The organism is Qipengyuania gaetbuli, from assembly GCF_020524765.1.
In the GTDB taxonomy this organism is placed as follows: domain Bacteria; phylum Pseudomonadota; class Alphaproteobacteria; order Sphingomonadales; family Sphingomonadaceae; genus Qipengyuania; species Qipengyuania gaetbuli_A.
In genome coordinates this window covers 554,413-966,973 of the sequence record NZ_JAIVLR010000002.1, presented here as the reverse complement: position 1 = coordinate 966,973, position 412,561 = coordinate 554,413, and the positions used below count along the sequence as shown (strand labels likewise).

Below are 412,561 nucleotides of genomic sequence, written 5' to 3'. Positions count from 1 at the left end.
CCGTGACATAGGTCGGCGAGAAGTCGTCGGTATCATCGCCCGGCGTTGCCGCATCGTCGACCACCACCACGTTGTCGAGCGAGACATTGCCCTCGTTCGTCACCGTGTAGGTGTAGGTGATCGTGTCCCCGGCATCGGTGCATTCCGGATCGCTCGATTCCGCGTCCTTGACGATCTTGATCGCCGGATCGTCGCACAGTTCGACGCTCGCATCGTCAGAGGATTCCTCTGCTGCATCGCCGCTCGCAACCGAATCGCCATTGGCGGTCGCCGTGTTCACGATCGGGCCGCCGCCGTCGACGTCGGCCTGGGTCACCACGTACTGCGCGGTGTAGGTCCAGGTCTCGTTGACATCGAGCTCGCCGTCGGCATCGGTATCGCCGCTGACATAGGTCGGCGAGAAGTCGTCGGTATCATCGCCCGGCGTTGCCGCATCGTCGACCACCACCACGTTGTCGAGCGAGACATTGCCCTCGTTCGTCACCGTGTAGGTGTAGGTGATCGTGTCCCCGGCATCGGTGCATTCCGGATCGCTCGATTCCGCGTCCTTGACGATCTTGATCGCCGGTGCGTCCACAATGGGCACAGCTTCCATGTCCGTGTCCGGACCGGTTTCCGCAGTGTCGCCGGTTGCGACGTTGTCGATGTCTCCATCGCCAAACCCGTTGGAATCGATATCTTCCTGCGTAACCGTGTAGCTGGCCGTATACTGCCACGTTTCATTGACATCGAGCAGGTTGTCCTGGTCGAGGTCGCCGACATTGTAGCCGAAGCCGTCATCGACAGGTGTCGCATCGACCGATGCGTAACCTTCGACCTGATCTTCCATGGTCACGCCGGAAAGCGCGTAGTTGCCTTCGTTCGAAATGGTCAGGAGGTAATTGATCACGTCACCGGGGCTATCGACCTGGCCCGTTCCTCCGAAGTCGTCGCCATCTTCGATGGAGGTGACCGATTTCACCACGTCGATCGCCGCTATGCGGACGAGCGGGGCATCTTCGCTGTCGCTGTCGGAAACCTGGCCGCGGGCCGAGTCACCCGTGACGCCGGCAGTGTTGTCGATGTCACCGTCGGCGCCATCGGCACTGTCGTTGCCGTTGCTGTCCAGTTCGTCCTGCGTAACGGTGTGACTTGCGGTGTATGACCAGACTTCCCCGACTTCGAGGATGTTATCATTGTCGCCAATAATGTCGTCGCCCCGCACGAGCGAACCGACGTCGATATTGGGATCGGTCAGGACCACATTGGTGAGGTCCAACTCGCCGTCATTGGTGACGGTGAACTGATAGATGATCTTGTCGCCAGCGCTGTTGGCTCCACCTAGGCCGTTCAAACCGACGCCGCCCTCGATTTCCGGAATTTCCTTGTCCAGATCGATGCTGGGGGTCAGCGGCTTGTTCCCGATCGGGTCGACCTGGAGGATGTCCCCGGCATCGGCGTTGGAAGAGATCAGCACGGTTTCGAAATCGCCCGTGGTCCTGACATAGCCGTCGGGCACCACTTCCCGGATCTGGATTGTGTAGCTTGAATCGAAGAGCGGGATACTCCCGAACGAGTATGATCCGTCCGCGTTGGTGAAGGTAAAGCGTTCGCCCGGGTCTAGGACGCCGTTGCCATCGGTGGCCTCGACAATCCCGTCGAGGTCATTGTCGATGAATATCTTCACGCCGCCCTGACCGCCTTCGCCAACGTCGCGAACGCCGTCGCCATCGGTATCCTCGAACTTCGTGCCCTGCAGGATGACCGCGTTCTGCAGGTTCCATTCCTCGAACCCACCCTGGACGGTCCACGTCGCGCCCGCTTCGCCCATCTTCACATACAGATAGACGTAAGTCGTGGCCGGATCGGCATTGCCGAAGGCTTCTACCGGGACCAGCACGGAATAGTCGTCGTTGCCGGAGCCGGACGAATTGGCCTCGCTCAACAGGATCGACACGTCCTGGCCGGCATCCATGTCGTAGACCTTGTTTTGCGCCTGAAGGACCGCAAGGTCTTCGATCGTTCCATCTTGCGATGTGTAAAGCTGGAAGGAATCGAGCGAAATCTGAGTGTCGGGGCTCGAATTGCTTTCGTTCAGGTCGACGCGAAATTCGAAGTACGCTTCCTCGATGCCATCACCATCTGCGTCGTAGTACGTGATGGGAATAGAGCCGAGGAGGATCGTCTCAGTCTTGGCCTGGTCGATCTCGTCGTTGCTGGGATGTGGCGGGTTTTTGGCATCGGAGTTGAACCCTTCCTCCACGCTTCCGGGATCATTGTCGTCCTGGATAGCAAGGAAGGTGTTATAATTGCCGGTACCGGCGCCAACATTGGCAGCATCGAGAAAGACAGCGCCGTTGATAACCGCGGAGGAGTTTGCGGTCGTCAGGTCGACATCGAGTTTCCCATCGCCGGTTTTGTCAGTGATAGGCGGAAGGCCAACCGTGTCGTCGTCCAGTTCCTTGTCCCAGATGCCGTCGCCGTTCTCGTCTACTCGAATAGGCATTTCGCTTCTCCCGGTGCCTGAATGTTCAAGAAGCTGACCCAGGCGGTTTATACCGCTCTGATTTGATGCAATTTTCTCGCATCGCAGCTTGTTGAAGGCAGAAGAAACAGCCCTCGACGCGCCCGAACTTTCCGTTCGGTTCGCTGCATCGCAAGGCGGCCCAGAATTTACTGTTATGCCCGGTTGCAGGAGATGAAACGACTCGATCCAACGGGGTTAACGAAAAGTTAACCACGGATGATACCAAGTCAACCGCTTTGTATTGGCGGGTGTTTTTTGACGCTTCTATACATTCGCACGCGATCGCATACGGAAACGGGTTCAGCAGGGGAGGGTGGCGGACAGGGTGGGATTCGAACCCACGGTGGGCGTGAACCCACGGCGGTTTTCAAGACCGCTGCATTCAACCACTCTGCCACCTGTCCGCAGCGAAAGAGGCGCTAGCGGCAAGGAATGCACTTGTCATCCCGGAACTCGTGACAGTTCTCAGGGATAATGCTTCACATGACATCTGCCGTTCACTTGGTTACTGCGAAGCTATGCTCATGACGTTACGCCCGATTTTGTCCTTCGCGACCGCGCTTTTGCTTTGCATCCCGGTAGTACCGGCAAGCGCACAGTCGATGTCGTTCGATGCCTACCTGCAATTGCTGATCGCCCGGGCGAGGGCGGAAGGTGTAAGCGAAGCGACGCTTCAGCGCATGACGGAAGGGCTGGAACCCAGCCAGCGGGTGATACAACTGGACCGGTCGCAGCCGGGCTCCTCAAGCGGATCAGGCTACCCGCCACTGGCACCGTATATCGCCACCCATGTCGATGACGCACGCATCTCTGGCGGGCGGAGAGCCTTTTCGGCTGCAAGGGGAGAGCTTTCAGTGATCGAGCGGGAATACGGCGTTCCCGGAGAAATCCTGACCGCCATCTGGGGGCATGAAACTGCCTATGGCGCGGTCAAAGGCGGTTTCGACCTGGCGCAGGCGCTCGCTACTCTTGCTTGGGAAGGTCGCCGGCGCGAACTGTTCGCCGACGAATTCGTCGCGCTCATGAAGGTGGCCGACAAAGGTTACCCTCGCAGCCAACTCAAGGGCAGCTGGGCCGGGGCATTCGGCAATCCACAATTCCTGCCAAGCGTCTACCTGCGTCTCGCGACCGACGGGAATGGCGATGGGCGAGCCGACATCATGAACAACCGTGCCGACACGCTGGCTTCAGTTGCCAATTATTTCCGTGATGCCGGATGGCGCAGTGATCAACCGTGGGGTGTCAGAGCCTATGTTCCCAGCGGTTTCGATGCCGAGCGTTATCGCACCAAGATCAACGCGCCGGTCTGTGCGCGCGTTCATGAACGCCATAGCCAGTACAAGACGGTCGAGGAATGGCGAGAGCTGGGCGTGCAGCCCCAGCGGCCGCTCGCTGCCGGCACGCAGGCCACCTTCTTCCAGCCCGATGGGCCGGGAACGCCCGCGTGGCTGCTGACCTCGAATTACCGCGTGATCCTGGAGTATAATTGCTCGAATTATTACGCGATGAGCGTCGGCTTGTTGGCAGACGAAATCACCCGCTAAGGAACAGTGCCGATAGCAAAATCGGGTGCTCTCGCCCGCCTTGCCTTGGCGCTGCCTCAGCCGTGGACAGCCCGTTGATCCTCTCGCAATGGCTGCCACGCGTGGTTATAGGGAATACCGACCTCGACACCCCTGTAGTTTCGCCGGAATGCCGGCGCGGAGCCGGCTTGCGTAAAATTTCCCGATTTGCCCTGATCCCCTCTTTTGCCCTGCTGCTTGTAGGGCAAGCGAGCGCGCAGGATCGCCAGCCTGCCGGGCCGCCAAACGCGAATGATGCCCCGATCGCATTCCTGCTCGACCTGACGAGTGGGCAGGTCCTTTTCGCACGTGAAGAGGACAGGCGCTTCATGCCTGCGTCGATCACCAAGGTGATGACGACCTTCCTGGCGTTCGAGTGGATGGAAGAAGGCAAGATCCTCCCGCAGCAGGTGGTTACGGTCAGGCCCGAGTTGTGGCGGGAATGGCGAGGTGTCGGCTCGACCATGTTCCTCGGCAGCGGCGCGCGCGTGACTATGGATGATCTCGTTCACGGAGTGACGACGGTCTCCGCGAATGACGGGGCCGCCGTGTTGGCGGAAGGAGCCGCCGGATCGGTCGATGCATGGGTTGCCGCGATGAACGCGAAGGCCTCCGAAATCGGAATGCGGGACAGCCATTTCGGTACGCCTAACGGCTGGATGGACGACGGCAGGACGTTTGTTACTGCGCGCGACCTGTCCACTCTGGCAGCGGCCCTGATCCGCAAGCATCCCACGAAATACCGCCATTTCGTCGGGCAGACCGAGTTCACCTACAACGAGATCACCCAGCCAAATCACGATCCCATCAGCGGCAAGGTCCCGGGTGCGGATGGAATCAAGACCGGTTTCACCAACCAGGCAGGATACGGCTTTTTGGGATCGGCGCAGCGCAACGGCCGCAGGCTGGTCATGGTCGTTGCAGGAGCGCCACGCGCGCGGGTGCGGGACCGGGCTTCGCGGGACCTGCTCGAATGGGGTTTCCGCAGCTTCGACCAGCAGCAATTCTTCGCGCCGGGCACTGTCCTCGGAGAAGCCGAGGTTCAGGGCGGGGACAGTGGCTCGGTTGGCCTCGTCGCGCGGCGGGGCGTGTTCCTGAGCATGCCAAGGAACCACCAAGGCAAGGTGTCGATGATGATCCGGTATGACGGGCCGCTGCGCGCACCTGTCGCGACTGGCGAGAAGATTGCCGAATTGCTCGTGCAGGTCGAAGGCCTGCCTGAATACACCGTACCGCTGGTGGCAGAAGAGGCGGTCGAGGAAGCCGGCTTCTTCGATCGGGTCATCAACGGCGTACGCGGGTGGCTCCGGTGACAAGCGGCAAGTTCATTGTCTTCGAAGGCGGCGAGGGGATGGGCAAGTCCACCCAGGCGCGCCTGCTCGTCGAGAAACTCGAAAGCGAAGGTGTCACGGTCAGATTGACGCGCGAGCCCGGTGGTACTCCGGGCGCCGAAGCGATCCGCGCGCTCCTCCTAGATCCACCCGGGGAAGGGTGGGGCCCGGAAGCCGAGGCATTGCTGTTCGCAGCGGCGCGGGCCGATCACGTGGCCCGGCTCATTCGCCCTGCACTCGAACGAGGGGAGTGGGTCATATGCGACCGCTTTCTCGATTCCAGCAGGGCCTATCAAGGAAGGGCGGGAGGCGTCGGCGACGAAGCAGTGCTTGGCCTGCACGCAATCGGTAGCGGAAGTCTTCTGCCCGACCTGACGCTCGTCCTTGCGGCAGACAACTCGCTGGTCGCAAAGCGCCTTCGCGAACGCGATGGCGACCGTGCCGATGCGATCGGCGGGCGAAGCGATTCCTATCACAGCGAAGTGAATGCGGCATTCGGCAGATTCGCGCAGGAGGAGCCCGAGCGCTTCCGAATGATCGAAGGAGGCGACTCGATCGACGAAGTTCGCGAGCGGGTCTGGCAGGCCGTGGCGCCGCTGCTCGAGGCACGGCAGATATGATGTTGATCGGCCATGACCGTGCCTGGAACGAATGGCGCAGCGCCATGGGTGGCGAGAGAATGCATCATGCTTGGCTACTCGCCGGCAGGAAGGGCCTGGGGAAGGCAAGCTTTGCGCAGGCGGCCGCGCGAGAACTGGTCGGAGCCAGCCCGGACACAGGTGACCACCCCGACATCCTAACGCTCACATACGGTCCGAAGAACAAGGAAGAGGCCAAGAAGCGCGACGACGGGAAGCCTTTCGAACTGGCCCGCGGGATCAAGGTGGAGCAGGTACGCGACGTACAGCGACGCCTGACCACAAGGCCGACGATGGGAAGCCGACGCGCTGTGATCATCGACCCGTCGGACGACATGGAGGTGGGCGCCTCGAACGCCCTGCTCAAGAGCCTCGAGGAACCCCCTGCGGGTACGTTCTTCCTGCTAGTCGCCCACAATCCGGCGCGCCTTCTCCCGACAATCCGGTCACGTTGTAGGACTCTGCGTTTTCCTGCGCTGACAAAGCAGGAGATGGACGCGCTCCTTCGCGAGCTTTCACCCGAAACGGATATCGCGACCCGAGACGCGGCGATTGCGGCAGCTGCCGGTTCTCCGGGCAACGCACTGTTCTTTGTCGCACTTGGCCTCGGCCAGGCAGGCCAGCTCATGCAGCGCATCGTCGAGACGGGCGACCGTGACTTTTCGCTACGCGGCCAACTAGCAGGCGAAATAGGCATGAAGCAGGATATTCCGAGGCTGCAAGCGATACTCGACCTCGCGCGCGCGATCCTTGCCGAACGCATCGACAATGCCGGCCCCGATCCTCGCATCCTGGTGGACAAGCACGCCGAACTGGTCCGGCTGTCGGCAGAGCAGCCCACGTACAATTTCGATCCCGGATTGCTTGCGATGGAAATCGGAACCTTGCTCGTCTCTGCAGGTGAGGCTAGCGAGCGCGCAAATGGCTGACCCTTTCTACATTACCACCGCAATCCACTATCCCAACGGCAAGCCGCATATCGGCCATGCTTACGAGACGATTGCTGCCGATGTCATCGCGCGTTTCCAGCGCCTGATGGGACGCGATGTGCGCTTCCAGACCGGGACGGACGAGCATGGCCTGAAGATGGCACAGAAGGCCCGCGACCTCGGCAAGACGCCGCGCGAGCTTGCCGACGAGATGTCGAGCGCATTCCGCGATCTCTTCGACCGGCTCGACATCACCTACGATCGCTTCATCCGCACCACGGACGAGGATCATCACAAGGCAAGCCGCGCGATATGGGAAGCGATGGAAGCGAAGGGTGACCTGTACCTCGACCGCTACGAGGGATGGTACTCGGTTCGTGACGAGGCCTATTACGACGAAAAGGAACTCGTCGAAGGGGAGGGAGGTGAAAAGCTCTCGCCCCAGGGCACTCCGGTCGAGTGGACGGAGGAAGAAACTTGGTTTTTCCGGCTGTCCAACTATGCGGAACCGCTGCTCGAACTCCTCAACAAACCGGGGTTTCTCGAGCCGGCAAGTCGCCGCAACGAAATGATTGCCTTCGTCGAAGGTGGCCTCAAGGACCTCTCGGTTTCCCGCACCAGCTTCGATTGGGGCGTGAAAGTGCCGGGGCATGACAACCATGTCATGTATGTCTGGGTCGATGCACTGACGAACTACATCACCGGCCTCGGGTATCCGGATGGCGGCGAGCTCTGGCGGAAGTACTGGCCTGCCAGCTTGCACCTGATCGGCAAGGACATCGTTCGTTTCCACACCATCTATTGGCCCGCTTTCCTCATGAGCGCCGGAATTCCGGTCCCGCAGAAGGTTTTCGGGCACGGATTCCTGCTCAATCGCGGCGTCAAGGAATCAAAGTCCGCAGGGAATGTCACCGATCCCAACGATCTGGTCGACCTGTTCGGCGTGGACTCACTCCGGTATTTCCTGATGGCCGAAGTCGTCTTCGGGAAGGATGGCAGCTATTCGGCGGAAGCCCTTGTAAACAAGGTGAATGCCGAGCTCGCGAACAGCTTCGGCAACCTCGCACAGCGCACACTTTCGATGATCACGAAGAACATGGACGGCAAGCTCGAGGCTTTCGAAACCAATGACGATGATAGGGCGCTTCTTTCGACTGTCCGCAATGCTTGCGCCGAGGTCCTGCCGCAGGAATTCGAAGCACTGAATTTCAGCGTGGGCATCGAAGCGTGGCTCAAGGCAGTCTTCGCTTGTAATGCCTATGTCGACGAACAGGCGCCGTGGGGTCTGAAGAAGACCGATCCCGAACGCATGAAGGCGGTCCTACAGACGCTGTACCTCGCCATTCGCGACCTGGCGATCGCGATCCAGCCTGTCGTTCCGACCAAGGCCGCCGCGGTACTCGACCAGCTCGGCGTCGCGGGCGAACGGCGTGCCTATGCCGACGTCGGTGATTACGGTTGGTTCGATGAGCTGGCTGCGGCCGGACACATCGTCGACAAGCCGACACCCGTGTTCCCGCGCCTCGAACTGCCCGAACCCGAGGCCGCTTGATGCTTGTCGATAGCCACTGCCATCTCGAGTACAAGGGCTTGGTGGAAGAGCGCGACGAAGTACTCACGCGAGCCCGCGAAGCAGGCGTGGGCGCATTCCTCAATATCTCCACCAAGCAGGCGGAATGGCCGCAAGTCGTGGGCACGGCCAACGCACACCCCGATGTCTGGGCCAGCGTCGGGATCCACCCTCACAATGCGGATGATCACCCCGGGCTGGCGCGGGACGAACTGCTGGAGGCCACCTATGATCCCAGGGTGATCGCCATCGGCGAGACCGGGCTCGACTATTACTACGACCACTCCGATCGCGATGCGCAGCGCGAGCTTTTCCGCCTCCACATCGACGTGGCGCGTGAAGTACAGCTTCCGGTGATCATCCACACGCGCGATGCGGAAGAAGACACCCTCGCCATCCTGTCGGAAGAGATGGGGAAGGGGGCTTTCCCCGCCCTGATCCATTGCTTTACCGCCTCGCCCGAATTCGGGCAACGGGTGCTGGAGCTCGGCCTGTCGATCTCCATATCGGGCATCGTGACCTTCAAGAACGCCAAGGAACTGCAGGAATTCGCACGGCAAATCCCTCAGGACAGGCTGCTCGTTGAAACCGACTGCCCGTTCCTTGCGCCTGTTCCTCATCGCGGCAAGACTTGCGAACCGGGTTACGTCGACGACACTGCGCGCTTTCTGGCCGATCTTCGCGGCGAAAGTTTCGATGAACTGTCCCGCGTGACGACCGCCAATTTCTACCGCCTCTTTTCCAAGGCAGCCGCGTGAAGTTCATCATGCTCGGATCGGGAACGTCAACCGGCGTTCCACGCATCGGAAATGACTGGGGCGAATGCGACCCATCGGAGCCGCGCAACCGCCGTAGCCGCGTATCGATCATAGTCGAGAACGACGCCGGACAGCGTATCCTTGTCGACACCTCGACCGATCTAAGGGCCCAGTTGCTGGCCAATGGAATAGAGAAAGTCGATGCGGTCTTCTGGACGCACGACCATGCCGACCATTGCCACGGCATCGATGATTTGCGCGTCATGCGCTATGATCGAAGCAACCCATTGCCCGGTTTCGCCAACACCAGGACATGCAAGAACCTGCTGCGACGCTTCGACTATATTTTCGAAGGTCAGCATGGTTACCCAACCTTGATGAGCCTTAAAGAAGTTTCGCAAGTTCAACTTGTTGCTGGATTTTCCTTCGATTACGTCGAAATGCCGCACGGGCCGGTGACATGCACCGGATTCCGGTTCGAAGCTGACGGGAAATCCATCGTTTACGCGACGGATTTCAGCGAAATCACCAAGGACATGGTCGATTGCTTCAAGGGCACTGACATCCTTGTGGTCGATTGTCTGCGCCGCCGGCCGCATCCGACCCATGCACATCTGGACATGGCAATCGACCTGACTCGGCGGTGCAAGGCGAAAACGGCCGTGCTGACGCATCTCGACAAGACCATGGATTACGGCTCGCTGGTAGCCGAGGTCCCGAGCGGCATCGTAGTTGGGTATGACGGATTGGAGTTGCGCGCATGAGCGTTGGCGCATGGATGTGGGCGGCGGTAATGGCTGCGTTGATCGTCGTATACCTCAGGGGCATGCGGTCAGACGGACTTACCGGCAGCAGGATGCTGAAGGTCGCTTTGATGTGGGTGGCGATAATCTTGGGAGCCTATGTGGTAGTGAGTTGGGTCACTGGAATGTCATGATCGCCTGATTTTGCACTTAACATAATATATATTATCCATCTTGATGTTGAAACGAGCCGTATCGCAGGCTTCCCCCCTGCCGAAGCCTCACGTAAGCCAGCACCATGGCAAACGAGATTGATCGACTCCTGCAGATAATGGCGCGGCTGCGCGACAAGGAACGAGGTTGCGAATGGGACACCGCGCAAACGTTCTCTACCATTGCACCCTACACCATAGAGGAAGCCTACGAGGTAGCTGACGCTATCGAGCGCGAGGACATGGATGAACTCCGTGGCGAACTCGGTGATCTCCTCTTCCAGGTCGTCTTCCACGCACAGATGGCGAAGGAAGCCGGTCATTTCGGCTTCGAAGAGGTTGCCAAGACAATTTCAGACAAGATGGAAGCACGCCACCCACACATTTTCGGCTCGGAAGATGGCGTGATGGAAGAATCTCGCTGGGAAGACCTCAAGGCCGCCGAACGCGAGGCCGAAGGGTCAACCAGCGCGATGGATGGCGTTGCGTCGGCACTACCAGCCTTGCTGCGAGCGCAGAAACTCCAGAAACGTGCCGCGCGCCACGGCTTCGATTGGCCTGATACCGAAGGCCCGCGAGCAAAGGTCGTCGAAGAGATCGAGGAACTCGACACTGCCACTCCTGACCAGCGCGCTGAAGAAGCAGGCGATTTCCTTTTCGCCGCAGCCAACCTCGTGCGCGCCTACGGGATAGACGCAGAAGAAGCGCTGCGGGCAGCAAACCGCAAATTCGAAAGACGTTTCCGCGAGATGGAGAAACTAGCTGGAGGCGACTTCGAGCAACGTAACCTCGAACAGCAGGAAGAGCTCTGGCAGGAGGTCAAGCGGCGCGAGAAAGCGCGGTTATAACGACTGGAACTGCCCAAATTCCTTGGGATTGAGCCTGACGGTGAACCGTCGCAAGGATTGCCCTTCGCTTTCACCTGCGTCGGCTTCCTCAAGTACGTCCCCATGCGCATGAAGCCAGGCGATCCGCTTGCCGTCGCTGGATGGCAGGACGAATTCGCGGACCGTCGCCCGCGAAGTCAGCATTTGACCGACCCGATCGAGAAAACCATCGACGCCTTCGCCGGTCAATGCGGACAGCGCGATTATTCCTTCGTCATCCTCCGCAACCTTGGCCAGTTCCTCCGCCTGGTCGGCATCCAGCAGATCCCACTTGTTCCAGACCTCCAGGATGGGGACCTTCGGGTCCGCCCCTTCCCCGTCGATCACCCCAAGCTCGCCCAGGACTTCGAGTACCTGGAGCTTCTGCGCTTCTGACGATGCATTGGAAATATCACGGACATGGCAGATCAGGTCTGCGGCGGTTACTTCCTCAAGCGTCGCGCGGAAGGCGGCGACAAGCTGTGTCGGCAAGTCGGAAATGAAACCGACCGTGTCGGACAGGATGGCCTTTTCGACACCGGGCAAGGAGATGGCTCGCATCGTCGGGTCGAGGGTTGCGAAGAGCAGGTCCTCGGCCATGACATCTGCACCGGTCAAGCGATTGAATAGAGTGGATTTTCCTGCGTTCGTATAGCCGACAAGGGCAACGACCGGCCACGGTGCCCGCTCGCGCCGTTCGCGATGGAGTCCACGGGTCTTGCGGACCTGTTCCAGTTCCTTGCGCAGGCGCGCCATACGCTGGCGGATCATCCGCCGGTCAGCCTCGATCTGGGTTTCACCCGGGCCGCCGAGAAAACCGAAACCACCGCGCTGCCGCTCGAGATGGGTCCAGCTGCGCACCAGCCTGCTTTGCTGGTAATCCAGATGGGCCAGTTCGACCTGCAAGCGCCCTTCGGCGGTCGCTGCACGCTCGCCGAAGATTTCAAGGATCAAGCCGGTGCGGTCGATGACCTTTCGCGCCAGCTTGTCTTCGAGATTGCGCTGCTGGATCGGGCTGAGGGCACCGTCCACAACGACAAGCTCAGCGTCGTTTTGTTCGCAGGTGATACGGATGTTTTCGACCTGCCCGGCACCGAACAGCAGGTTCGGCTTCACATCGCGAACCGGCAGGACGAAGCTGTCGGCAATGACGATACCGATCGCCAGCGCAAGCCCCTCCGCCTCCTGAAGCCGGCTTTCGGCGTCAAGATCGTAGCGCATGCCCCGGATATCCGGGCAGACGACGAGAGCTCGCGCACCGCGCGAGACCTCGCCCATCAAATTGTCATCGAAACTCAGTGTTCGTCCTCGTCCCAGTCTTCGCTTAGGTCGACCGGCGTCGCCGGCTGGATCGTCGACACCGCGTGCTTGTAGGCAAGCTGCACATAGCCATCGCGTTCGAGCAGCATGCAGAATAAGTCGTAAGCCGCGATCTTGCCCTGAAGCATGACGCCGTTGACGAGGAACATCGTAACCTGCGCTTCGGCTTCGCGGACGCGGCTCAGGAAGACATCCTGGAGCAAGCGCTGCTTTGCGCCTGACCCCTGGCTTGCGAACTGTTCCGCGTCGATCGGCTGTCCCGGCATGATCGTGCTGACGGCATGTTTGTAGACAAGTTGCGACTGTCCATCACGGCGCAACAGGATCGAGAAATTGTCGAACCATGTCACGATGCCCTGCAGTTTCACCCCTTTTACAAGGAATACGGTTACGGGCGTCTTGTTCTTCCGCAAGAGGTTGAGAAACGCGTCCTGCAAACTTGGCGCCTTGCCCTTGTGCTGCGTTTCTTCCTGCTTGGGTCGCGGGCGCGCGGAAAGCGTGCGTTCGCTGGCCATTGTCCTGCTCCTTTTCTTGGCGAAGGCTTTCACCATCGCAATCTGGGCGCAACCACCGCGCCCGAATTCCGACGTCACCGCCGGAACTTGCGCAATATGTGGCATTTCATCGCGCAATCGCAATGAAATTTATTGCAGCCTTCCGAAAAGGTATGTGTCGCGGCCTATTTGCGGTCGCCGCTCTTGCGCTCGGCCATGCCCAAAAGCTTGAGCTTGCGGTGCAGCGCCGAGCGTTCCATGCCGATAAAGCTGGCCGTCTTCGAGATATTGCCCGAGAACCGGCGGATCTGGATCGCGAGATATTCCCGCTCGAAACTTTCCCGCGCTTCACGCAAGGGGGCGCCCATCAATTGTGCCATACCACCGCTTCCACCGAGCTTGCCGCCGGTCACTTCCTCCGAAAGCATGTCGGCTTCGACCGTGTCCAGCTGTTCGCGCGGGGTGAGGATGATCGTCCGCTCCACCACATTGCGAAGCTGGCGCACATTGCCTGGCCAGTCATACGCCTGGAGGGCAGCCATGGCTTCTTCGCTGATTTCCGGCGGGCGAATGCCTTGCTCGATGGCGTAGCGGGCGAAAAAATGCTCCGCCAGTGAGGGGATGTCGTCGCGACGCTCGGCGAGTGAGGGCACCTCCACCGGAACAACGTTCAGTCGATAGAAGAGGTCTTCGCGAAACCGCTTTTCCTCCATCTCTGCCTTGAGGTCGCGTGCGGTGGAGGACACCACACGGACATCCACCCCGATCTGCCGTGTCCCGCCCACGCGGACGAAGCTCTGTTCGGTGAGGACCCGCAGGATACGAGCCTGCGTCGAGAGTGGCATGTCGGCGACCTCGTCGAGATAGAGCGTCCCGCCGTCAGCCGTTTCGAGCAGACCGGGGCGCACCAGCTTGCCTTCGGCTTCTTCGCCGAACAGCTCTTCCTCGAAGCGCTCCGGCGTGATCCGCGCGGAATTCACGATCACGAACGGCTTGTCTGCACGTGTCGACCAGCTGTGCAGCAGGCGCGCGGCGACTTCCTTGCCCGAACCGGCCGGTCCGCTGATTAGCACGCGGCTCCCGGTGCTGGCCACGCGCTTGAGGGTGGCACGAACAGCATTGATCGCGGCCGAGTTGCCGGTGAATTCGCCGCCCTCGCCCATGCCTTCGCGCAGACGCGAGTTTTCCCGGCGAAGGCGCTCTGTTTCGGTAGCCCGTTCCACAAGGTGAAGCAGGCGCTCCGCCTCGAACGGTTTCTCGATGAAGTCCATCGCGCCGCGGCTGACTGCCGAAACGGCCGTGTCGATATTGCCGTGACCCGAAAAGATGATGACCGGCAGTTCGGGCTCGCGCGCCTTGATGGCGTCGAGCACTTCGAGCCCGTCCATCTGGCTGCCGTGGAGCCAGACGTCGAGCAGGACGAGACTTGGCCGCTTGGCATCGACCGCCTCGAGCGCGGACGAACTGTCGGCCGCAGTGCGGCATTCGTAGCCCTCGTCGCTCAAGACGCCTGCGACCAGGTCGCGAATATCGCGCTCGTCGTCGACTATCAGGATGTCGAGTGCCATTGAGTTACCCTTCTGCTTTCTCGGTACTGGTCCGGTCGTCGCCCTTGGCGGCGGTCCGGTGGGGATCACGCGCGAACCTCAGCGTGACCCGGGTCCCTCCCCCGTCGATGGAGGAGAAATTCATTTCGCCGCCGTGTTCCTCGACGATCTTGTTCACGATCGCGAGACCGAGGCCCGTGCCCTTCTCGCGCGTCGTGACATAGGGTTCGAGGATCCGCTCGCGGTCCTGCGGCAGACCGATACCGTTATCGGTCACCGCGATCGTCATGGAGTCGGCGTTTTCGGCCACTTCGACCTCGATGCGCCCACGATAGTCGGCTTCGGCATTGGCGGCGCGAGCTTCGATGGCTTCCGCTGCGTTTTTCAGGATATTGGTGACGGCTTGGCCCAGCTGGTGACGGTCTGCCTCCAAGCGCAAGGGCCCTTCGATTTCGGTCGAAAGCACGTAGTTGACCTGCGGATTAGCGACCTCCTGCAGGAACATCGACTGACGAATGATATCGAGCGCATCTTCTTGCCGGAACACCGGCTTTGGCAGCCGCGCGAAGCTCGAGAACTCGTCAACCATGGTGCGCAGCTCGCCGACCTGCCGCACGATGGTGTTGGTCAGCTCGTCGAACAGTTCGCCATCCTGCTCGATCTGCTTGCGATATCGCCGCTTCAGGCGCTCGGTGGCGAGCTGGATCGGCGTCAGCGGGTTCTTGATTTCATGCGCGATGCGACGTGCGACATCCGACCATGCCGCCTGGCGTTGGTCCAGCAGTTGGCGGGTAATATCCTCGAAGGTGATCACGTGACCGTCGCCCTCCGGGACCAGCCTCACTGCGAGGGTCATCAGTTCGCCATGGCGCGAATGGCTAATCACGCCGCGATCCAGTCCCGCCTCGACCAGCACCGCGATTTGCGGGATCATGGCGTCCAACGTTTCGGGGTGTTCGCTCCCCTCCCCGCCTTCGAGCAGCATGTTCTGCGCCGGCGCATTCATCAGCAGCACGCGGCGTTTGCCGTCGATGGTGATGACACCGGCGCTTACGGACTCCAGCACTGCCTCGATGAAGCTGCGCCGCTCTTCGAGTTCCTCGTTAGCGCCGACCAGAGCGTCGGTCTGCTTTTCGAGCTGGGCAGTCATGCGGTTGAACGCGCGGTTGAGCAGGCCGATTTCGTCTGCGCCGGTCCGCCCTTCGACACGCAGCGAGAAGTTACCAGCGCCTACCTTTCGAGCCGCCGCCACTAGATCGGTTAGTGGCTCGACCTGCCGGTCGGCAAAGCGCAGAGCGAACCAGACGGCGAGCCCCACCAGCGCAAGGCTGACGAAATAGAGCGCCAGATTGAACCGCAACTGCAACGCCCGGGCACGCTTGGTCAGTTCCTCGTAGGCGGTGGAGATAGATCGCGCGCTTTCCCAGCTACGGAAACTCGCCGCCTCGGCATTTCGCGCCGTGTAGAGATAGATGCCGGCCGTCCGGTCAATCGGGGCGATCGCCTCGATACGTTCGGGACTACCCCGGATGATCACCGGCTCTCCACCGCGCAGGGCACGCTGGCTTTCCTCCGTGAAACCAACCGGATCGCTGCCCTGGTTGATGCCATAGACCACCGCCACGCGGGCGGTTCCGTCGGGCATCACCTGCATGATTGCGCTCTCGATGACGTCGCGCGGGTCGGCCTGGTACTTGTACACCAGCTGGAAGTCGGGATCGGTGATTTGGACCTGCTGGAGGATGGCGCGCATGTCCATCGCCATCGAGATGGTTTCCTGGCCGAGGTCGAGCTGGTTGTCCTCGTAATACCGCTCGGCAAGGACGTTGGCGTTCTCCATCAGCCCGCGCGAATTGTCCGAGAACCAGAAATCGACGCCCGACTGGAACAGGACGGCGGCGAATGCCGAGACCAGCAGCGTCGGCACAGCCGCAATCATCGAGAAAAAAAACACCAGGCGCACGTGCAATCGCGCGGTGCTCCCCGCCGCCCTGCGTAGCGCCAGCCTTCGTCCGGCGAGGACAAGCAACGCCATGGCCGGTATCAGCGTGCCGATCAGGAGCACCGCAACCTGCCTGCTCGGCAGCAATTCACCGGTCGGCGGCGCCGTGGTGAATGCGGCCCATGTCGTCACCACCATGATAACGAATGCGGCAAGCGCGATGATTTCGACCAGCGTGAAGAGGTTGGCGCGGCGGGAGGCCACAATGAAGCGGCGCCACCAGCGCGGCGGAGGTTTCTTCGAGGTGCCGGCAAGCGTCGCCATCGTGGCTAAGTTACGACACCTCTGTTGCACTTTTGCAAGGGCAAAAACGACGAAATGCCCATCAACGCCGTCGTAAAAACCGCTCAGGTTCGATTTGCAGGTCGCTCAGCCGCTTTCGCAGGGTGTTGCGGTTGATCCCCAGCAATTGTGCTGCTCTCAGCTGATTGCCCTCGGTCTCGCGCAAGGCATGCTCGAACAGGGGCCGTTCGAAAGCTGCGAGGGCACCGTGATAAAGTGCCCCCGCTGGCTGCGGATTGTCCGACAACCATTCTTCCAGGGCCACTTCGATCCCGTCTTTCAACGAGGGTATTTTCGCGTCTACTGCGCTTGGCAGGGCATCCACGATGGTCTGTCGGTCGATCAGGTCATCGCGCGCAAGAAGGGCGAGCCGGAAAACGACATTGCGGAGTTCGCGCACATTGCCTTTCCACGGGTGGCTCTCGAGAAGTGCCACAGCTTCGTCGGCTATTCGATGTGCAGGCAAGCCTTCGGCGACCGCTTGCGACAGGAAATGCCGCACCAGCGCGCCAATATCCTCCTTGCGTTCGCGCAGTGGCGGGAGGTGAATAGGTACGACGTTCAAGCGATAGTAGAGGTCCTCGCGGAACCGGCCTTGCGCGATCATCGGCACCAGGTCGCGGTTCGTCGCCGCGATAATGCGCACGTCGACGCCGATTTCCTGTCGCCCCCCCACACGCCGGATCCGGCCGGATTGAAGAGCTCTCAGCAGACGAGTTTGCGCTTCTGCAGGCATGTCCCCGATCTCGTCCAGGAACAGCGTGCCGCCGTTCGCCTGCTCGAACTTGCCGATCTGCTGCGAAACCGCCCCCGTGAAGGCACCGCGCTCATGACCGAAGAGTTCGCTTTCGAGCAGGTCATGGGGGATTGCCGCCATGTTGACCGCAACGAACGGTCCGGTCCGGCGCGCGCCGAGCTGATGGATAGCTTCGGCGACCAGTTCCTTGCCTGTACCGCTTTCGCCGGTCACGAGGACCGAAAGGTCGTTGCGCAGGACCCGGGTGATCATCCGGTAGACGTCCTGCATGGCGCGGCTGCGGCCGATCAGGGGCAGCGCGTCCTCGCCTTCCCCGCGATCGTCTGCTTCCGCTTTGGGGGAACGGCTGACGGCCTGTCGTACCGCCTGCGCCAATTCGTCGAGATCGAACGGCTTCGGGAAATACTCGAAAGCCTGACTATCGCTCGCGCGTACCGCGGTGTCGAGCGTGTTCTGCGCCGACAAAACGATGACCGGCATGTCGGGCGCCGCATCCCGCACGGCATCGATCGTCGCAAGTCCGTCGCCGTCCTCCAGCATGACGTCGGTCAGCATGATATCGAACACATGCCCCGCCAGCAGTGCATCACGCCGTTCGATGCTGCTGCACGTCGTGACGTCATGCCCTTCGTCACGCAAGGCCTCGGTGATCACGGTGGCGATCGCGCGATCGTCTTCAACCAGAAGGACGCGGGTGGTCATCGGTCAGCTTTCCTTCGCCGCGACGGGCAGGTTGATCCTGAAAATGGTAAGTCCGGCGCGCTCGTCACGCTCGTGCGAGATGCGCCCGCCCATGTCGCGCAAGAGCTTGCGGACCAGTGCAAGGCCCAGGCCCTGTCCATGCGGCTTGCCAGACACGAAAGGCTCGAAAACGTGATCGCGCAGCTCGGCAGGAATGCCGGGGCCGGGATCGATCACGGATATTTCGATGGGCAGCCTGACCGACTTACCGAAACGGATGGCGGAAAAGACGAGGCCGCTGACGAACCGGGTGCGCACCACGATGCGCGGTGCTTCTATCCCTGCGCAGGCGTCGCAAGCATTTGCCATGAGGTTGATCAGAACCTGCTCGAGCGCCCCCTGATCCGCCTCCACTGCGGGAAGCGAGGGATCGAACTCTTCGACCAGCTCGCAGGAATCGCTGCGTCCCGCGCGTACGGTGGCCATGGCCGAACGAATGGCCTCGTGCAGATTGCAAGGCCCGGTTTGTGCGGGGCGGCTGCTTCCCAATTGCTGCATCCGGTCGATCAGTTGGGCGATCCGGTCGACCTCGGTTTCGATCATCGTTGCGAGTGGCCGATCTTTCTCCGCTGTCCGGCGTGACAGGAGCTGGCTTGCGCCGCGGATGGCAGAGAGCGGGTTCTTGATCTCGTGCGCAAGGACCGCAGGCGCGCGCAATTCCGTCCGTTCCCGGTCTTCTTCCTCGTTACCACCCTGCCCGGCGTCGGAAATCGTAACGACTTTCCACCCAGCATTTCCATGCATCGGAGAACAGCTGAGATTGACGATGTGATCGTTTCCGGCGGCAGTCAGTGTAAGGCCCCGCGCGATCAGCTGGCTTTCGGTGGTCAGGACCGCCTCCGCCACGCGTTCCGGCCTGATGGCCATGATTTCGAATAGCTGTTCGTCGAGGATACGCCTCGCACTGCGACCGAGCAGCTCCTCCGCCGCCGGATTGGCTTCGCGGACCCGCCCGTCGGGATCGACGAGCAACACCGCAAAGACCATTCCGGCGATCTGGTCGGACGCCGACGGCGCCTCGATCATGCAGCGCGCCGCTTCAGAAATGGTTCGAAGAACCGCTCAAGTTCATCAAGAACAACAGGTGCTTGGTCGATGAAATTCACCCGGTTCCTGAACTCGGCCGAGCCGTGCATCCCCTTGGTGTACCAGCCAAGGTGCTTGCGAGCGATCTTGACCCCGACATCCTCGCCGTAGAGTTCGAGCATGTCCTGGTAGTGCTCGACGATCACGTCGTATTGCTCGTCGAAACTGGGGCTGGCGAGGAACTCGCCCGTTTTCCACCAGTGCATGACGTGCGCGAGCAACCAGGGCTTTCCGTAAGCGCCGCGTCCGATCATGACACCGTCCGCCCCGGACTGCTCGAGCGCCTTGGCGGCATCATTGATCGTGCAGATATCGCCGTTGACGATCACGGGAATGGAAACCGCATCCTTGACCTTGCTAACGAAGGCCCAGTCGGCGCTGCCCTTGTACATCTGGTTGCGGGTGCGACCATGGACGGTAACCATCTTCACGCCTAGGTCTTCGGCAATACGGGCAAGTTCGGGGGCGTTGAGGTCGGAATGATCCCAGCCCATCCGCATCTTGACCGTGACCGGTACGTTCACCGCCTTCACGGTCGCTTCCATGAGCTTGGTAGCCAGCGGGACTTCGCGCATCAGCGCCGAACCGGCGAGCTGGCCCACCACCTTGCGGACCGGGCAACCGAAGTTGATGTCGATGATTTCCGCGCCGTTGCATTCCTGAAGCTTGGCGGCTTCAGCCATGCTCGACGGATCGCAGCCCACGAGCTGCATCGAGACGGGCTCTTCGATCGGATCCCAGGCAGCCTTCTGCACGGACTGGCGCGTTTCACGAATGGCCGCCTCGCTGGCGATCATTTCGGTCACGTTGAGGCCCGATCCGTAACGCCGGACCATCTTGCGGAACGGCAGGTCGGTCACGCCTGTCATGGGCGCAAGAACGACCGGCGTGTCGATCACGACATTGCCGACGGAGATCGGCTTCGGGGGTACCGGAGGAAGGGGGTGAGCGCTCATTTTTGCGTGTGCCTAATAATTGGGCAGCCACATAGTGCGTTGCAGCGAAAACGGCAAGCCGCTAGCGCGCGAGGGCCATGTCCCGTGTCGCCCCCCTCCCCCCGTTCGCCGCCATCGTGGTAGCTGCAGGCCAGGGCCTGCGCGCCGGGCAGCCGCTCCCCAAGCAATTCGCGATGTGGCGCGGCAAGCCGGTCGTGAGGCACTCGGTCGAAACGCTGTTGAGCGCGGGGGCATCATCGGTGGTCGTCGCGATCCCGGAAGGCGGAGAGGACATAGCGAAAGCTGCTCTGTGGGGCTTGGATGTCCAGTTCGTCACGGGCGGCGAGACAAGGCAGGCTTCTGTCTTGAACGCGCTAGAAGCACTGAGTGGTGCCGAACGCGTCCTAATCCACGATGCCGCGCGTCCGGTTTTGCCACTTGAGGTTGTGGCGCGTCTCTTGTCTTCGCTCGGTGCACATCCCGGGGCCATTCCAGTGGTCCCAGTGGTCGACAGCCTCGCCATCGACGCAGGCGGCGTAATGGCCGGTACGGCGGATCGTAAGACACTGCGCCGAGTCCAGACACCGCAGGCATTCCGGTATGCAGATATACTTGCCGCGCATCACGCCTGGACCGGCCCGAAGGATGCTGGCGACGATGCGCAGGTCTTGCGAGCAGCGGGTGGAGCTATCGCTCTTGTGGAGGGAAGCGAAGCCCTCAAGAAGCTTACATTCGCGGAGGATTTCGTGACTGAATTGCCCCTCGTACGCATGGGAAGCGGATTCGACGTACATCGCCTGGTCGCAGGCGAGGAACTGTGGCTCGGCGGCATCCGCATCGAACACGAAAAGGGCCTTTCGGGACACAGCGATGCCGACGTCGCGCTCCATGCGATTACCGATGCGATCCTGGGCGCAGTTGCGATGGGCGACATTGGCGACCATTTCCCCCCTTCCGACCCCAAGTGGCGCGGCGCGAGCAGCGACCGCTTCCTCCAGCACGCCGCGGGACTTGCTGCCAAAGCAGGCTACGGGATCGGCAACATCGATCTGACGATCATCTGCGAAGCGCCCAAGATCGGTCCCCACCGTGAGGCCATGCGATGCCGGATAGCGGAACTTCTCGGCGTTGACATCGCTGCCATATCCGTGAAGGCGACGACGACCGAACGGCTGGGCTTCACCGGCAGGGGCGAAGGTATCGCCGCCCAGGCCGTCGCTACCGTCATTCGCGACTGATACTGCGAGGAGAGCATGGCGCTCGAAACCTTACTACCCACGGATATCGATGATCTCGCCAAGCGGGTCATAGAGGAAAACACAGCTGCCGGGCGCAAGGTGGTGGTGGCCGAGAGCTGCACCGGCGGCCTTGTCGCGGCGGCCCTGACCGAGATCGCCGGCTCATCCGCCGTGCTCGATCGCGGCTTCGTCACCTATTCGAACGAATCGAAGATGGAACTGCTCGGCGTACCGCTAGACATCATCGAGACGTTCGGTGCCGTTTCGATCGCGTGTGTCTGGGCAATGGCCAAGGGCGCCCTCGCCCGCAGCGATGCAGATGTTGCAGTGGCTATCAGCGGGGTTGCAGGTCCAGGTGGCGGCACGCAGCTGAAACCGGTGGGAACCGTCGTCTTCGCCAAGGTCGTTCGCGGCCAGGAAGGCGAGCCCGAAGGCGAGCTGAAAAGCTTCGAGCCTACTTCGCGCGCAGACGTGCGGCGCGAAGCGACGCTCTGCGCGCTGGAATTGCTGCTGCCCTAGAGGTTGGCTGCGGCGTTCTCGCGGCCGTAGAGTTCGTCCGCCCGCTTTTCGAAAGCTTCGACCATCTTGCGAAATGCACGGTCGAAATATTGACCTGCCAAGGCCTCGAACATGGCGTTGCGGAAAGTGAAATCGACACAGAAGTCGATCTCGCATCCGCCATCGGGAAGGCAGGTAAAGGTCCACTTGTTGTCGAGGTCCTTCAGGGGTCCATCAACATAGAACACCTCGATGAATTCTGGGCGACGCTTGACCACGCGCGAGGTGAACTTCTCGCGGATCGCCTTGAAGCCGACGAGCATGTCGGCGACCATTTCGGTCTCGCTGTCGCTGCGAATGCGGGTTGCAACCACCCAGGGCAGGAACTTGGAATAGCTGCCCACATCGGCGACCAGATCGAACATCTGTTCGCAGCTGTAGGGAAGGCGTCGGGTCTCCCGGATGCCCGGCATCAGCCGTTCGCCCTCGCCCGCTCCTTTGCGAGACGCTCTTCACGGGCAGACTTCATCTGCGCGAAGTCGTCCCCTGCATGGTAACTCGAACGCGTCAGCGGGCTGGAAGCGACCTGCAGGAAGCCTTTCGCACGGGCGATCGAGCCATAGGCCGCGAACGCCTTCGGCGTGACGAAATCTTCGACCTTGGCATGGCGCGGGGTCGGCTGGAGATACTGGCCCATGGTGATGAAATCGACATCCGCGCTGCGCATGTCGTCCATGACCTGGTGCACTTCGAGACGCTGTTCACCGAGGCCGAGCATGATGCCGGACTTGGTGAAGATCATCGGGTCGTGGCTCTTCACCTCTTCCAGCAAGCGGAGCGACGCGTAGTAGCGCGCACCCGGCCGGATCGTCGGGTAAAGCCGCGGCACGGTCTCGAGGTTGTGGTTGTAGACGTCCGGTCCGGCCTCGCAGATGGCCTCGACCGCCGCGCGCATCTTGCCGCGGAAATCGGGCGTCAGGATTTCGATGGTCGTGTTAGGCGTTTCGCGGCGCAGTGCCTTGATCACCTTGACGAATTGCCCCGCACCGCCGTCGGGAAGATCGTCCCGGTCGACGCTCGTGATGACGATGTGTTCGAGGCCCATCTGGCCCGCCGCGATGGCGACGTTTTCCGGCTCCATCGAATCGACCATGCGCGGCATGCCGGTCTTGACGTTGCAAAAAGCGCAGGCGCGCGTGCAGACGTCTCCCAGGATCATGACCGTGGCGTGCTTCTTGTCCCAGCATTCGCCGATATTCGGACAGGCTGCTTCCTCGCACACCGTGTTCAGCTTGAGGTCGCGCATGAGCTTGCGCGTTTCCTGATAGCCCTTGCTGACCGGGGCCTTGACGCGAATCCAGTCGGGCTTGCGCTGCTTGCGAGGAGCTTCGCCCTCGGGCGCGGGAGCGGAGGAGAGATCGTTCATTGCGCGGCCCACTTAGGGAAAGGGGCTGACAACCGCAATGGCCATGCTTGCCGTTGCGGAAAGGCTGGACTAAGCGCGCCGCATGGAAGCGATGGGTATTCAGGCACTGACCTCTCCGGTCATTCTGTTTTTCGTCCTCGGCTTGCTGGCTGCGTTTGCACGCTCCAACCTCGAAATCCCCGAAGCAATCGCCAAAGGCATGTCGCTCTACCTGATGGCGGCGATCGGCCTGAAGGGCGGGATCGAAGTCGCCGAATCCGGCCTCGACGGTACTGTGCTCGCCGCACTTGCTGCCGGGATTGCCGCAGGTTTCGTGATGCCGGTCTACGCCTTTTGGCTGCTGAAGGGCTTCGGGCGCCTCGACCGGCTGAACGCAGGTGCCGTTGCGGCCCATTACGGATCGATCAGCGTCGTCACCTTCGTGACCGCGGTCGAGATCTATACGATGCAAGGCATCCCGCCCGAAGGGTACATGGTGGCCGTGATGGCTTCCATGGAAAGCCCGGCCATTCTTGCCGGCCTTCTCCTTGCCCGCGGGATCGGATCGGACAGCGGTCAGACCAAGAAGGAACTCGCGCACGAGGTCCTGCTCAATCCGTCGGTTGTCCTGCTGCTCGGTGCATTCTTCATCGGCATGGTTGCAGGTCCTCAGGGGTTCGACCCGGTGCGTCCGTTCTTCGACGGCCTCTTCAAGGGCATCCTTTGCCTCTTCCTGCTCGACATGGGCCTGATTGCTGCACGGCGCATAATGGATTCGCGTGCGCTCACCTGGCGGTTGGTCGTCATCGCTATCTTCCTTCCGCTGCTGAACGGCGCTCTGGGGACCGCGCTGGGTGTCGGAATAGGCCTCGATGCCGGCTCGGCAGCTGCGCTCGGCGTGCTGTGCGCCAGCGCAAGCTATATCGCGGTGCCGGCGGCCATGCGTCTCGCCCTGCCTGAAGCGGATCCCGGCATCTACCTGACCATGTCGCTCAGCATTACCTTCCCCTTCAACGTCCTCGTAAACATCGGCCTGATCGGCGCCTTGGCAGGCATGCTGACCGGTACCGGAGCAGCCATCCCATGATCGAAACAGTCATCCGCAAGCGAATAGAAATCCTAGCGGACCAGGCGCAGGTAAAGCGCGTGACCTCAATCATCGACGAGGTCGGGATCACCGGATGGACAGTCCTGCCCGTCACCTCCGGCAAGGGACGTGAGGGACGCTGGCGCGAGGAACGCGTCATGGGGACCGACAAGAACCTCGTCGTGACCATTGCCTCGCAGGAAAATGCCAATGCACTGGCCGAAGCGCTTGCTCCCATCCTCACCTCGCACGGCTTCCTGCTGACGATGTGGGATGTGGAAGTGATCCGCGGGGAGCGGTTCTGATGCCCGAGTTCACGGAACTCCTGCGCGGCTACCACCGCTTCCGCGCCGACGGCTATCCAGAGCAGCGCGAACGCTACGACCGACTGGTCGCCGAAGGGCAGAGCCCCAAGCTGATGATCATCGGCTGCTCCGACAGCCGCGTCGATCCTGCCCAGATTTTCGATGTCGATCCGGGCGAGATTTTCGTCGTGCGCAATGTCGCTGCACTGGTCCCGCCGTTCGAGATCTCGCCGGGCCAGCACGGCGTATCGGCTGCGTTGGAATTCGCCATCCAGTTCCTCCACGTGCGCCAGATCGTCGTGATGGGTCACGGAATGTGCGGCGGTTGCAAGGCGGCACTGACGCGCGACCTGCACGGCACCGCTCCCGGGGATGGCGGCTTCATCGCCAACTGGGTCCGGATGCTGGACGAGGCGCGAGACGAAGTTGCGGCGAAATACGGGACGGAAGGTCGCGAAGCCGAACGGGCAATGGAAATGGCGGCAGTCGGCGTGAGTCTCGCCAATCTGCGCACCTTCCCTTGCGTCCGCGAGAAGGAAGCCGACGGCACGCTGAAATTACGCGGCGCGTTCTTCTCCATTGCCGAAGGCGTGCTTTATGTCCGCGACGAGGAGAGCGGCCAGTTCCAACCGGCCAAGTGACTTGCGCACCTTCGGCAAGGCGACCATGTGACGCTGTATGCCTGAAAAAGAACTCAAGAACATTGCGCTGCTAATCGACGCGGACAACACATCCCCCAGGGGGATCGATCCCGTTCTCACTGTCATGGCCGAGCTTGGCCAGGTGAACATCAAGCGGGCTTACGGCAATTTCGCCAAGAACAACCTCGCCAATTGGGACACGATTACCCACAAATACGGCATTCGCCCGCAGCAGCAGTTCGACCTGACCGCCGGCAAGAATGCCACCGACATGGCCATGACGATCGATGCGATCGACCTGCTGTACCAAGGCAAGGTGGACGGCTTCGGGATCATGAGCTCCGACAGCGATTTCACGCCGCTGGTCACGCGCCTTAGGCAGGATGGCCTGATCGTCTACGGCTTCGGAAGCACGAACAAGACGCCCGGCGCATTCAAGAGCGCCTGCACGCGCTTCATCGATATCGACGCCCTCATCAAGGGAGCATCGGACGAGCCTGACACGTCCAAGACAAAGGCGAGCAAGGCCAAGTCGAATGTGGATGAAGAACTCGTCGAATTGCTCGGGACCGCCTGGAAGGCGGCCCGGCGCGACGACGAAGGTTTCGCGCAGATGGGAGAGGTCGGCCAGATTGCCGGCAACCGCTCGAGCTTCGATGTGCGCAATTACGGCTTCAAGCGCCTCTCGGACCTGTTCGAGGCGATGGAGCAGTTCAAGGTCGAACGGCGCGACAACACCGTCTGGGTAAAGCGCCTGCGCTAGATAAGAGAAACGGCGCGGATCCGATGGACCCGCGCCGCCTTTGTAATTGGCGCTGAAGCGTCAGGCTTAGATGCCGGCTTCTTCCGCAGCATAGGTTGCCCAAAGCCGGGCGATCGCAGCGCGCTTGCCTTCCACGGCATTGAACGTTGCGACGGCTTCGGCAGCCTTGCCCTGTTCGAGCTGCGCAATGCCGAGACGCGTGCGAGCAAGGCCGGCATCGACGCCCGGCATGCCCAGAGCCTTGGTGTAGAGCAATTCAGCCGCAGGATAATCGCCGTAGCTGAGGGCGAGGTCGCCGCCGGTTACGATCGACTTCACATCGGTCGAAGCCTTCGCCTTGGTCAGCAGGCCCGCAAGATCGGCACGGTCGGTCTTGGCGCGTTCAGCCGCCATGCCGCGGACTTCGGCAACGTAGGTGTCGGTCTTCTTGAGCGTACCCTGGGCATAGCCTTCGTCGATGACGGCAACGACTTCACCCGGCAGGCGGCGGTAGTCCGCGCTGTCGATGTAGTCGGCATACATGCGTTCGTCGCGCATAGCCTTCGCCGAACGGGCCAGACGGACGAGATCGAGGATCTCGGGGTTCTGCCAACCGCCACCATACGCGGTGATGGCGATCACTTCCCCCCAGTTCTGGGTCGAGGGGAAATGCTTGACGAAGAGCAGACCGAACTGGCCCAGTTCTTCGGCCATCTGGTTATTATAGGCCATCTGCAGGCCGCGACGGACCCACTGTTCGTTGACCGGATTGCCCGCCGCTTCCTCGGCAGCAATCGCTTCGGCCAAGTACTTCAGGCCGGCAGCGTGATTGTCTTCGGCGAAATAGGATTCGGCGATGAGACCCTGAGGCTCGCTTTCGGTATAGCCGAGTTCGACAGCTTTCATGAGGTAGGTGCGGGTCTTCGCGTAATCTTTCTCGTTGTAGGCCAACTGGCCGGCCAGAAGATTGTACTGGCCCTGGCTTTCAGCCGGAACCTGCCCGCTAGCAAGCATGAGCTCCACGCCTTCAAGCTGCTGAGCGCGGTTCTGGTTCTTCGTGCCGACGTTGTAGATAAGGTTGCCGGCAACCATCCGCTCGTCATTCGACTGGATGAGGGCCTTCATCGCCGGAAGCTGCGCGTTGATGGTTGCATAGTCCGGCGCAGGCGCGTTCACGGCATCGGCCAGCGGCTGGTAGGCAGCGATGAACTCCTTGGAGTAGCTCTTCGGAGCAGGCTTTTCCTCTTTCTTCTTCTTTTGCGCGAAAGCGGGCTGCTCGAGCGCGAAAACGCCTGCAGTGCCGGTCGCGGCAAGAACGAGGGCCAGAGCCAGCGCCGACGACGGACGCGAGGCCTTGGAAATACGGGTGAAAATCATCATGTAACTCCCAAGAGTGGATAGGGGGAATGAGCGCGGTGAGCGCCGGAATTCTCTCAACGGTGCGGCACTTGGCCTTTTAACGCTCTCATTGCAAATCTTGTAGGGTTTTGGCGCTGAATGGTCATTGAATGATGCTCGTTCCCGCCGTTCAGGTCCGATATGGGCAATCGGGCTATCCATATGTGGAAAAAGCTCCCCAACACCCCTGTCAGACACGCCCAAAAGTGGCGCGAGAACGGCATTTCGCCTAGGGTTCTGGCTGCAATCCATATCCCGATCACAGATCACGGAATACATAAGTCTTGTCCGACGAAACCGACCTGATTGACCCCCCGGCCCCCGGCGCCGAATACGCTCGCATCGACATCGTCGACGAGATGAAGACCAGCTACCTCGATTACGCGATGAGCGTGATAGTCAGTCGCGCGCTTCCCGACGTGCGCGACGGCCTGAAGCCGGTTCATCGCCGTATCCTCTTCGCCAGCCAGGAAGGCGGCTTCGTTGCCGGCCGGCCGTATCGCAAGAGCGCCAAGATCGTCGGCGACGTGATGGGTAACTACCACCCGCATGGCGACGCGGCGATTTACGATGCACTCGCACGCATGACCCAGGACTGGTCGCTGCGCGTGCCTCTGGTCGACGGCCAGGGGAACTTCGGTTCGATGGACCCCGATCCGCCGGCATCGATGCGTTACACCGAGGCGCGCCTTGCCCGTGTCGCGAATTCGCTGCTCGACGACCTCGACAAGGACACGGTCGATTTCGTCGACAACTACGACGGCTCGCGCCAGGAACCGACGGTCCTTCCGGCACGCTTCCCCAACCTCCTGGTCAATGGCGCAGGTGGCATCGCGGTCGGCATGGCCACGAATATCCCGCCGCACAATCTGGGCGAGGTGATCGACGGCTGCCTCGCCTTTATCGAAAATCCGGCCATCACCAGCGAGGAACTGTTCGAGATCATTCCGGGACCGGATTTTCCGACTGCCCCGCTCATCCTTGGCAAGTCTGGTGCCCGTGCGGCCTACACCACCGGTCGCGGCTCGATCCTCATGCGTGCGCGTCACGATGTGGAAACCGGCAAGAACGACCGACGGTCGATCGTTCTCACCTCCATTCCCTACCAGGTCGGCAAGAGCGCGCTGGTCGAAAAGATTGCCGAAGCCGCCAAGGACAAGCGGATCGAGGGGATCTCCGATATTCGCGACGAATCGAGCCGCGAAGGCGTGCGCGTCGTCGTCGACCTGAAGCGCGATGCCTCGCCCGAAGTCGTGCTCAACCAGATCTGGCGATACACGCCCGCGCAGGCGAGTTTCCCGGCCAACATGCTGGCCATCCGCGGCGGCCGTCCCGAAGTGCTTACGCTGCGCGAATTCGTGCAGGCCTTCATCAGCTTCCGTGAAGAGGTCATCACCCGCCGCACCAAGTTCGAGCTGAACAAGGCACGCGAACGCGCGCATATCTTGCTCGGCCTCGTGGTGGCCGTATCGAACCTCGACGAGGTCGTCGCGATGATCCGCGGGTCGTCCAATCCGGCCGATGCGCGCGCCAAGCTGCTGGCGAAGGAATGGCCGATCGGCGACATCGCGCAGTACATCCAGCTCGTCGAAGCGATCGAGCCGAGCGCCGAACAGGAAGGCGGCTCCTATCGTCTCTCGGAACGCCAGGTTAAGGCCATCCTCGACCTGCGCCTCCACCGCCTGACCGCGCTGGGCCGCGACGAGATCGGCGACGAGCTCAAGGAACTGAGCCTGGCAATTGAAGAGTATCTCTCGATCCTCGCCGACCGCGTGAAGCTTTACGGCGTGATGCGCGAGGAGCTGACGGAAATTCGCGCTACCTACGCCACCCCTCGGATCACCGAAATCGCGCCCGCTTGGGACGGTCTCGAGGACGAAGACCTTATCGAGCGCGAAGACATGGTCGTGACTGTCACCCACGGCGGTTACATCAAGCGCACCCCGCTCCAGGCCTTCAGGGCGCAGGCGCGCGGCGGCAAGGGCCGCTCGGGCATGGCGACCAAGGACGAGGATGCCGTCGTCGAAATGTTCGTCACTTCGACGCACAATCCGGTGCTCTTCTTCACGAATACCGGCAGAGTGTACAGGATGAAGGTGTGGAAGCTGCCCGAAGGCGGTCCGACCACCAAGGGTCGGCCGATGGTCAACCTGCTTCCCTTGGGCGACGAGGAACGCGTGACCAACGTGCTGCCGCTGCCCGAAGACGAGAGCGAGTGGGCCAATCTCAACATCGTCTTTGCCACCGAACAGGGAATGGTGCGCCGTAATTCGATGGACGCGTTCACCAACGTACCCACCAACGGCAAATACGCGATGGGATTTGTCGAAGGGAGCGGTGACCGCCTGATCGGCGTCGAACTGCTGACCGAAGAGCAGGAAATCTTCCTCGCTTCCGATTCCGGCAAGGCGATCCGCTTCTCGGCTACCGACGCCCGCGAAACGAAGAGCCGTACCGGCATTGGCGTACGCGGCATGAAGCTCAAGGAAGGCCAGAAGGTCGTCTCGATGGCCGTGCTGGACGCAGGGGAACGCGATACCGAGGTCCGTGACGCCTACCTGCGCGCGGCCGGGTGGAAGAACAACGAGAACGAAGCGACGCTCGATGCCGGAAAGGTTGCCGAGCTGGCAGAGGCGGAGGAATTCATCCTTACGGTAACCGCCAATGGCTATGGCAAGATCTCTTCCGCCTACGAATACCGCACCATCGGTCGCGGCGGGATGGGCCTGACCAATATCGGCGAGCCGGCCAGCAATCCCGACCGGAACGGGCCAGTGGTTGCCAGCTTCCCGGTCAAGCACGGATCGCAGCTCATGCTGGTGACCGACCAGGCCAAGCTGATCCGCCTGCCGATCCAATTCCGCCACATGGTCGAAGGCGGCTTCGACAACCATGAAGGATTCTCAATCTCGGGCCGCGGGTCTTCGGGCGTGCGCATCTTCAACGTCGCGAAGGGCGAACAGATCGTCGGCGCAGCTCTGATCGACGAGACGGAAGAGCCGGAAAACGAGGCGGAAGAAGCCATTGCGGAAGAAATGGCCGACCGCAATGCGCAGACGACCGAACCGCACACGACGGCTCATTCGGACAAGAACATCGAAGGCGAGCCGGGGGGCTAAAGCGCCAGGAAATCGCGATCAGGCGTGGTGCTTGCGAATGCTCTGCACCACGCCGATCGCGATGAGGAACTGGCCGCCATAATATAGCGGCCAGATCAGCCAGCTTCCGACCTCGGCGGGGATATGCCCCACCTCACGTGCAAAGATCAGCAAATCGCTGATGACGAACAGCACCGCGCCCGTCCCCACGCGGTAGCGGGGAAAACGGCTCGTCCATGCCGCAGCTGCCATGGCTCCGACCACGAACGAATAGCCGGTCGCGGCCTGCCAGTTCGGCAGGGGATAGGTCATCAATCCAGCAATTGCCGGTGTCGCTGCAAGAAGGGCAATGCCGGTAAACGTCTGGCTAGCGGTCTTAGCCGGGCGGCGGTTGCGCAAGTAAAGAGCGATAGCAATCAGGTGCCCGACCGCGAAGAGCGCGCCCCCGACAAGAAAACTGAACTCGAGCACCACGTCACCAAGCGCGCCGAAGGTCATGACAAGCGCGATCAGCGCACCATCGAACCCCTTGCCGCGGTGAGCTGCGTAGAGGGCAAGAAACCCGACGCCAGCTCCCTTCCAGGCCATCAGCCAGATCCCGCCGATGGGGTCGTCCATGACGAAAAAGTAGCTGACTGCTGCGGCCAGGCTGGCCAGCAGGTAGGGCCGGTGCTCGGACAATGCGCGTTTTGGCATGAAATTCCCCTCGTTCGCGCTCGGTAATCCTTGATAGAGGGGGCATGCAAGCCCTAGGTGCGCCACCGCAATGACTCACGACGTACATATCATCGGCGGCGGCCTCGCGGGAAGCGAAGCGGCATGGCAACTGGCGAAGCGCGGCTTCAAGGTTCGCCTGTCCGAAATGCGCGGCGGCGGCGAGATGACGCCCGCCCACCAGACCGACGGCCTCGCCGAATTGGTCTGCTCCAATAGCTTCCGTTCGGATGATAGCGACCGCAATGCGGTTGGCCTCCTGCATCACGAAATGCGCGGGCTCGACAGCATTGTCATGCGCGCGGGCGAAGTGGCCCGCGTCCCTGCCGGAAGCGCCATGGCGGTCGACCGCGACGTTTTTTCCGCCGAAGTGCAGCGCACGCTCGAAGAGCACCCCAACGTGACCGTCGCGCGCGAACGCGTCGACACCCTCCCCTCAGCCGGTCTCACCATTGTCGCGACGGGCCCCCTGACCGCGCAATCGCTTGCCGAAAGCATCGTCGGGGCGACCGGACAAGACCGCCTCGCCTTCTTCGATGCCATCGCCCCGATCGTGCATCGCGACAGCATCAACATGGACGTGTGCTGGATCCAGTCCCGCTGGAACAAGCGGACCGAGGCCTCGAACGAAGACGGAGACTACATTAACTGCCCCATGACCAAGGAGCAGTATCTCGCCTTCCACCAGGGCCTGCTCGATGGTGAGAAAACCGAATTCCGCGAATGGGAAGCGGATACCCCATATTTCGACGGGTGCATGCCGATCGAGGTCATGGCCGCGCGCGGGGTCGACACGCTCCGGTTTGGCCCGATGAAGCCGGTCGGCCTCGACAACCCGCACGATACCACGCCCGAATTCCCACAGGGTCGCTGGCCCTATGCCGTGGTCCAGCTGCGACAGGACAACAAGCTCGGCACCCTGTGGAACATTGTCGGCTTCCAGACGAAGCTGAAATATGGCGCACAGATCGAGCTGTTCCGAACCATTCCGGGCCTCGAGAATGCTGAGTTCGCACGGCTCGGCGGTCTTCACCGGAACACCTTCATCAACTCGCCACTCGTCCTAGATCGCCAGTTGCGGCTGCGCGGCGGGGAGCACATCCGGTTCGCTGGCCAGATCACAGGATGCGAGGGCTACGTGGAGAGTTCCGCAGTCGGGCTGATGGCAGGGATGATGGCCGCGGCCGAATTGGCCGGTCGCGACTGGACACCGCCGCCCCGCACAACCGCTCTTGGTGCGCTGCTCAGCCACATCACCGGCGATGCGGAAGCAGAGACGTTCCAACCCATGAACGTCAATTTCGGCCTCTTCCCCCCGCTTCACGACGTGAAGAAGAAAGCGCGCAAGGAAGCTTACACGTCGCGTGCCAAACAAGAATTCGGGGAGTGGATTGCGGGCGCCGAAGCGGTCACCGCCTGATCAGCAAGCGCACTTACGCTTCTTGGCAGGTTTCGGCCGCGTCGTAGCGAATTCTCTCGGCGTAAGTTCGTTGTCGCCATCGGCGTCGGCGCCTTCGAACTTGTCGACCGTTGCGACTGCCCATTCCTCGAAGGTGAGCAGATTGTTGCCATCCTTGTCGAGCTTGCGAAACCCGTCGCTGCGGGTGGAGAGCATCTCGGTCCGGCTGATGCGCCAGTCGCGGTCACGGTCGTAGCGGAAGAAGCGCTGCTCTTCCTTGGTCAGCTCGGTTGCTTCGGGCGGCGCAGGGCCGACCATGTCCTGCGGGTCGCCAGAAGGTAGCGCGTCAGGTGATGCAGTCGAGGGCAATTCGGCAAGCAAGGCCGGAGGTGCTGCGGCTTCGACTTCAGCGCGGCCTTGGTACCAAAACAGTCCGATACCCATAGCGACAAGGACAATGATCCCGCCGGTAACAATGCCCCTCATGCAACCCCCTGTTCTGCGACAACCCTTTGTTTAGCGGCCGAAAATACCAACACGCAAGGCTAGAAGTGCTGACCCCCTGCCCTCCATGGGAGGGACGCCGCCTGCAGCGAGGGCCCGGCTTCCCAAGGCCGACAGGATTGCCAATGGGCGCAGGCGACGGTGAAGCCTCGGGGAGCGCAGGTCTGTGCCATTAGCCAGACCGGCAACGACTTCGCGTTCTCCCGCATCGGATAGGTGTGACAGGAGGTCGGCGAGAAACCATGCCTGGGCTGCGAGCGGTATCCCCGCGGAGCTCTCCTTGGCTAAAGGACCGGCCGCAAGCGCTGACCATGATGCCGCCCTGCCTTGGACGAATTGCAGCGCGGCATTGCGGTCGAGCGTCTCGGCCAGCAAAATCCCTTCCCACGCGTCTACCAGCTTTTCGAGGCCGCCGGAATGGGCGCCCCATGCCGCGTTCAGTGCAGCGACAAGCGGCTCGCCGGAAGGACGGTCTTCGGGCTGCTTGCCAAGGACATCACGCCACCATGCAAGGCGCAATTGGCCGATCATCGGTTCGCTGCTGCCCGCGACAACCTCTGCCAAGCGCCGGTCGAGCTCGAACATGGCATGGTATGCCAACCGGTCATCCGGGTGCGCATAGGCCAATGCGATCCGGTATTCCGGGTGCAGGTCGTTATCGTTCAGGAGTTCCTTGGCATCCATGCGCGCGGCCATGACGAAGCCGCGCGTTCGGCGCAAGTCTGGCGGAACGGCCTAGAGCTGCGGGTAGGAACGCTTGGTCAGGCGAACGGGCATGGTGCCCATGTCGACGAACACGAGGTTCACATTGATACCACCGGTGGCCACCAGGTCGACGAAGTCGCGCCCGGCCGCGTCGGTCCCGTGGGTTACCGCGAGCGTTGCATTACCGAATTGCTGTGCGCTGAGCAGATTGTTCGTGAACTCGGTCTGCAACTGCGCGTCGCTCGGAATCGGCCAAACGGTCGCACTTCGCGCCGCCTCGTCGAGTGCCGACGAAAGCGAATTCTGAAAGAACAAGTAAATGCCCATGTTCAGTGCGCCGAGCAGCATCGTCACCGTCAGCGGCAATGCTAGCGCGAACTCGACGGCAGCGCTGCCCTTTGCGTTACGGAACAAGCTTTTCAGGCGCGTGATCATCATTTCGTCCTCAGCGTGACCGAGCCGACATGGGTCTGGGTGCTTGCGAAATCGGCGATCCCGTCGATGTTGAGCATGGGCGTGTACGTATCGCGGACGGTAATCGTCATAAAATCGGTCTGGACCGCCCCCGGAGTAACGCAAAGCGGCGCACCAATTGCCTGCCTGGCGCCATCACACTCGATCCATTTATCGACGGTGATGTTCCCCATCGGCATGCCGGTTGCGTCCGCGATGGCCTGACGCACCTGGACGGCCGTCGGCACGTTCTCCATCGTGCCCATGACATACTCGGCACCGAGCTGCGCGGTTTGCTGCATCTCGATCTTGTGGCGATAGCCCATGGCGAAATCGATGCCTCCGAGTGCCATCATGAGAACGATGGGCATGACGAGAGCGATCTCGATCGTCGCATTCCCCGCAGTACTGCGGATTGTCCTAGCGATAAGACTGATCATTGGCGCAACCTGATGACTGTGTCGCCGAAGAACGAGGCCACACCACGTCCTGCACGGCAGCGGTTCACGACCGTCGTGTTGCCGGTAAAGGTGATATAGCGCGATACGATCTGCAGGCAGTCGGTATTCATGCCCGAGTTACCGCTAAAGCCGACCGTGTTTGAGGGGGCATAGATCGAGCCGTCGAAAATCGAACCGTTGTCGCCGGTGATGAACATGGTCGTTCCGGCCGGCGTGCGGCTGTCCTGGTGAATGATGATGCCTGCATAGGGACCGGTATCCGGCGCACTAAGCTTGATCTCGGCCGTACCATTGCCGGTAAACGTGCCGACCTTGTTCGGGTTGAAAGGGCTGTCCGTGTTCGTGAAGACCAGTGTTACCCCGTCCCCGACAAGCAGAGCCTGGCCGTTCACTGTCAGGCCCTTTTCACCGATATAATAGGTGCCCGGCGACAGAACCAAGGTCTCCCGCGCATTGACGGTGATGCCGCGATAGCACCCGGGAAAGAGGGTAGTGGTGCTGCTGATCCGTTGTTCACCGTTGCATGTCGTGAGGTTCGGATTGGTAACGGTACCTGCGAGCGGGTCGGCGACCGGCGGTGTTCCGTTATGGACTGCCGTGTCGGCCGTGATCGCGCCCCCTGCATTGACCGAGCCTACCGCTGAAAGCGCACCGGCGCGGATCTTGTCTGACGTCGTGGCGTCGAAATTGGAGTTGGAGGCAAGCCCGCAGTTCATGTCGACGCTTGCCGAACCCGAAATGGTAAGACCGATGCCGGAGGTATCGAGCGCGATCATGCAGTTCGGGACTTCCTTACCGGCCTGCGCGACTGCTTCCACGCTGATGGTGGGCGGGGTCGAAAGGAACAGGCTGGAGAAGGGAAGCGGCTGGCTGACGCTCAGCACCACGCGGACCATGCTGTTATCACCGGCGAAGGGGCCGGCGGTGGGCGGCGTCTCGATCGCCTCGACGGTGTAGGTATGCTGCGTGTTGTTGGTCAGTACCTTCGTGACGACGGCGTTCACATTCTCGCCATTCTTCATGGCAAGCGCGCCGGCAATGGCGCCGGCATCGGCCGCACTGTGCAAATCTCGGCGCCAGCTGATCCACTGGGCTGCGTCGACGGCGAGGCCCATCGTACCCACGATCGGCACGAGCGAAGCCGCGACGAGAATGAGCATGTTTCCGCGCTTGTCGTCGCGGACCTGCTTCAGAAATTGCAGCGCATTGCGAAGCATTGCGAACCTCGTGTCCATTTATTCGAGGTTCCATTCATAGCCCCCCGCTATTGGGGCGAGGTAAAGCAACAGCCCTAAAAGGAAGTTAAAATCCGCCCCTGGTATGGACCGCAGCCCCCTTACTCCCATGAGTCGGCTTTTCGCCTCCAAGGTTAACGCCCCCTTTCCTCCAGTTTAGGGAGCGACCTTAAGCTGTGCGGCAAGGCAATTATCGTGCGATTCGATGCACGGAATGAAAAAGCCGCCGCAGCACCCGCTACGGCGGCTTTTCAATTCGAAAAAACGTCGGCGTACTAGTCCCGGTAGCAAACCTTCTTCACCGCCGAGACGATGCCCGCCGTGTCGATCAGGGCCAGCTTTTCGAGATTCGCGGCATAGGGTAGCGGAACGTCCTCGTTGCATACCCGCGTTACCGGGGCATCGAGGTGGTCGAAGCCTTCTTCCATGCAGATGGCGACGACTTCCGATGCGATCGAGCAGGTCGGCCACCCCTCTTCCGCGATGACCAGACGGTTGGTCTTGGCAAGGCTTTCAAGGATGGCTTCCTTGTCGAGCGGGCGCAGCGTGCGTAGGTCGATCACTTCGGCATCGATGCCTTCGCCGGCCAGCTGCTCGGCGGCCTCGAGAGCAAGGCCTACCGCGATCGAGTATGCGACGATCGTGACATCCGAGCCTTCTCGCATGATCCGCGCCTTGCCGATCGGCAGCACATGGTCGTCCAGTTCGGGCAGTTCGAAACTGCGGCCGTAGACGAGCTCGTTTTCGAGGAAAACCACCGGGTCTTCGCAGCGGATGGCAGCCTTCATCAGGCCCTTGGCGTCGGCGGCATCATAGGGCGCGATGACAATCAGGCCCGGCACGCTGGCGTACCAGGGGCCGTAGTTCTGGCTGTGCTGTGCACCGACGCGGCTGGCCGCGCCGTTGGGACCACGGAAGACCACGGGACAACGCATCTGGCCGCCCGACATGTAATTGGTCTTGGCTGCCGAATTGATGATGTGATCGATCGCCTGCATGGCGAAGTTGAAGGTCATGAACTCGACGATCGGGCGAAGGCCACCCATCGCCGCGCCGGTGCCGATACCGGCGAAACCGTATTCGGTGATCGGCGTATCGATCACGCGCTTGGGGCCGAATTCGTCGAGCAGACCCTGTGTCACCTTGTAAGCGCCCTGGTACTGGGCGACTTCCTCGCCCATCACGAACACGCGCTCGTCGCGGCGCATTTCCTCGGCCATGGCATCCCGCAGGGCTTCGCGGACCGTGACTGTAGCCATGTTGGTGCCGTGCGGGATTTCCGGATCCTTCACGCCCGACTTCTTGTTCGGCCTACTGATTTCCGCTTCGGACGGCTCGCGGCCCACATCCTTGCCCTCACCCGGAACGTCGGCGACGGGGGCAGCATCCGCAACGGCGGAGGCATCCTCGCCCTCGCCCGCCAGCATGGCGATGACGGTCCCGACCTTCACGCCTTCGGTCCCTTCGGCAACGAGGATTTTGCCAAGCGTCCCCTCGTCCACAGCTTCGAATTCCATCGTCGCCTTGTCGGTTTCGATTTCGGCGATGATGTCACCGATGGCGATCTCGTCGCCTTCCTGCTTGAGCCACTTGGCAAGCGTGCCTTCTTCCATGGTGGGCGAAAGCGCCGGCATCTTCAGTTCGATGGCCATGGATCAATACTCCTCGACCAGAACGTCGGTGTAGAGCTCGGATGCCTCCGGCTCGGGCGAATTCTCGGCGAAATCTGCTGCTTCGCTCACGATCTTGCGGATGTCCTTGTCGATGGCCTTGAGGTCGTCTTCGCTGGTGCCTTGTTCGATGAGGATCTTCTTGAGGCCCTCGATCGGGTCCTTGTGATCCTTCATATCCTGCACTTCCTCGCGCGTGCGGTACTTGGCCGGGTCGGACATGGAGTGACCGCGATAACGGTAGGTTTCGCATTCCATCAGGACCGGGCCCCTGCTCTCGCGCACATGCTTGAAGGCGATCTCGGCTGCCTGCCTGACCTCCAGCACATCCATGCCGTTGACCTTCATACCCGGGATGCGGAACGCGGTGCCGCGGCGGTAGAACTCGGTCTCGGCGGAACTGCGGCTGACGGCAGTCCCCATCGCATACTGGTTGTTCTCGATCACGAAGACGATCGGGAGCTTCCAGAGCGAGGCCATGTTGAAGGTTTCGTAGACCTGGCCCTGGTTGGCCGCACCGTCACCGAAATAGGCAAGGCAAAGGCCGCCATCCTCGTTGTACTGGTGGGCGAGTGCCAGTCCGCCGCCGAGGGCGACCTGCGCGCCGACGATGCCGTGGCCGCCGTAGAACTTATGCTCGGTCGAGAACATGTGCATCGACCCGCCCTTGCCCTTCGAAATGCCCGCTTCGCGGCCGGTAAGCTCGGCCATGATGACCTTGGGATCGATGCCGTAGGCCAGCATATGGCCATGGTCGCGATAACCGGTGATAACGCTGTCGAGTTTTTCGGTCAGGGCCGACTGCAGGCCCACCGCAACCGCTTCCTGTCCAATATAGAGGTGGCAGAAGCCGCCGATGAGGCCGAGGCCATAGAGCTGGCCGGCGCGTTCTTCGAACCGGCGGATCAGCAGCATCTGCTCGTAAAAATGCAGCATCTGGTCGCTGCTCGCGTCGAAACGCTTCTTCTTGTCGAGTTCTTCCTGCAGCGAATGCAGGACAAAATCGAGGTTTTCAGCCGGGCTACCTGCGGCTTTGCTCTTCGGGGCCTTTGCCAAACTACAGCATCCTTCTCTTCCGGGGAGGAATATGCCTGAGCCTATAGGCATAGCCACGCGCGCCGCGCAACGCCCTGCTCGGCACGCATACGAAAACCTTACGGAATAGCGGGGTTTTGCGCCCGATCAGTCGTCGAGCTTGATCACGACCTCGTCCGGATGGACGACGTTGAGCTGGCTGCGAAGCAGTTCGCCCACCATGTCGGGATCGGCATGTTCGGGGTGCAGCAGCGCCACCTTGTTTTCCAGCGCGGCACGTTCTTTCTGGAGAGCGGCCAGCTGGGCTTCGCGCTGGTCGAGCAGGCGGAGATTCTCGCTCCATGCCAAAAGCCCGCTCGGGCCGGCGATGCCGATCGCGCCCATCACAAGCAACGCGCCGAGCGCCGCGCTTTGCGACGCCTTCTGCTTCTGCCTGATAGTGAGTCTCGGCTTGCCCCTCATATTGCTACAGAATCACAGTTAACCTTTGCGCGCAAGGGGTTTCGCGCGGCAAATCAGTAAGAACGCGGCAGACCGAGAACATGTTCGGCCACGTAGCTGAGGATCAGGTTCGTGCTGATCGGCGCAACAGTGTAGAGCCGCGCTTCGCGGAACTTGCGCTCGACATCGTATTCCTCCGCAAAGCCGAAGCCGCCAAGGGTCTGCACGCACATGTCGGCTGCGGCCCAACTTGCTTCGCTGGCGAGCATCTTTGCCATGTTCGCTTCGGCACCGGCATTGCCGCCCTGGTCGTAAACCTGTGCCGCGTGATGGACCATCAGCTCCGCCGCCCGCATCTGGGCGTAGCAGCGGGCAATCGGGAACTGGACCCCCTGGTTCTGGCCGATCGGACGGCTGAAGACCTGCCGCTCCTTCGCGTAATCGCTGGCCTTCTCGATGAACCACTTGGCATCGCCGATGCATTCGGCGGCGATCAGGATGCGCTCTGCGTTCATGCCCGAAAGGATGTAGCGAAAGCCCTGCCCTTCCTCGCCGATGAGCGCAGAGGCGGGAATGCGCATGTCGTCGAAGAACACTTCCGTGGTGGAGTGGTTCATCATCGTGCGGATCGGCTTGATGGTCATGCCGTTGCCCACCACCTTGCGCATGTCGACAAGGAACAGTGAGAGCCCCTCGGTCTTCTTGGCCACTTCCTCGCGCGGTGTCGTCCGCGCCAGCAGGACCATGAGATCGGAATGCTCCGCCCGGCTGGTCCAGATCTTCTGGCCGTTGACGACATAGTCATCCCCGTCTCTCCGCGCGAAGGTGCGCAGCGAAAGTGTATCCGTCCCGCTGGTCGGTTCTGACACGCCGAACGCCTGTAGGCGCAGCTCACCAGTAGCGATGGCAGGCAGGCAAGTCGTTTTCTGATCTTCGCTGCCGTATCGAAGCAGAGTGTTCATCACGTACATCTGGGCGTGGGCAGCGGCTCCGTTGCAGCCCGCAGCCTGGATTTCCTCCATGATGATGGCCGCCGCATCGAGACGCAGGCCGCTGCCGCCATATTCCTCGGGGATCAGAGCCGCGAGGAAACCCGCCTGCGTGATGGCGTCCACGAACTCCCCGGGATAGGCACGTTCTCGATCCTTATCGCGCCAGTACTCGCCCGGAAAGTCGGAGCAGACTGCGCGAACGGCGCGGCGGATGTCGTCGAGGTCTTCACTAGCCATGCCCCCTCCATGGACTCACCGCAGCAGCAAGGCAATCCGTCGGAACGAGCTCTGACAGGCACGCCAATTTCTTGACAGCCATGTCGCAATTGCGTATTTGGTTTCCATTGAAACTATCTAGCGGACAGAGGACTCACATGCCCGATCTTTTCGAAAACCCCATCGGCCTCGACGGCTTCGAATTCGTCGAATTCTGCGCGCCCGAAAAAGGCGTGATCGAGCCGGTTTTCGAAGCCATGGGCTTCACCCTCGTCGCCAAGCACCGCTCCAAGGACGTCGATCTCTGGCGCCAGGGCCAGATCAATTTGATCCTCAACTACGAACCGAAAAGCGCCGCATGGTTCTTCGCGCGCGAACACGGCCCCTCTGCTTGCGGCATGGGCTTCCGCGTTCGCGACGCCCGCAAGGCCTACGCAGAACTGCTTGAACGCGGCGCCGAGCCAGTCGCTGTGCAGACCGGCCCGATGGAACTCCACATCCCGGCCATCCGCGGCATCGGCGGCGCGATCGTTTACCTGATCGACCGTTACGAAGACGGTGAAGGCAACGGCCTGTCGATTTACGACATCGATTTCGAATACCTTCCGGGCGTCGAGAAGCATCCCGTCGGGGCCGGCTTCAACGTCATCGATCATCTCACGCACAACGTCTACAACGGCCGTATGAAGTACTGGGCGGACTATTACGAGACGCTCTTCAACTTCCGCGAAATCCGCTTCTTCGACATCAAGGGCGAGTACACCGGCCTGACCTCGAAGGCGCTGACCGCGCCCGACGGCAAGATCCGCATCCCCCTCAACGAGGAAGGCGAAGGCGGCAAGGGCCAGATCGAGGAGTTCCTGCGGGAGTTCAACGGCGAAGGCATCCAGCACATCGCGCTGATCTGCGACGACCTGCTGGCGTGCTGGGACAACCTGAAGAAGCTGGGCGTCCCTTTCATGACCGCCCCGCCCGAAACCTATTACGAGATGCTGTCCGAGCGCCTGCCGGGCCACGGCGAAGACGAGAACGAGCTCAAGGCGCGCGGCATCCTGCTCGACGGCACGACCGAAGGTGGTCAGCCCCGCCTGCTCCTGCAGATCTTCGCAGAAGCGCAGGTCGGCCCCGTGTTCTTCGAATTCATCCAGCGCAAGGGTGACGAAGGCTTCGGCGAAGGCAATTTCAAGGCCCTGTTCGAAAGCATGGAGCGCGACCAGATCCGTCGCGGCGTTCTCGAAGTGGAACCTGCAGAATGAGCGCGATCAAGCCCTCCGGCATCCATCACGCAGCCTACCGCTGCAAGGACGCGAAAGAGACCGTCGAATGGTACGCCAAGGTGCTGGGCATGGAATATACCACTGCCTTTGCCGAGGACCACGTTCCCTCGACCGGTGCCTACGACCCTTACATGCACGTCTTCCTCGATGCAGGTAACGGCAACGTGCTCGCCTTCTTCGAACTGCCCAACCAGCCCGACATGGGCCGCGACGAAAATACGCCGCAATGGGTCCAGCACCTCGCCTTCCGCGTCGGCTCTGAAGAAGAACTCCTCGCTGCAAAGGACCATGTCGAAAGCCTCGGTATCGACGTCCTCGGTCCGACCCACCACGGTATCTTCAAGTCGATCTATTTCTTCGACCCGAACGGTCACCGCGTGGAGCTTGCTGCCGATATCGGCACGGACGAGCAATATGCGGAACTCAAGCGCGTTGCCCCGCTGATGCTCGAGGAATGGAGCCAGACCAAGAAAGCCCCGCGCCATGCAGACTGGCTGCACGAGATTGCCCGCAAGGAACACGGGCTGAACTAAGCCTAAGCGGCGAAAACCATGTAATTTCGCCATTTCGGAACCCTGAGCGGGGCATACCGTTGCCCCGCAAAGGGAGTCCTCCGGGTGAATTACATTTCCACACTGCGCGATGAGCTGCAGGACATGGGTACCGGCTTCGTCGAGGCCCTGCCCAGTCTGGCCATCGCGCTGTTCGTCTTCCTGCTCACCTGGATCGTCGCCCGTTTCGCCGCCAAGATTGCGGATACGCTGGTCGGCAGAACCGAAATCAGGGCCAGCCTGAAGAACCTGATCGATACGCTTGTGAAGCTGGCGATCTGGGTAACGGGCCTGTTCATTGCAGCCGTCATCGTCATTCCCAGCCTGACCCCGGCAAGCCTGCTCGCCGGATTGGGTATCGGTGCCGTCGCCATCGGATTTGCCTTCCAGGACATCTTCGAGAATTTCCTTGCGGGCGTGCTCATCATGGTCCGCGAGAAAATGCGGATCGGCGACGTGATCGAGTGCGAAGGCATTACCGGCAAGGTAGAACACATCACCTTGCGCGAGACCCATGTTCGCAAGCTTTCGGGCGAACTGACCGTCGTGCCCAATTCGATCCTGTTCAAGAACCCTGTCGAAATCCTGACCGATGTCGACCAGCGTCGGCACCAGGTCGTGATCGGTGTTTCCTACGACACCAACCTCGACCACGCGGCCGACGTTATCAGGCGTGCCGTCGAAGGGGTGGACGACGTGCTTGCCAGCAAGGGCGTCGATATCTTTGCGCAGGAATTCAATTCCAGTTCGGTGGACTTTCTTGTGCGCTGGTGGGCCGGATCTACGCCGCGCTCGGGATGGGAGAGCAAAGACAAGGTGATCCGCGCGATCAAATCCGCTCTGGACGAAGCGCATATCGAGATCCCGTTTCCCTACATTACGCACACCTTCAAGGAGACGGTGCCCGTCAGCCAGTTGGGTGACACGGCGAAGCGGACCCCTTAAGTTCCCGTTGCGACCGCGCTGGTGCAAATGCAGCCTCAGGATTGCGGCTCGCCATGGGAGAAGCCAATGCAGATACTTCGAACCCCCGCCGAACGCTTCGCAGGCATCCCCGATTATCCATTCGCCGAGAACTGGATCGAGATCGACCTCGGCAACGGGATGTCGGCCCGCCAGCATTACCTCGATGAAGGCCCGAAGGACGCACCGCCGGTTCTGCTCTTCCACGGGGAGCCGAGCTGGTCGTATCTCTATCGCAAGATGATCCCTCTTCTGGTCTACGCAGGCTTTAGGGTCCTTGCGCCCGACCTCATCGGTTTCGGCAAGAGCGACAAGCCCGAAGATCCTGCCTTCTACACCTATGCCCGGCACACTGCTTGGCTGAAGCAATGGCGCGACGCCGTAGTGCCCCAACCTGCCGGGCTATTCTGCCAGGACTGGGGGAGCCTCCTCGGATTGCGCATAGTGGGACAGGAGCCTGAACGCTTTACCTTTGTGGTCGCCAGCAATGCGACCCTGCCCACGGGCGGCAAGGTTTCGGACGGTTTCCTCGCCTGGCGCGCCTTCGCCAAGAGCTCGCCAGATTTCGTGATCGGCGACATACTGCAGCGGGCGACGCAGACCGAGCTCAGCGATGCCGAGGTGGCAGCATACAACGCGCCGTTCCCGGACGAGCCGAGCAAGGCAGGGGCCCGCGCGTTTCCGCAACTGGTGCCGGTTGAAGACGGCATGGATGGCATCGACGACAATCTGGCGGCATGGAAGGGACTGGAAGCCTTCGACCGGCCTTTCCTAACGCTCTTCGGAGAGGATGACCCAGTGTTGGGCATGGCCGCGCCGCTGCTTTCCGAGCGCATTGCCGGCGCCAAGGGACAGCCGCACGCAATGCTGAGCAAGTGTGGCCATTTCAGCCAGGAAGACCGCCCACACGAATTGGCCGATGGCATCATCGCCATGGCGCGCAAAGCCGGAGTTCTCGATTAGAAGGGAATGGTGCGCCCGACAGGATTCGAACCTGTGGCCCCCAGATTAGGAATCTGATGCTCTATCCGACTGAGCTACGGGCGCGCCGGCGCTTCGTATAGCGGCTCAACTTGCCGTGGCAATCAATTGAGTTCGTCGGGCGGCGCGATGGGGAAAAGGATGGGCGCAACCGCAATTCCCTCGGCTGCGAGTTCCTTGGCCTCTTCCTTGGTGGCCTTGCCGTGGATCGGCGTTTCGTCGGCCTCGCCGTAATGCTGCGAGCGGGCTTCCTCGGCGAACTTGTCCCCTACCCACCTGCTTTTTTCGAGCGCCTTTGCCTGTGCCTTGGCTAGCGCCTCGAACGCCTTGCGCACTTCCGGCGGCATCGGAGCGTTGGAAAGCTGGGCCTCCTTTGCTCCGGTATTCTGCTTCGGCGCGGAGTTCGACTTAGCGGGGACAGACGGTGCCATAGGGGCCTTGCCGACATTGGTGGAGCCGCATTCAGGGCAATCGACCAGCCCGACCTCGCTCTGTCGCTCGTAATCGGCGGACGATCCGAACCAGCCTTCGAAGCGGTGGCCGTTGTCGCAGTGGAGGTCGTAGACGATCATGGCGCCTAAATGGCGATTTCGCGGCGGTTGGCAAGGCTGGGAACTTGCGCCCGCACATCGGCGATGCGCGACAAGTCGATTTCCGCAAATCCGACCCCGCTCCCCTCGTCCCCCATGTCGAGCAGGACCTCTCCCCATGGATCGACGACAAGGCTGTGGCCATAGGTCGTGCGACCGTCTTCATGCTGGCCGACCTGGGCGGCAGCGATAACGTAGGCGGAGGCCTCGATCGCCCTAGCCCTTTGCATGATGTGCCAGTGCGCCCTTCCCGTCGGCACTGTGAACGCGGCAGGGATGGCAATGGCGTCGCAGCCAAGCTTGCCCAAAGCTTCGAACAGGCCGGGAAAGCGCAAATCATAGCACACCGCGAGGCCGAGCCTGCCAATCGGCGTATCGACGGCAACGACCTTGTCGCCCGCCTGGTATGCGTTTGACTCGCGCCAGCTCTCACCGGTCGCGAGATCGACATCGAACATGTGCATCTTGTCGTAGCGGGCCACGATCTCGCCACCTGCGTCGATCACGAAACTCCGGTTGGCCCATTTCCCGCCATCAGCGAGGACGGCGAGCGACCCGATGCAAGTCCAGATATTGGCGCGGGCACTCGCTTCTCTCACGGCGGCGAGGACGGGGTTTGCCGCTTCGCTCACCACGTGGCCGACAGCACGCTGGCGATCCCGGTCGAGCAGGCCCGACATCTCGGGCGTGAACAACATCTGCGCACCGCCCACGGCGGCCCTTTCGATAGCCTCGACCAGGCGCGCTGCGTTGGCTCGAGGATCGATCCCGGTCGTCGCCTGATAAAGCGCGATGCGCGTCATTCAACCGGCCAGGATATCATCGAGCTTGCCGGCGCGTTCCAGCGCCGCGAGATCGTCCGAACCGCCGACATAGACTTCGCCGATGAAGATTTGCGGCACGGTTCGCGCCTGCGGAGCGCGCTCCATCATTTCGTCGCGCTTGGGGCCGCCCATCGTGATGTCGTGTTCCTCATACACCGCGCCCTTGTCGTCGAGCAGCTTCTTCGCGCGGTAGCAGTAGCCGCAGCCGAACTTGGTGTAGATGTCGATATGGGGCTGGCTCATGGTCGATCCCGTGCTGTTCTTTCCAAAGCTGTCTAGCCGTGCAGCGGGATGCTTGAAAGCCCCCGACGGACGACTATCTTGAATGTGCCGGCTGGTGTTCAGCCGGTTCGGGAGTGCCGGTTTAGGGCTCCCCAATGTCAAATTGCTCAGAAGAGGATTTGTTTCGATGAACCGTTTCGACACTACCCCCTATCGCCGTTCGACCGTCGGCTTCGACCGCCTGTTCGACCTGATGGAACGTCAGGCGCGCAATGCCGGTGGCGATAATTACCCCCCGTTCAATATCGAGCGCCGCGGTGACGATGAATATCGCATCACGCTGGCCGTCGCGGGCTTCCGCCCCGAAGACCTCGATATCACGGCCCAGCAGAACCTGCTGGTCATCCAGGGCCGCAAGCGCGACGATCAGCCCGAAGGCGAAATGCTGCATGTCGGCATCGCCAACCGCGGGTTCGAGCGCCGTTTCGACCTTGCGGATTATGTCCGCGTGGAAAACGCAGACCTCAGGGACGGCATGCTAGTCATCGACCTGCTGCGCGAAGTTCCCGAGGCGATGAAGCCGAAGAAGATCTCGATCGGCGGACAAAAGCCCCTGGAAATCGTCAAGGGCGACGACAGCGAAGCTGCCTGACCAGCGCCTCCAACTAAAGAGGGCGGCGCCCTAAGGCACCGCCCTCGCGACGACTAGCGCCGCCAAGCCCCAAATTCGGCCGTCCGGGTCGCAGAAGACGACCGGGTTCGAGGCAAGCCCACCACCGGCTGGCGCAGTGTAGTTTCGTAAATTCAGTGGCCTATCACCACTGATCTCCGGGCCGGTCTGCATTAAATGCAACAAAAGATAAAGAGCGCGGAATCCCTAGGGACTCCGCGCTCTGTCGTGTTGGTACAAAACCGGCAAATCAGCCTTAGCGAAAACAATCGTTTACGCCTGTGGCCAATGCAAAAATAAATTACACGAGACGTGCCTGTTCAAGCGCCGCGCCGATGAAACCCGCGAAAAGCGGGTGCGGATCGAAGGGCTTGGACTTCAATTCCGGGTGGAACTGGACGCCGACGAACCAAGGGTGGTCCGGACGCTCCACGATTTCGGGAAGCAGGCCGTCAGGCGACATGCCGGAGAAGATAAGGCCCTGCTTTTCCAGCGGCTCGATATAGGCTCCGTTTACCTCGTAGCGGTGGCGATGGCGTTCCGAAATCTCGGTCGTGCCACCATAGATCGAGGAGACATGGCTGTTGGCTGCCAGCTTGGCGTCATAGGCACCGAGGCGCATCGTACCGCCAAGGTCGCCGCCGGCCTCGCGGGTCTGCAAGCCTTCCTGCGTCATCCATTCGGTGATGATGCCCACCACCGGTTCTTCCGTCGCGCCGAATTCGGTCGAGCTCGCCTTGCTGTAGCCTGCCGCCCGAGCGCCTTCGATGCAGGCCATCTGCATGCCGAGACAGATGCCGAAGAACGGCACCTTGCGTTCGCGCGCGAAGCGTACGGCAGCAATCTTGCCCTCGCTCCCGCGTTCACCGAAACCGCCGGGCACGAGAATGCCGTGCATCGGCTCGAGCTGGGCCGCGATGTCGCTGTCGCCCTGTTCGAATACTTCGGCGTCGATCCACTTGATGTTGACCTTGACCCGGTGGGCCATGCCGCCGTGGACCAGCGCCTCGTTGAGCGACTTGTAGGCGTCCTGCAGGCCGACGTACTTGCCGACCACGCCGATTGTGACCTCGCCTTCGGGGTTCGAATGGCGGTCGACCACGTCGTACCAGCGCGACAGGTCCGGTTCGGGCGCATCGGTGATGCCGAACCCGCGCAGGACCTCGGTGTCGAGGCCTTCTGCATGGTACTGCAGCGGGACCGAGTAGATCGAGGGCGCATCGAGCGCGGGGATCACCGCTTCCTTGCGCACGTTGCAGAAGTTGGCGATCTTCTGTCGCTCGCTGTCCGGGATAGGATGCTCTGCGCGGCAGAGCAGCACGTCCGGCTTGATCCCGAGACTGGCCAGTTCGCGGACCGAATGCTGGGTCGGCTTGGTCTTCAGTTCGCCTGCTGCAGCGATGTAGGGCACCAGCGTCACGTGGACGCTCAGTGTCTGCATCGGCTCCAGTTCGTTACGCATCTGTCGGATGGCCTCCATGAACGGAAGCCCCTCGATATCGCCGACGGTTCCGCCGATTTCGCACAAGATGAAATCGTGATCGCCCTGGTCGGCGAGCGCAAATTCCTTGATTGCATCGGTCACGTGCGGGACGACCTGCACGGTCGCACCGAGGTAGTCGCCGCGGCGCTCCTTGGCGATGATCTGTTGGTAGACCCGGCCCGAAGTCACGTTGTCACCCTGGTGCGCCGAGACGCCGGTGAAGCGCTCGTAGTGCCCAAGGTCGAGGTCCGTTTCAGCGCCGTCGTCGGTCACATAGACCTCGCCGTGCTGATACGGGCTCATCGTGCCGGGATCGACATTCAGATAGGGATCGAACTTGCGGATGCGGACCTTGTAGCCGCGCGCCTGGAGGAGCGCTGCGAGGCTCGCAGCCATGAGACCTTTACCGAGCGAGGAGACCACGCCGCCGGTGATGAAAATATACCGCGCCATGGGAGTCGGGCCTTAAGCGTGGGGGGTGAGTCGGCGCAAGGATAAAGACGCGCCAAAGCGCGCGTCGTCCACAGACGCCTGAGGAAGGGCGAAGATTTGAGGCTTATTCGGCGAGTGGATCTTCAGCCGGTGCAGGCTCTGCCGGAGCCGGGGCTGCTGCAGGTGCCGCACCCGGACCGCCCAGCGGGTCGACCGGCTCGGCCGGAGTGACCGAACGATCGAGCGTCGATTCGACGCCGCCCGTTCCCACACCCTCGACAGCCATCGCAGCAAGCGCGATCGAAAGGACCACGAATGCCACGGCCAGCCACTTGGTCGAACGGGTCAGGAAGTCGGCTGCGCCGCGGGCGCTGAGCATGCCGGAGGGGCTGCCGCCGATGCCAAGACCGCCGCCTTCGCTGCGCTGCATGAGAATGACGCCGACGAGGGCAGCGGCGACGATCGCCTGGACGACAGTGAGGAAGAGGAACATCGGTTGCTAGCTCTATCGAATAAACTGGTGGGCCGCATCTAGGCGTCAGACGCCGCTACGGCAAGGTGTGCGAGAATCAGGCTTCTTCGGCTTCCGAAGCGGCCACGACGATACCAAGGAAGCTTTCGGCCGACAGGCTCGCGCCGCCGACCAGCGCACCGCCGACTTCGGGAGTCGAAAGGATTTCCCGGGCATTGTCCGCGTTCACGGAGCCGCCGTAGAGAATACGGACCTGCGAGGAATGTTCCTCACCATAGGTTTCGTCGAGCAGCTTGCGGATTGCCGCATGCATCGCCTCGATGTCTTCGACCGTTGCGGTGCGACCGGTTCCGATGGCCCAGATCGGCTCGTAGGCGACCGTCAGGCGTTCGGCAGCGTCTTCGATCTTGGGGAGGCTGGCACGGAGCTGGCCAAGTACGAACTCCTCGGCCTTGCCCGCATCCCGCAGTTCGAGGCTTTCGCCGCAGCACAGGATGATGCGCAGGCCAGCCTCGAGCGCGCTTTCGATCTTGGCGTTGATAAGGTCGTTCGATTCGCCGTGGGCGCCGCGACGTTCGCTATGGCCGAGAATGACGAATTTCGCCCCGGCGTCCGCCAGCATCGATGCCGAGATATCGCCGGTGTGCGCACCTTCTGCGCCGGGATGGCAGTCCTGCGCACCGATGCCGATCTGTTCGGCTTCGCGGTGGACGGCGTGAATGAGCGTGTACGGCGGGGCTACGGCCACTTCCGCCTTCATGTAGCGCTGTGCAGCGCGATCGATCGCGCGCGCTTCGCTGAGCATTGCGCGCGTACCGTTCATCTTCCAGTTACCAACGATATAAGGCCGTTCGGCCATGGTTATTTCCTGTCACGTAATGTCGTATCCGGCGGGCGCTATATAGGGTGGTAGCGGACAATCGCCAGAGTGGGCTTGTTTATGCGTCAAAAGCGGACGGGACCTGTTGCGACGAGGTCGCAGGGCGGATAAAGCGCGCTGCTCGAACCGGTGTCGCACCGCTTCCCGTCCGGAAGCGGGCGCCCCCAAAGCACTGAAGAGGCCCGACCGCAAGTCATGCTCACCTTTTTCCGGAATTTCTTCAAGACGAAGGTCGGCCTTGCCATCGCCCTCGCATTTCTCGGCCTGATTGGCTTCGCTTTCGCCAGCATGGATGTGTCCAGCACCGGCGCATTCGGCGGTGTTGCGGGCGGCGACCGTGTTGCAGTGGTCGGTAGCGAAAAGATCTCGACCGCCGAACTAAGCGACGGCGCGGCCGAGGCATTGCGGCAGGCGCGCCAGGACAACCCCGACGCGACCATTCAGACGCTGCTGGCGGACAACGGGATCGACGAAATCCTCGACGGCCTGATCGACCGCTTCGTCCTGGTTGCCTGGGGCGAGGAAAACGGACTTCGGGCAGGTCGCAACCTGGTCAACAGCGAAATCCGCCAGATTCCCGGCGCCCGTGGCCCCAGCGGCGATTTCGAGGAAGCAGCCTACCAGGCCTTTCTCCAGACGCAGAGCCTGACCGACGCGCAATTGCGCAGCCAGATCCGCACTTCACTGTTCTTCCGCCAGTCGATCATCCCTTCTGCCTACGGCGCAAAGGTCCCCGATTCCATCGCTCGGACCTATGCCCGCACCTTCAAGGAACGTCGCCGCGGTTCGGTCGCCGTGATTTCGGCCGCTGCCTTCGCTCCGACCGGTGCGCCCACCGACGCCCAGCTCCAGAAGTTCTACGCCGACAACCAGTCGCGTTTCGTCCGTCCCGAGCGGCGCACCCTGCGCTATGCGACCTTCGGCAGCGAGGCCTTGGGCGAAAGCATCGAGCCCGATGACGCCCAGATCGCTGCCTACTTCAAAGAAAACGCGGAAAACTACGCTGCCCGCGAAACCCGCGATTTCACGCAGGTCATCGTCGCCACGCGTCAAGGCGCCGAAGCCATCGCCAACCGTGTCCGCGGCGGCCAGAGCTTTGCCGCAGCTGCTGCAGAAGCCGGCTTCCGTACTGCCGAACTGTCCGACCAGGAACGCGACAATGTTCGCGAACAGGCGAGCGCCGCAGTCGCGGATGCCTATTTCTCGGCATCCGAAGGCGGCCTGACTGCCCCTGCGCGCAGCCCGCTCGGCTGGCACATCGCCCGTGTCGACGACGTGACGCAGGTTCCCGCCAAGACCGTGGCGAGCGTTCGCGGCGAAATCGCCGACGTGCTTCGCGAACGCAACCGCCAGCGCGGTATCGCCGAACTGGCAACCACGATCGAGGACCGCCTCGCCGATGGTGCATCCTTGACGGCAGTAGCGGAAGAGCTCGACCTTAATGTCGTGGCAACGCAGCCTCTCACCGCTTCCGGCTTCGTTTACGGAACCGCCCAGCGTGCGCCCGAACTGGTGGCATCGACGCTCGATTTCGCATTCCAGATCGAAGAAGGCGAACCCGAGATCGCTGCCCTGCCCGACGGCCAGAACTTCCTGCTCTACGAAGTCTCGTCGATCACACCCTCCTCGGTCGCCCCGCTCGCCGAAATCCGCGAGAACGTGATCGCCGAATGGCGCCGCTCGCGCGGTAACGAGGGTGCGAGGGCTGCGGCAGATCGCGTCCTCAAGCGTGTCCAGGGAGGCCAGAGCCTCGCTGCAGCGATGGCAGCAGAGAAGGTTGCCCTCCCCGCTCCCGAAGCCGTGAACCTCAGTCGCGAGGAACTCGCACGCCTCGGCAATACCAGCGTGCCTGCGCCGATCGCGCTGATGTTCGCGATGGCCGAAGGCTCGACGAAGAAGCTCAAGGGCAATGGCGACCAGGGCTGGTTCGTCGTGTCGCTCGAAGACATCTCGCTCGGCCAGCTCGAAGAGAACGACCCGCTGGTCCAGCAGGCACTGCTCCAGATCGCGCAGGGCTGGACCGCGGAATATTCGCAGCAGATGCTGGCCGCCATGCGCGCCGAAGTCGGCGTCGAGCGCAATCCCGATGCAATTGCCGCGGTTCGCCGCCAGTTGCTCGGCGAGACGAACTGAGGTTCGCCTTGGGACCATCGCTCGAAGGGTCCGACCGGGCACGTAGGGCTCTTGCAGCAGGGCAACCTGCCCTCGTCTGGCGCAAGATCGTCTCCGACACGGTAACCCCGGTCGGGGCCGGCCTGCGCCTGATCGAGGAAGGGCGCGGCGATTTCCTGCTGGAATCGGTTGAGGGAGGCGAGGTCCGGGGGCGTTACAGCCTCATCGGCCTCGACCCCGATCTCGTGTTCCGTGCAGACGGCAATACGGCGGCTATCAACCGCAGCTGGCAGTATTCCCGCGATGCGTTCGAAGGCTGCGAGGACGATACGCTCGCCGCCTTGCGCAACCTTCTGGCGGAATGCCGGATCGACGTGCCCGAAGAATTGCCGCCCGCACTGGCCTGCCTCGTGGGCTATTTCGGCTACGAGACCATCGGGCTGGTCGAGAAGCTTCCGGCTGCAGGCGAAAGCGCGATCGTTGTGCCGGACATGCTGTTCGTTCGTCCGACCCTGTTGCTCGTATTCGACAATCTGACGGAGCAGCTCTTCTGTATCGCGCCAATCTGGCCCTCCGACACCGGTGCCGATGACGCGCTGGCGGCAGCGGCGGATCGTATCGATAGTGCGCTTGCCCGCCTTTCGTCGGCGGTACCAGTCCAGATGGAAGCGCCCGGCGCGCTTTCATCCTGCGACCCGCAGCCCACCATGCCGCCCGAACAATTCGCAGGCATGGTTGATGCGGCGAAGGAGTACATTGCCGCGGGAGATATCTTCCAGGTCGTGCTCTCGCAGCGCTTCACGACTCCGTTCGAGCTGCCTCCGATCGCTCTCTACCGCGCCTTGCGGCGGGTGAACCCCTCGCCTTTCCTCTATTTCCTCGACCTTCCGGGTTTCGCAATTGTCGGATCGAGCCCCGAAATCCTCGTCCGCGTGCGTGACGAGCAGGTCACGATCCGCCCCATCGCAGGGACTCGTCCGCGCGGCGCGACACCTGCAGCAGATCGCGAGGCAGAGGCATCGCTGCTGGCCGACCCGAAAGAGCGGGCGGAACACCTCATGCTGCTCGACCTCGGGCGCAATGATGTGGGCCGTGTCGCGCAAAGCGGCAGTGTCGAGGTAACGGACAGCTTTACCGTCGAACACTACAGCCACGTCATGCATATCGTCAGCAACGTGGTCGGCAAGCTCGATTCGGAACGCGATGCGCTCGACGCGCTGTTCGCGGGATTTCCCGCCGGCACCGTCAGCGGCGCCCCCAAGATCAGGGCCTGCCAGATCATCGCAGAGCTCGAACCGGCCAAGCGCGGGCCCTATGCCGGCGGTGTCGGCTATTTTGCGCCCGATGGATCGCTCGATAGTTGTATCGTCTTGCGCACTGCCGTCCTAAAGGATGGCCTCATGCATGTGCAGGCAGGTGCGGGAATCGTCGCAGACAGCGATTCCGCCTACGAGCAACGCGAATGCGAGGCCAAGGCTGGCGCTCTGTTCGCGGCTGCCAAGGAAGCCGTCCGCATTGCCCAGGAACCCGGTTACGGACAATGAAGTACTTTTCGGTCGCAATTACCCTTCTTCTTCTGAGCGCATGCGAACCGCCGCAGGCGGGCGAGCCGGTCACGCGCACGCGCATCGACGGCCAGGCCGGGGCCACGCCGACGGCTGCAGCCAGCGATGCCCCTTCGGTGGCAAGCCAGGTGGAAAGCGCCTGCCGCTCGATCATCTTCGAGAATACCTCGCTGACCCACTGTCTTGCCGTGCCTTCCCGTCACCGGGTCGCCATGGTCCTCGGGCCGGACGGGCAAGGTCCGTTCCGCAGTCTCACCGCCTTCTCCGCGACCCGCGATCCTGCGACCGTGGCCTTCGCCATGAATGCCGGGATGTATGACGACGAAGGGCAGCCGATCGGCTATTTTGTCAGCGGTTCGGAGCGGCTGAAGACGCTGAACACCGCCGATGGTGAAGGCAACTTCCACATGAAGCCCAACGGCGTTTTCTTCGGCACGGGTGACAAGTGGGAAATCCGCACGACTGACGACTTCCTTGCCAACGTTGCCGATCGCCCTGAATTCGGCACCCAGTCGGGCCCGATGCTGGTCGTCGGCGGGAAGCTTCACCCCGAGATCACGCAGGACGGGCCTTCGCGCGCGATCCGGAACGGCGTCGGCGTGGATGATCGCGGCAGGGCGCATTTCGTCATCTCGAACGCGCCGATTTCGTTCGGCAAGCTAGCCCGCTTCTTCCGCGACGAATTGAGTGTGAAGAACGCGCTCTATCTCGACGGGAGCGTGTCGGGCCTGTGGAATCCCGCGACAGATCGCCTCGATACGGGCGCACCCATTGGTCCTATCGTGCTGGTGGAACGGAAGGTTGCAGACCATGAGTAACGAACGCCGCACCCTCTACCCCGAGATCGAACCCTACGAGACCGGGATGCTCGATGTCGGCGAAGGCCATTCGCTCTATTACGAACGGGTCGGAACGCGGGGTGCGAAGCCCGCCGTTTTCCTGCATGGCGGTCCGGGCGGCGGGATGAGCCCCGACCACCGTCGCCAATGGGATCCCGAGCTTTACGACGTGCTCCTCTTCGATCAGCGCGGCTGCGGCAAGTCGCTGCCCTTCGCCGAAATCGAGCACAACGACACCTGGCGCATCGTGGCCGATATCGAGCGACTGCGGGAAATGTGCGGCCACGACACATGGCAGGTCTTCGGTGGGAGCTGGGGCGCAACGCTCGCGCTCGCCTATGCCCAGACCCATCCCGAACGCACCAGCGAGATCGTCCTGCGCGGCGTCTTCCTCGCCCGCCAGAAGGAAAAGCACTGGCTCTACAGCTACGGCGCCAGCGAAATCATGGCCGAGCAGTGGGATGACTTCACCGGCCTCATCCCGGAGGCCGAGCGCGGCGACCTGGTGCAGGCCTATTACGACCGGCTGACCAGCGACGACGAGGCGACCCGCCTCGACGCAGCGCGGGAATGGTCGCTGTGGGAAGGCAATGTCGCAACCCTGTTGCCGGACGAAAAACTGCTCGACAGCTTTGCCGACCCGGCCAAGGCCGTGCCGTTCGCGCGCATCTGCGCCCGCTTCTTCCTCGAGGACTTCTTCCTCGAAGAGGCGCAGCTCATCAGGAACCTCGACCGGATCAAGTATATCCCCGGTATCATCGTGCAGGGCCGCCATGACATCTGCACCCCGCCGACCAGCGCGTGGGAGCTGAAGAAAGCCTGGCCCGAAGCCGAACTGTGGATCGTCCACGATGCCGGTCACAGCGCCGGCGAACCCGGCATCGTCGACGGTCTCGTTCGTGCGACAGACAAGCTCGCGGGCAAGCAGGCGTGACACAGCAAGTTGTTTTGCTTGCTTGAATTGAAGTCCCTGCCCCGCCATTGACGCCTGACATGACCGACAACCGGACCATCCTCGTCGTCGACAATTACGACAGCTTCACCTTCAACCTCGTCCATTACCTGATGGAGCTTGGGGCAAAGGTCGAAGTGGTGCGCAATGACGCTATCACCGCTGCCGAAGCCATCGAGCGCGATGCTGCCGGATACCTTATTTCGCCCGGCCCCTGCACGCCGTCGGAAGCTGGCATCAGCCTCGATCTGGTGCAGGCCTGTGCGGCAAGCGGCAAACCGCTGCTCGGCGTATGCCTCGGGCACCAGTCAATCGGCCAGCATTTCGGCGGCAAGGTCGTGCGCGGCGGGCTCATGCACGGCAAGACCAGCGCGGTGACGCACGACGGAAGCGGGCTGTTCAAGGGCCTGCCTTCGCCGTTTACTGCGACACGTTACCACTCTCTCGTCGTCGAGGAGATCCCGAACGTCCTCGTCGTGAACGCCGAAAGCGAGACGCCGGGTCTCGACGGCAGCAGCGTGATGGGTTTCCGACACCACGAACTGCCGATCCACGGGGTCCAGTTCCACCCGGAAAGCATCGCGACCGAACACGGGCACGCGTTGCTCGCCAATTTCCTAGAAATCTGCGGGATCGCCGCAAAGGTGCCGGCATGAAGCAATTGCCGACCGCAGACGTCCATCTGGACGCCGCCCAGGCGGAAGAAATCTTCGGCTGGATCCTCGACGGAGAGACGGGCGAGGATGAAATCGCCCGCTTCCTCGTCGACATGTCAGCGCGCAGCGAAACGTCCGAAGAAATCGCTGGAGCCGCTCGAGCGCTTCGTGCCCGGCTGATCCCGATCGACGCGCCCGAAGGAACGGTCGATTGCTGCGGTACCGGCGGAGACGGGCATCACACTCTGAACGTTTCGACCGCGGTGAGCCTGGTCGTTGCGGCAAGCGGGGTGCCTGTCGCCAAGCACGGCAACCGCGCCGCAAGCTCGAAATCCGGTGCAGCCGATACGCTCGAAGCGCTCGGGCTGGACATGGAGGCTGCGGGAAGAACCGCCGAGAAGACCCTGAATGAACTCGGAATTTGCTTCCTGTTCGCGAAGAACCATCACCCCGCAATGGGCCGAATCCAGCCCATCCGCCAGCGCCTCGGTGTACGGACCATCTTCAACCTCATGGGGCCGCTGTCGAATCCGGCGGGCGTCACCCGCCAACTGATCGGCATTGCACGGCCAGCCTATGTGCCCATCTATGCCAAGGCGAAGGCAATGCTCGGCACCGAACGCACTTTCATCGCCTCGGGCGACGAGGGTCTCGACGAACTGTCCCTTGCCGGCGGTAACGAGCTGGCGGACGTTCGCGGCAACGATTTCGAGATGCGACGCGTAACCGCGGTCCAGGCGAACCTGCCTTATGCGCCGGTGGAGGCGATCCGCGGCGGTGATCCGGCACACAACGCGAAGGCTCTGGAGGCCCTGCTGCTCGGCGCACCGGGGCCCTACCGCGATGCGGTCCTTTTCAATGCGGCCGCGACCTTCCTCGTGGCCGGGAAAAGCGACGACTGGACCGAAGCAGCCGAACTCGGGGCTGAAGCGATCGACAGCGGAAAAGCGCGCCAGCTGCTCCATGACTGGATCGGGATGGCGAAGTGAGCGGCACGAACAAACTCGACGAAATCTGCGCGACCAAGCGCGAGGAAGTAGCCCAGCGCAAGCGGTTGCATTCGCTCGATGTGCTGGATGCGATGGCAGCGGAGCAGAGCGCACCGCGAGGTTTCCATGCCGCTTTGCGCAAGGCGGAGGAAACGGGCTTCGGGCTGATTGCCGAAATCAAGAAGGCCTCTCCGTCCAAGGGACTGATCAGGGCCGATTTCGACCCTGCGGCCCATGCCCGCTCCTACCAGGCTGGCGGAGCGAGCTGCCTTTCGGTCCTGACCGACGCTCCATATTTCCAGGGCCACGAGGATTTCCTCGTCGCTGCACGTGCCGCTTGCGAGCTTCCCGTTCTGCGCAAGGATTTCATGGTCGATCCGTGGCAGGTGGCCGAAGCCCGCGCGATCGGCGCAGACGCCATTCTCATCATCGTCGCCGCTCTCGATGACAGCACGATGCACGAAATCGAAGACGCGGCGCTGGAGCGCGGCATGGACGTGCTGGTGGAGGTACACGACGAGGAGGAACTGGAGCGCTCCAAGGCGCTCAAATCACAGCTCGTCGGGATAAACAACCGGAACCTCAAGACCTTCGAGACCGATCTCGTCACGACCGAGCGACTTGCGCCGCTGGCAAAGGATGGTTCGCTGATCGTCGGGGAAAGCGGCATCTTCTCGCATGACGACTGCCTCCGCCTGTCCCGTTCGGGAGTGCGCAGCTTCCTCGTGGGCGAAAGCCTGATGCGGCAAGCGGATGTCGAGACGGCAACGAAGGCTCTGCTGCGCGGAACCGGCGCAGAGCCAGCGTGACGCCGTTGACGCATCTCGACGACAAGGGCGCTGCCCGCATGGTCGACATCTCCGCGAAGCCGACGACACGGCGCACGGCCACTGCAGAGGGCCGGATTACCATGAAACCGGAGGCGCTCGCCGCCATTGCGGACGGAAGCCTCGGCAAGGGAGATGCGCTCGCGACTGCAAGGATCGCCGGGATCATGGCGGCCAAGCGCACTGGCGAGCTCATCCCGCTCTGCCATCCGCTCGGACTCGAGACCGTCACGGTCGATTTCCACCTCGCCGATGACCATGTCGCGGTAACCGCCAAGGCGGGTCTCACCGGTAAGACCGGTGTGGAGATGGAAGCACTCACCGCCGCCAGCGTTGCCCTACTGACGCTCTACGACATGGCAAAAGCAGTCGACCGATCGATGGTCATCTCCGGTGTGCGCCTGGTCGAAAAGACCGGAGGCAAGTCCGGCGACTGGAAAGCCGAGGACTGAAACGGGAACGCCTGTTCCTCCATTTCGGCGCGAAAAACCGCAGACTTGCTTGACTCGCGAAAATTGGTTGCCTAATTGTTCCACATTCGTTCGCATGATGTGAACAGGAACGAGGGAGTGACCGATGCTGACCGCAAAGCAGCATGAATTGATCCGCTTCATCCAGCAGCGTCTCGGGGAAACCGGCATTTCGCCTTCTTTCGAAGAGATGAAGGAAGCGCTCGATTTGAAGAGCAAGTCTGGCGTCCACCGCCTGATTTCCGCGCTTGAAGAACGCGGCTTCATCCGCCGCCTGCCGAACCGCGCGAGGGCGCTCGAAGTGATCAAGCTTCCGGAAGATGCGGTCACTGCGCCTGCCGCCTCTAAGGCACCAGCCACGGCTGCGAACGCTGCAGTGGTTTCCGTGCACAAGGCAACACCCGTCGCTCCAGATCCGGCGAACGACGTCCTTCAGATCCCGCTCCATGGCCGTATTGCCGCAGGCGCACCGATCGAAGCCATCGAAGGCCAGTCGAGCATGCCGGTGCCGGCCGCCCTCCTCGGCCCAGGCGATCACTATGCGCTCGAAGTGTCTGGGGACTCGATGATCGAGGCTGGCATTTTCGACGGAGACTTCGCCCTTGTCCGCCGCACGGAAACGGCGCGGGATGGGGAAATCGTCGTTGCTCTCGTCGATAACGAGGAGGCAACGCTCAAGTACCTGCGGCGCGAAGGTGCCATGGTCCGGCTCGATCCGGCAAACGGCGCTTACGAACCTCAGGTCTACGAAGCCAACCGCGTGCAGGTTCAGGGAAAACTCGCAGGACTGCTGCGTCGTTACCACTGACAAGCAAGGTTCAAGGCAATGAGGGCGCCGGCGAAAGCTGGCGCCCTTCTTGTTTGGGGCTCTCGATCCCTGAACGCTGCCAGCCATGGCTTCCCTGGCCATCAGCCACGCCGGCTACACGCTCATCGTCGAGGTAGATCGCCGTGCCACCGTTGTCGCTCAGGTAACGACCGTCGACTTTGAGCCATCGGGGCTGGCAGCTGCGGGGTAACCACCGGTCTGCTATCACGATATCGCTCAGTTCGCATGCTGCGGCCAGTTGGCGCTCATCGATGCGCTGTCGGTTGAGCGCCACCAGGAGGACCCACTCACGCTCGCTACGGTTGACGACGAGGCTGCAGAAATCAGCGCTGCACCTCGCGTCCGGGTAGATTTGCACCGGAACCGGAGGGTTATCGCTGCCGGACAGCTCGATCAGGTTGGTTTGGGAATAGGAATGTGGAGAGCCGCGTAGCACGTGGAGCTGCCCGTTTCCGTCCACGATGCCGAAATCCGCGCCATCCCGCGTCACGAGGATGTCGGCTGCAGGCGTTACCGCTAGCGCAAACGCGCTCACGGCGGCCGGCAACAGACCCCACAGCCGCACCTTCCCCCGCCACAGGGCCAGCCACAAGGCACCGCCGACGAAGAGGGCGATCGTCCCCAAACCCATCTGCGGAACCAGCTTTACCGCTCCGGGCTGGGCAGAGGTGAAATGAGCGATCCACAACAAGAGATCGAGCGAGTTTCCTGCCAGCCACCATACCGGACCGCCCAGTCCCGCCAGATCGAGAAGCAGCGCCAGGGCAATGAGCGGCATCGACACGAAAGTGACCAGCGGGATGCCGACGACATTCGCAAAGGCACCGTAGAGCCCTGCCCGGTGAAAATGAAACAGCACGATGGGCGTAAGGGCTATTTCGATGACGACACCGGTGATGAACAGCATCGCCACCCGCCGTGCGTATTTCGACGCAAGCGCCTCTTCCCTCGGGCGGAGAAACTGCTGCACGGGGCCGGAGTTGTGCAGGGCAATGATCGCAAGCACCGCAGCAAAGCTCATCTGGAAGCTCGGGCCGATTACCGCTTCGGGCCAGAACAGCAGGACGCAGAACGCCGCAACCGCGACCATTCGCATTGACAGGGGCTCCCTCCCCAATGCCAGTGCCCCGAGAACCAGCACTGCGCCGATACAGCTCCTGACCGTGGGCACTTCAGCTCCCGTAAGCAGCGTATAGGCTATGCCTGCCCCCGCCCCGACCGTGGCGGCGCAAAGCGGCAAGCGCACACGCAAGGCGAGCCACGGCCACAAGGCGAGCAGCTTCAGCGCAAGGAAATAGGCCGCCGCAATCACGGCGCTCACGTGCAGCCCGCTGATGGACAGGAGGTGGGTCAGACCCGCATCGCGCATCGCTTCCTCGTCGGCCAAAGGGATTCCGCCCCTGTCACCGCTCGCGAAGGCCGCTGCGATGGAGCCTGCCGAACCGTCAACGCGGCTGCGGACATGCGCAGACAAACGCCTTTGCGCGCTTGCAAGCGTTCCTCCCTCTTTACTCGGGGCCTCCGTTAGGACCTCGATGTCTCCAGCAAGCGATCCGGTCGCAGCGTAACCCTTGAACCAAGCTGCCCGGGCAAAGTCATAGGCGCCGGGCAGGATGGGTGGCGATGGCGGCATAAGGCGCGCGGCGAGCCGCATCGTAGCGCCCTCTTTCAAGGCCTCATCATCCGACTTGATGGGCACGTTGATCCGAACCTTGATGGCGCGACCGGTCCCTTGTTCCCGTGTGGCGATGACAAGCCTCACCCGGTCTTCTGCAGGCTGCTCCTCACGCTCGAGGATCGTTCCGTCCAGCTTGGCAAAAACAGGTGCTGCAATCGGCTCGGTGCCGACCACTTCCGACCGGGCCCAGATAACACTTATTCCCAAGACGAATGAGACGGAGACGGCAACAAGAGCGGTCGAGATTGCCGGACGGCCGGTCATTCTCAGGCACGCCCATCCCAACCCTGCCAAAGCGCCAGCAAAGCCAAGGGCGACAAGCCAAGACGACATCGCGGGAAGTGCAAACCACCCACCGATTCCGCTGGCGAATGCCACCGTCAGCCATGGCATCCGGTCCTGTTTCGGACTGGCCAGAAACCGCTCCGCCTCGTCGGCCGTTCTGGACAAGAGAGAGCGTATGCGCCAAGGGCGCTGCACTGCAACATCGGCGCCACCCCCGGGTTCGCCAAACGGCACCAAAGGCGTCCCCTGCATCGCCATGCAAGTGTTTGAAAGGAAAGAAGAGCTAATGGCAAGCGAAACCGAAACGACCGCCGGCACTCAGCAGGTGGTGACCCGTTTCGCCCCCTCGCCCACCGGCTTTCTTCATATCGGCGGCGCCCGTACCGCGCTTTTCAACTGGCTCTACGCACGCCACCACGGCGGCAAGGTCCTGCTCCGCATCGAAGACACCGACCGCAAGCGGAGCACGCAGGAAGCCATCGACAAAATACTGGAAGGTCTCGACTGGCTCGGTCTCGATTTCGACGAGCCGCCGCTGTTCCAGTCCGACCGTGCAACGCGACATGCGGAAGTCGCCATGCAGCTTCTCGAAGCGGGCCACGCCTACAAGTGTTACGCCACGCCCGAAGAACTGGAGCAGATGCGCGCCCAGCAGCGCGCCAACAAGCAACCCATGCGTTACGACCGTCGCTGGCGTGACCGTGACGCGTCCGAAGCGCCCGCGGGCGCGCCTTTCGTGATCCGCCTTAAGGTCCCCACCAACGGCGAAACCACGATCTACGACGCCGTGCAGGGCAAGGTAACGGTCCAGAACGCCGAGATCGACGACTATATCCTCCTGCGCGCAGACGGCACTCCGACCTATATGCTCGCGGTCGTCGTCGACGATCACGACATGGGCGTGACGCATATCATCCGCGGCGATGACCACCTGAACAACGCTTTCCGCCAGCTGCCGATCATCCGCGCGATGAACGCCATCGAAGGCGGTTGGCCGGATCCCGTCTATGCACACGTTCCGCTGATCCACGGCTCGGACGGGGCGAAAATGTCCAAGCGCCACGGTGCCATCGGCGTCGAGGCCTATCGCGACGACGAAGGTGTCCTGCCGGAAGCGCTGTTCAATTACCTGCTGCGCCTTGGCTGGGGCCACGGCGACCGCGAGGAGATCACCCGCGACGAGGCAGTCGAGCTGTTCGACCTCGACGGCGTCGGCAAGAGCGCGTCCCGCTTCGACATCAAGAAACTGCTCAATCTCAATGCGCATTACATCCGCGAAGCCGATGATGCGCGGCTGGCGGCGCTGGTCGCCGAAGCCATAGGAAATAAGGCTGATGTCGCCCTGCTGACACAGGCAATGCCAGTCCTGAAACCTCGTGCAAAGACCACGCACGAACTCGTTGAAGGTGCAGCATTTCTCTTCGCCAAGAGGCCGCTTGAAATGACCGAAAAGGCTGCTGCCCTGCTCGACGATGAATCGCGCGAGCGGCTTGCCGGCCTCTCTGAGCGCCTAAAGGCGGAAAATAACTGGACAATCGAGGCTCTCGAAGCCACTACGAAATCGTATGCCGAGGAGCTCGAACTGGGTCTCGGCAAGCTCGCGCAGCCCATGCGTGCGGCACTGACGGGGACAACCACGTCACCCGGAATTTTCGATGTTCTGGTCCTGTTGGGCAAGGAGGAGTCTCTCGCGCGGATCGACGCGCAGGCCTCCCCGGCAGGTGCCAGGTAAAAGACTGACTGAGGAGACACGCGTGGCCGACAAACAGGCAACACTCGATCTGGGCGGACAGAGCCAGACCTTCCCCGTGCTTGAGGGCAGCGTCGGGCCGGACGTCATCGACATCCGCAAGCTTTACGGAACGACCGGCAAGTTCACTTACGATCCCGGTTACAAGTCGACGGCCAGCTGCGAAAGCGCCCTCACCTACATCGACGGCGAGGAAGGCGTTCTCCTTCACCGCGGCTATCCGATCGGCCAGCTGGCCGAACATTCCAGCTTCATGGAAGTGGCCTACCTGCTCCTGAACGGCGAACTGCCGAACCAGGAAGAACTCGCCGACTTCGACTACACGATCACGCGCCACACCATGGTCCACGACCAGTTGCGTCAATTCTACCAGGGTTTCCGCCGCGATGCGCACCCCATGGCGATCATGTGCGGCGTCGTCGGTGCCCTGTCGGCGTTCTATCACGACAGCACCGACATTTCCGATCCCGAGCACCGCAAGATCAGCTCGCACCGCCTGATCGCCAAGATGCCGACCATCGCGGCGATGGCGTACAAGTACTCGATCGGCCAGCCGTTCCTGCAGCCGAAGAACTCGCTGAGCTACACCGGCAACTTCCTGCGTATGACCTTCGGTGTTCCGGCCGAGGAATACGAGATCCATCCGGCCGTCGAACGCGCCATGGACCGGATCTTCATCCTGCACGCCGACCACGAACAGAACGCCTCGACCTCGACCGTGCGCCTCGCAGGTTCGTCGGGTGCCAATCCGTTCGCCTGCATCGCGGCCGGTATCGCCTGCCTCTGGGGCCCCGCGCATGGCGGCGCCAACGAAGCAGCGCTCAACATGCTGCAGGAAATCGGCACGCCCGATCGCATCAAGCACTATATCGAGCGTGCGAAGGACAAGAACGATCCGTTCCGCCTGATGGGCTTCGGCCACCGCGTCTACAAGAACTACGACCCGCGCGCGACGGTCATGCAGAAGACCGTGCGCGAGGTGTTCGAGGCGCTCAACGTCAAGGACCCGGTGTTCGAGACCGCCCTCCAGTTGGAAGAAATCGCTCTCAACGACGATTACTTCCGCGAGAAGAAGCTCTTCCCCAATGTGGACTTCTACTCGGGCATCATCCTCTCGGCGATCGGCTTCCCGACCACCATGTTCACCGCGCTCTTCGCGCTTGCCCGCACCGTGGGCTGGGTGGCGCAGTGGAACGAGATGATCTCCGATCCCGGCCAGGTCATCGGCCGCCCGCGCCAGCTCTACACTGGTCCAACGGAGCGGGATTACATCCCGATGGACAAGCGCTGAGCGCTACCATCACGAAATACGATCAGGGGCGCTTCGGCGCCCCTTTTCAATTCACTTGAAGTCGGGGCCGTCCGCCGGGCGACCTTGGCGCGGCGCATTACGCATCTCTTCCGCAGCCGGAACGGAGAGCGTGAAACGCGCACCAAGACCCGGTGCACTCTCTACCGTGAGATCGCCGTCCATTGCTCGTGCAATCCGCCGCGAAATATAGAGGCCGAGCCCGGAACCGCCATCACCGCTGCGCCCGAGCCGCTCGAACTTCTCGAAAATGCGAACCTGCTGGTCCTCGTCGAGTCCATGTCCCTGGTCGGCCACGGTAATCATCGCGCGCGAGCCGATACGGTCGAGCCTGATCCAGACCTGGCTGTCCTCGGGAGAATAGCGAATGGCGTTCCCCACGAGGTTGAGCATGATCTGCAGGACCCTACGAAACTCCGCGATCGCCAACTGGCTTTCACCCTCGGCGGGCGGAACAAGCGTAATCCCGCGTTCCCGAGCCCTGACACCAAGAATGCCACAAGCACGGCGGGCAACGTCGGCAAGTTCGATCCGGTCCGGCTCGGTGACGAAATCTTCCGATTCGACGACCTCAAGGTCGGACAAATCGTCGACCAGCGCGAGAAGATGCTGCCCTGCGCTGGCAATGTCGGCGGCGTACTGGCTGTATTCGTCCGCGATCGGTCCGGCGAGCTTGGTACGGATCGTCTCTGCATTTGCAATAATGCGATTGATCGGCTGGCGCAGGACCGGCGTAAGGTCGCGGCCGAGCGATGGCGTGTCGGGCGCCGCTTCGGCAGGGAGGTCCGCCAGCGGCGTTTCCGCACTCAGGTGGAGCACGAACCCTGCGGTTCCGGGCGTCGGCTGGCCGAGCGGCTCCAGGTGTGCCGTCCACAACCGCTTAGATCCCGCCACGCGGCAATGCGCTCCGTCAAGCAGACGCCAGTGCATCGGCTGTTCGTGCGAACTGCCCTCGATTTCAACGAGGTCGGTCCAGGGCTTGCCGAACGCAGCGGCAACCTTTGCCTGCAAGCCTGCGAGATCGGGTGCCTCGGTCTCAAGCGAAAGCAGGCGTTGGGCCGGATCGAGACGTGCGGTGCATTCCGCCAGGTGCCGGTTTATCTCGACCTTGCGGCGATCGGAATCGATGGGATTTTCTGGAGGTAGCGGCTCGGCCTGCCAACTCTCGACGATAATTTCGCAGCCGTCCTTGCCTCCGCCGACCGGGCGGATTTCCACCCAAGCCGTAATGTGGAACTCTTCGTCGACCGCTTCGAACTGGCGGGCAAGGCGAAGGCCAAAGCTGCGCGCTTTCCCGACCAGCATCAGCAGTTCGGGTATGGCGAGCGTGGTCCCCTTCCCGCCGCCGCAAGCCTTCTGCAGCGCATATAGTGGACCATCGGCCTCGATCAGTCGGTCCTCGGCGTCTGTGCGCCCTTGAGCGATATGCTTGGTCGAGACGGTCATGCACCGATCTCCGCTTGCACATCGGCGAGCATTCGGCGCGCTTCTGCTTCGCTGACAAGGTCGAGATCGGCAATCGGTGCCGCCTGTGGATGCAGCTTCAACAGCACCTCGTCGACCTTGCTCGCCGGCAGACCCGCTGCCCGAAGGCCCAGGGCGAGCCTCGGAACCTGGCGGTAATTGCTCGAAAGAATTGCCTCTGCCCTCGTTTGACCCGACCGGGCGGCAAGCGCCGTGAAGAACAGTCCGGCCCCTGCCCGGTCAGGCGCCAGCGCATCGAGCGCCTGGCCACCGATGCTGGCGATGAGACGGGCGAACAGGGCCAGGCGACTGGCGCTTTCATCGAAATTCGAGCGCATCTTTCCTTCGGCGCGGGTCAAAGCGTCAGAAACGCGCTCGCCGTTATAGGTCCGCCATGACACGAGTACCTCGTGAAAAAGGTCACCCGGCAATTCCGCAAGCGGGAGTTCCATACGTCTCTGCGCCTGCGCAAAACGCGCCTGCGCAGCAAGTGCGGACATGGCCGTGCTCACCACCGAGGGATCGTGGTGCGCAATGAAGTCCTGGAGAACTGGCGAGAGTACCGGGTCCAACCCACCTTTGGCTTCGAGACGTTCCGTCAACTGCCATTCGACCGCCAACGAATGGCAATGGGTCAAGATCGCTCCGCACTGCTGGAAATGCGCGGCAAGCGCTTCGCCGTGACGCTCCGCGAATGCCTCGCGGCCCGCCTGACCGGTCGCTTCAGCCTGCACGCGCAGGACCTGCCATGCGAGGTCGTTCAACATTCCGCGGAGGCGCGCGACGATCTCGTCGCTGAACAGCGAATGGTCCGGCGAAGACAGGAGATGGCCCAGTATCGGCTCGATGCGGTCGAGCGCCTGCTGCCCGCTCGCAAGAGCGGCACGCAATTCCCCTTGCGTGCCAGAATTCTTTCCGGGCCTGTCCTGCGCCATTGTCATACTCCCGCGCGTAGCAGCCGTGTGGTTAATTCGAAGTTAGGGCTGGCGAAAGGGAGCAAGAAAACGGGAAACCAGTACCAGCAAGGCAATGAATGCGCCGACCTCTGCCGCTACCCCGAAGAATGCAGCCCCGCACAGGATCGTGCCGAGCAGGATCCGATCGGCGTAGGTCCGCCGCCAATTCTCGTTCCCGTGCCATTCGCCAAGTCGCAGCAACCCGACAAGCATCGCGGGTACGAACAGGCGCACCCAATCCGATTCCTGTGACGATGCCACATACATCAGAAAAATTATAATTGGATCAGATAGATGCTGGAGGAGCCTCACAAATGATCCCCGTTTCGCGCCGGCATCGCCTCTGCTCGCGATCCGCTCTATGACGAGAGCGACCCTCGCGAAAAAGGCGGAAATGGCCAGGAACCCGAAGCCGAGGACCGGCAGTTCCAGCCAGCCCGCAATTCCCGCAGATGCCGCAAACACGCCGGAAACTATCGCCGGAGCAGCTTCGCTTTTCCGCCCGACGATGTCGCGGGCAAGGCGCGTTCCCGCTCGTTCGGCCACGGCAATACCAGGAGCGGTAAACGGTATTTTCTCCCGCTGGGCCTCGATCCACCGTGTTTCGCGGGCCTTCAATTCTTCCGGCGTGGCGTCGATCGTCCAGTCACCATCGTCGAGCAACCGCCGTTCGGCAGGAACGAGCTGCGTACCGGTCTGCAAAGCCAGTCGCATGAGCGAGGAAGGCACGTCGATATCGGGCGGCAGTTCGGTCAGCCGCTCGACCAGACTACCGCGTGTCAAAACGACGCCGGTCCAGGCAAACTCCGGATCGATCCGTTCAAAGCCGAGCGGTACCGCCACATCAGCCGGAAATGCGACCACTGCGGGCTTTGCCAGCAAGCGTTCTACCGCTGCGGGCTCTGGCAAGACGCCCGAAGCGATGACGAGCAATTCGTCACTCGCAGTGACCAGTCCTGACAGCTTGGCAGGCTCGCGCACGGCAATGAAGCGCGCGCCCGCCTTTTCGGCTCTATGCTGCAGTTCGATGACCTCACGCCCAATGCCGTCGGCGAGGCAGGCGACTGCCTCGCAACCCAGCGACAATGCCAGGTCCAGCTGCCTTTCGACCACCCGCGCGCCTGCAAAAGGCAGGAAGGCCGGCCTCGTTCTCCCGGGAGCGGGATCCCGATCGAGAATGGACAGCAGGGCAATACGCACGGGGGCAGACAACTCCGAGAAGCCAGGGACGCCACCTTAGGCAGCATGGTGCCCGCTGCAAAGGAGCAGCTTCGGCTCCGGTCCCCTATTCCCCGAATTCTTGGGAAAACGTCTCGATATCGCGCACCACGGTGGGCTCGCCCGGAGCAGCCTGCAGCGCGTTTTCGGCCAGTTCGATCAGCTCGCCTGAATTGAAGCTGGCAGCCAGACCACGGAGCCGCTCGGCTGCCTGGTACCAGTTTGCATCACAGCGCGCCCTCTTGAGCAGGTCGAGCCGTTGCTCGAGACTGTCCTTGAAAGCCGCGCGCAATTCCGCCGCGAGCTGGGGATCCTCGCCCGCAGCACTCGCTAAGGCACTGTCGAAACTGGCAGAATGATAGGCCATGGCTCGGCTTAATAGCGGCCCGAGGGTTAAATAGGCTTTAAGGATGGCCCAAACGTGGTAGCTTCCCCTCATGAGGAAGCGATCGCACATCACCGTCGTCGAAGGCGAAACCGAAAACGTCCAGCATGCGGAGCCGGAAACGCTCGAATTGCAGGACGAAGTGGTCGAATTCGAGGAATGGTACGATGACGAACCCGTAGCGATGTCTCGCCGTGGCTGGATTGTGCCGGCCATCGCGGCGGTTGCCACAACCGCTTGGACGGCGTTCTTCGGCTACGCCCATCGCGCAGAAATTCTTGCCGGCGGCACGATCCAGCAGTGGAGCGGCTGGATTTCCGCCTGGACTGTGCCGGTACTCCTGATCGTTTCGCTATGGGTCCTGTCGCGCCGCAACTCGACGGTGGAGGCGCGCAAGTTCGGCGAAGTCTCCCGCTCGCTGGCAGAAGAATCCGCTCGCCTCGAGGCGAGGCTCGCTGTCGTGAACCGCGAGCTCAGCCTTGCTCGCGAATTCCTTGGCAGCCAGTCGCGCGAACTCGAATTCCTCGGCCGCTCGGCGAGCGAGCGCCTGTCCGAGCATGCGGACAAGCTGCAGGGCCTCGTGCTCGATAACGGGCACCAGGTCGACCAGATCGCCACCGTCAGCGCCACCGCGCTCGAGAACATGACGCGCCTGCGCGACAATCTGCCCGTCATCGCCAATTCCGCGAAAGACGTCTCCAACCAGATCGGCGGCGCTGGCCGAAGTGCGCAGGAACAACTCGACAAGCTGGTTTCCGGCTTCGAGCGTCTCAACGAATTCGGCGCTGCGAGCGAACGCCAAGTGAAATCGCTCCAGACCCGCGTCGACGAGGCTCTTGAAGCCTTTACCGCCCAGGCGTCCGACCTCGAACGCATCGGGGAGGAACGCTTCGCAGCCCTGCGCGAAACCAGCGAAGAAGCACGCACAGAACTCGACGCGCGCGAAATCGAGGCGCTGGCTGCAATCCGCGCACGCTCTGAAGCGCTGCGCAGCGAACTTGCAGAGGCACAGCAAACGGCTAGTGCCGAAGAAGAGCTCGCTCTCGCCGCGATGCGCGACCGGTTCACAGGGCTGCGTGTCGAGGCAGCCCAGCTTGCGGGCTCAATCCGCAAGGGTGAGGAGCACGCTCTCGAGGCATGGACCGGACAGGTTGAAGGCCTGAGGCAACGCCTCACCGATGCGATCTCGGAAATCGAGCGCATGGATGCGGCCGTCATCCAGGCCGCAACAGAACGCGTACAGGTCCTCTACGAGCGGGCCGAGACCATCAATGCCAAGATCGACGCGCATGGCACTTCGCTCGACAATGCCACCAGCGAACGACTTGCTGCGCTGCGCGGTGCACAGGATGACATTGCGCGCGATCTCGAACTGAAGCTGGCGGCAATCGACGAAGCCGTCGAAGCGCGTCGCGCAGCCCACCGTTCGCAGCTGGAAAGGCTGACCGAAGAAAGTGAGGCGCTGGCCGAGAAGGTCGCCGCGCTCGGCTCCACCTTCGACACCGTGCGCGAGCAGGGTCGCGAGGCCGGCGAGGATCTCGACCAGGCCGTGACAAAGCTTTCGGACAAGCTTTCCGGCAGCCGCGAAGCGCTGGACGGAACCGATACTGCGGTTGCCCGACTGACCGATGCCAGCGTCCGCCTGCTCGAACTGATCCAGGCCAGCGCGCGCCACAGCCGCGAAGACCTGCCCGTGGCGATGAAGGCGTCCGAAGACCGGCTCGAACATATCGAGCAGCGCACTGCAGACATCCGCTCGCTGCTCGATCAGGCCCGGGCTTCCGGGGACCAGCTCACGCAAGGCATGGAAGAGATCGAACGCCGGACGCGCGAAGCCATCGACAGCTTCGAGAATTTCCAGTCGGGCTTCGGCGAAACTGCCGCAGCGCAAGTCGACAGTGTCGAGCGCTTGCGTGCCGGCATCGCGGCATTGCGGGACGAAAGCGCGCAGCTCGCCGAGCGCGTGCAGAGCGAACTCAGCGCATCGATCACAGAACTCGAGGACAGGGCCCGCACTGCTCTCGAAGCCGTAGAAACCGAAGACGCCGAGCGGATTGCCCGCTTGGCCAAGTCCGTTGGCGAACGTAGCAGCGAAGCGATCGACAAGGCGCTGGCGGAGCATACTGACGAGGCTCTCGCCCGTCTCGACGAGGCCCGCCAACGTTCCACCGAAGCGGCGCGTTCATCCGCCAAGGAACTGCGGGACCAACTCGCGCGCCTCAACGAGCTTACCGTCAATCTCGAAGCACGCATCGCTCATGCGCGAGACAAGATCACCGACAGCGTGGACGGCGACTTCGCCCGCCGCGTGGCTCTCATTACCGAAAGCCTGAACTCCAATTCCATCGATATCGCCAAGGCTCTTTCGACGGACGTCACCGACACCGCCTGGGCCAGCTACCTGCGCGGCGATCGCGGCATCTTCACGCGCCGCGCGGTCAAGCTGATCGACAATGGCCAAGCCCGCGAGATTGCTGAGCTCTACGACGAGGATACGGATTTCCGCGAACACGTGAACCGGTACATCCACGACTTCGAGGCGATGCTGAGAAACCTGCTGTCCACCCGAGACGGCAATGCGCTGAGCGTCACCCTGCTGTCGAGCGACATGGGCAAGCTCTACGTGGTGATGGCCCAGGCATTGGAGCGCCTCCGCCAGTAGGCTCTACTGGACGGTTGGCCCCCAGAAGATCAGGTCTTCTGCCTCGATCCAGCCATAGGCGTAGTTCAGCACGTAAAGCGTGGTCAGCAGAGCCGACAGAATCGTTGCGCGCATGGCGATCCGTCCGGGACGGAAATTGACCGGGGCGCTTTCCGCCTGCCCGGGTATCGTCTCCGCACCGGTTTCATCGGCGGTGCGAACCCCGAAGGGAAGCAGGACGAAGGCGCTTACCACCCAGAACAGGACATAGATCGCGACGATCGAAGTCCACTGCATCGGCAATTCCATTGTCGTCACTCACCCTCTTCCGGAAGGAGCACGCGCACCTGCGGCCGCTTGCCGGACCAGCGCTGTGCCGCGCGCCGTGCAGCAAGGCGCGCAGCCTCGTGCACAGCCTCGCGGTCTGAACGGTCCCTTCCCTTCAGCTTGGCAAGGGCACCGCGCACGTCCTCCTTCGCCTCGTCAACGAAATCGCCGTAATCCTCGTCCAGCGGAAGCCCGACGCTGTCGATCTGGACCGACAGGTTGCGGTCCAGCGCCACGATCATCACGCCTTCGTGCATGATGCGCCGGCGCATGACCATCGCTTCGCCATCTGCAGGTGCGATGATGTCGCCATCGAGCACGAGCCGCCCCGACCTGACCTGCGCGATCACGCCCGGCGCACCAGGTGCCAGGCGCACAATGTCGCCGTTCTGCTGGAAGACCGCTGCAGGTATGCCGTTTGCACGCCCGAGCCTTGCCTGTTCCTGCATGTGCCGCATCTCGCCATGAACGGGCACCAGCACTTCTGGTCGAAGCCAACCGTAGAGCGCCTCGAGCTCGGGGCGCCCCGGATGGCCGGACACGTGGATCATGCTCTGGCGGTCGGTAACCATCGTCACGCCCTTCAACGCAAGCCGGTTCTGGACAGCGCCGATGGACAACTCGTTGCCCGGGATCTGGCGACTGGAGAACAGCACTACGTCGCCAGACACAAGCTGAAGGGGGTGATTGTCTTCAGAAATCCGGGACAATGCCGCCCGCGGCTCGCCCTGCCCGCCCGTTGCGAGGATCAGCAGTTCCCCACGCGGCAAGCTCATCGCAGTGTCGAAATCGACAGGCTCGGGGAAATCGGTGAGATATCCGTTTTCCTGTGCCACCTCGATAATCCGGTCGAGCGAACGACCTGCGACGCATAGCTGCCGTCCGGTTTCGCGAGCCACCTCGCCCAGCGTTTGGAGACGGGCGACATTGCTGGCGAAGGTCGTGACCAGCACGCGCTTCCCGGGGTGACGCTGAACCTCTTCGAGAAGGCCCTTGTAGACCGCACCTTCCGAACCGCTCGGTGCGGGATTGAAAACGTTGGTGCTGTCGCAGACGAGCGCGAGGATACCGTCGTCGCCCATCTGGGTCAGTTCCTCGTCTGTCGCGGGCTCGCCGATGATGGGATCTTCGTCGAGCTTCCAGTCACCTGTATGGAAAATGCGGCCATGCGGGGTATCGATCAGCAGGGCATTGCCTTCAGCGATCGAGTGCGCGAGCGGGATATAGGTCACCTCGAACGGGCCGACTCCGAAACTCCCGTGGTCGTCGGGAATGGTGTGCAGTTCCACTTCGCCCAGCACGCCTGCCTCTTCCAGCTTGCGCCGGACCAGTTCCATCGTGAACGGAGTGGCATAGATCGGCACCCCGAGATCAGCGGCGAAGTACGGGACCGCGCCGATGTGATCCTCATGCGCATGGGTCAGCACGATGGCATCGAGCTGGTCGACACGTTCCTCGATGAATTCGAGGTCTGCGAATACCAGGTCTACGCCGGGATACTCGCCTCCAGAGAACGTCATGCCGAGATCGACCATCAACCAGCGGCCCTGACAGCCGTACAGGTTGACGTTCATGCCAATTTCGCCCGACCCGCCTAGGGCCAGGAACAGCAGTTCGTCTTCGGGGGTGAAATCTTTCTTCAAGCGGAAGCCCTTTCGGCCAGGATGGCCAGACCGGTCAGTGTGAGATCGCTGTCGACCGCATCGAACAGGTCGGTAATTTCGTCGAACAGGAGTGCGAGACCGCCCGTGGCGACAACTTTGGCCGGACGGCCGATCTCGCTTTTCATGCGTGAGACCAGCCCTTCGATCAGCGCCACGTACCCCCAGAATACGCCGATCAGCATCTGGTCTTCGGTGTTGCGGCCAATCACGCTGTCATTGTCCGGCTTGCGGATGGCGATACGCGGAAGCTTGGCCGTGTTGCCGACCAGCGCGTCGAGCGACAGGTTGATACCGGGCGCAATGATCCCGCCCTTGTAGGCACCAGTGAAATCGACCGCGTCGATCGTGGTCGCAGTTCCGAAATCGATGACGATGAGATCGCCTTCGTATTTCTCGTGTGCGGCAATGGTGTTCAGCGCGCGGTCCGCACCCAGACTGCGCGGCTCGTCCACATCGATCGTGATGCCCCACTGCGCCTCGTCCTGACCTGCAATGAGCGGTTCGAGCCCGAAGTATTTCTGCGCCAGGACCGTGAGGTTGTGGATCGAACGCGGTACAACCGAGCCGATAATGATGCGCGTGATATCCTCGCGCTTGTAGCCTTCGAGCTCGAGCAGGCGCAGGAGCCACACGGCATATTCGTCGCCGGTGCGCCGGGGATCGGTCGCAATGCGCCAACGCGCCTTGATCGCGCGGCCATCGAACAGGGCGAACACCACATTGGAATTTCCGACATCGGCTGCCAGCAGCATGGTCTAACCCTCCTCTCTCGCGAGCATTACGTCACCTGCATGAATGGTGCGAATTCGCCCTTCGGGCAAGCGCAGCATCAACGCGCCGTCTTCGGTCAATCCTGCGAAAGCTCCTTCGATCGCCTCCTCGCCGGGAGGATGGACCTTAAGGGGCGTCCCGACCGGATGGGCCGCTGCCATCCAGCGGCGCGTGAGTGGCCCAAGGCCGAAAGTGCGCCAGCGGTCGAGCTCCACCGCGAACCGGTCCGCGAGCATCTTCGCGAAATGGTCCCGGTTAGGAGCGGGTGCGACCATCGAGATCGATGTCGTCCGGCGATCGGGCAGGTCGGGCGCAGCGGCAAGATTGACCCCTACTCCGACGACCACCGCATCGCCCTCGCGTTCGAGCAGTATGCCCGACAGCTTGGCCCCGCCCAGCATCAGGTCGTTCGGCCATTTCAGCGCAAGGTCTGCAGGGGTCGGCAAATATGGCAGGACGGCCTCGTAAACCGCCAGCGCGACGCAAAACGCCAGGCTTGCCGCAGGAGGATCCTGCGCAAGGCATCGGACCACGGTCGAGCCCATGAAGTTGCCGCTGCCGTCGAACCAGCTTCGCCCCTGCCTGCCACGACCGGAAATTTGCCGGTCAGCTACGAGCCAATTTCCTTCCCCCACGCGATCGCCATCGCGGAGGCGCGAAATCAGATCGGCATTGGTAGAGCCGGTTTCGGCCAGAAGCTCGATCAAGCGAACTGGAACAGTGCCTGCGCTGCTGCGGCAGCGATGTCACCCAGCCAGGGCGTCAGGAAATAACCCAGCGGCGAAATCACCAGCACACTCAGGCCAAGCACCACCCAGTGGGAGGTGGGGGCCTTGGCGGGAGCAGCACCCTTCGGTTCGTCGAAGAACATAACCTTGATGAACTTGATGTAATAGAAGGCGCCGATAACGCTGGCCGCGATACCGATTGCCGCAAGCTGGATCATGTCGGCCTGTACCGCAGCCTGGAAGACCACGAACTTGCCCCAGAAGCCGAACAGCGGGGGAATACCCGCAAGGCTGAACATCAGTGCCAGCAGGCACCACGCGAGCGCCGGGCTGGTGGTCGATAGGCCCGAGATGTCGTCGAAGGTCGACAGGGCATTGCCTTGTTCGTCGCGCAGCATGAGCAGCGCCACGAAGCTGCCGATCGTCATGAAGACGTAGATGGCGAGGTAGACCATGACGCCCGCCACGCCTTCCGGCGTCGCTGCGGCAAGGCCGATCAGGATGAAGCCGACGTTGTTGATCGACGAATAGGCCAGCAATCGCTTCAGGTTCTGCTGGCCGATGGCGCCGAGGGCGCCGACCACGATCGATGCGAGAGCCGCGAAAATGACGATCTGCTGCCACGCTGCAACCTCGCCGCCGAACGGCACGATCGCCATGCGCACGAGCATCGAGACGGCAGCAACCTTGGGGGCGCTTGCAAAGAAGGCGGTAACCGGGGTCGGCGCGCCTTCGTACACGTCGGGCGTCCACATGTGGAACGGGACAGCGGCGATCTTGAAGGCGAAACCGGCAAGCACGAACACCACGCCGAACAACGCGCCGGTCGAGAAATTGCCATCGAACGCGATGCGGATCGCTTCGTAGCCGGTTGCTCCGGTAAATCCGTAGACGAGGCTGATGCCGTAGAGGATGATGCCCGAGGCAAGTCCGCCGAGGATGAAGTACTTGAGACCCGCTTCGCTCGACCGGTCGTCGCGGCGCGCAAAGCTTGCGAGCACGTATGACGAAAGGCTGGACATCTCGAGACCGACATACAGTGTCAGGAGGTCGGTTGCCGACACCATCATGCTCATGCCGACTGCGTTGAACAGCAGCAGGACCGGATACTCGCCGCGGTAGTCGCCGCGTTCGCCGAAATAATGCGGTGCGACCATCAGGCACGCGATGGTGGCGATGAAGATCAGCACCTTGGCAAAGAGCGAAAAAGCATCGACGCGGAACAGGCCATCGAAGGCCGTTGCGCCCACACCGCCGTCGAACAGCGACACTGAGAATACCAGCGCGCCGACCAGAGCCGCCACGGCTGCGATTGTGATGCCGCGGGCAGCGTCACGGCTGGTCCATGCAGTGACCAGGAGCAGGATCAGGCCCGCAACGGAAAGGCCGATTTCGGCGCCGGTGAGATAGAGGGAAGTAGCGTAGGACATCAGTGCTCTCCCTCGAATCCGTGCTCGCCGGCAATGAAGTTCGCGTTATGCTCCTTCGGAGTGCCAACTTTCAGTGCGCTGTCATATTGCGGAGTGACACTGGCGAGCCGCGCCTCAAGGGCTGCGATGTCCTGCCGCATGGGGGCAAGGAAGCTTTCCGGGTAGACACCCATCCACAGCACGGCTGCGGCGATCGGGGCAAGCATGGCCCATTCGCGTGCGTTGAGGTCGGGCATGCGGGCGGCGTCGGCATTGACCTGTTCGCCGAATGCAACGCGGCGGTAGAGATAGAGCATGTAGGCAGCGCCCAGGATGATACCGGTAGTGCAAACCAGCGTCACGAAGGTCGAGACCTTGTAGATGCCGGCAAGCGCGAGGAACTCGCCGACGAAGTTGCTGGTACCCGGCAGGCCGATGGAGGCCATGGTGAACAGGAGAAAGAACAGCGCATACTTCGGCATGTTGATCGACAGGCCGCCGTACCGCGCGATTTCCCGGGTGTGCAGGCGGTCGTAGATCACGCCGACGCACAGGAACAATGCCCCCGAGACGAGGCCGTGGCCGAGCATGACCATCATGGCGCCTTCGATACCTTGCACGTTGAAGGCGAACAGGCCGACTGTCACGATCGCCATGTGGGCGACCGAGGAATAGGCGATGAGCTTCTTCATGTCGGACTGCACCAGCGCGACGAGCGATGTGTAGATCACCGCGACCATCGACAGGGCGAAGACCAGCCAGGCTAGATCCGCGCTCGCGTCGGGGAACATGGGCAGGCTGAAGCGGATGAAGCCGTAACCGCCCAGCTTCAGCAGGACGCCGGCAAGGATCACCGAACCCGCGGTAGGTGCCTGAACGTGCGCGTCGGGTAGCCAGGTATGCACGGGCCACATCGGCATCTTCACGGCGAAGCTGGCGAAGAATGCAAGCCACAGCCAGAACTGCGCGCCGACCGGGAAGTCGTACTGCATCAGCGTCGGGATGTCGGTCGTGCCAGCCTCGTTCACCATCCAGAACATCGCGATCAGCATCAGGACCGAGCCAAGCAGCGTGTAGAGGAAGAACTTATACGAGGCGTAGATGCGGTTATCGCCGCCCCAGACGCCGATGATCAGGTACATCGGAATGAGGCCGGCTTCGAAGAAAATGTAGAACAGGAACAGGTCCTGCGCGGCGAAGACGCCGATCATCAGCACTTCCATCAGCAGGAAGGCGGCCATGTATTCGCCGACGCGCTTGGTGATCGAATCCCAGCTGGCGAGGATACAGATCGGCATCAGGAACACGCTGAGCATGATCAGCATCAGGGCAATACCGTCGATGCCCAGCGCATAGCTGAACACCGCAAACAGCTCTGCGCGTTCGGTGAACTGCCACTGTGCCCCGCCGATATCGTAGTTGATCCAGAGCAGGATGCCGAGCGCCAGATTGAACAGCGTCGCGAACAGCGCGACCATCCGGGCGCTGCCGGCATTCAGGAACAGGCAGGCGATCGCACCGACCAGCGGCACGGCGAGCATGAGCGAGAGGATGGGGAACTCCATCAGAACAGCACCCAGGTGACGGCGGCGACAAGCCCGAGGAGCATCACCAGCGCATAGCTATAGAGATATCCGGTCTGGAACTTCTTCGCTCCGACAGCGCCCTTCTCGACTACCCAGGCCACGCCATTGGGGCCGAAACGGTCGATCGTGCCGATGTCGCCGAGTTTCCAGAACTGGCGGCCCAGCCAGAAGGCGGGGACGACGAAAAGATAGTGGTAGAGCTCGTCGAAGTACCACTTGTTGTAGAGGAACCGGTAGATCGGGCCGAGCTGCTCGGCAGCCTTGCCGGGGATCGAGGTGTCCTTGATGTAGGCGAACCATGCCACGGTAAGGCCGATCAGCATGACTATCAACGCTGCGTACTTCACCGCGTAGGGCACTGCATGCATCGCGTGGATCAGGGCTTCGTTGTAGAAGATCGAGCCGCCCCAGAATTCCGCGCTGTCGAGGAAAGCAGGCGCAAAGACCTGGCCGGCCGCAATCGCGCCGATCGACAGGATGCCGAGCGGCACCAGCATCGACAGCGGGCTTTCATGCGGGTGATAGCCACCGGTGGTGTCCTCGCCCGCCTGTTCCGGTGTCTTGTGGACGGTGTGCTGGATATGCTCGCTCTCGATCCAGCGCGGCTTGCCCCAGAAGGTGAGGAACATCAGGCGCCAGCTGTAGAAGCTGGTGAGCAGCGCGGCGAACACACCCATCCAGAACGCGAAGTTACCGAGTTCGGTGCCGCGCGCGAAGGCGACTTCGATGATCGCGTCCTTCGACCAGAAGCCGGCGAAACCGACGCCAAGGTGGTAGATACCGAGGCCCGTAATGGCCAGCGTGCCCATCATCATCGCCCAGAAGGTCAGCGGGATGTGCTTACGCAAGCCGCCGTAATAGCGCATGTCCTGTTCGTGGTGCATCGCGTGGATGACCGAACCTGCACCAAGGAACAGCAGCGCCTTGAAAAAGGCGTGCGTGAACAGGTGGAACATGGCCGCGCCATAGGCACCGACGCCGGCAGCAAAGAACATGTAGCCGAGCTGCGAACAGGTCGAATAGGCGATGACGCGCTTGATGTCCCACTGGGTCGTGCCGACGGTCGCGGCAAAGATACAGGTGGCAGCGCCGACGAAGGTGACCATGGCAAGCGCGATGGGCGCAGTCTCGAACATGGGCGAGAGGCGGCAGACCATGAACACGCCCGCAGTCACCATGGTCGCGGCATGGATAAGCGCCGACACCGGGGTCGGGCCTTCCATCGCGTCCGGAAGCCAGGTGTGCAGGCCGAGCTGCGCCGACTTGCCCATCGCGCCGATGAACAGGAGGATACATAGCACGTCCATCGTGTGAACGCGCATGCCGAGGAAACCGATGGTCGCCCCGCTCATGCCGGGAGCGGCCTCGAGGATCTCGGGGATCGAGACGGTGCCGAACACCCAAAATGTGCCGAAGATGCCGAGCATGAAACCAAGGTCGCCGACACGGTTGACCACGAATGCCTTGATCGCGGCAGCATTGGCGCTGGGCTTCTTGAACCAGAAGCCGATCAGCAGGTAGCTGGCAAGGCCCACCCCTTCCCAACCGAAGAACATCTGAACGAGGTTGTCGGCGGTCACCAGCATCAGCATGGCGAAGGTGAAGAGCGACAGGTAGGCGAAGAACCGCGGCTGGTCCGGGTCTTCCTCCATATAGCCCCAGCTATAGAGGTGAACGAGCGCAGAGACGGTCGTGATGACCACCAGCATGACTGCAGTCAGCGTATCGACCCGCAGCGCCCAGTCGAAGCTGAGCGCGCCGGACTGGACCCAGGTCAGGACCGGGACCACGGTTGCCTCGGCGTTGCCGGTCCAGAAGCTGATGAAGATCGGCCAGCTGAGCAGGCAGGAAATGAACAGGCCGCCGGTCGTGACGCTCTTGGCGAAAACGCTCGGCGCGCTCTTGTTGACAAGGCCCGCGACGATCGAGGCGAGCAGCGGCAGGAAGACGATGGCGAGAATGGAGGTCTGCACTGGTGCTTATCCCTTCATCCGGTTCGCATCGTCGACCGCAATGGTGCCGCGTGCACGGAAGTAGATCATGAGAATGGCGAGGCCGATGGCCGCTTCGGCAGCGGCAACGGTCAGGACGAACATCGCGAAGACCTGTCCGACCAGATCGCCGAGGAAGGCGCTGAAGGCGACGAGGTTGATGTTCACCGCAAGGAGGATAAGTTCGATCGCCATCAGGATGACGATGATGTTCTTCCGGTTGAGGAAGATGCCGAGCACGCCGAGCACGAACAGGATCGCGCTGACGATGACATAGTGTTCGATGGCGATCACAGTTCGATCCCCTTGCCCACTTCGGGTTGTTTCATGACGGTCGCTTCGTCGGGACGGCGGCGGACCTGCTTGCCGATATCCTGCTGGCCGCGCTTCGACTTGGACGGGCGGTGCGTCAGCACGATCGCGCCGATCATGGCGACCAGCAGCACGATGCCTGCCGCCTCGAAAAGGAAGATGTAGCGTGTGTAAAGCAGCGCCCCGATGGCCGCAGTGTTGCTTTCTGCCATCGCCGGTGCATCTGCGGCGGCAGGCGTGCCAAGCTCGATCGCACCGACATTGTAAGCACCGATGCCGAGCACGAGTTCTGCGAGCAGCACCAGCGCCACCACGATGCCGAGCGGGAAGTTCTTGATGAACCCTGCGCGCATCGCCGCGACGTCGATGTCGAGCATCATGACGACGAACAGGAACAGCACGGCGACTGCACCGACGTAGACGATGACCAGCAGCATCGCGATGAATTCCGCACCGACGAGAACCATCAGGCCGGCGGCATTGAAGAATGCCAGGATGAGCCACAGGACCGAATGCACCGGATTGCGCGCCGTGATGACCATCACGGCGGAAGCAATCACAATGATCGCGAACATGTAAAAGGCGAAAGTCTGGATCATGATGCCCCGGATTCGGTTGCGGCGCGGTTAGCGATAGGGTGCGTCGGCTTCAAGGTTCGCGGCAATTGCCCGCTCCCACTTGTCACCATTGGCGAGCAGCTTGGCCTTGTCATAAAGCAGCTCCTCGCGGGTTTCGGTTGCGTATTCGAAGTTCGGACCTTCGACGATGGCATCGACCGGACAAGCTTCCTGGCAGAAACCGCAGTAGATGCACTTCGTCATGTCGATGTCGTAGCGCGTCGTACGACGGCTGCCGTCTTCGCGCGGTTCGGCCTCGATCGTGATGGCCTGCGCCGGGCAGACCGCCTCGCACAGCTTGCAGGCGATGCAGCGCTCCTCCCCGTTGGGATAGCGACGCAGGGCATGCTCGCCGCGAAAACGCGGGCTCAGCGGGTTCTTCTCGAACGGGTAGTTGATCGTCACCTTCGGCTTGAAGAAGTACTTCAGCGTGAGGGCGTGCGCCTTCACGAACTCCCACAGGGTGAACGACTTGATGAGGTGGGCGACGCTCATGCGGCGGCTCCGAAGTGGCCGGTTGCCATGAGGTAACCGGAGATTACGACGACGAACAGCAGGCTGATCGGCAGGAAGACCTTCCAGCCCAGGCGCATCAGCTGGTCGTAGCGGTAACGCGGTACGGTCGCCATGACCCAGCTGAACATGAAGAAGAAGAAGAACGTCTTCAGCAGGATCCACACGATGCCGGGCACCATGTAGAGCGGCTCCCAGTCGATCGGCGGCAGCCAGCCACCGAAGAACAGGATGGCGTTGAGCATGCACATCAGCAGGATGTTCGCATATTCACCCAGCCAGAAGAGCGCGAAGCTCATCGAGCTGTATTCGGTCTGGTATCCGGCCACCAGCTCGCTCTCCGCCTCGGTAAGGTCGAAGGGAACGCGTTGCGTCTCGGCAAGGCTTGAGATGAAGAACAGCACCCACATCGGGAAGAGCAGCGGATGCACGACATAGGCGTTGATAAACCCTAGGCCGAAGCCTTCCTGCGCGCGCACGATATCGTTGAGGTTGAAAGTGCCGGCAAACAGCACGACGCAGACCAGGATGAAGCCGATCGAGACTTCATAGCTGATCATCTGTGCCGAAGCGCGCATGGCCGAGAAGAACGGGTACTTCGAGTTCGAGGCCCATCCTGCCATGATGATGCCGTAGACCGACAGAGAGCTGATCGCGAGGATGTAGAGCAGGCCGACATTGATGTCCGCCAGCACGGCTTCCGCGCTGAACGGGATAACCGCCCAGGCCGCCAGCGCCACGGTGAAGGTGACGATCGGGGCGAGGATGAAGATGCCCTTGTTCGCCGCGCTCGGGATGACGGTTTCCTGGAGGAATACCTTCAGGCCGTCCGCAAAGCTCTGCAGCAGGCCGAAGGGGCCGACGACGTTAGGGCCGCGGCGAAGGTTGATCGCCGCCCAGACCTTGCGGTCGACGTAAATGATCATCGCGACGGCCAGCATCAGCGGCAATGCAATGAGCAGGATACCGGCAAGGGTGGCAACGCCCCATGCCCATTCGTAGCTCATGCCGAGGGATTGGAAGAATTCGGTCATTCCGCGGCCTCCGCCAGTTCGCCGCCGTGGAGCAGTTCTGCCGAGCAGCGCTGCATGACCTCGCTGGCGCGGGCGATCGGGTTGGTGAGATAGAAGTCCTTGATCGGGTACGCCGACAGGACGCCTTCCGCCTTTGCCTTGGCATCGGCTTTGGGAAGTGCGCCGTAATCAGCGAGGCCCTCTTCACCGAGCGCCGGAACAGCCGCAATCATGGCCGACTGGAGCTGGTCGAAGCTGTCGAAACCGACGTCGACCTTCAGGGCATCGGCAAGAGCGCGAAGGATCGTCCAGTCCTCACGCGCGTCGCCGGGGGCGAAGACGGCCTTTTCGGCAAACTGCACGCGACCTTCGGTGTTGACGTAGGTCCCGTCCTTCTCGGCATAGCTGGCACCCGGCAGGATGATGTCCGCTGCATGCGCACCGCGATCGCCGTGATGGCCGATGTAGACCTTGAGGCTGTCGGCGAAGGGTTCGAAATCCATCTCGTCCGCGCCGAGCGCGAGCAGCACCTTGGGAGCTGCCTTGGCAAGATCGGCCATGCCGCCCTTCTGCGCAAAACCGAGCATCAGGCCGCCCATACGGGCTGCGCTGAAGTGTAGGACGTTGAAGGCCGCACCCCATTCGCTTGCGAGCGCAAGGGCCTTGCCATGCGCACCCTTGAGCGCGGCGCCGCCTACGATAACCGCGGGACGCTCTGCCTTGGAGAAGACTTCAGACACTTCCTTGGGCAGGCTGTTCAGCACGCCGAGGTCATTGCCGAGGAATTCGGCCGGATAGGTGGTTTCCCAGTGCGGGCCGACCACGAAGACCTTGGCGCCGCGCTTCACCGCCTTGCGGATGCGCACGTTCACAAGCGGCGCTTCCCAGCGGATGTGGCTGCCGACGATCAGGACGGCATCGGCATTCTCGATACCTGCGAAGGTCGAGTTGAAGTTGACGGCCGAGAGGCTGGAAACGTCATAGTCCATGCCGGTCTGGCGACCTTCGACCAGCGATGAACCGCAGGCCTTGAGCAGCGCCTTGGCCGCGAACATGGTTTCGCAATCGACCATGTCGCCTGCAACCGCGGCGATGCTCGAGGTATCGGACTTGAGCTGCTTGGCGATGGCCTTGAAGGCCTCGTCCCAGCTTGCCGGCTGGAGCTTGCCGCGCTTGCGCATGAAGACCTTGTCGAGGCGGCGCTTGCCTAGGCCGTCGACCTGGTAACGCGCCTTGTCGGAAATCCACTCCTCGTTGACGTCATCATTGATGCGCGGGAGCGCGCGCATGACTTCGCGGCCGCGGCTGTCGAGACGGATATTCGCGCCGACAGCGTCCGACACGTCGATGCTTAGGGTCTTCTTCAGCTCCCACGGACGGGCTTCGAAAGCGTAGGGGCGCGAGGTGAGCGCACCGACCGGACACAGGTCGATCACGTTGGCCGACAGTTCGTGTTCGGCTGCCTGCTCGAGATAAGTCGTGATCTGCATGTCCTCGCCGCGATAGAGCGCGCCGATTTCGTCCACGCCGGCGATCTCTTCCGAGAAGCGCACGCAGCGGGTGCAGTGGATGCAGCGGGTCATGACCGTCTTGATCAGCGGGCCCATGTACTTTTCGGTCACGGCGCGCTTGTTCTCGTGATAGCGCGAGCCGCCGCGGCCGTAGGCCACCGACTGGTCCTGCAGGTCGCATTCGCCGCCCTGGTCGCAGATCGGACAGTCGAGCGGGTGGTTAATGAGCAGGAATTCCATCACGCCTTCGCGCGCGGTCTTCACCATCGGCGTGTCGGTGCGGATTTCCTGGCCTTCGGTCGCCGGAAGCGCACAGCTTGCCTGCGGCTTGGGCGGTCCGGGTTTCACTTCGACCAGGCACATGCGACAGTTGCCGGCAATCGACAGCCGCTCGTGATAGCAGAAACGCGGGATTTCCTTACCCGCAAGTTCGCAGGCCTGCAGGACGGTCGCGCCGTCCGGAACCTCGATTTCCTGTCCGTCTACGGTAACCTTGGGCATTATTCGGCTGCCTCGGCAAACTTGGCGTTGTGTTCGTTGATCCGGCGCTCGAGCTCGGGGCGGAAGTGGCGGATGAGGCCCTGGATCGGCCATGCGGCCGCGTCACCCAGGGCGCAGATGGTGTGGCCTTCTACCTGCTTCGTAACCTGCTGAAGCATATCGATTTCCTCGATCGCAGCATCGCCGGTGCGCAGGCGTTCCATCATGCGCCACATCCAGCCCGTGCCTTCGCGGCAGGGCGTGCACTGGCCGCAGCTCTCGTGCTTGTAGAAATAGCTGAGGCGGCTGATCGCACGGACAATGTCGGTCGACTTGTCCATCACGATGACGCCGGCGGTGCCGAGGCCGGAACCGAGGTCGCGCAGGCCGTCGAAATCCATCGGTGCGTCCCAGATCTGCTCGGCCGGGACCAGCGGAACCGACGAACCGCCGGGGATCACGGCAAGGAGGTTGTCCTTCCCGCCGATAATGCCGCCGCAGTGCTTTTCGATCAGCTCGCTGAACGGGATCGAGAGCGCTTCCTCGACCACGCAGGGCTTGTTCACGTGCCCGCTGATCTGGAAGAGCTTTGTGCCCTTGTTGTTCTCGCGCCCGAAGCTGGAGAACCACGATGCGCCGCGGCGCAGGATGGTCGGGACGACGGCGATCGATTCCACGTTGTTGACGGTGGTCGGGCAACCATAAAGGCCGGCACCTGCCGGGAATGGCGGCTTGAGGCGCGGCTGGCCCTTCTTGCCTTCGAGGCTCTCGATCATCGCGGTTTCTTCACCGCAGATGTAGGCACCTGCGCCGCGATGCAGGAAGACGTCGAAATCGTAGCCCGACTTCGAAGCATTCTTGCCGATGAGCCCGGCATCATAGGCCTCGTCGATGGCGGTCTGAAGCGTTTCCGCCTCGCGGATGTATTCGCCGCGGATGTAGATATAGGCGGCCCTCGCCCGCATGGCGTAACCGGCGACCAGCGCACCTTCGATCAGCTTGTGCGGATCGTGGCGGATGATCTCGCGGTCCTTGCAGGAACCGGGTTCGGATTCGTCGGCATTGATGACGAGGAAGCTCGGACGACCGTCCTTCGATTCCTTCGGCATGAACGACCACTTCAGGCCGGTCGGGAAGCCTGCGCCGCCGCGCCCGCGCAGGCCCGATGCCTTAATTTCCTCGATGATATTCTCGTGGCCACGACCAATGAGCGACTTGGTGTCGTCCCAGTCGCCGCGCTGCTGCGCCGCCTTGAGGCCCCAGTCCTGGAAGCCATAGAGGTTGGTAAAGATGCGGTCCTTGTCGGCAAGCATCAGGCGAACCCTCCGAAAACGAAGATTGCAGCGGCGATCAGGATCGCCGCGAGGACCATCGTCTTGACGATGCCCTTGAAGACTTTCCACGCGATCACGATCAGGACCAGCGCGACGAGGATGTAGACGAGATTGCTATCCATCGGATTGCCCCCCGTCCTTGCCCTTGTTCAGGAACACCAGTCCCAGCACGAAGAATGCAGCGCCGATGCCCATGAATGCGGGGCCGAGCGTCAAGGCAAAAGAGACACTCAGGCTGACGCCCATGGCCATGAAAGCCATTCCCAAACCGCGGTAATTGGTCGTCTTTTCCATCACCAATCACCCCGGTAGTCGTGGTTTTCCGAAACCATGTCCTTCAGCGTGCTGAGCGCGCCGGCCGGTTCCGAGGTGTGCCGACCAGGCTCCTGCGTGCCGGCCTTGGGTTGTTCGCCCTTGGCCAGCGCATCAAGCACGGCGTCGAGACGTTCGGGCGTGAGATCCTCGTAATTGTCGTCGTTGATCTGGACCATCGGCGCGGTGGCGCAATTGCCCATGCATTCGACTTCGGTGAGGGTCCACAGGCCGTCTTCCGACACTTCGCCCTTCTTCATGCCGCGCTTCTTGCAGGCCTCAAACAAACCGTCCGAGCCGCGCAGCATGCACGGCGTCGTGCCGCAGACCTGCACGTGGTACCGGCCGACTGGCTTCAGATTGTACATGAAGTAGAAGGTTGCGACCTCGAGCACGCGGATGACCGGCATGTCGAGATAGTCGGCAACATATTCGATCACCGGCAGCGGCAACCAGCCCTGCGTGTTCGTTTCTTCGCCAACCTGGCGCTGGGCAAGGTCGAGCAGCGGCATCACCGCAGAGCGCTGGCGCCCTTCGGGATAGCGCGCAATCGCGCGGTCCGCCTTCTCGCGGTAGGCTTCGGTAAATTCAAAGCCGCCCCAGCGATCGCGCAGCTCGGGGGTATCGGGTGCGGGAGTACGGTCAGCCATTAGCGGTCGCACTCCCCGAACACGACGTCGATTGCGCCGAGGATGGCGGTGGCATCGGGCAGCATGTGGCCTTTGCTCATGAAATCCATTGCTTGAAGGTGGCTGAAGGCCGTCGGGCGGATCTTGCAGCGGTAGGGTTTGTTCGAGCCGTCACTGACGAGGTAGACACCGAATTCGCCCTTAGGGCTTTCGGTGGCGACATAGACTTCGCCCGCGGGCACGTGGAAGCCCTCGGTGTAGAGCTTGAAGTGGTGGATCAGCGCTTCCATCGACTGCTTCATCTCGGCGCGCTTGGGCGGTGAGACCTTGCGATCGCTGCTTGCGATCGGGCCGGTCGGCATATCGCGCAGACACTGCTTGATGATCTTCGCGCTCTCGTAAACTTCCTTCACGCGCACCACGAAGCGATCGTAGCAGTCCGAATTGGTGCCGACGGGAATGTCAAATTCCATCCGGTCATAGACGTCGTAAGGCTGCGACTTGCGCAAATCCCACGGGATACCGGCGGCACGGATCATCGGGCCGGAGAAGCCCCAGGCCAGCGCGTCTTCCTTGCTCACCACGGCGATATCGACGTTGCGCTGCTTGAAGATGCGGTTGTCGAGCACGAGGCTCATCGCATCGCCGAACAGTTCGGGCAGGCGCGTATCGAGCCATTCGCCGATGTCGACCAACAGCTTTTCCGGCACGTCCTGGTGGACGCCGCCCGGGCGCAGGTAAGCGTGGTGCATGCGTGCACCGCTCATCCGCTCGAAGAAGTTCATGCAGTCTTCGCGCAATTCGAATACCCACAGGTTCGGCGTCATCGCGCCGACGTCCATCACGTGTGCGCCGATGTTGAGCATGTGGTTGCAGATGCGGGTCAGCTCGGCGAACAACACGCGAATATACTGCGCGCGCTCCGGCACCTCGACGTTTAGCAGCTTCTCGATCGCGAGGACGTAGCTGTATTCCTGCGCCAGCGGCGAGCAGTAATCGAGGCGGTCGAAATACGGCAGCGCCTGCAGGTACGTCTTGTGCTCGATCAGCTTTTCGGTGCCGCGGTGCAGCAGGCCCACATGCGGGTCGATCCGTTCGATGATCTCGCCATCGAGTTCCATGACCATGCGCAGCACGCCGTGGGCCGCAGGGTGCTGGGGCCCGAAATTGATCGTGTAATTGGTAATGACCTCGTCGCCGGTTGTCGGCGATTCCTCGATCTGGAAGGCACTGCTCATGCGCAAATCCACTTTCCGGAATAGGTAGCCGACTTTCCGTCCGCCCCTGTCACGCTTACGTTGGCCGGGCGCGAGGCTGCATCGCCGGCAGCAGGAGCGACCTGCACCGTTACGCCTTCACCCGTGAATGTCGTCCCTGCCCGAATGGCCGAGAGGCCGCCGGGAGGAGCATCGAGAACCGTGAGGCCACCACCGACGCGGATGACCGCCTTGCCCGGCAGGGCGCGATCGTTCGACCCGCTGGCGATAATCATCTCGCGATTGCCTTCCATGAAGGTGCAACCGCCGTCGCGCTGGCCAAGATCGACCCCGCCGATGTCGCGCAGTTGCTGCAGCGCGGTCACGTCGGCACCGGCAGGCGGGACAGCCTGCGCGGTGTTGGGAATTTCTGCCGCGGCCTGCGGGTTGTCGCGCGCAGCAGTGCTGTCGCTGCCGATCCGGCTGGCGAAGTCTTCCGCGCTTTCCTCGCTCGACTGCTGGCCCGAGCAGGCAGCGACCAGGAGCATCGCGGCAGTAAGGGCGACGCGCATCATCACTCGGCGTCCTTCTTCTTTGCTGCGGGCTTGCGCTTGGCAGGCGCTTTCTTCTTCGCAGGCGCGGCCTTCTTGGCCGGGGCTTTCTTCTTCGGTTCGGTCGCCTTGGCGGTGCCGGAAGCCTTGCCGGCACGCTTTGCGCGGGCGGGACGGTCCTCGGTCGGCTCGGGGGACGGAGCATCTTTGCCGCCGTCTTCCTCGGCAGGAGAACCGGCGCTTACCTTGTCGGCAGCCTTCGCATCGGTCTTTGCGCCTGCGCCGGTCTGCTTGGGGTTTTCCGTCGTCTTCGGCTCGTTGACCGGAGGCGTGGCAGCCTTTTCATCGCCAGGCAGCACGTAATCCGCGCCTTCCCACGGGCTCATGAAATCGAATTGGCGCAGGTCCTGGGCGAGCTTGACCGGCTCATACACGACGCGCTTTTCGTCTTCGGAGTAACGCAGTTCCACATAACCGGTAAGCGGGAAATCCTTGCGGAAAGGATGCCCTTCAAAACCATAGTCGGTCAGGATGCGGCGCAGGTCGGTGTTGCCGTCGAACAGCACGCCGAACATGTCGAATACTTCGCGCTCGAGCCAGCCGGCGTTGGGCCAGACGGTCGTAACGGTCGGGACCGGCGTGTCTTCGGACGCACAGCACTTGACCATGATACGGCTGTTGCGGGTCACCGACAGCAACATGTAGACCACCTCGAACCGCTCTGCGCGGTCGGGATAGTCCACCCCGGCGATTTCCATCAGCTGCTGGTATTCATGCTCATCGCGGAGCGTGCGCAGCACGCGCTCGACGCTGTCACGGCGCACGTGGAACAGCAGTTCGCCGTGCTCCTCGTGTGCTTCCACGAGGGCATCGCCGATCGCTGCCGAAATCTCTTCCTTGAGCCCGTCGATCTGCGTGAAGCGGGGCGCGGAATGAAGCGTTGCCATGTCTTCGCCCTTACCTCTGGATCGTGCCGACGCGGCGGATCTTCCGCTGCAGCTGCATCACGCCATAAAGCAGCGCCTCTGCAGTGGGCGGACAGCCGGGGACATAGATGTCGACCGGAACGATCCGATCGCAGCCGCGCACGACGCTGTAACTGTAATGGTAGTAGCCGCCGCCGTTGGCGCAGCTGCCCATCGAGATGACGTACTTGGGCTCCGACATCTGGTCGTAAACCTTGCGCAGCGCCGGAGCCATCTTGTTGCACAGCGTGCCGGCGACGATCATCACGTCGCTCTGGCGCGGGGAAGCGCGCGGCGCGACGCCGAACCGCTCCATGTCGTAGCGCGGCATGTTCACGTGGATCATTTCCACAGCGCAGCACGCAAGACCGAAAGTCATCCACCACAGCGAGCCGGTGCGGGCCCACTGGAACAGGTCTTCGGTCGAGGTGACGAGGAAACCCTTGTCGTTCACCTCGGTCTGGAGAGCGTTGAAATAATCCTGGTCGGGCTGGCGAATGTCGCCGGGCTGTGCCGTCGGCTGGACAAGCGCGTCGCGCCCGAGCGGGCTGGAGGTCATCTGCTGGCTCATATCAGTCCCAATCCAGTGCGCCGACTTTCCACGCGTAGGCGAAGCCGACGATCAGTTCGACGAGGAACACCATCATGGTGATCCAGCTCGGCCAGCCGGTTTCTCCAAGGCTTACTGCCCAGGGGAAGAGGAACGCGGCTTCGAGGTCGAAGATCAGGAACAGGATCGCGACCAGATAGAAGCGCACGTCGAACTGGCTGCGCGGATCTTCGAAGGCGGGGAAGCCGCATTCGTACTCGCTGAGCTTCTCGGCATTGGGCGCGTGCGCACCGGTCAGCCGTGCCACGCCCATCGGCAGGAACACGAAGGCTGCCGAGAGCACGACGGCAATGAAGAGGAAGATCAGGATGGGGAGATATTGTTCGAGGTCGACCACGGATGAATCCCAGGGCTTAACGCGTTGCGTGCGCCTCTAGGCCCCTAGCCGTATCGGTGCAAGGGCGCGAATCGTGCAATTCGCGCATCCCTTCCCCAGCCTATTTCATCATCTTGTCGATCGCCTTGCGCGTCGTGTCGCCATAGGGCGGCTTGAAACCCGCCAGCTTGGCGACGTCGATCTTGGGCTGCGTGTAGACACTCCGCGCGTGGCTGAATTCGCGGAAGCCCTCGATACCGTGGTAACTGCCCATGCCCGAGGGGCCGACACCGCCGAACGGCAGGTCTTCCATCGAAACGTGGAAAATCACGTCGTTGACCGTCACGCCGCCGCTGATCGTCTTGGTGAGAACCTTGGACTGTTCCCCCGAATCCTGGCCAAAGTAATACAGGCCGAGCGGGCGATCATGCTCGTTCACATAATCGATCGCCTCGTCGATGTGCCTGTAGGTCTTGACCGGCAGGACGGGACCGAAAATCTCTTCCTGCATCGCCTTCATGTCCTCGGTCACATTCTTGAGGATCGTGAGTGGCATCTTGCGGCTGTTGGTGTTGGAGAAATCCTCGTTGCCGGGATTGACCTCGATCACCTCGGCGCCCTTCTCACGCGCATCGGCGACAAGGCCCTGGAGGCGGTCGAAATGCCGGTCGGTGACGACGCTGGCGTAATCGTCGTTGTCGAGCAGCGTCGGATACATGTTGGCCGTGCCCTGCCAGACCCCGTGAATCGCCTCGTCCTGCTTGCTTTCGGGAACATAGAGATAATCGGGCGCCAGGCAGATCTGGCCAGCGTTCATCATCTTGCCCATGGCAATACGCTCACCAGCCTTTGCGAAGTCCGCGCTTTCGCCCATGAAGACGGGGCTCTTGCCGCCCAGCTCGAGCGTGACGGGCACGAGGTTCTTCGACGCGGCTTCCATGACCTTGCGGCCGGTGGCAGTCGAACCGGTGAACACGAGGTGGTCGAACGGCAGGTCGGAGAACGCCCCGGCCACTTCGGGACCACCGGTGAACACGGCGCATTCGTCTTCGGCGAAATATTTCTCGACCAGTTCTTTCATCAGGTCGCTGGTCTTCTCGGTGAACTCGCTCGGCTTGATCATTGCACGGTTGCCGGCTGCAAAGACCTGCATCAACGGGCCGAAGGTCAGGTTGACGGGGAAGTTCCAAGGGCTGAGAATGCCGATTACGCCTTTCGGTTCGTAACGCACTTCCGCCTTCGCACCGAGCAAGCCGAGCGGGAACTGGACGTGGCGCTTGTCGGCCTTGGCCCAGCCGTCCATCCGCTTGAGGCAGTACTTGCCGAAATTGATGGTCCCGACGATGTCGGTCATCATCGACTGCATCGGCGAACGGTTGCCGAAGTCGGCGCTCATTGCCTTGCACAGTTCGTCCGCATGGTCCTTGAGCAGTTTGTTCGCGCGTTCGATCCGGTCCTTGCGCAGGGCCATCGGCTCGGGCCGCATCTGGTGATGGGCGGCACGCTGCTTGCGCAGGACTTTTTCCATTCGCACCAGCCGTTCGTCCGCCATCGTATTCTCCCTTGGTCTGTGTTGCGCCGCAGCGACGCCTTGCCTATCTCTGCGGCACGATATTCCAGAACCAGAGGACCAGCACAAGCATGACCCAGTTCAGCGCAAACGACCCCGTCGTCATTCTATCCTATGCCCGCACCCCGATGGGCGGGATGCAGGGAGCCCTCGCGGACGTTTCCGCAACCGACCTGGGTGCCACGGCCGTCAAGGCGGCTGTCGAACGTTCGGGCGTTTCGCCCGAGGCCTTCGACCGCACCTACATGGGCTGCGTCCTTCCGGCCGGCCTCGGCCAGGCCCCCGCCCGCCAGGCGACGATCAAGGCCGGCCTGCCCAAGTCGGTGCAGGCGACGACCGTCAACAAGGTCTGCGGAAGCGGCATGCAGACAGTCATTATGGGTGCAGAAGCGCTTGCCAGCGGCACGGTCGACTATGTCGTCGCGGGCGGCATGGAGAGCATGACCAATGCCCCCTATCTCCTGAAGAAGCACCGCTCGGGCGCGCGCATCGGCCACGACACAGCCTATGATCACATGTTCCTCGACGGGTTGGAAGACGCGTACGAGGAAGGCCGCGCCATGGGCACTTTCGCGCAGGACACGGCGAACCAGTACCAGCTGACGCGCGAAGAGATGGATGCCTATTCCATCGAATCGCTGCGCCGCGCCAATGCCGCCATCGAGAGCGGTGCATTTGCCGACGAAGTCGTCCCCGTGACCGTCGCGACCCGCGCCGGTGAAGTCACCGTCGAGCATGACGAACAACCCGGCAAGGGCAAGCCCGACAAGATCCCGCAGCTTCGCCCGGCCTTCGCGAAGGACGGAACGATCACTGCGGCCACCTCTTCGTCGATTTCGGACGGTGCGGCGGCAGTCGTCCTCACGCGCGAAAGCGTGGCGAGCGCCAATGGCCAGCAGCCTATCGCGAAGATCATCGCCATGGCCGCTCATGCACAGGAGCCTTCGGAATTCACCGTCGCTCCGGTCGGCGCGATCACCAAGGTGCTCGACAGGGCCGGCTGGTCGGCGGACGACGTCGACCTGTGGGAAGTGAACGAAGCCTTCGCCTGCGTCGCGATGTTCGCCATGCGCGATATCGGCATCCCGCACGAGAAGATCAACGTCAACGGCGGCGGCACGGCTCTGGGCCACCCCATCGGCGCCAGCGGCACGCGCATCATCGTCACGCTGCTGAACGCCCTCAAGAAGCAGGGCAAGAAGCGCGGTGTCGCTTCGCTCTGCATTGGCGGCGGTGAAGCTACGGCTGTCGCAGTCGAACTGGTCTGACCCTATGACGGGTGGTGATTTGCGGGGATGGTGGCTTGCGGCCGCCACCTTGGTATTCGCCACCCTCGCCCTTGCAGCTTGTGACGCGGTCGGCGGGAACGAAGCATCGGAGCCCGTGGCTCCCGATCCGGCCAGCATTGCGGGCAGCTATGAAGCGACGCTCGAAGACGGGCGGACCATCATCCATACGCTGAAAAATGACGGCACCTACAGGGATGTCGATGGCGACGGGAACCCGGTCGAGACAGGAACCTGGCGCCTGGCGGAAGGTAAAATCTGTTACGATGCCGAAGGCAGCGATCCTGAAGCCTGCTTTGCTGGCGGGCCTTCCGGAAAAGTCAGGCGCGTGGAGCGTCCAGGCTCGGAAGCGGCCCAGTAACGCTCAGGGCTCTCCTGCACCCCACAGACGCTGCTGCGGGACGTAACCGCGGCGATTGTCCACGGCGAATTCGCACCAGTTGTCGTCGCAATCCCCCAGCGTGCCAACCACGCCGGGCTCGATCCGCCATTTCACCGTCGATGACCGGTCGGGCTTTGCGTAGATCGCGCTTTCGCCCTTCCCCACGACGATCGCCCCGCGTTCGTCGGTCAGCAGGCGGGCAACCACCCAACCCTGCGTACCATCGGGATCCTCGATCAGCCGCCACCCTTCCATCACGCGGATGACCTTCACGGGAAGGCCCTTGCGGCGATAGACCCAGGCGATCTTGTAATCCTCGCTCGGCCCGACGCGCATGTTCAATTCCTTGGCCCGGATGCTCGCCCAGTAAGGAACTTCGCGATCCTGTGCAGATGCGGGGGAAGAGACCAACAGTACGGCGAAGAGAAAGGCGGAAAGGCGTGCGATCATGGTGCCATGTCTACTTTGCGGCCCAACCTGCTTCAAGCACCGCTTGACCGTTTCCCGCACCAAAGCGTAGCGGTGCCGGAACATGACCGATCACGATCACGCATCCGACCGTCCCCAGAAGCGCCTCGACCGCAAGCCGCGGGTGACCGTCACCCGCCATCTGGCCGCAGCCGTTGAAACGCGAATGAGCGACCTCTTCGAGGCGAACCTCAACCTCACGGACGAACCGATGAGCCGTGACGCCATCGTCGCGGCCATGCAGGATTGCGACGTCCTCGTTCCCACAGTGACCGACCGGATCGATGCTTCGGTGATCGAGGCAGCTGGCTCTGACCTGCGCCTCATCGCCAATTTCGGTGCCGGGACAGAGCATATCGACCTGAAAGCGGCGGCTGCCCGCAAGATCATCGTCACCAATACGCCGGGCGTCTTCACCGACGATACGGCAGACCTGACGATGGCCGGCATCATCGGCGTGCCACGCCGGGTGCGCGAAGGTGTGGAACTCATCCGCAGTGGCAAGTGGACGGGCTGGGCCCCGACGGCGATGCTCGGACGCAAGCTGGGCGGAAAGTACCTCGGCATCCTCGGGATGGGCCGTATCGGCCAGGCGGTCGCCCACCGTGCCCGCGCTTTCGGTCTCGAAATCCTCTATCACAACCGCAAGCGCCTGCCCGAAGCGGTCGAGCGGATGTTCGGCGCGACTTGGGTGGAAAGCATCGACGAGCTCGTCGCACAGGCCGATATCCTCACCCTTCACTGCCCTGCGACACCGGAAACTCGCGGCATCATTGACGCGCGCAGGATCGGCCTGATGAAAGAAGGGGCGAGCCTCATCAACACCGCCCGCGGCGACCTCGTGGATTACGAAGCTTTGATCGCGGCACTCGAAGCGGGCCACCTCGCCGGCGCCGGGCTCGACGTCTATCCGGACGAGCCCAACGTCGATCCACGGCTCATTCGCCATCCCAATGTCATGACACTGCCACACATCGGTAGCGCGACGCGCGAAGGCCGCGAGGATTCGGGGATGAAGGTAATTGCGAACATCCGAATGTGGGCGGACGGGCACCGTCCCCCGGACCAGGTTCTCACCGGTCTTCGATAAACGACCGATTACAGCGCATTGCATTGCTGCGGCGGGCTTGTAATGCTCGCCCCATGGATGAATTCGCCGCCAAGATCGAAGCGTTGGAGCACTTGTGGATGCGCAGCTGGGTGCAGCGCGACCGCAACCAGATGAAGGCCTTGGCCGGGCGCGACTTCATATTCCTGCTCGGTTCGAAGAGCCCTGCGATCCTCGACCGCGCCAGTTGGCTGGAAGCTGCGACCACGCGCTTTCGCTGCACCGGCTATCGCTTCGACGACGTCTACGTCCGCCGTCACGGACCGATTGCGGTTTTTGCCGCGCGCATGACGATGGACGCCATGATGGGCGATCACGAATGGTCGGGCGAAACTTGGCTCACGGACGTGTGGCGCATCTCCAAGGTGCGCCGCAAATGGCGCATCCTGGAACGCACAATCTCGCGTCCGGACACCGACAAGGCGATGCCGGACGCGATCAGATCGATGCAGCTCTGGCGCTAGGCCTGCTCAGTCGCCGGTCAGGATACGCTCGACCAGTTCCTTCACGGTCGGCGTGAAATTGTTCGAATAGAACGGGTCCTGCTTGAAGCGGTAGGCAGCGTGGCCTGCAAAGGCGAGGTTCTCGTCCGGATCGCCGCCATGGGCGATGTCCTGCAGCGTCTTCTGGATGCAGAAGCTGCGCGGGTCGGCAAGACGACCGGTCGTGTGGTCGTCGTGATCCTTCCAGCTCGAGAACTGGCAATGCGAAAGGCAGCCCATGCAGCCCTGCTGGTCGGCCCTGATCTGCTCGGCACTCTGGGGCGTCACGAAAACGACCGTATTGTCGGGAGTTTTCAGCGCCTCGGTAAAGCCTTCGTGCATCCACGCCTGCGCCTTGCGCTGGTCGCCCGGGTGCACGAAGAAGTACTTGGCCTTGCCGTGGTCGGCCAAGGGAACGGTGCCTTCTTCCTCGTCGCGCTTGAAGATCGGGATCTGGCGCTCCGAGCGATGCATCAGATCATAGAGGAACGGCGTCTTTACCGCGGAGGAATAAAAGCCGGTCGGGCTGAACTTGTGCAGCAGCACGTCGCCCGGCTCGACCGTCCGGAGCATGTCCTTCCAGACCTGCGGGATCGGGCTTTCATGCGTCAGCAGCGGGCGGGTGCCGAACTGGAAGGCGATCTTGCCGAGTTCGGGATTGTCGATCCAGTCGTTCCATTCGCGCAGGAACCAGACGCCGCCCGCCATGACGATCGCGGTGTCTTCCGATACGCCTTCCGCACGCATGGTTTCGCGCAGCGCCTTGACGCGCGGATAGGGATCTTCCGGCTTGGTCGGGTCTTCTGCGTTCGAGAGGCCATTGTGACCGCCGGCTAGCCAGGGGTCTTCATAGACCACAGCGGCCATCAGTTCGGGCACCTTGGAGTAGCTGCGCTTCCACAGGGCGCGAAATGCGCGGGCCGAGCTGACAATGGGGAGGTAGTGAACGTTGAAGCGGGCCGCGATCTCGGCCAGCTTGTAGGGCATACCTGCGCCGCAGGTGACGCCCGTGATCAGGCCCTTGCAGTTCTCCAGTACGCCTTCGAGAATCTGCTGCGCGCCGCCCATTTCCCAAAGCACATTGATGTTGATCGCACCCTTGCCGCCCGAGATTTCGTGGGCGCGCCGGACCTGTTCGGTGGCGCCGTCGATCCCGTAGCGCACAAGTTGTTCGAAACGCTCCTTGCGGGTTGCCTGCGGGTAAACCTGCGGAATGGGGTTTCCATCCTCGTCATAGCTGTCCGCATTGACGGCGCTGACCGTCCCGATGCCCCCTGCAGCAGCCCATGCCCCGGAACTGGCGTGGTTGGTCGCGGAAACGCCCTTGCCGCCTTCGACCAGCGGCCAGACTTCGCGTCCACCATAAAGAATGGGGCTCAAACCCTTGAAACTCATGTAATCCTCTCTCTACGCCAAAGCGTACTCTAACCGTCTAGTCCCCGTTGACGTCGTCCACTCTACAGGGCTTGATTTCGCTCGGCTCAGGCCTGTTAGCCGCTGCCTTGAACTGTGCATAGTACCCCGACAGCTCGGGGGCATCCTTGAAAGCCACCAGTTCGTATCCGACGCGGCGGAATTCGCACGACAGCAGCAGCGGATCGATACCGTGCTGGTCGGTCGGGCGATCGACATCCACGACAATGACTTGGCCACCTTCGCGAAGCGCGGGCCACATATTCCACAGGAACTCGTAGGGCTGCTGGATCTCGTGATACATGTGGACCATGAAGATCCGGTCGAAGCTGTCTGCAGGCAGCTTGGGATCGGCCGGTTCGCCCAGCCTGATCGAGACATTGTCGAGCCGCTGGCGCTCGACGCGCCGGGCCAGCAACTGCAGGGCTTCGGGATCAATGTCCTGAGCCAGAACACGACCGCCGTCGCCGACCCGCGGCGCCAGTCGCACGGTGTAATACCCGCTCCCAGCGCCGATATCCGCCACGGTCATGCCAGCTTCGAGTTCGGCGAGGTCCATGACCTTCTGCGCTTCGCCGCGGCTGTCGCGCGCGTCCTCGGTCGAGAACTGGTAGGAGATAACTTCCGATACCGGGCGGTCGGGTGCCGGGAAAACGGTACCTTCCCCGCTCCCGCCCCCAAGCGCATCGCATCCTGCAAGCGCGGCAAGACAGGGGACAAGGGCGAGGCCCAGCCTCACTCGGTGTCCTCCACCTCGACCGTCTCGCCGGTCACGCGCTGGGCAAGCGCCGCCGATATGAACGGATCGAGCGCTCCGTCGAGCACGTCGTCGGGCGTCGGCGAGGTAACACCCGTACGCAGGTCCTTGACCATCTGGTAGGGCTGCAGGACATAGCTGCGGATCTGGTGCCCCCAGCCGATCTCGCTCTTTTCCTGGTATTCACCCGACGCGGCCGCTTCACGCTCGGCCATTTCGCGCTCGAACAGGCGGGCCTTGAGCATGTTCATGGCCGTGGCCTTGTTCTTGTGCTGGCTGCGATCGTTCTGGCTCGCCACCACGATGCCGGTCGGCTGGTGGGTAATGCGGACCGCGGAATCGGTCGTGTTGACGTGCTGGCCACCTGCGCCCGACGCTCGGTAGGTATCGATCTTGAGGTCGGCCGGGTTGATTTCGATATCGATATCGTCGTCGATGACCGGGTAGACCCAAACAGAGCTGAAGCTGGTGTGGCGACGGGCCGAACTGTCGTACGGGCTGATCCGCACGAGACGGTGCACGCCGCTTTCGGTCTTGGCGTAGCCATAGGCGTTCTCGCCCTTGAGCAGCAGTGTCGCCGACTTGATGCCTGCCTGATCGCCCGACTGGTATTCGACAGTCTCGACCTTGAAACCACGACGTTCGGCCCAGCGGGCATACATGCGGAAGAGCATTTCCGCCCAGTCCTGGCTTTCGGTGCCGCCGGCCCCTGCGTGGATTTCGACATAGGTGTCGTTCCCGTCAGCCTCGCCCGAAAGCAGCGCCTGCACCTTGTCGCGGTCTGCACGGTCGGCAAGCATTGCCAGGGTTTCCAGGCCTTCGCGGGTGACTTCGTCGTCGCCTTCCGCTTCGCCCATTTCGACGAACTCGATGGCGTCTGCCATCTCGCTTTCGATCTCGCGCACCGTATTGATCGCGGTTTCTAGGCGCTTCTGCTCCTGCGTGATCGCCTGCGCCTGCTTGGGGTCGTCCCACAGCTTGGGATCCTGCACGCGTGCGTCCAGCTCGTCGAGCCGGCGCAACGCACGGTCCCAGTCGAGCGACTGGCGGACCAGCGCCAGAGCGGCTTCGATACGGTCGATTTGGGCCTGCCCTTCGGCACGCATGGTCACAATTCCTCGTTGTCTCTTGCCCGGTCCACCTAACGAGCGGACCGGGATTGTAAAGTTGCAGCGGCGCAGAAGCGGGGCTCGCTAGTAGATGCCCTCGTTTTCCTCGACGAAGTCGCCGGGCCCTTCCTCGCGCACGGTCGAGGTCTGGCTGGTATTCGCGCGGACCCCTTCGCGGGCCCGGCGGATCAGCTCCAGGATCTCGGCGCGCTGGGCGGCCAATTCGTCGGACCTCGTCGAACGCGGCGGTTCGGTGTCTGGCTTGAAGGCTTCCCAGATCACGGCCGCAGTCGGCTCGTTGGAAGGTGTTCCTTCGAACACGCGCTTGCCGGTGCGGCGGTCGATCTTGACCATGCGGATGCCGGGAGGCGCGATGAAGTCCTGTGCGGTCCAGCGTTCTTTCGTCTCCTGGACGAAACGCTGCATGATCGGCGCAGCCGTATTGCCGCCCTGCACCCACCCGCCAAGATTGCGGGGCTGGTCGAAACCGACATACATCCCCGCCACGATGTCGGGCGTCCCGCCGACGAACCACGCATTGGTGGGGCCGTTGGTCGTACCGGTCTTGCCGAACATCGGCAATTCGAGGCTGCGCAGGCGCACTGCCGTACCACGCGTCACGACGCCCTGGAGCATATGCACCATCTGGAAGGCCGTGCGCGGGTCGAGCACCTGCTTACCGGAAGGCTCGAACCGCGGCATGGGCTGGCCATCCCATTCGTCCATGTTGCAGCCCGTGCATTCACGCTTGTCGGACCGGTAGATGACCTTGCCGCGGCGATCCTGGACGAAATCGATGACCGTCCCGGGATTCATCCGGCCCCAGTTGGCGAGCGCCGCATAGGCGTTGACCATGTTGACGACAGTGGTGTCGCCCGCGCCCAGCGCGAAGGAATAGTACGGTTCGTAATCGCCGATACCGAGCCGCTTGATCGTCTGCACGACATTCTGCATGCCCGTGTCGTCGGCGATGTGGACCGTCATGAGGTTGCGGCTCTGTTCCAGGCCCCAGCGGAGCGTATGCTCGCCGCCACCTCCTCCGCCAAAGTTGCGGAAGCATTTTTCGCCAAGGTTTGCGCCCTGCCAGACGCAGAAGGTCTGGTCGGGCACCATGGTCGCCGGAGTCATGCCGTTGTCGAGCGCGGCCGCATAGACGAATGGCTTAATGGTCGAGCCCGGCTGGCGCAGCGCCTGCGTCGCACGGTTGAAGCTACCCAAACGGCTGTCGAAACCGCCCTGCATCGCGAGGATACGGCCGGTCTGCGGGTCCTCCGCGAGGAACGCGCCCGATACCTCGGGTATCGCCCGCAGACGGTAGCCGGAGCCCGAGGGCTCGGCCGCCACTACATCGCCTACACGGAGCGTGTTCGGCGCACCGGCCAGGGGGTAATCCTTCCCATCGGTCAGGCCGAGCTTGGGCGAACTGCCGCCTTCCGTCACCACGCCGATCCGCCAGTTGCGGTAATTGGTGGACAGGTTGGACGAGGCCAGCTGGCCGTGAAGGTCGCCATTGTCGGGATTAAGCGTCGCAACCGGACCGGTGTAGCCGCGGTTGCCATGATAGCTCAGCAGCTGGGCGCGCAGCGCATCGCGCGCAGCATCCTGCAACTCGACGTCGAGCGAGGTGCGAACCCACAGGCCGCCGGCATAGACGCTGTTGCCGCCATCTTCCGCCGTTTCGCCGAACTGGTCGATCAACTGGCGCCGTACTTCTTCGAGGAAGTAGCCTGCATCGGCCGAACGTTCGCTGCGCTGCTGGACGAGGCCGAGCGGCTGCGCCTTGGCCTGTGCGGCTTCGGCGGCAGACACGAAATCGTTCGCGACCATTTGGTCGAGTACGAAATTGCGGCGGGCGACCGCCATGTCGCGGAATCGCTCGCGGCCATAGCGCTCGGGCGCCTTGGGCAGGATTGCAAGGAAGGCAGTCTCGTGCAGTTCGAGCTGATCCACATCCTTGTCGAAATATGCACGCGCTGCGGCCTGCACACCGAAGCTGCGGCGACCGAGCGGGATTTCGTTGAGGTAGAGCTCGAGAATTTCCTGCTTGGTCAGAACCTGTTCGATGCGCTGGGCGAGGATCATCTCCTTCAGCTTGCGCGTGACCGAGTATTCATCCCCGAGCAGCAGGTTCTTGGCGACCTGCTGGGTGATGGTCGAACCACCCACCGCACGCTCGCCCGAACCGTATTTCGTGGCGTAGTCGAACACCGCATTCAGGGTGCCGGTAAAGTCGACGCCGCTATGGCTGAAGAAGGTCTTGTCCTCGGCCGAAAGGAACGCCTCGATCATCTGCTGCGGGAAGTCGATATATTGCAGCTGGACGCGCCGCTCGCGGGCGTAGGAATGGACGATCTCCCCGTCGACGCCGCGAACCACCGTCGGCAGCGGCGTTTCGTAATCCAGCAGGCTTTCCGCATCGGGCAGGTTGCGCGCCAGCGAAGCCCATAGGAGGACCAGCAGCATGACCGCGATACCGATGAGATAGGTCAGGACGCGCAGGCGCTGGTTGTGATGCCAGTTCTCGCGCATCCAGTCTGCAAAGCGCACCGGATCGCCGGTCAGGCGACCGCGGGCGTACTCGAGGAAAGTCTTGTCGAACATAGTCTGGCGGGGCCTTTAGCACGCGATTTCCGGCGCGCGCCACAACAACTAGCCGGATGGCCTCAGCTTTCCTCCCGGCGGGCGAAATAGAGTGCGATCGCGCGGCTCATGACCTGCGCGAAACGTTGCCGGCCCTCGGCCGAAGCAAGACGGCGCGCATCTTCCTCGTTCGTGATGTAGCCGCTTTCGAACAGGACGGACGGTATGTCCGGCGCCCGCAGGACTTTGAGGTCAGCAGCGTGACGAGGTTGCGGGTGGAAAGTGATCACACCCTCGCCCGCCCGCTGGATGAGGCGCGCAAACTCGTCGGACTGCGCCTGCGTCCGGCGCTGCGACAGCTCCACAAGGATGTCGCTGACCGTGTCGCTGGTCACGCCCAGATCGACACCGTTAAGGCGGTCGGACGCGTTCTCCCGGGCGGCGAACCGCGCAGCTGCAGCGCTCGATGCGCGGTCGGACAGGGTGTAGATACTGGCGCCTTCTACCTCGCCAGCATCGCCCGCGCTGTCGGCATGGATGGAAAGGAACAGGTCGGCGCCGAGGCGACGGGCCATTTCGAAGCGTTCCGAATGCAGCAGGTAGCGATCGTCGTCCCGCGTCAGGGCGACCCGTGCGATCTTGCGCGATTCGATCTCGTCGCGCAGTGCGCGCGCCAGGCCGAGGACCAGCGTCTTCTCCCGGTATCCCGATGCGGACGCGCCCGGATCGAAGCCCCCGTGCCCCGGGTCGATGACGATGAGCGGGAGCGAATCGGCTCCCCGAACCTGCGGCAATTCGGCACGGACTGTCTGCTGCGGGAGGCTGGCACGCAGCACGATACCCGGCTCCGGTCCTGCGAGGCCCGACTGCCATGCAAGCCCGATCGCCCCGGCCAGAGAAGCAAGGGTCAGCAGTATCGGCGCGAGTATCTGCATGAGCGGAGACATGGGACCAAAAGCTTAAGGCTTCGCGGACCTTATGCGCAATATGGTTGCCGTTCGAAACCCACGGTGCTAGCGCCGAAACGAACGGTCCGATGCCTCCGTTCGGCGCGATTGATACGCGACGAAGAGGGTCGCCGGGCTCGTTTCCGTCTCACCACACCGGTGAGGCCCCAATTTTGTACAGGTTGATGCAGAGCAAGCACTCACCCCTTTTCGCTTCCAGCACGCTGTTGAACGGCATGGCTATGGCGATTTCGGGCCCGGCAGCGCGCACCATGCGTCGTGCCGCATCTGCAGACACGAATCACCGGCTTGGCGATCGCAGCGCCTCGATCCGGTCGTCGAATGCCTTCGGCCCGACAACGGGTCGTGGTTCCTACACACAATCGCGCGGCAGGAAGGACGGGTTCGCCCCGCCCCGCTGCGCATGGAGAATAATCAATGGCAACGCGCATGCTAATCGACGCGCGCCACCAGGAAGAAACCCGGGTGGCGGTCCTCAAGGGAAACCGGATTGAGGAATTCGATTTCGAATCTGCCGACAAGAAGCAGATCAAGGGTAATATCTATCTCGCAAAGGTAACCAGGGTCGAACCGTCGCTGCAGGCGGCCTTCGTCGACTTTGGCGGAAACCGTCACGGCTTCCTCGCCTTCAGCGAAATCCACCCCGACTATTACCAGATTCCCAAGGAAGACCGCGCCGCCCTGCTCGCTGCAGAGGCTGAGGCTGCGGAAGAAGAGCAGCGCCTGCGCGCCGAAGAGGAAGAACGCGGCGAACTGCCCGGCGAGGAATACGACGCCGACGAGGAAAGCGCCGAAGCACTGGCCGAAGACCTCGCGGAAGACGGCCTCGAGGAAGTCGACACCTCCGACAAGGACGAGGTGGCCACCATCGAGGAGGGCCATCTCGACGGCGACGAGGACGACGAAGACGACGATTCGGACGGCGATGACGACGCCGAAGCGGAAGACCGTTCGAAGGATCGCGGCCGCCGCGGGCGCGGACGCCGCCAGGGCAAGGGCCGCAGCCGTGCCAAGGAAGTCGACGAAGCCCGTGCCAAGCGCATGGCCCTGCGTCGCAAGTACAAGATCCAGGACGTCATCCAGCGCCGCCAGGTCCTGCTCGTCCAGGTCGTCAAGGAAGAGCGCGGCAACAAGGGTGCCGCACTCACCACCTATCTCAGCCTCGCCGGCCGCTACACGGTCCTCATGCCGAACAGCAGCCACGGCGGCGGCATTTCGCGCAAGATCAATTCCGCCAGCGACCGCAAGCGCCTGAAGCAGATCGTCGGCGATCTCAGCCTGCCCAAGACCATGGGCCTGATCGTGCGCACCGCCGGCCTTTCGCGCACCAAGACCGAGATCAAGCGCGACTTCGATTACCTTGCCCGCCTGTGGGACGAAATCCGCGAGAACACGCTGGCATCGGCCGCACCGGCGCTGATCCATTCGGACAGCGACCTGATCAAGCGCGCCATCCGCGACATCTACAACAAGGAAATCGAGGAAGTCGTCGTCGAAGGCGAGGAAGGCTACAAGTCGGCCAAGGCCTTCATGAAGATGCTCATGCCCAGCCACGCACGCCGGGTGAAGCAGTATGTCGACCCCGTGCCGCTGTTCCAGCGCTATGGCGCGGAAGACCAGCTCAAGGCGATGTACGATCCGGTGGTGCAGCTCAAATCGGGCGGTTACCTGGTCATCAACCCGACCGAAGCGCTCGTCTCGATCGACATCAACTCGGGTCGTTCCACCAAGGAACACAATATCGAGCAGACGGCGCTGTCGACCAACCTCGAAGCGGCCAAGGAAATCGCCCGCCAGCTGCGCCTGCGCGACATGGCCGGCCTGGTGGTGATCGACTTCATCGACCAGGAGCATCATTCGAACACCCGCAAGGTCGAGCGTGCGATGAAGGACGCGCTCAAGCACGACCGGGCGCGCATCCAGGTCGGCCGCATTTCGAGCTTCGGCCTCATGGAAATGAGCCGCCAGCGCCTGCGCACCGGCGTGCTCGAAGCGACCACCCGCGAATGTCCGCATTGTGACGGTACCGGTCTCGTCCGTACGGCGAGCTCGGCCGGTCTTTCGGCTCTCCGCCTGATCGAAGAAGAAGCAGCTAAGGGCAAGGGAACGAAGATCCGCCTCGCTGCCAGCACCGAAGCGGCGGTCTACCTCCTCAACGAGAAGCGCAACGACCTCATCGAAATCGAACAGCGCTACGGCGTGACGGTCGAAGTCGTGCCCGAAGGCGAGGACGAAGGCGCCAAGATGAGCGTGTCGAGCCACGGCCCCAAGCCGAAGGACGCGCCGCGCTTCGACACCATCGTCGATGACGGTGACGAGGACGAAGATATCGTCGACGAGACCGACGAAGACGAAGACAGCGAGGAAATCGACGAGGACGATCGTCCGCGCAAGAAGCGCCGCCGCCGCCGCGGTGGTCGCGGTCGCAACAAGAACCGCGACCGTGACGACGATGCCGAAGACGAAGGATCCGAGGACGCCGACGAAGAAGGCGACAAGCCCGAAGCCGGCGAGGAAGACGGCGAGGACAAGCCGCGCAAGCGTCGTCGTCGCGGTGGTCGCCGCCGTGGTGGTCGCGGGCGCGGCGGCAAGTCGGACGAGGTGACCTCCGAAGACGCTGCCAATCTGGAAGAGGTGTCCGAACAGGTCGTTGACGACATGGCAGTCGTCGCGGGTCCGGAAGACGCCCCTCAGACCGCCGAAGAGGCAGCCGAGGAAAAGCCCAAGAAGAAGCGCGCGCCGCGCCGCAAGAAGGCTGCCGAGGCCGAAGCTCCCGAACAGACCGAAGCGCCTGCAGAGGAAAAGCCCGCCGAAGAAAAGCCGAAGCGCTCGCGCAAGAAGAAGGCCGACGTAGAAGCTGAACCGGCTGCAGAAAATGCAGCGGAAGAAGAGGAAAAGCCGAAGCCGAAGCCCAAGCGCACGCGCCGCAAAGCTGCCGACGCGGAGCCTGCGGTCAGCTCGGAAGAACCTGCCGAGATGCCCAAGCGCACGCGCAAGAAGAAGGCAGAAGAAACCGTCGAGGATCAGCCCAAGGAAAAGAAGGCTTCAAAGTCCGCCTCCAAGGCTTCGACCGAAGCCGGTGACGACAGCGATGGCGACGCCGATGGCAAGCCGAAGCGCGGCTGGTGGCAGAGAACCTTCGGCGAATAACCGCTTAACGACCGCCCGCCCTGCCAGTGCAGCGCGGGCGGTTTGCTTTCAGACTCCGGCGCGCCGCGCGACGCCCCATTCCATCCAGCCCATGATGCGCGGGGCCTTGGGAAGGTAGTCCTGCCCCATCGGGGCAACATCGAACCCGGCGGCTCTAAGGCTGGAGCCGATCGGGCGCGTCAGGTGGCAGCCGCCTGCCAGCGGCTTCCATACGGGCTCTACGCGTTCCTGCCACCGGGCAACACCGGGGTCGGGGGCACGTCCATGCTCGAGGAACAGCAGCTTGCCGCGCGGTTTGAGGATGCGCCGCAACTCGCCCAGAACCTTGGCCGGGTCCTCCACCGAACACAGGGTAAAGGTCACCACGGCCGTATCGAACGAACCGTCGGCAAACGGGATATCCTCTCCCACGCCCTGGCGGATGTCGTGCTCCCAGCCCTTCTCCCGCGCTCTCTGGCGGGCGGCATCGAGCAATGTCTCGTTCGGGTCGATCCCGCTGAAGGATGTTACCCTTTCGTTATCGTATAGCGATTGGTTCAGCCCACCGCCGCACCCGAGTTCGAAGACCTTGCCTTCGGCCAGCGGCACGATTTCGCGCCGGCGCCTCTCTATGGGTTTCTGCCCGCAAGCGAGCGTGATCATCCGCGGCATTATGTGCCGGTCGTAGAAACTTCGCACTCCCATGCGTTTCTCCACCTGCGGGGAAGCGCAATATGCCCGAATTTTCGAAAGTGGGAACCGGTTTCGGTATCAGCCCTGTTTGCGGGCGAGATAGCCCCTGATGTCAGCAAGGTCCTGCGGCTTGTCGACATCGACCGCTGCCAGCCCGTTTTCCGCCCTGACCAAGCGCGCTTCGACACCCAGTCGGCGCCCCAGAGTCACGATGCCCTGCGCAAGGGTCAGCCTGCCAAGCGCATAGGACATCAGCGATGCAAGCCCGAGCCGCCTTACGATCCTCCAGGGGCGCTTCCTGTCAGCCTCGACCGCTTTCCAGCTTTCGATTGCTGCGCGCGATCGGGGAGTCGCGAGATAGAAGAGGTTGCACCCTGACCAGGCTCCGTCGGCGAAATTGAGATAGGTCCGCCGCGTGCCCGGCAAATGCGCCTCGATATCGTCGCGATGCGCCAGCATGACGCCGATATCCGCGTCGGCAGGCGTGTCCGATACCAGTTGCGTGATCCAACCGCTTTCGAGAAGGGCATGGTCTGCCGTTGTGACGACGAGCGGCGTCCCCAGTTCCTCGAAAGCGATGGCAGCACTCTCGCTCGGCCCCTGTCCGGTAGGCAAAACCTCCGCGCCAAGTTCCTTCGCGAGCTTCATTACTTCGGGATGGTCGCAGGAAACGCCGATGCGTGCCGCCCCGGAACCCTTCAGGCTGGAAACGACCCGCTCCAGCAGGCTCCGCCCTTCTATTTCGATCAGCGCCTTGTGCGCGGCGCCCTCGGCGCCTGCCAGCGGGTCGCCCCCCGGCCTCGTGCCGGCAAGAACCAGTGCGGAGAAGGTCACGCTGCTGCCGCCTTCCGGCGAAGCTGGCGCAGGATCATCCAGACCGTGACGCTCATCGCGAAGTAGAACACGCTCATCGCCAGCGCGACCGCCCAACCCACGCCGACCGGGCCGAAGGATACGAAGCCGAGGATCGCAATCACCAGGACCGCGATGGCGAGCAGCCTGACACGCAGTGCATGTCCGGCATAGCCCGTCGAATATAGCGTAGGCTCATAGGATACGCTGGCCAGTTCGAAGGCCGCGCCCACCGCCAGCGGAACGAGTACCACCGCGCCGCGTGCGTAGTCATCGCCCCCAATGAGAACGAGCAGCGGCTCGCCCAGGAACAGGGCTGCGAGCAGGACGACCACGCCTGCCAGCGCGGCAATACGGGTCACCCGGCGAACCAGCGTTTCGAACCGGTGAGCCTCGTCGGCCATCTGCGCGATGGCGAACTCGGGAAGCACGGCGCGCGCGATCAGGACAGCGAACTGCTTCACGCCCTGCGCCAACTGGTCGGCAAGGCGATAAAGTCCCGCAGCACTGGTCCCGAGGAACAGGCCGACCGCCAGCAGCGGCCCCTGCCTCACCGCAGCGTCGAGCGAGGTCGCCAGATAGGTGACACCGAAGAAACCGCGCACGCCCTCGTTCTCGGCGAACATCGCCTGCCAGTGCCCGAAGTGCTTGCGGTGGAAAGCTTCCGGCGCGAGGCGCGAGGCGGCAATCCAGTAACAGGCGGCCGAAAGCAGGTCGAAGAACGCCCAGGCGAAGAGGAACTTGCCGACGCTGGCCCCCGACCACAGGATGATCCCGCTGGCGATGAGCCGGCCCGTCGGGATGATCGCTTCGATATACATGCCCACATCGAACCGGCCCAGGACGCGCACGATACCGCTTGGCGTGGTCAGCCGCGACCACATCAGGGCGCAGGCGAACAGGAACCCCATGGTCGTGAATTCGGGATTCAGTTCGAGAATTTCCGCAAAGCCGAAGTACAGCAGGGCGGCAATCATACAGCCCGTGACCGCGCCAAGGATATCGGCCGAAGTGCAAAACCAGATCAGGCGACCGAAGCGCGGATGGTCGTTCTCGAGCACGGGCTGCGCACCGAAGCGGACCAGCGTCTGCCAGGTCTGGAAACCGGCCACCGCCACCAGCGCCTGCGCGGTTCCGAAGATGAGGGAAAAGTGCCCGAAGTCCTTCAGGCCCAGCGAGCGGGCGAGGATCGCGAGGTAGAAAAAGCTGCAAACGGCCCCGAAGCCCTTGCCTCCGAGGATCCATGCCAGGTTGCGCAGAATGTTGGACAACCCGTCACGACGCTGCGCGGGTTCTTGGGGCGGCTGCATGGCGCGGACCTTTGGACGAATTGTGCCTCTGGCGCAATTGCAGCATTTGCCGGACGCCCATCGGCGCATTATGGGCGCGCCATGCGGGCGCTGTTCCTCTTCAACCACGATGCCGGTCACCAGGTCGCTCACCTCGCGGGAATTGCCGCCGCCATGGCCCGGTCGCATCGCGACATCGAAACGGTGGTCGCGTTTGCGACTCCGGCCATTCGCACACGGCTCCGCGAGCTGATCGATGAGACCGATGCAGCGCTGATCCGCTGGGAAGAGCTAAGCCTGTCGCCAATGCAGGCGCTGGTTACGCGTCCGCTCGATAAGCTGCTCCCGGCAAGCCGCCTGTTGCGGCTCCGCGCCCATGTCGACCTGTTTGCCAGCGCCGACATGATTATCTCTACCGAGCGCACCTGCCTGCGCCTGCGCAAGCATATCGCTGCGGACAGGATGCCGCTGTTCGCCAAGGTGCCGCATGGTGCAGGCGACCGCAGCGTCGCCTATCACCCCGACTACATGCTGTTTGATCGCAGTTTCGTGGCGGGGCCGAAGGTAGTGGACCAGCTCGTCGCGCACGGCGTGGACCGTGAAAAGCTGGTAGTGGTCGGCTATCCCAAGTTCGAGGGCATCGATCTCGACGCAAAGCCGGACTTCTTCGGCAATGGCCGGCCGACCTTCGTCTACAATCCCCATTTCGACCCGAACCTGTCGAGCTGGTACGACCACGGCCCCGACCTGCTGCGGTGGTTCGCCAGCGTGGAAGGTCAAGCCTTCAACCTCGTGTTCGCGCCGCACGTCATGCTCTTCAAGAAGGAGCTGCACGTCTCGCCCGAATACAAGATGGCCCGCAAACGGCCGGAAGTCCCCGCCGAGGCGCTGGCGGCTGCCAACATCATCGTCGATCTCGACAGCTCGCGCCTGTTCGACATGAGCTACACGCTGGGGGCGGACGCCTATATCGGCGACGTGTCGAGCCAGATCTACGAATTCCTCGCTCGCCCCCGCCCCGCCTTCTTCATCGACGCGAGGCGCGAGAAGATTGCCGAGGACGACGAATGGCACCTGTTCTGGGAAGCCGGCCCGGTCGCACAATCTGCGGCGGAACTTGCCGCGATGCTGCCGGATTTCTCGTCCATCGGCGAACGCTTCATGCAGCGCCAGAAGGAGATTTTCTCCTACACGATCGACCTGGGGGATCGGCCAGCCAGCGAACGGGCGGCGGATGCGATTTCGCAGGCTATCCGGCAGAAAGCGGGTCGATAACCCGCCAGCCTCGCGCCTCGGCGCGGGCAGTTTCCCGTTTCGAAGTCGTCACGAAGACCGGCTCGTCCGCCCAGTCGAGCAGCGGCGCATCTGCGAAACTGTCGCTAACGAAACGCACTGTGGCATGCTCGCGGTCGATCCCTTCATCGGCGAACCACGCCAGCACGCGCGCTTTCTTGGCTTCACCATAGCAATTGCCGCCGGGGATATCCGAACCGTCCCATTCCGTGGCGATAAGGTGCGCAAAGCCCAGCCTTTCGGCAAAACCCGAAGCGTAGAAACCGAAAGCAGCGGTGGCGATCATCAGGCGGGCATCTGCCTTGCGATCTTCTTCCAGCAGGCGGAGCGTGTGGGGCATGAGGCCGGGATTCTCGATCCGTGCCTGTGCATATCGATCCCCTATCGCCGACAGGGTTTCGCGCGCGGGACTTCCCGTCATCAACTTCATTCCGAAACGCTTCAGCGCAGTGCGGGAATAGAGGCCGGCCCGGTAGCCGATCATGGCGAGCACCCAGACAGGCATCAACGCCAGGCGCCACGGGGCCAGCCTCCTCGCTCCGAATGCGAGAAAAGGAGTAAATGTCGGCTGCCTGGTAAGGGTCCGGTCGAGGTCGTAGATCGCTATGCGCACGTTGCCGCGCTGCCACGCCCAAGGAAGCGGTGCAAGCATCTCGCTCAAGGGCCCATCCAGCCCTTGCACCAAGCGCCCGAAACGCTAGATGGGTTGCGTAAAGCAACAGGATCGCTTCGCAATGGCTACTTTCACCCTCCCGAAGAACTCGAAGATCAATGGCAAGGGCCGTGCCCACAAGGCTGACGGCGCGGGCCGGGTGAAGAAGTTCAAGATCTACCGCTACGATCCCGACAGCGGCGAAAATCCGCGCTACGACACGTTCGAGATCGATCTGGACGATTGCGGCCCGATGGTTCTCGACGCGCTGTTCAAGATCAAGAACGAGATCGACCCGACATTGACCTTCCGCCGGTCCTGCCGCGAAGGCATCTGCGGTTCTTGCTCGATGAATTTGAACGGCAAGAACGGCCTGGCCTGCACCACCGCGATCGATGATCTCAAGGGCGAAATCCGGATCACCCCCCTGCCCCACATGGAAGTGGTCAAGGATCTGGTGCCCGATTTCACGCACTTCTACGCGCAATATGCCTCCATCCGACCCTGGCTCCAGACGGTCAGCCCGACGCCCAGCGGCAAAGAACGGCTCCAGTCGCCCGAACAGCGCGAAAAGCTGGACGGCCTTTACGAGTGCATCCTGTGCGCCTGCTGCTCGACCTCGTGCCCGAGCTATTGGTGGAACAGCGACAAGTTCCTGGGTCCGGCAATCCTGCTCCAGGCCTATCGCTGGCTGGCCGACAGCCGCGACGAAATGACGGGCGAACGCCTCGACCAGCTCGAGGACCCGTTCCGCCTGTATCGCTGCCACACCATCATGAACTGCGCGAACGTCTGCCCCAAGGGCCTGAGCCCGGCGAAGGCGATCGCCGAAACCAAGAAGATGATGGCAGAGCGCGCCATCTAAGGTGGCGCTTCCCGATTCCGTTTTCGAGCATGGCCCCGACCCGGAAAATCCGGGCTGGCGGCACTGGAACCTGAAAGACGACACGCTGTTCAACGGCGCCGTGATGGGCAAGCTCATCACGCGGGTCGATGACGATGGCCGCGCACGCCTCCGGATGTTCCCGGAACGCCGGCACGAGAATTTGCAGGGCATCGTCCACGGTGCGGTGACGCTGTCGCTGATCGATATATCGCTGTTCACCACCATGCACACGATCGGCACCGGCAATGCAGGGCCTTCGGTTACGCTGGAGCTGTCCACGCAGTTCGTGGGCGCAGGAGATCCGACCCGCCCGCTCGATGCCGTGTGCGAAATCGTGCGGGAAACCGGCAGCCTCGTGTTCGTGCGCGGGACCGTGGTGCAGGAAGACCACGTGGTCTGCTCCTTCTCCGGCATCGTAAAGAAGATGCACGCCCGCCCGAAACCGCAATGACCGGCATGCTGGCCCGCTATGAGCGGCTGGTGGCCGCGGGCGAATTGCAGTCAGATCCAGACCAGCGCCGCGCGGCACAGCGCCTCGACCGTCTGCAGAAGGACCTCGAGGCGGAGAATCCCGGCGGTCTCTTGTCGCGGCTGTTCCAGGCCAAGAAGGCGCGGCCGCAGGGTGTCTACATGTGGGGCGGCGTGGGTCGCGGGAAGTCCATGCTCATGGACCTGTTCGTGGAGACGCTCGGCATCGAACAGAAACGGCGGGTCCACTTCCACGAGTTCATGCTCGAGGTTGACCAGCTGATCCGGGAAGAGCGCCGGAAGGAAAGCGGCAATCCGATCGGCCCGGTCGCAAAGCGGATCGCAGAACAGGTGCGCTGCCTTGCCTTCGACGAGATGGTCGTCACGAACACGGCCGATGCAGCTATCATGGCCCGCTTGTTCACCGCGCTTATCTGCGACGAGAATGTGACCATCGTCACGACAAGCAATCGTCCGCCTGCGGACCTCTACAAGGATGGCCTGAACCGGTCGCTGTTCCTGCCCTTCATCGACTTGGTCGAAGCGGAACTGGACGTGCTGCCGCTGAACGGTCCGACCGACTACCGCCTTGATCGCCTCGGCGACCTCGAAACATGGCACACGCCGTTGGGAGAGGAAGCGACCGCGCAGGTTCGCGAGGCCTTCTTCCGCCTGACCGACTACGCGCCTGAAGATGCGGCCCACGTGCCCAGCGGAGAACTCCAGCTTTCGGGGGGACGCACGCTCCACGTGCCCAAGAGCTTCAAGGGTGTGGCCGTCTTCAGCTTCAAGCGCCTGTGCGCGGAGAACCGCGGCGCGGCAGACTACCTCGCCATCGCGCACGCCTATCACACGGTTATCGTGGTCGGCATCCCGCGCCTTTCGCCCGAGAACCGCAACGAGGCGATCCGATTCACGAAGCTGATCGATGCGCTCTACGAAAACAGCGTGAAGCTCTTCGCGACGGCCGCAGCGGAGCCGGAAGACCTTTACGTCAGCGGTGACGGGGCGTTCGAATTCGAACGGACGGTCAGCCGCCTGAAGGAAATGCAGAGCAGCGATTACATGGCCCGCGGCCACGGCCTCGAAGCCTGAAGGCTACCGCTAGGCGCTTGCGCCGAGTTTCGCGAGCGACCTTTCCAGCATCAGCAATTGCCACAGGGTGCGGCCATGGTCCGCCCGTCCGCCGATATGTTCATCTGCCAGTCGCGACAGGGCCTTGCGCGAAAACCATCCGCTGTCGACCAGCAGGCTGCTGTTCGAAACCCGCCGCGCCTCATCGGCAAGCGCTCCCTTGAACCACTGGGACAGCGGCGTCACGAAGCCCTGCTTCGGGCGGTAGAGGATGTCGCCGGGCAGGTACCGTTCCATAGTGTGCTTCATCAGCCACTTGCCGGTGGTGCCGCGAATGCGCTCGCGATCGGGCAGGCGGGCGGCGAATTCGACCAGGCGGTGATCCAGCAGGGGCTCGCGCGCCTCTAGCCCGACGGCCATGCTGGTCCGGTCGGTTTTGGTCAGGATATCGCCGGACAGCCAGAATTTGAGATCGGCATATTGCGCCCTGTCCAGCCCGCTACGTGCCGGTGCCGAGCGCATCAAGGCTTCGAAGGGCTGTTCAGCGCGGTAGTCTCCTCGCAGGGTCAGGAGCGTATCGCCGTACAGGAATTCGCGCTGTTCGGGTGCGAGGATCGACAGGGCCCTCGCGTATCCCGCTTCACCACTTTGAGAGAGCGCAAGCAGGGTGGTTTTCGCCCGCAGCGGGCGCGGGGCCCAGTCTGCGTTGGGCCAGAGGCGCCCCAGCGTCCCGAATACCGGTCCGCGCAGGGCGGAAGGCATGACCGCGCGCGCCTGTTCCTCGCGCATCTGGAACATCTGGCGGCGATAGCCAGCCAGCGCCTCGTCCGCGCCGTCGCCAGACAGGGCAACGGTCACGTGTTCCCGCGCCAGTTCGCATACGCGCAAGGTCGGCAAGGCGCTCGCATCGGCGAAGGGCTCGTCGAAGATCGCGGCGATCCGGTCGATCTCGCCGAACTGATCGGCCGAAACGATGCGCTCGTGATGGTCGGTGGCGAAGAGCTTTGCGACTGCGCGCGCATAAGAGGTTTCGTCGACGCTCTCCACGTCGAAGCCGATAGAACAACTGGTCACGGGCCGGTTGCTCGCCTCGCTCATCAGCGCGACGACCGAAGAGCTGTCGACCCCGCCGGACAGAAATGCACCCAGGGGCACGTCCGCCACCATCCGGCTGGTCACGCCGTCGCGCATCAGGTGCAACAGCTGCGCGGAATGGTCCGCGGCGCTGCCACGCTCCCGATGCTCGAAGCTGATGTCCCACCATTGGCGCGGCGGCGAAACGGGCTTGCCGTGTTCCAGCAGCATGAAATGGCCGGCTGGAAGCTTCGACACGTTCTTCAATGCGGCGCGATGATCGGGGACGTAACCCCAAGTCATGTAGTCCTCGATCGCCAGCGGATCGATTTCGCGCCGCATCATCGGATGGGCCAGCAGTCCCTTGAGTTCGCTCGCAAAGGCCAGGGCCCCGCCCGGCAAATGAGCGAGATAGAGGGGCTTTACGCCTAGCCGGTCGCGCGCAAGGAACAGCTGCCTTTTCTGTAGGTCGTACAGCGCAAAGGCGAACATCCCGTCGAGCCTCGAAAGGCAATCGGGTCCCCATTTCTGCCATGCGGCAAGGATGGTTTCGGTGTCGCCATCGGTCCGGAACTGCGCCCCACCCTGCTCCAGTTCGCGTCGCAGGGCGCGGTAATTGTAAATCTCGCCGTTGAAGACGATAATCGCGCGCCCGTCGGCAGAAGCCATCGGCTGCGGCGAACCGGCAAGGTCGATGATCGAGAGACGCCGGTGTCCGAGCCCGACGCCGGGCGCAGTCCAGACGCCTGATCCGTCCGGCCCGCGATGGGCCAGCGCATCGGTCATCGCCTCGACCCGCTTGGGATCGACCGGCTTGATCGTCTCGTAATGGAAAAGCCCCGCAATCCCGCACATGGCGGCGTCCCCTAGACCAGTCGGGCCGCTGCCGCAAAAGCTCCTGCGACGAAGAGGCTTGCAGCAAGGACCGGCAACGGCTGCGCGGGCCAATCGAGCCGGGCCAGCGCAGGCAGGCTGGCGACCTGCGAAGCGGTAAAGCCCGCATCCTCGGGATCGCGCTCGAACCAGCGCCACGCGATGCCCAGCACCAGCGCGATGACGAAGCCGAAGAAGAACCAACCATAGACGATATGGTCGAAGCTTCCGGCCGCTTCCGCCCCGACATATTGCGCGATGAAGATGGTAGCCCATGCGCGGATGCCGTTCGCCACGATCGGCACGACAAGGCAGGCGGCAAGGAACCAGAACCGGCGTTTCCAGCTGGTGAAGCAGGTATGCGCGACCATGACGCCTAGTGCCATCATGGCGATCAGGAATTTCACGCCCGAACACGCTTCGGCCACGATGAAAAGGCCGGCCGGGGTCTCGATATAGATACCGTCGGACAGGGTTTCGATACCGCTCAGCTTGGTTAACCACGTCGCGAGATAAGCGGTAATCGTCTGCAATTGCGGAATGATCTCGTCGCCGAAGGGCACCAGCGCGAAAGCGTAGAGGAGCGGAAAGGCGAGGATCAGCCCGGCTCTCGGCCCGATGATGGCCAGCGTGGCCCCCTGGAACGCGGCGATCACTCCCGCCTGGGCAAAGAGGTTGATGTCGAGCCAGCGACCGCCGAGCCACAGGCCCAGCCCCGCGATCATCCACAAGGCTCCAAGCCACCATCCGGCAGGTCGCACCTGCGCCAGATCGTCGCGCTTCAGCCAAGCGAGCCAGCCGATAATCGGGATGATCAGCAGGATATGGCTGTAGGTGTCGATATTCCACCACTGGTGTGCCATGCGCTGCCAGTCGCCGAAGGTGAGGCCGAATAGCGCGATCCAGAGCACAGCCAGCCTGAGGCCCGCCGCCTTCCAGCCATCGCTCGCTGTCCAGGCCTCCGCGTGGGTCGTGGCGCTATCAGGCTGCATGGCTTGAAGCCGCCTTTGCCGAAACGATCCGGGCAAGTTCGGAATACACTGCCTCCCAGCTCATTCTTTCCCGCACGAATTCGCGGGCCGATTTCCCGATAGCATCGCCGCGCGGGCCATCGGCAAGCAGCCAGAGCATCCGATCGGTCATCGCCCCCTGCTCGGCCTGTTCGATCAGGAAATGCTCGCCATCATTTCCATCGATGCCGGTGGCTGCTTCACGCGTCAGCATGACGGGGCGAGCCATCGCCATGGCTTCGAGCACCTTGTTCTGCACTCCTCGAGCGATGGTCATCGGTGCAAGCACGCAATCGGCAGCAGCAAGAAAAGGCCGCACATCGGGCACCTCGCCCCAGATGCGCACACCCGGCTGCACGGCTTGTCGCCTCAGCAAGTCCGTGGGAGAGCGCCCCACAACATGGAACTCCGCTGTCGGCAAATGCTCGCGAATGGCCGGCATGAACGCATCGATGACCCAGAGCGCGGCGCGCTCGTTCGGCTCGTAGTCCATCTGTCCCGTGAAGACGAAATGCGGACCGGGCGCCCTGGCGATCTTCTCGTTCGGAGCCACCACGGCGGGATCGAAAAAGGCTGTGTCGACGCCATTGCCGAGCACGCGAATGTCCCGGCCCTTTTGTCCCTCCAGCCGATGGCGGAACAGGTCGGCCTCGTTCTCGCTGATCAGCAAGGTCACATCCGCACGCGACGCGATACCGGCTTCGACCTCGCGCAACAGGCGCCCCTCGCGCCGGTTGATCCAGACGCGCGAGCCATTTTGCGCATAGGCTTCGAACTTGGCGGAATCGACATCGCACAAGTCGACGATGACGCGGCCTGTGAAGCTGTCCGGCACATACTGCGCCATCTGGCCGGAAAAGACGAAGATGGTGTCGATGGGCCGCGCCGAGAGCGTTTCCTCCACCCAGCGCTTCAGGCCCACATCGTCGAATGCGGCGAGGCTGACCGGGCGCCGCGAGAGGACGGCCTCCACCCCGGCAAGCGCCAGCGGCTTGCTTCGCGAGGGAGCGTTCCAGGACGTGGCAATCTCCGCCAAGGCACCGGTCTGCGCACGATCATCCGCATTCTCGGTGAAGGTGCCGACATGGACCGGTCCGAGCCGGGCGAGGCCTTTGAGCAAGTGGTGCGAGCGGATCTTGTCCCCGCGATTGGGCGGGAACGGGATGCGATGCGCAAGGAAAAGGGTTTCGCCCATCGTCTCAGCCAAGCCCACGCGCGATCCACGGACCGATGGCATTCGCCAGCGGAAGCGGGAGCTTTTTCCAGAGTTCGATCTTGGCCGAGTGGCCATCGTCGGTCGGATCGATATTGCGCGCCGCGGCGCCTGGAGCAGTCCATGCGCGATAAACCAGGGGTTGCGGCTCGAAGCCCCAGTTCTTCTTGAAATGGTATGGACCACTTCCGGTCTTCGAGCGACCGAAGTCGAACCTTGTCATGCCCTTGCGCCGCGCATGACACATCAGTTCGTAATACATGCGCTCGTTCGCGCGAAGGCCGCGAGCCTCCAGGCCGCCGCCTCCCCAAAACGGCATCACTGCACCGCCATGATAGAACGACAGTACACTGGAAACCGGCTTGCCGCGATCGTGGACGGTCAGAATGTCGGCATCTTCCGCGAATGCGTCCAGCATCGCGGAGAAGAGGGTTTTCGGAAAAACCGGAGTGCCGAGGTTGCGCACGCTCTCCGAAAAGCAGGCAAAGTGGTGGGCCAAATCTTCAGGCCCTCGCCCGACGGTCACTGAGAGATCGTTGGCGAGGCCCTTGCGCACTTCGGCGCGGGCCTTTCGCGGGATCGCGAGCAATTGTGCCTCGTCATCACCGGCAAGCTCCCCTGCGAAATTGGCGTGCCTGCCCTCTGTCCTGGACCATCCTGGAGCAGCGACTGGGCCACGCAATTCAACCGTGGTCGCACCCCGGCGCACCGCAAGTTCTTCGGCGGCGCGGCACAAGGCGGCTACCTGTCCCTCGTCGTTGGCAAGAATTCCCCCACCGACAGCGAAACCGCTGGAAACCAGCGCCCGTCCGAACAGCGGGGAGTGGATATCGATGAGCGGCAGCCAGCCCTGTACTGCGCCGCCTTGCTCGCTCAACAGCCCGAGCGCTTGCTGGCCGGTGCCGCGCTCCACGGCCTTGAGCCAGGCCGGGCGGTGGAAAATGGAACCGCGCTGGTCAGCTACGAACTCCTCTATCCGCGTCGCCTCGTCAGCGTCGGAAAGGTCGGCCATTCGGACCGTGCGCGTCATGGCGAGCGGCGCATTCACGCCGCCCAGTCCATTGCGCGCGCCTTCTCCCGCTCGGCCAGTTCGTCCATGCGGCCCCACGCGAACTCGCCAAGCAGGTCGGTGAGCTTTCCGGCCATGCGCGACAAGTTGGTGTAATGGCGTAGCCGCGATCGCAGGGGCGCCCCGTCAACGCGCGGCTGGTCCGGATCGACTTCCCACGGGTGGAAATAGAAAATGGCCGGTCGCCCCTCTTCGTGGTTCACCTGCCGGATTGCCCAGCGGCTGAAGCCATAGGGCAAGACGCGGAAGAACCCGCCCCCGCCTGCCGCCAATCGCCGGTTGCGGAACAGGGCGGTTGTTACCGGAATTTCTACCAAATCGCTGCCCGGAACGGGATTGAAGGCGAAGCGCGGCGCCTCGCGCCAGCCGTAGTGATCGTGAACCACCGGCGCGACGCTGGAGGAATAGGCGTAGCCGTGTTCCGCCAGAACCTCATGCGCCCAGCTATTGCGAGCATCGATCGAAAAGCTCGGAGCGCGGTAACCGGTGATCGCACACCCGCCTGTGTCTTCGAGAATCGCACGGGCCTTGGCGAGATCGGCTACGAATTCCTCTCGTGTGAAAGTGAATACGCGGGTGTGGTCATAGCCGTGGCTGGCCAGTTCGTGGCCGCGCTCGACGATGGCGCGCATCGCCGCCGGGCTGCGCTCCGCCACCCAGCCAAGCGTGAAGAAAGTCGCCTTGACTCCCGCTTCGTCGAACAGGTCGAGAATACGCGCAACATTGTCGCCGACGCGCAGCTGGAGCGAATCCCAGTCCTCGCGCTTCAGCGTGTTCTCGAACGCGCCGACCTGGAACCAGTCCTCCACATCGACCGAGAGGCCGTTGATTACCCTGCTGTCTGTCATCCGGCCCGCCCCCAAGCGCGTCAGGCCGCTTCGCGGGTTCCGGCCGACTCGAAATAGTCGATCATCATCGAAAGCACGTGGCGCAGCGAGCGCTCCTGTTCATCGAGGCGCGCCTCGATCGCAGCGAGCCGCTTGTCGAGATCGGCCGGCGTCTCGCCGCCTTCCCCGCGCGAGGCGGCGAGCTTTTCGATTTCCCGGCGCAGGGCAGCCATGTGCTTGTCACGCTGGGCGAAGGCGCCTTCGATCGCTTCGATCTGGACGTCGAGCAGGCCCTTCTGCCGCGCGTCGACATCGGCAGCGCTGGGAGCCGGTGCCACCCGGGTCCGCGCCTGCGCAATGGCATCGCTCGCCGGGAGGTTGCGATCCGGCCTCACCCGCGGTGCTTCGGCAGCGGTTTCAGCGGCCGCATCGCCCGTCATTTCCTCGATCACGGCATCGAGCATATCGATTTCGAGCACCGATTGTTCTTCCAGCGCACCCATCAGCAGCAGGCGGTTCATCACCTGGTTGACCTTTCGCGGAATGCCGCCCGTTGCCTTGTGAAGGCGCGGCCAGATCGCGGACGCGAACTCGGGATTGCCCGTCCAGCCGACGTGTTCGAGCCGGTGCGCCACGTAAGGTTCCATTTCGCCCGGCTGCATCGGTTCGAGGTGGTGAGCCGCGATGACGCGCTGGCGCAGCTGTTCCAGTTCGTCCGACTGTGCCAGCAGGTGCTTGAATTCGGGCTGGCCGAGCAACAGCGTCTGGAGCAGCGGGTGCGAGCCGAGCTGGAAGTTCGACAGCATGCGCAGTTCTTCCAGAGCGCCGATCGACAGGTTCTGCGCCTCGTCCACGATGAGCAGGACACGGCGGCCCTGGCGTGCTTCCTCGTGCAGGAACAGCTCGATCGCCGCGAGAGCGCTTGCCTTGTCCCCGCCCTCGACATCGAGACCGAAGCTGCGCGCAGCGACGTGGATCATTTCCTCGCCGTCGAGTGCGCTGGTGACGACTTCGCCCACGGTCATGCGGCGATCGTCCAGCCTTTGCTTGAGATGCGCGACCAGCGTCGATTTACCCGCCCCGACCTCGCCGGTGATGACGACGAAACCTTCGCCCTGGTTCAGGCCGTAGCCGAGATAGCTCAGCGCCTTCTTGTGCGTAATGCTTTCGAAATAGAATGCTGGGTCCGGCGTCAGCTGGAAGGGGCGCTCGGAAAAGCCGTAGAATTCCTCGTACATGTAACGTCCCTTATCAGAAATCGTAGCGCAGGCCGAGCAGTACGCTTGCCGCGCGCAGGTCCGCGTCGCTGACCTCGGTATCGACAGCATAAACCGAAAGTGCGGCGCGTGCCGACAGGTTCTGCCAGATGCTCTGGTAATAGGAGGCGGCGCTACCGTAAGCGAAGGTATCGCCGATCTCGCCGATGCCGCTGTCGAACCAGTTTGCAAAGGTGTTCACGCTGAAATTGCCGCGCCATGCCGGCCCGCTGACGCCGGCGGTCACATAATAGCTTTCATCGACGATATCGTTGGCCGCTTCGAGTATGGTGCCGGGAGCAGCGATGAATTTGCGGTTGTCATAGCCTGCGGCGATGCCTGCGGTCATCCGGCCGACTTCGCGCGTGTAGCTGGCGGTCACGCCGCGACCGCGGAAGACCGAGGAGCGGACCGAACCGAGCAGGCCGGACAAGCAATTGGTGCCCAGCGTCGGGCTGGTGCAGCCGGTGATATCGCCGCTGATCGGATCGCGGATCACCTCGAAATCGGGAGGGAGAGCGGCCAGCGCATTGTTGAGCCTGCCGCCGAAGCCCTGGATCGAATCGTAGACTGCGATGCCGAAGTTCGAGCGGCTGGACGGCTGCCAGGTAAAGCTGCCGTAATAGGTGTCGCTGTCGTAGCGGCGTCCGAAGGTTGCCTGCAACTGCGTGCGGCTGCTCGGGCGCCAGATGACCCCCACGTCCCAGATCAAGCCTTCCGCTTCGTATGCGATCTGGCGTGGGCTGTTGCTGTCGACAAGGTAACGCCCGTTGGGGCCGACGATCGGATTGCCGTCCGCATCGCGCAGGGCGTCACGGGAGGAGACTTCGACATCCTCCACACCGGCACCGGCGACGATGGCCAGCGTGGGCGTAACCGGAATAGTCACGTCGCCGCGCACGTAGGCATCGCGCACGCGCTGGTCGAGCGTGTCGATATCTTCCTGGTAGAAGCCCGCACCGACGCCCACGCCCACCGGGAATGGCATGTCGGGCGAAGTCGCTGCGCGGACCATGGCGGAATGCGCGACGCTCTCGTCGAACAGGTCCACGGCGTCACCGCCGAGCGTGACGAAATCGGGGCCTTCCACCCGCGTATAGCCGATGCGATAATTCGCATCGATCTTGACGTCGTCGACGCGGGTCGAGAGCGTCGGGCCGGCATAGGCGGAATAGGTCTTCGTGACGGTATCGTCGTCGCCGATAACGGGCACGAGCAGCGAACCGCCGGAACCGTCCGTCCTTGTACGGCTCGCCAGCGCGCCCGCCTCGATCTGCAAGGTACGCGGAACGATAGCCGTATAGCCGCGCACGATGCCGGTCAGCGTGTCGGTGTCCCGCGCATTCCCGTCCCAGGCGAAATTGCGTTCGTAGCGCAGGGCAACGGCAGCGCCGCTGTTACGGCCGCGGATCTGTGCGTCCACTCCGGCGGCGACCTGCGTATAGGTGACTGTCTCGTCCACCGGATCGAACTGCCAGGTCACGATCTGGGAGACTTCGATGTACGGATCGATGCGGGTGCGATCCCCCTCGCGGGACGACTCGCGGTCATCCCCCCGGCGGTCCTGCGCGGCCACGGGGCCGGCGACTGCCAGCGCGCCGAGCGCGATCGCTGTCAGGATGCCCCGCATTGTGGGCCTACTCCCCGTAGCCGTAATAGCTGCCGAACTTGCGGCCGCTGGGGCTGAAAGTCGCATCGTTGAGCAGCAGGCGGATATCGGGACAGGCCGACAGCAGGTCGATCGCGTCTTCCAGCGCCACCTGCCCGGTGCGGTCCGCACGCGCCACCAGCAGCGCCTGGCCGACATGCTTGGCAAGCTCGCTCGCGGGGGTCGCCGCCAGTGCGGGCGGACTGTCGAACACGATCATGCGGTTCGGCGCGCCGCGGGTCAGGCGATTGAGCACTTCCCACGTCCGTTCGCTGGCGAGGTATTCGCTGTCGCTGCCGGTCCTTGCGCCGGCACCCAGCACCCACAGGCCGGGAACATCGGTGCCGAGGACATAATCCTCCACGTGAGCGGACGGATCGGCGAGGACGTCCATGAAACCGGTCTCGCTCGACAGGCCGAGCTTCGACAGGATCGATGGCTTGCCGAAATCGGCGTCGATCAGCAGCACTTCACCGTCGCGTTCCGACGCCATCGCCAGCGCGAGGTTCAAGGCGCAGAAGGTCTTGCCTTCGTTCGGATGCGGAGAACACACGAGTACGCGGCGCGAGGCCGCCGTTCCTTCCGCCTTGGCTGTCGCCAGAACCTGCCGTTTGACGATGCGGAATTCCTCCAGCAGGCGCGATGCCCCGCCATCGGGATCGATCAGGCCCTGTTCGCGCAGAAGTTCGCGCACGATCTCGTGCTTCGTCCCGGTGAATTCGACCGCAGCGGTCTCCGCTCGTCGCGCGGTCGGCTGGGGCACTGGTGCAGCAACGGGCTCTGCGGCAGGCTCCGCCACGCGCGCAGCGGGCGGATCGGCCAGGGCAGGCTTTTCCTCGAACTTGCGCTTGGTGGCGAATTTCTTCGCCTTGTCGCCTTCGAGCATGACCGGAACCGCCGCCGGAGCCAGCTTGTCGAGGCCGAAGGCGCCGCTGGCGCGTTCGAGCAGCGAGGCGCGTTCGGCCGGGGCCGTGTCGTCCTTCGCCTTGTCGGCGGGCGTGATCTTGGTGGGCTTGTTCACGCTCATCTCCTCAAGCCACCGATCCGACCTGGACGATCTCGACCACGAGCAGCAGGAAGCAGATCCCTGCCAGCGCTCCCGATCCGGCAAGGAACTGCTTGAGGCGCAGCTTTTCGTGCAGAGTCGCCTCCACGGTCATCGAGCGCGATACGGTGCCGATGACGGGCAGTTCGAGCGCCTTTTCAAGTCGTTCCGCCGTGGTGAAGCTGGACCGCAGCAATCCAAGCAGGAAAGCCACGCCCGCACCCACGACGAGGCCCGACAACAGCACACCGACCAGCAGCAACGGACGGTTGGGAGCGGCAGGCTTCTGCGGCAGGATCGGCGGATCGATCACGTCGAACTGGAACGAGCTGCGGTTGGTCTCGTAATCGCCGCGCACCCGCATGCGTTCACGGCTCTGCAGGAGCTCGTCGTATTTTTCCTTCTGGACTTCGTAGTCACGGCTGATCCGGCTGGCTTCGGCTGCAACAGCCGGTTCGTCCGCCTGCGTGGCGATCAGCGCCGAAATATCCGACTGCAGCGCCACCTTGCGCGCCTGGAGCGCCTGGACATTGGCTTGCCGCTCCGCCCGGATCGAAACCAGCGAACTGTAGGCGGGATTGGGCGAACCGCCTGAACCGGCCGGCTCGCGTTCCGCCTGCGAGCGCAGCGCCTCGACCTGGCGCATCTGCGCCTGCACGTCGGGGTGGCTGTTGGTGAGACCGCGCGCACGCATGCCGGAAAGCTGGGCTTCGGCTTGCATCAGCGCGCCGCGTGCACCGCCCTCGCCCGGCATAACGATGGTGCGCGGCGTACCGGCAATCTGGCCGTTTATGGCTGCGAGCGCGCTTTGCGCAGCGGCGATGTCGGCATCGACGTTGCGCATCTCGCTGCGCATGGTCTGGAGCCGCATGGCGCTGGCACCCGCACCGGCTACGGCCTCGGGGTTCGCAGCCTCGAAGGCGAGGCGGCGTTGTTCGATCGCCTCGAGCTCCTTCTTGCGCTCTTCCAGCTGCTGTTCGAGGAAGATCATGGTCTGCGCCACGTCGCCGCGGTTGTCGGCGATGTTCTGTTCGCGGAACAGGTCGATCATCTGCTGGACGACTTCCTGCGCCAGCTTCGCATTCTCCGCATCGGACAGGCTGCCCTTGCCGATGGTCGCGGAGATTTCGAACAGATTGTCCTGCTGCAGGCTTACCCGGATATTCTCCGACAAATCCTCGACCGCGTTCTGCATTTCGAGGTCGGTCTGCACCTTGTCGCCCAGCTGGGTCGAACGGATGATCTTTTCGAGATTCGTCGCGCTGGTCAGCGTCTGGCGAACACGGGTGATCGCCTGTTCGCCGTCGCCTGCGATCTTGAGCTCGTCACCCAGCACATCGTCCAGTTCGACGAAGATGCGCGCCCGGCTTTCGTAGCTGTTGGGGATCATCGCGACCGCCAGCCAGCCCAGAAGGCACACGCCCCAGGCCACCGCCAGCGCGATCCACCGGCGGTTCCAGACCGTGTGCAGCGCGCTGCGAAACTGGTCGATGATGTCCTGCATGCCCCCTTGCCCGGCCCTAGAAGGCGCTTTCCGGGATGATGATCACATCGCCCGGCTGCAGCAGCACGTTGGCATCGCTGTCGCCGCGGCGAAGCAGGTCGGTCAGACGCAGCGCATACTCTTTCTGCGAGCCCGACTGCTTGTCGAACCGGATCAGCTTGGCGCGGTTACCGGCGGCAAATTCGCTGAGGCCGCCGACCGAGATCATCGCGTCGAGCACAGTCATGTTCGCGCGGTAGGGCAGCGACGCAGGCTTTTCCGTGGCGCCGACGATGCGGATCTGCTGGCTGAAGGTGCCCGCGAATTCGTTCACGATGACCGAAACCAGCGGTTCCTCAATGTACTGGCTGAGCTGCTGGGCGATGTCCTTTTCCAGCATCGACGGCGTCCTGCCGACTGCCGGAAGGTCCTTGACCAGCGGGATGGTGATGCGCCCGTCAGGGCGGACTTGGATCTTTTCCGCGCCCAGTTCCGGATTGCGCCATACGTGGATGGTCAGCTCGTCGAGCGGGCCGATCACATATTCCTCGCCCGGCTGTTCCTGCAGGGCAACGAAGGTCGCCGGCGGAAGCTCGTCGGCGCCTGTCGTGGCACAGCCGCCCAGTGCCAGGCTCGCGCAAGCAAGAGCTGCGATGGCGGCAGATCGGATCGAACGCATTCGGTATTTCCCTGTTATCGAGCGCGGCTGCCGATTGGCGGTCCCGCGCAGTCATCCCAATTTCACACAGGTCATTGCCCGAAAAAGGTGAACATACTGTTAGCCATGGAGCCGCGAACCAGCGGAATCGCTGGGATTTACCACGAAATTCGCAACTGTCTCAAATCAGGACTTCGGCAGCGGGTCCCTGGGCGAGAAATGCGGCGGGCGAGGCGCTGGCACCATAGGCTCCTGCACAGAATACCGCCACCAGGTCGCCGACCTCTGCTCGCGGCAGGTGTGCCTTGTCGGCAAGTCGGTCCAATGGGGTGCAAAGGCAGCCCACGACATTGGCGATCTCTTCGGGCTCGGCCCCGAAACGCGAGGCGATAGCCACGGGGTAATTCCGGCGCACGACGGTCCCGAAATTGCCCGATGCAGCCAGCTGGTGGTGAAGCCCGCCATCGGTCACGAGGTAGACCTCGCCATGGCTTTCCTTGCGATCGAGAATCCGTGTCAGGTAAACGCCCGCTTCCCCAACGAGATAGCGGCCCAGCTCGACGAAGAGTTCCGCATCGACGAGCGTTTCAGGCAGCGTTTCCAGACGCTTGGACAGTTCTTCTCCCACTTTCTCGATATCCAGCGGCATGTCTCCGCTGAAATAGGGGATACCGAAACCGCCGCCCATGTTGAGTTTCGGCAAGGTCACGCCCGCCTCCACCGCAATCCTGTGGGCGAGGTCGAGGATATTGCCCTGCGTTTCGGCAACCGCATTCGCATCGAGTGCCTGGCTGCCCGTGAAGATATGCAGGCCGCGCCATTCGCATCCCGCAGCGATAATCTCGCGAGCAAGCGCGGGCACGCGCTCCGCATCGACGCCGAACGGCTTGGCCCCGCCGCCCATCTTCATGCCCGAACCCTTGAGTTCGAAATCCGGGTTCACCCTGATAGCGAGGCGAGGCGTGTTTCCGAGGCGCTCGGCAATCGCCAGCGCCCTTCTCGCCTCGTTCTCGCTTTCGAGGTTGAGCGTGACACCCGCCGAAATGGCAGCCTCCAGTTCCGTGTCGCGCTTGCCGGGTCCGGCAAAGCTGATGCGCGCGCCGTCCACCCCGATCGCCTGCAACATGGCGAGTTCGCCGCCGGAAGCGATATCCAGCCCGTCGACAAATTCCGAAATGAACTGAAGAAGCGGAGAGAAACTGTTGGCTTTTATAGCATAATTGACGTGAATCTGATCAGGCAGAGCCTTGCGCAGCATAGCCAGCCGAGCTGCAATGAGGTCCTTGGAATAGACGAACAACGGGCTCGCCCCCGCCGCCTCGACGAGGTCGGAAGCCTTGCGGCCTGCAATTGCGAGTTCGCCGTCGATGGCCTCGAAGCCGTTAGGAATGGGGCCAAGCGGCTTCATGCGCCGATCTCCTGCTCGAGCCTTGTGCGGTCGATCTTGCCATTCGGGTTGAGCGGCATCGTTTCGCGCCAGTGATAGACATGCGGCTGCATGAAGTTGGGCAGTTCACGCGCTAGCGCACGCTTTAACTCCGCTTCCATGTCACCGGATGCATCAGGCGCAGCCCGAACCACCAGGTGGATCGCATGGCCGAGCTGGGCGTCGGGCACCCCGATCGCAACCGCTTCGGCGACCAGCCCCGAAGCCAGCGCCGCGCTTTCGACCTCCTGTGGGCTGATCCGGTTGCCCGCGCTCTTGATCATGGCGTCACGGCGACCGACGAAGTGGAGCAACCCCTCCGCATCCCGCCTGACACGGTCGCCCGACCAGACGGCGGTGCCGCCATAGGTGGAGGCGCCTGGCGCAGGCCGGAACCTTTCGGCAGTGCGTTCCGCATCCTGCCAGTACCCTTGAGCGACGAGCGGGCCGCAATGCACCAGTTCGCCCTCTTCCTCCTGGTCGGCCACAGAGCCCTCATCGTCGATGACGAGGATCTCGGCGAAGGGGATCGCCTTGCCCATCGAGGTCGGATGGCTGTCGACAAGGTCCGGGTCGAGATAGGTCGAACGGAATGCCTCGGTCAGTCCGTACATCGGGAACAGTCGCGCATCGGGAAACAGGGCCCGCAGGTCGCGTACCAGTTCGACCGTGAGGGCTCCCCCGCTGTTGGTCAGGCGGCGCATGGACGCCAGCGCCTCGGCAGGCCACTCCATCTCGGTCAGCTGGACCCAGAGCGGAGGAACGGCTGCCAGCGTGGTGACGCCGTGCCGGGCGCAGGCCTTCGCGACGTCACGCGGGAAAAGGTAGTCGAGCGGGACGACGCACCCGCCGGCGTACCAGGTCGAAAGCAGCTGGCTCTGCCCGTAGTCGAAACTGAGTGGCAGGACTGCAAGCGTGACGTCATCGCTGCTCATGCCCAGGTAATCGGCCACCGAGACGGCACCCAGCCAGAGGTTCGCATGGCTGAGCATGACGCCCTTGGGCTTGCCCGTCGAACCGCTGGTATACAGGATTGCCGCCAGCGCATCGGGATCGCTGTCCGACGGCCCCAGCCGACTGGCGGTGGCTTCGGCGCTTGAGAAGACTTCGGCTTCGTCGACCGCCCGGCATCCTGCGGGAAGATCGCCGTCTTCCAGCGTCTGGAGCCGCGCCTTGGTGCCCATGAGGAGGCACGAACCGCTATCTGCCAGAATATGCGCCACCTGCGCGCGCTTCAGCAGCGGGTTTATCGGCACGTGGACAAGCCCCGCCCGCGCGGCCGCCAGCGGCAATAGGCAGGTCAGTTCCCCCTTTGCCGCCCAGCTTGCGACGCGTGAACCCGCTTCGCACTGGCCGGCCAGCCACCCCGCCAGCAGCGACACTCGCTCGCGCAAATCGGCGAAACTCAGCACGCGGTCCTTGAGCACCAGCGCGCGCGCCTGTGCATCGCCGCGTTCCGCCAGTTGATCGAGTGGATAGGGCGTGGGATCAGGCATGGAAGTTCCGGGCAAGGGATTACCGGTGGTCATCACGGTCAGCTATCACGACACGGCCAGCAAACTGCAAGGGGTTCGGCACGATCGCTCCGGGCCTTTCGACGGTCATGAGTGGTTCGAGCTGCTCGAACAGCATGGCTGGCAGCCTGTGATCGCACTTGCCGAGGACGCCCTCGCCCTGCCCCTCATGCATGGCCCGAAGGGGCTGGAGAGCCTGACGAACTGGTTTTCCTTCACCTGGGCTCCGGTCGGTGAAGCGGGAGAGGAAGCGACCGGCCTGCTTCGCGCGCTGGCCGCAGACCTCAAACGCAGGACCGCCCGTGTCGACTTGAGTCCCCTGTCGGGGGAAGACCGCTGGCTTGGCCTGCTGGAGGAGGCATTCCGCACTTCAGGTTGGCTCGTCTTCGGCGAGAAGTGCGACGACAACCACATCTTGCAGGTGAACGGCCGAAGCTTCGACCAGTACTGGGCGTCTCGCCCGGGCCAGATGCGGTCCACCCTCCAGCGCAGGTCGAAGAAAGTTAGAACGGAAATTTCAACGCAATTCGATGCGTTTGAATGGCAAACTTACCAATCAATCTACAGAAAGAGCTGGAAACCCACTGAGGAACGCGCGGACCTGCTCGAGGCCTTCGCGCGCAGCGAAAGCGATAAGGGGCACTATCGCCTCGGCATCGCTTATGCGGATGACGAACCGGTGGCGACGCAGTTCTGGACCGTCGAGAATGGCACGGCTTACATCCATAAGCTGGCGCATCTCAAAGAGGCGGAAAACCTGTCGGCCGGGACGGTGCTGACCGCCGCGATGTTCGAATACGCGATCGATACCGAGAAGGTCGCGCTGATCGATTTCGGTACCGGTTCCGACCCATACAAGCGCGACTGGATGGAGGAGTGCCGCCCGCGATATCGGCTCACCTGCCTCGACCCGCGACAAGTTGCGGCATGGCCTGCCATAGCCAAGCGCCTTCTCGGCCGCCTTGCACGCGGTTGACCACGCGGCTAAGGCGGCACCCGCTTTCAGCAGGGACACCGTAATACGCATGGCAGAAACCGCCACCGCCGAACCGACCGGACCGAGCCGCAGCGCGATCGATGCGACGCTGCGCGCGATCCTGAGCGATGTCCTCGCGCTCGACGCCGAGCGGGTAGAGGGTTTCGACGGCGACACGGGCCTGTTCGGACATCTGCCTGAACTCGATTCCATGGCCGTGGCAACGCTGTTGACCGAAATGGAAGACCGCCTCCACATCATCATCGAAGACGACGATGTCGACGGCGAGATGCTCGAAACCTACGGCGGCCTCCTCGCTTTCGCCGAAGCGAAAACCATCGAAGGCTGAGCGCCCGCCCCATGTACGAAACCTGGCCTGCCCCGCTGATCGAAGGTGGGACCAGCGAGGAAATGGCCCTGGTTTTCAAGGCAACGGGCGGCAATCGCCTGCTCGTGCTGCCTCCGCTTTTCGAAGAGGCCAACAGGCTGCGCCGGCAATTGCGCGAGGTCATGCGCCTCCTGTCGCTGCGCGGTATCGCCAGCGCCCTGCCCGACCTGCCGGGCTGCAATGAAAGCATCGCGCCTTTGGGCAAGCAGACACTCTCGGGGTGGCGGACGGCTGCAGTAGCGGCAGCCGGGCATTTCGGAGCAACCCATGTTCTGGCGGTGCGAACGGGCGCCGCAATCGCTCCGGCCGAACTGCCGGGATGGCTCTACGCTCCGCAGGCACCGGCAAGGGCCCTCACCTCGCTGGCCCGCGCGCAAAGCCTGTCCGAAGCGGAGACAGGTGGCGGACGGCAGCCGGCAGAAATCATCGCAGAGGCACGCGAGTATGGCGGCCACGTCGCAGGTTGGACCCTGTCGGGCGAAATAATCCGCGAGCTTGAACAAAGCACCGATGTGCAAACCGGCTATCTAGTGGTGGTGGATCACGAGGAGATCGGCGGGTCACCGCTGTGGCTGAGGGCCGAGATCGGCGAGGACGCGGATCAGGCCCAAGCGCTGGCGGACCTGCTGGCGCGGGAGCTCGCCCGGTGAAGCGGCTTCATCTCGCCTTCCACTGCAACGGTTTGAACCTTGCCGGTACGCTGGACAATGCGCCGGGCACGACGGGGCTGCTGATCGTGACGGGCGGGCAGGAGCCGCGCGCGGGCGCGTTCGGCTGGCAGGCCCGACTGGCATCGGAGATCGCTGCGGCCGGATTTCCGGTCTTTCGCTTCGACCGCCGCGGGATCGGCGACAGCGACGGCGAGGATCGCGGGTTCGACAAGTCTCGTGCCGACATAGCGGCTGCGCTCCGCTCGTTCCGCGCGCTGGTACCGCAGATGACCCGCGTGGTCGGCTTCGGCAATTGCGATGGCGCTTCTGCCCTGATGCTGACCGAGGGCCTCGGCTTCGATGCGCTGGTCCTGAGCAACCCCTGGGCCATCGACGAAGAGGACGGACCCCTTCCCTCGCCCGCGCGAACCCGTGCCCGTTATCGCGCGAAACTCGCCGACCCCGGCGCGATCTGGCGCCTGCTCACCGGCAAGACCGACCTCGGAAAGCTCAAGGCGGGCCTCAAACAGGCAGCGAAGGGCGAGAGCGGGCCTTCGCAGCTGGCGCAGGAATTGCGCGAGGCGCTCGGGCAGTTCGACGGCCCGGTGCGTTTCCTCCTGGCCCAGAACGACCGGACCGCACAGGCCTTTGCGGACAATTGGCCGAGCGACGAGCGTATCCGGCAGTGCCCGGGCGCCGGACATGCCTATGCCGAACCCGACGCACGCACATGGCTGCGAAGTCAGGTGCTAGGGGCCTTGCGCGCTTAGCGGGTGAAGAGGCTGGTCAGCTCGACGTGGGTAGACCAGCGAAACTGGCCCACGGGCCGCAGCTTCTCCAGCTTGAAGCCCGCCTCCACCAGCGTCTTCGCATCGCGCGCCCAGCTCGACGGATTGCAGCTGACATAGGCGACGCGGCTCACTTCGCTTGCCGCGATCTGTGCGACTTGCTCGCGCGCGCCGGCACGCGGCGGATCCAGCAGGATCGACGAAAAGCGCGAGATTTCCGCAGCCTGCAGCGGGTTGCGGAACAGGTCGCGGTGCATCGCATGGACGGGTATGCCGCGCGCATTGGCCACCGTCTTGCAGGCCAGATGCGCATCGCGTGCCGCCTCCACCGCCAGCACCTTGGCCGGACCTGCGAACGCAAAGGCAAAGGTGCCCAGACCGGCGAACAGGTCGGCGATCGTAGCACTCTCCGCCAGCCATTCCTTCGCGTCGGCAAGCAGGACCGCCTCGCCGTCGCGCGTCGGCTGGAGGAAAGCGCCGTGTGGCAAGGGAACCGCCACGCCGGCTAGTGTAATCGTCGCAGGCTCCGGCTCCCAGACGGTCTCGGCACCGTATCCTTGGTCGAGCGACAGGCGCGCAAGCCCATGGTCGCGCGCGAAATCCAGCATCGCCTCGGTCGCGGCGAGGCCTTCGGTCTCGATACCCGTGATGGCGCAGTCCACGCCCTGGTCCGCCAGCGTCAGCGAAATGTCCACCGGCCCGCGCCCTGCATGGGCGGCGACCAGCTTGCGCAGCGGCGCAACCAGCGCAAACAGTGCCGGATCGAGGATCAGGCATTCCTGCATGTCGACGATGCGGTTGCTGCGTCCCTCGCGAAACCCGATGGCAGCGCCCTTGGCAGTGCGCAGGGCGTGGAGGGTCGCGCGGCGACGGGTCGCGGGCGGAGACAGGTGCGTGGGCAAGACTTCGGCGGCTGCGACCTCCTGCCCCTCGGCGGCATTCACCACCCTTTCGGTTACGAAACGGCTTAGCGCCTCCTCGTCGGCGTGCTGCAACTGGCAGCTCCCGCAAGTGCCGAAATGACGGCACGGAGCAGCGACATGGTGCGGCCCTGCTTCGATGGTTCCGTCGGGCAGGATGACGTCACCGGTGACGGCGCCCGCAACGTGCCTGCCGGACGCGGTGACGCCATCGCCCTTGGCGGCAATGCGCAGGATGGTTTCGGGTGCAGTCAAAGGAAGTACTCCAGGGCGCGGTTGACCGATCCTGCCAGCTCTCCGGCGGTGAAAGCCGCACCTGACAGGCGTGCAGCCTCGTGGTGGAGCCAGACCGCCTCTTCGCAGGCGCGCACCGGTTCGCCTTGCCCCGCAAGGCGTGCGGCGATGACGCCTGCAAGGACGTCACCCGACCCTGCTACCGAGAGCCAGCTGGGCCCCGCGTCGAAAAAGACCGTACCGCCCTCGCCCACGCAGATCGTGTCGGGGCCCTTGGCGAGGACCGTCATACCTGTGACGTCGTGCAGTTTTCTCGCCCGGTCCAGCTTGCTGTCCGCCTCGACGTCGAAGCTTTTGCAGAGTGCCGCCAGTTCGCCTTCGTGCGGCGTCACGACGATCCGCGCGGTGCCGACGCCTTCGATGACGTCATGGTCAAGCAGGTGCAATGCGTCGGCATCGACCACGCAGGGCCTTCCGCTTTCGAGCGCAGCGCACAGCCTGCCACGCGCCTCTTCGCTACGGCCGAGGCCCGGCCCGACAAGGACCGAGGAAATCCGTTCGTCCGAGAGGTTGTCCAAGAGCCCGCCCTGTTCGATCACCAGTTCTGCCGGCGCATCGGGATGCGAAAGGTCGCTCATGAGCTTCACATAGCCTGCACCGGCTCGCATCGCCGCCTCGCAGGAGAGCAGCGGTGCACCCGGCATATCGCCTGCGACCACTGCCACCAGTCCGCGGCGGTATTTGTGGCTGTCCTTCGGAGGCGCCGAGAGCCGGGGGTGCGCCGACAGGCGTGCAACTCGCCCCGCGTCAGGCAGGTCGAGCGAGACCAGCCGCTTGCAGCCCATCGCTGCCATCGCCGGCATCAGGAAATGCGCCTGTTTCCACGCGCCGAGGGCCAGCGTCAGATCATAATCAGGAAGTGGACCCAGGGCTTTGCCCGTATCGCTTTCGACGGTACTGGGAACGTCTATAGCTATTTTATAACAATCACTTGAGGCGAATGCTTCAAGTAATTTGGCAAATTTTCCTTCGACCGTCCGGGCGAGGCCGTAGCCGAACAGGCAGTCCACGATGACCGCGCCTTCGGGGGAACCGTCGCTGGCTACCTCGCCGCGGAATTCCGAGCGCGCCTTTCGCGCAGTCTCAGTCCCAGGTTCGAGCGGCGCGATGACCGAAACCGCGTAACGGCGACGGCGCAGGCTCTCCGCAATGACGTAGCCGTCACCGCCATTGTTGCCCGGGCCGCACAATACGCAGACATTGCGTCCTGCCGCGACGCGGTGGACGTAATGCGCCGCCCCCTCGCCCGCCCGCAGCATCAGTTCCCATTCGCTGGTCCCGGCATCCATCGCGGCGCGCTCTGCGGCGCGCATCTGCTCGACCGTGAGGACGGGATCAGTCACCGGCCACCGGCATATCGAAGCGGTAGCGGTCGTTGCCGATGGAGACGATCACCTTGTCGCCTTCGACCGTTTCGACCAAGTTGTCGGCGCCATCGCGCGCGAGCAGGCCGCTATTGGTTTCGCCATATTCGAACACGCGGAAGCCGCCGTCGGGATGCTGGATCACCCGCGCGAGGGATTCCGCATCTGCAGACGGAAGAAGCGAGCACACCGACGCGAAGGTTTCTGCTCCGTCGAGCGCGCATTCGACCGGTTCGCCGCCCTGATCGGCCACTTGCGGGGACGCCTCCGGCTCTCCGGAACAGGCGCTCGCCAGCAGGAACGGGGTCAGGCAAAGCAATCGGTGCATCGGGGCGCGCTGCCACTTCGGCGGCGCTCATGCAAGCGGGTTGCCCTCAGTCCTTCCGGATCTGGGAGACGTCGCGGATCGCCCCGCGCGCTGCCGAGGTGGTCATCGCCGCATAGGCTTCGAGCGCGGGCGACACCCGCCGGTCGCGCGGCTTCTCGGGCTTCCAGCCCTTCGCGTCCTGCGCAGCGCGGCGCTCGGCGAGCGTTTCATCCGATACAGCGAGGTTGATGGTCCGGTTGGGAATCGAGATCTCGATCAGGTCGCCATCCTCCACCAGTCCGATCTCGCCGCCTTCCGCGGCTTCGGGAGAGACATGGCCAATGGACAGGCCGGAAGTGCCGCCCGAAAACCGTCCGTCGGTCAGCAGGGCGCAGGCTGCGCCCAGACCCTTCGATTTGAGATAGCTTGTCGGGTAGAGCATTTCCTGCATGCCCGGCCCGCCGCGCGGCCCCTCATAGCGGATGACCACCACGTCGCCTTCGACCACCTGACCCGTCAGGATGGCGGTAACGGCATCGTCCTGGCTCTCGAAGACCTTGGCCGGCCCTGCGAAATCGAGGATGCTTTCGTCCACGCCCGCCGTCTTCACGATGCAACCGTCGCGCGCGATATTGCCGTACAGGACCGCCAGCCCGCCATCCTTGCTGAAAGCATGTTCGGCGCTGCGGATCACGCCGTTTTCGCGGTCGAGGTCGAGCTCTTCCCAGCGGCGCGACTGGCTGAAGGCGGTCTGTGTCGGCACGCCGCCGGGCGCTGCAGAGAAAAACTCGCGTACCGTGTTGTTCTGCGTGCGGCCGATGTCCCAATCGTCCAGCGCATCGCCCATGGTCGGGCTGTGCACGGTCGGCAGCGCGGTGTGGAGCAGCCCCGCCTTCTCCAGTTCGCCGAGGATCGCCATGATCCCGCCTGCGCGGTGGACATCCTCCATGTGGACGTCGCTCTTCGCGGGTGCGACCTTGGACAGGCACGGCACCTGGCGGCTCAGCCGGTCGATGTCCTTCATGGTGAAGTCAACACCGGCTTCGTGTGCGGCAGCAAGCAGGTGGAGCACGGTGTTGGTCGATCCGCCCATGGCGATGTCGAGGCTCATCGCGTTCTCGAATGCTTCAAAACTGGCGATGGAGCGCGGCAGGACGCTCTCATCCTCTTCTTCGTAGTATCGGCGCGCGAGGGTCACGGCGAGGCGGCCGGCCCGCTCGAACAGGCCCTTGCGGTCGGCATGGGTCGCGAGCGTCGAGCCGTTGCCGGGCAGCGAGAGGCCCAGCGCCTCGGTCAGGCAGTTCATGGAATTGGCAGTGAACATCCCGCTGCACGAACCGCAGGTCGGGCAGGCGTTTTGCTCGATCGCGGTCACTTCCTCGTCCGAATAGGCTTCGTCGGCGGCAGCGACCATCGCATCGACGAGGTCGAGCGCAATCTCCTTGCCCTTCACCACGACCTTGCCCGCTTCCATCGGCCCGCCGGAAACGAAGACTGCCGGTACGTTGAGCCGCAAGGCCGCCATCAGCATCCCGGGCGTGATCTTGTCGCAGTTGGAGATGCAGACCATCGCATCGGCGCAGTGGGCGTTGACCATGTATTCGACGCTGTCCGCGATCAGGTCGCGGCTGGGCAGCGAATAGAGCATCCCGTCATGACCCATGGCGATGCCGTCATCGACCGCAATGGTGTTGAATTCCTTGGCGACGCCGCCCGCCGCCTCGATCTGGCGTGCGACCAGCTGGCCGAGATCCTTCAGATGGACGTGGCCCGGCACGAACTGGGTGAAGCTATTGACCACCGCGATGATCGGCTTGCCGAAATCCTCGTCCTTCATGCCCGTGGCGCGCCACAGGCCGCGGGCGCCGGCCATGTTGCGGCCATGGGTGGTGGTGCGGGAACGGTAGGCGGGCATGGCTGGCTCTCTGGTTGCTTGCGGCGCGGAGCCTAGCAGAGTGAATTGCCTTCGCTAACGCTAGTTTGGTCCGGCCTAGCCCAAGTTCGCCTTTAGACTTCGAGCGCGACGCGGCCCATCACGTCTGCCAGCAGCATGGCCCAGCGCGCCTGCCCCGCCTCGGTCGCGATCTGGTCCTGCCGGATCTCGACCGTGCAATAGGGGATGCCCTGCGCTTCGGCGTGGCGGTCCATCGTGGCGTTCAACTGCTTCCCTGAATAGGGCTGGTTGTCGCCCACGGTCAGGCCCTGTTCGCCGAACAGCCGGATCGCGTGCAGCGCGGCGCGATCGTCGTTGTTGTAGAGCAGCGCGACTTCCCACGGACGCTCCTCGTCGCTGGTCGCAAGGCTCGGCGTGAAGCTGTGGAGAGCCACGATCATGCGAGGCTTGGCTTCCCTGATCATCGCTTCCAGCGCGCGGTGATAGGGGCGATGGTAGAGGTCGAGACGCTTCTCGATGTCGGCACCGATATTGCCGGGCACCAGGTGCCCGTCGCTCGACGTGGGGACGGCGGCCGGATCGTCCTCGGTCCGGTGAAAATCGCACACGAGGCGGCTGACCGTGGCGATATGGGCCGGGATGCCATGGCGACGCGCCAGCCGGTCGGCGATGCCTTCGACGCCGATGTCGAGCGCGATGTGATCGTCCAGCAGCTTGCGGTCGATACCGAGGTCCACTTCGGCAGGCACATGGTTGGAGGCGTGGTCGGCCACGCAGATCAGGCCGCCCGGGCGCATCATGTCCGTCCCCACTTGGCGGTACGGCAGGCCGTCGATCATCTGAGTTTCCCCCGCATCTGCCACCAGCCCGGATGGTCGGCGGCGATGGATGCCGCGGCCCGGTCCCGCGCTGCTTCGTTGTCGAACAGCGCGAAACAGGTCGCGCCAGAACCCGACATACGGGCGAGAAAGGGCGAAGTTCCGCGCAGCGCGGTAAGGACTCCGGCGACAGGCGGGCAAAGCGCGATGGCCGGGCCTTCGAGGTCGTTTCGCCCCTCTGTCGCCACGGTCCGCGCATCGCCTTCCGGCATCGGGCCGAGGTCGACGCCGTTCCACGCCTTGAAGACCGGTCCGGTGGACAGCGGCACGCGCGGGTTCACGAGCAGGACGGGCGTGCCCGCAAGGCTGTCGTCGGAAGGTTCGAGTTCAGTCCCCGTGCCGCGCCCGATGCAGGTCCGGCTTTCGACGCAGGCCGGGACATCCGCCCCCAGCGCAGCAGCGCGCGCCTGCCAGTCGTCCGGCAAGCCATACCGCTCGCGCACGATGCGGAACACCGCGCCCGCATCCGCCGATCCGCCGCCGAGCCCAGCGGCAACGGGCAGGTTCTTTTCGAGGGTCACGGCCAGCCCTCCGCCACGCGGCAGCTTGCCCAGCGCCTTGGCGACGAGATTGTCGAAGGGATCGTCGAGCCCGCCCGAAAACTCCCCGACAACGCGAACGCTGTCCTGCGCGCTATCGGCAACGGACAGCACATCGCCTTGGTCGACGAAGGCGAACAGCGTTTCCAGTTCGTGATAGCCATCCTCGCGCCGCCTGCGGACATGCAGCGCGAGGTTGATCTTGGCGTAGGCGATTTCCCTCATAGTGTCAGGCGCGATCATCACGATGGAAACCGATACGGCGGCTCTTGGCGTAGAAGTAGAAACCGATCGTAGGCACTCCGACGAAAGCGATGCCTCTCATGCCGTCTACACCAAGCAGGCTTCCGTCACTCAGGAGGTTCGCAAAAGCAGCGATGGAGGCAGCAACGAGGATGCCCGCCAGCGCTCGTTCGAAAACACTAGGTTCTCGCCTGTATTTGCCTTCACTCACCAAAGCAGTCTCCTGCCGAGAAGGCCATCACATGTTCGGATAGTTCGGACCACCGCCGCCTTCCGGCGTGACCCAGTTGATGTTCTGGTTCGGGTCCTTGATGTCGCAGGTCTTGCAGTGGACGCAGTTCTGCGAATTGATCTGGTACTTCGGCTCGCCCGTCGCATCGTCGACCAGCCATTCGTAGACCCCGGCGGGACAATAGCGGGTCGAAGGACCGGCATAGACGCCCAACTCGCTGTCCTTCTGCAGTTCCATGTCCTTGACCTGCAGGTGGACCGGCTGGTCTTCGGCGTGGTTGGTGTAGCTGAAGCTGACGCTGGTCAGGCGGTCGAAGCTAAGCACGCCGTCGGGCTTGGGATAGTCGATCGGCTTGTAGAGGTCGGCGCGGTTCAGCGCCTCGCAGTCGCGATGGTGCTTCATGCTGATCGGCAAGCCGATCTTGAGATAGCGCATCCACATGTCGACGCCGCCAAGGACGGTGCCGATGTCGCTGCCGAAACGCTCGATCGCGGGAAGCGCGTTCTGGACGAGCTTCAGTTCCTTGGCGATCCAGCTGTCGCGGACGGCTGCGTCGTATTCCATCAGCTCGGTATGCTCATGGCCTGCCGCAACGGCTGCAGCCACGCTCTCGGCAGCCAGCATCCCGCTCTTCATGGCGGTGTGGCTGCCCTTGATGCGGGGCACGTTGACGAAGCCGGCGGCACAGCCGATCAGCGCGCCCCCCGGGAAGGCCAGCTTGGGTACGCTCTGCCAGCCGCCGTCGTTGATCGCGCGTGCGCCATAGGCGACGCGCTTGCCGCCCTTGAGCACCTCGGCGATCAGCGGATGGTGCTTCCAGCGCTGGAATTCCTGGAACGGGCTGACATAGGGGTTCGAATAATCGAGCCAGGTGACGAGGCCCAGGGCGACCTGGTTGTTCGCCTGGTGGTAGAGGAAGCCGCCGCCGTTGCTGCCGCTTTCGCTGAGCGGCCAGCCCTGCGTGTGGACGATCTTGCCCGGCTCGTGCAGTTCGGGATCGATGTCCCACAATTCCTTGATGCCGATGCCATAGACCTGCGGCTGGCAGTTTGCCTCGAGGTCGTACTTCGCCTTCATCTGCTTGGTGAGGTTGCCGCGGGCACCTTCTGCAAACAGCGTGTACTTCGCGTGGATTTCCATGCCCGGCTGGTAATCGGCCTTCTGGCTGCCGTCGGCAGCGATGCCCATGTCCTGCGTGACGACGCCGGCCACAGCGCCATTGTCGTCGTAGAGGACTTCAGCGGCAGGGAAGCCGGGGAAGACCATCACGCCCATGCCTTCGGCCTGTTCGGCCAGCCAGCGGCAGAGATTGCCGAGCGAGCCGGTGTAGCAGCCCACGTTCGACATGAAGGGCGGGAACATGATGTGCGGCATGGCCGAGGCGCCGGTTTCGCTGATCGTGTAGAACAGGTCCTCGCCCACCGGCGTTTGCGCCATGGGGCAATCCATGTCGCGCCATTCGGGCAGCAGTTCGTCGAGCGCCTTGGGATCGACCACCGCGCCGGAAAGGATGTGAGCGCCGATTTCGCTGCCCTTTTCGAGCACCACGACCTCGAGGTCCTCGTTGATCTGCTTCAACCGGATCGCCGCGGCGAGGCCGGCAACACCGCCACCGATGATGACGACGTCGCAGGGCATGGATTCACGTTCGCTCATGTCTCTCTCTTTTCGTCGCTATTCGCTTGCGCGATGCCTTGATTGCTGCCGCGTTTGAGGTCAAGACCTCCAGCGGACGGATGATGCACGAAAACCCCACGAATAACGGCGAAATCGACGCAGCCCAAGCTCTCGAAGCCGCCTTCGACTGGTGGCGCGAAGCGGGCGTCGATCACGACTACTCGGCCGATCCGCACAGCTGGCTCGCCAGTCCCGAAGCGGAAGAAGCCGTAGCGGCGCCCAAGCCCGTGGCGCGGGTGGAAGAACCCAAGCCCACCCCGCTCGAACGCGCCTTCCAGCAAGCCCCTGAAACGGGCCGTATCGGCGGCGATGCGGCAGCCTGGCCGGACGATCTCGGAAAATTTCGCGAATGGTGGATGAGCGAGGCTTCGCTTTCGCTCGCCGGCACCGAAGCGCGGCTTCCCCCCCGCGGAGTCGCGGGCACCAAGCTGATGGTCCTCGTTGCCGAACCCTATGCCGATGACGGCGATGCCCTTCTCTCGGGCGGTGCAGGACGCTTTGCCGCGGCCATTCTCAAGGCGATGAGCGTCGAACAGCACGAAGCCTATCTCGCCAGCGCCCTGCCCGCGCCTGCCGCGCTGGCCGACTGGGAAGAACTGGCCGCCAATGGCCTCGGCGCGGTGACTGCCCACCACATCGCCCTTGCCGCGCCGGAACGCGTGCTCGTGTTCGGCAGGGGGATGGCACCTCTGTTCGGCATCGCGCCTGCCGCCGCGCGCGAACCCGCAACGATTACCGCCGGCGAGCGTCAGGTACCCCTGCTGCTCGCTCCCGATCTTGCCGAACTGTCCCGCACTCCGGAACGCCGCATGAATTTCTGGAACCGCTGGCTCGAATGGACCGCATGACCAAACGACTCCTGCTGGCCGCCGCTCTCGGTGGCTCGATCCTGTCATCCCCCGCCGCAGCGCAAGGCTCCGACAGCCTTGCCTATTTCACCCGTTCGCATGCGGCCGTCCTGCCGCAGCTACTGTCCGGTGACGACCAGCTTTACTACCGCTCGCTGTTCGAGGCGATCGAGGCGAAGAACTGGGACCGCGTCGAGGTCATGCTGGGCGAGCGGGCGGACGGTCCGCTCCACGGCTCTGTCCTTGCCGCCTATTTCCTCCACCCCGAAAGCCCGCGCATCGAACTGCCCCGCATCGAGGCGTGGCTGGCCCGTTATGCGAGCCTACCCGAGGCCGAGGCCATTATCCGGCTCGGTCGGACGCGCGGGCTGGAAAACGCCCCCTCCCTGCCGCGCGAGAGGCAGCTGGTCGGCCAGCGCGGCGTGACCAAGCGCATGCGTCCCCGCACAGTTTCCGACGGTTCGATGCCGGACGGCGTCCAGAGCGCGATCCTCGACCGGATTTCCAACGACGATCCCGATGGCGCGCGGCTGCTGCTTGACGGCGTCGACGCCTCGCTGTCATCCGAAGCCCGCGCCGAATGGCGCCAGCGCGTTGCCTGGTCCTATTACATCGAGAACCGCGATGCCGAAGCGCTCGCCATGGCGCAGCTGGTCGGTCAGGGCCGCGGTGCATGGGTGGCAGAGGGCGACTGGGTGGCGGGACTCGCTTCCTGGCGTCTCGGCGACTGCGAGAACGCCGCCGACTATTTTCGTCGTAGCGCCGCGGCTTCGGCCAATGGATCGCTGACCGCCGCGGCGCATTACTGGGCTGCCCGCGCGCTGATCCGTTGCCGCCAGCCGGAAAAGGCCGACGAGCAATTGCGCGGCGCAGCGCGTTTTTCCGAGACGCTTTACGGCATGCTCGCGCACGAGCAGCTGGCGCAGACGCTGCCCGGCGATCATGCCAGCCCCGACCTGACGCAGGACGACTGGCGCCGCCTCCAGAACGAGGCCGCAGTGCGCGAGGCCGTGATGCTGGCCGAGGTCGGCAGGCGCGATCTCGCCGACGAGGCACTGCGCTGGCAGGCACGCCGGATCGAGCCTTCGGACTTTCCGGCGCTCACCCGCCTTGCCCGGGCGCTGGGCCTTGCCGGCACGCAGACCTTCATGGCCTACAATGCGCCGCGCGGCACGAGCTCTCCCGCCAATTTGCGCTGGCCCGTCGCCTATCACCAGCCCACCGGAGGCTGGCGCGTCGATCCCGCCCTCGCCTTCGCCCACGCGCTGCAGGAATCGAACTTCCGCGAAGGCGTGGTCAGCCCCGCCAATGCCATTGGCCTGATGCAGATCCGCCCCATCGCCGCGCGCGAATATGCAGCCTCCATAAACATGAGCGCGGGTGCGGACCTCAAGAACCCGGCAGTCAATCTCGCCTTCGGGCAAAGGGCACTGCAGGCGCTGGCGGACGCAGGATATACGCGTGGGCACCTGCCCAAGGTGATGGCCGCCTACAACGCCGGCCCCACCCCGGTCGCGCGCTGGAATAGCGAGATCAACGACCAGGGCGACCCGCTGCTCTGGATGGAATCGATCCCCTATTGGGAAACGCGCGAGTACGTCGCCGTCGTGATGCGCAATTACTGGATGTACCTGCGCCAGGCAGAGGCCGTTGCGCAAAGCCGGACGGAGCTGGCGCAGAACCAGTGGCCGCAATTCCCGAGGACGCGCTGATGGCTATCGACGAGACCCGCGCCTTCAAGCCCGTCAATATCTCGCTGCTGACGATTTCGGACAGCCGCAAGGCCGAGGACGATACCTCGGGCGACATCCTCGCCCAGCGGATCGAGGCAGCCGGCCACACGCTCGCCGCGCGCGAGATCAGCCGCGACGACAAGAACGAGATAGCCGCCCATCTCCACCGCTGGATCGACGACGAGATGGTCGATGCGGTGATTACCACCGGCGGGACGGGCCTCACGGGCCGGGATGTCACGCCCGAGGCGCTCGACCGCGTGAAGGACAAGGATATTCCCGGCTTCGGCGAGTACTTCCGCTACATCAGCATCGAGAGCATCGGCACCAGCACGATCCAGAGCCGCGCCTGCGCGGTGCTGGCGCGCGGGACCTATATCTTCGCGCTGCCCGGATCGAACGGCGCGGTGAAAGATGGATGGGACAAGATCCTCGCCCACCAGCTCGACAGCCGCCACCGGCCCTGCAATTTCGTCGAACTCATGCCCCGCCTGCGGGAACGCTGAAGCCGCTTCCACGCCCTTTATGTTCCGTGTATGTTCTCATGCATGGAAGCCAGCAACGAGTCGCCCCTGCGCGGGCGCGGCGCCCAATCCGCCGCGGTCCCGACGCGCTTCGGCCTTGCCACGCGCGAGGCCGATGGCGACTGGCGTGACCACATGGAGGCACTCGACGGTCCACCAGTGAAGCTGCGTACCCACGTGACGGAGGAGCACCCGCGCACCATCCTCAGTTTCAACCAGTCGCCTGACATCTTCTTCGACCGTTCGATCAATGCCTATCGCGGGTGCGAGCATGGCTGCGTCTACTGTTTCGCGCGGCCGACGCATGCGTATCACGACCTGTCGCCGGGGCTCGATTTCGAAACGCGGCTGTTCGCCAAGCCCAATGCGGCCGAAATGCTGCGCGCTACGCTGGCTAAGCCCAAGTACCGCCCCCGCCCCATCGCCATGGGGACCAACACCGATCCCTACCAGCCGATCGAGCGCGACTACCGGATAACGCGGCAAGTGCTGGAAGTGTGCCTCGACGCGCGCCACCCGGTGACGATCACGACCAAGTCGGACCGGGTACTCGACGATCTCGACCTGCTGGCGGAGATGGCTGAGCGGCGCCTGGTCGCGGTCGCCATTTCGGTCACGAGCCTCGATGCGAAGCTGTCGGGAAAGCTCGAACCACGCGCAGCTTCACCGGCCAAGCGACTCTCCGCGTTGCAGAAACTGGCCGAAGCGGGCGTGCCGACACATTGTTCGGTCGCGCCGGTCATCCCCTCCATCACCGACGAGTTCATGGAAGAAATCGTCCAGCGCGCCGCCGCCATCGGGGTCGACAGCGTGGGCTGGATCCCCCTGCGCCTGCCGCACGAGGTGGCCCCGCTGTTCCGCGAATGGCTCTCGGTCCATTACCCCGAGCGCGGCGACAAGGTGATGGGCATCGTCCAGTCGATCCGGAACGGAAAGGACAACGACCCCAACTTCTTCTCCCGCCTCAAACCGACCGGCGTCTGGGCCGATCTCTTCCGCGCCCGCTTCCGTCTCGCCTGCAAGCGCGCAGGCCTCGGCAAGGCGAAATTCGAACTGGACTGCACGCAGTTCAGGCCGCCTGCGGTGGGCGGGCAGCTGCGGTTGCTGTGAACATCCGCAATCGAATGGTCAGGCGCTGCTCGAAGCCTTGCCCAGTTCCGACGCCAGATGGGCCCTCGCACGCCAGAAGAAGAAGGCCGGCACCAGGCCCAGCCATGCCGCTCCGTAGAGCACCCAGCGCACGCTATCCTCGCCTGCAACCGGCGCGAAGGCGTCCGACAGCATGCCGAAGAACAGCGGCCCCAGTCCCAGTCCGATCAGGTTCTGCGCGAACAGCATCACCGCGGTCGCCATCGCTCTTGCCTGCGGACGTACCAGCCCCTGCACGCAGGCATAGGTCGGGCCATAGTAGAAGCTGTTGAGGACGGTCGCGACGACGATCAGCACGAGGCCGAAACGCCAGTCGGCAGCCGCATAGCCGAAGAACAATATCGGAGCGCCTATCACGAGGCCCAGCGCGGGCGCGGTGAGGATATGGCGCGGATCGCGCGAGCCGTATCGGTCGGCGATCCAGCCGCCGCCCCAGGTGCCGAGCATGGCCGCCAATCCGGCCGAGATTCCGAGCCACAGCCCGGTCTCGCCCGGAGAAAGGCCGTGCGAGCGGATGAAATAGATCGTGGCCCAGACGGTCTTGCCATAAGACAGGAAAGCCACCAGCCCGGCGGCGACCAGCAGTTGCACCATCGCCTTGGAGCGCAGGATTTCCCGTAGCGCATCGCGGGCAGGCAGAGCAGCGGGCGGCTCGCCCGGAACCGCTGCGGCCGCACCAGGTGCGTTGGGCATGGGCGCGTCCACGCTCGCCGATGCCGGGCTGTGTCGGCGCGGCTCGCGGATCAACATGGGCATTGCGACAGCCATGATTATGCCCGGCACGCCTGCAACCAGGAAAGCGGTGCGCCAACCGTAAGCATCGGCGAGGAGGCCTCCCATCGCCATGCCGAGCAGGCTGCCGATCGGGATTCCCAGGCCGTAAAAGGCCATCGCCGAAGAGCGCTTCTCGGCCGGCACCGTGTCGGTAATGAGCGAATGGGCGGCGGGCGTGCACCCCGCCTCGCCCACCCCGACCCCGATCCTTGCGAGCAGCAGCTGGCCGAAATTCTGGGCCAGTCCGCAAAGGGCCGTCATGCCCGACCAGAAGGCGAGCGAAACCGAGATCAGCGTCGTGCGGCTGGATTTCGGGTTATCGGCGTAGCGCGCGATCGGGATGCCGAGAACCGTGTAGAACAGGGCAAAGGCGAGTCCGGTCATCAGGCCGATCTGCGTGTCCGACAGGCCAAGATCCTGCTTGATCGGCTCGGCCAGGATATTGACGATCTGCCGGTCGAGAAAGTTCAGGATGTAGACGACGAGCAGTGTCCAGAGGACGAGCCGTGTGGACTGCGCAGCGACGGGAGAGCTGGTCTTGTTCATGCGATTAAAGGCTCAATGCCTCCCTTGCGTCTTGCAATCGGTCGCGCTGGTCGACCTTTTGCAATGCCTTTGCGAATTGCTGATCCTCACGTGCCCTAGCCGAACCCTTCCCCCGCAGCCCCCGGCTTGAAACGCACTAGCCTGCTGTCCGCCAGCGCCGCCGTGCGGTTCACGACTGCCTTCTGGTAGTCCGCATCCTTGATCATTTCGAAGAAGGCACCGGCGTGCGGGTATTGCGCGACGAAGCCGTCGTGCCACTGCATCGCTTCCGGCCCGGTCACCACCGTCTGGAACGCGCCGCGCCACACGATGCTGCCGCCCACGCGGCGGAAGATCGGGCCGCTTGTCTTGCCGTATTCCTCGTAAGCGCGCCGCCCGCTCCAGCCCTTGCCCGCGTGCTCGTGCCCATCGGGATATTCGGCGAGATCGCGATAGCGCAACAGGTTGAGCATGTGGATCGGCTCGTCTCGCGGCAGGTCCTTGAAAGCGGCGAAATTGGCCGGGCTCGGGTCGATATAGGTGTCGCTCATCTCTCTCTCCTAAACCTGCAATTCGCGGGATGTCCCGGGCGCGATGCCGTCGAGACTCCACTCGCCGATGCGCCAGCGGACCAGCCGCAAGGTGGGCAGACCGACGGCCGCGGTCATCCGGCGCACCTGTCGGTTGCGGCCTTCGGTAATTTCGAGTGCAATCCAGCTGTCGGGAACGCTCTTGCGATAGCGCACCGGCGGATCGCGGTCCCACAGCGGCGGCGGGTCGATGCGCTTGGCGCGTGCGGGCCGGGTCGTGCCGTCGTTCAGTTCGACGCCCCTTGCAAGGCGTTCCAGCGCCTCGTCACCGACCTCGCCTTCCACTTGCACCAGGTATGTCTTGGGCAGCTTGTAGCGCGGTTCGGCGATGCGCGATTGCAGCCGCCCGTCGTCGGTCAGCAGCAGCAGCCCTTCGCTATCCTTGTCGAGGCGGCCCGCCGGATAGACGCCCGGCACATCGACCAGATGCGCCAGCGTGTCGTCCACGCCTTCCTTGCCCCCGGTGAACTGCGACAGCACACCGTAGGGCTTGTTGAGGAGTATCAGGCGCGCCACGCGCGTATGCTCAGCCGTCGGCCAGCTTGTAGTCTGCGAACCGGTCGCGCAGGTCCTTCTTGCTGATCTTGCCGGTGGCCGTGTGCGGGATGTCGTCGACGAATTCGACCGCGTCGGGCAGCCACCACTTGGCGACCTTGTCGGCGAGGTAATCGATCACGTCGCGGTCGGAGCAATCGGCTCCTTCCTTCTTCACCACGAACAGCACCGGACGTTCGTCCCACTTGGGGTGGAACATGCCGATGCAGGCGGCCTCCGCGACTGCCGGATGGCCGACCGCGGCGTTTTCCAGCTCGACCGAGCTGATCCATTCGCCGCCGGACTTGATCACGTCCTTGGTGCGGTCGGTCAGCTGCAGGGTGCCGTCGGGATGCAGGACGCCGACGTCGCCGGTGTCGAACCAGCCATCCTCGGTGACCGCGTCCTCTTCCGCCTTGAAATAGCGCTTCACCACCCAGGGGCCGCGGATCTGCAGCGCGCCAGAAGTCTCGCCGTCGCGCGGCAGGACCTTGGTGTTGTCGTCGAGATCGACCGTGCGCAGTTCGACGCCGAAGATCGGGCGGCCCTGCTTCATGGTCTTCACGACACGTTCTTCGAGGCTGAGGTTCTCCCAGTCGTGCGTCGGGCCGCCGACCGTGCCGATGGGCGAGGTTTCGGTCATGCCCCAGGCGTGCTGGACGCGGGTGCCGTTCTTCATCAGGCGCTCGATCATGAACTTGGGCGCGGCAGAGCCGCCGATCGTCGCGGCCTTCAGCGGTGGCAGGTCGATGCCATTGGCGTCGCAATACTGGAAATGCGCAAGCCACACGGTCGGCACGCCCGCGCTGTCGGTCACGCCTTCCTTGAGCATCATCTCGTGCAGCACGGCAGGATCGTTCACCGCCGAGAACACGAACTTGATGCCCGCCATCGCGCCTGCATAGGGCAGGCCCCAACTGGCCGCATGGAACATCGGCACCACGGGGAGCATCACGGACGAGGCGCTGAAATTGAACGCCGCGGGCTGCAGGCCGGCCATGGCATGCAGCACCGTGCTGCGGTGCTCGTACTGGACGCCCTTGGGATTGCCGGTCGTGCCGCTGGTGTAGCAGATCATGCACGGATCGCGCTCGCTCCCGGCGACCCACTGGAAGTCGCCCGACTGCGCGGCGATCCAGTCCTCGAACGAGGTCGTATGCTCGCCGCTGTCGAAGCAGATATAGTGTTCGACCGTGGTCCAGCGGTCGCGCATCCGGTCGACGATCGGCTGGAAGGCCGCGTCATAGACCATGACGCGGTCTTCGGCGTGATTGACGATATATTCGAGCTGGTCGTCGAACAGGCGCGGGTTCACCGTGTGGAGCACGCCGCCCATGCCCGCCACGCCGTACCAGCTGACGAGGTGGCGCGAGTGGTTCATGGCGAGGCTGGCGACCTTGTCGCCCTTGCGCAGACCCAGCGCCTGCAGCGCCTGTGCCATCTTCAGCGCGTCGGTGCGGATACCCTGCCAGTTGGTGCGCGTCTCGCTGCCATCGGCCCAGCGGGTGACGATTTCGCGGTCAGGTGCCTCGCGCGCCGCGTGATCGATCACGTGGGTGACGCGCATGGTCCAGTCCTGCATCGCTCCGAGCATTCAGCCTCTCCTCTCTCGTGCCGCCCCCGCGGGCGGCTCTCAACTCAGTTGACGAGTCGCAGGTGTGCCCCGCCTCGCCGCTTGTCGAGTTGCACCTTGGCAAGGCTCGGCACGCTTGCCAAGCGTTCGGCGAGTTCGCCGTCGAGAGAGAAATTGCGCCCCAGCCGCATGACCGGATCGGCCGCTTCGCCGGTCCGTAGCGTCACCAGCACTTCGTCCTGCCCGCCTATGGCCGCGAGCAATTCCGCCTTGAGCTCTTCCAGCGCCGAACCGTCGAGCACGTCGAGCGTCATGATCATCGGCATGGAACCCCGCACTTCGGCCAGCGGCGTGCCTCCGCGCACGGTGATGCGCGGCGGTTCGTCAGGGCTCGGGGAATCGAGTTCGACCTGCAGCAGCACGCAGGTCTGGTCTTCCGCCCATTTCATGAACTTCTCGACCATGCCTTCCTCGAAACAGGCCGCGCTGAACTGGCCGGAAGCATCGGAGAAATCGGCGCGGATGAAGGGCTTGCCGCGGCGCGTGGTACCCTTGTTCACCTTCTCCACCATGGCCGCCATCACCGCGTTGGAGCGCCCGCCGGCAGGCGCGCCGCCTGCCATGAGCGAAGCGTAGGAACGCGCGCCATTAGCCGATGCGACCTGTTTCCAGGCCGCGACCGGGTGGGCGGAGAAGTAGAAGCCGAAATTCTCGCGCTCGCGCGCCATGCGTTCGGCGCGCGGCCAGTCCTCGACCTCTTTCAGGCGCAGAGTTTCGCCGGGCTGGTCCTCGCCGCCGAACAGGGCCGCCTGCCCGCTGCTGCGCTCGCGCTCGGCAGCGTCGGCCACGGCGAGCAGCATGTCGGCATTCTCGAACACTTTCGCCCGGTTGGGTTCCAGCCCATCGAGCGCGCCTGCGCAGGCAAGCGCTTCCAGCTGGCGGGAATTGAGCGAGCCCTTGGGAATGCGCTCGAACAGGTCCTGCAGGCTTTCGAACGGGCCGGCCGCCTCGCGTTCGGCAACGATCGCCTCCATCGCCTTTTCGCCGACGTTGCGGATGCCTGCCAGCGCATAGCGCACGGCGTAACCGTCATCGGTCTGCTCGACGGTGAATTCGGCTTCCGAACGGTTGAGGCACGGCGGTTCGACCGCGATGCCCTGCCGCCGCGCATCGTCGACGAAAATGGTCAGCTTTTCCGACTGGTGCATGTCGAAGCACATCGACGCGGCGAAGAATTCTTCCGGGTAATGCGCCTTCAGCCACGCCGTCTGGTAGGCAAGCAGCGCATAGGCGGCGGCGTGCGACTTGTTGAAGCCGTAGCCGGCGAACTTGTCGATCAAGTCGAACAGCTCGTTGGCCTTGGCCTTCTCGATGCCCGACACGTCCTTGCAGCCGGCCACGAAGCGTTCGCGCTGGGCGTCCATTTCCGCCTGGACCTTCTTGCCCATCGCACGGCGCAGCAAGTCTGCATCGCCGAGCGAGTATCCGGCGAGGATCTGCGCGGCCTGCATGACCTGTTCCTGGTAGACGAAGATGCCGTAAGTTTCGGCAAGGATACCCTCGAGCTTGGGGTGCGGATACTCGATCGGGACCTCGCCCGCCTTGCGCTTGCCGAACAGTGGGATGTTGTCCATCGGGCCCGGGCGATAGAGCGAGACGAGCGCGATGATGTCGCCGAAATTGGTCGGTTTCACCGCGGTCAGCGTGCGGCGCATGCCTTCCGATTCCAGCTGGAACACGCCGACCGTGTTACCCGCCTTCATGAGGTCGTAGACCGCCGGGTCGTCGAGCGGCAGCTGCGACAGGTCGATGTCGATCTCGCGCTTCTTCAGCAGATCGGTCGCCTTTTTGAGCACCGACAGGGTCTTGAGGCCGAGGAAGTCGAATTTGACGAGGCCGGAGCTTTCGACATTCTTCATGTCGTACTGCGTCACCGGCATGTCGGAGCGCGGGTCGCGGTAGAGCGGCACCAGCTTCGCCAGTGGCCGGTCGCCGATCACCACACCGGCCGCGTGGGTCGAGCTGTTGCGCGGGAAGCCTTCCAGCTGCATCGCCAGGTCGACGAGGCGCTTCACCTCGTTGTCGTTGTCGTATTCGGCCTTGAAGTCCGCCGCCCCGTTGAGCGCGCGCGGCAGGGTCCACGGGTCGGTCGGATGGTTCGGCACCATTTTGCAAATACGGTCGACGTGGCCGTAGCTCATCTGGAGGATACGGCCCGTATCGCGGAGCACGGCGCGCGCTTTCAGCTTACCGAAGGTGATGATCTGCGCGACGTGATCGTGGCCGTACTTGGCCTGCACGTAGCGGATCACCTCGCCGCGGCGCGTTTCGCAGAAGTCGATATCGAAGTCGGGCATCGACACGCGTTCGGGGTTGAGGAAGCGTTCGAACAGCAGACCCAGCTTGATCGGGTCGAGATCGGTAATCGTCAGCGCCCATGCAACGAGACTGCCTGCACCCGAACCACGCCCCGGCCCCACGGGAATGTCCTGATCCTTCGCCCATTTGATGAAGTCGGCAACGATCAGGAAGTAGCCGGGAAAACCCATCTGGTTGATGATGCCGACTTCGTAATCGAGCCGGTCGACATAGACCTTGAGTTCCTCGTCCGACATCTCGCCATAGGGTTCGAGACGCTTCGCTAGACCCTTGCGTGCATCCTCTTCCAGCATCCGCGCCTCGCCTTCGAGGTCGCCTGCAAGGCTGGGCAGGATGGGATTGCGGTAAGGCGGCGCGAAAGCGCACCGCTGGGCGATGACGAGGGTGTTGGAAACCGCTTCGGGAAGGTCGGCAAAGCCTTCTTCCATCATGTGCGCGGTCTTCACATAGGCTTCGGGATTGGACTTGGCCCGTTCCTCCGCATCGACATGCGTCGAATTGGCGATGCACAGCATGGCGTCATGCGCCTTGTACATGTGCGGTTCGGCGAAGTTCGCAGGGTTCGTCGCGACAAGCGGGAGATCGCGTTCGTAGGCGAGATCGATCAGCGCGTTTTCGGCTGCCTCCTCCGCCTCGTTCCCGCGCCGGGCCAGTTCGATGTAGAGCCTGCCGGGGAACAGCGCCTGCAGCCGGTCCAGCATGGCGACGGCGTGGCTGACCTGCCCTTCGGCGAGCAGGCGGGTGACGCCGCCCTCACTAGCGCCGGTCAGGGCTATCAACCCGTCCGTATGGCCTTCGAGGTCGGACAGGCGGACGTGCGGTTCGAATTCCAGCGGGCGGTCGAGATGCGCGCGGCTGACGAGATGGCAGAGATTGTCGTAGCCCACCTCGTCCTGCGCATAGAGCGGCAGGTAATCGACGATGCGCCCTTCCTCGTCGCGCGCCACGCCCAGCAGTGTGCCGATGATCGGCTGCACGCCTTCGGCCTTGCAGGCATTGGCGAACATGACCGCGCCGTACAGGCCGTTGCGGTCCGCAATCGCGATGGCGGGAAAGCCGCGTTCCTTCGCCAGCTTGGCCATCGCCTTGGGATCGATCGCCCCTTCGAGCATCGAATAGGCGGACAGCACGCGCAGGGGAACGAAGGGCTTGTAGGGCATCGGGCCAGAGTAGGAACTCGGCGCCCAAACTGGAAGCGGCAAGCCGCGCTTATTCTCCACAGACAGTGGAGAAAATCAGTCGTCCGAAATCGCCGCGATCTTGCGCCGTGCATCGCGGATGGTCGACCACGCCCCATAGGCGATGAGCACGCCGAGGAAGATCCACACCCAGACCGGGATATTGCGCCCTGCGATGGCCAGATAGAGGTAGGCCGAAACGAAGCAGAAGCCCGCGCACAGCGTCGGCACGACGGTCGACCGCTTGGCCCGCGCCCGCTTCACCAGCCACGTCATCGAGGCGAGGAAGAACGGGATCGCCCCCACGTATATCGCGCCGAAGATGTACGGGTTCACGCCGTATTCGGCGCCGAGCGAGAGGAACCACTGGTTGAGATCGGCTAGCATGGTGGTGACTTCGTCCCGGCGCGGCTGAGGTTACAGGAGCTTTTCGATATCCTTGGCGATGGCCTTGGGCGCATCGTTGGGGCCGTAACGCTTCACCACATTGCCTTCGCGGTCGATGAGGAACTTGGTGAAGTTCCACTTGATCGACTTCGACCCCATCAGGCCCGGCTTCTCGCTCTTCATCCAGTCGAACAGCGGGCTCGCATTGTCGCCGTTCACATCGACCTTCGCCATCAGCGGGAAGGTCAGGCCGAAATTGACCTTGCAGAACTGCTCGATCTCGTCGGCATCGCCCGGTTCCTGGTTGCCGAACTGGTTGCAGGGGAAGGCCATGACCTCGAAGCCCTTGTCGCCGTAGTCCTGGTACAGCTTCTCCAGCCCGTCGTACTGGGGCGTGAAGCCGCACTTGCTGGCAGTATTGACGACCAGCAGCACCTTGCCGAGCTTTTCCGACAGATCGACCTCGCGGCCCTTGTTGTCGGCTACGGTGAAATCGGCGATCGTGGTCATTCGGCGGTGTCCTTGCGGCGGTAGATGAAGTCGAAACTGTCGCTCCAGCTTCGACCGTGATCGCTGCTGGCCTGCCCGTATTGCCGGACCGAGCCGTCGCCTTGCACCGAGTAGGTCATGCGCACAAGCTGCGAATTGCCTGCGGCGTCCTGCCCCCAATAGCCGGTCAGGACCATGCTGCCTTCCGCGGGACCGCCGTCGAAGAACACGCGGCCCGGCGCGCCGCCGACCCATAGCTGGTGCCAGTTGCCGGTTGCAGGGTCATAGGCGGACAGGCTGGTTCCGTGCCGCCCGCGATAGGGCATCCAGGTTTCGCGGATCGCGCAGCCAGCGCTCACCTTCTCGATGCGGCTGTCGGCCACCGCGTCCCCGCCGGCGGCAGGCGTTACCACCCACTCGCCGACCCAGAAATCGAAAGCCTCGTATTTCGCGCCCTCGCACGATGGCGGGGGTGACGGCGACACGGCAGCACTCGCAGCTTGGGCAAGCAGCAAGGCAATCGATGTAGAGAACATGGCTCATCCCTCCTGCAAGAAGGCTTGCACAGGTGCCATGCTCGCCCAAGCCGCGTTCGATGGAGTGGCGACGGTGCGCTACGAGCGCGGGAAATCGTCGCGGCGCGAGAGGCTGGCGATTTCCTCCGCGTGGAATTCGCGGTCGCCGGCCTTCTCGATGTAGTAATTGGCCCGTTCGCCTTCCGGCATCAGCATGACGTGACCGATCAGTTCGGCGAAAGTGCCGCTGCGCAGGCTCTTCGCATCGTCGAGCACGCCGTCGCCATCACCGGTACGGTGCAAAGTCGCGCGGTCATCCCACTGGATTCCCTCGCGATTTGTGTTTTCGGCCTTATAAGTGCTGGGATGGTCGGTCATGGCAAATCTCCTTGCCTGACCAACGCTCGAAACGCTTTGCGGGTCCGCTATTCCAGCACGCCGTCGTGGAGGCGGACAACGCGGTCCGTCCGACTTGCGAGGCGCTCGTTATGCGTGGCGACCAGCGCCGCACTGCCCTCTCCCCTCACCAGCGCGAGGAACTGCTCTAGGACCTTGTCCGAGGTCGCCTCGTCGAGGTTGCCCGTGGGTTCATCGGCGAGCACGAGCGCAGGCCGGTTGGCGAGCCCGCGGGCGACCGCCACGCGTTGCTGCTCGCCGCCCGAAAGCTGGCTCGGCCGATGCGTCAGGCGGTGCCCGAGGCCGAGCGAGCGCAGGAGTTCCTCCGCCCTCGCCTCCGCCTCTTCGCGCGGCTTGCCCGCGACCAGCTGCGGCAGGACGACGTTCTCGCGCGCGTCGAAATCGGGCAGCAAATGGTGGAACTGGTAGACGAAGCCGAGGTGGTTGCGGCGCAGCGTCGTGCGCGCATTGGCATCGGATTTCTCCGCCGAATGGCCGGCAATCACGATTTCGCCGCCGAACCCGCCTTCGAGCAGGCCCACGGCCTGCAGCATGGTCGACTTGCCCGAACCCGAAGGGCCGAGCAGCGCCACGATCTCGCCGGGCATGATGCGCAGGTTGACGCCGCGCAGCACATCGATGCGCTCGCCGCCCTGCTCGAAACTGCGGGTCAGGCCCCTGAGTTCGACGACCGGACTATTCATAGCGAAGCACCTGTACCGGGTCCGTGCTGGCAGCCTTGAGCGCCGGATAGAGCGTGGCGAGGAAGCTCATCACCAGCGCAAGGCCGACGATCATGGCGATTTCGACCGGATCGGGCTTCGACGGGATGGTGCTGAGGAAGCGGACCTGCGGATCCCACAGGTCGGCGCCGGTCAGCCAGCTGATGGCCGACACGATCTGTTCGCGGAAGCCCAGCACCAGCGCCCCGAGGATGAGGCCGGCGATCGTGCCCAGCGCGCCCACGGTAAAGCCGGTGGTCACGAAAATCTTGGTCAGGCTGCGCCGTGTCGCGCCCATCGTGCGCATGATGGCGATGTCGCGCGTCTTGGCGCGGACCAGCATCACGAGGCTCGACAGGATATTGAAAGCAGCCACCAGGACCATGAAACTCAAGGCGAAAGCCATGGCGGCGCGCTCCACCTGAAGCGCCTCGAACAGGGTCGCGTTGATGGTTTTCCAGGTCTGGATGACCGCGCGCCCGGCAAGCTGCGCCTGCACGGGTTCGAGGATATCCTCGACCTCGTCCGGATCGGTCACTTTCACCTCGATCATGCCGACCTTGTCGCCGATCAGGAGCAGGGTCTGCGCATCCTGCATCGGCATGACGACGAAGGCGCCGTCATAGTCGTAGATGCCGATTTCGAAGATCGCCCCGATCTCGTAGCCGATCTGGCGCGGCACGGTGCCGAACGGCGTCGAACGGCCCTGCGGATTGATGACCGTGATGGTGTCGCCCACCCGCGCGCCGATGTTCTCCGCAAGCCGCGCACCGATCGCGACCTTGCCCGAACCGGGCTGGAGCGAATCCATGTTGCCGCCGAGCGTCTTCTCGCCCAGTTCGCGAATGTCCTGCGCCGTATTGCCGCGCAGCAGGATCGCTTCCGCCCGGCCGTTGAAGGTCACCAGCAGCGGCTGTTCGATCAGCGGGCTGGCCTCCACCACGCCGGGCGTCTGGCGGGTTTCCTGGAGGATTTCCTCCCAGTCTTCCATCGGTCCGCCATAGGCCTGGATGATGGCGTGGCCGTTGAGGCCGACGATCTTGTCGAGCAGTTCGGCGCGGAACCCGTTCATCACGCTCATCACGATCACCAGCATGGCGACCGACAGCATGACGACGGTGATGGATATGCCCGCGACCAGCGCGATGAACGCCTCGCTCCTGCCGGGAAGCAGGTAGCGCTTGGCGATGGTCCGTTCGAAGGGAGAGAGGATCAAGGCGGCTCTTGTCTGTCGTTGTCCGTTGCCTGCCGCGTTTAGGCAGGGATTGCTGGCCGTGCAATGAATTGCCGCATCCGGTCCACTGTTACCGCCGTCATCGCCCTTGTAATCGGGCCGTAACATCGCCATTGGACCGCCATCGGTTGGCAGCGCGGACAGCACCCTGTGAATACGCCCCTTGGGAACCTCACCCACCCTTTCCTCGACGAGAATGGCGACAAGCTGCGTGAGGAATGCGGCGTGTTCGGCGTCATCAACGCTGCCGATGCATCGGCGGCCACCGCGCTTGGCCTCCACGCGCTCCAGCATCGCGGGCAGGAAGCTGCCGGGATCGTCGCCTGGGACGGCGCCGAATTCCGCGCCCGCCGCGGCCTCGGCCACGTGGCCGAGAACTTCTCTTCCGCCGACGCCATTGCCGAACTGCCCGGCCACATGGCTGCCGGCCACGTCCGCTATTCGACCACCGGCGGCGCAGGCCTGCGCAATGTGCAGCCGCTCTATGCCGACCTTGCCAGCGGCGGTTTCGCCGTCGCGCACAACGGCAATATCTCGAACGCGGGCACGCTGCGCGAGGAACTGGTCCAGCGCGGCGCGATCTTCCAGTCGACCTCGGACACCGAAGTCATCATCCACCTCGTCGCCACCAGCCGTTACCCGACCATCGTCGACCGTCTGGTCGATGCGCTGCGCCTGCTCGAAGGTGCCTATGCGCTGATCGTGATGACGCCCGAAGGCATGATCGCCTGCCGCGACCCGCTCGGCATCCGTCCGCTCGTCATGGGCCGGATCGGCGATGCGACCGCCTTTGCCAGCGAAAGCGTCGCCTTCGACGTGGTCGGCGCCGAAATGATCCGCGAGGTCGAACCAGGCGAACTGATCAAGGTCGATTACGACGGCAATATCGATTCGATCCATCCGTTCGGAACGCACCGTGCGCGCCCGTGCATCTTCGAACACGTCTATTTCAGCCGTCCCGACAGCTTCTTTGCCGGGCGAAGCGTCTACGAAGCGCGCAAGGCCATCGGCGCCGAGCTGGCCAAGGAAAAGCCGGTCGAGGCCGATCTGGTCGTGCCCGTGCCCGACAGCGGGGTTCCTGCGGCCATCGGCTATGCGCAGGCTTCGGGCATTCCGTTCGAACTGGGCATCATCCGCTCGCACTATGTCGGGCGCACCTTCATCCAGCCGTCCGACGGCGCACGCCATGCAGGCGTGAAGCGCAAGCACAATGCCAACCGCATGCTGGTGGAAGGTAAGCGCATCGTCCTGATCGACGATTCGATCGTGCGCGGCACCACCTCGATGCAGATCGTCGAGATGATGCGCGATGCAGGCGCCAAGGAAGTGCATTTCCGCGTCGCCAGCCCGCCGACCGCATACAGCTGCTTCTACGGCGTAGACACGCCCGAACGCTCCAAGCTGCTGGCCGCGCGCATGGATCTCGAACCGATGCGCGAATTCATCAAGGCGGACAGCCTCGCCTTCGTCTCCATCGACGGGCTTTACCGCGCGGTCGGCGAAAAGCCGCGCAATAAGGAATGCCCGCAATTCTGCGACGCCTGCTTCACCGGCGATTATCCCACCTCGCTGACCGACCTCGCCAAGCGCGAGGACAAGCAGAAGCAGCTCGCCTTTCCGGTAAACAAGGTCGCCTGACATGACGAAACCGCTCGAGGGTAAACTCGCCCTGGTTACGGGTGCGAGCAAGGGCATCGGCGCGGCCAGCGCCGTCGCGCTCGCCGAAGCAGGCGCGCACGTGGTCCTCACCGGCCGTGACGTGCGCGCGCTGGAAGCGGTGGAAGACCGCATCCACGAAACCGGCGGCCAGTCCACCATCGCCCCTGTCGACCTTGCCGAAAGCGACGGCATCGCCCGCCTCGCCTCGGCCATTGCCGGACGCTGGGACAAGCTGGATATCCTCGTGATTTCAGCAGCCTATCTGCCGACCCTTACACCGGTTACGCAGATCGACGGAAAGCAGTTAAGCCAGGCAATGACGATCAACGTGTTGGCGACGCAGGCACTGCTGGCGAATTTCGACCCGCTGTTGAAGCGCGCCGACGCCGGCCGGGTGATCGGCCTGACCAGCAGTGTCGGCGAAACCCCCCGCGCCTATTGGTCCGCCTATGGCTCGACCAAGGCCGCGTTCGACAATCTGCTCGATTCCTACGCGCAGGAGGTCGAAAAGATTTCGGGCGTTCGCGTGTCGATCATCGATCCCGGCGCGACCCGCACCGCAATGCGCGCCAAGGCCTATCCCGGCGAAGACCCGCAGACGGTCAAACCGCCCGAAGCCGTGGGCGAACGCCTGGTCGAGCTGCTCGTTAACGATTTCGCGACCCGTCACCGAGAGCGGATCGAAAGCTAGGTTAACCACATCCGGCGAAACTTCCGTAATCCTGCTGAGAGAGATTCCGACACATAACCCGCGCGCGTTTTTACCCGGGCGTGCCCTTCGGATTTCAGTCTCAAGCAAGGTGCCGGATATGAGCTACCAGACCCAGGATCGCTACACTGTCGCAGCACAGGAAGACCGGTGCGCGCCGCGTACCAAGCTGACCATTCCCGGCCAGCTGCGCGCCAGCGGCGGACGCGCCTTCCAGACGGTGGTCCACGATCTGTCGATCTCCGGTTTCTCGGCAGCGGCGATCAACCGCATGCACGAAGGCCAGATGTGCTGGCTGACCCTCCCCGGCCTCGAATCGCTGCAGGCGCAGGTCGTTTGGTGGGAAAACTGCATGGTCGGCTGCGCGTTCAGCGAGCTGCTGAGCCCGATCGTCCACGACAACATCCTCGCCCGATACAGCGGCGAAGGCGCCTACCGCCCTTACTGACAGCCTACGGGAAGGCGACAAGACCGACGCATTGGCGGCGACCTCTGGGCGCTGGCCTGAACCTTCGTCCGGTATCGTCGTCGGTGGCGGTGTGCCTTCGCGGCCTCCGCCACCACTCGTAAGGCGGCCTAGTCCGCCCCTTCCGACAGCTTTGCGACGAGTGCCTGCGCCTTGGCGCGGTTTTCGCTGCTGGTCGCGGTCGGCCAGTTGCTGACCACGGCGACGACGAGCTTCTTTTCGGGGACGATGGTGATCGCCTGCCCGAAGATGCCCTGCGCCCCGTAATTGCCGCCCGGATAGGCCCACCACTGGTAGCCATAGCCGAAGCCCGGCGCGCGCGGCGCGAAGGAAACCTGCGGTGCGCCTGCCTCGGCGAACCAGCCCTCCGGCACCACGCCGTCACCGCCTTCGAGCACGAACTGGCCGAAGCGCGCATAGTCGGACAGGCGCAGCGACAGGCAGCAGCCGCCGATATTCCCGCCGGTGAGGTCCTGCATCCAGAACAGACCGCCAGCAAAGCCTGCCGGATCGACGATCTTCTCCGCCGAATAGGCCGCCAGCGACTTGCCCGTCGCTTCCTCCACGATCAGGCCAAGGAGGTTGGTCTCCAGCGTCTTGTAGACCCATTTCTGGCCCGCCGGTGCCTCGCGCTTCAATGTGCGGGCATAGGTGACGGCCTGCGATTCGCCTTCGACCGGCGCGATGGCGAGCATCTTGGCCACGTCGCTGTCGGGATCGGTATAATCCTCGTTCCACGCCACGCCCGAAGTCATCATGGCGATCTGGCCGACCGTGACGCCGTCATAGGCCGTGCCTGCCAGTGCGGGAATGATCGCGGTCACGGGCGTATCGACGCTCTCGATGTGCCCGTCCTGGATCGCTGCGCCCAGAAGGGTCGAGGTAAAGCTCTTGGCGACCGAGAAGCTGGTCCAGCGGTCACTGGAGTTAAGGCCCAGCGCGTAGTCCTCGAACCGGACCTTGCCATCCTGCAGCACCATCACGCCTGCAGCCGAGGTCTCGGCCATGAAGGCGCGCACGGCAGCCTGCTGATCCGCGCTCAGCGCCTTGCCGTCGGGGAGGTGACGGGTCTGCGATGCCGGAGCGACTTCCAGCCCGGGAAACATCGTCTCCATGCTGCGGAAGGCGGCAGAGCGGCGCGCATCGTTCCAGAACAGGATCGAATCGGACGGGTCGAGGCTCGCCATCTGGGCCGGGGTCGACTGCGTCACTGCAGGCGCCGAATGCACGTGTACCGTCTGCGTGGCATCGTAGCCCGCAGCGCACCCGCACAGCGCGATGGCCGTCATCGATGCAAGAACCGAACGAATCCTCATTTGCCCTCTCCCTCTTTCACCAGCGTGACCTGGTGGACATCGATCCCGCCGCCGCGGAATCCCCCTTCGCAATACATCAGGTAATAGCGCCATAGATTGCAGAACCGCACGTCGAAGCCCGGCGGCAGCTCGCCCGCCTGCTCGGCATGGTCGAACCGCTCACGCCAGATGCGCAGTGTTTCGGCATAGTCGAGCGCGAAATCGGCCTGGTCATGCCATGCAAGCCCCCGCTCTTCCGCAAGGCGGCGGAATTCGCTGGTGCGGATCAGCAGACCGCCCGGGAAGACATAGGCCTGGATGAAATCCGCGCTTTTCGCGTAATCGTCGAACAGCTCGTCGCGCATGGAGATATACTGGATCGCCGCGCGCCCGCCCGGTTTCAGGTTCCGTGCAATGCAGTCCATGAAGGTCGGCCAGTATTCGCGTCCCAGCGCCTCGACCATCTCGACGCTGACAATGGCGTCGTAGCGGCCTGCCGTATCGCGGTAGTCCTGCTTGCGGAAATCGACGGCAGCGCTGTGGCGCGCCCTTGCCCAGGACAGCTGTTCGTCGGACAGGCTTATCGCCGTGACGTCACTGCCCCGCGACGCGAAAAAGTCTGCCAGCGCGCCCCAGCCGCAGCCGATTTCGAGCAGCGAGGCGGGGTCGCCGAGGCGTGACGCCAGCGCGTCCCACTTGCGCCGCTGCGCCGCCTCGATGCCGTCATCGCGCACATCGAGCGCGGAGGAATAGCTCATCGTCGGGTCGAGCCATGCGGCGTAGAAATCATTGCCGAGGTCGTAATGTGCCGAGATGTTCTTCTGCGCGCCCTCGTGCGTGTTGCGGTTGAACAGGTGCGCCAGCTTGAGCCCGTGGCGGAACGGCCCCTTGGCCCGCGCCGTATCGCCCAGCCGCGCCGCGTGCTGCATGAACAGCGCGAAGAGCGGGACCGGATCGGGGCTCCACCATTCGCCCGTCTCCCACGCCTGGTACCAGCCGACCGAGCCATTGCTGGCAAGCCGCACCAGCGCATTCCAGCTGCGCAGCTCGACCTCGCATTCGAAACCTCCTGCGCGGCCGCCGAGCGTGCGCATGCTGCCATCGGGCAGCGTCGCATGGATCGTGCCCGAAACCAGCGCCGCGTCGATGCGGTCGAGGATCTTGCCGAAGCCGGGGGCGACCAGCCGCGCCAGCAGGCCGGGCTTGCGGGCAAAGGGCCGTGCGCCTTCGATGAGGTCCCGTCCGCGCTGGCTGGTAGGCATGTCCATGCCCCGCGCTATGGCGCGCAGCCGCGCCTGCGACAAGTCCGCTACGACTTGGCCGACTTGTACGCCTCCAGCGCCCGCTCGCGCGCTTCCTTGTGGCCGATCATCTTCTTCGGATACTTGCCGCGCTTGTGGTCGGGCGGATCGTGGATCTCGGCATCGGACAGCCGCGCCAGCTCCGGCACGTATTCGCGGATGTAACCCGCCGCATCGAATTTCTCGCTCTGGGTGAGCGGCGCCATGATGCGCACGAACATGTTGCTGTCGACGCCCGTACCGCTGATCCACTGCCAGTTGACGCCGTTATTGCCGTAATCGGCATCGACGAGGCAGTCCCAGAACCATTGTTCGCCGAAACGCCAGTCGATCAGCAGGTGCTTCACGAGGAAACTTGCCGCGATCATCCGCACGCGGTTGTGCATCCAGCCGGTCTGCCACAGCTGGCGCATCCCGGCATCGACCACCGGGTAGCCCGTCATGCCCTTCTGCCAGCATTCAAGGTCCTGCTGGATCAGGTGACCGGCGTTCGGGTTTCGCCACAAGGTGCGCTCGTCGTAGTCGCGGTAGCTTTCCTTGGGATAGTCCGGAAACTGGTCGATCACGTTCTGCGCATAATCGCGCCAGATGATCTCCTTGCCGAAAGTCTTCCACCCGTCGGAGCGCTTGTCCTTGAGCTTGTGCCAGACCTGCGCGGGGCTCAGCTCGCCCCAGTGGAGATGCGGCGACAGGCGCGAGGTGATGTCTTCCGAAGGCAGGTTACGCCCCTCGTCATAGTCGCCCACGCGGTCAGCCCACCAGTCGAGCCGGTCGTACGCCGCGGCCTCTCCGACTTCCCAGAACGCGCGGAATCCACCCGCCCAGTCGGGCTTGGTCGGCAGCAGGTCCCAGTCTTCCAGAGCGTCGCTATCGGGCCAGGCATCGGGCGAATGGATGGTCTCCGGCTCGCCCAGCACATCGCGCGGGGGCATGTGCTCGAGCAGCGCCTTCGAGAACGGCGTGTAGATCTTGTAAGGATCGCCCGAGCCGGTCGTCACGCTGCCCGGCGGCATCAGGTAATTCCCGTCATAAAGGCACAGATTGCGCCCCTCGCCCAGCGCATCGCGCAGTTCGTCCTCCGCCTCCTTCCACCAGGGCTCGTAATGGCGGATCGCGTGGATGCACGACGCACCCGTCTCGTCGGCAAGCGCCGCCAGCACCTGCGGCGCATCGCCCTTGCGCAGCACGACCTGCGACTTGCGAGCGCCCAGCGAACGACCGAGCGATTCCAGCGAATGGTGCAGCCACCAGCGCGACGCACCGCCATAGGCGTGGTCGCCCGCGCGCTCGTCGTCGAGCACATAGACCGAGATAACCGGCCCGGCCTTGGCCGCGGCATGGAGCGCAGGCTGGTCGGCCATGCGCAAGTCGCGCCGCAACCAGACGATCTGTGGTGAACTCATGGAAACCCCTTTTGCGAGGGGAACGAGGTCACTACGCCCTCGGTTCCGTGCGAATTCCCGGGCAGGCATCGGAGGGCAGTTGCACTTCGAAGCGCCCGCTGGCGCGAGGGTCGGAGAAGCGGGCATCTTGCAGCCACAGCGTGCCGTCTTCGCGCGGCACGATATAGGGCGTGCGCGACCAGAACAGGAAGGCGCGGACCTGCGAATTGAACGTGTAAGGCGTCATCAGGTCGCACCGGTCGAGAGGCACGCCGGGCAAGCTCGTATCCTCGTCCAGCGTGTAGAGCCCGTTGCCGCCGGAGATCATCTCGCGTTGCCAGAACCAGAATGGCACCGGGCTGGCGATGACGACATCGGTTCCGGTCGGGCTTTCGCGCAGCTCGGCCTCCGCCTGCCGCGTGATCGCATGGTTCACGCCGATATAGGCGAGCATGGCGGCAAGCGCGGCCCTGGCCGGGCCTTGCCACGCGCGGCCGCGCTTCTCGCGCCGGAGGGAAAACCATGTCGCAAAGCCCAGCAGCGCCCACAGCCACAAGTCGATGATGAACAGCGTATCGCCATAGAACCAGCGCGAGGAAAACGGCTCCAGCAGGCGGATGCCGTAGACGTTCATCCAGTCGAGCGCCGGATGGGTCAGGCACCCGATCAGGCTGACGAGGTAGAGCCATTTGAAATCGACCGGCAGTCGCCCTTGGGGCCGCGTGCCGCGCTTCGCCTGCCAGCGGTCGTATCCGTAAAGCAGGCCGGCCAGCAATAACGGTAGCAGCAGCAGCGCGGGCGGTCCGTGGGTGATGCCGCGACGGAAGCCGAGGTGCTCGACCCCTTCCAGCCAGAACAGGCAGGCCGCATCTACATCGGGCAGGTTCGCCCCGATGATCAGCGCAGGCATCGCCAGCCCGGTTTTCTTCTTCAGCCCTGCCTGGCCGATCAGCGCACCGACCAGCGAATGGGTAAGATTGTCCAGGCGACCTCTCCTTCGTGGAAATATCCGCAGCTTCGCTCGTTGCGGTCGGGTCGTCCTAGAGGAATTCCCGTGCAGCTTTCCAGCCTGAAGACATACATTCACCGCGAACAGAAGCTCCTCATCGGCCTTGCGCTGGGCGCGGCGCTGACAGCGGGCTTCATCAGCCTTGCCGACGAGATGGCCGAAGGCGAGACGAAGGCCTTCGACACGGGGTTCCTGCGGGCGCTGCGCACGCCCGGCGACCTGTCGACACCGATCGGTCCGGACTGGCTGCTGCCTGCCATGCGCGACCTGACGGCCTTGGGGGGCGTGACCGTGCTGACGCTGGTGTCCGCGCTTGCGGTCGCTTTCCTCCTGACGCGCGGTCGCGTGAGGCAGGCGTTCTACACCGCGCTTGCCACTGGCGGCGGCGCGCTGTTCGGGGCGCTGCTGAAGGCGCTATTTGCCCGCGCGCGCCCCGAAGCGGTGCCGCATCTGGTGGAAGTCACCTCACTCAGTTTTCCGAGCGGCCATTCGATGAACAGCGCGATCATCTATCTCACGCTCGCCGTGATGATTTCGCGTAGTTTCGAGGAACGGCGGACGCGGCTCTTCATCATCGGCGTGGCGGCGCTGCTGGTGCTGACCATCGGCTTCACCCGCCTCTATCTCGGCGTGCATTATCCCACCGACGTACTCGGCGGGTGGACCGTGGGCGCGGCATGGGCGCTCGCCATGGGCTTGGTGGCGACCAGGCTTCAGGACAGGCGGAAGATGGAACAGCCGGGCAAGGACCCGGCCTGATCAGACCGGATCCTGCGCCGTGCCGCTGACGGTCCAGGTCTGGCCCTTGCCCAGCAGTTTGGCGAGATTGGCTTCCTTGCCCGCGCTCGCCTGCTCACGCTCTGCGATCACGGCGCTTTCGAAAGTCGGGCGCGGATCGTCGTAGAGCACGCCGAGAGCCATCGGGAACGGGCCGAACGGCATTTCGACCAGCATGTGCGCGATCGAGCGGTTGGTGACGTCGTGGACGATCACGCCTGCCGCCTCCCAGTCGCCATCGACCACGTCGACCACGTCCAGCGTCAGCTTCTCGCGGTCGAGCGTGATGCCCTTGGTGTCGCCGGCAAACAGCATGGGCTTGCCGTTTTCGAGCCAGAGCTGGCGGTCTTCCGCACCCTTGGGCGCGGCGAAATCGTCGAACACGTCCTTGTTGTAGACGATGCAGTTCTGGAAAATCTCGATGAAGGCCGCGCCCTGGTGGGCATGGGCCGCCATCAGCACGTCGGGCAGGTTCTTCGACACGTCGAAGCCGCGGCCGACGAAGCGCGCGCCTGCACCCAGCGCGAAAGCAGCCGGGCGGGCGGGATGGTCGACGCTGCCCAGCGGGGTCGAAGGCGACTTGGTGCCTTCGCGGCTGGTGGGCGAGTACTGGCCTTTGGTGAGGCCGTAGATCTCGTTGTTGAACAGCATGATCTGCATGTTCACGTTACGGCGCAGCACGTGCATCAGGTGGTTGCCGCCGATGGACAGGCCGTCGCCGTCACCGGTCACCAGCCAGATGTCGAGATCGGGATTGGCGAGCTTCGCCCCCGTCGCGAACGCCGGTGCGCGGCCGTGGATCGTGTGGAAGCCGTAGGTTTCCATGTAATAGGGAAACCGGCTCGAACAGCCGATGCCGCTGATGAAGCAGGTGTTGGCCGGGTTCGCGCCAAGCTGCGGCAACGTGCGCTGCACTGCCTTCAGGATGGCATAGTCGCCGCAACCGGGGCACCAGCGGACCTCCTGGTCGGTTTCCCAGTCCTTGAGCGTGGTCTCGAATTTGGCAGGGGCGTTCATTCTGCACCTCCTTCGGTGCTGGGAAGCTGCTGGTCGTTGGCGGGAACCTGCCCGCCTTCGTTGCCTGGGACGCCGTCGAAGAACTTGGCGATCTCGGCTTCGAGTTCGGCGATCTGGAACGGCTGGCCGCTGGTCTTGGTCAGCGGCTGGGCGTCGATCAGGTATTGGTCGCGCAGCACGGTCTTGAACTGGCCGGTGTTCATTTCCGGCACCAGCACGTGGTCGAAACCGCGCAGCAAATCACCGAGGTTCTTCGGCAGCGGCCAGATGTGGCGCACGTGGATGTGGCTGACGTCGAGGCCCTTTCGGATCGAATTGTCGACCGCGCGGTGGATCGGGCCGAAGGTCGAACCCCAGCCGACCACGGCGAGCTTGCCCTTCGTATTGCCGAGGCAGACGTCCTGGTCGGGCACGGCGACGCCGTCGACCTTGCCCTTGCGCAGGTCGGTCATGCGCTGGTGGTTGTCGGGCGAATAGTCGATATTCCCGGTCAGCTCGTGCTTCTCGATCCCGCCGATGCGGTGCATCAGTCCGGGCGTGCCGGGCTTGATCCAAGGGCGTGCGCCCTTCTCGTCGCGCTTGTAGGGAAGCAGGCGGTCGCCGTCGTTCTTCTCTTCGAGGAACTTGGCCGGGAACGGCGCGTAGTCGGCCGGATCCGGCACCTTCCACGGCTCGGCGGCATTGGCGATGTAGCCGTCGGTCAGCAGCATGACGGGCGTCATGTACTCGACCGCGATGCGGCAAGCCTCGATCGCGACTTCGAACGCATCGGACGGGCTGCGCGCGGCAATAACCGGCATCGGCGCGTCGCCGTTGCGGCCATAGACGGCCTGGTAGAGATCGCTCTGCTCGGTCTTGGTCGGCAGGCCGGTCGACGGACCGCCGCGCTGCGAATTGACGATCACCAGCGGCAGTTCGGTCATGATGGCAAGGCCCATCGCCTCGCCCTTCAGCGCGATGCCGGGACCCGACGACGAAGTGACGCCCAGCTGGCCGGCATAGCTCGCCCCGATGGCGGCACAGATCGCGGCGATCTCGTCTTCCGCCTGGAAGGTCGTGACGCCGAATTCCTTGAGCCGGGCAAGGTGGTGCAAAATCGCGGATGCAGGCGTGATCGGGTAGCCGCCGAAGAACATCGGCAGTTCAGCCAATTGTGCGCCCGCAACGAGACCCAGGCTGACCGCTTCGGCGCCGGTGACGGTGCGATAGAGGCCCGGCGCGCTGGGTACCGGATCGACATGGACCTGCTTCAGCGGACCTGCCAGCTCGGCGGTTTCGCCATAGGCATGGCCGGCATCGAGCGCAGCGATGTTTGCATCGGCGATGTCGGGCTTCGACTTGAACTTGGCGCGCAGCCAGTCATGGATCGGCGCGCGGTCGCGGTCGAACATCCACAGCGCAAGGCCGAGCGTCCACATGTTCTTGGACCGCAGCGCATCCTTGTTGCCGAGGCCGTAGGGCTTCACCGCCTCGATGGTCTTTTCGCTGATGTCGAAGGCCAGCACGTCGTACTTGGCAAGGCTGCCATCCTCGAGCGGGTTCGCATCGTAATGCGCCTTGTCGAGGTTGCGCTTGGTGAAGGCGCCGGTGTCCGCGATGATCAGCCCGCCCGGCTTCAGCGCGGCGAGGTTCACCTTGAGCGCGGCCGGGTTCATCGCGACCAGCACGTCGGGAGCGTCACCCGCCGTATTGATCTCGCGGCTGCCGAAATTGATCTGGAAGGCCGAAACCCCGAACAGTGTGCCCTGCGGCGCGCGGATTTCGGCCGGGAAATCCGGGAACGTGGCGAGGTCGTTGCCGGCCAGCGCGGTCGACAGCGTGAACTGCCCCCCTGTGAGCTGCATGCCGTCGCCGGAGTCGCCGGCGAACCGGACCACGATGGCTTCGGGGCTTGCGGGGATGCCGTCCTGCGGCGAGCCGACGCTATCGGGAGCGGCTGTTGCCATCCAATCTTATCCTTGTCGCGCGCCGCACCCGGCGGCGCTTTTCCGTTCGGAGCGGCACCTAGGAGCCGCCCCTTCCTCTCGCAATGAAGTTTCTCTGCTAGCGCCAAAAAGCCCGGTGGAAAAGCGCTGCCGACGCGCTAAGTCTCAATTCGAAACGAATGGGAGAGAATAGCGATGGCCGATACCGAACACTTCGTGCGCGACGATGTGCGTGGATTTCTCGACATGCTCGAGCAGATCGGTGGCAAGGGGGTCGAGGAAGTCGGCGCGGTGGAAGGGCGCAACCAGATGCGCGCCATGGGCCAGATCGCCGAAGCTCCCGCCCGCCCGATGGCCGTTCGCAAGGACCTGACCTGCCCGGGACCGGTCGGCGACATCCCGCTGCGCTTCTACGATCCGCGCGACAGCCGCGAGGCCGGCCCCTGCGTGATCTTCATCCATGGTGGCGGCTTCGTGATCGGCGATCTCGAGGTTTACGATTCGCTCTGCACCGAAATCGCCCACCAGCTGGACCTGCCGGTCGTGTCGGTCGATTACCGGCTTGCGCCCGAACACCCCTTCCCCGCCGCACCCGACGATTGCGAGGCGGCCGCGCGCTGGGTCGCGGCCTCGCCTGCCGAACTGGGGCGCGAGATTACCGGCCTCGTCATCACCGGCGATAGCGCTGGCGGCAATTTGACGATCGTCACCACCAACCAGCTGGTCAACGAACCGGCCAAGGTGCCCGTGATCGTCCAGGCGCCGATCTATCCGGTGGCGAGCGACACGACGCACCACAGCTCTCTGCGAGACTTTGCCGAGGGGTTCCTGCTGACCCGCGCGGCCATGGCGTGGTTCACCGACCAGTATGGCGGCGATGCCGGCGACCCGCGGCATACCCCGATGGTCGGCGATTGCAGCAATACGCCTCCGACTGTGGTCTGCACCGCCGGTCTCGACCCGCTGCGCGATTCGGGCCGCGAATACGCCGCCCACCTGATCAAGCAGGGTACCGAGGTCGTCTATCTCGAGTTCCCCGGTATCATTCACGGCTTTACCACGCTGAGAAAGGCTATACCGAGCGGGCAGAAGGATCTCGATGCCTTCCTCGATGCAATCAAGCTGATGGTGGAGCGATACAGGTGAGCGAACTCGGCTACCGGCCCTGTGTGGGCGTGATGCTGGTTAATGGACACGGACGCGTTTTCGTGGGCCGGCGGATCGACAACAAGGAAGGTGACTGGTGGCAGATGCCGCAGGGCGGCGTCGACGAGGGCGAGGACCTTCACGAAGCGGCGCTGCGCGAACTGGCCGAGGAAACCGGCGCGCGCGCTGAACACGTGGCGATCATCGACCGGATGAAGGAGCCCGTGCGCTACGACCTGCCGGAAGAACTCATCGGCAAGCTGTGGGGCGGCAAGTATCGCGGACAGGAACAGGTCTGGTTCCTCGCCCGGTTTTCCGGGGAGGATGCCGACATCGACCTGGAGGCGCATGATCCGCCCGAATTCTGCGACTGGAAATGGGCCGAGCCCGACCAGCTGCCGGAGCTGATCGTCCCGTTCAAGAAGCGGGTTTATCGCGCGGTGGTCGAAGCCTTCCGCGAACTGGTCTGAACGTCTAGTTCGACTGGACCGGCTGCGCGTCGGGCAGCTTGGCTTCGGCGGTCAAGACCGGCGTGCGCGGACCGGCGGCGATTGCCGCAGTCAGGCGCTGCGTTTCAGCGCAGCTGTCGCCGCACAGCGAGCGGACTTCGGCAAGCTTGGCGCGTGCCTTTTCGACCGCGCCCTTTTCGGCAAGCGCAGCCCCTTCTCCCGCAAGCGCGGCAAGGTTCTTGGGATCGCGGTCCAGCGCTTCGCGGTAATAGCGGATCGCCTTGCCCTGAAGGTTTTCGGCACGAGCCGCTTCTGCAAGGCGGATGAAGATCGGCGTGTGACCCGGGTCCACCGCCAGCGCCGCTTCGAACGCGTCGATCGCGCCCTGCGTGTCGCCTGCTTCGAGAGCAGCCTGCCCCTGAGCGATCAGCACGCCGGCCCGCGGTTCGGGATTGCGTTCGTTACCCCAGCTGACGCTGGCCGTGAGTGCGAAGGCAAGCGACAGGGCACTAGCGGCGGGGGCAAAACGCATGATTGTCTCCGTAAGGGACCGGTTCACTGATGGGCGCAGATCGGCCATTTCCAAAGGCTAACACGACTTTTCTGCACGGGCGATGAAAAATCCATCGGTCCCGTCATGGAACGGCGTGAGCCGGATTCCGTGCCCGCGCTGACGACCTGCCGGTAGCTCCGGAATGACCGCACGGAAGTCCCCGGTGCGCGCGAGGAAGGCGTCGAACTGCCCTGCCCCTTCCTCGTCGAGCAGCGAACAGGTGACATAGACCAGCCTGCCTCCCGGTTTGAGCAAACCGGCAGCGATATCGAGCAAGCGCGACTGGATAGCGGTGAGCCGCTCCAGTTCCTTGTCGTCGAGCCGCCAGCGCGCTTCGGGATTGCGCCGCCATGTGCCCGTGCCGGAGCACGGCGCATCGATGAGCACCTCATCGGCCTGGCCGGCGAGGTCCGCCAGCGCTTCCATTTCGCGTCCCGGGTTGAGGAGCCGTGTCTCGATATTCTTCGCGCCTGCGCGCTCGGCCCGCGGAGCGAGCACCGACATGCGGTTGCGGTCCGTATCGCTCGCCACCAGCCGCCCGAGATTGTTCATCGCAGCGGCAAGCGCCAGCGTCTTGCCCCCGCCGCCTGCGCACAGGTCGATGACCGTCTCGCCCGGCTCGGCGCCGACCGCGAGACAGGCCATCTGCGATCCCGTGTCCTGGATCTCGACCTTGCCTTCGCGCCATTCGGCCCATTGCTCGACCTGCGTGCCAGGTTCGAAACGCAGGCCCTGCGGCGCGGCAGTCGGCTCGGCCGGTGCGGGGAGCGAAAGTGTCGCGCGCTCCGCCTTCAGCGTGTTCACCCTGATGTCGAGCGGCGCACGGCCAAGCAGCGCTGTGGCCTCTTCTCCGTCGACGCCCGATCGGTCGAGGCGGTCAGTCAGCCAGCGCGGCGCCACGCCGCCTTCTGCGACAGGCTCGCCCTCGCCCAGCATCGCTGGACCGTATTGCGAACCGTCGAACAGGGCCGACAGGCTCGGGTCCTGCTGCGCAAGCCGCAGCATGGCCGCCCTGCCCGTGTCCGGAACCGGACCGCAGGCACGGATCGCCGCAAACACCAGTTCGCGGATGGCGCGGCGGTCCTTCGACCCGGCAAAGCGGTTGTTGCGAAACCATTCCGCCAGGATGCGGTCGGCCGGCGCACCCTTGGCGCGCGCCGAGGCGATGATCGCATCGAGCAGCTCGATGGCGGTCTGGACCCGCGCTGCGGGAGTCATGGCCTAGCGCGTCGGATAGTTCGGTGCCTCGCGGGTGATAGCAACGTCGTGGACGTGGCTCTCGGCAAGGCCCGCATTGGTGATGCGCACGAACTGGGCGCGCTTGCGCAGGTCCTCGATCGTGGCGCTGCCGGTATAGCCCATGGCCGCCTTGATACCGCCCACGAGCTGGTGGATCACGGCCGCTGCCGGACCCTTGTAAGGCACCTGGCCCTCGATCCCTTCGGGCACCAGCTTCTGCTGCGAAACGTCGGCCTGGAAGTACCGGTCCGCGCTGCCGCGCGCCATTGCGCCCACGCTGCCCATGCCGCGATAGCTCTTGTAGCTGCGGCCTTGGTAGATGAAGGTTTCGCCCGGCGCTTCTTCCGTGCCTGCAAGCATGGAGCCGACCATGATTGTCGACGCGCCAGCCGCCAGAGCCTTGGCCGCATCGCCGCTGGTGCGAAGGCCGCCGTCGCCGATTACGGGCACGCCCGCCTTCTCGGCCGCTTCGGCGCAGTCCATGATCGCGGTAAGCTGCGGCACGCCGACACCGGCAACGACGCGGGTGGTGCAGATCGAGCCGGGGCCGATGCCGACCTTGACCGCGTCCGCACCAGCATCGACGAGCGCGCGGGTGGCTTCTGCGGTGGCTACGTTCCCCGCGATCACCTGCACGGTGTTAGACAGCTTCTTGACCCGTTCGACCGCCTTGGAAACTTCCTTGTTGTGGCCGTGCGCGGTGTCGATCACGACGACGTCGACTTCGGCGTCGATCAGCGCCTCGGTGCGCTCGAAACCCTTGTCGCCGACGGTAGTGGCGGCTGCCACGCGCAGGCGGCCGTTTTCGTCCTTGGTCGCCTCGGGATAGGCAACCGCCTTCTCGATGTCCTTGACCGTGATGAGGCCGACGCAGCGTCCGTCATTGTCGACGACGAGCAGCTTCTCGATGCGGCGCTGGTGCAGCAGGCGGCGCGCCTCGTCCTGGCCGGTGCCCAGCGGCACGGTGGCGAGGTTCTCGGTAGTCATCAGTTCCTTGACCGGCTGGCGCGGGTTTTCGGCAAACCGCACGTCGCGGTTGGTCAGGATGCCGACCAGCTTGCCCGAAAGATCGGTCACCGGAATGCCGCTGATGCGGTTGGTGGCCATGATTTCCTGCGCCTCGCCCAGCGTGGCGTCGGGCCGGATGGTGATGGGATTCACCACCATGCCGCTTTCGTAGCGCTTCACGGCGCGCACGGCGGCGGCCTGTTCCTTGATCTTGAAGTTGCGGTGCAGCACGCCGATGCCGCCTAGCTGCGCCATGGCGATGGCCATGTCGGCCTCGGTCACCGTGTCCATGGCGGACGAGATGACGGGAATGTTCAGTTCGATCCCGCGCGTCAGCCGCGTGGCGGTGTTCGCCATCGAGGGAAGGATGTCGCTCTCGGCCGGACGCAGGAGAACGTCGTCGAAAGTAAGGCCGAGGGGAATGTCGAGATGTGCCACGTTGAGAATCGCCTGCCGGGATGAATGTGGCGGCCCATGTAACGACGGTTTGTGACGGGCGCTAGTGGGGGGACGTTACTCCGCCGTCCAGCCGCCATCGACGCTCCAGTTCGCGCCGGTGACGTTCTGCGCCTCCGTGCGGCACAGGAAGACGGCCAGCGCGCCGATTTCCTCGGGCTGGACGAACTTCTTGGTCGCCTGCTTGACCAGCAGCACGTCGTTGATGACCTGGTCGCGCGTGAGGCCGCGGGCCTTCATCGTGTCGGGGATCTGGTTTTCGACCAGCGGGGTCCAGACATAGCCGGGGCTGATGCAGTTCGCGGTGATGCCGTCTGCCGCCAGTTCCAGCGCGATCGTCTTGGTGAAGCCGTCGAGCCCGTGCTTGGCCGCATTGTAGGCGCTCTTGAAAGGGCTCGCGACCTTGGAATGGGCGCTGGCGGTATTGATGATGCGTCCCCAACCCTTGGCCTTCATGTGCGGCACGGCAAGTCGCGTGGTGTGGAAGGCGGCCGTGAGGTTCAGCGCGACGATCGTGTCCCACTTCGCCACCGGGAAGTCCTCCACCGGGGCGACATGCTGGAGCCCGGCATTGTTGACGAGGATGTCGATGCCGCCGCTAACGGCCATCATCGCCTCGATCTGGGCGACATCGGTGAGGTCCGCGCCGGAGTGGGTCGCACCCAGTTCCGCGCACAGTTTCGCGATTTCGTCTGCGTCGCCGAACCCGTTGAGGACGACCTCTGCTCCTTCCGCCGCAAGCGCCCGCGCGATGGCGAGGCCGATGCCGCTGGTCGATCCGGTTACAAGTGCGCGCTTTCCTTCGAGAAACATTTCTGGCCTCAAGTGTTGTGTTAGGCATAGGTGCCATCGCGCAGGAGCGCGGCACGGTCAATCTCGGGGAGGCATGAATGCGGCTCAATCCATTCGATACCAGCAGGATCGACGTCGGAACCACGGGTGGCGGAGGCGTCGGCAAGGCGGGCGGTATCGGGTGCGGGACGATCATCATTGCCGCGCTGGGCTATTTCGTGTTCGGCCTCGACCCGATGCAGACCGCCGCGACGGTAGAAGGCATGCAGCAGGGCCAGGTCGCGCAGGCACCGACGAACGAGGACGAGGACGCGATCTGCTCCTCCAACCAGTACGCGACCGAGACGTGCAATGCGCTGCTGTCGCTCAACGAAACCTGGCAGCAGACCTTCCAGCAACAGGGCTACGGCGACCAGTTCCAGCAGCCGGGGCTACGCTTTGCCACCAGCGAGAGCTTCAGCACGGGGTGTGGCAGGGGTTCGGTCGGCATGGGTCCGTTCTATTGCCCGGCCGACCAGCGCATCTACATCGACGTGAATTTCTACGACCAGCTGGCGCAGATGTCGGGCAATCGCGGCGATTTCGCGCGCTATTACGTGATCGCCCATGAATACGGGCACCATATTCAGACCATTACGGGCATCTCGCAGCAGATCCGGTCGTACCAGCAGGCCAATCCGCGCCAGGCGAACCAGCTGTCCGTCCTCATGGAATTGCAGGCCGACTGCTATGCCGGCGTATGGGCGGGCAAGAACCGCAATCTCATCGATCCGGGCGACATCGAGGAAGGGATGCAGGCCGCCGCCGCCATCGGCGACGACACGCTGACCAAGGGCCGCGTGAGTTCGGAGAACTTCACCCACGGCACCAGCGCCCAGCGTAGCCAGGCGCTCCGCCTCGGCCTGCAGGGCGACGACAGGCAATGCGACGCCATCACCAATATCGGCTAGGCATGAAAAAGGGCGCGGCTCGATAAGACCCGCGCCCTTCTTCCTTGCGAAAGGTCAGGGGGCGAAAGTGCCCTCGCCCTCCTCGCGGCGCACCGCCGTCGACCAGTCGAGATTGCGGGTCGCATACATGACCGATGCGAGCGCGAAGAACATCGCCAGCGCGCCGACGATCAGCGACGCTTCCTCGAGGCTGAGGAGGACGTAGAGGCCGCCATAGAGCAGCGTCAGCAGCCCGCCGATGAAGCCTGCCCGCTTCCATCCGCCGAGCACTGCCGCGCTATAGGCGGTGAGCAGCCCGATGATCGCCGCGCTGGCGATGACATAGGCCAGTGCAAAGCCGGTAATCTCGGCAAAGGCCAGCAGCAGGACGAAGAACAGCACTAGCCCAGCGCCTGTCAGCAGATATTCCGCTGCAGCCACCCGCGCGCCGCCGACCACGTCGAAAAGCAGGAAGGCGAGGAAGGTGAAGCCAATGAACAGGAAGCCGTATTTCACGCTGCGGTCGACCTGCGCGTAGATATCGGCCGGTTCGACGAGGTTGATCGTGGCAAGGCCGATCTCCGCTTCTGCCATTTCGGCTCCGCGATATTCGGCCTGCGGGACAGGCGGCTGGGCCGACGGATTGTCGGTCATGCTCATCATGCCCTGCCCCAGCGCAAGGTTGCCGATCGTCCAGAGGGCGCTGAACCCATCGGGTCCGATCTCGCTTTCGTCGGGCAGGAAACCACCGCCGAAGCCAGGGTGCTGCCAGGGGGAGCGCACCGTCCAGCGCGTCTCCCCGCCCTGGGGCGTCAGCGCGAGGGCGCGGCTACCGCGAAGGACATAGGCATAGTCGACGGTCAGCGCCGAAGTACCGCTCCATTGGACCGGCCCGTGGAAACCGCCACCGCCCTGTGCGCCGCCCTTGCCCGGCGTCAGGTCGACGTGCTTGCCGCCTGCACGGACATCTGCCGCAGAGCGCAGGCCGCGCGGATCGAAGGTCGAGAAGCGGACTTCCGCCTCTTCGATCAGGAGCTGCTCGCGCTTCACGCCGTAGCGTGCGAGGTCATCGGGCAGTTCGAAGCGCGCCTTGCCTTCCATCTTCGCGAGGTAGGTGACCGTCTCGTAGATGGCCTTGCGCTTCAACTCGGGTTCGAGCGTCGTGGTGAGGTCATGGGTCTGCGGGAAGAGGAATATCTCCGAACGCACCGTGCGCGGGCGGGTTACGGTCTGGCCGTCCACTACGGTCTGGACCTCCTGTTCGCTGCGAAACGGGATCGCCAGCACGGGACCGGAAATAGTCTGCGCCCCGCCGGCGCCGGCAGTGATCGCGTCCTGCGCGACCCGCGCCTGTTCCTGCCGGTCGGACACGAGGCCATAGACCATGATCATGGGTATCAGGAGCGCGAGGCCGACCAGCCCCGCGATGAATAGTTTTGCCGTGGGCGATCTGTCTCGCATCGTTTCGTCTCCTTACGTCTGCGACGAAACGTGCTTTGTGAGCGATGAACTGAATGCCTTGTGAACCCGGCGCTGGATACGAAAAAGCCCGACGCTTTCACGCCGGGCCTTCTCGGTTGTCGGTGATGGCGAACGCTATTTGTGCTTCAGCTCGGCAATTTCCTTGTCGATAGCGCGCAAGGCTTCGGCACGCTCGCTGTCGCTGAGATTGCGGTCGGCGGCGATCGCCTTGCGGGCCGACTTCACCGCGGTCAGCGCGATCTTGTCGGCATTGGCCTCGCAGACGAACATGGTGGTGCGCCCCTTGCTGTCCACTTCGGTAGCGACGATGTTCGTCTTGTCCTTGCACTTCATCACAACACGCGGTGCGCTTGCACGGGCGATGTCGGACATGGCGATGGCTTCGCCGGCCGCTGCCATTGCCTCTGCCCGGGCCTCGTATGCTTCGGCATGGGCCTCAGCCACGGCGAGCGTGATTTCGCGGCGCATGTTCGCATGGCTCATCGCGGTATCGGCGCGCATTTCGGCAAGGTCCGCTTCCATTTCCGCAAGGTCCGCTTCCAGCTCGGCGCGCTCTTCCTCGCTCATGTCGCGGCGAAAACGACGGACGACGCGGCGCTCCCCGTCCTTGTCGACGATGACGCGGCGCTCCACGCGGACTTCACCGTCCTGCTGGATATCGATGTCGACATCGACATCCCCGTCCACTTCGGGAGCGGGCGGCGCGTCGGGGGGCGGCGGCGCCAGCGGGGCAGCCGGGACCGGCATGACCCAGGTCAGCGGCGCTTCGGGTGCAGCCGGCGGCGTCGGCGCGGCAGCGGCTTCTGCAAAGCAGACCGAAGCGGTCAGCGGCACCGCGAGAAACGCGCTGGCAAGGGTGGCGCGTCCCGCAAGGCGGCGGCGCGGCGAAATGTCGGACATGTTCAAACTCCTCAAGCGATGGATGATCGACTTGTCCCCCAGAACCGGACAGGCCATCGGCGCGGCGAGCGCCGGACGCGGCGTTCCCTGCGGATGGCGAGCGAAATCGGCGATGATGCCGGCGTAAGTGGCGCGCTCCTCGCGCGGGCGGGCGGCCACGACGCGGGCATCGCAGGCGGCTTCCTGGTCGCGGCGCAGCGCGTTCCAGCCCAGCCAGCCGAGCGGGTTGAACCAGTGGATTGCGAACAGCGGCTGGACCGCCATGTTGACGATCAGGTCGCCGCCGCGATGGTGTGCGAGTTCGTGGGCAATAGCGAGGTCGCGCGACATGCGGTCGCGGCTCGCCATGAAGCCTTCCGGCAGCGCGATGACGCGGTCGATCACGCCGAACGCCATCGGGCCGGAAATCGCGGGCGTTTCGATTAGGCGAACGCTGCCTTCTTCGCCCACGGGCCGCGCATCCTCCAGCAGGTCGCGGCGCAGCTCGAAATAGAGCCAGAAGCGGCGCACCAGCATGATTACGGCACCCAGCAACCAGATCGCGACGAGCGGCATGACGAGATCGGTGGGATCGGGAAATGTCGACGGCGCAGGCTGCGTTGCGGCCATGTCGGCGAAATAGGTGGAGGCGGAGCCCGCGCGTTCGGGCAGGACCATCGGGGCGGTTTCGAAGCTGACGGGCACGCTCTCGCGCGTCGGCCCCATCCAGGCTGGCAGGGTGAACGGCGGCAGGACCAGCCGTGCGAGCGGGACGAACCAGAGCGCATAGGCAGCGCCCGAGCCGAAATAGCGTGCCACGGGGCGACGCAGCAGCATGACCAGTGCGATCAGCGCGCCGGTCCAGACCAGCGTGTCGAAGAGGAACCAGTCCCAGTATTCGCGCAGGAGCTCGGTCATTTGCGCATCTCCTTGAGGAGCGCCTCGATCTCTTCCAGATCGGCGTCGGTGAGCGCTTCGTTTTCTGCAAGGTGGGCGAAGAGCGGCGCGGCGCGGCCGCCGAACAGGCGATTGACGAGACGGCGCGATTCGCCGCCGACATAGTCGGAGCGTTCGATCAGCGGATGATAGAGGAAGCGGCGGCCTTCGGGTTCCGTGCCCACGGCCCCTTTCGATACCAGGCGGCCGAGCAGGGTCTTCACCGTCGGGATCGACCAGTCATTCGCCGCGCAGACGCGGTCGCAAACATCGGCGGCCGAAAGCGGGTTTTCGGTCCACAGGGCCTCCATGACCGCGTGCTCAGCTTCGCTGATCCGCTCGCCCGGTGCCTGTTTACGCTTGGCCATCGCTTGTATCTCCCCTTCGGTTTCGCCGAATTCGTTTACGTGTGTAGTTGTCAAGACTACGCTTGTAAACAGAAAATGCGAACCCTACCCGATTGCAAGGCAGACGATGGGCGTCCGGCGAGCAATGCCAATTCCCCGTGAGGCCCCGTTTCCTCGACCAACGACACGGCGGACGACGAAGGTTGAAACCGCGCGATCTTGGGATAGTCTGCCCGTCATGAAGAGACTTCTGGCCGCCGCTCTCGCCCTTCTTGCATCGCCCCTTGCAGCGCAGGAGGAAGCAGCGCCCTCGCCTGCGGAGCCGGCACGCACCATGGTGGTCCTCGAAACCACTGCAGGCGACATCACCGTGGCACTCGAAACCGAGCGCGCGCCCATCACTGCCGGCAATTTTCTGCGATATGTCGACGAGGACCGGTTCGACGGCACGGTGTTCTACCGCGCGATGAAACTCGACTGGGGGGACCAGCCCAACGGGCTGATCCAGGGCGGCACGCAATGGGATCCGGACCGCGTACTGCCCGGCATCCCGCACGAACCGACGACCGTGACCGGCCTCAGCCACACCAAGGGCGCGCTGTCGATGGCGATGGGCGAACCCGGCACGGCCAATGGCGATTTCTCGATCTTCCTGCAGGATTCGACCGGCATGGATGCCGATCCCAAGTCCGAAGACCCTGTCTGGCAGAACGGCTATGCCGTGTTCGGCTACGTCACGAATGGCATGGAGGTGGTGCAGGCCATCCATGCCATGCCGACCGATCCCGACAAGGGCGAAGGCTGGATGAAGGGCCAGATGCTGGCCCAGCCGGTGAAAATCATCGAGGCGCGCCGGCTGGAACCCGCCGCCAGCGACTAGCAGACCTCTGCCGTGTTCTCCGGGATCGGCCCCGGCGGAACGCGGGCCGCGCTCATCGCGAAGGGATCGGACTTGAGACGGTGCCTTGGGCCATAGGCGCGCGCGAGGGCGGCATAGAGCCGCGGGTCGTAGGCCTCGAGATCGGGGTGGTTCAGGATGCGGCGCCCGTCGACAACGACCAGCCGGTTCGAATTGAACCAGACCTGCGTCCCTTCCGCCCAGTATTCCTGGATGGTGGTGGTGGCGTATTCGTTGAGCCAGAGGCCCTTCGCCAGCGCATTGGCATACGCCGCTTCGATCTCGCGATAGAGCGCCGGATCGACCGCCTCGATCGCGAACAGGACGTTGTGCGCCATCTCGTGGACGAAGATCGTCTCACCGTAATAGCGCGAGGTCGGCAGGCCCAGCACGTCCTCCTCCGAACCGACGGTGCGATCGCCGCCGATTCCGCGCGCGCGCTCGTCCCAGTATTGCCGGTCGCTCTTCGCACCGATGCGCGTGTCGTAATGCTTGAGTTCGCAGCGGGTCAGCCGCGGATCGTCGCGCGCAGGCTTGGTCCAGTGCGCCTTGTCGGGCAGGTCAAGCAACGCTTCGTCCTGCGCGATGATCGCCACTCGGTAGTCATTTGCCGCGAGCCATTCGGCCAGCTCGGGACGGTACGAAAGCATGTCACGCGCCATGTCCCGCGCGGCGAGCAATGCCTTATCGGACACGCGCGCGGAAGACAGGATTGGAAGTCCGCTTGCCGATACGTGCTTGGCATAGAAGGGCTCGGCAGCAATTCGCGATGGAGGTGTCCCGACAGCAGCGCATGATGCCAGGGCGAGGCCTCCAGCAAGTCCCACAAGCAACCGGATTCCAGCGTTCATCACCTTATGCGCCCGGCGCGGTACTGCTGGAGGTCCACAGACATCTGCGACCGGCGAAATCCCTTGCCGCCAAGCAGCCGGCGAAAATCCTCGCCATGATCGAAGTGCTGCAACTGGCGATGGTAGTAGTTCACGTACTCGAGCATCGCGAGGACGCTGCACACCGTTGCCGCAATGCGGTCAGCCAGCGATACCGACAGCGATGGCAATACCCAGGAAGCAATCGCTGCCGTGAGGCTTGCAAATGCCAGCAGGAACAGCAAGCGATCCAGCCGGTCCGCAGCCCCGAGCACCGTGCTCAGCTTGGATCGATCGCCTTCCACCCCTGCCAGTTTCGCGCGCCAATACGCGCTCCCAAGCAACAGTAATCCGCACATCGGCAGGAAACTGAAAAGCGTGAGCCAACCGATGCCATTTCCCTCTCCCGATGCGAGATAGAATACGGCAGCAGGGATCAGCAGCGCATTGCCCAGTTCGAGCTTCCAGTAGCTCGATAGTCGCTTGCGCAGGGCTGCCCGTTTATTCGTCGAACCCATGCGCAAGCCTTTTCCCGGTCCGGGCCTCAGTAAACGCGCTTCTTCGGCTTGATGTACTCGACATCGTCGGTGAGCGTGTATTCGTGCACCGGACGGTAGCCGATCTTCACGTCGCCGCCGTTTCCGCCCCAACCGTCGAACCACGCGATCGTGTGCTTCATCCAGTTGGCATCGTCGCGCTCGGGGAAGTCTTCGTGCGCGTGGGCGCCGCGACTTTCCTTGCGGTTCTCGGCCGAAGCGATGGTGACATTGGCCTGCGCCATGAGATTGTCGAGTTCCAGCGTCTCGATGAGGTCGCTGTTCCAGATCAGCGAACGGTCGTGGACCTTCACGTCCGCCATGCGCTTGTTGACGTCCTTGAGCAGTTCGACGCCTTCGGCCAGCAGCTTGCTGTCGCGGAACACCGCGGCGTGCTTCTGCATGCCCTTCTGCATTTCGGCGCGCAAAGCCGCCGTCGGCGTGCCGCCATCGGCATAGCGGAAGTGGTCGAGACGGGTCAGCGACAGGTCGGCGCTGTCGGCCGGAAGCTCGTCGTGGCTCTGGCCGGGCTTGACGATTTCCTTGAGGCGATGGCCCGTCGCGCGGCCGAAGACCACAAGGTCGATCAGCGAGTTCGAGCCGAGGCGGTTCGCGCCATGGACCGACACGCAGGCTGCTTCGCCAACGGCGAACAGGCCGGGGACGATCTTTTCCGGATCGTTCGGATCGCCCGCCATCACTTCGCCGTGATAGTTACAGGGGATGCCGCCCATGTTGTAATGGACCGTCGGCGTAACCGGCAGCGGCTGCTTGGTCAGGTCGACACCGGCAAAGATCTTGCCGCTTTCGGTGATGCCCGGCAGGCGCTCGCCCAGCACCTTGGGATCGATGTGGTCGAGGTGCAGGTAGATGTGGTCGCCATCCGGCCCCACGCCGCGCCCTTCGCGCATTTCCAGCGCCATCGAACGCGACACGACGTCGCGCGATGCAAGGTCCTTGGCGCTAGGGGCATAGCGTTCCATGAACCGCTCGCCCTCGGAGTTGGTGAGGTAGCCGCCCTCGCCGCGCGCACCTTCAGTGATGAGCACGCCCGCGCCGTAAATGCCGGTCGGGTGGAACTGGACGAATTCCATGTCCTGCAGCGGCAGGCCCGCGCGCAGCACCATGCCGCCACCGTCACCGGTGCAGGTATGGGCCGAGGTGGCGGTGTAATAGCAGCGGCCATAGCCGCCGGTCGCCAGCACGACGGCATGGCTGCGGAAGCGGTGGATCGTACCGTCGTCGAGACACATGGCGATGACGCCGCGGCAAACCTTGCCGTGCGGGCCGTCTTCCATGATCAGGTCGAGCGCGAAATATTCGATAAAGAAGTCCGCGTCGTACTTCAGGCTCTGCTGGTAGAGCGCGTGCAGCATGGCGTGGCCGGTACGGTCGGCAGCTGCGCAGGTGCGCTGCACCGGCGGGCCTTCGCCCATGTTCTGCATGTGGCCGCCGAAGGGGCGCTGGTAGATCGTGCCGTCGGCATTGCGGCTGAAGGGCACGCCGGCATGCTCCAGCTCGTAGACCGCCTGCGGGGCTTCGCGGACCATGTATTCGATCGCATCCTGGTCGCCGAGCCAGTCGGAACCCTTGACCGTATCGTACATGTGCCACGACCAATGGTCGGGCGTGTTGTTGCCGAGGCTGGCGGCGATACCGCCCTGCGCGGCGACGGTGTGCGAACGGGTCGGGAAGACCTTGGTGATGCAGGCCGTGCGCAGGCCGGCTTCGGCGCTGCCCATGGTGGCGCGCAGGCCCGAGCCGCCGGCGCCGACGACGACGGTGTCATAGGTGTGGTCGACGATGGGGTAGCTGCGACCGCCGATTTCAAAAGTCTGGGTGCGGGCCATCAGGCGGCTCCTCCAAGGGCAAGGCGGGCGATCGATACGATGCCGAAGGCCGCGCCGCCGATGGTTGCAAGGTTGAGAAGGGTGAGAACGCCGAACTTGGTACCGGCGTCATGGACGTAATCCTCGATCAGCACCTGCAGGCCGAGGCGCGCATGCCAGAACACGCTGACGATCAGCAGCGCCAGCGCCGTCGCAGGCAGCGTCTGCGACGCCCAGCCCGTCATGGTGGCGTAATCGTAGGCGGGCAGCATCGCGAGGCTGCCGACGAGGAAGAGCATCAGCACGAGATTGCCGATCGCAGTGAAGCGCTGCACCAGCCAGTGATGCGCGCCTTCATGCGCCGAGCCGAGCCCGCGGACGCGTCCGATGGAGGTTCCGTTACCCATGGATAAAGCTCACTTGAGAAGGATCACGGCCCAGAACAGGGCGGTGAGGAGAATGGCGATGATCGGCGCTGCCACCGACCAGAACTTGTTGGTGTCGAGTTCGTAACCCGCACCGATATCGAGCACGAAATGCCTCAGCCCGCTCATCATGTGGGTGAAGAAGGCCCAGGACAGGCCGACCAGCACCACCATGCCCAGCGGCGAACCCATGACTTCGGCGAAGGTCGCATAGCTTTCCTCGCCCCCGGCCATCGCGCCCAGCCACCACAGGAGAACGCCAAGACCGACCAGCGCCATGCCGTCGCCGGTGATGCGGTGCAGGATGGATACCGCCATGTGCGGGCCCCATTTCCAGATCTGCAGGTGCGGTGAGAGCGGGCGGTTTGCCATGCCTGATAAATTCCGTAGCGGTGGATTTGTGCCGTCTCCTTAGCGAACTGCCGGGGCAGTGCAAGGCATCCGGCCTCGACAAAAGGCGCAAATTTTCGAATAGCGTGATGCATGACATGCATCCTCCTTACCGGCGCGTCCCGCGGGATCGGCGCCGCCTCGCGCGAAGCACTCGAAGCGCGCGGGGCCAAGGTGATCGGCCAAGCCACTTCGACAGGCGGCTTCGGAACCCTTGCCGCGGACTTCCGCGACCCCGGCGCACCCCAGGAACTGTGGCAGGCCGCGCTCGACCAGGCAGGCGGGGAAATCGACGTGCTGGTCAACAATGCCGGCCTGTTCGCCCCCAACCCCATCGAAGCCTCGGACATCGAATGGCTCGACGGGTGGGAGGACACCATGCGGATCAACCTGACCGCTTCCGCACAGCTCAGCCGGTTCGCGGTAAAGCACTGGCTCGAACGCGGGTGTTCGGGGCGTATCGTCCATGTCGCCAGCCGCGCTGGCCATCGCGGCGATTCGCCTGCCCACTGGCACTATGCGGCAAGCAAGGGCGGGATGCTGGCGATGCACAAGACCATTGCGCGCCAATATGCGGCAAACGGCATCCTCAGCTTTGCCATCACGCCCGGCTTCACCGACACGGCGATGGCGGGCGACTATCTTGCCAGCAGGGGCGGCGCGGGCCTGCTCGCCGACATCCCGCTGGGCCGTGTGGCCGAGCCTGAAGAAATCGCCCGGATCGTCGAATTCTGCGCGCTCGACGCGCCGCCCAGCATGACGGGCGCGACGCTCGACGCAAACGGAGCGAGCTATGTCCGCTAGGTTTCTGATCGCACCGGCGCTGCTGGCCATCGCCGCCTGCGCGGCTGCTCCGACCATCGCGGACGCGCCTTCCCCGCGCGCCGTCCCCGCCGACCAGCAAGCCTTTCTCGACGCCTGCGAAGACTGGGACGATTGGGACAAGCCCGCCCCACCCTTCCGCATATACGGCGACACCTATTACGTCGGCACGTGCGGGATTTCCGCGATCCTCGTCACGCATGAGGACGGTCACTCGCTGATCGACACCGGGACCGAGGAAGGTGCGAAAGTCGTCCTCGCGAACATCGCGAAGCTGGGGTTCGATCCGAAGGACGTGGACACGATCACGCTGAGCCACGAGCATTTCGACCATGTCGGCGGGATTGCCAGCGTCCAGTACGCCACCGGGGCCACGGTCTATTCCTCTCCGGCCGCCACGAAGACGCTGCACTCGGGCCTTCCCTCAGCAGAAGATCCGCAGGCAGCATCGGACCATCCCGCGTTCCGACCTCTCAGCACGCTCGTCTTCCTCCTCGAAGGCGGCAAGAGCGATCCGGTCGGGCCGAAAAAGCTGAAGCCGATCGTCACTCCAGGCCATACGCCCGGCGCACTCAGTTGGCAGTGGCGCGAATGCGAAGGCAGCGACTGCCGCTGGCTGGTTTATGCCGACAGCCTCTCGCCGATCAGTGCGGACGATTACCGCTTTTCCGACCATCCCGAGTACCTCGCCGATTTCCGCGCCGGGCTCGACCGATTGGCGAAGGCGCAATGCGATATGCTGATGACGCCTCACCCCAGCGCAAGCGACATGCTGGCGCGGATGAAGGGCGAAAGCGGCCTCCTGCTCGCCGACGGCTGCGCCTGGTATCCTGAGCGGATCGGCGAACGCCTCGACAAGCGGCTGGCGGAAGAAGCGGCAAAATGACCGCCTGGAGAATGTACACAGAGGCGCCCAAGCGCGTGGTGCAGGCTGCCCTCCTCGCGCATGACGAGGCCTGGGATTTCCCTCCCGAACTCGTCGTATCGGGCCGCGAGATCGCCGAAGACAAGCCCGACGACTGGATCCTTGAAGTCTGGCTCGAACGAAAGCCGACCGCCGCCGACCGGAAGGCGGTTGCCGCGCTGTTCGAGGGCGGTGCCCCCGAACTCGGTGCGGAAAAGCTGCCCGAACAGGACTGGGTTACGCTCAGCCAGCAGGGCGTGGAGCCGATCCGTGCCGGACGCTTCCACGTGCGCACGCCCGATTTCCCGGCCGACCCCGCAATGGTCGATTTCGCCATTCCCGCCAGCCAGGCGTTCGGCACCGGCCAGCACGAGACCACTGCCGCCTGCCTCGCCATGCTCGACCTGATGAAGCGCGAGGGGCTGACGGTGCGCAACCATGCCGACATCGGCACGGGCACCGGCCTGCTCGCTTTTGCAGCCATGCACCTGTGGCCGCACGCCAAGGCGACCGCTTCCGACATCGATGCCGTCTGCGCGGGCGTGGTCGAGGACAATGCGCGCATGAACGGCGTGACGATGGGCGACGGCCCGGGCGCCCTCACCATGATCATCGCGCCGGGCATGGACGATGCCTTGCTGCACGCCCGCGCGCCCTATGACCTGCTGATCGCCAATATCCTTGCCGGGCCGCTGGTCGAACTCGCACCGGATTTCGCGCCCGCCGTTGCGCCGGGCGGCAGCCTGCTGCTTGCAGGGCTGCTGCAGACACAGGAACGCGAGGTGCGCCGCGCCTACCGTGCGCAGGGCTTCCGCCTCGCGCGGCGCGTGACCAATGGCGACTGGTCGATCCTGTGGCTGCGCCGGAGCCGCATCCGGTGACTAGGCGCCGGGTCCTGAAGCTCGGCGGAGCCGTGCTGGCCTTGCCGGTAGCGATCATCCTCCTGTTCATGCTCGCCGCGTGGATCGGCAGCTCCATCCCGCGCAACCCCGACTGGACAGAAGCCGACGAAGGCGTCGTCGTGATGATCGAGACGAACGGCATCCACACCGGCATCGTCATGCCCGTGGTGAGCGAGGTGAAGGACTGGCGCGAGACCTTCCCGTCCGCCGGACAGCCGCGCGACGACGGACGCATGCCCACGCATATCGCCATCGGCTGGGGCGAGAGGGAAGTCTTCCTCAACACGCCCACCTGGGGCGACCTCAAGGCCAGCACTGCGCTGCGCATCGCCTTTTCCGGCGGCGACGGGCTGATGCGCGTCGGCCATTACGCCTGGCCGCAGCCGTCCGAATACCACCGTCCGCTGGTGCTTCGCCCGGAGGAATACCGGCGGCTTGTCGCCGAGGTCGAGAAGGCCCTGCCCGACCTGCCGCATAACGAAGAACGCTTCAGCTACGACAGCTTCGAGAAAGGCGCGCGCAATTACGACGCGCGCGGTCGCTATACGCTGGCCAACACCTGCAACCAGTGGGTCGGCGATACGCTGGCCAAGGCCGGGGTGAAGATCGGCCACTGGACCCCGCTTGCTGGCGGCGTCATGAAATGGGTGCCCGTCCCCGCCGGACGCTAGTTGCGTGACAAGTGGTGGTCCGCCACGGCGCGGGTCACGGCCTGCATCATCTCGAACCGGCTCGAGAACGAACTGCGCGTGCGCCCGATCATCACGGCGATCGCATATTGCGAGCCGTCCGGCGCCCTGAGCACGCCCACATCGTTATAGCCCGACTGCTCGCCGTCGAAGACCTGCCCGGTGCCCGTCTTGTGCGCCATGACCCATCCTGCAGGCGTGCCGCCTTTCAGCCGGTTGGGGCCGCTCTTCGTTCTTTCCAGCGTGCCGAGAATGAAGCTGGTCGAAGCGGGCGAGAGAATGTCGCCCTTGGCTAGACGCGCAAGCGCCTGCGCGATGCCGATGGCGCTGGCACCGTCGACCGGGTCGGCGAGATATCTCTCGAACGCCTGCCTGCGCCGTTCGGGCGACAGACTGTCGCGCGCATCGTAAAAGCCGCGTCCCATCGAGAACGAGGGGTTCCACTCGAGTCCCGCGATCGCGCTTTGCTTGGTCCGCTCGTCCGGCCCGAACTGGACACCGGTAATCCCCTCGCGCCGCAGGAAACCGTCGACCGCGGTCGGGCCGCCGACACGGCGCAGCAGGCGGTCGTTCGCGGTGTTGTCGCTTTCAGTCAGCGCCCGTTCGAACAGGTCGAAATAGTCGGTGTCGTAGCGCCCGCGCGTACGCACGATTTCGCGGATCGGCTGGTGGAATAGGGTAAGGTCACGGCGCTCGATACTGACCGGCTCGGCAAGGTCGAGCGCCCCCTGGTCGACGAGGTCGAGCGCGGTCATGGCGACCCACAGCTTGCTGACGCTCTGCTGCGGAAACGGCTTGCGACCTTCGAAGTGCATCCGTGCGCCGCTGCTTACCTCGACCACGGCAATCCCGACCTCGCCCGGGAAAGCCTTGCCGATGGCGGCCAGCCGGTCCTGCAGCGCCTTTTGCTGGTCATCCAGCGGCGGCGGGGCCTTGAAGCGGTTCGCCTGCGGCAGCCTGATACGGTCGCCGAATTGCGAGGCGCTTTCGCCCGGCTGGTACACGCAGGTTCCCAGCAAGGCGAAGGTGCTGACCAGCAGCAGCGTAATTGTCACAAGGGTACGGGTCACAGGACTTTCAGGCGGGAATCGGGTGGAATTTCAGGCGAATTGGCGGCCTACTCGCCCGTTTTCGACAGCGCGACAAGATAGTCATGGACGGCTGCCAACTCCTCGTCGGTGAATTGAGAGAAACGGCCACGCGCGACCGTGCTCATCAAGCCGATCTCGCGGTCTCCCGCCGCCTTTCCCGTCCGCATCAGCCTCTCGAAATCGGCGCGGTCATAGGACGCCGCGATCCGCAAATCCGGTCGCGGTACATCGCCGGGAAACGGCGAGGTCCCTCCGCGAAGGTCGATGCCGTGGCACTCTGCACACGTGGCTCGGACTATGTAGCGACCCAGCGCGTGCTCTTCGCCAAGGTCGGGCGAATGCTCGATCCCCATCTCGGCAACTTCCGCGGCCGAAGACTTGAGCGTGCCTTCCTCCAGCATCGCAAGAAGTTCCGGCCCGAAGGTCGGTTCGGGATGCACATCGCCCGCAGGCGGCTTGCTGCGCAGGAAAGCAAGGATCGCGGCGAGGTCGTCCGCGTGCATCTTGGTGAAGACATGCGAAGGCATGCCATGAAGTTCGCGGTCCGCGCGCCGTCCGGTGAGGACCATCGCCAGCAATTCCTCGTCGGAATGTTTCTCGACGCTGCGCGTGAGGTTCGCGGTCCACAGCGTGCCGAGCTCGTCGCTCCAGTCGCGACCCTGCAGGTTCGGGTCATGGCACCCGGTACAGCCGACGATGTCGGCGACGCGCTGCCCGTGCTGGACCATGTCGGCGGACAAGCGCTGGAAATGCGGCTCCTCGGCGCGTTTGACGACACCCGGCCCGTCGCAGCCTGCAGCAAGAACCGCCAGCAGGAGCAGGGCCGCGCGCATCGCTACCCGGCCGCCTTCACGATTTCGGCCCAGCCGGCCTCGTCGATGACCTCGATGCCCAGTTCCGCTGCCTTCTTGAGCTTGCTGCCCGCGCCCGGACCGGCGACCAGCAGGTCAGTCTTGGCGCTGACCGAACCGCTTGCCTTGGCGCCCAGCCGTTCGGCCTGCGCCTTGGCTTCGTCACGGCTCATGGTTTCGAGCTTGCCGGTAAAGACCACCGTCTTGCCTGCCACGGCGCTGTCCTTCGTCTCGACTACATAGGACGGCGGTGAAACCTGCGAGAGCAGGTCGTCCCACACCTCGCGATTGTGCTCCTCATGGAAGAAATCTCCAAGCGCTTCGACGACGGCCGAACCGATGCCGTCGATCGACACCAGCGCGGCGGATGCGTCCTCGTCTCCCCCCCTCGCCTTTTCCGCCGCTTCGCGCAGCGCGGGCAATTCGTGGAAATTCTTCATCAGGTCGCGGGCCGTCACTGCGCCCACGTGGCGGATGCCGAGGCCGAACAGCAGGCGCGCGGCATCGGGCTGCCGCCGCGCCTCGATGCTGGCGAGGAGGTTGTCGACCGACTTTTCCTGCCAGCCTTCAAGCGCGAGGATATCCTCCCGCCGTTCGCGCAGGCGGAAGATGTCCGCCGGGCTTTCCAGCCAGCCGAGCGCGAAGAACTGGTCGATGGTCTTTTCGCCCAGCCCGTCGATATCGAGCGCGGCGCGGCTGACGAAGTGCTTCAGCCGCTCGGTACGCTGGGCCGGGCAGATAAGCCCACCGGTGCAGCGAACGTCGACCTCGCCTTCTTCCGCCACCGCTTCGCTTTCGCATTCAGGGCAATGGTCGGGGAAGATAAACGGTTCGCGTTCCACCTCGCGGGTGAGGTTTTCGACCACCTGCGGAATGACATCGCCGGCGCGCTGGATGACGATCCGGTCGCCCGGACGCACCCCGAGGCGCGCGATTTCGTCGCGGTTGTGCAGTGTGACATTGGTTACGGTGACACCGCCGACGAGCACGGGCGCTAGGCGGCCCACGGGGGTAAGCTTGCCGGTGCGTCCGACCTGGATGTCGATCGCTTCGAGCGTAGTCTCCGCACGCTCTGCCGGGAACTTGTGCGCCAGCGCCCAGCGCGGCGCCTTGGCGACGAAGCCGAGCCGTTGCTGGTAATCCAGCCGGTCGACCTTGTAGACGACCCCGTCGATCTCATACGGAAGGTCCGGCCGCGTCTTGCCGATGGCGGCATAATGCGAAAGCAAGGCTTCCACGCTATCGACCCGCGCAAACAGCGGCGAGATCGGGAAGCCCCATTCGCGCAGCATCTCCACCACATCTGACTGCGTGTCGCCAGGCACCTGCGATGCTGCACCCCAGCCATGCGCCCAGAAGCGCAAGGGGCGCTGCGCGGTGACCTTCGCATCCTTCTGTCGCAGCGATCCCGCCGCAGCATTTCGCGGGTTCGCGAAGAGCTTTCCTCCTGCCTCCTGCTGCGCCGCATTGAGTGCAGCAAAGGCCTGTTTTTCCATGTAGACTTCGCCGCGCACCTCGAAAACCTCGGGCGCTTTGCTGCGCAGCATTTTCGGGATGTCGGGGATATGCTGCACGTTCGCCGTAACGTCCTCGCCCACCTGCCCGTCACCGCGCGTGGCCGCACGGACGAGCTGCCCGTTCTCGTAGCGCAGCGAGCAGGACAGGCCGTCGATCTTGTCTTCCGCCGTGAAGGCGACGGGATCGCTTTCGCTTAGCGAGAGGAAGCGCCTGACGCGCGCGGCCCACTCCTCCACCTCGTCTGCGGAAAACGCATTGTCGAGGCTCATCATGCGCACTTCGTGCTGCACCTTCGACAAGGGAGACGAGGCGATGGCATGACCCACCTTGCGCGACGGGGAATCCTCGCGAACGAGATGCGGGAAAGCAGCCTCGATCGCGGCGTTGCGCCGCACCAGCGCGTCGTATTCCGGATCGCTGATCTCGGGCGTGTCCTTGGCATGATAGAGCCGGTCGTGATGGGCGATCTGTTTCGCCAGCCGCATCAGTTCGTTGGCCGCCTCGGCTTCGGTCATGTCCACAGGCGCGATTTGGTCGATTCCCATGCCCTGCGCTATGCATCACCCACGGCACGGGGAAAAGTGCCGCGAGGTCGCATCACCAGTTTGGGGGAGTTGGGATGATCGACCGCTATCTGAAAACCGCCTTCGTTGCCTCACTCGGGCTCATGGCGCTGCTCTATGTGATCCATAACATCATGAACATCGACCAGGCCTATGGCGCGGTCGGGTACGTGCTCGGGATGGAAGGCAACGAGCTCTTCGACAACAATTTGCTGCCGGCCATTACCGGTTCGGCAGTCTTCGTTTTCGCGTGGACCATCTTCGCCTTCGAGATTGCGACAGGGCTCATCTGCCTGTGGGGCGCATGGCAGCTGTGGTCTGCAAGAGGGGCCGATGCTGCCGGCTTCGAGGCGGCCAAGAGCATGGCGAAACTCGGCGCCGGCCTGTCGGTCGTCACATGGTTCGGTCTGTTCGGCACATTCGGCGGCGCAGGCTACCAGATGTGGCAGAACGAAATCGGGGCCGGGTCGCTGGGCGATGCCTTCAAGTTCAGTGTCTGGGGACTACTCGTCCTGATCTACCTCGGCCAGCGCGAGAGCGAAGTCGCCGCCTAGGAAATCACGCCGTTGCCGGTGCGCTTGGCGATCCATCGGCCTTCGACGCGGCGCAGGCGGTATTCCCACGCCTGCGCCCCTAGGTTCGCCGTGATCCAGCCGCCCCAGGCGGTGCATTCATCCGGCAAGGTGCAGGCAAGGCGGCGGACCGAGTAGATCACCGCCCGTTCGCCGGTGATGGCATCGACGACCACCACATCGTCCTTCCACACGCACCGCTCGAAGGGCGCGAGTTCGGGGTAGCGTTCCATCAGGGCCAGCTCGACCTCTCCTGGCAGGGCTTGGTAGGTCCTGTTGCCCGATGCGATCGTCGCGCAGGTGGTGGGAAAGCGGTCGGGACTGGCGAATTGTTCGTCCAGAAGCTCGGTCAGCAGTGCGATTGCAGGCGTGTCCGGCAGGGGCGCGGCGTAAGCCTTCGGGGGCACGCTTTTCTGTGTGCCGGAGGTGAGGATGATATTCAGCTCCTCCGGCTCGATCCGCCACTGCCCGTCTACGAACGTCATGCGGTAGTAGCTCCACCCGTGCTGGCCATTGGCGTAATAGCCCGCGTATCCAACGCATTCGGTCGGACGGTCGCACACGAAATCATGCACGTCGAAGATCGCCGCCGCCTGCCGCGTGTCGGTGGCCACGATATCGAGCCCTTCCCGCTCGCAGCGCGATAGCGGAGAGAGGCCAGGGAAACGCTCGATCAGCTTCAACTCGACATCGGGATCAAGCGGACGCGGGCGCGAGGCGGCAATGTGCGGGACCATCTTCTCGGCCGCCGCGCAGACCACCGGATAGGGCCGATCCTTCTGCGCAAAATACTTGCCGAGCCGGTATTCCAGCAGCGCAAGGCGCGGGGTCTGGATGTTTTCGTAATAGCCTGTCTCGATGGCCCCTTGCGCCGGCGCATAGCGCGGGAGATAGGCCGAGCAGGCCGACAAGGCGGCGAGCATCACCAGTGCGACCAGGCTGCGGAGATGATTCATGCTGCGGGAAACGCGCAAGTCCCGGCCAAGTGCCTGCAATCAGGCTTTTTCCAGCAAGCGGTCCGCCTGCGCCCGCGCCTCGGGCGTGACTTCAGCGCCTGACAGCATCCGGGCGATTTCCTCCTGCCGCCCCGCATCGTCGAGCAGCGATACGCTGGTCTTGGTGACGGTGCCTTCGGAGGACTTGGCGATCATGTAATGCGTCACCCCGCGTGCCGCGACCTGGGGTGAGTGGGTCACGGCCAGCAATTGCCCGCCATCGGCAAGGCGCGCCAGCCGTTCGCCGATCGCGCTTGCCACCGCGCCGCCGACGCCGCGGTCGATTTCGTCGAAGATTACCGTCGCCGCCCCGCCCTGCTCCGCCAGAGCGACTTTCAGCGCGAGGATGAAGCGCGAGAGCTCCCCGCCGCTGGCGATCTTGTTGAGCGGTGCGAAATCGGCACCCGGATTGGTTGCGATCAGGAATTCGACGCTGTCCATGCCGTGCGCGCCCCAGCGTTCCTCGGGCAATTCGGCAACAGCGGTATGGAAGCGCGCCGCGTCGAGCTTGAGCGGGGCGAGTTCGCGCGCCACCGCCTCGTCCAGCCGCATCGCGGCCGCCACGCGGTTCGCGTGCAGTGCCTCTGCCTCGGCGCGGTAGCGATTGCCCGCATCCTTCGCCGCCGCCTCGAGAGCGTCCAGTTCGGCCTCGCCGCCTTCGATGGAATCGAGCTGGCTGCGCATCTCGCGCATCTTCTCGGGCAGTTCGTCCACCTCGCAGCGATGCTTGCGAGCGAGCGCGCGCAGTTCGAACAGGCGCGTTTCCGCGGCCTCCAGCGCCTGCGGATCGTGTTCCAGCGCATCGGCGGCGGCTTGCAGCTTGTCCTCCGCCTCTCCGGCCTCGATCACCGCGCGGTCGAGCGCCGCCAGCGCATCGGCGAGCAAAGGATGTTCCGGCGCGATCCGATCGAGCCGGCGTGCTGCCACGCGCAGGGCGGCGAGCGGCGAATCCGAGCCTTCCCAGATGTGGCGCAGTTCCTCCAGATCGCCCGACAGCTTCTCGCCCTTCTGCATCGAGGCGCGGGTTTCGGCGAGGCGCGCCTCTTCCCCGGCCTGCGGTTCGAGCGAGGTAAGTTCGGCCAGATGCGCGAGCAGGAGGTCCTGGTCCAGCTTGGCCTGTTCGAGCGCGGCCCGCGCGCGTGCCAGCTGGTCTTCGGCCCCGCGCCACTTGGCCCAGGCCTGTTCCACCCGCGCAGTTTCCGCCCCTGCAAACCGGTCGAGCAGCGCGCGGTGGCCGCGCGGATTTACCAGCCCGCGATCATCGTGCTGGCCATGCAGTTCGACGAGAAAACCGGCAAGTTCGCGCAGCAGACCCACGCTGACCGACTGGTCGTTGACGAAGGCCTTGCTCTTCCCGTCCGCCTTCAGCTGGCGACGCAGGATGAGAGGTTCGCCCTCCTCGATCTCGATATCGGCATCGTCCAGCAATTCGGCGATGCCCTGCGGCAGGACCGCGAAATCGAAGCTGGCGGTGACGCTTGCCTTTTCCTCGCCCGCGCGCACCAGCCCGCTGTCGGCACGGTTGCCGAGCACGAGGCCGAGCGAATCCAGCAGGATCGACTTGCCCGCCCCCGTCTCGCCCGTCAGCACGCCGAGACCACGCCCGAACTTGAGGTCGAGCGCGTCGATCAGGACGATATTGCGGATGGCCAGCCGGGTGAGCATCGGAAGCTGTTCCTAGCCCACCCGGCGGCCTGCGTCATCCACCCTTTGTTCCGTTAGCAACAGCTTCCGCAGGGGTGCTGCTTTCGGGGCCTGCGGGCCAGTTCGGTTCCTCCGCGCCGCGGGTCTTCCACAGCGAATAGAGGACGCCCGCCGCGATCAGGCCGAAGGTCACGCCAAGGCTGATCCAGGCCGGCAGCTTGCCGCCGTCGAGCAAGAAGTCGGTCACGAAGATCTTGCTGCCGATGAACACCAGCACCGCTGCCAGGGCATACTTGAGGTAGTGGAAGCGGTGAACCATCGCGGCGAGCGCGAAATAGAGCGCGCGCAGGCCGAGGATGGCGAAAATGTTCGAGGTGTAAACGATGAAGGTGTCGGTCGTGATCGCGAAGATCGCCGGCACGCTGTCGAGCGCGAAGACGAGGTCGGCAAGGTTGATCACCACCAGCGCCAGGAACAGCGGCGTGGCCGCCGTCACCAGCTTGCCGGTCTTGCTGTCGGGGACCTTCACGAAGAAGTGCTGGTCGTGCAGTTCCTTGGTCACCCGCATATGCTTGCTGATCCAGCGGATCACCGGGTTCTTGCCGACGTCCATCGGCTCGTCACCGGCGAAGAACATCTTGATGCCGGTCACGATCAGGAAGGCGGCGAACAGGTAGAGCACCCAGTAGGCTTCCGCCAGCAGGGCCGCCCCGCCCGCGATCATCAGGCCGCGCAGGACGATGACCGCCATGATGCCCCACAGCAGCGCGCGATACTGATATTTCGCAGGGATCGCGAAGTAGGTGAAGATGAGGCTGATCACGAAGACGTTGTCGATCGACAGCGCCTTTTCGATGAAGAAGCCGGTGTAATATTCCATACCCGCCGATGCACCGCGTTCGACCCAGACCCAGGCGCCGAACAGCAGCGCCACGCCGATGTAGAAGACGGACAGTTTCAGGCTTTCGCCGATGCCGAGTTCCTTGTCCTCCTTGTGCAGGATGCCGAGGTCGAAGGCGGTCAGCGCAATGACGATCGTGATGAAGGCGGCCCAGAACCATACCGGGGTTCCGAGCCAGTCTGTAAACAGGAATTCCATCATTCAGTGCTTTCCGAATGCGCGTCCTTCGGGAGCGCGCGGCTGAGAAGAAGGTAACCGGCGATCGCGGCAATGGTCGATCCCGACAGGACACCGATCTTGACGGCGTCGATCAGGAGCGGATCCGCAAAGGCGAGATTGCCGATGAACAGGCTCATGGTGAAACCGATGGCGGCCAACAGGCTCATGCCGTGGACCTGCCGCCAGCTGACGTCTTCCGGCAGGCTGGCAATGCGCAGCTTTACGGCAGCATAGGCAAAGCCGAAAATGCCGATCTGCTTGCCCAGCAACAGGCCGAGCGCGATGCCGAGCGGCAGCGGCTCGAGCAGCGCCGACGGCGACAGGCCGAACAGCGTCACCCCGGCATTGGCAAAGCCGAAGATCGGGATCACGAGGAAGGCGACCCAGGGATGGAGCGCATGCTCCATCGTTTCCAGCGGGCCGTGATCGCTCTTGGGATCAAGCGGCACCGTCATCGCGGCGGCCACGCCTGCCAGCGTCGCATGGACGCCCGACTTCAGGACGAAGGCCCACATCAGGATCGCCAGCAGGATATAGGGGATGGTGGACTGGACCCGCGCCCTTCCCACGGCCAGCATGACCACGAAGACGATGGCTGCCGCGCCGAGCATGCCGGTATCGAGTTCACCCGAATAGAACAGCGCGATGATGGCGATGGCGCCGATGTCGTCGATGACGGCAATTGCCAGCAGCAGAGCCTTGAGTGCGACCGGCACGCGCGGTCCGAGCAGCGAAAGGATACCCAGCGCAAAAGCGATGTCAGTGGCAGCGGGGATCGCCCAGCCGTTGATCGTCTCGGGCGATCCGGCATTCAGCGACAGGAAGATAAGGGCTGGAATGGCCATGCCGCCGATCGCGGCGACCAGCGGCAGGGAGGCCTTGTCCCAGCTTGAAAGCTGGCCTTCGAATATCTCGCGCTTAACCTCCAGGCCGACGAGGAAGAAGAACACGGCCATCAGGCCGTCGTTGATCCAGAGCAGCAGGGGCTTGTCGATGACGAAGCTGCCTATGCCGACCACCACGCCGGTATCGAGCAGGTCCTGGTAGGCCCCCAGCAGGGGCGAATTGGCGACCGCAAGCGCCAGCAGCGCTGCGAAAATCAATACGATGCCGCCCGCCGATTCCTTTTGCAGGAAGTCGCGCAGCAAGGGTGCAATGGCCTGGACCATGGTCGTCTCCGACGATCTGAGGGTGAAAAGGAAAATGGGCAGCCGCCGCGCGCCGCTTATGGGGGGAGAAGCGCGCGACGGCCCCCGTTCGCTGCCGTCAGGCAGGCTTGGCGCGCTTGGCCAAACGGTGGAGCGCATCCTTGGCGCGCAGCTTCATTTTCTTGAGGCGGGAGACCTCCAGCCAGTCGGGCACGCGCTTGCGCATTTCGCTGCGCAGGCGCTCGTCAATCCGCTGGTGGATCTGGGTCAGTCTGAAAGTACGGGCCGTCATCATAGTCTCCGAAATCGAGGCTTATGTCGATCGGACAGCCGATGGGCCGGTAGGCTGGGAGGGGAGGGGAAAGGGCCTGCCAGCACGCATCGGTTGTCCGATGCGGTCCGACATCACGTTCGCACAAGAGGCGCACGCCAGAGGGGCCCGGTCCGCATTGACTAAATGCGACCAAAGCGATCCGGTTTCAAGGTCCGGAAAAAATTTTCGCGATATTCGGCCTTAGCTGGCGGTGACGCCGGCTGCGTGGTCCTGCACCAGCTCGTACGCCTTGTCGTACCATTCGCTGCCCGGGTAGTTGGCACCGAGGACGGCGGCATATTTCACCGCTTCCTGCGGAATGCCGAGTGCGAGGCTGGTTTCCGTGAGGCGGTAGAGCGCTTCGGGCGCATGGCTGGTGGTCTGGTAGTTCTCGACCACGTTCTGGAAGCGGATCTGGGCGGCAATCCACTTGCCCGACCGTTCGTAGAAGCGGCCGATCTCCATTTCCTTGCCTGCCAGGTGATCGCGCACGAGGTCGATCTTGAGGCGGGCGTCGGCAGCATATTCGGTCTGCGGGAAACGGCGGTCGAGTTCGCGCAGCGCGGTGAGCGCCTGCTCGGTAACCTTCTGGTCGCGCTGCACGTCGCTGATCTGCTCGTAATAGCTGAGCGCGATCAGGTAGTAGGCATAAGGCGCGTCCTTGTTGCCGGGGTGGATCGACAGGAAGCGCTGCGCCGAGGCGACCGACTTGTTGTAATCGCGCGCGACGTAATAGCTGAATGCGCTCATCAACTGTGCGCGGCGGGCCCAGGGCGAATAGGGGTGCTGGCGCTCCACCTCGTCGAACAGCGCGGCGGCAAGCTGCGGCTGGTTGCGATCGAGCCGGCCCTTGGCTTCGGCATAGAGCGTTTCGACATCGCGGGCGACGTATGCAGTATCCTTCGGCCCATCCCCGCCGCGGCTGGCGCAGCCGGCAGTTACGAGCGTGGCACCGATAAGGGCACCGAGGGCGAGCTTGCGAGCGATACGCGAATGGGTCGTCATGGTGGCGAGCCTATAACCAGACCCCCGCTGAACGCCAAGTGAAGTTGTCACGGCTTCCACCATCATCGCGCCCTTCCCCTCCCGATGCTGGATTTTTCGGGTGAAAGGCGTATTTTCCCTGCGCCGCGGCGAGAGAGAGAGTCGCGGCAATCCAAAAAACGACAGGTCGCTTCAGTACTTTCTTCGAGAGAGGTGAAGCCATGTACAAGACCATCACACGCGCAGCCGCTGTTTCCATTGGGCTTTTTGCCCTTGGGACGGGGACGGCTGCATCTGCAGGGGAAGTGAAAGGCAACGGGCAGCCGCTGGACATCAATGGCCGGTCCGAATGCGTCTATTCGGGTCTCAACGACCTCGACGGCGATCCGCGCGATCCCGGTTACCGGACGCAGAATTACGGCCAGCTGGTCGGGCCTGCGGGCTGGATCGATCCTTCGCAGATCGATCCGCGCACGCAGTTCCCGATTCCCGGGTTCGCCTGCAACCCCAATCGCGGAAACGACCTGAAAGACGACTAGGCCGACGATACGCTGCAACCTGCGGGCGGCGGGCAAGGTCCCCGCCGCCCGTTGGCGCGCGCATCGTTAATCCGCGTCAATCGCAATCGGGAAGGCGCGATTAACCGCTCCCGGCTCATATTTGCCGGGAGTGGGCCGGCCTTTCAGGGAGTCGCTTGCGATGCAGTTCTTCAAACGCCTGGGTCAGGATCGCAGCGGTGCGACGGCCATCGAATACGGCCTGATCGCCGCGCTTATCGCGGTCGCTTCCATCACGGCGCTCCAGTCGCTGGGCGGCGAGGTCTCGACGACCTTCAACACCGCCGACAGCGCCATGGCGAGCGCGAACGCGGCTGTCTGAGGCCTAGCCTTCGCTGAGCGCTGCGGGCGCGTCCCACAGCAGGTGGCGCGTATCGAGCGCGACGAGGTTGTTGTCGCGGATGATCTCGCCCTTGGTGCGATAGCCGAGCAGTTGTTCGGCATCGGTATCGGGGTTGTTGATCATCACGCGTAGTTCTTCCGAGGTGAAATCGGACAGGCCGCGCGCGCGCTCTATGCCCTTGCTGTCGTAGACATGCAGCACGTCGCCGCGAGTAAAATCGCCGTCGGCGGATACCACGTCCGCCCGGCGGATCGGGCGGCCGCCCTGCGCCACTTCATCGGCTACCTTCTCCGACACTACGAGGCTGCCTGCCATCTGCAAGCGGTTGGCGATCCAGCTGTCCCAGCCGGAAAGGGGTTCGGGATTGGGCATGACCCTCGTGGCCCTGCCCTCGCCTGACAGCACACGTGACAGCGGCCGGTCGACCTCGCCCTGCGCGATCCACGTAGTGACGCCCGCTTCCTGCGCCATGTTCGCCGCCTGCAGCTTCGTTGCCATCCCGCCCGTGCCGAGCGTGCTCTTGCCCTTGGTCGCATCCATGTATTGCGACACGTCCTCGACCTCTTCCACGAAGCGCGCGTCCGGATCGTCCGGATTGCGGTCATACAGCCCGTCGACGCCGGTGAGGATGATGAAGTCGCTCGCCCCGACCATCTGGGCGACCTTGGCCGCGAGCCGGTCGTTGTCGCCGACGCGGATTTCCTCGGTCGTGATCGTGTCGTTCTCGTTCACGATCGGCATGACGCCCGCTTCGAGCAGGCGATGAACGGTATTGCGCGTATTGAGGAAGCGACGGTGATCCTCGAAATCGCCGAGCGTCAGCAGCACCTGCGCGATGTCAAAACCGAATTCGTGCCCGACCTGCTTGTAGGCGTTGAGCAGCAGCGGCATTCCGCAGGCAGCTGCCGCCTGCTTGTCGGACACGCCCGCGCTTTGCGGCGTTTCACCGATAATGCGCAGCCCCAACGCGACCGATCCGGAGGAACACACAAGCACATTCCAGCCCTCGGCCCTGAGCGCAGCGATATCTTCCATCAAGCGCTGAAGGAAACCGTAACGGGGGGTAAGCAAATCCTGATTTGCCAGCAGCGCGGATCCGATTTTAACGACGAGTGTCTTGCGTGAAGCCATAATAGAAAAATGATTCAACCTTGAAATAATCGGAAAGTGATATAGATACTCATGGTGCAGCGCACAATGGCAAATCCGATGAATTTCGAATGCACTGAATAGATGTGTCTACAACGCGAAATCAATCCGTTACTACGCCAAGTGCTCAAAGTAATTTGAAGTATCATCCATTTGGAAAAATCGCGTACCGACGCGAGAACAGGAAACAACCATTATCAATACGGTACTCATGGTCGGATGCGGAAAGATGGGATCCGCTCTATTGGGTCAATGGGCCAAGGGTCCGGAGTCGATCACCGTGGTCGATCCCGGCCAGAAAAGCGTGCCCGGCGGCGCGCGGCTCGCGTCCGATCGTACCGAAATCGAAGGCGAAAGCTTCGATTGCATGGTGATCGCGGTGAAGCCGCAGATGATCGACGACATCATGCCCGCCTATGCCGCAAACCTCGCGCCGGGCGGCTATGTCCTGTCCATTGCGGCGGGTTATTCCGCCGGCCGCCTCTCGCAGGCGATGAACGGCGCGCCGGTCGTGCGCGTCATGCCGAACCTCCCCGCAGCCATCGGGCAAGGCGTCAGCGGCATTTACCCCGCCGAGGGTGCTACCGCGGCGCATACCGCCCATGTGCAGGACTTCATGGCCCGCGCGGGGACGACCGTAACCGTCGCCAGCGAGGACGAACTCGACCGCGTAACGGCAGTTGCAGGTTCGGGCCCCGGCTACGTCTTCGAAATCGCCCGCGCATATGCGCTGGCCGCGATGGAACAGGGCTTCACCGAACAGCAGGCGCGCGAAATGGTGCTGGGCACAATCGGCGGCGCAATCGCCATGGCGAGCGAGCCGGGCGCGCTGTCGCTGGAGGAGTTGCGCAACTCCGTCACCAGCAAGGGCGGCACTACCGCCGCCGGCCTCGCCGCACTCAACGGCGACGATGGCCTAACCGATCGTCTGCGTGCTACATTGCAGGCGGCTTATGACAGGGCGGTAGAGCTGCGCTGACCAGCGGCAGCACCCGCCCCGCACACGAACAGACAAGAGAATCCACATGACCGACCAGGCACTCGACCCCCAGATCCATATTCACGAGCTAGGCCAGCGCGCCCGCAAGGCTGCGCGCCGCCTTGTTTCCGCCAGCACCGACGCCAAGAACGCAGCGTTGCGCGAAGCAGCCAGGGCCCTCCGCAGCGCGAGTGCCGAATTGATCGAGGCGAACGATCGCGATGTCGCAAGCGTCGCGGGCAAGAAGCCCGACAGCTTCATCGACCGCTTGCGCCTTGACGATGAGCGGATCGAAGGCATGGCAAATGCGCTGGAGGAAATTGCCGAACTGCCCGATCCCGTGGGCCGCTCGCTCGCGACGTTCGAGAGGCCCAACGGCCTCAAGATCGAACGCGTCGCCGTACCTATCGGGGTCATCGGCATGATCTACGAAAGCCGCCCGAATGTCGGCGCGGACGCTTCGGCTCTGTGCCTCAAGAGCGGCAACGCCGTCATCCTGCGCGGGGGTAGCGAAAGCCGCCATTCCACGCGCGTCATCGTCGACTGCATGCAGGCCGGCCTCGAGGCTGCCGGACTTCCGCGCGATGCGGTACAGACCGTACAGACGACCGACCGTGCAGCGGTGGCAGCACTGCTCAAGGCCGACAAGTTCGTCGACCTCGTCATCCCGCGCGGCGGGCGCGGCCTCGTCGAACTAGTGCGCGACCAGGCAAGCGTGCCCACGCTTCTCCACCTCGACGGCAATTGCCACAGCTACATCCATGAAGCCGCCGACGTCGCGAAGGCAGTGGACGTCATCCGCAACGCAAAGCTGCGTCGCACAGGCGTTTGCGGGGCGACCGAAAGCATCGTGATCGACCGCAGCCTTGCGGGCCAAGCAGTCCCCGCCCTCGCCGACGCGATGGCAGCCGATTGCGAACTGCGCGGCGACGCGGAAGCGGTCGCTATCGACGGGCGCATCGCCCCTGCCAGCGAAGAAGACTGGGACACCGAATACCTCGGCCCCATCGCCTCGGTGAAAATCGTGGACGGGCTGGACGAAGCGATCGCGTGGGTCGAAGACCACTCGAGCCATCATACCGACGCGATCCTGACCGATGACGACGAGGCCGCTCGCCGCTTCCTGCTCGGCGTGGACAGCGCTGTCGTCATGCACAATGCCTCCACCCAGTTCTCCGACGGCGGCGAGTTCGGCATGGGCGCGGAAATCGGCATCGCCACCGGCAAGATGCATGCGCGCGGGCCGGTCGGCCTCGAACAGCTGTGCAGCTTCAAATACCTCGTACACGGCAGCGGACAGACGCGGCCCTGACTGAGGTTTCGGAATATTCTGCAAGAGACCCGAGCCGTGCCCCAAGTCTTTCTTGCGCCTCGCGGAAACCAGTTTCCGGTTTGGTAGTTGATGGTCTTAAGCTATTGCAATGCGGTAATAATGCAGCGTTGTACCGGCGCGACAAAATGGGGGGTGTCCGGACGGAATTAGTCGTGCCGGACAAGACGGAGGGATCGGGTCCGATCCATATGCAGTGACAACGGGACGCCAATATCTGAACCGGGAAACCCGCGGCGAACATACCGCCGTGGAAGCGGCTTTCGACGTCTTCGACATGGCCACCGGAGAAGGCATGGACGCGATCCTGACCGCGCATATCGGTGCGATGGATCGTTTGATTCCAGCTCTTTCGGATCATCCCGCATACAGGGACGAGATCCTGCGCTTGCGCTCGCTGGCTAGCCGATCGCGCGATGCGCTCGACCTGCCGGAAAGGGCGAAAACCCCGCGGCAGGCAGAGGCACTCCACCCCCTTGCGATCGCCTATGTCGTGCTGGGTTCGCGGCTGGGTGCACGGGTCATTTCGCGCCGCCTCGACAAGCAGGCCGTCCGCTGGAACGATGACGTGCGCGGTTACTTCACCGACGAAGGCTCGGGACCGGTCTGGTCGCTGCTGTGCGAAGAACTGGAAACCGGGCATTGGGATGCTGAATTGACCGACATCGCGGACGATGCGCAGCGGGTCTTCGCGCTTTACGGCGAAGAGGCGCGCGCATTGTCGCCTGCCCCCTCCATGGCGAACGCGTGATGGAGGTCGATCTCACAAATTGCGAGCGCGAGCCGATCCACCAGCTCGGCCATGTCCAGAGCTTCGGCTGCCTGATTGCCCTGTCGCCCGACTGGCTGGTCCTGCATGCTTCGGCCAATGCCAAAGAGCATCTCGGCATCGCCGCGCAGGACATGATCGGCAATCCGCTGCGCAGCTATTTTTCCGACGCGGCGCTCCACGAAATCAGGACCGAAATCCAGACGCTCTCCTCGCCCGATGCGGTCGGCAGGTGTTACGATCTGCAGGTGCGCGACGGGGACGAGCGGCATTTCCATGTCGCCGTGCACCGCTCTGGGCAGTCGATCATCGTCGAACTCGAACCCGTGCTGGAACCCGGTAGGCGCAAGGACGCACTGCCGCAGGTTCGCGGCATGGTGGAACGGCTGAAAACCAGCCGCGACGTCACCGAACTCTGCAAGAATGCCGCCCGCTTCATGAAGGCGCTCTGCGGCTTCGACCGGGTGATGGTCTACCGCTTCGCCCCCGACGATTCCGGCGAGGTGATCGCCGAGGCGCTCGCCCAAGGCATGGAGCCGTTTCTCGGTCTGCGATATCCCGCCTCCGACATACCGAAACAGGCCCGCGCCCTGTACAAGCGGTCGCCCATTCGCATCATCAGCGATGTAGGTGACAGGGTCTCCCCGATCCTGCCAGAAACGGGCACCTCCGGTGAGCCGGTGGACCTGTCGCTGAGCACGCTGCGGGCCGTATCGCCGATCCACCTCGAATACCTGCGCAACATGGGCGTTGCAGCCTCCATGTCGGTCAGCATCATGGACGGCGACCGCCTGTGGGGCCTGTTCGCCTGCCATCACAACACCCCGCGCAAGCTCGATTATGCGGCGCGTTCGGCCTGCGACCTGTTCGGCCAGATGTTCGGTTTCCTGCTGACGCAGGTGACCTCCCGCAGCGCGCTTGAGGAAGCCGAACGAGCGCGGGATTCGCACAATGCGCTGATGCGCAAGCTGGCCGAGGGCGGGTCCATCGTCGATGATTTCGACGTCATCGTGGACGAACTGCGCCGGCTGATCGAATTCGATGGCGCGATCGGCTGGGTCGACGGGGAATTCTGCCAGTTCGGCGTCACCCCGACGCGCGAAGAAACCATGGCGCTGGTGCGCTTCCTCAACACGACGCAGACCAGCAGTGTTTACGCGACCGACTGCCTGCAGCGCGCCTATCCGCCCGCCGCCGATTTCGTCGAGCGGGCAGCCGGGCTGATGGCACTGCCCGTCTCGCGCAGTCCGCGCGACTACGTCATCCTGTTCCGCCGGGAAGTCGCCCGCACGGTCACTTGGGCGGGCAATCCCGAAAAGCCGGTCGAAGTCGGCCCCAACGGCGTGCGCCTGACCCCCCGCAAGAGTTTCGAGGCGTGGACCGACACGGTCTCGGGCCACAGCGCCGAATGGACCGCAGCCGAACGGCAGGTGGCGGAGGCGATCCGCATCACCCTGCTCGAAGTCGTGCTGCGCCTGTCGGATGCCGCCAATGCCGACCGCAAGCGGGCGCAGGAGAAGCAGGAACTGCTCGTCGCGGAGCTGAACCACCGCGTGCGCAACATCCTCAACCTCATCCGCGGGCTGGTCGACCAAGGCAAGTCGGACTCCTCGACCGTATCGGAATTCACCCAGGTCGTCGGCGACCGCATCCATGCCCTCGCCCGCGCGCACGACCTCATCACCAGCGCGACATGGGAAGCGGCCTCGCTGTGCGGCATGATCGAGACAGAGGTTGCCGCCTATCTCGGCGACAAGCAGCACCGCGTCCACCTGCCGGATACCGATGCGATCATACATCCCGACGCGCTTTCGACGCTGGCGCTGGTGTTCCACGAGCTCACCACCAACTCCGCCAAATACGGGGCGCTCAGCGATTCCAGCGGCTCGATCGAGATCGGGCTGGAGAAGCAGCCGGACGGCGGCGCGATCATCACCTGGAAGGAACGCGGCGGGCCGGTGGTGAGGCCGCCCATGCGCCGCGGCTTCGGCTCGACCGTGATCGAACGCTCGATCCCCTTCGAACTGGGCGGCAAGGCCGACATCTCCTTCCCGCTGAAGGGTGTGGAGGCGGAATTCTACATTCCCGACCGCCATGTGAAGGGCTTCGAAAGCCGTGTGGCCCAGCCCGCCCCTGCCCCCTCGAGCACGGCCGCAAAGCCCTCCGCCAGTTTCGGCGGGACGGCGCTGCTGGTGGAAGACAACCTCATCATCGCCATGGATAGCGAACATTTCCTGTTGGAGCTGGGCGCGCAGAAGGTGCTCACCGCCTCCACCGTCCGGCAGGCGCTGGAATTCGTGACGGAAGCATCGCCCGATTACGCGGTGCTCGACGTCAATTTGGGCACGGAAACCAGCATCGAGGTCGCGCAGGAACTCGCCGCGCGCGGCATCCCCTTCGCATTTGCCACCGGCTATGGCGAGGCATCGGGCCTGCTCGAACAATTCGCCGACGCCCCCGTCCTGACCAAGCCGTATGACAAGCGCGCTCTCGAAGGCGTGCTCGCCCGCATTCTCGGCTAGTTTCCTACACTGCGCTTTTCTGCTCCATCCTCGCGGATGAGCACACCCAAACTCCTCCCCGCCTTCGCCCCCGTCCCTCGCCTCAAAGACCGCAGCAACGGGTGGAAACCCGAAGTCCAGCGCGCCTTTATCGAGGCGCTGGCCGATACCGGCTCCGTCACCGCGGCCTGCCGCGCGGTGGGGCGCAGCACGCATGGCGCCTACCACTTGCGCCGCCAGCCGGGGGCAGAGGAATTCGCCGCCGCCTGGGAAGCCGCGCTCGATTTCGGCATGCGCCGGATCGAGGATGTCGCCATGGACCGCGCCTTAAACGGGGTGGAGGTGCCCGTGTACTCCTACGGCAAGCTCGTCGGCACGCGCATTTCGCATAACGACCGCCTGCTCATGTTCATGCTGAGGAACCGCTCGCCCGATCGCTTTGCCGATGGCCGCAGCGCGCTGCGCCAGGGCGGCGGGAACGCAGTCGACAAGATGGAGCTGACCCGCCTGCGCAAGCAATGGCGCAAGGAATGGGAGGCCGAACGCGCCGCCGAGCAGCTGAAGCAGGAGGCGGTGACGATAGAATCGATCAACGCCAAGATCGACGCGATCCGCGCGCGGGAGGAAGCCATCGAAAGCCCCCGCGTGCGCGCCGCGCGCGAGGCGCTGGAAGCCGCAATCGCCGCCGATCGCGCCGAAGGCTACAACCCCCGCCGCGATCCCGAGCACGAAATGTACAACCCCAACCACGCCCGCCGGACGCGTGAGGACGGCGAGGTCCAGCTACCCGAGTGGTGGGACGACGAGGTCGCGGAAATGGAAGCCGAGGAAGAGGAAAACCGCCTGCGCTTGCGGACGCTCAAGGATGAGGGGTGGGATTAGAAACGCAACCTACAAACATGCGAAGGTAGTTGTCTTACTTCTACCATCGTGCGAGATGCATTCGCCTATGGATACCGTATGGGGAAGCACCACAAAGCCTGTCTCAGCGAGGCAACTTGCTGATACCTTGGCGACACTTGGCGATGAGGACGGAACCCTCTACATCGGGTACCCGATCATCGGGACCCCGGAAGGGGCGTTCCCTTTCGACGCGTTGCTTCTCAGCCCGACGCGTGGGGCGATCGCCTTCGATCTTGTCGAAGGAAAAGAGCTCGGAGCATATCAAGAACGACAAGACGATTTGTTCGCCAAGCTCAAGTCAAAGCTTCTGCAATATCCGAATTTGATGAAACGCCGCGAGCTTGCAGCGAAAATCGAGGTCATTACATTCGCTCCAAGCGCTGCGGTTGAGCCGTTAGATGATGAATACCTCGTAGTAGGCAGCGCAGATCTTCCGAAAGAGATCCTAAAGCTCGAATGGGACGACCAAGAACGATTTCCCGCCTTGGCCGCGGCGATACAGTCGCTGACCACAGTAAGAAAAACTAAGCGCAAGCGTAGTATCGAGAATGATAATTCACGGGGCGCAAAACTACATCGCTTAAATGAGTCTATTGCGAACCTAGACGAGAATCAGAACGCCGCGGTTGTCGAAACGGTTGAAGGTGTGCAGCGTATTCGCGGCCTAGCGGGATCTGGCAAGACAATCGTACTCGCACTCAAAGTTGCTTATCTTCACGCCCAAAATCCCGACTGGCACATCGCGATAACTTTTAATACTCGGTCTCTAAAAGGACAATTTGAACGCCTCATTACGTCATTTGTTTTCGAACAGACAAGCGAAGAACCGGACTGGAGCAAAATTCGAATTCTGCATTCGTGGGGTTCTCCTAGATCGGAAGGGATATATTTTAATTTCGTAAAATCAAATGAGTTAGCTTATCGCGATTTCCGCTCCGCACAGGGGGCATTTGGCGAAGGGAAAGAATTTGCTGGCGCCTGCGAAGAAGCAGTGTTGTCAGCAAGAAAAATCGAACCGGTCTATGATGCGATTCTTGTCGATGAGGCTCAAGATCTTCCATCCTCCTTCATACGGCTTTGTTACTCTATTCTTCGTGCCCCGCATCGTTTAGTTTACGCTTATGACGAACTTCAATCACTAACCAACGCTTCTCTTCCGGGACCCGAAGAATTGTTCGGAAGTGATGCGAATGGGAACCCAATCGTAGAGTTCACACCCACTGCTTCGGGGCAGCCCCGCCAAGATATCATTCTTGAGAAGTGTTATCGCAATTCGAGGCCTGTGCTAGCGACTGCGCACGCACTAGGATTCGGTATCTATCGCGAACCCGGTGGCCTGATCCAGATTTTTGAACAGAATCAGTTGTGGCAAGATGTCGGTTATAGAGTCCGCGAAGGTTCGTTGGCAGACGGAGAATATGTCTCACTTCATCGAACTGACGAAACGAGCCCTCTTTTTCTCGAAAATCATTCGCCTGTTTCCGACCTGATCCAATTTAAAGCCTTTGATTCTAGGAAAGACCAAGATGACTGGCTTGTCGAAAATATCCTAAGAAACCTTCGGGAAGACGAACTCTTGCCTGAGGATATTGTAGTCATAAACCCAGACCCGTTTAGGACTCGAAAGGTTGTTGGTGAGGCTCGGGCACGCCTTATGAGTGAAGGTGTTAATTCCTCACTGGCAGGCGTTTCCACCTCTCCTGATGTCTTTTTCGAACGGGATGTCGTAACCTTCACCGGAATCTTTCGGGCCAAAGGCAACGAGGCCGGAATGGTCTACATTGTAAACGCAGACGACTGCTTCGATGCGACACTTCCTGGCACCCGTGCGATCATCCGCAACAGATTGTTCACTGCTATTACGCGATCAAAAGCGTGGGTACGCGTTCTTGGCGTTGGAAGTGAAATGCGTGGGCTTTGCGAGGAGTTCGAGCGAGTGAAGGAACATCAATTCCGCCTCGACTTTGTGTATCCCGATGAGGAAACCAAAAAGGCGCTGAAAATAGTCAACCGTGATCTAACGCGATCAGAAAGACAGCGTGTGGACGCAAAGGTAAGTGACCTGCAAGGAGTAATAGAGGCGCTTGAGGGAGGAGATGTGAAAGTTGAAGACCTCCCTGAAGATCTGCGCGAACGCTTGAAGGCAATGTTTGCAAAGTGAAAATCGGGCAAATCGTCAACCAAATTAACGACATAATTTCTACCCTCGTGAAAGAGGGCCTATCCGATCATCAAACGTTTCCTTCGCAAAAAACGTCCGGTGAGCAAACTCTCATAACTATTGGGGACTCACCAGATCTGTCAGTGAGTCTGCGTGATTTACCCTACCACGAAGTTTATCACGCTCTGCGGTCATCGGTCTCGTATCACATTCGAATGCTCGACGGGGGGTTGATCCAGTTTCTCTACACTTTCGAAAAAGGCTCGCTTGCCAAACATAGACTGGCCCTCTTTCCATCGCCAATTCTCGAAATCTTCGACTCGGATCCAGAACTATACATGAAGGATGAGCTCTTCGCTGATATAGTCGGGAAACACTCGGTCAAATTTCCGGTGCGGTTCGATTTTTCGGCGGACCCGAAGGACCACAAAGATCCGGATCACCCTAGATCTCACCTGACACTTGGACAGTACAAGGGCTGCAGAATTCCAGTTCAGGCCCCCCTGACCCCTTATCGGTTCATTCAATTCGTATTGCGGAATTTTTATAACTCGGTTTATTTCTCATGCGATTTTGACAAACGAGCTATTGATTATAAATTTTCCGATTCAATCACTGAAGGCGAGAGAAATTTGTCTTTCATTTCCTTCACATAGAATCATTTTTGCATCAAATTTTTTTATTCCAATCAGCCGCTTCACTCCTCCCCCATCCGCAGCGCGGCAATAAACGCCTCCTGCGGGATGCTCACGTTCCCGTACTCGCGCATCCGGGCCTTGCCCTTCTTCTGCTTCTCCAGCAGCTTCTTCTTGCGCGTGATGTCGCCGCCGTAGCACTTGGCGGTGACGTCCTTGCGAAGGGCGGCGATGGTTTCGCGGGCGATGATCTTGCCGCCGATCGCGGCCTGGATCGGGATCTTGAACAAATGGCGCGGGATGAGATCCTTCAGCCGTTCGCACATGCCGCGGCCGCGTTCTTCCGCCACAGCGCGGTGGACGATCAGCGATAGCGCGTCGACCGGCTCGTTGTTGACGAGGATGTTCATCTTCACGAGGTCGCCTTCGCGCAGGCCGATCTGTTCGTAATCGAAGCTGGCATAGCCGCGGCTGATCGACTTCAGGCGGTCGTAGAAATCGAACACTACCTCGTTCAGCGGCAGCTCGTAGGTCACCTGCGCGCGGCCGCCGACATAGGTGAGGTCGGTCTGGATGCCGCGGCGGTCCTGGCACAGCTTCAGGATCGCGCCGAGATAATCGTCGGGCGTGTAGATCGTCGCCTTGATCCACGGTTCCTCCACCATGTCGATCCGGTTCACGTCCGGCCAGTCGGCGGGGTTGTGGATGTCGATGACCTTGGCATCCTCGGTCTTGGTATGGGCGAGGTGCACGCGGTACACCACGGACGGGGCCGTGGTGATAAGGTCGAGGTCGTATTCGCGGCTCAGGCGTTCCTGGATGATCTCCAAGTGCAGCAGGCCGAGGAAGCCGGCGCGAAATCCGAAGCCGAGCGCGGCGCTGCTTTCCATCTCGTAGCTGAAGCTGGCGTCGTTGAGGCGCAGCTTGCCGATGCTTTCGCGCAGCTTCTCGAACTCGGCCGCGTCGACCGGGAAGAGGCCGCAGAAGACCACCGGCTGCACTTCCTTGTAGCCGGGCAGCGCCTTGTCCGCCCCGCCCTTCACCGTGGTGATGGTGTCGCCGACGCGGGCCTGTTCGACTTCCTTGATCTGGGCGGTGATGAAGCCGATCTCGCCCGGCCCGAGTTCGGGCAGGTCGGTGCGCTTGGGGGTGAAGCAGCCGACGCGGTCGATGAGGTGCTGCGTGCCGCCCTGCATGAACTTGATGCTGAGGCCCTTCTTGATCACCCCGTCCATCACGCGCACGAGGATGACCACGCCGAGGTAGGGGTCGTACCATGAATCGACCAGCATGGCCTTCAGCGGTGCATCGCGGTCGCCCTGCGGCGGCGGGATGCGGGCGACGAGGGCTTCCAGCGTATCCTCGATGCCGATGCCGGACTTGGCGCTGGTGAGGACGGCGTCCGATGCGTCGAGGCCGATGATGTCCTCGATCTCGGCGCGGACCTTGTCGGGTTCGGCGGCGGGCAGGTCGATCTTGTTGATGACGGGGACGATCTCGTGGTCGTGCTCGATCGACTGGTAGACGTTGGCGAGGGTCTGGGCTTCCACGCCCTGCGCGGCGTCGACCACCAGCAGCGCGCCTTCGCAGGCTGCCAGGGAGCGCGAGACCTCGTAGGCGAAGTCGACGTGGCCGGGCGTGTCCATGAGGTTGAGCTCATAGGTCTCGCCATCCTTGGCGGTGTAGTTGAGGCGCACGGTCTGCGCCTTGATGGTGATGCCGCGCTCCTTCTCGATGTCCATGTTATCAAGGACTTGCTCGGACATCTCGCGGTCGGTCAGCCCGCCCGTGAACTGGATCAGCCGGTCGGCGAGCGTCGACTTGCCGTGATCGATATGAGCGATGATCGAGAAATTGCGGATCTTGGAAAGGTCAGTCATTGCCCCGCGCCTTTAGCGGCGCAAAACTGCGCTGTCAGCCGGAATTAGAGCGCTGCAACGCGCTCAGTTCTGGTTCTGGCTGGGCGCGTTGGGCGAGAGTTTGAACTTGGCGAAACCGGCATTGGCCGGCGCTTGTTCTGCCATGGCGTGCTTGCCGGCCGGGAGGGCCTGCAAGGGCGCACCGGCAACAGCGAGTTCGTAGGGGCTGACACGGTGCCGGGTGCAAAGACCGCCCGCCCCGTCGTCGACCAGTTCCTGCTCGAATTCGAGACCCTGCGTATCCCCCATCGTCCGGCGCACGGTACACACAGCCAGCTGGCCACCACCGAAATCGAGCACGAACATCGTACCCACCGGCACGTCTTCGAGCCCTTCGATCATGGCCCCCGTGCGCGACAGGTTGCGCAGCGTCACGTCGTAGTAATGGTCTTCGTGGATCAGGCCGATGCGGCGGAAAACGGTGCGGCGATTGGCGCGCTGGCTTCCCTGGTCGGTAGGCTTGAGCACCCACTCGCCGCTCGTGATTTCCTGCATCACGGCGTCGTGACCGATGGCGTCGGAGAAGACGTAGCCCTGCACCTGATTTACGCCGAGGTGGTGCAGCTCTTCCATCAACGGCAACGCATGCACGCCCGACGCGGCCGTTTCCATGCCCATTGCATTGGCGAGAGCCACCACCGCGCGCACTAGGTCCATGTCGCCGAGATCGTTTCCGAGCACCGGTTCGAAGAACTTCGCGCCGATCTTGAGCGTATTGAACGGGGCGCGGCGCAGATAGGCAAGCGAGGACATGCCCGTGCCGAACTGGTCCAGCGTCAGCCGCACGCCCAGCTTGAACAGCTGACCGAGGGCAGCGTCGACCTTGGAGGCATCGCCGAGCAGGACCGACTCGTTGAGTTCGAGTTCGAGACGCGACGGATCGAGGCCCGTTTCGTCCAGTATCTTGCCGACCAGCTCGACAAATCCGTTGGCTTCGAACTGGACCGGCGAGATGTTGAGCGAGAGGCGCAGGCTACCCGGCCACTTCACCGCGTCCTCGCAGGCCCTGCGCAAAGCCCATTCGCCGATCGGAACGATCAGGCGGCTGCCTTCGGCAATGGGAAGGAAAGTTTCGGGCGAGACGCGGCCGCGGTCCTCGTCTTCCCAGGAATATTTCGCTTCGAGGCCGATGACCTTGTTCGAGCCCAGTTCGACCACCGGCTGGTATTCGATGGTGAAGTTGCCATTCTCGATCGCGCTGGCGAGGTCTTCTTCCATCCGCTTGCGCAGATTTGCTTCGTGCTCGAGGTCCGCCGCATAGAAGCGGAACTGGCCGCGTCCGCCGTTCTTCGAGGCATAAAGCGCTAGGTCTGCCGCACGGGTCAGTTCCTCGCGCTTGACGCCGTCATAGGGTGCGATCGCCACCCCGACAGAGCAACCGATGGTGCAACGACCTTCTTCGACCGAATAAGGCTGCGAGAGCATCTGGATGATCTTCTTGGCGATTTCGCCCAGCTCGCCGCGGTCATCCATGTCGGGGATGAGGACTTGGAATTCGTCGCCACCGAGACGTCCGATCTCGCCGCGGCTGCCGACAGCGCTGCGAAGGCGGTCCGCCACCTGCTGGAGCAACTGGTCGCCGGCGGCATGGCCGAGAGTATCGTTGACCTGCTTGAACCGGTCGAGGTCGAGCATCATGAGCGCAGCGGTTCGCTTGGCGGCGCAGAAGGCATGCAGCGTGGAATCGATGCGCTGCTCCATCCGGTGCCGGTTTGCGAGGCCGGTCAGCGAATCGAACTTGGCGAGGCGGTTGGCCTCCTCTTCGGCGCGGAATTCTTCAGTGACGTCGACGACACTGCCGCGGAAACCGGAAAATTCCGTCTGCTCGTCGTAAAATGGGCGGCCAGAAAGGCTGAGCACCGCATCATTGCCCGGCGCCTGGGCCTGCGTCGACAAATTTGCGAAGGATTTGCGGGTATTGAGCTTCAGGCCGAGCGAACGGCCATCCGTCTCTCCTTCGATCGGGATGAGGACTTGCTGGAGCGGGGTTCCGATCAGGTCATCCTGCGTCGATCCGAGGCGTGCGGCAATGGCAGGAGAAATGTAGGCGACGTTGCCCTGGCGGTCGGTGGCCCAGAAACCCAGCACGCCGCTCGCTTCGATTTCGTCGACGATCCGCGCCTTGTCGGAGACCGCAAATGTGCACTGGCCAACCACATCGCCCGCGTCCTTGCGCGAGGAAAACAGGTTGGAAAAGGGCATGGCCCCCATGGCGGGTCGACCTCGAAAACGTTGAACTCTCTTTACGAGGTCTAGGCTGGAATGGTTATTTTTAGCCTAACACCAAGCGTAAATGTCCCCGATCAACCGGCTTTTTTCTTGCGTGACCGGTTGCTGGTGTCGACTTCCAGGAACTGCCTGCGCGTCCCGTTGGCGATGTTTTCGGCCATAAGGATAGCGTAAGGGTCTTCCGGAAGGCTCGCGAGTGGCTGGTTCGCCGCGGCTGCTATTTCGTAGGGCGAAACGCGGTGCCGCGTACAAAGGCCGTCCGAACCGTCGCTGATGAGCGGCGTCTCGAATTCGAGGCCTTGCGTGAAACCATCCGAACGGCGGACAGTGCCAACAGCCAGCTGGCCGCCGCCAAGATCCAGAACCACGTGGGTACCAATAGGGACGTTGAGCAGCCCTTCCACGCGGGCACCGGTCTTCGAAAGATCGCGCATCATCACATGATAGCGGTGATCCTCGTGAATCAGGCCGACACGGCGATAGACGCTCTTGCGCTCTGCACGGAAGCGCTCGGGACCGCGCGGTTCGTACTGCAGCTGCTGGCTTCCAAGGCGATCGAGCAGTTCTTCGTTGTTGATCGCAGGCGAAAAAATGAAGCCCTGGATGTGGCTGGCGCCGCGTGCTTCCACGAGTTCCAGCTCGTCCTTCGTTTCGACGCCCTCGGCAACGGTCTCCATGCCGAGAGATTCGGCAAGGTTCACGATGGCCGACATGATGGCCGGATTGTTGTTGCCCTTCTCGGTTGCACCGCGAACGAAAGCCTGGTCGATCTTGATCTTGTCGAACGGGGCCTTCTGCAAGTAGCTGAGCGAGGAATAGCCAGTGCCGAAATCGTCCAGCGCGAGGCGTACACCGATGCGCTTCAATTCCTCGAACATGGTCTGCGTGCGATCTGCATCGCCAACGAACACGCTCTCGGTGATCTCGAGTTCGAGGCGGCTTGCCGGCATGCCTGTCTCGCGCAGTACTTCCTTCAGCTTCTTGGGGAAGTCGTCATTGGCAAACTGGATCGCCGACACGTTGACTGCAACGCGCAATTCGCACGGCCACTTGGCTGCATCGCGGCAAACTTCTCGCAGTGCCCAATCACCCAGTTCCGTGATCATGCCGATTTCCTCGGCTACGGGAATGAATTGGGAGGGCGGGATAAAGCCCCGTTCCGGGTGTTCCCAGCGCATCAGCGCCTCGAGGCAATGGAGCGTGTGGTCCTTCGCCTTGACGATCGGCTGGTAAAACATGCGCAGGTCGCCGTCCTCGATCGCCTGGCGCAAGTCCATCTCGATCCGGTTGCGGGTCTGCGCGCCGTCCCGCATGTCAATATTGTAGAAGCGGTAACAACCCTTGCCCTTGGCTTTCGCACCATAGAGAGCGAGGTCGGCAGCCTTGACCAGTTCTTCGGGCTCGACGCCATCGAACGGAGACACAGCCACACCGACCGACGTGCCGATCGAGACGCGGGTGTTGTTGATCTGGTAGGGCTGCGAGATCATCTTGATCAGGCGATCGGCCAGTTCGCCAAGTTCTGCGCGATCATCCATATCCTGCAACATGACCTGGAATTCGTCACCACCTAGGCGCGCGATCTCGCCCTTGTTGCCGATGATCCGTTCGATCCGGTTGGCCACCTGCTTGAGCAATTCGTCTCCAGCCGGATGGCCGTGCGTATCGTTGACCTGCTTGAAGCGGTCGAGGTCGAGCATCAGCAGCGCGCAACTGCGCTGCGAGGCTTGGAACGCCTTGAGCGTCGATTCCAACCGCTTGTTCATGCGGTGGCGGTTGGCAAGGCCGGTAAGGGAATCGAACTGAGCCATACGTTCCGCATCGAGGCGCGATGAACGAGAGGACGTTATGTCCTTGGCGCTGCCTCGATAGCCGAGGAAGTTCCGACCGGCATCGTACTGCGGTACGCCTGACAGTTCCCAGTATTGGCCGCTTTCCTTGCCCCCTCCGGCAATCTGCACCGGGTGGTGGGAAATGGAACCGCGCGCGGACACTACGAACTTGAACGGTCGCCCTTCGCGCGTGCACTCATCGTCCTGCAGGAAAAATTCGGCCAACGGTGCGCCCACGACGTCATCCTCGGAGAAACCGAGTTCCTTGAGCGCGGCAGGCGAAAGGTAGATGAGGCGACCTTCGCTGTCGCTGGCCCAGAACCAGCCCAGCCCGGCGTTTTCGAAACTGTCGAGCAGTTCAAGGCGCGAAAGCATACGGGGCGCGTCGGTATCATTCGCAGCGGCAACCTTGCCGCCTTTGCCCGATGCCCCGGCCTTGGCTTTCGACCGCTTCGAGAAAAATCCGCTCATCCCAATATCCGATAGCAACCTTGTTTCCCGGTCGAAGCCGGGCGTTGCGCGTTTCCTAATCGAAAATACTTACCCAATGCATAACCATCGCACCCACATGTGAGCGCGGGATGGCCCGCGCTTGCACAGCGCGGTTTCCAAAGGCATTGTCGCTTTTCATTCAGCGGGGGAGAGGACCGCAGATGCGTCACATCGCCATTATCGGCTCGGGTCCGTCAGGCTATTACGCTGCAGAAGCGGCAGGCAAGAAGTGGGGCGACGATGCCCGCATCGATGTCTTCGACAAGCTCCCCGTGCCCTACGGCCTGATCCGCACCGGAGTCGCTCCCGACCACCAGTCGATCAAGGCCGTGGCGAGGCGATACGAAAAGACGGCGCTCACCGAAAATGTCCGGTTCGTCGGCAATGTCACCGTCGGAAGCGATGTGACCGTCCCGGAACTGCAGGACCTCTATGATGCGGTCGTCTTTGCCACCGGCGCACCGCACGACCGACAGTTGGGGGTCGAGGGGGAAGATCTCGGCAATATTTTCGGCAGCGCGGCCTTCGTCGGATGGTACAACGGCCATCCCGATTTCGCCGCGCTCGATCCGGATTTCTCCGGCAAGCACGCGGTCGCCATCGGCATGGGCAATGTCGCGCTCGACGTGGCCCGCATCCTGTCCAAGACAGAGGGCGAGATGGCCGGATCGGACATTGTCGAACACGCGCTGTCCGCCCTGCGCGGCTCGAAGCTCGAAACGGTGACAATCCTCGGTCGGCGGGGCCCGCACCAGATCATGATGACACCCAAGGAACTGGGCGAACTCATGCATCTCGAACGGGCCAGCCCGATGGTCGACCCTGAAGACCTGCCGCCTGTGGACGACGATCTCATCCTCGAGCCGGGCCTGCGCAAATCGGTTACGCTGCTGCGCGATTTCGCGGCAATCCCGGCCAGCATTCATGGCGAGACCCCAATCGGGATCGAGTTCGATTTCTTCGCCAACCCCGTCAGCTTCGAGGGGAAGGACGGCAAGGTCAGCGCGGTCGAGGTCGAGAAGACCGTGATCGAGAAAGGCCGCGCCCTGGGCACCGGGGAGACGTACCGCGTACCCGCGGACTTGGTCATCACCTGCATCGGCTATCGCAGTTCTTCGATCGAAGGTGTCCCGTTCGATGAACGGCAGGGCAAGTTCGCCAATGACGACGGCCGGATCCTTCCCGGCCTTTACTGTGTCGGCTGGGCCAAGCGCGGACCTACCGGCACCATCGGTACCAACCGGCCCGACGGCTATGGCGTCATCGACCTGGTGGCAGAGGACATCGGACAGGGCAATCGCAAGCGCGGGCGCGAGGGGTTCGACGAATTGGCAGCGGCTCGAGGGCTCGACATCGTGACTTTCCGCGATTGGCAAAAGATCGAGGAAGCCGAAGCCGCCGCAGCGCGCGAAGGCGCCCCGCGCGAGAAATTCGTCGATATCGCCGACATGATTGCAGCGCGCGGATAATCGGAACGCTGGCGCAGCGACACGTGTTGGCTTAGTGATATAGACATAAGAACGAACGAAAGGGACCCGGAATACCCATGGCACAGCTCGAAGACGAAGCCGCCCAGTCCACCAGCGCTCTTGGCCCGCTTATCGGCCTCACACGCGAGGATATCTTCGGAGCGGTTGCCGTCATGCTGCGCGAAACGGCGTCGGATCCCCAGCGGCTGATGAAACACGGCCAGGACATGGGTCAGGACATGGTCAAGATCATGACCGGCCAGAGCGATCTTGCCCCCGATCCGAAAGACAAGCGTTTCCAGGACCCGGCTTGGCAATACAACCCCTTCATGCGCGCCGGCATGCAGTACTACCTTGCCGTCCAGAAGGGCGCTTCGAAATGGCTCGAGGATTTGGAGCTCGACGAGCTCGAAAAGGACCGCGCCCGCTTCATCTCGAATATCATCATCGACGGGCTTGCCCCGACCAATACGCTGGTCGGCAACCCGACGGCCCAGAAGATGGCGATCACCAGCGGCGGCCTCAGCCTGATCAAGGGCCTCAAGAACGCCTATGACGACATGGTCCACAACAAGGGCATGGTCAGCCAGGTCGACAAGAAACCGTTCAAGCTGGGCGAAAATATCGCGACATCGAAGGGTTCTGTCGTCCTGCGCACCGAGATGATGGAACTGGTGCAATATGCCCCGACCACGGACGAGGTGTACGAGATCCCGCAGCTCACCATCCCGCCGCAGATCAACAAGATGTACATCAACGATCTGTCGCCCGAAAAATCGGTGGTGAAGTACCAGCTCGACAACGGCATCCAGACCTTCGTGATCAGCTGGAAGAACCCCAGCAAGGAACAGGGCCACTGGGACATGACCGACTACGTCCGCTCCTGCCGCGAGGCGATGGAAGCGGTCAGCAAGATCACCGGCTCGAAGAAGGTCAACGTGTCCGCAGGCTGCTCGGGCGGCCAGACCGCCTCGATGCTCGCCAGCAAGATGGCCTCGGACAAGGACGATCTGCTCGGCGCGCTCACCCTCATGGTCTGCGTGCTGCACCCCAAGCAGAACGATATCGAGGCAGGTTCTCTCGTCAGCGAAAACGGCCTCGCGCTGGCAAAGCGCCGCGCCGCCAAGAAGGGCGTCATCAAGGGTGACGACCTCTCACGCGGCTTCGCGTGGCTGCGCCCGAACGACCTGATCTGGAACTACGTGATCAACAACTACCTGCTCGGCCAGGACCCGCCCGCTTTCGACGTGCTGTTCTGGAATGCCGATGCGACCAACCTTTCGGCAGCCCTCATGGGTGATTTCCTGCACGCCTTCGAATCACTCGCCTTCACCAAGAAGGGCGAGGTGGAAATGGTCGGCCACAAGGTCGATTTGTCGAAGGTGACGAGCGACCTGTTTATCCTTGGCGGCGTGACCGATCACATCACCCCGTGGAAGGCCACTTACCGTTCGACGCAGCTCTTCGGCTCGAAAGACATTACCTATGTCCTGTCGCACTCGGGCCATATGCAGGCGATCCTCAACCCGCCCGGAAACCCCAAGGCGCGCTATTATGTGCAGAAGGACCCGAAAAAGAAGCTGCCCGACACTGCGGACGAGTGGCTGAAGGGAACCGAAGAAGTTTCAGGGTCTTGGTGGCCATACTGGATGGAATGGGTGCAGGCCCGCGCCGGCAAGCAGAAGAAAGCACCTGCGAAACTGGGGAACAAGGAATACGAACCGCTGGACCCCGCCCCCGGTCTCTACGTTATGGAGGCGTGCTGACATTTCCGTCGGCAGGTTGCAGGACACACACGTGAGCGCATCGAACAAGGGAAGCCTGACCGCGACGGTCGAGATGATCGAAGCAGGCGGCAGGTCGTTGCGCGTTGCGCACTGGCGGCTGGGCGAGAAATCGGACCATCCGCCGATCCTGTTCTTCAACGGCATCGGCGCCAATATCGAGGCGGTCGCGCCGCTCGCCGAAATGCTGACCGAGCGCGGCTTCGTCATGTTCGACATGCCCGGCACCGGCGAAAGTCCGGACCCGGTGATGCCCTACAACCCCTTCACCATGTGCTGGACCGCATCGCAGGTCCTCGACCACCTCGGCGTGGAGTTGTGCGACGTCATGGGCGTGTCCTGGGGCGGCGCGATGGCACAGCACTTCGCGCTCCAGCATCCCAAGCGCACACGCAGGCTGGTGCTGGCCGCGACGACGCCGGGCATGCTGATGGTACCCGGCAATCCGGCGGCGCTGTCCAAGATGGCGGACCCGCGCCGCTACATCGATCCCGAGTTCATGAACGAACACTTCGCCACGCTTTACGGCGGCGTGGACCGTGACGGTGCGGCACACCAGAAGGACAGCCACATCGGCCGCCTCAAGCCGCCGTCGCCGCGTGGCTATCTCTACCAGCTGCTTGCCATGCTGGGCTGGACCAGCCTGCCCGCCTTGCCCTTCCTTTCGAAGGAAGTGCTGATCATGATGGGTGACGACGACCAGATCGTCCCGCTGATCAATGGCAGGATCCTGGCCTCGGCTATTCGCAATTCGCAGCTCAAGGTGCTGAAGGGTGGCGGACACCTGTTCCTGCTGACCCATGCCGATGAAAGCGTGGAGGCGCTGCGCGACTTCCTCGACGCACCGGACACCAGCGAAGAACTGGGCCGCGCCGCCTGAACGGGGCAACGGGGTCGGGAGGGGAATGACGATAGCCACCGATCCCGCACTTGCCGCCAATCCCCTGGCCAGCCAGCCGGTCCGCCACTCGACCGGTGAAGGCGGTGCGCTCGGCCGGACCGGCCTTGCGTGGGCCAGCTTCGAATGGGCTCGTAATCCCTATTACATCCTGATCGTCATCTACATTTTCGCGCCCTATTTCGCGCGCGACATCATCGGGGCGGACCTGCTGGCAAGCGGTGCGCTGGATGACCTTCCCCCTGACGAGGCCCGCGCCGCTGCCAATGCGCAGGGTCAGGCGACGATCGCATCGGTCACGAAATGGGCGGGCCTGATTGCCGCGTTGACCGCTCCGTTTCTAGGTGCAGCGCTGGATCGCGGTGGGCGGTTGAAGCCGATCCTCGCCATATTCCTCGGGCTCATAACGCTGTGCTCGGCAATGCTGTGGTTCGCCATGCCGGGCGGCGAAGGCTTGCCGGTCGGCATTATCATGGCGCTGCTGGTGATCGCCTATGTCAGCTACACCTATTCCGAGGTCACCCATAACGCGATGCTGAGCGTGTCGGGCGAACCGCGCAGGCTGGCGATGATTTCCGGGCTCGGCCTGGGCCTCGGCAATGGCGCTGCGACGCTGATCTTTGCCGCCATCGCCCTGCTGTTCGTCCTGCCCGCCATGGTCGGCTGGCCCTTTGCCGAGCCGCAATTCGGTCTCGATCTCGCCAAATTCGAACACGCCCGGCTCGCCGGCCCCATCTGCGCCGTGTGGCTGGCGCTGTTTTCGATCCACTTCTTCCTCCATGCAAAGGATCCCGGCGTTCCCGGCGCTAGCTGGCGCGTGGCCTTCCGCGACGGGACGCGCAGCGTCTGGCGCACGGTGCGCGAGGCGGCCACCTACCGCGAGCTGCTGAAATTCCTCGTCGCGCGGATGTTCTATGCCGACGCCATGGCTGCCCTGTTGGCACTTGGTGCAGTCTATGTAGCGCTGTTCCTCGAATGGAATTTCCTCGAGATGCTCTGCTACGCGATCTTCGCCAGTGCCTGGGCCTTCGCGGGGGGCATTTTCGGCGGCTGGCTGGAGGAGAAAGTCGGCGTCAAACGCGCGCTCGCGCTCGAAATCTTCGCGATGATCGTGGTCGGCCTGTTCCAGCTCAGCATCACGCAGGACAGCTTGCTGTTCGGCACGGTCGCGAACTTCACGGTCTGGGACGGTGTCGTCTTCCCGACGCTTTCCGACCTCGTCTACCTCTGCTCGATCAGCGTCATTGCCGTAACCGCCACTGCCAGCATCTCGTCCAGCCGGACCATGCTCGTCACCCTTGCCCCGCCCGGGCGCAGCGGCGAGTTCTTCGGGCTCTATGCCATCGCCGGCACCATCACCGTCTGGATGGGTCCGCTGCTGGTAGAACAGTTCACCCTTTGGTCGGGCGACCAGCGCATCGGCATGGCCGCAATCTCGCTGCTGTTCGTCATCGGGCTCGGGATTTTGCTCGCCGTGCGGATGCCCGAGCGAACCCCCTAAAGCGCGCTAGACATATCGGTTGCAATGTGGAACCTTCTCTTCCGAGAGAGAGGATCACCACATGCCCACATTCGATACGATCATCCGTGGCGGCACAATCGTCGACGGAACCGGCGCAGCGCGTTTCACCGGCGACATTGCCATCAAGGACGGCCTGATTGCGCAGGTCGGCAAAGTCTCTGGCGACGCGGCGGAAGAGATCGATGCGGCAGGCCTGCTGGTGACGCCGGGCTTCGTGGACATCCACACGCATTACGACGGGCAAGCGACCTGGGATCAGGAAATGGCCCCGTCCAGCTGGCACGGTGTCACCACGGTCGTCATGGGCAATTGCGGCGTCGGCTTTGCCCCGGCCAAGCCCGACAAGCACGAATGGCTGATCGGCCTGATGGAAGGGGTCGAGGACATTCCCGGCACCGCGCTGGCCGAAGGCATGAGCTGGGACTGGGAGACCTTCCCCGAATATCTCGATGCGCTCGAAAAGCTGCCGCGCACGGTCGACGTGGGCACCCATGTCCCGCACGGTTCGGTCCGCGCCTACGTGCTCGGCGACAGGGAGCGTCCGGGCGCCATCCCGACCGAGGATGACATCGCGAAGATGTCCGCCATCGTCGAAGAAGGCGTGCGGGCCGGTGCGCTCGGTTTCTCGACCTCGCGCACCGTACTTCACCGCGATGTCGACGGCGAGGTCGTCCCCGGTACCACGGCCACCGCGGAAGAACTGGTCGAGATCGGCCGCGCCATGGGCCGCGCAGGTCACGGCGTGTTCGAAATGGCCAGCGACATGATGCGCGAATGGGACGAGTTCGGCTGGATGGGCAAGCTGAGCCGCGAAACCGGCCTTCCCGTTACTTTCGCCGCGCTGCAGTCCATCGCCAAGGAAATGCCGCTCGACGAGCAGATCGCCTCGATGCGCGCGGAGAACGACAATGGCGCGAACATCGTCGCCCAGATCGCGCTGCGCGGAAACGGCATCGTCATGGCGTGGCAGGGCACCGTGCACCCCTTCCGCCTCAAGCCAAGCTGGCAGGAAATCGCCGAGCTTCCGTGGGAAGAGCAGAAGGCGAAGCTGCTCGACCCGGAATTCAAGGCCAGGCTCCTTTCCGAGCAGCACGACTTTTCCGAGGTCAACCAGGACATCATCGGCCTGATCATGGTCGTTTGCGGCGGCTGGAACATGCAGTTCGAGATGGACCCGGACTTCAATTACGAGCCGACCGCCGAGGAAAGCATCATGGCCCGCGCCGCCAAGGCAGGCGTTTCGGGCGACGAGTACGCTTATGACCTGCTCTGCCGCGACGATTGCAAGGGCTTCATCTACTTGCCCATCCTCAATTACGCGGATGGCAATCTCGACTTCCTCCACGATCTCCAGCACGCCGACGATACAGTGAATTCGCTGTCGGACGGCGGCGCCCATTGCGGGACGATCTGCGATGCCGCCTCGCCCACCTTCATGCTGCAACACTGGGTGCGCGATCGCTCGCGCGGTACGATCGGACTGGAAAACGCGATCAAGCGCCAGTGTGCCGATACCGCAAGGCTCTATGGGCTCGAGGATCGTGGCGTCCTTGCCCCCGGCTATCTTGCCGACATCAACATCATCGACATGGACCGGCTGAAGCTGGGCAAGCCGTGGCTTGCCTTCGACCTGCCTGCAGGCGGCAAGCGCCTGCTGCAGAAAGCCGATGGCTACGTCGCCACGATCAAGAACGGCGTCGTGACCTTCCGCGAAGGCAAATGGACCGGCGAAGCGCCGGGCGGGCTGATCCGCGGTCCGCAACGCGCCGAACTGGCGGAGGCGGCAGAATGAAGGCGATCCGCACCGGCGCATCGCCCTCCACCCTCGAAGCCCTGGAATTCGTCGATGTCGACGCCCCCGCCGCGCCGGGGCCCGGCGAGATCACGGTCGACCTGAAGGCGAGTTCGCTCAACTATCACGACTATGCCGTCGTGAAGGGCATGATCCCGACGCAGCAGAGCCGCATTCCCATGTCGGATGGCGCCGGCACGGTGAGCGCGGTCGGCGAAGGCGTCACCGAATTCGCGGTCGGCGATCACGTGGTCAGCACCTTCTTCCCCGACTGGATCGACGGCGAACCGCCGCAGACCGCCTTCACGCGCGTGCCGGGCGACGGGATCGACGGCTATGCGTGCGAGAAAGTCACCGCGCCCACCCACTGGTTCACGCGCGCACCCGCCGGATACAGCCATGCGGAGGCGGCGACGCTGACCTGCGCGGCGCTGACCGCATGGCGCGCGCTGTTCGTGGACTATTCGCTCAAGCCCGGCGACACCGTGCTGGTGCAGGGGACCGGCGGTGTTTCGATTTTCGCCCTGCAGTTTGCAAAAGCGGCGGGTGCAACGGTCATCGCCACCAGCTCATCGGGCGAGAAGCTTGAGCGGGTGAAGGCTATGGGTGCCGACCACCTCATCAATTACCGCGAAACCGAAGCCTGGGGCGCGCAGGCGCTGGCCATTACGCGTGGCCGCGGCGTCGACTGCGTGGTGGAGATCGGCGGCGCGGGCACGCTCGACCAGTCGATGCTGGCGACCCGCGTCGGTGGCCACGTGGCGCTGATCGGCGTGCTGGCAGGTTTTGCCGGGCCGGTGCAGACCGCTCTGCTCTTTTCCAAGAACCTCAAGGTCCAGGGCCTGACGGTGGGCAGCCGCAAGATGCAGCAGGACATGATCGCCGCCATCGAGGCGAACGGCATCAAACCGGTCATCAGCGATACCTTTCCGCTGGAACGACTCGCCGATGCGTTCCGCCACCAGGAGAGCGGCGGTCACTTCGGCAAGATCGCGATCGAAATCTAGGGTTCGATCACGATCCCCTTTGCGGGATCGACCTTTCCGCCCAGCATCTCGACGAAGATGTCGCGCGCCGCGCCGAGGCCTTGGTGACGCTCGATCTCGATCGAGCCGCCGGCGTCCTCGAGGAAGCCGTGCCAGCTTTCCGCGACCATAGCGCCAGCCTTTTCAGGGCCGTGTTCTTTGAACAGGGCGACGGCATGGTCGGGCGCAAAGAACAGCGTGGGCGTCGGACCGGGAAGGCTCGCGCCGCCGCCAAGGCCGCCGCCGCGCTCCTCGATATGGGTCGCGCCGACGAGGCAGGAGTATTTCAGCGCTTCGCCGAAATGGTGATGCAGCTGGCCGAGCAGTCCGGCATTGCCTGCGAAGTCGACGGTAACGCTGGGCTCCGGCAAGATGCTGGAAACTTCGTCATAGGACAGCACCTCGTCATAGAGGCCGCTCGCTTTCACGAAATCGACGTTACCGGCAGAGGTCAGGCCGATGCGACGAACCGACGGCGAGCGGCGCCTGGCAACGCTGGCCAGCCCCATGGCGGTCTTGGACGATGCGCTGGTCAGCACGACCTGCCCTGCCCCGAACCAGTCCTGCGAGCGCATGAAATACTCGATCAGGAAGCCGGTCTTGAACAGCGGTCCGAAGATCATCCGCTCGCCTTCGCGCGCCGGATCGTGTTCGGGATCGGCAGCGAGGCGCGAATACTGGTTGTAGATCGGGCTCATCGGCTGGCGGTGCGGCGCCATGTCGACGAAGCCCGACGCGCTTACCTTGCCCGGGATCACGTCGAGGTGGCTCGCCATGGGGAGGTAGCCGTAAACCCGCTCACCCACCGCGAAATCTGGGCTGTTGCTTTCTACGACGCGCGCATGCCCCCACATCGGCACGATGCCCTTGCCATCGGGTGCGGGGAAGAAATTCCAGTAGCCGAAGCCGTCCCCGACCACGGCATAGGTCACATTGTTCGCCGTGACCGAGAAGCTTTCGACTGCCAGCCGCACGCCGCCATCGGCCAGCGCGCCCGGGTCCATATCGACCAGCTCGGCACTGGCCAGTTTAGACTTGTCGACGTGAACCTGCTGCATGGCGTCTCTCCTTCTTGCGGGGAGAGACGCTAGCGGCAGGAAATGGCCTTTGCGAGGATTAAACCCGCATCGGCATCAGGACGTAAAGCGCCGGGCTGTTGTCGTCCTTGCGGATCAGCGTCGGTGCGCCTGCATCGGCCAGGTGGATTTCCACCGTGTCGCTGTCGATCTGGCCGAGGATGTCCTTGAGATAGCTGGCATTGAAGCCGATTTCGAACCCGTCCGCGCCATATTCGGCGGGCAGTTCCTCGGTCGCGGTGCCGTTGTCGGGCGAGGTCACGGTCAGCACGACCTTGTCCTTCTCGAGGCCCATCTTCACTGCGCGGGTTTTTTCGGTGGCGATCGTCGCCACGCGGTCGACGCCTTCGTGGAACGTGCGCGGATCGAGCTTCAGCAGCTTGTCGTTGCCGGTCGGAATGACGCGCGAATAATCCGGGAAAGTGCCGTCGATCAGCTTGCTGGTCAGGACCACGCCGCCTTCACCGCCAAGGGTGAAGCGGATCTTGCTGGCCGACAGGTCGATCTGGACGTTGCCGTCCATCTTTTCTTCCAGCAGCTTGCGCAGTTCGGCCACGGCTTTGCGTGGCACGATGACGTCGGGCATGCCTTCCGCGCCTGCCGGACGCGGCAGGGTGAAGCGTGCAAGGCGGTGACCGTCGGTCGCCGCAGCTTTCAAAACCGGCTGGTCTTCGTCCGACACGTGCAGGAAGATGCCGTTGAGATAGTAGCGGGTTTCCTCGGTCGAGATGGCGAACCGCGTGCGGTCGATCATCTCGGCAAGGGTCTTGGCCGGCAGTTCGAAGCTGGTCGGCAAGTCGCCTTCCACGATCACCGGGAAATCGTCACGCGGCAGCGTCGGCAGCGAGAAGCGGCTGCGCCCGGCCTTGATTGCCATGCGGTTTTCCGCGGTTTCGAGGCTGACCTGGCTACCTTCGGGCAGCTTGCGCGCGATGTCGAACAGCAGGTGGGCCGAAACGGTGATCGCGCCGGACGATTCCACGCTGGCGGCGTCCATGTGCTCCACCACCTGCAAATCGAGGTCGGTCGCCATGACCTTCAGCCCGTCGCCTTCGGCTTCGATGAGCACGTTCGACAGGATCGGGATGGTGTTGCGGCGTTCGACGACCGACTGCACGTGGGAGAGACAGCGCAGCAGCGTTGCGCGTTCGATAGTGGCCTTCATGGGTCCTTCTTTCGTCCCTGTTGGGCGCGCGAAGGGCCGGAATCGCCCCTGAGCGCCGGAATACGGATATCCACCCTAGCGGGGCGGTATGCGGGGGCAAGGCTTGAGCGCCCTGCCAGCCCGCTACATGACCGATTCCTTGGGGATAAAAGGGGTTTATCCCATCATCGCCATGCCGCCGTTCACATGGATGGTCTGGCCGGTGACATAGGCAGCCTCGTCGCTGGCGAGATAGGCCACTGCAGCGCCGATCTCGTCACCCTCGCCCATGCGGCCCATCGGGATACGCGAATTGATCGCGCCCTTCTGGTCGTCGGTCAGCGCGTCGGTCATCGCCGTGCGGATGAAGCCCGGTGCGACGCAGTTCACCGTGATGTTGCGGCTGGCGAGTTCCTGCGCGAGGCTCTTCGACATGGCGGTGAGGCCGCCCTTCGCCGCGGTATAGTTCATCTGGCCCGGATTGCCGGTGTGGCCGACAACGCTGGTGATCGAGATGATGCGGCCGCCCTTGGCCTTCATCATGGGACGCGCGCTGGCGCGCATCAGGCGGAAGCTCGCCTCGAGATTGATGCGGATCACCTCGTCCCATTCCTCGTCCTTCATGCGCATGGCGAGGTTGTCGCGCGTGATGCCGGCATTGTTGACGAGGATGTCCATCCGGCCGAGCGTGTCGACGGTCGCCGGGATCAGTTCTTCCACCTGCTTCGTGTCGGACAGGTTGCAGGTGATCTCGACATGGTCGTGCCCGAATTCGTCGTTCAGCTCCTCGCGGAAGGCGCGCAGCTTGGCCGCGTTTGAGCCGGACAGCGCAAGGCGGGCGCCCTGACGCGCAAGAGCGCGGGCGATGGAGGAACCGATGCCGCCGCTGGCGCCGGTGACGAGGGCGGTCTTTCCTTCGAGGCTGAACATCATGCGTTCTCCTTGGCGAAATTCTCGAGGTCTTCCATGTTGACGAGGCTGACGGTCGCCGCCTCCTTGTCGATGCGCCCGACCATCGGGCCGAGTACCTTACCGCCCAGTTCGACGAAGCGTTCGATACCCGCCTCGCGCATGGCGATGACGCTTTCGCGCCAGCGCACGCGGCCGGTCACCTGTTCGACCAGCAGGCGCTGTTCCTCGGCAGGATCGGTGACGCGCGATGCGGTGACGTTGGCGAAGATCGGCACGGTGAAAGCCGAAGGCGCGGTTTCCGCCAGCGCGGCTTCCATCCGGCGGGCGGCCGGTTCCATCAGCGAACAGTGGAATGGCGCCGACACGGGCAGCTTGATGCCGCGCTTGATGCCGTGATCCTTGGCCAGTTCGATGGCCCGGTCGATCGCTTCGGCATGGCCGGAAATGACGACCTGCGTGGGATCGTTGTCGTTGGCGACTTCGCACACCTGCCCTTCGGCAGCGGCAGCGGCGAGCGCGGTTGCCTTCTCGATATCGGCGCCGAGCAGCGCGGCCATCGCGCCCACGCCGATCGGCACAGCGTCCTGCATGGCGATACCGCGCAGGCGCAGAAGCTTGGCGGTCTCGGCAAGGCCGAAAGCGCCCGCCGCGCACAGCGCGCTGTATTCACCCAGCGAATGACCCGCGACGCAGGCGGCCTTGTCGGCCAGCACGACGCCGAATTCCTTTTCCAGCACGCGCAGGGTGGCAATCGAGTTGGCCATGATCGCAGGCTGGGCGTTGGAGGTAAGCGTCAATTCGCCTTCGGGGCCGTCCTTCATCACGGCGGAAAGCTTCTGGTTCAGCGCGTCGTCGACTTCCTCGAACACCTCGCGGGCATGCGCGCTGGCTTCGGCGAGCTCCACGCCCATGCCGACCTTCTGGCTTCCCTGTCCGGGAAAGATGAATGCAGTCATGTTACTCTCCTGTTCGGGAGCGGCGCTTAGGCCCGTGTGCCGCTCGCCTCAAGGCCGAAGGGCACGATCCTGTTGGTAGCGGTGTGCCCGATCTCTGCGCGGCCGAGATAAGGAATGCCGCTACGGCTGCACCAGTCCTGCGCGATTTCCACTACCGATGCGCCGAAGGGCCGGTCGTTTTCGGGGATGGCCGTGACCTCGCCCAAGCGGATGCCTGCCACGCCTTCCAGCTGCGCAGTAACGTGGAAGAACAGCCGGTCGATGGCATATTCATGCTCGGCAACCTCTTCGATCAGCACTTCGTGCCCCGAAAGGTCCGGCATGAAGGGCGTGCCGAGGATCATGGCGAGCGTGTAGAGGTTGAAAGCGACGGCAGGCGTTTCGCCAAGGCCCGGCTCAAGTCCGCCATTGTCGCCGCCGAACCAGGCGAGTACGCGCCGGATCGCATCCTCCCCGCCTTCACGAGCCAGGTCGCAGGGCATGGGCGCATGGACCGCGTGGCCAATGGAATTGCGGTAGAGCGCGCCGAGCAAGGTTCCGCAGTCCGAATAGCCGACATAGGTCTTGGCCTTCGCCGCCTCGTTCGCATGGTCGAGGAAACCTTGCGTGATGCGGTTCGACCCGTAGCCGCCCTTGGCGAACCACACCGTGCCGATTGCCGGATCGTTCGCGCATTCGAGCAAGGCAGCAAGGCGGAGTTCGTCGGGCCCGGCAAAATGCCCTTCCTCGACAAAGCATTGTTCGTGGAAATGCAGATCGAGGTCCGGAAACTCGGCCACCGCCAGCGCGGTCACGCGCTCCGCATATTCGCGTTTCAAAGGCGTTGCGGGGGCGCAAATGGCGACTTTTCGGACGGGACGGTGCACGCCTGCGTCATGCCTGCTTGTCTTGGCGGCTGCAACTGCATAGCGAGACCGCGATGACTGACTTCCCCAGCCCCGAAGACCTGTTTGCCCGCCCGTTCTTCTTCGTCGGCATCGGCGGATCGGGAATGCTGCCGCTTGCGCAGATCCTGAAAGGACGCGGATGCAGCGTGGCCGGTTCCGACCGCAGCCACGACCAGGGGCGCACGCCGGCCAAGTTCGCCGCGCTGGAACGGCAGGGCTTCGAACTCCACCCGCAGGACGGCAGCGGGATCATATCGGGCGACCAGATCGTCGTCGCTTCGGCCGCGATCGAGGACACGGTTCCGGAAATCCAACGCGCCACGGAGCTCGGTTGCCTGCGGCTTACCCGCGCGGAGCTCAATTCGATCCTCTTCAACACCAGCGGGGCCGGGCTCGCCGTCGCAGGGACGAGCGGCAAGTCGACCGTTACCGGCATGCTCGGCTGGATCCTGGAAGCGACCGGGCGCGCTCCGACCATCATGAACGGCGCGGTGATGAAGAACTTCGTCTCGCCCGACCGGCCTTTCGCAAGCGCTGTGGTGGGATCGCAGAGCCTCTATGTCAGCGAGGTGGACGAAAGCGACGGGTCCATCGCGCTGTATCGCCCAGCTGTGGGCGTGCTGCTCAACGTCAGCCTCGACCACAAGAGCATGGAGGAATTGCGCCAGCTGTTCGGCGACTACCTCTCGCGCAGTCGTATCTCGGTCATCAATGCCGACGATCCAGAGGCGCTCGCCCTGCTGCCGCATGCGAAGGAAGTCATCACCTTCGGGATCGAGCAGGAAAAGGCGCAGATCGGCATCGTCCCCGACAGCATCGCCGAAGGGCCGGTGCGCCAGGCGGCGCTGGTCGTCGACCGGCACGATGGCAGCCAGTATCCGCTTCGCCTCGAAATGCCCGGCCGGCACAACCTCGCCAATGCGCTCGCCGCGATTGCCGCAGCGGCCGCGGCCGGTGTTTCGGTGCAGGAGTCGGTGCAGGCGCTGGCCGGTTTCAAGGGCCTTGCGCGCAGGTTCGACATTGTCGGCACCACGCACGCTGCCATCACCGTGATCGACGATTTCGGGCACAATCCGGAAAAATGCGCCGCCACCCTACGAACGCTGAAAGCGCATCCGGGCCGCGTGATCGCCTTCTTCCAGCCACACGGCTACGGCCCCTTGCGCCAGATGGGTGCCGAACTGGCCCAGACCTTCGCCGCCGAGCTTGGCGAGGACGACCTCGTGATCCTGTCCGACCCCGTCTACTTCGGCGGGACCGTCGATCGCAGCGAAGGGAGCGAGCGCATCATCGCGCTGATCGGCGAGGCCGGCGGCCATGCCGAGCACGTCCCAGCCCGCAAGGACGTCGAGGACCGGCTGGTCAGCATGGCGCGCCCGGGCGACCGCATCGTGGTCATGGGCGCGCGCGACGATACGCTCAGTGAATTCGCGCAGCGCGTGTTCGAACGCCTGTCCTGACGCTCAGTGCGCTTCGGCGCCTTCGCCCACGCCGTGGCCGAAGCCGAAGACCTTGTGCAGCAAGAATACGATGACGAACCCGATGGCCAGGCCGACCAGGGCCGAGATGGCGGCATAGGTCGCCCAGCCGAGAATACCCGACAGCCCGCCGGTCACCGCTTCCACCGCGTGCTGGATGCCATGTGCCCAGTCGGACGGGCCATGGATGCCGAGTTCGTGGAGGCCGTGAAGGATGATGCCTCCGCCCACCCACAGCATGGCGATGGTGCCGATGAACGACAGCGCCGTCAGTAACCATGGCATGGCGCGCAGCAGGAATTTGCCGAAGCCCTGCGCTGCGCTCGATTCCCGCTCTGCCAGGTGCAGGCCGACATCGTCCATCTTTACGATCAGGGCCACCGCGCCATAGACGACGACCGTGATGCCGATGCCCACGACGGCCAGCACGCCTGCCCGGATCCAGAGCGATTCTGCGGCCACTTCGTTGAGCGTGATCGCCATGATCTCTGCCGACAGGATCAAATCGGTGCGGATTGCGCCATTGACGCGCTGGCTTTCGAACTTGGCCGGATCCTCGATCACGTCGTCCAGCGTCTTGCCGTGCTTTTCGCCGCCGAGCTTCTCCAGAACCTTTTCCGCCCCTTCGAAGGACAGGTAGGCACCGCCCAGCATCAGGATGAAGATGATCGCCGAAGGCAGGAACTGGCTCAGCAGCAATGCGCCGGGCAGCAGGATCAGCAGCTTGTTCTTGAAACTGCCCTTGGTGATCTTCCAGATGATCGGCAGCTCGCGCTTGGGATCGAGCCCGGTCACGTAGGACGGGGTTACGGCAGCATCGTCGATGACCACGCCCGCCGCCTTGCTGCTGGCCTTGCCGGCCGCCACGCTGACATCGTCGATGGATGCCGCCGCGGTGCGGGCGATAACCGAAATGTCGTCAAGAAGCGCTACAAGTCCGCCGGGCACGCATTATCTCCTCAGTTTCACGGGCAACGGCCCCCTGCCCCGCACGTTCCGCCCCGGCAAGGGGAGAGTTTGGCTTGCATTCGCGCAGAATCCCGCTATGTGCGCGCATCCCTCGCTTCCGGGCGACGGATATGAAGAAAGCCGGAGGGGCCCCGCAATCCCGCGGATCAGCCAGCGATCGGCCAGCAAGTGAAAGGACAAGAGCATGGCTCTCTACGAGCATGTCTTCTTGGCGCGACAGGACCTGAGCCAGGCTCAGGTAGACCAGCTCGCCGCCACGGCGACCGAAATCGTCGAAGCGAACAATGGCAAGGTCACCAAGACCGAGACTTGGGGTCTCAAGAACCTCGCCTACAAGATCGACCGTAACCGCAAGGCGCATTTCGTTCTGCTCAACATCGAGGGCCCCGGCTCCGTCGTTGCCGAACTCGAACGCCAGACCCGCATCAACGAAGACGTGATCCGTTACATGACGATCGCCGTCGACGAGCATGAAACCGGCCCGTCGGTCATGATGCGCAAGAACGAGCGCGACTCGAAGAAGCGCCGTGAACGTGAGGAGCGTGACTGATGGCCCGCCCGTTTTTCCGCCGCCGCAAGTCGTGCCCCTTCGCCGCCAAGAACGCGCCGAAGATCGACTACAAGGACGTCCGTCTGCTCCAGGGCTTCATGTCCGAGCGTGGCAAGATCGTCCCGTCCCGCATCACCGCCGTCAGCGCGAAGAAGCAGCGTGAGCTGGCCAAGGCCATCAAGCGCGCCCGCCAGATCGGCCTGCTGCCGTACATCGTGAAGTAAGGAGAAGACATCATGGATATCATTCTCCTTCAGCGCATCGAAAAGCTCGGCACGATCGGTGACGTCGTCACCGTGAAGGACGGCTACGCACGCAACTACCTGCTTCCGCAGAAGAAGGCCCTTCGCGCCAACGAGGCGAACAAGAAGGTCTTCGAAGCCAACCGCGATCGCCTGGAAAAGGAAAACGCCGAACGCCGCACCGAAGCCGAAAAGGCCGGTGAAAAGGTCGACGGTGTCGAAATCACCCTGATCCGCGCTTCGTCGAACGCCGGCCAGCTTTACGGCTCGGTCAACGTTCGCGACATCGTGAACGGCCTTGCCGAAAAGGGTCACGAGATCGACAAGAAGCAGGTCATCATGGGCAACCCGATCAAGACGATCGGCATGCATGACGTGCGCATCGACCTCCACCCCGAAGTCTCGGTCACCATCAAGGCCAACGTCGCCCGTTCGGACGACGAAGCCGAGCTGCAGAGCCAGGGCGTCGACGTCCTTGCGCAGATGTTCGAAGACGAACAGCGCGAGATCGAAGAGCAGGCCGAAGCAACCCGCATCGAACCCAACCTCGAGCCCGGCGAAATTCCCGCCGACATGCTCGAAGGTGGCGACGAAGAGAACGCCGAGGGCTGATCTCTTCGACAACCGGACAATCAGGGCGCGGCGACTTCGGTCTCCGCGCCCTTTTTGTAACAGGCGCCTTCCTGTGGCAGGAGGTGTCACGAAAACAACAAAGAGCCAGGAGAAAAACCAGCCATGGAATCGATCGACCAGATCATCGACAAGCTTGAATCCGTCTACGATGCGGCCATCCACCGCCTGCGCGACGACGTGATCGCTTTCGGCAAGACCCGCGAACTGCCCGCCGCCGAACGGCGCAAGGACGGCAGCTACGCGTATCCCGAACTTCGCCTGCTGTTCCGCGGCGGCGTGATGCCCGACGGTGCCAACCGCGCCTTCGGCCGGCTCAACATGCCGGGCCTCTACGCGACCACGGTGACCCGCCCCGCCCTGTTCCGCAATTACCTGCGCGAACAGCTCGAACTGATCGGTTCGAACTACGAGGTCGAGGTCGAAGTGGGTTCCTCGCGGCAGGAAATCCCCTTCCCCTACGTCCTCGATGGCGAAGCCGGTGCGGTACTTGCGGGCATCGACCCCAACGAGATCGCCCGTCACTTCCCTTCGACCGACCTTGCCGACATCGGCGACGAGCTGGCCGACGGCATCGAACTCGACAATCCGGACGACCCGATCCCGCTGTCGCTGTTCGACGGATTGCGCACCGATTTCAGCCTTGCGCGACTGGCCCACTACACGGGCACCGACCCGCAGCACTTCCAGCGCTTCATCCTGTTCACCAACTACCACCGCTATGTCGACGAGTTCGTCGACTGGGCAGGCTCGCAGCTGGGCAGGAACGGTTACACCGCGCTGGCCGGTGCCGGCGGCCTGCTGCTGACCCAGGCGACCGACAATGCCCGCGCGCAGCTGTCCGACACGGCATGGCGCCGCCACCAGATGCCTGCCTACCACCTGGTGGGCGAAAACGGCGGCGGGATCACGCTGGTCAATATCGGCGTCGGTCCGTCCAACGCGAAGACGATCTGCGACCACCTTGCGGTGCTGCGCCCGGAGGCATGGCTGATGATCGGCCACTGCGGCGGCCTTCGCCCGAGCCAGAAGATCGGCGACTACGTCCTCGCCCACGCATACCTGCGCGACGACCACGTGCTCGACCCGGTGCTGCCGCCGGAAATCCCGCTTCCGGCCATCGCCGAAGTCCAGCAGGCTCTGGCAGGCGCAGCGGAAGAGGTGTCGGGCGAACACGGCAGCGACCTGAAGAAGCGCATGCGCACCGGCACCGTCGTCACCACCGACGACCGTAACTGGGAACTGCGCTACACCAGCTCGGCCCGCCGCCTCTCGCTCTCCCGCGCGGTCGGCATCGACATGGAAAGCGCCACCATCGCTGCCCAGGGCTATCGCTTCCGCGTTCCCTACGGCACGCTGCTGTGCGTCTCGGACAAGCCGCTCCACGGCGAAATCAAGCTGCCCGGCCAGGCGAACAAGTTCTACGAGGAAGCCATCGCGGCCCACCTCCAGATCGGTGTCACCGCCTGCCGCCTGCTGCGCGAGGAGGGCCCGCGCCTCCATAGCCGCAAGCTGCGCGCTTTCAACGAGCCGCCCTTCCGGTAGAAATTGGGATTGTCGCGGGCGAGGCGGTTTCCTATCCCCTTGGGATCATGGAAATCTTGCTCGCCGCCGCCGCTGTGTTCGCCACGCCGAAATTGCTGGAGCTCGTGCCCAGCTATCCGGACACGGCGGCGCGGGCTCGAAGCTCGGCCACAGCCTATATCGAGATGGTCGTCGACCCTGCTGGGCGCTCGATAGACTGCCGTACGCTCGCGACCTTCGGCGACGATGATCTCGCCAAAATGATCTGCAAGTTGCAGTCGGGTGCGACCTTCCAGCCTGCGAAAAACAACACCGGCGAACCAAGTTACGGAATCGCACGGGTACTGGTGCGCTATTTCTACATCGATTCCAAGGAGGGGCCGACTATCCAGAAACTGGAGGCGCCCGGGGTGAGTTTCGAGCTGGTAGGTGCCATGCTCCAGTCACCTGTCCGGCTTTCGAGAATTCCGGAGTACGAGCCCTATACAGGTGAAACCGTGCGGGTCTCGAACCCCGATCTCACACTCGATGTCGAAGCGCTTCCAGGCGCCAGTGGAAGCACACTGGACAGGCGCGTCCTCGTGACCATCGATACCGAAGGGCAGATCGACAATTGCGCCGCCGATCCGACCGACACCGAGGTTGCTAGCGCGGCTGCCTATTCCGCCGCAGCGTGCCAGATGGTCCGCGGCGTTCCTTTGGCGCCGTTGGTGGTCGATGGTCAGGCCGTGAGTTACGTCAGGCCGCTTGAAGTGCGCTTTACCGTCGCCGCCAAAAATTGAGCCCGGTCGAAGAGCGCTAGCTACTCAAGATGCGTTTCCGGCTGACTTGCGCTTCCCACCACCGGGGAATTGCGTGATAACGCCCCCTGCAAAGAGGGGATGTCATGACCGAAGCTGTAAACCGCTCCCGTTCGATCGCGGGCCGCACCACCGTGATTAGCGGCGCTGCCAGCGGCATGGGGCGCGCAACCGCGCTGCTGTTCGCTAAAGAAGGCGCGCGCGTTGCCGTGACGGACCGCGACCTCGCGGCCTGCGAGGCGGTGGCGCGTGAGTGCGGCGACGAAGCGAGGCCCTACGCGCTGGACGTCGCCGACAAGGACGCCGTCGCCTCGGTCGTCAGCCAGATCGCAGCGGATTTCGGCGGGATCGATATCCTGGTGAACAATGCCGGCGTCTCCAGCTTCTGTGCGCTGGATGCGGGCGAGGAATACGAGGAAGTCTGGCACCGCGCGCTGGCCGTCATGCTGACCGCGCACCAGCGGACCGTGCGCGCCGCCCTACCCCATTTGCGCGCCAGCGATGCGCCGCGGATCGTGAATATCGCCTCCACCGAAGGTCTCGGCGCAACCCCCGGCGATACCCCCTATGTGGCGGCGAAAACCGGCGTGACCGGACTGACGCGCGGGTTGGCGGTCGATCTCGGCCCCGAAGGCATCACGGTCAATTGCGTGTGCCCTGGCCCCATCCGCACCGCGATGACGCAGGCCGTGCCGGAAGAACACAAGGAAACCTTTGCCCGCCGCCGAACCGCGCTGAGGCGCTATGGCGAGCCTGAAGAGGTCGCGCATGTGATCCTGTCGCTGGTGCTGCCCGCAGCCAGCTACATTACCGGAGCGGTGATACCCGTGGACGGGGGGCTCACGGCAAGAAACGCCTGAAGGAAGGGTTCAGCCCGTTCCCTTGGTCTTGGTCTTGCCGTCCTTGGCGCTCTTCTCGATGAACTCGATGATCATGCCGGCAATGTCCTTGCCGGTCGCCTTCTCGATGCCTTCGAGGCCGGGCGAGGAGTTCACTTCCATGATCACGGGACCGTGGTTCGACCGCAGCATGTCGACGCCGCAGACGTTGAGGCCCATGCGCTTGGCTGCATTAACCGCCGTGGCGCGTTCGGCCGGCGTGATCTTGATGAGTTCGGCGCTGCCGCCGCGGTGGAGGTTGCTGCGGAAGTCGTCCGCCGCACCGGTGCGCTTCATCGTCGCCACGACCTTGCCGCCCACGACCAGCGCGCGGATGTCGGTGCCGCCCGCTTCCTTGATGAATTCCTGCACGAGGATATTGACGTTGGCCCCGCGGAAAGCCTCGATCACCGACTTGGCCGATGACATGGTTTCGGCCAGCACGACGCCGATGCCCTGCGTGCCTTCGAGCAGCTTGATGACCACCGGCGGGCCCTTGACCGCCTTGATGATTTCTTCCGCCTGCTTGGGGTCGTTGGCATAGGCCGTGAGCGGCAGGCCGAGGCCGTGCTTGGCAAGGATCTGCATCGAGCGCAGCTTGTCGCGGCTGCGGCCGATGGCGACGCTTTCGTTCAGCGGCCAGCAGCCCTGCATTTCGAACTGGCGCAGGATCGCCAGGCCATAATTCGTGATCGAGGCCCCGATGCGCGGGATCACCGCGTCGTAGCGGGCGACCTTTTCGCCATTGTAGAACACCTGCGGCCGGTGGCTCGCGATGTGCACCGTGCAACGCGTGGTGTTGAGGATTTCGAGCGTATGGCCACGCGCCTCCGCCGCCTCGACAAGGCGCTGGTGCGAATAGAGATTGGGATTACGCGCCAGCATGGCGATCTTCATGGCTTGTGGCCTTTCTTGGTCTTCATTTCGGGCGTCTGGAGCCAGGAATATCCCGAGTCCACGACAAATCGGCGACGCAGCGAAGATCGGCCGACCAGCATGGGAAATCTCATGTCCGCACGATTGGCGAGGCTGATCTCGGCACGGAATTCGAGGTCGCCAATACGCAACGGCGTCTTGATTACATAGCGATATTGCGTCTCGCCATTGGAACTGGTGATACCGCGGATATCGACGTGGACCGCCTCGCACACCTGACGGACGTGCTGCGCGCCGAAATCGACCGCGAAACGGACGAATTTCTCGCCGTCACGCTCGAATTCCTCGATTACTTCGCCGTGGAGCGAGGACGTGCGCGCACCGGTGTCGATCTTGGCAGGTACGCCGTGCAGACCGAGCTCCGGCAAATGGACCAGCTCGCGCCAGCCGACGACAGAAAGGTCCTTCGACTTGCTCACTGGATAACCGCCATTCCGTCACCTCCGCCTTCACCCGGGAGCCTGCGCAGCACCTTGCCGGTTGCGAAATCCACTTCCGCGATGGTGTTCGCCGTCGTCTCCGCCACGTAGATGCGCTTGCCGTCGGGCGACCAGAGGATGGTCACCTGCGTCTTCGCTTCGGCTTCCTCGCGGCTGGACACGGCGATGCTGCGCACGGCCTTCCCGGTGGAAAGGTCGATGACAGTGAGGCCGCCATCCGCAAGGTCGCTGGTCACAGCGAAATCGCCCTGCGGGCGGATCGCGATGCGCAAGGGAAAGTCGCCCGTGTCGACTTCCTGCCGGATTTCCATGGTCTGCGGATCGAGCGCGAAGGCCTTGTCCGAACCGCGAGCCGAAACCCACAGTGTCTTGCCGTCGGGGCTGAGAGCGATGCCTTCCGGCTCTTCGCCCACTTCAACCGACAGCGGCGGTCCTTCACCGCGCAGCGCGACGCGGGTGACGGTGCGTGACCCGAGATCGGTGGTCCAGACGACATCGGCCGCAGGCGAGACCGCCAGCATGTGGCTGCCCCGCTTGCCAGTGGCAAACGAAAGGCTCACGTCGCTTTTCCCCTTCTGGGGATTGAACAGCACGTGGACCGCCTGTTGGCCCTCGGCGGTCACATAGATGTGCCCGTTGGAGTGCCAGACGATCCCGTGCGGCCGTGCATTGGGACCGAGATTGTGGCTGGCGACCAGCCCGAGGTCCGACGTACGGAAGATATCGACCGTCGTCCCGCCATAGCAGGCCAGCGCGACGTAGCGGTCGTCCGGCGAGGTCGCGAGTTCGTGCGGATTAGCACAGCTTTCGACCGAGACCACCTGCTCGCCCGTGGCCAGGTCGACCTTGGCGAGCCGGTTCTCGAACTTGCCGGCCACGAACAGCGCACCCGACACACCCGCCGGAGCCGGCGCGGACGGCGCCTCCCCGGCTACCGGCGCGCAGGCCGCAACCGAAAGACCGAGGAGAGCGAGTGTCCGCATCCTTACCACCCCTGCGGCTTGCCCTTGTTCTGCTCTTCCAGCCACGCCATCAGCGGGGCGAAGTATTCGACCATGGCCTTGCCGCTCATCTGGCGTTCGCCGGTGAAGGCCTCCAGCGCGTCGGGCCACGGCTTGCTGGCGCCCATTTCGAGCATGGCATTGAGGTTCTTGCCGACTTCCTCGTTGCCGTAGAACGAACAGCGGTGCAGCGGTCCTTCCCAGCCCGCCTGGTCGCAGGCTGCCTTGTAGAACTGGAACTGCAGGATCCGCGCGAGGAAATAGCGGGTGTACGGCACGTTGCCGGGGATGTGGTACTTGGCACCGGCATCGAACTTGCTCTCGTCACGCGCGACGGGCGGCGTAATGCCCTGGTACTGGAGGCGCAGGTCCGTCCAGCCGGCATTGAGCTTGTCAGCCGGGATCGAGCCGTCGAACAGGCCCCAGCGATAGCGGTCGACCATCAGGCCGAACGGCAGGAAGGCCACCTTGTCCATCGCCTGGCGCAGCAGCAGGCCGATGTCCTTGTCCGCGCTCGGCACGTCCTTGGGATCGAGCATGTCGATCTGGACGAGATATTCGGGCGTGATCGACAGCGCGACCATGTCACCGATGGCTTCGTGGAAGCCGTCGTTCGCGCCGTTGAGGTGCAGGTAGTCCTGCTGGTTGTAGGCACGCTGGTAGTAGTTGTGGCCCAGCTCGTGGTGGATGGTGATGAAGTCGTCGGCGTTCTTCTTGATGCACATCTTGATGCGCAAGTCGTCGACATTGTCGATGTCCCAGGCGCTGGCATGGCAGACGACTTCACGGTCCTGCGGCTTCACGAACTGGCTGCGTTCCCAGAAGGTTGCGGGCAGTTCCTTGAAGCCGAGCGAGGAGAAGAAATCCTCGCCAACACGGACCATGCCGACTTCGTCGACGCCCTTCTTCTCGATCAGGTCGGTGAGGTCGTAGCCGATGTCACCCGCCCCTGCCGGTGCGACGAGCGGGTAGATATTGCCCCATTCCTGCGCCCACATATTGCCAAGCAGGTCGGCACGGATCGGGCCGGTGGCGGGCTGCACCGCATCGCCGTGCTTTTCGTTCAGCTTCGACCGGACATAGGTGTGGAGCGCCATGTAAAGCGGCTTCACTTCCTGCCACATCCGCTCCGTCTCGGCGGCGAACTGGTCGGGATCCATGTCGTAGTTCGAACGCCACATGGCGCCGAGGTCCTTGAAGCCCAGCTCCTTCGAACCTTCGTTCGCGATCGAGATCATGCGCAGGTAATCGCCGCGCATCGGCGCACCGACATTGTCATGCCAGCTGGTCCACATCTCGGCCAGTTCGGCCGGCGTACGCTCGGGATTGCCCATCTCGGCCTCGATGTCCGAACCGCTGATTTCCTTGCCGTTCAGCGTGCCCTTGCCCTTGCCGTACTGGCTGTTGAGGCTGGTCGCGATCTCGTTGAGTTCAGTGGCCGCGCCGTCACGCACCGGGGCAGGCATCACGATGCCGTTGCGCAGGATGTCGAGCTTGCGGGCGACTTCGGGGTCGAGACTGGCCACGCGGGCATATTCGGCCGCCTTGTTGGCATAGGCGACCGACTTTTCCGTCGCGACTGCGCCGTACTTGGCAGCCAGCGCATCGCTGTCATGCATGATGTAGGTCGAGTTGATCCACGACACGCGGCCGAATTCGACCGAGAAGTCGAACAGGTCCTTTTCCACCATGGCGACCCATGCGGCGGCACCGGCCGGCGTCATCGGAAAGGGATCTTCCGAAGCGACGGGCGCGAGCGGCGCGCTGGCGACGGGTTCGGCCTGCGCACTGGTGCAGGCAGCCAGCGACATGGCGATGGCGGATACGGCGACGGGGGCGAATTTCATGGATGTCCTCTCGTGGGGGAAATGCGACTGGTTTCTTCTGCTACCGGATTGCACCTGCAACCCGCCTTAATCAAGCGCTTCGACGTCGCTCTACCCCGAACCAGGCCAGGGCCACGACAAGCGAGGGGAAGCCGATGAAGAAAGCGGCCATCTTGGGCTGCTGCGCCGTGGCGGCGATCGCGGCCAGCGTGTCGTTGCCGCCCGTCACGAAGCCCTGGATGGCCTGGCAGAAAGTCTCGGTGAAATCGAGGATGCCGAAAGCGGCGTAGGCAAGGATCGCAAGCCCGGCGAGCGCCTTCAGCAGGTCCGAGCGCGCAGCCTGCCGGATGAGCTTGCCGCCCATGACGCCGCCCGTGCTGTAAAGGACGATGAACAGCAGGTCGAACAGGATGGCGATCCTGAAGAAATCCATCGCCCCGGACGCCCGCCAGCTTGCGTGAATGTCCTCGACGCGCTGGGCGGTGGCCGCGACCTGGTGATCGATCATCCCTTGCGGTGCGATGTCGGTGACCAGGCGATCGTTCTGGCTCACCAGCGCGACGATGATGACGATCCCCGTCAGCCAGAGCAGCCAGAAATTCCGCCAGTTCGAATGCCTGCTATCCATCCTTTACCCCCAGCCAATTTGCCATCGCCAACCCGAGATCGGGCTTGGTCACGCTGCCCATGTGCGTGCCCGGCACTTCGATGTAATCCGCATTGGGCAGCAATTCCGCGAGCGCAGGTGCCGAGCCGTTGTCGCGGTCCTCGTCGCCGCAGACCACCAGCGTCGGCATGGTGACGTTGGGTAGCAGGCCAAGGTCGAGATCGGGCATGGTGTCGAGCAGCAGCCGCGCCGCCACCCGGTCCACGCCCTGCGATTTGAGGAACTGCATCGAGAAATAGGCCGGATCGCCGCGCGGGATGTTCTCGAACTCGTCGATGACGCGCTTGAAATAGGCGCTGCGCTTGGCCCATTCGCCAAGGCCCGCCGTTCCCATCCCGCCCACGATCAACCGCGCAGGATGCAGCACGCCGTGCGCGACCGCGTGAAGCGAGGTGCGCGCACCCAGCGAAAACCCGCCGAGATCGTAGTCCTCGAGCCCCAGGTGATCCACCACCGCGGCCACATCGCGCACCAGCACGTTGAGCGGGTATTTCTCCGGCTCGCGCGGGGCCTCGCTCTCTCCGTGGACGCGAAAGTCCAGCATCAGGACCTCGTAGCCCTTGTCCGCGATGGCCTCGTGGTGCCCCCATTTGATCCAGTTCATCTCAGCGCTGGAAAAGAGGCCATGCAGCAGGACCAGCGGACGCCCGTTACCGTGCCGGTGGAGAGCAAGCTGCGTGCCGTCGAAACTGGCGAAGCGTTCGGTCTTCATTCGGGTACCTCGCCGGTCGCATCGATCCAGCGCTGGTTCAGCGCAGTGTGTTCACTCAGGGGAATCCGCTTGAGACCCGAGGTATCGATCCAGCTTTCGTGGATCTTCTCCGAGGCGAAATGCCAATGCGGCTCGATCCCGTATGGTTCGTCGAGGCTGCCCACGGTGACGTCCATGTTTTCGCCGTCGTTGAAGGCGAAGCCGAGCGGTGTCCCGCAGCGGCTGCAGAATGGGCGCTGCGCTATCGGCGAACTGGAATACCAGTCGGGCCCGCTTTCCCACTGAATGTCCGATTTCGGCAGGCCGATGAAGGCGATCGAAACGCCGCCGGTAGCGCGTTGGCACATTCGGCAATGGCATAGATAAGCCTGGCTGACATCGATCTGCGCCGTGTAGCGGACGGCGCCGCACTGGCAGCCGCCGCTCATCGCCCGTTTTACGGTCATCGCTTGGCCAGCCCCTTTTGCTCCATGCGCCATTTGACCATGTCGATGCGGTCTTGCCCGAAGAAGGGTTCGCCTTCGAACACCAGCGTCGGCACGCCCCAATGGCCTGCGGCCTCTAGGCTGGACTGGTTGGCCGCGATTTCGGTGTCGAGCGCTTCTGCCTCGGCTTCGATCTCGGCTGCAATTTCGGACGCATCGAGACCAGTCGATTCCAGTGCGCGCTCGAGATGCCCACCTTCGTCCCAGCCTTCTTGGCCGCCCCAGATCATCCGGCCGGCTTCGGCAGCGAAGACGAGGCCCTTGCCGCGCCTCGCCGCAGCCTGCCCCATGCGCGTCACGCGCCGGATACGAGGTTGGTCCTCCGCAATCTCGCGGGTCATGATGTTCTGGACGATGGGATCGGGCCGCGGTGCGCCGAAGGGAATGCCATGGAACTGAGCCACCCGCATCATGTCGCGCATGGTGTAGCCCAGCCAGTTGGGATGATTGCGCTCGAAGAAATCGGGCTGGCGGATCGCCAGCGGATAGACCGGCTTCAGGGCGATCTCGAGATCGTACTCCTCGGCCATGGTGCGATAGCGGTCCACAGACAAGTAGCTGTAGGGCGAGCGGAAGCTGAAATAGAGCTCTGCGTGCAGTGTCATGTGCGCCTTATACAGGCGCAGCGCCTCAGCGGAAGAAGCAGCTCAATCCGGCTTGCAGGCCCGTGATTGTGCCACCTTCCGAAAAGCCGCGGATCGTGCCGAAATCACCGGTGGTATATTCGAACTCGCCCGGCAGCGTGCTTTCGATCTCGCGCACCTGCCGTTCCGACTTGAGCGCATCGATCGTCACGCCCGGACGGATGCCGTCCGAAGTCGCCACGCCTTCACCGGTCTGGAGGAACCAGCCGGCAAACTTGTCGTCCTGGAAAGCGAGTTGCAGCGGGCCGTAGGAGACGAAGTCCATCGGCCCTGCCCCGCATTCCTCTTGCCGCGAGGTTTCGCCGGCCGCGCCCCAGGCGCTTTGGGCCAGCTTCTCGACATCGGCGCGGGGCGAACCGAACCGCAGCACCATGGCGCTGTCCGCGCTGGCGCCTGCCACGCCGTTCGCATTGACCACCAGCTTCGTGCCTTCGAACCGGTCGGCAGCAGGGGCCTGCTGCGCGCCTGAAGAGGTATCACCGCTTGGCGCCGTCTCAGCCCCGCCGCAGGCAGCGAGAGCAAGTGCAAGAGCGGCGAGCGGGAGGGTGTGCCTGATCATCCCTTCTTAAGGCATTCGCGGCCGAGGAGTTCCGCGATCTGCACCGCGTTCAGCGCTGCGCCCTTGCGCAAATTGTCCGACACGCACCACAGGGTGAGGCCGTTCTCGACCGTCGCATCCTCGCGAACGCGGCTGATGTAGGTCGCGCTGTCGCCGGCTGCCTCGATCGGGGTCGTGTAGCCGCCGTCCTCGCGCTTATCGACCAGCATGATGCCGGGCGCCTCGCGCAGGATGTCCTGCGCCTGTTCGGCGGAAATCTCGTTCTCGAATTCGATGTTCACCGCTTCGGAATGGCCCACGAAGACCGGCACGCGCACGCAGGTGGCGGTCAGCTTGATCTTCGGGTCGAGGATCTTCTTGGTCTCGACCACCATCTTCCATTCTTCCTTGGTCGAACCATCGTCGAGGAAGACGTCGATGTGCGGGATCACGTTGAAGGCGATCTGCTTGGTGAACTTCACCGGTTCGGTCGGATCGCCGACGAAGATGTTGCGGCTCTGCTCGAACAGCTCGTCCATGCCTGCCTTGCCCGCGCCGGAAACCGACTGGTAGGTCGAAACGACCACGCGCTTGATCGTCGCTGCATCGTGCAGCGGCTTCAGCGCGACGACCAGCTGCGCGGTCGAGCAGTTGGGGTTCGCGATGATGTTCTTCTTGGCATAGTCGTGGATCGCGTCCGGGTTCACCTCGGGCACGATCAGCGGAACGTCCGGGTCCATGCGGTAGAGCGAGCTGTTGTCGATCACCACGCAGCCTGCTGCCGCCGCTTTGGGCGCATATTCCTTGGCCGGACCGCTGCCGGCGGCGAACAGGGCGATGTCCCAGCCGGCCCAGTCGAAATGCTCGATATTCTTGCACTTGAGCATCTTGCCCGTGTCGCCGAACTCGACCTCGGTGCCGACGGAACGGCTGGAGGCGACGGCCGCCACTTCGTCGCAGGGGAACTCGCGCTCGGCGAGGACCTGCATCATTTCGCGACCGACATTCCCGGTCGCGCCGACCACGGCAACACGATAACCCAATGCACTTCTCCAAAATCTATGCGCCGCCGAGATAGCGATTGGTTTCGCGCCCGCAAGCGCACATTCGATTGCGGGCACTAAAGCGTCACTCCGGAGGCGTAACCCCGTGCGCTTCAAGGAAGCGGAACACGGTGTTGTAACGGTGCGGGCTGATTTGCTCGCCCGACACGCGGTGGGTGTAGCCGGGGTAGAGCATCATTTCGAACGGCACGTTGGCTTCCTGCATCTTCGAGATGATCTCGGTCGCGTTTTCGAACACGACGTTGTCGTCGGCCATGCCGTGGATGATCAGCAGCGGATCGGTTATCTTCGCCGCATCGGGAATGGCCGATGCCTTCTCATAAGCCTGCGCGTCGGCCTGCGGCGTGCCCATGTAGCGTTCGGTGTAATGGGTGTCGTAAAGCTCCCACTTGGTCACCGGCGCGCCGGAAATGCCCGCGGCATAGAGGCCCGGATCGGCCTGGAGTTGCTTCAAGGTCATGTAACCGCCATAGGACCAGCCATCGATGGCAATCTTGCCCGCGTCGACGAAATCGAACTGGGTGAGGAATTCGGCGCCCGCCTTCTGGTCGCGCACCTCGACCCCGCCCATCGCGCGGTAGATCGGCTGTTCGAACTTCACCCCGCGGTTTGCACTTCCCCGGTTGTCGAGCGCGAACCAGATGTAGCCCTTGTCGACGATCGCCTGCCGCAAGGCGCCGTTCCAGCCCTTGTTGACGGTTTGCGGACCGGGTCCGCCGTAGTGGTAGAAATAGACCGGGTATTTCTTGCCCGGCTCCAGCGGGGGCGTGACCATTTCCCAGTAGAGCAGCGTCCCGTCCTCTGCCGGGAGCACGCCGTATTGCGTGGGCTGGTGGCTGGCGAGATAGGGCGCGTAAGGGTGGTCTGCGGTAAGCTCGTTGCGCTCGATCCAGGCAAGCTGGTTGCCCTGCCCGTCGGCGATGTAGCTCTGCGGCGGGATGTCGTCGTTCGAACGGGTCACCAGCAGGGTCTGCGCCTTGCCGTCCATCGTGCCGGCATTGGTGTAGAACAGGTCGGTCAGCCGCTCGACCTCGCCCGGATTGGCAAGGTTGAAGGCGTAGATCTGCTGGGCCAGCACATCGTCTCTGGTCGCCTGGAAATAGACCCGACCCTGTTCCTGGTCGACGCCGAGCAGCTTGGTGACGACCCATTCGCCCTTGGTCAGCTGGGTCCAGTTGCCATCGGCATAGCGGTAAAGGTGCCCGAAGCCGTCGCGTTCCGACCACCAGATGAGGCTGCCGTCGTCGAGCCATTTGTAGTCGTCGGACAGGTTGATCCAGTAATCCTCCATCGCCGCGGTTTCGGTGAAGAGCACCTCGGTCTTGCCGGTGGCGGGATCGACCTTGAGCACATCGAGCACGGTCTGCTCGCGGTTCTGGCGCTGGACGTAGAGCGCCGAACCGTCCGGCGCCCAGTCGACGCGGGCAAGGTAGATGTCGGCATTCTCGCCGAGATCCACCTTCACGCGGTTCTGGCCGTCGGGGTCCATCACGAACAGCTCGACCACCGCGTTGGGACTGCCCGCGACAGGATAGCGCTGGTCGAAGACCTTGGTGCCGGTCGCGCCGATCGCGGCGCGCGTGACGATGCCGACCATGCTCTCGTCGAAGCGTTCGACGGCGATGCGCCGGTCGTCGGGGCTCCACCAATAACCGGTGAGGCGCGCCATTTCCTCCTGCGCGACGAATTCCGCCTCGCCCCAGCGGATTGCATCGCCTTCCTTCGGGGTTACCGGGCTTGCCTCTGCCCCGACGTCACCGACCCACAGCTGCCGGTCGCGCACGAAGCTGACATAGGCACCTGTGCTGCTGAGCGAGGGATTGAGTTCGCTTTCCTCCGTATCGGTGAGCCGGATGACCTCGCCGCCGATGCGCGCGAGGTAGAGATCGCCGTCGAGCGGCACGAGGACGGCGTCGCCTTCCTTGGTCCACTGGTAGCTAATGATGCCCTTGAGGCTGCCGACGCGGGCGCGTTCGCGCTGCATCTTCTCGTCTTCGGACAGTTCGCGGCCCGTGCCCAGCTTCTCGCTGTCGACCAGCATGGACCAGTCGCCCTTTTCGCGGTCGTAGGCCCACAAATCGTAGCGCTCGCGGTCGTCCTCGCGGTTCTTCAGCAGGGTGAGATAGCGGCCGTCGGGCGACAGCTTGGCCTGGCGCGGTGCGGGTCCGTCGAGCGAGGGCGAGGCGAAGACGCGTTCGAAGGTGAGATCCATGGGCGCGGTTTCCCCGGTGTTGCTGTTGTTCTGGGCCAGTGCGGGCGCTGCAAGGCAGGTGCCGAGCGCCAGGACAGCGGCGAAGGTCAGTTTGCGCAAGTGTCTCTCCCATTCTGCGACGGCCCGCTCTCGCAAGCCGCGCGGCGAAAGGCAAGGATTCGCGCCGACAGGCAATTTCATGCCTAATTTGGCCTTAAGCGCGCTTCCTTAAATCCCCTTAACGCCTTGCCGCCACAAGGGTCCCTGTCATCGGGAGCCTCTTTCCGGCTCACTGGCTCCCGGAGGCATCAGACCGGGCCGCAAGGCTCATCATGATCCCCACGTGACAAGGGCGGTGCTTTCAGGAGCACCGCCCTTATTTTTTCGCCTTTGGAACGAGTATCTTCCTGACGTTCCGCAAGGGCAGCCCAAACGAAAAGGGCGGCCCCGCAGGACCGCCCTTCGAATTCGCATTGCTTGCGAGGTTTACGCCTTGGGGGCGTTGACCTTGCGTTCCGCGATACGAGCGCGCTTGCCGGTACGGCCGCGCAGGTAATACAGCTTTGCACGACGCACGACGCCGCGGCGGACCACGGTGATGCTGTCGACGATCGGGCTGTAGAGCGGGAACACGCGTTCCACGCCTTCGCCGAACGAAAGCTTGCGGACGGTGAAGTTGCTGCCCATGCCGCGGTTCGAGCGGGCAATGACAACGCCTTCGAAGTTCTGGACACGCTCGCGCTGGCCTTCGACGACCTTCACGCCAACGCGGACGGTGTCACCGGCACGGAATTCGGGGATGTCCTTCCCGAGGTTCTCGATAGCTTCCGCTTCGAGCTGCTGAATCAGGTTCATGACCTAAGTCCTAGTCTTTTCGCCGCGCGCCAGAGGCAGGCTGGTCCCGATCGCCACTGTAGCGATCCCAAAGGTCCGGCCTGCGTAACCGTGTGTCTTCTTCGCTCCTTGCCTTGCGCCAAGCAGCGATTTTCGCATGATCCCCCGATCGCAGCACTTCAGGGATCGTGCGCCCTTCCCATTCCTGAGGTCGGGTATATTGCGGGTATTCCAGGAGACCGTCCTCGAACGACTCCTCGTGCCCGCTTGTGGGCGCGCCCATTACTCCGGGAAGCAGGCGAATGCAAGCGTCGAGAATCGCCAGTGCGGCGGGCTCTCCGCCCGACAGGACGATATCGGCAAGGCTGACCTGCTCGATCTGCGGATAGGCCTCGAAAATGCGCTCGTCGAAGCCTTCGAACCGGCCGCACAGGATGGCGACGCCCGGCCCTTCGGCGATCTCGCGGATACGCTCCTGCGTGATCGGCTTGCCGCGCGGCGTCATGGCGAGGATCGGGCGTTCGTCCGCGACGCTGGCGATCGCCGCGCCGATCACATCGGGCTTGAGCACCATGCCCGCCCCGCCGCCAGCAGGCGTATCGTCGACCGTGCGATGCTTGTCCGTGGCAAAATCGCGGATCTGGACCGTCTGACACGACCAGTCGCCCCGCTCGAGCGCGCGGCCGGCAAGGCTGATGCCCAGCGGGCCGGGAAACATCTCGGGATAGAGAGTGAGGATTGTTGCGGCGAAGGTCATCGGGGCAAAACGATCAACGACGGGCCATGACCCGGTGCGCCACGAAATAGCTCACCGGCCAGCCCACGATCACCGAAAACATGGCTACCATGCCCACGATGGCGATGCCGAGGACCTCGGGCCCGCGAAAATCGGGTTCCAGCGCTGTCGAAAAGGCTGCGAGGAAGAGGATCACGCTGAGAACGGGCAGGAGTGATGAGCCCAAGAGGGAGGACCATCGGGCACTGGACTGGGGACGGATACTCCTGACCCCCGCCGACACCAGCAGGGCCACGCCGCAGTACACGCCCAGCACGACTGCCAGTCCGACAAGGGCCAAGCCGGCCAGAATGACAATTCCCCAACTCAGTTCGCCCACGTGACCCCTCCTTTGGGTTTCCTGTCGACAGTCAGTTCGAAAACGTCCGGCCGCGAATAGTGGCCATCGGTATCGAGGCTGGCTAGCCCGTGGCCGATCTCGTCCAGATCGAGCTCTGCGAACAGCGTTTCCTCGACTTCGCCTGCCTGCGCGATGATCCGCGCATCGGGCGCGGCGATCAGCGAGCCGCCGCGGTTGAGCGTGTCCGCTTTGATTGCCCCAATCAGTTCGCGTGCCTCGTCGTTACCACCGGCCCGCTCCAGCCCGTTGAAGAGATCGTCCTTCGCCTGTACCAGCCCTGCCGCCAGCACGAAGCAGCGGCCCTCCATCGCGTAATGGCGGCTGGCAATGGCGTATTGCTCGCGCACGGTCGGCCAGGCGGCCACGTGCACGCTTTCACCGAGATTGTGCATCGCTGCGCGGGCGAGCGGCATCCAGTGCTCCCAGCAGATGAGCGAGCCGACGCTGCCCCACTCCGCCTGATGGACGCCCAGCGTCGAGCCGTCGCCGCGCATCCATACCAGCCGTTCGCCATGGGTGGGAACGAGCTTGCGGTGGTCGAGCACCGGCAGGCCGGGCCGGAAGGTCATCTGGTTGTTGTAAAGGCTCTGCCGCATCCGCTCATGCGCGCCGATGCTGATCACTGCGCCGCTTTCGTCGGCAAGTTCCTGCAGGGGCAGCAGCCGCTCGTCATTCGCGACCACCGCCTGCTCCAGCAGGATGCGGTGCAGCGCGCGCGTGCCGGGATGGTCCCACAGCGCGGCGCCCGGCGCCTCGTCGAGCCACAGCGGATAACCGCCGAGGAAAGTCTCGCCGAACGCGACCAGCTTCGCCCCTCCCTCGATCGCTTCGCGCGCAAGGCGTAGGGCCTTGTCGATCCCGTCGCCGATGGCGAGCGGCACAGGCGCTGCCTGCACGATTGCGACTTGGAGTGTGGTCATGGCGGTCCGGTTAGCGCGGGCGGCACCGTTTTGCCATCCCGCGCGTTCACGCAGGCATGAGCGAGCATATCGACGACTGCATCATCGTGGGCGCAGGGCCTGCAGGGCTGACCGCCGCGATCTATCTCGCGCGTTACCACCTCGGCATCCGCCTGTTCGATTGCGGCACCAGCCGTGCCAGCTGGATCCCGCGCAGTCACAACCACGCAGGCTTTCCCGACGGCATCAACGGCGAGGAACTGCTGGAACGGATGCGCGAACAGGCGGCGAAATACGGCGCCCTGCGCGAGCCCAAGCGCGTGACCGACCTCTCCAAACCTGACGATTGCTTCACCGTGACCTGCGGCGAGGAGATCTATCGCGCCCGCACCGTCCTGCTGGCGACAGGCGTGGTCAACAACCGTCCCGAAGGTATGGACGACCAGCTGCATGACGAGGCCCTGTCGCGCGGCCTGCTGCGCTATTGCCCGGTTTGCGACGGCTACGAGGTGACCGACAAGAGGGTCGCCGTGATCGGCACGTCGGACCACGGCACGGCCGAGGCGCAATTCGTGCGCACCTTCACCGCCGACCTCACGCTGGTTTCGCCCGGCGGCGACCACGATTTGTCCGACCAGTGCTCGAACGCCCTCGACAAGGCGGGGATCGCCCGCGTCGCTGGACCTTGCGGCAATTTCGCGATCGAGAACGGGCAACTGGCTTTCGATACTGCCGAAGGGCGGATGGCCTTCGACAGCGTCTATCCCGCGCTGGGGTCGGTCATCAGGTCGGGCCTTGCAAAGTCATGCGGGGCAAGTGTCAGCGAGGACGGCAGCATCGGTGTGACGGACCATCTCGAAACCAGCGTGCCGGGCCTTTACGCGGCAGGCGACGTGGTGGTGGGCCTCGACCAGATCGGCCATGCGATGGGACAGGCAGGCGTCGCCTCCACGGCCATCCGCAATGCTTTGGCTCAGAAACGTGCGCTCAGGCGCTAATCGACGAAATCCGCGTTGACGGTCAGCTTCTCGGCATCCCAAGCCGGCACGGCCTGCTGCGTCAGCGGGACCATGAATTTCTTGCCGTCGTGCTTCTCGATCTCGACGATCTCGGTCGCGCCGAAGTTCTCGACCGCACAGACGCGGCCGATGTCCTCGCCCGTGTCGGTGACGACGGGAAGGCCCAAGAGGTCGGAATAATAGAATTCGCCTTCGTCCAGTGCCGGCAAAGCGGATCGCGGGACGGTCAGGACGGTGCCGCGCAGTTTCTCGGCGGCCGTGCGGTCCGGGACTTCGGCGAAGCGCGCGATGGCGCCGCCCTTGTTGTCGCTGCGGACCTTGGAGAGCGTCAGGGCTCCCCCGTTGAAGCTCTTGTGCGGCTTGAGGGCTTCGAACCCTTCGCCAAACAGCTTCAGACGGACTTCGCCCGCCACGCCATGCGCACCGGTGACGGCTGCCAGCGTGACGGGCTTGTCCTGCATCGAAAGGGCTTACTCGGCCTTTTCTTCGGCCGCTTCATCAGCCGGAGCTTCTTCAGCAGCAGCTTCTTCAGCAGCGGCTTCTTCGGCGGGTGCTTCTTCTTCGGCCGGAGCGGCTGCAGCTGCAGCGGCTTCTTCCTCGGCAGCCTTGGCGGCTTCTTCGGCTTCAGCGATCTTGGCGGCCTTTTCTTCGGCGCGTTCCTTGGCGGCTTCGCCCGGCTCACCCTTCTTGGGGTTGTTCTTCGGCGCACGCTCGAGGATGCCGGCGGCATCGAGGAAGCGGTGGACGCGGTCGGTCGGCTGCGCGCCAACCGAGAGCCAGTGACGTGCACGGTCTTCGTCGAGCTTCACGCGCTCGCCCGAATCCTTCGGCAGCATCGGGTTGTAGGTGCCGATCTGCTCCAGGTACTTGCCGTCACGCGGGCTGCGCGTGTCCGACACGACGATACGGTAGTAAGGACGCTTCTTCGCGCCACCGCGCGACAGACGAATTGCAACTGCCATTTTACTTCACCTTTCGAATGTAAATATCGGTAATCAGATTATTTCTTGTTCAATAAATCACGCAGGTCGGCGGGCAGCGTGTCCGGGTCCACCGAAGGACCCTTGCCGCCGCCGGAACCAAGGCCCGGCAGGCCGCCCATCGGGCCCGGACCACCCGGACCGCCGAGACCCGGCATCGCGGCACCGAGGCCACCCTTGCCGAACAGCGCGCCGAGACCCTTGAGGCCGCCCATCTTCTTGATCTGCTTCATCGCGCGGCCCATCTCCTGGTGCATCTTGAGCACCTTGTTGACGGTCTGCACGTCGGTGCCCGAGCCTGCCGCCACGCGCTTCTTGCGCTTGGCGTTCATCAGTTCGGGACGCTTGCGTTCCTTCGGCGTCATCGAGCCGATGATCGCGTCCATGCGCAGCAGCACGCGATCGTCCATGCCCGACTGCTGCATCGCCGCCTTGGCCTTCTTCATGCCCGGCATCATGCCTGCAAGCGCGCCGAGGCCGCCCATGCTCTGCATCTGCTTGAGCTGCATGCGCAAATCGTCGAGGTCGAACTGCCCCTTCGCCATCTTCCTGGCGAGGGCTTCGGCCTCTTCCTCCTTGATCGTCGCCGCGGCCTTTTCGACCAGGCTGACCACGTCGCCCATGCCGAGGATGCGGCCGGCAACGCGCTTGGGATCGAAGGCCTCGATCGCGTCGAGTTTTTCACCGGTACCGGCAAATTTGATCGGCTTGCCCGTGACATAGCGCATCGAGAGCGCCGCACCGCCGCGCGCATCGCCGTCCATGCGGGTCAGCACCACGCCGGTCAGCGGCACTTCGCCGGTAAAGCTCTGCGCGACGTTGACCGCGTCCTGGCCGGTCAGGCTGTCGACCACCAGCAGCACTTCGGTGGGCGCGGAGACGGAGGCGATCGCCTTCATCTCGGCCATCAGCGCCTCGTCGACGTGGAGACGACCTGCGGTATCGAGCAGCAGCACGTCGGCGGCCTGCAGCTTGGCGCTTTCCATGGCGCGGCGGGCGATGTCAACCGGCTGCTGGCCGGCAATGATCGGCAGCGTGGCGACACTGACCTGCTCGCCCAGCACCTTGAGCTGTTCCTGCGCGGCCGGACGGTTCACGTCGAGCGAGGCCATCATGGCCTTCTTGCCGTGCTTTTCCTTGAGCAGCTTGCCGAGCTTGGCGGTCGTGGTCGTCTTACCCGAACCCTGCAGGCCGACCATCATGATGACGACCGGCGGCTTGGCCGAGAAGTTCAGTTCGCGCGATTCGGCATCGTCGCCGTCGCCGCCGAGCATTTCGACCAGCTCGTCATTGACGATCTTGACGACCTGCTGGCCGGGCGTGACCGACTTCAGGACTTCCGAGCCGATGGCCTTTTCGGTGACCGCGTCGATGAAGCGGCGCACCACCGGCAGGGCGACGTCGGCTTCGAGCAGCGCGATGCGCACTTCGCGCATGGCTTCGCGAACGTCGTTCTCCGACAGCGAGCCGCGGCCCTTGAGCTTGTCGAAGACATTGCCGAGCCGGTCGGACAGATTGTCGAACATGTCTGTTCTTCTCCTTCCGAACCCGTCGAGGCCCGAATAAACGCGAAAAACGCCGGCGGACGAGAACTCGTCGGCCAGCGTGGGGTCAGACCCCTATGGAACCCAAACGTATGCCCGGGTGTGGTGGAAGCAAGCCGCAGCCGTCGCCACGGCCTGCTACCATCGCACTCGGGTAAAAATGGTGGAGCCTAGCGGGATCGAACCGCTGACCTCCTGCATGCCATGCAGGCGCTCTCCCAGCTGAGCTAAGGCCCCGAACCATTTCAGACGACACGACTTTGAAAAGAACGTGCCACCCTTGCGGGAGGCGCCCAATATAAGCAGGCCTCCCGCATTGCAACAGCTAAATTAGCTTTCGTCGACGTCGTCGTCGTCGCCCTTGGACTTGGTCTCGACGCCGAGGTCGTCGTCACCGCCGAGGTCGACTTCATTGTCGGGCGAATCATCGTCTTCGTCGATGTCGATGTCCAGATCGTCATCGTCGTCGCCGCCCAGATCGGCGTCGGCTTCGGCGTCCTTCTTCTTCGCTTCTTCTTCGGCGAGAATCGGCTGCTTCGACTTGAGCACGGGTTCGGGGAACCACTCTTCGGCGCATTCGATGCAGTGGACGGGCTCGTCCTTCGTCAGATCGTAGAAGCGGGTGCCGCACTTCGGGCAGGTCCGCTTGGTGCCCCATTCCGGTTTGACCATGTGTAATCCTTGGCTTTGCCGCCCCCGCGCCTGTGGCGAGGGCCGTGTGAATTCGTAATTGTATTGATGGGTTCCCGCTGCGCAGGAATCAACAGCGCGCGCGCCTTGCCAGAAGCCATTGCCACTGTCAAAGACCCGCGCGCAAGTGCCCTTCCCTTACCGGAAAAACCGTTGACCGCACACCGTTTCCTGCCCCGAACCCCGTTGACCGGACGCATCCGCGTGCCCGGCGACAAGTCGATCAGCCACCGCTCGCTCATGTTCGGCGCGCTGGCGGTGGGCCGCAGCCGTATTTCCGGCCTGCTGGAGGGCGAGGACGTGCTTTCCACCGCCGCCGCCTTGCGCGCCATGGGCGCCCGCATAGAGAAGGACGGCGACACCTGGGTGGTCGACGGCGTGGGCGTGGGCACGCTGCTCCAGCCGCAAGGCGCGCTCGACATGGGCAATTCGGGCACCTCCACCCGCCTGCTCATGGGCCTCGTCGCCAGCCACGGCATCACCGCAACCTTTACCGGCGATGCCAGCCTGTCGAAGCGCCCGATGGGCCGCGTGATCGATCCGCTTTGCATCATGGGCGCGAGCTTCACCTCCTCCCCCGGCGGCACGCTGCCGCTGGTCATGGAAGGGCTGCAACCGGCCGTCCCGATGACCTATCGCCTGCCCGTCGCCAGCGCGCAGGTGAAGAGCGCGGTCCTGCTCGCCGGCCTCAATACGCCCGGCACCACCACGGTGATCGAGCCGGTGCCGACCCGCGACCATACCGAACGGATGCTGCGCGGTTTCGGCGTCGACGTGCGCGTCGAAGAGATCGAAGGCGAAAAGCACATCTCGCTGACCGGCCCCGTCGACATGACGCCCTGCGACATCACCGTCCCGGGCGATCCTTCCTCTGCCGCCTTCTTCGCGGTGGCCGCCAGCGTGGTTCCGGGCAGCGATCTGGTGATCGAGAACGTCGGCCTCAACCCGACCCGCGACGGCATCTTCCGCGTGCTGAAGCAGATGGGCGCGAATATCGACTACCTCGACGAACGCGAGGTCGGCGGCGAACCGGTCGCGGACCTGCGCGTGCGCCATGCACAGCTCACGGGCATCGAGGTCGATCCCGACATCGCGCCGAGCATGATCGACGAGTTCCCCGTCCTCTTCGTTGCCGCTGCCTTGGCGCAAGGCACTACCATCACCAGCGGCCTCGACGAATTGCGGGTCAAGGAAAGCGACCGCCTGACCGCCATGGCAACCGCGCTGTCGCTCGCCGGCGCCAGCGTCGAGGAGCGCGAGGACGGCCTGCTCATCCGCGGCACCGGCGGCAAGCCGCTGGCAGGCGGCGGCCCCGTCACCACCCATCTCGACCACCGCATCGCCATGAGCATGGCGGTTGCCGGCCTGGCTAGCGCGGCGGGTGTCGAGATCGACAGCACCGAGCCCATCGCCACCAGCTTCCCCAACTTCATGGCGCTGCTGGAAGAAGCCTCCGCGTGAGCGAGGCTTTCGACATCTACACCGCCGTCGGCTTCGTCGGCATGGCCTGCATCATCGCCGCCTATGCCTATCTGAGGTGGAAGGACGAGCCGAACCCCTTCATCCTCCACGGCACCAACCTCCTCGGCGCTGCGCTGCTCACCGTATCACTGCTGGTGCACACCAACTGGCCGAGCCTCGTGCTGGAAGGTTTCTGGGCGGCGATTGCGCTGTGGGGCTTGTGGAAGGCGCTCAAGTCGCGCAGCAGGCCCGAATGATTATCGCCGTCGACGGACCAACCGCCTCGGGCAAGGGCACGATTGCCAAGGCCCTCGCCGCGCATTTCGGCCTGCCGCATCTCGACACCGGTCTGCTCTATCGCGCAGTCGGGCGGCAGGTGTTCCTCGACGGCGGAGACCCGGACGATAGCGGCGACGCGCTTGCTGCGACCGCCTTTCCCGACAGCCTGCTGGACGACCCGCATTTGCGCGACGAGGAAACCGGCGGGCTCGCCAGCCGAGTCTCGGTCCACCCCGCGGTGCGCCAGGCGCTGTTCGAACGCCAGCGCAGTTTCGCCACGCAGAAGGGCGGCGCGGTGCTCGACGGGCGCGATATCGGGACGGTGATTGCCCCCGAGGCCGAGGCGAAGCTGTTCGTGACCGCCAGCGTAGAGGCGCGCGCCCAGCGCCGCTTCCTCGAAATGCGCGATCGCGGCGTGCCCGTCACGCTGGCCGAGATCGAGGACGACCTGCGCCGCCGCGACGAGCGCGACCGCAACCGCGCCGTTGCGCCGCTGGTCCCGGCAGCAGATGCGCTGGTCATCGACACCAGCGCGCTCGACCGGGAGGAAGCCTTTGCCGCGGCGCTCGAAGCGGTGAATGCCCTGACCGGCCAGCAGCCCTGCCCGTAAGGCACCGGCCAGCAGGCTTGCCAAGCCCGCGCAACAGGCGCAGATAGTCCGCCTTCGCAAAAAGTGGTCGCCAAAAGGTCGCGCATGGGTCGCTGCAGGACAGCGAAACACGGCCCGCGACGTGTGCGAACCGCGCTTTTTCTGTCCCTCAACGGGAGAGAAGCTATGAAGAAGATGCTTATCCTTGCAGCCCTGGTCGGCCTGACCGCATCCCCCGCACAGGCGGAACACTGGGATGTCATCGGGACCAAGCTGAAAGACACCTGCCCGATCGGCAAGTACATGGCGATCGTGAAGGACTTCAACCAGTGGGGCCGGTCCTACGGCTATACCGCCACCATCCTCACCCCGATCCAGGACCAGGACCAGACGATGTTCTGGTGGATCGGCAAGACCGAGAACGCCGCCAAGTTCGGCGCGGCATGGGATGCGTGGCGCGATGGGCTGTCGGATCCCAATTCGACGCCCGCCAAGCTGCAGGCGCGGTTCGCCGATTGCGCCACCAACCATTCGCGCAGCGGATACGACGCGTGGTGACGATCTGAGGGACTGGCGGGCGCGCGGCGGAGATTTGCCGGAGCGCCCGCTTTCCTACAGGGGCGAAGGCGTGGCAGGGCATCCTCCATGTCCCGAAAGATCGCCACGAACCCGCCGAAACACGCGCCTTTCCCGCTGCTTCGCCGGGCCTGGGCTTTTTCCGCCTGGACCGTGTTCCATGTGTTCCATCCTGTAGGGCGAAGGGGTGCATTTCCCTTGCTTTCCGCAGGGGTTTGCACTAGGCGCGCGCCCGTCCCGAACATCTCCGAGATCGAAAGGACCTTCGCGGCGGCATCCGGCCTCGCGGAGATCACGGCCCTCTTGCCCCGTACGGCCCGTGCAATCGTGCACAGGCAGACGGTGAAAGACCCCGGTAAAACCGGTGGCCGGTAGCAAAACGAACGTAGGACTACTTACATATGGCAACCTCAGCCAACCCCACCCGCGACGATTTCGCGGCAATGCTCGACGAGCAGCTCGGCGGCGCCGATGACGGCGGCTTCGAAGGCCGTGTCGTCAAGGGCACCGTTACCGCAATCGAAAACGGCTATGCCCACATCGACGTCGGCCTGAAGAGCGAAGGCCGCGTCGACCTCAAGGAATTCATGCGCGGCGAAGACGAGCACGGCCTCGAAGTCGGCTCGGAAGTCGAAGTGTTCGTCGACCGCATCGAAAACGCCGACGGCGAAGCCATGCTGTCGCGCGACCGCGCACGCCGCGAAGCTGCATGGGACAAGCTTGAAAGCGAATTCGGCGAAGGCAAGCGCGTCGACGGCCGCATCTTCGGCCGCGTCAAGGGCGGCTTCACCGTCGACCTCGATGGCGCCGTGGCCTTCCTGCCCGGTTCGCAGGTCGACATCCGCCCCGTGCGCGACGTCACCCCGCTGATGGACATGCCGCAGCCCTTCCAGATCCTGAAGATGGACCGTCGCCGCGGTAACATCGTCGTCTCGCGCCGCGCGGTCCTCGAAGAGACACGTGCAGAACAGCGCAGCGAACTGATCGACAAGCTGACCGAAGGCCAGGTGATCGACGGCGTCGTGAAGAACATCACCGACTACGGTGCCTTCGTCGACCTCGGCGGCATCGACGGCCTGCTCCATGTCACCGACATGAGCTACAAGCGCGTCAACCACCCCAGCGAAATGATCGAAATCGGCCAGACCGTGACCGTCCAGATCATCCGCATCAACGAAGACACCCAGCGCATCAGCCTCGGCATGAAGCAGCTGGAATCGGATCCGTGGGACGGCGTCGCCGCCAAGTACCCGGTCGGCATGAAGATGACGGGCACCGTCACCAACATCACCGAATACGGTGCATTCGTCGAAATCGAGCCGGGCATCGAAGGCCTGGTCCACGTTTCGGAAATGAGCTGGACCAAGAAGAACGTCCACCCGGGCAAGATCGTCTCGACCTCGCAGGAAGTCGAAGTCATGGTCCTGGAAGTCGACAGCGAAAAGCGTCGCATCAGCCTCGGCCTCAAGCAGGCCCAGCGCAATCCGTGGGAAGAGTTCGCCGAAGCCCATCCGGTCGGCACGAAGGTCGAAGGCGAAGTCAAGAACGCCACCGAATTCGGTCTCTTCATCGGTCTTCCGGGCGACGTCGACGGCATGGTCCACATGTCGGACATCGCATGGGGCATTTCGGGTGAAGACGCCCTCGCCCTGCACCGCAAGGGTGAGCAGGTCGAAGCCGTCGTTCTAGACGTCGACGTCGAGAAGGAACGCATCAGCCTCGGCATGAAGCAGCTCGAAAAGGGTGCTCCGACCGAAGCCGGCGCCGGCAGCTCGCTGCGCAAGAACCAGGTCGTCACCGTGACCGTGCTCGAAGTCCGCGATGGCGGTCTCGAAGTGCAGGTCGGCGAAGACGGCGCGACCGGCTTCATCAAGCGTTCGGACCTCGGCCGCGACCGCGACGAACAGCGTCCGGATCGCTTCCAGCCCGGCGCCAAGGTCGACGCGATGGTCACCGGCTTCGATCGTTCGAAGAAGCCGACCTTCTCGATCAAGGCTCGCCAGATCGCCGAAGAAAAGGAAGCAGTCGCACAGTTCGGTTCGTCGGACTCGGGTGCTTCGCTCGGCGACATCCTCGGCGAAGCGCTGAAGAAGAAGGAAGATTAAGCTCTTCCTCCCTTCATCAGGGTAATCAGGAAGGCCCGCTTGCTCACCCGAGCAGGCGGGCCTTTCCTATAGGGGGCAACGGGCGTAGGCTGCCGGCCATGCTACAGGTTCACCAGTTTCCCTGCCTTGCCGACAATTACGGCTTCCTCCTCCACGATCCCGAAAGCGGCGAAACCGCCGCGATCGATACGCCCGACGGCGCGGAATACCTGAGGCAGGCCGATGCGAAGGGCTGGCGCATCACGCAGGTGTGGAACACGCACTGGCATCCGGACCATGCCGGCGGGAACAAGGCCATCGTCGAGGCCACCGGCGCCAAGGTCGTCGCCCCGCAGGAAGTCGAGCGCCTGACGCCGATCGACCGCGTCGTGGGCAATGGCGACAAGGTCGAACTGGGCCGCTGGCACGCGCGCGTGATCGACGTATCGGGCCACACCAACGGCCATATCGCCTACCACATTCCCGAAGCCGACCTCGCCTTCGTCGGCGACAGCGTCTTCGCACTCGGCTGCGGGCGGATGTTCGAAGGCAAGCCCGACCAGTTCTGGCACAGCCTGGAGCGGATTAGGCAGATGCCCGAAAACACGCTGCTCTACTGCGCGCACGAATATACGGCATCGAATGCGAAGTTCGCGTTGCACGCGGATCCCGACAATACCGAGCTGCAGCTCTACGCCGCCCGGGTGGAAGAGAAGCGGGCCAAGGGTGAACCGACCGTTCCCACCGTCCTGTCGCGCGAACTGATCACCAATCCCTTCCTGCGCGCGGACAGCGCGGAACTGCGCGATCGCTGGGGCGGCAGCACGCCCGCGGAGACATTCGCGGCGCTCCGGGCAGCCAAGGACAACTTCTGACGCCATGAAGGCACTCGTCGTCCGGTCGCTGTCGTCCGACCTTTCGGGGACGCAGATCGAGGATATCGCCGACCCCGTGCGGGAAGAGGGGCAAGTCCTCGTCAGGGTGCGTGCGGCTTCGCTCAACTATCCCGACCTGCTGATGACCCGCGGAACCTACCAGTTCAAGCCGGACGTGCCCTTCGTCAGCGGCCTCGAAATGGCAGGCGAAGTGGTCGAGGCCGATGAAGGCAGCGGCTTCACGCCCGGTGACCGCGTCATGGGCGGCGCGAAAACCGGTGCCTTTGCGGATCTCGTGGCCCTTCCCGTCTCGTCGCTCAGGCCCGTCCCGGCCGGCCTAGGCTTTCCCGAGGCGGCGGCCATGGGCGCAGCCTATCACACGGCCTATGTCGCCCTGGTCGAGCTAGGCCGATTGCAGGAAGGCCAGACAGTGCTGGTTCACGGCGCGAGCGGCGGGATCGGGCTTGCGGCTTGCGATCTGGCCAAAGCACTCGGAGCCCGGGTCATTGCCGCCTCGCACCGCGAGGATAAGCAGGCCGCACTCGAGCGGATCGCCGCCCCGGACGCGGTAATCCTCAACACGGGCCGCTTCCGTGAAGAGGTAGCGGAACTTACCGGTGGCAGGCTCTGCGACGTGGTCTTCGACCCTATCGGCGGGGACGTTTTCGACGAGAGCACCCGCTGCGTCGCCTTTGGCGGGAAGCTACTGGTCGTCGGCTTCGTGGCCGGTCGCATTCCCGAAATCGCGGTCAATATCCCGCTGATCAAGGGGTTCTCGGTGGTCGGCGTACGGGCCGGAGAATATGCGCGTCACTTCCCCGACCGCGCCACGCGGATCGCCGCCGAACTGGAGCGCTTGGCAAGCGAAGGCCGGATCAGCCCCCATATCGACCGTACCCTGCCCCTCGCCCGATGGCGCGAAGCCTTCGAAGCGATGGAGGCAGGAGAGATCGTCGGGAAGATCGTGCTGGAACCCTAGCCCAGCAGGACGAAGCCCACGAATGCGGCACTCCCCACGATGCTCCAGGTGATCGTAAGCTTGCGCAGCGCCTTGACCTGCAGGCCCATGATCACGCCGCTGAGCACCAGCAGGAAGAGGACGATTGCCAGGACCGTCGCGTAAATCTTGAAAGCCGTGCTACCCTTCGCCTTGTGCAACTGTACCAGCCAGCGGTGAAGCGAAGCTTCCTTCACCTCGACTTCGGCGACCAGCGGATCATCGTTCGCGACCACTTTCGCCTCGCTGCGCGCGCCCGACCAGGACAGCGAAATCTCGCCATCCTCGTTGCTGACCTTGGTCTTCCCACTCGGCGCTGAAAGGCCCTGCTGCGCAAGGCCTGCAAGCGCGATCTGCTTCAGCTGTGCCTCGTCTTCCGCTAGCGGCTGCTCGAGCGGCACAAGGACCGTCTCTTCCCGCCATTCACCGGTGTTGCCCCACGTGTAAAGCGCCCCCGTAACGAGGAACATCAGTATGGCAGGGAACATGATGGCAGCCGCGATGAGATGCAGCTTGGTGAGGAAGACACGATTCACGAAACGATCCTTTTTTGCTAACGCTTCGCAATAGCGTGGCAATCCCGGATTGAAAGAAAAAAAGCGCGCGAAACCCGATGGCCTCGCGCGCTTTTTCGTGCTTTGAAAGGTCGGACCGTCAGATGCCGGCGATGACCTTGTCTGCCAGCGCCTTGTCGGCATCGGCGTCGTGCTTGTCGGCGATCAGCGCGCGGCTCGCAGCAGTTGCGGCGAGCGCGGCACGGTTGCGGACGTCCTCGACCGCTTCACGCTCTGCGGCAGCGATCTTGTCTTCCGCCATGCGCTTGCGACGCTCGACCATGGCCTGGCTGTCGGCTTCCGCCTTTTCGAGGATCGCGTCGGCTTCATGCTGCGCATTGGCGAGCATGGCTTCGGCATCCTTTTCGGCACCGGCGATCTTGTCGGCATATTCCTGGCGAAGCGCTTCGGCTTCGGCGCGGAGCTGCTTGGCTTCTTCCAGCTGGTCCTTGATCGCGGCGATCTTGCTGTCGAGGCCGCCGGCGATGGTCTTGTGGACCTTGGCACCGAAGAAGGCGATGAGCAGGAGGATGAGCATCGCGATCGAGACGATCTGGAACGGTGCCAGACCGAACAGTTCGGGCTCTGCATGCGTACCTGCACCGCCGTGACCGACCTCGGTGTTCACTTCGGCAGCTTCCGTCGCGAAGACTTCAGGAGTGGTATTAGCCATTGGCCATTGCCTCCTTCACTGCCTTGGCGGCGGCAGGCTTGGTCACCTTCACACCGGCGAGACGCTGGGCGATGTCCTGGGCCGCTTCGACTGCAACGCTTTCGACTTCGGCGAGCGCCGCAGTACGGGCTTCACCGATGCGGGCTTCCGCGTCGGCAAGCTTCTTGTCGATGCGGGTCTGCGCAGCCTTGAGCTTCTTTTCGGACTTGGCAGCAGCCTCGTCCTTGGCCTTGGCCACGATCGCCTGTGCAGCGGCGCGGTTTTCATTCTCACGCACCCGCCAGGCATCTTCCTGTTCGTCGGCCGCGTCACGCGCAGCCTTGGCTGCGGCGAGGTCAGCGGCGATCTGACCGTCGCGCTGGGCAACGGTTTCCATCACCTTGGGCACCATGCCCTTGCCGATGACGAAGAAAGTGATGCCGAAGAAGACCAGCAGCCAGAAGACCTGACTGGACCACGTATCGGCAAGCTGTGCTATCTGGGGCATTGCAGCTCTCGAAAAGCGGGTGCGAAAAATTCATGGCACCGGCCGGGCGTATCCCGACCGGTGCGATCTCGAAAGTCGTCGATTAGGCGACGAAGATCAGGATCATGGCAACGACGAACGCCAGCAGGCCGAGAAGTTCGGCAGCGGCGAAGCCGATGAACAGGCGGCCCTGCTGGCCGTCGGCAGCACCCGGGTTACGCAGAGCGCTTTCGAGGAACGAACCGAAGACGTTACCCACACCGATGGCGGCCATGCCGGCACCGATTGCAGCGAGACCGGCGCCAACCAGCTTTGCAGCTTCCATTTCCATGACAAACTCCTTTGGGAAAAACTTTGAATTGAAGACTTAGTGAAGGTTCTCGGCGTCGTTGATGTACAGCGACGTCAGAAGAGCGAAAACATAGGCCTGGATGCCTGCGACCAGCAGTTCGAGCGCGCAGATACCGACCATGAGAAGGAAGCTCGGCAGACCCACGATGCCGCCCCACAGGACGCCGGCATTGGTACCGTCGATCACGAAGCTGGACAGCACTTCGAGCAGCACGTGTCCGGCCATCATGGCGACGAAGAGTCGCAGGCCGAGGCTGAACGGGCGCACCATGAACGAGATGAACTCGATCGGCGCGATCACCGGTATCATCGGCAGCGGCGTGCCATGCGGCACGAAGAGCGAGAAGAAGTGCAGCCCGTGCTTCCAGAAACCAACGATCAAGACGATCGCGAAACTGATGATCGCGAGGACGCCGGTCACGGTGAAGTGGCTGGTGAAGGTGAACGGGTGGACGCCGACGATGCCCAGCGGCAGGAGGCCGAGCAGGTTGGCGAACAGGATGAACATGAACAGGCTGAAGACATAGGGCACATACTTGCGCCCGGCCTTGCCGATGTTCGCTTCGAGCATGTTGTCGATGAAACCGGTGAAGGTTTCCACCATCATCTGCCAGCGGCCGGGCACAAGCTGGCGCTGCATGCCGCCGAGCACGAACACGAAGAGCACGACCGTGGTGATAAGCATCCACAGCGCGCTGTTGGTGAAGGCGATATTATAGCCCGCGAGTTCCCAACCTTCCGAGCCGCCCAGCGGCTGGATGGTGAACTGGTACATCGGATCGACTTTGGCCTGTTCGGCTGCCACGTCTGTTACGTCCCTAAATCCTGTAACGAGCGCCCCGGAATCCCCATTGCGGGATCATTCTTCGGGGCGCTGGTTTGCCGCGCGGATGATGTTCCTGAAGGCAACGACTATCCCGAGGAACAGTCCCACCAACAGACCCCACGGGTTCGTGCCGGTAAAGTAGCCAATGGCATAACCGATCACCGAACCGCCAAGGAGCCCTCCGAGCAGATCCGCCAGAACCCGGTTGCCGCTGCGATAGTTCGCATCGGAACCGGAAACCTGCGGGCGGTTACGCTCCTCTTCGCGCTGCTGGGCGGCTGCGAGCCGCTTTTCCAGCGCGTCGATCCGCGCATCCTCCTCGATGGGTTCCCGTGCGGGTTTGTCATCGCTCATGCCTTGCTCCTTTAAAGGGGGTTGCGCGGCACGCGCAGGGACTTGCCCGCCAAGGGCGCGGCCCCCTTAGAAGGGGGGCCTTTGCGAGTCAACATGGAGGGAAGGCGAATTGCGCCTTTAAACGCAACACCCGTCGCATATTGGTCACCGGAGCAAAGATGCGCGGGGACCGATAGCCTCAGGGGCAGCGCGAATCACGCAAGGGGGCTGCGCTGGAACGGGTCTGCCAGCTACCGTCCGGCGCCTGGTATTTTTCGCCCGGCGAAGTCGCCAGAATCGCCTGGCAACCTGCGGTGAGCGCGTATTCCTCGAGCGTGGCATTGTTGGCCTGTGCCCGTTCCGCATAGACGGCGCGGCGCTTGATGTTGATGTCGTTGACGATCCGGCGAAGCTCCGGCGTCTCGGCGCCGACGATGCCGAGGTAACCGTCCATCTTCTCGCCCACTTCGCCCGACGCGCGGGCCGCGGCATAGGCCGGGTCGCGCTGCGCAAAGGCAGGGGTCGCGATGCCGCCCAGTGCGGTCGCAGCCACGGCTGCCGCCAGCATCATCTTGGTCATGGTCCTGGTCATAAAATCACCCATCAGAAGATATCCGCGTTTTCCTCGATCGTGTTGCCCGCGTCTTCCGCGAGCCGGTAGATCACTTCCTGCCGGATATTGACGTTGAGTTCGATCACGATCGGCTCGGTCGGTGCTTCCAGCGTGATGCACCCTGCGAGCGCGAACGGGACGAGCCCGACGGCCAAAATCCGCAAACCCGGCCTCCTGCTTGAAACATCCATGGCGGCGCTTCTTGCAAGGGGCGCAGGGTCAGTCAATTCAACGGTTCTCATAGCCCCTACTCGCTTTCCTGGTCCTGAATGGTGGGTTCATCCGGAATGACATCTTCCGGGTCAATCTCGGGCTTCACTTCCTCGCCGGTGACAGAGCGGCGGAGGAAACGGGTGCCGTCGTCGCTCAGCAGGCCCAGTTCGCGCGGATCGCGCACGGCAGCCGGGTCATAAAGCGCCTTGAGCGAAGTCAGCAGCTGGTAGAATTGCGCCCTGATGTTGATGCGGAACTGGATGGGCAGTTTGGCAAGCTGGCGGGTCACGAAGTTCTTCTTCGCCCCCTCGCCCTGGCTGACGCCGTCGAAGCGCACGCGGGTGACGATTTCGCCTGCCAGCGGTCCTTCCATGACCACGCGCATCTGGGTGAAGTTCATGCTGCGCAAGGCGTCGAAGGCATAATTGGCGACCGGCGAGAGGTCTTCATAGGTCAGCTCGCCGACATAGGAGATATTGCCGCCCGGGGGCCGCGAGAGAAGGATGCCTTCGTCGATCCGGCCATTGCCGTTTTCACCGAAGACAATTGGCACGGTTCCGTCGAAGATCCCCGTCGCGGAGATATTCTCGAATTCCATCTGGGCGACGAATTGCGCGGCATCCAGGCCGACAATCTCGAAGATGTATCGCCGCTCTTCCTCGACACCGAACCTGAAATCGACCTCGCGCAGGATGAGGCGGCCGCCCATGAAAGGCCAGCTTCCGCCGGCAACCGCAAGCACCTCGCCGCCGCGCAGTTCGAACTCGATCTCACCATCCAGCACCTCGACGCCCGGATTGATCGATGCGACGCGCAATTTCTGGCCGGGTGCGGTCGTCAGGCCCAGCAGGTCGGTGAACTCGATGGTCCCGCTGGCGCCCTCGACGGGCCCGAATGCGGCTGCGAAATCGAAGTCATCGGTGGAGAAGGTGCCGGTGCTGGTGACTTCGCCATCGCTGTCCCAGTCGATCCGGCCGCGACCGGTGACGGTCCCTTCCGCGTTGGCGACGACGCCCAGCGCAAGGCAACTGAGGCCACTCGGCTCCCGCGGGCCCGGCTCGCCGCCATCGAAGCAGATGTTGCTGGATGGTGACGGCTGGAAGTTCTCGTCGAACACGATACCGGGCACGTCGAGGTCGGCATACCCTGCCCCCGTTCCCAGATTTTGTCGGATATCGGCGATAGTGATCAGGCGCCCCTCGTATGGATCGCGCAGTTCGGCGCGCGCGTCGATAATGCTGTCGCGCAGCGTCAGCGTGCCGCCGTTGGCGACCAGCGGCTGGAAGCGGTCGGGAGTTTCGCGATCGGCTACGCGGAGCGATGCATTGCCGATGGTGAACACGCCGCCAGTGTAATCCCAGTTTCCGGTCGCATTGCCAATATCAAGCGGAACCGATGCGAGCCTGATGTCCGCATTGGAGAATGTCCCCGCGATATTCTCGCCTACCTGTGCTTGAAGATCGCTGATGACGAAACGGCTGGCGCTTTCCGCCGGACCCAGCGCAATTGCAAGATTACGGGCGCTGATCGTACCGGGCCAGGCAAAGCCCACCGGGCCGCTGGCGATACGGATGGGCGTGTCGGCAAGCGAACCCTTTAGGTCGAGAGAAGGAGCACCGGCTGCGAACTGGATACCGGCAGCCCCGCTGCGCAGCATCGGGCGACCCGGTGGCGGACAAAGCGTCAGGCCGGGCCCAGCGATATTGAGATCTGCAAAGGCGATGCGGCGAAACGCGATCCGCGTGCAATCCCGCCAGAGTGCAAGCGCCCCGTCAGCGCCATAGCGCCCGCTGACCGGAACCGAGAGGCCATCGACTGCGCCGCCGGGCACCGGGCCGGTCGCCTCTACCTGGCCGGAAAAGCCGAACGCCCCGCCTTCGCCTTGCACGATGCTCATGCGGGGGATGGCCAGCGTAGATCCGCCAGCTTCGTAGGGCGCCATGGACAGGCGGAAGACCGGACCGGCCCCGCCGTTGTTTTCCATCCGGCCCGAAATGCTCGGCAGGCCGGGGCCACCGATCGCGACATTGCCGGAGAAGCGGGCAGCCTCTCCTGTACTGGCACCCACCTGAACCCGCGACAGGGAGAGAATGCGCCCGCCCCTGCCTCCGGCCAGTTCGGCCTGCGGGATCAGCAGCGAATATCCCTTCGCATCTTGCCTGAAACGGATGCGGGCCTCCAGCGAACTGCCACGGGTTTGCGCCTGCAGCGATGCAGCGATCTTGCGGACAATCGGTTCGACAAGCGTGCCCTCGCCCGCTTGGGACAGGCTTTCGATGCCGTCGACCAGACGGCTGCCGAGCCGCAGACCGTTACCTTCGAGATTGCCATCTACCTCCAACCGTTCGAAGCCGCCGCGACCGCGCGCCACGCCTTCGGCTGTCATGACGGCGGCGATAGCCTGCGGCGTCTCGAAACCGCGCGCGGCAAGCGAGAAACGGGCGGTGGCATCATCGCCCCGTATCTGTGCACGGATCGTCCCCGCAAGCGACTGGGCCGCACCGCCGGGAATGGCGAGCGCATCCGTGTCGATCCGCGCCTCGATCGAGGGATCGGACAATTGAGGTGTCATGGCTGCATCGAGTTCGGCAACCAGTCCGGTCACCCGGACGCCGTTGCCCTCGCAGGTAAGGTCTTGCTGCCTCAGCGGACCTGAGAACTCCGGCGTGCCTCCATCGGTCGACACCTTGCCGTAAAGCGTCGTCTGCCGCGCTTCGCACCCGCCAATCGCAAGATCGGGAGCAACTGCCGCGAAAATGCCCGTGAATCCGTTGTCGAGCGGTCCCTTCCCCTCGAGTTTGAAGCCTACCGGGCCATAGTCCGTTTCGAGCAAGCCGCGACCGTCACTTATCGCGACGTTGAACGCGGGAAGTCCGGGCTCCTCCTCGCTTTCGGCAAACACCAACGGATCGAGCGACCCGAAACTCAGCCGCCCATCGAGGTAGGTCGCGTAAAGACGCGGCTCCACCAGCGTGATGCTGCCGATTTGCGGCAAGCCCAACCGATACTTGAGCTTCACCACAGCCTGTTTCGCGGTGAGGTCGGGCGCTGCCGGGTCGCCGATTACGAGATCGGAGATGACCTGCGTTTGCCCGCCGATGCGTTCGATTTCGTACGTACCCTCGATGCCATAGGCGTCGAACTGGTCGCGGATGAAATCATGCGCGATGCTTTCGCGATTGGCCCAGGCCATGAGGAAAACCGCCAATAGGGTGATCAGCGAGAGACCGGGCACGGCATAGCGCTTCTTGCGCCAGCGCGGCCGATAGCTCGTCATGCCTGCGGTTTCCCCCTCATCCATTATGCGCACACTTGCGCCCATCGCCGCGCGAAGGCAATGCAAGCCTTTGAAAGGTCGCTAAATAGGGTCGCGATTTGTCTGACGGGGGCAGCATATCAAAGGAGCATTCCGGTGCCGGGCACCGTGAACGGCTTCGCCAGCGACTGCTCAAGGGCGGGCCGCACGCTTTGGCCGATTACGAATTGCTCGAGTACCTCCTTTTCGCGGCGTTCCGTCAGGGAGACACCAAGCCCTTGGCAAAGACGCTGATTGCGCGCTTCGGTTCCTTTGCCGGCGTGCTGAACGCCGATCCGCAAGCACTGGCGCAGGTCAAGGGCATGGGCGAAGCCAGCGCCGCCTCGCTTTTCGCAGTTGCCATGGCAGCACGACGCATGGCCCGAGGCGCGATAGAGCAGCAGCCGGTGCTGGGAAGCTGGCAGGCCCTGCTTGACTATCTTGCGATCGACATGGGCCATCTCAAGCACGAGCGCGTGCGGGTTCTCTATCTCGACACGCGCAACCGGCTTATCCTCGATCACCTTGCGGCCGAAGGGTCGGTCGACGAGGCTGCCATCCATCCGCGCGAAGTGATCCGAAAGGCCTTCGACATCGGGGCAACTGCGCTGATCCTGGTGCACAACCACCCGAGCGGGGATCCCGAACCCAGCCGCGCGGACATCCAGATTACCAGCCGGATCGCGGAGGCCGGGCGGCTGCTCAACATTACCGTCCACGACCACGTCATCGTGGGGCGCGGCAGCCACGTATCGCTGCGCGCCAAGGGCCTGATCTAGGACAAGGTCGCCTTACTTGCGGGGCGCGACGCCGTGCGCTGCGTAACGGGCCGCCAGTTCCGGTGCCATCCGCAGCGCCCGCTCCACATCGACCCGGCCACCCTTGTCGCCCTTTTCCAGACGCACGATACCGCGAAGGTAAAGCGAGGCCGACAAATTGGGCGCCAGTTCCAGCGCACTGTCGAGATCCTTCAGCGCAGCGTCGAAATTGCCCAGGCGGTAGCTGACCATCGCCCGGCTATCGAGCATGGGTGCACTGTTGGATGCGCGCTCGATCGCCTTGGTACAGGTTGGCATTGCGCCTTCCGCCTCGATATCGAACAGGCCGCGGAACCAGCAGTCGGCGTTAAGCACAGATGCATTCGTCGGCTTGGCGGCAACCTGCCGCGACAGCACTTCGAGCGCATCCTGCGTGCGGCCAGCAAGGCCTGCCACAGTGGCATAAGTGCTGGCGAAGGATCCTTCCTCGTCATCGCCGACCGGCAACGAATCGAGCAGTTCGAGCGCCTCGTCCCGCTTGCCTGCATAGGCCAGCATTTCAGCAAGGCTGAACGCATAGGCGGAAGCCGGATCGAGATCGTAGGCCATCCGCGCGTCGGCAATGCCCGCCTCTCTATTGCCCAACGCTTCGTGCACGGCACCGCGCCAGCTGTAGAGATTGGCGCTCGGCTGGTTCTCGATCAGCGTGTCGAGATCTTCGAGCACACCCTTCCAGTCGAAAATCTGCGCGCGGAAACTGGCGCGCTGGCTTAGCGGACCCCAATCATCGCTGGATGCGAAGGCGACGGCCTTGTCATATGCCTCGACCAGCGGTGCGGTGCGGCGGGCCAGTTCCTTGGCATCGACTTCCCAGCGCCAGGCGAAGCCTTCCGGCGCGAGCAGTTCGGACTTGATCGAGTTGATCTCGCGCACCTTGCGCTTGTGGGTCGGCAGCTCGGCCGCGGGCACCTCGCCAAGATCCTGCCAGACATCGACATTATAGGTCACCTTGTTGCCCACGTGGCTGGTGACCCCTTTGAGGGTGGTGTTCGCAAACCCAGTGTCGATCGACTCCGGACCGGTATTTTCGAACCCGTCCAGCCCCTCGGGAAGGATGATGGTTGCCGCGATACGGTTGTATTGCGGCCCCGGGGTAAACACGGGAATGTCACGCCATTCCGAACGCGCGCGATCGGGGTTGAAATTATACTGCTCCGACTGATCGGCAGAGAGGCGCAGGCGTCCGTCGCTCCAGGTGAAGTCGCCCGGCATCACGCCCTTGACCTCCAGCACGCCGGCAGCTGCCTCGTCATCATATTCGAGCGTAACCGAAGTCACCGCGCCGCCCGGTCCGGTCGAGAATCCTTGCGCAAACTGTTTCAGCTTGTCCTCGTCCGCCTCGTCGGCAGCCGCGCGGAAGCCTGCGCCGCGCGCCCCGTAGATCGACATCTTGAGCGTGAACAGCGCCGGGAAGTCGACACCGGCGGAATAGTCGCTGGTCAGGTCCATGACCATGTCGGGCCACGGCTGGCGGCGTTGCGTCATGGGGACTAGGCCGGAACCTCCTTCGCTAAGCGGAAGGGCGTAGTAGAACGCCGGGACTTCCCCGATATTGGTCATCCGCGTTGCGGTGCTCGTCCCGTCGAGCCAGTAGTCGGTGCCGCCAACATTGGCGTGTACGATCATGTGATCGAAATTGCCAGGGATCGGCAGGAGTTCGGGCAAGGCGTCCCCGCCCATCGTGGTGACGAGAACCGGCCGCGCGTCGATGCCCATGCGGGACAGCAACGAATAAAGCAGGACCGACTTGGCCTTGCAGTCGCCGTAGCGCTTCTCCCACGTTGCTGCTGCCGATTGCGGCATGTAGTTCCCGCCATCGAGCCCATTGAGGAGGTAGCTGACCTCGTCCTGGACAAGTCGTAGGGCCATGGCGGTCCGCTCCAGAGGATCGGCAGTCTTGGCCATGATCTCGCGCGCCTTGGCGGCAACCGCGCTGTCGTCGGCGACCTTGGCGGCTTTCTCGTAATGGGGCGCGAAAGAGCGGGACAGTTCCTGCCAGTCGGCAAAGGTACCGACGCGCAGGATCGGATCGCGGTTGAAACGCGATGGCGCGTCGCCGGGCATTTCCGGCGGTTCGTCGATCGGCAGTGTGACGGTCAGCGTGCGATAGCCGTTGCGAGTGACGGGCTGCGGGAGGCGGGCGAAATCTTCCGCGCCGAAATAGACATCGGCACCTTCGGGCCAGCTCACGATCGCGCGCGAGAAGCCGACCTGCCAAGGCGCGGGCACAAGGTACTGCGACGATTGCATTTCCTTGCCCAGCGCCTGGTCGGCAATGGTCACGGTATGGCTCACCCGCAGGATATCGCCGACCTGCAGGCCGGGAACAGCCAGCGTCGCGGTCAGCTGACCATCGAGCAAGCGCTGCTCCAGCCCCTGTTCGCGGCGAAGCACATCGAACTGGGCACCCGACGCAATGACATCGATGATCTCCGCGCCACGGATGATCTGGACCTGGTGGACAGTGAGGTCGCCCTTGTCCGGCAGCCATGCGAGCGTGACCGTCCCGTGCTCCATCAGCAGGTCCGGATTGTCGATCCTGATGGCCGTGTCGGCGTATTCGCTCACCACGCCGTTTTCGAGGCGATGCTGCCAGTCGTAGATCAGCGCCGAAGGATCGCTTTCGACGTTCACCCGCGACAGCGCCACCTTGTCGACCCATTCCGGCGTGTCCCCGTAAATCACCTTGTCACCCGCATGAGCGGGAGCGGCCAGCGCCAACCAGATTGCTGCGCCTGTGGCGAGGGAAATTTTTGCGGCCGAATGGATCGATTGGTCGTTCATGAAGAACAACTTACCGCAATCGCAGCCGCTTGCAATCGAACAAGCGCCGCTGTCCGATAATGGCGAAATCGTCCAATAACGTATGCGTAACAGGCCGTGCGCCCTTGCCAGTTCGGGCTGCCTTGCCTAGCGCGCTGCGCAAACGCCAGCCCTGCCTTTTTTCTTCACGGAGTCGACCGATGGTCCCCCGCTATGCCCGCCCTGCCATGACCGCTCTCTGGGAGCCGGAAGCGAAATACCGCATCTGGTTCGAGATCGAGGCGCACGCGACCGAGAAGCTGGGCGAACTCGGCGTTGTTCCGAAAAGCGCGGCCAAGGCCCTGTGGGACTGGTGGGCAACCGACCCCAAGATCGACGTGGAAGCCATCGACGCGATCGAGGCTGTCACCAAACACGACGTGATCGCCTTCCTCACCTGGGTGGCCGAAAACGTCGGCGACGAGGCGCGTTTCATGCACCAGGGCATGACCAGCAGCGATGTGCTCGACACCACGCTTGCGGTGCAACTGGCCCGTGCAACGGACATCCTGCTCGAAGACATGGACGCCCTGCTCGAAGCGATCGAGCGCAGGGCGAAAGAGCATAAGTACACGCCCACCATCGGCCGCAGCCACGGCATCCACGCAGAGCCGGTGACCTTCGGGCTCAAGCTTGCCCAGGCCTATGCCGAATTCGACCGCTGCAAGACCCGCCTCCTCGCCGCGCGCGAGGAAATCGCGACCTGCGCGATTTCGGGCGCGGTCGGTACGTTCGCCAACATCGATCCGTCGGTCGAGGAATATGTCGCCGAGAAGATGGGCCTCAAGGCGGAACCCGTCTCCACGCAGGTCATCCCGCGCGACCGCCACGCCATGTATTTCTCTACGCTCGCCGTTATTGCCGGCTCGATCGAGCGCCTTGCCGTGGAAATCCGCCACCTCCAGCGCACCGAGGTGCTGGAAGCCGAGGAATATTTCTCGCCCGGCCAGAAGGGTTCGTCGGCCATGCCGCACAAGCGCAACCCGATCCTGACCGAGAACCTGACCGGCCAGGCCCGCATGATCCGCGCCTATGCCCTGCCCGCGCTGGAGAACGTAGCGCTGTGGCACGAGCGCGATATCTCGCACTCATCGGTCGAACGCTTCATCGGTCCCGACGCGACGATCACGCTCGACTTCGCGCTTGCCCGCCTGACCGGCGTGGTCGACAAGCTGCTCGTTTATCCCGAGCGCATGCAGGCGAACATGGACCGCATGGGCGGCCTGATCCATTCGCAGCGCGTTCTTCTTGCCCTCACCCAGAACGGCGTGAGCCGCGAGGACGCCTACCGCCTTGTCCAGCGCAACGCGATGAAGGTCTGGGAATCGGACGGCAAGGTGATGCTGCTCGACCTGCTGAAGCAGGACGAGGAAGTGACCGCCGCGCTGACCGTCGAACAGCTCGAGGAACGGTTCGACCTCGATTATCACTTCAAGCACGTCGACACGATTTTCGACCGCGTCTTCGGCTGACCTTGCCGCGCGGTTGATGCGCGCCTAGCATCGCGGCCAAACAGCTGAGGGGTAACGCAGAATGCAGATTGTCCGGACAATCCTTTGGGTATTGCTGCTGGTGGCAGTGCTCGCCTTCTCCTTCGGCAACTGGGACAAGCAGATCGACGTACGCATCTGGCCCGGCATCGTCTGGGATACGCGCGTCCCTGCGCTCGTGATCGTCTCGTTCATGATCGGGCTCATCCCGATGTGGCTCTATCACCGCGGCGTCCGCTGGCGGCAGGCCCGCCGCATCTCGGCGCTGGAGCAGGCAACGGCCAAAATGGCGAGCCCGCGGGTGGACGATACGCCCGTCACTGCCCCGGCTCCCGCTGAAGCCATTGCCTCGCCCGCTGCGGAACCGGCCAATCCGGTCGAGCCCGAACCCAACCAGCGGGCATGAGCAATCCGATCTATCTTGCGCTGGACGTCCCGCGCCTGAGGGACGGCGTCGCCCTGGCCGAAAAGGTCAAGGCGCACGTGGGCGGTATCAAGCTGGGCCTCGAATTCTTCTGCGCGCACGGGGCACACGGAGTGCACATGATCGGCCAGCTCGGCCTGCCTGTCTTCCTCGACCTCAAGCTTTACGACATCCCCAACACCGTGGCCGGCGCGATGCACGCGATCCATTCGCTGGAGCCGGCGATCATCACCATCCACGCCAGCGGCGGGCGGGCGATGATGGAAGACGCGAAGGCTGCGGCCGGTGAGCATACCAAGGTCGTCGGTGTCACCATGCTGACCAGCATGGACGACCGCGATCTTCAACGCACGGGCGTGCAGGGAAGCGCGCACGACCATGTCATGCGCCTTGCCGAACTGGCGCACGAAAGCGGGCTCGACGGCATCGTGTGCTCCGGCCACGAGGTGAAGGCAGTCCATAGCCAGTGGAAGGACGGCTATTTCGTCGTTCCCGGCCTGCGCCCGGCAGGCAGCGCCGTTGGCGACCAGAAGCGTGTAGTCACGCCGCGTCAGGCACGCGACGACGGTGCGAGCGTGCTGGTCATCGGTCGTCCCATAAGCCGCGCCGACGATCCGGCCGAAGCCGCGCGCGCGATCGAGGCGACACTTTGAATCGATTCGAAGAGGCGTCGCCGAAAGACGCCGAAGATATCCGGCAGCTGGTCGAAAGCGCCTATCGCGGCGATTCCGCGCGCCAGGGCTGGACCCACGAGGCCGACCTCCTTGATGGCGAGCGCACCTCGATGGGCGAGATCGTGCGTATGATCGAAGCGCCCGACATCGCCCTGTGTGTTGCCCGAAACGAAGTGGACAGGATTGTCGGCTGCGTTGCCGTGACCGCCGTCAGCGACGCTCTCGGTTACCTCGGCATGCTGACCGTTTCCCCTACCCTGCAATCGGCAGGTCTCGGAACCAAGCTCCTGCGCGGGGCCGAGGAGAAAGCGCGTTCAATGGGTCTGAAGGTCATGGAAATGACCGTCATTTCCCAAAGGGAATCGCTCATCGCATGGTACGAACGCAGCGGCTATCGTCCGACGGGCGAAAGGCGGCCCTTCCCCATCCTGCGCGATCCGCCGCTCGAATTCGTGGTGCTGGCAAAGCCGCTGTCGGCTGACTAGGTAGAGGCAATGGGTGCCCCCCTGATCAAGATCTGCGGCATAGCAACTGCCGAAGCGCTGGACGCAGCAATCGCCTCGCAGGCCGATTTCGCCGGACTGGTGTTCTTCCCGCCCTCCCCCCGCAATGTTGACAGCCACGCTGCGGCTGCACTTGCAGCAAGGGGCGGCAGCCGCATTGGCCGGGTCGGACTGTTCGTCGATGCGGGCGATGAGGCAATCGCGGAAGGCATTGCCGCCGGGCGGCTCGACGCGGTGCAACTCCACGGAGAAGAGACACCCGCGCGCGTCGCACAGGTCAAGGCGCGGTTCGGCTTGCCGGTCTGGAAGGCGATCCCGGTATCAACTGCCGCCGATGTAGCCCGGGCCGAAGACTATCGCGGTGTGGCAGACCTGCTGTTGTTCGATGCGAAAACGCCGAAGGATGCCGCGCTTCCCGGCGGAATGGGATTACGCTTCGACTGGTCGCTACTTTCAGCCCAGAAGGGCCGGTCCGGCTGGGGCCTTGCCGGCGGCTTGTCTCCTGCCAACGTCCCCGATGCCGTCCATCTTACGGCAGCCCCGTTGGTCGATACGTCTTCCGGCGTCGAAACGGCTCCCGGCAACAAGGACCCGGACCTCATCCGTGCCTTCTGCGAAGCTGCCCGAGGCGCTTGACGCAGGCGCCAATCCTGCTATGCGCGCGCCTTCGCTAATTGGCCCCGCACCCCGGTGAAGCGGTGGCCGCGTAGAAATCCCTTGGATTCCTGCGGTGCGATGCCGGGTTGGATGGCTGCCAATGGGGCAGCTCAGCAAATTGAAGGATACGACTCATGTCGAAGCGCAAGAGCGCCAAGTACAAACTCGACCGCCGGATGGGTGAAAACATCTGGGGTCGTCCGAATTCCCCGGTCAACAAGCGTTCGTATGGCCCCGGCCAGCACGGTCAGCGCCGCAAGGGCAAGATGTCCGACTTCGGCCTGCAGCTGCGCGCCAAGCAGAAGCTCAAGGGCTACTACGGCGACGTGACCGAAAAGCAGTTCAAGCGCACCTACCAGGAAGCGTCGCGCATGAAGGGCGACACCGGCCAGAACCTGATCGGCCTGCTCGAGCAGCGTCTCGACATGGTCGTCTATCGCGCCAAGTTCGCTCCGACCATCTTCGCCGCCCGCCAGATCGTGAGCCACGGCCACATCTACCTCAACGGCGTGAAGACCAACATCGCCTCGGCCCGCGTGAAGGTCGGCGACGTCGTCAGCCTCGGCAGCAAGGCCAAGGAAATGGCGCTGGTCATCGAAGCGCAGAGCCTGCCCGAGCGTGAAATCCCGGACTATGTTGCTCCGGACGGCAACGACAAGATCACGTTCACCCGCGTGCCGAAGCTCGACGAAGTGCCCTACCCGGTCACTATGGAACCGAACCTGGTCGTCGAATTCTATTCGCGCTGATCGGTCCGGCAACGGAACATGAAAGGGCGGTCCTACGGGGCCGCCCTTTTCATTTGTATACTATATTTCAATAGCTTGCGGGAACTTGCAGCACCCATTGCGTTATTGCGGTGCAATGACAGTCTACCGCTTTCTCACCCGCACACGCATCGGCAAATGGTACGCCTCGCTCGCCGATGCGCAGCGGCAGGCAAATGCCATCGGCGCTGGCTTCACCGAACCGAACGGGGACTTCGTCGCCTATCGCGGAACTATCCTCGAAATGCGCGAAAAGCCGCCTCAGCGCGAATGGGCGCGGCGCAAGGACCAGTAGACCATTGCTGCAATCATGACGGTAATCACTCCACCCCAGAACCAGTAAGGCAGGAACAGTGCCTGCGCGATGTGGCCGGTGTCGGAGACCTGCGGCCGGCCGTCCAGCATGCCGCCCGCACTGAAGAGATAGTCGAAGTCGCGATAGATGCTGATGCAGCCCTGAACGCCCAGGAACTGCACCGCGAACTTGCGATGGTTCTGCGCGCCGCGAAAGGCCAGCCACAGACATGCAGCGCCAATTGCGGGCAGCACGACCCAGCCCGTAAGCGAGCGCACCCAGATCAGCGTCGATGCCAGAAGTACGATGCCGAGCACGGCGAGCGCTGCGGTCGTTGCGCACCGCGTTTGCGACGACAGGATAAGCGCGCACCCGGCGGCCGTCGGCCCCAGCAAACCTGCTGCGGCTATGGCTGCGCTGGAGATACGCGATGGCTCGACCTCGCCCACGTGGAGGGCGTAGCCCGAACCATTGGCGAAGATGACCAGCCGCTCGAAATCATTGCCGAATGCCATGGCTGCCAGCCCGTGTCCCATCTCGTGGAACCAGGTCGACAGGATCGTGAAGGGATAGAGCAGGTAGCCTCCATAGGGCGAATGCCACAGCAATATGGTCGCAAAGGCGAGGACCACCAGCATGGTGATCTCTTCGCGCGGGCTGCGGCCGGAAAAGTTTCCGTTTGCGGACCCGTTCGTGGCGCGCCAGCGCTCCATCCTGCTCCTATTTCTCCAGTGACTGCGCCAGGAATGCATCGATCTCCGTCAGCATCTGGGTGCGAACCCTGCTGTCATCAAGACCGTGCTGCATGCCTTCATACTCGGTGTAGGAGACGGGCTTTCCCGCATCCTTCAGGCGATCGGCCATGGCACGCGAATGGCGCACGTCGACATTGAGGTCGAGATCGCCGTGGAACAGCCTTACCGGCGCCTTGAAGCCGGCCGCCTGGCGCAAGGGGCTGCCTGCCTCGATATGCGGCCCCGTGCCGATATAATCGCGCACGAGGCGCCGATTGGTATAACCGGCCGCATCGCTGCGGAGCATGTCGAGGTCTGTAACCGGCGCGATCGCCACCACGGCCTTGTACAGGTCCGGATCGACGACCTGCGATTGCAGCGCCGCGTAGCCACCATAGGACCAGCCCACGATGGCGAGAGAATCCGCGTTCGCAATTCCCTGCGACAGCATCCAGCGGCCGGCAGCGTTCACGTCGCTGATGGCGACATCCCATGCCTTGAAACCGTTCCTTCCGTACCACGCGTCGCCATAGCCAGTGGAACCGCGATAATTCGGCTGGAGCACGGCATACCCGCGAGCGGCGAAGAACTGCACCAACCAGTCGAAGCCCCAGGTGTCATGGGATGCCGGTCCGCCATGCGGCAGGACGATGGCAGGTAAGTTTTTGCCATCGGATCCGGGCGGCAGGGTCAGATACCCCGGAATTTGCGTCCCGTCCGCTGCCGGGAAGGTGACGGCGCTCATCTTGCCCATCGGACGGTCGATCAGGAATTCGCGCATGGCGAGCAGGCGTTCGAGCTGGCGCGAGCCCTTGTCATAAAGATAGACAGTGCCGGGGTCGGTATCGCTCGATGCTATGAGCAGAAGCTTGGTTTCGTCGGCACTGGCACCGACGATGTCGACCAGCGGCTTGTTGGGCAGCGCCGCGCCCAGTGCCTTCGCCAGTGCGGCCAGCTCGGCATCGAAATACTCGACCGAGCGTTGCTCGGTCGCGAAGGCGGTACCGACAACACGCTGCTGGCGTCCGATGCGGATGAGCGAACCGACGTCGACATCGTCCCGCGCAGCGACGACCTTGCCCGCCCCCGTACCGTCAAGCGGCACTTCGACCAGTGCCCGGTATCCGCCGATCGATTCAAAGCCGTAGGCGACGTTGCGCTTTCCATCGACCGCCACCGGAGAGAAGTCCTCTATCGCCCGCCCACCAATGGTGATCGCTCCCAGCTCGTGCCAGCGGTTTTCGCCCGGCTTCCGATAGAGAAACACCCTCTCGCCCGTCAGGTTGCCGGACATGTCGGTCAGCGAGCGCACCCGGATACGGATATCCCCGTTTTCGTCGGCGACGTAGCGGGTGGCCATCGGATCGGGCTGCTCGACCGAGCGCGAGCGCCCGGAACCGACATCGATTTCTTCGACGCCCAGCCCCGTCTTGTCGTTGGCTAGCCGCGTTCCAATCGAGCGGTCCTTGACGTATTCGCGCGTCATCAGGATGCGCCCTTCTTCGCCCTCGACATCAAACGCGATGACGGAGCCGCCATCCTGGCTGAAGCCCAGCGCGCGGCTGCTGGCCCGTTCGGTCAGTTGTTTCACGTCCGACCCGTCGGCATTGATCGCGACCATGCGCGTAAAGGGCAGCAGCAGGCCGTCGCTACGTTTGGCCATGCCGAAGATTTCGCAGACCAGACGCGTATCGGTCGCCCATTCGCAGGCCGACAGGTCGCCGTGCTGTTCGGTGTTCGACAGGATTGGCTTGATTCCCGTGCCCGCGTCGAGATCGACCACGTTCAGCACCTCCGAGTGCTCGGCGCCGGGCGCGATGAATGCGATCTTCGAACCGGATGGCGAAAGCGCAATATCGAGTACGGATTGGCGGATACCGAACCGGGCCGCCGTTTCTTCCGGCGTTTCAGCCGCAACAGGCACAGAAACGGCGAGCGCGCAGAGCGCGGCACCTGCCAGGTATTTTCTCATGAATTCGACCCCGATCAAATGAATTGACCGGAAAATACTAGCCAATAGTCGCGATAATACAAATGCATCGGGACATATAATCTACAGCCCGCCATTCTCAGGGCGCGATCATTTCTCCGTCGAACGAAAACAGATTCCCGCTATGCGAGGCATCGCGGCTGGCAATAACTTCGAGCAGGCGTGATGCCGAATACTCGGGCGTGAAAAGCTTACCTTCAGGCACATTGCGCTGGAAGGGCTCGCTGAGCGCTGTTTCCACCGTGCCGGGATGCAGGCCGATGCAGAAAGCGTCCGGTTTCTTGCGCGCCAGTTCCACCGAAAGCGTGCGGATCAGCATGTTCAGTGCCGCCTTGCTGGCGCGGTAGCCATACCATCCACCCAGCCGGTTATCCGAAATGCTTCCGACGCGGGCAGAGATGGCCGCGAAGCCTGCCCTTCCCTTTGCTGGCAGGAGCGGGAGGAAATGCTTGGCCACCAGCACCGGGCCGGTCGCATTGACCGCAAAGTTGCGCGCGAGGTTGGCCGCATCAATGTGCCGCCAGTCCTTTTCGGGACCCTCGCCATCCGAATGGAGATAACCCGACGCCACGATCACCAGGTCGAGTTCGCCCCCTTCCGCTATTGTGGCAGCGGCTGCGGCGATGCTCGTTTCGTCTTCGAGGTCGAGATAGATCGTGCCTTCGCCAGCACCGCGCGACAGGCGGACAACCTGCGTCCGCGATGCCTCCAGTCCCGCAGCCAGGGCAGCGCCGATTCCTCCCGACGCGCCGATGACCGCTGCGCGCCGCCAGTTCATCCCTCGCCGCTGCCGAGATAGTCGCGCCGGAACTCGGCTGCGAACACTGCAAAGCTGCTCGCCCCGATCGCATCGCGCATCGCCTGCATCAGCTGCTGGTAGAAGGCGATATTGTGCTCGGTCATCAGCATCGCGCCGAGGATTTCGCCCGCCTTGTTGAGATGATGCAAATACGCCCGCGAATAAGTCGAGCAAACCGAACAGGAGCACCGCGCATCGAGCGGCTCAATGTCCTCCGCAAACCGTGCATTGCGCAGATTGAGCGGACCATTCCAGGTAAACGCTTGCCCGTTACGACCGGACCGGCTGGGCAGGACGCAATCGAACATGTCCACCCCGCGCTCAACTGCGCCGACGAGGTCGTCGGGCTTTCCCACCCCCATAAGGTAGCGCGGGCGGTCCTGCGGCAGCTGTTGCGGAGCGAATTCGAGCGTGGCGAACATCGCTTCCTGCCCCTCGCCCACTGCGAGGCCGCCGATGGCGTAGCCATCGAAACCGATGTCGGTCAGCTTCTCGGCGCTAATCTTGCGCAGTTCCTCGTCGAGCGCGCCCTGCTGGATGCCGAACAGGGCTGCGCGTTCAGCGTGCTCGCCGCCCGCATCGAAGCCGTCACGGCTGCGCTTTGCCCAGCGCATGCTCATTTCCATGCTGGCCGCGATCTCGTCGCGCGGACGGTCGGCGCGGGGACATTCGTCGAAAGCCATGACGATATCGCTGCCGAGCAGGCGCTGGATTTCCATCGACCGTTCAGGCGTCAGCATATGCTTCGAACCGTCGATATGGCTGCGGAACTCGACGCCCTTTTCGGTCAGCTTGCGCAGGTCCGACAGGCTCATCACCTGATAGCCCCCGCTGTCGGTCAGGATCGGGCGGTCCCAGTTCATGAACTTGTGCAGCCCGCCCAGCCGCGCCACGCGCTCGGCCCCGGGCCGCAGCATCAGGTGATAGGTATTGCCGAGGATGATGTCCGCCCCGGTGGCACGCACCGTCTCCGGCTTCATCGCCTTGACCGTCGCCGCCGTGCCCACGGGCATGAAGGCAGGCGTGCGGATGTCACCGCGCAGCATCTCGATCCGCCCGGTCCGTGCGCGGCCGTCGGTCGCATCGATGGTGAAGGAAAAGCGCTTTGCCATGTCAGAAGCCGTAGATCAGCGTCGCGCGGGTCAGCGTGTCGGTCGACACTTTCCCCACAGGCGGATTGCTGTCGTAATCCAGCTGGTAGGACAGTCGCGAACGCAGCCGGTTGGTGACCTTGAAATCGAGACCGCTGACGAAGGTAAGGCTGGTATTCGACCCGTCGACGATCAGCTGGGCCTCTCCCCCGGTTTCGGCCAGCGCGTTGGCATCCTGCGAGAAGGTCAGCCGCTCGAAAATCTTCCAGTCGAAATCGAGACCGGCAAGCGCAGCAATGCGGCTTTCGGTACGCCCGTCGGTGTATTCGGTCACGCGATAGGCAGGGCCGGCCTTGATCGAGAGGGACACATCACCGCTATCGACCAGCTTGTAACCGACGCCGCCCGATGCGGCATAGCGGCCGGAAAAGCCTTGGATCTTGTCGCTTTCGAATTGCGCCAAGGCATAGACGAACATGCGGTCGTTGAACTGCCAGCGCGGTTCGTACGAAAACAAGTACTGCTCGCGGCTCGTGGTGCCGTTCTGACGCTGGTAATCCACGCGGGCCTGCAAGCGGTGGCTCCAGTCTATGCCCTCGCGCTTCAGCTTGAGCGAAGCGGCGATCCCGACGCTGTCGGTATTGCCGGAGGACTGGAAGCCGCCAAGCTCGCCCTCGCCCTTCCACAGCTCGAACATTCCGGCATTTTCGATTTTCGCGAGACGCGCCTCCTCGGCTGCAGCATCGCGTTCGGCCTTGGCCGTCTTCCAGCCGCTCTCGAGCGCGTCGATTTCGGCGGCATCGGAAGGAAAGGAACTGCGCGCGACCGCGATCACGGCGTCGACCTTGGCAGCGTCGCCGGTCGCGATCGCATTCTCGATCATGGTGCGCGCGGCATCCGGAAGCTCCGCGTGAGCAGCTACTGGCTGGGTCGCGAGGCAGGCGGCAATCAGGATGGAGGGCCGGGAAAGCATATGCGCCCGCTAGCGAGGCTGCGGCCTTCTGTCACCCCATTCGCGGCCACGAGAGATCAATGACAAAGGGGCGACCGCGAACTTCGCGGCCGCCCCCTGTTCATCCAGAACTGGATGGGATCAGAAGCTGAAAGTGACGCCAGTGGTCGCACGCATAGTGTCGAAGCCGACGCTGTCGAGGTTCACGCGCAAGGCGATCCCGCCGATGGGAAATTCGACGCCGGCGCCCACCAAGTAATCACCGCCTGTATCGTCGAGGTCGTCGAGGCTTCCTGCCGGCGGCTCGGGCTCGGTCAGCTTGTACGGATCAAGATCGATGACCTGATAGCCGCCGCGAAGATAGAACTTGGCACCGCCCTCGGCCATGTAGCCGAGCCGTACCGATGCCCCGTATTCGCTATCCACCGCGTCGGTGCCGAAGTGGTAGTTGCCTTCCACGCCGGCGAAGAAACTCTCGGAGACAGGTACGTCGACACCGGCAACCACACCCAGGATCGGGCTTGAATCGGTAATTTCGAAACCTTCGAGGGCGATCGTTACCTCGTCGTCGACGCCGAGGTCGTGATAGCCGGCAGACACGCCGATGAACGGCTGGGCTCCGGCAGTCGCATCCTGCGCCTGTGCGGAGACCGGAACAGCAGCGGCAGCGAGCCCTGCACCTGCAAGGAAAATCATCTTTTTCATGCTTGTCGTTTCCCTGACAAATGGCGCCGGATGATCCGGTGCCGTGCCGTTATATGATGGCAAAACACTGTCTGGTAAATGAACGAAAACGAAGGGAAATTAAGGGGCGCGTCAGGCGCGCAGTCGCCAGCCCGTCTTGAAGATGTAGGCGATGATCGCGACGCAAACGGCAAGGAAGCCGAGCGTGATGGCAAAGCTGATCCTGATGTCCACGTCGCTCGACCCGTAGAATGTCCAGCGCAGACCGCTGACAAGGTAGACGATCGGGTTTGCAAGCGCGATCGTATCCCACGGCTCGGGCAGCATATCGATCGAATAGAACGTACCACCAAGGAAGGTGAGCGGGGTCAGGAACAGCATCGGGATGATGCCCAGCTTTTCGAAATTGTCGGCCCAGATTCCAAGGATGAAGCCGAACAGGCTGAAGGCCGCGGCCACCAGCATAATGTAGACGACCGCCAGCAGCGGGTGAGCGATCGAGTAGTCCACGAACAGGCGCGCCGTCACGAGGATGATTGCGGCCAGGATCAGGCTCTTGGTAGCCGCAGCCCCGACGAAGCCGATCAGCGTCTCGGCCACCCCGACCGGTGCACTGAGCAGTTCATAAATCGTGCCGGTGAAGCGCGGCATGTAGATGCCGAAACTGGAATTGCTGGTCGTCTCGCCCAACAGCGTCAGCATGAGCAGGCCCGGGATGATGAAGGCGCCGTAATCGACCCCGCCAAGGTCGGGCATCCGGCCTCCGATGGCGGCACCGAAAACGATGAAATAGAGCGAGGTCGTAAGCACCGGTGCCAGCACCGACTGGAAGGCGGTACGCAGGAAACGCACCAGCTCGCGCTTGTAGATCGACCAGGTCGAACGCCATCCGATCATGCCGCGACCTCCCCTTCGCCCAGCAAGGAAACGAAGATGTCTTCCAGGCTGCTCTCGCGCGTCTCTATGCCCGTGAAATCGATACCCTCGGCCACCAGCGCCTTGGTCAGCTCGGCAACTTCGGCCTTGCCCTTCCCCGTGCCGTCACCCCCGCGATAGCACAGCGAAGTGCCGCCTTCTTCGAGTTCGACCGGGAAGCGGGCAAGCGCCTGAGGGAGCACGGCGAGCGGAGCGGCCAGCGCGATGTGCGCCTCCGTCCTGCCGAGCCGCGCCATCATCGCGTCCTTTTCGTCCACCATCAGCAGCTTGCCGCGATTGATGATTCCGACCCGGTCGGCCATCAGCTCGGCTTCTTCGATGTAATGCGTGGTGAGGATGATGGTAACGCCGCGCGCACGCATCTGGTCGATGATGGCCCACATGCCCTTGCGCAGTTCCACATCGACGCCGGCGGTCGGCTCGTCGAGGAACAGGAGGTCCGGCTCGTGGGCCAGCGCCTTGGCGATCAGCACGCGGCGCTTCATCCCGCCGGACAGCGCCATGATCCGCTCGTCCCGCTTGTCCCACAGGCTCAGGCTGCGCAGGATTTCCTCGATCCGCGCCGGATCGGGCGCAAGGCCGAACAGGCCGCGCGAATAGCTGACCGCGCGGATCACCGGCTCGAACATATCCGTGCTGAGCTCCTGCGGCACGAGCCCGATCCGCGCCCGTGCCTTGCGCCAGTCGGTCGCAAGATCGTGCCCGAAAGCAACCATCCGGCCAGAGCTTGGCCGTACCAGCCCGCAAACCGCCCCGATCAGAGTCGTCTTGCCAGCTCCGTTTGGGCCGAGCAGCGCGAATATTTCGCCCGGCCTGATCGAAAGACTCACATCGTCGAGCGCCTTGAGCCCGCCGGGATAAACCTTGGTCAGTCCCTCAAGCTCCAGGATCGGTTCGTTCATTCAACCCGACTAGGGAAGAAGCAAGGAGGAGTCACCATAGGAATAGAAGCGGTATTCGTTGGCGATCGCATGGGCATAGGCGGCCATCATGCGCTCGCGCCCCATCAGCGCGCTTACCAGCATCATCAGCGTGGATTTCGGCAGGTGGAAATTGGTCATCAGGCCATCGACCGCGCGGAATGTGTAGCCGGGCGTGATGAAGATATCCGTGTCGCCGGCGAAGGGACGGATCACACCGTCCACGCCGGTCGCGCTTTCGAGCAGGCGCAAGCTGGTCGTGCCGACAGCGATGATTCTCCCGCCTGCCCCGCGCGCTGCGTTAAGGCGTTCCGCGACCTCGGGTTCGATCCGGCCCCATTCGGAATGCATTGCGTGGTCGTCGGTATCGTCCGCCTTGACCGGCAGGAAAGTGCCCGCACCCACGTGGAGGGTCAGCATCTCGCGCCCGACACCGGCTTCGTCCAGCGCGGCGACTAGACGCGGCGTGAAGTGAAGCGATGCGGTGGGCGCGGCCACTGCGCCGTCCTCTGCGGCGAACATCGTCTGGTAATCCTCGCGGTCCTGCGCGTCGGTTTCACGCTTGCCCGCGATATAGGGCGGCAGCGGCATGCGCCCTGCCCGCTCCAGCAGGACCTCGACCGGTTCTTCGCCGGCAAAGGCGAGGACGAAACTGCCGTCGGTCAGGCGCTCTTCCGCGACCGCCTCGACACCGCCGCCGAATTCGACGCGTTCGCCCGGCTTCAGGCGCTTGGCATTGCGGATGAAGGCCTGCCAGCGGCGCAGGTCCACGCGTTTGTGCAGGGTCGCGCCGATGCGCGCTTCACCGCGTCGCCCTTCGAGTTGTGCGGGAATGACGCGCGTGTCGTTGAACACCAGCACGTCCCCGCGGCGCAGCAGCTTGGGCAGGTCACGCACCCCGCAATCGCGAAAAGGTGCCGTGTCACCTTCGACCAGCAGCATGCGCGCGGCATCGCGCGGACGTACCGGACGCAGCGCGATACGTTCGTTGGGAAGTTCGAAATCGAAGAGGTCAACTTTCATCGCCCGCGCCTCTAGACGCAGGGCGATGACAGTTAAAGCGCTTAGCTGATCGGCGAGTTCAGATCGTCGGCGGTCACTTCCGCCTCGGTCATGATGCGCGGCGCGGCAGGGGCCGGCTTGTTATCGGCCGCGATCGACGCCTGCATGATGCGCGTCGGGTTCTGCGGCGGTTCGCCACGGTTGATCCGGTCCACGGCGTCCATGTTGGAAATCACGCGGCCGAAATTGGTGTAGCGCTTGTCGAGGCTGAAGCGCGGGTAGAACACGATGAAGAACTGGCTGTTCGCGCTGTCTTCGCTCGCGGCGCGGGCCATCGAGACGGTGCCGCGCACGTGCGGCATGAAATTGAACTCTTCCTCGAGATCGGGATACGTCGAGCCGCCCTGGCCGGTGCCGGTCGGATCGCCGGTCTGCGCCATGAAGCCGTCGATCACGCGATGGAAGATAACGCCGTCATAGAAGCCCTCGCGGGCCAGCGTCTTGATACGCTCCACATGGTTGGGCGCCCAGCTCGGCATAAGGCGGATGGCAACGCGTTCGCCGTTCGACAGGTCGAGCAGGAGGATGTTCTCCGGGTCTTCCTGCTGGCTGTAGTTGATCGGCTGCAGAACCTTGCGCGGCGCGGCGGCTTCCGCGTCCTGCGCGGTTGCAGCGACGGGAGCAATTACCGTCAGGGCTGCGGCAGCAATGGCAAGCGTGGTCTTGAACATCGTGTATCCGTCGAAATGTCTGATGTGGCGCTTGCCCTAGCGAGCGGGCGCTGTCGGTTCAATGAATAGCTTGGACAGCTTCAATAGTCGCCCAGCCGGCCCTTTTCTTCCACACGCGCGATCACGTCCTCGCAAACGGCCTTGCTGACGAAGGGCGTGATGTCGCCGCCGAACAGGGCGATTTCCTTGACCAGCTTGGAGGCGATCGGCTGCAGCGAGACGTCGGCCATGAGGAAGACCGTCTCGATTTCGCTGTCGAGCTGCTGGTTCATCCCCGCCATCTGGTACTCGTATTCGAAGTCGGCGACGGCGCGCAGCCCGCGGATGAGGACGTTGGCGTCCATCTTCTGCGCGAATTTGACCAGCAGCGCGTTGAACCCGACAACCTCGACATTATCGAGCCCGAGCCGCTCGATCTCGCGCTCCACCATGGCGAAGCGTTCCTCGGTCGAGAACATCGGGTTCTTCGATGGGTTGGTCGTCACCCCGATGATCAGCTTGTCGACCAGCTTGGACCCGCGGCGGATAATGTCCGCATGCCCCAGCGTGATGGGATCGAAGGTTCCGGGGTAGATGCCGATACGGATGCTCATCAATGGTCCCTCTTCACGATGAAGCGCGCCAGTTCTGCCAGCAGCCTCGCGTCCGCGCCGTGGCTGGCGAGGTGCTGGCCGGCCTGCTCTACCAGCATTTCCGCCTGCGCGCGCGCCTGTTCGCGCCCCATGATCGTGACGAAGGTCTGCTTGCCCTGCCCTTCGTCCTTGCGCAGCGCCTTGCCGGCTTTTTCCTCGTCACCTTCCACGTCGAGCAGGTCGTCGGCGATCTGGAAGGCGAGGCCGATGTCGCGTGCATAGGCGCGCAAATGCATGCGGCCTTCCGGCGGAACGCGGCCGAGGATTGCACCCATTTCCACGCTGGCAGCCAGGAGTGCCCCGGTCTTGAGCTGCTGGAGGCGGGTAATCTGCCTGAGGTCGTATTCCTGCTCTTCGGACATGATGTCCATCATCTGCCCGCCCGCCATGCCGTCGTGACCGCTGGCCTTGGCGAGCGCCGCCACGAGTTCTGCCCGAACAAAGGGATCGTTGCTCGTGTCCGGCATGGTCAGGATATCGAAGGCCAGCGCGTGCAGGCAGTCGCCCGCCAGGACGGCCGTTGCCTCGTCGAAAGCCTTGTGCAGCGTCGGCTTGCCATGGCGCAGGTCGTCGTCGTCCATGCAGGGCAAGTCGTCATGGATGAGCGAATAGGCATGGATTGCCTCGACCGCGCAGCCGGCATTGACTGCGGCCTGCCGAGAGACGCCGAAGAGCTGCGCCGTTGCGCAAACTAGCAGCGGTCGGACCCGCTTGCCCCCGCCGATGACGGAATAGCGCATCGCTTCAACCAGTCGGGCACGGGTGTCCTGCGGCACGGGCAAGAAGGCGTCGAACGCCCCGTCGACTTCGGCCTGGACCTGTTCGAAGGCTTCGGCGAGCAGGTCGGGCATGCCGGACATCGCGTTCACGCCTCAGCTTTCCGCGTCGAACGGGACAGTGCCCGACGGCGCGCCGTCGCTGCCTTGCACGATCTTTTCGATACGCGCCTGCGCAGCGTCGAGCCGCGCCTGGCACGCCTTGCGCAGCGTCTCGCCCCGTTCGTAGAGCGCGATGCTTTCATCGAGCGGCACCTCGCCGCTTTCAAGGCTGCGCACGACCCCTTCGAGCGCGCGGAGCGCTTCCTCGAAGCTCATTTCGCCAATCGGCTTGTCTTGACCCTCTGTCATATGCGGCGGAGCATTGACGGGGCACGGGCGCGCGGTCAAGAAGATGGCAAAACAGGGGAGCGGATATGACGTGGATTGTCGCCTTCATCGCTGCGGCGCTGGCCTTTGGCGCGCTTGATGCCATCTGGCTGGGCTGGGCCGGAGACAATTTCTATCGCCCCCGCCTCGGCGACATACTGGCCGACAGCTTCCGCATGGGTCCGGCGCTGGTGTTCTACACCGCCTATATCGCTGCAATCGTCTGGTTCGCCGTGCGGCCGGGCCTTGCGGGCGGCATCGGACAGGCCGCGCTCAACGGGGCGCTATTGGGCGCGATCTGCTATGCGACCTACGACCTCACCAACCAGGCAACGCTGCGCCAATGGTCGACGACGGTCACGGTCGCGGACATTATCTGGGGCGCTTTCGCCACCTGCGTAGCCGCATCGGTCGCGACCTTCGCCGCCCAGCGGCTCGCCTGACCGGAACCGCAAAGATATGTTCATCGGCCACTTCGCCCCGGCCTTTGCCGCGCGCGCTATCACCGACGAGGCGCCCAAGCTGGGCACGCTGTTCATCGCCGCGCAGCTGACCGACTGGGCCTTTTTTCTGTTCGCGATGGGCGGGCTGGAGCATTTGCGCCTGACGCCCGGTATCACGGCGATGAACCCGCTCGATTTCTACGATTACCCGATTACCCACTCGCTGGTTGGCACGGCGGGGTTCGCGCTCGGCTTTGCGATCGTGGTCGGCGTCGTGCTGCGAAACGCTATTGCCGCGACCTGGGCAGCGATCGTCGTCATGTCGCACTGGGTGCTCGACTGGGTATCGCACCGCCCCGACCTCACCCTTGCGGGCGGACCGGACCGGCATGGCCTCGGCCTGTGGAACTATCCGGTTGCCGCCATCATAGTGGAACTGGCGCTCGTGGGTCTGTGCTTCTGGTGGTACGTTCGCCGGACCAAGGGGCCGGTGGTTCCCCCGCTGATCCTGCTTGGCACTCTGCTGCTGTTCCAGGCCGTCAACTGGTTCGGGCCGGAGCCGGAAACGGTCGGCTTCCCTTTCCTCGTCACGGGCCTCGTCGCCTTCGGGATACTGACCCTCGTTGCATCATGGGTGGGCAGCACGCGCTGGCACCGCAACGAAGTCGGATTGAACCGCGCCGGTTCGCCGCTTTAAGGAAAAGCGCAGCGCCGCATATTGCGCCCGCGCGCGCGGGACCGTAAGGCGCGCGCCATGAGCGAAATCACCCCCGACATCGTCGCCCAGCACGGCCTCTCCGAAGAAGAGTACGACCGCGTCCTGCACGCGCTCGGCCGCGAGCCCAATCTTGTGGAACTCGGCATCTTCTCGGTGATGTGGAGCGAGCACTGCTCCTACAAGTCCAGCCGCCTGCACCTCAAGAAGCTGCCGACCGAGGCACCCTGGGTGATTTGCGGTCCGGGCGAGAACGCGGGCGTTATCGATATTGGCGACGGCCAGGCCGCCATCTTCAAGATGGAGAGCCACAATCACCCCTCCTACATCGAACCTTACCAGGGTGCGGCGACGGGCGTGGGCGGCATCCTGCGCGACGTATTCACCATGGGCGCGCGGCCGGTGGCAAATGCCAACGCGCTGCGCTTCGGACGTCCGGACCACCCCAAGATGCAGCACCTCGTCAAGGGCGTGGTGTCGGGCATTGGCGGCTACGGCAATTGCGTGGGTGTCCCGACCGTGTGCGGCGAGACCAATTTCCACCCCGCCTATGACGGTAATATCCTCGTCAACGCGATGACGGTGGGCGTGGCCGATGCGGACAAGATCTTCTACTCGGCGGCGACCGGCGTCGGGAACCCGATCGTCTATGTCGGCTCCAAGACCGGGCGTGACGGTATCCACGGCGCGACCATGGCCAGCGCCGATTTCGAGGAAGACGCCGATGCCAAGCGCCCCACGGTGCAGGTCGGCGACCCCTTCACCGAAAAGCTGCTGATCGAAGCCTGCCTCGAACTGATGGCGACCGACGCCATTGTCGCGATCCAGGACATGGGCGCGGCGGGCCTCACCTCCTCGTCGGTCGAAATGGCGACCAACGGCAAGGCAGGTATCCGCCTCGACATGAACAAGGTGCCGTGCCGCGAGGAAGGCATGACCCCCTACGAAATGATGCTGAGCGAAAGCCAGGAGCGCATGCTCATGGTGCTTAAGCCCGGCAAGGAAGCCATGGCCGAAGCGATCTTCCGCAAGTGGGAGCTCGATTTCGCGGTCATCGGCGAAGTCACCGACACGCAGCACATGGTGCTCGAATTCGATGGCGAGGTTGTTTGCGACATCCCGCTCGGCCCGCTCGCTGCCGACGCGCCCGAATACGATCGCCCGTATCTCTCCAAGGACGAATACACCGCCTGGGCGGGCATCAAGCCGATGACCGACCGTCCTGACACGCAGGACGTGGGTGCAGACCTGCTGAAGCTGTTGGCCTCCCCCAACCTCTCCTCGCGGAAGTGGATTTCGGAACAGTACGACAGCCAGGTCGGCGCGGACACGCTGCAGACCGGCGGCGATGCCGGTGTCGTGCGGGTTCATGGCACCAAGAAGGCGCTGGCAATCAGCACCGACTGCACGCCGCGCTATGTCCATGCCGATCCCTACGAAGGCGGCAAGCAGGCGATCGCGGAAGCCTATCGCAACCTTAGCGCAGTGGGCGCGCGCCCGCTTGCCGTGACCAACTGCCTCAACTTCGCCAATCCGCAGCGTCCGGAGATCATGGCGCAGTTCGTTCACGCCCTCGAAGGCATGGGCGCTGCCTGCCGTGCGCTCGATTTCCCGATCGTGTCGGGCAACGTTAGCCTTTATAACGAGAGCAAGGCGACCGGCGGCGGTTCGGCCATCCTGCCCACCCCGGCCATCGGTGGCGTCGGCCTGATCGACGACTACGATAAGATGATGACGATGCCCTTCAAGGCCGCGGGCGAGGCGATCTACCTCATCCACGCCGAGGAATGGGCCACGCCCGATCCGCAGCGTTCGCACATCGGCAAGTCGCTGTGGCTCGCGGAAATCCACGGTCGCGACGAAGGCCGCGCGCCGCCCGTCGACCTGACATTGGAAAAGAACGCCGGCGAAGGCGTGCGCGAACTGATCGAGGCCGGCCTCGTCAGCGCGGTGCACGATGTGTCCGACGGCGGACTTGCCGTCGCGCTGGCCGAAATGGCAATGGCCAGCGGCCTTGGCGCGGAAGTGGTCGGCAATGACGATTACACGCAGGCCCAGTGGTGGTTCGGCGAGGACCAGGGCCGCTACGTGATCACCGTTCCCGATGCAGAAGCGTTCAACGCCTATCTCGCCAAGGGCACGGAAAACGAAGACACCGCGCGTGTCGGTTTCCGCCGCCTCGGTACGGTCGGCGGCGACAGCCTGTTCGGCGTCCCCGTGAGCAAGTTGCGCGAAGCGCACCAGAGCTTCTTCCGCGACTGGATGGAAGCCTGAGGACAGGTCCGTGGCCGCGCTGCAGTTCGTGCTGCATTACGCCGGCCACTGGCTCGCCCCCTTCCTGATCGCGCGGCTGGTCTTTGCAAGGGACTGGCTGCGGGCAGGCGCGGTCATGGCCGCGGCGAACCTGATCGACCTCGACCATTTGCTGGCCGATCCGATATTCGATCCGGACAGGTGCAGTATCGGTTTCCACCCGCTGCACGGATGGGTCGCCGCAGGGATTTACGTGATCATGCTTGCCGTGCCGATATGGTGGATGCGGGCGTTTGCACTTGGTGCGCTATGGCACCTGGCAGTCGACCTGGGCGATTGCGGCATGCAGGGATGGAGCCGGTAAGATGAATTCAGCCTATTCCGGAACGCCGCTTGCGAAGAAGCTCAACTTGCGTGACGGCCAGCGGGTCTGGTTCGACAACATGCCTGAACACGTCATCGACGAAATCGACGAATATGCGCTCGAACTGAGTTTCGCGGCTGGCCCGCAGGACAATCCCGACGCGGCGCACATCTTCGTGACCGAACGCGCGGCAATGGAAGAAAAGCTCGCGGTGCTGCGCGACACTATCGCGAGCGACGGTCACATCTGGGTGAGCTGGCCCAAGAAGGCTTCCGGGGTCGCGACCGACATCACCGAAGACACCATTCGCGAGGTGTGCCTGCCGATGGGTCTCGTCGATACGAAGGTGTGCGCAGTGGACGAGACCTGGTCCGGCCTCAAGCTGGTGATCCGCAAGGAACTGCGCTGAAGGTCAGGCGGCCTGCGCCTGCGGAGGCATGTAGTCCTCTTCGGTCAGCCCTTCGGACCGCATGACCTCGAGACAACGGAAATAGGTTTCCGGCTTGCCGACATTGAGACGGCGACGGGCTTCGGCAATGTCCTCGCGCATCACGCTGGCGACATCCATGTGCGCCAGCTTGGCGGCCTTGCGCCCGAGTTCGCGTCCTTCGCGAATGGCATCGAACAGTGGCGCCGCCGTGCCGGTCGACCTCTTGATCTCGCGCGCGCCGGCATAGGCGATGAAGAGGATACCGCGGTTGTGGTTCTGTTCGTAGCTGAAGCCGAGCAGCGCCGCCTCGCCCAGCGCGTCGCGGCCGTATCCGGTCAGGACGTGGAACAGGTCGTGCGTGTCGCGCAGGCGGCTGAAATACCATTCGGTGAGGTCGTCGTAACGCTTTTCGGGCGGCAGGAACTTGTGCGATTCGGCAACCAGTCCGGCGGCCGAGAGGCCTTCGCGTTTCATGAAGGCGATATAATGCGCCGCCACGGTTTCAGGCCCGCAGTCAGCCCAGCGCGAATGGTCGTCCAGCATAGCGGGAATGTCGGTTTCGTCCGCGAGGAAGCGCTGGCCTTCTTCCGAGGCGATGAAGTCCCACGCCTGCCGGTGGCTGCGCTTGCCCTTCAGCGATTCGATGATGTGGAACACCTGCGCAGTGTCTTCCTTGTCCGCCACCAACTTACGGAAATGGCGCCAGGCCTTGAGCGGCCGGATGCGGCTGGTCTTGCGGTCGGGATGGACAAGCGGACGTTCGATAAGTGCCATGCGAAGCTCCATTGCAGCGCGCAACTTACAACAGTGTAAATTGCCTGTCCATGTAACGGGTTCCCTCCGCGCCCCGAATTGCCGATAGGAGGGGACATGCAAGACCATGAAGCCATTGCCTACGACCTGCCGGATCTCGCTGACCAAGACCGGATCGCCCGCGCACGGGCCATGCGGGACAGGCTGAAGGAGCGGCGAACCTGCCGCTATTTCTCCGACCGGCCGGTCCCGCGCGAGGTTATCGAGGCGGCGATCGAGGCGGCAGGCACCGCGCCCAATGGCGCGAACCACCAGCCGTGGCATTTTGCCGTCGTGTCCTCGCACGACAAGAAACGCGCCATTCGCGAAGCAGCAGAGGCGGAAGAGCGCGCATTCTACGCCGGCAAGGCCAGCGCCGAATGGCTCGATGCACTGGCCCCTCTGGGTACCGATGCGGACAAGCCCTTCCTGGAGACCGCCCCTTGGCTCATCGTTGTATTCGCCCAGCGCAAGGGCGGGATCGCCGAAGACGGGAAGACGCAGAACTATTATGTCACCGAAAGCGTGGGTATTGCCTGCGGTATGCTGATCGCGACACTGCACGAGGCAGGGCTCGCCACGCTGACCCACACGCCCTCGCCCATGGGATTCCTGCGCGAAATCTGCGGCCGGCCCGAACATGAAAAGCCGCTGATGGTGGTGGTCGCAGGCCTGCCCGCAGAAGGCGCAACCGTGCCGCGGCACGCATTGGACAAGAAGCCGCTGGCGCAGATCGCCAGCTGGTTGTGAGCTAGGCTGCCCGCAGCATTTCGCGCGGATCGTGCCCCTCGCGGTGCCAGACCTCATGGCAGCGATGATAGGCATCGGGGCGCTGGAATCCGAAGCGCTCGCGCGCTTTTTCAAGGTCCATCATCAGGACCTCGCTCACCGGGTGGGCGATCAGGCCGTCGCAATCCTTGCCGATCCGGTGTGCTTCACGAACCGCGTCGAGCACCGGTGCTGACGTCTTCACCTTGCGCCTGATCCTGAACCCGCCGCTATAGCCTAGCAGCAGGTTGGCGTGGTTGGGCGCGTGCCCGTGCGTGAACAACAGGACGCAGGCTTCGCCCAGCGCATCGCGGCCGTATCCGGTAAGCACATGAAGCAAATCATGCGTGTCGCGCTGGCGCCAGCCGAACCATTCGAGCAGGTCGCCATAGCGCGGCCTGCCCATCTTCTTCTGTTGGTCCGCCAGACCTTGCGCCGACAGCTTCTGGCCCTGCATGAAATCGCAATAGGCATGGGCCACGCTGCCCTTGGGCAGGCGCCGCAGCGCATCGTGATCGTCGAGGATTTCGGGCAGGTAGGGTTCTTTGCGCCGCAACATCTCCCCGTGGTCGCTCAGCGCCAGCTTGCGGGCCAGCCGCTCCGTATGGCGGGACGGCAAGGCGTCGAAGATATGGAATACGTGGGAGGTTTCCTCCTTGTCCCTCAACAGCTCGCGATAGTGCCTGAAAGCGCGGCGCAGGCTGCGTTTCTGCTCTGGGCGTTCGGGATGCCGGAACGGGGTTCCATCGGGCGCGCAATCGGCCATCGGCGTGATGGAAGTCATCGGTTCCTTCTGCTTCGTATTCGGCAAAAATCGAAGCAGGAGGATAGTGCAAATGCGCTATGTCAGATTGGACGTTACCGTCATTCCACGGACACTTAGCCCTGCGTCCAGTCCTCACGGCCGATGCCGAGGAGCGACAGGATGACCGTCAGGTCCTCGCTCGAAACCCTTCCGTTTGCAGCAGCGCGGGCCTTGGGCTTGGCGCGATAGGCGAAACCGTAATCGGCCGCGCCGATCATGGGGATATCATTCGCCCCGTCGCCCGAGGCGAGGACGCGGGCTCCATCGCCCAGGGCAGCGCGCTCCTCCTCCAGCGTCGCCAGTTTGGTCGAGGCATCGCTGACCGGTCCGGCAAGACCGCCGGTCAGCCTGCCCTCGCCCACGGCGAGCCGGTTGCCAACGACCCGCTCGAAGCCGAGTTGCTCAGCAACCGGATCGGCGAAATGGTGGAAGCCGCCGGTGACGAGGACCGTGCGGCAGCCATGCGCCTTCAGCGTCTGGACGAGCGTGCGCGCACCCGGGACAGGGCGTATACGTTCGTCGAGGCACTGGTCGATGGCCGCTTCGGCCAGCCCTTCGAGCAGGCCCACGCGCTCGCGCAGCGCAGCCTCGAAATCGAGTTCGCCGCGCATGGCACGCTCGGTAATGTCGGCGACACGGTCCTTGATCCCGGCATAGTCGGCCAGCTCGTCGATGCATTCCTGCCCGATCATGGTCGAATCCATGTCGGAGACGAACAGCCGGGGCACGGCAATCTCGTCCCTTGCGACCAGCATGTCGCACTCGCCGAAATGCTCGCCGAGGATGTCGGCCACCTCGAGCGCATCGCCGCGGGGCATGGTCAGTTCGAGGACGTTGCCGCAGAATTCCAGCATGCCCGCCGCAGCGATCGGCGTGCCAGCGGATTCGAGAGCTGCGCCTGCGGAATCGAGGCGGGTTTCCAGTCCCTCTTCCTCTGCTATCAGCCGGGCGATGAGCACTGCGCAATCTCCTGAAACGAACGGGGCCGGACGGCCGGTCGCGCTCATTGCAGGGCCGACCGCCAGCGGCAAGAGCGATCTCGCGGTCCGGCTCGCACGGCTGCTGGAAACGGACGGACGGCGCGGCGTGGTGATTAATGCCGACAGCGCACAGGTCTACGCCGACCTGCGGGTGCTCTCTGCCCGGCCCGACGAGGCGGGGATGGGCGGCATCGAGCATCGCCTGTTCGGCGCTTGGGACGGCGCACAGGCCTGTTCCGCAGCCGATTGGGCCGAGGCAGCGAAGCGCGAAATCGCGGCGCTCCATTCCGAAGGTGCGGTGCCGATCCTGTGCGGCGGCACCGGCCTTTACATGCGAACGCTGCTGGAAGGGATCGCACCGATCCCGCCAATCGATCCGGCAGTGCGCGAAGAGGTGCGTGCGCTGTCGCAGGCTGATGCCCGCGCCGCTCTGGAACTCGAGGATCCCGCGGCCGCAGCTCGCCTGGCCCCGGCCGATACCGCGCGCACCGCAAGGGCGCTGGAAGTTGTCCGCTCCTCCGGACACCCGCTGAGCTATTGGCAGGAACACAAGGAAGGCGGGATCGGCGCGGATATCGACCTGCACCCGCTCATCCTCCTGCCGGACCGCGACTGGCTCTACGAGCGCTGCGACCGCCGGTTCGAAATCATGCTGGACCAAGGGGCGATAGAGGAAGTCGAGGCGCTGCTGGCGCGCAATCTCGACCCTGCCCTGCCGGTCATGAGAGCGATCGGCGTGCGCGAAATCGAGGCCACCCTCAAAGGCGATCTATCGCTGGCTCAAGCCATCGTCGCTGGCCAGACCGCCACGCGCCAGTACGCAAAGCGGCAATATACGTGGTTCCGGCACCAGCCGCCGGGGAACTGGCCGCGCAGTGATTGCAAAAATATCTCGGTTGAAGATATTTTTGTATCTTTATTGCGCAAATCGAGTTGACAGCACGCTTTTCGTTTCTCATACGGAAGGTCCAGTCGGCCCGGTGCTAAGACCCCAGCACCGGGCCGATTTGTCACTTTGAGACGGAGGAAAACGTGTCGGAAGAGCGCAGCGGTGCTGCCATATTGATCGAATGCCTGAAGCGGCAGGGTGTCGAATTCGTATTCGGCTATCCCGGCGGCGCGGTGCTGCCGATCTACGACGAACTCTTCGCCGATGACGACATCCGCCATATCCTCGTCCGTCACGAAGCGGGCGCGGCCCATGCGGCGGAAGGCTATGCGCGGTCGACCGGCAAGCCGGGCGTTGTGCTTGTCACCAGCGGCCCGGGTGCGACCAATGCCGTTACCGGTATCGCCGACGCCTATCTCGATTCCATTCCCATGGTGGTCATCACGGGCCAGGTGCCGACCGCGCTGATCGGGACCGACGCGTTCCAGGAAGCCGACACGATCGGCCTGACGCGCCACTGCACGAAGCACAATTACCTCGTGAAGGACCCGGAGCGCCTGCGCGCCACGATCGAGGAAGCCTTCCGCATCGCGACGACCGGCCGCCCCGGTCCCGTGGTCGTCGACATTCCCAAGGACGTGCAGATCGCGCTCGCCTCCTGGGGCGACCAGGACGAGGCGCCCTTGCCCTCACACCGCTACAAGCCGCAGATCGAAGGCTCGCAGGACGAAATCGCCCAGGCCGTCGCCATGCTGGCCGAAGCGCAGCGGCCCGTCTTCTATACCGGCGGCGGCGTGATCAACGCCGGCCCCCGCGCGACCGAGCTGCTGCGCAAGCTGCAGCGCGCAACCGGCGCGCCGGTGACCAGCACGCTCATGGGTCTCGGCGCGTTTCCTGCCGACCATCCCGACTGGCTGGGCATGCTCGGCATGCACGGCACCTACGAAGCCAACATGGCGATGAACCGGGCGGACCTGATCATCGCCGTCGGCGCGCGTTTCGACGACCGGGTCACGGGCCGCCTCGATGCCTTCGCCCCGCAAGCGAAGAAGGTGCACATCGATATCGACCGGGCGCAGATCAACAAGATCGTGCGCGTCGACCTCGGCATCGTGGGCGACTGCGCCCATGTGCTCGACCAGATGCTGCAGGCATGGGGTGGCCGCAAGCCGAACGACCTGTCCGAATGGCAGGCCCGCATCCTCGGGTGGAAGGCGCGCGACTGCCTCGCCTATCCCGACCGCAGCGACGCGATCATGCCGCAGAAGAGCATCGAGCGCCTGTTCGCCCTGACGAAGGACCGCGACCCGATCATCACCACCGAGGTCGGCCAGCATCAGATGTGGGCGGCGCAGTATTTCGGTTTTCGCGGCCCCAACAAGTGGCTCACCAGCGGCGGGCTCGGCACGATGGGCTATGGCCTGCCTGCCGCGATCGGCGCGCAGCTGGGCAATCCCGACAGCCTCGTCATCGATATCGCGGGCGAGGCGAGCATCCAGATGAACATACAGGAACTCGGCACGGCGAGCCAGTTCCGCCTGCCGGTCAAGGTCTTCATCCTCAACAACGAATACATGGGCATGGTCCGCCAGTGGCAGGAACTGACCTATGAGAGCCGCTATTCGAACAGCTACTCCGACAGCCTGCCCGATTTCGTGAAGCTGGCGGAAGCCTATGGCTGGAAGGGCATCCGCATCGAGGATGAAAGCCAGCTCGACGCGGGGATCGAAGCCATGCTCGCGCATGACGGGCCGGTGATGGTGGACTGCCAGGTCGCCAAGGAAGCAAACTGCTTCCCGATGATCCCAAGCGGCGCGGCGCACACCGACATGCTGCTCTACGGCGACCAGGTGGGCGGCACGATGGACGACGAAGCAAAGGCACTTGTCTGATGGGTATGCATTCGAAAATCCCGACCGAATTCGCCGCGCGCGCCGAACGGCGGCGCTGGTTCAACCGTGCCGATGCCGAACAGCTGCTCGACTGGCTGGAAGAGGACGGTCACCGCTTCGTCGGCATGGATGTGGCCGAAAAGCATGGCGACGAGAACTGGACCCTGTTGCCCGACCAGCTCGACCTATCGCGCCAGACCGACAATTTCGAGGCGGTGCGGCGCGGACGCGATTTCTTGCGCGAATACGACGGCGAGGGCCGCATGTTCGAGCCGGTGTGGCAGGAGCGTGCGCAGTGAAAATCGCGCAGCAGGCCAGCGAACGGCACGTGCTGAACGTGATCGTCGACAACGAGGCCGGTATCCTTGCCAAGATATCGGGCATGTTCACCGCGCGCGGCTACAACATCGACAGCCTGACCGTGGCCGACATTTCCGAAGACCATGCGATCAGCCGCATCACCATCGTGACGCGCGGTCCTGAGCCAGTGATCGACCAGATCCGCGCCCAGCTGGAACGCCTCGTGCCCGTACACAAGGTCATCGACCTCACCGAACAGGGCGCACATGTCGAACGCGAGCTGGCGCTGGTGAAGGTCGCGGGCAAGGGTGACAACCGCGTGGAGGCGCTTCGTATCGCCGAGCTCTTCCGTGCCAATGTGGTCGACACCACCACCAGCAGTTTCGTCTTCGAATTGACCGGCGCGCCGGACAAGATCGACAGTTTCATCGCCCTGATGCGCGAACTCGGCCTCGTCGAGGTCGGCCGCTCGGGGATCGTGGGTATGATGCGCGGCGCAGCCGGTGCGTAGAACGAGGAATCCAATGCAAGTCTATTACGATACCGATTGCGACCAGCAGCTCATCAAGGACAAGAAGGTCGCCATCGTCGGCTATGGCAGCCAGGGCCATGCACATGCGCAGAACCTTCGCGACAGCGGGGTTGGCGAAGTCGTCATCGCGCTGCGCCAGGGCTCGACGACCGCTAAGAAGGCGGAAGGCGCAGGCTTCACGGTCAAGACTGTAGCCGAAGCTGCAGCATGGGCCGATGTCCTGATGATCCTCGCGCCCGACGAGCACCAGGCCTCGATCTATGCGAACGAGATCGCCGGCAAGATGCGTCCGGGCACGGCCCTAGCCTTTGCACACGGCCTCAACATTCACTTCGGCCTGATCGACCCGCCGGCAGACGTCGACGTCATCATGATCGCACCCAAGGGCCCCGGCCACACGGTGCGCGGCGAATATCTGAAGGGCGGCGGCGTGCCCTGCCTCATCGCGGTCCACCAGGAATCAAGCCAGTCGGGCGGCAACGGCTTCGCCAAGCAGCTCGCCCTTTCCTATGCCAGCGCGGTCGGCGGCGGCCGGTCGGGCATCATCGAGACCGATTTCAAGGAAGAGTGCGAGACCGACCTCTTCGGCGAACAGGCCGTTCTGTGCGGCGGCATCACCCACCTTATCCAGGCCGGGTTCGAAACGCTGGTCGAGGCTGGATACGCGCCCGAAATGGCCTATTTCGAGTGTCTCCACGAAACCAAGCTGATCGTCGACCTGCTCTATGAAGGCGGCATCGCCAACATGCGCTATTCGATCTCGAACACCGCCGAATACGGTGACATCAAGACCGGCCCGCGCATCATCACCGACGAGACCAAGGCCGAGATGAAGCGCGTCCTCAAGGACATCCAGTCGGGTCGCTTCGTGAAGGACTTCGTGCTCGACAACCAGGCAGGCCAGCCCGAACTCAAGGCCAGCCGCAAGGCTGCCGCAGCCCACCCGATCGAACAGACCGGCGCTCAGCTGCGCGCCATGATGCCCTGGATCGGCGCGAACAAGCTGGTCGACAAGGACAAGAACTGAGGGCTTGCGCATTACGGGATTAGGGGCAGGATAAGCCTATGCAAGACCTGCCCTTTTCCTGTTCCTGCGGCGCGATTGCCGGGACGCTGGTCGACGTCGGCCCCAAAGCCGGCGACCGCTATGTCTGCTATTGCAACGACTGCCGCGATTTTGCGCGCTATCTGGGCAAGGATGCGGAGGTGCTGGATGCAGCAGGCGGGTCTTCGGTCTACCAGACCCGCGTCGATCACCTGCGCATCGAACGCGGGCTCGATCACCTTGCCTGCGTGAACATAGCTGGCAAGCAGACCCTGCGCTGGTTCTGCCGCGATTGCCGTACGCCGCTGTTCAACACGATGGACAATGGCCGCTGGCCGTTCCTCAGCATGATCACTGCAGGCTGCGACAAGACGCAGCGCGACGCAGTGCTAGGCCCGCCGAGAGGGAGCGTCTTTGCAGAACACGCAACCGGCCCTGACGTGGTGACACCGCCCGTCACGGCATTCGCGATGATCCGCCGCGTGATCGTGCGCCTATTCGCCGACAAGTTTTCCGGCGCGAACAAACGCTATGCCCTGTTCGATCCCGTCACGAAGGCTCCGGTTGCACAGCCGCTATCGCTAACCGATGCGGAAAAAACCGCCCTGGGACGAAGCTGACCATGCGCCTGTCCGATTGCCACAATATCGAGGATTTCCGTAGGCTTGCGAAAGCGCGCCTGCCCTGGCCGGTGTTCGACTATATCGACGGGGCTGCCGACGACGAGATCACCAAGGCGCGCAACACCGCCGCCTTCGACAGCGTCGACCTGGTGCCCGACGTGCTGGCCGGCGTGGCGGACATCGACACCTCTTGCACGATCATGGGCCGCAAGAGCGCCCTGCCCCTGATGCTCAGCCCGACCGCGCTCCAGCGCGCCTTCCACCGCGACGGGGAACGCGCGGTCGCGAAGGCAGCGGAGAAATTCGGCGTGTGGTTCGGCATCTCCAGCCTCGCCACGCATTCGATCGAGGAAGTGGCTGCGCTCACCAGCGGGCCGAAGCTGTTCCAGCTCTACGTCCACAAGGACAAGGGCCTGAATGCCAGCATGATCGAACGCTGTCAGGCCTCGCGGTTCGATGCGCTGGCGCTGACGGTCGACACCATCGTTTCCGGCAAGCGGGAGCGGTGCCTGCGCTCCGGTTTCACCACGCCGCCGCGCTTTTCCGCTTCCTCGTTGTGGAGCTATGCTACACGGCCCTACTGGACGCTCAATTACGTCTTCTCGCCCAAATTCCGGCTGCCCAATCTCGACGGGCACGTGCAGGAAGGGACCGGGAAGGCGGTCAGCATCCAGGACTATTTCAACACCATGCTCGATACCGGCATGGACTGGGATACGGCCGCCAAGATCCGACAGGACTGGGGCGGCACATTCTGCCTCAAGGGCGTGATGAGCGCAGCCGACGCCCGCCGCGCGGTCGAGATCGGCGCCGATGCGATCATGATTTCCAACCATGGCGGCAGGCAGCTCGACGGCAGCCGCTCGCCCTTCGACCAGCTATCCGAAATCGTCGACGCGGTCGGCGGCGAAATCGAAATCATCTGCGATGGCGGGGTCAGGCGCGGCACCCATGTTCTGAAGAGCCTGTGCACGGGGGCCACTGCGGCCTCGGGCGGCAGGCTTTATCTCTATGCGTTGGCAGCTGCCGGACAGGAAGGCGTCGAGCGTGCACTTGTCATCCTGCGCGACGAAATCGAGCGGGGGATGCGGCTGATGGGGGTCACCTCGGTGGAACAATTGACCCGCGAACGGCTGCGCTGGCGATAATTTCCTAAACTTCGGCTTGAACTCGGGGTAATATTGGGCAATGCAGCATGACATGAACCGCATCGGACTAATTCTGCGACTTACCCGCCCTTGGGCGTGATCTAGGCGTGCCGAAAGGGTGCGCAGCGCACCCAAGGGCCGAACCGACCTTCGCAGTTACCGATACGAGTTTTCCCAATGTCCATGCTTCGCGATCCGAGCACCAAGTACAGCGCATTCCCGCAGGTCAACCTGCCCGACCGGAAATGGCCGACGCGCACCATCACCGCCCCGCCCCGCTGGCTCTCGACCGACCTTCGCGACGGGAACCAGGCGATCGTCGACCCGATGGATGCGCACAAGAAGAACCGGTTCTTCGACCTGCTGGTCGAGATCGGCGTGAAGGAGATCGAGATCGGTTTTCCTAGCGCCGGCGCGACGGAGTTCGATTTCATCGCCGGCCTCGTCCGGTCGGGACGCATCCCGCAGGACGTGCTGGTGCAGGTCCTCACGCAAAGCCGCGAAGACCTGATCCGCACCAGCTTTGCCAGCCTCGAAGGCGCGCACGCGGCCATCGTGCATCTCTACAACGCAGTCAGCCCCGCATGGCGCGAAGTCGTCTTCGGCATGACCCGCGACCAGGTTCGCGAGATCGCGGTCCACGGCGCGAAGGTGATGCGCGACGAGGCAGCCAAGCAGCCCGGCACCGACTGGCATTTCCAGTACAGCCCGGAAACCTTCTCCACCGCCGAACTCGATTTTAGCCTCGAGGTTTGCGAAGCGGTGATGGAGGTGCTGGCGCCAACGCCGGACCACCCGATCATTCTCAACCTGCCGGCCACGGTCGAGGCGGCGACGCCCAATATCTATGCCGACCAGGTCGAGTATTTCATCCGCAACCTGCCCAACCGCGACAGCGCGGTGATCAGCCTGCACACGCACAACGACCGCGGCACCGGCGTCGCTGCGGCGGAGCTGGCGCTGATGGCAGGGGCCGACCGCGTCGAGGGCTGCCTGTTCGGCAATGGCGAGCGCACGGGCAATTGCTGCCTCGTTACGATGGCGCTCAACATGTATACGCAGGGCGTCGATCCGGGGATCGACTTCTCCGACATCGACCGCGTCATCGAGACGGTCGAGTACTGCAACCAGATCCCCGTCCACCAGCGCCATCCCTATGGCGGCGAACTGGTCTACACCGCCTTTTCCGGCAGCCACCAGGACGCCATCAAGAAAGGCTTCATGGTGCTGGAAACGCAGAACGACCCGCATTGGCGCGTGCCCTACCTGCCGATCGATCCGGCCGATCTTGGCCGCAGCTACGAGGCGGTCATTCGCGTCAATTCGCAGTCCGGCAAGGGCGGCTTCGCCTGGGTGCTGGAACAGGACCAGGGCCTGAAACTGCCCAAGAAGATGCAGGCCGATTTCAGCCCCCATGTCCAGCGCATGGCTGACGAGCTGGGCCGCGAACTCAACGCTGCCGACATCTGGGAGGCTTTCCGCAAGGCCTATCACGTCAAGACCACCGACAAGCATTTCCAGTTGGTCGATTACGAGGAAAGCCGCGCCAGCGACGGCACCCGCATCTTCACGGGCCGGATCGAGGTCGGCGGGACGGCGCAAAGCGTGTCGGGCCGCGGCAACGGCCTCATTTCCAGCGTGATGGGGACGCTGCGCGATGCGTTCGGCGTCGAGCTGGAAGTGGTCGATTATTCGGAACACGCCCTGGGCGCAGGCACCGACGCCAACGCCGCAGCCTACCTCGAATGCCGGACGCCCGACGGGCTAACGATCTGGGGATGCGGGATCGACGAGGACGTCGCGACAGCCAGTGTCAGGGCAGTGCTCAGCGCTGCCAACTCGGCACGACCCGTAAAGTAGTTCGCACACAATATGCCCCGCATCGGGACTATGGCCCTTCTATACAATCTAAGCATGTATACTATGGTATGAGGCCTGCGAGTTTCTCCGATTATCAGGCCTTTATGGTCGCAATATGAGGGCAGTCATTGGTCGAGGAGCCGTTCTACGTAGTCCGGGCTGACCAGCTACCGGCGCTCTATTACCTGGACCGCGAACACCCGCGGCCCCGCCGCGTCGAATGGATCAATCGCGGCACGGATTCCAAGCTTCGCCCCTCCACCGTCGACATGCTCCTGCGCACCCTGTTTCGCGAGCCCGGTTCGCCGAGCGTCAAGAAATTGCACCAGTCCTCCGGCCTTCGCGCCGTATTCGGAAACGAAGGCGACCGGGACCGCTTCGCCCGCGCATTCGTGGAAGCGCGCCGCAACCTGCATTCCAGCACGGCGAACGTCGTCACCGCCGTGTTCGACAATGTAGATGCCGCGGAAAAGGCAGTCGAACTGCTGTGCGGCAGCGACATCTCCGAGGACGCAATCTCGCTGGCTTGGCGTACCAGCCAGTATCTCGATCCCGAATATGCCGCGGGCGAAGGTCACGGCATCGTGGACGTGGCCACTGCCATTGCGGGCGGCGGTATCGCCGGCGCCTTGCTGGGAACCGCGATCCTGTTCATCCCCGGCGTGGGCCCTGTCGCCGTGGCCGGCGCACTCACCTCCTCCGCGCTGTCGTCGGTGGCGACGGTGACGGGCATCATCGGCGCTACCGGCAGCGGCATCGCCAAGATGCTTACCGATCACGATGTCGACGGCGTATCCGCCACGCTCTACGAACAGGAAATCCGCAAGGGGAAGGTTTTCCTGTCGGTGGATTGTTTGCGCGGGAAATGCGATGCCGACATGGTCCACACTTTGCTGGACAGGGCGGGTGGTAAGACGGCAGGAATGAACCCGGGAGGGTTTTCCTGACCGGCCAAAGGGGAGAGGCTAGAATGAGCGAAGCGATAATCGAACCCGAACTTCCGATCATCGATCCGCACCATCACTTGTGGGACCTGCGCCCGCTAATGGCCGCCTTTCCCGAACCGCGGCATGATTTCATCGAGGCGATTGCCGGCGCGCCCTATTACACCTTCGACGAGCTGCTCGCCGACACGCAGAGCGGGCACAATGTCGTCGGCACCGTCTTCATGGAATGCGGCGCTTTCTATGACGCGTCGCGCGGCGATGCGATGAAGCCTGTCGGCGAGGTCGAATTCGTCAACGGCGTCGCTGCACAGGGGGCGAGCGGGCTCTACGGCGATTATCGCCCCTGCGCAGGCATCGTCGGCCATGCAGACCTGACGTTGGGCGACGGGGTCAAACCGGTCATCGAGGCGCTCATCGCTGCTGGCAATGGCCGATTCCGCGGTATCCGGCACGCTTCGGCCTGGGATTCCGATCCCGAGGTACTTGGCCCCCCTTTCCACGCACCCGAAGGGCTCTACGGCAGCGATGCCTTTCGCGCCGGATTCTCCGCATATTCGCAATTCGGCCTGACTTTCGACGCCTGGTTGCTCGAGCCACAACTCGGCGATGTCCTCGAACTTGCCCGTGCGTTTCCCGACCAGCAGATCATCCTCGACCACTGCGGCACTCCGCTCAACATCGCGAGCCACAGGGGCAAGCTGCACGAGAATTTCGACCGCTGGCGGCGTTCCATCCACGCCATCGCCGAATGCCCCAACGTGGCGGTCAAGCTGGGCGGCCTCGCCATGGCGTTTTGCGGCATGCCCGAGGACGGCCCCGCAAAGGGACATGGTTCCGAACACCTGGCCGCGCTCTGGCGCCCCTATATCGAGACCTGCATCGAAAGCTTCGGCCCCGGGCGGGCCATGTTCGAAAGCAATTACCCGGTCGACCGCTGGGGCGCGAGCTACCCGGTGCTGTGGAACGCGTTCAAGCGCCTCGCCCGCAGCCATTCCGAAGACGAGAAGCGCGCGCTGTTTGCAGGGACAGCCGCACGCATCTACGGGATCGAGCACGTCCTGCCGGCCTCCTGACGTTTACGTAACGTCACTCTCGACAAGCGCGCCTGCGCGCCATAGGCGTTCGCGCATATTCGAGAGAGGAGCCTTTCTGCATGAGCCTGCCCGCCCCCTTCGACAAGCTGCGCCTGCCGGTCATCGGATCGCCGCTCTTCATCGTCTCCGGTCCGGAGCTGGTGATCGCCCAGTGCAAGGCCGGTATCGTCGGCAGCTTCCCCGCGCTAAATGCTCGCCCGCAGAGCGAACTCGACGAATGGCTCCACCGGATTACCGAGGAACTGGCAGCCTATAACCGCGACAATCCCGACCGCCCGGCTGCGCCTTTCGCGGTCAACCAGATCGTCCACCGTTCGAACGACCGGATCGAGGCCGACATGGCGACCTGCGCGAAATGGCAGGTGCCGCTGGTCATCACCTCGCTTGGCGCGCGTGAGGAAATCTTCGACGCGGTGCGCGGCTGGGGCGGCATCACCATGCATGACGTCATCAACAACCGCTTCGCCCACAAGGCGATCGAAAAGGGTGCCGACGGCCTCATCCCGGTCGCGGCCGGCGCAGGCGGTCATGCCGGCACGCTAAGCCCGTTCGCGCTGATGCAGGAAATCCGCGAATGGTTTGACGGGCTGGTCGCCCTGTCCGGCTCGATCGCACACGGAAGGTCGATCCTCGCCGCGCAGGCGCTGGGTGCCGACTTCGCCTATATCGGATCGCCCTGGATCGCCACCGAGGAAGCCAATGCGGTCGACGGTTACAAGCAGGGTATCGTCGAAGGCAGTGCAGACGGCATCGTCTATTCGAACCTGTTTACCGGCGTGCACGGCAATTACCTGCGCTCCAGCATCGAGAATGCCGGCCTCGATCCCGACAACCTGCCTGAAAGCGATCCCTCCAAGATGAATTTCGGCAGCGGCGGCAATACCAAGGCCAAGGCGTGGAAGGATATCTGGGGTTCGGGCCAGGGCATCGGCACGGTCAAGTCGGTCGGCCCTGTCGAGGACATGGTCGCCCGCTTCGAACGCGAATATCGCGATGCGAAGGAATCGCTCGACAAGCGAACCGTCTAGGCCGCCGCGCTCCACAGCGCTTCGGCTATCGCGTCGAGATCGGAAAAGTCGAGGTCCGCGGCCACCGGGTCGCGGCGGTTGAGCAGTAGCGGGCGCGCTTCGTCGAGAAGTCTGCGCCGCAAGGCCTTCTGCAGCAATTGCAGGCGCTGCAAGGCATCCCGGGCAGCGATCTCCGCATCGAACCGGCGCTTCTCGGCCCAAGCCTCCTCCACGCAGCCGACCCGTTCGATCACCATCGCATTGTAATCGCGATGCGGCCCACGGTGCAGCGGCAAAGCTGTGCGCCGTGCCGCATGCTCGCTGGCCGGAAGCAGCAGGCCGTTGATGCGGAAATCGTCGAACCCGATCCGCTCGCGCCCGAGCGCGGCGAACATGGAGCCGAAGCAGTCGCGGTTGAGCAATTGGCGCGGCAGCAAGTGATGCCGCTGCAGAGCAGGGTCGTGACCCGGCTGCCCGCGCCGGTTGACCGCGCGGAAAAGCAGGCGGGAACGCCCGCCTGAAAATGAATTACGACCCGTCACGACCCCCCTCTTTCGTCTTACATCGGAGTTACTCTCACCGTCCCGTCCCCCCTGGGTTCGAGCATGACCATTGCCCCGTCCTCGAACCGGGCTTCCGACCTGTCCTGGAGAGGCCCTGCCCCGACCAGCTCGTGCACCAGCCGCGCGGCCATGCGGGTCGCCCCGATGCGATCCTGAGCGAGTTCGGGTGCAATGAGGATTTCCTGGCCGATGAACCAGGCGAGCCCGTCGCTAACCAGCGCACCGTCGCCGCCGACCGCGAAGCCGACCAGCCCGAGCGCGGGAAACGGGCCGCCGCCGATCCATGCATTGACCGTGCGCAGGAAGAAATCCGGTTCGATGGCGCTGCAGGACGGGCCCCAGGACACCGCCTTCACGCCCGGCAGATGTTCTGCCAGTCCCGCGCCCATATCGAGCATGCAGCGCACGATCGGGAGGCTATTGGCGGCGTCGGCAAGATGCGGACCGGGTACCAGCGCGATGGCCTCGATAGCACTGTCGCCAAGACTGGCGGGCACGTTGAAGCGATGAACGAACGGCGGAGCTGCGACGCCCGGTCCTGGGGACAACCCGAGGCAGTCGAACGTCATTCCCCACTGCAGCAGTTCGAGCCAGTCTCCGCCGCGCTTACTCTCGCGCCTTTCCGGGTCTGTGAGCTCGTCATGCAGCAGGGGGTCGTGGCTGACGGAAGCCTGCGGCATGGCCGCAAGCGCGTCGATCAGCGTCGAACGGTCGGGGCGTTGCCCGGGCTCGAACAGAAGATAGAGCCCGTCGGGGCAGCGATGTGCCTCTGCCGGCGTTCCCGATCCCCGCTGCATTGACGACGTGCCCCCTGTCCCTTCTCCTCCAAGCCCTAAGCGCCCTGAAAAATTACGTCGAGGGCGTTAAGGTAGTTTCTGTCCATTTCGGAGCAGTCTTTCCTAAAAGATGCCGCTGCCAAGTCCTTCGGCCATTGCCGTGCCAAGTTGGCCGGCGTCTTCCAGAATATCGCGGGACATGGACTTGGGGGCCATGATCTGTTCGGGAGTTTGCGCGGCAGTGTTGACGATTACCGGTTCTGCCACGCGGCGCAGGCGCCAGCCGGTGGCGATCCGGTCGATCTGGCGCTGCGCACCTTCCCCGTCGGACCCGGCGGCGATCATCGTCGCATAGGCGCGGCCTTCGATCTGCCCCAGCACCGGGTAATAGCAACGGTCGAACATCTCCTTCATCTCGCCGCTCATCGTGGCGAGGTTTTCGGGGCAGACGAACAGATAGCCGCCTGCTGCAAGGAAGTGCTCCGGCGTAACCGCATCCGCCTTCAGCATAATCGCTGCATCTCCGGCACCTTCGGCGGCAGCCCGCGCGAGCGCCTCGCTTGCGCCGGTGCGGCTGTGCCAGGCGATAAGAAGGTGTGTCGACGTCATGACACCTTCGACCTTCGCGCAGCCTTGTCGATTGTCAATGCCGCTGCGCTTGCTGCGATGGGGTCCGCCGCGATAGGAGGAGACCATGGCAACTTCGGCCCTCCCCCATGTTTTCGGCGTTTCGCAATCCCTCACCGGCAAGGCCTGGCGCTGGCGCGGCGGGAATATGGACCTCGGCCAAGGCAATTTCGCGGCCGGTGACGATATCGTGCGGCAAATCCTGCTTGCGCGCGGAGTGGCCCCGGACGATCTCGACCGGCACCTCACCCCGACCCTGCGCGATTTCCTGCCTGACCCGTCGGAGTTCAACGACATGGACGCGGCAGCGGACCGGCTCGCGCAGGGCGTGCTCGGGGGCGAGAAGATCACCGTCTACGGCGATTACGACGTGGACGGGGCGACCAGTTCGGCGCTGCTCATCCGCCTGCTGCGGGATCTTGGCGTGGAGGCGGACTATTACATCCCCGACCGCCTGCTCGAAGGCTATGGCCCCTCCGGTGAGGCGCTGGTCCAGCTTGGTGAGGCCGGGTCGAGCCTGATCGTTACTGTCGATTGCGGGGCCATGGCGCACGAGGCGCTGGCGATGGCAAGCGATGCAGGCATCGACGTGATCGTGGTCGATCACCACAAGTGCGCACCCGAGTTGCCGCGCGCGGCCGCGCTGGTGAACCCCAACCGGCTCGACGAGAACGACCTTGCCGCAGCGCACGGGCACCTAGCAGCGGTCGGCGTCGCTTTCCTGCTCGCCATCGCACTGGTCCGTACGCTGCGCGCCAGCGGCTATTTCGAGAGCCGCAAGGAGCCCGACCTCTTCTCCCTGCTCGACCTCGTCGCACTGGGCACGGTGGCCGACGTCGCCGCCTTGCACGGCCTCAATCGCGCCTTCGTCGCACAAGGCCTGAAGGTGATGGGCAAGCGGGCCAATACAGGCATGGCGGCTCTCATCGATGCGAGCCGCCTGAAGCGGGCCCCGGCCTGCTCCGACCTCGGCTTCGCACTGGGGCCGCGGATCAACGCAGGCGGCCGCGTGGGCGAATCCACGCTCGGCGTGCGCTTGCTGACGACCGAGGATCCCGATGAGGCCGCGCGTATCGCCGCCCAGCTTTCCGCGCTCAACGAGGAACGCCGCGCGATCGAGGCGGAAGTCCAGCAGGCCGCCGAGGACCAGCTGGCCGGCCAGCACAACCGCGCGGTGCACGTGCTTGCCGGCGATGGCTGGCACCCCGGCGTCATCGGCATCGTGGCCGGGCGCATCAAGGAAAAGACGGGCAAGCCCTCGCTCGTGGTGGCGCTCGACAGCGCAGCCGGCGAAGGCAAGGGATCGGGGCGCTCGATACCCGGCGTCGATCTGGGCGCAGCGATCATCCGGGCGCGCGAGGAAGGCCTGCTGGTCAAGGGTGGTGGGCACGCCATGGCGGCGGGCCTGACAGTTGCCGCCGACAGGCTCGACGCCTTTGCCGAGTGGCTCGACGCGCATCTCGAAAGCGTGGTCGCCCGCGCGAGCGAGAACCGCGAGATGCTGCTCGATATCGCGGTCGCGCCGGGCGGGCTGACGCCGGCACTGGTCGAATCGCTCGAATGCGGCGGGCCTTACGGGGTCGGCTGGCCCGGCCCGAGAATCGCGGTCGGCCCGGTCCGGCTGGTGAAATGCGATATCGTCGGCACGGATCATGTGCGCCTGGTTGCGAGCGGAGACGACGGCCGCAGCTTCAAGGGCATCGCTTTCCGGGCTGCCGACAGCGAGATGGGACAGGCCCTGCTGCACGGCTCGCGCGGGCGCCGCCTGTGGCTGGCAGGCCGGGCGAAAATTGACGATTGGGGAAGCCGCCCGCAGGCCGAATTGCACCTCGAGGACGCAGCTTTCGCTGACTGATCCGCAGCTTGCGCATTTGGAGGGTTGACGCCCCGAGCGCCCCCGCCTAAGTGCGCCGCCACGCCACCGACCCGGCAACGGGTGTGGCCCGTTCGTCTAGCGGTTAGGACGCGGCCCTTTCACGGCTGAAACACGGGTTCGATTCCCGTACGGGTCACCACGGTGGCGTTATTGCTTCTGCAATCCGCGCAAAGCGCCACTCACGTGGCCCGTTCGTCTAGCGGTTAGGACGCGGCCCTTTCACGGCTGAAACACGGGTTCGATTCCCGTACGGGTCACCATCTCCCACAGGCTTGCAGACATTGGCTCTGGCGCTGGCCAGCAGGCCTCGCTAAGCGCGCCTGCATGAGCGAGCGCTCCTTTCCCTGGTCCGCCTTCGCCCTCGCCGTGGCGACCGCCATCGCACTTCTCGTGCTGGGCGACGACCTGCTTACCGTTGCGCTCGTGCTGCTGGTCTGGGCCGGTTCGCTATGGCTCGTCGGCGCAACCCCGCCCCCTGCGGTCGAGCAGAACAGCAATGGCGCTATCTCCCGCGATTCGATGGGCGACCTGTTCGAACATTCGGAAACGCCCGTACTCCTGACCGACCGCGGACGCGTGATCGTCGCCAATCTCGCCGCACGCCGCCTGCTGGGCGCGCACGTGCTGGGTCAGGACGTCAGGATGGCGCTGCGCCAGCCGGAAGCCGTCAGCCTGCTCGATAGCGACCAGGACGGCGCAGCCATCGTGCGCGGCCTTGCGCGGCGCAACGACATCTGGCGGGTGAACCGAAAGCTGCTCGACACCAACCTCTCGGTCATCGAACTGGTCAACAAGACCGCCGAGGCCGACATCAGCCGCGCCCACACCGATTTCGTCGCCAATGCCAGCCACGAGTTGCGCACGCCGCTCGCCTCCATCCTCGGCTATGTCGAGACGCTGCGCGAGGAAGACCGTCCCGAGCCGGAAATGGCGGACAAGTTCCTCGCCACGATCCAGCGCGAAGCCAAGCGCCTGCAGGACCTCGTCAGCGACCTCATGTCGCTGTCGCGCATCGAAGCGGAAAAACACGATCTGCCTTCCAGCACCGTTGCCCTTGCCGCCGTCGCAAAACGCGCCGCGCAGGACGGGGCCGGCGCTGAACGCATGGAGCGGCTCGATTTCGAGGCACATGGGGACTTCGTCGTTCGCGGGGACGAGCAACAGCTCGAACAGCTGGTGCGCAACCTCGTCGATAATGCCATGAAGTACGGTGCGTCCGACAGCATGGTGACCGTCCGCCTATCGCCGCAGGGCGAGACCCGCGTGCTCCTGACCGTGACCGATCGCGGTGACGGCATCGCGCCCGAACATATTCCGCATCTCACGCGCCGTTTCTACCGCACCGATCCGGGTCGCAGCCGTGCCTCCGGCGGAACCGGTCTTGGCCTTGCCATTGTGAAGCACATCGTCGAGCGGCACCGCGGAAAACTCTCCATCGACAGCAAGCTGGGCGAAGGAACGCGGGTCAAGGTCTCGCTCCCGCTTGCGGACTGATCCGCGATTTTCTGTCGCATTTGCGCGCTTTTCACAGCTTTTCCACAGCCATTCCACAGGGTGCGCGAGTACGCACGGAACATGTCACATGGCTGTAATCATCGGGTCATAGAGGCGACGCCGGATCGTAACCTTGTAAAGGATTCGTCATAATGAAACCGGCATTCAGGCTCTCCGTCATCGCGGCGGCACTGAGCTGCACCATCGCCACTCCCGTCGCCGCACAGGATGCGGCTGCCCCTACTGCGGAGCAGAGCCTTGCCGAAATGCGCGCGCAGCTAGCTGCCCTGGCCGCCCGTATCGACCAGCTCGAAGGCGAACTGGCCGAAGCCAAGACCGAGACTGCAACTGCCCGCGAACAGAGCGCCGAAGCGCTCGCAGCTGCACAGGCACCTGCGGAAAAGCCTTCCACCAGTATTGCCTTCAAGGGCGCGCCCGAGATCAAGGGCGAAGGTGGCTGGAGCTTCAAGCCGCGCGGTCGCCTGCAGTATGATGCCGGCTTCGTAGGAGCTCCGGAATCGACCGGTCGCGAGACCGGTTTCGGCAACGACGTGCGCCGTGCCCGCCTCGGTGTGCAGGGTGATATCCCCGGCGGCTTCGGCTACAAGTTCGAAGTCGATTTCGCGAACAGCGATGTCGCCGTGACCGACGCGCTGATTTCCTACGGGCATGGCGATCTCGAGGTGAGTGTCGGCCAGTTCAACAACTTCCAGTCGCTGGAAGAGCTGACCAGCAGCCTGCACACGAGCTTCATCGAGCGTGCGGCCTATACCGATGCGTTCAACTTCATCCGCCGTGTCGGCGTCGGTGTCAAATATGCTCCGGGGGATCTGCTCATCCAGGGCGGCGTGTTCAGCGACAACATGGACGACCTGCCGACCAATAGCTGGAGCGTCGATGGCCGTGTCGTGTACATGCCCAAGCTCGGCAGCGCCCAGCTGCACCTCGGCGGTTCGCTGCACTATCGCCAGTACGAAGATGGCAGCACCACGCGTTACCGCCAGCGCCCGCTGGTTGCGTTCACGTCCGAACGTTTCATCAACACCGGCAATTTCGGTATCGAAAGCGAAACGTCGTACGGCCTCGAGGGCGCAGTCGTTTCGGGCCCGTTCCATGCCGCCATCGAAGGTTACTGGGTCGACACGGCCACGCCCGGCGGGATCGACGATGCGACCTTCTTCGGCGGCTATGCCGAAGTCGGCTATTTCCTGACCAAGGGTGACACGCGCGGTTACAAGGGCGGCACCTTCGATCGCACCAAACCGGCCAACCCGGTCGGCAAGGGCGGCATGGGTTCGCTCCAGGTAAACCTGCGCTACGACCGGCTCGACCTGTCCGACCAGTCGATCTTCGGCGGCACGCAGGACGGCTATTTCCTCTCGCTCGCCTGGAAGCCGACCGACTACACCATGCTGCTCGCGAATTACGGCAAGCTCGACTACTCGGGTGCCATCTACCCGACCGCGACGGGCGACCGTGACTATGCGGTCGACGTGGTCGGTGTGCGCGCACAGGTCGATTTCTGATCCAGATACCGCTAGGGGCTGCCACAACGATTCGGCACCCCCTAGCGGAAGTCACACTTTTGTCGTCAGCATGTAACAAATCCGCGCTCTTGCGCGGCTAGTTGGACAACATAGGGGTTCCCAATGACCAAAACTTTCAAATTCGCTCTCGCCGCCGCTTCGGCCCTGGCCCTGACCGCTTGCGGTGACAATTCGGGTGGCGGTGCGACCCGCGACCAGATCAAGGCCGTCGGCTCGTCGACCGTCTTCCCGTTCGCCAAGGCCGTTTCCGAAGCTTTCGCCCGCGACACGCAGTTCGCCTCGCCGATCATCGAATCGACCGGTACCGGCGGCGGCATGAAGCTGTTCTGCGCCGGCGTCGGCGCCCAGACGCCCGACATCGCGCACGCCTCGCGCCGCATGAAGGCCGGTGAATTCGCCGACTGCCAGGCCAATGGCGTGACCGACATCATCGAAGTGCAGGTCGGCCTCGACGGCATCGCCCTCGCCTCGTCGAAGGGCGGCATCATGATGAACCTGACGCCGAAGATGGTCTACGAAGCGCTCGCCGCCTCGCCCTACGGCAAGGAACAGACCGCCAAGAACTGGTCGGACATCGATCCCTCGCTGCCGAACCAGCCGATCCTCGTCTACGGTCCGCCGAGCACCTCAGGCACGCGCGACGCGCTCAAGGAACTGATCCTCGAAGCGGGCTGCAAAACCGACGCTGCAACCGCAGCGCTCAAGGAAACCGACGAAGACCGTTACGACCAGGTCTGCACCGAAGTCCGCAGCGACGGCGCCTATGTCGACCAGGGCGAGCAGGACAATCTCATCGTCCAGAAGATCGAAGGCAATCCGAACGCAGTGGGTATCTTCGGCTACTCCTACCTTGAAGAGAACCTCGACAAGGTGCAGGGCCTGCCCATGAACGGCGTCGACCCGACCTACGAGAACATCGCCAGCTTCGCCTATCCGGGCGCGCGCCCCCTCTTCATGTACGTGAAGAAGGCGCACCTCGACGCGATCCCGGGCCTGAAGGAATTCCTCACCCAGTGGTCGACCATGTGGGCCAGGGACGGCGCGCTCGCCAAGATCGGTCTCGTCTCCAATCCCGATGATGCGATGGCCAAGGCCACCGCAGCCGTCACCGAATACACCACGCTCGACGGTTCCGAGCTGAAGTAAGGGTATCAACGCAAGCAATGTCGCCGACCATTCTGCTCCTCCTGGCCCTCGGGCTCGGGCTCGCCGGATGGTTGGCGGCTCGTGCTCGTGCGTGGACCTTCCGCAAGGCGAGCCCTGACGGGCGGCTCGCCAGCCTCCCCAGCTACCACGCATGGTACGTGGCGCTGTGGATCATCCTGCCCGTCCTGGTTTTCGTCGGGGCCTGGAGCGCGATCGCGCCCGGCCTCGTCACCCAGTCGGTGCTGGCATCGCCTGCCGCCGACCAGCTGCCCGCCTTCGGCTTCCAGCGCCAGACGATCCTGAACGAAGCGCGCGCGGTCGCGACCGGCGCATCGCAGGCGGTGTTCAACCCGCTGGCGAAGGAATTCGTCGAGCCTTACCGGCAGGCGCTCTCCTTCTACAACTGGATCGGCATCGCCGCGACGCTGGTCATCGCCTTCCTTGGCGGCGCATGGTCGTTCCTGCGCCTGAAGCCCGATTTCGCTGCCCGTACCCGGGTGGAGCGGATCGTCATGGCGATCCTGCTGGGTGCCTCGCTGGTCGCGATCCTTACGACCATCGGCATCTTCGTCAGCCTCATTTTTGAGACCATGCGCTTCTTCGGCATGGTCAACCCGCTCGACTTCCTGTTCGGCACCCACTGGGGTCCGGACCCGATGAGCAATCCGGACAACCCCGACAGCAGCCGCTACGGCGCGATCCCGCTGTTCTGGGGCACGCTGTTCATTGGTGCGATCATCGCCATGATCGTGGCCATCCCGCTCGGCTTGATGAGCGCGGTGTATCTGACGCAATACGCCGACCCGCGCCTGCGCGCCTGGATCAAGCCCACGCTCGAAATCCTCGCCGGTGTCCCGACCGTGGTCTACGGCTACTTCGCCGCGCTTACGATCGCCCCCGCCATACGCGATTTCGCGATCAGCCTTGGCGCGTCCAATCCCTCGAGCGAAAGCGCGCTGGCAGCCGGTCTCGTCATGGGCGTGATGATCATCCCGTTCGTATCCTCGATGGCCGACGATTCCATCGCCGCGGTCCCGCAGGCCATGCGTGACGGCAGCCTGGCGATGGGCGCGACCACCAACGAGACGATCCGCCGCGTGCTCGTGCCTGCCGCCCTGCCCGGCATCGTGGCCGGCGTCATGCTCGCCATCAGCCGCGCGATCGGCGAGACGATGATCGTCGTCATGGCCGCATCGACCGCCGCCAATCTCAGCGCCAATCCGCTCGATTCCATGACCACGGTGACGGTCCAGATCGTCGCCATGCTGACCGGCGAAGGCAGTTTCGACCATCCCGCGACGCTCAGCGCCTTTGCGCTCGGCTTCGTGCTGTTCATGGTGACGCTGGGGCTGAACTTCATCGCCCTGCGCGTCGTCAAGAGGTTCCGCGAAGCTTATGAGTGAGCATATCGCCCCCACGCGCACGCCCGAATTCGAGGCGCGCCTCAAGAAGCGTTACGCGGCAGAGCGCCGATTCCGCAGGCTCGGCCTGGCCGCGATCGTGTTCTCGGTCGCCGTGCTGGTCTACCTGCTCGGCACGATGACGCTGAACGGCATCGGCGGCTTCCAGCGCGCCGAACTCGAAGTGCCGATCGACTTCACGCAGGCCGGCATTTCCGCCGATCCCGCCACCATGGCCAGCGACGGGGCCGTGCAATCCCTCCAGGGACAGGGCCTGCCCGAAGTCGTGCAATTCTTCGCCGAGCAGTCGCTGGGCGACGAGGCGGCCGAACAGCTCGGTGCGCAGGCATGGCGCGATGTCGCCGACGCGATTGCCGCCGATCCGTCCATTCTCGACCGGCAGGAAACCTTCTGGCTTCCTGCCAGCGCCAGCCTTGCCAGCGGCTATGCCGGCGAAGGGTCGGAGCAGATGCAGGCGCTCGCACAGCAGCTCGATGAAGCGGGCAAGATCGACAAGAACTTCGACACCGGCTTCTTCGCCCGGTCGGATGCGACCAATCCGCAGCAGGCGGGTATCTGGGGCGCGCTCAAGGGCTCGTTCCTGACGATGATCGTGACCCTGCTGCTGGCCTTCCCCATCGGGGTGCTGGCCGCGCTCTACCTTGAGGAATACGCGCCGAAGAACCGCTGGACCGATCTCATCGAGCTGTCGATCAACAACCTTGCGGCGGTCCCGTCGATCATCTTCGGCCTGCTGGGCCTTGCGGTCTTCCTGACGCTGTTCCCGAACCTGCGATCCGCCCCCGTGATCGGCGGCATGACGCTGGCGCTGATGACCATGCCGGTCATCGTCATTGCCGGGCGCAACGCGATCAAGGCCGTCCCGCCGAGCATTCGTGACGGCGCTCTCGCCATCGGGGCCTCGCCGGTCCAGGTGGTTTTCCACCACGTCCTGCCGCTCGCCCTGCCCGGCATCCTTACCGGCACGATCATCGGCATGGCCCGCGCGCTGGGTGAAACCGCGCCGCTGCTGATGATCGGCATGCGCGCTTTCGTGGCGAGCCCGCCCGACAGCTTCACCTCGCCTGCCACGGTCCTGCCGATGCAGATCTTCCTCTGGTCCGACGAAATCGACCGCGGTTTCGTGGAACGGACCAGTGCGGCTATTATTGTCCTGTTGCTGTTCCTCCTGCTGATGAACGGCCTCGCCATCTACCTGCGCAACAAATTCGAGAAAAAGTGGTGACCGTAGTCCATCAAAACCTGGAAGATACCGACGCCAAGATGAGCGCGCGGAACGTCTCCGTTTTCTACGGCGACAAGAAGGCGATCGACGAGGTTTCGATCGACATTCCCACGCGCTACGTCACGGCCTTCATCGGCCCGTCGGGCTGCGGCAAGTCGACCTTCCTGCGCACGCTCAACCGCATGAACGACACGATCCCTTCGGCCCGCGTCGAAGGCGACATCATGCTCGACGGCGAGGACATCTACAAATCGGGCATGGACGTGGTGCAGCTGCGCGCCCGCGTCGGCATGGTCTTCCAGAAGCCCAACCCCTTCCCCAAGTCGATTTACGAGAACATCGCCTACGGTCCCAAGATCCACGGCCTTGCAGAAGGCAAGGACGAGCTGGACGCGGTGGTCGAGAAATCGCTGCGCCGCGCGGGCCTGTGGGAAGAGGTCAAGGACCGCCTGCAGGACAGCGGCACCGCCCTGTCCGGCGGCCAGCAGCAGCGCCTGTGCATCGCGCGCGCCATCGCCGTCGATCCCGAAGTCATCCTGATGGACGAACCGTGTTCGGCACTCGACCCGATCGCCACTGCCAAGATCGAGGAACTGATCGACGAACTGAATGGCCGATATGCTATCGTGATCGTTACCCACTCGATGCAGCAGGCCGCGCGCGTCAGCCAGCGGACGGCTTTCTTCCACCTCGGAAAGATGGTGGAATATGGTCGTACTTCTGACATATTCACCAATCCGCTCGAACAGCGGACCCAGGATTACATCACGGGCCGCTACGGATAAGGCTAGGTAAGAACATGCAAGAACATACCGTAAAAGCCTTCGACGAAGACATCACGCGCCTCCGCGGCTTGATCGCGGAAATGGGCGGTCTGGCCGAAGTCGCGATCCAGCAGGCGCTCGATGCGCTGGTGCGCGGTGACGACGACCTCGCCAAGAAAGTCGTCAAGGGCGACAAGAAGATCGACGCGCTCGAAAGCGAGATCGACAAGCTGGCCGTGCGAATCATCGCGCTGCGTGCGCCGATGGCGGACGATTTGCGCGAAGTCATCGCCGCACTCAAGATCGCCGGCGTGGTCGAGCGTATCGGCGACTATTCCAAGAACATCGCCAAGGCGAGCCGCGAGATCGGCGACAACCGCAAGAAGTTCGAACCGCTCACCCTGCTTCCCGCCATGGCCGAAGTTGCCAGCGAGATGGTCCACGACGTTCTGACCGCCTACGCCGCCCGCGACCCGGAACTGGCGAAGGAAGTCATCCTGGCGGACGAGAAGGTCGACGCCTTCTACAACTCGATCTTCCGCAACCTCGTCAGCCACATGGTCGAAAACCCCTCGATGATCTCCAGCGCTGCGCAGCTCCTGTTCGTCGCCCGCAATCTGGAACGCATCGGAGACCATGCGACAAACGTGGCCGAAATGGTCCATTTCGCCGCCACCGGACAATATCCGGTCGACGAGGATAACTGACATATTCCTGTAGCCTGAAGGTCATAGAGCCATGTCGAACGAGAAAAACCGCTCGCATGGAGACGCGAAGGTGCAGGTTGCAAAACTCCTGCTCGTAGAGGACGATCCCGCCCTTTCCGAGCTGCTCGAATACCGCTTTTCGAACGAAGGCTACGAGGTCCGCACAACGCCGGACGGCGACGAGGCGATCCTCCTTGCCAGCGAGGAAACGCCCGACCTCGTCATCCTCGACTGGATGATCGAAGGGACCAGCGGCATCGAAGTGTGCCGCCGCCTGCGCCGCGACAAGGCGACCGCGCACGTGCCGATCATCATGCTGACCGCGCGCGAGGCGGAAGACGACCGGGTCCGCGGCCTGGAAACGGGCGCGGACGATTACCTGACCAAGCCCTTCTCGCCGCGCGAGCTGCTGGCCCGCGTGGCGGCCGTCATGCGCCGTATCCGGCCCGTACTGGCAGGTGAAAGCATCGATGCAGGCGATCTGACGCTCGATCCCGTGGCGCACAAGGTCACCCGCCGCGGCAAGCAGCTCAAGCTCGGCCCGACCGAGTACCGGATGCTCAAGTTCTTCATCGAAAGCCCGGGCCGCGTGTTCAGCCGCAACCAGCTGCTCGACGGGGTCTGGGGCACCGAAAGCGACATCGAACTGCGCACGGTCGACGTGCACATCCGCCGCCTGCGCAAGGCGCTGGAGGTCGACGGCGCCAAGGACCCGATCCGCACCGTCCGCAGCGCTGGATATTCCTTCGAACCCGTCTAAAGCTGCGGAGATGGAATTCGTCGGCTACGCGTTCATTGCAATATTCGTCGGCGCATTATTGCTGGGCCGCCATTTCAAGGCGACGCGCGAGGCACGGGAAGCCGCCGAACTGGCGAAAGTGCCATCGAGGGCCTTGGACCTTCGCGTAAGTGGCTGGACGGCGAGCGAGCTGCGCAATGTCTTCGGTCGCTTTTCCAAGCTCTACGGCCTGCCGGAACCGCGGGTGACCGAAACTGCGAACGGCGTGTTTTCGGTGAAGTGGACCGACGGCCTTGTCCCCTCGCACATCCTCTTCGCGGTGAATTACGCCCACTATCCCGAAGGCCTTGACCTCGACGGGCGGCGCATCTGCGCGGCGGCGAAGGTATCGGCCGGCCATTTCGACGGCATCCCGGCCGGTCGCCCGGTGACGATTTTCGTGCCCGAGGACGATGACCGTTTCGACTGCGTCCATGCCGTGGATGATCGCGGCACGGCCTATCTCGGCGATTTCGGGCAGTCCGGTTTCGTGCAGACCGACCGGGCGCGCATGCGGCCCTGTGTGCAGGCTCTGTTCGTCTAGGTCACCGGCACAGCCCACCCCGCCGTGCACCCATGTCGAGGTGCAGATGGTCGGCATGGGCAGCATTGTAGTCGGGCGACAGGACGATGCCGAAAGCCTCGCAGGCGCCGTCGCGAACCGCGCGCAGGAAGCGGGCCTTGTCGCCCTCGCCCTGCCAGTCTCCCAGCACGCTGATCCGGGTTCCGTCGGTGAGGACGAAACCGGCAATGTCGATGGCATTGCCGGTCGCGTGCTGGCTCCACGGACCATCCTCGCGCCCGTAGAGGCGGCGGCAGGAGTAGGCGCCCAGATGCTCGATCCGCGCGATGCCGGCACCGAATATTTCCTGCGCGGCAGGCTCGAGCGCGTCGCGCTGCCATAGCTCCATCGCAATGGCGACCGGGCAAGTCGTAGGCGGCGTGTCGGGGCTGAGCGGATAGTCTGCAAGCTGCGTGCGGTCCTCGCGGCGGCACGCTCCCTCGCCTTCCGGTGGCAGGGCGGTAAATTCGATGCCGCTACGCTCGAGCACGGCGCGGCATTGGGGCACGTCGCCGGCAAGGGAGCGCAGCTTGGCCTCCGTCGCCCAGCCCACCGGATCATTGAGGTCTAGCGGGGCCCAGGGATCGTGTTGGGGATGCGCCGCAAGCCAGCTGCGTCCCGCCACGAACAGCGCTGCGGCGACCAGCAGCAGAATGACCCGCCGGTCGCCGATATACTTGCCGATGTGCCTCGATATGGTGAGCTTCAAACCTGCGTACCCATCAGATCGACCAGGATCAGTCCTGCGATCAGGATGAATACGATTCCGATGCCCCGATCGATCCACACGCGGGTCGCGGCGCGTTCCATGAAGCGCGCCAGGCGCTTGCCCGCCGCGATGTAGAGCCAGCCGATCACGAGGTCGGCGACCAGCGCGACCAGCGCCAGCACCACGATCTGCAGCGGCACGCTTTTCGCCGGATCCACGAAGGGCGGGATGATCGCGACCATGTAGACCAGCGACTTGGGATTGCCGATGGCGACCGCGATCCCGTCGCGAAAGGCGTGGCCGGATACCTGGCGGACCGGTTCCACTCCGTCCTCCCCCGCATGGAAGGAATGGCGGATCGCCTTCAGGCCGAGCCACGCGAGATAAAGCACGCCCGCGATCGCCAGCAGTCGGAAGGCGAGCGGATAGGTAGCGGCCAGCGCGCCGAGGCCCAGCGCGGCAAAGGCCCACCACACGAAATAGCCGATCTGCATGCCCATTAGCGCCGCCCAGCCCGAGCGCGGGCCCCGCCAGATCGCCTGGCTCATCACGAAGATCATGGACGGCCCCGGCACGATGCTGGTCGTGGCGGTTACGAGAAGGAATGCGAGGAGCGTTTCGAGACCCATTATGCCCGCGCCCCTAGCCGCAGCCTCAGTGGAAGTCGCGCGATTTCGGAATGATCCGCACGTCGCGCGGATGCCCCTGATGCCAGCCGCATTCGCGGTTGCCCGGCGGCGGTTCCTGCCACGGTTCGACCGGCTGGTAGGGATCGTCATGCCCCTCGCGCAGGTTGTCGCGCGGGTTGAACTTGTCCGGCAGCGGCGAGGAGACATGGTCGGCCCGTGCGAGCGGCGCGTTGAGCATGTCGTCGGACAGCCTGTGCAGCTGGTCAGTCGCATCGGTCATGTGATGCGCGATCACGTGGATCACCTCGTCATCATATTCGACGCGCCCGCGCACCTCCATCAGGCGCGAGCCCATGACCACGCGGCGCTGCTTTTCCTTCAGGTCCGGCCAGACGACGAGGTTGATGACGCCCGTCTCGTCCTCCAGCGTGATGAAGCACACGCCCTTGGCCGAACCCGGCCGCTGGCGGATCAGCACCACGCCCGCGACATGGACCATGGAGCGGAATTTGCGCGCCCTCAGATCGCAGGCACGCACGAAGCCACGTTCGGCAAGGCTGGCGCGCAGAAACGCCATCGGGTGCGCCTTCAGGCTGAGACGCGTGGTCTGGTAATCGGCCACCACTTCCTCGGACAAAGGCATCTGCGGCAGCGTGGTGCGGCGAACCTCCGCCCCCTCGTCGCGCGTGGCGGCAGCGGCGAACAGCGGCAGGTCCGCCCCGCCGACGAGGCTGCGCGCATCCCACAGGGCCTGCCTGCGCGACAGGTGCATCGAACCGAAGGCATCCGCGCTGGCGAGCCGTTCCACGTGGGCGGGACCGATCCGGGCACGGTCGCGCAGCGCACGCACGTCCTCGTAGGCGCCGTTCTCCTCGCGCTCGGCGACGAGTTGCGCGGCGACCGCTTCGGGCAGGCCGTCCACCTGCCTCAGGCCCAGCCGCAAAGCCACGTGCCGGTCGAGCCGGCCGCTGTCGCCCTGGCCGCCACTCGCCGCAGCGAGTTCTTCCAGCGTGCAGTCCCACTGCGACAGGTTCACATCCACCGGCAGCACGCGCACACCGTGTTCGGCCGCATCGCGCACGATCTGCGCGGGCGCATAGAAGCCCATGGGCTGCGAATTCAGGAGCGCGCAGGCGAAGGCCGCCGGGAAGTGGCATTTCAGCCAGCTCGACACGTAGACGAGATGCGCGAAGCTGGCCGCGTGGCTTTCGGGAAAGCCGTATTCGCCAAACCCCCGGATCTGGTTGAAGCAGCGCTGGGCGAAGTCGCGGTCATAGCCGCGCGCGACCATGCGTTCGACCATCATGTCCTGCAATTCGTCCACCATGCCGCGACTGCGGAAGGTCGCCATGGCCTTCCTCAGCCGGTTCGCCTCTTTCGAGGAGAACTTCGCCGCATCGAGCGCGATCTTCATCGCCTGTTCCTGGAAGATCGGCACGCCCAGCGTGCGCTCGAGAATGATGGACAGCTCGTCCGGCGGGCCGTGCTGCGGCGACGGCGCGGGTATCACCACCTGTTCCGCCCCGCGCCTGCGTTTCAGATAGGGGTGGACCATGTCGCCCTGGATCGGACCCGGGCGCACGATGGCGACCTGGATGACGAGGTCGTAGAATTCGCGCGGCCGCAGTCTCGGCAGCATGTTCATCTGCGCCCGGCTTTCGACCTGGAACACGCCGAGCGAATCCCCCTTGCGCAGCATGGCATAGGTTTCCGGGTCCTCGCGCGGGACCGAGGCGAGCGTCAGCGTGCGGCCGTGATGGTCGTCGAGCAGGTCGAGGCACTTGCGGATGCAGGTCAGCATGCCCAGCGCCAGCACGTCGACCTTGAGGATGCCCAGCGCCTCGATATCGTCCTTGTCCCATTCGATGAAACTGCGATCGGGCATGGCGCCATTGCCGACCGGCACCGTTTCGGTCAGCGCGCCTTCGGTGAGGATGAACCCGCCGACATGCTGCGACAAATGACGCGGTATTCCAATCATTTGCTCGGTCAGTTTGAGAACGCGCCTGAGATGCGGATCGGTCACGTCCATGCCTGTTTCGGCAGCGTGTTTCTCGCTGATCTCGCGGCCCCAGCCGCCCCACACCGTCTTGGCGAGCGCGGCGGTCACGTCCTCGCTCAGCCCCATCGCCTTGCCCACTTCGCGGATCGCCATGCGCGGGCGGTAATGGATGACAGTGGCGCACAGCCCGGCGCGGTGGCGGCCATACTTGCGGTAGAGATACTGGATCACTTCCTCGCGCCGCTCGTGCTCGAAATCGACGTCGATATCGGGCGGCTCCTTGCGGTCTTCGGAGATGAAGCGGTCGAACAGCAGCTGGTGCTGCGCCGGATCGACACTGGTGATGCCGAGGCAGTAGCAAACGGCCGAATTGGCCGCGCTGCCGCGCCCCTGGCACAGGATCGGCGGGTCGACCTTCTCGCGCGCGAAATCGACGATGTCCTTGATGGTCAGGAAATAGCGCGCCAGCTCCATCTTGCCGATCAGCGCCAGTTCCTTGTGCAAGGTTTCCGCCACGCTTTCGGGAATACCCGCGGGATAGCGCCATTCGGCTCCTTTCCACGTCTCGGAGACGAGATAGTCCTGCGGCTCGACCCCGCCGGGATAGAGCTCTTCGGGATATTCGTATTTCAGCTCGTCGAGGCTGAAATTGCAGGCATCGGCCACTTCGCGCGCAGCCGCGATGGCGTGCGGCCAGCGCTCGAACAGGCGGACCATGGTCGCAGGCGGCTTGAGGTAACGCTCCGCATTGCCGTGGAGCAGGTGCCCTGCGGCCGCGACAGTGGTCTTGTGCCGGATCGCGGTCATCACGTCCTGCAACGGGCGCCTTTCCGGCCCCGCGTAGTGCACGTCGTTCGTGGCGAGGATCGACAGGCCGTTCGCCTTCGCCAGCGCGTCGAGCTGCTCGATCCGGGCGATATCGCTGTCGGTGTAGAGATAGGCCGCCGCGATATGGCGCAAACTGGGCAGTCCGGCGGCAAGCTGCGGCACGATATCGGCAAAGGGCGCGGCAAGGTGCTCCTGCAGCTTCTCTCCCGCCAGCCCGACGACATTCCCGGCCCATGCAGGCACGGTGTATTCCTGCGCCAGATCGCGCGGGGGCACGAGGATCAGCTGAACGCCCTCTGCATGGCGGGCGAGCATGGAGAGCGAGATGTGGCACTCCCCCTTCTCCTGCCATTCGCCGTCCAGCGTGCGCATCCGCCCAGCCGAGATCAGGCGGCAGAGCCGGCCATAGGCCGCGCGGTCCTTCGGATAGGCGAGGAAAGCCAACCCTTCGACCGTTTCGATCCGGCAGCCGATGCAGGGCTTCAGCTTGAGCGTTGCCGCCTCGGTATGGACGCGCACCACGCCGGCCATGGTGTTGGCATCGGCAATCCCGATCGCGTCGTAGCCCAGCGCGCGGGCTTTGAGCACGAGGTCCACCGCATCCGATGCCCCGCGCAGGAAGCTGAAACAGGACACGATGCCGAGTTCGACGAAGGCGCTGCGCGGCGGCGCGTCTATCGAGGCAGGATCGATCTCGATCGTGCGCTTGGGAATCTGGAGCTCGCTTTCGGGCATGGGCTCACCCCGCCAGCTCCGCCAGCCGCGCCTTCACCGCGGCAAGGTCGGCATCGAACAGCCGCGCCTGTTCCTCGCGCGCAGGGCCTTCGAGGCGCAGGAGATAGGACGGGTGCGCGGTGACCCACAGCTCACTGCCGTCTTCCAGCGGGATCGGCGTGCCGCGCACCTTGGAGATGCTGACCGTCTTGCCCAGCAGGCCGCGCGCCGCGCTGGCACCCATGGCGAGCACCAGCTTGGGCTGCACGATCGCCCGCTCGCTCTCGATCCACCAGCGACAGGTGTCGATTTCCTTCGCGCCCGGGTTCTGGTGCAGCCGCCGCTTGCCGCGCTGCACATATTTGAAATGCTTCACCGCATTGGTGAGATAGGCCGCGCGCCGGTCGATCCCGGCCTTTTCGAGATGCACGTCGAGCAATTGCCCTGCCGGACCCACGAAGGGGCGGCCCTGCATATCCTCGTTGTCGCCGGGCTGTTCGCCGACGATCATCAGGGCGGCATCCTGCGGCCCCTCCCCCATCACCGCTGTGTTGTCGAGCGCGCCTATAGGGCACTTGCGGCAGGCGTGGATCGCCTTGTCGATCGCGGCCAGCGTGTCGGGCCGCTCCTCGAACTCGAGCGCGCCCTTCTCCACCATGCTGGCCTCGCGCCCCTGTGCGCCCGCGATCAGGTCCGGGATGAGCGATGCCTCGGGCATGTTCTTCCAGTACTTCTTGGGCATTTCCTTCAGCATGGCCCCGATTTTCAGCCGCGCAGGATTGAAGATGGAGGCGTAATAGGTGCGCCAGAGGTCCTCCATCGGGTCGCCGCCGGGGGCATCGTGCCGTTCGGCTGGCGGGCCTTCCGCCATCGTCTCGCCATCCCAGTGGAGGCTGCCGCGAGGGGTCAGGATCGACCAGCGCATGTTCGAAAAGCGGCGCATGAAGAAGCCCGCATTGGCTCGCAGGATGTGATGCTCCGGCTCGAACCAGGCGACGTAGTGTTCGCCTTCCTCTTCATCCTCGCTCTCGACCAGCCGGAAGCGGACGAAGGCGTGCATCTTGTGGCTGTCGCGGCGCACGTTCTTGTCGAGTTCCTCCACCCGCCGCACGTCGAGGTCGGCCTTGTCCTCCATCATCCGCGGATTGGACTGGAGCCGCCACAGCAGGCGGTAGAGCAGCGCGAAACGCTCGGGATCGGAATGGAGAATGGCGTTCTTTGCAAGGCTCACGAAGCGGCGGTTGGCGCGTACCGGCCTTGCGTCCATCGGCGGCACGGGCATGCGGCGCTCGCCATGCGCGAAGAGGTCCCCGCTCCCGCCCGGTTCGATCCAGGCGATCCGGTCGGGCGGCACATCGCACTGGACAAGCGCGCGCGCCCGCTCGCGCCAGAAGTCGAAATCGTCCGGCTCGGGCAGGTTGACCACGTAATAGGTGCCGAGCCTGACATGCTGGAGGGCAGTCATGCGGCAAACAGCTCCAGTTGCTCGGCCTTCGGCGCGAGCAGGCTCCTGAGGTCGGCCCGGTCGGTCAGCATGACGGGGCGCCAGTCCACCGTGCAGATGAAGGGGCGCACCTTGGTGATCGACTGGGTGAGCAACGCCACGTCGTCGAGCCGCAGCGCGCGGTGGCGGCGGCTGGCGAGGATCTTGCCCACCGCCTTCACGCCGAGGCCGGGCACGCGCAGCAATTGCTCCTTGGTGGACCGGTTCACGTCGACCGGAAATTGCTCTCGGAATTTCAGCGCCCAGGCGAGCTTGGGATCGATGTCGAGCGGCAGGTTCCCGTCCGCCTCGGTCGCCTGCATCACCTCGGCCGGCTTGTAGCCATAGAACCGCATCAGCCAGTCGGACTGGTAGAGCCGGTGTTCGCGGATGAGCGGCGGACGCTTCAGCGGCAGAACCGCGCTGGCATCGGGAATGGGCGAGAAGGCGCTGTAGTAAACCCGGCGCAGGCGGAAATTGTCGTACAGCCGGCTGGCCTTGCCCACGATGTCGGCATCGGTCGCGGCATCGGCGCCGACGATCATCTGAGTCGACTGGCCGGCGGGTGCGAAGCGCGGTGCGTGCTTGAACCTTTTGTGCGCGTCTTTCGCCTCCGCAAGATCGGCCTTCACCTTGCCCATCGCACCTTCGATCTGCCGCGCGTCCTTGTCCGGCGCGAGGCGGGTGAGGCCGCTGTCGGTCGGCAGTTCGACATTGATCGAGACACGGTCGGCATAGAGCCCGGCCTGGTGGACGATCTCCGCATCCGCTTCGGGAATGGTCTTGAGGTGAATGTAGCCGCGGAAATCATGCTCTTCGCGCAGGATGCGCGCGACCTCGACGATCTGTTCCATCGTGTGGTTCGAGTTCTTCACGATGCCGGAGGAGAGGAACAGCCCCTCGATATAATTGCGGCGGTAGAAGGCGAGCGTCAGGTCCACCACTTCCTGCGGCGTAAACCGCGCCCGCGCCACGTTCGAGCTCTTGCGATTGACGCAGTAATGGCAGTCGAACACGCAATGGTTGGTCAGCAGTATCTTGAACAGGCTGATACAGCGGCCGTCGGGCGCGTAGGCATGGCAGATACCCATTCCTTCGGTCGAACCGATCCCCTTTCCGCCCAGGCTGTTCTTCTTCGCCGTGCCGGACGACGCGCAGGAGGCATCGTATTTCGCCGCATCGGCGAGGATTTCCAGCTTCTGGAGGATCGTCTGCTGAGCCATATGTTCTTTATATGTTCCACGACCGGATTCGCCAATGTCAAAAGATGCAGGCGAGGCATTTTCGAAAGCTCGCCGAAGCAACACGCCGACTGCGCCCCGCTTGAGTCGTCCCCGCAGCAGGACGAACCAGGTCCTGCGGCCATCCGGCATGCGGATGAACAAGACAATGTGCGCCTCACCCAACCCTAACAGCCCGGTAAGCATGAGCCGAAGGGCAGAATTCACCCTTCTTGCGCCAAGAGGATACTCCAAGGGGAGAAATGGCGCGTGGGGCTTTTCCGCAGGAACCAGGTCGCAAAACCGCAGGACCGGCGCGTTGCGACGCGATACAGCGTCGACTGTGCGGCAACGCTCAAGATGCTGGGCGGCGACCGTCACGGCCGGCTTTCGGATTTGTCCGAAGCCGGGGCGCGCCTCGACACCCCCAATCCCCCTAGCGAAGGCGTTTCAGGGCTGCTTTCGTGGAACGGGCACGAGCATTTCGGCAAGGTGGTCTGGGCCAACGAGCGTAGCTGCGGCCTCGTGTTCGAACGCCCTCTTCCTCAATCGGTCATCGACCAGACGGTCGACACGGTCGAGGCCCCATCGGGTCCGGTCGCGAATTTCGGCAATATCCCTCTCGGGCAGCGGCGTTCGCGCCGTGCGAGCCTCGTTTCAGAAGGCTGAGGGTTCAGGCACTGGCAATCTCGCCTGCGCGAAAGGCATAGGGACTGGAGATTGCCCATGCGCGCCGCATACCTGATGACTGCCCTTGCCCTTTCAGCCACCCCTGCCCTGGCGCAGGATGAGGAAGCACAGGCCGACGCGCCGAGCGAAGTTTCTGCAAAATGCGTTGCGCCACAAACGGTCGTACCGCCTTTCAACAATACACCCGAGGCGATGGAGCAGTCGCGCGTTGCCGCCACGATCGTGGCCGGCGACAGCGTTTGCAAGGGCAGCGCGCTGACGCCCGAACTCTCCGAAATCCAGCACGGACCCGAAGAGCCGGTCGTGCCGGAAGAAGGCGCCGAAGAACCGGCCGAACCCGCCTAGGCGCACAGACCCTGCAGGTACCAGTCGGGCGCCCCGCCGCGGCCGTCGCCCACGATGCCGAGGCGATAGATCCAGTAACGGCGTCCGCGATCGTCCTCGATCCGGTAGTAGTCCCGCAGCCTCGTCCCCCCGCGTTCGCGCCACCATTCCGGAGCGATGCGTTCCGGGCCTTCGACCCGCGCCACCTCGTGCACTTCCCCACGCCAGCGAAAGCGCCGCGGGTACCCGTCAGGGGTGGCGTAGAGCACCGCGATCCTTTCAGGATTGTCTAGCAGTTTCAAAGGCCTTCTGTGGAAAGCCAACTCACCTTGTGAAGTCGGTTCGGGCTCGAGCGGGGGCTGCCAGCGTTGCGCGCGCTCGGGGATGTGGCTGGCAAACGGAACCGGCCGCGTAACCGCTTCCCTGCCGAGGCGTACCGTCAACCGGTCGATGCAGGCCGCCAGCGAAGTGCCGTGCGTTTCTGCCGCAGCCTCGATATCGCCCTGCTCCAGCGCCAGCGGCTCCGCCCAGCTGGCGCGCAGGCGCAGCATCTCGATACCGAACCCTGCATCCACATCGTCGAGCCGCGCCGCGAAGAGCCGGCAGATATGCGCCGCCTCGCGGGTGGCGGCAGCCATTTCGAGACGGCGCACCACCACCTCTCCGTCGACCCGCCACATTCCCAGCTCCAGTCTGCGCGCGCCTTCGCCCCGCGCTTCCAGTTCGCGCGCCATGTCACCGGCGAGATCGCCCACCACCTGGTCCAGCAGCTGGCGATGGCGGATCGGCTCCATCAGGCGGCGCTGGACCAGCGGCATGTGCTGCGGGACCACCGGCAACAGCGGCTCGGGCACCCTGCCGAGGATCTGGTCGAGCCGGATGAGCGGGTTGGCGGCAGGCGACTTGCGGTTGCGGAACCGCCGCTGGATCGCATCGCGGCCGATCGTGGCCAGCTCTCCGAGCCGCTTGAGGCCGAGGCGGCGCAGCACGGTAAGCACGTCGTCGTCGAGGCGCAGCGCGGCGACAGGCAGGTCGGCAAGCCTCGCTTCGGCATCGTCCTGCGCAGCCAGGATCGCGCCGGGCGGGCCGTAATGCGACAGCGCCCATGCCGCCCCCGCCGTCGGCGCGATGGCACAGCGCAGCGTCAGTTCGCGGCGCGCGAAGGTTTCTGCCACATCGGCCAACAGCCTGCCTTCCCCGCCGAACAGGTGCGGCACGGCCGTCACGTCGACCAGCAGGCTGTCGGGCGCGTCCATCGCCGACCACGGACCCCAGCGCTGCGCCCAGATCGCCAGCTTTTCGAGAAAGGCGAGATCGCCTGCCGGATCGCTCGGCGCGGTAGCGATGTCAGGGCACAGCGTGCGCGCATCGGCCAGCATCATGCCCCGGCATGCGCCTGCCGCCATGCCCGACCGGTTGGCTGCCTCGATCCGCGGCCCGTGGGCGGTATCGGCGATGAGCACGAGCGGCTTGTCGTCGAGCGCGCGACGCTCGCCGGAACCACCCAGTCGCCAGCGATCCATCGCCATGGCAGGCATCCAGATGGACAGGATGCGGCGCGGGCGCGCGGCATCCGGCAGGAGCGCGCTCATGCCCGCCGGGGCGCGCGGCGATGTTGCAGCCCGGCCGCCCAGTTCGCGACCGCGCGGTCGGTTTCGGAGCTAGCCTTGTCCGCCCTGAGGGTCTTCCCGCCCTCCTCCAGCACCCATTCGCCCGGCGCATGGCTGCGCGCCCGGAAGAGTTCGGCACGCCATGCCGGATCGCCCGGAGCCTGCGCGTTCCAGCGTGGCGGGGCGGACGGCGCGCTGGTGGCTTCCCAGCGCATCCGCGCCGAAGACAGGTCGCGCGCGGCATCGAGCCGGACGAGGAACAGCGGCACACCGTGCCTCTCGCTCGCCAGGGTCAGCCGGCGCGAGGCGGTGAAATCCAGCGCCTTCGCATTCCCCGGGATTTCACCGATCACGAAGGCGAGATCGCGGCAGCGCAGCCCCTCCTCCAGCGCGAAGAGGGCATCCTCTACCTTCTCTGCCAGCACGTGGATCACACGGCCCTGCAGGTCCGCCGGGAGCCCTGCGCGACAGGGCCTGCCACCAAGACGCGCCGCCTCGCGCGTCTGGACCCACAGCACACTGCGCCGGTCCTCCGCCTCGCAGCCGCATTCACGCGGGACATGCCGCCAGTCGTCGAGCGCCAGGGCAAGCGCCACCCCCACCCCTGCGGCTTCGCGCGAAAGGCCGAAAACCTCGTTGTGGAGCGCCGGCCCCTGCACTGCCGCCAGTCCCGGACGCCAGCGCGCGCTGCGACGCGCGGACAGCGCGGCAACGTCTTCGAAGGCCGTGATCGGCAAGGAGGAAAGGGCGGCATCGGGCATGGGGAATCGACTCGTTTGTTCGCATTATGTTCCATACAACAGAGATTCGCAATTCGTCTGTGCGGTGCCCCGCTCCGGCGCAGTCGCAGGAACGCGCAAGCCGCTCCAAGCGTAGGAAAACCAAACGCAATCATCAAAAGGGCAAGATCATGAAATACTCGAAAGGCAACCCCGACGCGCTCAAGGAGAAGTTCTGGCACGCCATGGCGGACTCGCCGTTCCTCTTCCTCGAACTCGAGGGCCAGTCGAACACTTCGGTGCCGATGACCGCCCAGCTCGACAAGGATGCGAACAGTGCGATCTGGTTCTTCACGCAGAAGAACAGCACGTTCGCCAAGCTCGGCAAGGTGAAGGCGAGCTTCGCCGGCAAGGATCACGACATGTTTGCGCGCTTCGATGGCACGCTGGCGGTCGAGACCAGCCAGGAGCGTTTCGACCAGTTCTGGAACAACTTCGTCGAGGCCTGGTACGACGGCGGCAAGGACGATCCGGACATCCTCTTCCTGCGCATGGACCTGGGCCAGGCGGAAATCTGGAGCGGTGACCTCGGCCTGCTCAACACTGCCAAGATGGCGCTGGGCATGACCGTCCACGAAGAGGCGGAAGAACGCCACGTGGAGAGCGTCGACCTCTAAGCCGCGTCGACTGCACAATGAAAAAGGGCCGCTCCAATGGGGCGGCCCTTTCTTTTTGCCTTAGTCCCGCGGCTTGTCGGGATGGATGGGGATCATCGTTTCCTCGCCCGCGACATCATCGACAACTTCGACAATACCGCGCCCGAGGTGGCTGTTCCCGCGGCTATAGACGAAATAGATGACCAGCCCGATCGCGGTCCAGATCGGCAGCACAAGCATCGCTTCGAACGGCAGGTTCAGGAAAAGGAAGGCGCAACCGAGGATAGTCGCCGGCCCAACCAGCCACAGCGCCGGCGTGCGGAAATCACGCTTGCGATCCGGATCGGACTTGCGGAGCAGCATGACCGCGACCGCCACCATCAGGAAGGCGTAGAGCGTTCCTGCGTTGGCGATGTCGGCCAGCTGCCCCACCGGGAAGAACGCGGCGGCAACCGCCACGATCGCGCCGGTGATGGCGGTGACGACATAGGGCGTCTTCCATTTCGGATGCACCTTGGACAGGCCTTCAGGCAGAAGACCGTCGCGGCTCATCACGAAGAAGATGCGCGTCTGCGCGAAAAGCAGCACGAGGATGACCGAAGGCAGCGCGAGGAAAGCCGCGATACCCAGCATGTTGCCGATGCCCGAGAAGCCGATCTGGCGCAGCACGTGGGCCAGCGCTTCGTCCGAGCACACCAGCGCGCTCGAATAGGCAGGCAGGGCGCACTGGCGTGCCAGTTCTTCCGACCCTGCGGGGAAGGGAATGCCGTTCGGCCCCATGATCGGCTGGCCGCCGATCGTTCCGATCGCACCTGCCGCCACGAGGATGTAGAACACGGTGCAGAACAGCAGCGAACCGACGAGGCCGATGGGCACGTTGCGCTGCGGGTTCTTCGTTTCCTCGGCCGCGGTCGAAACCGCATCGAAGCCCACATAGGCGAAAAAGATCGTCGCCGCGGCACCGACCGCGCCCACACCCGTCCCGAAGCCTCCGAAAACGCCGGCAGGCAGGAAGGGGTTGAACTGGTCGGGATCGAAATAGGCGCTGGTCAGCGTCAGGCCGATGAAGGCGGTGAGCGCGGTCACCTTGATGGCGACGAGCACGGCATTTACCTTGGCGCTTTCGCTGGTGCCGATCATCAGTAGCCAGGTAACCAGCAGGGCGATGACGAGCGCGGGCAGGTTGATGAAACCGCCCTCTGCCCCGCCCAGCGCCAGCGGCCCGGCCGACAGCCATTGGGGCAGGTATATGCCCATGAATTCATTAAGGATGGTCCCCGTGAAATAGCCCGACCAACCGACCGACACGGCCGATGCGGCGATGGCATATTCGAGGATCAGCGCCCAGCCGACGGTCCAGGCGAGGAATTCGCCCATCGTGGCATAGCTGTAGGTATAGGCGGAACCCGCGACCGGGATCATGGCGGCGATCTCAGCGTAGCAGAGCGCAGCGACGATACAGACAGCGCCCGCGATAACGAAGGCCAGCATCAGGCCCGGACCTGCTTTCTGCGCACCGGCGGCAGTCAGCACGAAAATACCGGTGCCGATGATGCAGCCGATACCGAACAGCATGAGTTGAAGGGCACCGAGCGAGCGGTGCAGCGATTTCTTTTGCGCGGTCGCCAAGATGGCGTCGAGCGGCTTTACTCTATCGAGGATCATTTCAGGCGAAGGCCTCCACGGGCCCGCCTCGGGACCCTCCCGCTCCGCCAGCCCGAAGCGCGCTAATTACGCGCGAACTACGGACTGGAAAAGCGGCAAATATGTCAGGCCCCCAGAATCGATGGGAAAAGCCCCGTCACGAGGATGATCGTGACTGCCAGCGGGCACAGCCAGGCAATCAGGAAACGCCACAGACCGAACATGGCAGGTGACAGGCCGGTCGTCGTGCGCAGCAAACTGGCATCCGCCTTCCACCCGACGAAAAGCGAGGTGAACAGCGCGCCGAGCGGCAGCATGACCTTGCCCGTAAACCCGTCGACCGTGTCGAGGATGTCGGTGTTCTCGAACAGCGACCAGAAGCCCAGCGGGCGCACATCGGCCCAGACATTGTAACCTAGCAGGCAGGCGATCCCGATGAGGAAGGCCCCGCCGCCGAAGATCGCCGACGACTTCGGACGGCTCCAGCCACGCTCCCCGATGCCCCATGCCGTGGGCACTTCCAGCAGCGAGATCGAGCTGGTGACGGCCGCCACGAGGATAAGGATGAAGAAGAGGAACCCGAACAATGCGCCGCCCGGCATGGTCTGGAAGGCGAAGGGAAGCGTCTGGAACACAAGCGTCGGCCCGGCCGCGGGATCGAGTCCGACCGCGAAAACGATCGGGAAGATCATCAGGCCCGCAAGGATGGCCACGCCGGTATCGGCAAACGCGATCATCGCGGACGTCGCGCCCAGACCGCTGTTTTCCTTGATGTAGGAACCGTAGGTGATGAGTCCTGCAACGCCGAGCGAAAGCGAGAACAGCGCCTGCCCAAGCGCCGAATTCATGACCTGCGGGGTCAGCTTCGACCAGTCGGGCGTAAACAGGAAGGCCACTGCATCTCCGATATCGCCCTCGATCGCTCCGTAGATCACGAGCCCCAGCAGGAGCACGAAGAACGCCGGCATCAGGTAGGTCGCAGCCTTCTCGATCCCCGAACTGACCCCGCGCGCCACGATGTAGAAGGTCAGCCCCATGAAGGCGAAATGCATGGCAAGCAGCAGGCCGGGACTGGCGAACATGTCCCCGAGCCGCTGCTGGATCTGTTCCTGGCTCTCTCCGGCAAGGGCGCCGCGGAACGGATCGCCGGACATGATGGCCTGAAGGAAATCCCAGCCCATCACGCCTGCGTAATAGAGCACCCAGCCAGCGACGACCGAATAGAACGACACGATAAGGAATGCCGCGATCGCCCCGATCCCGCCGAAAATGGACCAGCTCGGCGAGGCGCCCGACTGAACGGCTACCTTGCGGATCGAACCGACGGCATCGGTCTGGCCGACACGCCCGACGAATATCTCGGACAGCACCAGCGGCAGACCCAGCAGAAACACGCAGCCGATGTAGAAAATGACGAAGGCGCCGCCGCCGCTTTCACCGGCCAGAGTCGGAAAGCGCCAGATGTTGCCGAGCCCGACTGCCGCGCCGACCGCGGCAAGAATGAATGCGCTACGCGAGGACCAGCCCTCGCCCGTAGTTTGAGAAGTCGCGACCATTTGTCGTCCTAATCCCTTGTTTCCTGCAGCGCTCCCGGTCGCCGCTCCTCGGGGCGGGCTTTAAGCATGGATACCGGGCGGTGTCCAAGCGTTGCTTTGCCTTCTCCCCTGCACTTGCTAGGGCACGCCAATGTCGACCACATTCCAGCTCGATACGAGCACCAGCCGCGCCAACCCCACGCCCCAGCCGATGAAACGGCTGACAGTGCCGAAGATTCGCGCCCACAAGGCAGACGGCGAAACGAAGGAGCCGCTGGTGATGCTGACCGCCTATACGGCGCGCCAGGCGCAGATCCTCGATGCGCATTGCGACATCCTGCTGGTCGGGGATTCGCTGGGGCAGGTGATCTACGGATTGCCATCGACCATTCCCGTCACGCTGGAGATGATGGCGAACCATGCGGCCGCCGTGGTGCGGGGCAGCTATCACTCGGTCGTGGTCGTCGACATGCCCTTCGGATCCTACGAGGCTTCGAAAGAACAGGCGTTCGAAAGCGCAGCCTTCCTGCTCAAGCAGTCGGGCGCCGCGGCGGTCAAACTGGAAGGCGGCGCGCAGATGGCCGAGACCATCGCATTCCTCAACCAGCGCGGCATCCCTGTGATGGGCCATGTCGGCCTGACCCCGCAGGCGGTAAATGTGCTCGGAGGGTACATGGCGCGCGGGCGCAGCGATGCAGAGGCGGACAAGATCGTCGGCGATGCAAAGGCGCTCGACGAAGCTGGTGCATTCGCAATCGTAATCGAGGGCGTTGTCGAGCCCATCGCGATCGAAGCGACCAAGGCCGTATCGTGCCCCACCATCGGCATCGGTGCCTCTGCGCAGTGCGACGGACAGGTCCTCGTGACGGAAGACATGCTCGGCATGTTCGAGCGCGTCCCGCGTTTCGTGAAGAAATACGAAAACATCGCGGAGGTCATCGACCGCACTGTGGCAACCTATGCCGAGGAAGTGCGTTCACGCAGTTTCCCGTCGCAAGAACAGACCTACCAGCCTAAGAGCTGAGATTCGGACCTAAAACATGCTCGCAACTCTCTGGCGTTTCTACGCCTTTTCCCTGTTCTTCACCCTCGCCTGTCTTGGCCTTGGCGCCTGGTACGGCTGGAGCGCAACCGGTACGATCACCGGGACGCTGTCGCTACTGTGGATCATCGTGGTCCTCTCGGTCCTCGAAATCTCGCTCAGCTTCGACAATGCCGTGGTCAACGCCTCGGTACTGAAGGAAATGGACGAGGTCTGGCAGCGCCGGTTCCTGACCTGGGGCATCGCATTCGCGGTCTTCGGCATGCGCGTGGTCTTCCCGCTCGCCATCGTGGCCATCGCCGCGGGGCTCGGGCCGCTCGAGACAATCAACCTCTCGCTCAATCAGCCGGACGAATACGAGCGCATCGTGTCGAGCGCACATGTCGGCATTGCGGGTTTCGGCGGCGCATTCCTTGCTATGGTGGGCCTGAAGTTCTTTTTCGACCTCGACAAGGAAGTGCACTGGATTGCCGTGATCGAGCGCAACCTCGCCAAGTTCGCTGCCCTGCCCGCAGCCGAAATCGCGTTGCTGCTCTTGGTCATGTGGGGCATTTCGAACCTGCTCGAACCAGACGAGGCGCTGACTTTCCTCGTTGCCGGCATCCTGGGCCTCGTGACGTTTATTGCAGTCGAAGGGATCAACACGATCCTCGAGATGAAGGAAGAGGCGCACAAACTGCAGGGCGCCGTTGTGCGCAGCGGCCTCGGCGGCTTCCTCTACCTCAACGTGCTCGACGCAAGCTTCAGCTTCGACGGGGTGATCGGGGCATTCGCATTGTCGAACAACATGGTCGTCATTGCGCTGGGCCTGTCGATCGGCGCCATGTTCGTGCGCTCGATGACCATCCATCTGGTCCGCAAGGGTACGCTGGCAGCCTACCGCTTCCTCGAACACGGCGCCTTCTGGGCGATCATCGTGCTCGGCGCGATCATGCTCGTGTCTGCCAAGTTCCACATTCCCGAGACGATTACCGGACTGATCGGTGCAATCCTGATCGGCCTCAGCTTCTGGTGGTCGGTGCGGTACAACCGTCGCCACCCGGTCGAGGCTGACGGGCCAGCCGCGTAGACAGGGGCGCGGCCAGCACCAGCTGGAACAGGTGGTAAAGCAGCAGTGGCACCACGATGAAACCGGCCACGGCGGGCGGGAACAGGATCGTTGCCAGCGGCGCTCCAACCGCTGCGCTCTTCTGCGCTCCGGCGAAGAGGAAGGCGATGCGGTCTTCGCGTCGCAGGCCCAGCATGCCGCCGGTTGCCCATGCACCGAAATGACCGACGGCGAGGAACAGGCCGACCAGCGCAAGGACTATTGCCCAGCCCGACCAGTCCATGCGTGACCACAGGCCCTGCTCCACAGCGCCTGAAAAGGCGACATAGACTGCCACTGCGATCACGAAGCGATCGATCCAGACGATGCGCTGCCTGTAGCTTGCCGTGAACCGGGCAGCGCGCTTCTGGAAGACCTGTCCGATGGCAAATGGCAGGACGAGGATCGTGAGGATCTTGACGATGGCCTCGCTCCCCACCGCGCCCTCGCCGCTCCCGCCAAGCGCAAGGAAGATCGGCACGGTCACAAAGACACCGAGGATGTTCAGCAATGCCGCGCTGACGACCGAGAGCGCGACCGTACCGCCGGAAAGGGAGGTGTAGGAGGTCGCTGATTGCACGGTCGATGGAAGCGCTCCGAGGTAGAGGAAACCCAGCGCGACGACTGCAGGCAGAGCGCTACTCGCAACCACTGACAGCCCCATGCCGGCAATCGCCATCGCGCCGAACACCCACAGGACCAACGGGAGGAGGAACCTCCAGTTGGCAATGCCGGCGAGGATATCCTGGCGGTCGATCCGCAGGCCGTTGAGCAGGAAGAGCAGGAAGATAGCCGCATTGGCAATGAGCTGCGCGATCTCGCGTGCCGAGCCTGTCGCAGGGACCAAAGCTGCTGCCGCAATGGCAATTGCCAGAAAGCGGATCATCGGGTCTCGGGCGATGGATGCGAGTGCCATGAGGGTCCACCTGCCCGTGAGCTGTGCCCGTGTCTAGCGGCGCGAAAGCGCGGCGAGCTTTGCCTGCAACTCGCTGCGCAGCGTCCTGTCCTCTGGCGGTAGAGCATCCAGCAGCGCCGTTATGGCAGGCAGGCTGGTACGCTGCGTTTCGTAGGCCTCCAGCGCCCAGTCCAGCTTGTCAGCACCCTGACCCTCGCCCAATTGCCCAGCAGCGACGCTGCGGGCGGCAATGACCCATGGCACGCCGCGCATTCCGCGTTTCAGCGCACGGTCGAAGAGGTCGGCGGCTTCCTGCCACTTTCCGGCTTCGGCATAGGCGCTCGCAGTAAGTGCCGCCGCATGACCGTTTGCCGGGTTTGCGGCGGCGTATTCTGCAATAATCCGCGCCGCGTCTTCGCTCTCCAGTGCTGCAGAGAGCCGCAAGACCAGAGGCCATGAACGTTTTATGCTTGCAGCTTTCCCATAGGCCTCACGCGCGCCGACGCGATCGCCGGCGGCCAGTGCGGCATCGCCCCGCAAGGCCCACGCATCGCTCGAGTTGGGGAATTCAGCTGTAAAGGAGCGCGCGGCAGCAAGCCCTCCCTGGAAATCACCGTTATACATCCGCGCACGGATCGCATCGCGTTTTGCCAGCGCGGTCCTGCCCTGAACACCGGTAGGTGGAAGGACGGCCAGCGCCTCCGCCGGTGACGAGGCCAAGTCGAGGAATACAGCGGCTTGCTCCCGGTCCCCAAGCGCTTCGTAGGCACGGCCCACGAGTGTGCGCAGCCATACCGAACCGAGTGGTCCTCGCGCCTGATCGGCGAAGCGGTACACCAGTTCCTCCTCGCCGCCGCTACGCGACAAGGCATACGCGAGCAGTTCCGCAACCCTGCGATTGTCGGGTTGCAGGCGCTGCAGTTGGTCGAGAGTTTGTGCCGCGCTTTCGAGATTACCCCGCTCGATATCGATGATCGCCGAAAGCAATCGGGCGGCAGGAGTGCGGCTGCGCATCGCACCCGACCGGTCGAGCGCCTCGCGCGCTTCGGCAAAGGCGCCGCTTCGGGCAGCCGCCACCGCTTTCAGATAGTGGGCAGCAGGCGTTTCCGTCTCTTCTTCATAAAGCAGGTCGATCGCCTGGGGAACGTCGCCTGCATCAAGCAGGGCTGCAGCGTATTCAAGCCGCACGTCCTCGTCGCGGGGCGCCGCCTGCCGCGCCCTGGCAAACCAGTCAGCCGCCGGGACCATGCCTTCGCTATCGCGCGCCAGATGGCCGCGGAACCGCAGCGCTTCGGCGTTGTCCGGCCCGAGTTCCACTGCCTTTTTCGCAGCATCGAGCGCAGCGAACTGGTTGCCGATGTTGTAACGAAGCCGACCGATATCGACCCACAGCTCCGGATCATCGGGAGCGACAGCGCGCGCCCGTTTCAGCGCCTCGATGGCAGCCGGCAGGTTGCCCTCGAGGTACGCAAGCTTGCTCAGCAAGCGGAAGCCTTCGCTTGCCGTCTCTTGGCTGAACTCGCCGTTACCGAGCCAATTGCGGGCTGAAACCAGGTCGCCGCGCTCCAGCGCCTCCTTGCCAGCCAATGCAGCGTAGTCGGTCCGGGGCGTGCCCGCCGCCGCGAGCTCTTCAAGCGTCAACTGCACTGCTCGAGCGTCGCCGCGTTCCACCTGGACCCGCAGATTTTCGATGCCGTCACGGGTCCCGCCGCTTACTCCGCAGCCTGCAACCAGGGCCACTGCGAGAACCGCAGCCAGTCGAAAATCAGTCCTGCAGGTCATACTGCTTCAGAAGGTCGTACAGCGTCGGACGACTGATACCGAGCAGCTTGGCGGTATTGGAGATATTTCCCTGCGTGCGCGACAGGGCCTTGCGGATCATCCTCCGGTCTGCCTCCTCACGCGCCTGCTTGAGATTGAGCGCCAGTTCGCCTGCCTCTTGGTCCCCGCCAAGATCGAGGTCTTCGGCACCGACCAGCTTGCCGTCCGACATGATAACCGCCCGCTTCACGCGGTTTTCCAGCTCGCGCACATTCCCCGGCCAGCCCCAGCTATCGATGGCCGCAAGGGCATCGGGAGCAAAGCCTTTCACCTGCGGGTTCATCTCCGCGCTGAACCGGGACAGGAAATGTTTTGCGAGCAACACGGCATCGCCCGGGCGCTCGGCCAGAGTGGGGATTTTCACGACGATTTCCGCGAGCCGGTAGAACAGGTCTTCACGGAAGGTCCCCTCTGCGATCATCGCTTCAAGATCCTGGTGCGTCGCACACACGATGCGCGTGTCGACCGCAATTGGCTTGCGCCCGCCGATCCGCTCTATGACGCGTTCCTGCAGGAAGCGTAGCAGCTTGACCTGCAGCGGCAGCGGGATGTCGCCGACCTCGTCGAGGAACAGCGTACCGCCGTCGGCCAGTTCGATCTTGCCCTCGTTGGTCTTGACCGCGCCGGTGAATGCGCCCTTCTCATGCCCGAAGAGTTCGCTTTCGAGCAGATTCTCGGGGATCGCGGCGCAGTTGATGGCGATGAAGGCCCCGCCGCGCCTGTCGCTCGCCTCGTGCAGGCCGCGGGCGAGCAGTTCCTTGCCGGTACCGCTTGCGCCGAGGAGCATGACCGAAACATTCGTCGGCGCGACACGCTCGATCGTCCTTGCCACTTTCGCCATTTCGGGAGCAGCGGTGATCATCGAGCCGAGAACCGTTTTCTCCTCGCCCACCTTGGCCGACAGTCGGCGGTTTTCCGCCTCGATTTCGTGCAGCCTGAAGGCACGATCGACGATCATGCCCAGCTGGTCGATATCGACCGGCTTCTGGTAAAAATCATAGGCCCCGCGATCGATCGCTTGGAGAGCGCTTTCGCGAGCGCCGTGGCCGCTGGCGACGACCACCTTGGTGTCGGGCTTCATGGCCATGATCGCATCGAGCACGGCAAAGCCCTCGCTCGTCCCGTCGGGATCCGGCGGCAGGCCGAGATCGAGCGTGACGACTGCCGGTTCTTCGGAACGCAAAGCGGCAAGCGCCTGGTCGCGGTTGCCCGCAATGACGACTTCGTAATTGTCGTAGGCCCACCTCAACTGCGCCTGCAGCCCTTCATCATCCTCGACGATGAGCAGCTTGGGTTTCGCCTCGGCCATCAGACGGTCTCCTGGGTCGGGGTGCCGGACCCTTGGTAGATTGCTTGTGCAGAGCGCAGCGGCAGGCTGACGCTGAAACGTGTGCCCAGCCCTTCGCGGGATTCTACGTCGAGCCGGCCCTGCATGGCGCGGATCGTCTCGCGCGCCTCGTATGCACCGATGCCGAAACCCCCGTCCTTCGAACTGACGAAGGGCTTGAACAGGCCGTTGCGCAGGAAGGCGGGGCTCATGCCCTTGCCCTGGTCAATCACATGAATCTGGCCCGTGATACCGTCGCTGAAGACTTCGATCGTAACCGGCGTTTCGTCGAAACTCGCATCGATGGCGTTCTGCACGAGATGGGCGAGCGCCTGTTCCAGCCCCTCGGCATGGGCGACGACGACCGTCTGTTCGGAACGTGCGATGCCAATGGGGTGTGACCCGCCAAACTGGTCGACGAGCTTCCTGGCGACCTGCGCGAGATCAAGCGGCTCGACCGACTGGTTACCGGCCGTGCCATACCGTCCGAGCCGCGCGAGCAGGAGGTTGAGCTTGTCCGCGCTGTTGCGCAGCGTCACGAGCATGTCCTTGCGGAATTCCGGCTTGTCGGCATGCAATTCTGCATTGCGCATCAGGAGCGACATCTGGCTCGACAGATTCTTGATGTCGTGCATGACGAACGCCATGCGGCGGTTGAACTCGTCGAACCGGCTTGCCTCGGAAAGGGCGACCTGTCCGCTCTGTTCCGCAAGGTAGCTGGCGAGCTGGCGTCCGACGATACCAAGAAGGTCGAAATCCTCCCAGTCGAGGTCGCGCGTGATGGCCGGCCTGGCGAGCACGATGACGCCCACAAGGCGGTCGAAGTGCAGCAGCGGCACGGCTGCCCAGGCGCGCTGTTCCTCGCGCAGCCATTCGGGCAGGAATTCGAGCTCGCCGTGATGCTCCACGCCTTTGCGGGCCTCGTCGAAATCGATGATCAGTCCTTCGCGCTCGAGGATCGTGGCCAGTTCGACCGGCATGGCGCGGTGCGGGATGTCCGCGTTCGGCCAGCACCAGCTTGCGCCCAGAACCAGCGAACCGTCGTCATCGGGGACGAGAAGCAAGCCCGAGGGACTGTCGGTGATATCGGCCAGCGCCTTCACCGTACGTTCCTGCAGGCTGGTCTCGTCGAAGCCGGTGCGGCCGATGGTATTGGTGAAGCGCATCCACTCGCTACGGTAATCGTAGCGGTGCTTGAAGAGGTGCTTGATCGCGGTCACTCGCATCCAGCCGCGCATCCGGTCGGACGGCAGCCAGATCAGCGCCAGCGCGCCCGCCGCGATAAGCAGGCCGACCTGCGTCAGGGCACGCACGTCGCCTTCAAGCAGGTCGAGCGAATTCGCCAGAACCAGCATGACCGCGAAATAGGCGCCGATCACCAGCAGCGAGAGCGAGCGGAAAGCGAGCGTGCGCGAAGGCCGGAATTCGAGGCCCGCGGCATTCGAATTGTAGCCGATGGCGAAGGGTACCGCGATGATCGCTGCGGCAAGTCCCTGGACCGCGACCAGTTCGGGCGGCGCGCCCCCAGTGAGATAGGCCAGCGTATGGAAGTTGAGCGCGAACGCCCACATCCCCGCCATCGCCGCGGCATTCCAGCGCAGCAGGCGGCGCGACGAAAGCGCAGCGCCCACGTAGAGGTTGTGGATCAGGACGAGCGAGCCCACCGCGATCAGGACGCGCAGGATCGCGGCGGTCTCGAACACCATCAGGCTAGCATCGGGCCAGCCGGCATAGCGCCGTGCCAGCATCAGCAGCGCAATCTGGAAGGTCTCGACCAGCGCCAAGGCAATTGCCGCGGGTCGCACAAGGCGCAGGCTCTCGTCGCGGCCATCATTGGCGAACAAGCGGAAGAGGACGAAAATCCAGGCAAGGTTGCGCGCCACTGCCGTGAGGGAAACGACCAGCCGGTCGGGCGGGAAGCTGGCCGCCGCAAAGCACCAGTTTGCCGTCAGGGCAAGCGCCGCCACACCGGCCCAGCGGTCTGGCCTCTCGCTCGCACCGAAACGCGCGACCCACAGCGCGGCAAGGCCGCAAACCAGCGCGCCGACCGCGTAAAGCACGGACCCGATGCTGCCGACCCATTCCATCAGCGCGCGCCGTCCGGCCAGAGGATGACGCGCGCCGTCTGCAGGAGGATCAGCACGTCGAGGAAAGGCGAGTAATTCTTGGCGTAATACAGGTCGTATTCCAGCTTTCGGCGGGAATCGGCCATGCTCGCGCCATAGGGGTAGTTGATCTGCGCCCAGCCGGTAATGCCGGGCTTCACCATGTGGCGTTCGGCATAATACGGCAGTTCGGCCTCAAGCTCGCGAACGAATTGCGGGCGTTCGGGACGCGGGCCCACAAAGCTCATTTCGCCCTTCAGCACGCTCCACAATTGCGGCAGTTCGTCGATCCGAACGGTGCGGATGAAGCGCCCGACACGCGTGATGCGGGGGTCGTCCTTCTCCGCCCATTTCGCGCCGTGCACCTCGGCATCCTGGCGCATGGAACGCAGCTTGGGGATCATGAAATTCTGGCCGAACAGGCCGACGCGCTGCTGGCGGTAGAACGCCGGACCCTTGCTCTCCAGTTTCACGAGCAGCGCGAAGAGGAGGATCAACGGCAGGGTCGTCACAAGCAGGACAAGGCTCACTACGACATCGAAGGCACGCTTGGCGATGGATGACAGGCGCTGGCCGGCAGTGAAACCATCCGAGAAGATCAGCCAGCTCGGGTTGAGCGTATCAAGGTCGAGCCTGCCGGTTTCGCGTTCGAGGAAACCGGACAGGTCGCTGACATCGACCCCCTTGGTCTTCACCCGCAGCAGGTCCTTCAGCGGCAAAGCATTGCGCCGTTCCTGCATGGCGAGGACGACTTCCTGTGCCCCAATGCTTGCGACATATTTGCCGAGGTCCCCGACCGATGCGCGGTCGAGAGCGCCCTCAATCTTTTCACCCGGGCCGGTGCCCATCCAAAGGCAGGCGAGCACCTTGAAGCCCGCATCGGGCCTGCGAGACAGGTCGACGATCCTCTGCGCCCGTGGCCCTGCCCCCAGTACCAGAACCCGCCGCCTGAAAGCATCCTTGTCGATGATACGCGACATCAGCAGCCGGTTTACGACCAGCAACACCAGCCCGATGGCCATCGCGTAGAGCAGAATGGAGCGCCACAGCGCCGTACCGGGCAGCACCAGGTTGACGAAGGAGATCGCAAAGATGCCGAGCCCCAGCGCCACGAAGATACGGGCGGTGGCAAAGCGCATCGAGCGAAGCGCAATCGGCGTGTAAGTACCTACCGCAATGGTCGCGAGCCAGACGATGACGGCAAAGCCGATCACGGCCGGCAAGCGGTCGCGAAACGGTCCCGGATCCATCTGCAGCTGGAAGGTGCGCAGGTGCCAGCCCGCCTCGCCCGCGAGGACCAGCAAGAGCAGGTCCAGCGCGCACAGAAGCATCACCTCGTAAGGGATGTAATGCTTGAAAATTCGAAACATCGTCGTTCTGCGGCGGCCTCGGGCTTGGTTAAGGCCAGCCTTACCATTGGAATGGTGAACTGTCGGTAAATTTTACACCAATGAAAAACGGCGCCCTGTCGCAGTGACAGGGCGCCGTTTCGAGTGCTTTTCAGGCCGGGTCAGTTGTTGACTGCGTCCTCGACCGCTTCGCCTGCATCCTGCGCAGCCTCGCCGACGGCGCCGGCCGCTTCGCCGACTTCGTTGGCGGCATTGGCGATGGCCTCATCCTTGGCGACCTCGGCCCCGCCCATCTGGGTGAAGAGGACGACCGCCACGACGGCGACGACCAGCAGGACGAGCGCCATCAGCCAGCCCGAACCACCGCTGCGGCGCGGTTCGTCGGTCACGACGGTATGGGTGGTGTGCGTATTGCCGTCGGGCGTACGCGTTTCCGTGATACGTTCTTCTGCCATTGGTACTTGCCTTCCCACAATTGCTTGTATTGTGGCGAAAACGCGGCGCGCTGGCAGGCGGTTCCCGCGTGGCTGGTTAACGCTCTCCGAACTGGAACGGCGTGGTCCCGCGGCTCATCCGGTCGAAACTGAGGTGTCGTCCGCGTGGCGGCAATGAACGCTGCGCGCAATTCTCGCGGTGGCAGCGCGCACAGCCCGGTCCGATCGGCTGCGCATCGGCAGGACGCAGCGAAACGCCCCGCGCCTGTGCAAGGTCGCCTGCCAGGACGGCCTCGATGCCCAGGACGACGGAATAACGCGCTTCGCCCTTGGCCCCGCTTCCGACAGGGCTCTTGGCCATGGTCAGCCAGCCTCCCTGCCTGTCTCCGCCATCATCGAGTGCGATGAACTGCACCTGCAATTCCCCGCCCCGTTCGAAGGCCAGATGCGCCGCCCACAGCGGGCAACTCACCTCCCCGTCGAGGAAGCGGGCCGTGCTGGCACCGACGAAAACCTTGGAAAACTGCCCCGCCCGGTCAAGCCGCGCCATGAAGAAGGGCAATCCCCTCTGGCCGACCCTCTGCAGCGTCGTGAGGCGGTGGGCGAGCTGCTCGAACGTCACCCCGAAGCGGCGCTGGAGAACGGGCAAATCGTATCCGGTCGCCTCGCAGGCACGCAGGAACCGGCCGTAGGGCATGATCAGCGCGGCGGCGAAGTAGCCGGTCAGGTGGCGGGCGAACAATTGCCGCGCCGCATCGTCCTCCAGCCGCGCACCCTGCACGATGGCGTCGATCTCGTCGCGCTGTTCGAGCTGGGCCAGCTGCGTGGCGAGGTGGAAATTGCGCGAGGCGGGGCTGAGCATTTCGTTCAGCTGGATCTGGCGCGCGTGCAGGTCCAGCCGGCTCAGCCTGTCCGGCAAGACCTCGGCCGGCAGGATGCGGACGGATAATTGGTGCCGTTCGCGCAGGCGGTCCGTCAGGGCGACCCCGATATCTCCGCGCGACAAGCGGATTTCGTCGGCCAGCTCCTCTGCTGCGGTATCTAGGTCCGCGAAATGGTTGCGCCAGCGTTCGATCTCGCGCCGCGACGCGGCCAGCGGATCATCGAACAGGTCCGCGCCTGCACCCGCCTTGTCATAGAGGCGCGCGAAGGCCGCAGCGATTTGCGGCGAAGTCGCAAGGAACTCCTCCGCCTCGTCCCGGTCGATGGCGAGGTCGGCGAACCTTTCGTCCGCCAGTCTCCGCATCAGCCCGTCGAGACCGCCCACCGCCTCGTCCTCGCGCAGGGACCGGGGGTCGAATTCGAACTGTTCGACCATCGCCATGATGACGCGCGCGCTGACCGGGCGCTGGTTGCGTTCGATCAGGTTGAGGTAGCTGGGCGAAATCGACAGGCGCGTCGCCATGGCTGCCTGGGTCAGGTTCTCGCGCTTTCTGAGGCGGCGTATCGCCGGCCCTGCAAGGAGCGCCTCGTCAGCCATTTTGTAAAATCCTTTACATCTTTACAGCCATATTTGCCAAACACGCGCCAATTAGACAACAAATTCTGTAAATTTCCCTGTCATGCAAACGCCCGAGGGCACATCTTCCTCGCAAGGCCACAGCGCCAAGACGACAGGAGATTCGCATGACCTACCAGAGCCGCATCGCCGAACTCGGCCAGACCATCGCCAAGAACGGCGACAGCTGGGCAGCCATCGACGCAGCAAGCGCTGCTCGCATGGCCGTGCAGAACCGCTTCCCCACCGGCCTCGACATTGCGCGTTACACCGCCAAGATCATGCGCGAGGACATGGAAGCCTACGATCGCGACCCGGCGAACTACACCCAGTCGCTCGGCTGCTGGCACGGTTTCATCGCCCAGCAGAAGATGATCAGCATCAAGAAGCATTTCGGCAGCACCAAGCGCCGTTACCTCTACCTTTCGGGGTGGATGGTCGCCGCCCTGCGCAGCGAATTCGGCCCCCTGCCCGACCAGTCGATGCACGAGAAGACGAGCGTTCCGGCCCTGATCGAGGAACTCTACACCTTCCTCAAGCAGGCCGACGCCCGTGAACTCGGCGGCATGTTCCGCGAACTCGACAAGGCCAAGGAAGCCGGTGATGCAGTCAACACGCACCGCCTGCTGCGCGAAATCGACGAGCACCAGACGCACGTCGTGCCGATCATCGCCGACATCGATGCAGGCTTCGGCAATGCCGAGGCGACTTACCTTCTCGCCAAGAAGATGATCGAGGCGGGTGCCTGCGCCCTGCAGATCGAGAACCAGGTGTCGGACGAAAAGCAGTGCGGCCACCAGGACGGCAAGGTTACCGTTCCGCACGAGGACTTCCTCCAGAAGATCCGTGCGATCCGTTATGCCTTCCTCGAACTGGGCGTGCCCGACGGCATTATCGTCGCACGCACCGACTCGCTCGGCGCGGGCCTCACCAAGCAGATCGCGTACTCGACCGAACCGGGCGACCTTGGCGACCAGTACAACAGCTTCCTCGACTGCGACGAAGTCGATCCGGCCAACATCACCAATGGCCAGGTCTTCATCAGCCGCGACGGCAAGCTCCTTTCGCCCAAGCGCCTGCCCAGCAATCTCTACCAGTTCCGCGCCGGAACGGGTGAAGACCGCTGCGTGCTCGACTGCATCACCGCTCTCCAGAACGGTGCGGACCTACTGTGGATCGAGACCGAGAAGCCGCATGTCGAACAGATCGCCGGCATGGTCGACCGTGTTCGCGAGGTGATCCCGAACGCCAAGCTGGTCTACAACAACTCGCCCAGCTTCAACTGGACCCTCAACTTCCGCCAGCAGATTTTCGATGCGTGGGAGAAGGAAGGCAAGGACGTGTCGGGTTACGACCGCGCCAAGCTGATGAGCATCGACTACGACGGCACCGAACTCGCCGCCGAAGCCGACGAGAAGATCCGCACCTTCCAGTCCGATGCCGCGAAGCGTGCCGGTATCTTCCACCACCTCATCACGCTGCCGACCTACCACACGGCCGCCCTGAGCACCGACAACCTCGCCAAGGAGTACTTCGGTGAACAGGCGATGCTCGGCTACGTGAAGAACGTCCAGCGCGAGGAAATCCGCCAGGGTATCGCCTGCGTGAAGCACCAGAACATGGCCGGTTCGGACATCGGCGATGACCACAAGGAGTACTTCGCCGGTGAAGCCGCCCTCAAGGCCGGCGGCAAGGACAACACCATGAACCAGTTCGCAGCTGCCTGAGGAGAGGAAGGATGACGACGATGACCGACGAAGCCCCGAAGACCGAACCGGGCCGCGCACGCGCCCTGTTCTCCACCGCCGACTTCCGCCTGCTGCGGACCGCCTTGATGCATTACGCAAGGGCGACGGATGACCGGGAGGAGCTCGCCAAGATCAACGCGCTCCACCACCGCCTGGGCACCTACGTGCCTTCGGACAGCTAAATACCAGTTCTCCTGGGGAGGAGAAACGGCCGTCGCAGCACCCCCAAAGCTGCGGCGGCCGTAAATTTTTGGCTCAGCCCCCGCTGCGCGGCATCAGGTCGAGCGCGGCACTGGCGAGCGCTTCCGCACCTGTCGCGACCACCTTTTCGGCATCGGGTGCCCAGAACGGCGAGTGCAGCGAAGGGAGCGGCTTGCCCTCTTCCTTCAGCGCCTTGAGCATGTGGTCCGGCGTACCGCTGACCCAGAAAATCACCGACTTGATGTTGTCGGGATCGGCGCGGCGGTATTCGCTGAAATCCTCGCCCCCCATCACCGGCGGCTGGGTACCGACACGGTCGGCCCCGAAGCGGTCGGCGAAGCTGGCCAGCAGTTGTTCGGCGAAATCGGGATCGTTGTAGGTGGACGGCGTGAAGTCTTCCTGCACCTCGACCACCGGCATGAGGTTTTCGGGCATGCCTGCCGCCACAGCTTCGCCGCGGGCGATGCGGGCGATCCCGTCGAGCAGCAGCTTGCGGCTTTCGTCGGAATAGCTGCGCACGGTCAGCTGCATGCGCGCCTCGTCCGAGATGATGTTGTGCTTGGCACCGGCAAGGAAGCTGCCCACCGTCACCACGCCCGGCTCCAGCGGCGACAGTTCGCGGCTGACCAGAGTCTGCAGGCGCATGACGATGGCGCTGGCGAGCACGATCGGGTCCTTGGTGGTGTGCGGATAGGCCCCGTGGCCGCCGACGCCCTTCACGGTGATGTTGACGCTGTCGACATTCGCCAGCGCATATCCCGGCGAGATGCCGATGCTTCCGGCCGGCTTGTCCGCAGCCGCATCGTGGAAGGCGATGGCGTAATCGGGCTTGGGGAAACGGGTATAGAGCCCGTCGGCCAGCATGGCGCGCGCACCGCCTCCAGCCTCTTCGGCAGGCTGGAGGACCATCACCAGCGTGCCCTGCCATTCGTCCTTGCGTTCGGCGAGCAGCTGGGCGGCCCCGATGAAGCCGGTCATGTGGGTATCGTGGCCGCAGGCGTGCATCACGCCCGTCGTCACGCCGCTGGCAGGCGTCGCCATGACCTTGCTGGCGAAGGGCAGCCCGGTCTGTTCGACCACCGGCAGCCCGTCCATGTCGGCGCGCAGCAGGACCGTGGGCCCGTCACCGTTCCTCATCACCGAGACGACGCCGGTCTTGCCCACGCCTTCGGTCACTTCGAAGCCCAGGGCGCGCATCCGCTTGGCGAGCTTGGCGGAGGTCTTGTACTCCTCGAAGCTGAGTTCCGGATTGGCGTGAAGGTCGCGGTAAAGCTCCATCAGATCGGGCATGTCTTCGGCCAACGAGGCGCGCAGGTCCTGCGCCGAGGCAGGGGCCGCAAAGGCAAAGGCAAAGGCAAGCGCGGCAAGGCTTGTTGGACGGATGTAGGACTTCACTGGTTTCTCCCCCACAGCATGGAACACTTGGAACACGGTCCTGGGGCGAAATTCCGCGCCCCGGACCATCGCCCCTCTGGCCGCGCCTGTCTGGCACGGCGGCAAGCCGTAGGAAAGCCCTACAACCCGTAAGTGAAGACGAGCGCGGCCGACAGCGTGACCACCATGATGATGACCAGCGGCACGCCCGTGCGCACGTAATCCCCGAATTCGTAACTGCCTTCCGACATGATGAGCATGTTGGTCTGGTAGGCGATCGGCGTCGCGTAGCAGAGGTTGCAGCCGAACAGCACCGCCAGCACCATGGGTTCAGGCGGCAGGCCAAGCTGCGTGGCGATGGCAAAGGCAATGGGCGTCCCGACCGTCGCCGCCGTTGCGTTGGACGCGAAATTCGTGATGAAGGTCATGGTCAGCATGATCACCGCCAGCGCCGCTGCCGGGGTCAGGTATTGCAGCCCGCTCGACATGACGAGGCCGATCCAGTCCGCCGCCCCGCTTTCGAGGATCACACGGCCCAGCGCGATACTGGCTGCCACCAGCACGATGACCGAGGCGGACAGCGCCCGGCCCACGCGGTCGAATTTCACGCAGCCCGTGATGAACATCAGGATCGCGCCGAGCAGCGCGGAAATCGCGATCGGCACCTTGAGCAGGTAGAAGCCTTCGCTGCCGAAAAAGGGCAGGCCGACCGATGCAAGCGCGACCGATGCGCCCATGATGCCGGCGGCAAGCACGGCTTTCGAGCGGCGCGGCAATTCGCGGCGGCCTTCCAGCGTCAGCAGGCTGTCCGCGCGCTCGAACCGTTCGATATCGTCGGGCAGGCCCATCACCAGCAGCACGTCGCCTTCCATGAAGCGCAGGTCGCCGCCTTCGGAATAGCTGTCCTTCTCGCCCAGCAGCCGTTCGGGACGATGCGTGCCGATCACCGCCACCCCGTACAGGTCGGCAATGCCGGAACTGGGCAAGGTGCGTCCGATCAGGCGCGAATCCGCCGTCACTGTCATTTCGACGACCGCGATGTCGATGCCCTGGTCGTGCGAAGTGCGGCGGATGCGGTCGATCACCCAGCTGGGTGCGGCATCGCCGCGCAGCACCGACATGGCCTCTTCGATCGCCTGGTGGGTGCCGGTCATGCGCAGCCGGTGATGCGGGCGCATAAGGCCGCGCGGGACTTCGTGGAATTCGATACCGTCGGGAAGGCGCGAGGTCACTTCGGACAGTTCGCGCCCGTTGAGGATCGAATTTTCCGTCACCCGCAGGCGCGTCTCGAACCGGCGCAGCGCGTGGACCTGCGCGATACGGTTGTCGCCCAGCATGCGCGGCATCACCAGCCACACGAAAGGCAGCGCGATCAGGCAGGCGAAGATCACGATAGGGGTGAAATGGAACACGCCCATCCGCGCCATCCCCAGGTCGACCGCGATGGATACGACGAGGATGTTGGTCGAGGTGCCGATGGTGGTCGCCAGCCCGCCCAGCAGCGATGCGGCATTCATCGGGATCAGCGTCTTGGAAGCGGGCAGCAGGCCGCGTTCGGCCAGCGCCACGAAGATCGGGATCAGCAACACGAGGACGGGCGTGTTGTTGATGAACATCGACAGCACGAAACAGACCACGAGCGAGAACAGCAGGCCCAGCTGGAGGTTGAACTTGAACATCCTCTCCAGGAAGCGGGCAGCCGGTTCCAGCGCGCCGGTCACCACCAGTCCGCGCCCCATGACCATCAGCGCGCAGATGGTGATCAGCGCGTAATGGCCGAAGCCGGAGAAGGCGAGCTGCAGCCCGTCGGTCGGGTCGTTGCCGTCGAGCGGGAAGAAATACAGGCCGACCGCGATGACCGCGATTGTCAGCAGGGAGACGATCTCCACCGACATGCGGCCGCGGGCAAAGGCGACGAACATGGCGACGGTCACGACCATGGCGGCTATCGCGTGATAGGACGGAATTCCGATCATCCGCCTGCGTGAATTCCATCGCTGGGGCGCGAATTCAAGGGCTTTCGTCCCCTAGTTGCAATTCGTCTCAGCTTGGCCGTGTCGCGGCGGTGCTTCGTCCCTCGACCAGCAGGGCCACGGCAAAGGCAGCCGCGACCAGCGTACCGGCGCCGCCTGCAAGGAAAGTCCAGTCGGCTCGGCTGGCCATCGCAATCAGGTTGAGGCCTAGCGCTGCAAGGCCCGAAAGCGCGCAGATCGCGCCGACTGCCCTGGCTGCCGCCCCGCCCTTCCCGAACAGCGACAGTCCCAGCATCACGGCTGCAGCGCCGAGCGTGAACTTGGCGAGGAAATAGAGGAAGAACGCCCCTGCCAGCACTGCCTCGAACAGTTCGGGCAGGCTTTCCGACACTTTCATCGCGGGCGCGAACATCGACAGGCCCATCGCTACCTGCAGCATGTTGAGCAGGCCGGAGATGCCGACCAGCGTCCACAGCATCGCATTGTCCGACCGCCTCATTCCGAGTGCGAACGACACGGTCGCCAGCACGAGGAAGGCGATGAGTTCCGCAAACCACGTCAGCGGGCGCAACATCTCGTTTTCCGAGCCCGAAACGACGGTGATGTAGAAAATCTGCGACGCCACGGTCGCCAGCAGCGCGATTGCGACTGCGCGAATGGATGCCTGCTCGCTCATGGACTGTCCCCCTTGTGCCGGCACGAGATGAAACCATGCCGTTCGCGGGGTCTGCCACGAAAGTTACAGCGAATGGAAGGCTGGTACCCCTGGCCGGACTCGAACCGGCACTTCAAAGAAACTCGATTTTGAGTCGAGCGCGTCTACCAATTCCGCCACAGGGGCCTGTGCAGGAGCGCGGGAGTTAGCCGCGCTCTGCGGGTGCATCAAGCCTTGAGGGCCTGCGCCACCAGTTTGTGCAGCTTCGAATGCAGCTGGTCGTTGGCGGCCAGCACCTGCTTCGAAGGGATCTGTTCCGAACGGCCGCGGAAATCGGATACGAAGCCGCCAGCTTCGCGCACGATCAGGCAGCCGGCCGCGGTATCCCAGTCGTTGAGGCCGCTTTCCCAATAGCCGTCGAACCGGCCTGCTGCGAGCCATGCGAGGTCGAGCGAAGCCGCGCCGAAGCGGCGGATTCCCGCGACATTGGGGCCGACCGCGCTGAAGATCTTCGACCATTCGGCGAAGTCGCCGTGGCCCTGGAAGGGGATGCCGGTCGCGATCAGCGCTTCGGACGGGTTGCGGCGCGAAGACACGCGCAGGCGGCCATCATGCAACCATGCGCCGCGGCTCTTTTCGGCCCAGAACGTCTCGTCGGTGACCGGGTTGTAGACCACGCCCGCGGTCACTTCGCCCCATTCGTCGCTGCCGAGCTTGCGTTCCTGCACCGCGATGCTGATCGCGAAATGCGGGATGCCGTGGAGGAAGTTGCTGGTGCCGTCTAGCGGGTCGACAATCCAGCGCGGCATGCCGTCCTTGCCCTCGATCACGCCGGCTTCTTCCATTACGAAGCCCCAGTCGGGACGCGCCAGGAGCAGCTCGTCGTAGATCGCGCGTTCGGCACGCATGTCCGCCTTGGACACGAAATCGGCAGGGCCCTTGCGGCTCACCTGCAGGTGTTCGATCTCGCCGAAATCGCGGCGCAGGCGGGCACCCGCCTTGCGCGCGGCTTTCTCCATCACGCGGATCAGTCCGGAAATTGCGGCCATTGGTATCTCTTACTCGGTGAGGACGCGGATCGAACGCGCCTGCAGGTGGATGTCGCCCCACTCGCAGGCCATGTCGAACTTCGTGCCCTCAATGTTGAAAGTGTCGATCGCGAAGCGGCGTTTGCCTTCGTCGCCGATGTCGCGGCGGTCGAGGCTGAGCTTGGAAATGCCCGCGAAGCGCAGCATGCCGGGGTGGAAGCAGCCGTCCTCCCCTGCGCCCGGTTCCTCGTAATCGGGGTGTCCGGGCTCGAGGCAGAAATCCATCTCCAGCGTCAGTTCGTCATCATTGATGATCACCGCCCGCAGCGTGCTGCTGGCGATGTCGACGTGATCGAATCGGCTGGCGATGGACTTGCCCATGGACGATGTGCCTCAGTTGGCCTTGCCGACGTAGGTCTGCTCGTAGACGTCGACCACGATGCGCGTGCCGCTTTCGATGTGCGGCGGCACCATGATGCGCACGCCGTTGTCGAGCACGGCAGGCTTGTAGCTGGACGAGGCCGTCTGGCCCTTCACCACGGCGTCGGCTTCGACGATCGTGGCTTCGATCTGCTGCGGCAGTTCGACGCTGATGGGCTTTTCGTCCCACAGTTCGAGCATGACCTGCATGCCGTCCTGCAGGAACGGGCGGGCATCGCCGAGAAGGTCGGAAGGCAGGTTGATCTGCTCGTAGGTTTCCTGGTCCATGAACACGAGCATGTCGCCGTCTTCATAGAGGAACTGGTAGTCTTTGGTATCGAGGCGCACCTTCTCGACCGTGTCGGCGCTGCGGAACCGGACGTTGGTCTTGCGGCCATCCTGCAGGTTCTTCATTTCGACCTGCATGTAGGCGCCGCCCTTGCCGGGCTGGGTGTGCTGGATCTTGGCGACCTTCCAGATGCCGCCTTCGTACTCGATGATATTGCCCGGACGGATGTCCACGCCGCTGATCTTCATGGGAAACCTGCCTTCGATGTGAAAGAGCTCCGACCGGCAGGGATTCGTGCCGGGCGGACGTGCGCCGCGCGCCTTACCCGAGGCAGGCCAATCGGGCAAGCAATGGAAAATTCATGTGGCAACCCCTATATTGGGCTGTGGAGGGCATCACCATGAAACGCCTCATTGCCACTGGCCTCGCCGCCGCCGCGTTTACCGCCACCGCCGCACCGATGGTGCAGGCGCAGGGCCGGCTCGGCCTGCTCGAACAGGGAGAATATGTCTGCGCCCTGCCCGGCAGCGCGACCGGACCCGCCTGGCGCGAGATGGACGCGCATAATTTCGCCATCACCGGGGCATCCAGCTACCGTACCGACAAGGGACAGGGCACCTACCTGCTCGAAGGCAACCGCGTGACCTTCACGCGCGGCCCGATGAAAGGGCACCGCATGATGCTCCTGTCGTCCGGACTGCTGCAGGAACTGGGCAAGGACGACAAGCTCGGCCGCCTGCGCTGCCACCGCGCAGGCCCGCTGCAGGACTGAGCTAGCGTCCCGCGGTCAGGAGCGGGAACGGATTGACCGCGTTTGCGGGCTCCCACCACTCGGCATCCTGCGTCGTCTGCAAAATCGCGAAATGCAGGTGCGGAGCCTCGTCCGAGGCATTCCCGCTCGACCCGACCGTGCCCAGCCGCTGGCCGCGGCGCACGCGCTGGCCTTCCTTCAGCCCTTCGGCATAGCGGTCGAGATGCGCGTAGTAATGGATCGTCTCGCCATCGGGTGAGCGCACGTAGATCGTGTTGCCGCCCGCGTCGGAGCGGAACAGCTTCTCCACCGTCCCCGGGCCTGCCGCCACCACGCTGGTGCCGCGCGGTGCCATGATGTCGATCGCTTCGTGGAGGCGCACGCCCTCGCTGCGCGAATCGCTGAAGGTATCGGTGAGGTCGGAGGGGCGGATGTTCTTGACCGGGATGAGCAATTGCCGCCCGTCGCTGTCGGCAGGAGCGGTCGGCCCTGCCCTGTCGAGCGCGGCGGCAGAAGCGTCGGTCTCGCCATCGGTGGGCACAGGGACGGGACTGGGTGCAGCCTCTGCCGGGCGCGTGTTCTTGCGCTGGCTTTCGCTGCTCGCATTCTCGATCAGCGTGCCGCCCGCCACGATCCAGATCGCACTGGTAATCGTGGCGGTGATGACGATGGTGAGGATGCGATCGACAAGGTTCATGGGCCTACCCTAACCCATCAAGCCTCGAATATCACCTGCGTCGATTGCGAGACCATCTGGGCCAGCCGCGCGGCATCCCAATTGGTCAGGCGCACGCAGCCGCTGCTCTGCGCGCGGCCGATGGTATCGGGCTCCGGCGTGCCGTGAATACCGTAATGCTCCTTGCTGAGGTCGATCCACACGACCCCGACCGGGCTGTTGGGCCCGGCAGGCAGCTTGTACGTCTCTCCCGAACCCTTGCCGAGCACTTCGGGATCATAGGAATAGGGCGGGTTGTAAGCCTCGCCGAGGATCTTCCATTCGCCCAGCGGCAGGGGAAATTCGCTCGAGCCGGATGACACGGTGAACAGCGCCACCAACTTGTCGCCCTGGTAGGCGCGCAGCGTGCTGCCTGCCTTGCTGACGACGATGCGGTCCACTTCGGTCTGCTGGCTACCGACGCCGAGCGAGGCGAGCGTGCGCTGCCAGTTGCTGTCGTCGATCGAGCCGGGCTTGATGGCATCCGCGCCGATATTGGGCACGCGGATCTGCTGGCCGACCTGGAAATAGCTCGGCTCCTCGCCGTCGGGCCGGGCGATGTCGGGGGTCGGCGTGGGCTGCGGATTGGGGCCCTTGCCCTGCGCCGCACCGGCAGGCTGGCCGCCGGGATTGAGTTCCTTCAGCACCGCGACAGTGGTGTGAAAGCGTTCGGCCAGCCGCTCGTCGAGCGAGCGGTAGCCCAGCCTCTCCATTTCCGCCTGCTCGGCCGGATCCTCGGGGATCGAGCGATAGTCGGTTTTGCCCCAGCTTGCGGGGATGGTGACCACGCGGGTTGCAGGTATCTGCTCCCACTCCGCCAGCGCTGCCTTGGTCGGCTCGTCGAGCGCACCCGTAGTGTCGAGGCCGTTCGCTTCCTGGAAACCCAGCAGCGCGTTCTCGGTGCTCATGCCCATCTTGCCGTCAATGACACCCGGCCCGAAGCCGATCCGGTCGAGCACGACCTGTGCCTGCATGACCGGGCGTTCTTCGGAATCGCGAATGGCACCGGCATCTGCCGCCATCGCATCGCCTTTGCCATAGGCCGCGTCGTTCGAGGCCATGGCGTCGGCGTAATTGTCCTCGCCATAGGTCTCGTAGCCCTGGTCGGGCGCGGCAGGCCGGGCGGCGGCCGTGTCGGTCCGGTCAGTCTCTTCGGCCCCGTCCAGCCCGCAGGCGGCAAGGGTTACGCAGGATGCGGCGAGCAGCAGGAAATGGCGCATGGGAACTCCCGAAATTACGGGACGCGACCCGTCCCTTCGGGAGAAACAACTCACTTTACCGACATTTGCTCCGCAAAGGCCTTGATTGCGGCCACTTCGTCACCGTTCCAGACGGCGCCCGATACGGCGAGGAAGTCGGCCCCAGCCTCCACGATCGGACGGCAGTTCTCAGGCGTGATCCCGCCGATGGCGACGCTGGGAATCTCCACCATCTCGCTCCACCATTCGAGCAGTTCGAGTTCGGCGGTGTGCTCGGTCGCCTTGGTGGTGCTGGGGTAGAAAGCGCCGAAAGCGACATAGTCCGCCCCCGCCTCGCCCGCTTCCAGCGCAAGGTGGCGCGAGCCGTGGCAGGTCACGCCGATCTGCGCCTCGCGGCCCAGTTCCTCGCGCGCATCGGCAGGATCGCCGTCGCCCTGCCCCAGGTGCACGCCATCGGCCTTCAGCCGCTTGGCCAGCCCGACGTCGTCATTGACGATGAAGGCGACTTCGCGCGCGGCGCAGATCGCCTGCAGCGGTTCGGCAAGCGCAGCAGCCTCGTGCTGGTCCAGCCCCTTCACGCGGAACTGGAAGGCCGTGACGAGGCCTGCACCTGCGTCGAGCGCGCGTTCGAGGCGTGCGGGAAAATCGCCCGACACGTCGAGCGGCGAAATCAGGTAGAGCTGGCAGGGGGTATCGGTCATCGCGGCGCTTCGTATCGCCAGAAACGCGCTTCGTCGACATTCAGATTTGCGAAAGCGGCGCGCGGCCTATCCTTGCCCCATGACCAAACGCCCCCTCGCCCTTGCGGCAGCCGCCCTGCTCTTCCCCGCGATCGCCGCCTGCGCGGTGGTGCCCGATGCGCCCATCGTGGAAGGTACTCCCCGCGCCGAGGGCACTCCCGTTGCCATCGGGCAGCCGGTGCGCGTGGGCGATATCGTGGTCACGCCCCGCCGCGTCGTCGAGGACAGCCGCTGCCCGGTGAATGCGCGCTGCGTATGGGCGGGCCGCCTCGTGGTCGAAACCCGCATCGATGGTGCGGGCTGGCGCGACACGGCCAATATCGCGCTGGACGAGGATTACGGCACGCACCAGCGCGTGGTCGCGCTCGTCTCGGGCACGCCGGAGGTCACCACCGGGCGCGAACTGGCGCCCGGCGAGTATCGCTTCGTCTACGAAAGCAGGTAGGTCGTCAGGCGACGCTGGCGGCGTGGATCTGGTCGATCGCGCCCGACAGCGTGCCGTCGAATTCCTCATCGCTCTGCGTGGCGCGCAGGTCCTGCAGCAGGCCGCGGCTGAAGCTGGCGATCATGCCCGGGTTCTGCGCCAGATGCTGGCACGCCTCGTCGGTCGAATAGCCGCCCGACAGTGCCACGACGCGCAGCACCTTGGGGTGGCTGGTCAGGCCCGAATAGAGGCCTGCGTCCTTGGGGATCGACAGCTTGAGCATGATCTGCTGGCCTTCCGGCAGCGCATCCAGCCCTTCCTCGATCGCGGCGAGCATGATCTTTTCGCCTTCCGCACGGTCGGCGGCAGTGATGTCGTATTCCGGCTCCAGGATCGGCACGAGGCCGCAGGACAGGATACGCGCGCCTTCGGCAAACTGCTGGTGGACAGCGGCCTTGATGCCAGCCGGATTGGCCGACTTCACAACGCTGCGCATCTTGGTGCCGAACACGCCCAGATCGCGGGCGCGGTTGCACATGTCCTCGAGGCCCGGGTTCGGCTTCATCAGCTGCGCGCCGTCACGCTCGTCCTCGAGGCCCTTGTCGACCTTGAGGAAGGGCACGATGCCGCGTTCTGCGAGGCGGTGGGGCACGCTCTTGCCGCCGCTCTGGCCGTCCATCGTCTTTTCGAACAGGATCGCGCCAATGACCTTGCCATTGCCGAAGCAGGGCGCCTCGATGATGCGCTGGCGCATTTCGTGGATCAGGCCGAACATTTCGTCCTCGGTGGTCCAGGCACCCTCTTCGATGCCGTAGCCCTTGAGCGCCTTGGGGGTCGATCCGCCCGACTGGTCGAGCGCCGCGATGAAGCCCTGGCCGGTGGCGATACGCTGGCGCATTTCCTCGAAATTCATGTCCGTCCTCGCTGGTGCGTGCATAGGTATGCACGGCCCCTTAGCGGGGGCTCTTCGCAGCTGCAACAGGAACGCGAGGATTACTTGTTGAGGGCGGCGACCCCGGGCAGGTCCTTGCCTTCCATCCATTCGAGGAAGGCGCCGCCTGCGGTCGACACGAAGGTGAACTCGTCCTTCACCCCGGCATGGGCGAGCGCGGCGACGGTATCGCCCCCGCCCGCGACCGAGGTGAGCGAACCGTCCTGCGTCAGCGCGGCTGCGGTCTTGGCGAGCGCGACGGTCGCGGCATCGAACGGCTCCGTCTCGAAGGCACCCATCGGGCCGTTCCAGACCAGCGTGCGGCAGGTCTTGAGCACGTCGCCAAGGGCCTCCACCGCCAGCGGGCCGACGTCGAGAATCATCTCGTCCGCGGCAACCTCGTGGACGTTGCAGACCCGCATGCTCGCCGGATTGGCCGCGAATTCCTTCGCCACCACCACGTCATAGGGCAGGTGCACGGTGCAGCCGGCATGGTCGGCCGTATCCATGATGCGGTTGGCGGTGTCGGTCAGGTCGTGTTCGCACAGCGACTTGCCCACATCGACCCCGCGCGCGGCGAGGAAGGTGTTGGCCATGCCCCCACCGATGATGAGGTGCTGCACCTTGCCGACGAGGTTTTCGAGCACGTCGAGCTTGGTCGAGACCTTGGCACCGCCTACCACGGCAGCAACCGGCGTCTGCGGCGCGCCGAGCGCGGCGTCGAGCGCCTTCAGCTCCGCTTCCATCGCGCGGCCAGCATAGGCGGGGAGGAAATGGGCCAGCCCTTCGGTCGAGGCGTGGGCGCGGTGCGCGGCGGAGAAGGCGTCGTTGACGTAGAAATCGCCATGTGCCGCAATGGCCTTGGCGAATTCGGGATCGTTCGCTTCCTCGCCCGGCCAGAACCGCACGTTGTCGAGCAGGCCGATATCGCCAGCGCGCAGGATGCCGATCGATTGTTCGACCACGGGCCCCGAAACTTCGGGGATGAACATGATTTCCTTGTCCAGCACCCGCTCGACATCGCCCTGCACCATGCTGGTGCTCATGGTCGAGTGACGCTGGCCCTTGGGCCGGCCAAAATGCGCGAGCAACAGGACCTTGGCGCCCTTGTCCGACAACTCGAGGATGGTCTGCTTGACCGCCTCGACGCGGGTGACGTCGCTGGCGCGTCCCTCCTGCATCGGCAGGTTGAGATCAACGCGCACCAGCGCGACCTTGCCGGTTACATCGCCAAGGTCGTCCCCAAGGTCATCAAGGGTCCTGAATTTGCTCATCTGACTGTCCTTAAAGGAACTTCGCCATCACGCCGGTGGTGTCGATCATGCGGTTCGAGAAGCCCCACTCGTTGTCGTACCAGCTGACGACGCGCGCCAGCTTGCCTTCGAGAACGGCGGTTTCGAGGCTGTCGACGGTCGAGCTGGCCGGGTGGTGGTTGAAGTCGCTGCTGACGAGCGGCTGGTCGGTGTAGTCGAGCACGCCCTTCATCTTGCCTTCGGCTGCAGCCTTGAGCGCGGCGTTGATTTCCTCTGCCGTGGTGTCGCGGCCGGGTACGAAGGTCAGGTCGACCAGCGAAACGTTCGGCGTCGGTACGCGGACCGACGAACCGTCCAGCTTGCCCTTCAGTTCTGGCAGGACGAGGCCGACCGCACGGGCAGCGCCGGTGGTGGTCGGGATCATGTTCTGCGCACCGCCGCGGGCACGGCGCAGGTCCTTGTGGATCTGGTCGAGCATGCGCTGGTCGTTGGTGTAGCTGTGGATCGTGGTCATGAAGCCGCGCTCGATCCCGACGAGATCCTGCAGGACCTTGGCGACCGGTGCGAGGCAGTTGGTGGTGCAGCTGGCGTTCGAGATGATGTCGTCGTCGGCGGTCAGCGTGTCGTGGTTCACGCCGTAGACGATCGTCTTCGACACGCCCGTTGCCGGGGCCGAGATGATCACGCGCTTGGCGCCTGCCGCAAGGTGCGGACGGGCCGCTTCGTCCGACTGGAAGAAGCCGGTGCATTCCATGACGATGTCGACGCCCATTTCAGCGTGCGGCAGCTTGCCGGGATCGCGTTCGCTGGTGACGCGCACGTGCTTGCCGTTGATGACGAGGTCTTCGCCGTCCACTTCGACCGTGCCGGGGAAGCGGCCGTGGGTGCTGTCGAAACCGAACAGCAGCGCGTTCGACTTGGTGTCGGACAGGTCGTTGATCGACACCAGCTCGAGGTCGTGGTCGTCACGCTCCAGGATGGCGCGCGCCACCAGGCGACCGATACGTCCGAAACCGTTGATTGCAACCTTGGTCGCCATTGGGAAGAACTCCTGCTTAGCCGTTCAATTTGTTGATGATTTGCGGGACGATCGCCTCCGCGGTGATACCGAATTTCGCGTAGAGGTCACCGGCCGGGGCGGATGCGCCGAAGCGGTCGATGCCGATGGTCAGGCCGTCGACGCCGACAAAGCGTTCCCAGCCCTGCGTGACGCCCGCCTCGATCGAGACCTTGAGCGCATCGGCGGGCAGCACGTCGGCGCGATAGGCCGGGTCCTGCCGCGCGAAAAGTTCCATGCACGGCATCGAGACGACGTCCGCGCCGATGCCCTGTTCCTCGAGGCTGGCGGCACAGGCCATGGCCACCTCGACTTCCGAACCGGTCGCGACCAGCACGACCTTGCGGTCGGCATCGGCGGCCTTGAGGCGATAAGCGCCCTTGGCGCTACGGTTGCTCGCCGAGCCCCAGTCGGCATCGCCCTCGCCGCGCAGCTGCGGCAGGTTCTGGCGGCTCAGCGCGAGCACGGCAGGCGTGGTCGGCGCTTCGAGCGCCAGCGCCCAGCATTCGGCCGTCTCGATCGTGTCGCACGGGCGATAGACGTTGAGATTTGGGATCAGGCGCAGGCTCATCACCTGCTCGATCGGCTGGTGGGTCGGGCCGTCTTCGCCAAGGCCGATGCTGTCATGCGTCAGAACGTAGGTCACGTTGATCTGCTGCAGCGCAGACAGGCGGATCGCATTGCGGCAATAGTCGCTGAAGATCAGGAAGGTGCCGCCATAAGGCGCAACGCCGCCGTGCAGCGCCATGCCGTTCATCGCGGCGGCCATGCCGAATTCACGGATACCGTAATAGAGATAGCGGCCGCTGTAATCGTCCGCGCTGAAGGGCGCGGTGGACGCCGTCTTGGTGTTGTTCGAGCCGGTGAGGTCGGCCGAACCGCCGATCAGCTGGGGCAGCTTCTCGGTCAGCGGGCCAAGCGCCATTTCCGAAGCCTTGCGGGTGGCGACGGTCTTGGGATTGGCGGCGAGATCACGGATGTAGCTTTCCAGCGCGGGGCTGGCGAGATTGCCGACACCCGCCATGTGGTTCTCGAACGCTGCGCGCGCCGCGCTGTCGGCTTCGAGATGCCGGCGCCATTCGGCATGGGCGGCCTTCCCGCTTTCGGCGGTCGAGCGCCAGTCGGCAAGGATCGCGCCCGGCACGGTGAACGGCTCTGCATCCCAGCCAAGGTATTCGCGGGCCGCGGCAATTTCGTCTGCACCCAGCGGCGCGCCGTGGACATTGTGGCCGCCCTGCTTGTTCGGGGCGCCCTTGCCGATGACGGTGCGGCAGGCGATCAGCGAGGGGCGTTCGTCCGCCAGCGCTTCGTCGAGCGCGCGGCGGATGTCCGCGAAATCATGGCCGTCGCAGCTGGTCACATGCCAGCCGGTCGCTTCGTAGCGGGCCTTGATGTCCTCGCTCGTCGACAGGTCGGTATCGCCGTCGATGGTGATGCGGTTGTCGTCCCACAGCACGTTCATGCGGCCGAGCTTGAGGTGGCCGGCAAGCCCGATCGCCTCGTGGTTGATGCCTTCCATCAGGCACCCGTCGCCCGCGATCACCCAGGTGCGGTGGTCGACCAGCTTGTCAGAGAAGACCGCGTTGAGGTGACGCTCGGCAATCGCCATGCCGACAGCCATCGCAAGGCCCTGGCCGAGCGGGCCGGTGGTGCATTCCACGCCGTCGAGCAGGAAGTTTTCCGGGTGGCCGGCGCAGGGGCTGCCGAGCTGGCGGAAGTTGCGGATGTCGTCCATCGTCGGACGCTCGTAGCCCGACAGGTGGAGCAGCGCGTAGATCAGCATCGAGCCGTGGCCGGCCGACAGCACGAAACGGTCGCGATCGGCCCAGTTCGGCGCGGCAGGATCGTGGCGCAGATATTCGCTCCACAGCACCGTCGCGGCGTCGGCCATGCCCATCGGCATGCCGGGATGCCCCGAGTTTGCCGCCTGCACCGCATCCATCGAAAGAGCCCTGATGGCGTTGGCCATCTGGACCATGCGGGCAGTGTCGATTGTCATGCTTGGTATCTCCGCGAAAAAGGGCCGATTCGACGCGCGCGCACCCTTCGCGGAGGCGTGCGACAAGGTCAAGCCGAGGGCTGGGGACAGGCCCGCGAGGCCGACCCTTGAGCAACTTATCAACAGCACACCCCAAACCTTTGCGCGGCAACGCCATTCTTGGTATTTCTACGCGCCATGAGCGAAGCGCGCATCACGACGGCCATCGACAGGATCGAAAAAGCGCTCGCCCGCATCGAGACCCAGGCCGCACTTTCGCGCTCTCCGTCGGCTTCGGCGGCACTCGCACAGAAGCACGAAACGCTGCGCGAACAGGTCACTGCCAGCCTGGCCGAACTCGACACGCTGATTGCGGGACTTGAACGATGAGCGAGGTCCGTCTCACCGTCGGCGAGCGCAGCTATACCGTGGGCTGCGCAGCAGGGCAGGAACAGCGGATCGAGTATCTCGGCGGTCTCGTCGATGCCAAGCTCAAGGCGATGGGCGGCAATCTCACCAGCAACGAGGCGAAGAACCTGCTGTTCGCCGCTCTGATGCTGGCAGACGAGGCTGACGAAGCCCGCACCAAGGGCGGCACGGCTGCGCCCTCGCCTGCACCTGCCGGATCGTCGCTCGACAGCGATGCGGTGGCCGGAAAGCTGGAACGCCTCGCCACGGCGTTCGAAAACGCTGCATCGGCTCTTGAGGGGCGCTCGCAGGCCTCCTAAATAGGCCGCGGCGGGACTGCCCGGCACGAGCCGCATGAAACATCCCTGAGGCTATAAGCAATCCAAGGGAGCTGTCCCTACCTGGTTGGCGGGTTCGTCCCGGCGATCCGGATATACGGCGCCCACCTGACGTGAAGGCGTCAGAGGATTTTCCGGCAACGACCCATGGTGGTTCCGCCACATTCATTTTGCGCCTCAGGCGCCGGCGTTCGCGTCCGCTCACTTGGCTTTCCTCGCTCAAGCGACCTTTCGGTCGCGTCGCTGCGGGCGGCCGGTCGGCCTTGCGGGCCTTGGGCCCGGAGGGGGACGCACGATCAAGCGAGTTGATGAGGCGGCAGTGACCAAGGACGAACTTCGCAAGCAACTGCGCGCGGCGCGCCGTGAAACGGTCGAGGCTCTGCCCGACAGCATGCGCGCGCTGGTTTTCCATCGCCCGCCCGCGCCGCTGCTCGACTTGTTGCCGGAAGGTGCTGTGATCGGCCTTTACCGTGCCAATCCGCACGAAGCGCCTGCCGCGTCCTATGCCAAGTTCCTGTTCGAGCGGGGCCACACCCTCGCCCTGCCGCGTTTCGCCACGCGAAACGCGCCGATGGAATTCGCGCTGTTCGAAGACCCGTTCGAGGAAAGCGACCTCGAGGTCGGTCCTTTCGGCCTGCTGCAGCCCGCGGCGGAGGCTGTGACAGCTTCGCCGGACGTGCTGTTCGTCGCGCTGGTCGGCTTTACCGATCGCGGCGAGCGGCTGGGCCAGGGCGGCGGGCATTACGACCGCTGGCTGGACGCCAATCCCTCTGCGAAAACCATCGGGCTCGCCTGGGACAGCCAGCTGGTTGCCGCGCTGCCGACCGAACCGCATGACCGCAGGCTCGATGCCGTCGTCACCCCTACCCGCCTTTACGGACCCTTCGCATGAGAAACGAACCTACCTGGCGTATTCCCGTCGGCCTCATGGGCTTGCTGCTGGCACTGCTGGTCTACGGCATCCTCGTCGCGCGCTACGTGCCCGAAGTGATCGGCGGCTGGAACGCGCTGGTGCAGACGGTGATCTACCTGTTCCTGGGCCTCGTCTGGCTGCTGCCGCTGCGACGCTTCCTGATCTGGATGGAAACGGGCCGCTGGTCGCCTCCTGCGGACAAGGAATGAGGCGCGCATAACGAAAAAGCGGGGCCGAAGCCCCGCTTTCACGCATCTTCAAATCTGAAGAATGTCCCAAGTGGCGCGAGTGACGGGACTCGAACCCGCGACCCTCGGCGTGACAGGCCGATACTCTAACCAACTGAGCTACACCCGCGCATCCAGGCGCTGTGCCTCTTGGGAGCCGCGCATCTAGGCGGCACTCCGATTCCTGTCAATGCGCTTTTCGCCCCTTTTTTCGGATTGTTTTCCCGCCTCCGCATTTACTCGAAAGTAACCATTTGGGGCCGACACTGCCGCCAGCATTTCCACGTGGGGGAACGGGGGAAGTCGCATGTTGCAAGGGGCATTACTCATCGCATCGCTGGCGCTGCTCGGGGGCGGCGCGATCGCCGCAAAATCGGCCATCGATATCCAGGACAGCTGTTACGAGGCGCCGCCCGGCTGGCCCCGCTGACGTTCAGCAGTTCTCGTACTTCCAGTATCGCTTCTTGCCCTCGGCAAGCCATTCGACCGCCTGGTCGAGCCGGCTTGCGCGGGTTGCTTCGCGCTTTGCCCCGGTAATCCAGTCCACGTAATCGCGCCGCTGCGCCGCGGTGAAACCGTCGAAAGTCGCCTTTGCCGCAGGATCCGCGCCGAGGCGCTGGGCGAGGTCTTCGGGCACGGCGCTTTCCTTGACCGGGGCGCGCTTCTTGCCGCCGCCGGTCGCGCTCCCGCCCGCCTCTAACACGGCGGCGATGTCCTGCAGGCGGTTGACCAGTTCTGCATCGGCGGGAAGGTCGGAAAGCTTCGCGATCTTGCCGCATTGCCCCATCCCCTCGCCCTGCTTCGCCTCGCCGTGGATAGTGAAGGAGCAATGCGCCTTGAACGCGGCCATGCCGGCGACGTTCTTACCCTTGAGGCAGAAGTGAGGCATGCCCCACTTGATGTCCTCCTCGCCTTCGGGAAGCGCGTCATGCGCCACCTGCCGCAGGTGCCGAAGGATGGGCTGCGCAAACGGCGCGGCCTTGGCAATGTAGTCATCGACTCGGGTGTCGGTCTTCATGCCCGACACCCTATCACAGGTCAGTCGACGAGGATCAGCGCGGGCGTCTCGATCAGCTTCTTCAGCGCCTGGATAAAGCTGGCTGCATCATAGCCGTCGACCACGCGGTGGTCGCAGCTGATCGAGATGTTCATCAGCTTGCGCTTCTCGATCCGTTCGCCGCCCATGCCGTCGGACACGTACATCGGGCGCTCGATAATGCGGTTCGGGCCGATGATCGCGACTTCGGGGCGGTTGATGACCGGCGTGGTCGCCACGCCGCCGAGGGGGCCGAGCGAAGTGACGGTCAGCGTGCCGCCTTCCATCTCTTCCTTCTTGGCCGTGCCGCTGCGAGCCGCATCGGCAAGCCGCGAAATTTCCTTGGCGAGCTGCCACAGGTTCATCGCATGCGCATTGCGCAGAACGGGGACCATCAGGCCCGCATCGGTCTGTGCGGCCATGCCCATGTTGACCGAGCCGTGCCGCGTCACCACGCCAGCCTCGTCATCGTAGCGCGCGTTGATCATCGGGAAATCGGGCAGCGTCTTGCAGATCGCCGTGATCAGCAGCGGCAGGATCGTCAGCTTGGGACGATCGCCGCGATTGGCGTTGAGCTGGGCGCGCAGGGTTTCGAGGTCGGTGACGTCCATCTCCTCGACATAGGAGAAGTGCGGGATGTTGCGCTTCGATGCAGCCATGTTCTCGGCGATGCGGCGACGCATGCCGATGACCTTCTTCTCCTCGTCCTCGCGCGTTTTCGCGGCAGGCGAATAGCCGGAGTTGTAGGACAGGAACTGGTCGAGATCCCCGTGACGGATACGGCCCTCTTCCGAGGGCTTCACCTGCGCAAGGTCGATCCCGAGGTCCCTGGCGCGCTTGCGCACCGCCGGGGTGGCGAGGACCTTGGCGTGGGCCTTGGGCTCGGGCGCCGGGGTCAGCGCGGGCAGCGGCTCGGGTGCCGGATCGGCGGCCAGCGCGTCTTCGGCATCGCTTGCATCGGAGGTTTCCACCTCGATGCGCTCCTCGACCTTCTCCGCCTTGGGAGCAGGTGCCGGAGCAGGCGCTTCTTCGGCGACGTCTTCGGGAATCTCGCCCTCGACCTCGATCACCACCAGCATCGAGCCGATCGAAACCATGTCGCCTTCCTCGCCGGCGACCTCGACGATGGTGCCGGTGACCGGGCTTTCCATCGGCACGGTCGCCTTGTCGGTCATCATGTCGACGAATTCCTCGTCCTCCTGGACGCGGTCGCCGACTTTCTTGTGCCACTGGACGATCTCGGCCTCGGCGATGCCTTCGCCGATGTCGGGCATATTGAAGGTGAACTTGCTCATCGCGTTACTCGCTCAGGATCTTGTCGAGGGCCTCGCCGATACGGACCGGACCGGGGAAGTAGGCCCATTCGAGGCTGTGGGGATAGGGCGTGTCGAAGCCGGTGACTCGTTCGACGGGGGCTTCGAGATGGTAGAAGCAGCGTTCGGTGACGAGCGCGGAGAGTTCCGCGCCGAAACCGGCAGTGCGCGTGGCTTCGTGGACGATCAGGCAGCGGCCGGTCTTCTTCACCGAAGCCTCGATCGTCTCGATGTCGAGCGGGACGATGGTGCGCAGGTCGATGATGTCGGCCTCCACGCCCTTCTCGGCGCAGACCGCCTCGACCACGTGGACCATGGTGCCATAGGCGATGATGGTCAGTTCCTCGCCCTCGGTGGCAAGACGCGCCTTGCCGAGCGGGATCTTGTAATGGCCTTCGGGCACGATGCTGGCGTCGAACTTCTTCCACGGCTGCACCGGCTTGTCGTAATAGCCGGAGAACGGGCCGTTGTAGATGCGCTTGGGCTCGAAGAAGATGACCGGGTCGTTGTCCTCGATCGCGGAAATCAGCAGGCCCTTGGCGTCATAGGGCGTCGCCGGGATCACCGTCTTGAGGCCCGCCACATGGGCGAAGATCGCCTCGGGGCTCTGGCTGTGGGTCTGGCCGCCGAAGATGCCGCCGCCGAACGGGCTGCGCACGGTCATCGGGGCGATGTATTCACCCGCCGAACGATAACGCAGGCGCGCCGCTTCGGAGATCAGCTGGTCGAGGCCGGGGTAGATATAGTCGGCGAACTGGATTTCCGGCACCGGACGCAGGCCGTATGCCCCCATGCCCACCGCCACGGCGATGATGCCGCACTCGGAAATCGGCGTGTCGAACACGCGGGTCTTGCCGTATTTTTCCTGCAGACCCGCGGTGCAACGGAACACGCCGCCGAAATAGCCCACGTCCTCGCCCATGACGACGACATCGGGGTCCTTCGCCATGGAGATGTCGAGCGCCTCGTTGATCGCCTCGATCATGTTGAGGCGGCGTTCGCTACCGGTCGCTGCGGTTTCGGTCGTTTTCGTTGCGGTGCTCACAGGTCGAGCCCTCCCGGAAACTTGGTCTCGCGTTCGCGGATCGCCTGTTCGGCCTGCTCCTGCAGGTGCCAGGGCAGTTCCTCGAACACATCCTCGAACATGGTGCGGAAAGGATGGTGCAGGCCGTGGCCGAGGATGCCGTTGGCTTCCGCTTCCTTGGTGGTCTTCTTGACGTATTCCGCCGCTTCCAAATCCATCGCCTGCTGGCGCTCCTCGTCCCACTCGCCGATGGCGATGAGGTGGTTCTTGAGGCGCATGACGGGATCGCCCAGCGGCCATTCGTCACGCTCCTGCGCGCTGCGATAGCCGGACGGATCGTCGGAGGTGGAGTGGCCTTCGGCGCGGTAGCTGAAGAACTCGATCACGGTCGGACCGGCGTTCGCGCGGGCGCGGTTGGCGGCCCACTGTTCCGCCGCATAGCAGGCGAGCGGGTCGTTGCCGTCGACGCGCAGCGAAGCGATACCGTACCCGAGGCCGCGCGCCGCAAAGGTCGCACGCTCGGCACCAGCAAAGCCGCTGAAGCTGGAAATGGCCCACTGGTTGTTGACCACGTTGAAGATCACCGGCGCATTGTAGACGGTTGCGAACAGGCAGGCGGAATGGAAGTCGCCTTCCGCGGTGCTGCCCTCGCCCACCCAGGTCGCGGCAATGCGGCTGTCGCCCTTGATCGCGCTCGCCATCGCCCAGCCGACCGCCTGCGGGGTCTGCGTGGCGAGGTTGCCGGAGATCGAGAAGAAGCTGTGCTCGCGGCTCGAATACATGATCGGCAGCTGGCGGCCCTTCAGCTTGTCGCCCTTGTTCGAGTAGATCTGGTTGATCATCTCGATCATCGGGTAGCCGCGCTGGATCAGGATGCCCTGCTGGCGGTAGCTGGGGAAGATCATGTCGTCGCCCGCCAGCGCCATGGAGGCGGACACGCTGGTCGCCTCCTCGCCGGTGCACTTCATGTAGAAGCTGGTCTTGCCCTGCCGCTGGCCGCGGAACATCCGTTCGTCGAACGCGCGGGTCATGGCCATGTGGCCGAGCATGGTGCGCAGGGTTTCGGGATCGAGCTTGGGGTCCCAGGGTCCGTGCGCCTTGTGGTCATCGCCCAGCACGCGGATCAAGCCATAGGCGAAATCGCGCATATCCTTGGGATCGGTGGTCTCGTCGGGGCGCGGCTGCGCGCCTGCTTCCGGCACCTCGATATGCGAAAAGTCGACCGTATCACCGGGACGGAACTTGGGTTCGGGAACATGGAGCGAAAGCGTGGGGCGGTTGTCGCCGGCTTTCGCTGCTGTCCGGTCACCCTCGGCAGGGGGCCTGTCGGCCATAGACTCTCTCCAGACGCAATCTTACGCTTGGGCGTTATTTTATTTCACGCGGGAGAAACGGTCAAGATGGTGCCGGTTCAGACCGCGACGGGGGCCTTGATGGGCCCGTGCGGCGTGTAGTCGTGAACCGCGAAATCCTCAATGCGGTAGTCGAAGATCGAGGCCGGACGCCGCAAAATCTCAAGCGTCGGATGACCTTGCGGTTCCCGCTCCAGCTGCTCTTCGACGAGGTGTTCGTGGTTGAGATACAGGTGCGTATCGCCGCCCATCCACACGAATTCGCCCGGCTCGAGTCCCGCCTGGTCGGCCAGCATGCGCTGCAGCAGCGCCGCCGACCACAGGTTGAACGGCAGCCCCAGCGCGACGTCGCAGCTGCGCTGGTAGAGCAACCCGTTGAGTCGCCCGTCCGCCACGTGGAACTGGTAGGTCTTGTGGCACGGCGGCAGTGCCATCGAATCGAGTTCGGCCACGTTCCAGCCCTCGATGATGTGGCGGCGGCTGCCCGGATTCACCTTCAGCGATTCGACCACCTCGGCGATCTGGTTGATCCCCTCGCCCTTCTCGTAGAGCCCGTCCTTGCGATAGCGATAGGTCGGCCAGTCCACCCATTGCTTGCCGTAGACCGGACCGAGATCGCCCCAGCGCTCGGCAAATGCCTCGTCATCGGCGATCCGCTGGACGAAGTCGTCGAGCGCGATCTCCTCGCCCGTCTCCTTTACATAGCGCGCGTGCGGCCACTCGTTCCAGATCTTCACGCCCTGCAGCACCAGCGGTCGGATGTTGGTATCACCGGTGAGGAACCACAGCATCTCGCGCGTGGCGGTCTTCCAGTAGACCCGCTTGGTCGTGATGAGCGGCATGGCGCCGCCCGCAAGGTCGAAACGGAGCATGGCCCCGAAGACGGACCTCGTGCCTACGCCCGTGCGGTCGCTGCGCTCGTCACCCTCGCGCCAGATGCGGCGCATGAGGTCGAGATATTGCTGCTCGTAATGCTGCTGTGACACGCCTGCCGCCCTATCCCGATTTTCCGCGAAATGCCTGCTTGCGTGTGCAGCAATCCACACCTATAGGGCCGCCTCTGCCTCGCGGGGTCCGCCCCGCAAGCATCCGGTCGGGGAGTAGCTCAGCCTGGTAGAGCACTGTCTTCGGGAGGCAGGGGCCGGAGGTTCGAATCCTCTCTCCCCGACCAACTATCTTTTTCTTTTATTTTTCAGATGTTTATGAGCCAGGAAGGCCTCCTTCTGGGGCACCTATCCGGGGCACCTGTAAAGGTCACCCGGCTGACCAACCACAGTCTCTGATCTCGAGAGTTCCTGAGGCCCCCACTCGGAAACAGCGCCAATCAATCAAAACCTCTTCGACTTGATCGGCGAGGCCTGAAGAACGACGCCGCTCCTGTCAATAAGGCCCGCACACATGAAGTCTGCAAGCAACACTCGCTTTGCAACGACGCTTCGGTCGACCGGGTTATTGAACTTCGCAAACGAAGTTTGCTCTCTTAGGTTTTCGCCTGCTTTTTTAACAGGAGCAACAAGCCAAACATAGTTGCCAGATTCAGATATTTCCTTCAATCGATCTGGGGTTCCCGAAATATTCCAATATTTCATCGCGTAACTTTCGGACGGGATGTCCCATTCACGACCTTTTTCATTATTTCCAGTCGCGATTACTAGATCAATCCAATCAACAGCTACCGTAACAGTCGTCTTCGCCCCCAGCGCGTTCGACGCTTCATATGGCTCATCGTAAGTTCGGCCATAATCCGTAGCTGCGAATCCAAAGGCATTGCTCGGCTTGGGAAGATTGAGTTTGTAGCCGAAGCCGAATGGCATGTAAGTGCTGAGAGCGAAGTCTGAGACTTTGAGGGCACCAATCTTTGGATCGAAACTTCCAATCTTCTGCTTATCAGCGGTACTCCGTCTAATCCAGACCGGCGGCCTGGGATCTAGCGTACCTATACGGGCTTCATAAGCCGCATTACTCTCATACTCACCTTGCGGTGAAACGCTTGGAAGTGAGTTCCAAACTTCATCGAAAGACTGAGTTTGTAGCGTCTGCCCAATATAACTCTGGCACGTATCTGCTTGAGCCAGTGCTTGGCTGTGAACAGATCCAGCCAACATCAAACAACTCATTGCAAATAAGAATCTCATCTCACCCTCCAGAACTCTCAGTAGCTGCCGAAGTTACAGTCACAGCTTCTGACTTCAAAACAGAACGCGTCGAAACCTTAAGACTTTCTTGTGCGATGGACTCCACTGTCGCTCATCTCAGGTGGCGGGGTAACTACGATCCAAGTAGCCGGCAAGCCAACATGTTCGCAGAACATTGAGGTCTTGCAAGGTTCTGTTTTCGTGCCAAATATCACCACTCACCCTACCTCACGCGGAACGAATGGAGTCTCCCCGACCATTTATCCTGCACCGCGTCCCTCGCGTGCCACCAAATCAACATTTGTTTGAAACCACGGGGCCGCTGCCTCGTTGGGCGGTCATGCCGTCCCATTCCGTGTTGTTCGTCTGCCTCGGCAATATCTGCCGTTCGCCCCTTGCCGAAGCCGCTTTCCGCCGCGCTGCGGAGGAGGCCGGGCTCGACGTCCATGTCGATAGCGCGGGCACTGCCGACTACCATGTCGGCCAGCCGCCCGATCCGCGCAGTATCGACGAAGCGCACAGGCAAGGCATCGATATTTCGGGCTATCGCGGACGGCAGTTGGCGGCAGAGGACTTCCACCGCTTCGATTTCATCTTCGGCATGGACCGGTCGAACATGCAGGGTATCGCCGCGCGCGATCCCGGCAATGGGAAGGCGCGCACGGCCATGCTGCTCGACCTCGTGCCGGGCAGCGAAGGGCGCGAACTCTCCGACCCGTGGTATGGCGGCGAGGACAATTTCCGCGCAACCTGGGAAGACGTGACGATGGCCGCCGATGCGCTGGTCGAATTGCTGAGCAAGCGGAATGGCTGACGAAGACAAGCGGCGTGCGCGGCCGGTCCCGGCATCGCGCCTGGGCAGGCTGGCAGGCTTCGGCGGGCTGGCCGGCGGCATGGTCGCCGGCGCGCTGGGCGAAGGCGCACGGCGACTGGCTGCTGGCGAGCGGCCGAGCATGGACCAGCTGCTCCTCACCCCCGGCAATGCAAAACGCATGGCGGACAAGCTGTCGCACATGCGCGGCGCGGCGATGAAGCTGGGCCAGATGATTTCCATGGACGCAGGCGATGTCCTGCCGCCCGAGCTTTCCGCCATCCTCGCCCGCCTGCGCGAACAGGCCGACTTCATGCCGCCGCGCCAGCTCGACAAGGTGCTGGCCGAGCAGTGGGGGGCGGACTGGCGCAAGCTCTTCCGCCGGTTCGAGCCGCGTCCCATCGCCGCCGCGTCCATCGGACAGGTCCACCGTGCTCTGACCCGCGACGGGCGCGCGGTGGCTATCAAGGTGCAATATCCCGGTGTTGCCAAGAGCATCGAATCGGACGTCGACAATGTCGCCGGACTGCTGCGCATGACCGGCCTTTTGCCCGACAACCTAGACATCGTGCCGATGCTGGCAGCGGCGAAGGAGCAGCTGCGCGAGGAAGCCGATTACGAGCGCGAAGGCCGGATGATGCAGGTCTATGCCGAACTGCTGGAAGGCGATGCGCGCTTCGTGGTGCCCGAACTCCAGCCGGACCTGACCCGCCCGCACATCCTTGCCATGAGTTTCGAGGAGGGCCGTCCGATCGAGGCGCTGGCGGACGAACCGCAAGACCTGCGCGATTCGGTCTTTTCGAGCTTCATCGAGCTGGTCGGGCGCGAATTATTCGATTTCGGCTTCATGCAGACCGATCCCAATTTTGCGAACTACCGCTTCCGCGCCGATACCGGGCAAGTCGTGCTGCTCGATTTCGGCGCTGCCCGAAAGGTCGATCCGGCAGTCGCATCGCACTATCGCCGCCTGCTGCAGGCGGGGCTGGACGAGGACCGCGAACGGGTGCGCGAGGAAGCGCTGGCCGCCGGTTTCATTTCCCCGCAAGCCCTTGCGCGCCATCCAGAGCGTATTGTCCGGGCCATCGACATCATCGTCACCGAAATGGCGCGGCCCGGGAAGTTCGACTTCGGCGACCGTGCCTTCGTGCCCGAGATTACGGAAGAGGCGATGCCGATCGCCAAGGACAAGCAGAGCTGGCACGTTCCGCCGCCCGAAACGCTGTTCGTCCAGCGCAAGGTGAGCGGCACCGCGCTGCTCGGGGCAAGGCTGAAGGCACGGGTAGACGTGCGTTCGACTGTCAGGGAGCTGCTGGCAGAGACGGCGGCCTAGGTTTGCCCGCTGCGTCCGAGACCTAGCCTCCGCGCAGGGTCTTCACGCCGAAATCGCGCTCGAACAGGTAAAGCAGGATGCGCGCCGCCTCACCGCGGTCGCCCTCCAGGCCACCGTCGCGTTCCATCAGCAGGCGGGCATCGTCATGCGCCTTGGGCAGCAATTCGGTGATCTGCTCGAAACTGGCGATGGCGAAGGGCGTGTCGCCCGATTGCCGCGTGCCGAGCAATTCGCCTCCGCCGCGAAGGCGCAGATCTTCTTCCGCAAGGACGAAGCCATCCTGCGTCTCGCGCATCAGGGCGAGGCGTTCGCGTGCGGTTTCCGACAGCATTTCGCCGTGCAGCAGGACGCAGAAGCTCTTCTCGCTCCCCCGCCCGACGCGTCCGCGCAATTGGTGCAACTGGGCAAGGCCGAACCGCTCCGCCTGCTCGATCACCATGAGCGTCGCATTGGGCACGTCGACCCCGACCTCGATCACCGTGGTCGCCACCAGCAGCTTGGCATGGCCGCTGGCGAAGCGTTCCATGGCCGCATCCTTCATTTCCGGGGCCAGCTGGCCGTGGACGAGTACGACGTCGTCGCCGAACCGCTCCTTCAGCGAGGCATAACGGGCCTCGGCAGCCGCGATCTCGTCCGCACCGTCGCTTTCGCGGACCATCGGGCAGACCCAGTAGGCCTGCCGCCCTTCGGCGATTTGCGCCGCGAGCCGTTCCACCAGTGCAGGGATGCGGTCCTGCCCCATCACCACCGTGTCGATGGCCTGTCGTCCCGGTGGCAGTTCGTCGAGCTTGCTGACGTCCAGTTCGCCATATTGCGCCAGCGTCAGCGTGCGCGGGATGGGTGTTGCGGTCATGGCGAGGACGTGCGGTGCGCGCTTGCCCTTGCTCGCCAGCATCAGGCGCTGGCCGACACCAAAGCGGTGCTGTTCGTCGATCACCACCGTGGCGAGATTGCGATAGGCGACCTTGTCCTGGAAAATCGCATGCGTGCCGACGACGATGTCGATGCTACCGTCGAGCAGGCCCATCAGCGTCGCCTCGCGCGCCTTGCCCTTGTCGCGGCCCGTCAACAGGGCGACATGCGCGCCGGTCGGCTCCGCCATGCGGCGCAGGCTCTCGTAATGCTGGCGGGCGAGGATTTCGGTCGGCGCCAGCAAGGCCGCCTGCGCGCCCGCCTCCACCGCGATGAGCATGGCTTCGAGGGCTACGACGGTCTTGCCCGCCCCGACATCGCCCTGCAGCAGGCGCAGCATCGGCGCTTCCTGCGCCATATCGCCCTCGATCTCGGCAATCGAACGCTTCTGCGCCCCCGTCAGCGGGAACGGCAGGTCGAGCTTGCCGCGATAGCTGCCATCGCCCTTCAGGGGCTGGCCCTTGCGCCGGCGGTTGTCGGCGCGCACCAGCATCAGGGCCAGCGAATTGGCGAACAGCTCGTCATAGGCGAGCCGGTCGCGCGCCAGCTTGTCCTCGGCCTTGTGCGAACGGACAACAGCCTCGCGCCATGCGGGCCAGCTTTCCTTGGCGACCTGTGTCGGTTCGACCCATTCAGGCAGGTCGGGGCACTTCGCCAGCGCCTGCTCGACGAGGCCCGCCAGCTTGGGCTGGGTCAGCCCTTCGGACAGGCGATAGACCGGCTCACACAGGCGCTGCAGCGTATCGCCGCCTTCCTCCACCACGTGGTCGGGATGGACGATCTGCAGCATGTCGCCGAAGCGTTCGAGCTTGCCGGCCACCCAGCGCGTCTCGCCGACGGGCAGCTGTTTCTTGGCAGTATAGGACGCGCGCCCGAAATAGGTCAGTGCGAGGACGTTGCCGATGCTGTCCTGCGCCAGCACGCGGTATGGCGCACGCGGCGAGCGCCCGCTGCGATGTTCGGTCACGGTCAGCTTGACGACGATGTTCTCGCCCTCGCCCGCCTCGTCCAGCGTCTCCACTGCGCGCCGCGACACGAAGCGTTCGGGCAGGTGGTAAACGAGGTCGCGCAGCCGCGTCAGGCCGAGCTTGTCGAGCGGCTTCTTCAGCTTCGGGCCGACGCCGTCCAGCGTCTCCGTTTCGGCGAACAGGGGGTTGAGGACGTCGGGCCGCATCGTCCACACGCTATAGCCGCTTGCACGCGTTTGGCGAGTGCCCTACCCGCCCCATCCATGGTTCAAGCCCTGACATTCGAAGGCCGCAAGCAGCGCGCCCGTTTCCGTGCCTGGCACCGCGGCACGCGCGAAGCCGACTACATGATCGGCGGCTTTTTCGACCGCTATCACGAAGGCTGGGGCGAAGAAGAACTCGGCTGGTTCGAGGCGCTGCTCGAGGAAGACGACGTCGATGTCATGGCCTGGGCGCTGAAGACGCAGGAAACGCCGGTCCGCTTCCAGGGCGCGCTGATGGCGAAGATGCAGCTGCTCGATTACGTCGACATTCCGCGTTGACGGGAACAGGGGGGACGCTATCGCGCTGTCCCTTCGATGCCCGACCTTTCCCGGATCCTCAAAGCCCGCCAGCCGCTGACGCTGGCGCAGGTCGCCCGCGGGGCGCAGCCGCTGGTGATGGCCGACCTTGCGCGCGCCAGCACGGGACGCGCCGTCTTCATCGCGCCCGACGATGCGGCGATGCGGGCCATCACCGATGCGGCGCATTTCTTCGCGCCCGAGCTCGACGTCATCGAATTTCCCGCATGGGATTCGCTGCCCTACGACCGTGCCAGCCCGGCCCTGTCGGTCAGCGCCAAGCGGCTTGCCGCGCTTCACCGCCTGCAGACCGGCAAGGCGAAGGCGCAGCTGGTCGTCACCACGGCCAATGCCGTGCTCCAGCGCGTGCTCACGCCCTTCCGCATTCGCGAGAGCGTGCGCGAGTTCAAACCCGGCACGGAAATCGGACGTGAAAGCCTGTCGCTGCTGCTCCAGAAACAGGGATACAGCCGCACCGACACGGTCATCGACAAGGGCGAATACGCCATTCGCGGGTCGATTGTGGACGTCTTCCCGAGCGGCCTCGACGAAGCCCTGCGGCTCGACTTCTTCGGCGACGAGCTGGAGTCCCTGCGCAGTTTCGACCCGAACACGCAGATGTCCACCGGCAGGCTCGACAGCCATTTGCTGCTGCCTGCCAGCGAGGCGCTGCTCGACGAAGACAGCATCAAGCGCTTCCGCAGCCGGTATCGCGAGATGTTCGGCGCCAATGCCACGCAGGACCCGCTCTACGAAGCGGTCAGCGAGGGGCGCAGGCTCGCCGGAATGGAACACTGGCTGCCGCTGTTCGAAGACCGGCTGGTCACGCTGTTCGACCACCTCGGCGAGGATGACCTCGTCGTCATCGACCAAACTTCGCTCGCTGCGGCGGAAGAGCGCATCAAGGACGTCTCCGACTATTTCGAACAGCGCAAGGCGATCAGCGGGCAGGCCAAGGGCAATTACCGCCCGCTGGCACCTGATGCGCTCTACCTGACGGAAGACGAGTTCAAGCAGGCGCTTGCCGCAGCGCCCGCGCACCGCGCAACGCCCTTCGACGAGCCCGAGAGCGACACGGTGGTCGATTTCGGCTTCCGCTCGGGCCGCGATTTCACGCCCGAGCGCGCACGCGGCGACAATGTCTATCCGGTGCTGGCGGACCATCTGAAAGCACTCGGCAAGGCGGGCAAGCGCCCGCTGCTGGCCGCCTATTCGACCGGCAGCCGCGCCCGCATCGCCTCGATCCTGGAAGAAGCGGGCCAGCCGGTCGCGCTGGCGGACAGCTGGCAGGAAGCGCTCGGTCTCAGCGCCAAAGGCAAGCCCGCCGCCATGGTTCTGCCGCTGGAGGCCAGCTTCGCGAATGACGAGATGGAACTGCTCACCGAGCAGGACATTCTCGGCGACCGCCTCGTGCGCCGCAAGAAGAAGCGCAAGGACGCCGACGCCTTCCTCGCCGAACTGCAGGCGCTCGCTGTGGGCGATCTCATCGTCCATACCGAGCACGGGATCGGCAAGTATCTCGGCCTCTCGCCCATCCAGGTCGGCAAGTCGAAGCACGACTGCGTGCAGCTGGAATACAAGGGCGGCGACAAGCTGTTCATCCCGGTGGAGAACATCGACGTTCTCAGCCGCTACGGCTCTTCCGAAGAAGCGGTCATGCTCGACAAGCTGGGCGGCGAGGCCTGGCAAAAGCGCCGCGCCCGCCTGAAGGAGCGCATCCGTGAAATCGCGGGCGAATTGCTCAAGGTTGCCGCAGCCCGCGCCCTGCGAAAGGCGCCCGTGCTCGCGGTCGAGGAAGGCCCGTACAACCAGTTCCTCGACCGCTTCCAGTACGAGGAAACCGACGACCAGGACCGCGCCATCGCCGACGTCCTGTCCGATCTCGAAAGCGGCAAGCCGATGGACCGGCTGGTGTGCGGCGACGTCGGCTTCGGCAAGACCGAGGTTGCCCTTCGCGCCGCTTTCGTCGCCGCGATGAATGGCCAGCAGGTCGCGATTGTTGCGCCGACCACCCTGCTTGCACGCCAGCATTTCGAAAACTTCAGCCAGCGCTTCAACGGCTTCCCGCTGGAGGTCCGCCGCCTGTCGCGCCTCGTCCCCGCCAAGGAGATGAAGGACACGCGCGAAGGGCTGGAGAAAGGCGATATCGACATTGTCGTCGGCACTCACGCGATCCTGTCGAAGCAGACCAAGTTCAAGAACCTCGGCCTCGTCATCGTGGACGAGGAGCAGCGCTTCGGGGTGAACCACAAGGAAAAGCTCAAGCAGCTGCGCGCCGACGTGCATATGCTGACGCTGACCGCCACGCCCATCCCGCGCACGCTGCAAATGGCGATGACGGGCCTGCGCGAGCTGTCCACCATCCAGACGCCGCCGGTCGACCGCCTTGCGGTGCGCACCTACGTGATGGAATGGGACGACATGGTGATGCGCGAGGCGCTGCTGCGCGAACACCATCGCGGCGGGCAGAGCTTCATCGTCGTGCCGCGCATTTCGGACATGGAGCAGGTGTCAGACTGGCTCCACGAACACGTACCGGAAGTGAAATTCGTCGCCGCTCACGGCCAGATGGGTGCAGGCGAAATCGAAGAGCGCATGAGCGCCTTCTACGAGGGCAAGTACGACGTGCTGCTGGCGACCACGATCGTCGAAAGCGGCCTCGACCTGCCGAGCGCGAACACGATCATCATCCACCGCGCCGACATCTTCGGTCTTGCCCAGCTCTACCAGCTACGCGGGCGCGTGGGACGGTCGAAACTGCGCGCCTACGCCTACCTCACGTATGCCGCCGATACCCAACTGTCGGAGGTGGCGGAAAAGCGCCTCAAGGTGCTGGGCGATCTCGACAGCCTGGGCGCAGGTTTCCAGTTGGCCAGCCACGACCTCGACATTCGCGGCGCGGGCAATCTGCTCGGCGACGAGCAGTCGGGCCATATCCGCGAGGTCGGGTTCGAGCTTTACCAGTCGATGCTGGAAGACGCGATCCTGGCCGCCAAGGCAGGCGAACTGGGCCTCGAGCCCAAGCGCGAGACGGTCAGCCCGCAGATCACGGTCGATGCACCCATCATGATCCCGGAACATTACGTCCCCGATCTTGCCGTGCGCATGGCGCTCTACCGCCGTCTCAACGATGCGGAGAGCAAGGGCGATGTCGAGGCACTGGCGGCCGAGATGATCGACCGCTTCGGTCCGCTGCCTTCCGCGACCGAGAACCTCGTCCGCCTCATCCAGATCAAGCTGCAGGCGATCGAGGCCAATATCGCCAAGATCGATGTCGGCGCGGCCGGCACGCTGGTCACTTTCCACCAGGACGATTTCCCCGACGGCCCGGGTCTCATCGCCTATGTCGACCGGCTGCAGGGGACGGCGAAATTGCGGCCCGACATGAAGCTGGTGATCAGCCGCGCATGGAATTCGCCGGAAAGTCGCCTCAACGGGCTGTTCCAGCTGACGAAGGGGCTGTCGGGCATCGCCCGCAAGTCGAAGAAGCGCGAAAAGCAGGCCGCCTAGGCGGAAGCGAGCGCGAGGAAGTCCGTCACCGCGACGGGTTCTGCACGCAGGAAGCCCTGATAATATTCGCAGCCCTCGGCAGCGCAGAAATCGCGCTGCTTGGCAGTCTCCACGCCTTCGACCAGAACCTTGAGTTCAAGCGCTCGCGCCATGCCCATGATGGCGCGGAACACCGCTTGGTCCCGTTCGTCCTCGGCCACGCCGTCGACCATCGACCGGTCGAGCTTGATGCAGTCGAGCGGCAGCACCTTGAGGTAGCGGAAATTGCAGAAGCCCGCGCCGAAATCGTCGAGCGCGATGCGGCAGTCGAGCAGCTTCAGCTGATCGAGCACGCTCGCCACGCGGTCGAGATCGCCCAGCAGCACCTGCTCGATGATCTCCAGCGTCACGCGTTCGAGGGAAAAGCCGACACGTTCAGACAGGCGCGCGAAATCGAGCGCGAAATTGTCGGCCCCGAGGTCCGCCGGCGTGATGTTGAGCGACAGGCGCAGGTGTGCGGGCCAGTCGCGCGCCTGCTCCATCGCGCGCTGGGCGATATGGCGCGAAAGGTGCGCCGTATGGTCGGCGCGCTCGGCGATCTGGAACAGCGATGCTGCCCCCATGCGGCCGATCTGCGGGTGGTGCCAGCGGGCAAGTGCCTCGGCCCCGATCATCTCGTCGGTGTCGAGCGAATATTGCGGCTGGAACAGGATCTCGATCTCCTCGCCGTCGATGGCCGCGAGAAGGTCGGCTTCCAGTTCGTGGCTCGAGCGCTTGCTCGCTGCGACCGCCCCGCTCGACCATGCGATACGCGAACCGGCGGAATGGCGGGTGCGTGCCGCAACTTCGGACAGGCGGTCGAGGATGGAATCGGCATCGTCGTTTTCGCCGGCCCGCATCAGGGCGAGCCGCGGCCAGAGCCGCAAATTCGCGCCACCTTCGGGATTGGCGATGGGCCCTGCAATCGCATCGGCCAGTGCCTCTGCCAGCCACTGCCAGCGCTCTCTCGTGCACTCTTCGCGCGCCAGCAGCACGAAATTTCCGCCATTGAGCCGTGCAGCCAGCCAGACGCCGCTTTCAAGTTCGTCGGCTGCGAAATGCCGGATGCGCTGGGCCACTTCGACCAGCGCCACGTCGCCTGTGCTTTCGCCGAAAGCGACATTCACAGTGTCGATCCTGCCGATGGTGATGAGCATCGCATGGATGGGACAGTTGCCGGCATAGCCCGGCCATTCCGACTGCCAACGCCACACCGTCCGGCGCATTTGCGCCGGGTCGGCGAGACCCGTCAGAATGTCCCTCGTTTCGTCCATATCCGGCTCAATCGCACGACCCATGCAACACCGCTTATCCCCCTAACGTAAAAATTATGCCACAAATTCCGGCTTTGTTGCCAAATGGGACGCCGTTCCATAGGGATGCGCTCCACTGCCGCGCCGTACCGGCGGGCGAAGACGGGACAGGCAATGGGCGATTACAGCCGACTGGCACTGCTGGTTTCCGATTCCGATCGGGCACAGGAAGCCGCCGAGCAGGTTTTCCGCCCGCTCGCCGACTGGGTCCCGCTGGAAGAGGCGGATGCCGCCGTCGTGCTCGGCGGCGACGGCTTCATGCTGCAAAGCCTCCACGCCATGCTCGATGCGGACCGTATCGTGCCGGCATACGGGGTAAACCTTGGCACGGTCGGCTTCCTGATGAACCGCAACCGCCAGCCCGAACGGCTGCTGGCGCGCATCGCCAAGGCGAAGGAACTGAGCATCAGCCCGCTCGCCATGGAGGCGAAGACGCAGGACGGGCGCACCCAGCGTTTCTGCGCCATCAACGAAGTCTCGCTGCTGCGCGAAACCCGCCAGACCGCCAAGATCGAGGTCTCGGTGGACGACAAGGTGCGGATCAAGGAACTGGTCTGCGACGGTGTGCTGCTATCGACGCCTGCCGGCTCGACCGCCTACAACCTCTCGGCCGACGGGCCGATCCTGCCGCTCGATTCCCAGCTATTCGCACTGACGCCGATCTCAGCCTTCCGCCCGCGCCGATGGAAGGGCGCGATCATCCCTGATCGCAGCTGCGTGACCTTCCGCGTTCTCGAAGCGGACAAGCGCCCGGTGGCAGCCGTGGCCGACCAGCGCGAGCTGCGCGACGTGGCCGAAGTGCGCCTGGAAATCGCGCGCGACAAGGCGCTCACCCTGCTGTTCGACCCGGGGCACTCCCTCGACGAACGCATCGTTGCAGAGCAATTCGTGGTCTGAGTGTGGGCAGCGGTCCACAGCGCCCCGATTTTTTGAAAAACCCGGCTTGCCAAAGCAAATCCTCGCCCATATAGGCGCACCCCTGCCTTCGGGCTGCTCCCCGATAGCTCAGCGGTAGAGTAGGTGACTGTTAATCACTTGGTCGTTGGTTCGAATCCAACTCGGGGAGCCACTATTCTCTTACATTCCAGTCAGTAGGCGCAGCCCCACCCATGCGGTGAGTGCGGCGGTGCCCCAGCGTATCCAGCGTTGCGGCAGGTATTTGAGCGCCAGCAGGCTGCCGATCTGCCCCCCGATCGCTACCGCCACCAGCAGCGGCAGGCCGATATCGACAGCAGCGGCAAAGCGGCCCTCCCCGCCCTTGAGCACCTGGCCCGCCAGCCCGAACATCGAATTGACGAGAATGAACAGGCTTGCCGTCGCGGCCACGGCACGCGCCGAATTCCAGCGTGCAAGGTGCAGGAGCGGGGCGAGGAAGATGCCGCCTCCGATACCCACGATGCCCGCAAGGTAACCTAGCGGTGCCGCCATGAACGGCATGAAGCGCGACCAGCCTGCCGGCTCCCCCTCGTTACCTACCACTGGCAATAGCATGGTCAGCGCGGTCAGCAGCAGGGCAGCGCCCAGCAGAGCCAGGAATGCGCTTTCGCCGATCGGGGTAAGCCCGCCGAGAAAGGCAGCAGGCGCAGCGATGACGGTCAGCAGCAGCGCGCCGCGCCAGGGCGTGACGCCTGCCCGCGCGAAACGAACAGTGCTGCCTGCCACGACCACGATATTGCAGACCAGCGCAATCAGCGGAAGGATGCGGTAGTCTACGCCGGAAAGGGCCAGCATGGCATTGTAGGTGGAGCCGCCACCGAACCCCACGCTGGCGTAAAGCAAGGCCACGATCAGGAATGCAAGGGCGAGCGAGGCCATGGCCCTGCCTAGACCGCTTCGCCGGTGCAGGCTAGCATCGCGCTTCGAGGGGCAGGATCACATGCAAAGCAGCGATATCGTACTGCACGAAGGGCTGGTTCGCGCAGGCCCCGCAGAGGCACGCAAGCTCGGCGATATTACCGCGGACGGGTTCAGGAACGATCCCTTCAACCACTGGCTGTTCGGCAATTTCGCCGGCATCAGCCACCTGTTTCACCTACAAGCGCGGCGCATCTACGCCCCCCGCGGCTATTGCTACACGCATGGCAATGAGGGCGCCTGCATGTGGATGCTGCCGGGCGGCGACGCGAGCTTCAGCACGGCGGATTATGCAGCTTTTGCCCTGCCCACGCTGTTCAAATGCGGGCCGGGAGCGGTGCGGCGCGGCATCATGACCGGCGAAGCGATGGACAAGGTCCACCCCGATTTCGAGCATGCCTATTTGTTCAGCATTGCCGTGCGTCCAGGCGCGCAGGGTAAGGGGCTTGGACGCAAGCTTATCGCGCCCGTGCTCGCAGCCTGCGACCGCTTGGGAGTTCCGGCGTACCTTGAGAATTCGAACCCGGCCAATGCGGGGTTCTATGGCTCGCTCGGCTTCGTGGTGTGCGGGGAAATCAGGCCGACGCCCGACGCCCCGCCGCTGGTGCCGATGGTGCGCGAGCCGCGCAGCGCCTGAACGCCGCGCGGCCCATTACCTGACGATCAGGCCTGCGCTCCGACCGAGCCGTGGCAGTGCTTGTACTTGCTGCCCGAACCGCAAGGGCACGGCGCATTGCGGCTGATTTCCATGCCGGCGAAGGGATTGTCGGCACGGGCCGTCCCGCCAGGGCTGGCGGCAGCACGCGGGCTTCCGGCGAGCGAGCCGAACAGGTCTTCGCGTTCTGCCGAACCGTCGCCGTCGTTCGAATTGTCGTCGCCGGTCAGCGGGTCGATATGGCCCGTCAGGAAGTCCGGCAGTTCGGGCAGGTCGACCTGCGGCAGCGGCGCCGGCTCTGCCAGTTCTATCCGCAGCAGCTTGGCCGTCACATCTTCGCGCAGCTTGTCGAGCATGCGTTCGAACAGGGCGAAGGCTTCCTGCTTGTACTCGTTGATCGGCTGCTTCTGCGCGTGGGCGCGGAGCCACACCACCTGGCGCAGTGCGTCGAGCGTAGAGAGGTGTTCCTTCCACTGGTGATCGAGTTCCTGCAGCAGCAGGCTCTTCTCGATCCGGCGCCACAGGCCGGCATCGGCCTTGCCGATCTTGGCTTCCATGCGCGCATCGGCTTCGGCGGCGATCCGTTCTTCGATCAGCTCCGGCTCGATCTGGTCTTCCTGCAGCCATTCCTCGTAAGGGAAAGTCAGGCCGAAGACTTCCTCGACGCGTTCCTTCAGGCCTTCGATGTTCCACTGTTCCGGATAGGAACCCGGCGGGCAGTTTTCCGACACGATGGCGTTCACGGCATCGCGGCGCATGTCGATGACGACATCGTCCACCGCTTCGCTGTCCATGATTTCCGCGCGCTGTTCGTAGATGACCTTGCGCTGGTCGTTCATCACGTCGTCGTACTGCACGACCTGCTTGCGGATTTCGTAGTTGCGCGCCTCGACCTTCTTCTGCGCCGTCTCGATCGCCTTCGACAGCCACTTCGAACCGATGGCCTCGCCATCTTCGAGGTTCGAATTCATCATGCGGGCGAACAGCGTGTCCGGACCGAAGATGCGCAGCAGATCGTCCTCGAGGCAGAGGTAGAAGCGCGACAGGCCGGGGTCGCCCTGGCGGCCCGAACGCCCGCGCAGCTGGTTGTCGATGCGGCGGCTTTCATGGCGTTCCGTGCCGAGCACGAACAGGCCGCCCGCGTCGAGCACGCGCTGCTTTTCCGCGGACACCTCGGCCTTGATCTTGGCGATGGCCGCATCGCGCTCCGGCCCGTCGGGCATGTCGCGCAATTCGTCCTCGATGCGGAATTCGACATTGCCGCCCAGCTGGATGTCGGTACCGCGACCGGCCATGTTGGTGGCGATGGTAACGGCGCCGATACGGCCCGCCTGCGCCACGATGTGCGCCTCGCGCTCGTGCTGGCGAGCGTTGAGGACCTCGTGGGTCACGCCTTCCTTGTCGAGGAAGCTGGAGAGCAGCTCGCTCTTCTCGATCGAGACAGTGCCGACGAGGACCGGCTGGCCGGTTTCGTTCTTTTCCTTGATCGCCTTGGCGATGGCTTTGAACTTGTCCTGCGTGTTCTTGTAGAACTCGTCTTCCTCGTCGACGCGCTGGACGGGCACGTTGGTCGGGATCTCGACCACGTTCATCTTGTAAATGTCCCAGAATTCCGCGGCTTCGGTTGCGGCGGTGCCGGTCATACCCGACAGCTTGGGATACATGCGGAAGTAGTTCTGGAAGGTGATCGAGGCGAGCGTCTGGTTCTCCGGCTCGATTTTCACGCCTTCCTTGGCCTCGACCGCCTGGTGCAGGCCGTTCGACCAGCGGCGACCGTCCATCATGCGGCCGGTGAATTCATCGATGATGACGACCTTGTCGTCCTTCACGATGTAATCCGTGTCCTTCTTGAACATGATGTTGGCCTTGAGGGCCTGGTCGAGGTGATGGACGACCTGGGTGTTCTCGACGTCGTAGAGATTGTCGGTTTCAAGGAGGCCCGCATCCTTGAGCTTCTGCTCGATGGCGTCGGTGCCCTCTTCGGTCCAGGTGATGTTCTTGGTCTTCTCGTCGGCCTCGTACCATTCGGGTTCGAGGTTCTTCACGATGGCATCGACCGCGACGTAAAGCTCGGACTTGTCCTCGGTCGGGCCGGAGATGATCAGCGGGGTACGCGCTTCGTCGATCAGGATCGAGTCCACTTCGTCGACGATCGCGAAGTTGAAGGGACGCTGCACCATCTGGCCGCGCTCGTGCTTCATGTTGTCGCGCAGGTAGTCGAAGCCGAACTCGTTGTTCGTACCGTAGGTGATGTCCGCGCCATAGGCGTCGCGGCGTTCGAACTCGTTCAGGTTCGGGACGATCACGCCGATCGTCAGGCCGAGGAACTGGTGCAGGCGGCCCATCCATTCCGCGTCACGGCGGGCGAGGTAATCGTTCACGGTGACGACGTGGACGCCCTTGCCCTCGATGGCGTTGAGGTAAGTGGCGAGCGTCGCCACCAGCGTCTTGCCCTCGCCCGTACGCATTTCAGCGATTTCGCCGCGGTGGAGCACGATGCCGCCGATCATCTGCACGTCGAAGTGGCGCATGCCCAGCACGCGAACCGATGCCTCGCGCACGGTGGCGAAGGCTTCGGGCAGGATGTCGTCGAGCGTCTGGCCATCGGCCAGCATGGCGCGGAACTTGTCCGTCTGCGCACGCAGTTCATCGTCGGAAAACGCCTGGAGCTGCGGTTCCAGCGCGTTGATCTGGTTCACGATCTTGCCGATCGACTTGACGTAACGGTCGTTGGACGAGCCGAACAGGGACTTGGTGATGGTCTTGAACATGGTGGGGCAACAGCCTCGGATACGAATGATGGAATGCGGGCGTCGATCAGACGCGCCAATGTAAGGAAAATGCCCGCGCACGCAGTGGTGCCGGGCAGGAAACCGTCAGGTCTGGAAAAACGCTATTCGAAAGCGCGGTCGGGCCCGAACATCACCGTCGGGATATAGATCACGACCGGCTGCTGCGGCTTGCACGGCGTCAGCTTGTCGGTACGCGACTTCTGCTTGCGCTGCCGTTCCGCGCATTGCGACTGCGCGTCCTTGGCATCGTCCTGGTCGGCACGCTGTTCGACACCGACGCCGACCGATCCTTCGAACGCCTGCGCAGGCGCGCCGAGCGCGGCAAGGCCGGTCAGGAGCGCGAGAAAGGCGAGGAAACGGGCGATCATCGTGCGGCTAAGATAAGTGCTGATCGTCATGCCGTCCACCCCGCTGTCGGTTTTACCCGCGAAGAGGCTTGCCTGCCGAATATGAAACTTTCTTGAACGGGGTGCGATCAGTCATCGACCGGCAGGCGCTCGATCTTGTGGGTCATGCGATAGCGGCGCTCTTCTAGCGTGCCGTCTTCGGCCCGCGGAGGCTCGAAAGTCGGTGCGGCTTCGCAAGGATCCTTTTCCGCATCTTCGGGCGCTCCGGTCACCGTGCATTCGCTTACCGAGCCGTCGCGAGCGATCACGAATTCCATCACGATGTTGGTTTCGACGGGCAGTTGCGTCGCGCTCGGCAGGGTGAACCGCACCGCCTGTTCATACAGCGATGCGACCGGCACGCCCTTGGCGTCGCGGGCCGGTTTGAACCGCGCGCGTTCCATCAGTTTCTCGCACGCCGTGCGGTCGAGTTCGGAGACTCCGCTGCTGGTGACGATCTCGCACCGGCTTACCCGGCCAGTCGGCTCGATCGTCAGGTTCGTGACCACGCGGCCCTTGGTACCCGCCCGTGCGGCCCAGCTCGGATAATCGTCCGTCGTCACCCATGTGCCCGGGTTCGAGGCAGGCTCGGCCTTTTCGGCCGGATCCTCGACCACCTCGCGCTTGGTGGGGTTCAGCTCCACGACCTGCGCCGCGAGCGGCGGAGCGAAGGCGAGCGAAATCAATGCGATCGGATATTTCATTGCGTCCCCCCAAGGCGGGCGCCGTCCGGAACGGACGGACCTGCTTGCGTCAGGGGAGGCGATAAAGGGCGATAGAACTTGACGCAACCGGCCATCCCAATAAGCCGCACCGAATGGACCTGACCCCTTCCCCGCTCGCCAAGCCCTTCCCCGCCATGCCCGCCATCGACGGTGCCGTGCTGCGGGTGGCACGCGCGCGCTACAAGGAATGGGACCGCGCCGACCTGACCTTTGCCGAACTGGCCGAAGGCACCAGCGTCGCCGGCGTGTTCACGAAGAGCGCCTGCGCTTCGAGCGAAGTGGAACTGGGCAGGCAGAACGTCGCCAACGGCCATGCACGTGCGCTGGTGGTCAATGCCGGCAATTCCAATGCCTTTACCGGATACCGAGGGCAGGAAGCTGTGGTGCAGATCATGGACCAGGTGGCCCAGGCGCTTGGCTGCCCGGCGGAACAGGTCTTCGTGTCCTCGACCGGCGTGATCGGCGTTCCCCTGCCCAAGGACAAGGCGCGCGCGGGCGTTGCCGCGGCTCTCGAAGCGCAGCCGTGCAGCTGGGAAGAGGCTGCGAGCGCCATCGGCACGACCGACACCTTCACCAAGGGCGCGCATGCATCGGCGCTGGTCGGGGGTACGCGGGTCGAGCTTTGCGGCATCATCAAGGGCAGCGGCATGATCGCGCCCGACATGGCGACCATGCTCGGCTACATCTTCACCGATGCGGCGGTGGAACCGGCACTTCTCCAGCAGATGCTATCGCGCGCGAACAGCGAAACGTTTTCCTGCATCACGGTGGATGGCGACACCTCGACCAGCGACACGGTGATGCTCTTCGCAACGGGCATGGCAGGCAATCCAGTCATTTCAGATTGGGAGAGCGCCGGCGCGGATGCCTTCTATTCAGCGCTTCTCGAAGTGTGCCGCGAACTTGCGCAGCTTGTCGTTCGCGACGGAGAAGGCGCGCAGAAATTCATCGAGATCGCGGTGACCGGCGCAATCGGTGATGCCAGCGCGCGCAAGATCGCCATGTCGATCGCCAATTCGCCGCTCGTGAAAACCGCGATTGCCGGCGGCGATGCCAATTGGGGCCGCGTGGTCATGGCAGTGGGCAAGGCAGGCGAACCCGCCGACCGCGACCGCCTCTCCATCGGCTTCGGCGGCACCTGGGCCGCGCGCGACGGTCAGCCCCTGCCCGAATACGACGAGGCTCCGGTTGCTCGTCACCTCGAAGGACAGGACATCCGTATCGACGTGGACCTTAGCCTTGGCTCAGGCCACGCGACCGTGTGGACCTGCGACCTGACGCACGGATATATCGACATCAACGCGGACTACCGTTCTTGAGCGCGCTCGACGCCGAGATACTCGCATTGATGCGGAAGGTGTCGAAAACGGCGATCCTGCCGCGCTTTCGCAATCTTTCGGCGGGCGAAGTCGAGGACAAGGGCGGCAACGATCCCGTCACCATCGCCGACCGCGAATCCGAAAAGCTCCTGCGCGAAGGCCTCATGCGCATCGATGGCTCGTTCGCCTTCGTTGGCGAGGAAGCGGCGCACGAAGACCCCACTGTGCTCGACCTGCTCGACCAGCCTTGCTGGATTGTCGATCCGGTCGACGGGACGCGCAATTTCGCCAACGGCCACGGCCCGTTCGGCGTTCTCGTCGCTCGCGCGGAAGGCGGCTTCACCCAGTCCGGTTGGATCTACGATTGCCTGACGGGCCGGTTCTGCTCCGCCCATCGCGGCAAGGGTGCCTTCATCGATGGCGAGCGCGTCATCGCCAAGGGTACCGGACGCGCGCCGCCGGTTGCGGCGATCTCGCTCGTGTACATGGAAGAAGCGCGCCGCGAAGCCACGAAGCGCCATATCGAGCCAAACTACGCGCTCGTCGACATACCCTACTGCGCTGCCGAACAGTATCCGCGCCTCGCGCTGGGCGAAAACGACGTGTCGATCTTCGAGCGCACGCTCGCGTGGGACCACGCCGCCGGAGTGTTGTGGCTGGAAGAAGCGGGCGGCAAGGCGGCACGCCCGGATGGCTCCCCCTACCGCGTCGACGAACACGGGCGGACCGGTCTCCTTGGTGCCTCCAGCCCAGCGCTGTGGGACGAATTGGCGGCGCTTTACGCGCATTTATGACGGAATTCCGACACGCCTGCACATCGGGTGGCAACGCGAAACCCTTTCCAATAGCGCACGCTCGCTTTACGCTGACCGGCAAGCCACCAGAGGAAACGCAGTGACGCTAGGCAATGCCCCCAGTTCCGGCCCCGAGGCCGAAACCGGCGATTCCCATGCGGACACCCCGCAGGAGCCGATGGCGCTGGAAGACCGCTATACCAATCGCGAACTGTCCTGGCTGAGCTTCAACCGCCGCGTTTTGGCGGAAAGCGAAAACGCCCGCTACCCGCTGCTCGAACGCCTTCGCTTCCTGTCTATTTCGGGAAGCAATCTCGACGAATTCACCATGGTCCGCATCGCCGGCCTCGAAGGTCAGGTGCATCGCGGCATCGAAACGCCCGGTATCGACGGTCTGAGCCCGCGCCAGCAGCTCGACGCGATCCGCGAACAGGTGCTCCAGCTGGAACACCGCCAGCAGGACAGCCTCGACGAACTGCGCGGCCTGCTGGCCGATGAAGGCATACTGATTGCGCTGGTCGAACAGCTCGACAAGCAGCAGCAGGACTGGCTCGAGGACTATTTCACCACCGATATCCTGCCGCTGATCACGCCGCAGGCCATCGACCCTTCGCACCCCTTCCCCTTCGTCGCCAGCGGCGGGATGGGCGTGCTGTTCCGCCTCAAGCGCGGCCGCCGCAAGGGCGAACTGGTCGAGATGGTGCTGATCCCCAGCGGCGCGCCGCGCTTTGTGCGTGTGCCCGGTGAAAAGGCGATTTACGTCGCGATCGAACAGTTGGTGACAAGGTTCGCCAGCCAGCTCTTCCCGGGGTTCAAGATACTCGGCGACGGCATTTTCCGCGTCCTGCGGGACAGCGATATCGAGGTCGAGGACGAGGCCGAAGACCTCGTGCGCTATTTCCGCACGGCCATCCAGCGTAGGCGTCGGGGCCGCGCGGTCCTGCTGGAACTCGACGACGAATGCGATGCTGCGGCAGAGGCGCTGCTGCGCGAGCAGTTCGACGTCGACGCGGCGATGATCGTCAAGACGGGCGGGATGCTGGGACTGTCAGACCTGTCGGCGATCTGCAACGAGCCGCGGCCCGACCTCAAGTTCACCCCCTTCTCGCCCCGCTATCCCGAGCGCGTGCTGGCCCATGACGGCGATGTCTTCACCGCTATCCGCGAGAAGGACATGGTCATCCACCACCCTTACGAAAGCTTCGAAGTGGTGGTCGATTTCCTGCACCAGGCCGCGGTCGATCCGCAGGTCGTCTCGATCAAGCAGACGCTTTACCGCGCAGGGGACCAGTCTCCGGTCATCGCCGCACTGGTAGAGGCCGCACAGAACGGCAAGGCCGTGACCGCGGTGGTCGAACTGAAGGCGCGCTTCGACGAGGAGCGCAACATCCGCTGGGCGAACGAGCTCGAACGGGCCGGCGTGCAGGTGATCTACGGTTTCACCGAATGGAAGACCCACGCCAAGGTCAGCCTCGTCGTGCGGCGCGAGGAAGACGGGTACCGCACCTACTGCCATTTCGGCACGGGCAATTACCACCCGGTCAATGCGCGCATCTACACCGACCTCAGCTATTTCACCGCCGATGCGGCTTTGGGACGCGATGCGGCAAAGATGTTCAATTTCATCACGGGCTACATCGAGCCGGATGCCCTGGAGAAGATCGCCATCTCGCCGATCGGCCTGCGCGAGAAATTGTACGAGCTGATCGACGTCGAAATCGCCAATGCACGGGCCGGCAAGCCTTCGGGCATCTGGGTGAAGATGAACTCGATCACCAACCAGGCGATGATCGACAAGCTTTACGAAGCGAGCAAGGCGGGCGTCGAAATCCGCATGGTGGTGCGCGGCATCTGTTCCCTGAGGCCCGGCATCCCCGGCCTCAGCGAGAACATCAGCGTGAAGTCGATCATCGGGCGCTTTCTCGAACACGGCCGCATGTGGGCCTTCGCCAATGGCAAGGCGCTTCCGAGCCGGCAGGCCAAGGTGTTCATCACCAGCGCCGATGCCATGAGCCGCAATCTCGACCGGCGCGTCGAAGTGCTCGTTCCCGTGACCAACAAGACGGTCCACGACCAGATGCTGGGGCAGGTCATGCTGGCCAATATCCTCGACACCGAACAGAGCTGGCGCCTCGGCCCCGACGGGCAATACCTGCGGATGCGCAAGGGCGAAGGCGGCTTCAATTGCCACGAATATTTCATGTCCAACCCCTCGCTCTCGGGGCGCGGCTCCGCTCTCCAGCGGCATGAGGTCCCGCGCCTCACGCTGAGCGGGGCGAAGCGATGACCTCCGTCAAATCGCGCAGCGCCAAGTGGCAGCGCCGCCTGATCCATCCGCCCCGTGCCGTTATCGACATCGGCTCGAACACCGTCCGCCTAGTGCTCTACGAAGGCACGGCCCGTTCGCCGGAAACCGTGTGGAACGAGAAGGTCGCCGCACGCCTCGGGAGAGATTTGTCGGAAACCGGGCGCATTCCCGAAGAGGCCATGGACGAGGCACTGGCCGCCCTTGCTCGCTACGCCCTGATTATCCGTGACCGCGGTATCGACGATGTGCAGACGGTCGCGACAGCGGCCGCGCGCGATGCCGAGAACGGCGGGGAATTCCTCGACCGGGTGGCTGCGCTTGGCCTGTCCCCCCGCCTACTTTCGGGCGAGGAAGAAGCCTGCGCTTCCGCTTTTGGCGCCATCGGCGCCTTTCCCGGGGCGAAAGGCATGATCGCCGACCTCGGCGGCGGCAGTCTCGAACTCGTCTCCATCGGTGATGGCGAATGCCACGATGCGGTCAGCCTGCCCTTCGGCACACTGCGCCTTCCTGCCCAGCGTGCCGCGGCCGGCGATTTCGAACAGCAGGTTCACGACACGCTTTCCGGAGTCGGCTGGGCTTCGGGTCACGAAGGGCCGCTCTACATGATCGGCGGCACGTGGCGTGCGCTTGCGCATTACGCGATGCGCGAATGCGACTATCCGCTGACCGACCCCCACGGGTTCTGCCTGACGGTGGACGAAGCGCAAGATCTTGCCGGAAGGCTGGTCGATGCCAACCCCGAAAAGCTGATGGAGATTTCGGGTATATCGCCGATGCGTGCCGGTTACCTTCCCGATGCGGCCGCCTTGCTGAAGCCCTTGCTGGCCGAATTGAAGCCGGAAAGCCTCGTCTTCTCGAGTTGGGGCATCCGCGAAGGCCTGCTGTTTTCGCAGCTCAACGACCTTACCCGTTCGCTCGACCCGCTGTTGGCGGGCGTCCACGCCTTTGCCGAACCGCGCGATGCACCGATCGTCGATGCGACCCGCATCGCAGGCTGGACGGTCGATCTCGCCAGCGGGGGCGGCAAGCGCAACGAGCGCCTTCGCCTCGCGGCGGCGCAGCTCGCCCTCGCCCTGCAGCGCGTTGAGCCGAACCTGCGGTCCAACCATGCGACAGAATGGGCGCTGGACAAGCGCTGGATCGGCTGCACGCCGCGCGACCGTGCGATGATCTGCGCCGCGCTTCTCGGTAGCCTCGGCGCAACGGAAGTTCCCAACCGCCTGCGCCGCCTCGCAAGCGACGAGGATTTGCGCGAAGGTCTTACCTGGGGGCTCGGCTACCGCCTGGCCCGCCGCTTGGGCGCAGGCGCAAGAGTCGCCCTCGCCTCGAGCAGGTTGCGGCTCAAGAAGAAGTCACTGGTCCTCTACATGGACGAAAGCCGTGCGGCGCTTGCCACCTGGCCGCTGACGAAGGATCTGGAAGTCCTCGCCGATTGGCTGGGCCGAAAGCCCAGGATCAAGATCGGCCAGTTCGATTTCTCCAACGAATTGGAAGAAGAAGAGGAAGAGGACTGACCCTCAGCCGGCGGTCGCGGGTGCGGCCAGCGGGAAGAAGGGAATTCGCACTTCGAAAGGCGACCCGTCCTCGCGCACGAAGGTGTAGAAACCTTCCATCGAGCCATACGGCGTTTCGAGCGGACATCCCGACACGTAGTCGTGGCTGGCCCCGGGTGCGAGCAGTGGCTGTTCGCCCACGACCCCTTCGCCATCGACATGGGCGACCATGCCGCGCGCATCGGTGATGCGCCAGTGACGGGTCTTGAGCTGCACCTTCTCGTGCGAACCGTTCTCGATCCGGATGTGATACACCCAGAACCACTTGTCGGCATCGGGCTGCGACTGTTCGGGAAGGAAATTCACGGCAACCCGGACGGTAATCCCGTCGGTCGTGGCGGCGTGCTGAAAAAGCTCCTTGATCACATGTACCAAATTAGGAATTCGCCCGCTGACGACAAGACCGGGAGGGTGTCGAGACCCCACTTATCCGCCGTTTTTAGCGAAAATGGCGTGGCGTCCGGCAATCATCGCCCTGCGTCATGCGCTCACGAATGTCTGCAAATTCGGCCGCCTATGGGTCTCGGGGACGTAGAAATTCGACACACTGTGAGTGTTGTAGCTCGGCCCGTGACTTGCCTCGCTGCAAGCAGATGAGCCGTTTTCATGGTTAATATCGATTTACTGCGGTTTGCGACTTTCTCTTAGCCAGGGAGGGATAGTTTCCATTCTCGGAGAAATTCAAGCCGAGGGGCAACGCAATGGGCAGGCGTATCGGAACATTTCTGCAGCGTCTGAAGAAGGACACGACCGGAAACCTGCTGTTGATGGCAGGGGCCGGGATCACCGCGCTCGTGGGAGCGGCGGGGATCAGCGTGGACACGGTCCAGTGGTATCTCTGGAAACGGCAGATGCAGCAGGCCGTCGATACCGGCGCCGTTGCCGGAGCGCTCGCCATGTCCTTCGGGCGCGACCACAACACGGCGGTCACCAGCGAGGTCGGACGCACCGCCAACACGGTCCACACGATCGAGCTGGTATCCACGCCGCCGACCAGCGGCGCCTGGACGGGCGATAGCGGGGCGATCGAAGTCGTCGCGACGACCAGTCGCGCCCTGCCCTTCTCTTCCGTCTTCCTGTCGACCCCGCCCACCATCCGGACCCGCGCCGTCGCCACGGCCGTCGCAATCGGCAATCCGTGCGTGCGCGCACTGGCAACCGATGGCACTGGCATCGACGTATTCGGCGGTGCGCAGGTCAATCTGGGTTGCCCGGTTTCGTCCAATTCTCCGGGCGGCGTTTCGGTCGACCTCGGCGGTTCGAGCTACCTCAATACCGACCTCGTCATGAGCGTCGGGGGGATCGATTACGGATCGGGCAACTTGCCGTCCAACGCCTCGCTCGTATCCTATGGCCTTCCGGTCGAGGATCCGCTGGCCAGTCGCAACCTGACATGGTCGCCGACCTGCAACCTCAACAACGTCAACGTTACTCCCAGCCAGACGCGCACGCTCGATCCGTGCCGCTACAACAACGGGCTGCGTATCCAGGGCACGGTGTACCTGCGCCCGGGCATCTATGTGATCAACGGCGGCTCGCTGACGATCAACTCGGGTGCGGAGGTTTTCATGGCTCCCGGCACGACCGGCGGCGTCACCTTTATCCTGACCGGCAACAACCCTTCGCAGGTCGCAACCCTGTCGGTGAACGGCAGCGCGGAAATCGACATCCGCGCACCCACCATGGCGGAAGACCCGCTGTGGGGCGGGATCCTGTTCTACCAGGACCGCATCGCGTCGGACCTGAGCAACACGATCAACGGCGGCTCGGACATCAACCTGCACGGGGCGATCTATTTTCCGACTAACGATCTGATTTACAACGGGGATTCCTCGCAGACTGCGCAGTGCCTGCTGATCGTTACCCAGCGCGTGCGCTTCGGCGGGACGAACAACATCGACAACAATTGCGACCCTGACCTGACGACGATCAACTCGTCCGCCTTCACGATCAGGGTGGTGGAGTAGGCCATGCTGTATCACTTCCTCCGCAAGCTCTATCACGACACTTCAGGCGTCGGCTTCGTCGAACTGGCGCTCGCCGCCCCGCTGCTCGCGCTGCTGTTTCTCGGGATGGTCGATTTGTCGGTGATCGTGGCAACGCGCATCGATCTCGAGCAGGCGGCGCAGCAGACCACCGACCTTGCCTTGGCCAAGCGGCCCACCTCGACCGACACGAGCTATCTCGTGGCCGAAGCCCGCAACGCCAGTAACCGCCCGGCCAGCGATATTCGCGTGCAGCTGATCCTCGAATGCGACGGGACGCAAGGCTACAGCTTCAATAGCAGCTGCTCGCCCGGCCAGGTCCAGAAGCGCTTCGTGAGTGTCGCAATCGACCAGCCCGTGTCGACCGGTTTCAACTGGCGCAACATGGGTGCCATGTTCAGCGGGGCCACCGTACCCTATTCGCCGACCACCGTGACCGGCGACAGCATCGTGAGGCTGCAATGACGCATTTCTTCAAGCGCCTGCGCCGCGACCGCGAGGGATCCCTCGGGATAGAATTCGCCATCGCGCTGCCCGTGCTGGTGGCGCTGATGATCGGCATCCTGAACTTCGGCCTCGTGCTCAACGCAAACGGGTCGATGCGCAATGCGATGGGTGAAGGCCTGCGACTGGCCAAGGTCGATCCGGCAGCCACCGACGCAACCGTCATCGCGACCACGCGCGCTGCGCTGATCGGGGTCGATCCCAACGCCGTCCAGACTCTGACCTTCCGTCGCGGAACGGTGAACAATGCCGAGACGGGCACAATGACCATGACCGTCCAGCTTCGGCCAATCATTCCCTTCGCAATGATCCCGCCGATTACGCTGACGGAAACGAAGCAGATCTACCTGCCGAGCTGACGCCCTAGGGTTTGCCGCCGGTCAGGTATTCTTCGAGCTGACCGAGCCGTTCCTTGCCGAACCACATCTCGGTCCCGACGAAGAAAGTCGGGATGCCGAAGGCTCCGCGTTCGACGGCATGCGACGTATTGTCCACCAGCCGCTGCTTGACCTCCGCGTCCTGCGTCGCGCCGAGCAGGCGCTGCGCATCGAAACCGCTTTCGGCCAGCACGCCGCCCACCGCCTCGACGTCGGAGCAGTCGATGTTCCGCTCCCACACCGCCGGCTGGAGCGCATCGACGAGCGCCTGCATCTCCTGCTGGTCTTTCGCCGCCACAAGGACCCGCTGCAGCAGGATCGAATTGAACGGCAGCGCCGGATGCATCCGGAATTTCGTCATCGCATGGCGGTCGAGGAAGCGCTGGAATTCGAGCGCGGCGTAGGGGACTTTCCCTTTCACGTCCGCATCGCGCATCATCGGCGGCGCATTCCCTGTAAGCTTGTGCATCCCGCCGAGGAAAACGGGCGTCACGACCAACTCTGCGCCCGTGCGTGCGACGATATCCTTCAGCGGATACCAGGCGAGGTAGCCATTGGGCGCGGCCAGATCGAGAATGAATTCGACCGTCTTGCTCATCAGAATTGCTCCTTCCACGGGCGCAGGTCCAACTCGTGCGTCCAGGCGTTACGCGGCTGTTTCCAAAGCCGCACATACTCTTCCGCGATACAGGCCGGCACCAGTAGCCGGTCTTCCGCCAGCCGTTCCTCCCAGTCGGAGTAGAGGCCGCGGATGAAATCGCCGTCCACTGCACCGTCGATCACGACATGGGCGACATGGATGCCCTCGGGCCCGAGTTCGCGTGTCATGGATTGTGCCAGGGCCCGCAGAGCATGTTTCGCCCCGGCAAAGGCGGAAAAGCCCGCCCCGCCGCGCAGGCTTGCGGTTGCGCCGGTGAACAGGATCGAACCCCGCCCGCGCGGCACCATGTGCCTTGCCGCCTCCCTGCCTGCCAGGAAGCCGGCAAAGGCGGCCATTTCCCACACCTTGCGATAGACCTGCGCAGTCGTATCGCGGATGCCGAAACGAACATTCGCGCCGATGTTGAAGACAACCACTTCCAGCGGGCCCACCTCCCGCTCGATCCGTTCGAACAGGGCGACTGTGTCCTCCTCGTCACGCGCATCGACCCCGAAAGCGACGGCGCTGCCGCCCTCGGCCTCGATTTCCGAAACCAGCCCGGCAAGCTTGTCCTCGTGGCGCGGGCGGCGGGTAACGCAGGCAGTCAGGCCTTCGCGCGCAAAAGCCTTTGCGATGGCCCCGCCCAGCCCGTCACCTGCACCGACGACAAGGGCTGCAGGCCTGCTCACAGCCCGGCAGCCCCCAGGGCGCGGTCGAGGTCTTCCTTCACGTCCTCGGCGTCCTCGAGCCCGACGTTGATACGCAGCAGGCCCTCTGTCACGCCCATCTCGTCGCGCGCTTCCTGCGTCATGCCCGCATGGGTCGTGCTGGCTGGGTGGCACATCAGGCTGCGCGCATCGCCGATGTTGTTCGAGATATCGACCAGCTCCAGCGCATCGAGGACGCGGAACGCCGTCTCGCGGTCGCCGACATCGAAAGCGAAAATCGGGCCCGTTGCGGTCATTTGCCGTGTCGCCAGTTCATGGCGCGGATGGCTGGCAAGGCCGGGATGCAGCATCTTGGGCACGCGGCCCTCGATCGCCTTGCCCAGCGCAACCGCATTCTCGCTCTGCTTCATGGCGCGCAGGCTCAGCGTCTCGAGGCCCTTCAGGACCACCCAGGCATTGAATGGAGCGATGTTCGGACCGGTGTTGCGCTGGAACGGCAGCAGGACCTCGTCGATCCACTCCTGCGAAGCGCAGACCGCGCCTGCCAGGACCCTGCCCTGCCCGTCCATCAGCTTGGTGGCGGAATAGGCGACCACGTCGGCGCCGAAGTCCATCGGCCTTTGCAGCGCGCTGGTGGCAAAGGCATTGTCGACCACCGTTGTGATACCGTGCGCCTTGGCGACGGCGCAAACGTGGGCGAGGTCGACCACGTCGAGCGTGGGATTGGCCGGCGTCTCGAAGAAGAAGACCTTGGTGTTCGGGCGAATGGCGGCTTCCCACGCTTCGTCATCGGCGCTGTCGACGACGGTGGTCTCGATACCGAAACGGGGAAGGAGATGGTCGAGCAGCCAGCGGCACGAACCGAATGCTGCGCGGGCACCCACGACATGGTCGCCCGCCGAAAGCTGGCACAGCAGCGCCGTGGTCATGGCCGCCATCCCGCTCGCCTGCGCGCGGCACGCCTCGGCGCCTTCCATCAACGCGATGCGTTCTTCCAGCATGGCGACGGTCGGGTTCTGAAGGCGCGAATAGGTCATGCCTTCGGCCTCACCCGCAAAGCGGTCGGCGACGGTCTGCGCGTTGTCGTAGGTATAGCCCGAGGTGAGGAACAGCGCCTCGCTGGTCTCGCCATGCTCGCTACGCCAAGTGCCCCCGCGCACGGCCTGCGTGGCTGGCCGCCATTTCGAAGTAATCGAGCGATCTGTACCGGTGGTCTTTTTCATCGCCTGCGGGATAGCACGCGCAAAGCGTGCCGCAAGCGGGTCAGCCTTCGAGGGCGGAAAGCCCCGCTTGGCCAATGGCCCCTCGCCCAACCGCCCTGAGCATCTGGGCGCCCTCGATCACTGCCAGCACTGCGCGCGCGCCCTCGACAGGATCGGGATCGCTTTCCGGCAAGTGGTCGACCACCCAGTCGAGCAGCCGGTCCATGATCCTGCCCGCCGCGTCGAGATAGGCCCTGTCCCCCGCTGCGCACCCTGCCACGATGTCCCACCAGACCCTGAAGAAGGGCGCGAATTCAGGCTGGCCGGTAATGTCGAACACCGTCTGCGCACAGGCTCTCCGCGAAACCGATCGCTGCGCGGGAAAGGCCGTATCGAGTGCCTGCGTGAACTGCAGCGCGAGAAAGTCCAGCAAGGCTTCCACCAGCCTTTCCTTGCTGCCGAAATGATAGATCAGCATCCGGTCGCTGGTGCCGGCCGACCTGGCGAGCGGCCGCAGCGACAGGCTTCCCAGCCCGTTCTGCATGACGTGGGCCGCCAGCGCAGGAAGCAAGGTTTCGCGCGACATACGGACCATGTTCATGCGCTGCTTGTAGCGGCTGCTACATAAAGCTACAAGTGTAGCGTCTGCTACATTCGATTCGGAGAATGCCTGTGTCCGCTTACGAAACCCTCGCCGCCGCCGGCCTCGTCTCGGTAGTCATTGCGATCGGCTACGTCCTCGCAGGTTCCCCGAAGATAGGAAGCGCTACGCTGGCAGCCGCGCTTGCGGCTGGGTTCGCAGCCTTCACCGCCGTGACGATCGCGCGCGAGGGCGTGCTGCTGGTCTGGACCAATCACACGCAAAACCTGTGGGGCGTGCAGGTCTGGTGGGACCTGCTGTTCGCGGTCGGCATCGCGGTTTTCCTGATCGCTCCCCGCGCTCGGGCGGCGGGAATGAACCTCGGGCCATGGCTGCTCTTTGTCGCAGCAACCGCAAGTATCGGCCTGCTCGCCATGGTCGCACGCCTTTTCTGGTTGGAAGCGCGCGCAGAGGCTTGATGCGGGTTGCGGCGCGCGCCGCGGCTGCCTAAGCCGCAGCGTGATGAGCCGCGCACCCGAGCAGCCCCGCGATCCGATTGCCTGGTGCGCCGCGCTTGCGGTCGGCTTCTGGCTGCTGGCGCTGTGGAACCTCGCGATCCCCAGCGCGCCCTATTTCGACGAGGTACATTACCTCCCGGCTGCGCGCGAATTGCTGGAACTGGGCAATTTCACCAATCGCGAACACCCAATGTTCGGCAAGGAGATGATTGCGCTCGGCATCGCGATCTTCGGAGACAACCCTTGGGGCTGGCGCCTGTTCTCCTCGCTCGCCGGTGCCCTCACCCTCTTCGCGATCATGCGGGCTGTATGGTTCGCGACGCTGAGCCGGTTCGCCGTTCTGGCTGCAGGCACGCTTGTTGCCACCGGCTTCCACCTGTTCATCCATTCGCGCATCGCCATGCTCGACATCTTCATGGTCTGCGCGATCGCGCTGGCATACTGGCAGCTGGCAGCTGCCATGCGCGAGCCGGAAACCGGCCGCCGCCGCCTTGCCCTCGCAGGGATCGCGCTGGGCCTGGCGATGGGCGCGAAATGGAATGCCGTGCCGCTCGCCATGGCGCCCGGTATCGTTTTCCTTGTACTGCGGTGGTTCGCGGGCCGCCGCCGCCTGTTCCTGTCGCGACGCGGAATGCCAGTGCCCGGCATGACGCTGGTCGAGGCTTTCCTGTGGCTCGGCATACTGCCGCTGTTCGTCTACTGGCTGACCTTCTGGCCCGCATATTCATTTCAGGTCGATGGCATAAAGGAAGGCATCGCAGCGCATCACCGGCTGATGCTCGACCTCCAGACGCAGGTCCTGCAAAGCCATCCCTACGAATCGACCTGGCCCGAGTGGATGCTCAACCTGCGGGCGATCTGGTATCTCTACGAGAACGTGGACGGTGCGCAGCGCGGCGTCTTGTTGGTCGGCAACCCCCTGACCATGCTGCTGGGCCTTCCGGCTCTCGTGTGGTGCGCGATGCGCGGCATTTCGCAGAAGTCGCCCGCACATGGTGCCATCGCAGTTCTCTATGCCGTCAGCCTTGGCCTGTGGCTGGTCGCGGAGAAATCGACCCAGTTCTATTATCATTACTTCCTACCGAGCACTTTCCTGCTGATCGCCCTGGCGCTCACGCTGGATGACCTTTGGCAGGCGGGCTGGCGCAAGGTGTCGGGCGCCGTGCTGGTGCTGAGCGCGCTTTTCTTCGTCTTCTTCTACGAGATCCTCGCGGCGGAACCGTTGGCAGGACCAGACAGCTTCGCCACCTGGGCGTGGATCGACGGCTGGAAGTAGGCGGTCAGAACCGGCCCCAGACGAAGCGGCTCGACAGGGCGTAATTCCATACCGAACCGATACCGATGCCAACCAGTGCAGCGACAAGTTCGTGGAAGCCGCGGTCGTGGAGCGTCGTCGCGACGGCCACATTAGCGAACGCCCCGATCGAGCAGGCCGCAATGAAGCTGGCCCAGCCCCAGAATATCCGGTTCGCGCTCTTCAGGCGGCGGTCGCGATAGGTGAGGAAATTGTTCAGCCAGAAGTTGAAGGTCATCGCGCCGAAAGTCGCGGCGGCCTGGCTCCAACTGAAGTTGGTGCCGGCAACCAGCAGGAAAACGTAGAGAATGGCCATGTGGACCAGCACGCCCAGCGCGCCGACCGTGCCGAACAGCGCGAAGCGGGTCGGGATAATCCTGCCGAAGCTCTTGTCGTAGAGGCCAGCGAGGAAATCCAGCGCGATGGCGCGGTCGAGCTTGCTTTCGCCCGAGCGGCGCGCGGAGAAATTCATCGGGAAATCCTTCACCCTGAGCGGTGTTTTCGAGGTCGCCAGCAGGTCGAGCAAGATCTTGAAGCCGATCCCGGATAGGTTCGGCACGAGACGCCGGGCGATTTCGGTCGGCAGCAGGAAGAACCCGCTCATCGGATCGGACAGTTCGACGCCGGTGAGCCTGCGCGCAAGGGCGTTGGCGATGCTCGACAGCTTCTCGCGGTCGGGCCTGCCCCATTCCTCCATACTCGCTCCTTCGGCAAAGCGGCTGGCGACAGCGACGTCCGCCTCGCCCGCCTTCACGCTGGCAAGCATCACGGCGAGCAACTTGGGATCGTGCTGATGGTCGGCATCCATGACCGCGCAATAGGGAGCTGCAGTGGCGCAGAATCCCTCGATCGCCGCGCTGGACAGGCCGCGACGCCCGATCCGCTGGATGACCCGGACGCGCGGATCGTGAAGCGCGATCCGCCGCGCCTCGTCGGCAGTGCCGTCAGCGGAATTGTCGTCGACTATGAGCACTTCCCAGCCTGACGGACCGAGCGCCTCCTCGATCCGCACGACCAGCGGCGCAAGATTATCGCGCTCGTTGAGCGTCGGCAGGATGATGGCCAGTTCGAGCGGCCTTGCGGTCGCTAAAGTGCTTGCCGGCTGGGTTTGCGGATCCATGTCCATTGCATGGCCCGACTAGCGGGCAAATCTCAAGATATGCTTAGCAGGTTCCTAACCACGGCATCGCCGATTTCCCCGGTGGAGGCACTTCCGCCGAGGTCCGCGCCGCGGATTTCGCTCGACAGTGTCTTCGCGGCTGCCCGTTCGATGCGGTTCGCCTCTTCCTCGCGGCCGAGCGAATTGCGCAGCAGCATGGCGAGGCTGAGGATGGCCGCGATCGGATTGGCCTTGCCCTGACCGGCGATATCGGGCGCGCTGCCGTGGATCGGCTCGTAGAGGCCAAACGTGCCGAAACCGGTCTGCCGTTCGCCGAGGCTCGCGCTCGCCAGCAGGCCGATCGAGCCGACGCAGGCGCTCGCCTGGTCGGACAGGATGTCGCCGAACAGATTGCCGGTCAGGACCACGTCGAACTGGCCTGGGCTGCGCACCATCTGCATGGCAGCATTGTCGACATACATATGGTCGAGCTCGACATCGGGATACTCGGCCGCAACTTCGACGACCGCCTCGCGCCAGATACGGCTGGTTTCGAGGACGTTGGCTTTGTCGACGCTGGTCAGTTTCTTGCGGCGTTTCTGCGCGGCGCGGAAGCCGGTGTGGGCGATCCGCCGCACTTCCTCCTCGTTATAGGACATGTCGTCCCACCCTTCACGCCCCCCGGCACTGTCGCGTTCGCCCTTCTTCCCAAAATAGACGTCGCCATTGAGCTCGCGCACGACCAGGAGGTCGATCCCCCGCGCCAGTTCCGGCTTGAGCGGGGAGAGGTCTTCGAGCCCGGGAAAACCTGCAGCAGGGCGCAAATTGGCGAACAGCCCGAGCTCGCTGCGCAAGCCGAGGATCGCCTGTTCGGGCCGATGTTCGCGCGGGAGGGTATCGCATTCGGGATCGCCGACCGCGCCAAACAGCACGGCATCGGCCGCGCGGGCCATGTCCAGCGTTTCTGCGGGTAGCGGATGGCCATGGCGCTTGTAGGCAATTCCGCCGACATCGCCTTCGAACAGGACGAGACCCGGCAGGGACAGCGCATCGAGGACCTTCAGTGCCTCGCGCGTGACTTCGGGTCCGATGCCGTCACCCGGCAATACCGCAATCTTCATGTTCCTATGCGTCCCAGCCGCTGCCTCAATACAGTCCTAGCGGCTAGAACGTCCGCCCGCGTGTCCGCAAGCAGGTAGCGGGCGATTTGGGCCTCGTTGCGGTCGAGAATTTCCAGAGCCGCGCCAAGCCCCGCTATCTCGGGTCGCTCGCCCCCATAGCCAAGTTCGCGCAGCAGGAGGATTTCGTAGCTCGCCAATGCAGGGGCCCAGCCGCGCGCCGATGGCGCGTTGCAGATCGCATCGAGCAATGCCGCCAGCGCGGCATAGAGGCTAGGATAGGGATTGCGTTCGGGCAGCGCACTTGCCGTCAACGCGCATACCCAGGCGATGGCAGAGGCTGGCAGCGGCTCGCTCAACCACGGCCCGCGGCTCTGCGAGAGTTCGAGCCGGGCGAACGGCAACTGGCTGTCCGACCGGGAGCGGATTTCCGCCTCGACGAGGTTGCCGGGTATGACCACCGGGCGCAGCTGCCTGCCCCTGCCCCCGGCGACATAGGCGGCAACGACCCCACTTTCCTCGGTCAGCATCCGCGCAATGACGGCCGTCTCGCCATGCGGGCGCGCGGCAAGCAGGATCGCGGGGGCGGACAGGTGCATGGCTAACCGTTAGGCGCGATCCCCGTGCGAGCCAATGCTTCGCGGGACGACTTGACGGCAAGGCTCTTCTTGCGGCCCATCGACCAGTTCTGCTGCATCCTGACTTCGGGATTGGACGCGCACCAGATCTCGCCGGTTTCGTTGATCGCAGTGACCCAGAGCAGATTGTGCTCCGGCCCGTAATCGATGACGGCGAGCGCATAGCCGTCCCCGCGACCGAGGACATGCAAGGGTATTGGCGGATCGAGCTGGGTCAGCATGGCGTCACCTTTCAAGCAGGTGACGCGCGCGGTCCCGACCGGTTCCTAAGCTGACTTTTGTGTAGGAGGATCAGCCCTGCTTGGCTTCTAGTGCGGCGATCCGCTCGGCCAGCTTGTCGCATTCTTCGCGGGCCTTGCTCGCCATCGCCTTGACCGCGTCGAATTCCTCGCGGCTGACGAAATCCATCCCGCCGAAAGCTTCCTTGGCACGTTCGCGCGCGCTTTCGCGGGCCTCCCGCGTCATGCCGGCAAGCGTGCCGGCAGCGGAATTGGCGAGTTTGACGAAATCGGCGATGAGCGGGTTCTGGCTTTGCATGGCGGCTATCTAGGCGCGAAGTGGTCGCGCTTCAATTCCCGATCCGCACGCGTTCGGATGTGCCGCCTGCAGGCAGGCCGCCATCGGCATCCGGGTTGAGCTGGAGAAACTGCCAATTGAGTGCGGTCGCGAACAGCACCCATGCGAGGTAGGGCAGCAGCAGCATGGCCGCGAGCCGGCGGACCTTCCAGAACAGCGCGATGACGACCAGCAGCGTGATGTCGATCATGACAAGCACGACCAGCGCGACGGTGATTTCCTTCATCCCGAAGAATACCGGGGTCCACGCCAGGTTGAGCAGGAAATGGATCACGAAGGCAAGGATCGCCATACCGCGGCCGCGCGCGCCCCATGCGGCGCAAACCAGCGCGACCGAAAGGCCGATCATCACATAAAGGATCGTCCAGACGATGCCGAAGGTCGCCGGGGGCGGATAGATGCCGGGCTTCTCCAGGCTCTGGAACCAGAAGCTGTTCGGACCACCGAGCTGGCCGGCCAGAAAGCCCAAGAGGACGCACAGGGGCACGGTGAACAGTGCCCAGCGAATGAAACTTGCGCGAAGCTGGCCGCGCGAAGCCAATACGTTCATCGAAAACCCCCAGAGGCGATTCGTTTGATGCCCTTCTGGCTATCCGGCGGCGCGCTGGCAACCGGGCCGCGCCAACCATGCCGCAACGGGACGCTTCAAACCTTCACCACACCGTGTTCGATCAGGCTTTTCGCGCAATCGACGATGCTTTCTTCGGCCGGACGCGTTTCCCAGCCCAGCCGGTTCTTGGCGTGGCTGGCATCGACGTGGCGCGATTTGCCGATCTCGCTCTTGATGGATTTGACGCCCGGATTGAACAGCGAGAGGACCGAAACCATCCAGTTCGGCATCACCTTGGTCGGCACCTTGCGGGTGTGGGCGGCGGGCAGGTGATCGCGCAGGATATCGGCGATCTCGATGATCTTCAGGAATCGCCCTGCAGCAAGGAAACGCTCACCGCCCAGCCCCGGCTCTTCGAGACAGCGCACGTGGAGATCGGCAACGTCGCGTGTATCGACGACGGCAAACCCCAGGTCGGGAGCCATCGGCATCGCTCCTGCCAGCACCTGCCTCACCGCTTCGACCGAGGGCGAGAAATCCGCATCGTCCACAGGCCCCAGCACCATGGACGGATTGACGGACACGAACTCCATGTCGCCGCCCTGCTCTGCCACCCAGTCGCGGGCCGCGCGTTCCGAAATCGTCTTCGATTTCACATAGGGATAGACATCGGGATGGGTCACGTCGGTCCAGTCGCTTTCGTCGACCGTGTATTCCTTCTCGCTGCGGCCATAGGCGACGGCAGCCATCGAACTGGTCTGGACGAAGCGCTTGACTCCCGCTTCCTTTGCGAAGCGCAGGGCGCGCAGCGTGCCTTCGCGCGCGGGCACGATCATCTCGTTCTCGTCCTTGGGCGTGGCCGCAGCGATCGGGGAGGCGACGTGGGCGACATGGGTGCAGCCGGCATTGGCCTCTGCCCAGCCGTCGTCGCTCATCAGCTCCGCCTCGAAAATCTTGAGCCGGTCCTCGCCCGGATTACCCATCAGGGCACGCAGTCGCGCCTCGCTCTTGGCCTTGCTGCGCACGGTGGCGTGAACCGTCCACCCCTTCGCCAGAAGCTGGCGGATGAGTTCGCCCGCGATATAGCCCGTGCCGCCGGTTACGAGTACTGTGCCTGCCATCACTATCCTCCCTTGCAGGCAGGCTAGGCCGCACGTTTGCAAGGGGCAACGGAGTTTCGATGCGCAAGGTCGATTATCTGGTCATCGGCGCGGGTATCGCGGGCATGTCCGCTGCCGCGCACCTCGCCCGGCATGGTTCCGTCGTGGTGTGCGAGGCCGAGGATGCACCCGGCGTCCACGCCTCGGGCCGAAGCGCGGCCTTTGCCCATTTCGACATGGACTCGCCGCTGGTGAGGGCCCTTACAGCGGCCAGTATCCCGCTGCTGGAAGAGCCGGCGGCAAAGCGGCACCCTGCGCTGTTCATCGCGCTCGAAGGGCAGGAAGACGCGCTCGATCGCGTCGAGGCAGGCTACCGAAAATGGCAACCCGGCGTGAGGCGTCTGACAGCCGATGAGGCGCGCAAGCTGGTGCCTGTGCTTCGCGCCGGAGAAGGCGGGATCATCGGCGCCCTGCTCGACGATCAGGGACGCAAGCTGGACGCGCATGCGATGCTGGAGGGGCATAGGCACGCGCTGATCGCTGCCGGGAGCGAAGTCGCGACAAGGGCAAATATCTTGGCGCTGCGCCGTGAAGGCAGCCAATGGATCGCAGATACCGCCGGACAGAGCTACGCCGCGAAGGTTGTCGTCAATGCGGCGGGGGCCTGGGTCGACGAGGTTGCGGGGCTGGCCGGCGTCGCTCCGATCGGCATAAGGCCGCTGCGCCGCACGGTCATCACTTTCGATGTACCGGCCGATCTCGACGTATCGCCCTGGCCCTTCACCAAGACCGTCGGACCGGGATTCTATATCGAGCCGGAGGGCCGCGGCCGCCTGCTCGCATGCCCGATGGACGAACACGACAGCGAGCCCTGCGACGCGCAGCCCGAGGAAGAGGACGTCGCCCTCGCCGCTTGGCGGGTCGAGGAAGCGACGACGCTCACCATTCCGCGCCTTGCCAGCAAATGGGCAGGCCTGCGCAGCTTCGCGCCCGACCGCCTTCCGGTGTGCGGTTTCGATCCGGCAGCACCCGGGTTCTTCTGGCTGGCGGGACAGGGCGGTTTCGGCCTGCAGACCTCGCCCGCCATGGCTCTGGCGGCGGAAGCGCTGGCGACTTCGGGCGAATGGCCGGAAGAACTGTCCGGCGTCGGCGTCATGCCGGAGATGCTCGCGAGGGAGCGGCTGATAACGCCGCACGGGTAAGCGCTAGACCGCAGCTATTCGCTGTCCTTCGCCCGCAGGTCCCGGCTCCCGATAAACAGGATGAAGACCCACCACGCGACGACAAGCGCGAGCACGCCCAGTACGATCGGCCAGAAATTGCCCCTCGCGTTGTCGAAGACGCCTGCCTCACCCATGGCGAGGAAACCGTAGAAGATTGCGGGTCCGCCAAGAATGGCAACTGCAAGCATGGTGGCGAGCATGAGGAGACCGCGATCTTTCTTCCTGTCGCCCCCATCCATCTTCAAATTCTCCGCGTAACCTCTTGACCCGAATACTTATTGCAGAAGTCCGGAGGCTGCGCAATTCGAAGTGGCGAACACCATCCTCAGCGCATCAGCACCAGTTCTTCCGCCATGGTCGGATGGATCGCGGTGGTCGCGTCGAAATCGGCCTTGGTCAGCCCGGCCTTCACGGCAATTGCCGCAGCCTGCATCATTTCCGGCGCTTCGGGCGCAATCATGTGGATGCCGACGATGCGGCCGCTGTCGCCGTCGCAGATCATCTTCATGAGGCTGCGCTCGTTGCGGCCCGCGAGCACGTTCTTCATCGGGCGGAAGTCCGAAAGGTAGACCTTGACCGATCCGAGCGCGTTCTTGGCCTCGCCCTCGGTCATGCCGACCGCAGCGATAGGCGGATGGCTGAACACCGCGCTGGGGATGCAGGAATGATCGACCGCGACCGGGTCGCCCTTGCCGAAGACGGTCTCGGCGAAGGCCTGCCCCTCGCGAATGGCGACGGGGGTCAGCTGCACGCGGTCGGTCACGTCACCAACCGCATAGATGTGGTCGGCATTGGTCTTGCTGAAACGGTCGACCTTGATCTCGCCATTGTCGCCCATCTCGACACCCGCCTTGTCGAGGCCCAGCCCCTCGGTGTTCGGGACGCGCCCGACGGCGAACATGACGAGGTCCGCTTTCTCCTCGTCGCTGTCGCTCATCTTCACGAAGTAGCCGCCGTCCTCGCACGGCTTGATGTATTCGAAGGTCGTGTTGAAGCGGAACTTGATCCCTTTCATGGTCGAGATCTGCAGCAGGCGATCGCGCACGGCCTCGTCATAGCTGCGCAGCAAGCGGTCGCCGCGATTGACGACGTGGACGTCGCAGCCGAACTCGTTGAAGATGCCGGCAAATTCGTTGGCGATGTAGCCGCCGCCCGCGATGATGATCTTCTTCGGCAGTTCGTCGAGATGGAAGGCCTCGTTCGAACTGATCGCGTGCTCCGCGCCCTGGCACTCCGGCATGCGCGGACGCGCACCGGTGGCAACGAGGATGTACTTCGCCGTGACCTTGCGCCCGCTTGCCAAGGTGATCTCGTGCGGGCCGGTGATCTCGGCCCGCTCCTTGAAGATCGTCACATCGTGGTTCTGGAGCGTGTCGGTATAAGCGCCTTCCAGACGGTCCACATCAGCCAAGACATTGTCGCGCAGGACCTTCCAGTCGAACTTCTTCTCGCCGATTTCCCAGCCGAAGCGGGCGCAATCCTCGAGGTCTTCGGCGAAGTGTGCGCCGTAGACGAGCATCTTCTTGGGCACGCAACCACGAATGACACAGGTCCCGCCGACCCGATGCTCTTCGGCAATCGCCACCCGGGCACCGAGCGCAGAGGAAACGCGGCTCGCCCTGACGCCGCCCGACCCCGCGCCGATCGTGAAGAGGTCGTAGTCGTATTCGGTATCGGCCATGCGGCGCTCCTGTCAGCGTGAGCGGGGGATATCGCCATGCGATCCGCTTTTGCCAAGGTTGGAGTTACACCGGCCGGGATTTCTTCGCCTTCAGGGCCTAGTCGTCGAACTCGATATCGGCGGCATAGGAAGGGGTGAGCCACCCGGCCGCAAACGTACAGCCGGTGATCCACAAGGTGAAGGTCATGAAGGCGATGGCGAGCCAGTCGCTGCGCACGCCCGGCGCCCACCACCCGGCCCGACCCTCGGCCAGGGCGAGGTAGAACAGGAAAGCTCCCACCACGATCAGAGTGATGTTCGCACCCCACAGGAAGGCCCGCGCACGCAAGGTTTTCTGCCATTCGTCGAGCATCTCGGTGCCGGCGTCCCCGCGGCCCAGCACACGTGCAGCGATCACGAAAGAAAACAGCATGATGGCGTTGAAGCCGCTGATCGGAATCGTGAACTGCGCGATGATCGAGATCGTCCCGATGATCATCCCGACGAAGAAGAAAAATACCGCAAAGCCCATGATCGCCCGGGGCGTGAACCGGCCCGACCAGGCCCAGCTGGAAACGCGCTCGATCGAACGGGTGGCGTGATCGCCCTTGTAAGCCATGTCGAATTCCTTCCCGTTCAGTCGTTTTCGTCGAGATCAGCGGCGTAGGACGGCGTCAGCCATCCGGTCACGATGATGCCGATCTGGGTCATCAGGCCGAGCAGGAAGAAGGACAGCGCAACCCATTCGAAGGATTGGCGCGGATACCAGAGCCCGTCGTCGGCAAAGTTGCCCAAGAACAGCGACCACACCGCGACACCGACCAGCGGGACCATCGCGCCGACGGCATTGGACTTCCAGTAGATCGCCCGTTCCCGCTCATCGAGCGGGCCGTTGCCGCGCGCCTTGTAGTCGTTGAACAGCTTGATCGCGAGCGAGCCCATGGCCGCCGAAAAGACGATGCCCTGCCCGACCTTTGCGCCCTGCACCGCCAGGTACATGCCCATGGCGGTAAGCGACATGAAGATCAGCGTGGCCACGATCGTCGTTCTCGGGCCGATCTTGCCAGTGTGGACCTGCCGCCCGGTCACGCGCATCGCTGCGCGGTCGAGCCCCTCCGCAATCCTGTTCCCCTCGTAAGCCACTATTCGCGTCCCTTCGCCAATTGCTGCGACAGCGAGGGGAACGGTTCGAACGAAAAGACCAGTTCCACCGACACACCGAAGACCTCGGCTATCGACAGCGCCAGTTCGAGGCTGGGCTTGTAATCGCCGCGCTCCAGGAAACCGATTGTCTGCGGGTTCACACCCACGGCATCGGCAAGGTCACGGCGGCTCAGCCCCGCATCGGCGCGGAACATGGCGATTCGATTGTGTATCACCCTCGACATGCGAGCCTGATACGCAAATTGCTATGTTAACGCAACACTCAATTGCGATTTTATTGTCCTTAGTTGCGGGGAGGCTCTTCCACCGCAAGTCGCCCTGCGACCTGCGCGGTCTGCAGAATGAAGAGCGCAACGAGGATGCATCCCACCACCCCGACGAAGAGATCGAAGCCGTTGAGGTGCCAGACAACCGGCGCTTCCGGCCCGGCGTAATACATGGCGAGTGTCAGCGCGATCAGGACGAGCCTCAACTCGGTCGGACCGGCATTCATGTAGGACAGGCGCAATTCGCCGAGCACGCGCACGGACAGGAAAGCGTGGATGGACATGAGCAGGTATCCTGCCAATGCGACCAAAGCGACTTCCAGCTGGACGTAAGGACTGAGGCCGATACCCACGACCAGCAGCGTCGTGGCGAGGCCATCGCAGCTGTGGTCGAGGAAGTAGCCGTAACGCGGCCGCTCGATCTTGCGGAAGCGGGCCACGCTCCCGTCGAGCGAATCCCCGAACCAATGGACCACGTAACCGCCGACACACAGCCACAGCCAGTCGCGGTCGGCATTGCTGCCGAGATATCCGGCGAACACCATGAGCGCGCCGAACATGCCGAAAGCGGTCAGCATATCGGGCGATACGCGCCGCGGAAGCCGCGCGCACAGCCAGTTGAGTGCGCGCCGTTCCACGCGGGCGACGAGGTTTTCCTGGATGCGGTCGATCGGGGTAATCTTGGGCTTGAAGGCGGGTTCCATTGCGATCCTGCTTGCCCCCAAGAGGAATGAAGGCGCGCTAATGCGCCCGAACGGCTGAACTGTCCAGTAAGCGGCGCGTTCCGCGCGCCGGCATCGGATCAGCGATTACCGCCACCACCGCCGGACCGGCGATTGCGGCTGCGATTGCGCGGGGGGCGCTTGCCCTGCGGCCGACCGCCACCGGCTGCCGCTCCTTCGCGCTTGGGCGCTCCGGCACGGTTCGGATGCTTGTTCTTCGGCTTCGGCTTGCGATTGGCAGCATCGCCGGTTGTGCGAACCTTGGGTCGGGCCAGCTTGGGCTTCTGCTCGCGCTTGGTCGGGCCGACGCCCTCCACCACGGCGCGGAAATTATCCGGCAGCGGCAGGCGCTCGAATTCCGCGTCGGTCTTCTTGCGGATATCCTTGAGGTAATCGCGCTCGTCCTCGGCGCAGAATGCGATCGCCACGCCGTCACGGCCAGCACGCGCGGTGCGGCCGATACGGTGGACATACTGTTCCGGCACGTTGGGCAGTTCGTAATTGATAACGTGGCTGACGCCCGGAATGTCGATCCCGCGCGCGGCAACGTCTGTCGCGACGAGGATCGGGGTCTTGGCGCGCTTGAATTCGTCGAGCGCACGCTCGCGCTGCGGCTGGCTCTTGTTGCCGTGGATGGCATTGGCGGGAATGCCGGACTGGCCCAGCTTCTTCACCACGCGGTCGCAGCCGTGCTTGGTACGCGCAAAGATCAGCACGCGTTCGAACTTGCCCGGCACCGGATGGCGTTCGGACAGGATCATCTCGAGCAGGGTCTGCTTCTCGTCCTGCTGGACCATGAAGAGATACTGGTCGATGCGCTCTGCCGTCGTGCTTTCCGGCGTCACGCTGACCTTCACCGGGTTGCGGCAGTACTTGCCCACCAGTTCCTGGATCTGCTTGGGCATGGTCGCGCTGAAGAACAGCGTCTGGCGGTCTTCGGGGACCAGCTGGCTGATCCGGCGCAGCGCGTGGATGAAGCCGAGGTCGAGCATCTGGTCCGCTTCGTCGAGGACGAGGATTTCCACGCCGTCGAGCTTGAAGGCCTTCTGATCGATCAGGTCCAGCAGGCGGCCCGGCGTCGCGACGAGGATGTCGGTACCGCGGTGCAGCTTGTTGCGGTCCTTGTTGACCGAGGTGCCGCCGACGATCGAGTGGACCTTGAGGCCGGCAAGCGCGCCATAATCTTTCGCGCTGTCGGCGATCTGGCCTGCCAGTTCGCGCGTCGGGGCGAGCACCAGCATGCGGCACGACTTGAACGGCGTCTGCCGGTCGGCTTCCCGAAGGTTGTCGATGCTGGGCAGCATGAATGCCGCGGTCTTGCCGGTACCGGTCTGCGCGATGCCCAGCAGGTCACGGCCTTCCAGCACGCGCGGGATGGCCTGTGCCTGGATCGGCGTGGGTTCGGTATAGCCCTTCATGTCGAGGGCCTGGAGAACGGGCTGCGAAAGCCCGAGGTCGGTGAACTGTGTCATGTGTACTCGCAATATGCTTGCGGCGCGCAGACGGATGCCACTTGGAATCCGGGCGCGGCGCGGGTGTCAAACGACCCGCGTGAAAAGGGAAGTCCTTGGAAAACCAACGAGGCGCGGCCGGGGCAATGGATGTCTCTCACATCGCCGCTTCACGCTGGCTAGCGCGCTTCGATGGTGGCCATGTGGGGGCAGGAGGCACGAAAGTCAAAGCATTCCTGTCGCGCATCGCTTCGCGGGGTTCGAAGGCATCGCTTGCCCAGCCTTCGCAGATGGGGAATATTTCGCTGCTTCGGGGATAGACTTGGGCGAGCGGCACGGATGGCAAAGCGGATCGGATTGACAGTATTGGCGGTCGTGCTGGCGGGACTCCTGTTCGGATGGATGTTCCAGCGGCAGGTTGGCGAGGCCCTGTTCGAACGGGCGGTTGCACAAAACCTGATGCGCGACACCGCGAGAGACCTTCCCGACGGCCTCCATGTCGGCCTGTGCGGGACCGGTTCCCCGCTCCCGAACCTCGAGCGGGCCGGCCCCTGCAACATCGTCGTGGCAGGCGACCGGCTGTTCGTGGTCGATATCGGCGAAGGCGGGGGAGAGACCCTGGGGCTGATGGGCTTCAATGCCGGTGACGTGCGCGCACTCTTCCTGACCCATTTCCACTCCGATCACATCGACGGGCTCGGTCCGCTGCAATTGTTCCACTGGACCCGTGGCGCCGCGCGGACACCGCTGCCTGTCTACGGTCCCTCAGGTGTCGAGGCCGTGGTCGAGGGGTTCACCGCTGCCTACGCGGCCGACAAGACCTACCGCATCGCGCATCACGGCGAGGTGGTAGCCCCGCCCACGGGCAGCGGCGGGACCGCCATGCCATTCGAACTGCCGACCTCCAGCGCGGTCGTGTATGACGAAGGCGGGCTGGTCGTTACCGCCTTCCGCGTCGACCATTCCCCGGTCGAGCCTGCAGTCGGCTATCGCTTCGATTACAAGGGACGCTCGGCCTGCATCAGCGGCGACACTGTCAGGTCATCCAATCTCGAAGCGGTCTGCAAAGGGGTCGACCTGCTCGTGCACGAGGCGCTCCAAACCACGCTCGTCGGCAAGATGGGCGATGCCATAAGCGAGCAAGGCAATGCCAATGCGGCAAAGATATTCGCCGATATCATGGATTATCACACGACCCCCAAGCAAGCGGCACAGAGCGCGGCGGTGAGCAGGGCAAAGGTGCTGGTTCTCACTCACTTGGTCCCGCCCCTGCCCAGCGCGATCCTCTATCCGGCCTTTCTCGAAGATGCGGAACAGCATTACGATGGCCCCATAATCGTGGGCGAGGACGGCATGCTGTTCTCGCTGCCTGCGGGAAGCAGCGAAATCGAACGCAGTCGCCAGCTTTGATGCGCCAAAAGAGGCCGCCCCAAGGGGACGGCCTCTCTTCGGGACGGGTTGGCTGGCGCGCGGTCAGGCGGCCTTCTTGCCCGCAAGTGCGTGGACGTCAGCTGCTCCGAGCAGCTGACCGCCGATGCCCCAGTCGCCCTGTTCGACTTCCATGATGCGGACCCAGGTCACGGGGCGCATGGCTTCGCCTTCGACTTCGACCATGGCTTCGGTCACTTTGCCGATGAGGTCCTTCTTCTGGTCGTCGGTGAAAACGTTCTTGATCACGTCGATGGTAACGAGCGGCATTGGTATTCTCCTTTGATAGTATCGTTTCTGAAGTGTCGATCGGTCTGTTCCGATGACCTGTTGATACGGCCTGCCGCACCTCCATGCTTGACCTCGGCATGAAGATGTCTGACGTTTTCATGGAGATTTGCCGCAATCGGGGATGTTCGGATGGACGGACCAATACCCCGGGTCGTCAGCTTCGGGAGTTTCGAGCTCGATCCGCACGGATTCGAGTTGCGCCGCGATGGCGAACGCGTCCATGTCGAACCCCAAGTGCTCTCTCTCCTGCTACTCCTCGCGCAGAACAGCGACCGCATGGTGTCGAAGGACGAGATCATCGATGCCGTCTGGGATGGCCGCATGGTCTCAGAATCGGCGGTTGCCGCACGAGTGAAGGCTGCGCGCAAGGCAGTGGGCGACGATGGCAAGGCGCAAAGCGTCATCCGCACGATTCACGGGCGCGGATTCCGCTTTGTGGCCAGCATTGAGCATTCCCCTGCCTCTGCCCTACCTGCTGCACCGATCGCCCCGGTGCCCGTGGATACGACGAACGCCGTCCGCGATTCCCGGCCGTCCATTGCAGTGCTGCCGTTCGAACTGACGGGGGAGCGGGGGTCGCACGATATCGTCGCCGACGCCCTGCCCGCGGATATCATCATGGACCTGGCACGGATCAACTGGCTGTTCGTGATCGC

Annotated in this window: 401 protein-coding genes and 9 tRNA genes (1 of these 410 cut by a window edge); 164 read left to right on the top strand and 246 right to left on the bottom strand. The window is 63.8% G+C overall.

The genetic code is table 11. The annotated features are described in order from the left end of the window. On the bottom strand, positions 1-2,485 hold a 2,485-nt coding region (locus LC083_RS13215; RefSeq protein ID WP_226700776.1), incomplete at its 3' end, for a DUF11 domain-containing protein. A 335-nt stretch (positions 2,486-2,820) separates the two neighbouring features. Beyond that, a tRNA-Ser gene (locus LC083_RS13210) sits at positions 2,821-2,910 on the bottom strand. A 120-nt stretch (positions 2,911-3,030) separates the two neighbouring features. Here LC083_RS13210 and LC083_RS13205 point away from each other — a divergent pair. The 8 genes from LC083_RS13205 to mazG all read left to right on the top strand — a co-directional run bounded on the left by LC083_RS13205 (position 3,031) and on the right by mazG (position 11,097). After that, positions 3,031-4,050, top strand: a complete 1,020-nt coding sequence (locus LC083_RS13205) for a lytic transglycosylase domain-containing protein (RefSeq protein WP_226700812.1) — start codon at positions 3,031-3,033, stop codon at positions 4,048-4,050. 167 nt (positions 4,051-4,217) lie between these two features. Further along, positions 4,218-5,381 carry a D-alanyl-D-alanine carboxypeptidase family protein gene (locus LC083_RS13200; protein WP_226700775.1) on the top strand — a complete coding sequence of 388 codons (1,164 nt, stop codon included), beginning with the start codon at positions 4,218-4,220 and terminating at the stop codon, positions 5,379-5,381. Further along, positions 5,378-6,019: a dTMP kinase gene (tmk, locus tag LC083_RS13195; protein ID WP_226700811.1), complete on the top strand. Its 642-nt coding sequence runs from the start codon at positions 5,378-5,380 to the stop codon at positions 6,017-6,019. The genes LC083_RS13200 and tmk overlap by 4 nt, the downstream gene beginning before the upstream one ends. Continuing rightward, positions 6,019-6,966, top strand: coding sequence for a DNA polymerase III subunit delta' (locus LC083_RS13190; protein ID WP_413469463.1), 948 nt, complete (start codon positions 6,019-6,021; stop codon positions 6,964-6,966). The genes tmk and LC083_RS13190 overlap by 1 nt, the downstream gene beginning before the upstream one ends. After that, positions 6,959-8,518, top strand: a complete 1,560-nt coding sequence (gene metG / locus LC083_RS13185; protein ID WP_226700773.1) for a methionine--tRNA ligase — start codon at positions 6,959-6,961, stop codon at positions 8,516-8,518. The genes LC083_RS13190 and metG overlap by 8 nt, the downstream gene beginning before the upstream one ends. Beyond that, positions 8,518-9,294 (top strand): TatD family hydrolase, encoded by a 777-nt coding sequence (locus LC083_RS13180; protein WP_226700772.1) that lies wholly within the window; start codon positions 8,518-8,520, stop codon positions 9,292-9,294. Before metG ends, LC083_RS13180 begins: the two co-directional genes overlap by 1 nt. Beyond that, positions 9,291-10,058, top strand: coding sequence for an MBL fold metallo-hydrolase (locus LC083_RS13175; RefSeq protein ID WP_226700771.1), 768 nt, complete (start codon positions 9,291-9,293; stop codon positions 10,056-10,058). The genes LC083_RS13180 and LC083_RS13175 overlap by 4 nt, the downstream gene beginning before the upstream one ends. A gap of 277 nt (positions 10,059-10,335) precedes the next feature. Then, positions 10,336-11,097 (top strand): nucleoside triphosphate pyrophosphohydrolase, encoded by a 762-nt coding sequence (mazG, locus tag LC083_RS13170; RefSeq protein WP_226700770.1) that lies wholly within the window; start codon positions 10,336-10,338, stop codon positions 11,095-11,097. On the opposite strand, the gene hflX is transcribed toward mazG, so the two are convergent. The 7 genes from hflX to dusB all read right to left on the bottom strand — a co-directional run bounded on the left by hflX (position 11,092) and on the right by dusB (position 20,300). Then, entirely contained in the window at positions 11,092-12,393 is a 1,302-nt protein-coding gene (hflX, locus tag LC083_RS13165) for a GTPase HflX (RefSeq protein WP_226700769.1), read from the bottom strand. The genes mazG and hflX overlap by 6 nt on opposite strands. Positions 12,394-12,410: 17 nt before the next feature. Then, complete coding sequence (gene hfq, locus LC083_RS13160; protein WP_226700768.1) at positions 12,411-12,950, bottom strand: RNA chaperone Hfq; 540 nt, start codon at positions 12,948-12,950, stop codon at positions 12,411-12,413. A gap of 164 nt (positions 12,951-13,114) precedes the next feature. Next, entirely contained in the window at positions 13,115-14,497 is a 1,383-nt protein-coding gene (locus LC083_RS13155; protein WP_226700767.1) for a sigma-54-dependent transcriptional regulator, read from the bottom strand. Positions 14,498-14,501: 4 nt separating this feature from the next. After that, entirely contained in the window at positions 14,502-16,742 is a 2,241-nt protein-coding gene (locus tag LC083_RS13150) for an ATP-binding protein (protein WP_226700766.1), read from the bottom strand. 61 nt (positions 16,743-16,803) lie between these two features. After that, positions 16,804-18,219, bottom strand: coding sequence for a nitrogen regulation protein NR(I) (gene ntrC / locus LC083_RS13145; protein WP_226700765.1), 1,416 nt, complete (start codon positions 18,217-18,219; stop codon positions 16,804-16,806). A 3-nt stretch (positions 18,220-18,222) separates the two neighbouring features. Then, complete coding sequence (locus LC083_RS13140) at positions 18,223-19,284, bottom strand: two-component system sensor histidine kinase NtrB (RefSeq protein ID WP_226700764.1); 1,062 nt, start codon at positions 19,282-19,284, stop codon at positions 18,223-18,225. Further along, positions 19,281-20,300 (bottom strand): tRNA dihydrouridine synthase DusB, encoded by a 1,020-nt coding sequence (dusB, locus tag LC083_RS13135; RefSeq protein ID WP_226700763.1) that lies wholly within the window; start codon positions 20,298-20,300, stop codon positions 19,281-19,283. The genes LC083_RS13140 and dusB overlap by 4 nt, the downstream gene beginning before the upstream one ends. Positions 20,301-20,377: 77 nt before the next feature. On the opposite strand from dusB, the gene LC083_RS13130 reads away from it, so the two are divergent. Together LC083_RS13130 and LC083_RS13125 are read left to right on the top strand one after the other, a co-directional pair. Further along, positions 20,378-21,517 (top strand): bifunctional 2-C-methyl-D-erythritol 4-phosphate cytidylyltransferase/2-C-methyl-D-erythritol 2,4-cyclodiphosphate synthase, encoded by a 1,140-nt coding sequence (locus LC083_RS13130; protein WP_226700762.1) that lies wholly within the window; start codon positions 20,378-20,380, stop codon positions 21,515-21,517. 15 nt (positions 21,518-21,532) lie between these two features. Beyond that, a complete protein-coding gene (locus LC083_RS13125; RefSeq protein ID WP_226700761.1) occupies positions 21,533-22,036 on the top strand; it encodes a CinA family protein in 504 nt (167 codons plus the stop codon). Here LC083_RS13125 and LC083_RS13120 read toward each other — a convergent pair. After that, positions 22,033-22,488, bottom strand: a complete 456-nt coding sequence (locus tag LC083_RS13120) for a type II toxin-antitoxin system RatA family toxin (RefSeq protein WP_160607088.1) — start codon at positions 22,486-22,488, stop codon at positions 22,033-22,035. The genes LC083_RS13125 and LC083_RS13120 overlap by 4 nt on opposite strands. Further along, on the bottom strand, positions 22,488-23,441 hold the full coding sequence (lipA, locus tag LC083_RS13115; RefSeq protein WP_226700760.1) for a lipoyl synthase: 954 nt from the start codon (positions 23,439-23,441) through the stop codon (positions 22,488-22,490). The genes LC083_RS13120 and lipA overlap by 1 nt, the downstream gene beginning before the upstream one ends. A gap of 91 nt (positions 23,442-23,532) precedes the next feature. On the opposite strand from lipA, the gene LC083_RS13110 reads away from it, so the two are divergent. The 4 genes from LC083_RS13110 to LC083_RS13095 are packed head-to-tail and all read left to right on the top strand — an operon-like array spanning position 23,533 to position 26,216. After that, a complete protein-coding gene (locus LC083_RS13110; protein ID WP_226700759.1) occupies positions 23,533-24,507 on the top strand; it encodes a sodium-dependent bicarbonate transport family permease in 975 nt (324 codons plus the stop codon). After that, positions 24,504-24,812, top strand: coding sequence for a P-II family nitrogen regulator (locus tag LC083_RS13105; protein WP_160607086.1), 309 nt, complete (start codon positions 24,504-24,506; stop codon positions 24,810-24,812). Before LC083_RS13110 ends, LC083_RS13105 begins: the two co-directional genes overlap by 4 nt. Further along, on the top strand, positions 24,812-25,453 hold the full coding sequence (locus LC083_RS13100; RefSeq protein WP_160607085.1) for a carbonic anhydrase: 642 nt from the start codon (positions 24,812-24,814) through the stop codon (positions 25,451-25,453). Before LC083_RS13105 ends, LC083_RS13100 begins: the two co-directional genes overlap by 1 nt. 37 nt (positions 25,454-25,490) lie before the next feature. Next, positions 25,491-26,216, top strand: coding sequence for an NYN domain-containing protein (locus LC083_RS13095; RefSeq protein WP_226700758.1), 726 nt, complete (start codon positions 25,491-25,493; stop codon positions 26,214-26,216). 66 nt (positions 26,217-26,282) lie between these two features. Here LC083_RS13095 and LC083_RS13090 read toward each other — a convergent pair whose 3' ends face one another. Next, positions 26,283-27,575, bottom strand: a complete 1,293-nt coding sequence (locus tag LC083_RS13090) for a hypothetical protein (protein WP_226700757.1) — start codon at positions 27,573-27,575, stop codon at positions 26,283-26,285. A 302-nt stretch (positions 27,576-27,877) separates the two neighbouring features. Between LC083_RS13090 and gyrA the strand changes: the two genes are divergently transcribed. After that, on the top strand, positions 27,878-30,712 hold the full coding sequence (gene gyrA, locus LC083_RS13085; protein WP_226700756.1) for a DNA gyrase subunit A: 2,835 nt from the start codon (positions 27,878-27,880) through the stop codon (positions 30,710-30,712). Between the two features lie 18 nt (positions 30,713-30,730). Here the strand turns inward: gyrA and LC083_RS13080 are convergent, their stop codons facing one another. Continuing rightward, on the bottom strand, positions 30,731-31,387 hold the full coding sequence (locus LC083_RS13080; protein WP_226700755.1) for a lysoplasmalogenase: 657 nt from the start codon (positions 31,385-31,387) through the stop codon (positions 30,731-30,733). 70 nt (positions 31,388-31,457) lie between these two features. On the opposite strand from LC083_RS13080, the gene trmFO reads away from it, so the two are divergent. Continuing rightward, the gene (gene trmFO / locus LC083_RS13075) at positions 31,458-32,825 is read left to right on the top strand and encodes a methylenetetrahydrofolate--tRNA-(uracil(54)-C(5))-methyltransferase (FADH(2)-oxidizing) TrmFO (protein WP_226700754.1); all 1,368 of its coding nucleotides are present in this window, start codon (positions 31,458-31,460) and stop codon (positions 32,823-32,825) included. On the opposite strand, the gene LC083_RS13070 is transcribed toward trmFO, so the two are convergent. From LC083_RS13070 to LC083_RS13030, 9 genes are all read right to left on the bottom strand, one after another. After that, entirely contained in the window at positions 32,826-33,290 is a 465-nt protein-coding gene (locus tag LC083_RS13070; RefSeq protein ID WP_226700753.1) for a hypothetical protein, read from the bottom strand. Between the two features lie 30 nt (positions 33,291-33,320). After that, the gene (locus tag LC083_RS13065; RefSeq protein WP_226700752.1) at positions 33,321-33,992 is read right to left on the bottom strand and encodes a hypothetical protein; all 672 of its coding nucleotides are present in this window, start codon (positions 33,990-33,992) and stop codon (positions 33,321-33,323) included. Positions 33,993-34,043: 51 nt separating this feature from the next. After that, positions 34,044-34,448: a TadE/TadG family type IV pilus assembly protein gene (locus LC083_RS13060; protein WP_226700751.1), complete on the bottom strand. Its 405-nt coding sequence runs from the start codon at positions 34,446-34,448 to the stop codon at positions 34,044-34,046. Then, positions 34,448-34,906: a TadE/TadG family type IV pilus assembly protein gene (locus tag LC083_RS13055; protein WP_226700750.1), complete on the bottom strand. Its 459-nt coding sequence runs from the start codon at positions 34,904-34,906 to the stop codon at positions 34,448-34,450. Before LC083_RS13055 ends, LC083_RS13060 begins: the two co-directional genes overlap by 1 nt. After that, complete coding sequence (locus tag LC083_RS13050; protein WP_226700749.1) at positions 34,903-36,162, bottom strand: pilus assembly protein TadG-related protein; 1,260 nt, start codon at positions 36,160-36,162, stop codon at positions 34,903-34,905. Before LC083_RS13050 ends, LC083_RS13055 begins: the two co-directional genes overlap by 4 nt. A 275-nt stretch (positions 36,163-36,437) precedes the next feature. Continuing rightward, positions 36,438-37,814 (bottom strand): pyruvate dehydrogenase complex E1 component subunit beta, encoded by a 1,377-nt coding sequence (locus tag LC083_RS13045; RefSeq protein WP_226700748.1) that lies wholly within the window; start codon positions 37,812-37,814, stop codon positions 36,438-36,440. A gap of 3 nt (positions 37,815-37,817) precedes the next feature. Then, entirely contained in the window at positions 37,818-38,888 is a 1,071-nt protein-coding gene (gene pdhA / locus LC083_RS13040) for a pyruvate dehydrogenase (acetyl-transferring) E1 component subunit alpha (RefSeq protein WP_226700747.1), read from the bottom strand. A gap of 126 nt (positions 38,889-39,014) precedes the next feature. Then, the gene (locus tag LC083_RS13035) at positions 39,015-39,329 is read right to left on the bottom strand and encodes an FtsB family cell division protein (RefSeq protein ID WP_160607073.1); all 315 of its coding nucleotides are present in this window, start codon (positions 39,327-39,329) and stop codon (positions 39,015-39,017) included. Positions 39,330-39,382: 53 nt separating this feature from the next. Further along, positions 39,383-40,537 (bottom strand): acyl-CoA dehydrogenase family protein, encoded by a 1,155-nt coding sequence (locus LC083_RS13030; RefSeq protein ID WP_226700746.1) that lies wholly within the window; start codon positions 40,535-40,537, stop codon positions 39,383-39,385. 137 nt (positions 40,538-40,674) lie between these two features. Between LC083_RS13030 and hppD the strand changes: the two genes are divergently transcribed. From hppD to LC083_RS13010, 4 genes are all read left to right on the top strand, one after another. Then, positions 40,675-41,772, top strand: a complete 1,098-nt coding sequence (hppD, locus tag LC083_RS13025) for a 4-hydroxyphenylpyruvate dioxygenase (RefSeq protein ID WP_226700745.1) — start codon at positions 40,675-40,677, stop codon at positions 41,770-41,772. After that, positions 41,769-42,326, top strand: coding sequence for a VOC family protein (locus LC083_RS13020; protein WP_224832601.1), 558 nt, complete (start codon positions 41,769-41,771; stop codon positions 42,324-42,326). Before hppD ends, LC083_RS13020 begins: the two co-directional genes overlap by 4 nt. An 84-nt stretch (positions 42,327-42,410) precedes the next feature. Then, positions 42,411-43,289, top strand: a complete 879-nt coding sequence (locus LC083_RS13015) for a mechanosensitive ion channel family protein (RefSeq protein WP_226700744.1) — start codon at positions 42,411-42,413, stop codon at positions 43,287-43,289. A 66-nt stretch (positions 43,290-43,355) separates the two neighbouring features. Then, positions 43,356-44,270 carry a haloalkane dehalogenase gene (locus tag LC083_RS13010; RefSeq protein WP_226700743.1) on the top strand — a complete coding sequence of 305 codons (915 nt, stop codon included), beginning with the start codon at positions 43,356-43,358 and terminating at the stop codon, positions 44,268-44,270. A 7-nt stretch (positions 44,271-44,277) separates the two neighbouring features. On the opposite strand, the gene LC083_RS13005 is transcribed toward LC083_RS13010, so the two are convergent. From LC083_RS13005 to grxC, 4 genes are all read right to left on the bottom strand, one after another. Then, positions 44,278-44,354: transfer RNA gene (locus LC083_RS13005), tRNA-Arg, on the bottom strand. A gap of 38 nt (positions 44,355-44,392) precedes the next feature. After that, positions 44,393-44,860, bottom strand: coding sequence for a DUF1178 family protein (locus tag LC083_RS13000; RefSeq protein ID WP_226700742.1), 468 nt, complete (start codon positions 44,858-44,860; stop codon positions 44,393-44,395). A 5-nt stretch (positions 44,861-44,865) separates the two neighbouring features. Continuing rightward, positions 44,866-45,681 carry a carbon-nitrogen hydrolase family protein gene (locus LC083_RS12995; protein WP_226700741.1) on the bottom strand — a complete coding sequence of 272 codons (816 nt, stop codon included), beginning with the start codon at positions 45,679-45,681 and terminating at the stop codon, positions 44,866-44,868. Continuing rightward, entirely contained in the window at positions 45,682-45,945 is a 264-nt protein-coding gene (gene grxC / locus LC083_RS12990; protein ID WP_226700740.1) for a glutaredoxin 3, read from the bottom strand. 166 nt (positions 45,946-46,111) lie between these two features. Between grxC and LC083_RS12985 the strand changes: the two genes are divergently transcribed. Further along, positions 46,112-46,576, top strand: a complete 465-nt coding sequence (locus LC083_RS12985; RefSeq protein WP_160607064.1) for an Hsp20 family protein — start codon at positions 46,112-46,114, stop codon at positions 46,574-46,576. 319 nt (positions 46,577-46,895) lie between these two features. Here LC083_RS12985 and LC083_RS12980 read toward each other — a convergent pair whose 3' ends face one another. The 3 genes from LC083_RS12980 to tpiA all read right to left on the bottom strand — a co-directional run bounded on the left by LC083_RS12980 (position 46,896) and on the right by tpiA (position 49,840). Next, positions 46,896-48,530, bottom strand: a complete 1,635-nt coding sequence (locus LC083_RS12980) for a CTP synthase (protein WP_226700739.1) — start codon at positions 48,528-48,530, stop codon at positions 46,896-46,898. A gap of 103 nt (positions 48,531-48,633) precedes the next feature. Further along, complete coding sequence (gene secG, locus LC083_RS12975) at positions 48,634-49,002, bottom strand: preprotein translocase subunit SecG (protein WP_226700738.1); 369 nt, start codon at positions 49,000-49,002, stop codon at positions 48,634-48,636. A gap of 76 nt (positions 49,003-49,078) precedes the next feature. Beyond that, a complete protein-coding gene (gene tpiA, locus LC083_RS12970) occupies positions 49,079-49,840 on the bottom strand; it encodes a triose-phosphate isomerase (protein ID WP_226700737.1) in 762 nt (253 codons plus the stop codon). A 216-nt stretch (positions 49,841-50,056) separates the two neighbouring features. On the opposite strand from tpiA, the gene LC083_RS12965 reads away from it, so the two are divergent. The 9 genes from LC083_RS12965 to lexA all read left to right on the top strand — a co-directional run bounded on the left by LC083_RS12965 (position 50,057) and on the right by lexA (position 59,079). After that, entirely contained in the window at positions 50,057-51,994 is a 1,938-nt protein-coding gene (locus LC083_RS12965) for a peptidylprolyl isomerase (RefSeq protein WP_226700736.1), read from the top strand. Positions 51,995-52,002: 8 nt separating this feature from the next. After that, positions 52,003-53,517, top strand: a complete 1,515-nt coding sequence (trpE, locus tag LC083_RS12960; protein WP_226700735.1) for an anthranilate synthase component I — start codon at positions 52,003-52,005, stop codon at positions 53,515-53,517. Continuing rightward, positions 53,514-54,356 (top strand): phosphodiester glycosidase family protein, encoded by an 843-nt coding sequence (locus LC083_RS12955; RefSeq protein WP_226700734.1) that lies wholly within the window; start codon positions 53,514-53,516, stop codon positions 54,354-54,356. Before trpE ends, LC083_RS12955 begins: the two co-directional genes overlap by 4 nt. Then, positions 54,349-55,311, top strand: a complete 963-nt coding sequence (pip, locus tag LC083_RS12950; RefSeq protein ID WP_226700733.1) for a prolyl aminopeptidase — start codon at positions 54,349-54,351, stop codon at positions 55,309-55,311. Before LC083_RS12955 ends, pip begins: the two co-directional genes overlap by 8 nt. A gap of 59 nt (positions 55,312-55,370) precedes the next feature. Continuing rightward, positions 55,371-55,985, top strand: coding sequence for an anthranilate synthase component II (locus tag LC083_RS12945; RefSeq protein WP_226700732.1), 615 nt, complete (start codon positions 55,371-55,373; stop codon positions 55,983-55,985). Further along, on the top strand, positions 55,982-56,974 hold the full coding sequence (gene trpD / locus LC083_RS12940) for an anthranilate phosphoribosyltransferase (protein WP_226700731.1): 993 nt from the start codon (positions 55,982-55,984) through the stop codon (positions 56,972-56,974). Before LC083_RS12945 ends, trpD begins: the two co-directional genes overlap by 4 nt. Continuing rightward, positions 56,971-57,783 (top strand): indole-3-glycerol phosphate synthase TrpC, encoded by an 813-nt coding sequence (trpC, locus tag LC083_RS12935; protein ID WP_226700730.1) that lies wholly within the window; start codon positions 56,971-56,973, stop codon positions 57,781-57,783. The genes trpD and trpC overlap by 4 nt, the downstream gene beginning before the upstream one ends. Next, entirely contained in the window at positions 57,780-58,253 is a 474-nt protein-coding gene (moaC, locus tag LC083_RS12930; protein ID WP_226700729.1) for a cyclic pyranopterin monophosphate synthase MoaC, read from the top strand. The genes trpC and moaC overlap by 4 nt, the downstream gene beginning before the upstream one ends. Positions 58,254-58,377: 124 nt before the next feature. Beyond that, positions 58,378-59,079 carry a transcriptional repressor LexA gene (gene lexA / locus LC083_RS12925; protein WP_226700728.1) on the top strand — a complete coding sequence of 234 codons (702 nt, stop codon included), beginning with the start codon at positions 58,378-58,380 and terminating at the stop codon, positions 59,077-59,079. Between the two features lie 10 nt (positions 59,080-59,089). Here the strand turns inward: lexA and LC083_RS12920 are convergent, their stop codons facing one another. Further along, entirely contained in the window at positions 59,090-61,321 is a 2,232-nt protein-coding gene (locus LC083_RS12920) for a ComEC/Rec2 family competence protein (protein WP_226700727.1), read from the bottom strand. Positions 61,322-61,349: 28 nt separating this feature from the next. Here LC083_RS12920 and gltX point away from each other — a divergent pair, with 28 nt between their 5' ends. Continuing rightward, on the top strand, positions 61,350-62,795 hold the full coding sequence (gltX, locus tag LC083_RS12915) for a glutamate--tRNA ligase (protein WP_226700726.1): 1,446 nt from the start codon (positions 61,350-61,352) through the stop codon (positions 62,793-62,795). Between the two features lie 22 nt (positions 62,796-62,817). Further along, the gene (locus LC083_RS12910) at positions 62,818-64,104 is read left to right on the top strand and encodes a citrate synthase (protein WP_160607050.1); all 1,287 of its coding nucleotides are present in this window, start codon (positions 62,818-62,820) and stop codon (positions 64,102-64,104) included. 51 nt (positions 64,105-64,155) lie between these two features. On the opposite strand, the gene LC083_RS12905 is transcribed toward LC083_RS12910, so the two are convergent. The 4 genes from LC083_RS12905 to LC083_RS12890 all read right to left on the bottom strand — a co-directional run bounded on the left by LC083_RS12905 (position 64,156) and on the right by LC083_RS12890 (position 68,127). Continuing rightward, positions 64,156-65,568 (bottom strand): sensor histidine kinase, encoded by a 1,413-nt coding sequence (locus tag LC083_RS12905; protein WP_226700725.1) that lies wholly within the window; start codon positions 65,566-65,568, stop codon positions 64,156-64,158. Further along, complete coding sequence (locus LC083_RS12900; protein WP_226700724.1) at positions 65,565-66,476, bottom strand: hypothetical protein; 912 nt, start codon at positions 66,474-66,476, stop codon at positions 65,565-65,567. The genes LC083_RS12905 and LC083_RS12900 overlap by 4 nt, the downstream gene beginning before the upstream one ends. 87 nt (positions 66,477-66,563) lie before the next feature. Beyond that, entirely contained in the window at positions 66,564-67,742 is a 1,179-nt protein-coding gene (locus LC083_RS12895) for a hypothetical protein (RefSeq protein ID WP_226700723.1), read from the bottom strand. An 85-nt stretch (positions 67,743-67,827) separates the two neighbouring features. Beyond that, complete coding sequence (locus LC083_RS12890) at positions 67,828-68,127, bottom strand: Hpt domain-containing protein (RefSeq protein ID WP_160607046.1); 300 nt, start codon at positions 68,125-68,127, stop codon at positions 67,828-67,830. 70 nt (positions 68,128-68,197) lie between these two features. On the opposite strand from LC083_RS12890, the gene LC083_RS12885 reads away from it, so the two are divergent. Beyond that, positions 68,198-70,807, top strand: coding sequence for an ATPase (locus tag LC083_RS12885; RefSeq protein ID WP_226700722.1), 2,610 nt, complete (start codon positions 68,198-68,200; stop codon positions 70,805-70,807). Between the two features lie 3 nt (positions 70,808-70,810). Here the strand turns inward: LC083_RS12885 and LC083_RS12880 are convergent, their stop codons facing one another. From LC083_RS12880 to LC083_RS12775, 22 genes are all read right to left on the bottom strand, one after another. Beyond that, positions 70,811-71,083, bottom strand: coding sequence for a DUF1467 family protein (locus tag LC083_RS12880; RefSeq protein WP_226700721.1), 273 nt, complete (start codon positions 71,081-71,083; stop codon positions 70,811-70,813). Between the two features lie 17 nt (positions 71,084-71,100). Beyond that, on the bottom strand, positions 71,101-72,756 hold the full coding sequence (locus LC083_RS12875; protein WP_226700720.1) for a ribonuclease J: 1,656 nt from the start codon (positions 72,754-72,756) through the stop codon (positions 71,101-71,103). Continuing rightward, entirely contained in the window at positions 72,753-73,529 is a 777-nt protein-coding gene (locus LC083_RS12870) for a type III pantothenate kinase (RefSeq protein ID WP_226700719.1), read from the bottom strand. The genes LC083_RS12875 and LC083_RS12870 overlap by 4 nt, the downstream gene beginning before the upstream one ends. A 3-nt stretch (positions 73,530-73,532) precedes the next feature. After that, on the bottom strand, positions 73,533-74,255 hold the full coding sequence (locus tag LC083_RS12865; protein ID WP_226700718.1) for a biotin--[acetyl-CoA-carboxylase] ligase: 723 nt from the start codon (positions 74,253-74,255) through the stop codon (positions 73,533-73,535). Next, complete coding sequence (gene nuoN / locus LC083_RS12860) at positions 74,252-75,706, bottom strand: NADH-quinone oxidoreductase subunit NuoN (protein ID WP_226700717.1); 1,455 nt, start codon at positions 75,704-75,706, stop codon at positions 74,252-74,254. The genes LC083_RS12865 and nuoN overlap by 4 nt, the downstream gene beginning before the upstream one ends. After that, the gene (locus tag LC083_RS12855; protein WP_226700716.1) at positions 75,706-77,250 is read right to left on the bottom strand and encodes an NADH-quinone oxidoreductase subunit M; all 1,545 of its coding nucleotides are present in this window, start codon (positions 77,248-77,250) and stop codon (positions 75,706-75,708) included. The genes nuoN and LC083_RS12855 overlap by 1 nt, the downstream gene beginning before the upstream one ends. Beyond that, complete coding sequence (gene nuoL, locus LC083_RS12850; protein ID WP_226700715.1) at positions 77,250-79,244, bottom strand: NADH-quinone oxidoreductase subunit L; 1,995 nt, start codon at positions 79,242-79,244, stop codon at positions 77,250-77,252. The genes LC083_RS12855 and nuoL overlap by 1 nt, the downstream gene beginning before the upstream one ends. A gap of 6 nt (positions 79,245-79,250) precedes the next feature. Further along, complete coding sequence (gene nuoK, locus LC083_RS12845; protein ID WP_160607038.1) at positions 79,251-79,556, bottom strand: NADH-quinone oxidoreductase subunit NuoK; 306 nt, start codon at positions 79,554-79,556, stop codon at positions 79,251-79,253. Then, on the bottom strand, positions 79,553-80,173 hold the full coding sequence (locus LC083_RS12840) for an NADH-quinone oxidoreductase subunit J (RefSeq protein WP_224832567.1): 621 nt from the start codon (positions 80,171-80,173) through the stop codon (positions 79,553-79,555). Before LC083_RS12840 ends, nuoK begins: the two co-directional genes overlap by 4 nt. A gap of 27 nt (positions 80,174-80,200) precedes the next feature. Beyond that, positions 80,201-80,686, bottom strand: coding sequence for an NADH-quinone oxidoreductase subunit NuoI (nuoI, locus tag LC083_RS12835; protein WP_160607036.1), 486 nt, complete (start codon positions 80,684-80,686; stop codon positions 80,201-80,203). Then, entirely contained in the window at positions 80,683-81,738 is a 1,056-nt protein-coding gene (nuoH, locus tag LC083_RS12830) for an NADH-quinone oxidoreductase subunit NuoH (protein WP_226700714.1), read from the bottom strand. Before nuoH ends, nuoI begins: the two co-directional genes overlap by 4 nt. Continuing rightward, positions 81,735-83,729 carry an NADH-quinone oxidoreductase subunit NuoG gene (gene nuoG / locus LC083_RS12825; RefSeq protein WP_226700713.1) on the bottom strand — a complete coding sequence of 665 codons (1,995 nt, stop codon included), beginning with the start codon at positions 83,727-83,729 and terminating at the stop codon, positions 81,735-81,737. Before nuoG ends, nuoH begins: the two co-directional genes overlap by 4 nt. Beyond that, positions 83,729-85,021, bottom strand: a complete 1,293-nt coding sequence (gene nuoF, locus LC083_RS12820; RefSeq protein ID WP_226700712.1) for an NADH-quinone oxidoreductase subunit NuoF — start codon at positions 85,019-85,021, stop codon at positions 83,729-83,731. The genes nuoG and nuoF overlap by 1 nt, the downstream gene beginning before the upstream one ends. After that, a complete protein-coding gene (locus LC083_RS12815; protein WP_224832563.1) occupies positions 85,021-85,164 on the bottom strand; it encodes a hypothetical protein in 144 nt (47 codons plus the stop codon). The genes nuoF and LC083_RS12815 overlap by 1 nt, the downstream gene beginning before the upstream one ends. Further along, complete coding sequence (locus tag LC083_RS12810) at positions 85,157-85,336, bottom strand: hypothetical protein (protein ID WP_199800422.1); 180 nt, start codon at positions 85,334-85,336, stop codon at positions 85,157-85,159. The genes LC083_RS12815 and LC083_RS12810 overlap by 8 nt, the downstream gene beginning before the upstream one ends. Continuing rightward, positions 85,336-86,004, bottom strand: a complete 669-nt coding sequence (locus LC083_RS12805) for a complex I 24 kDa subunit family protein (RefSeq protein ID WP_226700711.1) — start codon at positions 86,002-86,004, stop codon at positions 85,336-85,338. The genes LC083_RS12810 and LC083_RS12805 overlap by 1 nt, the downstream gene beginning before the upstream one ends. Further along, positions 86,004-87,221 (bottom strand): NADH-quinone oxidoreductase subunit D, encoded by a 1,218-nt coding sequence (locus LC083_RS12800; protein ID WP_224832560.1) that lies wholly within the window; start codon positions 87,219-87,221, stop codon positions 86,004-86,006. The genes LC083_RS12805 and LC083_RS12800 overlap by 1 nt, the downstream gene beginning before the upstream one ends. After that, complete coding sequence (locus LC083_RS12795; RefSeq protein ID WP_226700710.1) at positions 87,218-87,754, bottom strand: hypothetical protein; 537 nt, start codon at positions 87,752-87,754, stop codon at positions 87,218-87,220. Before LC083_RS12795 ends, LC083_RS12800 begins: the two co-directional genes overlap by 4 nt. Further along, complete coding sequence (locus LC083_RS12790) at positions 87,754-88,677, bottom strand: NADH-quinone oxidoreductase subunit C (RefSeq protein ID WP_226700709.1); 924 nt, start codon at positions 88,675-88,677, stop codon at positions 87,754-87,756. The genes LC083_RS12795 and LC083_RS12790 overlap by 1 nt, the downstream gene beginning before the upstream one ends. 10 nt (positions 88,678-88,687) lie before the next feature. Beyond that, positions 88,688-89,254 carry a NuoB/complex I 20 kDa subunit family protein gene (locus LC083_RS12785; protein ID WP_199800490.1) on the bottom strand — a complete coding sequence of 189 codons (567 nt, stop codon included), beginning with the start codon at positions 89,252-89,254 and terminating at the stop codon, positions 88,688-88,690. Between the two features lie 13 nt (positions 89,255-89,267). Continuing rightward, positions 89,268-89,642 (bottom strand): NADH-quinone oxidoreductase subunit A, encoded by a 375-nt coding sequence (ndhC, locus tag LC083_RS12780; protein WP_160607027.1) that lies wholly within the window; start codon positions 89,640-89,642, stop codon positions 89,268-89,270. 100 nt (positions 89,643-89,742) lie between these two features. Next, positions 89,743-91,173 (bottom strand): coniferyl aldehyde dehydrogenase, encoded by a 1,431-nt coding sequence (locus LC083_RS12775; protein WP_226700708.1) that lies wholly within the window; start codon positions 91,171-91,173, stop codon positions 89,743-89,745. An 89-nt stretch (positions 91,174-91,262) separates the two neighbouring features. Here LC083_RS12775 and LC083_RS12770 point away from each other — a divergent pair, with 89 nt between their 5' ends. Both LC083_RS12770 and LC083_RS12765 read left to right on the top strand, forming a co-directional pair. Continuing rightward, positions 91,263-92,459, top strand: coding sequence for a thiolase family protein (locus LC083_RS12770; protein ID WP_226700707.1), 1,197 nt, complete (start codon positions 91,263-91,265; stop codon positions 92,457-92,459). Positions 92,460-92,463: 4 nt separating this feature from the next. Then, entirely contained in the window at positions 92,464-92,838 is a 375-nt protein-coding gene (locus LC083_RS12765) for a YgdI/YgdR family lipoprotein (RefSeq protein WP_226700706.1), read from the top strand. 3 nt (positions 92,839-92,841) lie between these two features. On the opposite strand, the gene LC083_RS12760 is transcribed toward LC083_RS12765, so the two are convergent. Continuing rightward, positions 92,842-93,309, bottom strand: coding sequence for an SH3 domain-containing protein (locus LC083_RS12760; protein ID WP_226700705.1), 468 nt, complete (start codon positions 93,307-93,309; stop codon positions 92,842-92,844). An 82-nt stretch (positions 93,310-93,391) separates the two neighbouring features. On the opposite strand from LC083_RS12760, the gene LC083_RS12755 reads away from it, so the two are divergent. Together LC083_RS12755 and LC083_RS12750 are read left to right on the top strand one after the other, a co-directional pair. Continuing rightward, positions 93,392-94,417, top strand: coding sequence for a 2-hydroxyacid dehydrogenase (locus LC083_RS12755; protein WP_226700704.1), 1,026 nt, complete (start codon positions 93,392-93,394; stop codon positions 94,415-94,417). A gap of 53 nt (positions 94,418-94,470) precedes the next feature. Beyond that, positions 94,471-94,899: a nuclear transport factor 2 family protein gene (locus LC083_RS12750; protein ID WP_226700703.1), complete on the top strand. Its 429-nt coding sequence runs from the start codon at positions 94,471-94,473 to the stop codon at positions 94,897-94,899. Positions 94,900-94,905: 6 nt separating this feature from the next. On the opposite strand, the gene LC083_RS12745 is transcribed toward LC083_RS12750, so the two are convergent. The 5 genes from LC083_RS12745 to LC083_RS12725 all read right to left on the bottom strand — a co-directional run bounded on the left by LC083_RS12745 (position 94,906) and on the right by LC083_RS12725 (position 101,723). Then, on the bottom strand, positions 94,906-96,312 hold the full coding sequence (locus tag LC083_RS12745; RefSeq protein WP_226700702.1) for an NAD(P)H-dependent flavin oxidoreductase: 1,407 nt from the start codon (positions 96,310-96,312) through the stop codon (positions 94,906-94,908). 37 nt (positions 96,313-96,349) lie between these two features. Next, the gene (locus LC083_RS12740; RefSeq protein ID WP_226700701.1) at positions 96,350-97,069 is read right to left on the bottom strand and encodes a class I SAM-dependent methyltransferase; all 720 of its coding nucleotides are present in this window, start codon (positions 97,067-97,069) and stop codon (positions 96,350-96,352) included. Further along, entirely contained in the window at positions 97,066-98,193 is a 1,128-nt protein-coding gene (gene prfB, locus LC083_RS12735; RefSeq protein WP_222553438.1) for a peptide chain release factor 2, read from the bottom strand. Before prfB ends, LC083_RS12740 begins: the two co-directional genes overlap by 4 nt. A gap of 87 nt (positions 98,194-98,280) precedes the next feature. Next, on the bottom strand, positions 98,281-100,725 hold the full coding sequence (locus LC083_RS12730) for a penicillin-binding protein 1A (RefSeq protein ID WP_226700810.1): 2,445 nt from the start codon (positions 100,723-100,725) through the stop codon (positions 98,281-98,283). A 134-nt stretch (positions 100,726-100,859) separates the two neighbouring features. Further along, positions 100,860-101,723: an N-acetylmuramoyl-L-alanine amidase family protein gene (locus tag LC083_RS12725; protein ID WP_226700700.1), complete on the bottom strand. Its 864-nt coding sequence runs from the start codon at positions 101,721-101,723 to the stop codon at positions 100,860-100,862. A 438-nt stretch (positions 101,724-102,161) separates the two neighbouring features. Between LC083_RS12725 and LC083_RS12720 the strand changes: the two genes are divergently transcribed. Beyond that, positions 102,162-104,894 carry an Rne/Rng family ribonuclease gene (locus tag LC083_RS12720; protein WP_226700699.1) on the top strand — a complete coding sequence of 911 codons (2,733 nt, stop codon included), beginning with the start codon at positions 102,162-102,164 and terminating at the stop codon, positions 104,892-104,894. Positions 104,895-104,942: 48 nt separating this feature from the next. Here LC083_RS12720 and LC083_RS12715 read toward each other — a convergent pair whose 3' ends face one another. From LC083_RS12715 to LC083_RS12705, 3 genes are all read right to left on the bottom strand, one after another. After that, positions 104,943-105,536, bottom strand: a complete 594-nt coding sequence (locus LC083_RS12715) for a class I SAM-dependent methyltransferase (protein ID WP_319003442.1) — start codon at positions 105,534-105,536, stop codon at positions 104,943-104,945. Between the two features lie 108 nt (positions 105,537-105,644). Then, a complete protein-coding gene (locus LC083_RS12710) occupies positions 105,645-106,400 on the bottom strand; it encodes a nucleotidyltransferase family protein (protein ID WP_226700698.1) in 756 nt (251 codons plus the stop codon). After that, positions 106,397-107,728: a lipopolysaccharide biosynthesis protein gene (locus tag LC083_RS12705; RefSeq protein ID WP_226700697.1), complete on the bottom strand. Its 1,332-nt coding sequence runs from the start codon at positions 107,726-107,728 to the stop codon at positions 106,397-106,399. Before LC083_RS12705 ends, LC083_RS12710 begins: the two co-directional genes overlap by 4 nt. Before the next feature lie 81 nt (positions 107,729-107,809). Between LC083_RS12705 and LC083_RS12700 the strand changes: the two genes are divergently transcribed. After that, positions 107,810-108,982, top strand: a complete 1,173-nt coding sequence (locus LC083_RS12700; RefSeq protein ID WP_226700696.1) for a hypothetical protein — start codon at positions 107,810-107,812, stop codon at positions 108,980-108,982. Here the strand turns inward: LC083_RS12700 and LC083_RS12695 are convergent. Next, positions 108,957-109,613, bottom strand: a complete 657-nt coding sequence (locus LC083_RS12695) for an HAD family hydrolase (RefSeq protein WP_226700695.1) — start codon at positions 109,611-109,613, stop codon at positions 108,957-108,959. The genes LC083_RS12700 and LC083_RS12695 overlap by 26 nt on opposite strands. Before the next feature lie 121 nt (positions 109,614-109,734). Here LC083_RS12695 and LC083_RS12690 point away from each other — a divergent pair, with 121 nt between their 5' ends. Genes LC083_RS12690 through zapE form a run of 3 tightly spaced genes read left to right on the top strand, consistent with a single transcriptional unit; the run spans position 109,735 to position 112,101 of the window. Beyond that, positions 109,735-110,517 (top strand): succinate dehydrogenase iron-sulfur subunit, encoded by a 783-nt coding sequence (locus LC083_RS12690; RefSeq protein WP_160607011.1) that lies wholly within the window; start codon positions 109,735-109,737, stop codon positions 110,515-110,517. Between the two features lies 1 nt (position 110,518). Then, complete coding sequence (locus LC083_RS12685; RefSeq protein ID WP_226700694.1) at positions 110,519-110,989, top strand: PaaI family thioesterase; 471 nt, start codon at positions 110,519-110,521, stop codon at positions 110,987-110,989. Then, positions 110,986-112,101, top strand: coding sequence for a cell division protein ZapE (zapE, locus tag LC083_RS12680; RefSeq protein WP_226700693.1), 1,116 nt, complete (start codon positions 110,986-110,988; stop codon positions 112,099-112,101). Before LC083_RS12685 ends, zapE begins: the two co-directional genes overlap by 4 nt. A 9-nt stretch (positions 112,102-112,110) precedes the next feature. On the opposite strand, the gene LC083_RS12675 is transcribed toward zapE, so the two are convergent. From LC083_RS12675 to LC083_RS12620, 12 genes are all read right to left on the bottom strand, one after another. Next, positions 112,111-114,009 (bottom strand): XrtA/PEP-CTERM system amidotransferase, encoded by a 1,899-nt coding sequence (locus LC083_RS12675; protein ID WP_226700692.1) that lies wholly within the window; start codon positions 114,007-114,009, stop codon positions 112,111-112,113. Between the two features lie 11 nt (positions 114,010-114,020). Then, positions 114,021-115,019: an exosortase A gene (xrtA, locus tag LC083_RS12670; protein ID WP_226700691.1), complete on the bottom strand. Its 999-nt coding sequence runs from the start codon at positions 115,017-115,019 to the stop codon at positions 114,021-114,023. After that, entirely contained in the window at positions 115,009-116,244 is a 1,236-nt protein-coding gene (locus LC083_RS12665; protein ID WP_319003441.1) for a TIGR03087 family PEP-CTERM/XrtA system glycosyltransferase, read from the bottom strand. Before LC083_RS12665 ends, xrtA begins: the two co-directional genes overlap by 11 nt. Then, entirely contained in the window at positions 116,237-117,298 is a 1,062-nt protein-coding gene (locus LC083_RS12660; protein WP_226700690.1) for a FemAB family XrtA/PEP-CTERM system-associated protein, read from the bottom strand. The genes LC083_RS12665 and LC083_RS12660 overlap by 8 nt, the downstream gene beginning before the upstream one ends. After that, positions 117,295-118,167 carry an XrtA system polysaccharide deacetylase gene (locus LC083_RS12655; RefSeq protein ID WP_226700689.1) on the bottom strand — a complete coding sequence of 291 codons (873 nt, stop codon included), beginning with the start codon at positions 118,165-118,167 and terminating at the stop codon, positions 117,295-117,297. The genes LC083_RS12660 and LC083_RS12655 overlap by 4 nt, the downstream gene beginning before the upstream one ends. A 20-nt stretch (positions 118,168-118,187) precedes the next feature. Then, positions 118,188-119,384, bottom strand: a complete 1,197-nt coding sequence (locus LC083_RS12650) for an XrtA/PEP-CTERM system-associated ATPase (RefSeq protein WP_226700688.1) — start codon at positions 119,382-119,384, stop codon at positions 118,188-118,190. 13 nt (positions 119,385-119,397) lie between these two features. Continuing rightward, on the bottom strand, positions 119,398-121,032 hold the full coding sequence (locus LC083_RS12645; protein WP_226700687.1) for a preprotein translocase subunit YajC: 1,635 nt from the start codon (positions 121,030-121,032) through the stop codon (positions 119,398-119,400). A gap of 7 nt (positions 121,033-121,039) precedes the next feature. Continuing rightward, on the bottom strand, positions 121,040-122,077 hold the full coding sequence (locus LC083_RS12640; RefSeq protein ID WP_226700686.1) for a capsular biosynthesis protein: 1,038 nt from the start codon (positions 122,075-122,077) through the stop codon (positions 121,040-121,042). A 4-nt stretch (positions 122,078-122,081) separates the two neighbouring features. Next, entirely contained in the window at positions 122,082-123,599 is a 1,518-nt protein-coding gene (locus tag LC083_RS12635) for an XrtA system polysaccharide chain length determinant (protein WP_226700685.1), read from the bottom strand. 16 nt (positions 123,600-123,615) lie between these two features. Then, positions 123,616-124,257, bottom strand: a complete 642-nt coding sequence (locus LC083_RS12630; RefSeq protein ID WP_226700684.1) for an XrtA/PEP-CTERM system exopolysaccharide export protein — start codon at positions 124,255-124,257, stop codon at positions 123,616-123,618. Between the two features lie 160 nt (positions 124,258-124,417). Continuing rightward, positions 124,418-125,644 carry a pyridoxal-dependent decarboxylase, exosortase A system-associated gene (locus LC083_RS12625; RefSeq protein ID WP_226700683.1) on the bottom strand — a complete coding sequence of 409 codons (1,227 nt, stop codon included), beginning with the start codon at positions 125,642-125,644 and terminating at the stop codon, positions 124,418-124,420. Next, a complete protein-coding gene (locus LC083_RS12620; RefSeq protein WP_226700682.1) occupies positions 125,641-127,158 on the bottom strand; it encodes an acyl-CoA ligase (AMP-forming), exosortase A system-associated in 1,518 nt (505 codons plus the stop codon). Before LC083_RS12620 ends, LC083_RS12625 begins: the two co-directional genes overlap by 4 nt. Between LC083_RS12620 and LC083_RS12615 the strand changes: the two genes are divergently transcribed. From LC083_RS12615 to LC083_RS12600, 4 genes are read left to right on the top strand one after another with little or no spacing between them, the layout of a single operon-like run. Next, on the top strand, positions 127,157-128,152 hold the full coding sequence (locus LC083_RS12615) for a GNAT family N-acetyltransferase (protein ID WP_226700681.1): 996 nt from the start codon (positions 127,157-127,159) through the stop codon (positions 128,150-128,152). The two genes, LC083_RS12620 and LC083_RS12615, sit on opposite strands and share 2 nt — an antisense overlap. Positions 128,153-128,201: 49 nt before the next feature. Continuing rightward, complete coding sequence (locus tag LC083_RS12610; protein ID WP_224832525.1) at positions 128,202-128,501, top strand: acyl carrier protein; 300 nt, start codon at positions 128,202-128,204, stop codon at positions 128,499-128,501. Between the two features lie 11 nt (positions 128,502-128,512). Beyond that, complete coding sequence (locus LC083_RS12605) at positions 128,513-129,190, top strand: hypothetical protein (RefSeq protein WP_226700680.1); 678 nt, start codon at positions 128,513-128,515, stop codon at positions 129,188-129,190. Further along, on the top strand, positions 129,187-129,960 hold the full coding sequence (locus tag LC083_RS12600) for a hydrolase 1, exosortase A system-associated (RefSeq protein WP_226700679.1): 774 nt from the start codon (positions 129,187-129,189) through the stop codon (positions 129,958-129,960). The genes LC083_RS12605 and LC083_RS12600 overlap by 4 nt, the downstream gene beginning before the upstream one ends. On the opposite strand, the gene LC083_RS12595 is transcribed toward LC083_RS12600, so the two are convergent. From LC083_RS12595 to LC083_RS12560, 8 genes are all read right to left on the bottom strand, one after another. After that, positions 129,957-131,153, bottom strand: a complete 1,197-nt coding sequence (locus LC083_RS12595; RefSeq protein ID WP_226700678.1) for a class I SAM-dependent RNA methyltransferase — start codon at positions 131,151-131,153, stop codon at positions 129,957-129,959. The genes LC083_RS12600 and LC083_RS12595 overlap by 4 nt on opposite strands. Next, positions 131,150-132,535: an NAD(P)H-hydrate dehydratase gene (locus LC083_RS12590; RefSeq protein ID WP_226700677.1), complete on the bottom strand. Its 1,386-nt coding sequence runs from the start codon at positions 132,533-132,535 to the stop codon at positions 131,150-131,152. Before LC083_RS12590 ends, LC083_RS12595 begins: the two co-directional genes overlap by 4 nt. Next, positions 132,528-132,884: a hypothetical protein gene (locus LC083_RS12585; protein WP_226700676.1), complete on the bottom strand. Its 357-nt coding sequence runs from the start codon at positions 132,882-132,884 to the stop codon at positions 132,528-132,530. The genes LC083_RS12590 and LC083_RS12585 overlap by 8 nt, the downstream gene beginning before the upstream one ends. 46 nt (positions 132,885-132,930) lie before the next feature. Beyond that, entirely contained in the window at positions 132,931-134,778 is a 1,848-nt protein-coding gene (ilvD, locus tag LC083_RS12580; protein ID WP_226700675.1) for a dihydroxy-acid dehydratase, read from the bottom strand. Between the two features lie 92 nt (positions 134,779-134,870). Next, positions 134,871-135,596, bottom strand: coding sequence for an N-formylglutamate amidohydrolase (locus tag LC083_RS12575; protein WP_226700674.1), 726 nt, complete (start codon positions 135,594-135,596; stop codon positions 134,871-134,873). Beyond that, positions 135,593-136,399: a 4-(cytidine 5'-diphospho)-2-C-methyl-D-erythritol kinase gene (locus LC083_RS12570; protein WP_226700673.1), complete on the bottom strand. Its 807-nt coding sequence runs from the start codon at positions 136,397-136,399 to the stop codon at positions 135,593-135,595. Before LC083_RS12570 ends, LC083_RS12575 begins: the two co-directional genes overlap by 4 nt. A 4-nt stretch (positions 136,400-136,403) precedes the next feature. Then, positions 136,404-136,628: a hypothetical protein gene (locus LC083_RS12565; RefSeq protein WP_226700672.1), complete on the bottom strand. Its 225-nt coding sequence runs from the start codon at positions 136,626-136,628 to the stop codon at positions 136,404-136,406. Between the two features lie 27 nt (positions 136,629-136,655). Continuing rightward, the gene (locus tag LC083_RS12560; RefSeq protein WP_226700671.1) at positions 136,656-138,305 is read right to left on the bottom strand and encodes an electron transfer flavoprotein-ubiquinone oxidoreductase; all 1,650 of its coding nucleotides are present in this window, start codon (positions 138,303-138,305) and stop codon (positions 136,656-136,658) included. 80 nt (positions 138,306-138,385) lie between these two features. Here LC083_RS12560 and LC083_RS12555 point away from each other — a divergent pair, with 80 nt between their 5' ends. From LC083_RS12555 to LC083_RS12540, 4 genes are read left to right on the top strand one after another with little or no spacing between them, the layout of a single operon-like run. Further along, a complete protein-coding gene (locus LC083_RS12555) occupies positions 138,386-139,174 on the top strand; it encodes a hypothetical protein (protein WP_226700670.1) in 789 nt (262 codons plus the stop codon). Next, entirely contained in the window at positions 139,171-140,886 is a 1,716-nt protein-coding gene (locus LC083_RS12550) for a lytic transglycosylase domain-containing protein (protein WP_226700669.1), read from the top strand. The genes LC083_RS12555 and LC083_RS12550 overlap by 4 nt, the downstream gene beginning before the upstream one ends. Then, positions 140,886-141,413: a molybdenum cofactor biosynthesis protein B gene (gene moaB / locus LC083_RS12545; protein WP_226700807.1), complete on the top strand. Its 528-nt coding sequence runs from the start codon at positions 140,886-140,888 to the stop codon at positions 141,411-141,413. The genes LC083_RS12550 and moaB overlap by 1 nt, the downstream gene beginning before the upstream one ends. Positions 141,414-141,455: 42 nt before the next feature. Further along, complete coding sequence (locus tag LC083_RS12540) at positions 141,456-142,541, top strand: PA0069 family radical SAM protein (protein WP_226700668.1); 1,086 nt, start codon at positions 141,456-141,458, stop codon at positions 142,539-142,541. An 18-nt stretch (positions 142,542-142,559) separates the two neighbouring features. Here the strand turns inward: LC083_RS12540 and LC083_RS12535 are convergent, their stop codons facing one another. The 11 genes from LC083_RS12535 to LC083_RS12485 form a co-directional block, all read right to left on the bottom strand. Beyond that, on the bottom strand, positions 142,560-143,900 hold the full coding sequence (locus tag LC083_RS12535) for a spinster family MFS transporter (protein ID WP_226700667.1): 1,341 nt from the start codon (positions 143,898-143,900) through the stop codon (positions 142,560-142,562). 95 nt (positions 143,901-143,995) lie between these two features. Continuing rightward, positions 143,996-144,430 (bottom strand): DUF1330 domain-containing protein, encoded by a 435-nt coding sequence (locus LC083_RS12530; RefSeq protein ID WP_226700666.1) that lies wholly within the window; start codon positions 144,428-144,430, stop codon positions 143,996-143,998. Positions 144,431-144,439: 9 nt separating this feature from the next. Next, positions 144,440-144,985 carry a pseudouridine synthase gene (locus tag LC083_RS12525; RefSeq protein WP_226700665.1) on the bottom strand — a complete coding sequence of 182 codons (546 nt, stop codon included), beginning with the start codon at positions 144,983-144,985 and terminating at the stop codon, positions 144,440-144,442. A 10-nt stretch (positions 144,986-144,995) separates the two neighbouring features. Then, on the bottom strand, positions 144,996-146,597 hold the full coding sequence (locus LC083_RS12520) for a long-chain fatty acid--CoA ligase (RefSeq protein ID WP_226700664.1): 1,602 nt from the start codon (positions 146,595-146,597) through the stop codon (positions 144,996-144,998). 44 nt (positions 146,598-146,641) lie between these two features. Further along, positions 146,642-150,115, bottom strand: coding sequence for a DNA polymerase III subunit alpha (dnaE, locus tag LC083_RS12515; protein WP_226700663.1), 3,474 nt, complete (start codon positions 150,113-150,115; stop codon positions 146,642-146,644). Between the two features lie 75 nt (positions 150,116-150,190). After that, the gene (locus LC083_RS12510; RefSeq protein WP_160606978.1) at positions 150,191-150,520 is read right to left on the bottom strand and encodes a hypothetical protein; all 330 of its coding nucleotides are present in this window, start codon (positions 150,518-150,520) and stop codon (positions 150,191-150,193) included. 30 nt (positions 150,521-150,550) lie between these two features. Beyond that, the gene (locus LC083_RS12505) at positions 150,551-151,030 is read right to left on the bottom strand and encodes a glutathione peroxidase (RefSeq protein WP_226700662.1); all 480 of its coding nucleotides are present in this window, start codon (positions 151,028-151,030) and stop codon (positions 150,551-150,553) included. Further along, on the bottom strand, positions 151,027-151,494 hold the full coding sequence (locus tag LC083_RS12500; RefSeq protein WP_226700661.1) for a hypothetical protein: 468 nt from the start codon (positions 151,492-151,494) through the stop codon (positions 151,027-151,029). The genes LC083_RS12505 and LC083_RS12500 overlap by 4 nt, the downstream gene beginning before the upstream one ends. A 129-nt stretch (positions 151,495-151,623) precedes the next feature. Beyond that, positions 151,624-151,902: a hypothetical protein gene (locus LC083_RS12495; RefSeq protein ID WP_226700660.1), complete on the bottom strand. Its 279-nt coding sequence runs from the start codon at positions 151,900-151,902 to the stop codon at positions 151,624-151,626. A gap of 47 nt (positions 151,903-151,949) precedes the next feature. Then, positions 151,950-152,624 (bottom strand): ABC transporter ATP-binding protein, encoded by a 675-nt coding sequence (locus LC083_RS12490; RefSeq protein ID WP_226700659.1) that lies wholly within the window; start codon positions 152,622-152,624, stop codon positions 151,950-151,952. Continuing rightward, positions 152,617-153,858 carry a lipoprotein-releasing ABC transporter permease subunit gene (locus LC083_RS12485; protein WP_226700658.1) on the bottom strand — a complete coding sequence of 414 codons (1,242 nt, stop codon included), beginning with the start codon at positions 153,856-153,858 and terminating at the stop codon, positions 152,617-152,619. The genes LC083_RS12490 and LC083_RS12485 overlap by 8 nt, the downstream gene beginning before the upstream one ends. A 168-nt stretch (positions 153,859-154,026) precedes the next feature. Here LC083_RS12485 and purF point away from each other — a divergent pair, with 168 nt between their 5' ends. From purF to LC083_RS12470, 3 genes are all read left to right on the top strand, one after another. Then, positions 154,027-155,514: an amidophosphoribosyltransferase gene (gene purF, locus LC083_RS12480; RefSeq protein WP_226700657.1), complete on the top strand. Its 1,488-nt coding sequence runs from the start codon at positions 154,027-154,029 to the stop codon at positions 155,512-155,514. Position 155,515: 1 nt separating this feature from the next. Beyond that, entirely contained in the window at positions 155,516-156,226 is a 711-nt protein-coding gene (locus LC083_RS12475) for an SDR family NAD(P)-dependent oxidoreductase (protein WP_226700656.1), read from the top strand. Positions 156,227-156,344: 118 nt separating this feature from the next. After that, positions 156,345-156,692, top strand: a complete 348-nt coding sequence (locus LC083_RS12470; protein WP_160606966.1) for a PilZ domain-containing protein — start codon at positions 156,345-156,347, stop codon at positions 156,690-156,692. Between the two features lie 128 nt (positions 156,693-156,820). Here the strand turns inward: LC083_RS12470 and LC083_RS12465 are convergent, their stop codons facing one another. Genes LC083_RS12465 through LC083_RS12450 form a run of 4 tightly spaced genes read right to left on the bottom strand, consistent with a single transcriptional unit; the run spans position 156,821 to position 161,622 of the window. Then, positions 156,821-158,026 (bottom strand): serine hydrolase domain-containing protein, encoded by a 1,206-nt coding sequence (locus tag LC083_RS12465; protein WP_264187276.1) that lies wholly within the window; start codon positions 158,024-158,026, stop codon positions 156,821-156,823. Further along, positions 158,023-159,273 (bottom strand): SAM-dependent methyltransferase, encoded by a 1,251-nt coding sequence (locus tag LC083_RS12460; protein ID WP_226700655.1) that lies wholly within the window; start codon positions 159,271-159,273, stop codon positions 158,023-158,025. The genes LC083_RS12465 and LC083_RS12460 overlap by 4 nt, the downstream gene beginning before the upstream one ends. A 41-nt stretch (positions 159,274-159,314) precedes the next feature. Continuing rightward, positions 159,315-160,709 carry a cryptochrome/photolyase family protein gene (locus LC083_RS12455; protein ID WP_226700654.1) on the bottom strand — a complete coding sequence of 465 codons (1,395 nt, stop codon included), beginning with the start codon at positions 160,707-160,709 and terminating at the stop codon, positions 159,315-159,317. Between the two features lie 31 nt (positions 160,710-160,740). Then, complete coding sequence (locus tag LC083_RS12450) at positions 160,741-161,622, bottom strand: metal-dependent hydrolase (protein ID WP_413469462.1); 882 nt, start codon at positions 161,620-161,622, stop codon at positions 160,741-160,743. Positions 161,623-161,742: 120 nt separating this feature from the next. On the opposite strand from LC083_RS12450, the gene LC083_RS12445 reads away from it, so the two are divergent. Then, complete coding sequence (locus LC083_RS12445) at positions 161,743-162,456, top strand: phosphatase PAP2 family protein (RefSeq protein WP_226700653.1); 714 nt, start codon at positions 161,743-161,745, stop codon at positions 162,454-162,456. Here LC083_RS12445 and LC083_RS12440 read toward each other — a convergent pair whose 3' ends face one another. Beyond that, positions 162,457-163,491 carry a 2-oxoacid:ferredoxin oxidoreductase subunit beta gene (locus LC083_RS12440; protein WP_160606958.1) on the bottom strand — a complete coding sequence of 345 codons (1,035 nt, stop codon included), beginning with the start codon at positions 163,489-163,491 and terminating at the stop codon, positions 162,457-162,459. Continuing rightward, on the bottom strand, positions 163,488-165,437 hold the full coding sequence (locus tag LC083_RS12435) for a 2-oxoacid:acceptor oxidoreductase subunit alpha (RefSeq protein WP_226700652.1): 1,950 nt from the start codon (positions 165,435-165,437) through the stop codon (positions 163,488-163,490). The genes LC083_RS12440 and LC083_RS12435 overlap by 4 nt, the downstream gene beginning before the upstream one ends. A 174-nt stretch (positions 165,438-165,611) precedes the next feature. Between LC083_RS12435 and LC083_RS12430 the strand changes: the two genes are divergently transcribed. Further along, complete coding sequence (locus LC083_RS12430) at positions 165,612-166,562, top strand: alpha/beta hydrolase (RefSeq protein ID WP_226700651.1); 951 nt, start codon at positions 165,612-165,614, stop codon at positions 166,560-166,562. A gap of 32 nt (positions 166,563-166,594) precedes the next feature. Then, the gene (locus LC083_RS12425; RefSeq protein WP_199800481.1) at positions 166,595-167,032 is read left to right on the top strand and encodes an RNA pyrophosphohydrolase; all 438 of its coding nucleotides are present in this window, start codon (positions 166,595-166,597) and stop codon (positions 167,030-167,032) included. A gap of 4 nt (positions 167,033-167,036) precedes the next feature. Here the strand turns inward: LC083_RS12425 and LC083_RS12420 are convergent, their stop codons facing one another. The 4 genes from LC083_RS12420 to LC083_RS12405 form a co-directional block, all read right to left on the bottom strand. Beyond that, on the bottom strand, positions 167,037-167,543 hold the full coding sequence (locus tag LC083_RS12420; RefSeq protein ID WP_226700650.1) for a tetratricopeptide repeat protein: 507 nt from the start codon (positions 167,541-167,543) through the stop codon (positions 167,037-167,039). 57 nt (positions 167,544-167,600) lie between these two features. Next, positions 167,601-168,782 carry an RsmB/NOP family class I SAM-dependent RNA methyltransferase gene (locus tag LC083_RS12415; RefSeq protein WP_226700649.1) on the bottom strand — a complete coding sequence of 394 codons (1,182 nt, stop codon included), beginning with the start codon at positions 168,780-168,782 and terminating at the stop codon, positions 167,601-167,603. Positions 168,783-168,785: 3 nt separating this feature from the next. Beyond that, positions 168,786-170,249 carry an IMP dehydrogenase gene (gene guaB, locus LC083_RS12410; protein ID WP_226700648.1) on the bottom strand — a complete coding sequence of 488 codons (1,464 nt, stop codon included), beginning with the start codon at positions 170,247-170,249 and terminating at the stop codon, positions 168,786-168,788. A gap of 75 nt (positions 170,250-170,324) precedes the next feature. After that, positions 170,325-171,080: a 3-hydroxybutyrate dehydrogenase gene (locus LC083_RS12405; protein ID WP_226700647.1), complete on the bottom strand. Its 756-nt coding sequence runs from the start codon at positions 171,078-171,080 to the stop codon at positions 170,325-170,327. Positions 171,081-171,157: 77 nt separating this feature from the next. On the opposite strand from LC083_RS12405, the gene LC083_RS12400 reads away from it, so the two are divergent. Next, the gene (locus LC083_RS12400; protein ID WP_226700646.1) at positions 171,158-172,009 is read left to right on the top strand and encodes a neutral zinc metallopeptidase; all 852 of its coding nucleotides are present in this window, start codon (positions 171,158-171,160) and stop codon (positions 172,007-172,009) included. Positions 172,010-172,063: 54 nt separating this feature from the next. Here LC083_RS12400 and creD read toward each other — a convergent pair whose 3' ends face one another. The 3 genes from creD to LC083_RS12385 form a co-directional block, all read right to left on the bottom strand. After that, positions 172,064-173,449, bottom strand: a complete 1,386-nt coding sequence (gene creD, locus LC083_RS12395; protein ID WP_226700645.1) for a cell envelope integrity protein CreD — start codon at positions 173,447-173,449, stop codon at positions 172,064-172,066. Between the two features lie 135 nt (positions 173,450-173,584). Beyond that, positions 173,585-175,267, bottom strand: coding sequence for a M56 family metallopeptidase (locus tag LC083_RS12390; protein WP_226700644.1), 1,683 nt, complete (start codon positions 175,265-175,267; stop codon positions 173,585-173,587). After that, positions 175,264-175,653 carry a BlaI/MecI/CopY family transcriptional regulator gene (locus tag LC083_RS12385; RefSeq protein ID WP_226700643.1) on the bottom strand — a complete coding sequence of 130 codons (390 nt, stop codon included), beginning with the start codon at positions 175,651-175,653 and terminating at the stop codon, positions 175,264-175,266. Before LC083_RS12385 ends, LC083_RS12390 begins: the two co-directional genes overlap by 4 nt. A gap of 217 nt (positions 175,654-175,870) precedes the next feature. Here LC083_RS12385 and LC083_RS12380 point away from each other — a divergent pair, with 217 nt between their 5' ends. Beyond that, positions 175,871-176,512, top strand: a complete 642-nt coding sequence (locus LC083_RS12380; RefSeq protein WP_226700642.1) for a peptidylprolyl isomerase — start codon at positions 175,871-175,873, stop codon at positions 176,510-176,512. On the opposite strand, the gene LC083_RS12375 is transcribed toward LC083_RS12380, so the two are convergent. The 5 genes from LC083_RS12375 to sdhC all read right to left on the bottom strand — a co-directional run bounded on the left by LC083_RS12375 (position 176,509) and on the right by sdhC (position 180,561). Then, entirely contained in the window at positions 176,509-177,225 is a 717-nt protein-coding gene (locus tag LC083_RS12375) for a glycoside hydrolase (protein ID WP_226700641.1), read from the bottom strand. The two genes, LC083_RS12380 and LC083_RS12375, sit on opposite strands and share 4 nt — an antisense overlap. A 155-nt stretch (positions 177,226-177,380) precedes the next feature. Further along, a complete protein-coding gene (locus LC083_RS12370; RefSeq protein ID WP_226700640.1) occupies positions 177,381-177,917 on the bottom strand; it encodes a hypothetical protein in 537 nt (178 codons plus the stop codon). Positions 177,918-177,943: 26 nt separating this feature from the next. Continuing rightward, entirely contained in the window at positions 177,944-179,785 is a 1,842-nt protein-coding gene (gene sdhA, locus LC083_RS12365) for a succinate dehydrogenase flavoprotein subunit (RefSeq protein ID WP_226700639.1), read from the bottom strand. Beyond that, positions 179,785-180,171 carry a succinate dehydrogenase, hydrophobic membrane anchor protein gene (gene sdhD / locus LC083_RS12360; RefSeq protein WP_160606926.1) on the bottom strand — a complete coding sequence of 129 codons (387 nt, stop codon included), beginning with the start codon at positions 180,169-180,171 and terminating at the stop codon, positions 179,785-179,787. The genes sdhA and sdhD overlap by 1 nt, the downstream gene beginning before the upstream one ends. A gap of 9 nt (positions 180,172-180,180) precedes the next feature. Further along, a complete protein-coding gene (gene sdhC, locus LC083_RS12355) occupies positions 180,181-180,561 on the bottom strand; it encodes a succinate dehydrogenase, cytochrome b556 subunit (protein WP_226700638.1) in 381 nt (126 codons plus the stop codon). A gap of 111 nt (positions 180,562-180,672) precedes the next feature. On the opposite strand from sdhC, the gene LC083_RS12350 reads away from it, so the two are divergent. Genes LC083_RS12350 through LC083_RS12335 form a run of 4 tightly spaced genes read left to right on the top strand, consistent with a single transcriptional unit; the run spans position 180,673 to position 183,878 of the window. Beyond that, entirely contained in the window at positions 180,673-181,383 is a 711-nt protein-coding gene (locus LC083_RS12350) for an SDR family NAD(P)-dependent oxidoreductase (protein ID WP_226700637.1), read from the top strand. Then, positions 181,373-182,287: a subclass B3 metallo-beta-lactamase gene (gene bla / locus LC083_RS12345; protein ID WP_226700636.1), complete on the top strand. Its 915-nt coding sequence runs from the start codon at positions 181,373-181,375 to the stop codon at positions 182,285-182,287. The genes LC083_RS12350 and bla overlap by 11 nt, the downstream gene beginning before the upstream one ends. Continuing rightward, a complete protein-coding gene (locus tag LC083_RS12340) occupies positions 182,284-183,186 on the top strand; it encodes a 50S ribosomal protein L11 methyltransferase (protein WP_226700635.1) in 903 nt (300 codons plus the stop codon). The genes bla and LC083_RS12340 overlap by 4 nt, the downstream gene beginning before the upstream one ends. Continuing rightward, on the top strand, positions 183,183-183,878 hold the full coding sequence (locus tag LC083_RS12335; RefSeq protein ID WP_226700634.1) for a DUF2459 domain-containing protein: 696 nt from the start codon (positions 183,183-183,185) through the stop codon (positions 183,876-183,878). The genes LC083_RS12340 and LC083_RS12335 overlap by 4 nt, the downstream gene beginning before the upstream one ends. Here the strand turns inward: LC083_RS12335 and LC083_RS12330 are convergent. From LC083_RS12330 to ligA, 3 genes are read right to left on the bottom strand one after another with little or no spacing between them, the layout of a single operon-like run. Beyond that, complete coding sequence (locus LC083_RS12330) at positions 183,875-184,966, bottom strand: serine hydrolase (RefSeq protein ID WP_226700633.1); 1,092 nt, start codon at positions 184,964-184,966, stop codon at positions 183,875-183,877. The two genes, LC083_RS12335 and LC083_RS12330, sit on opposite strands and share 4 nt — an antisense overlap. Before the next feature lie 47 nt (positions 184,967-185,013). Next, positions 185,014-185,820, bottom strand: coding sequence for a c-type cytochrome (locus LC083_RS12325; RefSeq protein ID WP_226700632.1), 807 nt, complete (start codon positions 185,818-185,820; stop codon positions 185,014-185,016). 2 nt (positions 185,821-185,822) lie between these two features. Then, the gene (gene ligA / locus LC083_RS12320; RefSeq protein ID WP_226700631.1) at positions 185,823-187,901 is read right to left on the bottom strand and encodes an NAD-dependent DNA ligase LigA; all 2,079 of its coding nucleotides are present in this window, start codon (positions 187,899-187,901) and stop codon (positions 185,823-185,825) included. Between the two features lie 74 nt (positions 187,902-187,975). Here ligA and LC083_RS12315 point away from each other — a divergent pair, with 74 nt between their 5' ends. Continuing rightward, positions 187,976-188,473, top strand: coding sequence for a DUF2165 domain-containing protein (locus tag LC083_RS12315; RefSeq protein WP_226700630.1), 498 nt, complete (start codon positions 187,976-187,978; stop codon positions 188,471-188,473). Here the strand turns inward: LC083_RS12315 and LC083_RS12310 are convergent. The 6 genes from LC083_RS12310 to LC083_RS12285 form a co-directional block, all read right to left on the bottom strand. After that, positions 188,470-189,447, bottom strand: a complete 978-nt coding sequence (locus LC083_RS12310) for a hypothetical protein (protein WP_226700629.1) — start codon at positions 189,445-189,447, stop codon at positions 188,470-188,472. The genes LC083_RS12315 and LC083_RS12310 overlap by 4 nt on opposite strands. 39 nt (positions 189,448-189,486) lie before the next feature. Continuing rightward, positions 189,487-191,151: a DNA repair protein RecN gene (recN, locus tag LC083_RS12305; protein ID WP_224832472.1), complete on the bottom strand. Its 1,665-nt coding sequence runs from the start codon at positions 191,149-191,151 to the stop codon at positions 189,487-189,489. Between the two features lie 34 nt (positions 191,152-191,185). Continuing rightward, the gene (locus LC083_RS12300) at positions 191,186-192,229 is read right to left on the bottom strand and encodes a TerC family protein (protein WP_226700804.1); all 1,044 of its coding nucleotides are present in this window, start codon (positions 192,227-192,229) and stop codon (positions 191,186-191,188) included. Next, positions 192,229-193,419 (bottom strand): Na+/H+ antiporter NhaA, encoded by a 1,191-nt coding sequence (gene nhaA, locus LC083_RS12295; protein WP_226700628.1) that lies wholly within the window; start codon positions 193,417-193,419, stop codon positions 192,229-192,231. Before nhaA ends, LC083_RS12300 begins: the two co-directional genes overlap by 1 nt. 97 nt (positions 193,420-193,516) lie before the next feature. Beyond that, a complete protein-coding gene (locus LC083_RS12290) occupies positions 193,517-193,690 on the bottom strand; it encodes a DUF465 domain-containing protein (RefSeq protein WP_226700627.1) in 174 nt (57 codons plus the stop codon). A 222-nt stretch (positions 193,691-193,912) separates the two neighbouring features. Further along, positions 193,913-194,716 (bottom strand): outer membrane protein assembly factor BamD, encoded by an 804-nt coding sequence (locus LC083_RS12285; RefSeq protein WP_226700626.1) that lies wholly within the window; start codon positions 194,714-194,716, stop codon positions 193,913-193,915. A gap of 284 nt (positions 194,717-195,000) precedes the next feature. Between LC083_RS12285 and LC083_RS12280 the strand changes: the two genes are divergently transcribed. Continuing rightward, positions 195,001-195,234, top strand: coding sequence for a hypothetical protein (locus tag LC083_RS12280; protein WP_226700625.1), 234 nt, complete (start codon positions 195,001-195,003; stop codon positions 195,232-195,234). 160 nt (positions 195,235-195,394) lie between these two features. After that, complete coding sequence (locus tag LC083_RS12275; RefSeq protein WP_160606896.1) at positions 195,395-195,574, top strand: Flp family type IVb pilin; 180 nt, start codon at positions 195,395-195,397, stop codon at positions 195,572-195,574. A 3-nt stretch (positions 195,575-195,577) separates the two neighbouring features. On the opposite strand, the gene proB is transcribed toward LC083_RS12275, so the two are convergent. Beyond that, positions 195,578-196,726 carry a glutamate 5-kinase gene (gene proB, locus LC083_RS12270; RefSeq protein WP_226700624.1) on the bottom strand — a complete coding sequence of 383 codons (1,149 nt, stop codon included), beginning with the start codon at positions 196,724-196,726 and terminating at the stop codon, positions 195,578-195,580. Positions 196,727-196,955: 229 nt separating this feature from the next. On the opposite strand from proB, the gene LC083_RS12265 reads away from it, so the two are divergent. The 7 genes from LC083_RS12265 (at position 196,956) to LC083_RS14095 (ending at position 206,043) form a co-directional block, all read left to right on the top strand. Beyond that, positions 196,956-197,723, top strand: a complete 768-nt coding sequence (locus LC083_RS12265; protein ID WP_226700623.1) for a pyrroline-5-carboxylate reductase family protein — start codon at positions 196,956-196,958, stop codon at positions 197,721-197,723. Between the two features lie 46 nt (positions 197,724-197,769). After that, positions 197,770-199,035: a glutamate-5-semialdehyde dehydrogenase gene (locus LC083_RS12260; protein WP_226700622.1), complete on the top strand. Its 1,266-nt coding sequence runs from the start codon at positions 197,770-197,772 to the stop codon at positions 199,033-199,035. A 214-nt stretch (positions 199,036-199,249) separates the two neighbouring features. Continuing rightward, a complete protein-coding gene (locus LC083_RS12255; RefSeq protein WP_226700621.1) occupies positions 199,250-199,804 on the top strand; it encodes a hypothetical protein in 555 nt (184 codons plus the stop codon). Continuing rightward, on the top strand, positions 199,804-202,344 hold the full coding sequence (locus tag LC083_RS12250; protein WP_226700620.1) for an HWE histidine kinase domain-containing protein: 2,541 nt from the start codon (positions 199,804-199,806) through the stop codon (positions 202,342-202,344). The genes LC083_RS12255 and LC083_RS12250 overlap by 1 nt, the downstream gene beginning before the upstream one ends. A 36-nt stretch (positions 202,345-202,380) precedes the next feature. Continuing rightward, positions 202,381-203,205, top strand: a complete 825-nt coding sequence (locus tag LC083_RS12245) for a hypothetical protein (RefSeq protein WP_226700619.1) — start codon at positions 202,381-202,383, stop codon at positions 203,203-203,205. 67 nt (positions 203,206-203,272) lie between these two features. Further along, the gene (locus LC083_RS12240; RefSeq protein ID WP_226700618.1) at positions 203,273-205,387 is read left to right on the top strand and encodes a DEAD/DEAH box helicase; all 2,115 of its coding nucleotides are present in this window, start codon (positions 203,273-203,275) and stop codon (positions 205,385-205,387) included. After that, the gene (locus LC083_RS14095; protein ID WP_413469461.1) at positions 205,384-206,043 is read left to right on the top strand and encodes a DUF2290 domain-containing protein; all 660 of its coding nucleotides are present in this window, start codon (positions 205,384-205,386) and stop codon (positions 206,041-206,043) included. Before LC083_RS12240 ends, LC083_RS14095 begins: the two co-directional genes overlap by 4 nt. 41 nt (positions 206,044-206,084) lie before the next feature. On the opposite strand, the gene lepA is transcribed toward LC083_RS14095, so the two are convergent. The 3 genes from lepA to LC083_RS12220 form a co-directional block, all read right to left on the bottom strand. After that, complete coding sequence (gene lepA / locus LC083_RS12230) at positions 206,085-207,902, bottom strand: translation elongation factor 4 (RefSeq protein ID WP_226700617.1); 1,818 nt, start codon at positions 207,900-207,902, stop codon at positions 206,085-206,087. A gap of 63 nt (positions 207,903-207,965) precedes the next feature. After that, on the bottom strand, positions 207,966-210,152 hold the full coding sequence (locus LC083_RS12225) for an EAL domain-containing protein (RefSeq protein WP_226700616.1): 2,187 nt from the start codon (positions 210,150-210,152) through the stop codon (positions 207,966-207,968). A gap of 92 nt (positions 210,153-210,244) precedes the next feature. Further along, entirely contained in the window at positions 210,245-212,473 is a 2,229-nt protein-coding gene (locus LC083_RS12220) for an EAL domain-containing protein (RefSeq protein ID WP_226700615.1), read from the bottom strand. A 182-nt stretch (positions 212,474-212,655) separates the two neighbouring features. On the opposite strand from LC083_RS12220, the gene LC083_RS12215 reads away from it, so the two are divergent. The 6 genes from LC083_RS12215 to LC083_RS12190 all read left to right on the top strand — a co-directional run bounded on the left by LC083_RS12215 (position 212,656) and on the right by LC083_RS12190 (position 220,966). Further along, positions 212,656-213,963: an FAD-dependent oxidoreductase gene (locus tag LC083_RS12215; RefSeq protein ID WP_226700614.1), complete on the top strand. Its 1,308-nt coding sequence runs from the start codon at positions 212,656-212,658 to the stop codon at positions 213,961-213,963. A 77-nt stretch (positions 213,964-214,040) separates the two neighbouring features. Then, the gene (locus LC083_RS12210) at positions 214,041-215,729 is read left to right on the top strand and encodes a PHA/PHB synthase family protein (RefSeq protein ID WP_226700613.1); all 1,689 of its coding nucleotides are present in this window, start codon (positions 214,041-214,043) and stop codon (positions 215,727-215,729) included. A gap of 31 nt (positions 215,730-215,760) precedes the next feature. Continuing rightward, the gene (locus LC083_RS12205; protein WP_413469460.1) at positions 215,761-216,627 is read left to right on the top strand and encodes an alpha/beta fold hydrolase; all 867 of its coding nucleotides are present in this window, start codon (positions 215,761-215,763) and stop codon (positions 216,625-216,627) included. A 25-nt stretch (positions 216,628-216,652) separates the two neighbouring features. Beyond that, positions 216,653-218,146, top strand: coding sequence for an MFS transporter (locus LC083_RS12200; RefSeq protein ID WP_226700612.1), 1,494 nt, complete (start codon positions 216,653-216,655; stop codon positions 218,144-218,146). Positions 218,147-218,207: 61 nt separating this feature from the next. Continuing rightward, positions 218,208-219,959 carry an N-acyl-D-amino-acid deacylase family protein gene (locus LC083_RS12195; RefSeq protein WP_226700611.1) on the top strand — a complete coding sequence of 584 codons (1,752 nt, stop codon included), beginning with the start codon at positions 218,208-218,210 and terminating at the stop codon, positions 219,957-219,959. Then, a complete protein-coding gene (locus tag LC083_RS12190; protein ID WP_226700610.1) occupies positions 219,956-220,966 on the top strand; it encodes a zinc-dependent alcohol dehydrogenase family protein in 1,011 nt (336 codons plus the stop codon). Before LC083_RS12195 ends, LC083_RS12190 begins: the two co-directional genes overlap by 4 nt. Here the strand turns inward: LC083_RS12190 and LC083_RS12185 are convergent. The 5 genes from LC083_RS12185 to LC083_RS12165 form a co-directional block, all read right to left on the bottom strand. Continuing rightward, positions 220,963-222,042: a DUF2855 family protein gene (locus LC083_RS12185; protein WP_226700609.1), complete on the bottom strand. Its 1,080-nt coding sequence runs from the start codon at positions 222,040-222,042 to the stop codon at positions 220,963-220,965. The genes LC083_RS12190 and LC083_RS12185 overlap by 4 nt on opposite strands. Before the next feature lie 58 nt (positions 222,043-222,100). Further along, positions 222,101-223,225 carry a DNA polymerase III subunit beta gene (dnaN, locus tag LC083_RS12180; RefSeq protein WP_226700608.1) on the bottom strand — a complete coding sequence of 375 codons (1,125 nt, stop codon included), beginning with the start codon at positions 223,223-223,225 and terminating at the stop codon, positions 222,101-222,103. 156 nt (positions 223,226-223,381) lie between these two features. Beyond that, on the bottom strand, positions 223,382-224,134 hold the full coding sequence (gene fabG, locus LC083_RS12175; RefSeq protein WP_160609051.1) for a 3-oxoacyl-[acyl-carrier-protein] reductase: 753 nt from the start codon (positions 224,132-224,134) through the stop codon (positions 223,382-223,384). Continuing rightward, entirely contained in the window at positions 224,134-225,072 is a 939-nt protein-coding gene (fabD, locus tag LC083_RS12170) for an ACP S-malonyltransferase (RefSeq protein WP_226700607.1), read from the bottom strand. The genes fabG and fabD overlap by 1 nt, the downstream gene beginning before the upstream one ends. 26 nt (positions 225,073-225,098) lie before the next feature. Beyond that, positions 225,099-225,938, bottom strand: coding sequence for an LD-carboxypeptidase (locus tag LC083_RS12165; RefSeq protein ID WP_226700606.1), 840 nt, complete (start codon positions 225,936-225,938; stop codon positions 225,099-225,101). 53 nt (positions 225,939-225,991) lie between these two features. Here LC083_RS12165 and LC083_RS12160 point away from each other — a divergent pair, with 53 nt between their 5' ends. Then, positions 225,992-227,419, top strand: coding sequence for a glutamate ligase domain-containing protein (locus tag LC083_RS12160; RefSeq protein WP_226700605.1), 1,428 nt, complete (start codon positions 225,992-225,994; stop codon positions 227,417-227,419). A 3-nt stretch (positions 227,420-227,422) separates the two neighbouring features. On the opposite strand, the gene LC083_RS12155 is transcribed toward LC083_RS12160, so the two are convergent. Next, positions 227,423-228,385, bottom strand: a complete 963-nt coding sequence (locus LC083_RS12155; protein WP_226700604.1) for a DUF808 domain-containing protein — start codon at positions 228,383-228,385, stop codon at positions 227,423-227,425. Positions 228,386-228,590: 205 nt separating this feature from the next. On the opposite strand from LC083_RS12155, the gene rpsF reads away from it, so the two are divergent. The 6 genes from rpsF to LC083_RS12125 all read left to right on the top strand — a co-directional run bounded on the left by rpsF (position 228,591) and on the right by LC083_RS12125 (position 233,012). Then, on the top strand, positions 228,591-228,956 hold the full coding sequence (rpsF, locus tag LC083_RS12150) for a 30S ribosomal protein S6 (protein ID WP_160606847.1): 366 nt from the start codon (positions 228,591-228,593) through the stop codon (positions 228,954-228,956). Beyond that, positions 228,956-229,180 (top strand): 30S ribosomal protein S18, encoded by a 225-nt coding sequence (gene rpsR / locus LC083_RS12145; RefSeq protein ID WP_160606845.1) that lies wholly within the window; start codon positions 228,956-228,958, stop codon positions 229,178-229,180. The genes rpsF and rpsR overlap by 1 nt, the downstream gene beginning before the upstream one ends. Before the next feature lie 12 nt (positions 229,181-229,192). After that, complete coding sequence (rplI, locus tag LC083_RS12140; RefSeq protein WP_222553526.1) at positions 229,193-229,810, top strand: 50S ribosomal protein L9; 618 nt, start codon at positions 229,193-229,195, stop codon at positions 229,808-229,810. 123 nt (positions 229,811-229,933) lie between these two features. After that, complete coding sequence (locus tag LC083_RS12135) at positions 229,934-231,373, top strand: AMP nucleosidase (RefSeq protein ID WP_226700603.1); 1,440 nt, start codon at positions 229,934-229,936, stop codon at positions 231,371-231,373. A gap of 47 nt (positions 231,374-231,420) precedes the next feature. Further along, positions 231,421-232,134: an energy transducer TonB gene (locus tag LC083_RS12130; RefSeq protein ID WP_226700602.1), complete on the top strand. Its 714-nt coding sequence runs from the start codon at positions 231,421-231,423 to the stop codon at positions 232,132-232,134. Positions 232,135-232,238: 104 nt separating this feature from the next. After that, on the top strand, positions 232,239-233,012 hold the full coding sequence (locus LC083_RS12125) for an SDR family NAD(P)-dependent oxidoreductase (protein WP_226700601.1): 774 nt from the start codon (positions 232,239-232,241) through the stop codon (positions 233,010-233,012). Positions 233,013-233,021: 9 nt separating this feature from the next. Here the strand turns inward: LC083_RS12125 and rimK are convergent, their stop codons facing one another. The 15 genes from rimK to LC083_RS12050 form a co-directional block, all read right to left on the bottom strand. Next, entirely contained in the window at positions 233,022-233,927 is a 906-nt protein-coding gene (gene rimK / locus LC083_RS12120; protein WP_226700600.1) for a 30S ribosomal protein S6--L-glutamate ligase, read from the bottom strand. Next, entirely contained in the window at positions 233,924-234,385 is a 462-nt protein-coding gene (locus LC083_RS12115) for an ATP-dependent zinc protease (RefSeq protein ID WP_160606830.1), read from the bottom strand. Before LC083_RS12115 ends, rimK begins: the two co-directional genes overlap by 4 nt. After that, complete coding sequence (locus LC083_RS12110; RefSeq protein WP_226700599.1) at positions 234,382-235,389, bottom strand: YncE family protein; 1,008 nt, start codon at positions 235,387-235,389, stop codon at positions 234,382-234,384. The genes LC083_RS12115 and LC083_RS12110 overlap by 4 nt, the downstream gene beginning before the upstream one ends. 2 nt (positions 235,390-235,391) lie before the next feature. Beyond that, positions 235,392-237,254, bottom strand: a complete 1,863-nt coding sequence (locus LC083_RS12105; protein ID WP_226700598.1) for a M2 family metallopeptidase — start codon at positions 237,252-237,254, stop codon at positions 235,392-235,394. A gap of 70 nt (positions 237,255-237,324) precedes the next feature. Then, positions 237,325-237,861 (bottom strand): hypothetical protein, encoded by a 537-nt coding sequence (locus LC083_RS12100; RefSeq protein WP_226700597.1) that lies wholly within the window; start codon positions 237,859-237,861, stop codon positions 237,325-237,327. Then, positions 237,854-238,612 (bottom strand): alpha/beta fold hydrolase, encoded by a 759-nt coding sequence (locus LC083_RS12095; RefSeq protein ID WP_226700596.1) that lies wholly within the window; start codon positions 238,610-238,612, stop codon positions 237,854-237,856. The genes LC083_RS12100 and LC083_RS12095 overlap by 8 nt, the downstream gene beginning before the upstream one ends. Beyond that, positions 238,609-239,058, bottom strand: a complete 450-nt coding sequence (locus LC083_RS12090; protein WP_226700595.1) for a GFA family protein — start codon at positions 239,056-239,058, stop codon at positions 238,609-238,611. The genes LC083_RS12095 and LC083_RS12090 overlap by 4 nt, the downstream gene beginning before the upstream one ends. After that, entirely contained in the window at positions 239,055-239,702 is a 648-nt protein-coding gene (locus LC083_RS12085; protein WP_226700594.1) for a 2-hydroxychromene-2-carboxylate isomerase, read from the bottom strand. The genes LC083_RS12090 and LC083_RS12085 overlap by 4 nt, the downstream gene beginning before the upstream one ends. Positions 239,703-239,727: 25 nt before the next feature. Further along, complete coding sequence (locus LC083_RS12080) at positions 239,728-240,300, bottom strand: hypothetical protein (protein ID WP_226700593.1); 573 nt, start codon at positions 240,298-240,300, stop codon at positions 239,728-239,730. After that, positions 240,297-241,322, bottom strand: coding sequence for an aspartate-semialdehyde dehydrogenase (locus LC083_RS12075; protein ID WP_224832435.1), 1,026 nt, complete (start codon positions 241,320-241,322; stop codon positions 240,297-240,299). Before LC083_RS12075 ends, LC083_RS12080 begins: the two co-directional genes overlap by 4 nt. Positions 241,323-241,407: 85 nt before the next feature. Further along, positions 241,408-243,654 (bottom strand): S9 family peptidase, encoded by a 2,247-nt coding sequence (locus LC083_RS12070; protein WP_226700592.1) that lies wholly within the window; start codon positions 243,652-243,654, stop codon positions 241,408-241,410. Between the two features lie 366 nt (positions 243,655-244,020). After that, positions 244,021-244,389, bottom strand: a complete 369-nt coding sequence (gene rplS, locus LC083_RS12065; RefSeq protein ID WP_160606806.1) for a 50S ribosomal protein L19 — start codon at positions 244,387-244,389, stop codon at positions 244,021-244,023. A 10-nt stretch (positions 244,390-244,399) separates the two neighbouring features. Further along, positions 244,400-245,125, bottom strand: coding sequence for a tRNA (guanosine(37)-N1)-methyltransferase TrmD (gene trmD, locus LC083_RS12060; RefSeq protein WP_226700591.1), 726 nt, complete (start codon positions 245,123-245,125; stop codon positions 244,400-244,402). Between the two features lie 13 nt (positions 245,126-245,138). Further along, positions 245,139-245,444: a hypothetical protein gene (locus tag LC083_RS12055; protein WP_226700590.1), complete on the bottom strand. Its 306-nt coding sequence runs from the start codon at positions 245,442-245,444 to the stop codon at positions 245,139-245,141. Between the two features lie 26 nt (positions 245,445-245,470). Further along, positions 245,471-246,424, bottom strand: coding sequence for a carbon-nitrogen hydrolase family protein (locus LC083_RS12050; protein ID WP_226700589.1), 954 nt, complete (start codon positions 246,422-246,424; stop codon positions 245,471-245,473). Between the two features lie 56 nt (positions 246,425-246,480). Between LC083_RS12050 and LC083_RS12045 the strand changes: the two genes are divergently transcribed. Further along, a complete protein-coding gene (locus LC083_RS12045; protein ID WP_226700588.1) occupies positions 246,481-247,401 on the top strand; it encodes an NAD(P)/FAD-dependent oxidoreductase in 921 nt (306 codons plus the stop codon). On the opposite strand, the gene rimM is transcribed toward LC083_RS12045, so the two are convergent. The 5 genes from rimM to LC083_RS12020 all read right to left on the bottom strand — a co-directional run bounded on the left by rimM (position 247,398) and on the right by LC083_RS12020 (position 250,618). Further along, complete coding sequence (gene rimM / locus LC083_RS12040; protein ID WP_226700587.1) at positions 247,398-247,883, bottom strand: ribosome maturation factor RimM; 486 nt, start codon at positions 247,881-247,883, stop codon at positions 247,398-247,400. The genes LC083_RS12045 and rimM overlap by 4 nt on opposite strands. Positions 247,884-247,892: 9 nt before the next feature. Further along, a complete protein-coding gene (rpsP, locus tag LC083_RS12035; protein WP_226700586.1) occupies positions 247,893-248,384 on the bottom strand; it encodes a 30S ribosomal protein S16 in 492 nt (163 codons plus the stop codon). A 38-nt stretch (positions 248,385-248,422) separates the two neighbouring features. Beyond that, positions 248,423-249,928: a signal recognition particle protein gene (gene ffh, locus LC083_RS12030; protein WP_226700585.1), complete on the bottom strand. Its 1,506-nt coding sequence runs from the start codon at positions 249,926-249,928 to the stop codon at positions 248,423-248,425. Between the two features lie 179 nt (positions 249,929-250,107). After that, positions 250,108-250,183: transfer RNA gene (locus LC083_RS12025), tRNA-Ala, on the bottom strand. Positions 250,184-250,276: 93 nt separating this feature from the next. After that, positions 250,277-250,618, bottom strand: coding sequence for an FYDLN acid domain-containing protein (locus tag LC083_RS12020; RefSeq protein WP_160606790.1), 342 nt, complete (start codon positions 250,616-250,618; stop codon positions 250,277-250,279). A 171-nt stretch (positions 250,619-250,789) separates the two neighbouring features. Between LC083_RS12020 and aroA the strand changes: the two genes are divergently transcribed. The 7 genes from aroA to LC083_RS11985 all read left to right on the top strand — a co-directional run bounded on the left by aroA (position 250,790) and on the right by LC083_RS11985 (position 257,479). Then, positions 250,790-252,097 (top strand): 3-phosphoshikimate 1-carboxyvinyltransferase, encoded by a 1,308-nt coding sequence (aroA, locus tag LC083_RS12015; protein ID WP_226700584.1) that lies wholly within the window; start codon positions 250,790-250,792, stop codon positions 252,095-252,097. Further along, positions 252,094-252,354: a CBU_0592 family membrane protein gene (locus tag LC083_RS12010; RefSeq protein WP_226700583.1), complete on the top strand. Its 261-nt coding sequence runs from the start codon at positions 252,094-252,096 to the stop codon at positions 252,352-252,354. Before aroA ends, LC083_RS12010 begins: the two co-directional genes overlap by 4 nt. Then, positions 252,351-252,986, top strand: coding sequence for a (d)CMP kinase (locus LC083_RS12005; RefSeq protein ID WP_226700582.1), 636 nt, complete (start codon positions 252,351-252,353; stop codon positions 252,984-252,986). The genes LC083_RS12010 and LC083_RS12005 overlap by 4 nt, the downstream gene beginning before the upstream one ends. Before the next feature lie 165 nt (positions 252,987-253,151). Beyond that, a complete protein-coding gene (locus LC083_RS12000; RefSeq protein WP_160606783.1) occupies positions 253,152-253,523 on the top strand; it encodes a hypothetical protein in 372 nt (123 codons plus the stop codon). A gap of 419 nt (positions 253,524-253,942) precedes the next feature. Further along, complete coding sequence (gene rpsA / locus LC083_RS11995; RefSeq protein ID WP_224832423.1) at positions 253,943-255,646, top strand: 30S ribosomal protein S1; 1,704 nt, start codon at positions 253,943-253,945, stop codon at positions 255,644-255,646. A 98-nt stretch (positions 255,647-255,744) separates the two neighbouring features. After that, on the top strand, positions 255,745-256,500 hold the full coding sequence (gene gloB, locus LC083_RS11990; RefSeq protein ID WP_226700581.1) for a hydroxyacylglutathione hydrolase: 756 nt from the start codon (positions 255,745-255,747) through the stop codon (positions 256,498-256,500). A gap of 4 nt (positions 256,501-256,504) precedes the next feature. After that, a complete protein-coding gene (locus LC083_RS11985; protein ID WP_226700580.1) occupies positions 256,505-257,479 on the top strand; it encodes an NADPH:quinone oxidoreductase family protein in 975 nt (324 codons plus the stop codon). Here the strand turns inward: LC083_RS11985 and LC083_RS11980 are convergent. The 9 genes from LC083_RS11980 to LC083_RS11940 form a co-directional block, all read right to left on the bottom strand. After that, positions 257,476-258,033 carry a PepSY-associated TM helix domain-containing protein gene (locus LC083_RS11980; protein ID WP_226700579.1) on the bottom strand — a complete coding sequence of 186 codons (558 nt, stop codon included), beginning with the start codon at positions 258,031-258,033 and terminating at the stop codon, positions 257,476-257,478. The genes LC083_RS11985 and LC083_RS11980 overlap by 4 nt on opposite strands. Positions 258,034-258,151: 118 nt before the next feature. Next, on the bottom strand, positions 258,152-258,724 hold the full coding sequence (locus LC083_RS11975) for a hypothetical protein (RefSeq protein ID WP_160606774.1): 573 nt from the start codon (positions 258,722-258,724) through the stop codon (positions 258,152-258,154). After that, entirely contained in the window at positions 258,717-259,211 is a 495-nt protein-coding gene (locus tag LC083_RS11970; RefSeq protein ID WP_226700578.1) for an ATPase, read from the bottom strand. The genes LC083_RS11975 and LC083_RS11970 overlap by 8 nt, the downstream gene beginning before the upstream one ends. Before the next feature lie 82 nt (positions 259,212-259,293). Next, the gene (locus tag LC083_RS11965) at positions 259,294-259,521 is read right to left on the bottom strand and encodes a F0F1 ATP synthase subunit C (protein WP_160606770.1); all 228 of its coding nucleotides are present in this window, start codon (positions 259,519-259,521) and stop codon (positions 259,294-259,296) included. Positions 259,522-259,557: 36 nt separating this feature from the next. Further along, on the bottom strand, positions 259,558-260,346 hold the full coding sequence (locus tag LC083_RS11960; protein ID WP_315899616.1) for a F0F1 ATP synthase subunit A: 789 nt from the start codon (positions 260,344-260,346) through the stop codon (positions 259,558-259,560). Positions 260,347-260,400: 54 nt separating this feature from the next. Continuing rightward, positions 260,401-260,721, bottom strand: coding sequence for an AtpZ/AtpI family protein (locus LC083_RS11955; RefSeq protein ID WP_160606768.1), 321 nt, complete (start codon positions 260,719-260,721; stop codon positions 260,401-260,403). 178 nt (positions 260,722-260,899) lie between these two features. Further along, on the bottom strand, positions 260,900-261,304 hold the full coding sequence (locus LC083_RS11950; protein WP_226700577.1) for a YdbL family protein: 405 nt from the start codon (positions 261,302-261,304) through the stop codon (positions 260,900-260,902). Continuing rightward, positions 261,304-261,477 carry a YnbE family lipoprotein gene (locus tag LC083_RS11945; protein WP_319003440.1) on the bottom strand — a complete coding sequence of 58 codons (174 nt, stop codon included), beginning with the start codon at positions 261,475-261,477 and terminating at the stop codon, positions 261,304-261,306. Before LC083_RS11945 ends, LC083_RS11950 begins: the two co-directional genes overlap by 1 nt. 83 nt (positions 261,478-261,560) lie before the next feature. After that, positions 261,561-264,827: a YdbH domain-containing protein gene (locus tag LC083_RS11940; protein ID WP_226700575.1), complete on the bottom strand. Its 3,267-nt coding sequence runs from the start codon at positions 264,825-264,827 to the stop codon at positions 261,561-261,563. A gap of 74 nt (positions 264,828-264,901) precedes the next feature. On the opposite strand from LC083_RS11940, the gene radC reads away from it, so the two are divergent. After that, the gene (radC, locus tag LC083_RS11935) at positions 264,902-265,600 is read left to right on the top strand and encodes a RadC family protein (protein WP_226700574.1); all 699 of its coding nucleotides are present in this window, start codon (positions 264,902-264,904) and stop codon (positions 265,598-265,600) included. 12 nt (positions 265,601-265,612) lie between these two features. On the opposite strand, the gene LC083_RS11930 is transcribed toward radC, so the two are convergent. Next, entirely contained in the window at positions 265,613-268,423 is a 2,811-nt protein-coding gene (locus LC083_RS11930) for a DUF3857 domain-containing transglutaminase family protein (protein WP_226700573.1), read from the bottom strand. Between the two features lie 179 nt (positions 268,424-268,602). Here LC083_RS11930 and purB point away from each other — a divergent pair, with 179 nt between their 5' ends. The 7 genes from purB to LC083_RS11895 all read left to right on the top strand — a co-directional run bounded on the left by purB (position 268,603) and on the right by LC083_RS11895 (position 273,251). Next, the gene (gene purB / locus LC083_RS11925; RefSeq protein ID WP_226700572.1) at positions 268,603-269,913 is read left to right on the top strand and encodes an adenylosuccinate lyase; all 1,311 of its coding nucleotides are present in this window, start codon (positions 268,603-268,605) and stop codon (positions 269,911-269,913) included. Positions 269,914-269,974: 61 nt separating this feature from the next. Next, positions 269,975-270,337 carry a DUF1049 domain-containing protein gene (locus LC083_RS11920; RefSeq protein WP_226700571.1) on the top strand — a complete coding sequence of 121 codons (363 nt, stop codon included), beginning with the start codon at positions 269,975-269,977 and terminating at the stop codon, positions 270,335-270,337. Beyond that, positions 270,334-271,008: an orotidine-5'-phosphate decarboxylase gene (pyrF, locus tag LC083_RS11915; RefSeq protein ID WP_226700570.1), complete on the top strand. Its 675-nt coding sequence runs from the start codon at positions 270,334-270,336 to the stop codon at positions 271,006-271,008. The genes LC083_RS11920 and pyrF overlap by 4 nt, the downstream gene beginning before the upstream one ends. After that, a complete protein-coding gene (locus tag LC083_RS11910) occupies positions 271,005-271,514 on the top strand; it encodes a GNAT family N-acetyltransferase (protein WP_226700569.1) in 510 nt (169 codons plus the stop codon). The genes pyrF and LC083_RS11910 overlap by 4 nt, the downstream gene beginning before the upstream one ends. Before the next feature lie 9 nt (positions 271,515-271,523). Continuing rightward, positions 271,524-272,168 carry a phosphoribosylanthranilate isomerase gene (locus LC083_RS11905; RefSeq protein ID WP_226700568.1) on the top strand — a complete coding sequence of 215 codons (645 nt, stop codon included), beginning with the start codon at positions 271,524-271,526 and terminating at the stop codon, positions 272,166-272,168. 155 nt (positions 272,169-272,323) lie between these two features. Further along, entirely contained in the window at positions 272,324-272,938 is a 615-nt protein-coding gene (rpsD, locus tag LC083_RS11900) for a 30S ribosomal protein S4 (protein WP_160606752.1), read from the top strand. A 115-nt stretch (positions 272,939-273,053) separates the two neighbouring features. Continuing rightward, the gene (locus tag LC083_RS11895; RefSeq protein WP_226700567.1) at positions 273,054-273,251 is read left to right on the top strand and encodes a hypothetical protein; all 198 of its coding nucleotides are present in this window, start codon (positions 273,054-273,056) and stop codon (positions 273,249-273,251) included. Here the strand turns inward: LC083_RS11895 and LC083_RS11890 are convergent. From LC083_RS11890 to LC083_RS11830, 13 genes are all read right to left on the bottom strand, one after another. Next, complete coding sequence (locus LC083_RS11890; protein ID WP_226700566.1) at positions 273,218-273,964, bottom strand: M50 family metallopeptidase; 747 nt, start codon at positions 273,962-273,964, stop codon at positions 273,218-273,220. The genes LC083_RS11895 and LC083_RS11890 overlap by 34 nt on opposite strands. 7 nt (positions 273,965-273,971) lie before the next feature. After that, positions 273,972-275,957 carry an alpha/beta hydrolase family protein gene (locus LC083_RS11885; protein ID WP_226700565.1) on the bottom strand — a complete coding sequence of 662 codons (1,986 nt, stop codon included), beginning with the start codon at positions 275,955-275,957 and terminating at the stop codon, positions 273,972-273,974. A 97-nt stretch (positions 275,958-276,054) separates the two neighbouring features. After that, positions 276,055-276,753 (bottom strand): SDR family NAD(P)-dependent oxidoreductase, encoded by a 699-nt coding sequence (locus LC083_RS11880; protein ID WP_226700564.1) that lies wholly within the window; start codon positions 276,751-276,753, stop codon positions 276,055-276,057. Next, positions 276,750-277,886 (bottom strand): tRNA guanosine(34) transglycosylase Tgt, encoded by a 1,137-nt coding sequence (gene tgt, locus LC083_RS11875; protein WP_226700563.1) that lies wholly within the window; start codon positions 277,884-277,886, stop codon positions 276,750-276,752. The genes LC083_RS11880 and tgt overlap by 4 nt, the downstream gene beginning before the upstream one ends. 1 nt (position 277,887) lies before the next feature. Then, positions 277,888-278,838 carry a YdiY family protein gene (locus LC083_RS11870; protein WP_226700562.1) on the bottom strand — a complete coding sequence of 317 codons (951 nt, stop codon included), beginning with the start codon at positions 278,836-278,838 and terminating at the stop codon, positions 277,888-277,890. A 120-nt stretch (positions 278,839-278,958) separates the two neighbouring features. Continuing rightward, positions 278,959-279,522 (bottom strand): hypothetical protein, encoded by a 564-nt coding sequence (locus LC083_RS11865; protein WP_226700561.1) that lies wholly within the window; start codon positions 279,520-279,522, stop codon positions 278,959-278,961. Positions 279,523-279,633: 111 nt separating this feature from the next. After that, complete coding sequence (locus LC083_RS11860; protein WP_226700560.1) at positions 279,634-280,398, bottom strand: ABC transporter permease; 765 nt, start codon at positions 280,396-280,398, stop codon at positions 279,634-279,636. Continuing rightward, positions 280,395-281,339, bottom strand: coding sequence for an ABC transporter ATP-binding protein (locus tag LC083_RS11855; protein WP_226700559.1), 945 nt, complete (start codon positions 281,337-281,339; stop codon positions 280,395-280,397). The genes LC083_RS11860 and LC083_RS11855 overlap by 4 nt, the downstream gene beginning before the upstream one ends. Before the next feature lie 9 nt (positions 281,340-281,348). After that, positions 281,349-282,380 (bottom strand): tRNA preQ1(34) S-adenosylmethionine ribosyltransferase-isomerase QueA, encoded by a 1,032-nt coding sequence (gene queA / locus LC083_RS11850; RefSeq protein WP_226700558.1) that lies wholly within the window; start codon positions 282,378-282,380, stop codon positions 281,349-281,351. 41 nt (positions 282,381-282,421) lie between these two features. Further along, positions 282,422-283,090, bottom strand: a complete 669-nt coding sequence (locus LC083_RS11845; protein ID WP_226700557.1) for a peptidylprolyl isomerase — start codon at positions 283,088-283,090, stop codon at positions 282,422-282,424. An 80-nt stretch (positions 283,091-283,170) separates the two neighbouring features. Then, positions 283,171-283,683, bottom strand: coding sequence for a pantetheine-phosphate adenylyltransferase (gene coaD / locus LC083_RS11840; RefSeq protein ID WP_226700556.1), 513 nt, complete (start codon positions 283,681-283,683; stop codon positions 283,171-283,173). Continuing rightward, positions 283,683-284,582 carry a polyprenyl synthetase family protein gene (locus tag LC083_RS11835; protein ID WP_226700801.1) on the bottom strand — a complete coding sequence of 300 codons (900 nt, stop codon included), beginning with the start codon at positions 284,580-284,582 and terminating at the stop codon, positions 283,683-283,685. Before LC083_RS11835 ends, coaD begins: the two co-directional genes overlap by 1 nt. Before the next feature lie 12 nt (positions 284,583-284,594). Continuing rightward, complete coding sequence (locus LC083_RS11830) at positions 284,595-284,849, bottom strand: exodeoxyribonuclease VII small subunit (protein ID WP_226700555.1); 255 nt, start codon at positions 284,847-284,849, stop codon at positions 284,595-284,597. A gap of 65 nt (positions 284,850-284,914) precedes the next feature. Between LC083_RS11830 and LC083_RS11825 the strand changes: the two genes are divergently transcribed. Genes LC083_RS11825 through LC083_RS11805 form a run of 5 tightly spaced genes read left to right on the top strand, consistent with a single transcriptional unit; the run spans position 284,915 to position 289,051 of the window. Further along, on the top strand, positions 284,915-285,310 hold the full coding sequence (locus tag LC083_RS11825; protein ID WP_160606726.1) for a DUF2177 family protein: 396 nt from the start codon (positions 284,915-284,917) through the stop codon (positions 285,308-285,310). 16 nt (positions 285,311-285,326) lie between these two features. Then, positions 285,327-286,007 (top strand): hypothetical protein, encoded by a 681-nt coding sequence (locus LC083_RS11820; RefSeq protein ID WP_226700554.1) that lies wholly within the window; start codon positions 285,327-285,329, stop codon positions 286,005-286,007. Positions 286,008-286,064: 57 nt separating this feature from the next. Next, positions 286,065-288,299: a phosphoribosylformylglycinamidine synthase subunit PurL gene (gene purL, locus LC083_RS11815; RefSeq protein ID WP_226700553.1), complete on the top strand. Its 2,235-nt coding sequence runs from the start codon at positions 286,065-286,067 to the stop codon at positions 288,297-288,299. 10 nt (positions 288,300-288,309) lie between these two features. Continuing rightward, complete coding sequence (locus LC083_RS11810; RefSeq protein WP_226700552.1) at positions 288,310-288,642, top strand: DUF6122 family protein; 333 nt, start codon at positions 288,310-288,312, stop codon at positions 288,640-288,642. 1 nt (position 288,643) lies between these two features. After that, positions 288,644-289,051: a DUF3052 family protein gene (locus LC083_RS11805; RefSeq protein WP_226700551.1), complete on the top strand. Its 408-nt coding sequence runs from the start codon at positions 288,644-288,646 to the stop codon at positions 289,049-289,051. 3 nt (positions 289,052-289,054) lie between these two features. On the opposite strand, the gene LC083_RS11800 is transcribed toward LC083_RS11805, so the two are convergent. Beyond that, the gene (locus tag LC083_RS11800) at positions 289,055-289,846 is read right to left on the bottom strand and encodes a ubiquinone biosynthesis protein COQ4 (protein ID WP_226700550.1); all 792 of its coding nucleotides are present in this window, start codon (positions 289,844-289,846) and stop codon (positions 289,055-289,057) included. A gap of 96 nt (positions 289,847-289,942) precedes the next feature. Here LC083_RS11800 and LC083_RS11795 point away from each other — a divergent pair, with 96 nt between their 5' ends. Next, positions 289,943-290,614 carry a nitroreductase family protein gene (locus tag LC083_RS11795; RefSeq protein WP_226700549.1) on the top strand — a complete coding sequence of 224 codons (672 nt, stop codon included), beginning with the start codon at positions 289,943-289,945 and terminating at the stop codon, positions 290,612-290,614. A gap of 1 nt (position 290,615) precedes the next feature. Here the strand turns inward: LC083_RS11795 and LC083_RS11790 are convergent, their stop codons facing one another. Both LC083_RS11790 and serB read right to left on the bottom strand, forming a co-directional pair. Continuing rightward, positions 290,616-291,416, bottom strand: coding sequence for a Coq4 family protein (locus LC083_RS11790; RefSeq protein ID WP_226700548.1), 801 nt, complete (start codon positions 291,414-291,416; stop codon positions 290,616-290,618). Between the two features lie 95 nt (positions 291,417-291,511). Next, positions 291,512-292,396: a phosphoserine phosphatase SerB gene (gene serB, locus LC083_RS11785; RefSeq protein ID WP_226700547.1), complete on the bottom strand. Its 885-nt coding sequence runs from the start codon at positions 292,394-292,396 to the stop codon at positions 291,512-291,514. Here serB and miaA point away from each other — a divergent pair. The 11 genes from miaA (at position 292,389) to LC083_RS11730 (ending at position 303,775) form a co-directional block, all read left to right on the top strand. Then, entirely contained in the window at positions 292,389-293,354 is a 966-nt protein-coding gene (gene miaA / locus LC083_RS11780; protein WP_226700546.1) for a tRNA (adenosine(37)-N6)-dimethylallyltransferase MiaA, read from the top strand. The genes serB and miaA overlap by 8 nt on opposite strands. Before the next feature lie 95 nt (positions 293,355-293,449). Further along, positions 293,450-295,198 (top strand): biosynthetic-type acetolactate synthase large subunit, encoded by a 1,749-nt coding sequence (ilvB, locus tag LC083_RS11775; RefSeq protein WP_226700545.1) that lies wholly within the window; start codon positions 293,450-293,452, stop codon positions 295,196-295,198. Then, positions 295,198-295,497: a hypothetical protein gene (locus tag LC083_RS11770; RefSeq protein ID WP_222553579.1), complete on the top strand. Its 300-nt coding sequence runs from the start codon at positions 295,198-295,200 to the stop codon at positions 295,495-295,497. The genes ilvB and LC083_RS11770 overlap by 1 nt, the downstream gene beginning before the upstream one ends. Further along, a complete protein-coding gene (ilvN, locus tag LC083_RS11765) occupies positions 295,494-296,009 on the top strand; it encodes an acetolactate synthase small subunit (RefSeq protein ID WP_222553580.1) in 516 nt (171 codons plus the stop codon). The genes LC083_RS11770 and ilvN overlap by 4 nt, the downstream gene beginning before the upstream one ends. Positions 296,010-296,022: 13 nt before the next feature. Next, positions 296,023-297,057, top strand: a complete 1,035-nt coding sequence (gene ilvC, locus LC083_RS11760) for a ketol-acid reductoisomerase (protein ID WP_226700544.1) — start codon at positions 296,023-296,025, stop codon at positions 297,055-297,057. Between the two features lie 38 nt (positions 297,058-297,095). Beyond that, positions 297,096-297,695, top strand: coding sequence for a DUF6151 family protein (locus LC083_RS11755; RefSeq protein WP_226700543.1), 600 nt, complete (start codon positions 297,096-297,098; stop codon positions 297,693-297,695). A 2-nt stretch (positions 297,696-297,697) separates the two neighbouring features. Further along, positions 297,698-298,846 (top strand): alpha-hydroxy acid oxidase, encoded by a 1,149-nt coding sequence (locus LC083_RS11750; RefSeq protein WP_226700542.1) that lies wholly within the window; start codon positions 297,698-297,700, stop codon positions 298,844-298,846. A 177-nt stretch (positions 298,847-299,023) separates the two neighbouring features. Beyond that, positions 299,024-300,706, top strand: coding sequence for a 2-isopropylmalate synthase (leuA, locus tag LC083_RS11745; RefSeq protein WP_226700541.1), 1,683 nt, complete (start codon positions 299,024-299,026; stop codon positions 300,704-300,706). Between the two features lie 128 nt (positions 300,707-300,834). Next, the gene (locus tag LC083_RS11740; protein ID WP_226700540.1) at positions 300,835-301,653 is read left to right on the top strand and encodes a hypothetical protein; all 819 of its coding nucleotides are present in this window, start codon (positions 300,835-300,837) and stop codon (positions 301,651-301,653) included. 23 nt (positions 301,654-301,676) lie between these two features. After that, positions 301,677-302,726: an amidohydrolase family protein gene (locus LC083_RS11735; RefSeq protein ID WP_226700539.1), complete on the top strand. Its 1,050-nt coding sequence runs from the start codon at positions 301,677-301,679 to the stop codon at positions 302,724-302,726. A gap of 80 nt (positions 302,727-302,806) precedes the next feature. Continuing rightward, positions 302,807-303,775, top strand: coding sequence for an NAD(P)H-dependent flavin oxidoreductase (locus LC083_RS11730; RefSeq protein ID WP_160606690.1), 969 nt, complete (start codon positions 302,807-302,809; stop codon positions 303,773-303,775). Here the strand turns inward: LC083_RS11730 and LC083_RS11725 are convergent. The 3 genes from LC083_RS11725 to LC083_RS11715 all read right to left on the bottom strand — a co-directional run bounded on the left by LC083_RS11725 (position 303,772) and on the right by LC083_RS11715 (position 305,702). Further along, positions 303,772-304,296 (bottom strand): AHH domain-containing protein, encoded by a 525-nt coding sequence (locus tag LC083_RS11725; RefSeq protein WP_226700538.1) that lies wholly within the window; start codon positions 304,294-304,296, stop codon positions 303,772-303,774. The two genes, LC083_RS11730 and LC083_RS11725, sit on opposite strands and share 4 nt — an antisense overlap. A gap of 17 nt (positions 304,297-304,313) precedes the next feature. Further along, a complete protein-coding gene (locus tag LC083_RS11720) occupies positions 304,314-305,114 on the bottom strand; it encodes a hypothetical protein (RefSeq protein WP_226700537.1) in 801 nt (266 codons plus the stop codon). Positions 305,115-305,216: 102 nt separating this feature from the next. Then, positions 305,217-305,702 (bottom strand): flavodoxin family protein, encoded by a 486-nt coding sequence (locus LC083_RS11715; RefSeq protein ID WP_226700536.1) that lies wholly within the window; start codon positions 305,700-305,702, stop codon positions 305,217-305,219. Between the two features lie 85 nt (positions 305,703-305,787). On the opposite strand from LC083_RS11715, the gene recJ reads away from it, so the two are divergent. The 12 genes from recJ to LC083_RS11655 all read left to right on the top strand — a co-directional run bounded on the left by recJ (position 305,788) and on the right by LC083_RS11655 (position 317,222). Beyond that, the gene (recJ, locus tag LC083_RS11710) at positions 305,788-307,575 is read left to right on the top strand and encodes a single-stranded-DNA-specific exonuclease RecJ (protein WP_226700535.1); all 1,788 of its coding nucleotides are present in this window, start codon (positions 305,788-305,790) and stop codon (positions 307,573-307,575) included. A gap of 85 nt (positions 307,576-307,660) precedes the next feature. Then, positions 307,661-307,735: transfer RNA gene (locus tag LC083_RS11705), tRNA-Glu, on the top strand. A gap of 46 nt (positions 307,736-307,781) precedes the next feature. After that, a tRNA-Glu gene (locus LC083_RS11700) sits at positions 307,782-307,856 on the top strand. 64 nt (positions 307,857-307,920) lie between these two features. Further along, on the top strand, positions 307,921-309,090 hold the full coding sequence (locus LC083_RS11695; protein ID WP_226700534.1) for an ATP-binding protein: 1,170 nt from the start codon (positions 307,921-307,923) through the stop codon (positions 309,088-309,090). Positions 309,091-309,242: 152 nt separating this feature from the next. After that, positions 309,243-310,616 carry an OprO/OprP family phosphate-selective porin gene (locus LC083_RS11690; protein ID WP_226700533.1) on the top strand — a complete coding sequence of 458 codons (1,374 nt, stop codon included), beginning with the start codon at positions 309,243-309,245 and terminating at the stop codon, positions 310,614-310,616. A gap of 123 nt (positions 310,617-310,739) precedes the next feature. After that, a complete protein-coding gene (locus LC083_RS11685) occupies positions 310,740-311,783 on the top strand; it encodes a substrate-binding domain-containing protein (RefSeq protein ID WP_226700532.1) in 1,044 nt (347 codons plus the stop codon). A gap of 17 nt (positions 311,784-311,800) precedes the next feature. Continuing rightward, the gene (gene pstC, locus LC083_RS11680; protein WP_226700531.1) at positions 311,801-313,186 is read left to right on the top strand and encodes a phosphate ABC transporter permease subunit PstC; all 1,386 of its coding nucleotides are present in this window, start codon (positions 311,801-311,803) and stop codon (positions 313,184-313,186) included. Further along, entirely contained in the window at positions 313,179-314,429 is a 1,251-nt protein-coding gene (gene pstA / locus LC083_RS11675) for a phosphate ABC transporter permease PstA (RefSeq protein WP_160606673.1), read from the top strand. The genes pstC and pstA overlap by 8 nt, the downstream gene beginning before the upstream one ends. A 38-nt stretch (positions 314,430-314,467) precedes the next feature. Beyond that, positions 314,468-315,214 carry a phosphate ABC transporter ATP-binding protein PstB gene (gene pstB, locus LC083_RS11670; RefSeq protein WP_222553703.1) on the top strand — a complete coding sequence of 249 codons (747 nt, stop codon included), beginning with the start codon at positions 314,468-314,470 and terminating at the stop codon, positions 315,212-315,214. Between the two features lie 14 nt (positions 315,215-315,228). Then, on the top strand, positions 315,229-315,900 hold the full coding sequence (gene phoU, locus LC083_RS11665; protein WP_160606669.1) for a phosphate signaling complex protein PhoU: 672 nt from the start codon (positions 315,229-315,231) through the stop codon (positions 315,898-315,900). Positions 315,901-315,970: 70 nt separating this feature from the next. After that, a complete protein-coding gene (gene phoB, locus LC083_RS11660; protein WP_226700800.1) occupies positions 315,971-316,660 on the top strand; it encodes a phosphate regulon transcriptional regulator PhoB in 690 nt (229 codons plus the stop codon). Between the two features lie 10 nt (positions 316,661-316,670). Next, positions 316,671-317,222 carry a hypothetical protein gene (locus tag LC083_RS11655; protein WP_226700530.1) on the top strand — a complete coding sequence of 184 codons (552 nt, stop codon included), beginning with the start codon at positions 316,671-316,673 and terminating at the stop codon, positions 317,220-317,222. A 1-nt stretch (position 317,223) separates the two neighbouring features. Here LC083_RS11655 and LC083_RS11650 read toward each other — a convergent pair whose 3' ends face one another. The 5 genes from LC083_RS11650 to LC083_RS11630 are packed head-to-tail and all read right to left on the bottom strand — an operon-like array spanning position 317,224 to position 324,828. Beyond that, a complete protein-coding gene (locus tag LC083_RS11650) occupies positions 317,224-317,949 on the bottom strand; it encodes an extensin family protein (protein WP_226700529.1) in 726 nt (241 codons plus the stop codon). Further along, positions 317,946-318,578 (bottom strand): LysE family translocator, encoded by a 633-nt coding sequence (locus LC083_RS11645; protein ID WP_226700528.1) that lies wholly within the window; start codon positions 318,576-318,578, stop codon positions 317,946-317,948. The genes LC083_RS11650 and LC083_RS11645 overlap by 4 nt, the downstream gene beginning before the upstream one ends. A 25-nt stretch (positions 318,579-318,603) precedes the next feature. Next, positions 318,604-322,143 carry an error-prone DNA polymerase gene (locus LC083_RS11640; protein WP_226700527.1) on the bottom strand — a complete coding sequence of 1,180 codons (3,540 nt, stop codon included), beginning with the start codon at positions 322,141-322,143 and terminating at the stop codon, positions 318,604-318,606. A 4-nt stretch (positions 322,144-322,147) separates the two neighbouring features. Next, complete coding sequence (locus tag LC083_RS11635; RefSeq protein ID WP_226700526.1) at positions 322,148-323,587, bottom strand: UdgX family uracil-DNA binding protein; 1,440 nt, start codon at positions 323,585-323,587, stop codon at positions 322,148-322,150. Next, complete coding sequence (locus LC083_RS11630) at positions 323,584-324,828, bottom strand: putative DNA modification/repair radical SAM protein (RefSeq protein ID WP_226700525.1); 1,245 nt, start codon at positions 324,826-324,828, stop codon at positions 323,584-323,586. The genes LC083_RS11635 and LC083_RS11630 overlap by 4 nt, the downstream gene beginning before the upstream one ends. 267 nt (positions 324,829-325,095) lie before the next feature. Between LC083_RS11630 and LC083_RS11625 the strand changes: the two genes are divergently transcribed. Together LC083_RS11625 and LC083_RS11620 are read left to right on the top strand one after the other, a co-directional pair. Beyond that, a complete protein-coding gene (locus tag LC083_RS11625; protein WP_222553603.1) occupies positions 325,096-325,494 on the top strand; it encodes a PilZ domain-containing protein in 399 nt (132 codons plus the stop codon). A 57-nt stretch (positions 325,495-325,551) separates the two neighbouring features. Further along, positions 325,552-325,860: a hypothetical protein gene (locus LC083_RS11620; RefSeq protein ID WP_226700524.1), complete on the top strand. Its 309-nt coding sequence runs from the start codon at positions 325,552-325,554 to the stop codon at positions 325,858-325,860. Here LC083_RS11620 and LC083_RS11615 read toward each other — a convergent pair. Both LC083_RS11615 and LC083_RS11610 read right to left on the bottom strand, forming a co-directional pair. Further along, entirely contained in the window at positions 325,857-327,431 is a 1,575-nt protein-coding gene (locus tag LC083_RS11615) for a DNA polymerase Y family protein (protein ID WP_226700523.1), read from the bottom strand. The genes LC083_RS11620 and LC083_RS11615 overlap by 4 nt on opposite strands. Further along, positions 327,428-328,210: a hypothetical protein gene (locus LC083_RS11610; RefSeq protein WP_226700522.1), complete on the bottom strand. Its 783-nt coding sequence runs from the start codon at positions 328,208-328,210 to the stop codon at positions 327,428-327,430. Before LC083_RS11610 ends, LC083_RS11615 begins: the two co-directional genes overlap by 4 nt. 149 nt (positions 328,211-328,359) lie before the next feature. Between LC083_RS11610 and LC083_RS11605 the strand changes: the two genes are divergently transcribed. Further along, positions 328,360-328,845 carry a pyridoxamine 5'-phosphate oxidase family protein gene (locus LC083_RS11605; RefSeq protein WP_226700521.1) on the top strand — a complete coding sequence of 162 codons (486 nt, stop codon included), beginning with the start codon at positions 328,360-328,362 and terminating at the stop codon, positions 328,843-328,845. A 60-nt stretch (positions 328,846-328,905) separates the two neighbouring features. Here LC083_RS11605 and LC083_RS11600 read toward each other — a convergent pair whose 3' ends face one another. Beyond that, positions 328,906-330,489, bottom strand: coding sequence for an amino acid permease (locus tag LC083_RS11600; RefSeq protein ID WP_226700520.1), 1,584 nt, complete (start codon positions 330,487-330,489; stop codon positions 328,906-328,908). A 104-nt stretch (positions 330,490-330,593) separates the two neighbouring features. Beyond that, complete coding sequence (locus LC083_RS11595; RefSeq protein ID WP_226700519.1) at positions 330,594-332,024, bottom strand: sodium-dependent transporter; 1,431 nt, start codon at positions 332,022-332,024, stop codon at positions 330,594-330,596. A gap of 130 nt (positions 332,025-332,154) precedes the next feature. On the opposite strand from LC083_RS11595, the gene panB reads away from it, so the two are divergent. Both panB and LC083_RS11585 read left to right on the top strand, forming a co-directional pair. Continuing rightward, on the top strand, positions 332,155-333,027 hold the full coding sequence (gene panB / locus LC083_RS11590) for a 3-methyl-2-oxobutanoate hydroxymethyltransferase (protein ID WP_226700518.1): 873 nt from the start codon (positions 332,155-332,157) through the stop codon (positions 333,025-333,027). Between the two features lie 16 nt (positions 333,028-333,043). Continuing rightward, entirely contained in the window at positions 333,044-334,114 is a 1,071-nt protein-coding gene (locus tag LC083_RS11585) for a DUF475 domain-containing protein (RefSeq protein ID WP_226700517.1), read from the top strand. Here LC083_RS11585 and LC083_RS11580 read toward each other — a convergent pair. The 7 genes from LC083_RS11580 to LC083_RS11550 all read right to left on the bottom strand — a co-directional run bounded on the left by LC083_RS11580 (position 334,047) and on the right by LC083_RS11550 (position 343,543). Further along, on the bottom strand, positions 334,047-335,048 hold the full coding sequence (locus LC083_RS11580; protein WP_226700516.1) for a bile acid:sodium symporter family protein: 1,002 nt from the start codon (positions 335,046-335,048) through the stop codon (positions 334,047-334,049). The genes LC083_RS11585 and LC083_RS11580 overlap by 68 nt on opposite strands. A gap of 33 nt (positions 335,049-335,081) precedes the next feature. Next, positions 335,082-336,767, bottom strand: a complete 1,686-nt coding sequence (locus LC083_RS11575; RefSeq protein WP_226700515.1) for a tetratricopeptide repeat protein — start codon at positions 336,765-336,767, stop codon at positions 335,082-335,084. A gap of 25 nt (positions 336,768-336,792) precedes the next feature. Then, positions 336,793-338,157 carry a PEP-CTERM-box response regulator transcription factor gene (gene prsR / locus LC083_RS11570; RefSeq protein WP_226700514.1) on the bottom strand — a complete coding sequence of 455 codons (1,365 nt, stop codon included), beginning with the start codon at positions 338,155-338,157 and terminating at the stop codon, positions 336,793-336,795. After that, a complete protein-coding gene (gene prsK, locus LC083_RS11565) occupies positions 338,157-340,262 on the bottom strand; it encodes an XrtA/PEP-CTERM system histidine kinase PrsK (protein ID WP_226700513.1) in 2,106 nt (701 codons plus the stop codon). The genes prsR and prsK overlap by 1 nt, the downstream gene beginning before the upstream one ends. Then, a complete protein-coding gene (locus LC083_RS11560; protein WP_226700512.1) occupies positions 340,262-341,650 on the bottom strand; it encodes a TIGR03013 family XrtA/PEP-CTERM system glycosyltransferase in 1,389 nt (462 codons plus the stop codon). Before LC083_RS11560 ends, prsK begins: the two co-directional genes overlap by 1 nt. Positions 341,651-341,790: 140 nt before the next feature. Continuing rightward, positions 341,791-342,084, bottom strand: coding sequence for a hypothetical protein (locus LC083_RS11555; RefSeq protein ID WP_226700511.1), 294 nt, complete (start codon positions 342,082-342,084; stop codon positions 341,791-341,793). 76 nt (positions 342,085-342,160) lie between these two features. Continuing rightward, positions 342,161-343,543, bottom strand: coding sequence for a helix-turn-helix domain-containing protein (locus LC083_RS11550; protein WP_226700510.1), 1,383 nt, complete (start codon positions 343,541-343,543; stop codon positions 342,161-342,163). Positions 343,544-343,689: 146 nt separating this feature from the next. Between LC083_RS11550 and LC083_RS11545 the strand changes: the two genes are divergently transcribed. Further along, positions 343,690-345,288, top strand: coding sequence for an isocitrate lyase (locus LC083_RS11545; protein ID WP_226700509.1), 1,599 nt, complete (start codon positions 343,690-343,692; stop codon positions 345,286-345,288). A 20-nt stretch (positions 345,289-345,308) separates the two neighbouring features. Continuing rightward, the gene (locus LC083_RS11540) at positions 345,309-345,491 is read left to right on the top strand and encodes a hypothetical protein (protein ID WP_160606618.1); all 183 of its coding nucleotides are present in this window, start codon (positions 345,309-345,311) and stop codon (positions 345,489-345,491) included. Between the two features lie 73 nt (positions 345,492-345,564). Here the strand turns inward: LC083_RS11540 and LC083_RS11535 are convergent, their stop codons facing one another. The 7 genes from LC083_RS11535 to efp form a co-directional block, all read right to left on the bottom strand. Then, positions 345,565-346,905, bottom strand: a complete 1,341-nt coding sequence (locus LC083_RS11535) for an amidohydrolase (protein ID WP_226700508.1) — start codon at positions 346,903-346,905, stop codon at positions 345,565-345,567. Positions 346,906-347,024: 119 nt separating this feature from the next. After that, positions 347,025-348,860: an SLC13 family permease gene (locus LC083_RS11530; protein WP_226700507.1), complete on the bottom strand. Its 1,836-nt coding sequence runs from the start codon at positions 348,858-348,860 to the stop codon at positions 347,025-347,027. A gap of 67 nt (positions 348,861-348,927) precedes the next feature. After that, positions 348,928-349,533, bottom strand: coding sequence for a hypothetical protein (locus LC083_RS11525; RefSeq protein WP_226700506.1), 606 nt, complete (start codon positions 349,531-349,533; stop codon positions 348,928-348,930). 81 nt (positions 349,534-349,614) lie between these two features. After that, a tRNA-Leu gene (locus LC083_RS11520) sits at positions 349,615-349,698 on the bottom strand. 41 nt (positions 349,699-349,739) lie between these two features. Continuing rightward, positions 349,740-350,561: an inositol monophosphatase family protein gene (locus tag LC083_RS11515; protein WP_226700505.1), complete on the bottom strand. Its 822-nt coding sequence runs from the start codon at positions 350,559-350,561 to the stop codon at positions 349,740-349,742. A gap of 9 nt (positions 350,562-350,570) precedes the next feature. Continuing rightward, positions 350,571-350,921: a hypothetical protein gene (locus LC083_RS11510; protein WP_222553622.1), complete on the bottom strand. Its 351-nt coding sequence runs from the start codon at positions 350,919-350,921 to the stop codon at positions 350,571-350,573. Between the two features lie 12 nt (positions 350,922-350,933). After that, positions 350,934-351,497: an elongation factor P gene (gene efp / locus LC083_RS11505; RefSeq protein WP_226700504.1), complete on the bottom strand. Its 564-nt coding sequence runs from the start codon at positions 351,495-351,497 to the stop codon at positions 350,934-350,936. Between the two features lie 152 nt (positions 351,498-351,649). Between efp and LC083_RS11500 the strand changes: the two genes are divergently transcribed. Beyond that, a complete protein-coding gene (locus LC083_RS11500; protein ID WP_226700503.1) occupies positions 351,650-352,021 on the top strand; it encodes an elongation factor P in 372 nt (123 codons plus the stop codon). 1 nt (position 352,022) lies between these two features. Here the strand turns inward: LC083_RS11500 and LC083_RS11495 are convergent, their stop codons facing one another. The 3 genes from LC083_RS11495 to thiE are packed head-to-tail and all read right to left on the bottom strand — an operon-like array spanning position 352,023 to position 354,615. Further along, positions 352,023-352,697 (bottom strand): M23 family metallopeptidase, encoded by a 675-nt coding sequence (locus LC083_RS11495; protein WP_226700502.1) that lies wholly within the window; start codon positions 352,695-352,697, stop codon positions 352,023-352,025. A gap of 17 nt (positions 352,698-352,714) precedes the next feature. Further along, positions 352,715-353,935, bottom strand: a complete 1,221-nt coding sequence (locus LC083_RS11490; protein ID WP_226700501.1) for a L,D-transpeptidase family protein — start codon at positions 353,933-353,935, stop codon at positions 352,715-352,717. 50 nt (positions 353,936-353,985) lie between these two features. Beyond that, positions 353,986-354,615 carry a thiamine phosphate synthase gene (gene thiE / locus LC083_RS11485; RefSeq protein WP_226700500.1) on the bottom strand — a complete coding sequence of 210 codons (630 nt, stop codon included), beginning with the start codon at positions 354,613-354,615 and terminating at the stop codon, positions 353,986-353,988. A 79-nt stretch (positions 354,616-354,694) separates the two neighbouring features. Here thiE and LC083_RS11480 point away from each other — a divergent pair, with 79 nt between their 5' ends. Continuing rightward, positions 354,695-355,099 (top strand): hypothetical protein, encoded by a 405-nt coding sequence (locus LC083_RS11480; RefSeq protein ID WP_226700499.1) that lies wholly within the window; start codon positions 354,695-354,697, stop codon positions 355,097-355,099. Between the two features lie 4 nt (positions 355,100-355,103). Here the strand turns inward: LC083_RS11480 and LC083_RS11475 are convergent, their stop codons facing one another. The 4 genes from LC083_RS11475 to tkt form a co-directional block, all read right to left on the bottom strand. Next, positions 355,104-355,991: a fructose bisphosphate aldolase gene (locus LC083_RS11475; RefSeq protein WP_226700498.1), complete on the bottom strand. Its 888-nt coding sequence runs from the start codon at positions 355,989-355,991 to the stop codon at positions 355,104-355,106. Positions 355,992-356,071: 80 nt separating this feature from the next. Then, entirely contained in the window at positions 356,072-357,283 is a 1,212-nt protein-coding gene (locus LC083_RS11470; RefSeq protein WP_226700497.1) for a phosphoglycerate kinase, read from the bottom strand. Between the two features lie 10 nt (positions 357,284-357,293). After that, positions 357,294-358,301 (bottom strand): type I glyceraldehyde-3-phosphate dehydrogenase, encoded by a 1,008-nt coding sequence (gene gap, locus LC083_RS11465; protein ID WP_160606594.1) that lies wholly within the window; start codon positions 358,299-358,301, stop codon positions 357,294-357,296. Between the two features lie 16 nt (positions 358,302-358,317). After that, positions 358,318-360,318, bottom strand: a complete 2,001-nt coding sequence (gene tkt / locus LC083_RS11460) for a transketolase (RefSeq protein WP_226700496.1) — start codon at positions 360,316-360,318, stop codon at positions 358,318-358,320. 177 nt (positions 360,319-360,495) lie between these two features. Between tkt and LC083_RS11455 the strand changes: the two genes are divergently transcribed. From LC083_RS11455 to LC083_RS11440, 4 genes are all read left to right on the top strand, one after another. After that, complete coding sequence (locus LC083_RS11455; RefSeq protein ID WP_226700495.1) at positions 360,496-360,687, top strand: hypothetical protein; 192 nt, start codon at positions 360,496-360,498, stop codon at positions 360,685-360,687. Beyond that, entirely contained in the window at positions 360,684-361,025 is a 342-nt protein-coding gene (locus LC083_RS11450; protein ID WP_226700494.1) for a cell division protein ZapA, read from the top strand. Before LC083_RS11455 ends, LC083_RS11450 begins: the two co-directional genes overlap by 4 nt. A gap of 337 nt (positions 361,026-361,362) precedes the next feature. Continuing rightward, complete coding sequence (locus LC083_RS11445; protein ID WP_226700493.1) at positions 361,363-361,935, top strand: 5-formyltetrahydrofolate cyclo-ligase; 573 nt, start codon at positions 361,363-361,365, stop codon at positions 361,933-361,935. Further along, entirely contained in the window at positions 361,932-362,165 is a 234-nt protein-coding gene (locus LC083_RS11440; protein ID WP_226700492.1) for a DUF2842 domain-containing protein, read from the top strand. Before LC083_RS11445 ends, LC083_RS11440 begins: the two co-directional genes overlap by 4 nt. A gap of 71 nt (positions 362,166-362,236) precedes the next feature. Here LC083_RS11440 and LC083_RS11435 read toward each other — a convergent pair. Then, positions 362,237-362,313: transfer RNA gene (locus LC083_RS11435), tRNA-Asp, on the bottom strand. Between the two features lie 177 nt (positions 362,314-362,490). Between LC083_RS11435 and LC083_RS14025 the strand changes: the two genes are divergently transcribed. Next, positions 362,491-362,613 (top strand): hypothetical protein, encoded by a 123-nt coding sequence (locus LC083_RS14025; protein ID WP_264187272.1) that lies wholly within the window; start codon positions 362,491-362,493, stop codon positions 362,611-362,613. Between the two features lie 3 nt (positions 362,614-362,616). Here LC083_RS14025 and LC083_RS11430 read toward each other — a convergent pair whose 3' ends face one another. The 5 genes from LC083_RS11430 to thyA all read right to left on the bottom strand — a co-directional run bounded on the left by LC083_RS11430 (position 362,617) and on the right by thyA (position 367,894). Continuing rightward, positions 362,617-363,201 carry a YdeI/OmpD-associated family protein gene (locus LC083_RS11430; RefSeq protein ID WP_226700491.1) on the bottom strand — a complete coding sequence of 195 codons (585 nt, stop codon included), beginning with the start codon at positions 363,199-363,201 and terminating at the stop codon, positions 362,617-362,619. Positions 363,202-363,221: 20 nt separating this feature from the next. Then, positions 363,222-364,514, bottom strand: a complete 1,293-nt coding sequence (locus tag LC083_RS11425) for a dihydrolipoamide acetyltransferase family protein (protein WP_226700490.1) — start codon at positions 364,512-364,514, stop codon at positions 363,222-363,224. Between the two features lie 4 nt (positions 364,515-364,518). Further along, complete coding sequence (locus LC083_RS11420; protein ID WP_224832712.1) at positions 364,519-365,517, bottom strand: alpha-ketoacid dehydrogenase subunit beta; 999 nt, start codon at positions 365,515-365,517, stop codon at positions 364,519-364,521. A gap of 56 nt (positions 365,518-365,573) precedes the next feature. Further along, a complete protein-coding gene (locus tag LC083_RS11415) occupies positions 365,574-366,890 on the bottom strand; it encodes a 3-methyl-2-oxobutanoate dehydrogenase (2-methylpropanoyl-transferring) subunit alpha (protein ID WP_226700489.1) in 1,317 nt (438 codons plus the stop codon). A 77-nt stretch (positions 366,891-366,967) separates the two neighbouring features. Then, positions 366,968-367,894: a thymidylate synthase gene (thyA, locus tag LC083_RS11410; protein ID WP_226700488.1), complete on the bottom strand. Its 927-nt coding sequence runs from the start codon at positions 367,892-367,894 to the stop codon at positions 366,968-366,970. A gap of 108 nt (positions 367,895-368,002) precedes the next feature. Here thyA and LC083_RS11405 point away from each other — a divergent pair. Further along, positions 368,003-368,079 (top strand) — tRNA-Pro (locus tag LC083_RS11405). 157 nt (positions 368,080-368,236) lie between these two features. Here LC083_RS11405 and LC083_RS11400 read toward each other — a convergent pair. Continuing rightward, a complete protein-coding gene (locus LC083_RS11400; protein WP_226700487.1) occupies positions 368,237-369,043 on the bottom strand; it encodes a hypothetical protein in 807 nt (268 codons plus the stop codon). Between the two features lie 340 nt (positions 369,044-369,383). Between LC083_RS11400 and LC083_RS11395 the strand changes: the two genes are divergently transcribed. After that, the gene (locus LC083_RS11395) at positions 369,384-369,857 is read left to right on the top strand and encodes a low molecular weight protein-tyrosine-phosphatase (protein WP_226700486.1); all 474 of its coding nucleotides are present in this window, start codon (positions 369,384-369,386) and stop codon (positions 369,855-369,857) included. After that, complete coding sequence (locus LC083_RS11390) at positions 369,850-371,184, top strand: ABC1 kinase family protein (protein ID WP_226700485.1); 1,335 nt, start codon at positions 369,850-369,852, stop codon at positions 371,182-371,184. The genes LC083_RS11395 and LC083_RS11390 overlap by 8 nt, the downstream gene beginning before the upstream one ends. A gap of 22 nt (positions 371,185-371,206) precedes the next feature. Here LC083_RS11390 and recG read toward each other — a convergent pair whose 3' ends face one another. After that, positions 371,207-373,270 (bottom strand): ATP-dependent DNA helicase RecG, encoded by a 2,064-nt coding sequence (gene recG / locus LC083_RS11385; RefSeq protein WP_226700484.1) that lies wholly within the window; start codon positions 373,268-373,270, stop codon positions 371,207-371,209. A gap of 57 nt (positions 373,271-373,327) precedes the next feature. Between recG and LC083_RS11380 the strand changes: the two genes are divergently transcribed. Together LC083_RS11380 and mfd are read left to right on the top strand one after the other, a co-directional pair. Further along, positions 373,328-373,606 carry a succinate dehydrogenase assembly factor 2 gene (locus LC083_RS11380; protein WP_160606549.1) on the top strand — a complete coding sequence of 93 codons (279 nt, stop codon included), beginning with the start codon at positions 373,328-373,330 and terminating at the stop codon, positions 373,604-373,606. Between the two features lie 36 nt (positions 373,607-373,642). Continuing rightward, positions 373,643-377,134 (top strand): transcription-repair coupling factor, encoded by a 3,492-nt coding sequence (mfd, locus tag LC083_RS11375; protein WP_226700483.1) that lies wholly within the window; start codon positions 373,643-373,645, stop codon positions 377,132-377,134. Here mfd and LC083_RS11370 read toward each other — a convergent pair. After that, entirely contained in the window at positions 377,131-378,450 is a 1,320-nt protein-coding gene (locus LC083_RS11370) for a GGDEF domain-containing phosphodiesterase (protein ID WP_226700482.1), read from the bottom strand. The genes mfd and LC083_RS11370 overlap by 4 nt on opposite strands. Before the next feature lie 129 nt (positions 378,451-378,579). Here LC083_RS11370 and LC083_RS11365 point away from each other — a divergent pair, with 129 nt between their 5' ends. Together LC083_RS11365 and LC083_RS11360 are read left to right on the top strand one after the other, a co-directional pair. After that, positions 378,580-379,362, top strand: coding sequence for an NAD kinase (locus LC083_RS11365; protein WP_226700481.1), 783 nt, complete (start codon positions 378,580-378,582; stop codon positions 379,360-379,362). 97 nt (positions 379,363-379,459) lie between these two features. Further along, positions 379,460-379,534 (top strand) — tRNA-Asn (locus tag LC083_RS11360). An 8-nt stretch (positions 379,535-379,542) separates the two neighbouring features. Here LC083_RS11360 and LC083_RS11355 read toward each other — a convergent pair. Beyond that, entirely contained in the window at positions 379,543-380,280 is a 738-nt protein-coding gene (locus LC083_RS11355) for a sulfite exporter TauE/SafE family protein (RefSeq protein WP_226700480.1), read from the bottom strand. 61 nt (positions 380,281-380,341) lie between these two features. Here LC083_RS11355 and LC083_RS11350 point away from each other — a divergent pair, with 61 nt between their 5' ends. Further along, on the top strand, positions 380,342-380,956 hold the full coding sequence (locus tag LC083_RS11350) for a GNAT family N-acetyltransferase (RefSeq protein ID WP_226700479.1): 615 nt from the start codon (positions 380,342-380,344) through the stop codon (positions 380,954-380,956). A 26-nt stretch (positions 380,957-380,982) separates the two neighbouring features. Here the strand turns inward: LC083_RS11350 and secA are convergent, their stop codons facing one another. From secA to LC083_RS11335, 3 genes are all read right to left on the bottom strand, one after another. Continuing rightward, positions 380,983-383,745 (bottom strand): preprotein translocase subunit SecA, encoded by a 2,763-nt coding sequence (gene secA, locus LC083_RS11345; RefSeq protein ID WP_226700478.1) that lies wholly within the window; start codon positions 383,743-383,745, stop codon positions 380,983-380,985. Between the two features lie 122 nt (positions 383,746-383,867). Then, positions 383,868-384,164: a hypothetical protein gene (locus LC083_RS11340; RefSeq protein WP_160606448.1), complete on the bottom strand. Its 297-nt coding sequence runs from the start codon at positions 384,162-384,164 to the stop codon at positions 383,868-383,870. Between the two features lie 77 nt (positions 384,165-384,241). Next, positions 384,242-384,856 carry an energy transducer TonB gene (locus LC083_RS11335; RefSeq protein ID WP_226700477.1) on the bottom strand — a complete coding sequence of 205 codons (615 nt, stop codon included), beginning with the start codon at positions 384,854-384,856 and terminating at the stop codon, positions 384,242-384,244. A 113-nt stretch (positions 384,857-384,969) separates the two neighbouring features. On the opposite strand from LC083_RS11335, the gene argJ reads away from it, so the two are divergent. From argJ to LC083_RS11315, 4 genes are all read left to right on the top strand, one after another. Next, a complete protein-coding gene (gene argJ, locus LC083_RS11330) occupies positions 384,970-386,196 on the top strand; it encodes a bifunctional glutamate N-acetyltransferase/amino-acid acetyltransferase ArgJ (protein WP_226700476.1) in 1,227 nt (408 codons plus the stop codon). After that, positions 386,193-386,990: an inositol monophosphatase family protein gene (locus tag LC083_RS11325; RefSeq protein ID WP_413469458.1), complete on the top strand. Its 798-nt coding sequence runs from the start codon at positions 386,193-386,195 to the stop codon at positions 386,988-386,990. Before argJ ends, LC083_RS11325 begins: the two co-directional genes overlap by 4 nt. Before the next feature lie 100 nt (positions 386,991-387,090). Next, positions 387,091-389,277: an RNA degradosome polyphosphate kinase gene (locus tag LC083_RS11320; protein ID WP_226700475.1), complete on the top strand. Its 2,187-nt coding sequence runs from the start codon at positions 387,091-387,093 to the stop codon at positions 389,275-389,277. Next, entirely contained in the window at positions 389,274-390,812 is a 1,539-nt protein-coding gene (locus LC083_RS11315; RefSeq protein ID WP_226700474.1) for a Ppx/GppA family phosphatase, read from the top strand. Before LC083_RS11320 ends, LC083_RS11315 begins: the two co-directional genes overlap by 4 nt. A 3-nt stretch (positions 390,813-390,815) precedes the next feature. Here the strand turns inward: LC083_RS11315 and apaG are convergent, their stop codons facing one another. Then, positions 390,816-391,214: a Co2+/Mg2+ efflux protein ApaG gene (apaG, locus tag LC083_RS11310; protein ID WP_160606534.1), complete on the bottom strand. Its 399-nt coding sequence runs from the start codon at positions 391,212-391,214 to the stop codon at positions 390,816-390,818. Between the two features lie 338 nt (positions 391,215-391,552). Here apaG and LC083_RS11305 point away from each other — a divergent pair, with 338 nt between their 5' ends. The 3 genes from LC083_RS11305 to LC083_RS11295 are packed head-to-tail and all read left to right on the top strand — an operon-like array spanning position 391,553 to position 393,699. Beyond that, entirely contained in the window at positions 391,553-392,818 is a 1,266-nt protein-coding gene (locus LC083_RS11305; RefSeq protein ID WP_226700473.1) for a TadE/TadG family type IV pilus assembly protein, read from the top strand. A gap of 3 nt (positions 392,819-392,821) precedes the next feature. Further along, on the top strand, positions 392,822-393,301 hold the full coding sequence (locus LC083_RS11300) for a TadE/TadG family type IV pilus assembly protein (protein WP_226700472.1): 480 nt from the start codon (positions 392,822-392,824) through the stop codon (positions 393,299-393,301). Next, positions 393,298-393,699, top strand: coding sequence for a TadE/TadG family type IV pilus assembly protein (locus tag LC083_RS11295; protein WP_226700471.1), 402 nt, complete (start codon positions 393,298-393,300; stop codon positions 393,697-393,699). The genes LC083_RS11300 and LC083_RS11295 overlap by 4 nt, the downstream gene beginning before the upstream one ends. A 4-nt stretch (positions 393,700-393,703) precedes the next feature. Here the strand turns inward: LC083_RS11295 and LC083_RS11290 are convergent, their stop codons facing one another. Genes LC083_RS11290 through LC083_RS11275 form a run of 4 tightly spaced genes read right to left on the bottom strand, consistent with a single transcriptional unit; the run spans position 393,704 to position 396,828 of the window. Continuing rightward, positions 393,704-394,315, bottom strand: a complete 612-nt coding sequence (locus LC083_RS11290; protein ID WP_226700470.1) for a 2-hydroxychromene-2-carboxylate isomerase — start codon at positions 394,313-394,315, stop codon at positions 393,704-393,706. Beyond that, positions 394,315-395,046, bottom strand: a complete 732-nt coding sequence (locus LC083_RS11285) for an SDR family oxidoreductase (protein ID WP_226700469.1) — start codon at positions 395,044-395,046, stop codon at positions 394,315-394,317. The genes LC083_RS11290 and LC083_RS11285 overlap by 1 nt, the downstream gene beginning before the upstream one ends. Further along, positions 395,043-396,248, bottom strand: coding sequence for a trans-sulfuration enzyme family protein (locus LC083_RS11280; protein WP_226700468.1), 1,206 nt, complete (start codon positions 396,246-396,248; stop codon positions 395,043-395,045). The genes LC083_RS11285 and LC083_RS11280 overlap by 4 nt, the downstream gene beginning before the upstream one ends. Positions 396,249-396,288: 40 nt before the next feature. Continuing rightward, positions 396,289-396,828, bottom strand: coding sequence for a TetR/AcrR family transcriptional regulator (locus LC083_RS11275; RefSeq protein WP_226700467.1), 540 nt, complete (start codon positions 396,826-396,828; stop codon positions 396,289-396,291). A gap of 65 nt (positions 396,829-396,893) precedes the next feature. Here LC083_RS11275 and LC083_RS11270 point away from each other — a divergent pair, with 65 nt between their 5' ends. Continuing rightward, positions 396,894-397,286, top strand: coding sequence for a hypothetical protein (locus tag LC083_RS11270; protein ID WP_413469457.1), 393 nt, complete (start codon positions 396,894-396,896; stop codon positions 397,284-397,286). A 43-nt stretch (positions 397,287-397,329) separates the two neighbouring features. Continuing rightward, entirely contained in the window at positions 397,330-398,601 is a 1,272-nt protein-coding gene (locus tag LC083_RS11265; RefSeq protein WP_226700465.1) for a phospholipid carrier-dependent glycosyltransferase, read from the top strand. A gap of 4 nt (positions 398,602-398,605) precedes the next feature. Here the strand turns inward: LC083_RS11265 and LC083_RS11260 are convergent, their stop codons facing one another. The 7 genes from LC083_RS11260 to LC083_RS11230 all read right to left on the bottom strand — a co-directional run bounded on the left by LC083_RS11260 (position 398,606) and on the right by LC083_RS11230 (position 403,721). After that, on the bottom strand, positions 398,606-399,739 hold the full coding sequence (locus LC083_RS11260; RefSeq protein ID WP_226700464.1) for a glycosyltransferase family 2 protein: 1,134 nt from the start codon (positions 399,737-399,739) through the stop codon (positions 398,606-398,608). Between the two features lie 32 nt (positions 399,740-399,771). Continuing rightward, entirely contained in the window at positions 399,772-400,839 is a 1,068-nt protein-coding gene (leuB, locus tag LC083_RS11255; RefSeq protein ID WP_226700463.1) for a 3-isopropylmalate dehydrogenase, read from the bottom strand. Further along, on the bottom strand, positions 400,836-401,435 hold the full coding sequence (recO, locus tag LC083_RS11250) for a DNA repair protein RecO (protein ID WP_226700462.1): 600 nt from the start codon (positions 401,433-401,435) through the stop codon (positions 400,836-400,838). The genes leuB and recO overlap by 4 nt, the downstream gene beginning before the upstream one ends. Before the next feature lie 2 nt (positions 401,436-401,437). Continuing rightward, entirely contained in the window at positions 401,438-401,695 is a 258-nt protein-coding gene (locus tag LC083_RS11245) for a hypothetical protein (protein ID WP_226700461.1), read from the bottom strand. A gap of 70 nt (positions 401,696-401,765) precedes the next feature. Then, entirely contained in the window at positions 401,766-402,011 is a 246-nt protein-coding gene (locus LC083_RS11240; protein WP_160606416.1) for an accessory factor UbiK family protein, read from the bottom strand. A gap of 31 nt (positions 402,012-402,042) precedes the next feature. Next, the gene (locus LC083_RS11235) at positions 402,043-402,600 is read right to left on the bottom strand and encodes a TspO/MBR family protein (protein WP_226700460.1); all 558 of its coding nucleotides are present in this window, start codon (positions 402,598-402,600) and stop codon (positions 402,043-402,045) included. Positions 402,601-402,695: 95 nt separating this feature from the next. After that, positions 402,696-403,721, bottom strand: coding sequence for an NAD-dependent epimerase/dehydratase family protein (locus LC083_RS11230; RefSeq protein ID WP_226700459.1), 1,026 nt, complete (start codon positions 403,719-403,721; stop codon positions 402,696-402,698). Positions 403,722-403,780: 59 nt separating this feature from the next. Here LC083_RS11230 and LC083_RS11225 point away from each other — a divergent pair, with 59 nt between their 5' ends. Further along, entirely contained in the window at positions 403,781-404,902 is a 1,122-nt protein-coding gene (locus LC083_RS11225) for an NAD(P)/FAD-dependent oxidoreductase (RefSeq protein ID WP_226700458.1), read from the top strand. A 14-nt stretch (positions 404,903-404,916) separates the two neighbouring features. Here the strand turns inward: LC083_RS11225 and LC083_RS11220 are convergent, their stop codons facing one another. The 7 genes from LC083_RS11220 to LC083_RS11190 all read right to left on the bottom strand — a co-directional run bounded on the left by LC083_RS11220 (position 404,917) and on the right by LC083_RS11190 (position 410,207). Then, positions 404,917-405,162 carry a hypothetical protein gene (locus LC083_RS11220; protein ID WP_226700457.1) on the bottom strand — a complete coding sequence of 82 codons (246 nt, stop codon included), beginning with the start codon at positions 405,160-405,162 and terminating at the stop codon, positions 404,917-404,919. An 86-nt stretch (positions 405,163-405,248) separates the two neighbouring features. Continuing rightward, positions 405,249-406,604, bottom strand: a complete 1,356-nt coding sequence (gene gorA, locus LC083_RS11215) for a glutathione-disulfide reductase (RefSeq protein WP_226700456.1) — start codon at positions 406,602-406,604, stop codon at positions 405,249-405,251. A 97-nt stretch (positions 406,605-406,701) separates the two neighbouring features. Next, complete coding sequence (locus LC083_RS11210; protein ID WP_226700455.1) at positions 406,702-407,202, bottom strand: hypothetical protein; 501 nt, start codon at positions 407,200-407,202, stop codon at positions 406,702-406,704. Between the two features lie 17 nt (positions 407,203-407,219). Further along, positions 407,220-407,726: a hypothetical protein gene (locus LC083_RS11205; RefSeq protein ID WP_226700454.1), complete on the bottom strand. Its 507-nt coding sequence runs from the start codon at positions 407,724-407,726 to the stop codon at positions 407,220-407,222. After that, on the bottom strand, positions 407,726-407,971 hold the full coding sequence (locus LC083_RS11200) for a helix-turn-helix transcriptional regulator (RefSeq protein WP_226700453.1): 246 nt from the start codon (positions 407,969-407,971) through the stop codon (positions 407,726-407,728). The genes LC083_RS11205 and LC083_RS11200 overlap by 1 nt, the downstream gene beginning before the upstream one ends. Positions 407,972-408,030: 59 nt before the next feature. Further along, positions 408,031-408,717, bottom strand: a complete 687-nt coding sequence (locus LC083_RS11195) for a CDP-alcohol phosphatidyltransferase family protein (RefSeq protein WP_226700452.1) — start codon at positions 408,715-408,717, stop codon at positions 408,031-408,033. 98 nt (positions 408,718-408,815) lie between these two features. Next, positions 408,816-410,207 (bottom strand): DEAD/DEAH box helicase, encoded by a 1,392-nt coding sequence (locus tag LC083_RS11190; protein ID WP_226700451.1) that lies wholly within the window; start codon positions 410,205-410,207, stop codon positions 408,816-408,818. A gap of 318 nt (positions 410,208-410,525) precedes the next feature. On the opposite strand from LC083_RS11190, the gene LC083_RS11185 reads away from it, so the two are divergent. Next, on the top strand, positions 410,526-411,596 hold the full coding sequence (locus tag LC083_RS11185; protein WP_226700450.1) for an MBL fold metallo-hydrolase: 1,071 nt from the start codon (positions 410,526-410,528) through the stop codon (positions 411,594-411,596). 63 nt (positions 411,597-411,659) lie between these two features. Here the strand turns inward: LC083_RS11185 and LC083_RS11180 are convergent, their stop codons facing one another. Beyond that, positions 411,660-411,884: a tautomerase family protein gene (locus tag LC083_RS11180; protein WP_160606398.1), complete on the bottom strand. Its 225-nt coding sequence runs from the start codon at positions 411,882-411,884 to the stop codon at positions 411,660-411,662. A 150-nt stretch (positions 411,885-412,034) separates the two neighbouring features. On the opposite strand from LC083_RS11180, the gene LC083_RS11175 reads away from it, so the two are divergent. Continuing rightward, a protein-coding gene (locus tag LC083_RS11175) for a winged helix-turn-helix domain-containing tetratricopeptide repeat protein (protein WP_226700449.1) crosses the window boundary here: on the top strand, positions 412,035-412,561 show its start. The gene runs 1,054 nt beyond the window's last position; the window shows 527 of its 1,581 coding nt (coding positions 1-527); the start codon lies at positions 412,035-412,037; the stop codon falls past the right edge of the window.

Coding starts and splice junctions, on each gene's coding strand:
- LC083_RS13205 (WP_226700812.1), top strand. CDS start 3,031: ATGACGTTACGCCCGATTTTGTCCTTCGCGACCGCGCTTTTGCTTTGC.
- LC083_RS13190 (WP_413469463.1), top strand. CDS start 6,019: ATGTTGATCGGCCATGACCGTGCCTGGAACGAATGGCGCAGCGCCATG.
- metG (WP_226700773.1), top strand. CDS start 6,959: ATGGCTGACCCTTTCTACATTACCACCGCAATCCACTATCCCAACGGC.
- LC083_RS13180 (WP_226700772.1), top strand. CDS start 8,518: ATGCTTGTCGATAGCCACTGCCATCTCGAGTACAAGGGCTTGGTGGAA.
- mazG (WP_226700770.1), top strand. CDS start 10,336: ATGGCAAACGAGATTGATCGACTCCTGCAGATAATGGCGCGGCTGCGC.
- hflX (WP_226700769.1), bottom strand. CDS start 12,393: ATGGGCGAGGTCTCGCGCGGTGCGCGAGCTCTCGTCGTCTGCCCGGAT.
- hfq (WP_226700768.1), bottom strand. CDS start 12,950: ATGGCCAGCGAACGCACGCTTTCCGCGCGCCCGCGACCCAAGCAGGAA.
- LC083_RS13155 (WP_226700767.1), bottom strand. CDS start 14,497: ATGGCACTCGACATCCTGATAGTCGACGACGAGCGCGATATTCGCGAC.
- LC083_RS13150 (WP_226700766.1), bottom strand. CDS start 16,742: ATGGCGACGCTTGCCGGCACCTCGAAGAAACCTCCGCCGCGCTGGTGG.
- ntrC (WP_226700765.1), bottom strand. CDS start 18,219: ATGACCACCCGCGTCCTTCTGGTTGAAGACGATCGCGCGATCGCCACC.
- LC083_RS13140 (WP_226700764.1), bottom strand. CDS start 19,284: ATGATCGAGGCGCCGTCGGCGTCCGACCAGATCGCCGGAATGGTCTTT.
- dusB (WP_226700763.1), bottom strand. CDS start 20,300: ATGAGCGCTCACCCCCTTCCTCCGGTACCCCCGAAGCCGATCTCCGTC.
- LC083_RS13130 (WP_226700762.1), top strand. CDS start 20,378: ATGTCCCGTGTCGCCCCCCTCCCCCCGTTCGCCGCCATCGTGGTAGCT.
- LC083_RS13125 (WP_226700761.1), top strand. CDS start 21,533: ATGGCGCTCGAAACCTTACTACCCACGGATATCGATGATCTCGCCAAG.
- LC083_RS13120 (WP_160607088.1), bottom strand. CDS start 22,488: ATGCCGGGCATCCGGGAGACCCGACGCCTTCCCTACAGCTGCGAACAG.
- lipA (WP_226700760.1), bottom strand. CDS start 23,441: ATGAACGATCTCTCCTCCGCTCCCGCGCCCGAGGGCGAAGCTCCTCGC.
- LC083_RS13110 (WP_226700759.1), top strand. CDS start 23,533: ATGGGTATTCAGGCACTGACCTCTCCGGTCATTCTGTTTTTCGTCCTC.
- LC083_RS13105 (WP_160607086.1), top strand. CDS start 24,504: ATGATCGAAACAGTCATCCGCAAGCGAATAGAAATCCTAGCGGACCAG.
- LC083_RS13100 (WP_160607085.1), top strand. CDS start 24,812: ATGCCCGAGTTCACGGAACTCCTGCGCGGCTACCACCGCTTCCGCGCC.
- LC083_RS13095 (WP_226700758.1), top strand. CDS start 25,491: ATGCCTGAAAAAGAACTCAAGAACATTGCGCTGCTAATCGACGCGGAC.
- LC083_RS13090 (WP_226700757.1), bottom strand. CDS start 27,575: ATGATGATTTTCACCCGTATTTCCAAGGCCTCGCGTCCGTCGTCGGCG.
- LC083_RS13080 (WP_226700755.1), bottom strand. CDS start 31,387: ATGCCAAAACGCGCATTGTCCGAGCACCGGCCCTACCTGCTGGCCAGC.
- trmFO (WP_226700754.1), top strand. CDS start 31,458: ATGACTCACGACGTACATATCATCGGCGGCGGCCTCGCGGGAAGCGAA.
- LC083_RS13070 (WP_226700753.1), bottom strand. CDS start 33,290: ATGAGGGGCATTGTTACCGGCGGGATCATTGTCCTTGTCGCTATGGGT.
- LC083_RS13065 (WP_226700752.1), bottom strand. CDS start 33,992: ATGGATGCCAAGGAACTCCTGAACGATAACGACCTGCACCCGGAATAC.
- LC083_RS13060 (WP_226700751.1), bottom strand. CDS start 34,448: ATGATCACGCGCCTGAAAAGCTTGTTCCGTAACGCAAAGGGCAGCGCT.
- LC083_RS13055 (WP_226700750.1), bottom strand. CDS start 34,906: ATGATCAGTCTTATCGCTAGGACAATCCGCAGTACTGCGGGGAATGCG.
- LC083_RS13050 (WP_226700749.1), bottom strand. CDS start 36,162: ATGGACACGAGGTTCGCAATGCTTCGCAATGCGCTGCAATTTCTGAAG.
- LC083_RS13045 (WP_226700748.1), bottom strand. CDS start 37,814: ATGGCCATCGAACTGAAGATGCCGGCGCTTTCGCCCACCATGGAAGAA.
- LC083_RS13035 (WP_160607073.1), bottom strand. CDS start 39,329: ATGAGGGGCAAGCCGAGACTCACTATCAGGCAGAAGCAGAAGGCGTCG.
- LC083_RS13030 (WP_226700746.1), bottom strand. CDS start 40,537: ATGGCTAGTGAAGACCTCGACGACATCCGCCGCGCCGTTCGCGCAGTC.
- hppD (WP_226700745.1), top strand. CDS start 40,675: ATGCCCGATCTTTTCGAAAACCCCATCGGCCTCGACGGCTTCGAATTC.
- LC083_RS13020 (WP_224832601.1), top strand. CDS start 41,769: ATGAGCGCGATCAAGCCCTCCGGCATCCATCACGCAGCCTACCGCTGC.
- LC083_RS13010 (WP_226700743.1), top strand. CDS start 43,356: ATGCAGATACTTCGAACCCCCGCCGAACGCTTCGCAGGCATCCCCGAT.
- LC083_RS13000 (WP_226700742.1), bottom strand. CDS start 44,860: ATGATCGTCTACGACCTCCACTGCGACAACGGCCACCGCTTCGAAGGC.
- LC083_RS12995 (WP_226700741.1), bottom strand. CDS start 45,681: ATGACGCGCATCGCGCTTTATCAGGCGACGACCGGGATCGATCCTCGA.
- grxC (WP_226700740.1), bottom strand. CDS start 45,945: ATGAGCCAGCCCCATATCGACATCTACACCAAGTTCGGCTGCGGCTAC.
- LC083_RS12985 (WP_160607064.1), top strand. CDS start 46,112: ATGAACCGTTTCGACACTACCCCCTATCGCCGTTCGACCGTCGGCTTC.
- LC083_RS12980 (WP_226700739.1), bottom strand. CDS start 48,530: ATGGCGCGGTATATTTTCATCACCGGCGGCGTGGTCTCCTCGCTCGGT.
- secG (WP_226700738.1), bottom strand. CDS start 49,002: ATGTTCCTCTTCCTCACTGTCGTCCAGGCGATCGTCGCCGCTGCCCTC.
- tpiA (WP_226700737.1), bottom strand. CDS start 49,840: ATGGCCGAACGGCCTTATATCGTTGGTAACTGGAAGATGAACGGTACG.
- LC083_RS12965 (WP_226700736.1), top strand. CDS start 50,057: ATGCTCACCTTTTTCCGGAATTTCTTCAAGACGAAGGTCGGCCTTGCC.
- LC083_RS12955 (WP_226700734.1), top strand. CDS start 53,514: ATGAAGTACTTTTCGGTCGCAATTACCCTTCTTCTTCTGAGCGCATGC.
- pip (WP_226700733.1), top strand. CDS start 54,349: ATGAGTAACGAACGCCGCACCCTCTACCCCGAGATCGAACCCTACGAG.
- LC083_RS12945 (WP_226700732.1), top strand. CDS start 55,371: ATGACCGACAACCGGACCATCCTCGTCGTCGACAATTACGACAGCTTC.
- trpD (WP_226700731.1), top strand. CDS start 55,982: ATGAAGCAATTGCCGACCGCAGACGTCCATCTGGACGCCGCCCAGGCG.
- lexA (WP_226700728.1), top strand. CDS start 58,378: ATGCTGACCGCAAAGCAGCATGAATTGATCCGCTTCATCCAGCAGCGT.
- LC083_RS12920 (WP_226700727.1), bottom strand. CDS start 61,321: ATGGCGATGCAGGGGACGCCTTTGGTGCCGTTTGGCGAACCCGGGGGT.
- gltX (WP_226700726.1), top strand. CDS start 61,350: ATGGCAAGCGAAACCGAAACGACCGCCGGCACTCAGCAGGTGGTGACC.
- LC083_RS12905 (WP_226700725.1), bottom strand. CDS start 65,568: ATGACCGTCTCGACCAAGCATATCGCTCAAGGGCGCACAGACGCCGAG.
- LC083_RS12890 (WP_160607046.1), bottom strand. CDS start 68,127: ATGGCCTATCATTCTGCCAGTTTCGACAGTGCCTTAGCGAGTGCTGCG.
- LC083_RS12885 (WP_226700722.1), top strand. CDS start 68,198: ATGAGGAAGCGATCGCACATCACCGTCGTCGAAGGCGAAACCGAAAAC.
- LC083_RS12880 (WP_226700721.1), bottom strand. CDS start 71,083: ATGCAGTGGACTTCGATCGTCGCGATCTATGTCCTGTTCTGGGTGGTA.
- LC083_RS12870 (WP_226700719.1), bottom strand. CDS start 73,529: ATGCTGCTGGCAGCCGATGTCGGAAATTCCAATGTGGTGTTCGCCCTG.
- nuoN (WP_226700717.1), bottom strand. CDS start 75,706: ATGTCCTACGCTACTTCCCTCTATCTCACCGGCGCCGAAATCGGCCTT.
- LC083_RS12855 (WP_226700716.1), bottom strand. CDS start 77,250: ATGGAGTTCCCCATCCTCTCGCTCATGCTCGCCGTGCCGCTGGTCGGT.
- LC083_RS12840 (WP_224832567.1), bottom strand. CDS start 80,173: ATGATCCAGACTTTCGCCTTTTACATGTTCGCGATCATTGTGATTGCT.
- nuoI (WP_160607036.1), bottom strand. CDS start 80,686: ATGAGCGTCGCCCACCTCATCAAGTCGTTCACCCTGTGGGAGTTCGTG.
- nuoH (WP_226700714.1), bottom strand. CDS start 81,738: ATGACCGAATTCTTCCAATCCCTCGGCATGAGCTACGAATGGGCATGG.
- nuoG (WP_226700713.1), bottom strand. CDS start 83,729: ATGCCCAAGGTTACCGTAGACGGACAGGAAATCGAGGTTCCGGACGGC.
- nuoF (WP_226700712.1), bottom strand. CDS start 85,021: ATGCTTGCCGACAAGGACCGCATCTTTACCAACCTCTATGGCTTCCAG.
- LC083_RS12815 (WP_224832563.1), bottom strand. CDS start 85,164: ATGGATAGCAATCTCGTCTACATCCTCGTCGCGCTGGTCCTGATCGTG.
- LC083_RS12810 (WP_199800422.1), bottom strand. CDS start 85,336: ATGGAAAAGACGACCAATTACCGCGGTTTGGGAATGGCTTTCATGGCC.
- LC083_RS12805 (WP_226700711.1), bottom strand. CDS start 86,004: ATGGCTGACCGTACTCCCGCACCCGATACCCCCGAGCTGCGCGATCGC.
- LC083_RS12800 (WP_224832560.1), bottom strand. CDS start 87,221: ATGAGCAGTGCCTTCCAGATCGAGGAATCGCCGACAACCGGCGACGAG.
- LC083_RS12795 (WP_226700710.1), bottom strand. CDS start 87,754: ATGATGCGCGTCGCCCTTACTGCCGCGATGCTCCTGGTCGCTGCCTGC.
- LC083_RS12790 (WP_226700709.1), bottom strand. CDS start 88,677: ATGGCAACGCTTCATTCCGCGCCCCGCTTCACGCAGATCGACGGGCTC.
- LC083_RS12785 (WP_199800490.1), bottom strand. CDS start 89,254: ATGACCTCCAGCCCGCTCGGGCGCGACGCGCTTGTCCAGCCGACGGCA.
- LC083_RS12775 (WP_226700708.1), bottom strand. CDS start 91,173: ATGGCGGACGAACGGCTGGTGCGAATGGAAAAAGTCCTGCGCAAGCAG.
- LC083_RS12770 (WP_226700707.1), top strand. CDS start 91,263: ATGACCCAGTTCAGCGCAAACGACCCCGTCGTCATTCTATCCTATGCC.
- LC083_RS12765 (WP_226700706.1), top strand. CDS start 92,464: ATGACGGGTGGTGATTTGCGGGGATGGTGGCTTGCGGCCGCCACCTTG.
- LC083_RS12760 (WP_226700705.1), bottom strand. CDS start 93,309: ATGATCGCACGCCTTTCCGCCTTTCTCTTCGCCGTACTGTTGGTCTCT.
- LC083_RS12755 (WP_226700704.1), top strand. CDS start 93,392: ATGACCGATCACGATCACGCATCCGACCGTCCCCAGAAGCGCCTCGAC.
- LC083_RS12750 (WP_226700703.1), top strand. CDS start 94,471: ATGGATGAATTCGCCGCCAAGATCGAAGCGTTGGAGCACTTGTGGATG.
- LC083_RS12745 (WP_226700702.1), bottom strand. CDS start 96,312: ATGAGTTTCAAGGGTTTGAGCCCCATTCTTTATGGTGGACGCGAAGTC.
- prfB (WP_222553438.1), bottom strand. CDS start 98,193: ATGCGTGCCGAAGGGCAGGCCCAAATCGACCGTATCGAAGCCGCTCTG.
- LC083_RS12730 (WP_226700810.1), bottom strand. CDS start 100,725: ATGCGCGAGAACTGGCATCACAACCAGCGCCTGCGCGTCCTGACCTAT.
- LC083_RS12725 (WP_226700700.1), bottom strand. CDS start 101,723: ATGTCTCCGCTCATGCAGATACTCGCGCCGATACTGCTGACCCTTGCT.
- LC083_RS12720 (WP_226700699.1), top strand. CDS start 102,162: ATGGCAACGCGCATGCTAATCGACGCGCGCCACCAGGAAGAAACCCGG.
- LC083_RS12715 (WP_319003442.1), bottom strand. CDS start 105,536: ATGATCACGCTCGCTTGCGGGCAGAAACCCATAGAGAGGCGCCGGCGC.
- LC083_RS12705 (WP_226700697.1), bottom strand. CDS start 107,728: ATGCAGCCGCCCCAAGAACCCGCGCAGCGTCGTGACGGGTTGTCCAAC.
- LC083_RS12700 (WP_226700696.1), top strand. CDS start 107,810: ATGCGGGCGCTGTTCCTCTTCAACCACGATGCCGGTCACCAGGTCGCT.
- LC083_RS12690 (WP_160607011.1), top strand. CDS start 109,735: ATGGCTACTTTCACCCTCCCGAAGAACTCGAAGATCAATGGCAAGGGC.
- zapE (WP_226700693.1), top strand. CDS start 110,986: ATGACCGGCATGCTGGCCCGCTATGAGCGGCTGGTGGCCGCGGGCGAA.
- LC083_RS12675 (WP_226700692.1), bottom strand. CDS start 114,009: ATGTGCGGGATTGCGGGGCTTTTCCATTACGAGACGATCAAGCCGGTC.
- xrtA (WP_226700691.1), bottom strand. CDS start 115,019: ATGCAGCCTGATAGCGCCACGACCCACGCGGAGGCCTGGACAGCGAGC.
- LC083_RS12655 (WP_226700689.1), bottom strand. CDS start 118,167: ATGACAGACAGCAGGGTAATCAACGGCCTCTCGGTCGATGTGGAGGAC.
- LC083_RS12650 (WP_226700688.1), bottom strand. CDS start 119,384: ATGTACGAGGAATTCTACGGCTTTTCCGAGCGCCCCTTCCAGCTGACG.
- LC083_RS12645 (WP_226700687.1), bottom strand. CDS start 121,032: ATGCGGGGCATCCTGACAGCGATCGCGCTCGGCGCGCTGGCAGTCGCC.
- LC083_RS12640 (WP_226700686.1), bottom strand. CDS start 122,077: ATGAGCGTGAACAAGCCCACCAAGATCACGCCCGCCGACAAGGCGAAG.
- LC083_RS12635 (WP_226700685.1), bottom strand. CDS start 123,599: ATGCAGGACATCATCGACCAGTTTCGCAGCGCGCTGCACACGGTCTGG.
- LC083_RS12630 (WP_226700684.1), bottom strand. CDS start 124,257: ATGCGTTCGATCCGATCTGCCGCCATCGCAGCTCTTGCTTGCGCGAGC.
- LC083_RS12625 (WP_226700683.1), bottom strand. CDS start 125,644: ATGAAGCCGCTTGGCCCCATTCCTAACGGCTTCGAGGCCATCGACGGC.
- LC083_RS12615 (WP_226700681.1), top strand. CDS start 127,157: ATGGAAGTTCCGGGCAAGGGATTACCGGTGGTCATCACGGTCAGCTAT.
- LC083_RS12620 (WP_226700682.1), bottom strand. CDS start 127,158: ATGCCTGATCCCACGCCCTATCCACTCGATCAACTGGCGGAACGCGGC.
- LC083_RS12610 (WP_224832525.1), top strand. CDS start 128,202: ATGGCAGAAACCGCCACCGCCGAACCGACCGGACCGAGCCGCAGCGCG.
- LC083_RS12605 (WP_226700680.1), top strand. CDS start 128,513: ATGTACGAAACCTGGCCTGCCCCGCTGATCGAAGGTGGGACCAGCGAG.
- LC083_RS12585 (WP_226700676.1), bottom strand. CDS start 132,884: ATGCACCGATTGCTTTGCCTGACCCCGTTCCTGCTGGCGAGCGCCTGT.
- ilvD (WP_226700675.1), bottom strand. CDS start 134,778: ATGCCCGCCTACCGTTCCCGCACCACCACCCATGGCCGCAACATGGCC.
- LC083_RS12575 (WP_226700674.1), bottom strand. CDS start 135,596: ATGATCGACGGCCTGCCGTACCGCCAAGTGGGGACGGACATGATGCGC.
- LC083_RS12570 (WP_226700673.1), bottom strand. CDS start 136,399: ATGAGGGAAATCGCCTACGCCAAGATCAACCTCGCGCTGCATGTCCGC.
- LC083_RS12560 (WP_226700671.1), bottom strand. CDS start 138,305: ATGAGCGAACGTGAATCCATGCCCTGCGACGTCGTCATCATCGGTGGC.
- LC083_RS12555 (WP_226700670.1), top strand. CDS start 138,386: ATGATGCACGAAAACCCCACGAATAACGGCGAAATCGACGCAGCCCAA.
- LC083_RS12550 (WP_226700669.1), top strand. CDS start 139,171: ATGACCAAACGACTCCTGCTGGCCGCCGCTCTCGGTGGCTCGATCCTG.
- moaB (WP_226700807.1), top strand. CDS start 140,886: ATGGCTATCGACGAGACCCGCGCCTTCAAGCCCGTCAATATCTCGCTG.
- LC083_RS12540 (WP_226700668.1), top strand. CDS start 141,456: ATGGAAGCCAGCAACGAGTCGCCCCTGCGCGGGCGCGGCGCCCAATCC.
- LC083_RS12535 (WP_226700667.1), bottom strand. CDS start 143,900: ATGAACAAGACCAGCTCTCCCGTCGCTGCGCAGTCCACACGGCTCGTC.
- LC083_RS12530 (WP_226700666.1), bottom strand. CDS start 144,430: ATGAGCGACACCTATATCGACCCGAGCCCGGCCAATTTCGCCGCTTTC.
- LC083_RS12520 (WP_226700664.1), bottom strand. CDS start 146,597: ATGCTCGGAGCGATGCAGGACTGGACCATGCGCGTCACCCACGTGATC.
- dnaE (WP_226700663.1), bottom strand. CDS start 150,115: ATGCCCTACAAGCCCTTCGTTCCCCTGCGCGTGCTGTCCGCCTATTCG.
- LC083_RS12510 (WP_160606978.1), bottom strand. CDS start 150,520: ATGCTAGCCGATCTCAACCAGTGGTTCCTCTCGCTCGGCGCCGAATAC.
- LC083_RS12505 (WP_226700662.1), bottom strand. CDS start 151,030: ATGACCACGATCGCCGATTTCACCGTAGCCGACAACAAGGGCCGCGAG.
- LC083_RS12495 (WP_226700660.1), bottom strand. CDS start 151,902: ATGACCGACCATCCCAGCACTTATAAGGCCGAAAACACAAATCGCGAG.
- LC083_RS12490 (WP_226700659.1), bottom strand. CDS start 152,624: ATGAATAGTCCGGTCGTCGAACTCAGGGGCCTGACCCGCAGTTTCGAG.
- LC083_RS12475 (WP_226700656.1), top strand. CDS start 155,516: ATGACGAAACCGCTCGAGGGTAAACTCGCCCTGGTTACGGGTGCGAGC.
- LC083_RS12470 (WP_160606966.1), top strand. CDS start 156,345: ATGAGCTACCAGACCCAGGATCGCTACACTGTCGCAGCACAGGAAGAC.
- LC083_RS12465 (WP_264187276.1), bottom strand. CDS start 158,026: ATGAGGATTCGTTCGGTTCTTGCATCGATGACGGCCATCGCGCTGTGC.
- LC083_RS12460 (WP_226700655.1), bottom strand. CDS start 159,273: ATGGACATGCCTACCAGCCAGCGCGGACGGGACCTCATCGAAGGCGCA.
- LC083_RS12455 (WP_226700654.1), bottom strand. CDS start 160,709: ATGAGTTCACCACAGATCGTCTGGTTGCGGCGCGACTTGCGCATGGCC.
- LC083_RS12440 (WP_160606958.1), bottom strand. CDS start 163,491: ATGAACGCCCCTGCCAAATTCGAGACCACGCTCAAGGACTGGGAAACC.
- LC083_RS12435 (WP_226700652.1), bottom strand. CDS start 165,437: ATGGCAACAGCCGCTCCCGATAGCGTCGGCTCGCCGCAGGACGGCATC.
- LC083_RS12430 (WP_226700651.1), top strand. CDS start 165,612: ATGGCCGATACCGAACACTTCGTGCGCGACGATGTGCGTGGATTTCTC.
- LC083_RS12425 (WP_199800481.1), top strand. CDS start 166,595: ATGCTGGTTAATGGACACGGACGCGTTTTCGTGGGCCGGCGGATCGAC.
- LC083_RS12420 (WP_226700650.1), bottom strand. CDS start 167,543: ATGCGTTTTGCCCCCGCCGCTAGTGCCCTGTCGCTTGCCTTCGCACTC.
- LC083_RS12415 (WP_226700649.1), bottom strand. CDS start 168,782: ATGACTCCCGCAGCGCGGGTCCAGACCGCCATCGAGCTGCTCGATGCG.
- LC083_RS12405 (WP_226700647.1), bottom strand. CDS start 171,080: ATGTTTCTCGAAGGAAAGCGCGCACTTGTAACCGGATCGACCAGCGGC.
- LC083_RS12400 (WP_226700646.1), top strand. CDS start 171,158: ATGCGGCTCAATCCATTCGATACCAGCAGGATCGACGTCGGAACCACG.
- creD (WP_226700645.1), bottom strand. CDS start 173,449: ATGCGAGACAGATCGCCCACGGCAAAACTATTCATCGCGGGGCTGGTC.
- LC083_RS12390 (WP_226700644.1), bottom strand. CDS start 175,267: ATGACCGAGCTCCTGCGCGAATACTGGGACTGGTTCCTCTTCGACACG.
- LC083_RS12385 (WP_226700643.1), bottom strand. CDS start 175,653: ATGGCCAAGCGTAAACAGGCACCGGGCGAGCGGATCAGCGAAGCTGAG.
- LC083_RS12380 (WP_226700642.1), top strand. CDS start 175,871: ATGAAGAGACTTCTGGCCGCCGCTCTCGCCCTTCTTGCATCGCCCCTT.
- LC083_RS12370 (WP_226700640.1), bottom strand. CDS start 177,917: ATGGGTTCGACGAATAAACGGGCAGCCCTGCGCAAGCGACTATCGAGC.
- sdhA (WP_226700639.1), bottom strand. CDS start 179,785: ATGGCCCGCACCCAGACTTTTGAAATCGGCGGTCGCAGCTACCCCATC.
- sdhD (WP_160606926.1), bottom strand. CDS start 180,171: ATGGGTAACGGAACCTCCATCGGACGCGTCCGCGGGCTCGGCTCGGCG.
- sdhC (WP_226700638.1), bottom strand. CDS start 180,561: ATGGCAAACCGCCCGCTCTCACCGCACCTGCAGATCTGGAAATGGGGC.
- LC083_RS12350 (WP_226700637.1), top strand. CDS start 180,673: ATGACATGCATCCTCCTTACCGGCGCGTCCCGCGGGATCGGCGCCGCC.
- bla (WP_226700636.1), top strand. CDS start 181,373: ATGTCCGCTAGGTTTCTGATCGCACCGGCGCTGCTGGCCATCGCCGCC.
- LC083_RS12340 (WP_226700635.1), top strand. CDS start 182,284: ATGACCGCCTGGAGAATGTACACAGAGGCGCCCAAGCGCGTGGTGCAG.
- LC083_RS12325 (WP_226700632.1), bottom strand. CDS start 185,820: ATGCGCGCGGCCCTGCTCCTGCTGGCGGTTCTTGCTGCAGGCTGCGAC.
- ligA (WP_226700631.1), bottom strand. CDS start 187,901: ATGGGAATCGACCAAATCGCGCCTGTGGACATGACCGAAGCCGAGGCG.
- LC083_RS12315 (WP_226700630.1), top strand. CDS start 187,976: ATGATCGACCGCTATCTGAAAACCGCCTTCGTTGCCTCACTCGGGCTC.
- LC083_RS12310 (WP_226700629.1), bottom strand. CDS start 189,447: ATGAATCATCTCCGCAGCCTGGTCGCACTGGTGATGCTCGCCGCCTTG.
- recN (WP_224832472.1), bottom strand. CDS start 191,151: ATGCTCACCCGGCTGGCCATCCGCAATATCGTCCTGATCGACGCGCTC.
- LC083_RS12300 (WP_226700804.1), bottom strand. CDS start 192,229: ATGGAATTCCTGTTTACAGACTGGCTCGGAACCCCGGTATGGTTCTGG.
- nhaA (WP_226700628.1), bottom strand. CDS start 193,419: ATGGTCCAGGCCATTGCACCCTTGCTGCGCGACTTCCTGCAAAAGGAA.
- LC083_RS12290 (WP_226700627.1), bottom strand. CDS start 193,690: ATGACGGCCCGTACTTTCAGACTGACCCAGATCCACCAGCGGATTGAC.
- LC083_RS12285 (WP_226700626.1), bottom strand. CDS start 194,716: ATGACGACCCATTCGCGTATCGCTCGCAAGCTCGCCCTCGGTGCCCTT.
- LC083_RS12275 (WP_160606896.1), top strand. CDS start 195,395: ATGCAGTTCTTCAAACGCCTGGGTCAGGATCGCAGCGGTGCGACGGCC.
- proB (WP_226700624.1), bottom strand. CDS start 196,726: ATGGCTTCACGCAAGACACTCGTCGTTAAAATCGGATCCGCGCTGCTG.
- LC083_RS12265 (WP_226700623.1), top strand. CDS start 196,956: ATGGTCGGATGCGGAAAGATGGGATCCGCTCTATTGGGTCAATGGGCC.
- LC083_RS12260 (WP_226700622.1), top strand. CDS start 197,770: ATGACCGACCAGGCACTCGACCCCCAGATCCATATTCACGAGCTAGGC.
- LC083_RS12250 (WP_226700620.1), top strand. CDS start 199,804: ATGGAGGTCGATCTCACAAATTGCGAGCGCGAGCCGATCCACCAGCTC.
- LC083_RS12245 (WP_226700619.1), top strand. CDS start 202,381: ATGAGCACACCCAAACTCCTCCCCGCCTTCGCCCCCGTCCCTCGCCTC.
- LC083_RS12240 (WP_226700618.1), top strand. CDS start 203,273: ATGGATACCGTATGGGGAAGCACCACAAAGCCTGTCTCAGCGAGGCAA.
- lepA (WP_226700617.1), bottom strand. CDS start 207,902: ATGACTGACCTTTCCAAGATCCGCAATTTCTCGATCATCGCTCATATC.
- LC083_RS12225 (WP_226700616.1), bottom strand. CDS start 210,152: ATGGGGGCCATGCCCTTTTCCAACCTGTTTTCCTCGCGCAAGGACGCG.
- LC083_RS12220 (WP_226700615.1), bottom strand. CDS start 212,473: ATGAGCGGATTTTTCTCGAAGCGGTCGAAAGCCAAGGCCGGGGCATCG.
- LC083_RS12215 (WP_226700614.1), top strand. CDS start 212,656: ATGCGTCACATCGCCATTATCGGCTCGGGTCCGTCAGGCTATTACGCT.
- LC083_RS12210 (WP_226700613.1), top strand. CDS start 214,041: ATGGCACAGCTCGAAGACGAAGCCGCCCAGTCCACCAGCGCTCTTGGC.
- LC083_RS12200 (WP_226700612.1), top strand. CDS start 216,653: ATGACGATAGCCACCGATCCCGCACTTGCCGCCAATCCCCTGGCCAGC.
- LC083_RS12195 (WP_226700611.1), top strand. CDS start 218,208: ATGCCCACATTCGATACGATCATCCGTGGCGGCACAATCGTCGACGGA.
- LC083_RS12190 (WP_226700610.1), top strand. CDS start 219,956: ATGAAGGCGATCCGCACCGGCGCATCGCCCTCCACCCTCGAAGCCCTG.
- LC083_RS12185 (WP_226700609.1), bottom strand. CDS start 222,042: ATGCAGCAGGTTCACGTCGACAAGTCTAAACTGGCCAGTGCCGAGCTG.
- dnaN (WP_226700608.1), bottom strand. CDS start 223,225: ATGAAGGCCACTATCGAACGCGCAACGCTGCTGCGCTGTCTCTCCCAC.
- fabG (WP_160609051.1), bottom strand. CDS start 224,134: ATGTTCAGCCTCGAAGGAAAGACCGCCCTCGTCACCGGCGCCAGCGGC.
- fabD (WP_226700607.1), bottom strand. CDS start 225,072: ATGACTGCATTCATCTTTCCCGGACAGGGAAGCCAGAAGGTCGGCATG.
- LC083_RS12160 (WP_226700605.1), top strand. CDS start 225,992: ATGACTGACTTCCCCAGCCCCGAAGACCTGTTTGCCCGCCCGTTCTTC.
- rpsF (WP_160606847.1), top strand. CDS start 228,591: ATGGCTCTCTACGAGCATGTCTTCTTGGCGCGACAGGACCTGAGCCAG.
- rpsR (WP_160606845.1), top strand. CDS start 228,956: ATGGCCCGCCCGTTTTTCCGCCGCCGCAAGTCGTGCCCCTTCGCCGCC.
- rplI (WP_222553526.1), top strand. CDS start 229,193: ATGGATATCATTCTCCTTCAGCGCATCGAAAAGCTCGGCACGATCGGT.
- LC083_RS12135 (WP_226700603.1), top strand. CDS start 229,934: ATGGAATCGATCGACCAGATCATCGACAAGCTTGAATCCGTCTACGAT.
- LC083_RS12130 (WP_226700602.1), top strand. CDS start 231,421: ATGGAAATCTTGCTCGCCGCCGCCGCTGTGTTCGCCACGCCGAAATTG.
- LC083_RS12125 (WP_226700601.1), top strand. CDS start 232,239: ATGACCGAAGCTGTAAACCGCTCCCGTTCGATCGCGGGCCGCACCACC.
- rimK (WP_226700600.1), bottom strand. CDS start 233,927: ATGAAGATCGCCATGCTGGCGCGTAATCCCAATCTCTATTCGCACCAG.
- LC083_RS12110 (WP_226700599.1), bottom strand. CDS start 235,389: ATGCGGACACTCGCTCTCCTCGGTCTTTCGGTTGCGGCCTGCGCGCCG.
- LC083_RS12105 (WP_226700598.1), bottom strand. CDS start 237,254: ATGAAATTCGCCCCCGTCGCCGTATCCGCCATCGCCATGTCGCTGGCT.
- LC083_RS12100 (WP_226700597.1), bottom strand. CDS start 237,861: ATGGATAGCAGGCATTCGAACTGGCGGAATTTCTGGCTGCTCTGGCTG.
- LC083_RS12095 (WP_226700596.1), bottom strand. CDS start 238,612: ATGAAGACCGAACGCTTCGCCAGTTTCGACGGCACGCAGCTTGCTCTC.
- LC083_RS12090 (WP_226700595.1), bottom strand. CDS start 239,058: ATGACCGTAAAACGGGCGATGAGCGGCGGCTGCCAGTGCGGCGCCGTC.
- LC083_RS12085 (WP_226700594.1), bottom strand. CDS start 239,702: ATGACACTGCACGCAGAGCTCTATTTCAGCTTCCGCTCGCCCTACAGC.
- LC083_RS12080 (WP_226700593.1), bottom strand. CDS start 240,300: ATGATCAGGCACACCCTCCCGCTCGCCGCTCTTGCACTTGCTCTCGCT.
- rplS (WP_160606806.1), bottom strand. CDS start 244,389: ATGAACCTGATTCAGCAGCTCGAAGCGGAAGCTATCGAGAACCTCGGG.
- trmD (WP_226700591.1), bottom strand. CDS start 245,125: ATGACCTTCGCCGCAACAATCCTCACTCTCTATCCCGAGATGTTTCCC.
- LC083_RS12050 (WP_226700589.1), bottom strand. CDS start 246,424: ATGACCACACTCCAAGTCGCAATCGTGCAGGCAGCGCCTGTGCCGCTC.
- LC083_RS12045 (WP_226700588.1), top strand. CDS start 246,481: ATGAGCGAGCATATCGACGACTGCATCATCGTGGGCGCAGGGCCTGCA.
- rimM (WP_226700587.1), bottom strand. CDS start 247,883: ATGCAGGACAAGCCCGTCACGCTGGCAGCCGTCACCGGTGCGCATGGC.
- rpsP (WP_226700586.1), bottom strand. CDS start 248,384: ATGGCAGTTGCAATTCGTCTGTCGCGCGGTGGCGCGAAGAAGCGTCCT.
- ffh (WP_226700585.1), bottom strand. CDS start 249,928: ATGTTCGACAATCTGTCCGACCGGCTCGGCAATGTCTTCGACAAGCTC.
- LC083_RS12020 (WP_160606790.1), bottom strand. CDS start 250,618: ATGGTCAAACCGGAATGGGGCACCAAGCGGACCTGCCCGAAGTGCGGC.
- LC083_RS12005 (WP_226700582.1), top strand. CDS start 252,351: ATGATTATCGCCGTCGACGGACCAACCGCCTCGGGCAAGGGCACGATT.
- LC083_RS12000 (WP_160606783.1), top strand. CDS start 253,152: ATGAAGAAGATGCTTATCCTTGCAGCCCTGGTCGGCCTGACCGCATCC.
- rpsA (WP_224832423.1), top strand. CDS start 253,943: ATGGCAACCTCAGCCAACCCCACCCGCGACGATTTCGCGGCAATGCTC.
- gloB (WP_226700581.1), top strand. CDS start 255,745: ATGCTACAGGTTCACCAGTTTCCCTGCCTTGCCGACAATTACGGCTTC.
- LC083_RS11985 (WP_226700580.1), top strand. CDS start 256,505: ATGAAGGCACTCGTCGTCCGGTCGCTGTCGTCCGACCTTTCGGGGACG.
- LC083_RS11975 (WP_160606774.1), bottom strand. CDS start 258,724: ATGGCTAATACCACTCCTGAAGTCTTCGCGACGGAAGCTGCCGAAGTG.
- LC083_RS11970 (WP_226700578.1), bottom strand. CDS start 259,211: ATGCCCCAGATAGCACAGCTTGCCGATACGTGGTCCAGTCAGGTCTTC.
- LC083_RS11965 (WP_160606770.1), bottom strand. CDS start 259,521: ATGGAAATGGAAGCTGCAAAGCTGGTTGGCGCCGGTCTCGCTGCAATC.
- LC083_RS11955 (WP_160606768.1), bottom strand. CDS start 260,721: ATGAGCGATGACAAACCCGCACGGGAACCCATCGAGGAGGATGCGCGG.
- LC083_RS11950 (WP_226700577.1), bottom strand. CDS start 261,304: ATGGGTGATTTTATGACCAGGACCATGACCAAGATGATGCTGGCGGCA.
- LC083_RS11940 (WP_226700575.1), bottom strand. CDS start 264,827: ATGGATGAGGGGGAAACCGCAGGCATGACGAGCTATCGGCCGCGCTGG.
- LC083_RS11930 (WP_226700573.1), bottom strand. CDS start 268,423: ATGAACGACCAATCGATCCATTCGGCCGCAAAAATTTCCCTCGCCACA.
- purB (WP_226700572.1), top strand. CDS start 268,603: ATGGTCCCCCGCTATGCCCGCCCTGCCATGACCGCTCTCTGGGAGCCG.
- LC083_RS11920 (WP_226700571.1), top strand. CDS start 269,975: ATGCAGATTGTCCGGACAATCCTTTGGGTATTGCTGCTGGTGGCAGTG.
- pyrF (WP_226700570.1), top strand. CDS start 270,334: ATGAGCAATCCGATCTATCTTGCGCTGGACGTCCCGCGCCTGAGGGAC.
- LC083_RS11905 (WP_226700568.1), top strand. CDS start 271,524: ATGGGTGCCCCCCTGATCAAGATCTGCGGCATAGCAACTGCCGAAGCG.
- rpsD (WP_160606752.1), top strand. CDS start 272,324: ATGTCGAAGCGCAAGAGCGCCAAGTACAAACTCGACCGCCGGATGGGT.
- LC083_RS11895 (WP_226700567.1), top strand. CDS start 273,054: ATGACAGTCTACCGCTTTCTCACCCGCACACGCATCGGCAAATGGTAC.
- LC083_RS11890 (WP_226700566.1), bottom strand. CDS start 273,964: ATGGAGCGCTGGCGCGCCACGAACGGGTCCGCAAACGGAAACTTTTCC.
- LC083_RS11885 (WP_226700565.1), bottom strand. CDS start 275,957: ATGAGAAAATACCTGGCAGGTGCCGCGCTCTGCGCGCTCGCCGTTTCT.
- LC083_RS11880 (WP_226700564.1), bottom strand. CDS start 276,753: ATGAACTGGCGGCGCGCAGCGGTCATCGGCGCGTCGGGAGGAATCGGC.
- tgt (WP_226700563.1), bottom strand. CDS start 277,886: ATGGCAAAGCGCTTTTCCTTCACCATCGATGCGACCGACGGCCGCGCA.
- LC083_RS11870 (WP_226700562.1), bottom strand. CDS start 278,838: ATGCTTTCCCGGCCCTCCATCCTGATTGCCGCCTGCCTCGCGACCCAG.
- LC083_RS11865 (WP_226700561.1), bottom strand. CDS start 279,522: ATGAAAAAGATGATTTTCCTTGCAGGTGCAGGGCTCGCTGCCGCTGCT.
- LC083_RS11860 (WP_226700560.1), bottom strand. CDS start 280,398: ATGATCGGATGGCGTTCGACCTGGTCGATCTACAAGCGCGAGCTGGTG.
- LC083_RS11855 (WP_226700559.1), bottom strand. CDS start 281,339: ATGAACGAACCGATCCTGGAGCTTGAGGGACTGACCAAGGTTTATCCC.
- queA (WP_226700558.1), bottom strand. CDS start 282,380: ATGAAAGTTGACCTCTTCGATTTCGAACTTCCCAACGAACGTATCGCG.
- LC083_RS11845 (WP_226700557.1), bottom strand. CDS start 283,090: ATGTTCAAGACCACGCTTGCCATTGCTGCCGCAGCCCTGACGGTAATT.
- coaD (WP_226700556.1), bottom strand. CDS start 283,683: ATGAGCATCCGTATCGGCATCTACCCCGGAACCTTCGATCCCATCACG.
- LC083_RS11835 (WP_226700801.1), bottom strand. CDS start 284,582: ATGTCCGGCATGCCCGACCTGCTCGCCGAAGCCTTCGAACAGGTCCAG.
- LC083_RS11830 (WP_226700555.1), bottom strand. CDS start 284,849: ATGACAGAGGGTCAAGACAAGCCGATTGGCGAAATGAGCTTCGAGGAA.
- LC083_RS11825 (WP_160606726.1), top strand. CDS start 284,915: ATGACGTGGATTGTCGCCTTCATCGCTGCGGCGCTGGCCTTTGGCGCG.
- LC083_RS11820 (WP_226700554.1), top strand. CDS start 285,327: ATGTTCATCGGCCACTTCGCCCCGGCCTTTGCCGCGCGCGCTATCACC.
- purL (WP_226700553.1), top strand. CDS start 286,065: ATGAGCGAAATCACCCCCGACATCGTCGCCCAGCACGGCCTCTCCGAA.
- LC083_RS11805 (WP_226700551.1), top strand. CDS start 288,644: ATGAATTCAGCCTATTCCGGAACGCCGCTTGCGAAGAAGCTCAACTTG.
- LC083_RS11800 (WP_226700550.1), bottom strand. CDS start 289,846: ATGGCACTTATCGAACGTCCGCTTGTCCATCCCGACCGCAAGACCAGC.
- LC083_RS11795 (WP_226700549.1), top strand. CDS start 289,943: ATGCAAGACCATGAAGCCATTGCCTACGACCTGCCGGATCTCGCTGAC.
- LC083_RS11790 (WP_226700548.1), bottom strand. CDS start 291,416: ATGACTTCCATCACGCCGATGGCCGATTGCGCGCCCGATGGAACCCCG.
- miaA (WP_226700546.1), top strand. CDS start 292,389: ATGAGCACTGCGCAATCTCCTGAAACGAACGGGGCCGGACGGCCGGTC.
- LC083_RS11770 (WP_222553579.1), top strand. CDS start 295,198: ATGGGTATGCATTCGAAAATCCCGACCGAATTCGCCGCGCGCGCCGAA.
- ilvC (WP_226700544.1), top strand. CDS start 296,023: ATGCAAGTCTATTACGATACCGATTGCGACCAGCAGCTCATCAAGGAC.
- LC083_RS11755 (WP_226700543.1), top strand. CDS start 297,096: ATGCAAGACCTGCCCTTTTCCTGTTCCTGCGGCGCGATTGCCGGGACG.
- LC083_RS11750 (WP_226700542.1), top strand. CDS start 297,698: ATGCGCCTGTCCGATTGCCACAATATCGAGGATTTCCGTAGGCTTGCG.
- leuA (WP_226700541.1), top strand. CDS start 299,024: ATGTCCATGCTTCGCGATCCGAGCACCAAGTACAGCGCATTCCCGCAG.
- LC083_RS11735 (WP_226700539.1), top strand. CDS start 301,677: ATGAGCGAAGCGATAATCGAACCCGAACTTCCGATCATCGATCCGCAC.
- LC083_RS11730 (WP_160606690.1), top strand. CDS start 302,807: ATGAGCCTGCCCGCCCCCTTCGACAAGCTGCGCCTGCCGGTCATCGGA.
- LC083_RS11720 (WP_226700537.1), bottom strand. CDS start 305,114: ATGCAGCGGGGATCGGGAACGCCGGCAGAGGCACATCGCTGCCCCGAC.
- LC083_RS11715 (WP_226700536.1), bottom strand. CDS start 305,702: ATGACGTCGACACACCTTCTTATCGCCTGGCACAGCCGCACCGGCGCA.
- recJ (WP_226700535.1), top strand. CDS start 305,788: ATGGCAACTTCGGCCCTCCCCCATGTTTTCGGCGTTTCGCAATCCCTC.
- LC083_RS11695 (WP_226700534.1), top strand. CDS start 307,921: ATGAGCGAGCGCTCCTTTCCCTGGTCCGCCTTCGCCCTCGCCGTGGCG.
- LC083_RS11690 (WP_226700533.1), top strand. CDS start 309,243: ATGAAACCGGCATTCAGGCTCTCCGTCATCGCGGCGGCACTGAGCTGC.
- LC083_RS11685 (WP_226700532.1), top strand. CDS start 310,740: ATGACCAAAACTTTCAAATTCGCTCTCGCCGCCGCTTCGGCCCTGGCC.
- pstC (WP_226700531.1), top strand. CDS start 311,801: ATGTCGCCGACCATTCTGCTCCTCCTGGCCCTCGGGCTCGGGCTCGCC.
- pstA (WP_160606673.1), top strand. CDS start 313,179: ATGAGTGAGCATATCGCCCCCACGCGCACGCCCGAATTCGAGGCGCGC.
- pstB (WP_222553703.1), top strand. CDS start 314,468: ATGAGCGCGCGGAACGTCTCCGTTTTCTACGGCGACAAGAAGGCGATC.
- phoU (WP_160606669.1), top strand. CDS start 315,229: ATGCAAGAACATACCGTAAAAGCCTTCGACGAAGACATCACGCGCCTC.
- LC083_RS11655 (WP_226700530.1), top strand. CDS start 316,671: ATGGAATTCGTCGGCTACGCGTTCATTGCAATATTCGTCGGCGCATTA.
- LC083_RS11645 (WP_226700528.1), bottom strand. CDS start 318,578: ATGGGTCTCGAAACGCTCCTCGCATTCCTTCTCGTAACCGCCACGACC.
- LC083_RS11640 (WP_226700527.1), bottom strand. CDS start 322,143: ATGCCCGAAAGCGAGCTCCAGATTCCCAAGCGCACGATCGAGATCGAT.
- LC083_RS11635 (WP_226700526.1), bottom strand. CDS start 323,587: ATGACTGCCCTCCAGCATGTCAGGCTCGGCACCTATTACGTGGTCAAC.
- LC083_RS11630 (WP_226700525.1), bottom strand. CDS start 324,828: ATGGCTCAGCAGACGATCCTCCAGAAGCTGGAAATCCTCGCCGATGCG.
- LC083_RS11620 (WP_226700524.1), top strand. CDS start 325,552: ATGCGCGCCGCATACCTGATGACTGCCCTTGCCCTTTCAGCCACCCCT.
- LC083_RS11615 (WP_226700523.1), bottom strand. CDS start 327,431: ATGAGCGCGCTCCTGCCGGATGCCGCGCGCCCGCGCCGCATCCTGTCC.
- LC083_RS11610 (WP_226700522.1), bottom strand. CDS start 328,210: ATGCCCGATGCCGCCCTTTCCTCCTTGCCGATCACGGCCTTCGAAGAC.
- LC083_RS11605 (WP_226700521.1), top strand. CDS start 328,360: ATGAAATACTCGAAAGGCAACCCCGACGCGCTCAAGGAGAAGTTCTGG.
- LC083_RS11600 (WP_226700520.1), bottom strand. CDS start 330,489: ATGATCCTCGATAGAGTAAAGCCGCTCGACGCCATCTTGGCGACCGCG.
- LC083_RS11595 (WP_226700519.1), bottom strand. CDS start 332,024: ATGGTCGCGACTTCTCAAACTACGGGCGAGGGCTGGTCCTCGCGTAGC.
- panB (WP_226700518.1), top strand. CDS start 332,155: ATGTCGACCACATTCCAGCTCGATACGAGCACCAGCCGCGCCAACCCC.
- LC083_RS11585 (WP_226700517.1), top strand. CDS start 333,044: ATGCTCGCAACTCTCTGGCGTTTCTACGCCTTTTCCCTGTTCTTCACC.
- LC083_RS11580 (WP_226700516.1), bottom strand. CDS start 335,048: ATGGCACTCGCATCCATCGCCCGAGACCCGATGATCCGCTTTCTGGCA.
- prsR (WP_226700514.1), bottom strand. CDS start 338,157: ATGGCCGAGGCGAAACCCAAGCTGCTCATCGTCGAGGATGATGAAGGG.
- prsK (WP_226700513.1), bottom strand. CDS start 340,262: ATGGAATGGGTCGGCAGCATCGGGTCCGTGCTTTACGCGGTCGGCGCG.
- LC083_RS11560 (WP_226700512.1), bottom strand. CDS start 341,650: ATGTTTCGAATTTTCAAGCATTACATCCCTTACGAGGTGATGCTTCTG.
- LC083_RS11555 (WP_226700511.1), bottom strand. CDS start 342,084: ATGGCAGAAGAACGTATCACGGAAACGCGTACGCCCGACGGCAATACG.
- LC083_RS11550 (WP_226700510.1), bottom strand. CDS start 343,543: ATGGCTGACGAGGCGCTCCTTGCAGGGCCGGCGATACGCCGCCTCAGA.
- LC083_RS11545 (WP_226700509.1), top strand. CDS start 343,690: ATGACCTACCAGAGCCGCATCGCCGAACTCGGCCAGACCATCGCCAAG.
- LC083_RS11540 (WP_160606618.1), top strand. CDS start 345,309: ATGACCGACGAAGCCCCGAAGACCGAACCGGGCCGCGCACGCGCCCTG.
- LC083_RS11530 (WP_226700507.1), bottom strand. CDS start 348,860: ATGATCGGAATTCCGTCCTATCACGCGATAGCCGCCATGGTCGTGACC.
- LC083_RS11525 (WP_226700506.1), bottom strand. CDS start 349,533: ATGAGCGAGCAGGCATCCATTCGCGCAGTCGCAATCGCGCTGCTGGCG.
- LC083_RS11515 (WP_226700505.1), bottom strand. CDS start 350,561: ATGGCCGCAATTTCCGGACTGATCCGCGTGATGGAGAAAGCCGCGCGC.
- LC083_RS11510 (WP_222553622.1), bottom strand. CDS start 350,921: ATGGGCAAGTCCATCGCCAGCCGATTCGATCACGTCGACATCGCCAGC.
- efp (WP_226700504.1), bottom strand. CDS start 351,497: ATGAAGATCAGCGGCGTGGACATCCGTCCGGGCAATATCATCGAGTAC.
- LC083_RS11500 (WP_226700503.1), top strand. CDS start 351,650: ATGAAACGCCTCATTGCCACTGGCCTCGCCGCCGCCGCGTTTACCGCC.
- LC083_RS11495 (WP_226700502.1), bottom strand. CDS start 352,697: ATGAACCTTGTCGATCGCATCCTCACCATCGTCATCACCGCCACGATT.
- LC083_RS11490 (WP_226700501.1), bottom strand. CDS start 353,935: ATGCGCCATTTCCTGCTGCTCGCCGCATCCTGCGTAACCCTTGCCGCC.
- thiE (WP_226700500.1), bottom strand. CDS start 354,615: ATGACCGATACCCCCTGCCAGCTCTACCTGATTTCGCCGCTCGACGTG.
- LC083_RS11480 (WP_226700499.1), top strand. CDS start 354,695: ATGACCAAACGCCCCCTCGCCCTTGCGGCAGCCGCCCTGCTCTTCCCC.
- LC083_RS11475 (WP_226700498.1), bottom strand. CDS start 355,991: ATGAATTTCGAGGAAATGCGCCAGCGTATCGCCACCGGCCAGGGCTTC.
- LC083_RS11470 (WP_226700497.1), bottom strand. CDS start 357,283: ATGAGCAAATTCAGGACCCTTGATGACCTTGGGGACGACCTTGGCGAT.
- gap (WP_160606594.1), bottom strand. CDS start 358,301: ATGGCGACCAAGGTTGCAATCAACGGTTTCGGACGTATCGGTCGCCTG.
- tkt (WP_226700496.1), bottom strand. CDS start 360,318: ATGACAATCGACACTGCCCGCATGGTCCAGATGGCCAACGCCATCAGG.
- LC083_RS11455 (WP_226700495.1), top strand. CDS start 360,496: ATGAGCGAAGCGCGCATCACGACGGCCATCGACAGGATCGAAAAAGCG.
- LC083_RS11450 (WP_226700494.1), top strand. CDS start 360,684: ATGAGCGAGGTCCGTCTCACCGTCGGCGAGCGCAGCTATACCGTGGGC.
- LC083_RS11440 (WP_226700492.1), top strand. CDS start 361,932: ATGAGAAACGAACCTACCTGGCGTATTCCCGTCGGCCTCATGGGCTTG.
- LC083_RS14025 (WP_264187272.1), top strand. CDS start 362,491: ATGTTGCAAGGGGCATTACTCATCGCATCGCTGGCGCTGCTCGGGGGC.
- LC083_RS11430 (WP_226700491.1), bottom strand. CDS start 363,201: ATGAAGACCGACACCCGAGTCGATGACTACATTGCCAAGGCCGCGCCG.
- LC083_RS11425 (WP_226700490.1), bottom strand. CDS start 364,514: ATGAGCAAGTTCACCTTCAATATGCCCGACATCGGCGAAGGCATCGCC.
- LC083_RS11420 (WP_224832712.1), bottom strand. CDS start 365,517: ATGATCGAGGCGATCAACGAGGCGCTCGACATCTCCATGGCGAAGGAC.
- LC083_RS11415 (WP_226700489.1), bottom strand. CDS start 366,890: ATGGCCGACAGGCCCCCTGCCGAGGGTGACCGGACAGCAGCGAAAGCC.
- LC083_RS11400 (WP_226700487.1), bottom strand. CDS start 369,043: ATGAGATTCTTATTTGCAATGAGTTGTTTGATGTTGGCTGGATCTGTT.
- LC083_RS11395 (WP_226700486.1), top strand. CDS start 369,384: ATGCCGTCCCATTCCGTGTTGTTCGTCTGCCTCGGCAATATCTGCCGT.
- LC083_RS11390 (WP_226700485.1), top strand. CDS start 369,850: ATGGCTGACGAAGACAAGCGGCGTGCGCGGCCGGTCCCGGCATCGCGC.
- recG (WP_226700484.1), bottom strand. CDS start 373,270: ATGCGGCCCGACGTCCTCAACCCCCTGTTCGCCGAAACGGAGACGCTG.
- LC083_RS11380 (WP_160606549.1), top strand. CDS start 373,328: ATGGTTCAAGCCCTGACATTCGAAGGCCGCAAGCAGCGCGCCCGTTTC.
- mfd (WP_226700483.1), top strand. CDS start 373,643: ATGCCCGACCTTTCCCGGATCCTCAAAGCCCGCCAGCCGCTGACGCTG.
- LC083_RS11370 (WP_226700482.1), bottom strand. CDS start 378,450: ATGGGTCGTGCGATTGAGCCGGATATGGACGAAACGAGGGACATTCTG.
- LC083_RS11365 (WP_226700481.1), top strand. CDS start 378,580: ATGGGCGATTACAGCCGACTGGCACTGCTGGTTTCCGATTCCGATCGG.
- LC083_RS11355 (WP_226700480.1), bottom strand. CDS start 380,280: ATGGCCTCGCTCGCCCTTGCATTCCTGATCGTGGCCTTGCTTTACGCC.
- LC083_RS11350 (WP_226700479.1), top strand. CDS start 380,342: ATGCAAAGCAGCGATATCGTACTGCACGAAGGGCTGGTTCGCGCAGGC.
- secA (WP_226700478.1), bottom strand. CDS start 383,745: ATGTTCAAGACCATCACCAAGTCCCTGTTCGGCTCGTCCAACGACCGT.
- LC083_RS11340 (WP_160606448.1), bottom strand. CDS start 384,164: ATGACGATCAGCACTTATCTTAGCCGCACGATGATCGCCCGTTTCCTC.
- LC083_RS11335 (WP_226700477.1), bottom strand. CDS start 384,856: ATGAAATATCCGATCGCATTGATTTCGCTCGCCTTCGCTCCGCCGCTC.
- argJ (WP_226700476.1), top strand. CDS start 384,970: ATGGACCTGACCCCTTCCCCGCTCGCCAAGCCCTTCCCCGCCATGCCC.
- LC083_RS11315 (WP_226700474.1), top strand. CDS start 389,274: ATGACCTCCGTCAAATCGCGCAGCGCCAAGTGGCAGCGCCGCCTGATC.
- LC083_RS11305 (WP_226700473.1), top strand. CDS start 391,553: ATGGGCAGGCGTATCGGAACATTTCTGCAGCGTCTGAAGAAGGACACG.
- LC083_RS11300 (WP_226700472.1), top strand. CDS start 392,822: ATGCTGTATCACTTCCTCCGCAAGCTCTATCACGACACTTCAGGCGTC.
- LC083_RS11295 (WP_226700471.1), top strand. CDS start 393,298: ATGACGCATTTCTTCAAGCGCCTGCGCCGCGACCGCGAGGGATCCCTC.
- LC083_RS11290 (WP_226700470.1), bottom strand. CDS start 394,315: ATGAGCAAGACGGTCGAATTCATTCTCGATCTGGCCGCGCCCAATGGC.
- LC083_RS11280 (WP_226700468.1), bottom strand. CDS start 396,248: ATGAAAAAGACCACCGGTACAGATCGCTCGATTACTTCGAAATGGCGG.
- LC083_RS11275 (WP_226700467.1), bottom strand. CDS start 396,828: ATGAACATGGTCCGTATGTCGCGCGAAACCTTGCTTCCTGCGCTGGCG.
- LC083_RS11270 (WP_413469457.1), top strand. CDS start 396,894: ATGCCTGTGTCCGCTTACGAAACCCTCGCCGCCGCCGGCCTCGTCTCG.
- LC083_RS11265 (WP_226700465.1), top strand. CDS start 397,330: ATGAGCCGCGCACCCGAGCAGCCCCGCGATCCGATTGCCTGGTGCGCC.
- LC083_RS11260 (WP_226700464.1), bottom strand. CDS start 399,739: ATGGATCCGCAAACCCAGCCGGCAAGCACTTTAGCGACCGCAAGGCCG.
- leuB (WP_226700463.1), bottom strand. CDS start 400,839: ATGAAGATTGCGGTATTGCCGGGTGACGGCATCGGACCCGAAGTCACG.
- recO (WP_226700462.1), bottom strand. CDS start 401,435: ATGCACCTGTCCGCCCCCGCGATCCTGCTTGCCGCGCGCCCGCATGGC.
- LC083_RS11245 (WP_226700461.1), bottom strand. CDS start 401,695: ATGCTGACCCAGCTCGATCCGCCAATACCCTTGCATGTCCTCGGTCGC.
- LC083_RS11240 (WP_160606416.1), bottom strand. CDS start 402,011: ATGCAAAGCCAGAACCCGCTCATCGCCGATTTCGTCAAACTCGCCAAT.
- LC083_RS11235 (WP_226700460.1), bottom strand. CDS start 402,600: ATGAACGTATTGGCTTCGCGCGGCCAGCTTCGCGCAAGTTTCATTCGC.
- LC083_RS11230 (WP_226700459.1), bottom strand. CDS start 403,721: ATGGCAGGCACAGTACTCGTAACCGGCGGCACGGGCTATATCGCGGGC.
- LC083_RS11225 (WP_226700458.1), top strand. CDS start 403,781: ATGCGCAAGGTCGATTATCTGGTCATCGGCGCGGGTATCGCGGGCATG.
- LC083_RS11220 (WP_226700457.1), bottom strand. CDS start 405,162: ATGGATGGGGGCGACAGGAAGAAAGATCGCGGTCTCCTCATGCTCGCC.
- gorA (WP_226700456.1), bottom strand. CDS start 406,604: ATGGCCGATACCGAATACGACTACGACCTCTTCACGATCGGCGCGGGG.
- LC083_RS11210 (WP_226700455.1), bottom strand. CDS start 407,202: ATGGCTTACAAGGGCGATCACGCCACCCGTTCGATCGAGCGCGTTTCC.
- LC083_RS11200 (WP_226700453.1), bottom strand. CDS start 407,971: ATGTCGAGGGTGATACACAATCGAATCGCCATGTTCCGCGCCGATGCG.
- LC083_RS11195 (WP_226700452.1), bottom strand. CDS start 408,717: ATGGAACCCGCCTTCAAGCCCAAGATTACCCCGATCGACCGCATCCAG.
- LC083_RS11190 (WP_226700451.1), bottom strand. CDS start 410,207: ATGACACAGTTCACCGACCTCGGGCTTTCGCAGCCCGTTCTCCAGGCC.
- LC083_RS11185 (WP_226700450.1), top strand. CDS start 410,526: ATGGCAAAGCGGATCGGATTGACAGTATTGGCGGTCGTGCTGGCGGGA.
- LC083_RS11180 (WP_160606398.1), bottom strand. CDS start 411,884: ATGCCGCTCGTTACCATCGACGTGATCAAGAACGTTTTCACCGACGAC.